The sequence below is a fragment of the Azospirillum sp. TSH58 genome (assembly GCF_003119115.1).
GTDB lineage: Bacteria > Pseudomonadota > Alphaproteobacteria > Azospirillales > Azospirillaceae > Azospirillum.
Genome location: NZ_CP022367.1, coordinates 1,105,001 through 1,561,264, shown reverse-complemented (window position 1 = coordinate 1,561,264; position 456,264 = coordinate 1,105,001). Strand labels below are relative to the sequence as shown.

At 69.8% G+C, this 456,264-nt stretch carries 396 protein-coding genes, 6 tRNA genes, 2 rRNA genes and 2 pseudogenes (2 of these 406 only partly in view); 219 read left to right on the top strand and 187 right to left on the bottom strand.

Translation table 11 applies throughout. The features are described 5' to 3' along the window. Positions 1-188 carry the start of a nucleoside-diphosphate kinase gene (ndk, locus tag TSH58p_RS28495; protein WP_014197473.1) on the bottom strand. The gene continues 235 nt to the left of window position 1, outside the view, so only the first 188 of its 423 coding nucleotides appear in the window; its start codon is at positions 186-188; the stop codon falls past the left edge of the window. Positions 189-402: 214 nt separating this feature from the next. Here ndk and TSH58p_RS28490 point away from each other — a divergent pair, with 214 nt between their 5' ends. The 3 genes from TSH58p_RS28490 to TSH58p_RS28480 all read left to right on the top strand — a co-directional run bounded on the left by TSH58p_RS28490 (position 403) and on the right by TSH58p_RS28480 (position 3,772). Further along, a complete protein-coding gene (locus tag TSH58p_RS28490; RefSeq protein ID WP_109072474.1) occupies positions 403-2,298 on the top strand; it encodes an ABC-F family ATP-binding cassette domain-containing protein in 1,896 nt (631 codons plus the stop codon). Next, the gene (locus TSH58p_RS28485) at positions 2,295-3,014 is read left to right on the top strand and encodes an exopolysaccharide biosynthesis protein (RefSeq protein ID WP_109072475.1); all 720 of its coding nucleotides are present in this window, start codon (positions 2,295-2,297) and stop codon (positions 3,012-3,014) included. Before TSH58p_RS28490 ends, TSH58p_RS28485 begins: the two co-directional genes overlap by 4 nt. Positions 3,015-3,259: 245 nt before the next feature. Further along, the gene (locus TSH58p_RS28480) at positions 3,260-3,772 is read left to right on the top strand and encodes a class I SAM-dependent methyltransferase (RefSeq protein ID WP_247874282.1); all 513 of its coding nucleotides are present in this window, start codon (positions 3,260-3,262) and stop codon (positions 3,770-3,772) included. Between the two features lie 10 nt (positions 3,773-3,782). Here the strand turns inward: TSH58p_RS28480 and TSH58p_RS28475 are convergent, their stop codons facing one another. Continuing rightward, positions 3,783-4,544, bottom strand: coding sequence for an SDR family oxidoreductase (locus TSH58p_RS28475; RefSeq protein WP_109072477.1), 762 nt, complete (start codon positions 4,542-4,544; stop codon positions 3,783-3,785). Between the two features lie 123 nt (positions 4,545-4,667). Between TSH58p_RS28475 and TSH58p_RS28470 the strand changes: the two genes are divergently transcribed. Together TSH58p_RS28470 and gmk are read left to right on the top strand one after the other, a co-directional pair. Continuing rightward, positions 4,668-5,534, top strand: coding sequence for a YicC/YloC family endoribonuclease (locus TSH58p_RS28470; RefSeq protein ID WP_109072478.1), 867 nt, complete (start codon positions 4,668-4,670; stop codon positions 5,532-5,534). An 11-nt stretch (positions 5,535-5,545) separates the two neighbouring features. Next, the gene (gene gmk, locus TSH58p_RS28465; RefSeq protein ID WP_109072497.1) at positions 5,546-6,181 is read left to right on the top strand and encodes a guanylate kinase; all 636 of its coding nucleotides are present in this window, start codon (positions 5,546-5,548) and stop codon (positions 6,179-6,181) included. Positions 6,182-6,308: 127 nt separating this feature from the next. Here the strand turns inward: gmk and rsmA are convergent, their stop codons facing one another. The 5 genes from rsmA to TSH58p_RS28440 all read right to left on the bottom strand — a co-directional run bounded on the left by rsmA (position 6,309) and on the right by TSH58p_RS28440 (position 10,233). Continuing rightward, a complete protein-coding gene (rsmA, locus tag TSH58p_RS28460) occupies positions 6,309-7,157 on the bottom strand; it encodes a 16S rRNA (adenine(1518)-N(6)/adenine(1519)-N(6))-dimethyltransferase RsmA (protein WP_162600101.1) in 849 nt (282 codons plus the stop codon). Positions 7,158-7,239: 82 nt separating this feature from the next. Further along, a complete protein-coding gene (locus tag TSH58p_RS28455) occupies positions 7,240-7,791 on the bottom strand; it encodes a hypothetical protein (RefSeq protein ID WP_109072480.1) in 552 nt (183 codons plus the stop codon). A gap of 118 nt (positions 7,792-7,909) precedes the next feature. Next, positions 7,910-8,761, bottom strand: coding sequence for an alpha/beta fold hydrolase (locus TSH58p_RS28450; protein ID WP_109072481.1), 852 nt, complete (start codon positions 8,759-8,761; stop codon positions 7,910-7,912). Positions 8,762-8,789: 28 nt separating this feature from the next. Then, a complete protein-coding gene (locus TSH58p_RS28445; RefSeq protein WP_109072482.1) occupies positions 8,790-9,599 on the bottom strand; it encodes a lytic transglycosylase domain-containing protein in 810 nt (269 codons plus the stop codon). A 76-nt stretch (positions 9,600-9,675) separates the two neighbouring features. Next, on the bottom strand, positions 9,676-10,233 hold the full coding sequence (locus tag TSH58p_RS28440; protein WP_109072483.1) for a hypothetical protein: 558 nt from the start codon (positions 10,231-10,233) through the stop codon (positions 9,676-9,678). Positions 10,234-10,389: 156 nt separating this feature from the next. On the opposite strand from TSH58p_RS28440, the gene TSH58p_RS28435 reads away from it, so the two are divergent. Both TSH58p_RS28435 and TSH58p_RS34505 read left to right on the top strand, forming a co-directional pair. Beyond that, a complete protein-coding gene (locus TSH58p_RS28435) occupies positions 10,390-12,696 on the top strand; it encodes an MHYT domain-containing protein (protein WP_247874283.1) in 2,307 nt (768 codons plus the stop codon). A gap of 165 nt (positions 12,697-12,861) precedes the next feature. Next, on the top strand, positions 12,862-12,984 hold the full coding sequence (locus TSH58p_RS34505) for a hypothetical protein (protein ID WP_256380075.1): 123 nt from the start codon (positions 12,862-12,864) through the stop codon (positions 12,982-12,984). A 3-nt stretch (positions 12,985-12,987) separates the two neighbouring features. Here TSH58p_RS34505 and pdxA read toward each other — a convergent pair whose 3' ends face one another. The 3 genes from pdxA to lptG all read right to left on the bottom strand — a co-directional run bounded on the left by pdxA (position 12,988) and on the right by lptG (position 16,704). Further along, on the bottom strand, positions 12,988-14,028 hold the full coding sequence (gene pdxA / locus TSH58p_RS28430) for a 4-hydroxythreonine-4-phosphate dehydrogenase PdxA (protein ID WP_109072484.1): 1,041 nt from the start codon (positions 14,026-14,028) through the stop codon (positions 12,988-12,990). Then, on the bottom strand, positions 14,028-15,470 hold the full coding sequence (locus TSH58p_RS28425) for a peptidylprolyl isomerase (protein ID WP_109072485.1): 1,443 nt from the start codon (positions 15,468-15,470) through the stop codon (positions 14,028-14,030). The genes pdxA and TSH58p_RS28425 overlap by 1 nt, the downstream gene beginning before the upstream one ends. 139 nt (positions 15,471-15,609) lie before the next feature. Beyond that, a complete protein-coding gene (gene lptG / locus TSH58p_RS28420) occupies positions 15,610-16,704 on the bottom strand; it encodes an LPS export ABC transporter permease LptG (protein WP_109072486.1) in 1,095 nt (364 codons plus the stop codon). A 225-nt stretch (positions 16,705-16,929) separates the two neighbouring features. Between lptG and TSH58p_RS28415 the strand changes: the two genes are divergently transcribed. The 3 genes from TSH58p_RS28415 (at position 16,930) to TSH58p_RS28405 (ending at position 20,480) form a co-directional block, all read left to right on the top strand. Continuing rightward, complete coding sequence (locus TSH58p_RS28415; protein ID WP_109072487.1) at positions 16,930-18,432, top strand: leucyl aminopeptidase; 1,503 nt, start codon at positions 16,930-16,932, stop codon at positions 18,430-18,432. 146 nt (positions 18,433-18,578) lie between these two features. After that, on the top strand, positions 18,579-19,028 hold the full coding sequence (locus tag TSH58p_RS28410) for a DNA polymerase III subunit chi (RefSeq protein ID WP_109072488.1): 450 nt from the start codon (positions 18,579-18,581) through the stop codon (positions 19,026-19,028). A gap of 204 nt (positions 19,029-19,232) precedes the next feature. Continuing rightward, complete coding sequence (locus tag TSH58p_RS28405) at positions 19,233-20,480, top strand: hybrid sensor histidine kinase/response regulator (RefSeq protein ID WP_109072489.1); 1,248 nt, start codon at positions 19,233-19,235, stop codon at positions 20,478-20,480. Between the two features lie 23 nt (positions 20,481-20,503). Here TSH58p_RS28405 and TSH58p_RS28400 read toward each other — a convergent pair whose 3' ends face one another. The 5 genes from TSH58p_RS28400 to TSH58p_RS28380 all read right to left on the bottom strand — a co-directional run bounded on the left by TSH58p_RS28400 (position 20,504) and on the right by TSH58p_RS28380 (position 26,883). Beyond that, complete coding sequence (locus tag TSH58p_RS28400) at positions 20,504-21,808, bottom strand: MFS transporter (protein WP_199230237.1); 1,305 nt, start codon at positions 21,806-21,808, stop codon at positions 20,504-20,506. A gap of 222 nt (positions 21,809-22,030) precedes the next feature. Beyond that, complete coding sequence (locus TSH58p_RS28395) at positions 22,031-23,143, bottom strand: DUF2336 domain-containing protein (protein WP_109072490.1); 1,113 nt, start codon at positions 23,141-23,143, stop codon at positions 22,031-22,033. 148 nt (positions 23,144-23,291) lie between these two features. Continuing rightward, positions 23,292-23,555 (bottom strand): neuropeptide-like protein 29, encoded by a 264-nt coding sequence (locus TSH58p_RS28390; protein ID WP_109072491.1) that lies wholly within the window; start codon positions 23,553-23,555, stop codon positions 23,292-23,294. 104 nt (positions 23,556-23,659) lie between these two features. After that, a complete protein-coding gene (gene uvrB / locus TSH58p_RS28385) occupies positions 23,660-25,798 on the bottom strand; it encodes an excinuclease ABC subunit UvrB (RefSeq protein WP_109072492.1) in 2,139 nt (712 codons plus the stop codon). Positions 25,799-26,010: 212 nt separating this feature from the next. Beyond that, a complete protein-coding gene (locus TSH58p_RS28380; RefSeq protein ID WP_109072493.1) occupies positions 26,011-26,883 on the bottom strand; it encodes a branched-chain amino acid aminotransferase in 873 nt (290 codons plus the stop codon). Positions 26,884-27,023: 140 nt separating this feature from the next. Between TSH58p_RS28380 and TSH58p_RS28375 the strand changes: the two genes are divergently transcribed. After that, positions 27,024-27,536 carry a MarR family winged helix-turn-helix transcriptional regulator gene (locus tag TSH58p_RS28375; RefSeq protein ID WP_035676767.1) on the top strand — a complete coding sequence of 171 codons (513 nt, stop codon included), beginning with the start codon at positions 27,024-27,026 and terminating at the stop codon, positions 27,534-27,536. 38 nt (positions 27,537-27,574) lie between these two features. Here TSH58p_RS28375 and TSH58p_RS33400 read toward each other — a convergent pair whose 3' ends face one another. Both TSH58p_RS33400 and TSH58p_RS28365 read right to left on the bottom strand, forming a co-directional pair. After that, on the bottom strand, positions 27,575-27,835 hold the full coding sequence (locus TSH58p_RS33400; protein WP_158282662.1) for a hypothetical protein: 261 nt from the start codon (positions 27,833-27,835) through the stop codon (positions 27,575-27,577). Between the two features lie 169 nt (positions 27,836-28,004). Next, on the bottom strand, positions 28,005-28,211 hold the full coding sequence (locus TSH58p_RS28365) for a cold-shock protein (RefSeq protein WP_014197503.1): 207 nt from the start codon (positions 28,209-28,211) through the stop codon (positions 28,005-28,007). Between the two features lie 323 nt (positions 28,212-28,534). On the opposite strand from TSH58p_RS28365, the gene TSH58p_RS28360 reads away from it, so the two are divergent. From TSH58p_RS28360 to TSH58p_RS28335, 7 genes are all read left to right on the top strand, one after another. Beyond that, complete coding sequence (locus TSH58p_RS28360) at positions 28,535-30,688, top strand: ATP-binding protein (RefSeq protein WP_109469597.1); 2,154 nt, start codon at positions 28,535-28,537, stop codon at positions 30,686-30,688. Positions 30,689-30,775: 87 nt separating this feature from the next. After that, positions 30,776-31,474, top strand: a complete 699-nt coding sequence (locus tag TSH58p_RS28355) for a response regulator (protein ID WP_109469624.1) — start codon at positions 30,776-30,778, stop codon at positions 31,472-31,474. A gap of 48 nt (positions 31,475-31,522) precedes the next feature. Then, the gene (locus tag TSH58p_RS28350; protein ID WP_109469596.1) at positions 31,523-32,884 is read left to right on the top strand and encodes an ATP-binding protein; all 1,362 of its coding nucleotides are present in this window, start codon (positions 31,523-31,525) and stop codon (positions 32,882-32,884) included. A 19-nt stretch (positions 32,885-32,903) separates the two neighbouring features. After that, positions 32,904-33,236 (top strand): HNH endonuclease, encoded by a 333-nt coding sequence (locus TSH58p_RS28345; protein ID WP_109469595.1) that lies wholly within the window; start codon positions 32,904-32,906, stop codon positions 33,234-33,236. Positions 33,237-33,353: 117 nt separating this feature from the next. Next, positions 33,354-34,532, top strand: coding sequence for an FAD-binding oxidoreductase (locus tag TSH58p_RS28340; protein WP_109469594.1), 1,179 nt, complete (start codon positions 33,354-33,356; stop codon positions 34,530-34,532). A 65-nt stretch (positions 34,533-34,597) separates the two neighbouring features. Next, positions 34,598-34,753: a hypothetical protein gene (locus TSH58p_RS33740; RefSeq protein WP_014197509.1), complete on the top strand. Its 156-nt coding sequence runs from the start codon at positions 34,598-34,600 to the stop codon at positions 34,751-34,753. A gap of 113 nt (positions 34,754-34,866) precedes the next feature. Beyond that, complete coding sequence (locus tag TSH58p_RS28335) at positions 34,867-35,118, top strand: hypothetical protein (RefSeq protein WP_109469593.1); 252 nt, start codon at positions 34,867-34,869, stop codon at positions 35,116-35,118. Between the two features lie 46 nt (positions 35,119-35,164). Here the strand turns inward: TSH58p_RS28335 and TSH58p_RS33735 are convergent, their stop codons facing one another. Further along, positions 35,165-35,305: a hypothetical protein gene (locus tag TSH58p_RS33735; RefSeq protein WP_199230275.1), complete on the bottom strand. Its 141-nt coding sequence runs from the start codon at positions 35,303-35,305 to the stop codon at positions 35,165-35,167. Between the two features lie 54 nt (positions 35,306-35,359). Then, complete coding sequence (locus tag TSH58p_RS28330; protein ID WP_109469592.1) at positions 35,360-35,794, bottom strand: DUF983 domain-containing protein; 435 nt, start codon at positions 35,792-35,794, stop codon at positions 35,360-35,362. A gap of 353 nt (positions 35,795-36,147) precedes the next feature. Between TSH58p_RS28330 and TSH58p_RS28325 the strand changes: the two genes are divergently transcribed. The 5 genes from TSH58p_RS28325 (at position 36,148) to TSH58p_RS33730 (ending at position 45,886) form a co-directional block, all read left to right on the top strand. Further along, complete coding sequence (locus TSH58p_RS28325) at positions 36,148-36,462, top strand: hypothetical protein (RefSeq protein WP_035677092.1); 315 nt, start codon at positions 36,148-36,150, stop codon at positions 36,460-36,462. 80 nt (positions 36,463-36,542) lie between these two features. Then, entirely contained in the window at positions 36,543-42,182 is a 5,640-nt protein-coding gene (gene treZ / locus TSH58p_RS28320; RefSeq protein ID WP_109068841.1) for a malto-oligosyltrehalose trehalohydrolase, read from the top strand. Between the two features lie 114 nt (positions 42,183-42,296). Then, positions 42,297-45,065 (top strand): malto-oligosyltrehalose synthase, encoded by a 2,769-nt coding sequence (gene treY / locus TSH58p_RS28315; protein ID WP_109068842.1) that lies wholly within the window; start codon positions 42,297-42,299, stop codon positions 45,063-45,065. A 5-nt stretch (positions 45,066-45,070) separates the two neighbouring features. Next, positions 45,071-45,550, top strand: a complete 480-nt coding sequence (locus TSH58p_RS28310; protein ID WP_247873894.1) for a cupin domain-containing protein — start codon at positions 45,071-45,073, stop codon at positions 45,548-45,550. A gap of 177 nt (positions 45,551-45,727) precedes the next feature. After that, a complete protein-coding gene (locus TSH58p_RS33730; protein ID WP_199230059.1) occupies positions 45,728-45,886 on the top strand; it encodes a hypothetical protein in 159 nt (52 codons plus the stop codon). A gap of 95 nt (positions 45,887-45,981) precedes the next feature. Here TSH58p_RS33730 and TSH58p_RS28305 read toward each other — a convergent pair whose 3' ends face one another. After that, a complete protein-coding gene (locus TSH58p_RS28305; protein WP_109068844.1) occupies positions 45,982-46,470 on the bottom strand; it encodes a response regulator in 489 nt (162 codons plus the stop codon). 213 nt (positions 46,471-46,683) lie between these two features. On the opposite strand from TSH58p_RS28305, the gene TSH58p_RS28300 reads away from it, so the two are divergent. Next, a complete protein-coding gene (locus TSH58p_RS28300) occupies positions 46,684-46,902 on the top strand; it encodes a hypothetical protein (RefSeq protein ID WP_109068845.1) in 219 nt (72 codons plus the stop codon). A 52-nt stretch (positions 46,903-46,954) separates the two neighbouring features. Here TSH58p_RS28300 and TSH58p_RS33725 read toward each other — a convergent pair whose 3' ends face one another. Next, complete coding sequence (locus tag TSH58p_RS33725; protein WP_199230060.1) at positions 46,955-47,131, bottom strand: hypothetical protein; 177 nt, start codon at positions 47,129-47,131, stop codon at positions 46,955-46,957. 167 nt (positions 47,132-47,298) lie between these two features. On the opposite strand from TSH58p_RS33725, the gene TSH58p_RS28295 reads away from it, so the two are divergent. Next, a complete protein-coding gene (locus TSH58p_RS28295; protein WP_109068846.1) occupies positions 47,299-48,000 on the top strand; it encodes a glutathione binding-like protein in 702 nt (233 codons plus the stop codon). Positions 48,001-48,130: 130 nt separating this feature from the next. Here TSH58p_RS28295 and TSH58p_RS28290 read toward each other — a convergent pair whose 3' ends face one another. From TSH58p_RS28290 to TSH58p_RS28280, 3 genes are all read right to left on the bottom strand, one after another. After that, complete coding sequence (locus tag TSH58p_RS28290) at positions 48,131-48,742, bottom strand: histidine phosphatase family protein (protein ID WP_109068847.1); 612 nt, start codon at positions 48,740-48,742, stop codon at positions 48,131-48,133. A 113-nt stretch (positions 48,743-48,855) separates the two neighbouring features. Further along, on the bottom strand, positions 48,856-50,640 hold the full coding sequence (locus TSH58p_RS28285; protein ID WP_109068848.1) for an ABC transporter ATP-binding protein/permease: 1,785 nt from the start codon (positions 50,638-50,640) through the stop codon (positions 48,856-48,858). A gap of 213 nt (positions 50,641-50,853) precedes the next feature. Then, positions 50,854-51,786, bottom strand: a complete 933-nt coding sequence (locus TSH58p_RS28280; RefSeq protein ID WP_109068849.1) for a DMT family transporter — start codon at positions 51,784-51,786, stop codon at positions 50,854-50,856. 135 nt (positions 51,787-51,921) lie between these two features. Here TSH58p_RS28280 and TSH58p_RS28275 point away from each other — a divergent pair, with 135 nt between their 5' ends. Continuing rightward, positions 51,922-52,770 (top strand): DMT family transporter, encoded by an 849-nt coding sequence (locus TSH58p_RS28275; RefSeq protein WP_109068850.1) that lies wholly within the window; start codon positions 51,922-51,924, stop codon positions 52,768-52,770. Positions 52,771-52,789: 19 nt separating this feature from the next. On the opposite strand, the gene TSH58p_RS28270 is transcribed toward TSH58p_RS28275, so the two are convergent. The 4 genes from TSH58p_RS28270 to TSH58p_RS28255 form a co-directional block, all read right to left on the bottom strand. Then, complete coding sequence (locus tag TSH58p_RS28270; RefSeq protein WP_109068851.1) at positions 52,790-53,605, bottom strand: FkbM family methyltransferase; 816 nt, start codon at positions 53,603-53,605, stop codon at positions 52,790-52,792. A gap of 60 nt (positions 53,606-53,665) precedes the next feature. Beyond that, on the bottom strand, positions 53,666-54,373 hold the full coding sequence (locus TSH58p_RS28265; RefSeq protein WP_247873895.1) for a hypothetical protein: 708 nt from the start codon (positions 54,371-54,373) through the stop codon (positions 53,666-53,668). 164 nt (positions 54,374-54,537) lie between these two features. After that, on the bottom strand, positions 54,538-56,247 hold the full coding sequence (ade, locus tag TSH58p_RS28260; RefSeq protein ID WP_109068853.1) for an adenine deaminase: 1,710 nt from the start codon (positions 56,245-56,247) through the stop codon (positions 54,538-54,540). A 94-nt stretch (positions 56,248-56,341) separates the two neighbouring features. After that, the gene (locus tag TSH58p_RS28255; protein WP_109068854.1) at positions 56,342-56,596 is read right to left on the bottom strand and encodes a hypothetical protein; all 255 of its coding nucleotides are present in this window, start codon (positions 56,594-56,596) and stop codon (positions 56,342-56,344) included. 236 nt (positions 56,597-56,832) lie between these two features. On the opposite strand from TSH58p_RS28255, the gene TSH58p_RS28250 reads away from it, so the two are divergent. From TSH58p_RS28250 to TSH58p_RS28225, 6 genes are all read left to right on the top strand, one after another. Continuing rightward, positions 56,833-58,524, top strand: a complete 1,692-nt coding sequence (locus TSH58p_RS28250) for a methyl-accepting chemotaxis protein (protein ID WP_109068855.1) — start codon at positions 56,833-56,835, stop codon at positions 58,522-58,524. Positions 58,525-58,845: 321 nt separating this feature from the next. Beyond that, the gene (locus TSH58p_RS28245) at positions 58,846-60,009 is read left to right on the top strand and encodes a hydrogenase small subunit (protein WP_199230061.1); all 1,164 of its coding nucleotides are present in this window, start codon (positions 58,846-58,848) and stop codon (positions 60,007-60,009) included. Positions 60,010-60,018: 9 nt separating this feature from the next. Further along, positions 60,019-61,098 carry a hydrogenase 2 operon protein HybA gene (gene hybA / locus TSH58p_RS28240; RefSeq protein ID WP_109068856.1) on the top strand — a complete coding sequence of 360 codons (1,080 nt, stop codon included), beginning with the start codon at positions 60,019-60,021 and terminating at the stop codon, positions 61,096-61,098. A gap of 12 nt (positions 61,099-61,110) precedes the next feature. After that, a complete protein-coding gene (gene hybB, locus TSH58p_RS28235; RefSeq protein ID WP_109068857.1) occupies positions 61,111-62,265 on the top strand; it encodes a Ni/Fe-hydrogenase cytochrome b subunit in 1,155 nt (384 codons plus the stop codon). A gap of 18 nt (positions 62,266-62,283) precedes the next feature. Next, positions 62,284-63,990: a nickel-dependent hydrogenase large subunit gene (locus TSH58p_RS28230; protein ID WP_109068858.1), complete on the top strand. Its 1,707-nt coding sequence runs from the start codon at positions 62,284-62,286 to the stop codon at positions 63,988-63,990. A gap of 152 nt (positions 63,991-64,142) precedes the next feature. Further along, positions 64,143-64,622 carry a HyaD/HybD family hydrogenase maturation endopeptidase gene (locus tag TSH58p_RS28225; RefSeq protein WP_109068939.1) on the top strand — a complete coding sequence of 160 codons (480 nt, stop codon included), beginning with the start codon at positions 64,143-64,145 and terminating at the stop codon, positions 64,620-64,622. A 64-nt stretch (positions 64,623-64,686) separates the two neighbouring features. On the opposite strand, the gene TSH58p_RS28220 is transcribed toward TSH58p_RS28225, so the two are convergent. The 3 genes from TSH58p_RS28220 to TSH58p_RS28210 form a co-directional block, all read right to left on the bottom strand. After that, positions 64,687-65,691: an MBL fold metallo-hydrolase gene (locus TSH58p_RS28220; RefSeq protein WP_109068859.1), complete on the bottom strand. Its 1,005-nt coding sequence runs from the start codon at positions 65,689-65,691 to the stop codon at positions 64,687-64,689. A 178-nt stretch (positions 65,692-65,869) separates the two neighbouring features. Then, a complete protein-coding gene (locus tag TSH58p_RS28215) occupies positions 65,870-66,871 on the bottom strand; it encodes an MBL fold metallo-hydrolase (RefSeq protein WP_109068860.1) in 1,002 nt (333 codons plus the stop codon). 195 nt (positions 66,872-67,066) lie between these two features. Further along, the gene (locus TSH58p_RS28210) at positions 67,067-67,669 is read right to left on the bottom strand and encodes a HupE/UreJ family protein (RefSeq protein WP_109068861.1); all 603 of its coding nucleotides are present in this window, start codon (positions 67,667-67,669) and stop codon (positions 67,067-67,069) included. Between the two features lie 236 nt (positions 67,670-67,905). Between TSH58p_RS28210 and TSH58p_RS28200 the strand changes: the two genes are divergently transcribed. The 10 genes from TSH58p_RS28200 to TSH58p_RS28155 all read left to right on the top strand — a co-directional run bounded on the left by TSH58p_RS28200 (position 67,906) and on the right by TSH58p_RS28155 (position 77,497). After that, the gene (locus tag TSH58p_RS28200) at positions 67,906-68,178 is read left to right on the top strand and encodes a HypC/HybG/HupF family hydrogenase formation chaperone (RefSeq protein WP_094304823.1); all 273 of its coding nucleotides are present in this window, start codon (positions 67,906-67,908) and stop codon (positions 68,176-68,178) included. Next, positions 68,175-68,879 (top strand): [NiFe]-hydrogenase assembly chaperone HybE, encoded by a 705-nt coding sequence (gene hybE / locus TSH58p_RS28195; RefSeq protein WP_109068862.1) that lies wholly within the window; start codon positions 68,175-68,177, stop codon positions 68,877-68,879. Before TSH58p_RS28200 ends, hybE begins: the two co-directional genes overlap by 4 nt. Continuing rightward, positions 68,876-70,045, top strand: a complete 1,170-nt coding sequence (locus TSH58p_RS28190) for a nickel-dependent hydrogenase large subunit (RefSeq protein WP_109068863.1) — start codon at positions 68,876-68,878, stop codon at positions 70,043-70,045. The genes hybE and TSH58p_RS28190 overlap by 4 nt, the downstream gene beginning before the upstream one ends. A gap of 3 nt (positions 70,046-70,048) precedes the next feature. Next, positions 70,049-70,390 (top strand): hydrogenase maturation nickel metallochaperone HypA, encoded by a 342-nt coding sequence (hypA, locus tag TSH58p_RS28185; RefSeq protein WP_109068864.1) that lies wholly within the window; start codon positions 70,049-70,051, stop codon positions 70,388-70,390. Further along, positions 70,390-71,304, top strand: a complete 915-nt coding sequence (gene hypB, locus TSH58p_RS28180; RefSeq protein WP_109068865.1) for a hydrogenase nickel incorporation protein HypB — start codon at positions 70,390-70,392, stop codon at positions 71,302-71,304. Before hypA ends, hypB begins: the two co-directional genes overlap by 1 nt. Continuing rightward, positions 71,301-73,568: a carbamoyltransferase HypF gene (hypF, locus tag TSH58p_RS28175; protein WP_109068866.1), complete on the top strand. Its 2,268-nt coding sequence runs from the start codon at positions 71,301-71,303 to the stop codon at positions 73,566-73,568. Before hypB ends, hypF begins: the two co-directional genes overlap by 4 nt. Then, the gene (locus tag TSH58p_RS28170; protein WP_109068867.1) at positions 73,541-73,771 is read left to right on the top strand and encodes a HypC/HybG/HupF family hydrogenase formation chaperone; all 231 of its coding nucleotides are present in this window, start codon (positions 73,541-73,543) and stop codon (positions 73,769-73,771) included. The genes hypF and TSH58p_RS28170 overlap by 28 nt, the downstream gene beginning before the upstream one ends. A 16-nt stretch (positions 73,772-73,787) precedes the next feature. Next, the gene (gene hypE, locus TSH58p_RS28165) at positions 73,788-74,834 is read left to right on the top strand and encodes a hydrogenase expression/formation protein HypE (RefSeq protein ID WP_109068941.1); all 1,047 of its coding nucleotides are present in this window, start codon (positions 73,788-73,790) and stop codon (positions 74,832-74,834) included. Positions 74,835-75,008: 174 nt separating this feature from the next. Beyond that, on the top strand, positions 75,009-75,731 hold the full coding sequence (locus tag TSH58p_RS28160; RefSeq protein ID WP_109068868.1) for a sugar transferase: 723 nt from the start codon (positions 75,009-75,011) through the stop codon (positions 75,729-75,731). 317 nt (positions 75,732-76,048) lie between these two features. Beyond that, entirely contained in the window at positions 76,049-77,497 is a 1,449-nt protein-coding gene (locus tag TSH58p_RS28155) for a S41 family peptidase (protein ID WP_109068869.1), read from the top strand. A 214-nt stretch (positions 77,498-77,711) separates the two neighbouring features. Here TSH58p_RS28155 and TSH58p_RS28150 read toward each other — a convergent pair whose 3' ends face one another. Both TSH58p_RS28150 and TSH58p_RS28145 read right to left on the bottom strand, forming a co-directional pair. Further along, on the bottom strand, positions 77,712-78,281 hold the full coding sequence (locus tag TSH58p_RS28150) for a cold-shock protein (RefSeq protein WP_109068870.1): 570 nt from the start codon (positions 78,279-78,281) through the stop codon (positions 77,712-77,714). 243 nt (positions 78,282-78,524) lie between these two features. Continuing rightward, a complete protein-coding gene (locus tag TSH58p_RS28145) occupies positions 78,525-79,022 on the bottom strand; it encodes a YchJ family protein (RefSeq protein ID WP_109068871.1) in 498 nt (165 codons plus the stop codon). Between the two features lie 177 nt (positions 79,023-79,199). On the opposite strand from TSH58p_RS28145, the gene TSH58p_RS28140 reads away from it, so the two are divergent. From TSH58p_RS28140 to TSH58p_RS28125, 4 genes are all read left to right on the top strand, one after another. Beyond that, the gene (locus TSH58p_RS28140; RefSeq protein WP_247873896.1) at positions 79,200-79,976 is read left to right on the top strand and encodes a cyclic nucleotide-binding domain-containing protein; all 777 of its coding nucleotides are present in this window, start codon (positions 79,200-79,202) and stop codon (positions 79,974-79,976) included. Beyond that, positions 79,973-80,647, top strand: coding sequence for a ribonuclease HII (locus tag TSH58p_RS28135; RefSeq protein WP_109068873.1), 675 nt, complete (start codon positions 79,973-79,975; stop codon positions 80,645-80,647). Before TSH58p_RS28140 ends, TSH58p_RS28135 begins: the two co-directional genes overlap by 4 nt. A gap of 90 nt (positions 80,648-80,737) precedes the next feature. Next, positions 80,738-81,823 carry a site-specific DNA-methyltransferase gene (locus TSH58p_RS28130; protein ID WP_109068874.1) on the top strand — a complete coding sequence of 362 codons (1,086 nt, stop codon included), beginning with the start codon at positions 80,738-80,740 and terminating at the stop codon, positions 81,821-81,823. Between the two features lie 133 nt (positions 81,824-81,956). After that, on the top strand, positions 81,957-82,340 hold the full coding sequence (locus TSH58p_RS28125) for a dihydroneopterin aldolase (protein WP_247873897.1): 384 nt from the start codon (positions 81,957-81,959) through the stop codon (positions 82,338-82,340). 4 nt (positions 82,341-82,344) lie between these two features. Here TSH58p_RS28125 and TSH58p_RS28120 read toward each other — a convergent pair whose 3' ends face one another. The 3 genes from TSH58p_RS28120 to mutY all read right to left on the bottom strand — a co-directional run bounded on the left by TSH58p_RS28120 (position 82,345) and on the right by mutY (position 86,917). Continuing rightward, positions 82,345-84,864, bottom strand: a complete 2,520-nt coding sequence (locus tag TSH58p_RS28120) for a sensor histidine kinase (RefSeq protein ID WP_109068876.1) — start codon at positions 84,862-84,864, stop codon at positions 82,345-82,347. 158 nt (positions 84,865-85,022) lie between these two features. After that, positions 85,023-85,784 carry a DUF1194 domain-containing protein gene (locus TSH58p_RS28115; protein WP_109068877.1) on the bottom strand — a complete coding sequence of 254 codons (762 nt, stop codon included), beginning with the start codon at positions 85,782-85,784 and terminating at the stop codon, positions 85,023-85,025. A gap of 38 nt (positions 85,785-85,822) precedes the next feature. Beyond that, positions 85,823-86,917, bottom strand: a complete 1,095-nt coding sequence (gene mutY, locus TSH58p_RS28110) for an A/G-specific adenine glycosylase (RefSeq protein WP_109068878.1) — start codon at positions 86,915-86,917, stop codon at positions 85,823-85,825. Between the two features lie 128 nt (positions 86,918-87,045). Between mutY and TSH58p_RS28105 the strand changes: the two genes are divergently transcribed. The 3 genes from TSH58p_RS28105 to TSH58p_RS28095 all read left to right on the top strand — a co-directional run bounded on the left by TSH58p_RS28105 (position 87,046) and on the right by TSH58p_RS28095 (position 91,806). Continuing rightward, positions 87,046-87,525 carry a DUF721 domain-containing protein gene (locus TSH58p_RS28105; protein ID WP_109068879.1) on the top strand — a complete coding sequence of 160 codons (480 nt, stop codon included), beginning with the start codon at positions 87,046-87,048 and terminating at the stop codon, positions 87,523-87,525. A gap of 110 nt (positions 87,526-87,635) precedes the next feature. Then, positions 87,636-88,319, top strand: a complete 684-nt coding sequence (locus TSH58p_RS28100; protein WP_247873898.1) for a DsbA family protein — start codon at positions 87,636-87,638, stop codon at positions 88,317-88,319. 25 nt (positions 88,320-88,344) lie between these two features. Further along, complete coding sequence (locus tag TSH58p_RS28095) at positions 88,345-91,806, top strand: chromosome segregation SMC family protein (protein WP_109068880.1); 3,462 nt, start codon at positions 88,345-88,347, stop codon at positions 91,804-91,806. Positions 91,807-91,819: 13 nt separating this feature from the next. Here the strand turns inward: TSH58p_RS28095 and TSH58p_RS33395 are convergent, their stop codons facing one another. Beyond that, complete coding sequence (locus TSH58p_RS33395) at positions 91,820-92,860, bottom strand: endonuclease/exonuclease/phosphatase family protein (RefSeq protein ID WP_146205836.1); 1,041 nt, start codon at positions 92,858-92,860, stop codon at positions 91,820-91,822. Positions 92,861-93,080: 220 nt separating this feature from the next. Between TSH58p_RS33395 and TSH58p_RS28090 the strand changes: the two genes are divergently transcribed. From TSH58p_RS28090 to TSH58p_RS28075, 4 genes are all read left to right on the top strand, one after another. Further along, on the top strand, positions 93,081-94,226 hold the full coding sequence (locus tag TSH58p_RS28090) for an FAD-binding oxidoreductase (protein WP_109068943.1): 1,146 nt from the start codon (positions 93,081-93,083) through the stop codon (positions 94,224-94,226). 14 nt (positions 94,227-94,240) lie between these two features. Beyond that, positions 94,241-94,729: a hypothetical protein gene (locus TSH58p_RS28085; protein WP_109068881.1), complete on the top strand. Its 489-nt coding sequence runs from the start codon at positions 94,241-94,243 to the stop codon at positions 94,727-94,729. A 160-nt stretch (positions 94,730-94,889) separates the two neighbouring features. Beyond that, positions 94,890-95,588: an OmpW family protein gene (locus TSH58p_RS28080; RefSeq protein WP_109068882.1), complete on the top strand. Its 699-nt coding sequence runs from the start codon at positions 94,890-94,892 to the stop codon at positions 95,586-95,588. 161 nt (positions 95,589-95,749) lie between these two features. Further along, a complete protein-coding gene (locus tag TSH58p_RS28075; protein WP_109068883.1) occupies positions 95,750-96,184 on the top strand; it encodes a CBS domain-containing protein in 435 nt (144 codons plus the stop codon). Between the two features lie 93 nt (positions 96,185-96,277). On the opposite strand, the gene TSH58p_RS28070 is transcribed toward TSH58p_RS28075, so the two are convergent. From TSH58p_RS28070 to TSH58p_RS28050, 5 genes are all read right to left on the bottom strand, one after another. After that, positions 96,278-96,922: a response regulator transcription factor gene (locus tag TSH58p_RS28070; RefSeq protein WP_014198344.1), complete on the bottom strand. Its 645-nt coding sequence runs from the start codon at positions 96,920-96,922 to the stop codon at positions 96,278-96,280. Between the two features lie 448 nt (positions 96,923-97,370). Then, positions 97,371-99,161, bottom strand: coding sequence for an acyl-CoA dehydrogenase C-terminal domain-containing protein (locus TSH58p_RS28065; protein ID WP_109068885.1), 1,791 nt, complete (start codon positions 99,159-99,161; stop codon positions 97,371-97,373). A gap of 17 nt (positions 99,162-99,178) precedes the next feature. After that, the gene (locus tag TSH58p_RS28060; protein ID WP_109068886.1) at positions 99,179-101,512 is read right to left on the bottom strand and encodes a 3-hydroxyacyl-CoA dehydrogenase/enoyl-CoA hydratase family protein; all 2,334 of its coding nucleotides are present in this window, start codon (positions 101,510-101,512) and stop codon (positions 99,179-99,181) included. A gap of 27 nt (positions 101,513-101,539) precedes the next feature. Continuing rightward, the gene (locus TSH58p_RS28055) at positions 101,540-102,703 is read right to left on the bottom strand and encodes a thiolase family protein (protein WP_109068887.1); all 1,164 of its coding nucleotides are present in this window, start codon (positions 102,701-102,703) and stop codon (positions 101,540-101,542) included. After that, positions 102,700-103,185 carry a MerR family DNA-binding transcriptional regulator gene (locus tag TSH58p_RS28050; protein WP_109068888.1) on the bottom strand — a complete coding sequence of 162 codons (486 nt, stop codon included), beginning with the start codon at positions 103,183-103,185 and terminating at the stop codon, positions 102,700-102,702. The genes TSH58p_RS28055 and TSH58p_RS28050 overlap by 4 nt, the downstream gene beginning before the upstream one ends. Before the next feature lie 302 nt (positions 103,186-103,487). Here TSH58p_RS28050 and TSH58p_RS28045 point away from each other — a divergent pair, with 302 nt between their 5' ends. Beyond that, on the top strand, positions 103,488-103,670 hold the full coding sequence (locus TSH58p_RS28045; RefSeq protein ID WP_109068889.1) for a hypothetical protein: 183 nt from the start codon (positions 103,488-103,490) through the stop codon (positions 103,668-103,670). 105 nt (positions 103,671-103,775) lie between these two features. On the opposite strand, the gene TSH58p_RS28040 is transcribed toward TSH58p_RS28045, so the two are convergent. From TSH58p_RS28040 to TSH58p_RS28020, 5 genes are all read right to left on the bottom strand, one after another. Further along, positions 103,776-108,641, bottom strand: coding sequence for an alpha-2-macroglobulin (locus TSH58p_RS28040; RefSeq protein ID WP_109068890.1), 4,866 nt, complete (start codon positions 108,639-108,641; stop codon positions 103,776-103,778). Between the two features lie 208 nt (positions 108,642-108,849). Then, positions 108,850-110,478, bottom strand: a complete 1,629-nt coding sequence (locus TSH58p_RS28035) for an ATP-binding protein (RefSeq protein WP_109068891.1) — start codon at positions 110,476-110,478, stop codon at positions 108,850-108,852. Positions 110,479-110,625: 147 nt separating this feature from the next. Continuing rightward, positions 110,626-111,789, bottom strand: a complete 1,164-nt coding sequence (locus TSH58p_RS28030; RefSeq protein WP_109068892.1) for an aminotransferase — start codon at positions 111,787-111,789, stop codon at positions 110,626-110,628. Between the two features lie 120 nt (positions 111,790-111,909). Next, on the bottom strand, positions 111,910-112,242 hold the full coding sequence (locus TSH58p_RS28025) for a hypothetical protein (RefSeq protein WP_109068893.1): 333 nt from the start codon (positions 112,240-112,242) through the stop codon (positions 111,910-111,912). A 106-nt stretch (positions 112,243-112,348) separates the two neighbouring features. Beyond that, positions 112,349-112,807, bottom strand: coding sequence for a hypothetical protein (locus TSH58p_RS28020; protein ID WP_109068894.1), 459 nt, complete (start codon positions 112,805-112,807; stop codon positions 112,349-112,351). Between the two features lie 156 nt (positions 112,808-112,963). On the opposite strand from TSH58p_RS28020, the gene TSH58p_RS28015 reads away from it, so the two are divergent. Both TSH58p_RS28015 and TSH58p_RS28010 read left to right on the top strand, forming a co-directional pair. Then, complete coding sequence (locus TSH58p_RS28015; RefSeq protein ID WP_109068895.1) at positions 112,964-113,815, top strand: fumarylacetoacetate hydrolase family protein; 852 nt, start codon at positions 112,964-112,966, stop codon at positions 113,813-113,815. Between the two features lie 32 nt (positions 113,816-113,847). Continuing rightward, positions 113,848-115,119: a hypothetical protein gene (locus tag TSH58p_RS28010; protein ID WP_109068896.1), complete on the top strand. Its 1,272-nt coding sequence runs from the start codon at positions 113,848-113,850 to the stop codon at positions 115,117-115,119. Between the two features lie 206 nt (positions 115,120-115,325). On the opposite strand, the gene TSH58p_RS28005 is transcribed toward TSH58p_RS28010, so the two are convergent. The 3 genes from TSH58p_RS28005 to TSH58p_RS27995 are packed head-to-tail and all read right to left on the bottom strand — an operon-like array spanning position 115,326 to position 118,224. Then, entirely contained in the window at positions 115,326-116,339 is a 1,014-nt protein-coding gene (locus TSH58p_RS28005; protein ID WP_109068897.1) for a TRAP transporter substrate-binding protein, read from the bottom strand. A 30-nt stretch (positions 116,340-116,369) separates the two neighbouring features. Continuing rightward, entirely contained in the window at positions 116,370-117,650 is a 1,281-nt protein-coding gene (locus TSH58p_RS28000; RefSeq protein ID WP_109068898.1) for a TRAP transporter large permease, read from the bottom strand. Positions 117,651-117,684: 34 nt separating this feature from the next. Continuing rightward, the gene (locus TSH58p_RS27995; RefSeq protein WP_109068899.1) at positions 117,685-118,224 is read right to left on the bottom strand and encodes a TRAP transporter small permease; all 540 of its coding nucleotides are present in this window, start codon (positions 118,222-118,224) and stop codon (positions 117,685-117,687) included. Positions 118,225-118,697: 473 nt separating this feature from the next. Here TSH58p_RS27995 and hexR point away from each other — a divergent pair, with 473 nt between their 5' ends. Beyond that, positions 118,698-119,582 carry a transcriptional regulator HexR gene (gene hexR, locus TSH58p_RS27990; RefSeq protein ID WP_109068900.1) on the top strand — a complete coding sequence of 295 codons (885 nt, stop codon included), beginning with the start codon at positions 118,698-118,700 and terminating at the stop codon, positions 119,580-119,582. A 51-nt stretch (positions 119,583-119,633) separates the two neighbouring features. On the opposite strand, the gene TSH58p_RS27985 is transcribed toward hexR, so the two are convergent. Beyond that, positions 119,634-120,860 (bottom strand): metallochaperone AztD, encoded by a 1,227-nt coding sequence (locus tag TSH58p_RS27985; RefSeq protein WP_109068901.1) that lies wholly within the window; start codon positions 120,858-120,860, stop codon positions 119,634-119,636. A gap of 229 nt (positions 120,861-121,089) precedes the next feature. Here TSH58p_RS27985 and dusA point away from each other — a divergent pair, with 229 nt between their 5' ends. Beyond that, positions 121,090-122,079, top strand: coding sequence for a tRNA dihydrouridine(20/20a) synthase DusA (gene dusA, locus TSH58p_RS27980; RefSeq protein ID WP_109068902.1), 990 nt, complete (start codon positions 121,090-121,092; stop codon positions 122,077-122,079). On the opposite strand, the gene TSH58p_RS27975 is transcribed toward dusA, so the two are convergent. Then, entirely contained in the window at positions 122,060-122,518 is a 459-nt protein-coding gene (locus TSH58p_RS27975) for a DUF3429 domain-containing protein (protein WP_109068903.1), read from the bottom strand. The two genes, dusA and TSH58p_RS27975, sit on opposite strands and share 20 nt — an antisense overlap. Positions 122,519-122,522: 4 nt before the next feature. Next, positions 122,523-123,149, bottom strand: a complete 627-nt coding sequence (locus TSH58p_RS27970; protein WP_109068904.1) for a glutathione peroxidase — start codon at positions 123,147-123,149, stop codon at positions 122,523-122,525. Positions 123,150-123,327: 178 nt separating this feature from the next. On the opposite strand from TSH58p_RS27970, the gene TSH58p_RS27965 reads away from it, so the two are divergent. Together TSH58p_RS27965 and TSH58p_RS27960 are read left to right on the top strand one after the other, a co-directional pair. Then, positions 123,328-124,479, top strand: a complete 1,152-nt coding sequence (locus tag TSH58p_RS27965) for an MFS transporter (protein WP_109068905.1) — start codon at positions 123,328-123,330, stop codon at positions 124,477-124,479. Between the two features lie 364 nt (positions 124,480-124,843). Then, the gene (locus TSH58p_RS27960) at positions 124,844-125,077 is read left to right on the top strand and encodes a hypothetical protein (RefSeq protein WP_109068906.1); all 234 of its coding nucleotides are present in this window, start codon (positions 124,844-124,846) and stop codon (positions 125,075-125,077) included. 31 nt (positions 125,078-125,108) lie between these two features. On the opposite strand, the gene TSH58p_RS27955 is transcribed toward TSH58p_RS27960, so the two are convergent. After that, complete coding sequence (locus TSH58p_RS27955) at positions 125,109-127,754, bottom strand: DUF3772 domain-containing protein (RefSeq protein WP_247873899.1); 2,646 nt, start codon at positions 127,752-127,754, stop codon at positions 125,109-125,111. 272 nt (positions 127,755-128,026) lie between these two features. On the opposite strand from TSH58p_RS27955, the gene TSH58p_RS27950 reads away from it, so the two are divergent. Continuing rightward, the gene (locus TSH58p_RS27950) at positions 128,027-128,209 is read left to right on the top strand and encodes a hypothetical protein (RefSeq protein WP_109068907.1); all 183 of its coding nucleotides are present in this window, start codon (positions 128,027-128,029) and stop codon (positions 128,207-128,209) included. A 457-nt stretch (positions 128,210-128,666) separates the two neighbouring features. On the opposite strand, the gene TSH58p_RS27945 is transcribed toward TSH58p_RS27950, so the two are convergent. Beyond that, positions 128,667-128,840 (bottom strand): hypothetical protein, encoded by a 174-nt coding sequence (locus TSH58p_RS27945; protein WP_247873900.1) that lies wholly within the window; start codon positions 128,838-128,840, stop codon positions 128,667-128,669. A gap of 213 nt (positions 128,841-129,053) precedes the next feature. Between TSH58p_RS27945 and TSH58p_RS27940 the strand changes: the two genes are divergently transcribed. From TSH58p_RS27940 to TSH58p_RS34310, 3 genes are all read left to right on the top strand, one after another. Beyond that, positions 129,054-129,260 carry a hypothetical protein gene (locus tag TSH58p_RS27940; protein WP_247873901.1) on the top strand — a complete coding sequence of 69 codons (207 nt, stop codon included), beginning with the start codon at positions 129,054-129,056 and terminating at the stop codon, positions 129,258-129,260. Continuing rightward, a complete protein-coding gene (locus TSH58p_RS27935) occupies positions 129,257-129,568 on the top strand; it encodes a hypothetical protein (protein WP_109068910.1) in 312 nt (103 codons plus the stop codon). The genes TSH58p_RS27940 and TSH58p_RS27935 overlap by 4 nt, the downstream gene beginning before the upstream one ends. Before the next feature lie 66 nt (positions 129,569-129,634). After that, entirely contained in the window at positions 129,635-131,833 is a 2,199-nt protein-coding gene (locus TSH58p_RS34310) for a hypothetical protein (protein WP_247873902.1), read from the top strand. A 104-nt stretch (positions 131,834-131,937) separates the two neighbouring features. Here the strand turns inward: TSH58p_RS34310 and TSH58p_RS27920 are convergent. Continuing rightward, positions 131,938-132,024: transfer RNA gene (locus TSH58p_RS27920), tRNA-Leu, on the bottom strand. Positions 132,025-132,503: 479 nt separating this feature from the next. Here TSH58p_RS27920 and TSH58p_RS27915 point away from each other — a divergent pair. The 7 genes from TSH58p_RS27915 (at position 132,504) to TSH58p_RS27885 (ending at position 140,329) form a co-directional block, all read left to right on the top strand. Then, entirely contained in the window at positions 132,504-133,196 is a 693-nt protein-coding gene (locus TSH58p_RS27915) for a FadR/GntR family transcriptional regulator (RefSeq protein ID WP_109068911.1), read from the top strand. A gap of 44 nt (positions 133,197-133,240) precedes the next feature. Then, positions 133,241-134,245 carry a zinc-binding alcohol dehydrogenase family protein gene (locus TSH58p_RS27910; protein ID WP_109068912.1) on the top strand — a complete coding sequence of 335 codons (1,005 nt, stop codon included), beginning with the start codon at positions 133,241-133,243 and terminating at the stop codon, positions 134,243-134,245. Between the two features lie 220 nt (positions 134,246-134,465). Continuing rightward, a complete protein-coding gene (locus TSH58p_RS27905) occupies positions 134,466-135,374 on the top strand; it encodes a C4-dicarboxylate TRAP transporter substrate-binding protein (protein WP_247895571.1) in 909 nt (302 codons plus the stop codon). A gap of 58 nt (positions 135,375-135,432) precedes the next feature. Continuing rightward, positions 135,433-135,903 carry a TRAP transporter small permease gene (locus tag TSH58p_RS27900; RefSeq protein ID WP_109068914.1) on the top strand — a complete coding sequence of 157 codons (471 nt, stop codon included), beginning with the start codon at positions 135,433-135,435 and terminating at the stop codon, positions 135,901-135,903. Then, a complete protein-coding gene (locus tag TSH58p_RS27895) occupies positions 135,900-137,174 on the top strand; it encodes a TRAP transporter large permease (RefSeq protein WP_109068915.1) in 1,275 nt (424 codons plus the stop codon). Before TSH58p_RS27900 ends, TSH58p_RS27895 begins: the two co-directional genes overlap by 4 nt. 163 nt (positions 137,175-137,337) lie before the next feature. Further along, a complete protein-coding gene (locus TSH58p_RS27890; protein WP_109068916.1) occupies positions 137,338-138,825 on the top strand; it encodes a UxaA family hydrolase in 1,488 nt (495 codons plus the stop codon). Between the two features lie 34 nt (positions 138,826-138,859). Beyond that, positions 138,860-140,329 carry a tagaturonate reductase gene (locus TSH58p_RS27885; protein ID WP_109068917.1) on the top strand — a complete coding sequence of 490 codons (1,470 nt, stop codon included), beginning with the start codon at positions 138,860-138,862 and terminating at the stop codon, positions 140,327-140,329. Positions 140,330-140,402: 73 nt separating this feature from the next. On the opposite strand, the gene TSH58p_RS27880 is transcribed toward TSH58p_RS27885, so the two are convergent. The 6 genes from TSH58p_RS27880 to TSH58p_RS27855 form a co-directional block, all read right to left on the bottom strand. After that, complete coding sequence (locus TSH58p_RS27880) at positions 140,403-140,831, bottom strand: NUDIX hydrolase (protein ID WP_246472577.1); 429 nt, start codon at positions 140,829-140,831, stop codon at positions 140,403-140,405. A gap of 126 nt (positions 140,832-140,957) precedes the next feature. Beyond that, the gene (dgcN, locus tag TSH58p_RS27875) at positions 140,958-141,971 is read right to left on the bottom strand and encodes an N-acetyltransferase DgcN (protein WP_109068918.1); all 1,014 of its coding nucleotides are present in this window, start codon (positions 141,969-141,971) and stop codon (positions 140,958-140,960) included. A gap of 34 nt (positions 141,972-142,005) precedes the next feature. Beyond that, positions 142,006-144,081, bottom strand: coding sequence for a TRAP transporter permease (locus TSH58p_RS27870; RefSeq protein ID WP_109068919.1), 2,076 nt, complete (start codon positions 144,079-144,081; stop codon positions 142,006-142,008). Positions 144,082-144,335: 254 nt separating this feature from the next. Beyond that, positions 144,336-145,322: a TAXI family TRAP transporter solute-binding subunit gene (locus tag TSH58p_RS27865; RefSeq protein WP_109068920.1), complete on the bottom strand. Its 987-nt coding sequence runs from the start codon at positions 145,320-145,322 to the stop codon at positions 144,336-144,338. 135 nt (positions 145,323-145,457) lie between these two features. Further along, complete coding sequence (fghA, locus tag TSH58p_RS27860; protein WP_109068921.1) at positions 145,458-146,309, bottom strand: S-formylglutathione hydrolase; 852 nt, start codon at positions 146,307-146,309, stop codon at positions 145,458-145,460. A 7-nt stretch (positions 146,310-146,316) separates the two neighbouring features. Next, positions 146,317-147,435: an S-(hydroxymethyl)glutathione dehydrogenase/class III alcohol dehydrogenase gene (locus TSH58p_RS27855; RefSeq protein WP_109068922.1), complete on the bottom strand. Its 1,119-nt coding sequence runs from the start codon at positions 147,433-147,435 to the stop codon at positions 146,317-146,319. Between the two features lie 131 nt (positions 147,436-147,566). On the opposite strand from TSH58p_RS27855, the gene TSH58p_RS27850 reads away from it, so the two are divergent. Both TSH58p_RS27850 and TSH58p_RS27845 read left to right on the top strand, forming a co-directional pair. After that, complete coding sequence (locus TSH58p_RS27850) at positions 147,567-148,469, top strand: LysR substrate-binding domain-containing protein (RefSeq protein ID WP_109068923.1); 903 nt, start codon at positions 147,567-147,569, stop codon at positions 148,467-148,469. Between the two features lie 219 nt (positions 148,470-148,688). After that, the gene (locus tag TSH58p_RS27845) at positions 148,689-150,314 is read left to right on the top strand and encodes a calcium-binding protein (RefSeq protein ID WP_158282572.1); all 1,626 of its coding nucleotides are present in this window, start codon (positions 148,689-148,691) and stop codon (positions 150,312-150,314) included. A gap of 69 nt (positions 150,315-150,383) precedes the next feature. Here TSH58p_RS27845 and TSH58p_RS27840 read toward each other — a convergent pair whose 3' ends face one another. From TSH58p_RS27840 to TSH58p_RS27830, 3 genes are all read right to left on the bottom strand, one after another. Beyond that, positions 150,384-151,619, bottom strand: coding sequence for a YeeE/YedE family protein (locus tag TSH58p_RS27840; RefSeq protein ID WP_109068925.1), 1,236 nt, complete (start codon positions 151,617-151,619; stop codon positions 150,384-150,386). A 130-nt stretch (positions 151,620-151,749) separates the two neighbouring features. Beyond that, positions 151,750-152,997 (bottom strand): sodium:proton antiporter, encoded by a 1,248-nt coding sequence (locus TSH58p_RS27835; RefSeq protein ID WP_109068926.1) that lies wholly within the window; start codon positions 152,995-152,997, stop codon positions 151,750-151,752. A 62-nt stretch (positions 152,998-153,059) separates the two neighbouring features. Beyond that, positions 153,060-154,154 (bottom strand): MBL fold metallo-hydrolase, encoded by a 1,095-nt coding sequence (locus TSH58p_RS27830; RefSeq protein WP_247873905.1) that lies wholly within the window; start codon positions 154,152-154,154, stop codon positions 153,060-153,062. A 95-nt stretch (positions 154,155-154,249) separates the two neighbouring features. Here TSH58p_RS27830 and TSH58p_RS27825 point away from each other — a divergent pair, with 95 nt between their 5' ends. Further along, positions 154,250-155,344 carry an ABC transporter ATP-binding protein gene (locus TSH58p_RS27825; protein ID WP_109068928.1) on the top strand — a complete coding sequence of 365 codons (1,095 nt, stop codon included), beginning with the start codon at positions 154,250-154,252 and terminating at the stop codon, positions 155,342-155,344. On the opposite strand, the gene TSH58p_RS27820 is transcribed toward TSH58p_RS27825, so the two are convergent. The 3 genes from TSH58p_RS27820 to TSH58p_RS27810 form a co-directional block, all read right to left on the bottom strand. Further along, a complete protein-coding gene (locus tag TSH58p_RS27820) occupies positions 155,345-157,072 on the bottom strand; it encodes an iron ABC transporter permease (RefSeq protein WP_109068929.1) in 1,728 nt (575 codons plus the stop codon). Positions 157,073-157,091: 19 nt separating this feature from the next. Beyond that, positions 157,092-158,132, bottom strand: coding sequence for an ABC transporter substrate-binding protein (locus tag TSH58p_RS27815; RefSeq protein WP_109068930.1), 1,041 nt, complete (start codon positions 158,130-158,132; stop codon positions 157,092-157,094). 137 nt (positions 158,133-158,269) lie between these two features. After that, entirely contained in the window at positions 158,270-158,716 is a 447-nt protein-coding gene (locus tag TSH58p_RS27810; protein WP_109068931.1) for a hypothetical protein, read from the bottom strand. A 190-nt stretch (positions 158,717-158,906) separates the two neighbouring features. Here TSH58p_RS27810 and TSH58p_RS27805 point away from each other — a divergent pair, with 190 nt between their 5' ends. Continuing rightward, positions 158,907-159,215: a SelT/SelW/SelH family protein gene (locus TSH58p_RS27805; protein WP_109068932.1), complete on the top strand. Its 309-nt coding sequence runs from the start codon at positions 158,907-158,909 to the stop codon at positions 159,213-159,215. A gap of 10 nt (positions 159,216-159,225) precedes the next feature. Here TSH58p_RS27805 and TSH58p_RS27800 read toward each other — a convergent pair whose 3' ends face one another. Then, on the bottom strand, positions 159,226-160,359 hold the full coding sequence (locus tag TSH58p_RS27800) for a D-alanyl-D-alanine carboxypeptidase family protein (RefSeq protein WP_109068933.1): 1,134 nt from the start codon (positions 160,357-160,359) through the stop codon (positions 159,226-159,228). 350 nt (positions 160,360-160,709) lie between these two features. Between TSH58p_RS27800 and TSH58p_RS27795 the strand changes: the two genes are divergently transcribed. After that, positions 160,710-162,311 (top strand): L,D-transpeptidase family protein, encoded by a 1,602-nt coding sequence (locus tag TSH58p_RS27795; protein ID WP_109068934.1) that lies wholly within the window; start codon positions 160,710-160,712, stop codon positions 162,309-162,311. Between the two features lie 120 nt (positions 162,312-162,431). Then, positions 162,432-162,800 (top strand): hypothetical protein, encoded by a 369-nt coding sequence (locus TSH58p_RS27790; protein WP_109068935.1) that lies wholly within the window; start codon positions 162,432-162,434, stop codon positions 162,798-162,800. A 329-nt stretch (positions 162,801-163,129) separates the two neighbouring features. On the opposite strand, the gene TSH58p_RS27785 is transcribed toward TSH58p_RS27790, so the two are convergent. Then, positions 163,130-163,612 carry a MarR family winged helix-turn-helix transcriptional regulator gene (locus tag TSH58p_RS27785; RefSeq protein WP_109068936.1) on the bottom strand — a complete coding sequence of 161 codons (483 nt, stop codon included), beginning with the start codon at positions 163,610-163,612 and terminating at the stop codon, positions 163,130-163,132. A gap of 117 nt (positions 163,613-163,729) precedes the next feature. Further along, positions 163,730-163,918 (bottom strand): hypothetical protein, encoded by a 189-nt coding sequence (locus tag TSH58p_RS27780; RefSeq protein WP_109068946.1) that lies wholly within the window; start codon positions 163,916-163,918, stop codon positions 163,730-163,732. Between the two features lie 475 nt (positions 163,919-164,393). Here TSH58p_RS27780 and TSH58p_RS27775 point away from each other — a divergent pair, with 475 nt between their 5' ends. From TSH58p_RS27775 to TSH58p_RS27765, 3 genes are all read left to right on the top strand, one after another. Continuing rightward, positions 164,394-167,300 (top strand): ATP-binding protein, encoded by a 2,907-nt coding sequence (locus tag TSH58p_RS27775; RefSeq protein ID WP_109068947.1) that lies wholly within the window; start codon positions 164,394-164,396, stop codon positions 167,298-167,300. A gap of 297 nt (positions 167,301-167,597) precedes the next feature. Further along, positions 167,598-167,684 (top strand) — tRNA-Leu (locus tag TSH58p_RS27770). A 29-nt stretch (positions 167,685-167,713) separates the two neighbouring features. Beyond that, positions 167,714-167,789: transfer RNA gene (locus TSH58p_RS27765), tRNA-Ala, on the top strand. A gap of 265 nt (positions 167,790-168,054) precedes the next feature. On the opposite strand, the gene TSH58p_RS27760 is transcribed toward TSH58p_RS27765, so the two are convergent. Next, the gene (locus TSH58p_RS27760; protein ID WP_109070276.1) at positions 168,055-168,579 is read right to left on the bottom strand and encodes a helix-turn-helix domain-containing protein; all 525 of its coding nucleotides are present in this window, start codon (positions 168,577-168,579) and stop codon (positions 168,055-168,057) included. Between the two features lie 539 nt (positions 168,580-169,118). Here TSH58p_RS27760 and fliF point away from each other — a divergent pair. The 11 genes from fliF (at position 169,119) to TSH58p_RS27705 (ending at position 182,619) form a co-directional block, all read left to right on the top strand. Then, on the top strand, positions 169,119-170,783 hold the full coding sequence (gene fliF, locus TSH58p_RS27755) for a flagellar basal-body MS-ring/collar protein FliF (RefSeq protein ID WP_109070277.1): 1,665 nt from the start codon (positions 169,119-169,121) through the stop codon (positions 170,781-170,783). A gap of 4 nt (positions 170,784-170,787) precedes the next feature. Beyond that, on the top strand, positions 170,788-171,561 hold the full coding sequence (locus TSH58p_RS27750) for a FliH/SctL family protein (RefSeq protein ID WP_109070278.1): 774 nt from the start codon (positions 170,788-170,790) through the stop codon (positions 171,559-171,561). 52 nt (positions 171,562-171,613) lie between these two features. Continuing rightward, positions 171,614-171,943: a flagellar motor switch protein FliN gene (fliN, locus tag TSH58p_RS27745; protein ID WP_014198330.1), complete on the top strand. Its 330-nt coding sequence runs from the start codon at positions 171,614-171,616 to the stop codon at positions 171,941-171,943. A gap of 71 nt (positions 171,944-172,014) precedes the next feature. After that, positions 172,015-172,806 carry a motility protein A gene (locus TSH58p_RS27740; protein ID WP_247874051.1) on the top strand — a complete coding sequence of 264 codons (792 nt, stop codon included), beginning with the start codon at positions 172,015-172,017 and terminating at the stop codon, positions 172,804-172,806. 1 nt (position 172,807) lies between these two features. Continuing rightward, the gene (locus TSH58p_RS27735) at positions 172,808-174,322 is read left to right on the top strand and encodes a sigma-54 dependent transcriptional regulator (RefSeq protein WP_109070280.1); all 1,515 of its coding nucleotides are present in this window, start codon (positions 172,808-172,810) and stop codon (positions 174,320-174,322) included. 35 nt (positions 174,323-174,357) lie between these two features. Next, entirely contained in the window at positions 174,358-176,520 is a 2,163-nt protein-coding gene (gene flhA / locus TSH58p_RS27730; protein ID WP_109070281.1) for a flagellar biosynthesis protein FlhA, read from the top strand. A gap of 43 nt (positions 176,521-176,563) precedes the next feature. Next, on the top strand, positions 176,564-177,625 hold the full coding sequence (locus TSH58p_RS27725; RefSeq protein ID WP_109070282.1) for a GTPase: 1,062 nt from the start codon (positions 176,564-176,566) through the stop codon (positions 177,623-177,625). Continuing rightward, complete coding sequence (locus tag TSH58p_RS27720; RefSeq protein ID WP_109070283.1) at positions 177,622-178,416, top strand: MinD/ParA family protein; 795 nt, start codon at positions 177,622-177,624, stop codon at positions 178,414-178,416. The genes TSH58p_RS27725 and TSH58p_RS27720 overlap by 4 nt, the downstream gene beginning before the upstream one ends. Positions 178,417-178,424: 8 nt before the next feature. Continuing rightward, a complete protein-coding gene (locus TSH58p_RS27715; protein ID WP_247874052.1) occupies positions 178,425-180,491 on the top strand; it encodes a hypothetical protein in 2,067 nt (688 codons plus the stop codon). A 14-nt stretch (positions 180,492-180,505) separates the two neighbouring features. Continuing rightward, on the top strand, positions 180,506-180,868 hold the full coding sequence (locus TSH58p_RS27710) for a hypothetical protein (RefSeq protein ID WP_109070284.1): 363 nt from the start codon (positions 180,506-180,508) through the stop codon (positions 180,866-180,868). A 224-nt stretch (positions 180,869-181,092) separates the two neighbouring features. After that, positions 181,093-182,619 (top strand): sensor domain-containing diguanylate cyclase, encoded by a 1,527-nt coding sequence (locus TSH58p_RS27705; protein WP_158282612.1) that lies wholly within the window; start codon positions 181,093-181,095, stop codon positions 182,617-182,619. Positions 182,620-182,641: 22 nt separating this feature from the next. On the opposite strand, the gene TSH58p_RS27700 is transcribed toward TSH58p_RS27705, so the two are convergent. Beyond that, positions 182,642-183,079 carry a flagellar FliJ family protein gene (locus TSH58p_RS27700; protein WP_109070286.1) on the bottom strand — a complete coding sequence of 146 codons (438 nt, stop codon included), beginning with the start codon at positions 183,077-183,079 and terminating at the stop codon, positions 182,642-182,644. Further along, positions 183,076-184,422 (bottom strand): flagellar protein export ATPase FliI, encoded by a 1,347-nt coding sequence (gene fliI, locus TSH58p_RS27695; protein ID WP_109070330.1) that lies wholly within the window; start codon positions 184,420-184,422, stop codon positions 183,076-183,078. The genes TSH58p_RS27700 and fliI overlap by 4 nt, the downstream gene beginning before the upstream one ends. Positions 184,423-184,699: 277 nt before the next feature. Between fliI and ctrA the strand changes: the two genes are divergently transcribed. Further along, positions 184,700-185,431: a response regulator transcription factor CtrA gene (gene ctrA, locus TSH58p_RS27690; protein WP_109070287.1), complete on the top strand. Its 732-nt coding sequence runs from the start codon at positions 184,700-184,702 to the stop codon at positions 185,429-185,431. Between the two features lie 166 nt (positions 185,432-185,597). Here the strand turns inward: ctrA and TSH58p_RS34305 are convergent, their stop codons facing one another. Beyond that, positions 185,598-185,837 carry a DUF1127 domain-containing protein gene (locus TSH58p_RS34305; RefSeq protein WP_247874053.1) on the bottom strand — a complete coding sequence of 80 codons (240 nt, stop codon included), beginning with the start codon at positions 185,835-185,837 and terminating at the stop codon, positions 185,598-185,600. 133 nt (positions 185,838-185,970) lie between these two features. Here TSH58p_RS34305 and TSH58p_RS27680 point away from each other — a divergent pair, with 133 nt between their 5' ends. Beyond that, positions 185,971-186,924: a transcriptional regulator GcvA gene (locus TSH58p_RS27680; protein ID WP_109070289.1), complete on the top strand. Its 954-nt coding sequence runs from the start codon at positions 185,971-185,973 to the stop codon at positions 186,922-186,924. Here TSH58p_RS27680 and TSH58p_RS27675 read toward each other — a convergent pair. The 6 genes from TSH58p_RS27675 to TSH58p_RS27650 form a co-directional block, all read right to left on the bottom strand. Continuing rightward, positions 186,908-187,753: a protein-glutamate O-methyltransferase CheR gene (locus TSH58p_RS27675; RefSeq protein WP_109070290.1), complete on the bottom strand. Its 846-nt coding sequence runs from the start codon at positions 187,751-187,753 to the stop codon at positions 186,908-186,910. The genes TSH58p_RS27680 and TSH58p_RS27675 overlap by 17 nt on opposite strands. Beyond that, positions 187,750-188,850, bottom strand: a complete 1,101-nt coding sequence (locus TSH58p_RS27670; RefSeq protein ID WP_162600099.1) for a chemotaxis response regulator protein-glutamate methylesterase — start codon at positions 188,848-188,850, stop codon at positions 187,750-187,752. Before TSH58p_RS27670 ends, TSH58p_RS27675 begins: the two co-directional genes overlap by 4 nt. Before the next feature lie 138 nt (positions 188,851-188,988). After that, positions 188,989-189,354: a PleD family two-component system response regulator gene (locus tag TSH58p_RS27665; RefSeq protein WP_109070292.1), complete on the bottom strand. Its 366-nt coding sequence runs from the start codon at positions 189,352-189,354 to the stop codon at positions 188,989-188,991. 48 nt (positions 189,355-189,402) lie between these two features. Next, positions 189,403-189,903, bottom strand: a complete 501-nt coding sequence (locus tag TSH58p_RS27660) for a chemotaxis protein CheW (protein ID WP_014198311.1) — start codon at positions 189,901-189,903, stop codon at positions 189,403-189,405. Further along, a complete protein-coding gene (locus TSH58p_RS27655; protein WP_109070293.1) occupies positions 189,900-192,662 on the bottom strand; it encodes a chemotaxis protein CheW in 2,763 nt (920 codons plus the stop codon). The genes TSH58p_RS27660 and TSH58p_RS27655 overlap by 4 nt, the downstream gene beginning before the upstream one ends. Positions 192,663-193,000: 338 nt before the next feature. Beyond that, positions 193,001-193,645 carry a histidine phosphotransferase family protein gene (locus tag TSH58p_RS27650; protein WP_109070294.1) on the bottom strand — a complete coding sequence of 215 codons (645 nt, stop codon included), beginning with the start codon at positions 193,643-193,645 and terminating at the stop codon, positions 193,001-193,003. A gap of 243 nt (positions 193,646-193,888) precedes the next feature. Here TSH58p_RS27650 and TSH58p_RS27645 point away from each other — a divergent pair, with 243 nt between their 5' ends. The 4 genes from TSH58p_RS27645 to TSH58p_RS27630 all read left to right on the top strand — a co-directional run bounded on the left by TSH58p_RS27645 (position 193,889) and on the right by TSH58p_RS27630 (position 198,234). Then, the gene (locus TSH58p_RS27645; protein ID WP_109070295.1) at positions 193,889-194,071 is read left to right on the top strand and encodes a DUF3553 domain-containing protein; all 183 of its coding nucleotides are present in this window, start codon (positions 193,889-193,891) and stop codon (positions 194,069-194,071) included. Beyond that, positions 194,068-194,454 carry a cytochrome c family protein gene (locus TSH58p_RS27640; RefSeq protein ID WP_109070296.1) on the top strand — a complete coding sequence of 129 codons (387 nt, stop codon included), beginning with the start codon at positions 194,068-194,070 and terminating at the stop codon, positions 194,452-194,454. The genes TSH58p_RS27645 and TSH58p_RS27640 overlap by 4 nt, the downstream gene beginning before the upstream one ends. 118 nt (positions 194,455-194,572) lie before the next feature. Continuing rightward, entirely contained in the window at positions 194,573-196,996 is a 2,424-nt protein-coding gene (locus TSH58p_RS27635) for a penicillin acylase family protein (RefSeq protein ID WP_109070297.1), read from the top strand. Further along, positions 196,993-198,234 (top strand): threonine ammonia-lyase, encoded by a 1,242-nt coding sequence (locus TSH58p_RS27630; RefSeq protein WP_109070298.1) that lies wholly within the window; start codon positions 196,993-196,995, stop codon positions 198,232-198,234. The genes TSH58p_RS27635 and TSH58p_RS27630 overlap by 4 nt, the downstream gene beginning before the upstream one ends. A 41-nt stretch (positions 198,235-198,275) precedes the next feature. On the opposite strand, the gene TSH58p_RS27625 is transcribed toward TSH58p_RS27630, so the two are convergent. Continuing rightward, positions 198,276-198,755, bottom strand: coding sequence for a flavin reductase family protein (locus TSH58p_RS27625; RefSeq protein ID WP_109070299.1), 480 nt, complete (start codon positions 198,753-198,755; stop codon positions 198,276-198,278). 227 nt (positions 198,756-198,982) lie between these two features. Between TSH58p_RS27625 and TSH58p_RS27620 the strand changes: the two genes are divergently transcribed. The 6 genes from TSH58p_RS27620 to TSH58p_RS27595 all read left to right on the top strand — a co-directional run bounded on the left by TSH58p_RS27620 (position 198,983) and on the right by TSH58p_RS27595 (position 205,846). Then, positions 198,983-200,044, top strand: coding sequence for a flagellar motor protein MotB (locus tag TSH58p_RS27620; RefSeq protein ID WP_109070300.1), 1,062 nt, complete (start codon positions 198,983-198,985; stop codon positions 200,042-200,044). A gap of 198 nt (positions 200,045-200,242) precedes the next feature. Then, positions 200,243-201,742 carry a circularly permuted type 2 ATP-grasp protein gene (locus tag TSH58p_RS27615; protein WP_199230135.1) on the top strand — a complete coding sequence of 500 codons (1,500 nt, stop codon included), beginning with the start codon at positions 200,243-200,245 and terminating at the stop codon, positions 201,740-201,742. Continuing rightward, the gene (locus tag TSH58p_RS27610; RefSeq protein WP_109070302.1) at positions 201,739-202,716 is read left to right on the top strand and encodes an alpha-E domain-containing protein; all 978 of its coding nucleotides are present in this window, start codon (positions 201,739-201,741) and stop codon (positions 202,714-202,716) included. Before TSH58p_RS27615 ends, TSH58p_RS27610 begins: the two co-directional genes overlap by 4 nt. A gap of 93 nt (positions 202,717-202,809) precedes the next feature. Continuing rightward, positions 202,810-203,550, top strand: a complete 741-nt coding sequence (locus TSH58p_RS27605; RefSeq protein WP_109070303.1) for an arginyltransferase — start codon at positions 202,810-202,812, stop codon at positions 203,548-203,550. A 224-nt stretch (positions 203,551-203,774) separates the two neighbouring features. Then, a complete protein-coding gene (locus TSH58p_RS27600; RefSeq protein WP_109070304.1) occupies positions 203,775-204,314 on the top strand; it encodes a TRAP transporter small permease subunit in 540 nt (179 codons plus the stop codon). A gap of 20 nt (positions 204,315-204,334) precedes the next feature. Next, positions 204,335-205,846 (top strand): TRAP transporter large permease subunit, encoded by a 1,512-nt coding sequence (locus TSH58p_RS27595; RefSeq protein WP_109070305.1) that lies wholly within the window; start codon positions 204,335-204,337, stop codon positions 205,844-205,846. Positions 205,847-205,961: 115 nt separating this feature from the next. Here the strand turns inward: TSH58p_RS27595 and TSH58p_RS27590 are convergent, their stop codons facing one another. The 3 genes from TSH58p_RS27590 to recO all read right to left on the bottom strand — a co-directional run bounded on the left by TSH58p_RS27590 (position 205,962) and on the right by recO (position 210,531). After that, positions 205,962-207,059, bottom strand: coding sequence for a TRAP transporter substrate-binding protein (locus TSH58p_RS27590; RefSeq protein ID WP_109070306.1), 1,098 nt, complete (start codon positions 207,057-207,059; stop codon positions 205,962-205,964). A gap of 460 nt (positions 207,060-207,519) precedes the next feature. Then, a complete protein-coding gene (gene parC, locus TSH58p_RS27585) occupies positions 207,520-209,790 on the bottom strand; it encodes a DNA topoisomerase IV subunit A (protein ID WP_109070307.1) in 2,271 nt (756 codons plus the stop codon). Between the two features lie 18 nt (positions 209,791-209,808). Then, positions 209,809-210,531 (bottom strand): DNA repair protein RecO, encoded by a 723-nt coding sequence (gene recO, locus TSH58p_RS27580; protein ID WP_109070308.1) that lies wholly within the window; start codon positions 210,529-210,531, stop codon positions 209,809-209,811. 204 nt (positions 210,532-210,735) lie between these two features. Here recO and TSH58p_RS27575 point away from each other — a divergent pair, with 204 nt between their 5' ends. Together TSH58p_RS27575 and TSH58p_RS27570 are read left to right on the top strand one after the other, a co-directional pair. After that, entirely contained in the window at positions 210,736-213,252 is a 2,517-nt protein-coding gene (locus TSH58p_RS27575) for a bifunctional diguanylate cyclase/phosphodiesterase (RefSeq protein WP_109070309.1), read from the top strand. 107 nt (positions 213,253-213,359) lie between these two features. After that, positions 213,360-213,743, top strand: a complete 384-nt coding sequence (locus tag TSH58p_RS27570) for a hypothetical protein (RefSeq protein WP_040135007.1) — start codon at positions 213,360-213,362, stop codon at positions 213,741-213,743. Between the two features lie 12 nt (positions 213,744-213,755). On the opposite strand, the gene TSH58p_RS27565 is transcribed toward TSH58p_RS27570, so the two are convergent. The 3 genes from TSH58p_RS27565 to TSH58p_RS27555 all read right to left on the bottom strand — a co-directional run bounded on the left by TSH58p_RS27565 (position 213,756) and on the right by TSH58p_RS27555 (position 217,228). After that, complete coding sequence (locus TSH58p_RS27565; protein WP_109070310.1) at positions 213,756-214,268, bottom strand: hypothetical protein; 513 nt, start codon at positions 214,266-214,268, stop codon at positions 213,756-213,758. 104 nt (positions 214,269-214,372) lie between these two features. Beyond that, on the bottom strand, positions 214,373-216,061 hold the full coding sequence (locus TSH58p_RS27560) for a DHA2 family efflux MFS transporter permease subunit (protein WP_109070311.1): 1,689 nt from the start codon (positions 216,059-216,061) through the stop codon (positions 214,373-214,375). Positions 216,062-216,121: 60 nt separating this feature from the next. Then, positions 216,122-217,228, bottom strand: a complete 1,107-nt coding sequence (locus TSH58p_RS27555) for an HlyD family secretion protein (RefSeq protein ID WP_109070312.1) — start codon at positions 217,226-217,228, stop codon at positions 216,122-216,124. Between the two features lie 306 nt (positions 217,229-217,534). Between TSH58p_RS27555 and TSH58p_RS27550 the strand changes: the two genes are divergently transcribed. Then, positions 217,535-218,155 carry a TetR/AcrR family transcriptional regulator gene (locus TSH58p_RS27550; RefSeq protein WP_014198285.1) on the top strand — a complete coding sequence of 207 codons (621 nt, stop codon included), beginning with the start codon at positions 217,535-217,537 and terminating at the stop codon, positions 218,153-218,155. Between the two features lie 11 nt (positions 218,156-218,166). On the opposite strand, the gene TSH58p_RS27545 is transcribed toward TSH58p_RS27550, so the two are convergent. Then, positions 218,167-218,781: a hypothetical protein gene (locus TSH58p_RS27545; protein WP_371732462.1), complete on the bottom strand. Its 615-nt coding sequence runs from the start codon at positions 218,779-218,781 to the stop codon at positions 218,167-218,169. An 18-nt stretch (positions 218,782-218,799) separates the two neighbouring features. Continuing rightward, positions 218,800-218,856 (bottom strand): annotated as a pseudogene (locus tag TSH58p_RS34750) (zinc-ribbon domain-containing protein); the annotation flags it as partial. 219 nt (positions 218,857-219,075) lie between these two features. Here TSH58p_RS34750 and ftsE point away from each other — a divergent pair. The 7 genes from ftsE to TSH58p_RS27510 all read left to right on the top strand — a co-directional run bounded on the left by ftsE (position 219,076) and on the right by TSH58p_RS27510 (position 226,253). Further along, positions 219,076-219,756 (top strand): cell division ATP-binding protein FtsE, encoded by a 681-nt coding sequence (gene ftsE / locus TSH58p_RS27540; RefSeq protein WP_109070314.1) that lies wholly within the window; start codon positions 219,076-219,078, stop codon positions 219,754-219,756. 22 nt (positions 219,757-219,778) lie between these two features. Further along, a complete protein-coding gene (locus TSH58p_RS27535; RefSeq protein WP_109070315.1) occupies positions 219,779-220,681 on the top strand; it encodes an ABC transporter permease in 903 nt (300 codons plus the stop codon). Positions 220,682-220,716: 35 nt separating this feature from the next. Beyond that, positions 220,717-221,355, top strand: a complete 639-nt coding sequence (locus tag TSH58p_RS27530; RefSeq protein WP_109070316.1) for a YdcF family protein — start codon at positions 220,717-220,719, stop codon at positions 221,353-221,355. Between the two features lie 13 nt (positions 221,356-221,368). Further along, positions 221,369-222,151: a 1-acyl-sn-glycerol-3-phosphate acyltransferase gene (locus tag TSH58p_RS27525; protein ID WP_109070317.1), complete on the top strand. Its 783-nt coding sequence runs from the start codon at positions 221,369-221,371 to the stop codon at positions 222,149-222,151. Next, positions 222,151-223,128, top strand: a complete 978-nt coding sequence (locus TSH58p_RS27520; RefSeq protein ID WP_109070318.1) for a S9 family peptidase — start codon at positions 222,151-222,153, stop codon at positions 223,126-223,128. The genes TSH58p_RS27525 and TSH58p_RS27520 overlap by 1 nt, the downstream gene beginning before the upstream one ends. Positions 223,129-223,273: 145 nt before the next feature. After that, positions 223,274-225,547, top strand: a complete 2,274-nt coding sequence (locus tag TSH58p_RS27515; RefSeq protein WP_109070319.1) for an adenosylcobalamin-dependent ribonucleoside-diphosphate reductase — start codon at positions 223,274-223,276, stop codon at positions 225,545-225,547. Positions 225,548-225,608: 61 nt separating this feature from the next. Then, positions 225,609-226,253, top strand: a complete 645-nt coding sequence (locus tag TSH58p_RS27510) for a DedA family protein (protein WP_247874054.1) — start codon at positions 225,609-225,611, stop codon at positions 226,251-226,253. A 25-nt stretch (positions 226,254-226,278) separates the two neighbouring features. Here the strand turns inward: TSH58p_RS27510 and TSH58p_RS27505 are convergent, their stop codons facing one another. Continuing rightward, a complete protein-coding gene (locus tag TSH58p_RS27505) occupies positions 226,279-227,229 on the bottom strand; it encodes a zinc-dependent alcohol dehydrogenase family protein (RefSeq protein WP_109070320.1) in 951 nt (316 codons plus the stop codon). Between the two features lie 86 nt (positions 227,230-227,315). Continuing rightward, positions 227,316-228,290 carry a LysR family transcriptional regulator gene (locus tag TSH58p_RS27500; protein WP_109070321.1) on the bottom strand — a complete coding sequence of 325 codons (975 nt, stop codon included), beginning with the start codon at positions 228,288-228,290 and terminating at the stop codon, positions 227,316-227,318. Positions 228,291-228,386: 96 nt separating this feature from the next. On the opposite strand from TSH58p_RS27500, the gene TSH58p_RS27495 reads away from it, so the two are divergent. Further along, complete coding sequence (locus tag TSH58p_RS27495) at positions 228,387-229,169, top strand: NAD(P)H-dependent oxidoreductase (RefSeq protein WP_109070322.1); 783 nt, start codon at positions 228,387-228,389, stop codon at positions 229,167-229,169. A 180-nt stretch (positions 229,170-229,349) separates the two neighbouring features. Here TSH58p_RS27495 and TSH58p_RS27490 read toward each other — a convergent pair whose 3' ends face one another. Further along, positions 229,350-229,802 (bottom strand): DMT family transporter, encoded by a 453-nt coding sequence (locus tag TSH58p_RS27490; protein WP_109070323.1) that lies wholly within the window; start codon positions 229,800-229,802, stop codon positions 229,350-229,352. A gap of 108 nt (positions 229,803-229,910) precedes the next feature. Continuing rightward, positions 229,911-230,615, bottom strand: coding sequence for an AraC family transcriptional regulator (locus tag TSH58p_RS27485; RefSeq protein WP_247874056.1), 705 nt, complete (start codon positions 230,613-230,615; stop codon positions 229,911-229,913). 140 nt (positions 230,616-230,755) lie between these two features. On the opposite strand from TSH58p_RS27485, the gene TSH58p_RS27480 reads away from it, so the two are divergent. Further along, positions 230,756-232,375, top strand: a complete 1,620-nt coding sequence (locus TSH58p_RS27480) for an ABC-F family ATP-binding cassette domain-containing protein (protein WP_109070325.1) — start codon at positions 230,756-230,758, stop codon at positions 232,373-232,375. 447 nt (positions 232,376-232,822) lie between these two features. Continuing rightward, a complete protein-coding gene (locus TSH58p_RS27475; protein WP_109070326.1) occupies positions 232,823-233,035 on the top strand; it encodes a hypothetical protein in 213 nt (70 codons plus the stop codon). Positions 233,036-233,092: 57 nt separating this feature from the next. On the opposite strand, the gene TSH58p_RS27470 is transcribed toward TSH58p_RS27475, so the two are convergent. From TSH58p_RS27470 to TSH58p_RS27450, 5 genes are all read right to left on the bottom strand, one after another. Then, complete coding sequence (locus TSH58p_RS27470; protein ID WP_109070327.1) at positions 233,093-234,181, bottom strand: TRAP transporter substrate-binding protein; 1,089 nt, start codon at positions 234,179-234,181, stop codon at positions 233,093-233,095. Positions 234,182-234,325: 144 nt separating this feature from the next. Further along, positions 234,326-235,465: a hydrogenase formation protein HypD gene (gene hypD / locus TSH58p_RS27465; RefSeq protein ID WP_109070328.1), complete on the bottom strand. Its 1,140-nt coding sequence runs from the start codon at positions 235,463-235,465 to the stop codon at positions 234,326-234,328. A 121-nt stretch (positions 235,466-235,586) separates the two neighbouring features. Continuing rightward, positions 235,587-236,228, bottom strand: a complete 642-nt coding sequence (locus tag TSH58p_RS27460) for an SH3 domain-containing protein (protein WP_109469591.1) — start codon at positions 236,226-236,228, stop codon at positions 235,587-235,589. Positions 236,229-236,325: 97 nt separating this feature from the next. Continuing rightward, the gene (locus TSH58p_RS27455; RefSeq protein WP_109469590.1) at positions 236,326-238,269 is read right to left on the bottom strand and encodes a M1 family metallopeptidase; all 1,944 of its coding nucleotides are present in this window, start codon (positions 238,267-238,269) and stop codon (positions 236,326-236,328) included. Between the two features lie 143 nt (positions 238,270-238,412). Next, the gene (locus TSH58p_RS27450; protein WP_109469589.1) at positions 238,413-239,051 is read right to left on the bottom strand and encodes a gamma-glutamylcyclotransferase; all 639 of its coding nucleotides are present in this window, start codon (positions 239,049-239,051) and stop codon (positions 238,413-238,415) included. Positions 239,052-239,159: 108 nt separating this feature from the next. On the opposite strand from TSH58p_RS27450, the gene TSH58p_RS27445 reads away from it, so the two are divergent. Then, entirely contained in the window at positions 239,160-240,173 is a 1,014-nt protein-coding gene (locus tag TSH58p_RS27445; RefSeq protein ID WP_109469588.1) for a DUF2125 domain-containing protein, read from the top strand. A gap of 141 nt (positions 240,174-240,314) precedes the next feature. On the opposite strand, the gene TSH58p_RS27440 is transcribed toward TSH58p_RS27445, so the two are convergent. The 5 genes from TSH58p_RS27440 to TSH58p_RS27425 all read right to left on the bottom strand — a co-directional run bounded on the left by TSH58p_RS27440 (position 240,315) and on the right by TSH58p_RS27425 (position 244,949). Further along, positions 240,315-241,574 carry a pitrilysin family protein gene (locus tag TSH58p_RS27440; RefSeq protein WP_109469587.1) on the bottom strand — a complete coding sequence of 420 codons (1,260 nt, stop codon included), beginning with the start codon at positions 241,572-241,574 and terminating at the stop codon, positions 240,315-240,317. Positions 241,575-241,686: 112 nt separating this feature from the next. Continuing rightward, on the bottom strand, positions 241,687-241,854 hold the full coding sequence (locus TSH58p_RS33715) for a hypothetical protein (RefSeq protein ID WP_175428751.1): 168 nt from the start codon (positions 241,852-241,854) through the stop codon (positions 241,687-241,689). A gap of 108 nt (positions 241,855-241,962) precedes the next feature. Then, positions 241,963-242,733: a hypothetical protein gene (locus TSH58p_RS27435; RefSeq protein WP_109469586.1), complete on the bottom strand. Its 771-nt coding sequence runs from the start codon at positions 242,731-242,733 to the stop codon at positions 241,963-241,965. A 32-nt stretch (positions 242,734-242,765) separates the two neighbouring features. Then, positions 242,766-243,191 carry a DUF350 domain-containing protein gene (locus TSH58p_RS27430; RefSeq protein WP_109469585.1) on the bottom strand — a complete coding sequence of 142 codons (426 nt, stop codon included), beginning with the start codon at positions 243,189-243,191 and terminating at the stop codon, positions 242,766-242,768. 51 nt (positions 243,192-243,242) lie between these two features. Beyond that, complete coding sequence (locus TSH58p_RS27425) at positions 243,243-244,949, bottom strand: DUF2491 family protein (RefSeq protein ID WP_247874328.1); 1,707 nt, start codon at positions 244,947-244,949, stop codon at positions 243,243-243,245. 472 nt (positions 244,950-245,421) lie between these two features. Here TSH58p_RS27425 and acnB point away from each other — a divergent pair, with 472 nt between their 5' ends. Continuing rightward, entirely contained in the window at positions 245,422-248,007 is a 2,586-nt protein-coding gene (gene acnB, locus TSH58p_RS27420; RefSeq protein ID WP_109469584.1) for a bifunctional aconitate hydratase 2/2-methylisocitrate dehydratase, read from the top strand. A gap of 161 nt (positions 248,008-248,168) precedes the next feature. Here acnB and TSH58p_RS27415 read toward each other — a convergent pair whose 3' ends face one another. Further along, positions 248,169-248,969, bottom strand: coding sequence for a helix-turn-helix domain-containing protein (locus TSH58p_RS27415; RefSeq protein WP_109469583.1), 801 nt, complete (start codon positions 248,967-248,969; stop codon positions 248,169-248,171). A 140-nt stretch (positions 248,970-249,109) separates the two neighbouring features. Here TSH58p_RS27415 and TSH58p_RS27410 point away from each other — a divergent pair, with 140 nt between their 5' ends. From TSH58p_RS27410 to TSH58p_RS27395, 4 genes are all read left to right on the top strand, one after another. Next, positions 249,110-250,315 carry an MFS transporter gene (locus TSH58p_RS27410; RefSeq protein ID WP_109469582.1) on the top strand — a complete coding sequence of 402 codons (1,206 nt, stop codon included), beginning with the start codon at positions 249,110-249,112 and terminating at the stop codon, positions 250,313-250,315. A 183-nt stretch (positions 250,316-250,498) separates the two neighbouring features. After that, on the top strand, positions 250,499-250,981 hold the full coding sequence (gene fldA / locus TSH58p_RS27405; protein ID WP_109469581.1) for a flavodoxin FldA: 483 nt from the start codon (positions 250,499-250,501) through the stop codon (positions 250,979-250,981). Further along, positions 250,960-251,361, top strand: a complete 402-nt coding sequence (locus TSH58p_RS27400; RefSeq protein WP_247874329.1) for a DUF2023 family protein — start codon at positions 250,960-250,962, stop codon at positions 251,359-251,361. Before fldA ends, TSH58p_RS27400 begins: the two co-directional genes overlap by 22 nt. Positions 251,362-251,482: 121 nt before the next feature. Next, positions 251,483-251,773: a hypothetical protein gene (locus TSH58p_RS27395; RefSeq protein WP_109469580.1), complete on the top strand. Its 291-nt coding sequence runs from the start codon at positions 251,483-251,485 to the stop codon at positions 251,771-251,773. Positions 251,774-251,780: 7 nt separating this feature from the next. On the opposite strand, the gene TSH58p_RS27390 is transcribed toward TSH58p_RS27395, so the two are convergent. The 3 genes from TSH58p_RS27390 to TSH58p_RS27380 form a co-directional block, all read right to left on the bottom strand. Beyond that, on the bottom strand, positions 251,781-252,311 hold the full coding sequence (locus TSH58p_RS27390; protein WP_109469579.1) for an AAA family ATPase: 531 nt from the start codon (positions 252,309-252,311) through the stop codon (positions 251,781-251,783). A 71-nt stretch (positions 252,312-252,382) separates the two neighbouring features. Continuing rightward, positions 252,383-252,880, bottom strand: coding sequence for a ribonuclease E activity regulator RraA (rraA, locus tag TSH58p_RS27385; RefSeq protein ID WP_109469578.1), 498 nt, complete (start codon positions 252,878-252,880; stop codon positions 252,383-252,385). A gap of 72 nt (positions 252,881-252,952) precedes the next feature. Then, on the bottom strand, positions 252,953-254,017 hold the full coding sequence (locus TSH58p_RS27380; RefSeq protein ID WP_247895549.1) for a hypothetical protein: 1,065 nt from the start codon (positions 254,015-254,017) through the stop codon (positions 252,953-252,955). A 237-nt stretch (positions 254,018-254,254) separates the two neighbouring features. Between TSH58p_RS27380 and TSH58p_RS27375 the strand changes: the two genes are divergently transcribed. Both TSH58p_RS27375 and TSH58p_RS27370 read left to right on the top strand, forming a co-directional pair. Continuing rightward, positions 254,255-254,908: a DUF47 domain-containing protein gene (locus TSH58p_RS27375; protein WP_109469577.1), complete on the top strand. Its 654-nt coding sequence runs from the start codon at positions 254,255-254,257 to the stop codon at positions 254,906-254,908. Positions 254,909-254,912: 4 nt separating this feature from the next. Further along, positions 254,913-255,920: an inorganic phosphate transporter gene (locus TSH58p_RS27370; protein WP_109469576.1), complete on the top strand. Its 1,008-nt coding sequence runs from the start codon at positions 254,913-254,915 to the stop codon at positions 255,918-255,920. 131 nt (positions 255,921-256,051) lie between these two features. Here the strand turns inward: TSH58p_RS27370 and TSH58p_RS27365 are convergent. Next, positions 256,052-256,126, bottom strand: a tRNA-Gly gene (locus tag TSH58p_RS27365). Between the two features lie 351 nt (positions 256,127-256,477). Here TSH58p_RS27365 and TSH58p_RS27360 point away from each other — a divergent pair. Then, entirely contained in the window at positions 256,478-259,561 is a 3,084-nt protein-coding gene (locus TSH58p_RS27360; RefSeq protein WP_158282674.1) for an adenylate/guanylate cyclase domain-containing protein, read from the top strand. Between the two features lie 24 nt (positions 259,562-259,585). Here TSH58p_RS27360 and TSH58p_RS27355 read toward each other — a convergent pair whose 3' ends face one another. After that, positions 259,586-259,894: a ribbon-helix-helix domain-containing protein gene (locus TSH58p_RS27355; RefSeq protein WP_109469574.1), complete on the bottom strand. Its 309-nt coding sequence runs from the start codon at positions 259,892-259,894 to the stop codon at positions 259,586-259,588. Positions 259,895-260,125: 231 nt separating this feature from the next. Here TSH58p_RS27355 and TSH58p_RS27350 point away from each other — a divergent pair, with 231 nt between their 5' ends. From TSH58p_RS27350 to TSH58p_RS27315, 8 genes are all read left to right on the top strand, one after another. Next, positions 260,126-260,320 (top strand): hypothetical protein, encoded by a 195-nt coding sequence (locus tag TSH58p_RS27350; RefSeq protein ID WP_109469573.1) that lies wholly within the window; start codon positions 260,126-260,128, stop codon positions 260,318-260,320. A gap of 179 nt (positions 260,321-260,499) precedes the next feature. Further along, positions 260,500-261,762: a YcaO-like family protein gene (locus tag TSH58p_RS27345; protein WP_109070376.1), complete on the top strand. Its 1,263-nt coding sequence runs from the start codon at positions 260,500-260,502 to the stop codon at positions 261,760-261,762. A 40-nt stretch (positions 261,763-261,802) separates the two neighbouring features. Next, positions 261,803-262,570, top strand: a complete 768-nt coding sequence (locus tag TSH58p_RS27340; RefSeq protein ID WP_109070377.1) for a TfuA-like protein — start codon at positions 261,803-261,805, stop codon at positions 262,568-262,570. Positions 262,571-262,626: 56 nt separating this feature from the next. Next, on the top strand, positions 262,627-263,337 hold the full coding sequence (locus TSH58p_RS27335; protein ID WP_109070378.1) for a Crp/Fnr family transcriptional regulator: 711 nt from the start codon (positions 262,627-262,629) through the stop codon (positions 263,335-263,337). A gap of 105 nt (positions 263,338-263,442) precedes the next feature. Then, positions 263,443-263,829, top strand: coding sequence for a ribbon-helix-helix domain-containing protein (locus TSH58p_RS27330; protein WP_109070379.1), 387 nt, complete (start codon positions 263,443-263,445; stop codon positions 263,827-263,829). A gap of 217 nt (positions 263,830-264,046) precedes the next feature. Beyond that, entirely contained in the window at positions 264,047-266,089 is a 2,043-nt protein-coding gene (locus TSH58p_RS27325; protein WP_109070380.1) for an MASE3 domain-containing protein, read from the top strand. Further along, on the top strand, positions 266,067-266,462 hold the full coding sequence (locus TSH58p_RS27320) for a response regulator (protein ID WP_247874065.1): 396 nt from the start codon (positions 266,067-266,069) through the stop codon (positions 266,460-266,462). The genes TSH58p_RS27325 and TSH58p_RS27320 overlap by 23 nt, the downstream gene beginning before the upstream one ends. A gap of 353 nt (positions 266,463-266,815) precedes the next feature. Next, entirely contained in the window at positions 266,816-267,748 is a 933-nt protein-coding gene (locus tag TSH58p_RS27315) for an NAD-dependent epimerase/dehydratase family protein (RefSeq protein ID WP_109070382.1), read from the top strand. Between the two features lie 18 nt (positions 267,749-267,766). Here TSH58p_RS27315 and TSH58p_RS27310 read toward each other — a convergent pair whose 3' ends face one another. Together TSH58p_RS27310 and TSH58p_RS27305 are read right to left on the bottom strand one after the other, a co-directional pair. Continuing rightward, complete coding sequence (locus TSH58p_RS27310; RefSeq protein ID WP_247874066.1) at positions 267,767-269,407, bottom strand: Na/Pi cotransporter family protein; 1,641 nt, start codon at positions 269,405-269,407, stop codon at positions 267,767-267,769. A 197-nt stretch (positions 269,408-269,604) separates the two neighbouring features. Beyond that, the gene (locus tag TSH58p_RS27305) at positions 269,605-270,504 is read right to left on the bottom strand and encodes a DMT family transporter (protein WP_109070384.1); all 900 of its coding nucleotides are present in this window, start codon (positions 270,502-270,504) and stop codon (positions 269,605-269,607) included. A gap of 116 nt (positions 270,505-270,620) precedes the next feature. On the opposite strand from TSH58p_RS27305, the gene TSH58p_RS27300 reads away from it, so the two are divergent. Together TSH58p_RS27300 and TSH58p_RS27295 are read left to right on the top strand one after the other, a co-directional pair. Continuing rightward, entirely contained in the window at positions 270,621-271,484 is an 864-nt protein-coding gene (locus tag TSH58p_RS27300; RefSeq protein ID WP_247874067.1) for a LysR substrate-binding domain-containing protein, read from the top strand. A 136-nt stretch (positions 271,485-271,620) separates the two neighbouring features. Continuing rightward, positions 271,621-272,193, top strand: a complete 573-nt coding sequence (locus TSH58p_RS27295) for a glycine zipper 2TM domain-containing protein (protein ID WP_109070386.1) — start codon at positions 271,621-271,623, stop codon at positions 272,191-272,193. Positions 272,194-272,221: 28 nt separating this feature from the next. Here TSH58p_RS27295 and TSH58p_RS27290 read toward each other — a convergent pair whose 3' ends face one another. Continuing rightward, positions 272,222-273,238, bottom strand: coding sequence for a 4-(cytidine 5'-diphospho)-2-C-methyl-D-erythritol kinase (locus TSH58p_RS27290; RefSeq protein ID WP_109070387.1), 1,017 nt, complete (start codon positions 273,236-273,238; stop codon positions 272,222-272,224). Positions 273,239-273,573: 335 nt separating this feature from the next. Between TSH58p_RS27290 and tyrS the strand changes: the two genes are divergently transcribed. Then, the gene (gene tyrS, locus TSH58p_RS27285) at positions 273,574-274,848 is read left to right on the top strand and encodes a tyrosine--tRNA ligase (RefSeq protein ID WP_109070388.1); all 1,275 of its coding nucleotides are present in this window, start codon (positions 273,574-273,576) and stop codon (positions 274,846-274,848) included. 26 nt (positions 274,849-274,874) lie between these two features. Here tyrS and TSH58p_RS27280 read toward each other — a convergent pair whose 3' ends face one another. The 4 genes from TSH58p_RS27280 to TSH58p_RS27270 all read right to left on the bottom strand — a co-directional run bounded on the left by TSH58p_RS27280 (position 274,875) and on the right by TSH58p_RS27270 (position 280,391). Next, entirely contained in the window at positions 274,875-277,808 is a 2,934-nt protein-coding gene (locus TSH58p_RS27280) for a PAS domain S-box protein (protein ID WP_158282615.1), read from the bottom strand. Between the two features lie 251 nt (positions 277,809-278,059). Beyond that, positions 278,060-278,656 carry a carbonic anhydrase gene (locus tag TSH58p_RS27275; protein WP_109070390.1) on the bottom strand — a complete coding sequence of 199 codons (597 nt, stop codon included), beginning with the start codon at positions 278,654-278,656 and terminating at the stop codon, positions 278,060-278,062. Positions 278,657-278,910: 254 nt separating this feature from the next. Next, on the bottom strand, positions 278,911-279,084 hold the full coding sequence (locus TSH58p_RS33390; RefSeq protein ID WP_155903579.1) for a hypothetical protein: 174 nt from the start codon (positions 279,082-279,084) through the stop codon (positions 278,911-278,913). Between the two features lie 134 nt (positions 279,085-279,218). Further along, positions 279,219-280,391 (bottom strand): mandelate racemase/muconate lactonizing enzyme family protein, encoded by a 1,173-nt coding sequence (locus TSH58p_RS27270; RefSeq protein ID WP_109070391.1) that lies wholly within the window; start codon positions 280,389-280,391, stop codon positions 279,219-279,221. Positions 280,392-280,533: 142 nt separating this feature from the next. Here TSH58p_RS27270 and TSH58p_RS27265 point away from each other — a divergent pair, with 142 nt between their 5' ends. Then, positions 280,534-281,469, top strand: coding sequence for a LysR family transcriptional regulator (locus TSH58p_RS27265; protein WP_109070392.1), 936 nt, complete (start codon positions 280,534-280,536; stop codon positions 281,467-281,469). Continuing rightward, on the top strand, positions 281,466-282,107 hold the full coding sequence (locus TSH58p_RS27260) for a glutathione S-transferase family protein (protein WP_109070393.1): 642 nt from the start codon (positions 281,466-281,468) through the stop codon (positions 282,105-282,107). Before TSH58p_RS27265 ends, TSH58p_RS27260 begins: the two co-directional genes overlap by 4 nt. Positions 282,108-282,196: 89 nt before the next feature. Here TSH58p_RS27260 and TSH58p_RS33710 read toward each other — a convergent pair whose 3' ends face one another. Beyond that, entirely contained in the window at positions 282,197-282,334 is a 138-nt protein-coding gene (locus TSH58p_RS33710; protein WP_199230139.1) for a hypothetical protein, read from the bottom strand. A 246-nt stretch (positions 282,335-282,580) separates the two neighbouring features. Between TSH58p_RS33710 and TSH58p_RS27255 the strand changes: the two genes are divergently transcribed. Both TSH58p_RS27255 and TSH58p_RS27250 read left to right on the top strand, forming a co-directional pair. Next, entirely contained in the window at positions 282,581-283,579 is a 999-nt protein-coding gene (locus tag TSH58p_RS27255; RefSeq protein WP_109070394.1) for an MBL fold metallo-hydrolase, read from the top strand. 114 nt (positions 283,580-283,693) lie between these two features. Next, the gene (locus TSH58p_RS27250; protein WP_109070395.1) at positions 283,694-283,900 is read left to right on the top strand and encodes a hypothetical protein; all 207 of its coding nucleotides are present in this window, start codon (positions 283,694-283,696) and stop codon (positions 283,898-283,900) included. A gap of 34 nt (positions 283,901-283,934) precedes the next feature. On the opposite strand, the gene TSH58p_RS27245 is transcribed toward TSH58p_RS27250, so the two are convergent. Beyond that, complete coding sequence (locus TSH58p_RS27245; protein WP_109070396.1) at positions 283,935-284,513, bottom strand: hypothetical protein; 579 nt, start codon at positions 284,511-284,513, stop codon at positions 283,935-283,937. Positions 284,514-284,726: 213 nt separating this feature from the next. Between TSH58p_RS27245 and TSH58p_RS27240 the strand changes: the two genes are divergently transcribed. After that, positions 284,727-284,802, top strand: a tRNA-Asn gene (locus TSH58p_RS27240). A 4-nt stretch (positions 284,803-284,806) separates the two neighbouring features. Beyond that, positions 284,807-284,883, top strand: a tRNA-Asp gene (locus TSH58p_RS27235). A 32-nt stretch (positions 284,884-284,915) separates the two neighbouring features. Here TSH58p_RS27235 and TSH58p_RS27230 read toward each other — a convergent pair. The 8 genes from TSH58p_RS27230 to TSH58p_RS27195 all read right to left on the bottom strand — a co-directional run bounded on the left by TSH58p_RS27230 (position 284,916) and on the right by TSH58p_RS27195 (position 292,785). Beyond that, complete coding sequence (locus TSH58p_RS27230; RefSeq protein WP_109071087.1) at positions 284,916-285,521, bottom strand: hypothetical protein; 606 nt, start codon at positions 285,519-285,521, stop codon at positions 284,916-284,918. A 161-nt stretch (positions 285,522-285,682) separates the two neighbouring features. Further along, positions 285,683-286,018 (bottom strand): hypothetical protein, encoded by a 336-nt coding sequence (locus TSH58p_RS27225; RefSeq protein WP_158282633.1) that lies wholly within the window; start codon positions 286,016-286,018, stop codon positions 285,683-285,685. A 177-nt stretch (positions 286,019-286,195) separates the two neighbouring features. After that, positions 286,196-287,599: an alginate export family protein gene (locus tag TSH58p_RS27220; protein WP_109071085.1), complete on the bottom strand. Its 1,404-nt coding sequence runs from the start codon at positions 287,597-287,599 to the stop codon at positions 286,196-286,198. Beyond that, the gene (locus TSH58p_RS27215) at positions 287,596-289,248 is read right to left on the bottom strand and encodes an MFS transporter (protein ID WP_109071084.1); all 1,653 of its coding nucleotides are present in this window, start codon (positions 289,246-289,248) and stop codon (positions 287,596-287,598) included. Before TSH58p_RS27215 ends, TSH58p_RS27220 begins: the two co-directional genes overlap by 4 nt. Then, positions 289,245-289,706: a DoxX family protein gene (locus TSH58p_RS27210; protein ID WP_199230168.1), complete on the bottom strand. Its 462-nt coding sequence runs from the start codon at positions 289,704-289,706 to the stop codon at positions 289,245-289,247. The genes TSH58p_RS27215 and TSH58p_RS27210 overlap by 4 nt, the downstream gene beginning before the upstream one ends. Before the next feature lie 14 nt (positions 289,707-289,720). Next, the gene (locus TSH58p_RS27205; RefSeq protein ID WP_371732458.1) at positions 289,721-291,574 is read right to left on the bottom strand and encodes an amidohydrolase; all 1,854 of its coding nucleotides are present in this window, start codon (positions 291,572-291,574) and stop codon (positions 289,721-289,723) included. Positions 291,575-291,687: 113 nt separating this feature from the next. Continuing rightward, a complete protein-coding gene (locus TSH58p_RS27200) occupies positions 291,688-291,987 on the bottom strand; it encodes a XapX domain-containing protein (protein ID WP_109071082.1) in 300 nt (99 codons plus the stop codon). A gap of 126 nt (positions 291,988-292,113) precedes the next feature. Further along, positions 292,114-292,785, bottom strand: a complete 672-nt coding sequence (locus TSH58p_RS27195) for a hydrolase (RefSeq protein WP_109071081.1) — start codon at positions 292,783-292,785, stop codon at positions 292,114-292,116. 270 nt (positions 292,786-293,055) lie between these two features. On the opposite strand from TSH58p_RS27195, the gene TSH58p_RS27190 reads away from it, so the two are divergent. Next, on the top strand, positions 293,056-294,684 hold the full coding sequence (locus TSH58p_RS27190; RefSeq protein WP_109071080.1) for an MASE4 domain-containing protein: 1,629 nt from the start codon (positions 293,056-293,058) through the stop codon (positions 294,682-294,684). Then, the gene (locus tag TSH58p_RS27185; RefSeq protein ID WP_109071079.1) at positions 294,681-295,337 is read left to right on the top strand and encodes a response regulator transcription factor; all 657 of its coding nucleotides are present in this window, start codon (positions 294,681-294,683) and stop codon (positions 295,335-295,337) included. Before TSH58p_RS27190 ends, TSH58p_RS27185 begins: the two co-directional genes overlap by 4 nt. An 11-nt stretch (positions 295,338-295,348) precedes the next feature. On the opposite strand, the gene TSH58p_RS27180 is transcribed toward TSH58p_RS27185, so the two are convergent. The 3 genes from TSH58p_RS27180 to TSH58p_RS27170 all read right to left on the bottom strand — a co-directional run bounded on the left by TSH58p_RS27180 (position 295,349) and on the right by TSH58p_RS27170 (position 299,154). Next, positions 295,349-296,173 (bottom strand): alpha/beta fold hydrolase, encoded by an 825-nt coding sequence (locus tag TSH58p_RS27180; protein ID WP_109071078.1) that lies wholly within the window; start codon positions 296,171-296,173, stop codon positions 295,349-295,351. A 177-nt stretch (positions 296,174-296,350) separates the two neighbouring features. Next, the gene (locus TSH58p_RS27175) at positions 296,351-297,577 is read right to left on the bottom strand and encodes a glycosyltransferase (protein ID WP_109071077.1); all 1,227 of its coding nucleotides are present in this window, start codon (positions 297,575-297,577) and stop codon (positions 296,351-296,353) included. Between the two features lie 8 nt (positions 297,578-297,585). After that, positions 297,586-299,154, bottom strand: a complete 1,569-nt coding sequence (locus tag TSH58p_RS27170) for a glycosyltransferase (protein ID WP_109071076.1) — start codon at positions 299,152-299,154, stop codon at positions 297,586-297,588. 443 nt (positions 299,155-299,597) lie between these two features. Between TSH58p_RS27170 and TSH58p_RS27165 the strand changes: the two genes are divergently transcribed. After that, positions 299,598-301,109 carry a GGDEF domain-containing protein gene (locus tag TSH58p_RS27165; RefSeq protein WP_247874131.1) on the top strand — a complete coding sequence of 504 codons (1,512 nt, stop codon included), beginning with the start codon at positions 299,598-299,600 and terminating at the stop codon, positions 301,107-301,109. A gap of 10 nt (positions 301,110-301,119) precedes the next feature. Here the strand turns inward: TSH58p_RS27165 and TSH58p_RS27160 are convergent, their stop codons facing one another. From TSH58p_RS27160 to TSH58p_RS27145, 4 genes are all read right to left on the bottom strand, one after another. After that, positions 301,120-301,302, bottom strand: a complete 183-nt coding sequence (locus TSH58p_RS27160) for a hypothetical protein (RefSeq protein WP_109071074.1) — start codon at positions 301,300-301,302, stop codon at positions 301,120-301,122. A gap of 20 nt (positions 301,303-301,322) precedes the next feature. Continuing rightward, a complete protein-coding gene (locus tag TSH58p_RS27155; RefSeq protein ID WP_109071073.1) occupies positions 301,323-303,224 on the bottom strand; it encodes a ferrous iron transporter B in 1,902 nt (633 codons plus the stop codon). A 67-nt stretch (positions 303,225-303,291) separates the two neighbouring features. Continuing rightward, complete coding sequence (locus TSH58p_RS27150; protein ID WP_109071072.1) at positions 303,292-303,591, bottom strand: FeoA family protein; 300 nt, start codon at positions 303,589-303,591, stop codon at positions 303,292-303,294. A gap of 146 nt (positions 303,592-303,737) precedes the next feature. After that, the gene (locus tag TSH58p_RS27145; RefSeq protein WP_247874130.1) at positions 303,738-304,568 is read right to left on the bottom strand and encodes a tetratricopeptide repeat protein; all 831 of its coding nucleotides are present in this window, start codon (positions 304,566-304,568) and stop codon (positions 303,738-303,740) included. A gap of 52 nt (positions 304,569-304,620) precedes the next feature. Between TSH58p_RS27145 and TSH58p_RS27140 the strand changes: the two genes are divergently transcribed. The 7 genes from TSH58p_RS27140 (at position 304,621) to TSH58p_RS27110 (ending at position 313,122) form a co-directional block, all read left to right on the top strand. Beyond that, entirely contained in the window at positions 304,621-305,514 is an 894-nt protein-coding gene (locus TSH58p_RS27140; protein ID WP_109071070.1) for an SDR family oxidoreductase, read from the top strand. Positions 305,515-305,788: 274 nt separating this feature from the next. After that, positions 305,789-306,919 carry a DNA polymerase III subunit beta gene (dnaN, locus tag TSH58p_RS27135; RefSeq protein ID WP_109071069.1) on the top strand — a complete coding sequence of 377 codons (1,131 nt, stop codon included), beginning with the start codon at positions 305,789-305,791 and terminating at the stop codon, positions 306,917-306,919. A gap of 140 nt (positions 306,920-307,059) precedes the next feature. Next, positions 307,060-308,238, top strand: coding sequence for a DNA replication/repair protein RecF (gene recF / locus TSH58p_RS27130; protein ID WP_109071068.1), 1,179 nt, complete (start codon positions 307,060-307,062; stop codon positions 308,236-308,238). Positions 308,239-308,355: 117 nt separating this feature from the next. After that, a complete protein-coding gene (gyrB, locus tag TSH58p_RS27125; protein WP_109071067.1) occupies positions 308,356-310,839 on the top strand; it encodes a DNA topoisomerase (ATP-hydrolyzing) subunit B in 2,484 nt (827 codons plus the stop codon). Between the two features lie 113 nt (positions 310,840-310,952). Then, positions 310,953-311,465 carry a GNAT family N-acetyltransferase gene (locus TSH58p_RS27120; RefSeq protein ID WP_109071066.1) on the top strand — a complete coding sequence of 171 codons (513 nt, stop codon included), beginning with the start codon at positions 310,953-310,955 and terminating at the stop codon, positions 311,463-311,465. A gap of 170 nt (positions 311,466-311,635) precedes the next feature. Then, positions 311,636-311,857, top strand: coding sequence for a hypothetical protein (locus TSH58p_RS27115; protein WP_109071065.1), 222 nt, complete (start codon positions 311,636-311,638; stop codon positions 311,855-311,857). Positions 311,858-312,027: 170 nt separating this feature from the next. Then, positions 312,028-313,122, top strand: a complete 1,095-nt coding sequence (locus TSH58p_RS27110) for a TRAP transporter substrate-binding protein (protein WP_109071064.1) — start codon at positions 312,028-312,030, stop codon at positions 313,120-313,122. A gap of 106 nt (positions 313,123-313,228) precedes the next feature. On the opposite strand, the gene TSH58p_RS27105 is transcribed toward TSH58p_RS27110, so the two are convergent. The 6 genes from TSH58p_RS27105 to TSH58p_RS34745 form a co-directional block, all read right to left on the bottom strand. Further along, positions 313,229-314,899, bottom strand: coding sequence for a cation acetate symporter (locus TSH58p_RS27105; protein WP_109071063.1), 1,671 nt, complete (start codon positions 314,897-314,899; stop codon positions 313,229-313,231). After that, positions 314,896-315,207: a DUF485 domain-containing protein gene (locus tag TSH58p_RS27100; RefSeq protein WP_109071062.1), complete on the bottom strand. Its 312-nt coding sequence runs from the start codon at positions 315,205-315,207 to the stop codon at positions 314,896-314,898. Before TSH58p_RS27100 ends, TSH58p_RS27105 begins: the two co-directional genes overlap by 4 nt. A gap of 232 nt (positions 315,208-315,439) precedes the next feature. Next, positions 315,440-316,222, bottom strand: coding sequence for a phytochelatin synthase family protein (locus TSH58p_RS27095; RefSeq protein ID WP_109071061.1), 783 nt, complete (start codon positions 316,220-316,222; stop codon positions 315,440-315,442). A gap of 47 nt (positions 316,223-316,269) precedes the next feature. After that, entirely contained in the window at positions 316,270-316,782 is a 513-nt protein-coding gene (locus TSH58p_RS27090; protein ID WP_109071060.1) for a hypothetical protein, read from the bottom strand. A gap of 89 nt (positions 316,783-316,871) precedes the next feature. After that, positions 316,872-320,018 carry a carbohydrate-binding domain-containing protein gene (locus TSH58p_RS27085; RefSeq protein WP_109071059.1) on the bottom strand — a complete coding sequence of 1,049 codons (3,147 nt, stop codon included), beginning with the start codon at positions 320,016-320,018 and terminating at the stop codon, positions 316,872-316,874. 694 nt (positions 320,019-320,712) lie between these two features. After that, positions 320,713-321,567, bottom strand: a complete 855-nt coding sequence (locus TSH58p_RS34745) for a ferritin-like domain-containing protein (RefSeq protein ID WP_348981736.1) — start codon at positions 321,565-321,567, stop codon at positions 320,713-320,715. Between TSH58p_RS34745 and TSH58p_RS27070 the strand changes: the two genes are divergently transcribed. After that, complete coding sequence (locus TSH58p_RS27070) at positions 321,457-322,290, top strand: oxaloacetate decarboxylase (RefSeq protein ID WP_109071057.1); 834 nt, start codon at positions 321,457-321,459, stop codon at positions 322,288-322,290. The two genes, TSH58p_RS34745 and TSH58p_RS27070, sit on opposite strands and share 111 nt — an antisense overlap. Before the next feature lie 54 nt (positions 322,291-322,344). On the opposite strand, the gene TSH58p_RS27065 is transcribed toward TSH58p_RS27070, so the two are convergent. Continuing rightward, entirely contained in the window at positions 322,345-323,076 is a 732-nt protein-coding gene (locus TSH58p_RS27065; protein ID WP_109071056.1) for an SDR family NAD(P)-dependent oxidoreductase, read from the bottom strand. A gap of 304 nt (positions 323,077-323,380) precedes the next feature. On the opposite strand from TSH58p_RS27065, the gene TSH58p_RS27060 reads away from it, so the two are divergent. The 6 genes from TSH58p_RS27060 to TSH58p_RS27035 all read left to right on the top strand — a co-directional run bounded on the left by TSH58p_RS27060 (position 323,381) and on the right by TSH58p_RS27035 (position 330,945). Continuing rightward, the gene (locus TSH58p_RS27060) at positions 323,381-324,808 is read left to right on the top strand and encodes an FAD-binding oxidoreductase (RefSeq protein ID WP_199230167.1); all 1,428 of its coding nucleotides are present in this window, start codon (positions 323,381-323,383) and stop codon (positions 324,806-324,808) included. Between the two features lie 59 nt (positions 324,809-324,867). Beyond that, the gene (locus TSH58p_RS27055) at positions 324,868-325,950 is read left to right on the top strand and encodes an ABC transporter substrate-binding protein (protein ID WP_109071054.1); all 1,083 of its coding nucleotides are present in this window, start codon (positions 324,868-324,870) and stop codon (positions 325,948-325,950) included. 137 nt (positions 325,951-326,087) lie between these two features. Continuing rightward, a complete protein-coding gene (locus TSH58p_RS27050) occupies positions 326,088-327,218 on the top strand; it encodes an ABC transporter ATP-binding protein (protein WP_109071053.1) in 1,131 nt (376 codons plus the stop codon). A gap of 1 nt (position 327,219) precedes the next feature. Beyond that, a complete protein-coding gene (locus TSH58p_RS27045; RefSeq protein ID WP_109071052.1) occupies positions 327,220-329,004 on the top strand; it encodes an ABC transporter permease subunit in 1,785 nt (594 codons plus the stop codon). Positions 329,005-329,054: 50 nt separating this feature from the next. Beyond that, positions 329,055-329,975, top strand: coding sequence for a dihydrodipicolinate synthase family protein (locus TSH58p_RS27040; RefSeq protein ID WP_109071051.1), 921 nt, complete (start codon positions 329,055-329,057; stop codon positions 329,973-329,975). A gap of 85 nt (positions 329,976-330,060) precedes the next feature. Further along, positions 330,061-330,945, top strand: coding sequence for an IclR family transcriptional regulator (locus tag TSH58p_RS27035; protein WP_162600090.1), 885 nt, complete (start codon positions 330,061-330,063; stop codon positions 330,943-330,945). 55 nt (positions 330,946-331,000) lie between these two features. Here TSH58p_RS27035 and TSH58p_RS34740 read toward each other — a convergent pair whose 3' ends face one another. From TSH58p_RS34740 to TSH58p_RS27015, 5 genes and pseudogenes are all read right to left on the bottom strand, one after another. Further along, a complete protein-coding gene (locus TSH58p_RS34740) occupies positions 331,001-331,069 on the bottom strand; it encodes a hypothetical protein (protein ID WP_371732457.1) in 69 nt (22 codons plus the stop codon). Then, a pseudogene (locus tag TSH58p_RS34295) lies at positions 331,070-333,538 on the bottom strand (dipeptide ABC transporter ATP-binding protein); the annotation flags it as partial. A 29-nt stretch (positions 333,539-333,567) separates the two neighbouring features. Continuing rightward, entirely contained in the window at positions 333,568-334,515 is a 948-nt protein-coding gene (locus tag TSH58p_RS27025; protein ID WP_109071050.1) for an ABC transporter permease, read from the bottom strand. 10 nt (positions 334,516-334,525) lie between these two features. Beyond that, complete coding sequence (locus TSH58p_RS27020) at positions 334,526-336,097, bottom strand: ABC transporter substrate-binding protein (protein WP_109071049.1); 1,572 nt, start codon at positions 336,095-336,097, stop codon at positions 334,526-334,528. Positions 336,098-336,190: 93 nt separating this feature from the next. After that, a complete protein-coding gene (locus TSH58p_RS27015; protein ID WP_109071090.1) occupies positions 336,191-337,099 on the bottom strand; it encodes a LysR family transcriptional regulator in 909 nt (302 codons plus the stop codon). 111 nt (positions 337,100-337,210) lie between these two features. On the opposite strand from TSH58p_RS27015, the gene TSH58p_RS27010 reads away from it, so the two are divergent. After that, positions 337,211-338,629: an MFS transporter gene (locus TSH58p_RS27010; RefSeq protein WP_109071048.1), complete on the top strand. Its 1,419-nt coding sequence runs from the start codon at positions 337,211-337,213 to the stop codon at positions 338,627-338,629. A gap of 21 nt (positions 338,630-338,650) precedes the next feature. Here TSH58p_RS27010 and TSH58p_RS27005 read toward each other — a convergent pair whose 3' ends face one another. Beyond that, positions 338,651-339,130, bottom strand: a complete 480-nt coding sequence (locus TSH58p_RS27005; RefSeq protein ID WP_109071047.1) for a VOC family protein — start codon at positions 339,128-339,130, stop codon at positions 338,651-338,653. Positions 339,131-339,229: 99 nt separating this feature from the next. On the opposite strand from TSH58p_RS27005, the gene TSH58p_RS27000 reads away from it, so the two are divergent. After that, complete coding sequence (locus TSH58p_RS27000; RefSeq protein ID WP_109071046.1) at positions 339,230-339,418, top strand: hypothetical protein; 189 nt, start codon at positions 339,230-339,232, stop codon at positions 339,416-339,418. 20 nt (positions 339,419-339,438) lie between these two features. Here the strand turns inward: TSH58p_RS27000 and TSH58p_RS34605 are convergent, their stop codons facing one another. Continuing rightward, positions 339,439-340,113 (bottom strand): GntR family transcriptional regulator, encoded by a 675-nt coding sequence (locus TSH58p_RS34605; RefSeq protein WP_282183623.1) that lies wholly within the window; start codon positions 340,111-340,113, stop codon positions 339,439-339,441. 157 nt (positions 340,114-340,270) lie between these two features. Here TSH58p_RS34605 and TSH58p_RS26990 point away from each other — a divergent pair, with 157 nt between their 5' ends. From TSH58p_RS26990 to TSH58p_RS26960, 7 genes are all read left to right on the top strand, one after another. Further along, a complete protein-coding gene (locus tag TSH58p_RS26990) occupies positions 340,271-341,092 on the top strand; it encodes an ABC transporter permease (protein ID WP_109071045.1) in 822 nt (273 codons plus the stop codon). A gap of 64 nt (positions 341,093-341,156) precedes the next feature. Next, positions 341,157-342,161, top strand: coding sequence for an ABC transporter substrate-binding protein (locus TSH58p_RS26985; protein ID WP_109071044.1), 1,005 nt, complete (start codon positions 341,157-341,159; stop codon positions 342,159-342,161). Positions 342,162-342,495: 334 nt separating this feature from the next. After that, positions 342,496-343,266 carry an ABC transporter ATP-binding protein gene (locus TSH58p_RS26980; protein WP_109071043.1) on the top strand — a complete coding sequence of 257 codons (771 nt, stop codon included), beginning with the start codon at positions 342,496-342,498 and terminating at the stop codon, positions 343,264-343,266. A 35-nt stretch (positions 343,267-343,301) separates the two neighbouring features. After that, a complete protein-coding gene (locus TSH58p_RS26975; RefSeq protein WP_109071042.1) occupies positions 343,302-344,150 on the top strand; it encodes an alpha/beta hydrolase in 849 nt (282 codons plus the stop codon). Beyond that, complete coding sequence (locus TSH58p_RS26970; RefSeq protein WP_109071041.1) at positions 344,147-345,133, top strand: ornithine cyclodeaminase family protein; 987 nt, start codon at positions 344,147-344,149, stop codon at positions 345,131-345,133. Before TSH58p_RS26975 ends, TSH58p_RS26970 begins: the two co-directional genes overlap by 4 nt. Positions 345,134-345,161: 28 nt before the next feature. Next, positions 345,162-346,856 carry a methyl-accepting chemotaxis protein gene (locus TSH58p_RS26965; protein ID WP_109071040.1) on the top strand — a complete coding sequence of 565 codons (1,695 nt, stop codon included), beginning with the start codon at positions 345,162-345,164 and terminating at the stop codon, positions 346,854-346,856. A gap of 190 nt (positions 346,857-347,046) precedes the next feature. Next, positions 347,047-349,107, top strand: coding sequence for an NAD(+) synthase (locus tag TSH58p_RS26960; protein ID WP_109071039.1), 2,061 nt, complete (start codon positions 347,047-347,049; stop codon positions 349,105-349,107). 5 nt (positions 349,108-349,112) lie between these two features. Here the strand turns inward: TSH58p_RS26960 and TSH58p_RS26955 are convergent, their stop codons facing one another. From TSH58p_RS26955 to TSH58p_RS26945, 3 genes are all read right to left on the bottom strand, one after another. Beyond that, on the bottom strand, positions 349,113-349,646 hold the full coding sequence (locus TSH58p_RS26955) for a hypothetical protein (RefSeq protein ID WP_109071038.1): 534 nt from the start codon (positions 349,644-349,646) through the stop codon (positions 349,113-349,115). Further along, positions 349,643-351,136, bottom strand: a complete 1,494-nt coding sequence (locus TSH58p_RS26950; RefSeq protein WP_109071037.1) for a hypothetical protein — start codon at positions 351,134-351,136, stop codon at positions 349,643-349,645. Before TSH58p_RS26950 ends, TSH58p_RS26955 begins: the two co-directional genes overlap by 4 nt. A 174-nt stretch (positions 351,137-351,310) precedes the next feature. After that, the gene (locus TSH58p_RS26945; protein ID WP_109071036.1) at positions 351,311-352,525 is read right to left on the bottom strand and encodes an OpgC family protein; all 1,215 of its coding nucleotides are present in this window, start codon (positions 352,523-352,525) and stop codon (positions 351,311-351,313) included. A gap of 179 nt (positions 352,526-352,704) precedes the next feature. Here TSH58p_RS26945 and TSH58p_RS26940 point away from each other — a divergent pair, with 179 nt between their 5' ends. Continuing rightward, complete coding sequence (locus TSH58p_RS26940) at positions 352,705-353,460, top strand: GDSL-type esterase/lipase family protein (protein WP_109071035.1); 756 nt, start codon at positions 352,705-352,707, stop codon at positions 353,458-353,460. Between the two features lie 62 nt (positions 353,461-353,522). Here the strand turns inward: TSH58p_RS26940 and TSH58p_RS26935 are convergent, their stop codons facing one another. The 5 genes from TSH58p_RS26935 to TSH58p_RS26915 form a co-directional block, all read right to left on the bottom strand. Next, positions 353,523-354,257, bottom strand: coding sequence for an amino acid ABC transporter ATP-binding protein (locus TSH58p_RS26935; protein ID WP_109071034.1), 735 nt, complete (start codon positions 354,255-354,257; stop codon positions 353,523-353,525). Continuing rightward, positions 354,235-354,894, bottom strand: coding sequence for an amino acid ABC transporter permease (locus TSH58p_RS26930; RefSeq protein ID WP_109071033.1), 660 nt, complete (start codon positions 354,892-354,894; stop codon positions 354,235-354,237). The genes TSH58p_RS26935 and TSH58p_RS26930 overlap by 23 nt, the downstream gene beginning before the upstream one ends. Then, positions 354,891-355,562: an amino acid ABC transporter permease gene (locus TSH58p_RS26925; RefSeq protein ID WP_109071032.1), complete on the bottom strand. Its 672-nt coding sequence runs from the start codon at positions 355,560-355,562 to the stop codon at positions 354,891-354,893. Before TSH58p_RS26925 ends, TSH58p_RS26930 begins: the two co-directional genes overlap by 4 nt. 94 nt (positions 355,563-355,656) lie before the next feature. After that, positions 355,657-356,448 (bottom strand): transporter substrate-binding domain-containing protein, encoded by a 792-nt coding sequence (locus TSH58p_RS26920; RefSeq protein WP_109071031.1) that lies wholly within the window; start codon positions 356,446-356,448, stop codon positions 355,657-355,659. A 48-nt stretch (positions 356,449-356,496) separates the two neighbouring features. Continuing rightward, entirely contained in the window at positions 356,497-357,174 is a 678-nt protein-coding gene (locus TSH58p_RS26915) for a GntR family transcriptional regulator (RefSeq protein ID WP_109071030.1), read from the bottom strand. 267 nt (positions 357,175-357,441) lie between these two features. Here TSH58p_RS26915 and TSH58p_RS26905 point away from each other — a divergent pair, with 267 nt between their 5' ends. From TSH58p_RS26905 to TSH58p_RS26895, 3 genes are read left to right on the top strand one after another with little or no spacing between them, the layout of a single operon-like run. Next, complete coding sequence (locus tag TSH58p_RS26905; RefSeq protein ID WP_109071029.1) at positions 357,442-358,233, top strand: SDR family oxidoreductase; 792 nt, start codon at positions 357,442-357,444, stop codon at positions 358,231-358,233. Between the two features lie 51 nt (positions 358,234-358,284). Continuing rightward, positions 358,285-359,457: a zinc-dependent alcohol dehydrogenase gene (locus TSH58p_RS26900; RefSeq protein ID WP_109071028.1), complete on the top strand. Its 1,173-nt coding sequence runs from the start codon at positions 358,285-358,287 to the stop codon at positions 359,455-359,457. A 14-nt stretch (positions 359,458-359,471) separates the two neighbouring features. After that, positions 359,472-359,999 carry a cyclase dehydrase gene (locus tag TSH58p_RS26895; protein ID WP_109071027.1) on the top strand — a complete coding sequence of 176 codons (528 nt, stop codon included), beginning with the start codon at positions 359,472-359,474 and terminating at the stop codon, positions 359,997-359,999. A gap of 140 nt (positions 360,000-360,139) precedes the next feature. Here the strand turns inward: TSH58p_RS26895 and TSH58p_RS26890 are convergent, their stop codons facing one another. From TSH58p_RS26890 to TSH58p_RS26855, 8 genes are all read right to left on the bottom strand, one after another. Continuing rightward, complete coding sequence (locus TSH58p_RS26890; protein WP_014197888.1) at positions 360,140-360,343, bottom strand: YbdD/YjiX family protein; 204 nt, start codon at positions 360,341-360,343, stop codon at positions 360,140-360,142. 79 nt (positions 360,344-360,422) lie between these two features. Continuing rightward, entirely contained in the window at positions 360,423-362,489 is a 2,067-nt protein-coding gene (locus TSH58p_RS26885; RefSeq protein ID WP_109071026.1) for a carbon starvation CstA family protein, read from the bottom strand. 144 nt (positions 362,490-362,633) lie between these two features. Next, positions 362,634-362,921 carry a DUF3325 domain-containing protein gene (locus tag TSH58p_RS26880; RefSeq protein WP_109071025.1) on the bottom strand — a complete coding sequence of 96 codons (288 nt, stop codon included), beginning with the start codon at positions 362,919-362,921 and terminating at the stop codon, positions 362,634-362,636. A 2-nt stretch (positions 362,922-362,923) separates the two neighbouring features. Further along, complete coding sequence (locus TSH58p_RS26875; RefSeq protein WP_109071024.1) at positions 362,924-364,507, bottom strand: PepSY domain-containing protein; 1,584 nt, start codon at positions 364,505-364,507, stop codon at positions 362,924-362,926. Positions 364,508-364,571: 64 nt separating this feature from the next. Continuing rightward, a complete protein-coding gene (locus TSH58p_RS26870) occupies positions 364,572-364,868 on the bottom strand; it encodes a DUF3649 domain-containing protein (RefSeq protein WP_109071023.1) in 297 nt (98 codons plus the stop codon). Further along, positions 364,865-365,605, bottom strand: a complete 741-nt coding sequence (locus TSH58p_RS26865) for a cobalt ABC transporter substrate-binding protein (protein WP_109071022.1) — start codon at positions 365,603-365,605, stop codon at positions 364,865-364,867. Before TSH58p_RS26865 ends, TSH58p_RS26870 begins: the two co-directional genes overlap by 4 nt. A gap of 29 nt (positions 365,606-365,634) precedes the next feature. Next, entirely contained in the window at positions 365,635-368,118 is a 2,484-nt protein-coding gene (locus TSH58p_RS26860; RefSeq protein ID WP_247874129.1) for a TonB-dependent receptor, read from the bottom strand. A gap of 272 nt (positions 368,119-368,390) precedes the next feature. Beyond that, entirely contained in the window at positions 368,391-369,452 is a 1,062-nt protein-coding gene (locus tag TSH58p_RS26855) for a LacI family DNA-binding transcriptional regulator (protein WP_109071021.1), read from the bottom strand. A gap of 331 nt (positions 369,453-369,783) precedes the next feature. Between TSH58p_RS26855 and TSH58p_RS26850 the strand changes: the two genes are divergently transcribed. The 30 genes from TSH58p_RS26850 to TSH58p_RS26710 all read left to right on the top strand — a co-directional run bounded on the left by TSH58p_RS26850 (position 369,784) and on the right by TSH58p_RS26710 (position 413,184). Continuing rightward, on the top strand, positions 369,784-370,548 hold the full coding sequence (locus tag TSH58p_RS26850) for an SDR family oxidoreductase (protein WP_109071020.1): 765 nt from the start codon (positions 369,784-369,786) through the stop codon (positions 370,546-370,548). Positions 370,549-370,617: 69 nt separating this feature from the next. Continuing rightward, positions 370,618-371,865, top strand: coding sequence for a CaiB/BaiF CoA-transferase family protein (locus TSH58p_RS26845; protein WP_109071019.1), 1,248 nt, complete (start codon positions 370,618-370,620; stop codon positions 371,863-371,865). After that, a complete protein-coding gene (locus TSH58p_RS26840) occupies positions 371,847-373,010 on the top strand; it encodes an ABC transporter substrate-binding protein (protein ID WP_109071018.1) in 1,164 nt (387 codons plus the stop codon). Before TSH58p_RS26845 ends, TSH58p_RS26840 begins: the two co-directional genes overlap by 19 nt. Before the next feature lie 10 nt (positions 373,011-373,020). Further along, on the top strand, positions 373,021-373,818 hold the full coding sequence (locus tag TSH58p_RS26835) for an enoyl-CoA hydratase/isomerase family protein (protein WP_094304964.1): 798 nt from the start codon (positions 373,021-373,023) through the stop codon (positions 373,816-373,818). A gap of 31 nt (positions 373,819-373,849) precedes the next feature. After that, positions 373,850-375,034: a fumarylacetoacetate hydrolase family protein gene (locus TSH58p_RS26830; RefSeq protein WP_109071017.1), complete on the top strand. Its 1,185-nt coding sequence runs from the start codon at positions 373,850-373,852 to the stop codon at positions 375,032-375,034. A 76-nt stretch (positions 375,035-375,110) separates the two neighbouring features. Next, the gene (locus tag TSH58p_RS26825) at positions 375,111-376,691 is read left to right on the top strand and encodes an aldehyde dehydrogenase (NADP(+)) (RefSeq protein WP_109071016.1); all 1,581 of its coding nucleotides are present in this window, start codon (positions 375,111-375,113) and stop codon (positions 376,689-376,691) included. 100 nt (positions 376,692-376,791) lie between these two features. After that, entirely contained in the window at positions 376,792-378,057 is a 1,266-nt protein-coding gene (locus TSH58p_RS26820; protein WP_109071015.1) for an extracellular solute-binding protein, read from the top strand. 263 nt (positions 378,058-378,320) lie between these two features. Beyond that, positions 378,321-379,259 (top strand): carbohydrate ABC transporter permease, encoded by a 939-nt coding sequence (locus tag TSH58p_RS26815; protein ID WP_109469572.1) that lies wholly within the window; start codon positions 378,321-378,323, stop codon positions 379,257-379,259. A 4-nt stretch (positions 379,260-379,263) separates the two neighbouring features. Next, a complete protein-coding gene (locus TSH58p_RS26810) occupies positions 379,264-380,085 on the top strand; it encodes a carbohydrate ABC transporter permease (RefSeq protein ID WP_109469571.1) in 822 nt (273 codons plus the stop codon). 60 nt (positions 380,086-380,145) lie between these two features. Then, positions 380,146-381,366, top strand: coding sequence for an ABC transporter ATP-binding protein (locus TSH58p_RS26805; protein WP_109469570.1), 1,221 nt, complete (start codon positions 380,146-380,148; stop codon positions 381,364-381,366). Between the two features lie 334 nt (positions 381,367-381,700). After that, positions 381,701-389,482 carry a hypothetical protein gene (locus TSH58p_RS26800; protein WP_109469569.1) on the top strand — a complete coding sequence of 2,594 codons (7,782 nt, stop codon included), beginning with the start codon at positions 381,701-381,703 and terminating at the stop codon, positions 389,480-389,482. A 198-nt stretch (positions 389,483-389,680) separates the two neighbouring features. Beyond that, a complete protein-coding gene (locus TSH58p_RS26795; RefSeq protein ID WP_247874107.1) occupies positions 389,681-391,015 on the top strand; it encodes a TolC family protein in 1,335 nt (444 codons plus the stop codon). After that, positions 391,012-392,694: an ATP-binding cassette domain-containing protein gene (locus tag TSH58p_RS26790; protein WP_109070826.1), complete on the top strand. Its 1,683-nt coding sequence runs from the start codon at positions 391,012-391,014 to the stop codon at positions 392,692-392,694. The genes TSH58p_RS26795 and TSH58p_RS26790 overlap by 4 nt, the downstream gene beginning before the upstream one ends. Then, positions 392,691-394,079, top strand: coding sequence for an HlyD family type I secretion periplasmic adaptor subunit (locus TSH58p_RS26785; protein ID WP_109070825.1), 1,389 nt, complete (start codon positions 392,691-392,693; stop codon positions 394,077-394,079). The genes TSH58p_RS26790 and TSH58p_RS26785 overlap by 4 nt, the downstream gene beginning before the upstream one ends. Before the next feature lie 181 nt (positions 394,080-394,260). After that, entirely contained in the window at positions 394,261-397,344 is a 3,084-nt protein-coding gene (locus TSH58p_RS26780; protein ID WP_109070824.1) for an ABC transporter substrate-binding protein, read from the top strand. Positions 397,345-397,358: 14 nt separating this feature from the next. Then, positions 397,359-397,736, top strand: a complete 378-nt coding sequence (locus TSH58p_RS26775) for a hypothetical protein (RefSeq protein ID WP_109070823.1) — start codon at positions 397,359-397,361, stop codon at positions 397,734-397,736. 1 nt (position 397,737) lies between these two features. Next, positions 397,738-398,211 carry a hypothetical protein gene (locus TSH58p_RS26770; RefSeq protein WP_109070822.1) on the top strand — a complete coding sequence of 158 codons (474 nt, stop codon included), beginning with the start codon at positions 397,738-397,740 and terminating at the stop codon, positions 398,209-398,211. Further along, positions 398,208-398,936 (top strand): hypothetical protein, encoded by a 729-nt coding sequence (locus tag TSH58p_RS26765; protein WP_109070821.1) that lies wholly within the window; start codon positions 398,208-398,210, stop codon positions 398,934-398,936. The genes TSH58p_RS26770 and TSH58p_RS26765 overlap by 4 nt, the downstream gene beginning before the upstream one ends. Continuing rightward, positions 398,924-402,241, top strand: coding sequence for a type VI secretion system protein (locus TSH58p_RS26760; RefSeq protein ID WP_282183620.1), 3,318 nt, complete (start codon positions 398,924-398,926; stop codon positions 402,239-402,241). Before TSH58p_RS26765 ends, TSH58p_RS26760 begins: the two co-directional genes overlap by 13 nt. 381 nt (positions 402,242-402,622) lie before the next feature. After that, the gene (locus TSH58p_RS26755) at positions 402,623-403,138 is read left to right on the top strand and encodes a YcjF family protein (RefSeq protein ID WP_109070820.1); all 516 of its coding nucleotides are present in this window, start codon (positions 402,623-402,625) and stop codon (positions 403,136-403,138) included. A 42-nt stretch (positions 403,139-403,180) separates the two neighbouring features. Beyond that, positions 403,181-403,351, top strand: a complete 171-nt coding sequence (locus TSH58p_RS33385) for a hypothetical protein (protein WP_014197919.1) — start codon at positions 403,181-403,183, stop codon at positions 403,349-403,351. After that, positions 403,348-404,121 carry an ABC transporter substrate-binding protein gene (locus TSH58p_RS26750; protein ID WP_109070819.1) on the top strand — a complete coding sequence of 258 codons (774 nt, stop codon included), beginning with the start codon at positions 403,348-403,350 and terminating at the stop codon, positions 404,119-404,121. Before TSH58p_RS33385 ends, TSH58p_RS26750 begins: the two co-directional genes overlap by 4 nt. Before the next feature lie 7 nt (positions 404,122-404,128). Continuing rightward, on the top strand, positions 404,129-405,862 hold the full coding sequence (locus tag TSH58p_RS26745) for an ATP-binding cassette domain-containing protein (protein WP_109070818.1): 1,734 nt from the start codon (positions 404,129-404,131) through the stop codon (positions 405,860-405,862). A 1-nt stretch (position 405,863) separates the two neighbouring features. Next, entirely contained in the window at positions 405,864-407,183 is a 1,320-nt protein-coding gene (locus TSH58p_RS26740) for a prohibitin family protein (RefSeq protein WP_109070817.1), read from the top strand. A gap of 7 nt (positions 407,184-407,190) precedes the next feature. Then, positions 407,191-408,855: an ATP-binding cassette domain-containing protein gene (locus tag TSH58p_RS26735; protein WP_109070816.1), complete on the top strand. Its 1,665-nt coding sequence runs from the start codon at positions 407,191-407,193 to the stop codon at positions 408,853-408,855. An 82-nt stretch (positions 408,856-408,937) separates the two neighbouring features. After that, a complete protein-coding gene (locus tag TSH58p_RS26730; protein WP_109070815.1) occupies positions 408,938-410,104 on the top strand; it encodes an SDR family oxidoreductase in 1,167 nt (388 codons plus the stop codon). 24 nt (positions 410,105-410,128) lie between these two features. Continuing rightward, positions 410,129-410,542 carry an SET domain-containing protein gene (locus TSH58p_RS26725; protein ID WP_109070814.1) on the top strand — a complete coding sequence of 138 codons (414 nt, stop codon included), beginning with the start codon at positions 410,129-410,131 and terminating at the stop codon, positions 410,540-410,542. Further along, positions 410,539-411,369, top strand: coding sequence for a hypothetical protein (locus tag TSH58p_RS26720; protein ID WP_109070813.1), 831 nt, complete (start codon positions 410,539-410,541; stop codon positions 411,367-411,369). Before TSH58p_RS26725 ends, TSH58p_RS26720 begins: the two co-directional genes overlap by 4 nt. Positions 411,370-411,431: 62 nt before the next feature. Next, positions 411,432-412,616, top strand: a complete 1,185-nt coding sequence (locus TSH58p_RS26715; RefSeq protein WP_247874106.1) for a porin — start codon at positions 411,432-411,434, stop codon at positions 412,614-412,616. Between the two features lie 145 nt (positions 412,617-412,761). Beyond that, on the top strand, positions 412,762-413,184 hold the full coding sequence (locus tag TSH58p_RS26710; RefSeq protein WP_035677703.1) for a VOC family protein: 423 nt from the start codon (positions 412,762-412,764) through the stop codon (positions 413,182-413,184). 16 nt (positions 413,185-413,200) lie between these two features. On the opposite strand, the gene mnhG is transcribed toward TSH58p_RS26710, so the two are convergent. The 9 genes from mnhG to TSH58p_RS26665 form a co-directional block, all read right to left on the bottom strand. Next, a complete protein-coding gene (mnhG, locus tag TSH58p_RS26705; protein WP_109070812.1) occupies positions 413,201-413,608 on the bottom strand; it encodes a monovalent cation/H(+) antiporter subunit G in 408 nt (135 codons plus the stop codon). Then, positions 413,605-413,886 carry a K+/H+ antiporter subunit F gene (locus tag TSH58p_RS26700; RefSeq protein ID WP_109070811.1) on the bottom strand — a complete coding sequence of 94 codons (282 nt, stop codon included), beginning with the start codon at positions 413,884-413,886 and terminating at the stop codon, positions 413,605-413,607. The genes mnhG and TSH58p_RS26700 overlap by 4 nt, the downstream gene beginning before the upstream one ends. Beyond that, positions 413,883-414,371 (bottom strand): Na+/H+ antiporter subunit E, encoded by a 489-nt coding sequence (locus TSH58p_RS26695; RefSeq protein WP_109070810.1) that lies wholly within the window; start codon positions 414,369-414,371, stop codon positions 413,883-413,885. Before TSH58p_RS26695 ends, TSH58p_RS26700 begins: the two co-directional genes overlap by 4 nt. Next, positions 414,368-415,987 (bottom strand): monovalent cation/H+ antiporter subunit D, encoded by a 1,620-nt coding sequence (locus TSH58p_RS26690; RefSeq protein WP_109070809.1) that lies wholly within the window; start codon positions 415,985-415,987, stop codon positions 414,368-414,370. The genes TSH58p_RS26695 and TSH58p_RS26690 overlap by 4 nt, the downstream gene beginning before the upstream one ends. Positions 415,988-416,010: 23 nt before the next feature. Beyond that, positions 416,011-416,355: a Na+/H+ antiporter subunit C gene (locus TSH58p_RS26685; RefSeq protein WP_014197933.1), complete on the bottom strand. Its 345-nt coding sequence runs from the start codon at positions 416,353-416,355 to the stop codon at positions 416,011-416,013. Beyond that, the gene (locus TSH58p_RS26680; protein ID WP_109070808.1) at positions 416,355-419,360 is read right to left on the bottom strand and encodes a monovalent cation/H+ antiporter subunit A; all 3,006 of its coding nucleotides are present in this window, start codon (positions 419,358-419,360) and stop codon (positions 416,355-416,357) included. Before TSH58p_RS26680 ends, TSH58p_RS26685 begins: the two co-directional genes overlap by 1 nt. 115 nt (positions 419,361-419,475) lie before the next feature. Then, the gene (locus TSH58p_RS26675; RefSeq protein ID WP_109070807.1) at positions 419,476-419,964 is read right to left on the bottom strand and encodes a PTS sugar transporter subunit IIA; all 489 of its coding nucleotides are present in this window, start codon (positions 419,962-419,964) and stop codon (positions 419,476-419,478) included. A gap of 506 nt (positions 419,965-420,470) precedes the next feature. Then, positions 420,471-421,415, bottom strand: a complete 945-nt coding sequence (locus tag TSH58p_RS26670; protein ID WP_109070806.1) for a D-2-hydroxyacid dehydrogenase family protein — start codon at positions 421,413-421,415, stop codon at positions 420,471-420,473. Then, a complete protein-coding gene (locus TSH58p_RS26665; protein WP_109070805.1) occupies positions 421,415-422,398 on the bottom strand; it encodes a phosphoribosylaminoimidazolesuccinocarboxamide synthase in 984 nt (327 codons plus the stop codon). The genes TSH58p_RS26670 and TSH58p_RS26665 overlap by 1 nt, the downstream gene beginning before the upstream one ends. A 96-nt stretch (positions 422,399-422,494) precedes the next feature. Between TSH58p_RS26665 and TSH58p_RS26660 the strand changes: the two genes are divergently transcribed. Next, complete coding sequence (locus tag TSH58p_RS26660) at positions 422,495-423,220, top strand: 4'-phosphopantetheinyl transferase superfamily protein (protein ID WP_109070804.1); 726 nt, start codon at positions 422,495-422,497, stop codon at positions 423,218-423,220. On the opposite strand, the gene TSH58p_RS26655 is transcribed toward TSH58p_RS26660, so the two are convergent. Further along, positions 423,210-424,931, bottom strand: a complete 1,722-nt coding sequence (locus tag TSH58p_RS26655; protein WP_247874105.1) for an FHA domain-containing protein — start codon at positions 424,929-424,931, stop codon at positions 423,210-423,212. The genes TSH58p_RS26660 and TSH58p_RS26655 overlap by 11 nt on opposite strands. Positions 424,932-425,253: 322 nt before the next feature. On the opposite strand from TSH58p_RS26655, the gene TSH58p_RS26650 reads away from it, so the two are divergent. The 4 genes from TSH58p_RS26650 to TSH58p_RS26635 all read left to right on the top strand — a co-directional run bounded on the left by TSH58p_RS26650 (position 425,254) and on the right by TSH58p_RS26635 (position 429,304). Continuing rightward, entirely contained in the window at positions 425,254-426,720 is a 1,467-nt protein-coding gene (locus TSH58p_RS26650; protein ID WP_109070802.1) for a D-alanyl-D-alanine carboxypeptidase/D-alanyl-D-alanine-endopeptidase, read from the top strand. A gap of 93 nt (positions 426,721-426,813) precedes the next feature. Beyond that, positions 426,814-427,446: a chemotaxis protein gene (locus TSH58p_RS26645; protein ID WP_094305045.1), complete on the top strand. Its 633-nt coding sequence runs from the start codon at positions 426,814-426,816 to the stop codon at positions 427,444-427,446. A gap of 5 nt (positions 427,447-427,451) precedes the next feature. Then, positions 427,452-428,273 carry a class I SAM-dependent methyltransferase gene (locus tag TSH58p_RS26640; RefSeq protein WP_109070801.1) on the top strand — a complete coding sequence of 274 codons (822 nt, stop codon included), beginning with the start codon at positions 427,452-427,454 and terminating at the stop codon, positions 428,271-428,273. Next, positions 428,270-429,304, top strand: a complete 1,035-nt coding sequence (locus TSH58p_RS26635) for an endonuclease/exonuclease/phosphatase family protein (RefSeq protein WP_109070800.1) — start codon at positions 428,270-428,272, stop codon at positions 429,302-429,304. The genes TSH58p_RS26640 and TSH58p_RS26635 overlap by 4 nt, the downstream gene beginning before the upstream one ends. Here the strand turns inward: TSH58p_RS26635 and TSH58p_RS26630 are convergent. The 3 genes from TSH58p_RS26630 to panD form a co-directional block, all read right to left on the bottom strand. Next, entirely contained in the window at positions 429,259-429,852 is a 594-nt protein-coding gene (locus tag TSH58p_RS26630) for a hypothetical protein (RefSeq protein ID WP_158282623.1), read from the bottom strand. The genes TSH58p_RS26635 and TSH58p_RS26630 overlap by 46 nt on opposite strands. Before the next feature lie 70 nt (positions 429,853-429,922). Then, positions 429,923-430,165, bottom strand: a complete 243-nt coding sequence (locus tag TSH58p_RS33380; RefSeq protein ID WP_158282622.1) for a hypothetical protein — start codon at positions 430,163-430,165, stop codon at positions 429,923-429,925. A gap of 181 nt (positions 430,166-430,346) precedes the next feature. Beyond that, a complete protein-coding gene (gene panD, locus TSH58p_RS26620; RefSeq protein ID WP_014197945.1) occupies positions 430,347-430,781 on the bottom strand; it encodes an aspartate 1-decarboxylase in 435 nt (144 codons plus the stop codon). Positions 430,782-431,164: 383 nt separating this feature from the next. Between panD and TSH58p_RS26615 the strand changes: the two genes are divergently transcribed. From TSH58p_RS26615 to TSH58p_RS26580, 8 genes are all read left to right on the top strand, one after another. Beyond that, complete coding sequence (locus TSH58p_RS26615; protein ID WP_247874104.1) at positions 431,165-431,653, top strand: chemotaxis protein CheW; 489 nt, start codon at positions 431,165-431,167, stop codon at positions 431,651-431,653. Next, positions 431,650-433,104, top strand: coding sequence for a protein-glutamate O-methyltransferase CheR (locus TSH58p_RS26610; protein WP_109070796.1), 1,455 nt, complete (start codon positions 431,650-431,652; stop codon positions 433,102-433,104). Before TSH58p_RS26615 ends, TSH58p_RS26610 begins: the two co-directional genes overlap by 4 nt. Next, positions 433,104-433,742 (top strand): chemotaxis protein CheW, encoded by a 639-nt coding sequence (locus TSH58p_RS26605; protein WP_109070795.1) that lies wholly within the window; start codon positions 433,104-433,106, stop codon positions 433,740-433,742. Before TSH58p_RS26610 ends, TSH58p_RS26605 begins: the two co-directional genes overlap by 1 nt. Beyond that, positions 433,739-435,415 (top strand): methyl-accepting chemotaxis protein, encoded by a 1,677-nt coding sequence (locus TSH58p_RS26600; RefSeq protein WP_109070794.1) that lies wholly within the window; start codon positions 433,739-433,741, stop codon positions 435,413-435,415. Before TSH58p_RS26605 ends, TSH58p_RS26600 begins: the two co-directional genes overlap by 4 nt. Before the next feature lie 67 nt (positions 435,416-435,482). After that, a complete protein-coding gene (locus TSH58p_RS26595) occupies positions 435,483-437,729 on the top strand; it encodes a response regulator (protein WP_109070793.1) in 2,247 nt (748 codons plus the stop codon). After that, a complete protein-coding gene (locus TSH58p_RS26590; protein WP_109070792.1) occupies positions 437,726-438,826 on the top strand; it encodes a chemotaxis protein CheB in 1,101 nt (366 codons plus the stop codon). Before TSH58p_RS26595 ends, TSH58p_RS26590 begins: the two co-directional genes overlap by 4 nt. Further along, positions 438,823-439,623, top strand: coding sequence for a response regulator (locus tag TSH58p_RS26585; protein WP_109070791.1), 801 nt, complete (start codon positions 438,823-438,825; stop codon positions 439,621-439,623). Before TSH58p_RS26590 ends, TSH58p_RS26585 begins: the two co-directional genes overlap by 4 nt. Before the next feature lie 90 nt (positions 439,624-439,713). After that, complete coding sequence (locus tag TSH58p_RS26580) at positions 439,714-441,285, top strand: hybrid sensor histidine kinase/response regulator (protein ID WP_109070790.1); 1,572 nt, start codon at positions 439,714-439,716, stop codon at positions 441,283-441,285. Positions 441,286-441,320: 35 nt separating this feature from the next. Here TSH58p_RS26580 and TSH58p_RS26575 read toward each other — a convergent pair whose 3' ends face one another. The 5 genes from TSH58p_RS26575 to fdnG all read right to left on the bottom strand — a co-directional run bounded on the left by TSH58p_RS26575 (position 441,321) and on the right by fdnG (position 447,935). Further along, on the bottom strand, positions 441,321-442,160 hold the full coding sequence (locus TSH58p_RS26575; protein WP_146205897.1) for a hypothetical protein: 840 nt from the start codon (positions 442,158-442,160) through the stop codon (positions 441,321-441,323). 75 nt (positions 442,161-442,235) lie between these two features. After that, complete coding sequence (fdhD, locus tag TSH58p_RS26570) at positions 442,236-443,054, bottom strand: formate dehydrogenase accessory sulfurtransferase FdhD (protein ID WP_109070788.1); 819 nt, start codon at positions 443,052-443,054, stop codon at positions 442,236-442,238. Between the two features lie 235 nt (positions 443,055-443,289). Beyond that, on the bottom strand, positions 443,290-443,922 hold the full coding sequence (locus tag TSH58p_RS26565) for a formate dehydrogenase subunit gamma (RefSeq protein ID WP_109070952.1): 633 nt from the start codon (positions 443,920-443,922) through the stop codon (positions 443,290-443,292). Beyond that, positions 443,919-444,866, bottom strand: coding sequence for a formate dehydrogenase subunit beta (gene fdxH / locus TSH58p_RS26560; RefSeq protein ID WP_109070953.1), 948 nt, complete (start codon positions 444,864-444,866; stop codon positions 443,919-443,921). The genes TSH58p_RS26565 and fdxH overlap by 4 nt, the downstream gene beginning before the upstream one ends. A gap of 3 nt (positions 444,867-444,869) precedes the next feature. After that, positions 444,870-447,935, bottom strand: a complete 3,066-nt coding sequence (gene fdnG, locus TSH58p_RS26555) for a formate dehydrogenase-N subunit alpha (protein WP_109070954.1) — start codon at positions 447,933-447,935, stop codon at positions 444,870-444,872. Positions 447,936-448,461: 526 nt separating this feature from the next. Between fdnG and fdhE the strand changes: the two genes are divergently transcribed. After that, positions 448,462-449,361 carry a formate dehydrogenase accessory protein FdhE gene (gene fdhE / locus TSH58p_RS26550; RefSeq protein ID WP_109070955.1) on the top strand — a complete coding sequence of 300 codons (900 nt, stop codon included), beginning with the start codon at positions 448,462-448,464 and terminating at the stop codon, positions 449,359-449,361. Between the two features lie 27 nt (positions 449,362-449,388). Here fdhE and TSH58p_RS26545 read toward each other — a convergent pair whose 3' ends face one another. Both TSH58p_RS26545 and TSH58p_RS26540 read right to left on the bottom strand, forming a co-directional pair. Further along, the gene (locus tag TSH58p_RS26545) at positions 449,389-451,512 is read right to left on the bottom strand and encodes a cache domain-containing protein (protein ID WP_109070956.1); all 2,124 of its coding nucleotides are present in this window, start codon (positions 451,510-451,512) and stop codon (positions 449,389-449,391) included. Between the two features lie 44 nt (positions 451,513-451,556). Then, positions 451,557-453,047, bottom strand: a complete 1,491-nt coding sequence (locus TSH58p_RS26540; RefSeq protein ID WP_109070957.1) for a sigma-54 dependent transcriptional regulator — start codon at positions 453,045-453,047, stop codon at positions 451,557-451,559. Positions 453,048-453,263: 216 nt separating this feature from the next. On the opposite strand from TSH58p_RS26540, the gene TSH58p_RS26535 reads away from it, so the two are divergent. Both TSH58p_RS26535 and TSH58p_RS26530 read left to right on the top strand, forming a co-directional pair. After that, the gene (locus TSH58p_RS26535) at positions 453,264-454,022 is read left to right on the top strand and encodes a class II aldolase/adducin family protein (RefSeq protein WP_371732456.1); all 759 of its coding nucleotides are present in this window, start codon (positions 453,264-453,266) and stop codon (positions 454,020-454,022) included. Between the two features lie 42 nt (positions 454,023-454,064). After that, positions 454,065-454,253 carry a 4-oxalocrotonate tautomerase gene (locus TSH58p_RS26530; protein WP_109070958.1) on the top strand — a complete coding sequence of 63 codons (189 nt, stop codon included), beginning with the start codon at positions 454,065-454,067 and terminating at the stop codon, positions 454,251-454,253. A gap of 87 nt (positions 454,254-454,340) precedes the next feature. Here the strand turns inward: TSH58p_RS26530 and TSH58p_RS26525 are convergent, their stop codons facing one another. Continuing rightward, positions 454,341-454,643 carry a hypothetical protein gene (locus tag TSH58p_RS26525; RefSeq protein ID WP_109070959.1) on the bottom strand — a complete coding sequence of 101 codons (303 nt, stop codon included), beginning with the start codon at positions 454,641-454,643 and terminating at the stop codon, positions 454,341-454,343. A 147-nt stretch (positions 454,644-454,790) separates the two neighbouring features. Here TSH58p_RS26525 and TSH58p_RS26520 point away from each other — a divergent pair, with 147 nt between their 5' ends. Beyond that, positions 454,791-455,027 carry a hypothetical protein gene (locus TSH58p_RS26520; RefSeq protein ID WP_109070960.1) on the top strand — a complete coding sequence of 79 codons (237 nt, stop codon included), beginning with the start codon at positions 454,791-454,793 and terminating at the stop codon, positions 455,025-455,027. A gap of 152 nt (positions 455,028-455,179) precedes the next feature. Here the strand turns inward: TSH58p_RS26520 and rrf are convergent. Then, positions 455,180-455,295, bottom strand: a 5S ribosomal RNA gene (gene rrf / locus TSH58p_RS26515). A gap of 130 nt (positions 455,296-455,425) precedes the next feature. Further along, a 23S ribosomal RNA gene (locus TSH58p_RS26510) occupies positions 455,426-456,264 on the bottom strand; it runs 1,921 nt beyond the window's last position.

The following is a 456,264-nucleotide window of genomic DNA, read 5'->3' as shown; positions in this document are numbered from 1 at the left end:
AGGTCGTTGAAGAACGGACGCTCGCGATGCACGCCGTAGAACTGCTCGGCCTGGGCTTTGGACAGCTGGACGCGCTTCTGCGCGACGATGCGCAGGCCGCCGTCCTCGAACTTGGCGTTGATCTTGCCGGTCAGGTTGCGGCGGGTGGCATCGGGCTTGATGATCGAGAGGGTGCGTTCGACGGCCATGGCGGTGGGCTCCTGCTGGAAATGCGTTATGGGCGCCGCTGGTTTGGCCGGGGCGCCGATTGCGCGGGGTTATATAGCCGCTTTTCGGCGACGGCAACCGCTTCGTGAGGCCGCTTCGCGAGCCGCGCCGCGCGCCGCCGCGCGGCTGCCATGAAGGGTTGCCCCGCGGGTCCCGCTTCAAATCGTGGTTTCCCCGTGGTAAACCGGCGCCGATATGCTGCACATCAACGACCTGACGTTCCGCTACGGCGGACGTGTGCTGTTCGACCGCGCCACCGCGGTCGTGTCGAAGGGCCACCGCGTGGCGCTGGTCGGCCGCAACGGCACCGGGAAATCCACGCTCCTCAAGCTCATCGCCGGCCAGCTCCAGACGGACGCCGGAGCCATCGGCGTGCCGACCGGCACCAAGATCGGCATGGTCGCGCAGGAGGCGCCGAGCGGCGCCACCACGCTGATCGACGCCGTCCTGGCCGCCGACACGGAGCGCACCGCCCTGCTGGCCGAGGCCGAGACGGCCACCGATCCCATGCGCATCGGCGAGATCCACGCCCGGCTGGCCGACATCGAGGCCCATTCGGCGCCGTCGCGCGCCGCCCAGGTCCTCTCCGGCCTGGGCTTCGACGCCGACGCGCAGGCCCGCCCCTGCTCCGACTTCTCGGGCGGCTGGCGGATGCGCGTGGCGCTGGCCGGCGTGCTGTTCGCCCGGCCCGACCTGCTGCTGCTCGACGAGCCGACCAACCACCTCGATCTGGAGGCGACCATCTGGCTTGAGGGGTACCTCAAGAACTACCCCCACACGATCCTGCTGGTCAGCCACGACCGCGACCTCTTGAACTCGGTCCCCACGACGACCATCCATGTGGACCAGGGCAAGCTGGTGACCTACGCCGGCAACTACGACCAGTTCCTCAAGCAGCGCCGCGCCAACATGGAGCGGCTGCAGGCCATGGCGACCAAGCAGGAGGCCAAGCGCAAGCACATGATGGCCTTCGTCGAACGCTTCCGCTACAAGGCGACCAAGGCCCGGCAGGCGCAGAGCCGCCTGAAGGCGCTGGAGAAGCTGGAGACCATCACGCTGATGGAGGACGACGCCGAGGTCGTCTTCAACTTCCCCCAGCCGGACGAGATGGCCCCGCCGCTGATCGCGCTGGACGGTGTGACCATCGGCTACGGCGACCGCGCCATCCTGCGCCGCGTCAACCTGCGCATCGACATGGACGACCGCATCGCCCTGCTCGGCGCCAACGGCAACGGCAAATCCACGCTGGTCAAGCTGCTGGCCGGTCGGCTGGAGGCCATGGCCGGCGAGGTGAAGCGCCCGACCAAGCTGCGCGTCGGCTATTTCGCCCAGCACCAGCAGGACGAGCTGGACCTGTCGCTGACCCCGATCCAGCAGACCCAGCGCATCATGCCGCTGGCGCCGGAGGAGAAGGTCCGCGCCCATCTCGGCCGCTTCGGCTTCCAGCAGAGCAAGGCGGAAACCCGCATCTCCGACCTGTCCGGCGGCGAGAAGGCCCGGCTTCTGCTGGCGCTGATGAGCCGCGAGACGCCGCACATCCTGATGCTGGACGAACCGACCAACCATCTCGACGTGGACAGCCGCGAGGCGCTGATCGAGGCGATCAACGGGTTCGAGGGCGCCGTCATCCTCATCAGCCACGACCCGCACCTGATCGAGCTGACCGCCGACCGGCTGCTGCTGGTGGCCGACGGCACGGTGCAGCCCTACGACGGCGACCTCGACGACTACCGCCGCTTCCTGCTCGACCGCGCGCGGGCCGAGCGCGCCGCCGCCAAGGGCGGCGAGCCGGCGGACGCCGGGGCCAGCCGCAAGGACCAGCGCCGCGCCGCGGCGGAGGCCCGCGCCGCGCTCGCCCCGCTGAAGAAGAAGGCCACCGACGCGGAATCGCAGGTCAACAAGCTGACCGAGGAGAAGCGCAAGATCGAGGCGAAGCTGGCCGATCCCACGCTCTACAGCGGTCCCAGCGACAAGCTGCGGAAGCTCCAGATCGACCTCGGCGTGGTGGACAAGAAGCTGTCCGCCGCCGAGGAGGCGTGGCTGGAGCATCTCGAAGCCTATGAATCGGCGGCGGCGGAGGCCGGCGTATGAGCGTGCCGCGCAACGTGGCCTTCACCGGAGCGGCCCCGCTCCCCGCGACCGTCGCCCGCCGCGGGCGGCAGGACCATGGGGAGGAGCGGACCTCCGACGTCCTGGCGGCCTTCCGCGCCAACCTGCCGGACGGGCGGGTGTCGCTGGGCGACCTGATCCAGGCGCTGGGCGACCGCTCGCTGGGCACCATCCTGCTGGCTTTGTCGCTGCCCACCATCGCGCCGGTGCCGCTGGGCGTGTCCTGCCTGTTCGACCTGCCGATCCTGCTCTTCTCCGCCCAGATGGCCTTCGGCAAGCGCGGCGCCGCCCTGCCCGGCTGGATTCTGCGCCGCTCGGTCAGCCGGTCGCTCGCCGCCCGGATGATCGACAAGGCGATGCCGCGGCTGACCGCCATCGAGAAGATGCTGAAGCCGCGCCACAGCCGCTTCGCCAGCATCGACGGGGAGCGCTGGTTCGGCGTGCTGGTGCTGCTGCTGTCGCTGACCTGCGTGGTGCCGCTGCCGCTGACCGGCTGGCTGCCCGGATTCGCCCTGGTCCTGCTGTCCCTGGGCCTGATCGAGCGCGACGGGGCCGCCGTCGCGGTCAGCCTCGCCCTCACCGTGGCCGCCCTGGTCTTCTTCGCCCTGGTCGCCAGCAGCCTGTCCTACGCAGGACAGACCCTGCTGGCCCTCACGCCCCCCCATCTCGCATCGTCATATCCCGCGTTTATGGCATAGCTCCCGCCGCTGCGGCCGGTTGCGGGGGAACCCGGGATGCGACATAAGTGCGCTCTGGGATTGTTAGGTTCGGGACCCCCTGAGGCTCCAGCTTGTTTAGCCCCGGGGTAAAACGCTCAACAGCCAACGGCGAAAGGCCGATCATGACACCAACGGAAATCACCGTCGCGGAGAAGCAGAAAAGCGGCAAGACGCCGCCGGCCGCGTGGCTTTTCTTCCAGCGTTGGTTGGCAAATCCCCTTTCCATGGGTTCCGTTACACCGTCCTCGGGCGCGCTTTGCCGGCTGATCGGGGAGCAGGTGATTTGTGGGCCGGATCAGGTCGTCGTGGAGTTCGGCGGCGGCACCGGCGCGATCACCAAGGCCCTTCTCCAGCGCGGCATTCCGGGCAACCGCATCTTCACCTTCGAGATCGACGACCATCTGTCGCGCTTCCTGCGCGGCCATTACCCGGACGTCAACGTCGTCCATGACGACTGCCGCAAGGCCGCCGACATCCTCGGCCCGGAGCTGGTCGGCAAGGTCGGCACGGTGGTGATCGGCATCCCCATGCTGAACCTGCCGATGCGCGCCCAGAAGGAGGTCGTCGAGGCCTGCTTCCGCATCCTGCCCGAAGGCGGGCGTTTCGTTCTCTACACCTACGGCCTCGTGTCGCCGCTGAACCAGCGCGCGCTGGGCGTCAAGGGCAAGCGGCTGGGCTTCACCCCGCTGAACGTCCCGCCGGCCTCCGTCTGGGGCTACTGGAAAGCCAAGCCCTAAATCCTCCACATCATTCCTTGCGCGGCGCCTGCCGCAGCAGGACATCCGTCAGACCCACCGGCAGAGCCGCCAGCAGCCACACGGCGGCGGCCATCGGCCAGGGGAAGGCGATGCGCGCCTTGTCGCGGGCCAGCCCGCCCTTGATGACCCGGGCGGCGCGGTCCGTCTCCATCAGGAAGGGCATGGGGAAGCGGTTCACCGCGGTCATCCGGCTTTTCACGAAGCCCGGACAGATCACCGTCACGCCGATCCCCTCCCCCGCCAGATCGCCGCGCAGCGACTCGCCGTAGACCCGCACCGCCGCCTTGCTGGCGCAATAGGCGGGCGCGCCGGGCATGCCGCGGAATCCGGCCAGCGAGGCCATCAGGGCGATCTGCCCGCGCCGCCGCGCCCGCATGCCGGGCAGCAGCGGGTGGACGCTGTTCAGCACGCCGTCGACATTCACCTGGAAGATGCGCCGCGCCTGCTCCGCGCTCTCCACGCCGCCCCCGGTTCCGGCGGAGATTCCGGCGTTGGCGATGACCAGATCGACCGGCGCGCGGGCGTCCAGCGCGGTCAGCCACGCCGTCATGGCCTCGCGGTCCGCCGCATCGACGAGCGCGGTTTCCACCGACGCCCCGGCGGCGCGGCAGCGCTCCGCCACCGCCTCCAGCCGCGCGGAGTCGCGCCCGCTCAGGGCCAGCGTGACGCCGGGAACCGCGTAGGCATAGGCCAGTTCCTTCCCGATGCCGCTGGACGCCCCGGTGATGACGATCGAGCGCGGATCGCGCATGCCCTTTTCCCCCTGTCCCTGACGCTTGTTGCCGTCGCTGCCCGACGCTATAACTTGAGCCCCGCGATCCCACAAATAGTAGTCGAGGCCGCTTTGCCCGCCCAACGCTCCGCTGTTTCCAGCATGACCGGTTTCGCACGCGTGGACGGGCACGCCGACGGCTACAGCTGGACCTTCGAGGTGAAGAGCGTCAACGGGCGCAACCTCGACATCCGCTGCCGCCAGCCCGCCGGGTTCGACACGCTGGAGGCCGCCGCCCGAGCCGAGATCCCCAAGCGGCTGGCCCGCGGCAGCGTCAACCTGAACCTGACCGTCACCCGCAGCCAGTCGGTGTCCCAGCTCCGCATCAACCGCGAGCTTCTCGCCCAGGTGCTGGAGCTGGCGCGCGAGATCGAGGGCGCCGGGGCCGCCCCGCCGCGGCTCGACTCGCTGCTCTCCGTCCGCGGCATCATCGAGCCGGTGGAGGAGGACGAGGGCGACGCGCGGGACCGGGTGGAGGCCGCGCTGAAGGCCGACCTCGGCCGGCTGATCGGCGCGCTGGTGACCGCCCGCCTGTCGGAAGGGGCGCGGCTGGTCACGGTGCTGAACGGCCATCTCGACGAGATCGAGCGGCTGATCACCGCCGCCGCCGCCTGCGCCAGCACCCAGCCCGAGGCCCTGCGCGAACGGCTGCGCAGTCAGGTCGCCGCCCTGCTCGACGCCGCCCCGGCCCTGCCGGAGGAGCGGCTCGCCCAGGAGGCGGCCATCCTGATCGCCAAGGCCGACGTGCGCGAGGAGATGGACCGCCTGCGCGCCCACATCCAGGCCGCCCGCGACATGCTGGCGGAGGGGGGCGCCATCGGCCGCCGCTTCGACTTCCTGTGCCAGGAATTCAACCGCGAAGCCAACACCCTGTGCTCCAAGTCCGCGGACGTGGAGCTGACCCGCATCGGCCTGTCGCTGAAAGCCTCCATCGAGCAGCTTCGCGAGCAGGTCCAGAACATCGAGTGACGCTGAAGACCATGAACGCGAAAATCTCCCGGCGCGGCCTGATGCTCGTGCTGTCCTCCCCCTCCGGGGCGGGCAAGACCACCATTTCGCGCCGCCTGCTGGACCGCGACCCCGGCATCACCCTGTCGGTGTCCGTCACCACCCGCCCGATGCGCCCCGGCGAGCAGCCGGGCGTCCATTACTATTTCGTCGACATGCCGGAGTTCGACCGCATGGCCGGGCAGGGCGAGCTGCTGGAGCACGCCCGCGTGTTCGGCAACTGCTACGGCACGCCGCGTCACGCGGTGGAGACGGCGCTGAGCGCCGGGCGCGACGTGCTGTTCGACATCGACTGGCAGGGCATGCAGCAATTGGCGGCCAACGCCCGCGCCGATCTGGTCAGCATCTTCGTCCTGCCGCCCTCGGGCACCGAGCTGGAGCGCCGCCTGCACACCCGCGGCCAGGACTCGGCGGAGGTGATCGCCCAGCGCATGGCCAAGGCATCGGACGAGATCAGCCACTGGGGCGAGTATGATTACGTGATCGTCAACAACGACGTGGACGAGAGCGTCACCGCGGTCCAGGCCATCCTGCGCGCCGAGCGGCTGCGCCGGACGCGGCAGGTCGGGCTGCCGGCCTTCGTGCAGAGCGTGCAGGCGGCGCTGTAAGGCGACCTACGGCCCCCACCCTTCCCACGGCTCCGCCGCGGGCCTCTTCCCTCCCCCGCTTCGCAAGGGAGGCAGATTTGTCCCTTCCCCTGCGATAGCGGGGGAGGGTCAGGGTGGGGGCGAGACCTCACCCCTTGCGAAACGCCCGCGCCAGCGCCGCGAACCCCGCGACATCCACCTCCTCCGCCCGCGCGGTCGGCTCGATGCCGGCGGCGGCCAACAGCGCCTCCGCGTTCCCCAAGCTCTTCAGGCTCTGGCGCAGCATCTTGCGGCGCTGGCCGAAGGCGGCGGCGGTCACCTGCTCCAGCGCCTTCCACTCCGCCGGCTCCGGGTTGGCGCGCGGGGTCAGGTGGACGATGGTGGACTCCACCTTGGGCGGCGGGGTGAAGGCCTTGGCCGGCAGGTTGAACAGCACCCGCGCATCCGACCGCCATTGCGTGATGACCGACAAGCGGCCATAGGCCTTGCTGCCCGGCTTGGCGACCAGACGGTCCGCGACCTCCTTCTGGAACATCAGCGTCAGGCTGACGAACTCCTCGATCCGCCCCAGCCAGCCGATCAGCAGCGGCGTCGCCACGTTGTAGGGCAGGTTCGCCACGATGGCCCGCGGGGCCGGCGCGATCGCGATGGGATCGACCTCCAGCGCGTCGCCCTCGACGATGGACAGCCGCCAGTCCGCCGCCTGGATCACGTCCTGCAACGCCTCGATGAAGCGGTGGTCGCGCTCGATGGCGATGACCTGCTTCGCCTTGGTCGCCAGAAGGGCGCGGGTCAGCCCGCCAGGACCGGGGCCGATCTCCACGACCGTCACGCCGGTCATGTCGCCCGCCGAGCGCGCGATGCGCCCCGTCAGGTTGAGGTCGAGCAGGAAGTTCTGCCCCAGCGCCTTGCGGGCATCCAGCCCGAAACGGGCGATCACCTCGCGCAGCGGCGGCAGGGCCTGCGGATCGAAAGCAGCGGACATGGGGGCGGACATGGGGGCGGAATCGGGCGTGGCGTCGGTCATGGCCGCACTTATAGGACGGTGCGGGCCCGCCGTCATCAGCCGCGCGTCGCCGTCACCCTTCGCTTTTGAGCGCGATGTTCTCCGGCGTGGCGTCGAGACGGCCCGTGCAGGTGATGCGCCGCCCGTCGTCGAAGGCCTGGGACGGCTTCGGCCCGATGGTCACCTGCAGGATCACCTTGTCGGCCAGCTGGTCGCCGAGGTCCTGGGGCCGGTCGCCGCCCTGCGAATCGTGGCTGAACACGCTTTCCAGATACCAGGCCGCCCCGCCCGCCCCCTGCGGGCCGCCGCGGACCAGCGCGCCGGCCAGCCGGGTGTAGACGTCCTTGCACACCTCCTCGGTCCGGTTGCGCGGCAGATCGACGAAGTTGGCGTAGGCGACGATCCGCCGGTCCTGGAAGCGGTAGAAGACGCCGCTGCGCGACACCTCCGTCCGCAGATCGCGGGACAGCCCGTCCACCGTGTCGTGCAGGTCGCCGCGCAGCCGGGTCATGCCCCAGTCGAGCAGGGTCACCGGCTCCCGCGCCAGCCAGTCCAGCGCGTCGCGGGCCTGGACCGGTCCCGAGACGAACGACAGCAACAGGACGAGCGCGGCGAAACCCCTCATGGCGTCGGGCCTCCGGACCATCGTTGCGGCGCAACCGTAGCCCCGATGCTAAGCCAGGAGCGCGGCCATAGCCAGCCGGATTCCGGGCCGCATGCCGCGCTTCCGCCGGAGTACCCCGTCAGTCCTCCAGCAGGAAATCGCGCACCGCGGCGATCTGATCCCCGGTCATCAGCGCCGGGGCGTGGCCGGTGTGGGCGAACTCCACCAGACGGGCCTTGGGGCCGCGGCGCGTCATCTCCTCCGCCGTCTCCGCCGGAAGGATGTCCGAGGTGACGCCGCGCAGCACCAGAACCGGGCAGCGGATGCGGTCCCAGACGGCCCACAGGTCCACGTCCTCCATCGGCTGCGCCTTGAAGGCCTCGGCGATGGCCGGGTCGTAGGCGAGGCCGTAGCAGCCGTCCGGGCGCAGCCGTGCGCTGTGCTCCGCCATGTGGCGCCACGCCTCGTCGGGCAGCCGCCCGAAGCCCATCAGGGTGAAGCGCAGGTAGGATTCGACCGCCGCCAGATCCTCGAACACCGGGTCCTTGCCGACGTAATCGGCGATGCGCTGCAAGCCCGCCTTGGGGATGAAGGGGCCGACGTCGTTGACGACCAGACGGCGGATCGGGCTGTCCGGCTGGGCGGCCAGCAGCATGCCGATCAGCCCACCCATCGACGTGCCGACCCAATCCACCGACTCCACCCCCAGCCGGGCGATCAGCGCCGCCATGTCGGCGCAATATTGCGGGTAGCCGTAAAGCGTCGGGTTGGTCAGCCGGCCGCTCTTGCCGCGCCCCACCACATCGGGGCAGGCGACGCGGCAGCGGTCGGCCAGATCGAGCGCCAGCGCGTCGAAATCGCGGCCGTTGCGGGTCAGGCCATGGACGCAGACCACGGTGCGGGCGGCGTCCTCGCGCCCCCACTGGGTGTAGGCGACGCGGTGGAACCCCGCCGCGCTGAGGCCGAGAAAGCTGCGTTCGGACATCGGCACGGGTGGCCCCTCCCCTGTTGGTTCGTTCTCAGCCCTTGCCGGGCCTTGCCAGTTCCGCCGCCTGCCGGACGACCATGGGCGACGGTTCCGCCACCGCGGCGTCGAAGGGATGGCGCGGCGCATCGTACAGCCGGCGGATGGCGCGCACGTAGTTCCGCGTCTCCTCGTAGGGCGGAACGCCCCGGTAGCGGTCCACCGCCCGCTCCCCCGCGTTGTAGCCGGCCAGGGCCAGCGTAACGTCCCCCTGGAAATAGGCCAAGAGCCAGCGCAGGTAGCGCACGCCACCGCGGATGTTCTGGGCGGGGTCGAAGACGTCGGACACGCCGAACCGCTCCGCCGTGTCGGGGATGAGCTGCATCAGCCCCGCCGCCTCCTTCGGCGACACCGCGTCGGAGCGGAAGGCGCTCTCCACCCGGATCACCGCCATGACCAGCGCCGGGTCCAGCCCGTACTGGGGCGCGGTCTTGTGGACCAGCGCGACGATCTCCGGCGGCGGGGGCAGCGCCTCGCGCAGCGGAGCGGCGCCGGGGCGGCACCAGGGGCGGACGTGGCCCATGCGGCCCGGCACATAGGCGACCAGCCGCCGCGCCTCCTTGTGACCGCGCGACGCCGCGGCGCGCAGCCACGCCGTGCCGACCCGCTGGTCGCGCTTCACCCCGACGCCGAACAGGAAGCGCCGCGCCATGCGGTAGGATGCCTCCGGATCGCCCTTCTCCGCCGCCTCGCAGTCGGCCATGCGCGCCTCGCGCGAGGAGACGGAGCCGGACTTGCCCGCGGCGAGGGCGGCGGGGGCCGCCAAAGCGACGAAAACGGCGAACATCAGGGAGAAGAAACGCACGGGTGGGCCTTGGAGCGGTCTGCAAAACCGCTTTGATATGAGGCTGTCCGTAAGACGCGGCAAGCGCAGGACAGGGTTACCCCTTTTTCAACACGGCGCGAAGGTGGCTCCGCAGCGACCGCGCCCAGCCGCGGACCACCGCCAGCGCCGGGCGAATCGCCGCGCGCACCCGCCCGATTACCCGCTTGGCGGCCTGCCAGGGCGGCAGGGCGGCCAGCCAGGCCAGCCAGCGCACCACCCGGACATAGCACCAGGCGAAGGCCGGGATGGTCAGCAGCTTGTCCTTGCCGATGTGGAACAGTCGCTCCACCAGGGTGACCTTGACCAGCTCCACGCCCCCCAGCAGCAGCGCGCCCTGGACCGCATGGCCGGTCCCCATCAGATACAGGGCGATGGGCTTCAGCGGTTCCAGCACCACCAGCGGGATCACGAACAGAGCCAGCGTCGGATAGGGGCCGAGCCGGCGGATGCGCGCGGCCAGCCGTTCGGCGAAGCGCTGGCGCCCGATCCAGGCAGCCAGCGGGCGCAACGCCTCCAGCGCCACCGCGTCGATCAGGAAATAGACCAGCGCCGCCACGGTCAGCAGGGGCCGCAGCACGACGCGGCGCAGCAGCGCCCCCAGCCTCCGACTCACGCTCCGGTCCAAAGTCCGAGAGGAGGAATCACCGTTCGAGGTAGCCATTAGGTCTTTCGTCAGGCGTACAGGGGCGTTTCGCCGGCTTGGGTTCGCCGCGGATTTCCACTATCTAACATTTCTGCCATTGCGCGTCTTTCCCCTCGGCTATTCCCGGTGCGTCCCATCGTGCTCGGCCATTACGATCCGTACCTCGTCGCGTTATCCGTCGTCGTCGCCTCTTTCGGCGGCTATGTGGCGCTGGACCTCGCCTCCCACGCACGGGACGCCGGGCGGGGACGGAACGGCTGGCTGGGCGCCGCGGCCCTCGCCCTGGGGGCGGGGATCTGGTCGATGCACTTCATCGGCATGATGGCGATGCGCATGCCGGTGCCGGTGTCCTACGACATCCTGCTGACCGCCTTATCCTTCCTCCTGGCGGTCGGCGTGTCCGGGACCGGGCTGTTCGCCGTCGCTCACGGCGGGGGCCGCTGGACGACCCTGGCGGCGGCGGGGCTGCTGACCGGTTTCGGAATCGTCGCCATGCATTACGTCGGCATGGCCGGGATGCGGCTGCCGGTTCCGCTGATCTACGACACGCTTCTGGTCGTCGCGTCGATCATCATCGCCGTCGCCGCCTCCACCGCCGCGCTCTGGCTCGCCTTCCGCACGGCCAGCCCCATGCAGCGCCTGTCCGGCGCGCTGGTGCTCGGCGCCGCGGTGGTCAGCATGCATTACGTCGGCATGGCCGCCGCCAGCGCCGCGGAGAACGCCGTTGGGCACGCCGCCGGTCCGAACGCCGTCCCGGCCGGCGACGACCTCGGCTTCGTGCTGTCCACCCCGTCCCTGGCGGTGGGGACCGGGATCGGGACGCTGCTGATCCTTTCGCTGGGGCTGCTCTCCGTCCTGCTCGACCGGCGCCGCTCGGCCGAACGCGCGGCGGGGCAGGAGGCGCGCTACCGCTCCGTCGTCGACACCGCCGTGGACCCCATCGTGGTGATCGACGAGACCGGCACCATCCAGTCCTTCAACCGGGCGGCCGAGACGACCTTCGGATACGGCGCGGAAGAGGCCATCGGGGCCAACGTCCGCATCCTGATGGCGGAGCCGCACCGCTCCGCCCATGACGGCTACATGGCCCATTTCCGCAAGACGGGCGAGCGGCGGATCATCGGCATCGGGCGCGAGGTCGAGGGCCGGCGCAAGGACGGCTCCCTCTTCCCGCTGGAGCTGTCGGTGGCCGAATGGCACGACGGGCGGCAGCGCCTGTTCACCGGCATCATGCGCGACATCACCGCCCGCAAGGCGGCGGAGGACGCCCTGCGCCGCGCCAAGGCGGAGGCGGAGCGCGCCCGCGAGGAAGCCCTGGCCGCCCGCGACAACGCCGAACGGGCGGACATGGCGAAGACCAAGTTCCTCGCCGCGGCCAGCCACGACCTGCGCCAGCCCGTGCAGTCGCTGTTCTTCTTCGCCCACGCCCTGTCCGACCGGCTGAACGGCCATCCCGCCTCGCCCCTGCTGGCGAGCATGAGCGAGTCGCTGAACGGCCTGCGCACCCTGCTGGACAGCCTTCTGGACGTGTCGCGGCTGGACGCCGGCGTGGTCACACCCGCGGTGACCGAGTTCGCGCTGGGCCCGCTGCTCCAGCGCCTGGCCGACGAATACCGGGGCCGCGCGGAGGAAGTGGGGATCGCGTTGCGCCTCGTCCCCACCGACGCCTGGACGCGCAGCGACCCGGCGCTGGTCGAGCGCATCCTGCGCAATCTCGTGGAGAACGCCATCCGCTACACGGAGAGCGGACGGATTCTGATCGGCTGCCGCCGCACCGGCAACGGTCTGCGGATCGAGGTTCTCGACACCGGCATCGGCATCCCCGAGGACAAGCGCGACGAGGTGTTCGTGGAATTCGCCCAGCTTGCCAACCCCGAGCGCGACCGGCGCAAGGGGCTGGGGCTGGGGCTCGCCATCGTGCGGCGGCTGGCCGGTCTGCTCGGCCACGAGGTGACCCTGCGCTCCCGGCCGGGACGGGGCAGCGCCTTCGGCCTGACCGTGCCGTCGGTCGCGCCGCGCCAGGTGATGAAGACCTGCCGCCCCGCCGCCCTTCCCGCCGCCAACGGCGGGAAGGGGCTGGTCGTGGTGGTGGAGGACGACGCCATCATCCTGCTCTCCATGCGGACCATGCTGGAGGAATGGGGGTACGAGGTGGTGGCCGCCCTGTCGGCCGACGAGGCGGTGGGCACCCTGATCAGCCTCGGCCAGCGCCCCGACATGATCGTCGCCGATTACCGCCTGCGCGAAGGGCGGACCGGGCTTCAGGCCATCCGCGACATCTACGGGGTGTGCGGGGTGCGGGTGCCCGCGCTGGTGCTGACCGGCGACACCGACCCCGCCCGCATCGCCGAGGTCCAGCAGAGCGGCCACCGCCTCCTGCACAAGCCGGTGGCGCCCGAGGTGCTGCGCAACGCGCTGACCTCCGCGGCTTAAGGCGCGCCTTCGCCCACGCCGTTCCCGGCCGAGTCCCGAGTGTGGTTGAAAGCGCGCTCCGCCCCGCTTATGGTCTTGGAAAAAGGCGCGTTTGCGCCGAAACCACAACCGGCCCCCAAACCACGGCCGGTCCCCAAGAAGACTCAGGTTCCAGGAGCGCCCCCCATGAAAGCCATGCTGCTCGGCTTCGCCGCCGCCATCGTCATCGCCGTCGGCGCGTCGGTCGCGCTGACCTCCATCGACCACAGCTCGGCCAGCCGCTTCTCCAGCAGCGCGGTCCGCCTCTGACGCTTACGCGCGGCGGCGGGCCGCCATGGCCTCCGCTGTCGTCAGGGCGGCGATCAGGCTCGACGCGCCGGCCTTGCCCGTGCCGGCGATGTCCAGCGCCGTCCCGTGGTCCGGCGAGGTGCGGACGAAGGGCAGCCCCAGCGTGATGTTGACCCCCGTGTCGAAGTCGATGGTCTTCAGCGGGATCAGCGCCTGATCGTGGTACATGCACAGCGCCGCGTCGTAGCCGCGGCGCGCCGCCGCGTGGAACAGCGTGTCGGCGGGCTTCGGCCCAACCGCGTCGATGCCCTCCGCCCGCAGGTCGGCGACCGCCGGGGCGATGATGTCGATCTCCTCCCGCCCCATGGCGCCGCCCTCCCCCGCATGGGGATTCAGCGCGGCGACGGCCAGCCGGGGCCGGGCGATGCCGAAGTCGCGGGCCAGCGCCGCCGCGGTGACGCGCCCGGCGTGCAGGATCGCCTCCCGCGTCACCAGCGGCACGGCGTCGCGGATGGAGACATGGATGGTCACCGGCACGACGCGCAGATCCTGGGCGGCCAGCATCATCACCGGTTCTTCGGTCAGACCGGCCAGATGGGCCAGATACTCGGTGTGTCCGGGATGGCGGAAGCCGGCGGCGTAGAGCGCCGATTTCTGGATCGGGTTGGTAACGACCGCCGACGCCTCGCCGCGGCGGACCAGTTCGACCGCCCGGTCGATGCTGGCGATCACCGCCGCCCCGTTGGCCGGGTCGGGCCGGCCCGGCGTCACCGGCACCGCCAGCGGCTGGGGCAGCACCGGCAGCGCCACGCCGAACAGCGCAGCACCCTCGGCCATGCTGCCGACCGCCTTGACCGGCACCGGCAGGCCGAGCCGGGCGGCGAGCGCCTCCAGGCGGGCGGGATCGTCCAGAAGGACGAAGGGCGGCACCGCGCCGTCCGCGCGGGCCGCCCCCCCAGTCTTCGCCCAGGCCATCGACCAAGCCTTCAGAGCGATCTCCCCGCCGATCCCCGCCGGCTCGCCCATGGTCAGGGCGAGCGGCGGCCGGACGCCGGACGCGGTCATCAGTTGCGGATCTCCACGAAGGCGGTGCGGCGAAGGTCGCGCAGGTAGCGGCGGGCCAGCAGATCGGCGCGCTCGTTGATCAGGTCGCGCTCGATCTCCTCGCGCGGCGGCATCTTGATGTCCTTGGGATCGATCGGCGGCGGGGCCGGAGCGGCCACCGGCTGCGGCTCGGCTTCCGGCGGCGGCTCGATCATCGGCACGTCGCGCTTGCAGACGATCAGGATGACGGCGCCGCCCGGGCTCATCAGCACCGGGCTGGGCTGGCCGAGCGGGATGCCGACGGCGAGCTGCTGGAGGCCCGGCGCGAGGTCCTTGACCCGCAGCGTGCCCATGTCGCCCGACTCCGGAATGCCCATGGCGCGGGCCTTCTCGTCGAAGTCGGTGCAGCTCTTGATCGACTTGCGCAGCTTCTCCGCCTGGGCCTGGACCGCCTTCAGCTCCTCCTTCGAGGGGGCCGGGATGACGATCTGCTTCATGTTGACCTTGGCCTTGGCCAGATCGGGCTTCGGCTGGGGCCGCGGGCGCGGCGGCGGGGCCGGCGGCGGAGCGGTCGAGGCGTTGCTGCCGAAGGGCCGCTGGTCGCGCACCAGCAGGACGTGATAGCCGGTCGCCGTGCGGACCGGCGAGGAGAGCTGGCCGGCGCGCATGGTGGACAGGGTCTTGTCCAGCTCCGCGTTCAGCTCGCCCGTGCGGACCCAGCCCATGTCGCCGCCCGAGGCGGCGCCGGCCGACTGGGAGAACTGGCGGGCCAAGGCGGCGAAGTTGCCGCCGCGGCGCACCTCCTCGACCAGCCGTTCGGCGTTGCGCCGCACCTCCTCGTCCTGGTCGGGGCTGTCGACGGCCAGGAAGATCTCGGCCACCAGATACTCCGGCTTGCCGATGTTGGCCTTGATGCGCTGCATCACGGCGTCGATCTCCTCGTCGCCGATCACCACCTCCTGCCGGATGCGGCGCTGCATCACCCGCTGCCAGGACAGCAGCGCCCGCACCTGCTCGCGCAGGGTGGAAAGCGGGACGTTCTGGGCCTTGAGCATCGCTTCGAGCTGCGGGCGGCCCATCCGGTTCTGTTCGGCGATGCGCCCGATGGCCTCGTCGATCTCCTTCGACGGGACCGAGACGCCGAGACGCTTGGCCTCCTGGAGCTGGAGCCGCTCATCGACCAGCTGACGGAGCACCTGCGGGGTCAGGCGCTGGCGCGTCTCCGCGCTGTCCTGGGCACCGGCGTTCAGCAGAGCGAGGCGGATGCGCGCGTGCACGTCGGACAGCGAGATGACCTCGTCGTTCACGACGGCGGCGATGCGTTCCGCAGGACCTTGCGTTCCCGCCGGGCTGTTCGGAGCGTTGGGAGCCCGCGTCTGGGCCGCGGCGGGCGCTCCGGCGGCAAGAAGGGCGCAGGCGGTCGCCACGGCGAAGGCAGACCGGACGGCTCGCAAACTCTGCATGGTGCTCCAGACTCCAGAGGTGGTTGCCGTTTAATACGGCCCCCCCGGGCGCGTGTAAACGGAATCGTGGACGGCATCCTGGAACGGAATTGTGTCCAAAGACCGGGCGGCCTGAGTCGGACCCGCTCCAGACCCGGCGTCAACCGTCCTCAAGATGCAGCAGCGCCGCGGTGCCCAGCAGCACGCTGACGCAGGCCGGACTCCAGGCCGCCATGGCCAGCGGGATGGTTTCGGAGATGCCGAAGGTGCGGATCACGTCGGTCATCACGAACAGCACGAAGCCGGTCAGGACGCCGCCGGACACCATCGTCATGGTGCCGCCGCGCCGCGGCAGCCGCAGCGAGAAGGCCGCGGCGAACAGCACCATCGCCACATAAAGCAGGGGCTGCGACAGCAGCGACTGGTAGTGCAGCCGGTGCCGGACCGCCGGGAAGCCGGTGGCCTCCAGCGTGCGGATGAACTGCGGCAGGTCCCAGAAGGAGATCGTCTCCGGCGCGGCGAAGCTCTCCTCGATGGTGGTCCGGTTCAGTTCCGTCGGAATGACGTAGGTCGGGACCGTCTCCGATTCCTTCTTGCCGAGGTTGATCGTCGCGTCCTGCAACTCCCACTTCCGGTCGCGCAGCACGGCCCGCGGCGCGTCCACCCGGCCGATGTAGGTCATGTTGGTGTCGAAGCGCAGGACGATCACCTGCGACATCTCGAAGGACAGCGGGTTCACCCCGTCGGCGTGGATGAAATACTGCTCCCCCGCCTCCTGCTGGCGCAGCCAGAGGCCGCTGCGCGAGACGTCGAAGCTGCTCGACTTCAGCTTCAGGTAACGGTCCTGGAGCTGGTTGTACTTGGCGATGAAGACGGCGCCGACCGGGTTGATCATCGTCACCTTCACGGCGCCGATCATCAGCGCGGCGATCAGCACCGGGGTCAGGAACTGCCACGCCGAGACGCCGACCGCACGGGCCACCACCAGCTCCGCGCTGCGCGTCAGCCGCCAGAAGGTGAACATGCCGCTGAACAGGATCACGAAGGGGAATATCTGCTGGCCGATCTCCGGAAGCTTCAGCAGGGCCATGCGCAGGACCAGCCAGAAGGTGATGTCCGGCTTGGTTCCGGCGCGGCGCAGCAGCTCCACGACGTCGAGCAGCAGGATGATCGACAGCAGGATGCCGAGCAGCAGCAGAAACCAGGTGACGAACTGGCGCCCGATGTAGCGCGACAGCGTGGCGGATGAATACATGGGCTCCGGCCTCCCCGGCCGATCGACGGGCGGTACGCGGCGCGCCGGGGGCTTCCGCCACGGCGTGCCGGGGCTATGTACTGCGGACGGGCGCGGGAAACAACCGGTCCGCGCCTTGACAGGGCGCACGGGAAGGTCTTTATCCCAGGGGGGTTGCGGATCGATCCCCCCGCCCCGGCGCCTGCGCGCCCGCCTTCCCAGCCGAGAGGAGCCCGAGAGGAGCCGATGAAGTTCGCCTTTGCGAAGCCCGCGCTGCCCAAGTCCGGCACCGTCGCCGTCACCGTCGCCACCGATCGCGCGCTCGGCGCCGCGGGGCGGGATCTCGACCAGAAGACGGGCGGCACGCTGTCCCGCGCCATGAAGGCCAGCCGCTTCACCGGCAAGAAGGAGGAGACGCTGGCCATCCTCGCCCCCGCCGGGGTCGAGTTCGACCGCGTCCTCCTGGTCGGCATCGGCAAGGGGGAGGAGCTGTCGGAGGCCACCCTCCAGGCCGTCGGCGGCGCCATCGTGGCGGCCCTGGACAAGTCGGGGGAGACGGAGGTGTCCGTCCTGCTCGACCTGCCGGACGGCGGCACCGTGGCGCCCGACGACGCCGCGGCGGAACTGGCCTTCGGCGCGCAGCTCCGCTCCTACCGCTTCGACAAGTACCGGACGACCGAGAAGAAGGAGGCCAAGCCCTCCCTCAAGAAGATCATCGTCCTGACCGCGGAGCCGGACACCGCCAAGCGCGCCTACGGCCGCCTGGAGCCGCTGGCCGAGTCCGTCGCCTACACCCGCGATCTGGTGTCGGAGCCGGCCAACGTCCTGAACCCGGAAAGCCTCGCCGACCGCTGCAAGGACCTGACCGACGTCGGCCTGCAGGTCGAGGTGCTGGACCTCAAGAAGCTGAAGAAGCTCGGCATGGGCGCGCTGATCGGCGTCGCCCAGGGCAGCGCCTTCGAGCCGCGCGTCGTCGTGATGCGCTGGGACGGCGCCCCCGACGCCGAGGACCGCCGGCCGCTCGCCTTCATCGGCAAGGGCGTGACCTTCGACACCGGCGGCATCTCCATCAAGCCCGCCGCCGGGATGGAGGACATGAAGTGGGACATGGGCGGCGCCGCGGTGGTCATCGGCACCATGCGCGCGCTCGCCGCCCGCAAGGCGAAGGTCAACGCCGTCGGCATCGTCGGTCTCGTGGAGAACATGCCGTCCGGCACCGCGCAGCGCCCCGGCGACGTGGTGACCTCGCTGTCCGGCCAGACCATCGAGGTGATCAACACCGACGCGGAAGGCCGCCTCGTCCTGGCCGACTGCCTGACCTACGCGCAGGAGACCTTCAAGCCGCGCCTGCTGGTCGACCTCGCCACCCTGACCGGTGCGGTCATCATCGCGCTGGGCCATGAGCACGCCGGCCTGTTCGCCAACGACGACTGGCTGGCCGAGAACCTGCTGGCCGCCGGCAAGTCGGTGGGCGAGCCGCTGTGGCGGCTGCCGATGGGCGACGCCTACGACAAGGACATCAACTCCGACATCGCCGACATGAAGAACGTCGGGTCGGGCCGCGGGGCCGGCAGCATCGTCGGCGCGCAGTTCCTCAAGCGCTTCGTCGAGGACCTGCCCTGGGCGCACATCGACATCGCCGGCGTCGCTTGGTCGAAGAAGGACACGGCCACCGTCCCGAAGGGCGGCACCGCCTTCGGCGTCCGCCTGCTCGACCGCTTCGTGGCGAGCTACCACGAGGGCAAGTAAGCTCTCACCCTCTCTCCTCCGGAGAGAGGGTGCCCCGCGAAGCGGGCGGGTGAGGGGGGTGCGCTTCTGCCGAACGCACCGACACGCACATCCCCCTCACCCTGACCCTCGCCCCAGAGGGGGGAGGGAAATTTCCATGAGGGGCCATGACCGAGGTCCGTTTCTATCACCTCCAGCGGCGCACGCTCGAACAGGCGTTGCCGAAGATCCTGGAAAAGGTCCTGGAGCGCGGCTGGCGCGCCGTCGTCCTGGCCGGCTCGCCGGAGCGGGTGGACGCGCTCAATCAGCATTTGTGGACCTACGACCCCTCCTCCTTCCTGCCGCATGGCGCCGCGCGCGACGGCTTCGCCGCCGACCAGCCGGTCTGGCTGACCGCGGACGAGGAGAACCCCAACGGGGCCACCGTGCTGATCCTGGTGGACGGGGTGACCAGCGCCGCGATGGGTTCCTTCGACCTCGTCTGCGACCTGTTCGACGGCAATGACGGCGATGCCGTGCTGGCGGCGCGTGAGCGCTGGAAGATCTGCAAGGCCGCCGGACACGCCCTCACCTACTGGCAGCAAAACGACCGCGGCGGTTGGGAAAAGCGCGCCTGAAACCAACTACTGTCGTAGGATTTAAAGAATTCTTCGTTTGATACCGCTAACGCAGCGCAATATTGCATTCATTTGTCACCGCCGGCCTTGACGGGTCTCCTGTGCGCAAGGTTAATCTAAAACCCGTAAAATCCCGCGGGGTGGCGGCGCACAGGTGGAGGGCAGCATGCAAAGGTGCGTCGGACGGGCAGCGGCGGCACCGCCATGACCCGCAGCGCTCTCGACCCGACGCTCGCGCGGGACGTCAAGGATGCCGCCATCCTGATCGTCGACGATAACGCATCGAACGTCGAACTGGTGCGCGACATCCTGTCCCACGAGGGCTACACCGCCGTGCGGGGCGAAACCGACCCCCGCCGGGTTCCCGCCCTGTGCGAGGCGCAGCGCTTCGACCTTCTGCTGATCGACATCCGGATGCCGCACATGAGCGGATTCGATCTGATGGAGCGCGTCAACGCCCTGTACGGCGACGATCTCGTGCCCATCCTGGTGCTGACGGCCCACACCGACCAGGAGACACGGCGGCGCTCGCTGGAACTGGGGGCCAACGACTTCCTCACCAAGCCCTTCATCGCCTGGGAACTGCTGCACCGCGTGCGCAGCGTGCTGGAGATCCGCAAGCTCTACCAGCGCGCGGCCGAGCAGAACCGCGGGCTGGAGCGCCGCGTGTCGGAACGCACGGCCGAACTCAGCGCCGCCCTGGAGGCGGCGCGGCAGGCCGACCGGGCCAAGCTCGACTTCCTCTCGGTGACCAGCCACGAGCTGCGGACCCCACTCAACGCCATCATCGGCTTCGCCGAGGTTCTCTCCAGCGAGGCGCACGGGCCGCTCGGCCACGACGACTACATGGACTACGTCCGGCTGATCGAGGAGAGCGGCAAGGCGCTGCTCGGCATGGTCAACAACATCCTGGACTTCACCCGCGGCTCCGGCGGCATCGACCTCGCCGAGTCGACCATCGACCTGCCTGGCCTGCTGATCCACTGCATCGAACTGCTCGGCGCCAAGGCGCGGGCCAAGTCCCAGACCATCACGCTTCAGCCCGGACCGCCGGTCACCTTGCGCGCCGACCATCGCCGCCTGGGGGAGATGATCGTCCATTTGCTGGACAACGCGGTGAAGTTCGGCCATCGGGGCGGGCGGGTCACGGTGCGGATCGCCCTCCAGGGCGGGATGGTCGCCATCACCGTCGATGACGACGGCCCCGGCATCCCGCTGGAGATCGCCGATCAGGTCTTTCGCCCATTCATCCAGGGCGAGCGCTCCCTGGTGCGCCAGCATGAGGGGATCGGGCTGGGCCTGCCCATCGTCCGCCGCTTCGCCGAACTGCACGGCGGCAGCGTGGAGTTGGACAGCGCGCCGGGACGCGGCACCACCGTGACCATCCTCCTGCCCGCCGCGCGCCTGACCGCCCCGCCCATCGCCGGCCTCAGGGAATCCCGGGCCTTCTGAAAGCGTCCCCGTTCACGGACGGGTCATTCGGCAAGGCTGGGCTCCTCCAACGCTCCCGCCTCGGATTCGGCGGGGCCGCCCGGCGCGGTCTCCGGCAGGCCCAGGAACAGAGCGGCCAGCGCGATCAGGGCCATCGCCCCGGCGGTGAGGAAGGCGGCGGAATAGCCGAAACGGTCGACGATCACGCCGGTGACGAAGCCGCTGGTCGAGGCCCCCACCCCCTGCATCGTGGCGACCGCCCCGAAGGCGAGGTTGTAGCGTCCGGTGCCGCGCATCAGGTCGGCGATCACCAGCGGCGTCAGGGCGGTGAAGATGCCGGCGCCGACTCCGTCGAGAAGCTGGACGCCGATCAGCCAGGCGCTGTCGTCCGACAGGGTGTAGAGGACGGCCCGCAGGGGCAGGATGGCGAAGCCGATCAGCAGGATCGGCTTGCGGCCCAGACGGTCCGCCGTCCGCCCGACCAGGATGGCGATGGGCAGCATGACGAGCTGGGCGGCGATGATGCAGGACGACATCATGACCGTCGCCCACTCCGGGTGCGCCGCGGCCAGCTTCTGCCCGACCAGCGGCAGCAGGGGCGCGTTGGCGAAATGGAACAGCAAGGCGCAACTGCCGAAGATCAGCAGCGGCCGGCAACGGACCAGGATGCCCATGCCGGACACCTTTTCCCCGTCGCCCGGCCCTTCACCCGCCGAAGCCTCCACCCCGCGCGCCCGGCGCTGGTCGATGGCGGAGGCCGGAATCGACAGGACGGCGAGCGACGACAGGACCGCGAACACCGGCACCAGCAGAAAGACGGCCTGCTGGGAGAACAGCCAGCCGACCAGCCCGGCGAGCGCCGCCACGGCGACGTTGCCCGCGTGGTCGAAGGCGGCGTTGCGCCCCATCCGGCGGGCGAGCAGGCGCTGCGGGACGAGGCCGAGGGTCAGGGCCGCCACCGCCGGCCCGAACACGTCCCCGACCACCGCGATCAGCGTGTTCGCGATCAGGACCGGCCAGAATTGCGGGAACGCGTAGATGCACAGCGCCCCCGCGCCCAGCACGACCAGCGCCAGGACGATGGCCTCGCGCTTGCGGTGGGTGGCGTCGATGGCCGCCCCGATCGGCGTCTGCACGGCAAGCCCGAGCCAGCCGGCGAGGCTGGTCACCAGTCCGACCTCCGACTGGCTCCAATGCTGCTGGGTCACCAGGAAGACATTGAGATAAGGGCCGAGCGCCCCCCGCACGTCCGCCAACAGGAAATTCACGGCGTCCAGCGACGCCGGCCGGAAGCCGCGACCGGATCCATCCGGAACCGCCGCCTCCCGTTCCTTGCTCTCTTCAGGCAACCGCGTCTCCCTTCCAAGATTCTGGCGAAGCAATCCGCGGCCAGAAGCAAAGGTTAGGAACAGCGGGCACCGAAAAACGGCACCGTTGAACCGGCCACCCAAGGTGACCGAAGCCGGACGATCAGATCAACTCAAAGCCACGACAAATGAAGGGTTGCCAGGGCCACCCGAGACAACAACCGAAAACTGCAAGGCGAGCAATTTTCGAAGCCGCCGGCGTTATTACGTTTCCACACGCATGAGGTCGCCCAGCTTGTCGAGCAGATAGTCCAGATCCTCCGCCGCCAGATCCTCGTACTGGGTGAGGATGCGCTCGATCACCCGGCGGCGGTGGCGTTCGATGTCGTGCGCCTCGCCGTCGTAGGGGGTTTCCTTCAGCACGTCCAAGGCGATCCGGCAGGCCGGCAGCAAGGCCGGCGGCTGCTTCGCCTTGTCGTAGATGGACTTCAGGCCCAGCCGCCCGGCGTCGTGGATCAGCAGACGGGCGTTGGTGAGCGGCACGTTGGCCAGATAGGACAGGGCCGTCTCGAAGAAGGCGGCGTCGCCCATGCACAGCGCCCGCACCAGCAGCGACGGGGTCAGGCGACCGCTGCGCGACAGCTGCGCGACCAGCCGTTCCAGCGCGCCCTCGTCGCTTTCCCCGGAGAAGAGGGCGACGGTGGCGCGTTCGCGGCTCTGCAGGATCAGGTCGGCGGCGACCTTGGCCGGAAGGTCGTGGTTGGTCACCAGATGCTGCTGGAGCTTTTCCGAGACCACGGCGACCAGCCGTTCGGCGATGGTGATCGGCAGGCGGGCGCGCTGGACCAGCGGCTCCTGCACGGTTTCGCTGTCGGCGAAGCGCTCGATGACCCGGCCTAGCGTGCGCTCGCCGAGATCCGCGCTCTCGTTGGCGACCAGGACGGCCACCGCCCCTTCCGACGCCGTGTCGATCAGCGCGTCGGCGACGCTGGCCGACAGGTCCGGGCGCTGCGCGATGGCGGTGTGCTTGGCGTCCGTGCCGGTCCGCACCAGTTCGACGAGGTCGGCGTCGGTCAGCACCGTGGAGACGCTGAGCACCGGGATCGCCACGGCCTCCACGTCGCGCGCCAGCATCAGCGCGACGTCGCGCGGCAGGGCCGGGTTGGCCTTCAGGTTCTCGGCCAGCGACTGGCGCACGCGCACCACGGCGTCGCGCGCCATGAAGCGGATGATGTCCTCGGCGAGCCGGCGCTCGCTGTCCGACAAGGCGGTTGCGGAGAATTGCTTGGCGATCTTGACCGCCAGTTCGGAACGGCTGTTCGGCGACGGGTCCGACAGCAGTCTGGACACGTCGTCCTTGGTGAGTTGATCGCTCATGGGTCCCCGACCCTTTCCTGCCCTGCTTCGCTCCCGTGCCTCGGATTCGTGCATCAGCGGGAGCGAATGTATTCAGGTCATGATCGGACCAAAGCATTGAGCCTTTGTTAACGACGATTGCCGGCGACGGGCCGGTTCCGGCCGCTCCTCACCAGCCTCCGTGGCGGTGATGGTGACGGGGGCCGCCATGATGGCCGCCGCGATACCCACCATAATAGCCGCCGTAGTGGGGGCGGCCATACACGACGGGCGGCGGCCCGTAATGGCGGTACTGCGGGCGCTCATAATAGCCGTAGCCATAGGACCGGTGTCCGTAGCCATAGACGGGACCGGGAGCCCCGGCGGCAACGTAGCAGCCGGACAGCAGAAGGGCGGCGAAGGTCAGAAGGGACAGCGAGCGGAGCGTCGTCATTGGCGTTCCTGTGCCAGGGATCGCGGCCCGGCGGACGGACCGTACTGGCAGGATGAACGCTTGGGACGGGGACATTATTCCCGACGTGGCTCCGCCCCTCCCGGTCAGCGCCGTCCCCGGCGGCCCTGCTTCTTCGGAGCGCCTTCGGGAATGCCGCGGCCCTGGCGGGCGGAGCTGATGCCGATGCTGCCCGGTTGCTCCAGCCCGAGGTCCATCGCCTCCAGCCGGCGGAGTTCGTCGCGCAGGCGGGCGGCCTCCTCGAACTCCAGGTCGGCGGCGGCGGCCTTCATGCGCTTCTCGATGTCGGCCATGACCGACTTCAGGTTGTGGCCGACCAGCTCCGTCGCGTTCAGGCCGGTCTTGACGGTGACGTGGTCGCCGCGCTCGTACACGCTCTCCAGGATGTCGCCGATGGCCTTCTTCACGGATTCCGGCGTGATGCCGTGCTCCAGATTGTAGGCCCGCTGCTTCTCGCGGCGGCGCGCCGTCTCGTCGATGGCGTACTGCATGGAGGCGGTGATCTTGTCGGCGTAGAGGATCGCCCGCCCCTCAATGTTGCGCGCGGCGCGGCCGATGGTCTGGATCAGCGAGGTCTTGGAGCGCAGATAGCCCTCCTTGTCGGCGTCCAGGATGGCGACCAGCGAGCATTCGGGGATGTCCAGCCCCTCGCGCAGCAGGTTGATGCCGACCAGCACGTCGTAGGCGCCGAGCCGCAGGTCGCGGATGATCTCGATGCGCTCCAGCGTCTCCACGTCGGAGTGGATGTAGCGCACGCGCAGACCCGCCTCGTGCATGTATTCGGTCAGCGCCTCGGCCATCTTCTTGGTCAGCGTGGTGACCAGCACGCGGTTGCCCTTCGCCACCACCTCCTTGCACTCGTGGATCAGGTCGTCCACCTGCGTCTCGGTGGGACGGATGATCACCTCCGGGTCGATCAGGCCGGTCGGGCGAACCACCTGCTCGGCGAAGACGCCGCCGGTGCGCTCCATCTCCCACGGTCCGGGGGTGGCCGAGACGAACACCGTCTGCGGGCGCATGCCCTCCCACTCCTCGAACTTCAGCGGGCGGTTGTCCATGGCGCTGGGCAGGCGGAAGCCGTATTCGGACAGCGTCTCCTTGCGCATCCGGTCGCCGCGGTACATGCCGCCGATCTGCGGCACCATGACGTGGCTCTCGTCGACGATCAGCAGCGCGTCGCCCGGCAGATACTCGAACAGCGTCGGCGGCGGCTCGCCCGCCGCGCGGCCGGTCAGGTAGCGGGAATAGTTCTCGATGCCGGCGCAGGCGCCGGTGGCCGCCATCATCTCGATGTCGAAGGTCGTGCGCTGCTCCAGCCGCTGCGCCTCCAGCAGCTTTCCCTGGGCGTTGAACTCCTCCAGCCGCAGCTTCAGCTCGCGCTTGATCTGCTCGATGGCTTGGTTGAGCGTCGGCTTGGGCGTCACATAGTGGCTGTTGGGATAGATGCGCACGGCTTCCAGCGAGGCGATCTTCTCGCCGGTCAGCGGGTCGATCTCATGGATGCCCTCGATCTCGTCGCCGAACAGCGAGATGCGCCACGCGCGGTCCTCCATATGGGCGGGGAACAGTTCCACCGTGTCGCCGCGCACCCGGAACAGGCCGCGCCCGAAGGCCGCGTCGTTGCGCTTGTACTGAAGCTCGGTCAGCTTGCGCAGCAGGTCGGGCTGGGCGACCATCTGGCCCTTGCGCAGATCGACGGTCATCTCCGAATAGGTCTCGACCGATCCGATGCCGTAGATGCAGGAGACCGACGCCACGATGATGACGTCGTCCCGCTCCAGCAGCGCCCGCGTCGCCGAGTGGCGCATCCGGTCGATCTGCTCGTTGATCGAGGATTCCTTCTCGATGAAGGTATCGGTGCGCGGGACGTAGGCTTCCGGCTGGTAGTAGTCGTAGTAGGAGACGAAGTATTCCACCGCGTTGTTCGGGAAGAAGGACTTCATCTCGCCATAGAGCTGCGCCGCCAGCGTCTTGTTCGGAGCAAGCACCAGGGTGGGACGCTGGACGTGCTGGATGACGTGCGCCATGGTGAAGGTCTTGCCCGACCCCGTGACGCCGAGCAGCACCTGATCCTTCTCACCCGCGCGCAGCCCCTCGGTCAGCTCCCCGATGGCGCGCGGCTGGTCGCCGGAGGGTTTGAACTCCGACACCAGTTCGAACTTCTTGCCGGCCTCCAGCTTGGGCAGGGACTTCTGCGGGAGGGCGGTCAGGACGGGATGGGACATGCGGGGACGCTCGCGCCAGGGGTACGGAACGGGAACCGAGTATATGGCCCACCCCACCCCCGCTGTCGAGCGTGGGCTTGTCCGGAGGCTGCTCGCGCTTGCCCCTCCCTGGCCCTCCCCCGCTCTCAGCGGACCGATGGTCCGCCTGCCGCGTCAGCGCAAACCTCTGGTTTGCGCGAGAACTACGCAGGGGAGGGAAAAGAGGGAGCTCCTTACCCGCGCACCAGCGTGTCGTAGTCCTTCACCAGCGTCTCGCAGACGCGGCCCGGCGTGAAGCGGTGGTCGCCGATCTGGCCGACCGGGGTCACCTCCGCGGCGGTACCGGTCAGGAAGACCTCCTGGGTGTTCGCCAGTTCGTCGGGCTGGATGTGACGCTCGATCACCTCGATGCCGCGGGCCTTGGCGAGGTCGATCACCGTGCGGCGGGTGATGCCGTCCAGGAAGCAGTCGGGCTTCGGCGTGTGGATCTTGCCGTCCATCACCAGGAACAGGTTCGCCCCGGTCGCTTCGGCCAGATAGCCGCGGTAGTCGAGCATCAGCGCGTCCTGATAGCCCTCGGCCTCGGCCGCGTGCTTGGAGAGCGTGCAGATCATGTAGAGACCCGCCGCCTTCGACGCGGTCGGGGCGGTGTCCGGGGCCGGGCGGCGCCACGGCGCCCAGGTCAGCTTGATGCCGGCCATCTTCGCCTCGGGGCTGAAGTAGCTCGGCCACTGCCAGACGGCGATGGCGACGTGGATGCGGCTGGCCTGCGCCGCCACGCCCATCATCTCGCTGCCGCGCCACGCCACCGGGCGGACATAGGCGTCGGTGAAGCCCATCGCCTTCACCGTCTCGTTCGTCGCGGCGTCGATCTCCGCCACCGAATAGGGAAGCTCGAAGCCCAGGATGCGGGCCGAGGCGGCCAGACGCTCGCTGTGCTCGGTCAGCTTGAACACCGTGCCGTTGTAGACGCGCTCGCCTTCGAACACGCAGCTCGCATAGTGCAGGCCGTGCGACAGGACGTGCAGGTTCGCGTCGCGCCACGGCACCAGCGCGCCGTCGTACCAGATCACGCCGTCGCGGTCGTCGAAGGGAAGGATGGACATGGCGGCTCCCACCTTGGTCTTTGGCCCGTTGCTCGGGACTTGGAATGGAATTGTCGAAAGCCGCGCTTGTCTCGCGGCCTTTGTTCGTTTATGTCTGGCTTATTGACCCATTTGTAACGAATCGCACCGATCACGTCAACATGGCTGACATAAAAGCGGGCGTGAACCAGCTTTTCCTGCGCGAGGAGGAACTTCGCACGGGCATGGAGCTGCTGTTCTACGCCTATCGGGAATTCACCGCGGAGCCGGACGAGATCCTGGCGCAGATCGGCTTCGGCCGGGCGCACCACCGCGTCATCTATTTCGTCGGGCGTTACCCGAAGATCACCGTGTCGGAGCTTCTGGCGATCCTGAAGATCACCAAGCAGAGCCTGTCGCGCGTGCTGGGGGAACTGGTCCGGCAGGAATTCATCCAGCAGCAGACGGGCGTGCGGGACCGGCGGCAGCGTCTGCTGGAACTGACGGAAAAGGGCGTGGAGCTGGAGCGCCAGCTGTCCGAAACGCAGCGGCAGCGGATCGCCCGCGCCTACCGCATGGCCGGGGCTGAGGCCGTCGAAGGCTTCCGCAAGGTGATGCTGGGCATGATGGACGAGGAGGACCGGGTGAAGTTCGCGCCCCCGGTGCCGGCCCGGCTCGCCGCCGTGAAGCGGTAGGAACCGGGCCGGAAACCGGTCGTCACCCCCCGGTCAACTCACTCCTTGGCCGGGGTCGGGGCCGGCTCGGCGGCGGCGGCGGCGGGAGCCGCATCCGCCGGCGGGGTGCCGGCGGCGCCCTCCGCCCCGTCCTTGGCCGCGGCGTTCGCGGCGCCGCGGCGGCGGAAGGACGTGCGCTTGTACACCACGCTGTCCGAGGACCCCGGCGGGCACTGAACGATTTTACCCCCCTTCGCAAGAAACTCGCGGGTCATGGAGTCGAGATCATTCCGATCCGCGCTGCGGTTATCGGATGCCATGCATGCCTCCTGTGATCGTCATCGTGCCCCATGGCACCATCCGGGCGGTCCCGGCGGTCCGTGGAGCATGCGTTTCTTTTGTGAAGCGGCTGTTACAGGATTGGGGGCAACCGGCCTTTGAACGGGCGGCCCCTGAACGGGCGGCCCCGGCAAAAACCGGGGCTGAAAATCACGCCTCCTTCAGGTTGGCCGCGGCGCTCTTGCCCTTCTTGGGGTCGCGCTGGAGTTCGTAGGACAGCTTCTGGCCTTCATGAATGTTGATGCCCGACCGCTCAACGGCGGAGATGTGGACGAACACGTCGGCCGTCCCGTCATCCGGCTGGATGAAGCCGTAGCCCTTGGTGGTGTTGAACCATTTCACGGTTCCAGTAGCCATCTGGTAGTTCCTTGAACGAGGTTTCCCATGGCGCTCGTGCCACGGGTTCACATCAAATCACCGAGGGGAAGGACCAGACGCAGCGATCTGCAAGCGGACCGTAGACCCAAAGAAATTCGACTCTTTTCATGTGGGGATCGAAAGGCCGGGATGCAACCCGAGCCCTTCGGACAAAGCCCCGCGAACTTGTTTCGACTCACGACTCTTGCCTCGTTCGTCGGAGTCGGCCCTGCCCTTCGGCAGAGTTGTCCGCGGCTTGTTGCTTAGCCCATAGTTTTGGCAACCCGATTCTTTTGTCTTAGCTTTCGTGAAGGAGCGGCGGCATGCAGCGTGCCCATCTCGTGGCCGCTTTCCTGACCTTTGCCGCCTTGTGCGTCGGCGTGTCCGCCCTGTCGGTGTCGCGCGACCGCCACGCCACGCTGGAGCAGGCCCGCCGCGAATTCGCCGCGACCGCCCACCTTCTCGACGAGCACGCCAGCCGCGCCATTGAAGCGGGGGACGCCCAACTGCGCATGCTGCTGGACACGCTGGAGCGGTGGGACCGCGGCGACCCCGCCGAAGGGCGGCGCATCCAGGCGGCGATGCGCGCCCGCACCGAACGCCTGCCGCAGATCGCCGGCGTCTGGGCGCTCGACGCGCAGGGCCGGCTGCTTCTGGACAGCGCGGAACACCCGCCGCCGCCCCGCGACCTGTCGGAGCGGGACTATGCCCGTGTCCATATGGACGCCACGCAGGGACCGCCGCCGGATATCCATGTCGGCTCTCCCCTGTCCGGCCCCGGCATCAGCCAGGGGCGCTTCACCATCAGCCGCGCCCTGCGCGACGAGGAGGGCGCCCTGCGGGCGATCGCGGTGGCGGGCATCCGGAACACCTATTTCTCGCAGATGTACGGGGAGGCCGGCTGGGGCGAAGGCGCGCGTCTGGCCCTGTTCACCAGCGGCAAGGAAAAGCTGGCGGAATGGCCGCCGGACAGCGCCGTCGAGCCTCCCGGCACCGCCTGGCCCCAGCCCTGGGACCCGCCGGACGGCCCGGCGATCGTCGAAGGCTCGCAGATCACCGCCGCGCGGATGCTGACCGGCTTCCCGATCGTGGTGGTGGCGAGCCGCCCCCTGGCCGAGGTGCTGGCCCCCTGGCGGGAACGCGCCCTGTGGACCGCGGCAATCAGCGGCGGCATCCTGACCGGGGCGTTGGTGCTGTTCGTCTTCGCCCTTGCCGGCACCCGGCGGGAGGATGCGGTCCGGGCGGAGCTTCTGCGCGCCAACCAGAGCCTGGACGAGCGCGTCCGCCAGCGCACGGCCGACCTGGAGAAGGCCCTGCGCAGCGCGGAGATGGCCAGCCTCGCCAAGATGAAGGTGCTGGCGACCGTCAGCCACGACCTGCGCCAACCCCTGCAGGGTCTGGCCGCCTTCCACGAGCTGCTGCTGAAGGAGGCGCCGAACCCGACGCTCCAGCAGCTCGGCGCCATGGCCTCCGCGTCGCTCCAGGCCGGGCAGCGGCTGCTCGACGACCTGCTGACCCTGTCGCGGCTGGAGGCCGGCGTGGTGCCGGTGGAGGTCGGCGCCTTTCCGCTCGCCCCGCTGCTGGACCAGCTCGCCGCCGAACTGCGGGCGGAGGCCGAGGGCAAGGGCCTGCGGCTGACCGTGATGCCCACCAGGGCCTGGGTGCGCAGCGATCCCGCGCGGCTCCAGCCGATCCTGCGCAACCTGCTGTCCAACGCCGTCAAATACACGGCGCACGGCGGCGTGGTCGTCGGCGTGCGGCCCCGCGGCGACGGTCTGCGGGTGGAGATCTGGGACAGCGGCCAGGGCATCGCCAAGGCGGAGCTGGGCACGATCTGGGAGGAGTTCTACCAGATCGGCAACCCCGCCCGCGACGGGTCGCGCGGCGCCGGCCTCGGCCTGTCCATCGCGGAGCGCACCGCCCGCCTGCTCGGCCATCCGCTGGAGGTCCGGTCGCGGGTCGGCCGCGGCTCCGTCTTCGCGGTCACCCTGCCCCGCGCTCCCACCCCCGCCGGCCCGCCTCCGATGGCGGCTTCCTCATCGACGGACCCCGCCCCGCCGGCCCGCCCCGCCGAGGCCTCCGGGCGCCTGTCGGGACGGCGGGTCCTGGTGGTCGAGGACGATCCGCTGCAGCGCAGCTCCCTGACCCTGCTGCTGGAGCAGGCCGGAGCCGGGGTGATGGCGGCGGACAGCTTCGATTCCGCCCTCGCCGCCGCCCAGGCGACCCTCCAGGCCCCCTCGGCCATCCTCAGCGACTACCGGCTGCCCGGCGGCACCGACGGGTTGAGCGGCATCCAGACCCTTCGCGGGGTGTTGGGACGGGACATCCCGGCCATCCTGCTGACCGGGGAACTGTCCGCCGAGCTGGTGCGCGCCGCCAAGGAGGCGGGCTGCCTCGTGCTGACCAAACCCGCCGCGCCCAACCGCATCCTGTCCACCCTGGCGGAGCTGACCGCGGGCGCCGATGCCGCAGCGTGAGGCGGGGCCTGACGTGCGGCCCGATGCCCCGGCCGGCCGGCGCCGCTTCCCTTGGTGCGCGGCGCCCGGTTGCGCTACAGTCCCGCCATGACCGAAGAAGACCAGCCCCACATCCTGGTCGTCGATGACGACACCCGTCTGCGCGAACTGCTGCGCAAGTATCTCGCCGGCAACGGCTTCCTGGTCGCCACCGCGAAGGACGCCGCGGAGGCGCGGGCCAAGCTGGCCGGGCTCGCCTTCGACCTGCTGGTCCTCGACATCATGATGCCCGGCGAGAGCGGGCTGGAGCTGACCGAATCGCTGCGGCGGGAGCGCGACCTGCCGATCCTGCTGCTGACCGCGCGGGGCGAGCCGGACGACCGCATCGCCGGGCTGGAGGCCGGGGCCGACGACTACCTCGCCAAGCCCTTCAACCCGCGCGAACTGCTGCTGCGCATCAATTCGATCCTGCGCCGCCAGGCCAGCCGCCCGGCGGACCCGGCGCCGCCGCAGCCGGTGAAGCTCGGCCCGATGATCTACCTGCCCGACCGCGACGAGCTGCGGGCGGGCGAGGAGGTGGTCCGCCTGACCACGGCGGAGGCCGGGCTGCTGCGCGTGCTCGCCGCCTCCCCCGGCACCATCTTCTCGCGCGAGGAGCTGACGGAGCGCAGCAAGGTCGCCGGCAACGCCCGCACCATCGACGTGCAGGTGACCCGCCTGCGCCGCAAGATCGAACCCGACCCGCGGGAGCCGCGTTACCTCCACACGGTGCGCGGCGAGGGCTATGTGTTGAGGCCGGACCCGTAACGGGGCCGCCGGAGCACCCAGAGCACCAAGAGCACCAGGACCAGGACCATGACCACCGACACCGCCGCCGGACCGATGCCGATGCCGCGCCGCGAGCAGACGGGGCTGCTGAAGCGGTTCCTGCCCCGGACGCTGTTCGGCCGCTCGCTGCTGATCATCGTGACGCCGGTCATCCTGGCCCAGGCGGTGGCGACCTGGATCTTCTACGACCGGCATTGGGACACCATGACGAACCGGCTGGCCTTCGCGGTGGCCGGCGACATCGCCATGGTCATCGGCATGCTGGAGCACGACCCGACCCCGGAGGGGCGCAACTGGACGCTGGCCGCCACCGCGCGCAGCACCGACCTGATCGTGACGCTGGAGCCCGGCAGCACCCTGCCCGACCACCCGCCGAAGCTGCGCGGCATGCTGGAGAACACGCTCAGCAAGGCGCTGCACGAGCGGGTGCGGCGGCCCTTCGCCATCAACACCCGGATCACCCGCGAATGGTACGAGATCCGCGTGCAGATGCCGGACGGCGTGCTGTCGGTGATGTCGCCGGAACGCCGCCTGTTCAGCCCGACCAGCTACATCTTCATCCTGTGGATGGTCGGTTCGGCCCTGGTGCTGTTCACCGTCGCCATCATCTTCATGCGCAACCAGATCCGCCCCATCAAGCGGCTGGCCGCCGCGGCGGACGCGCTGGGCAAGGGGCGCGACGTGCGCAACTTCAAGCCGGAGGGGGCGACCGAGGTGCGGCAGGCCGCCGTCGCCTTCCTGCGCATGCGCGAGCGCATCCACCGCCAGATCACCCAGCGGACGGAGATGCTGGCCGGCGTCAGCCACGACCTGCGCACGCCGCTGACCCGCATGAAGCTGGCGTTGGACATGATCGGCGACGGCCCGGAGGTCGAAGAGCTTCTGACCGACGTCACCGAGATGGAGACGATGATCGAGGGCTATCTGGCCTTCGCCCGCGGCGAGGGGACGGAGGCCGTCCAGCCGACCGACCTGACCCGCATCCTGAACGAGGTGGTCTCGGGCGTCCGCCGCGAGGGGGCGGAGGTCGCCCTGGTCGCGCCGGACGGGCTGACCCTGCCGCTGCGCCCCAACGCGACGCGGCGCTGCCTCGCCAACCTGCTGTCCAACGCGCGGCGCCACGGCGACCGCATCTGGGTGCGGGCGGAGCGCGAGGACGGCTTCATCGACATCCTGGTCGACGACGACGGGCCGGGCATCCCCCAGGTCTCCCGCGACGACGTGTTCAAACCCTTCTTCCGTCTGGACAGCTCCCGCAACCAGGCGACCGGCGGCGCCGGGCTGGGGCTGACCATCGCCCGCGACGTCGCCCGCAGCCACGGCGGCGACATCACGCTCAGCGACAGCCCCTACGGCGGCCTGCGCGTGCTGATCCGCCTGCCGGTGTGAACCTCCTGGAGTCCCCGCCATGCCCGTCAGCCCCGACGAGTACCGCCTCATGGACGTGCTGCAGGGTGGGCGCTGCTTCCATTGCGGGGAGCCGGTGGGGGCCAAGGCGACCTTCGACCATCTGATTCCGCTGGCCTATGGTGGACTCGACGCCGCGCCGAACGTCGTTCTGGCGCACCGCCGCTGCAACCAGCGCAAGGCCGACCGCCTGCCGACGGCGGAGGAGATCGACCGCTTCGTCACCCAGCGCCGGCGCAGCCAATTGGGAGTCTGGCCGCCGTTGCTGGCCCTGCGCGACGCCGAGCCGGGCGACGAATGGATGACCGTCGCCCGCGCCATCGCCGGGCTGTGAGCGTCAGGCTGTGAGCGTCCGGCTGTGAGCGCCGGGCCTCCCGAGCCCTCTTGACGGCGGCCCCGCCTTCTGGCCCGATCACGGGAACGATAAACAAGGTTAATTCGGGAGCGTTCGATGGCGGATCGGTACGACGTCGTGATCGTCGGCGGTGGTGTGATGGGCTGCGCGGTCGCCTATTTCCTGGCGAGCGACCCCGGCTTCGGCGGCAGCGTCGCGGTGGTGGAGCGGGACCCGACCTACCAGCGCGCCTCCTCCGCCCTGTCGGCCAGTTCGATCCGCCAGCAGTTCTCGACACCGGCGAACATCGCCCTGTCGCAGTTCGGCCTGTCCTTCATCCGCAACGCGACGGACCATTTGTCGGTGGACGGCGATCCGGTGGACCTGGGCCTGCGCGAGCCGGGCTATCTCTATCTGGCGACCGGGGCGGGGGCGGACATCCTGCGCCGGAACAACGCCATCCAGCTTTCCTGCGGCGCCGACGTCGCCCTGCTGTCGCCGGAGGAACTGGCCGCCCGCTTCCCCTGGCTGTCGGTGGAGGGGATCGCGCTGGGCTCGCTCGGCCTGTCCGGGGAGGGCTGGTTCGACGGCTACAGCCTGATGCAGGCCTTCCGCCGCAAGGCCAAGGCGCTGGGCGTCGCCATGGTCGCGGGAGAGGTCGCGGGGGTCGACACCGCCGACGGCAAGGTCACCGCGGTGCGTCTGGCCGACGGGCAGCGGCTGTCCTGCGGGGTGGCGGTCAACGCCGCCGGGCCGCAGGCCCGCCGCGTCGCCACCATGGCCGGGGTCGACCTGCCGGTGTCGGCGCGCAAGCGCTGCGTCTTCGTGTTCGACTGCCGCGACGAGCTGCCCGGCTGCCCGCTGGTCATCGACCCCTCCGGCGTGTGGTTCCGGCCGGAGGGCAACCAGTTCATCTGCGGCGCCCCGCCGCCCGCCGACCGCGACCCGGACACCGACGACCTGACGGTGGAGCACGACCTGTTCGATGAGATGATGTGGCCGGCGCTGGCCGAGCGCGTTCCCGCCTTCGAGGCGATCAAGGTCACCAACGCCTGGGCCGGCTTCTACGAATACAACGAGATCGACCAGAACGCCGTCATCGGGCCGCATCCGGAGCTTCGCAACTTCCTGTTCTGCAACGGCTTCAGCGGCCATGGCCTGCAACAGGCGCCGGGCGCCGGGCGCGGGCTGGCGGAGCTGATCGCGACCGGCGCCTACCGCAGCCTGAACCTGTCGGCCTTCGCCTACGACCGTCTGGTGGAGAACCGTCCCCTGTTGGAGACGAATGTGATCTGATGGAACGGGCGCGAGCCCGGCCGGTTGATGGGGTGACCTTTCCGAACGGAGCAAGAGGCCCCGCCATGAAGCAGCCCCACACCGAAGAGACCGTCAAGCACACCGACGACCAGCAGAACACCGGCAACCACAAGAAGCCGGACGCCCCCGACGCCAAGGGCGCCGACCGCTTCGGCGGCACCCGCAAGGGCGCCGAGAATGTGGAGCCGACCAAGGACTGACGCTGGCGACTGACGCTGGGGACTGACGCCGGCCCGAAGGGCTTGCACCGGCGGGGGTGGACGTGCCAAACCCCCTGGCGCGTCCATCCCCACCCAGGCCGGGAGCCCATCCCATGGCTCACGCCATGTTCAAACGCTACAAGGTCCTGTTCACCCGCCCTCTGCCCGGCCTGCGTCCGGGCCGGTCCGAGCGCGACGCCATGGTGGAGCGTCTCAAGCGCTTCGCCAGCCAGAACGGCATGGCCGGCGACCTTCACGCGATCGCGCCCAACGCCGGCTTCGGCATCCTGGAAATCCAGTGCACGGACAAGCTGGCCCGCCGCCTGAGCGACCTGTCCGAGGTCGAATCCATCCTGGAGGCGTAGTCCCTGTCCGATGCCTGCGATGGCGGCCGCTGTGTTCGGCGGGCGCTTACGGCGCGCTGGTGTCGTTGGCCTTCTTCGCCTTTTCCTGCTTGGCCTTGTCGTGATGCCACTTGATGGCGAAGAACATTCCCGTTCCCAAAACGATGATCTTGAATGGGAAGAAGACCAGAGGGAACCAGTCGTACATCTTGAACATCTCCAGGCTATGACACCGTCTATCGTCAAGGAAACCTGACGACAGTCAGGTCGAGCGCGAGATTTTGTCTGCGGGCGGGGCCGCAGACGGGTGGGTGGGCGGGGCGGCAACGAAACGGGCTTCCTCGGCCTTGTAGACGTACTGGCTGGCCACCAGCCAACCCTTCAACGGCCGCAAGGGCGGCACACAGGTCAGCAACAGGAACGGCAGGGTCGTGACGAGGTGCACCCAGTAAGGGGCCTCGAACCTTACCTCGATCCAGAGCGCCAGGATGACCGTGGGAATGGAGGCGAAGCAGATGACGAAGAAGGCGGGGCCGTCGGCCGGATCGGCGTAGGAGTGGTCCAGACCACAGACCTCGCAGTGGGAGCGCAGCGCCAGGAAGCCGTTGAACAGATGCCCCCGGCCGCAGCGTGGGCAGCGACCACGCACGCCGGTGCTGAACGGGGGAAGAGGCGGCCACTCCTGTTCGGATGACATCGCGTGTTCCTTCGAGGGCAATGGCAAGCAATGCCTGCATGCAATGCGTGATCGTATGCACCATCAAGGCTGACAATGTCAATTTGAATGCATCCAATACGCCGCCGGAATTCATACAAAATGGGAGATGCGGCCGGGGACACGGCCAACAGCTGTGCGCCGGTGCAGGCCTGCCCGCGCCTTCCCAGCCGTCAGACAGGATTCGGAGTCCCTTTCCCCTCCGGGAGGGGGGATTTGGGAAGCGCAAAGCGCCTCTACCTCCCGTTCAGTTGACGGGGCATCGGCTTGCGGCGGCGGCACAACGGGCCATGTTTTGTGTTTCAAAGCACAGATGCCGTCAGGAGCGTGCCTTCATGAATCCCCGGTTGCTGGCCGAGGTGCTGGAACCCGTGCTGAACGCCGCGGAGAAGGACGACGCGGCGATGCTCGACGCCGTGAACCTGTCGGCGGAGGCGCTGGCCGCGCTCGGCGCGGTCATCCTCGACCGCGACGGGCGCCCGGCCGATGGCGTGTCCGACGAACGCGCGGTGGTCGCCGCGCTCAACACCCACGCCCACACGCTGATGCAGTGCGGGCGGCTCGACGACGTGGTCGAAGCGTTGCAACTGGCCGAACGGATCGGTCGGCTGGGCCGCCTGCCCCACCATCCGCGCATGTCCGACGGCTAGCCACCTACGGTTAGGCGGGAGGAACACCGAACCGCCCCGGTTGTTGTGCGAGCCGTGCCGCCCAACAGGGGAGACGTGTCTTGCCGACAGCGCCCAAATCGAACGCTTTTTCCGGCCCCATCGAGGGCGAGGCCCTGTCCCTGCTTCAGGACAAACTGCTTCCCGGCTTCCTGACCGGACGGCGCTGGTACGCCGCCAAGGACGCCGGCACGCCCACCGTGCGCATCGTCGATGCGCTGCCGCTTCCGCTGGCCTCCGGCTCCGCCCAGCTCTGCCTGTTGCGGGTGGAGGCGCCGGGGCGCGAGCCTCAGCTCTACCAGCTTCCCCTGGTGCTCAACCGCGACGGCAAGGCCGACACCGCCGATCCCTTCTCCATCGCCGGCGCCGAGGCGCTTCCCTGGCCGGGCAGCCTGCGCGACGGCTACGGCGACGAGGAGGTGGTGCGCGCCCTCCTCGACGGCATCCGCAAGGGCGGGGAGACCGGCGGCCTGCGTTTCGGGCAGAGCCGCGCACTCGACACCGTGAAGGGCGCGCTGGGCGGCGGCGCCCCGCTGCGCTGGACGGGGGTGGAGCAGTCCAACACCTCCATCCGCGTCGGCGACGCGGCGATCCTGAAGGGGCTGCGCAAGCTGGAATCCGGCACCCATCCGGAGTTGGAGGTCGGGCGTTTCCTGACCGAGGTCGCCAACTTCCGCAACACCCCCGCCCTGCTCGGCTGGGTGGAGCGCACGGGCGACGGCGAGGCCGCCACCCTGTGCATCCTGCAGGAGCTGGTCCCCGACGCCCGCGACGCCTGGAGCCACGTCACCGCCGCCCTGGCGGAGCGCGTCGAACGCTTCGACGACGAGACGGCGGACGACGTCGCCCTGATGACCTTCATGCGCCGGCTGGGGCGCCGCACGGCGGAAATGCACCGGGCGCTCGCCACCCCCGGCGGCGGCGACGCCTTCACGCCGGAGCCGGTGACTCCCGCCATGCTGACGGGCTGGGCGGACGGGGTGCGCACCCTCGCCCGCCGCGTCCTGGGCCAGCTGCGCGAGGCCGCCCCGCGGCTGAACGCCGACGTCGCCCCCTACGCCGCCTCCCTGGCCGACAGCGAGGCCACGGTGATGCGCCAGATCGAGACGCTGACGCCGCCGCGCGGCGACTTCCACGCCATGCGGCTGCACGGCGACTATCACCTGGGGCAGGTTCTGGCCGGCAAGGACGACCTGTTCATCGTCGATTTCGAGGGCGAGCCGATGCGCCCGCTGGCCGAACGGCGGGCCAAGCACTGCATCCTGCGCGACGTGGCGGGGATGCTGCGCTCCATCACCTACGCCGCCGCCGGGGCGCGGGCCGCCCTGCCGGACGAGTTGGACGAGACGGCGCGCGGCGCCCGCACCGCCTGGCTGAACTGGTGGGAGGGCGAGGCGGCCGCCGCCTTCGTCGCCGGCTACCGCGAGGCCATCGGCGATTGCCCGGGCTGGCCCGCCGACGCGGCCACCGCCACGCAGCTTTTGAAACTCTTCCTGCTGGAAAAGGCCCTCTACGAGATCGGCTACGAGCTGGCGAACCGGCCCGACTGGCTGGCCATCCCGCTGGCCGGGGCCATCGGCATCCTCGGCGCCGACGCCGGGCCGGAGGTGGCCGACCGCGCGTCCGGCCCGGTCGGACTGGCCGCTCCCGGCGCCACCCGCTTCGGCGAGGCGCGCGCCCACGCCATGCCCTTCGGCGCGCAGGTGCAGCCCGACGGCTCCGTCCGCTTCAGCCTGTGGGCGCCGGGCACGGAGCAGGTGTCGCTGTGGCTGGAGGACACCCACGCCCTGCTGCCCATGGTCCGGCGGCCCGACGGCTGGTTCGAATGGACCACCGCCCAGGCCCAGGCGGGCAGCCGCTACCAGTTCGAGCTTCCCGACGGTCTGCGCGTGCCCGACCCGGCCTCCCGCCACCAGCCGGAGGACGTGCACGGGCCGAGCGAGGTGATCGACCCCACCGTCTTCCGCTGGACCGACGCCGCCTGGACCGGGCGCCCCTGGCACGAGACGGTGCTGTACGAGCTGCATGTCGGCACCTTCACCGGGGAAGGCACCTTCCGCGCCGCCATCGCCAAGCTCGACCATCTCGTGGAATTGGGCGTCACCGCCATCGAGCTGCTGCCGGTGGCCGATTTCCCCGGTGCCCGCAACTGGGGCTATGACGGGGTGCTGCCCTACGCCCCGGACGCCGCCTACGGCCGCCCGGAGGATCTGAAGGCGCTGGTGGACGCCGCCCACGCCAAGGGGCTGATGGTCTTCCTCGACGTCGTCTACAACCATTTCGGGCCGGACGGGAACTACCTCCACGCCTACGCCAAGGCCTTCTTCACCGACCGGCACAAGACGCCCTGGGGCGACGCGATCAATGTGGACGGGCCGCGCAACGCCACCGTGCGCGACTATTTCATCCACAACGCGCTCTATTGGATCGAGGAGTTCCACATGGACGGGCTGCGCTTCGACGCGGTCCACGCCATCCTCGACGACAGCGACAAGCTGTTCCTGCAGGAGTTGGCGGAGCGCGTTCAGGACGCCGTGCGCTGCCGCCGCCATGTCCATCTCGTTCTGGAGAACGACGAGAACGAAGCCCATCTGCTGGAGCGCCACCCGGAGGGCGACCCGCGCTGGCACACCGCGCAGTGGAACGACGACCTGCACCATTGCCTGCATGTCTGGGCGTCCGGCGAGGACGGCGGCTATTACGCCGACTACGCCGGCGACGCGGTGAAGCTGGCCCGCGCCATGGCCGAGGGCTTCGCCTTCCAGGGGCACGCCTCCACCTACCGCGGCGGCGAGGCGCGCGGCGAGCCGTCGGCGCATCTGCCGCCCACCGCCTTCGTCACCTTCATCCAGAACCACGACCAGATCGGCAACCGCGCCTTCGGGGAGCGGATCACCCGCTTCTCGCGGCCCGAGGCGGTGCGGGCGGCGACCGCGCTCTATCTGCTGGGGCCGGGCATCCCGATGCTGTTCATGGGCGAGGAATGGGCCTCCGACCGCCCCTTCCCCTTCTTCTGCGACTTCGCCGACGAACTGGCCGAGGCGGTCCGCAACGGCCGGCGGGAGGAGTTCGCCAAGTTCCCCGAATTCCAGGACCCGGCGGTGCGCGACCGCATTCCCGACCCGACCGCGCCCGAGACCTTCCAGTCGGCCAAGCTCGATTGGGACGACCGCGACACGGGCGAGCATGGGGAATGGCTGGACTGGTACCGCCGCATCCTGGCGGTGCGCCACAAGGAGATCGCGCCGCGGCTGGAGAACGCGCCCGGCGGAGCGTCCAGCCACGAGGTGATCGACGGGCGGGGCATCCGCGTCTCCTGGCGGCTGGGCGACGGCAGCCGCCTGCACCTGCTCGCCAACCTGTCCGACGCGCCGGTGACGGGCATGGGCGAGGCCGTGGGCCGCGTGCTGTGGACCGAAGGTGACGGCCTTGATGCTGGGACCATGGCGCCGCTGTCCGTCCTGTGGACCATCGAGGAGACGACGGCGCTCGACCGGCTCGGCGAGCGGATGGGGATCGAGACGCACTACACCGGCGCGTCGGGCGAGACCATCCAGGCGTCGGAGGACACCATCCGCGCCCTGCTGTCCGCCATGGAGGTGGACGCCGACGACCCGGAACAGGCGCTTGAGGCCTTGGACCGGCGCGAGCTGGCCCGCCCCCTGCCCCCGGTGGCGGTGCTGCGCATCGACCGCCCGCCCTTCTCCGTCACCGTCACCCTGCCGGAGGGCAGCGGCGCGCTGCGCTGGACCCTGGCGCTGGAGGAGGGGGGCGACCGGAGCGGCGAGGCCGATTGCGGCGATCTGCCGCTGGTCCGCAAGGCGGGCCTGGGTGAGCAGCGCTTCGAGGTGCGGCGCCTCGACCTCGGCGCGGCCCCCGCGCCCGGCTATCACCGGCTGCGGCTCGACGTCGAGGGTCTGCGGGCGGAGCATCCCGGCCTGGAGACGACGGTCATCGCCGCTCCCGCCACCTGCCACCTGCCGGCCCCGCTCCAGATGGGCGAGCGGATCTGGGGCCTGTCGGTGCAGCTCTACGCCCTGCGCTGCGCCGGCGATTGGGGGATCGGCGATTTCGGCGACCTCGTCAACGTCGCGGAGATGGCGGCGGCCCGCGGGGCGGGCATCGTCGGGCTGAACCCGCTGCACGCCCTGTTCCTCGACCAGCCGGACCAGGCCAGCCCCTATTCCCCGGCCAGCCGCCTGTTCCTCAACCCGCTCTACATCGACGTGCTGGCGGTCCCCGAACTGATGGGCTGCGCCGAGACCCGCGACCGGATCGCGGATGAGGGCTTCCTCAGCGCGGTGCGGGCGGCGGAGGCCGCACCGCTGGTCGATTACGCCGCCGTGGCGGCGCTGAAGCTGCCGATCCTGGAACGTCTGTTCGCCCATTTCCAGGCGGAGGGCAGCAAGGAGCGGCGTCGGGCGCTCGCCGCCTTCCGGGACGAGCTGGGCGAGGGGCTGGAGCGCTTCTGCACCTTCCAGGCGCTGCGCGAGCGTTTCGCCAGGGACGGCGCGCCCGACTGGCGCCGCTGGCCGGAGGAGTATCGGGACGCCGCCTCCCCCGCCGTCCGCCGCTTCGCCGAGGAGCGGCGGGAGCGCATCGACTTCTTCGTCTGGCTGCAATGGCTGGCCGACAGCCAGTTGCAGGCGGCGGCGGAGCGGGCGCGGGAGCGCGGCATGGCCGTCGGTTTCTTCCGCGACCTCGCCGTCGGGGCGGACAGCGGCGGGGCGGAGACCTGGGCCGACCCGCATGTGGTGGTGGCCAAGGCCCATGTCGGCGCCCCGCCCGACCTGTTCAACCCGGCGGGGCAGGACTGGGGCCTGCCACCCTTCCACCCCCACGCGCTGCGCGAGGGCGGCTACGCCCGCTTCATCGAGCTTCTGCGCGCCAACATGCGCCACGCCGGGGCGCTGCGCATCGATCACGCCATGGCGCTCCAGCATGTCTACTGGATACCGGAGGGGCACCCGCCCTCCGAAGGGGCCTATGTCGCCTACCCGATGGACGACCTCCTCGGAATCCTGGCCCTGGAGAGCCAGCGCAACCGTTGCCTCGTCGTCGGCGAGGACCTGGGCACGGTGCCCGAGGGGTTCCGGGAGCGCATGGCGGAGGCGGGTGTCCTGAGTTACCGGGTGATGTTCTTCGAATGGACCGAGGACGGCGGCTTCCGCGGCCCCGACGACTACCCCTACGCGGCGCTCGCCACGGTGGGCAGCCACGACCTCGCCACCCTGCGCGGCTGGTGGGAGGGGCACGACATCACGCTGAAGGAGGAGCGCGGCCTCTACCCGGCGGAGGGCGAGGCGGAGCGCCAGCGCGACCGCCGCATGGCCGAACGCGCCCGCCTGCTGGAAGCCCTGGCCGACGCCTTCCTGCCGCTGCCCGCCAGCTTCGGCCCCGACAGCCCCTACGGCGAGGCGCTGGGCCACGCGGTGCACGCCTTCCTGGCCCGCACCGGCTCGGCCATCGCCATGGTCCAGATGGACGACCTGACCGCCGAGCTGGAGCAGGTGAACCTGCCCGGCACGGTGGACCAGTACCCCAACTGGCGCCGCAAGCTGCGCCTCGCGCTGGAGGACATGGCCGACTGCCCGCAGGCCGGCGCCATCGCCGCCATCATGGCCGCCGCCCGCCCGGCCGCGGTGGCCGATGGAAGAAAGCCTGAAAGCCCCCTCTCCCCTCCGGGGAGGGGGTTGGGGTGAGGGGGTCCCGCAACTCCCGAACGTCCGGCACACACTCACCCCCCTCACCCTCCCCTCTCCCCGGAGGGGAGAGGGAACGCCCTTCATAGGGACCACCCTTCAGGAGACCAACCCATGGCGGCGGACGCCGAAAAGCCGATCCCCCTGGCCACCTACCGCGTGCAGCTGCGCGCCGAGTTCGGCTTCGACCGCACCGCCGGCATCGCCGACTATCTGGCGCGGCTGGGCGTCAGCCACCTCTACGCCTCGCCCTACATGAAGGCGCGGCCGGGCAGCACCCACGGCTACGACATCGTCGACCACAACGCCCTGAACCCGGAGCTGGGAAGCGAGGAGTCCTTCCACGCCATGGTGGAGGCGCTGAAGCGCAACGGGCTGGGCCAGATCCTCGACTTCGTGCCGAACCACATGGGCGTCGGCGGGTCGGACAACGGCTGGTGGCTGGACGTGCTGGAATGGGGTCCGGACAGCCCCTTCGCCGGCTATTTCGACATCGAGTGGGAGCCCGACCGCCGCTACCTCCACGGCAAGGTGCTGGTGCCGCTGCTCGGCGACCAGTTCGGCGCCGTTCTGGAATCCGGCGGGCTGGAACTGCGCTTCGACAAGGAGACGGGCGGCTTCGCCGTCTGGGCCTACGACACCCACAAGCTGCCCATCCGGCCCGCCGACTACGGCACGATCCTGGGCGACGACCAGCCGGACCTGGAGCGCATCGGCGACGCCTTCCGCCATCTCGATCAGGTGCGCCCGCACCAGATCCGCCGCGCCAACGCCCTCAAGGCCGAACTGGCCGCTCTGGTTTCCGAGAAGGCGGACGTGGCCGAGGCCGTGGAGCGCCGGCTGAAGCGCTTCCGCGGCGAGGAGGGCGAGCCGGAGAGCTGGCGGCGCCTGACCGACCTGATCGCCGCCCAGAACTGGCGCGCCGCCTATTTCAAGGTCGCGGCGGACGACATCAACTACCGCCGTTTCTTCAACATCAACGAACTCGCCGGCCTGCGCATGGAGGAGCGGGAGCTGTTCGACGTCGCCCACCGGCTGGCTTTCAAGCTGGTCGACGACGGCACGCTGGACGGGCTGCGCATCGACCACATCGACGGCCTCTACGACCCCAAGGGCTATTGCGAGCGGCTGGCCGAGGCGACGGAGCGGCCCTTCTATCTGGTGGTCGAGAAGATCCTGGCCCGCCACGAGCGGCTGCGCGAGGACTGGCCAATCGACGGCACCACCGGCTACGAGTTCGCCAACCTGATGGGCGGGCTGTTCGTGGACCCGCGGGCGGAGGAGGCGTTCACCCGCCTCTACGCCGACTTCACCGGGCGGCGCGAGAGCTTCGACGAGGTGGTGCGGACGAGCAAGATCCGCATCATGGACAGCGAGATGTCCAGCGAGTTGCATGTCCTGGCCCGGCAGGCGTCGCGCATCGCCCGCGCCAACCCGCGCACCGCCGACTTCACCGCCAACATCCTGCATCAGGCGCTGAAGGAGACCATCGCCCGCTTCCCCGTCTACCGCACCTATGTGGACTGGCGCGGCGTGAACGAGTTGGACCAGCGCAGCATCGACTGGGCGATCAACCAGGCGCGCAAGGCCGACCAGACCACGGACGGCTCCGCCTACGACTTCCTGCAAAGGCTGCTGACCACCGATCTGGTGGCCCGTCCGCGCAGCGGCTACAGCCGCCAGCAGGTGCTGCGCTTCGCCATGCGCTTCCAGCAGTACAGCGGCCCGGTGATGGCCAAGGGGCTGGAGGATACCGCCTTCTACCGCTACAACCGGCTGGCCGCGCTGAACGAGGTGGGCGGGCATCCCGAGCATTTCGGGGTCAGCACCGCCAACTTCCACCACGCCAACGCGGAGCGCGCCGCCCGCTGGCCGAACGCCATGCTGGGCAGCACCACCCACGACACCAAGCGCGGCGAGGACACCCGCGCCCGCCTCTACGCCCTGTCGGAAATGCCGGAGGAATGGGAGCGGCAGATCCAGACCTGGAGCCGGCTGCTGCGCGCCCGCCGCGGCGACGTGGAGGGCACCGCCCCGCCCGACCGCAACGACGAGTATCTGTTCTACCAGCTCCTCGTCGGCGCCTGGCCGGCAGAGCTGACCGGCGCGGACCCCGCCGGCCTCGACCCGCAGGCGATGACGGAGTTCGCGGAGCGCCTCGCCGGCGCCATGACCAAGTCGATGCGCGAGGCCAAGGTGCACACCACCTGGGCGTCGCCCAACGAGGCCTACGAAAGCGCCATGACCAGCTTCGTCCACGACGCGCTGGACGTGACGCGCAGCACCGCCTTCTTCGACGCCTTCCTGCCCTTCCAGGCGCGGCTCGCCCGCCTCGGCATGGTCAACGGCCTCAGCCAGACCCTGCTGAAGCTGACCAGCCCCGGCGTGCCGGACATCTACCAGGGCTGCGAGCTGTGGAACTTCAGCCTCGTCGATCCCGACAACCGGCGCCCGGTGGACTACGACGCCCGCCGCCGCCTGCTCGACGAGGTCGAGGGAGCGGCGATCGGCAGCCTGCTGGGCCGCTGGCAGGACGGCGCGGTGAAGCTCTCCCTGACCCGGCGCGCCCTGGCCCTGCGGACAGCCATGCCCGGCCTGTTCGCCAAGGGCGAGTATCTCCCGCTGGAGGCGACGGGCGAGCGGGCGGAGCATGTGGTGGCCTTCGCCCGGCGTCTCGGCGACGACACCGTCGTGGTCGCCGCCCCGCGGCTGGTGGGGGCCCTGGGCGAAAGCCCGGACTGGGACGACACCTCCATCCCGCTGCCGCGCGGGCAGCGCTGGCGCAACGCGCTGACCGACGGGACGCTGGAGGCCGCGGACGCGGTGACCGCCGCCGATCTCTTCCGGGACTTCCCCGTCGCCCTCCTGGTGCGGGAGGGGTGAGTTCCATGGACCGCAACCCGCCGCCGCGCCGCGCGCTCGTGCCCATCGACCAGCGGCTGATCGCGGGCGATCCCGGCAAGCCCGCCGTCTTCGGGACCGTGCTGTCCGGCGCCCCTCGGGAGAGCTTCCTGAACCTCTACGACGGCGGCGGGGGGCGGTTCGCCTGCGGGGTCTGGCAATGCACGCCGGGCACCATCGCCATGGCCGACTGGCCCTATGAGGAGTTCTGCGTCCTGCTGGCCGGGCGGGTGGTCATCACCCCCCGGGACGGCGCGCCGCAGGAGCATGGGGAGGGCGACGCCTTCGTCATTCCCAGGGGCTTCACGGGCGTCTGGGAGGTGCGGGAGACGATCCGCAAATACTACGCGATCGAGAAGCCGCTCGGTCCCCGCGCCGCTGTGGGGCGGATGCTGCGCGCTCCGCTGTCGCTGGCCCGGCGGCTGTTGCGGCGGGGCGAGCCGGCCCTGGCGCGGGGAGGCTTCTGAAGGAGGGTATCGAAGGGGCCGCCTCACAAAATACCCGATTTCTTCGGTCGGGATTGATCGAATCCCTCCGCCACGCGTTATTCCGATGGACAGGTGCCCGAACCGAGCAATGAGAGGCGCCTCATCGGATCATTCCTGCACCACGGGACGCGACCACCAACGGACGGGAGACAAAGCATGAGCGACCATCGCCAGTGGGTCGAGTTGGACCCCAGCAACGGCTCCGAGAACACCAAGCCGCAGGACGGTCCGTCCGCCGCGGCCCCCGCGCAGAATTCCGCCCAGCCGGCGGAAGCTCCCGCACCGGGCGGCCCGGACGAGTCTCCGGACCGCTGACCAACAGACCGCCAATCAACAGACCGCCGACCAACGGTCATTGTCCAAAGGTACTTTTTAAAGCATCGGAAAACGGCAGGGCGGGGCCTCAGGCTTCAGCCCTGCCGCCGCATGGGCTGTTGTGCGGGTTGCGGCGCCGATTGGGGCGCCGGCTGCGGCGCGGCGGCGGACACGCGCTCGGGCCGCCCGAACAATTCCAGCGCCGGGGGGATGGAGGACGGGCGCAGGCCCGCCAGGATTTCCCCGACCGCTCCGACCGCATCGACCAGCGCGTCGGGCATCACCGGCTTGCGCAGCAGGCCGACCGCGAAATCGCGCGCCTCCTCGCCGCGGTGGTCGAAACCGGTGATCAGCAGGGAGGGGATGTTGTGCTCCTCCCACAGCTTGCGGGCCAGCGTCAGCCCGTTCTCACCTCCGGCCAGATAGACGTCCACCAGGGCAAGATCCGGCTGTTCCCGGACCCCCAGCCGCGTCGCCTTGGCGGCGTCGCGCAGGGGGCCGACGACCGTGTATCCGGCATTCTCCATCACAGCCTTGATGGCGGGCCCGATCAACGGGTCGTCTTCGACGACGAGCAACTTCACGGCATCTGTTCCTTGTTGGCGGACGGCGCGGACCGACGTGGTCCGCAGCGCCCATGTTTGTCGATGCGGCGCATCAATCAAGGGGCTGATTGCGCGCAATGAGCGAACCGGCGCGGAACCGAACGGGCAGTGCCATAGGGAGAAGCGAACCCGCCGCCCACTTTGCGTGTTTGAGACAGTCCAAGCGTGATGCAACCTCCGTGGGAGTCCTGCATGAAGTTCATCGAATTCACCGACCACGCCGGGGCGCCGGTCCTGATCAACGCCGCGGGCGTTCTGTACCTGCGCGGCACCGAACGGGAGCGGACCGAGATCACCTTCGCCGGACGCTCCGAACCGCTGGTGGTCGCCGCCCCGCTGGACGAGGTGGCCCGGACGCTGGAAGACGCCATGCCGCAACCACCCGACCCCACCCTGGCGCTCGTCTCGTGACGGGCCGGTCGTGACGGGCCGGACGTGACGGGCCGGCCGTGACGGACCAGCCTCACACGTCGTAGATCGGGCCCGGCGTGGTCTTGTTGGCGCCGCCGCGCTTGCGCTCCTCCTTCTCGGTCAGTTCGGCCTCGCCGCCCTGGTCGGGCTTGACGGTGCCCTCCTGGGCCTCGTCGATCCGGTTGTCCTTGTGCGGGGACTGGGTGGCGGGAGTCCGGTCGTCGCTCATGGCGGTCCTCATTCCGGTTGTCGGTTCACCGTCCTAAACATTCCGCGGGCCGCGACGTTGCGTCCCGCGCCTGCCCCTTCCGGAGGGCTGATGCGCGCGCGGCGCGGGTTGCCTGAAACCGCTCGCTCCATCACTTTTCGGGGCGCAGACAAACCGGAAGGACCGCCATGATCGACCTTCATTATTGGCCGACCCCCAACGGGCACAAGATCACCCTGTTCCTGGAGGAAGCCGGGCTGGACTACACCATCCATCCCGTGGACATCTCGGCCGGGGACCAGTTCAAGCCGGACTTCCTGGCGATGTCCCCGAACAACCGCATGCCGGCCATCGTGGACCGCGCTCCGGCCGACGGCGGGGAACCGGTGTCCGTCTTCGAATCGGGCGCGATCCTGACCTATCTGGCCGAGAAGACCGGCAAGTTCCTGCCCGCCGACGTGCGGGGCCGCAAGACGGTCCTGGAGTGGCTGTTCTGGCAGGTGGGGGGCCTCGGCCCGATGGCCGGGCAGAACCACCATTTCGTGCAGTACGCGCCCGAACAGATCCCCTACGCCATCGACCGCTATGTGAAGGAGACCAACCGCCTCTACGGCGTCCTGAACAAGCGCCTGACGGGCCGCGCCTTCATCGCGGGGGACGAGCTGACCATCGCCGACATGGCCTGCTACCCGTGGATCGTCCCGCACGAGCGGCAGCGCCAGAACCTCGCCGACTTCCCCGAGCTGAAGCGCTGGTTCGAAGCGATCCAGGCCCGCCCGGCGACGGTCCGCGCCTACGAGAAGGGGGCGGAACTGGCCAAGCGCCCGTCGGTCACCGACGCCGGCAAGAAGATCCTGTTCGGCCAGACCGCCGCCAACGTGCCGAAGTAGTTTCCGGTCGGCACGGATTGCTTCCGTCATTCCCGTGACGATGGGAAGGGCGGAAGCAACGGTCCGGTCGCCCCCACGAACCGGACCGCGATGATTCCGGGAGCCTCCACCGCCGAAGCGGTCCCGCGCCCTACCTGGAGCCTTCTACCCTGATGCGCCCCTCGATGGCCGGCGCGCCGGTTCCGTTGGCCCGCAGGAGCACCGCCTCGCCCGACGCCGGAAAGACGCCGGTCAAGGCGGTCACGACCACCTGGTGGGTGACCAGCACGACCGGCGCGCCGTCGGCCGGCAGCCCGGCCAGGAAGCGGCGCAGCGATGCGATCTGCGCCTCCTGCTCCTCCCGCCGCTCGAAGAAGGAGTTGAGCACCGGAAGCTCCCGCACCGGTCCGGCCTCCAGAAGCCGGGCGGTCTCCAGGCAGCGGCACCATTGGCTCGAATGGACGGCGGCCGGCCGGATGGCGAGACGTTGCAGCAGATCGCCGATCCGCCGGGCCTGTTCGCGGCCGTTTGCGTCCAGATTGCGCTGGGTCGCGCAGTCGCGGAGCTGGAAATTCGGCGGATCGCCGACTCCGGGCGCCTCCGCGTGCCTCATGAGGAGGATCAACCCCTTGGGATCAACCGTCTCCGGAGTCGCCGCCCAACCCGGCGACGCGGAGCGGGCGATCCCGATGGCGACTACGATGGCGGCCAGAACGGCGGTTAGAATGGCGGCCAGCGACCTGCGGCGGACAACCCTCGGCATCGGATCACGGCGGTTGGTGACGGGACGACAGCGATATTGACCGCGCGGGCCGAAGGCCAAGCCCGCCCTGCGCGGCGCCTCCGGCCCCGGCGCCTCGCCACGGGGCGCGGGCCTCAGCAGCCGGCCAATTGTCCGACCCCGTCACCATCCACGCCCACCGCGACCGTCCGGTCGTGATGCGCCGACAAGCTCGCGCGGTGGCCGACGCTGACCACGGTCGTGCCCGGCAGGCGGTCGGCCAGCAGGCCGTAGAGCCGCGCCTCGGTCGCCGGATCGCAGGCGGACGTCGCCTCGTCCAGGAACAGCCAGCCGGGCCGGTGCAGCAGGGCGCGGGCGAAGGCGACGCGCTGCTGCTCGCCGCCGGACAGGCGCTGCGCCCAATGGTCCTCCTCGTCCAGCCGCTCGGCGAAGGCGCTCATCCCCACGGCGTCCAGGGCGGCGCGCACCGCTTCGGCCTCGAACGCCTCCGGCGGCGAGGGGTAGGCGACGGCGGCGCGCAGGCTGCCGATGGGCATGTAGGGCTTCTGCGGCAGATGCATGGCGTCCGCCCCGGCGGGCAGGCCGATGCGGCCGCGCCCGAACGGCCAGACGCCGGCCAGCGCGCGCAGCAGCGTGCTCTTGCCCGAACCGGACGGTCCGGTGACCAGCACCCGTTCCCCCGGCCGAACCGTCAGGTCGGCGCGCAGCAGCGGCGTCCCGCCCTTCGGCAGAGCCAGTTCCACCCCCTCCACCCGCAGCGCGCCGTCCGGCCCGGTTGCGCGGTCGATGCGCGGGGCGGTGCGCGCCGCCGTCCGGACCTCCTCCACCGCCTGGCGGAAGCCGATCAGACGGCTGGTCGTGGCGTGCCAGTCGGTCAGGCTCACATAGGCGTCGATGAACCAGGACAGGGCGCCCTGCACCTGCCCGAAGGCCTGCGCGGTCTGCATCAGCGCGCCCAGCGGAAGCGCCCCCGAGAAATAGCGCGGCGCGGCGACCAGCAGAGGAAAGATGATTGCCACCTGCTCGTAGGCGGAGGTGAACCACACCAGCCGCTTCTGCGTGCGCATGATGGCCCACCAGTTGTCCACCACGCGAGCGAAGCGCCGGGCGAAACCACGCTGCTCCTGCACGTCGCCGCCTTGCAGGGCGATGCTCTCGGCGTTCTCGCGCAGGCGGACGAGCGCGAAGCGGAAGTCGGCCTCGTATTTCTGCTGGTCGAAGCTCAGCCGGGCGAGCGGGCGCCCGATCCGGTGGGTCAGCCACGTCCCCACCACCGCGTAGGCCAGCGCCACCCACACCATGTAGCCGGGGATCGCCAGCTCCACCCCGAACAGCGGCACGCTCAACGTCCCCGACAGGCTCCACAGCATCGCCAGGAAGGACACCAGCGTGACGAGGTTCGTCAGGAAGCCCAGCGACAGGCTCAGCGTCAGCTGGACGAAGCCGCGCAGATCCTCGGCGATGCGCTGGTCCGGGTTGTCGGCCGGAGTGCCGGCGAGTTGGAGGCGGTAATAGGTCTGCCCCTCCATCCAGTCGCCCAGGCAGCGATCGGTCAGCCAGCGCCGCCAGCGGATCTGAAGCATCTGGTTCAGGTAGAGCCGGTACACGGCGACCGCGATGTAGACCAGCGCCAGCCCGCCGAACAGCAGGAGCTGATCGACGAAGGCGCCCTGGTCCTTCTCCTGAAGCGCGTTGAAGATGGCGCCGTTGACCTCGGTCAGCTCGACCGTGATGAAGACCACGGCCAGATTCAGCACGACGATGGCGGCCAGCAATCCCCGCGCCGCCCAGCGCTCCTCCGACGCCCAATAGGGACGGGTCAGCGTCCAGACGTCTCGCAGGAAGCGGGACAGTGTCCGGACGTCCGGCGTCCTGCGGGACGGCGCGGCGGCGCGATTCGGATGGGCCTCGGTCGGCATGGCGGGGTGGTCCGGCAAGGAGGGAACCGTTCCTGCCGAATAGCACCGCGCCGCATGAAAAGCCTATGAATTCGCTGTCACCGGCGGGCCGGGGACCACCCTAAAGCGAATTTTCATTCGCTTTAGAATCATATGGCCTTACTCGCCGGCCGGGCTTCGTCCGCGCTTGCGGCCGGGACCGCAGTCGCGGTCCAAAGCGGATTGAAATCCGCTTTAACGGTCGCCGCGCAGGACATCGCGGCTGGCCAGCACGGCGCCGCCCATGATCAGGGCGCAGGCCGCCCAGACGGTCCAGCCCCCCACCGCCTGCCCGAACAGGATCAGCAGCAGCGTGGAGGTCAGCGGCGTGGCGTAGGACAGCACGCCCAGCGCCCGGATGTCGCCGCGCTTCACCCCGTGATCCCACACGAAGAAGGCCGCGCCGACCGGCCCGATCCCCATGGCGAGCACCGCCAGCCACTCGCCGCCGGACGGCGCCACCGTCGTCTCGAACAGCAGGTGCGACAGCCCGGCCAGCACCGCCGTGGCAAGGCAGAAGCCGCCGACCGCCTCGGTCGGGACGTCGCCGAAGCGGCGCGACAGCACCGAATAGGACGCCCAGAGCACCGCCGCGGCCATGGCCGACAGGTAGCCCGGCGTGTCCCCGGCGTCGAGCGACAGGCCGCGCGCGCCGCCGGTCACGATCAGCACCGTCCCGGCCAGCCCGCACAGCGCGCCCAGCACATGGCCGCGCTTCAGCCGCTCCCCCGGCAGCAGGGCGGAGAACAGGACGATCAGCAGCGGCCAGAGATAGTTCAGCAGATTGACCTCGACCGCAGCACCGGGGGCGAGGCGGAAGGCCAGGAAATAGAAGAAGTGGTAGCCGAACAGCCCGGCGACGCCGAGCAGCCAGACCCGCCAGGGCTGGCGCAGCACGCCGATCACGTCCTTGCCCCGCGCGGCCCCCGCCGCCGTCCCGACGATGAAGGCGACGCCGAAGGACATCGCCACGAGCTGGAACGGCGGAATGGTCCCCGACAGCGCCGTCAGCAGCGCCAGCGTGGACCACATCAGGATGGCCAGCCCACCGATGGCGGTGGCGCGACGGACGGCGGCCGGTGCGGACGCCGCAGCGGTCGTGAGGTTCGGGAGGCTTTCGGTCGACATGGCGAACGCTTAGCGCAAAGAAGGCCCTCGGGCAATCCGACTGTCCGACAGCGGACCTGTCCGTGTATCCTGCCGTCCGGCGGGCCGCATGCGTCCCTCCTCCCGCATCGTCCATCCCTCCGAACGGTTCCCGCCTTGCCCACCGAAGCCCTTCTCGCCGTCCTGGCCGGCGCCCTTCTCCATGCCGGTTGGAACACCGCGCTGAAGGCCGGCGGCGGCAGCCATTCCGACGCGGTGCTCGTGGTCGCCGGGTCCGCCTTCATCGCCCTGCTGTTGCTTCCCGTCCTTCCGGCGCCGTCGCTCGCCAGCGCGCCCTACCTCGGCGTGACAGCGGTGCTGCACGTCGCCTATTTCCGTCTCCTCGCCGCCGCCTATCGCGAGGGGGCGATGAGCCACGCCTATCCCCTGATGCGCGGCACGCCGCCGCTGCTCGTGGCGCTGTGCAGCGGCGTGCTGCTGGGCGAAGGTCTGTCCGCCGGCGCCTGGGCGGGGACGGTGCTGGTCTGCGGCGGCATCCTCGGGCTGACCCTGTTGGGGCGGGGATCGGGCTCGTCGGGATCGTGGCGGGGAACCGCCTGCGCGCTCGCCAACGCCCTGGTGATCGCCGCCTACACGGTGGTGGACGGCATCGGTGTGCGGCTGTCCGGCGCGCCGGCCGGCTACACGCTGTGGTGCTTCCTGCTGTTGAGCGTGCCCATGGTCGGGGGTGCGCTGCTGCGCGACGCCAAGGGCTTTCTGAGCCATGCCCGCCGGCGCTGGATGGTGGCTCTGTGCGGCGGGGCGGCCAGCATCGTCTCGTACGGGCTCGCCCTCTGGGCGATGACCATCGCGCCGGTCGCCGTGGTGGCGGCGCTGCGCGAAACCTCGATCCTGTTCGCCATGGCGTTGGCCGCCCTGGTGCTCAAGGAGCGGGTCAGTCCGGTGCGTCTGGCCTCCGGCGCGGTCATCGTGCTGGGTGCCGCGTCGCTGCGCCTCGCGGCCTGAGGCCCGGCGGCCCGATGCCCTACTGGCGGATGGCCAGGAAATTCTGGTACGCGAAGATTTCGTCGAACTCGGAATAGGCGGACAGCCGGTACAGCCCGTCCTTGACGATCTTGCAGACGGCGAAGCCGTCCAGCCGGCTCCAGAAGTCGCGCAGGAAGGTCCGGGAATCGAGGTTGCAGCCGCCGAACTCGAACTGGATGAAGTCAACGGCGCGCCGCTCCAGAAGGCCGCGCGCCCCGTCCAGGACGGCGATCTCGTGGCCCTCCACATCGATCTTGAGGAAATGGACGCGGTCGATGCCGGCCTCCGCGCAGAACCCATCCAGAGTCGCCAGACGAACGGTCTCCCCGCTCCCGCCCTCTTGAAATTCCCGGATCGCGCGATCGTGGAGGGAGGCCAGGGTCGAACCGGGCCGGTCGCTGTGCAGAGTGGCTGCGCCGGCCCGGTCGGACAGGCCGAGGTTGACGGGGCGGCAACGGCCGGGATAACGCGCGGCCGTCTCCTGCAGCGCGCGGAACGCCGTCGGCGACGGTTCGAAGGACCAGACGGTTGCGGCGGGAAAGCGTTCGAGCGCCGCCGCCGTGTAAACCCCGACGTTGGCGCCGACGTCGAAAATCACAGCTTCGGCGTCGGCGACGCCGCGCCGCTTCAGTTCGCCCTGGATGTAGCGGAGGACGCCGGCCTCGCCCGAGGTCTGGATGTCGGCGTCGTTGACCAGACCCATCCCCTTCAGGGCCTGCCGGTGGATCGCGCGGAAGAAATCCTGCTGGCCGGCCTTTCCCTGATGCTCCGCGACGTAGTCGGCGAGGGCGCGGAACAGCTCTTCAGGGGTCATGGCGGCGTGGTCTCCGGCAGCGGCGGACCGGCAGTGTAGCCGCCGCCGCCCCGCCGCGCCTCAGAAAAGCCCGTTCAGCAGAGACCCGCGCCCGCTGTAGCCGCTGCTTCCCCCGGTGAGGATGCCCAGCGCCCCGGAACTGGTCGTCGTGCCACCGGTCAGCAGGGAGGTCAGGCGCTGAAGCTGCGGCGTCTGCTGGAGCGGGTTGTCGCCCTTGGCCGGCTGCTTGGCGATGGTGTCGTAGTCCTTGCTGTAGTCGCCCATGCGCAGTTGGAGGCCGTAGTTCTTCTCCTCCTTGGCCTCCACGCCCTTGTCGCGGGAGACACGCAGCGTGTAGTCGCCGCGGTCGAGCGACAGGGTGCCCGCCTCGAACTTCTTGTAAGTGTCATAGGTGGCGCCGGCCTCGCTGTTGCTGTCGGCGATGATCTTGCCCTGCTTGTCCATCAGCTGGACGCGCACGCCGGTGTCGCCGACGCGGCCGAGGGCGACCTCGCCGGGCGTCGCCAAATTGAATTTGTAGAAATCCGCCGGGTCGTTGGCGGCCAGCGTGCTGAGCACGTTGAGGCGGCTGGTGTCCTTCACCAGCGTGCCGACGTTGGTGGCGAAGGGCGCGGCGTTCAGGGCAGACTTGCGGACGGTCTGCTCATACTCCTGGATGTTGCCGCTGGGCTTGGCGTCGGTCGCCTGCTTGGCCTGCTCCTGGACGCGCTTCATCGCCGCGTCGATGGACGTCTGAAGGCTCTGCGCCAAGCTGCTGATATCGCTCATTCCAACCATGGCACGCCCCTCCGACCGGCATTCTTCGCGTTTGTCGGACAGCCCCTTGCAGGCGGCGGGCCAAAAGGCTTTCCATGATTTTCAAAGGGTTGAGCCGGGGCTCCCACCGAAGGGGCCGGCAAGATCCGCACCCCGTCCGGCAGGAATTGCCGGGGTCACGCTTCCACCAGTGCGAATGTGTCGACATCCACCAGCCCGCGGTCGGTGATCTTCAGGTGGGGAATCACCGGCAGCGGCAGGAAGGCCAGTTGCAGGAAGGGCTCGGCCAGCGGGCAGCCCATCTCCTTCACCGACGCGCGCAGGCTGCGCAGATGACGCTCCACCGTCTCGAAGGGCTCCAGGCTCATCAACCCGGCCAGCGGCAGGGCCAGTTCACCGACCACCTTGCCATTGCGAACCGCGACGAAGCCGCCCTGCAACTCGATCAAGCGGTTGACGGCGATGGCCATGTCCTCGTCCGACGCGCCGACCACGCAGATGTTGTGGCTGTCGTGCCCGACCGAGGAAGCCAGCGCGCCCTCGCGGATGTGGAAGCCGCTGGCGAAGCCGCGCCCGACATTCTGGTTGGTGCCGTGGCGGGCGAAGACGCAGATCTTCAGGATGTCGCGGTCGGGATCCGCCACCAGCCTGCCGTTCCTGGCCGGCACCTCCAGCCGCAGATGGGCGGTGATGATCTTGCCGGGCAGAACCCCGATCACCGACTGGACGGAGCCGCGGGCGGGCACCGCGAAATCCTCCGCCGTCACCGGCTGCAACTTGACGGAGCGCAGGCCCACCGGGCTGACCGCCGGTCGCCCGGCGAAGGTCTCCGGCGTCACCACGCGCCCGTTGCGGATGACCCGGTTGACCGCGCAGTCCTCCAGATCGTCCAGCAGGACGAGGTCGGCGCGCTGCCCCGGGGCGATCAGCCCGCGGTCGAACAGGCCGAAGCCGCGCGCCGCCGACCATGTGGCCGCGCGGTAGACATGGGCCAGCGGGGCGCCGAGCCGGATCGCGCTGCGGATCAGATGGTCCATGTGCCCCTCCTCGGCGATGTCGAGGGGGTTGCGGTCGTCGGTGCAGAAGCCCAGGAAGGGCGAGGTTTCCGGCTGGATCACCGGGGCGAGCGCGTGCACGTCCTTCGACACCGACCCGTCGCGGATCAGCACCTGCATGCCCTTGCGCAGCTTCTCCATCGCCTCCGGGGCGCTGGTCGTCTCGTGGCAGTTGCGGATGCCGCAGGACAGATAGGCGTTCAGCTCCCGCCCGCTGAGCAGCGGGGCGTGGCCGTCGATGTGGCGCCCGTCGAAGGCGGCCAGCTTGTCGAGAACCCCGTCCACCTTGTGGAAGACGCCGGGGAAGTTCATGAATTCCGCCAGCCCCAGCACCTTCGGGTGGTCCTTGTGGCGCAGCAGGTCCGCCGCCTCCAGCCGCGCGCCGGAGGTCTCCAGTTCCGTCGCCGGAACGCAGGAGGAGAGCTGCACCCGCAGGTCCAGCGCCGTCCCCTCGGCGCAGTCGAGGAAGTAGCGGAGCCCCTTCTCGCCCAGCACGTTGCAGATCTCGTGCGGGTCGCAGATGGCCGTGGTGGTGCCGCGCGGCAGGACGCAGCGGTCGAACTCCAACGGCGTGACGCAGGTGGATTCGCAATGGACGTGGGTGTCGATGAAGCCCGGCACGACGGTCAGCCCGCGCCCGTCGATCTCCTCCACCCCGTCGTAGGACTCGTAGGTGCCAACGATCCGGTCGCCGCACAGGGCGATGTCGCCCGCGGCGGTCTCACCGGTGACGACGTTGAGGAAACGGGTGTTCTTGATGACCAGATCGGCCCTCGTCTCGCCCAGGGCCTGGCCGATGCGCGTCTTCAGATCGTCCCGGGTGACCGCCATCGCTCCGCCTCGTCCTGACCATTCCAATTCTTCTTTAGGTAAATGGCCGGACGGGACCCTTCAATCGGATTTTCCGTAACATCAGGTTGCGCGGTCAGTCACTCGGGCGACTCGCCAGTTCGATCATCGGTCCGCTGCCGCGGTAGTCCGGGTAGTTCCAGTAGGTGCGCGGCTCCAGCCGGTAGGCCGGAAGACCGCCCAGCGTGTAGACCGGCCCGCTTCCGCCATAGCCGACCACATAATCGCTGCCTTGGGGCGAGCCGCCCTCCCCGCAAGCCGTCAGAGTCAGAAGAAGTGCGGCAACGAAGAATTGAGCGCTCTTTCCGATGATGGCTGCGATGGGTTTCATGATCCACCTGCCCGGTCCGACGCGTTGCGCCCCTATGAAGATGAACACGCTGGAATTTTCAGTATTCCCGAAAAAAATAGTTCGTTGGAAAAACAATATGCGTTTCGTCTGGCTCAGACCAAAAGGTGGCGTGGCAACGTGTCATAGAACGATTTAACGCTTCGGAAACCAATGGGTACCTCATTATCGTCGGTCGCAGAGGTGGCACAAGACCGCCGCAATGGGGACGTCCAAGCATGTTGAAAGCGCTTAGGAATCTAAGGATCGGGCCGAAGGTCTATCTTCTCGTGGGTCTGCAGGCGGCGGTGGCCGCGGTGACCGGCCTGATGGGGCTGGCCGCCATGCAGGATCTGGCCGGCAAGTCGGAGGCCATCGAACGCGCGTCGGACCGGCAGGTGCTCGGCGAGCAGCTCAACGGCCTCGTCCTGGCCGTCGTCATGGATTCGCGCGGCGTCTACATGGCCCGCGACCGGGCCGAGGTGGACAAGTTCGGCAAGCCCCTGCTGGACAGCCTGAGCACCCTCGGCGAGCGGCTCGGCACCCTGAAGCGCCTCACCCCGGCGGAGGGGCAGGCCGCGCTGGCCCCGGTGGCGGCGAAGGCCGAGGAGTTCATCCGCTTCCGCACGGAGCTGGTGCGCCTCGCCCGCGAGAAGGGTTCGGCGGAAGCCCGGACCTACGGCGACAACGACGCCAACCGCAGCAACCGCCAGGCGCTCAACGGCGCGATCCAGACGCTCAGCGCCGACCAGGACGGCATGATCGACCGTCTGCACAACGAGCTGGAGTCGGCACGCCAGCATTGGACCACCATGATGCTCGCCTTCGGCATCGGAGGCGTGCTCTTCGGCGTTCTGCTGGCCGTTCTGGTCGCCCGCGACATGATCGCGCGCCCCATCGCCCGCATGACCGCGGCGATGAAGACCATCGCCGCCGGCAACACCGGAGCCGAGGTGCCCGGCACCGGCCAGGGCGACGAGGTCGGCGACATGGCGGAAGCCGTTCTGATCTTCCGCGACGGGCTGCGCCGCGCCAACGATCTGGCCGAGCAGGAGCGCCGCGAGATCGACGTGCGCCGCCAGCGCCAGGAACGGCTGGAGTCCCTGACCCACGGCTTCACCCAGAAGATCGAGGGTCTGTGCCGCACCCTGAACGGGGAGGCCGACAACATCCGCAGCAGCGCCGAATCGCTCACCCACTCCGCCGCCGACGCCTCGCGCCGCAGCTCGACCGTCGCCGCGGCGGCGGAACAGGCCACCGGCAACGTCCAGACCGTGGCGGCGGCGACCGAGGAACTGTCGGCCTCCATCGGCTCGATCAGCCAGCGCCTCGGCGAGGCCGCCCGCATCGCCAGCGAGGCGGAGCGGGAGGCCCAGCGCACCAACAGCACCATCCAGGGCCTCGCCCAGGCGGCGGAGAAGATCGGCGCGGTGGTCAACCTGATCACCGAGATCGCCAGCCAGACCAACCTGCTGGCGCTGAACGCGACCATCGAGGCGGCCCGCGCCGGCGAGGCGGGCAAGGGCTTCGCGGTGGTGGCCCAGGAGGTGAAGAGCCTCGCCAACCAGACCGCCCGCGCCACCGAGGAGATCTCCGCCCAGATCGTCGCGATCCAGAGCGAGACCCAGCAGGCGGTCGGCGCGATCAGCGGCATCGTCGGCACCATCGAGCGGATCAGCGACATCAGCACCAACGTCGCCGCCGCGGTGGAGCAGCAGGGCTCCGCCACCCAGGAAATCGCCCGCAACGTGCAGGAGGCCGCCATCGGCACGCAGGAGGTCTCCTCCACCATCTCCGGCGTGTCGCAGTCCGCCGACCACACCGGGGAGGCCGCCGGCGGCCTGCTGAGCGCCGCCAAGGGCCTGTCGGTCCACGCGCGCACCCTGCAATCCGACGTGGACGATTTCACCCGCCAGATGAAGGCGGTCTGACGCCCTCCCTCCTCCTCTCCGGCTTTCGTGCCGGAGAGGAGGCATTTCCCGACGCATCCTTTCCACTGATGCGCCCCCGGCGTTCGAAGCTTACCCGCCTCATACCCCATTTGATGTAGATCAATGCCGCGCCCGCATCGAAACTGGTGCAATGCCGGCGAGCGTTTCGCGCCCAAATACCCCTACAATCGATAGGGATTACGCCGCACCATGGGTTTCCCGCCTCGGGTTCCCCAGGACGCGCCGTGGCGTGCTGCGCATCCGGCGTCCGGCAACCGGGCGGCCAGCGGATCAATGCAAAAGGGTCTTTGGGGGAAAGTCATGCCCGACGGACATGTGGATCTCGACGCCGAGCACATCGGCGATCTCGACGAGTATGAGGGTGCGCTGGCCGGCCTGTCCCGCCGGGAATTCCTGACCTACTGCACGGGCGTGGCCGCCACGCTGGGCCTGTCCCCCGCCTTCGGCGTGAAGATCGCCAACGCCGCCGTGGCCGCGCCGCGCCCGACGGTGATCTGGCTGTCGGGCCAGGCCTGCACCGGCTGCACCGAATCGCTGCTGCGCACCCACCACCCGTCGCTGGAGACGCTGATCCTCGACACCATCTCGCTCGACTACAACGAGACGCTGATGACCGGCTCCGGCCACCAGGCCGAGAACTGGAAGCAGCAGGCGATGAAGGACAATTGGGGCAAGTACCTGATGGTCACCGACGGCTCCATCCCGACGAAGGACGGGGGCGTCTACTGCAAGGTCGCCGGCAAGACCTACAAGGACGCCGTGCTGGAGTGCGCCAAGGGCGCCGCCGCGGTCATCTCCATGGGCTCCTGCTCCTCCTGGGGCGGCTGGCCGTCGACCGGCGTCAACCCGACGGGCGCCGTCGGCCTGAACGAGATCATCAAGGACAAGCCGGTCGTCTCCGTCCCCGGCTGCCCGCCGAATCCCTACAATTTCCTGTCGCTGGTCCTGCACTTCGTCGCCTTCGGCAAGCTGCCGGAGCTGGACGACAAGATGCGCCCGAAGTTCGCCTTCGGCCGGCTGATCCACGAGAACTGCGAGCGCCGCCCGCATTTCGACGCCGGGCGCTTCGCCATGGAGTTCGGCGATTACGGCCACCGCCAAGGCTACTGCCTCTACAAGCTCGGCTGCAAGGGTCCGGAGACCTACGCCAACTGTCCGTCCATCGGCTTCAACGACGTCGGCCAGGGTACCTGGCCGGTGGGCACCGGCCATCCCTGCTTCGGCTGCACCGAGAAGGGCGTCGGCTTCACCAAGGGCATCCATGAGCTGGCCTCGCTGAAGTCGGTGGCCCCGCCGAACACCTACCCGGCGGTCGCCGTCGAGAAGGGCGAGGGCATGTCCGCCGGAGCCGCGGCGGTGGTCGCCGGCATCGCCGGCGCGGCGGTCGGCGCCGGCGCCGTCATCTCCAGCCGGCTCGGCAAGCAGGACGCGAAGACCGAATCCTCCTCCACCGCCGCCGAGTGAGGTGACGCCATGTCGAAAAACATGATGTCGAAGAACAAGACATCGGGGGCATCGGTCTCGCGGCGCGGCTTCCTGCGGAACGCGGTCAAGGGCAGCGCGGCCGCCGCGGCCGCGGCCTGCACCACCGTGGTCGCCGCCCCGCCGGAGGCCAACGCGCTGCAGCGCCCGCCCAAGCCGCTGCCGCCCGACGCGGTCGGCCTGCTCTACGACAGCACGCTGTGCATCGGCTGCAAGGCCTGCGTGACCGCCTGCAAGGAGGTCAACCACATGCCGCCCGACGTCGGCGCGGCCCAGCAGGGCTGGAACGCCGGGGGCGGCGACAAGCCGATCTACGACAGCCCGGTGGAGCTGTCGGCGAAGACGCTGAACGTCATCAAGGCCTACAGCCACGGCACCGGCGCCACCAAGGACGCGGCGGAGAACGGCTTCGCCTTCATCAAGCGGCAGTGCCTGCACTGCGCCGATCCGTCCTGCGTGTCGGTCTGCCCGGTGTCGGCGATGACCAAGGACGCCAAGACCGGCATCGTCAACCACGACCCGAGCGCCTGCATCGGCTGCCGCTACTGCGTGCTGTCCTGCCCGTTCGGCGTGCCGAAGTACGACTACAACGACGCCTTCGGCGAGATCAAAAAGTGCCAGCTCTGCAAGCAGCAGCTCGCCAAGAACGAGCTTCCGGGCTGCGCCGACGTCTGCCCCACCGGGGCGACGCTGTTCGGCCGCACGGAGGATCTCAAGGCGGAGGCCAAGCGCCGCACCGCGCTGAAGGTGGGCGAATACACCCACTACCCGCGCGGCGACATCGCCGGCAAGGTCGGCGGGCCGCGGTCCGGCCATGAGAAGCTGGTGGAGGCGGCCTACCAGACGCACATCTACGGCGAGAAGGAGCTGGGCGGCACGCAGTGCCTCGCGGTGTCCGCCGTGCCGTTCGACAAGCTGAATCTGCCCACCAACGTGCCGGAGAACGGCTATCCGACCCTGTCGGAAGGCATCCAGCACACGCTCTACGCGGGCATGATCGCCCCCGCCACGGTGTTCGCCGGTCTCGCCTATCTGGCGCACCGCAACACCAAGAACCACACCGACGAGTGAGGGGGCCACGCCATGTCTTCGCAAGCTCATGAGCATCAGCCGCTCGGCGGCCGGGTCCTCACCCTTCCCTTCCTGATCTGCGCCGCGCTGGTCGCCGTCGCCGGCGTCATCCTGTTCCAGCGCTACACGCAGGGGCTGGCCGCCGCGTCGAACCTGAACGACGGCTATCCCTGGGGCATCTGGGTCGCCATCGACGTGGTGATCGGCTCGGCCTTCGGCTGCGCCGGCTACGTCATCGCGCTGCTCTGCTACATCCTGAACCGCGGCGAATACCACCCGCTGGTCCGTCCGGCGGTGCTGGCCAGCCTGTTCGGCTACGGCCTCGCCGGTCTGGCGGTGCTGGTCGATCTCGGCCGCTACTGGAACTTCTACCACATGATGCTGCCGTGGTACGCGCAGCCGAACTCCGTGATGCTGGAGGTCGGCCTGTGCGTGGCGACCTACACGCTGGTGCTGGTGGTGGAGTTCGCCCCGGCCTTCCTGGAACGCTTCGGCATCGAAGGGCTGCGCGCCAAGCTGAACCGGGTGCTGTGGGTCTTCATCGCGCTCGGCGTCCTGCTGCCGACGATGCACCAGTCGTCGCTCGGCACCATGATGGTCATCGTGGGGCACAAGCTGTCGCCGCTGTGGCAGTCGCAGATGCTGCCGGTCTTCTTCCTGCTGACCGCCATCCTGATGGGCTTCGCCATCGTGGTGTGGGAATCGGTGATGGCCTCGCTGAACTTCCGCCGCCCGATGGAGACGCCGGTGCTGTCGAAGCTGGCGGGGCTGATGCTGGTCGTCGCCTCGCTGTTCGTCGTCCTGCGCTTCGTCGACCTGATCGTGCGCGGCCAGATCGGCCAGATCTTCGGCGGCCCGCAGTCCGGCTGGTTCGTGGCGGAGATGGTCCTGATGATCTCCGGCCTCGCGCTGCTGATCCCCAAGGCCAACCGCAACCGGTCGCGGGCGCTGTTCCTGTCGGCCTCGCTCCTGCTGGCGGCGGGCATCCTCTACCGCCTGAACGTCTATCTCATCGGCTTCACGCCGGCGGTCGGTCCTTGGCACTACTTCCCCTCGGTCAAGGAAATCATGGTCACCGTCGGCGTCTTCGCGCTGGAGATCGCGCTGTATCTCCTCTTCGTGAAGAAGCTGCCCGTCATGCACGCCGTCCATCCCGAGCACGGCTGAGTTTAGGAGACTGTCGTTATGGCTCAGCGAGTTGTTGTTGATCCGGTCACCCGCATCGAGGGTCACCTGCGGGTCGATTGCGAAGTGGACGGCGGCAAGGTCACCAAGGCCTGGGCGTCGGGCCAGATGTGGCGCGGCATCGAACTGATCCTTCAGGGCAAGGACCCGCGCGACGCCTGGGTCTTCGCCCAGCGCATCTGCGGCGTCTGCACCACCGTGCACGCCATCACCTCCGTCCGCGCGGTGGAGAACGCGCTGAAGCTGGAGATTCCGCTCAACGCCCAGTACATCCGCAACATGATCCAGGGCGCCCACAACGTCCACGATCACATCGTCCATTTCTATCACCTGTCGGCGCTCGACTTCGTGGACATCGTGTCGGCGCTGAAGGCCGACCCGGCGGCGACCGCGAAGCTGGCCCAGTCGATCTCCGGCTGGCCGCGCAACAGCACCCAGGAATTCGCCACCGCCCAGAAGAAGCTGCAGGCCTTCATCAACTCCGGCCAGCTCGGCATCTTCGGCTCGGGCTACTGGGGCCACCCGGCGATGAAGCTGACGCCGGAAGCCAACCTGATGGCGGCGGCGCACTATCTCCAGGCGCTCGACTACCAGCGGCGCATGAACAAGGTGGTGGCCATCCTCGGCTCGAAGACCCCGCACATCCAGAACATGGCGGTGGGCGGCGTCACCAACCCGATCAACATGGACAGCCAGTCCACCCTGACGCTCGAAAAGCTGATGTACATCAAGCAGCTGATCGACGAGGTGGGCGACTTCATCACCCAGGCCTACATCCCCGACGTGGCGGCCATCGGCGCCTTCTACGCCGACTGGACGCAGTATGGCCGCGGCGTGGTGAACTACCTGTCCATCCCGGACATGCCACTGGACACCAAGGGCACCGTCTTCGCCCTGCCCGCCGGCTACATCGACAACGGCGACCTCGCCAACGGCTTCACCCCGATCAAGGACTTCCACGACCCCTACTTCGAGAAGGGCGTGAAGGAGAGCGTGAAGCATTCCTGGTACCAGGGCGGCAAGGGCCCTCTGCACCCCTACGACGGCGAGACGATCCCGAACTTCACCGACTGGCAGGACGACGGCAAGTACAGCTGGATCAAGTCGCCGACCTTCTACGACAAGCGCGCCCAGGTCGGCCCGCTGGCCAACGTGCTGGGCATGTACGCGTCGGGCCACCAGCGCACGCAGTTCTGGGTCAACGCGGTGCTGGACGCCGTGTCGGGCCATCTCGGCAGCAAGGTCGGCGTCGACGCGCTGCACTCCACCATCGGCCGCCACGCCGCCCGCGCGGTGCGCTGCGTGGTCCTGCACGAGGAGTTGCAGAACCAGTGGAAGCTGCTGATGGAGAACATCGCGAAGGGCGACACCAAGACCTTCAACAAGCCGGTGTTCCCGAAGGGCGAGATCCGCGGCTTCGGCTTCCACGAGGCGCCGCGCGGCATGCTCTCGCACTGGGTCGTGATCGAGAACGCCAAGATCAAGAATTATCAGGCGGTCGTGCCGACCACCTGGAACGCCGGCCCGCGCGACGAGGACGGGAACATCTCGGCCTACGAGGCGGCTCTGCTCGACAACCCGGTGGCGGTCGCCGACCAGCCGCTGGAGATCATCCGCACCCTGCACAGCTTCGACCCGTGCCTGGCCTGCGCCGTGCACCTGACCGACACGGAAACGAAGTCGCACTATCAGGTGAAGGTCGTCTGACCTCCGCCGCCTGACCGGCCGAAAGCCCCTCTTCCCCGCGGAGGAGGGGCTTTTCGCGTCACCACGCCGGCCGATTGATCCAGTTCACGGCGGGCCGCGCCGCTCCCGCTTCATCCTTCTGTTTCAAAACCTTCGAACGGAGTCTCCGCGCCATGTCCATCCTCGTCCTCGGCCTCGGCAACATCCTCCTGATGGACGAAGGGGTGGGCGTGCGCGCCATGGAGGCCTTCGATGCCGCCTGGAGCGTGCCCGATCACGTCAGCGTGGTGGACGGCGGCACCTGCGGCATGGACATGCTGGACCTGATCGCCAGCCACAAGCACCTGATCGCCGTGGACGCGGTGAAGACCGGCGCCCCGCCGGCCACCCTGACCGTGCTGCGCGGCGACGAAGTTCCGGCCTACTTCAAGGGCAAGCTGTCGCCCCACCAGCTCGGCCTCTGCGACCTGCTGGCCTCGCTGCGCCTGCAGGACGAAGCGCCGGACAGCGTGACGGTGGTCGGCTGCGTGCCGATGGCGCTCGGCACCGGCCTGATGATGTCGCCGGAGATCGAGGCGGTGATCCCGCGGATGGTGACGATGATCGTCGAGGAGTTGGCCCGCCTCGGCGTGACCGCCACGCCCCGGACCTGAGCGTGGCGGCGCCGTTCACAGCAAGAATTGACCGTCAGCGGTCGGCCCATCAGCGGTCGGCCCATCAGCGGTCGGCACGGATCGGCCCGAACTCCACCGGCACCCAGGCGTACCCCTTGCCTTCGGTGCGGACATGGCCGATGCCGGGGAAGGGCAGATGGGCGCCGGCCACCCACAGCTTCTGCGCCGCGGCGTCGGCGAAGAGCTTCTTGCGGGAAGCGATGGCCTGATCCTTGTCGGCGTCGAACTCGATGACGACCTCCGGACGGGCGAACTGCACGGAGTGGCTGTGCACCACGTCGCCCCACATCAGGATGCTGCGCTCCCCCGACGTGAACAGATAGCCGCTGTGGCCGGGCGTGTGGCCGTAGGCCGCCACCGATTCCACGCCGGGAACCAGGCTGTCGCCGGGCTGATAGGGCTTCAGCTTGCCCGCCGCCGCGTAGGGCGCCACCGCCGCGCGGGCCATGGCGAAGAAGGGCTGGCTGTCCGCCGGGGCCTTGGCCGCCACCTCCTCGCTCAGCCAGAAATCGGCGTCGGCCTTGGCGACATGGACCGTGGCGTTGGGGAACAGCATGGCGCCGTCCGGACGCAGCAGGCCGTTGGCGTGGTCCGGGTGCAGGTGGGTCAGCAGCACCGTGTCGACCTGCTCCGGGCTGTAGCCGGCGGCGCGGATGTTGTCGGCGATGAAGCCCAGCGCCGGACCGAAGGCCTTGGCCGTCCCGGTGTCCACCAGGACGAGATTCGCGCCGGTGTGCACCAGGAAGGCGTTCACCGCCGTCTGGACGCCCGGCGTGTCGGCCAGGAACATCCGGGCGAGCAGGCTCTGGATGTCGTCGGCGCTGGCGCCGCTGAGGATCTTGCGGTCGAGGTCGATGAAGCCGTCATACAGCGCGGTGACCTCGAAGTCGCCGATGGCCATGCGGTAGAAGCCCGGCGCCTGGGTCCGCTGCTGGCCGGGCACCTCCGCCAGGGCCGGCGCCGCCGGAACCAGGGTGGCGCCGACGGGAAGGGCGACGGCCAGGGCGAGCAGGGCGTTGCGCAGAGAGGCGAAGATTGGCGGTGTCATCGGCGTGGTTCCCCTTCAGGACGGTCGGCGCCCAGCATGGCGGTCCCCGACGCGCCGGGGAAGCGTCCCGGGGCCGCCGCATCAAAGATTTGAATTCATTGCTGAAATTCGTGACCGACAAGGACTCGGGATCGGCTTGGCGGAAGAGCCGCCAAGCCGGGACACCGAATCGGGCCGCTCAGCGGTCGTTGCGGATCGGGCCGAACTCCACGGGAACCCAGGCGTAGCCATCCCCTTCGGTCCGGACATGGCCGATGCCCGGAAACGGCAGATGCGCGCCGCCGACCCACAGCTTCTGCGCCGCCGCCTCGGCCAGCAGCCTCTTGCGCGAGGCGATGGTCTGATCCTTGTCCACGTCGAACTCGATGACGACCTCCGGACGGGCGAACTGGAGGGCGTGGCTGTGCACCACGTCGCCCCACAGCAGGATGCTCTGCTCCTTCGAGCGGAACAGGTAACCGCTGTGACCCGGCGTGTGGCCGTAGGCCGCCACCGGCTCCACGCCCGGCACGATGCTGTCGCCGGGCTGGTAGGGCTTCAGCTTGCCCGCCGCCGCGTAGGGGGCCACCGCGGCGCGGGCCATGGCGAAGAAGGGCTTGAGCGGCGCCGGCGCCTTCGCCTCGGCCTCCCCGCCCAGCCAGAAATCGGATTCGGCCTTGGCGACCCGGACCTCGGCGTTGGGGAACAGGATGGCGCCGTCCGGGCGCAGCAGGCCGCTGGCGTGGTCCGGGTGCAGATGGGTCATCAGCACGGTGTCGACCTGTTCCGGGCTGTAGCCGGCGGCGCGGATGTTGTCGGCGATGAAGCCGAGCGTCGGCCCCAACGCCTTGGCCGCCCCAGCGTCCACCAGGACCAGATTCGTGCCGGTGTGCACCAGATAGGCGTTCACCGCCGTCTGGATTTCCGGCCGCTCCGCCTGGAACATGCGGTCGAGCAGGCCGATGATGTCGTCGGCCTTGGCGCCGACGAAATACTTGCGGTCGCGGTCGATGAAGCCGTCGAACAGCGCCGTCACCTCGAGATCGCCGATGGCCATGCGGTAGAAGCCCGGCGCCTGGGTCCGCTGCTGGCCCGGCAGCTCCGCCAGCGCCGGCACCGCGGGGGCCAGGACGGCACCGGCCGGAAGGGCAACGGCCAGGGTGAGCAGGGCTTTGCGCAGGGTGGGGAAGGTTGGCGTCATCGGCAGAACACGACTCTTGATTGGGATTCGGTCAGGGATAGCAACCAAATATAGGAACATGCGAAGGGTGCCCACTGGAAAGGAAGGGCGTCCTCGTAAAGTTTTCGGGACAATGAAAAGGCCCGGCGAATCGCTTCGCCGGGCCTTCCTTCCTGCCGGGCTTCTTGCCGCCCGTCCCTATCGCGCTTCCGGCGATCAGCCCAGCGCGAGCAGCGCCACGCCGGCCAGACCGACCACGGCGCCCGTGCCGCGCAGCGCCAGGGCGCCCTTGCGGCCTTCCACCAGACGGCGCAGCGACAGGGCGGCGCCGATGCCGGCACCGTGCAGCAGCGCGGTCGACAGGGCGAAGCCCAGGCCGTAGAGCAGCGGCTCCGCCGCCTCCGGCATCTCGGCACCGTGGGCGTGGCCGTGGAACACGGCGAACAGGGCGACCACGCCGGCGGAAGCCAGCAGCGGCAGGCGGGACTGCAGGGCGATCAGGGCGCCCAGGGCGACCACGGACAGGACGATGCCAAGCTCGACCTGCGGCAGGTCGATGCCGGCCAGACCCAGCAGGCCGCCGCCGATCATCGCGCCGACAAAGGCCACCGGCAGCGCCCACAGGGCCTTGCCGCCGCGCTGCGCGGCCCACAGGCCGACGGCGACCATGGCCAGCAGGTGATCCCAGCCGCCGACCGGGTGCAGGAAGCCATGGACGAGCCCGGCGTCGTGGGCGCCGAAGGTGTGGGCGAGCGCCGCGTTGGGCAGCGCGGCCAGGGCCGCCGCCGCGGTGGCCGACGCGAGAGCGAAACGTTTCATCCGTGAAAACCCCTGCTGTATCGTTGAACGGCGCACGACCGACCCCTACCCCATCGCGCGCGAAGCGGTCGCCACTTTAGCAGAACCGTTCCGATTGGAAATGGCGGAGCGCCATGAAATTACGTCGGACCGCATGTTTGACGCACATCAATGTGCGGATTCAACCCCCGGTCAAGATGCCGCAGTTGAACGGACAGCAATCCGATGAGTTGGCTTCCCCGCGTGAGGGCGCGCGCATGTGTCTCGGCATTCCGATGCAGGTCCTGGAGACCGACGGCTTCACCGCGCGCTGCGCCGGCCGCGGCGAGGAGCGGCGCGTCAACGTCATGCTGATCGAGGAGGTCCCGGAAGGCGGCTGGGTGCTGGTCCATCTCGACCGCGCCGTCCGCCCGCTGGAGGTGGATGAGGTGGAGCCGCTGAACCGCGCGCTCGACGCCATCCTGCTGGCCGCGCAGGGGGAGAACGTGGACCACCTGTTCGCCGACCTCATGGGAAAGGTGGACGCGTGATCCCCGGCGCCCCCGAGGCGGGTTTCGCTGCCGACGCGCGCCCGTCCTGCGGGGCTTGCGGCGCGGTCTACGACCCCGCGGCGGGCGATCCGGGACGGGAGGTGCCGCCGGGAACGCCCTTCGGCGGCCTGCCGGACTATTGGCGCTGTCCGGGTTGCGGCGGCCCGCAGCATGGCTTCACCGTCGTCGCACCGCCGGACGGCGATCCCATGGACGCGCGCGTCGCCGCCCTGACCGCCAGCTACCGCCTGATCGCGGAGCGCGACATGGCCGGCGTTCCCATCTGCAACGCCGCCCTGGCGGTGGAGGCGCTGGGGTTCCGCCCCCACGGGCCGGGCTGGATCGGCTGCGTCATCGCCCCCTGGTTCCTGAACGCCGTGCTGATCCCGCGCGATCCCGCCTCGTGGGCGGACCGGCGCGACGGCGACAAGGTGGACATCGCCCTGCCCTCCGGCGCCTACCGCTTCACCGCGGCGCGGGTGGGCGTTCTGGGGACCTTGGCGGTGATCCCGCTCGCCTCGGCGATGAACGTGTTCACCGATCAGCCGGACGCCCGCGCCGCCGCCGCGCTGGCGCTCGACCATCTGATGCGGGAACCGCAGCAACCGGCGCCACTGACCGAACCGTCGCCGGCAAGCGATGCGGAGGCGGCGAAGCCCGCCCTGTCCCGCCGCTCCCTGTTCGGAAGAGCGCGCCGATGAGCGGGACGGGCGCCGGGCTGGAAGGCAGCGTGGCGGTGCGGCTGGAAACCGCTGCCGGGCGGTTGCGCGCCGTGTCGGTGCAGGTCCGCCGCCCCTCCGCCGCCCGCGCCCTGTGCGGACGCACGCCCGACGAGGCGATGCGCCTCGTGCCGCTGCTGTTCAGCCTGTGCGGCACCGCCCAGTCGCTGGCTGCGGCGGAGGCTTTGGAGGGAGCGCTCGGCCTCGACGCCCGGCCTCACGCTGCCGCCCGCGCCCTGCTGGCCGACGCGGAAGCCGCGACGAACCACGCCTGGCAGGTTCTGATCGACTGGCCGGCGCGGCTGGGCGAGGCGCCGCAGCCCAGGGAACTGGCCGGTCTGCGCGCCGCGGCGGCGGCGATCCGTCCCGCGCTTTACCCGGCCCGCGACGGGCTGCGTCCCGGCGGCGGCGCCCTGCGGCCCGACCGCGCCGCCCTGACCACCGCCATCGCGGCCCTGCGCGACGGGCTGGAACGCGCCGTCTTCGCCGCCCCTCCCCCCGCCGGCATGGCGGAGCTTGAGCGCTGGGCCGGTGCGGGCGGGACGTCCGCGGCGCGGCTGATGCGCCGCATCCTGGCGCCGGACATGGCGGGCTTCGGTGCCTGCGGCGTGGCGGCACTGGAACCGCATCCGGCAGGATGGTTCGGCGTGCGGCTGTCCGCCGACGTGGCGTTTTCCGAGAGCCCCCGGCAGGACGGCGCCCCGGCCCACACCGGACCGCTGGCCCGCCAGAGCGCGCATCCGCTGGTCGCCGCGTTGCTGGCCCGGCACGGCTCCGGCCTCGCCGCCCACGCCGCCGCCCGGCTTGTCGAATTGGCCGGACTGGCGGAGCGTCTGACAGAGTGGTCGAACCGCCTGGAGGATGCCGAACCGGCTCCGGACAATGGCACCGCCCGGCACGGCGCGGGGAGCGGCGCCGTCGAAACGGCCCGCGGTCGCCTCGCCCACTGGCTGCGTCTGGAGGATGGCCGCATCACCGATTGCCGCATCGTGGCGCCGACCGAATGGAACTTCGCCGTGGACGGGCCGCTGGCCCAGGGCTTGGCCGGCGCTGCAGCCGATGACGCTCTGGCCGAGCGCGCGGGTCTCCTGGTGGCGGCGCTCGACCCCTGCGTGGCCTCCACCATCACGATTCAGGACGAGGACTGACCCATGCACGAGCTGGCGCTCAGCCAGGGCATCATCGACGTGATCCGCGATCAGGCCGCGGCCCAGGGATTCACGAGGGTGAAAATGGTGCGGCTGGTCATCGGCACCCTGTCCCACGTCGAACCGCAGGCCATCGCCTTCGGCTTCGACGCGGTCAGCCGCGGCACCATCGCGGAGGGCGCCGTTCTGGACATCGAACGCCCGCCGGGTCAGGCCTTCTGCCTGTCCTGCGAGAAGCCGGTCCCGCTCCCCGAGCGGTCGGACCCCTGCCCGGAATGCGGCGGCCACCAGCTCGTGGTGACCGGTGGCGAGGAAATGCGCGTCAAGGAACTGGAGGTGGAGTGATGTGCACGGTCTGCGGCTGCGCCGAAGGCGAAACGAAAATCGAAGCCGGCCACGCGCACGGCCATCATCACCAGCATGGTCATGACCATCACCACCATGATCATGAACACCACAGCCACGAGCATGTCGGCCCGGACGGCAAGGTCTACCGGCACACGCACGGCGACGACCACGATCATGGCCACGACCACGGCACCATCGACCTCGGCCGCGGCCCGGCGGGGACCGAGGTGCCGGGCCTGTCGCAGACCCGACTGGTCGCCATCGAACAGGACATCCTCGCCAAGAACGACAGCTTCGCCGCGGTGAACCGCCAGCTGTTCGCGGCCAAGGGCGTGTTCGTGCTGAACCTGATGTCCAGCCCCGGTTCGGGCAAGACGACCCTGCTGACCCGCACGCTGACCGACCTGAAGGGCCGCTTCCCGATGGCGGTGATCGAGGGCGACCAGCAGACCTCCTTCGACGCCGACCGCATCCGCGCCACCGGCACGCCGGCCATCCAGGTCAACACCGGCAAGGGTTGCCATCTCGACGCCCAGATGGTCACCCAGGCGGTGGGACGCCTGCCGGTGGAGACGGGCAGCGTCCTGTTCATCGAGAATGTCGGCAACCTCGTCTGCCCGGCCGGCTTCGACCTCGGCGAGGCGCACAAGGTCGTCGTGCTCTCGGTGACGGAAGGGGAGGACAAGCCGCTGAAATACCCGGCGATGTTCGCCGGCGCCGACCTGCTTCTGGTCAACAAGGTCGATCTTCTGCCGCACCTGACCTTCGACGTGGCGCGCATGATCGCCTACGCCCGCCAGTTGAAGCCCGACCTCCGCGTGATCGAGGTCTCCGCCACCGGCGGCCAGGGGCTGGAGGACTGGTACGGCTGGATCGAAGAGGGGCTTGCAAAGGCGGTCGCCGCGCGGTGAAGCGACGGCGCATCCGGGTCCGTGGGCAGGTGCAGGGGGTCGGCTTCCGGCCCTTCCTGCATGGGCTGGCGCACCGCTTCGCCCTGACCGGCTGGGTGCTAAACGACGGGGACGGCGTGCTGGCGGAAATTCAAGGCGACGCCGCGGAACGCCTTCTGGCCGCGCTGACGGAAGAAGCCCCGCCGTTGGCGCGGATCGACGCGATTGAGACGGTCGAGATTCCCGTCCAGTCCGGCGAGATGGGCTTCGCCATCCGTGCCTCGCGGCGCGGCGCGGTCAGCACCGGGATTGCTCCCGACGCCGCCGTCTGCCCGGCCTGTCTGGCCGAACTGTTCGACCCGACGGACCGGCGCTACCGCTATCCGTTCCTCAACTGCACCCATTGCGGGCCGCGCTTCACCATCACGCGCGGCCTGCCCTACGACCGGCCGCAGACCGCCATGGCGGGCTTCCCCCTCTGCCCGGACTGCGCCGCCGAATACGCCGACCCCGCCGACCGCCGCTTCCACGCCCAGCCGACCGCCTGCCCGGCCTGCGGCCCGCGCCTGTCCCATTCCATCGACGAGGTGCTGGCCGCGCTGCGCGGCGGACGGATCGTCGCGATCAAGGGGCTGGGCGGCTTCCATCTCGCCTGCGACGCGTTCGACGCGGCGGCGGTGGAGCGGCTGCGCGCGCGCAAGCAACGCAACGGCAAGCCCTTCGCCCTGATGGTCGCCAACATTGCCTCCACGGAACGGTTCGTGGAGGTCGGAGCGGCGGAACGGGCATTGTTGGAAGGGGTGGCGCGGCCGGTGGTGCTGTTGCGGCGGCGGGACGGCGCCACGACGCTTCCCGATTCCATCGCCCCCGGCCTCGCCTGGCTGGGGATCATGCTGCCCTACACGCCGATCCATCATCTGCTGTTCCACGAGGCGGCCGGACGGCCCGACGGCACGGCGTGGCTGGAGCGGCCGCAGGACCTCGCCCTGGTCATGACCTCCGCCAACCCCGGCGGCGAACCGCTCGCCATCGGCAACGCCGAGGCCCGGCGACGGCTGGCGGGCATCGCCGACCTGATCGTCGACCATGACCGCGACATCCTGATCCGCGCCGACGACAGCGTGATGCGGGTGGTGGCGGGCGCGCCGGCTGTCCTGCGGCGGGGGCGCGGCCATGTTCCGGCCCCCATCCGCCTGCCGCGCCCCGGACCGTCGGTGCTGGCGGTCGGCGGGCATCTGAAGGCCACCGTCTGCCTGACCCGCGGCAATGAAGCCTTCCTCAGCCAGCACATCGGCGACCTCGACAACGCGGCGACCCTGGATTTCCTGGAGGAGAGCGTCGCCCATCTGCGCGGCATCCTGGCGGTGGAGCCGGTGGCCGTCGCCCACGACCTCCACCCCGACTTCCAGAGCACCCGCTTCGCCGAATCGCTCGGCCTGCCGACGCTGCCGGTGCAGCATCACCACGCCCACATCGCCGCGGTGCTGGCCGAGCATGGCGTGGACGGTCCGGCTCTTGGATTGGCGCTGGACGGCTTCGGGCTGGGGGCGGACGGCGGGTCCTGGGGCGGGGAGATGCTGTTGGTGGAGTGCGCCCGCTTCACCCGCCTCGGCCATCTGGCGCCGCTGGCCCAGCCGGGCGGCGACGTGGCGGCGCGCCAGCCCTGGCGCATGGCGGCGGCGGCGCTGGCCCGCATGGGGCGCGGCGCGGAGATCGCCGGGCGCTTCGCCGCCTGCGGCCCGGCCGACGGCGTGCGGCGGATGATCGAGGCGGGCATCAACGCGCCGCCCACCAGCTCCTGCGGACGCTGGTTCGACGCCGCCTGCGGCCTGCTGGGAATTCGTGCCGTCGCCGGCTTCGAAGGCGAGGCGCCGATGGCCCTGGAATCGCTGGTCCGCCGCCCCACGGTGCTGGAGGGCGGCTGGCGGATCGACGGCGGCGTGCTGGACCTCACCCCTCTGCTGGAAAGTTTGTTGCAGATCAATGCGCAGGAGGGGGCGGACCGGTTCCATGGCACCCTGGTCGCGGCGCTGGTCGCTTGGGCCATGCCGGAGCTGGCGGCGCGCGGCCTCGACCGCATCGCCCTGTCCGGCGGCTGCCTGATGAACGCCGTTCTGGCGGAGGGGCTGACCACCGGCTTTGCGGCGCGCGGCGTCACCGCGCTGCTGCCGCGCCAAGCGCCGGCCAACGACGGCGGGCTCGGCCTGGGACAGGCCTGGGTCGCCATGCAGAGTTTGCTTCAGGAAGGACCGCCCCCATGTGCCTCGCCGTCCCCGCCCGCGTGATCGAGCTTCTGGAGGACGACCGCGCCACGGTCAGCCTGGGCGGGGTGAAGGTCGCCTGCTCCCTGGCGCTGGTCGAGGGGGTGGCGGTGGACGACTATGTGATCGTCCATGTCGGCTACGCCCTGTCCAAGCTCGATCCGGAGGAGGCGGAGCGAACACTCGCCCTGCTCGCCGAGACCGGCACCGTGCCGACCGCCGCCTGATTTTATGGACCCCGCCATGACCGACCGCCGCCTCTTCACCCGTAAGCTCGACCTCGCCCGCGGCACCGTGGACATGAGCCATGGATCGGGCGGCAAGGCCATGGCCCAGCTCGTGCGGGAGCTGTTCGCCGCTGCCTTCGCCAACCCGCTGCTCGACCAGGGCAACGATCAGGCGGCCTTCGACCCGCCCGCCGGGCGCATGGTGGTGACGACCGACGGCTTCGTCGTCTCCCCGCTGTTCTTTCCCGGCGGCGACATCGGGTCGCTGGCCGTGCATGGCACGGTGAACGACGTCGCCATGGCCGGGGCGGTGCCGCTCTACCTGACCGCCGGCTTCATCCTTGAGGAAGGCTTCCCGCTGGCCGACCTGAAGCGGCTGGTCGACAGCATGGCCGAAGCGGCGCGGGAGGCCGGGGTGTCCATCGTCACCGGCGACACCAAGGTGGTGGAGCGCGGCAAGGGCGACGGCGTCTTCATCACCACCACCGGCATCGGCGTGGTGCCCCCCGGCGTCGCCCCGTCCGGCGAGCGGGCGCGGCCCGGCGACGCGATCCTGGTCAGCGGCACCCTGGGCGACCATGGCGTCGCCATCATGTCCACCCGCGAGAATCTGAGCTTCGAGACGGACATCCGGTCGGACAGCGCGGCGCTGCACGGGCTGGTCGCCGGCATGGTCGCGGCGGTGCCGGACGTGCATGTGCTGCGCGACCCGACCCGCGGCGGTCTGGCGACGACGCTGAACGAGATCGCCCACCAGTCGGGAGTCGGCATGCTGCTGCGCGAGGCCGACATCCCGCTGAAGGCGGAGGTCGCGGCAGCCTGCGAACTCCTGGGGCTCGACCCGCTTTATGTCGCCAACGAGGGCAAGCTGATCGCCATCTGCGCGGCGGAGGACACGGAGCGCCTGCTGGCGGCCATGCGCGCCCATCCGTTGGGAAGCGAGGCCGCGGTCATCGGCACGGTGGTCGAGGACTCCCATCGCTTCGTGCAGATGGAAACGCGCTTCGGCGGCAAGCGCATCGTCGATTGGCTGTCCGGCGAGCAGCTTCCCCGCATCTGCTGAGCCTCCGCTTTTGTCGAAAGAGGCACCCCGTCGGCTCCAGCGCCGCCGTTCGGCGTACCGCGATGGAACTGCGGCGGATCATCCCGGCCGGGGGACCCCGGACGCGCCTCACGCGTTGCCTCCCCCGGAAGGCGGTCGTGTTTCCGCCAGCCGAATTGTGAGTACGGGGGATCGATGGGTATTCCGCAGTCCATCCAGTTGGGTGCTGCACCGCTGGAGCCGGCGACGCTTGCCGGCACGGCGTCCGCCGCGGACCTGGTCGCGCGCTTGCCGGCCATGGAACCGCTGCACCGCAACCGGGTGAAACGGGCCTTCGACCTCGTGGGTGCGGTCGGGCTGATCCTGTTCTTCGGACCGCTGATGCTGATCGTCGGGCTGCTCATCACGCTGGACGGTGGCCCGGCGGTGTTCGGTCACCGGCGCATCGGGACCGAGGGACGCGACTTCACCTGCTGGAAATTCCGCTCCATGGTGGTCAACGCGCCGGAGGTCTTCGAGAAGCTGATCGAATCCGACCCGGAGGCCCGTGCGGAGTGGGAGGCCACGCGCAAGCTGCGCAACGATCCCCGCATCACCTGGATCGGCCGCTTCCTGCGCCGCACCAGCCTGGACGAGCTGCCGCAGCTCTTCAACGTCCTGACGGGCGACATGAGCCTGGTCGGCCCGCGCCCCATCGTGCAGGAGGAGGTCGCGCGCTATCACGTCTGCTTCCCCTTCTACACGCGCTGCCGCCCCGGACTGACCGGGCTGTGGCAGGTCAGCGGACGCAACGACGTGGATTATGGCCAGCGCGTCCAGCTCGACACCGCCTATCTGCTGGGCTGGAGCCTGTGGGGCGACATCCGCATCCTGCTGCGCACGGTCGGCGTGATGCTCAGCGGAAAAGGTGCCTATTAAGGCGTAGAATCCCCGCGCCGCCGCCCTCCCCCGCCCGGAGAGTGGCGGCGCGGCGGGTGGAGACATATATCCTATCCTGCGCGAGGCGACGGGCCCCGCGGCACCAGGGGGCAGGATTTGAGATTGCCCGGTCAACGTGCTAGGTTGCGGATGGACGACCGGCGGGTCCGGCCGGATGGCCGTGTTCCGCCGTACGAACGCACATATGGACCGGCCTTCGACGTCCGGCAGGCGAAACCCCTGGTACAATAAGGCTTGCAGTCGCGTTGATGGCTTTGATTCCGCCGGCCGGGCCGGCCTGTCAAGAGGGGCGCAGGATGGCGAAACTGCTGGCGGCGCTGTTGCTGCTGATGGTGGCGATGGGACCCGCCTGCGCGGTGGTGCCCGCATCCCGCGCGGACACCAGCATCGCGCTGGACCATTACCGGCAGGAATTCGCGAAGGCCAAGGGCACCTCCTCCCTCCCCTCCCCGGCGGACCGCAACTATCTCCTCTTTTCCGACGTCCTGCGCCGCGTGCTGGCCGAACATGTGAAGCCGGGCACCCCGCAGGCCCTGGTCGAAAAGGCCGTCGCCGGCCTCCAGAAGAAGAAGAAGGAGGAGCCGGGGGCCACCGACCGGGTGCTGACCGAGGCGGCCCTGGACGCCATGCTCACCTCCCTCGACCCTTATTCGGCCTTCCTCGACTCCGAGCATTTCCGCTACATGCGGGAGCAGACCCAGGGCGAGTTCGGCGGGCTGGGCATCGAGGTGACGATGGACGAGGACAGCGGCCTGATCCGCGTCGTGTCGCCCATCGACGGCTCGCCCGCCGCCCGCGCCGGCCTGCGCACCGGCGACCTGATCGCCCGCATCGACGAGGCTCAGGTCAAGGGCATGAACCTGCGCGACGCGGTGGCGCGCATGCGCGGCCCGGTCGGCACCTCCGTCGCCCTGACCATGCGCCGCAACGGCGGGACCAGCGGCAACGGCGGCCCCGACGCGCCGTTCCGCGTGTCGCTGACCCGCGCGATCGTGAAGATCCAGCCCGTCCGCTACCGGCTGGAGGGTGACGTCGCCTACATCCGCATCGCCGCCTTCAACCAGCAGACCTCGCACGCGCTGGACGACGCGGTGGAGGACATGCGTCGGCAGGCCCACGGGCGTCTCGCCGGTGCGGTGCTCGACCTGCGCAACAACCCCGGCGGCCTGCTCGATCAGGCGGTGAACGTCGCCGACCGCTTCCTGGAGGCGGTGGACATCGTGTCGGTGCGCGGCCGCGATCCCGACGAGAACCGCCGCTACACCGGCACGCCGGGCGATCTGCTGGCCGGCCTGCCCATCGTCCTGCTGATCAACAGCGGGTCAGCCTCAGCGTCGGAGATCGTGGCGGGCGCCCTGCAGGACCACAGCCGGGCGCTGCTGTTCGGCACGCGCAGCTACGGCAAGGGGTCGGTGCAGACCATCTCGTCGCTGTCCGGCGACATCGGCATCCGTCTGACCACGGCGCGCTACTTCCGCCCGTCCGGCGGGCTGGTCGACTGCTTCGGCGTGTCGCCGAACCTGGAGATCAAGCCGGCCAACGACAACAGCGAGGAAACCCACCCCGACCCGGCGACCTGCGACCCGCACGCCACCCCGCCGCCGCCGCCGCGCGCCTGGCGGATCGAGGATCTGTGCCCGGACGTGGCCGCCGCCCCGTCGAAGCCGGACGCCGACCGTCCGCTGGACTGCGCCGTCGCCGCCATCCGCACCCGCCTGATGGGCACGCTGATCGGGCGGCCGTAAAAGCCGCCCCCCCCCACGAGATCAAAGACGGGATCGAAGACGGGATCAAAACAAAAAAAGCCCGCCGCTCCACTGGAACGGCGGGCTTTTTCTTTGTGCCCCGCGCACCGTCGCGCACCTTATGGGCGGATCACGACGGTGATGGGAATGGTGCTGCTTCCGCGACCGGACGTGCGGGGATGGGTCCGCCCCGCCCCCACCCGGCTGTTCGACGTCAGACCACTTCGACGCGCTGCGCTTCCGGACCCTTGACGCCCTGGCGGACGGTCACCCGCACCTGCTCGCCGTCGGCGAGCACGTCCAGGCCCGAACGCTCCAGAGCGCGGATGTGGACGAAGATGTCCTTGCCGCCGGTGGACGGGGCGATGAAGCCGAAGCCCTTGGACACGTTGAACCACTTCACGGTGCCGTCGACCGTCTCCTCGGCGCCGCCGCCGTAGCTGCTGCCACCGCCGTAGCCGCCGCCGTAGCTGTCGCTGCGCGGAGCGCGCGCCGCCGGGCGCGGGGACTCGCTGGCGGTCGAGGTGTCGACGTCGTGGATGGTGGCGACCTGCGGGCCCTTCGGGCCGCGGGACAGGTCACAGGTGATGGTGGCACCCTCGGGCAGGCTGTCGTGTCCGCAGAACTGCAGAACCGTGGAATGCAGGAAGGCATCCGGCGAACCGTCTTCGGGCGTGACGAAGCCGAAGCCCTTGGTCGCGTTGAACCACTTGACGGTGGCGCGGATGTTGCGCTGGGTGATCTCGGGAGCGCGGAAGCTGTTGCGCTGCGGACGGTCGAACATACGTGGTCTCATCTGTCGTGATAGGCCATGCCCCAACCGGCGGAACATGGCCCCCCGAAGATGATCCGTTCCGCAGCGCTTTTCAATTGAGATCGCGCGCGCCGGAAAGAAAGATTCGGCCAAAACACGGCCGAAGGCCGCCCGGGGGTCACCGGGCGACCAAAAATATCGCAATTGCTGCGAGAATCGGCGGATTGCCGGTCAAGAGCGGCCCCTCAGGACTGTTCCCTCAAGCCTGCGCCGTCAGGCCGCCCCGCAGCACTTCTTGTACTTCTTGCCGCTGCCGCAGGGGCAGGGATCGTTCCGCCCGACCTTGGGACCGCTGCGCGGACGGGCGCCCAGCGTGCCGTCCACATAGTACCAGCGGCCGTCCCGCCGGGTGAAGCGGCTGGTCTCGTGATGCTTCTGCGGCTTGCCGTTCATGGTGAAGTGGGCGACGAACTCGACCACGCCATCCTCGTCCTGCGCCCCGCCGGCCTCGGTGCTGCGGACCTCGAGTCCGGTCCACTGGCTGTTGGCGGCCCAGGTCTCGATCTCCTTGCGGTCGAAGTCCTCGCGGGTCTCCGGCAGCAGGGTCTCCTGCAGGTAATCGATCCTCCCGCAGGCAAAGGCCGAATAGCGCGACCGCATCAGCGCTTCGGCGGTCGGCGCCGGCGCGCTGCCGTCCAGGTAGGGGCCGCAGCAGGCGTCCAGGGGCTTGCCGGAACGGCAGGGGCATTCGGTGGTGGCGGTGGTGGTCATGACTTCCGGCCTCTCGATTTGAGGGCGCCATGCATAGCGCAGCCGGCGGCCTCCGCCAAGCGTCACGGCCGCCACACACCACCCACGGCAAATTCGCCTGAAGCGGATCGGCATTCGCGCTAAACTCCATGGAACGCGGGCTGGCGGCCCGGAGCGCCCGGAGCTATGGAACCGGTGATGACGAGACGCGGACCCGACCTTCCCACGCGGCGCATCGCCGCGGACACCGTGCTGATCCGCCAGGGCGAGGCCGGGGACTGCGCGTGGCTGATCCAGTCGGGCGAGCTGGAGGTCCTGCTGGACGGCCCGGACGGCCCGCGCCGCCTGGGCAGCGTCGGCGCCAACGCCATCGTCGGGGAGATGGCCCTGCTGGACGACGGGCTGCGCAGCGCCACGGTGCGCGCCCTGACCAGCGTCGAGGCGGTGGAACTGTCGCGCGAGACCTTCCGCGCGCTGCGCGGCCGCTGCCCGCCGCTGGCCTCCTACCTGCTGGAAAGCCTCGTCGCCGCGATCCGCCGCAGCTACGGCCTGTCCCAGCCCGAGCGGCAGGAGGGCGGCGCCGCGATCCGCGCCTCCGATTCCTTCGCCACGGTGGCGGACCGGCGCATGTTCCGCAGCGGCCACAGCTTCTTCCGCCAGGGGGACGAGGGAACGGCGGCCTACCTGATCCAGTCCGGCTCGGTCGGCGTTCGGCGCGACGGGGCCGACCTCGGCGTTCTGGGGCCGGGGCGCATCTTCGGGGAGTTGGCCCTCCTCGCCAACCGGCCGCGCGCCGCCACCGTCGTTGCGCTGGAGGCCACGGTCTGCGAAATCATCCGCAAGGACCAGTTCGCCAAAGCCATCGAGACGATGCCGCCCATCCTGCGCTCGCTGACGCGCATCTACATCGAGCAACTGTCCGGCGGACGGTTCCTGCCCCACCACGCCGAACCCGCAAGAACCGACTCTCCATGACATCCAAGACCACCACCAAAGCCGTCCGCGTCAAGGTCCCCCGCCCGCAGCCCGACCTGTCCTTCGAAACCGCGCTGGGCCAGGGGCGGCTGGTCTGCGGCATCGACGAGGTGGGGCGCGGCCCGCTCGCCGGCCCGGTGGTCACCGCCGCCGTGGTGCTGCCGGCGGGCGGCCTGCCCGACGCCCTGGCCCGCGCCATCAACGACAGCAAGGCGCTGAGCCTGCGCGCCCGCGAGGCGCTGGAGCCGGAGATCCGCGCCCACGCCCTGGCCGTCGCCCTGGCCGAGGCGTCCGCCGCCGAGATCGACGCCCTCAACATCCACAAGGCCACGCTGCTGGCCATGAAGCGCGCCTACGAGGCGCTGCCCGGCGAGCCGCCCGCCGTCGCGCTGATCGACGGGAAGTTCAAGCCGGACCTGTCCTGCCTGATGGAGGCCATCGTCAAGGGCGACGGGCGCAGCCAGTCGATCGCCGCGGCCTCCATCGTCGCCAAGGTGGCGCGCGACCGCGAGATGATGCGGCTGGCGGAGCTTCACCCGGAATACGGCTGGGACCGCAACGCCGGCTACCCGACGCCGGAGCATCTGGAGGCGCTGCGCCGCCACGGCGTGACGCCCCACCACCGAGTCACTTTTGCACCAGTCCGCGCCCAAATCGAACGGGCCGGCTGACCGCCGCGATTCCGGCACAAGAAATCAGTTGACGGCGACTCGGCGGCGAATCATTGTCCCAACGACTGATTCGCTGTTTTGGTTTCGTCAATGCTCCCCCTGAACAAAATTCTCGTGGGCGATTGCATCGCCCTCATGAATGAAATGCCGGCTGAATCGGTAGACCTTGTCTTTGCCGATCCGCCTTATAACCTCCAGCTGGGGGGCGAACTCTTGCGTCCGAACCACTCCCGTGTTGACGGAGTGGAAGAGGACTGGGACAAGTTCGAGGATTTCGAGACCTACGACCGCTTCACGCGGGACTGGCTCGCCGCGGCCCGCCGCATCCTGAAGCCCGAGGGATCGTTGTGGGTGATCGGCAGCTACCACAACATCTTCCGTGTCGGCGCCACGCTGCAGAATCTGGGCTTCTGGATTCTGAACGACATCGTGTGGCGCAAGACCAACCCGATGCCGAACTTCCGCGGCACGCGCTTCGCCAACGCGCATGAGACCATGATCTGGGCCTCGCGCGAGAAGGATGCCCGCTACCGCTTCAACTACGACGCCATGAAGGCGCTGAACGACGACCTGCAGATGCGCAGCGACTGGCTGCTGCCGATCTGCAACGGCGCGGAGCGCCTGCGCGACGAGGACGGCCGCAAGGCCCACCCGACGCAGAAGCCGGAATCGCTTCTCTACCGCGTCATCCTGTCCTCCTCCCGCCCCGGCGACACGGTGCTGGACCCCTTCTTCGGCACCGGCACCACCGGTGCCGTGGCGAAGCGGCTGGGCCGCAACTGGATCGGGCTGGAACGCGACCCGACCTACGCCAAGGCCGCCACCGCCCGCATCGAGGCGGTGGAGGAGGCGCCCGACGCCGCCGTCCTGGACACGCCGCCGAAGCGGTCGGCCCCGCGCATTCCCTTCGGCTGGGTGGTGGAGCGCGGTCTGCTCCGTCCGGGCACCACGCTGTTCGACCATCGCCGCCGCGTGGCCGCCCGCGTGCGCGCCGACGGCACGCTGATCGGGTCCGGCCCGCGCGGCGACCATCGCGGGTCCATCCATCAGGTGGGGGCCGCGATGGCCGGCCTGCCGGCCTGCAACGGCTGGACCTTCTGGCACTACGAGGATGGCGGCGATCTGCGTCCCATCGACGTGCTGCGCGAGCGCATCCGCTCCGAAGCCTCCGCCTGATTTTCGGCACCGAACGTGAACCGGGGCGGCCGTTGACGCCGCTCCGTTCCCGCAAGTTCGGCATCGGAGCCCTTCACCGATCGCCGCCCGCATGCCTTGGCAGGACGGGGACGGCGTGATAGGCGTGTGCGCCATGAACAAGCTCTTCGCCACCGTCACCGCTCCGGCGCCCCGTTCGGCCCCGGCGGCGCTTTCCACCCGTTGCTTCGTGCGCGATCTGGTCATGGATGCGCTGATCGGCGTCTATGCCCACGAGCGGATCAAGCCGCAGCGCATCCGCCTGAGCCTCGACCTGGAGATCGCCGCCCCCGGCGTCACCGGCGAGGACATGGCGGCGGTGGTGAAGGGGCTGGTCAGCCAGGGCCACGTCACCCTGATCGAAACGCTGGCCGAACGGATCGCCGAGCGCTGCCTGTCCGACGAGCGGATCGCCAGCGTCAAGGTGCGGGTGGAGAAGCTGGACGTGTTCCCGGACGCCGCCAGCGTCGGCGTCGAGATCGAGCGCGCCCGGGCCTGACCCGTCAGGCGGGTTCCGTCTCCTCCGCCGCGACGCGGCCGGCCGTGACGGCGGCAGATGGAATGGTGGCCGGCGCGCCGGATGACGCGGCCAATGGCAGATGGATGGTGAATCGGCAGCCGGCCCCCGGCTGAGACGCCACGGCGATGCGCCCGCCCAGAGTCCCCGTGACGATGTCGTAGACGATGTGCAGGCCGAGCCCGCTGCCGCCCTCGGCGCGGCGCGTGGTGAAGAAGGGCTCGAAGATGCGCTCGATCTGGTCCGGCGGAATGCCGCGGCCATCGTCGGCGACGTCCAGCACGACGCTCGTCGCGCCGGCGTGAGGCGGACCGCCGGTGCGCACGGTGATGGCGACGGTGCCGGGCGCATCGGGCCGGAAGGCGTGCAGCAGCGCGTTGATGACCAGATTCGACACGACCTGCGACAGGGCGCCGGGATAGCTGTCCATGACCAGCCCGTCCGGACAGTCCAGCGTCACCCGATGCCCGGTGCCCTTCAGTTGCGGGGCCAAGCTGCCGAGCACGCCGTCGAGATAGCCGCGCAGCTCGAACGGACGCCGCGCCTCCGACGCCCGGTCCACGGCCACCTGCTTGACGCTCTCCACCAGGGTGCAGGCGCGCTCCAGGTTGGTCAGGATGATGGAGGCCCCCTCCTCGACCCGGTCCACGAACTCCTCCAGATCGCGGCGGCGCAGTTGCCCATCGGTCATGCCGGTCTTGAACTGCCGTGCCTGCTCGGCAAGATGGCTGGTGGCGGTCACGCCAAGTCCGACGGGCGTGCTGATCTCATGCGCCGCCCCAGCCACCAGGGCCCCCAGCGACGCCAGCTTCTCCGCCTGGATCAGGCTCCTTTGCGTCCGGTGGAGATCGTGCAGCGCGCGTTCCGCCTCCTCCTTCGCGGCGAACAAAGTCTTTTCGGCGTATTTGCGCGCGGAGATGTCGCGAAGCGCCACGAACAGCGAGTCCACGCCGTCGTGATCCATCGCCATCGCCGACAGCGCGCCCCAGAAGGGACGTCCCTCGGCGGTTATCACCCGCGTTTCGATGTCGGGTAGCCGCCCGCGTCGGCGCACAGCGTCGGCGATCCCCTCCCAGTCTCCCGGCGCCTCCAGGAAACCCGGCATCGCCCGGTCCAGCAGGGCGGAGCCGGTGGTCTCCAGAAGGTCCGCGCTGGGCGCGTTGGCGAACAGGATGCGCCCGTCGGTGCGCCGCGCGATGACGATGGGAAAGGGCGAGGACTGGAGAATGGCGCTCAGCCGCCCCTCGTTCGCCCGCGACGCCGCGGCTTGGCGCCGCAACGCGCCGAACGCCCCGGCCAAACGCTCGACCGCCGCCCCGATGCGCCCGAACTCCTCCAGCGAGGCGGGCGGTGGCGCCACGGTTTCCGGTGTTTCCCGCAAGGCGTCCAGCGTGTCGCCGAGGCGCAGGAGCGGAGCCGCCACATGGCGCAGCAGCAGCGCCGTCACGCCACCCAGCAGCAGGATGACCGCCGCTCCCCCCACCAACCCGACCCACCATCCGCGCCCGCCATCGGTGGCAATGTGGTCCATCATGCCGAGCGCGGTGATGGCCGCGTCGCTCGGCAGGCTGGCGGCCAGCACTTCCAACGGTCGACGGGCAAGATCGCCGTCCGCCCGGACCTGGGCCAGCACGGACAGGCGGCCGCGCTGCAGGCCGGTCACCGCGCGCGCCGACGCGAAGCGGTCCAGGACGATGGCGAGGCGGTTGGGCTGCGCCGCCGGCCCCGTCCTCATGCTGGAGAGGCTGTCCAGGAGGCTTTGCTGGTTGCGCAGCCGCTCAAGGACCTCGACGTCCAGCAGCGCGAGCTGGTCCGCCGTTTCGCCGGCCGCCGCCAGCCCGTAGAGCCGGCGCAGGTGGTACAGGTTGCTGAGAAAGGCGTAGTCCTGGACCGCCTTGTCCGGCTCCGCCAGCAGTGCCGTGGCCTCGGCCAGCGCGTCGTCCACCCCGGCCAGCTGCTCGCCGATGCTGGCGGACAGCGCGTCGAGCAGGTCGGCACGAAGGTTGCCGCGCCGCAAGGCGTTCATCGTCTGGTCGAGCTTGTCGAGCGCGCCGGCGTCCAGCACCCGGGCGAACCGGCCGGCCAACGCCTCCGCCTCGTCCAGGGCGGCGGCGCGGCGGGTTCGGTCGCGGCTGTTGAGGATCACCTCGGCCAGCCGGCCCAGGTCCGCAACGGCCAAGGCGTCGCGGTGCTGGGCGCCGGCGCGCGGCATGATGGCGGTGCGCGCCTCCTCCGCGATGCCGACGATGCCGAGGAAGGTCGATCCGACCACCGCCGTCAGCGCCCCCAAAGACAGCACGGCGATGGCGGCCAGGGTCATCGCCACGCCCCGCAGACGGGGTTTGCGCCCACGGCGGCCGGCCGCAGCTACCGCCGCCGCCGATGGATAGTCGGGAGGGCAGTCCGCACCACAGGCGACGGCTCGTCCGGCGACCGCCGCACCGGCCGCCGCCACGATGTCCGCGACCGCGAAGTCACCCGGCTCCACCGGCTTCCGATTGCCCATCCCACCGTCCCCGAGCACCATGAAGGACGCCGCGCGCTTGAAGGAACACCCCAGACGAAGCGATCCCAATGCGTTTTGCACGCTGCGGTAAGGTAGCCCGATCCGGCTTCATTCCTCCAGACGATTTTCCAAAATTCGGAGCCGTCGAGCCCTGGCGCTTATAAATTATCCGCAAGGATAACCGAGTGCGGCGCCGGAAGAGCGGCAATCTCCTGGATGAGTTTCTGCCGGAGGGCCTCGACAAAACTGCCGCGGTCCATCGCCGTCTTCACGAATGCATTCATGCCGCCGACGACGTTTTCCTGGTAGTACTCTTCCAGCCAGGGGAACTCGTCGAGAATGGCCAGGGCGTTGATGGTGATCCCCTGCCGCTCGACCCGGTCGCGGACGCCCGCGGGGTCCGGGCCGCTGTTGGAAAAGCCGTTCGACACGATGTCGATGACCTTGCGCGCGGCGTCGAAGCCGTTGCCGGCGAACAGCTTCGCCGACTCCTCGATGGCGTTGCCCAGCGCCGTGGAGTCCCCCTGGAAACCGCGCGGCGCCTTGTCGATCCGGGTCGCGAAGGCGCCCACCTCCTCAGCGCTGGTCAGGGGAGTCCAGGGCACCAGGACGCGCAGGCTGTGCGGGCCGGAGAAGACCACCAGGGTCGCCGCCACGCCGCCCGCGGTCACCGCGTCGCGGACGTCCGGATCGCGGAAGGCCGCGGCGTGGCCCTGCAACTGGAATTCCAGATCCCCGTCGGTGATGGAGGCCGACCCGTCCACGGCCAGAACCAGTTCCAGGGCGACGCGGCGTCCGGCGGGGGTCGGAACCGTCTTCGCCTTGGGCTCCGCCTTTAAGGAGGGCTCCGCCCGCAGGGGCCCGGCAAGCCATGTCCCGGCCAGGAAGGCCGGCAGGGCCAGGATCGTCCGCCGCCTCATATCGCTCCTTCCACCTTCCGTTCATGCGTGCGCCCCGTTCATGCGTGAGCCAGGGCGTGGCGCACCACCTTCATCATGACGGAGGGAAGGGCCTGACCGCCCAGCCGGTCCACCGGAACCCACAGCCCCTCGGCCATCCGCCAGTTGTCGCCGGCCTTGGCCGCGACGACCTCAAGGTCGAGGTGAAAATGGCTGAAAGTATGGCGGACCACGCCCGGCAGCCGGCGCCAGGACAAATCCAGCGGCGCCGCCGCGGCGATGTCCGCCTCGGTCGGCGCGTGGCCGGCCCAGGGGGTGGAGGGCACCTCGGTCATGCCGCCCAGCAGCCCCTCCTCCGCCCGGCGGCGCAGCAGAACGGCGCCCTCCGGGTTCAGCAGCCAGAAGGCGACGCCGCGCCGGGTCGGCTTGTCCGCCTTGGCGGCCTTGCGGGGAAGCTGCTCCTGGATGCCGGCGGCGCGGGCGGCGCACCAGTCCGACCAGGGGCAGAGCATGCATTTCGGCTTGCGCGGCGTGCAGACCGTGGCGCCGAGATCCATCATCGCCTGGGCGTAGTCGCCGGGCCGTTCGTCCGGCGTCAGGAGGGCGGCCAGCGCCCGCAGCTTGGGCTTCACGCCGGGAAGCGGCTCCTCGACGGCGAACACGCGGGAGACCACCCGCTCGACGTTGCCGTCCACCACCGTCGCCTTGTGGCCGAAGGCGATGGCGGTGATCGCCGCCGCGGTGTAGGCGCCGACGCCCGGAAGTTCCAGCAGGGCCACCTCCTTGTCGGGGAAGCGCCCTGCCCGCTCCGTCGCCACCACCTGCGCGCATTTGTGCAGGTTGCGCGCCCGCGCGTAGTAGCCGAGCCCGGCCCAGGCCACCAGCACGTCGTCCAGCGGCGCCGCCGCGAGATCGCGCACCGTCGGCCAGCGTTCGGTGAAGGCGCGGAAATAGGGTGCGGCGGCGGGCACCGTGGTCTGCTGCAGCATGATCTCCGACAGCCAGACCCGGTAGGGATCGGCGACCTCCCCCGGCTTGGCGCGCCAGGGCAGGTCGCGGCGGTTGTGATCGTACCAGGAGAGCAGCCGGGAGGCGGCGTCCCTGGGGGCGTCCCGAGGGGAGTCCTTGGAGGCGGTGTGGGGAGGCGTCGTCATGGCGGCAAGACATAGGGCGAACCCGGACGCTGATAAAGGGCTGCCGATGAAGGGGCACCCGCGGGGGCGCTGGCGAAGTCCCGCCCGCTTGCGCTAGGGTGCGCGGACCATCACCAGGAAGCCCTGACATGAACGGACCGCGGCGAATCGGCCAGACCGTCCCCGAGGTGGCCGGCAAGGCGCTGGGCAAGCGCGGGCTGGCCTTCGGCTCGCTCATCAACGACTGGCCGTCCATCGTCGGCCACCAGCTGAGCCTGCGCACCGCCCCCGACAAGCTGAGCTTCCCCCGCGGCAAGCGGGAGGACGCCGTCCTGCACATCCGCGCCATGGGCGCCATCGCGCTGGAGCTTCAGCATCTGGAACCGCAGATCGTGGAGCGGATCAACAGCTTCTTCGGCTACCGCGCGGTGGCGAAGATCAAGCTGATCCACGCCGCCCCTGTGACCATACAGAAGCCGGTGGCGCGCCCGCGCGACCTGACCATGGACGAGGAGCTGTCGGTGATGACCACCGCCGCGACGGTGGAGGACGAGGAGTTGCGGGCCACGCTGGAACGTTTCGGGCGGTCGCTGCTGGCCCGCCCGCGTCCGGCGCCGCGCCGCCGCTGACCATTGCGCGATACCCCCTGGGGCGGGAGCCGGCTCGGGCTGGGCCATACTCTTGCCGCAAAAGGGGAGTTTCGATTATACCATCAACATCTGGTAGGGATGAGGCCAAAGTGAACCGCAACCTTTTGGGCATCGTTGCTCTGATCGCGGTCGGCATGACGCTGATCATCGGGCTCGCCGTCGCCGGCTCCCGGCCGTCGAACGGGCAGACCCTGCCCGTGCAGACGGCACCGGTGCAGACGGCGCAGGCTCCCGCCCCCTCGACCGCCGATCTTCTGGCGGACCGGGTGCTCGGCAACCCCAACGCGCCGGTGACGATCCTCGACTATTCGTCGATGACCTGCCCGCATTGCGCCGCCTTCCACACCGAGACGCTGCCGAAGATCAAGGAAGCCTACATCGACACCGGCAAGGCCAAGCTGATCTTCCGCGACTTCCCCTTCGACCAGGCGGCGCTGCGCGCCTCCATGCTGGCCCGCTGCGCCCCGGCGGAGCGCTACTACCCGCTGCTCGACGTGCTGTTCAAGAGCCAGGGCCAGTGGAGCCGCGCCGCCGACCCGGTCAAGGCGCTGGCGCAGTACGGCAAGCTCGCCGGCATGAGCGAGCAGGTCATCAACGCCTGTCTGGCCAACCAGGCGCTGGCCGACGGGATCCTGCAGAGCCGTCTGGTCGGCCAGGACAAGTACAAGGTGGAGGCCACCCCGACCTTCGTCCTCAACGAGGGCGCGGCCACCATCAGCGGCGCGCAGTCCTTCGAGACCTTCGCCGCCGCCATCGACAAGCTGGTGAAGTAAGGACCGGGCAGAAGGCTTCGATCCCGTGCACTTCACGCGCCTCCGCCTGTCCGGCTTCAAGTCGTTCGTCGACGCCACCGATCTGGTGATCGAGCCGGGCATGACCGGCATCGTCGGCCCCAACGGCTGCGGCAAGTCGAATCTGGTGGAGGCGCTGCGCTGGGTGATGGGGGAAACCTCCGCCAAGCGCATGCGCGGCGACGACATGGACGACGTCATCTTCGGCGGCACGGCCAATCGTCCAGCGCGCAATCTGGGCGAGGTCGCCCTTCTCATCGACAACCGCACGCGCACCGCCCCCGCCGGCTTCAACGAGCACGACGAGCTGGAGGTGACGCGGCGGATCGAGCGCGGCAACGGCTCCGACTACCGCATCAACGGCAAGCTGGTGCGCGCCCGCGACGTCCAGCTCCTCTTCGCCGACAACGCCTCGGGCGCCGCCTCCCCGGCGCTGGTCAGCCAGGGCAAGGTCGGCCAGATCATCAACGCCAAGCCGCAGGACCGCCGCATGCTGCTGGAGGAGGCGGCGGGCATCACCGGCCTGCACTCCCGCCGGCACGAGGCGGAGCTGCGGCTGAAGGCGGCCGAAAGCAACCTCATGCGCCTCGACGACGTGATCGGGGCCATGGACACCCAGCTTCAGAGCCTGAAGAAGCAGGCCCGGCAGGCCGGCCGCTACCGCAACCTATCGGAACAGATCCGCAAGGCGGAAGCCGTGCTCTGGCACCTGCGCTGGATCGTCCACGAGGGCGAACTGGCCCGCGCCCGCAGCGCCTTCGCCAAGGCCGAGGGCGCGGTGCGGGAGCTGATGCTGGCGGTGACCCAGCTGACCACCCGCCGCACCGACGACGCCGCCGGCCTGCCGGAGAAGCGTCAGGCCGAAGCGGCCGCCGCCGCCGCCCTGCAACGGCTGGTCATCGCCAAGGAGCAGCTCGACGCCGAGGAGAAGCGGGTCGCCGAACAACAGCGCGCCCTGCTCTCCCGCCTGCAGCAGATCGCCGGCGACCTCGGCCGCGAGGAGGCTCTGGCCGCCGACGCCGGGGACGCCCTGGCCCGGCTGGAGGCCGAACGCGACCGCCTGCTGGAAGCCCAGGCCGACGAGGAGATGCTGGAGGAGGCCGCGCGCGAAGCGCTGGCCGACGCGCGGGAGGCTGTGGAGACGCTCGACCGCGAGCTGACCCGCCTGACCGAGCAGACCGCCGCCGACGAGGCCCGCCGCGCCGCCACCCAGCGGCAGGTCGCTGATTTTGAAACGCGGGCTTCCGGTCTCGCCAGACGTCTCGCCGAGCAGCAGGCGCAGCGCGACACGCTGGAACGCGAGATCGTCGCCCACGCCGATGTCGCCGAATCCGAATTGGCCGTCGAGCTGGCCGAACAGCGGCTGGAGGACGCCCGCGAGACCGCCGAACGGGCCGAGCGCGCCAAGACCGACGCCGAACCCGCCCAGGCCCGCGCCCGCGAGTCCCTGCAGGCCGCCGAATCCGCCCGCGCCAAGCTGAAGGCGGAGGAGAAGGCGCTGGCCGAGTTGCTCTCCGCCGGGGCCGGCGACCTGTTCCCGCCGCTGGTCGACGCGGTGACCGTCGCCCCCGGCTATGAAGGCGCCCTGGCCGCGGCGCTGGGCGACGCCCTGACCGCTCCGCTCGACGAGGCCGCCCCGATCCACTGGCGTCCTCTGCCGCCCTATCCCACCGCCGCTCCCCTGCCCGCCGGGGCCGAGCCGCTGGCCGACCGCGTCCAGGGACCGAAGGCCGCCGCCCGCGCCCTGTCGCACATCGGCGTGGTGGCCGACGACGCGGCGGGCGCCGCCCTGGCCGCCGGTCTCGCACCCGGCCAGACCCTGGTCAGCCGCGACGGCGGGGCGTGGCGCTGGGATGGGCTGACCGTCCAGGCCGGCGCGCCGACCGCCGCCGCCGTCCGCCTGAAGCAGCGCAACCGCCTGAACGAGCTGCGCGGCGAGCTGGACCTCGCCGACGAGCGGCTGGAGGTCGCCCGCGACGCCCTGGACGAGGCCAAGCGCGCCGTCGAGGAGGCCGCCCAGGCCGACCGCCGCGCCCGCGACGCGGTGCGCGAGGCCTTCGCCGGGGTGACCGCCGCCCGCGACCGCCACGCCAAGCTGGCCCGCGAGGCCGACGCCGCCGCGTCGAAGCTGGCGGCGCTGGTGGAGGGCATCGCGCGGCTGGAGACCGATCGGCAGGAGGCCGAGGCCGCCCTGGAGGCGGCGCGGGAGCTGCTGGACGCCCTGCCCGACCCGCGCGAGGGCCGCGACGCCGTCAACGACCGCCGCGCCACCCTGGCCGAGCACCGCGCCGTCCTCGCCGAAAAGCAGAACGCGCTGGACCGCCTGACCCGCGAGGCGCAGTCCCGCCGCCAGCGTCTGGCCACCATCCAGCAGGACGTCGCCTCCTGGGGCACCCGCTCCGCCGGGGCGGGCGGGCGGGTGGCCGAGTTGAGGGAGCGCGCCGCCGCCGCCGAAACCGACCTCGCCCAGCTGCAAAGCCGCCCTGCGGCGATCGAGGCCGACCGGCAGGCCCTGCTCGGCCGGATCAGCGAGGCCGAGCGCGCCCGCAAGCGCGCCGCCGACGCCCTGGCCGAAGCCGAGAACCGGCTGGCGGAGACCGAAAAGCAGCTGAAGCAGGCCGAATCCGGGCTTGCCGACGCCCGCGAGGCCCGCGCCCACGCCGAGGCGGCCGTGTCCGCGGCGCTGCAGAACGGCCAGACCCTGACGGAGCGCATCGCCGAGCGGCTGAACTGCCGCCCCGAGCAGACCCGTGCCGCCGCCGATCTCCCCCCCGACGAGGCGATGCCCGACGTGGCGGTCGTGGAATCGCGCCTCGACAAGCTGACCCGCGAGCGGGAGAACATGGGGCCGGTGAACCTGCGCGCCGAGATCGAGGCGGCGGAGCTGGAGACGCAGATCGGCACGCTGCAGACCGAGCGCGAGGATCTGGTCAGCGCCATCGCCCGCCTGCGCCAGGGCATCGCCAGCCTGAACCGCGAGGCGCGGGAGCGTCTGGTCGCCTCCTTCGACACCGTGAACCGCAATTTCCAGGAGCTGTTCATCCGCCTGTTCGGTGGCGGCAAGGCGCATCTGGAGCTGGTCAACGCCGAGGACCCGCTGCAGGCCGGGCTGGAGATCTACGCCAGCCCGCCGGGCAAGAAGCTGCAGGTGCTGTCGCTGCTGTCCGGCGGCGAGCAGGCCCTGACCGCGCTGTCGCTGCTGTTCGCCGTCTTCCGCTCCAACCCCGCGCCGATCTGCGTGCTGGACGAGGTCGACGCCCCGCTGGACGAGGCCAACGTCGGGCGCTTCTGCGATCTGGTCGAGGACATCGCGCGGGAAGGCAACACCCGCTTCCTCATCATCACCCACCACCGCCTGACCATGGCCCGCGTGGACCGGCTGTTCGGCGTGACCATGGTCGAACGCGGCGTCTCGCAGCTGGTCAGCGTGGACCTGCAGAAGGCCGAGGAGCTGCGCGGGGCGGCCTGATCACCCGCTCCGGTTATGGTGCGAACCCAACTTCGTAAAGAACCGGCCGATGATCCGACTTGATTGATGGCAAAACTTTGATTATTTTGCAACTGACGTCGCTGCCATGAATGGCATAGTCAAGTGTTCCTCCACTGTTTTGGGTTGGTTTATTCGGCGAGCATATCTTCGTATATTCTTCTAGAGATCGCCCATTTTCCAGATTTTCCTTTAAAATATCACTAGATAATGATGGTTCGTAATTGAAATCACCAACCGCTATCCATTTTTTATCGTGCATCTCGATCATGCTTTTTATTAAATTTTTAATGTATTTCGCCTTCTTTGTATCTTTATTTGATGCTGGCGCATGAACTGAATAAACTGGCAGACCGTAGTAAGTCAAACCAAGAACTGGTCTGTGGTAAATACTTTCTGTTATGTGTATATTCCTATCATCTCCATACACCTTATCCTTGTCTTTGCACATTATTCCAATAGAGCATCTGGAGTTTTCCCTCAAATCAACCACTCCATTCCACGATTCCAGCAGATCATCATAACTACTTTTTTCCCACTTCTTCATTTGATGCTCAACATAATCCTTCTTTTCTTTATCCTGATAAACAGAGCTTTGATCGTACACCGTCTCTATAAATAATTTTATTCTCTTAAGGTATTTTTTTGCGTCTCTACGCCGCCAATCACAATGGAACCTTTTATAGGATTCCAAGAATGTTGTTTCATGAAGGCCCCCAGCCTCCTGAACGCAGAAAATATCAATTAGATTTTTTACATATTCAATAACTTTATCGTCATAATATTTCTCGTAGACATTATAATTTTTGTTTAAATTTTCAAATATACTATAGAATAATTCTGACACCTTATCCCTATCCCATCCAAATGTATTATATCCACAAACCACCATTTTTCTAAGTTCAGCAGAATTCTCTATCTCGATCTTGGTTCCGCTATCATACTTATTGTTCAGTGCAACGGATTCGCTCCTGTTTCTTGAGCCAGATACACCGGCAGCAAAAACTTTATCCATTCCAACAACTCCCATGTCCATCTAGCATTGATGAGAGTCTTTATGCTATGACCAAGCCGTGGCATTGATGAACGTTTATTTTTATTATTTTTCTTCACACGATTTTTTGGAAAATCAAACAATACGCACGTTGAAAGGGCCGACGGCGAGAAGGCGATTGCGTTCGGCAGCCGCCCGGTTAGTTTGTCCAGGAGATCGCGCTTCTTCCGAGCGAAAAACGGAAAAAACGGGCTGGAGTATGATGGAACGGGTGGATTTCCTGATCGTCGGCGGCGGCATGGCCGGGGCCTCGGCGGCCTATGAGCTGGCGGCGCACGGCAGCGTCATCGTGCTGGAGCGCGAGAGCCAGCCCGGCTACCACTCCACCGGCCGCTCGGCGGCGCTCTACACCCAGACCTACGGGCATCCGGTGGTCCGCGCGCTGACGGTGGCGAGCTGGGATTTCTACACCAACCCGCCGGAAGGCTTTTCGGAGCATCCGCTTCTCACGCCGCGCGGCGTCCTGCTGATCGGGCGGGGCGACCAGACCGCGGCGCTCGACCGCGACTTTGCCGAAGGGCGCCGTCTGACCCCGACCGTCGAGCGCCTCGGCCGCGCCGAGACGCTGGCCCGCGCGCCCTTCCTGAACCCGGATTACGTGGACGGCGCGGTGTGGGAGCCGGAGGCCATGGACATGGACGTCCACGCCATCCACGGCGGCTACCTGCGCGGGCTGAAGGCGCGCGGCGGCCGGCTGGTCACCGACGCCGGGGTGACCGCTCTGGAGCGGCGCGACGGACTGTGGATCGCCGCCACCCCGGCGGGCGCCTTCGCCGCCCCGGTGCTGGTCAACGCGGCGGGCGCCTGGGCCGATGGTCTGGCGGGCATGGCCGGGGTGCGCCCCGTCGGGCTGGTGCCGAAGCGGCGCACCGCCCTCACCTTTGATCCGGTGTTCGCCGACCCGGCGGACGCGGCGGGACTCGCCGGCTGGCCGATGACCATCGATGTGGACGAACAGTTCTACATGAAGCCGGAATCGGGCCGGCTGCTGCTCTCCCCCGCCGACGAGACGCCGGTGGAGCCCTGCGACGTGCAACCGGAGGAGTTGGACATCGCCGTCGCCATCGACCGCATGGAACAGGCGGTCCGCTTCTCCGTTCGACGGATCACGCACAAATGGGCGGGCCTGCGCAGCTTCGTCGCCGACAAGGTGATGGTGGTGGGCTACGACGAGTCCGCGGACGGCTTCTTCTGGCTGGCCGGCCAGGGCGGCTACGGCATCCAGACGGCGCCGGCCATGGGCCGCACCGCCGCGGCGCTGGCGACCGGATGCGGCCTGCCGCCGGAGGTCGCGGCGCTCGGTGTGCGTGTGGAGGATCTGGCGTCGGCCCGGCTGCGGCGCCCCTGACGGGAGACACGGCGATGCGCGGGACGATGACGGAAAGCGGTTTCGGTGCGGTTCTTCTGGCCGGCGGTCTTCTGGTTGGCGGCCTTCTGGGCGGCTGCGCCAACCCGGCCGCCGATCAGGCGATGGTCGCGCAGAACGCGCTGATCGGCATGCCGAAGCAGACGCTGCTGTCCTGCGCCGGGGTTCCGGAACGGCAGGCCGCCGCCGGGGACCGGGAATTCTTCACCTACCGCAGCAACCGCCTGATTTCCTACCCGTCCTGGGGCGGCTACGGCGGCTACTGGGGCTACCCCTACGGCGGCTGGGGCGGCTACGGCTCCGACGTGACCAGCGTCGACTGCGAGGCGACCTTCACCCTGCACAATGGCGTGGTGGAACGCATTGTCTATGGCGGGTCGTCCAGCGGCGGCAGCCGACTCGGCCAATGCTACGCGATCGTACAAAACTGCCTGGCGCAAGTCCCTTCACAGTCACCACAACCCGCCATGGCCCCAGCGCGTTAAGAGTTCCAGTCCATGCGACAACTCGTCGCTGTTGCAAAGCCGCCTCACTATGACGTTTTGGTTGAGGCGGCATAGCAACCCCACAAAAACTCTGGTAATACATCTCCAGGCATCAAGCCAAAAAAACGACATCAGCTAATTCTGCCCTGGAGCGAATCCCATGACTTTCCTGAAGCGCGCCGCCGCCGCCCTGCTGGCGACCACGGCTCTTGCCGCCGTTTCCTCCCCGTCGCTGGCCCAGGATTTCAAGGGCAAGTCCGCCGGTGACATCCTGGTGCGCGCGCGCGCCCTGGCCGTGATCCCGCAGGAGTCGGGCGACCTGATCCACCAGGGCGCCACCAACATCGGCGAGCCGCGGATCAACAACGACTACATCCCGGAACTCGACTTCTCCTACTTCGTCACGGACAACATCGCTCTCGAGCTGATCGCCGGCACCAGCCGCCACACCGTCAAGGGCTCGATCCTGCCGGGTCTGGGCGGCTCCGTGGATGTGGGCAAGGTTTCGCTGCTGCCGCCGACCCTGACCGCGCAGTACCACTTCTTCCCGAAGGAGCGCGTCAGCCCGTATGTCGGCGCCGGCGTCAACTACACCCTGTTCTACCGCGAGGACGCCGCCAACAAGGCGAACGGCATCGGCCTGCGCATCGTTGACACCGACTACGAGAACCGCTTCGGCTGGGCTCTGCAGGCCGGTGTGGACGTCGCCCTGACCGGCAACTGGTCGCTGAACCTCGACGTGAAGAAGATCTTCCTGAAGACCGACGTCACGGCGCAGACCAACCTGGGCACCACCGTCCGTTCGGACGTCAAGATCGACCCGTGGCTGGTCGGCCTGGGCATCGGCTACCGCTTCTAATCGGCAACTCCGGGGCCTCCTACGGGAAGCCCTGCGAAAGCTGAGTTTCAGGCCGGCTACTCCGAAAGGAGTATCCGGCCTGTTCCTTTTTGCGACTTCCTAGAGAGGCGACAGTGGGTGAGCATTCCCTTTCGTGAATCCGCGCGGGAGGAAGCACAACCATGCACATTGCCGCCGTCTTGAAAAGGAAGGGCACGGAGATCATCACCGCCAGTCCGGACGACCGGATCGACGCGGTCGCCCGCAAGCTCGCCCATCACAAAATCGGTGCCGTCCTGGTGATGAAGGACGACGGCCGGCCCGCCGGAATCCTGTCGGAACGCGACATTGTCCGCGCCGTGGCCGCGGATGGAGCCGCCGCCCTGGAGCGGCCCGTCGGCGACCTGATGACCCGCGACCTCGTCACCGGAAGCCCGTCCGACACGGTGTCCCAGATCATGGGCGTCATGACCCAGCGCCGCATCCGTCATCTGCCGATCCTGGAGGACGGCGAACTCGTCGGGCTGGTCAGCATCGGCGACATCGTGAAGGCACGGCTGGACGACGCGGAACTGGAGGTCGAGTCCCTGCGCGGCTACGTCGCCGGGATGGGCTGAGCCCCACCCCACCGCCCTGCAAACGAAAACGCCCGCGGACGATTCCGCGGGCGTTTTCAATGATGGGACGGTCGGGCGGTGAGGCCCGTTTGATCAGGCCGAGTGCGACTGCGGGAAGGCCATGGCGGCCTGGGTGCGGTTGCGCACACCCAGCGACTTGAAGATCGCCGTCATGTGGATCTTCACCGTGCCTTCGGACAGGCCCAGTTCGTGAGCGATCTGCTTGTTGGACTTGCCTTCGCGCAGGCGGTCCAGAACCTCGCGCTGACGCTGGGTCAGCAGATGGTCGAGCTGCGGGTCGCTGGGCGGGATGGCGCCGACGCGCACCTCGGCCTCCCCGGATTCGCGCAGCACGGTCGGCGGCACGTAGACGCCGCCGGAGAAGATGAGATCCAGCGCGCTGAGCATGATCTTCACGCTGGAGGATTTCGGGATGTAGCCTGCGGCGCCATGCTCCAGCGCGTCGCGGACGTCGTGATGCGCTTCGGACGCCGACACGACCACGACCTTGGAGTCGGGCTGCTTTCCCCGCAGGTCTTGGATGCCGGAGAAGCCGGGCCAACCGGGCATGCGCAGATCGGTCAGGACGAGGTCGTAAGTCTCGCCCTTGCCAGCCTTTTCCAGAAGCTCATCAAAATTGCTGGCTTCCTCAAAGCTGGCACCCTCCTTCAGCTGCTCCAGCAGCCTGCGCAATCCCTCCCGGAAAAGCACATGGTCGTCTCCGATCAGGATTTTCATCTGGTGGTGCCCCCGTACTCAGTGCTTTCAATGGTCCGAACGTACAGCCCTGACACAAGGCCAGTGTTCCGACCTTCAGTTTCGGAAAAAATGCAGGTCATTTTCAAGCATCATATGACCCAATTCCAAAAGGTATAGAAAGTCCTTATGCAGGGTAATGTCACATCAGACGTACCACGATTCGGTGGGGTTGGACAACCCGAATTTAACTTTTGTCCCATTGAAGGCTCCGAGCAATGGCATTGCTGCGCTACAGCAATATCCATTTCGCGCATCGTTCACACATGACGAAAGTGAGCACGAATGTATCAAGCCATAGGCTTGCTCATCAGAAAGAACCGTCGTTTTCGTACTTTCTATCTTTCGCATCTCTCGAAACGAAAAGGCCGGAACCGGTGAAGGATACACCGATCCCGGCCCAAAGGCATAGACTCCGTAAGGCTGATCCTCAGAAGGCGGCCTCGTCCATCTCCATCAGGGGCTTGGACCCGGCCATGATGGTGATGAACAGCGCGTTGGTCTGCGGCAACAGCTTCGCCGTGTAGAATCGGGCCGTCCTGATCTTGGCCTCAAGGAAGGCCGCGTTGCCCTCCCCCGCCGCCAATTTGGCCTGGGCGGCCTTGACCATCCTCAGCCACATCCAGCCGAGCGCCACCAGACCGAACAGCCGCAGATAGTCGGTGGCGGCGGCCCCCGCCTCCTCCGGGTCCTTCATCCCCTTCTGAGCGACGATGGCGGTCGCCTGCTGGAGCTTGGCGAAGGCCTTGGCCAGCGGCAGAACGAATTCGGCCAGTTCCTCCGTCTCCATGTCGGCCTCGATCTCGGCGCCGACGGGGTGGAAGAAGCGGCGCAGCAGCCGGCCCATGTCCTGCGGCAGCTTGCGCCCCACGAGGTCCAGCGCCTGGATGCCGTTGGTGCCTTCGTAGATCTGGCAGATGCGGGCGTCGCGGACATACTGCTCGACGCCGGTTTCCCAGATGAAGCCGTGCCCACCATGCACCTGAACCGCGATGTTGGCCGACTCGAATCCGATGTCGGTGAACAGCGCCTTGACGATCGGCGTCATCAGCTGGACGAACTCGTCCGCCTCCTTGCGCGTCTTCTCGTCCGCGTGCTTTTCCGCCACGTCCAGCTTGTAGCCGACCAGGGCGCCCAGAGCGCGCGCGCCCTCGGTGTAGGCGCGGGCGGTCAGCAGGTTCCGCCGCACGTCGGGATGCACGATGATCGGGTCGGCGGGCTTGTCCGGGTGCGCCGTGCCCTTCAGCGAACGGCCCTGGAGCCGCTCCTTCGCGTAGGCCACCGCGTTCTGGTAGCTGACCTCGGCCACCCCCAGCCCCTGGATGCCCACCGCGAGGCGCGCCGCGTTCATCATCACGAACATCGCCCGCATGCCCTTGTGCGGCTCGCCGACCAGCCAGCCGGTGGCGTCCTCGAAGTTCATGACGCAGGTCGCCGACGCCTTGATGCCCATCTTGTGCTCGATGGAGCCGCAGGCGACGCCATTGCGCGGACCGACGCCGCCGTCCTCGTTGGGCAGGAACTTCGGCACCAGGAACAGGCTGATGCCGCGCGTCCCGGCCGGCGCGTCGGGCAGGCGCGCCAGCACGAGGTGCAGGATGTTCTCGGTCAGGTCATGCTCGCCGGCGGAGATGAAGATCTTCGTGCCGGTGATCCTGTGGCTGCCGTCCTCCTGGGGGACGGCCTTGGTGCGGATCAGCCCCAGGTCGGTGCCGCAATGCGGCTCGGTCAGGCACATGGTGCCCGCCCAGGTGCCGTCCACCAGCCGCCCGAGGAAACGCTGCTTCAGTGGGTCCGAGCCATAGGTGGAGAGCGCGTTGTAGGCGCCCAGCGACAGGCCGGGATACATGCCGAAGCTGAGGTTGGCGGAGCAGATGAACTCCTCCAGCATGGTGTTGACCAGCTTGGGCAGCCCCTGCCCGCCATAGGCCGGGTCGCAGGACAGGCCCTGCCAGCCCGCCTCGATGTAGGTGGCGTAGGCCTCCTTGAAGCCCTTCGGCGTGCGAACCACGCCGTTCTCGAAGCTGCATCCCTCACCGTCGCCGGACTGGTTCAGCGGGAACAGCACCTCCTCGCACAGCTTGGCGCCCTCCTCCAGGACCTGGGCGATCAGGTCGGGGGTGGCGTCCTCGTAACCCGGCAGTTCGGCCAGCTTGCCCGCCCCGACGATCTCGTCGAGGACGAAGCGGACATCCTCCAGCGGAGCCTTGTAGATCGGCATTGCTCAGTCCTCCCCCATCAGTTCCGCAGCGGCTTGCCGGTGGTCAGCATGTGCTCCACCCGGTCGATGGTGCCTTCGGTCCGCACCAGCTCCATGAAGGCCCGGCGCTCCAGCGCCAGCATCTGATCCTCGGTCACCGGCTGGGTGACGTCGGCCTTCGGCCCGCCGGTCAGGATTCCGGCCAGCTTGCCGCAGACGACCATGTCGTGCGGCGTCGCCTTGCCCTGAAGCGCGAAGCCTTCCAGGAACAGCTCCAGCGCGGCCCGTCCGTTGGGGCCGGGAAGCGTGTAGGTGACCTTCTCCGGCGGGGTGTAGTCCGCGGCCAGTTCCAGCGCCTTGGCCTTGGCGTCGGCGAGCAGGCGGTCGCGGTTCATGGTGATGCCGTCGCCGGGACGCAGGTACAGCAGATCCTTGGCCTCCGCCGCCGACTTGGCGACCTTGGCGAGGCTGATCGTCTCGAAGGCCCCGGCGATCGGCGGCATCGGCCCTTTGGGCGTGCGGGGGTTGGCCGCGTGGCGGGCCAGCATCTCGGTGCAGCCGCCCCAGCCGGGGATCAGCCCGACGCCGACCTCGACCAGCCCCATGTAGGTTTCGGCGTGGGCCTGCACATGGTCGGAGTGCAGCAGGATTTCGCAGCCGCCGCCGAGCGCCATGCCGCTGGGCGCCGACACCACCGGGAAGGGGGCGTATTTCAGGGCGCGGTAGGCGCGCTGCCCACCCTCCACCAGCTCCTCGATCTGCGGCCACAGCCCGACGTTCAGGGCGAACAGGGCGAGACCCAGATTGGCGCCGACCGAGAAGTTGTCGGACTCGTTGTGGATGACCAGCGCCTTCCAATCGCCCTTTCCATCGCCGATCAGCTTCATCGCCTTGCCGTAGGCGGCCATGATGTCGCCGTCCAGCGCGTTCATCTTGCTGGTGAACTCGACGCACAGCACGCCGTCGCCGATGTCCCACAGGCTGGCCGAGCCGTTCTTCCACACCGGCTTCGACGCCCGCTTGATGTCGGACAGCAGCAGCACGCCGTCGGGCCGCACCACCGTGTCGTAGAGGCCGGCGGTGGTCAGGTGCTGGAGTTTGCCGTCCTCCACCCGGTAGAAGGGACGCCCGGCGGCCTGTTCAACCAGCGGCGGGACGGGGATGCCCTCGCTGCGGCAGAGGTCGGCGAACCAGGCGGTGCCCAGCCGGTCGATCAGCTCGAAGGGACCCTGCTTCCAGTTGTAGCCGAGCCGCATCCCCTCATCGACCGCGACGATGCTGTCGGCGATCTCCGGCACCAGCGACGCGGCGTAGGACAGCGTGTGGGCCAACACCCGGCGGGCGTACTGCCCGGTCTTGTCGGGGAACTCGGCCAGCGCCCGCAGGTCGCGCCCGGCGGCGGACACGCTCTCCAGCCGCGGCTTGTCGGAACGGCGGTAGGCGCCGGTGGACAGGTCGATGGCCTCCTTGATCTTGGCGCCGCCGTCCCGGTTCAGGCGGTAGAAGCCGCCCTTGCCCTTGCGGCCGGTGTAGCCCTCCGCGATCATCCTGGTGATGACGGGATGCTCGCGGAAGGCGGCGCGGTAGGGGTCGTTCTCCGGCAGGGTCGCCAGCAGGCTCTTGGCGATGTGCGGCATCAGGTCGAGTCCGACGAGATCGACCAGACCGAACACGCCGGTCTTCGGGATGCCCATCGGCCGTCCGGCGATGGCGTCGGCTTCCTCCACGGTCAGGCCGAGATCGACGGCGGCGTTGATCGCCGTCTGGATCCAGTAGACGCCGATGCGGTTGGCGATGAAGCCCGGCGTGTCCTTGCAGCGCACCACGCCCTTGCCCAGCGCGCGGTCGCAGACGTCGGCGACGGCGGCCAGCGCGTCGGGCCGGGTGGCCTCGCCGCCGACGATCTCCAGAAGCCGCATGTAGCGCGGCGGGTTGAAGAAGTGGGTGATCAGGAAGTCGCGCTTGAAGGCGTCCGACTGCCCCTCCACCAGCACGCCGAGCGGGATGGTCGAGGTGTTGGACGACACCACGGAGCCGTCCTTGCGCACCGGGTCGATGCGGCGGTAGAGGTCGGCCTTGACCGCCGGGTTCTCGACGATCGCCTCGACGATCCAGTCGACGTCGGCCAGCAGGTTGAGGTCGTCCTCCAGATTGCCGGGTGTCACCAGCCGGGCGTTCTTCGGGTGCATGAAGGGCGCGGGGTCGGTCTTCAGAAGCCTCTGGATGGCCCCCTTGGCGATGGCGCTGCGGTCGTCACCCTCCTTGGCGGGGATGTCGAGCAGGACGACGGGGATGCCGGCGTTCGCGAAATGGGCGGCGATGCCGCTGCCCATCACGCCGGAGCCGATCACGGCGGCGCGTTTGATCTGCATGGTTGGTGCCTCCCTGTGCCGCCGCCGTCAGACCGCTTCCAGCACGGTGGCGATGCCCTGGCCGCCGCCGATGCACTGGGTGGCGAGGGCGAACTGCTTGCCCTCGCGCTTCAGCAGGGCCGCGGCCTTGCCGGTGATGCGGGCGCCGGTGGCGCCGAGCGGGTGGCCGAGCGCGATGGCGCCGCCGTCCAGGTTCACCTTGGCCGGGTCGATGTCGAGGTCGCGCATGCAGGCGATGGCCTGGGCGGCGAAGGCCTCGTTCAGCTCGATCACGTCGATGTCCCGGATGGACAGGCCGGCGCGCGCCAGCGCCTTCTGCGCCGCCGGAACCGGGCCGAGCCCCATCACCTCCGGCGCGCAGCCGGCCACCGCGACCGAGCGGATGCGGGCGAGGATCGGCAGGCCGTTGGCCTTGGCGTAGGCCTCCGTCGTCACCAGCACCGCCGAGGCGCCGTCCGTCAGGGGGGAGGATGTGCCGGCGGTGACCGAGCCGTCGGCCAGGAAGGCGGGCTTCAGGCCGCTCAGCGTCTCGCTGCTGGTGCCGGGGCGGATGCAGCCGTCGCGCTCCACGAGGCCTGCGGCGGTCTGGATGGCGACGATCTCCTCGGCGAGGCGCCCGGCCTGCTGCGCCGCGGCGGCCTTGGCGTGGGACTCGGCGGCCATCGCCTCCTGGTCGGCGCGGGAGATCCCGTAGCGGCGGGCGACATTCTCCGCCGTGACGCCCATCGAGCAGTAGGCTTCCGGATAATGGTCCTTCAGGCCCGGATGGGGCAGCGGGTTGTAGCCCATCATCGGAACGCGGCTCATCGACTCGATGCCGCCGCACAGGAAGACCTCGCCCGCCCCCATCTGGATGGCGCCGGCCGCCTGATGGATCGCCTGCATGGAGGAGCCGCAATAGCGGTTGATCGTGGTGGCCCCGGCGGTCAGCGGCAGCTTCGCCAGGAAGGACACGGTGCGGGCGATGTTCATGCCCTGCTCGCCCTCGGGGAAGGCGCAGCCGACGACGACGTCCTCGATGTCCTGCGGGTTGACGCCCGTGCGCTCGACCAGCGCCGCGGCGACATGGGCCAGCAGGTCGTCGGGGCGGACCTTCGCCAGCTCGCCCTTGTTGGCGAAGGCGAAGGGGGAGCGGGCGTAGCCGGCGATGACGACCGGATTGGAGGGCGTGGTCAAAGGCGCCGAGGTCATGGTTGCGTATCCTCCGTGGTCTGCGTCTCCGTGATTCCGTTCTTGCGGAAATGGTCGGAGATCTGGGTGTCGATGATGCGCAGCTCGCCTAGCGTCTGCTGGACGTCCTGAAGCTGCCGTTCCAGGTCGGCGATGCGGCGGCGGGCGATGCGCTGCATGAAGCGCATCTGCTCCTTCTGGATCTCGTCCGCGTCGTAGAGGGTGAGGAATTCCTTGATCTCGGCGAGGCTGAAGCCCAGCCGCTTGCCCCGGCAGATCAGCGCGAGGCGCGCGCGGTCGCGGTGGCCGTAGACGCGGGCGGTGCCGTCGCGCTCCGGCGCCAGCAGCCCTTCGTCCTCGTAATGGCGGATGGTGCGGTGGGTCAGTCCGAACTCGTCGGCCAGCTCACCAATGGCGAAGGAGCGCCCGGCACCGTCCGCGCCGGGGTCCAGCCCGGCGTCGCCGCGCGTGCCCAGCCCCATCAACCGCGCCGGTTGCGACATCCTTCCCCCTTCCCTTGATCGTCATTGCCCTTGATTGTCACGGGTTGACGTTTACGTAAAGGTAAGGCGCCTGCCATTTGCTGTCAAGCGGGCAGCCCACTCCCGTCCCGATGCCGATCCGGGGTGCGGCGCGGGCGCGCTGTGACAGGATGCCACGGGCGGGAAGCCTCCCCAGCTATGGCAGGCTCCGGTCATTCAACAAAAAAAGCCGCCGGATAAACCGGGCCAGGAATGGCCGGGTGCAATGGCCGGTCACAGGGCAGGACAAACCGGAGTTACGACAAGCAGGGTTGGGACAGCCGATGTCGTCGCGCGCCATCGTATCGCTGGGCGTCTGGATCCTCGCCATGGTGCTGATCGGCACCATGACGGTCGGGGTCGCGTTGTTGTTCTATGTGGCGCTGACCGCCTTCTTCGCGGTCGTGGTGGCCATCCTGATGCTCGTCACCCGCCAGCGCGACGACGACCACAAGAAGATCGTCTGACACCGGCGACGGCCGAAAAAGCCAGCCCGAACCAGCCGGCCCGGAAAAGGCAAAAGCCCCATCGCCCGCGCGCGGCGGACGATGGGGCTTTTTCCGTTCGGCCGCCTACTCCGGCAGGACGCGCAGGCGCGACGCGGCGGTGCGGGCCGACTGGTGCGGGCGGTAGAGATCCTCCACGACGGCGCCGGGCTGGGCGTAGTCGCCGGGGGTCACCGCGCGCACCAGATAGACGAGCCGGAAACGCGGCGCCTGCTTGGTCATGTCGAGCGCGGCGACGAACCGGTCGTCGCGGTAATCGACGGCGCGCGGCGCGGTCAGCTCGCCCAGCCAGGACAGATCGCCCAGCGGCGCCCCGCCCCCGGCGAAGCGGGCGGCCTCGATCTCGAAGCCGGCGGGCAGCGGATCGGACACCAGAACCTGCCGGTCCACCGGATCGGAGGCGCTGCCCTCCAGGATCACCACCAGCCGGTCGTTCGGACGCACGGCGCCCGGATCGGCCGGGCGGCCAGTCATGTCGAACAGGCTGCGGGTGACGGTCATGCCCTGCTCCTCCGCCCCCGGCGCCGCATCGGCGATGCCGGACACCGACAGGATCTGGCGCAGCGGCTCGCCCCCGGCGTTGCGGATGGCCGGCGGAGCCGCCGGGTCGATCCGCTGGAACAGCGGCTTGACGCCCTCGGCGACCTGATCGGCCCCCTGCTGGTCCTTCTGGGCGATCTTCATCGGCGGCGCCCGGTCGATCAGCGCCCTGGCCGCCTGGAGAAGCCACGCCTGTTCCTGCACACCGGTCGTGCGGACGGCGGCGTAGGTCTTGGACAGGCGCTCGGTCGCCTGGGTCAGACGCTCCCGCTCGACCACGCCGCTTTCGGCCATCAGCGCCACCACGCCGGCCTCGTCGCGCAGGGACGAGCCGTAATCGCGCAGGCTGGCCGACACGACGCGGGCGCCGGACAGCCGCCCGAAGGCCTCGGCCGCGCGGTCCTTGTCGCCCAGCGCGGCGATGGCCGTGGCGACCTGGGCGCGGGCGAAGTCGGTCTGCAGCTTGTCCCAGAAGGTCTCCTGGAAATAGCGGACCGCACCGGCGTCGATCATCTTGGCGCGGGCCAGCACATAGAGCGCGTAGGCGCGGGCCGGCTGCTCGTCGGCCTCGACCCAGGCGTTGTCGAGCGCGCCGCGCAGCCCGTCCAGCCCCTTGCGGTAGGGGCCCTCCGGCACGCGGTAGCCGGCGGCCTTGGCGCGGCCCAGGAAATCCAGGGCGTAGGCGGTCAGCCAGGAATCGGCCTCCCCCTTCGGCGACCAGGCGGCGAAGGCGCCGTCCATCCGCTGGAAGGTCAGCGCGCGGTCCACCGACCGCTGCACCCGCGCCTTCACCCGCTCGTCCGAAGCGACGCCCAGCGCGACCGCCACGTCGCCCAGCGACAGCAGGGGCAGCGCGCGGCTGGCCGTCATCTCCAGCCCGCCGGGGCCGCCGCGCTCCAGCGCGGTCAGCAGGCCGGGCACGTCGAGGTCCGGCAGGTTGCCGAGCGACAGGGCCGCCGTCGCGGTCTCCGGACGCAGGCCGTTCAGCAGGTCGGCGGGCAGCTCGACGCTGCGCTCCGGCGCCAGCATGGAGGCGGTGCGGCGGGTGACCAGCGGCGAGGCCGGGCGCACCGGGATTTCCCACTGGCGCGTGATGCGCAGGCCATCCGGCCCGGTCACGTCCAGCGCGATGTGGCCCGTGCCGACGCCGTTGGCGGTGAGGACCCGCCCGGCGGTGGCCCGCTTGCCCTTGCCCAGCTCGGGCACGGCGATGGTCCCTTCGCTCAGCGACACGGCGCCGCTGGCGATCAGGGAAATATTGTAGGCGCCCGCCGGTCCGGCGACGTTGTCGAGGGTCACGGGAATCACCGCCCGGTCCCCCGGTGCCAGGAAGCGCGGCAGGCCCAGGTCGGCCAGCACCGGGTCGGCGACCAGCATGGAGGATTCGGAACGGCCCAGCTTGTCCCCGCTCCAGGCCACGGCCATCAGGCGCAGCCGGCCCTGGAAATCGGGGACGTCCAGCGGGACCGCCACCTTGCCCTCCGGACCCACGGTCAGCACGCCGGAGAACAGGGCGACGACGCGCTCCGACTTCTGCGGGACGGTGACGCCGACCTGACGCAGCCGCGGGGCGGCGCCGGGGCGCGTGCGGGTGGCGTCCAGAACCGCCGGATCGATCAGCCGCCCGAAGGAATCGCGCAGTTCCACGCCCAGGCGGCGCTTGCCCAGGTAATGGTCGATGGGGTTCGGCGAATGCTGGTCGGTGAGCTGGAGCACGGCGTCATCCACCGCGGCGACCGTCACATAGGCCGGCTGGCCCTCCGGTGCGCCCTCCACCACCACCTCGGCGGTGACGGAGCGGCGGGGCTCGGTCTGCGCCGGGGCGGCGACGCGCACGTCCAGCGCCCGCTCGTCCCCGTCCACCGCCAGCCAGGACAGACCGACGGCGCGGCGCGCCACGCCCTTCGACGGGCCGCCCGCGGCGTCCGGCGCGCCGAAGGCGGTCGCCAGCACATAGACGCCGCCGGTCCAGGTCGGATCGACGGGGATTTCCAGGAAGGCGCCCTCCGGCCCGATGCGGCGGGTGGAAGCCTGACGGATCTTGCGGTCGGCGACGGCGATCAGCACCTCGCTGTCGTAGGGCGGCTTGACATAGACCCACGCCGTCTCGCCGCCCTTGTAGGCGGGCAGCATGACGGTCACGTCCACCTGATCGGGGCGCTCGCCGGCGGTCGGGGTCATCCACCAGCCGGCGGCGAAGCGCAGGCTGCTCGCCACGCCGGTCTTGGGGTCGAACACCTCCAGCCGGTAGCGGCCGGCGGTCACCGGGGCCTCCACCGAACCCGGCTTGGCCGCCTGGGCGGCGAGCGTGCCGCCGGTCACCCGCTGGTCGCGCACCGTGACCTTGTAGTCCCAGCGCCCGTTCGCCTCGAACCAGGCGTAGTCGTACTCCTCCTCGAACAGCTCGTAGGAGAGGTCCTCCTTGTCCATCGGCTGGCCGTCCGGCCCGACCGCCACAACGTCGAATCCGGCGGTGGCACCCTCCGGCACCCCGTCGCCCTCGAAGCGCGGGCGGATGCCGACGGCGTAGGGCTGGTGGCGCACCGGCAGGACCAGATCGCGGCTGACCGAGCGGCCTCCGATGTCGAGCAGGGTGGCGCGGACCACCGCCTCCAGCGGCTTGGTGCTCTCCGGCGCCTTGGGCAGCGCGAGGTCGGCCTTGGCCTGCCCGTTGCGGTTGGTGGTGAAGCCCGGCAGGTCGGTGCGCAGCGGCTTCACCTCCTCCTGGGCGAGGCCGAAGCGGTAGCCGGGCAGGTTCGGGTAGGGATTCGCCGCGGCGCGCAGCGTCACCGCCAGCTCGCCCGGCAGGCCCGCCGCCGGGGCGCCATAGAGGAAATGCCCATCGACGGTCAGGGTCGTCTTGCCGTCCGCCGGAAGCTCCGCCGCCTCGGCGGCGAGGGCGACCTCGAGGCGCGGCGGCACGAAGTCCTCGACCAGGAATTCGGCGCGGCCCAGAACCGGCCCCATGGCGTTCGGCTGGCTCCCCGCCTCCGGCTCGCCGTGGACGGTGACGGCCCAGGTGCCGGTCATGGCGTTGGCCGGAATCTCGACGCGGGCGGCGAAGCTTCCGCCGCCGGATTCGGACAGCGGGCGGCGGTCCACCTCGAAGCCGTCCGGGCGCTGGATCTTCAGCGTGACGGGGCGGCCGGTGACCGGCTTGGCGTCGGCGTCGCGCAGCAGCGCCGCCAGATGCACCGTTTCGCCGGGGCGGTAGATGCCGCGCTCGGTGTAGAGGAAGGCGTCGGGCTGGCCGGGGACCGGGCGCGCCGGGACCACCGCCGCGACACCGCCCGGCGCCGCGTTCGGCGCCCCGGCCGGCGGCGGCGCGTTGGCCAGCGTCGGCGTCACGAGGTCGAGGAAGCCGAAGTCCCCCGCCCCGCGGTAGGCGAACAGCGCCTGCACCGGCTCCCGCCCGGCGGCGCGCAGGGCGGCGAGGTCGAATCGCGCCAGACCGTCCGCGCCGGTCAGCGCCTTGCCCAGCTCCTCGTTGTTGCGGGCGAGCAGGCGCAGCTCCACGCCGGCCTCCGGCGTCGCGCCCTTGACGGAGCGGGCGAAGACGACCAGCGCGTCCTCCCCGGTGATGGCGTTCAGGCCGAGGTCGGAGACGACGAACCACTGGGTCGCCTTGTGGTCCCAGCCGCCGGGCTTGATGTCCTCGGTGCTGGCCACGGCGATGTAGACGCCGGGCTCCAGCCGGCCCAGCACGGCGTCGATCGGAAAGGGCGTCACCACCGCCTGGTTGCGGCTGTTGCTGATCGCCATTTCCCCGCGCCACACCTCCTGGCCGGAGCGGTCGAGGATCTCCCCGACCTCGTGGTCGGACATCTGCTGGCCGATGCGGCCGAAATAGATCTTCTCCACCAGACTGCGGTCGTTGATCCGCAGCACCTGGAGCTTCGCCCGGTCGAGGTTGATGGAGCGCAGCGGCAGACCGTCCGCGCCGATGCGCGGCAGGATGTAGCCCGCCCCGCGGAAGGCGAGCGCCGGCTTGCGGTTCGGCACCTCGATGTCGCGGGCGTCGGGATTCGGCAGGCGCTTGCCGTCGCTGCCCGGCAGGCCGTCGCGCAGGGTGATGCGGTAGCTCTGCCCGTGCTTCAGCCCCTCGACGCAGAGCGTGCGGTCGCGGGCGACGGCGGTCCCGTCGAAGGGGGCGCCACCACCGGCCGCCCCACCGCCGGCGGGCGTCACCTCCACATAGTCGCGGTAGTTCACCGCGCGCGACTTCTCCAGCCGGTCGGTGAAGGTGAAGCAAGCCTGCGGCACGTCGCGCTCCGCCACCACCTCGGCGGAGGAGACGCCGAAGGGCACCGGCTCGGGCGGCGCGTCGGCGGCGATGACGGGGGTTGAGGACGCGACGAGGACGGCACAGACACGCGCCACTGCACGCAACATTCGATCTTCCCTGGACCAGCCGCCCGGCGCGGCGCGCGCGGGCCTATGCGAAAACTCCGGGCCTGCGAAAACACCGTTTTCGGCAAACCGGCGCGGAGTATGCCGAAGCGCCCATGGTTTCGCCACGGCTTTGCGGCTCCGTCCGGAAAATCCCGCAAGGTGGACGGGGAGCGGATCGGGCGCCGATCAGCCGCGGATCAGCCGCGGATCAAGCGACGAATTCCAGCGTGAACTGGCTGCCCTCACCGGGCCGGCTGTCGATGCTCAGGCGCCCGCCATGGGCCTCCATCAGCGACTTGACGATGGACAGCCCCAGACCGCTGCCCTGTCCCGGAAGCGCCACATGCACCCCGGTCTGCCCGAAGGGCTCCGCGGCCTGATGGAGCTGTTCCGGCGTCATGCCGATTCCGTTGTCCGTCACCCGGACGCGGCACCCGCCGTCCGCCCCGCCCCCGACCGTCACGAGGATGCGCCCGCCGTCCGGCGTGAAGGTGACGGCGTTGGCCAGCAGGTTCAGGAGCATCTGCTTCAGGGCGCGCTCGTCGGCCGAAACGCTGTGGTGGCCGGGCTCGACGTTCATGTCCAGCCGGATGCCCTTGGCGTCGGCCTGCGGCGCGACCACACGGAACACCCATTCCACGACCGGGGCGACATCCATATCCTCCGGACGCAGGGGCAGCGCTCCCGCCTGGAGCCGCGACAGGTCCATGATGTCGTTGATCAGCCCCAGCAGGTGCCGCCCCGATTCGTGGATGTCGCGGGCGTAGTCGGCGTAGCGTCCGCCGGCCTGCGGCCCCAGCATCTGGTCGCGGATGACCTCCGAGAAGCCGAGAATGGCGTTCAGCGGGGTGCGCAGCTCGTGGCTGACGCGGGCCAGGAAGTTGCGGTTCAGGGCCAGCGCGGCGCGCAGCCGCTCCGCCGTGCGGTGCTGCACCAGAAGGAACAGCGTCACCAGCAGGATGGACGCGGTCAGGATCGCCGCCAGCAGGAACAGCGTGTTGCGCAGGTCGGCCACCGCCGCCTCGATGTCCGTCCGTGCGACGCCGACCGTCGCGACCAGCGGATAGTTCTCCACCAGACGGTAGGCGAAGGCGCGCAGAACGCCGTCGGTCTGCGACTCCTGCCAATAGACGCCGGCGAGCGACCGGCCCAGTTCCTCCCACAGGCGGGACTGGGGGATGGCAAGGCCGACCGCCTCGACGCCCCGCGACGCCCCGCGGGCGCGGATCACCTTGTCCATCCCGATCAGGGTCACCGCCCCCTGCGGCCCCAGATTGGCCTGCTGGTAGAACTCCCCCAGAATGTCGGGGTCGATGTTGGCGATCACGAGCCCCGCGAAGCCGCCGTCCCCATCGGTCAGCCGCCGGCTGAGGCGCAGAAGCGGCCCGCCGCCGGTCGTCCCGGGAAAGGGCGCGCCGATGTGCATCAGGTCGCGGCCGGTGCCCTGGTGGAAGGCGAAGGCGGTCTCGTCCCGCTCGTTCGTCCTCCCGCCCGGCCCTTCGCTGCGCAACAGCACGGTCCCGTCGGCGTCGAGCACCGTGAAGTGATGGATCAGCGTCGGATCGTAGAGCGTCTGGTCGAGGAAGCTGCGGATGCCGGGCAGGCCGTTCTCCCCGAACTCCAGCGCCAGGGAGCGCAGCGTGATGTCCACCTCATGCACCGCGCGGTGGGTGCTCTTGGCGAAGGCCCGGACCATGATCTCGGCCTTCGCCACCGCTTCCCGCGTCTGGGCGTCCAGCAATTCGCGCACCACCTGCGCGTGGGCTCCCCAGACCACCGTGATCGCAACGGCGGCGATGGCGAACACGCACCAGCGGAACGAGATCGGCAGGCGCATCCCGGGCTTTCCACAGGCGGTCCACCGGGGCGGGAGCGGACAATGATCCGTTCCGGCCCGGTATCGACCCTACAGCACAAGGGGTATCACGCCATCGAAGGTCCCGGCAAGCCTCTCCATCCCGCGTTGACGGCCAGGCCCCTCACATCATTTCCGCGAGAAATAGGTCCTCAGCCGTTCAACCGCTCCATCGAGGATCTCGTCCCTTTTGGAGAAGCAGAAGCGGATGAAGCTGCGCGGCGCGTCCTGGACAAAAAAGGCCCCCACGGGAATGGCCGTCACCCCGGCCTCGGCGGTCAGGTGGCGGCAGAAATCCTCGTCGTTGCCGTCGAAGCCGAAGGGCGACACGTCGGCGACCACGAAGTAGGTGCCGGCGGACGGCAGCACCTCGAACCCCACGGCGCGCAGCCCGGCGGCCAGCCGGTCGCGCTTGGCCTGGAGACCGCCGGCCAGCCCGGCGAAATACGCGTCGTCCTTGCCCAGGCCATAGGCGACCGCCGCCTGGAGGTTGGGCGGCGTGGTGAAGGTGATGTACTGGTGCGCCTTGACGACGGGCTGGAGCAGGTGCGGCGCGCCGGTGACGTAGCCGACCTTCCAGCCGGTCAGCGAGAAGGTCTTGCCGGCGGAGCCGATCTTCAGGCAGCGGTCGCGCATCCCCGGCAGGGTCATCAGCGGAATGTGCTCAAGCCCGTCGAACACGATGTGCTCGTACACCTCGTCGCAGACGGCGAAGGCGTCGAAGCGCTGGACGAACTCCGCCAGCAGCTCCAGCTCCGCGCGGGCGAAGACCTTGGCGGCGGGGTTCAGCGGGTCGTTGATGAGGACGAGCTTGGTCTTGGACGAGAAGACCGCCTCCAGGTCGGCCCGCGTGAAGCTCCAGTCCGGGGCCTTCAGGCTGACGAAGCGCGGCACGCCGCCGGCCAGCCGGATGATCGGCAGGTAGCTGTCGTACATGGGCTGGAACAGCACCACCTCGTCGCCCGGGTTGATGAGGCCGAGCAGGCTGGCGGTCAGCGCCTCGGTGGCGCCGGAGGTGACCATCACCTCGGTCTTCCAGTCGATGTCCAGCCCGTAGAAGCGCTTGCCGTGCGCGGCCACCGCCTGCCGCAGCTCCGGCGTGCCCATCATCGGCGGGTACTGGTTCCAACCCTCCAGGATGGCCTTGGCCGCCACGTCCAGAACGTCGGCGGGGCCCCGCTCGTCGGGAAAGCCCTGGCCGAGGTTGATCGCCTTGTGCTCGTCCGACAGGCGGGACATCACCTCGAAGATCGTCGTGCCGTAGCTCGACAGGATTGCGTTGCCGGACTTCACCTTTGAGCCTCCTGACCACCGAAGCGGACAGGAATGCCGCAGCCGGGCAGCGCTGTCCAGCGCCCCGTCCGCAGAGCGGCCCGGCGGTGGCGGCAGGCGCTGAGGGTCGGACGCCGAGGGTCAGGCGGAGGCGGCGGCCTTGGCCCTGGCGGCGTTGCGGCGGTGGCGCAGCTTGACGCGGATGCGCTCGACCGGGCTGAGCAGCCGGGGGTGGCGGCGCTTCAGCCGCACGAACAGGCGGCGGGCGTCCGCCGAGTTGCGCAACAGGATCACACCGCCGGCAAGGGCCACCGGAAAGCCGAACGGCCCCGGCAACGGCGACATCAGGGCGCCCAGGCCGATCAGGCTCCACCCCGTGCCGATCAGAGCGAGCTGCCGGACGCGGGCGAGCGTGGGGCTCGAAAAAGCAGGCCGGGCGAGCAGCGAGCGGCGGATGGTGGCGCGGCGATGCATCGGGGCTCCTCCTCCTGTGCTGGAAGCCATATGGGGGCATACGGGCACAGGGGAAGAGGCTGGGGGATGTGACTTTTCGGGGGAGCGGATGGGGAAAAGGGGGGCGTCAATGCAACGCGGCGCCGCCGCCGGGCGGTCCCAGGACGAACAGCGCGGCGGTGACCTCCGCCGGGGCCGGGGCCCATTCGAAGTCGCGCATCAGCTCGCTGCGGGCGGCGTCGGCGCGCGCCGCCAGGGCCTTGCCGTCGCCACCGCCGGGCCGCCGGGCCGGCTTGCGGCCGCGCCGGTCGGCGCAGCTTTCCAGCATCAGGCGGATCATCCGCTCCCGCTTGGCGGCGTCCACGTATCCCGACTGGTCGAAATACAGCTTGGTGAAGGCGACCTCGGTCACCGTGGGCGTGGCGCCCTGCTTGCCGACCAGCACCGCCGACACCAGTTCAACGCAGCGACCGGCGTAGTCGGGGATCGGCGCCGTGCCGTCGTCGGCGCGGTCGTACTGGCGGCTCGGCAGCTCGACCAGCCGCCCGGTCGGTTCCTTCACGAGGTAACGGCGCCACACCGGCATATCCGCCTCCCGTCTGGTTTCCCCATGGGCTGAAAAAAGGGTACACCAGACCGGACCGCGACGGAACAGCCCCTTTCCGGCTTCGGCCGGAACCGGACAGCACTCACCGGAGGAGAGGCGCGGCTCAACCTTCGGGAACGGGAAGGGTTTAGCCTGATGAAACTTCTGCGATTCGGCCCGCCGGGCCATGAGCGTCCGGGCCTTCTGGACCGCAACGGCGTGATCCGCGACCTGTCGGGCGTGGTGTCGGACATCGGCCCGGCCACCCTGACCGAGGACGGTCTGGCCCATCTGCGCGCGCTCGACACCGACCGGCTGGCCCAGGTGCCGGACGGGACCCGGCTTGGCCCCTGCGTCGCGGGCGTGTCCAAGGTGGTCTGCGTCGGGCTGAACTACCGCGCCCACGCCGCCGAATCCGGCCTGCCCGAACCGGCGGAGCCGGTGCTGTTCATGAAGGCGACCACCGCCATCTGCGGCCCCAACGACCCGGTCCAGATGCCGCGCGGCGCCACCAAGCTCGACTGGGAGGTCGAACTCGGCATCGTCATCGGGCGCACCGCCCGCTACGTCGACCAGGCCGACGCCTTCGACCACATCGCCGGCTATTGCGTCCTCAACGACGTGTCGGAGCGCGCCTTCCAGACCGAGAGCACCGGCCAGTGGGTGAAGGGCAAGAGCGCCGACAGCTTCTGCCCGATCGGCCCCTGGATGGTCACCCGCGACGAGGTGCCCGACCCCCAGGCATTGCGCCTGTGGCTGGAGGTGGACGGCCAGCCCATGCAGGACAGCACGACCGCCGACATGATCTTCGGCGTCGCCGAGATCGTGTCCTACATCAGCCGCTTCATGACCCTTCTGCCGGGCGACGTCATCGCCACCGGCACGCCGCAGGGCGTGGCCCTGGGCCGCGGCCCGAACCATCCCTGGCTGCAGCCCGGCCAGACCATGCGCCTGGGCGTCGAAGGGCTGGGCGAGCAGCGCCAGTCCGTCCGCGCCTTCGAAGGTTGAGCGGCGCCGGGACCGGAATGGGAGTGTCTTCGATGAAGCGAACAAGCCGTCTGGCCGCGTGGCTGCTCGCCGCCGGTGTCGGCACCCTGGCGGTGTCCGGGGTCGCGTCCACCGCCGCCCGGGCCGACGACGGCGCGGCGGCGCTGGCCGGGAAGACCTGCGGCACGCTGGAATCGCGTGTGGCGGAGATTCCCGGCTCCGGCCCGGTGTTCCTGCGCAGCTACGACAGCAGCTTCGGCGTCGGCCAGACGTCGGAGCTGCCGCTGCGCGAGGCCGCCTTCACCTACGACAACGCGCTGGCCGTCATCGCCCTGGTCGCCTGCGGCAAGACGGAGCCGGCGCTGCGCATCGGCGAGTCGCTGCTTTCCGCCGCCACGCTGGACCGCGCGCGGCGCCAGGGGCGGCTGCGCAACACCTACCGCGCCGGCACCCAGACGCAGAAGCCGATCCCGCCCAACGGCTGGTGGGACGTCACCGCGAACCGCTGGTTCGAGGACGCCTATCAGGTCGGCTCCGCCACCGGCAACGTCGCCTGGGCGGGGCTGGCCCTGATGACCCTGGGCGAGGCGACCGGCGAGGAGCGCTTCCGCAGCGGCGCCGCGGAGCTGGCCCGCTGGGTGGTGGCGAACGCCGCCGACCCGCGCGGGCCGGGCGGCTTCAACGGCGGCGTCCAGGGCTTCGACGACAAGCCGCAGGCCCTGACCTGGAAGGCGACGGAGCACAACACCGACCTCGTCGCCCTGTTCGGCTGGCTGGCCCGCAGCGGCACGGCGGGCGAGTGGGCCGGCCCGGAGAAGGCGGCGCGCGGCTTCCTCGACCGCATGTGGGCGGACGGCGGCGGGCATTTCCCCACCGGCACGGCGCCGGACGGGGTGACGGTCAACCGGGCCACGTCGGGGCTGGACGCCCAGCTCTGGCCGCTGCTGCTGCGCGGCGCGCCGGAGGACTGGCGGGCGGCGCTGGACTATGCGGAGAAGGCCCACGGGGTCGACGGCGGTTTCGACTTCAACGACGACCGCGACGGGATGTGGGTGGAGGGCACGGCCCAGGCCGCGCTGGTCTACCGCCTCCTGGGGCGGTCCGACGACGCGCAGCGGCTTCTGGCCGAGGTCGGCAAGGAGGTCAGCCGCGGCGGCCATGTCTGGGCGACGCGCGAGGACAGCATCACCACCGGCCTCGCCATCGGGCCGGACAGCACCACGGATGATTTCCGCTACTACCGCCGCCCCCATCTGGCGGCGACGGCCTGGACGGTCCTGGCCGCGGTGGGCTGGAACCCGTTCACGGGTGAACGGGTGAAGTGAAAACCCCCTTCTCCCCACTGGGGAGAAGGTTGGGATGAGGGGGCGCCCGCAGGACGGATACGCACTGCAATGAGGCTGCGTTCCCGGCCTACGGCCGCCCCCTCACCCTGCCCCTCTCCCCACTTTCGGCGGACCGCAGGTCCGCCTGTCGCGTCAGCGCAAACTTCGTTTGCGCGTGAGCGGTGGGGAGAGGGAAAATTCGAGGCTTACTTGCGGACCTTGTTGATCTCGCCCTGCAGCTCGTTCAGCAGGTCGGCGCCGCCGTCGGCGGCGAACTTGTCCATGGCCGGCTTGACCATCTCACGCATGCGGCCCAGCTCGGCGTCGCTCAGCTCGTTGATCTGCATGCCCTTGTCCTTCAGGTAGGCGATGCTCTGCTTCGACGCCTCGCGGCTGTCCTTGCGCTCGAAGTCGCGAGACGCGGCGGCGGCCTCGTTGATGATCTTGCGCTCGTCGGCGGACAGGCCGTCGTACCAGCGCTTGGAGGCCAGCACGATCCACGGGCTGTAGACGTGCTTGGAAATGGTCAGGTACTTCTGGACCTCGTAGAACTTCGAGGACTGGATGGTGGTGACCGGGTTCTCCTGGCCGTCCACGGTGCCCGTCTCCATGGCGGTGAACAGCTCGGAGAAGGACAGCGGCACGGCGTTGGCGCCGAAGCCGTTGAACATGTCGATGTAGACCGGGTTCTGCATGACGCGCAGCTTGATGCCCTTCAGGTCCTCGACCTTCTCGACCGGGCGCTTGCTGTTGGTCAGGTTGCGGAAGCCGTTCTCCCAGTAGACGAGGCCGACGAGGCCCTTGTCGTTCAGCTTGGCCGCCAGCTTCTGGCCGAACGGGCCGTCGAACACGGCGTCGGCCTCCTGCTCGTTGTTGAACAGGAAGGGCAGGTCGAAGACCGCGAAGTCCTTGACGATGCCGACCAGCGTGGCGGTCGAGCCGACCATCATCTCCTGCGCGCCGCCGATCAGGGCGTTCTGCATCTGGATGTCGCTGCCCAGGCTGGCGTCGGCGAAGCCCTTGACCTTCAGCTTGCCGCCGGAGCGCTTGGACATCTCCTCGACGAAGAACTTCACGGCGCGGCCCTGGTTGCTGCTCTCCGACAGGCCGTAGCCGAAGCGGATCAGCCGCGGCTTGATGTCCTGGGCGGAGGCGGCGACGGGGGCGAGGATGGCGGCGGCGAGGCCGGTCGCCAGAAGGACGGAACGGAGCAGCTTCATGGGTCGGTTCTTCCCTGTAGCGTGTTGTGATTAATGGCGGAAAAAGGTCAGCGGGGCCGTGACGATCTCCGGAACGGCGATCAGCAGGCTCAGCAGAAGCAGGTAGGTCAGCAGGAAGGGCCAGATGCCGCGCGTGGCGCTTTCCAGCGAGATGCGGGCGACGCCGCACACCACGTTCAGCACCGTGCAGACCGGCGGATGGATCAGGCCCAGAGTGCCGGTCAGCACGAACATCACGCCGAAATAGGTCGGATCGATGCCCGCCGCCGCGGCCAGCGGGGTCAGCACGGGGCCGAGCACCAGGATCGTCGGCGTCAGGTCCATCACCGTGCCGACGGCCAGCAGCAGCAGCGTGATGGCGACCATCAGCAGCTTCGGCTCGTGCAGCAGCGGGGCCAGCATCTCGTTCATCTGCTGCGGCAGGTCGGCCAGCGTCACCATGTAGGACGACACCAGCGCCGCCGCGCACAGGAACATCACCGTGCTGGTGGTGCGCGCGGCCTGGACCAGAAGCGGCACCAGATCCTTCAGCGTCACCTGCCGGTAGACGAACAGCGCCACGACCAGCGAATAGACGGCGGCGACCACCGCGGCCTCGGTCGGCGTGAAGATGCCGCCGCGCAGGCCGCCGATGATGATGACCGGGAGGGCCAGCGCCCAGACACCCTCGATCAGGGCGGTGCGGCGCTCGCCCCAACTCGCCTTGGGCTGGAGCTTCACGGTCATGCCGCGCACGACGAACATCCAGGTGATGACCAGACCGGCGCCCATCAGCAGGCCGGGCACGATGCCGGCCATGAACAGGCCGCTGATCGAGGTGTTGGTGGTCACGCCGAAGATGATGAAGGGCATGCTGGGCGGGATGATCGGGGCGATGATGCCGCCCGACGCGATCAGGCCGGCGGAGCGCGGCACCGGATAGCCGTTGTCGCGCATCATCGGGATCAGCAGCGTGGCGAGCGCCGCCGTGTCGGCGATGGCCGAACCGGACAGGCTGGCCAGCATCACCGACGCGCCGATGGTCACGTAGCCCAGGCCGCCGCGGATGTGCCCGACGAGGCTGACCGCGAGGTTGATGATGCGCTGCGAGATGCCGCCGGCGTTCATCAGCTCGCCGGCCAGGATGAAGAAGGGCACCGCCATCAGCGGGTAGTTGTCGGCGCCGCTCAGCATGTTCTGGGCGACGAGCTGGGCGTCGAAGAAGTCGAGATGCACCATCAGCGCCACGCCCGTCAGCATCAGGGCGAAGGCGATGGGCATGCCGAGCAGCATCAGGCCGAACAGCGAGGAGAGGAAGACCGCAAGGGCCATGGAACGGGCTCCGCTTTCAGAAGGCCGGACGGAATCAATGCTCGGCGATGGCGCCGCCCTGCGGGGCGGTGACGCCGTGGGGGTCGCCATTGCCGGGGATGTGCGCCGTCGCGTCGCCCGACAGGATTTTCCAGAGGTTGGCGATGATGGTCAGCGCCATGGCGATCGCCGGGAAGAAGCCCGCGGCGGCGTAGAAGGCCATGGGGAAGCTGAGCACCGTGGAGCGCGTCTCCATCCCGATCAGAAGCTGGAACCAGCTCCCCTCGATGAACAGCCACAGCGCGTAGATCATCAGCAGATGGCTGATCACGGCGCAGGCCCGGCGGACGCGGGCCGGCAGGCGGGACTGGACGATGTCCAACCCCAGATGCTGGTGGCGGCGCAGCGCCAGCGTGGCGCCCAGGAAGACCAGCCAGACGAACATCAGGCGGGCCAGCTCCTCGGCGGCGACGATGCCGCTGTTGAAACCGTACCGCAGAACCACGTTGCCGAAGACCAGCGCCACCATCACGGCGAGCATCAGCGCCATGATCCATTCGGTGACCATCTCCAGCGCTTCCACCATGCGCTTCATGCACACTCCTCGGCCCGCCTCGCGGCGGGGCTCACCCAAGCGGAAAGGGCGGCGGCAGGGGACGGCGCGGAAAGGAGACGGCACGGAAAGGCACGGGCGGCGCGACGCACCGGCAGCGGGGCCGGGCGGCGGGTCGGGGTTCCTCCCACTTGGTCTCTTGCCGGGGTCTCTTGCCGGGACCTTGAATTTTCTGTGGCGGAAAATAGAGGAGTCCCGCAACCGAGTGAAGAAGATTTTCTTCATAACGACGCTGAAACCGCCAAACTATGGGCATAGCGACGAAAATTATCTTCACAAGCCGCCCTGCCCCGCATAGCTTGTGGGCCCGGAAAAGCGGCGCGACGAACGCCGCCGAGAGGCCAGGGCGCGCTATGCCGTTCGCATCGGCGATGGTACGGTCCGCCGCCCAGGAACGCCCCAGGACCAAGAACGCCTGGGACCGAAAACGCTTTAGGGATGGACGGTCCGTTTCGATGCTCCAGCCGGTGAACATCCTCGATCACATCCGCGGCCGCCTGCCGGAGCTGAAGCGTTCCGAAGCCCAGGTCGCCGACATGGTGCTGGCCGAGCCGCAGAAGGTCCTGGGGCAGAGCATCACCGTGCTGGCCCAGGCCGCCGGGGTCAGCGAGGCGACCGTCGTCCGCTTCTGCCGCAGCATCGGCTGCGCCGGCTTCCCGGACTTCAAGCTGCGGCTGGCCGAGGGGCAGGCCCGCGGCACCCCCTTCGTCAGCCAGGACGTGGCGCCGGACGACGAGACTCCGACCGTCGCGCGAAAAATCTTTTCATCCGCCGCCGCCGCCCTGAACGACGCGGCGGGCGCGCTGGACATGGCGGCCGTCTCCCGCGCCGTGGAGCTGCTGGCCGACGCCTCCAGCATCCTGTGCATCGGCACCGGCGCCTCGGCGGTGGTGGCGGAGGACGCGGCGCACAAGTTCATGCGCTTCGGCATGGCGGCGCAGGCCAGCGCCGACCCGATGATGGTCCGCATGCTGGCCGTCAATCTGGGGGCGCGCGGGGTGCTGCTGGCGATCTCCAACACCGGGCGCACGATCATGGTGACGGAACTGGCGCAGATGGCCCGCGATCTGGGGATCCCGGTCATCGCGATCACCGCGCCGGGCTCGCCGCTGGCCGCGGTGTCGTCGGTCGCCATCGGCCACACGCCGGTCGAGGACGCGGAGATCTACACGCCGATGGCCTCGCGCCTCGTCCATCTGGCGATCATCGACGTGCTGTCCACCGGCGTGGCGCTGAAGCTCGGCGCCGAGGCGCGGCACCATCTGGCCAAGGTGAAGGCCGTGCTGTCCGGCACCCGTTCCTCCCACGGCAAGCCCACCAGGACCCGCCATCGGGCCTGATCGTCGGGCCGGGCGGCCTGGACCTTCGGCAGGCCGCCCGCCGGACCGCCGTCAGTGCCGCGCCCCGGACCCGCCGACGGCCACGATGGTGTAGGGCGTGCCGGCCACCGCGATCGTGCGCTCCTCCCGCAACGTCTCGGTGGAAACCACGCGCAACAGCCCCTTGAGCGGATCGGTCACCACCACGTGGTCGCCGGCCACCGCCAGCCGCGGCCGCGGGTTGCGCCAGTGGCCGTCCATCGAATAGGGGGCGGTCAGCTGGACGCTCGCCTCGATCGCGCCGGACACGACGTCGAGCCGATGCAGCCGGCCGTCCTCGGTCAGAATGTAGGCCTGGTTGGCCTTGGCGTCGTCCAACGCGAAGTCCACGCGGCGCGTCGGCAGGTCGATCTTGCGGACGCTCGGTTCGTCGCCCGGCTCGATGATGACGACGGCGCGCGGCCCGTAATTGCCGAGGAAGAACTGCATCGCCGTTCCGCCCTTGAGCGTCGAGACGTTGCCGTCCCCAAGCGCGGCGGTGGACACATGGCGCAGCGTCGGCGGCTTCGAGCCGCCGGCCGGGTGAGCGAAGACGAGTCCGTCCTTGCAGCCGAAGGCGAACACGCCCGCCGACTGGGCCTGCCCGTGAACCGCCGGGCAATGCACCACGCCACCGACCGGCTTGCCCTCCGCGTCGATGATCTTGAGGCCGACGCGCGGCTTTTCGGGATCGTCGTGCGGGACCGAAACGACCAGGAACTCGCCCATCGGGGCGGCAAGGCCATGATGAGCGGCGCCCGGCTTCAGGGTGCGGGCCTTGACCGCCCCTTCCAACAGGTCGCTTTCCCGGTACAGAGCGACACCGCCCGTGCCGTCGTCGAACAGCGCGATGGTGCCGGAGCCGTCCACGACGTGGGCCGGCTTGGTCCCCGCGATCACGGTGGGCAGGAGCTTGGCGTCTTCGATCGCGATGTCCGCGTGGTCCCCATGGTCCTCGAACGAAAACCCGGTGCCGATGACCGCGACCTTTCCGGCATCGCCTTGAACGGCGAAGACGGTGCGGCCGCTGGCGCTGCGTGCGAGGGCCGGCGACTGGTCGAGCCTGAAGACTCCCGCGCTCGCTCCGTCCTCAAGATCGACGGCATGGACGACCCCGTCGGCGTGATCGCCGATGAACAGGCGGTGGTGCGTCGCGCTCGCGGCGTGCCTGTGGTCGTCGGCCAGCGCCGCACCGGCGGCGAGACCTCCGGCCGTGGCGCCGATCCACAGCAGCGTCGAGAGAATGGGCAGGCGGTTCATGTGCAACCTCGTTGTCAGACCTTGCGGTGCGGCTTAGGGGATGCGGCTCACCCGCCCGCCGCGCCGGGGACGTGGCGGTTGGCTCCCTCAAAAGCGTACGTAACGTTATAACGTTACATTTCGACAGCGCAACCGCCCTTCCGTCATCACGCGGGTCTGCCCTTGCCATTCCCGCCGGCTTCGTCCAATTGATGCGCCGCCGTTCCCGATTCACAGACAGTTCTCGCCCATGCCCGCCATAGCCCTCAGCGTCGCGCCGATGATGGACTGGACGGACCGCCATTGCCGGACCTTCCACCGCCTGCTGTCGAAGAACACGCTGCTCTACACCGAGATGGTGACCACCGGCGCCATTCTGCACGGCGACCGCGAGCGGCTGCTCGGCTACGACGCGGTGGAGCATCCGGTGGCGCTCCAGCTCGGCGGGTCGGACCCGGCGGAACTGGCCGCCTGCGCCCGCATCGCCGAGGAGTGGGGCTATGACGAGGTCAACCTGAACGTCGGCTGCCCGAGCGACCGCGTGCAGTCGGGCCGCTTCGGCGCCTGCCTGATGGCCGAGCCCGATCTGGTCGCCCGGCTGGTCGGCGCCATGCGCGAGGCGGTGTCGATTCCCGTCACCGTGAAGTCGCGGATCGCCATCGACGAGATGGAGGAATGGCCGACGCTGGACCATTTCGTGCGAACGGTGTCCGCCGCCGGCTGCACCCACTTCATCGTGCACGCCCGCAAGGCATGGCTGAAGGGCCTCAGCCCCAAGGAGAACCGGGACATCCCGCCGCTGCGCTACGACCTCGTGCACCGGCTGAAGCAGGAGAACCCGCAGCTCACCATCGCCATCAACGGCGGCATCCGGACCCTGGACGAGGCGGAGGAGCATCTCGCCACGCTGGACAGCGTGATGATCGGGCGCGCCGCCTACGAGACGCCCTACATCCTGGCCGACGCCGACCGCCGCCTGTTCGGCGGGGAGCCCGGCCCCGACCGCTACGCGGTGGTCGAGGCCATGGCGGCCTACGCCGAGGAGCGGATGCGCCAGGGGGCGCCGCTGTCGGCGATCACCCGGCACATGCTGGGTCTGTTCCAGGGCCTGCCCGGCGCCCGCGCCTGGCGCCGCCACATCAGCGAGAACGCCCACCTTCCTGGCGCCGGGCCGGAGGTGCTGCTGAAGGCTGCGGCGCTGGTGCCGCACCGCCAAGCGGTCACGCAGCCAGCGGGATGAGCGCCGCGAGCGTCAGGCAGACGACGATGGTCAGCCGCGTCCGCAGCGTGCCGAACCAGCGGGGATAGCGCCCGTCCGCCGCCGCGCTGCGGTCCACCGCCCAGGCGAGGAGGAAGGACAGGATCAGCGCCGGCACCGTCAGGCCGGACGGCAGCAGGGTGGCACCCCACCCCAGAAGCGACGGCGCCACTCCCCAGGCCAGCCACGCCGGCCCGCTCGTCTCGCCGTCCCGCCCAGAAAGGATGCGGCCCCAATGGATGGCGCCGATGAAGGACAGGATCGACACCGCGTAGACGACCACTGCCCGCACCACCGCGGCCTGCCCGTCGCCCTCCGCCATCCAGGCCAGCGCGGTGCCGCCGACGAAGGGGACCAACCCGCCGTAGGACAGCAGCCGGACGACCGAGGCCCGGCGGTCCTCGAAGGACAGCGCGTCCATGCGCTTACGGCTTCGCAGAGGGCTGGGCCAGCGCCTTGTCCAGGGCCGCCGTCAGGGTGGCGGACTCCGGCGTGACCGAGCTGCCGAACCATTCCAGCAGGCGTCCGTCGCGGCCGATCAGGATTTTGTGGAAGTTCCAGCGCGGCACGCCCTGCGGCCCGGTGACCGCCGCCGCCCAGCGGAAGAGCGGATGGGCCTGCGGTCCGGTGACGGACTGCTTCTCCATCAGGGGAAAGTCGACGCCGTAGTTGAGTTCGCAGAAGGACGCGACCTGGGCGTTGCTGCCGGGCTCCTGCCCGCCGAAATCGTTGCTCGGCACGCCCAGAACGACCAGCCCGCGGTCCCGCCGCCCGGCCCAGAGCTTCTGCAGCCCCTCGTACTGGCCGGTGTAGCCGCATTGCGACGCCGTGTTGACCAGCAGCACCGCCTTGCCCCGGAAGGCATCGGGCGCGAGCGTGCCGCCGTCGATGGCCGGCAGGGGCAGCGAAGCCCAGTCGAGCGCGTCGGCCGCCACCGCCGAGCCGGGTGCCGACAGCATCAGGCCGGCGGACAAAATCCCGGCGGCAAATCGGGCGGCAAATCGGGCGGCGGATTGGGTGGCACGTTGGGCGGCATGGCGGATCGTTGGCATGACGGTCTCCCGGTCGGCGGCGCTGGTCTCTGCGGCCTTCCTCTATACGGCGGTCGAGGCGCGTCGGATCATGCACGCGCATGGGTGCCATGGCCATCTTGCCGTGCGACGGACGGCCGCACCTGCTTTAGGGTTGTCCCCCCGCCCGCCCCAGACCATAGACCGGCCGACGCCTCCCATGCGCCTTCTCATCCTGATGCTCGGCCTCGCCGGTTTCGCGAGCGCCTTTTCGCTGCGCACCACCGACCCGATGCTGACCGTCATCGCGTCGGATCTCGGCATCGGCGTGGCCGAGGCGGCCCTGCTCTCCTCCGCCTACACGCTGCCCTACGCGGCGATGCAGCTCATCCTCGGGCCGGTCGGCGACGCCATCGGCAAGACGCGGCTGATCCGGCTGTCGCTGGTCGTCCTGACCATCGGGGTGGCGCTGTCGGCGGTGGCGCCCGGCTATTACACCGTTCTGGGCTCGCGGATGCTGGCCGGCGCCTTCGCCGGCGGGATCATCCCGGCCTCCATGGCGCTGATCGGCGACCGGGTGGTCTACACGGAGCGGCAGTTCGCCATCAGCCGCTTCCTGCTGGCGGTCATCCTCGGCCAGATGTCCGGTTCCGCCGTGGCCGGCGCCCTGTCGGAGGTGGCGGGCTGGCGCACCGTCTTCGCCCTGGCGGCGGTGGTGACCGGCCTGATCGCGCTGACCGCCGCCCTGTTCCTGAAGGGCGAGCGGGAGGAGCGGCTTCCCCTGTCCATGGCCGACGCGCGGGCGCGCTACGCCTCCGTCCTGGCGAATCCGGTGTCGGTCTGGGTCTTCGCGACGGTGGCGGCGGAAGGGCTGCTGATCTTCGGCGTCTTCCCCTTCGTCGCCCCCATGCTGGCCCGCCACGGGGCGGAGGGCGCCTTCGAGGCCGGGGTGACGCTCGCCGCCTTCGCCGTGGGCGGTGTCGTCTACAGCTTCGTGGTGCGGCGCCTGCTCGGCACGCTCGGCCAATGGGGGATGATGGGGGCCGGCGGCCTCGTGGCCGGAGGGTCCTATCTGGCGATGCTCGCCCCGGTGCCCTGGCCGGTGGTGTCGCTGCTGTTCCTGGTCGCCGGATTCGGCTTCTACATGCTGCACAACACCATGCAGACCCAGGCGACGGAACTGTCGGCGACGGCGCGCGGGTCGGCGCTCGCCCTCTTCGCCTCCTCCTTCTTCCTGGGGCAGGGGATCGGGCCGGTGGTCTATGGGGCGGTCGCCCATCAGGTCGGTCTGCCCGCCCTGTTCCTGTTCGGTGGCGCGCTGACCATGCTGCTGGGCGTCGGGGCGGTGCGGCTCATCCGTCGCCCCATCTGATGGTTGGGGCCTGATGGTTGGGGCCTGACTGATATTTCAATATTTCGGATATCCCCAGATTCTGTGGATAACTCTGTTGGCGAATCGAGGGGTAACCGAAGGGACAGGCGGCCCCTCAAGGGGTCCGGCAGAAATGCCTGATTTTTGGGCACATTAGAAAACGGCGTCAATCAAGGGATTTTCGCGCCCGGCCCGCCGTTCCGGCCCTGGAACGGGGGCTGCCCCGCCCCGCGACGGGAGTCAAGCGAAGGATGTGGCCGCCTGTGAACAACTTTCCTTGACAGCGCATCGGGGCCACGGCAAAGGGCTGCTGCCGGCGCCGAGACGACTTGCGCGCCACCGGTCCGCGGAGCACTCTGGCGCCATGTTCACCGTCAGCGAAAGCGAAGCCGAAACGATCCGCCGCGCCTTCCACGACCGTGGGGAATGGTCCGCCGTGGTGGAGCTGCGCCGGCTGTTTCCGGTCTTCGCCAACAACCCGGAGGCCCTGCGCTGCGTGCGCGCCATCGCCGGCTGGCAGCCCCTGCCCGACCCCGCCGCGGCCCCGCCCAAGGTGACTCCCCTGCGACGCCGCAAGCCGGTGGAGCCGCTCCCCTGAGACTGTGGTTTTAAGACCGCAGCCCTGAGACTCACGTGGCGGTGCGCGGTCCGCGATCGTTGAGCGGGTCGGCCAGCGGCACGACCTTGCCGCCGTCGGCCACCACCTGAAGCTCCGGCACGCCGGACTGGGCGCGGCGCTCGGCCAGAAGCACCTCCAGCATCGCCTCGACCTTCGGCATGTGGACGGTCTGCTGGTCGAAGGGCATCTGGATGCCCTGCTCGCGGAACTGCTCCAGGATGCGCAGGCGCAGCTCGTTGCGCACCGGGATGATGTGCTCGGTGTTGGCGACGAAGCAGCGCAGCTCGAACTCCGGCCCGCTCGGCCCGAAGTCGCGGAACATCACCACCGGCTCCGGGTTGCGCAGCACCTGGGCGTGGCCGTAGCCGATCCTCAGCAGCAGCGCGTAGACCTGCCGGGCGTCGGTGTCGTAGGTGATGCGGACCTTGATCTCGATGCGGGTGGTCTTGTCCTTCAGCGTCCAGTTGACCACCGACTTGGAGATGAACTCCGAGTTCGGGATGATGACCGAGGCGCGCTGGAAGGTCTGGATTTCCGTCGCCCGGACGCTGATGCGGCGCACGGTGCCCTCCAGCCCGTTCACGACGACCCAGTCGCCCACCTTCACCGGCCGCTCCACCAGCATGATCAGGCCGGAGATGAAGTTGCTGACGACGTTCTGCAGGCCGAAACCGATACCGACCGACAGGGCCGAGGCGATCATGGCGAGGCTGGACAGGTCGAGCCCCAGCGTGCCGACCGACATCAGCACCGCCATGGTGGTGCCGAGATAGCCCACCCCCATGCGGATGGAGTTGCGCACGCCGTCGTCCATGTTGACGCGGCCGAGGATGCGCTCGTCGAGCTGGCGCTGGATGAAGCGGGTCACCGCGACGACGACGCCCAGCACCATCAGCGCCGACATGATGTCGCCCGGCGCGATGCGCACGCCGCCCACCGTGACGCCGCTGAGGAAGCCGTCGGCCAGCCCCTTCATCTCCGACAGCGTCATGCCGGTCAGCGGCAGCAGGAAGAAGGCGGCCACGGTCAGCAGCAGCCCGTCGATCACCGTCCGCCCGGCCTGCCCCAGCATCCGCCGTCCGCGGTCGGTGGCGATCACGATGTCGCGCACCTCGGCCACCTGCCCGCTGCCGCGCTCCAGCAGGACGCAGAGCAGCTCGCGCAGGACGCCGCGCGCCACCAGCAGGACGCCGCCGATGATGAGCGTCGTCAGCATCAGCTTCGAGGCGTAGATCGCGCCGACCAGATAGCCGGCGCCCGAGGCGACCAGCGAGGCGAGCGCCACCGCGCCGATCAGCAGGCGCAGGCGCAGCCCGACGACCCGCGGGCGGGCGGGCGGCGCGTCTTCGGCCGCCGCCTCGGTGGGCGCGGACGCCGGAGGCGGCAGGGTGACGTCCAATCCGGCGGCGGGCGTCGGCTCCGGGCATCCGCAGTCGTCGGTCGCCTCGGCCTCCGGCGGCGGGGCGGCGAGCCAGAGATGGTCGGGGTAGAGGAACAGCAGCGACACGGCGATCAGCGCCATGGTGCCGAAACCGGTGATCGAGCGCAGCTCCGGCGGGGTGAACATGCCCTCCGACAGGGCGATGCCGGTGCCCGCCAGGGCCAGCCCGATCATGACGAGCGGGACGCGGCGGACCAGACGGCGCGCGCTGTCCGGGTCGAGGTTGGCAAGCTGCCAGGACGGATGGTCGGGCGCCAGGGTGGCGCGGGCGACGCCGGTGACCAGGAAATAGGCGGTCAGGCCGCCCGACACCCCGACCACCAGAGCGGTCAGCGGCCCGGCGTCGGCGGCGTCGCGCAGCAGCCCCACCAGCGCGCCGCTCAGCACCAGCGTCGGCACCAGCGGCACCAGGCAGCGGGCCAGCGCCTCCACCGCCATCGCCACCACGCGCTGGCGGTAGCTCGGCCGCTCCTCCAGATCGCGGTGGCCGTAGCGGCGCAGCAGCACCCGGCGCACCGGCCAGGCGACCAGGAACAGGATGGCGGCGAGCGCGCCCAGACCGTACAGGCGGCCGCGCCATTCGTCGTCGCCCATCACGATGCCGAAGGCCCGTCCGATGCGCTCCTGCACATAGGCCGTCTGCTCGGGCAGGGCGGCCCAGGTGGCGGGCAGCAGCGGCACCGGGCCGCGCCGGACGATCTGCTCGGTGAGCTGGGTCATGCGCTGGTCGGCGGCGGTGCGCAGCAGGATGTCGGCGCGGGTGACGATCAGCTCGGTCTGCTTGGACCGCCCCTCCGCTTCGCCGATGGTCTGGGTCAGGCGCTTGCGCTCCGCGGCGATCCCCGCCTCCTCCGGCGGAGCGCCCTGGGCCGGCGCGGGCCCCAGCGCGTCGAGCATCCGCTGGGCGGTGTCGCGGGCGGCCGACGCGGCGGCCCCGGCCTCGCGCACCTCGTGCTGGATCTTCGCCAGATCGGCGCGCAGCGTCTCGTATTCGGTGTTCGCCAGATCGCCCCCGGCGATGCGGTTGGCCGCCCTCTCCAAGGCGTTCTGCCATTGCGGCAGCCTGGTCTTGAAATCCGCCGTCGCTTCCGCCGCCGGAGCGGCCGACTGGGCCATGGCCGACGGGACGACGGCACCCGCGGCAAGCGCGCCACACAGGGCCAGGGCTGCCAGGAGCCGGCCGACCCGGCGGCGGAAAGCGGAGGAAATCTGCATCACCGTTCGAAATCTCGTGTTGGCGAATGACTGCGGCCCCGGCGAACCGGGAAAAGGGACACCTATACTCTTCGGCGTCGCGGCAAAAGTATGGCACGCCGTGTCACCAGGATGTGACAGAGAGCGTCGGGCGCGCGGATCCGCGCGCACGGACCGGCGCCGCCCGTCCGCTTTCCACCGTTTCGTGCGCCTGCCTTCCGATTGGGCATGGCGTGGTTGCGCGTCTTGATGATAGAGGTTGCGTATCGTCGCTTCACACGCACGTCATCATCATGGCCGGCTTGACCGACATCGACCGCACCCTCCTCCGCACCGCGCTGAAGGCCGCCAAGCGCAACGACGTCCCATCCGTCGGAATGCCGACCGAGACGCTGGAACGGCTTCTGGAGTATCTGGCGGTTCTGGAAGGCGCGCAGACCGGCGCGCGGACCGAGGGCAACCCAGGGGCGAGCTGACTCGCCGCAACCATTGCCTGACCCGCGATGGCGGGACATCCGAATCCCACGCTACATACTATCGTATGCCAGCCGCACGACGCCATGCCGACGGCCCCGGTGAACGGCACGTTGTGACATTGAATTCGAGTCGCAACCGAAGCTCGACGCTCTCGGTCAAAAGAGGTAATACTTTGGGACCCAATCTTTTTGGCGGACCATCGTCTTGTGCCAGTTTGCCACACCGGAATGCGGTCATGCCTGTCGCGCGATCAGGCTCGTCCGCGAACACAGCCGCGGCCCCGTGGGGTTGGACGCGCGCGCCTATCTGATCCGGGTCGAACGCCGGCTGATGCAGTTCCATTGCGGCGCCCCGCTGGGCATTCCAATGGAGGCGCCGCCGCCCCGCGAGGCCGCCGAGTAGCCGTCCGATCAAACCCCGGCCAGCAATTCAAGGGCCATCACGGCCTCAGGGCCATCAATCCCGCCCGCTGGGGGCTTCCGGTCGCCCGCGGTCCGGTTCACGGCCACGGTCCCCATCCGATGCCTCGTCGCGCTCCCGCTGGCGCTGCCATTGATCGAACTTCTCGGGATCGGTCACCAGATCGATGACGGACGGCTTCCGGCCGCCTTTGTCCTGCTGTGCGGGCATGAACACCTCCATCGTTGCACCACACCTGTCCTTTTGCATCATCAACAGCGCAAAGGGCCCGGCGCACCAAGCCCCGCAAGGGGAGAACCCCGCAAGCACAGCCCTTCTCCTTTGGCGTCCGGTTTTTGACACAGCACACCCCCGGCCGAATCCTTAGCCTGCGACGACGATCAAGACACAGTCGGGGGCGGGATGCTGAGGTTGGGAACACGGGTGAGGTTTGCGGGCCAGGAAGCCCTCGTCGTCGCACGAACCCTTGCCGGTGAGCCGACCTACGACATCCGTCTGGCCGACGGCCGTCTCATCAAATACGCCGCCGAAAGCGACCTGGAACCGATCGAGGGGGACGGGTCCGAACCGCCGCCCGCCTCGGCGCGGCCATCCGGTTCCGGCGGCTCCAATCCGGGGGGCATGCAGTGACCCGCGACGACTTCCCCTATTCGCTCCAGCCCTACGCGATGCCGGACGACGGCGGTGACGGGACGCAGGACAGCGACGCCTGGACGCTGGTGCTGTTCCGCGCCGCCGACGAGGCCGAGCGGCTGTGGTTCCGCGACCACGGCTTCGCCATGGAGGGCCGCCGCTGGGTCCGCCACGCGCCGGCTCCGGACGTCCTCGCGGCGACGCCGACCTCCGGCGACGCGTCCGAGGACGAGGACTTCGGAGACCGTGAGTCCGACGACCGGGCGCCGACCGGCGGCGGCCCCACGCCGGACGTCGCCGCCTGATCTTCCGTTCCGGCGTCCGCGGCCTATTCCTGTGCCGGCGCCCCTGTTCGCGGACACGCACGCCCCATGCCCGACAGCCTCGACTTCGACCGGAACGAGCTTGGTCCATTCCACATGGGCCCCGCTGACAGGCCCCCGGGCGATCCGTCCCATGGCGATCCGTCCCATGGCGATCCGCCTGCGGACGATCGTCCCCGGCCCGCCCCCTCCCCCGCCCCCACAGTGCCGCAGACCGCCCTGATCCGGCGGCTGCGCCGGGCGGCGTCGGGCAACGTCCCGGCGCCGGAAGGGGTGACGCTTCGCCAGGCCCAGCAGCGCGAGGTGATGGTCGGCGCCCATCTGACCCTGAGCATCGACTGGGCGACCGAGGTGGAGGTCCGGCTGGGCGCGGAGATGGTGCGCTTCGCCATCTACTGCCGCAATGCCGCCGAGCTGAATGCGACTCTGGCCCGCGACCTGGACGCCGAGGCCGCCTCGCTGGAGACGGCCCACCGCTTCGCCACGCTGCTCGGCCCGCTGGACGAGCGGGTCGAGGCGATGGCCGCGGCCGAGGAGCCGCTGCCGCCCCTGCCCTCGCTGCGCGGCCCCTATTACCTGCACGAGGTCTGCACCGGCTGCAACGGCGGCGGGGTGCGGGCCTGCGGCGGCGACGGCTGCCGCGGCGGCAAGATCCGCTGCACCCACAGCGCGACGGCCGAGGCGCCGGACTGCCCGGAGTGCGGCGGGCGCGGCCAGCACCGTTGCCCGGTCTGCGCCGGCGACGGGGTGGTCGCCTGCGAGTCCTGCGGCGGGGTCGGGCAGTTCACCCACATTCATCACCCCCGCCTGACCGCCCACCCCTCCTACAGCCTCACCGCCCCGCCGGACGCCCCGGCGGCGGTGCGGATGGCCCTGGAGCAGGCCGGCTTCGCCGGTTTCGCCGCGCTCGCCAACCCCGCGCCGGCCACGGTGCGCCATTCCGGCACGCAGCTTCTCTACCAGCGCAGCGGCACGCTGACGGTGGTCGCCTTGTCCTGGGACTGCGACGGCGTCCCGTTCGAGGTGGAAACCGTTGGGCCGGACGGCGACTCCGCCCCCCTTCCGCCCTTCCTGGACACCGTGCTGGCCCCGGTGCTGGCGCGCATCGCGGCGCTGCCGCCCGCCGACGCCTTCGCCCTGGCCGGCGCCTACCGCCTGACCCGCTCCGTCGCCGAAGCGGTGCTGGACGGCCGGGAACCGGACGCCGCGGCGATCGTGGCCGACCATGAGGGCTGCGTCAGCCCCGCCTTCGTGAAGGAAGCCGCTGCGGTGCTGGCGGAGCGCTTCGCCGAGACCAGCCGCACCGCCGTGGCACGGAGCTGGATCGCCGCGGCGGGGCTGCTCGCCCTGGTCCTGCTGCTGGTGGCGGGGGTGGACGCTCCGGCCCTGCTGACCGGCGCGACGCCCGAGCAGCCCGCCCCGGCGGCGCTGCGGCTGGGCTGGGACATCGGGCTTCCGATCGTTGCCGGGCTGGGCCTGTGGATGCTGGTGCGCGGGGTGGTGCGCGGGGCCCTGGGCGCGGCCTTCGGCGGGCCGGTCCGCGCCCCGGACCAGGGGTCCTGGCCGCTCGTCCTGCTGTCCGCCGCGGCGGCGCTCCATCTCGGCCTGCTGACCTGGTGGAACGGCGGGCCGGGCTTCAGCCGGCTGAACCACCGGCTCGACGTGGAAGCGATCACCGAGGGCCGCGCGCCGATGCCCGCCCCGCGCGTCCTGACGCCGGAGGAGCGGATCATGGCCGCGCAACGGGCGCTGGCCCGGCTGGGGCGCTACGACGGGGCCATCGACGGCAAGATGGGCGAAGGCACGAGGACCGGGCTCGCCAGCCTGACCGGGCTGGTCGATACGGCGCCGGGCGTGGCGCCCGAAGACCCGCTGGAGCTGGCCGTCGACATCGCCGCCGACCGGGTGGCCGTCAATGTGCGGACGCCAGAGCTGCTGGTCGGACCGGGCTGGAGCAACGCGACCCGCCTGCGCATGAACCGCGACGACCAGCCGCTGGTCGCGGGGGCGTTCCTGGGCGCGCTGGCGGCGTCGGGCACGGAACGGGCGGCGGCGGGTCAGGACTGGATGTCGGGGGACGGTCTGCGATCCGGGCGGATCACCGTGACGGGCCGAATCGCCGACCCGAAGGACCGCGGGCGGCTGTGCTTCGGGTTGACCCACGTCGTCACCACACCGGCCGGACGGGACGCCGGAACGCCGCTGCGCACCTGCCGCACCGCCGGAAACTGGACCCTCGAGGAATGAAGGGGACGGACGGACCGGCAAGGCCCGCGCCATGCGGGCATGAAAAAGGGGCCTGAAAAGGCCCCGATTTTCATTTTCGTCCGGCGATGCGCCGACGATAAGGATGGTGCGGTCGAGAAGACTCGAACTTCCACAGCATTTCTGCCACAGCGACCTCAACGCTGCGCGTCTACCAATTCCGCCACGACCGCGACTTCATCGTTCGAATGGACCGGGCCCATCAGCCCAACCCATTGAATTAACTTGCTTTCCTACGCGGGACGTTACGCGGCGCCGCTTCGGATTGCAACAACTTTCTGATGGTGCGGACACGCCGCCGACCGGCCTCGTGAGGCCCGCCCGCGCCCCCATCCGTGGACGCCGCGCCCTGTTATCGCATTCCCGGAGGATAAGCAAGCGGCATGCGCTGCCCGTCCACGGCGCGGAAACGGACCGTCGCACCATCCGCACCTTTTGATTGATGATTTCCTCCAAGATCTTCTGAAAAGAGGAGAGTTTTCCGGAAATGCATCGGACCGCACGATGATGCGGTGCAAAAATTTGGCTTCATGCGTTAACAGCGCTGTTTTTGACACTTTGTGACTCCTTTTGCCGTTTTCCGCTCTGCCTCGCGGTGCTATCGTTCGCCATCAGTTGTCCAATTGTTGGACCAAACTCAGGCGGCGCGATCATGAACGGCGTCTCAACCGTCAAGGCCATCTTCGAAGAGCTTCGCAAGGAGATCCCCGAGCGCTACCAGCCCGGCGATCTTCTTCCGAATGAACGGCTGCTGGCGGAACGGTTCGGCGTCAGCCGCAACACCATCCGCGAAGTCATCATCTTCCTCGAAGCCTACGGCTTGGTCGAGAAGACGCAGCGCGGCCCGCGCGCGAGCAAGCCCGACATCGAGGCGATGTTCCGCATTCTCGATCAATGCTTCGATCGCAGCGTCAAGACCTGCCGGGAAGTCTTGCAGTTCCGTCGGATCATCGAGATCGGGGTGCTGCCCGAAGTGGTGCGGCACATCACCGACGCGGAGATCGACGGGCTCGACCGTCTCGCCGAAGACATGGAGCACCAGTTGACGGTGCGCGAAGCGGCGGAGGTGGATTTCCGCTTCCATGCCGCCATCGTCGCGGCGTCCCGCAACTCCATGTTGCAGAAGATGTATCAGGCGATGTCGCAGCCGATGATCTATTACATGGAGATCGGCAAGAGCAACGCGGTGATCGGACCGACCACGGTCAATTATCATCGCCAGATCATCGCAGCGCTGCGTGAGCGCTCCATCGAGAAGGCCGTCGAGGCCAGCAACGCACACTTCCATTTCAGCGAGAGCGTGTTCAACCAGGAGGCGCAGCCCTCGGCTACGCCCACGGCCTGAACACGTCCGCTTTCCAAAAAAGGACATCACCTGTGAAAGCACTGATGATCGAAGGCGTGGACGTCTGCGCGATCCACGAGGTGGCGGAGCCGACTCCCGGCCCCGGCGAGGTGCTCCTGGCCATCCGCCACGTCGCCCTGTGCGGCAGCGATCTCAGCACCTTCAAGGGGCTGAACCCGCTGGTTTCCCTGCCGCGCATCCCCGGTCACGAGATCGGCGGCGAGATCGCCGCGGTGGGTGAGGGCGTTCCGGCCGAGTACGCCGTGGGCCGGCGCGCCATCGTCATTCCCTACACCGCCTGCGGCACCTGCCCGTCCTGCCGCAAGGGCCGGGTCAACGCCTGCCGCAGCAACCGCACGCTCGGCGTGCAGCAGAACGGCGGCCTGGCCGAACGCATCGTCCTGCCCTACGGCAAGCTGATCCTGAACGACACGCTGGCGCCGCGCCATCTGGCGCTGGTCGAGCCGCTGTCCGTCGGCTTCCACGCCGCGGCGCGCGGCCGCGTCGAGGCGTCCGACACCGTGCTGGTGCTGGGCTGCGGCATGATCGGGATGGGCGCCATCGCCGGCTCCGTCCATCGCGGCGCCACGGTGATCGCCGTGGACATCGGCGAGGCGAAGACCGGTCTGGCCCGCCGCTACGGTGCCGCCCACACCATCGACGCCGCCAAGGAGGACGTGGCCGCCCGCGTCCTGGAGCTGACCAACGGCGACGGCGCCGACGTGGTGATCGAGGCGGTCGGCCTGCCCGCCACCTTCACCCAGGCCATCGACCTCGTGTCCTTCGCCGGCCGCGTCGTCTACATCGGCTACGCCAAGGAGCCGGTGTCCTACAAGACGCAGTTCTTCAACCTGAAGGAACTGGACATCATGGGGTCGCGCAACGCGACCTCCGAGGATTTCCAGGCCGTCATCCGCTACCTCGAAACGCTCGATCACGCCCCCGACGACCTGATCTCCAAGGTCTTCCCCTTCGAGGAGGCCGACAAGGCCCTGCCCTATTGGGCCAAGGAGCGCGACACCACGGTCAAGGTGATGATCGAGCGCTGACCCTTCCGGCGGCGCCCGCCGGGCGCTGTCACCATCGGAACTGCTGCGGCGGGGCGTGCCGGCCCCGCCGCCGGGCCCCGCCCCGTCGGCTGGTCCCGTCCATGAGCCACGTCCACAGACGGGCTCCCCGGCATCCACTATGGAGGAAATAACAATGAAGCGCTTTCTGGCGTCTGCCCTTGCCGCGTGCGTGCTGTCCATCGGTGCCGCGTCCGGCGCCATGGCCAAGACCGAGATCATGGTCGCCTATGAGAACAACCCGGGCGAGCCGCTCGACCGGGTGATGCATCACTGGGCCGACCTTCTGAAGGAGAAGAGCAAGGGCGAGGTCACCCTGAAGCTGTTCCCCAGCTCGCAGCTGGGCGCCAAGAAGGACGTGATGGAACAGGCGATGATGGGCATGAACGTCATCACCCTGTCCGACGTCGGCTTCCTGCAGGACTACGATCCGGACCTCGGCGTTCTGTTCGGCCCGTACCTGACCGACGACCCCCAGAAGCTCTTCAAGATCTACGAGAGCGACTGGTTCAAGAAGAAGGACGAGGCGCTGCGCAAGAAGGGCGTGCACATCGTCATGTCCAACTACCTGTACGGCGTGCGCCACATCCTCGCCAAGAAGCCGATCAACACGCCCGCCGACCTCAAGGGCATGAAGATCCGCGTCCCGAACAACGTGATGCAGATCAAGACGATCGAGGCGATGGGCGCCACCGCGACGCCGATGCCGCTGGGCGAGGTCTACCCGGCCCTGACCACCGGCCTGATCGACGGCGTGGAGAACCCGATCTCCGTGCTGTACGGCGCCAAGCTGCATGAGCAGGCCAAGTATCTCAGCCTCGTCGGCTACCTGACCAACACGTCGGTGTGGGTCGGCGGCGAAGCCTTCTTCAGCAAGCTGCCGGCGGACGTCGTGAAGATGGTCCACGAGACCGGCTACGAGGCCGGCCTCTTCAGCCAGAAGCTGGCCGCCGAGCAGGACGCCGAGTTCATCGAGAAGATGAAGGCGACCGGCGTCACCGTGATCCAGCCGGACCCGGCGCCGTTCCGCGAGGCCACCAAGGTCGTCTACACCCAGTTCCCCAAGTGGTCGGCCGGCCTGTACGAACAGATCCAGAAGGATCTCAAGTAAGAAATAAGTAAATCCGGGCGGAGCCTCGTTCCGCCCGGATCGTCTGGAGGATTATGCCATGGAGTTGATCCGGCGTCTGCCATCGGTCGTCGCGGGAGCCGCGCTGGCCGGTCTGGTGGTGATGACCATCGCGGCGGTGTTCGCCCGCTACATCTTCGACGCTCCGCTGCATTGGGGCGAGGAGATGTCCGGGCTTCTGATGATCTGGATCATCATGATCGGCGCCATCGTCGCCGAGCGTGACGGCCAGCATCTCGACATCCCGCTGTTCGTGGACCTGCTGCCCACCCGCATCCGGGCGGCGGTCGATCTGGCCGTCTCGGCCCTGTCGATCGTGATTCTCGGCTATGCCGGCTGGCTCGGCTACCTGCTGGCCCAGAGCGCCCAGTACAAGCTGACGGAAATTCTGCAGATCTCCTGGTTCTGGATCGATCTGGCCGTTCCGGTCGGCGCGGCCGGCATCATCATTTATCTTCTGCGCCGCTGCTTTATCGACATCATGGTGATTGCGAAGGGGAACGCGCCATGAGCTGGCCCGTCATCATTCTTATTATGCTTTGCCTGTTCGCCTTGAACATGCGGCTTTACATTGCAATTTTTGCATCGGTTCTTGTCTATTTCGTGTTTTTCAGCCCGGTCCCGGACCAGATCGCGGTGCAGCGGCTGATCGGCGCCTCGCAGAACCTGTCGCTTCTGGCGATTCCCTTCTTCATCCTGCTCGGCACGCTGATGGACCACACCGGCGTGGCCAAGCGCCTGCTGCGCGTGGCCGACCTGCTGGTCGGCAAGTTCACCGGCGGCATGGCGCTGACCAACATCATGCTGAGCACGCTGCTGGGCGGCGTCAGCGCCTCCAACCTCGCCGACAGCGCCATGCTGACCCGCATGCTGGTGCCGGAGATGGAGCGCAAGGGCTACAACCGCGCCTTCGCCGCCGCCGTCACCGCGTCGGGCGCGCTGGTGACGCCGATCATCCCGCCGGGCATCGCGCTGATCATCTACGGCCTCGTCGCCGACGTCTCCATCGGCGCCATGTTCATGGCCGGCATCCTGCCCGGCATCGTCATGGCCCTCATGCTGATGGTCGCCGCCTACATCGTGTCCAAGCGCAACGGCTATCCGCCGTCCCGCGACAGCTGGCCGACCACGTCGGAAACCACCAGCGCGCTGGTCGGCGCCTGGCCGGTTCTGGTCCTGCTGGTCGCCATCATCGGCGGCATCCGCGCCAACATCTTCACCCCGACCGAAGCCGGCGCGGTGGCGGTGCTGATCGTCCTGGTGATCGGCTTCGTGATCTACCGCGAGATGCGCGTCGCCCATGTGGTGGACGCCCTGGTCGGCACCTTCAAGGCGACCTCGTCGGTGATGCTGGTCATCATGGCCTGCTCGGCCCTGGCCTGGGTGCTGTCGCTGGAGCAGGCGGCGCAGCAGCTGGCGACCTACATCACGGCGCTGACCGACAACAAGTACGTCTTCCTGCTCATCCTCAACCTGCTTCTGCTGTTCCTGGGCATGCTGATCGAGGGCAACGCGATCCTCATCGTCATGGTCCCGCTGCTGATGCCGACGGTGCACCAGCTCGGCATCGACCCGATCCATTTCGGCATCGTGGTGATCGTGAACCTCGCGGTCGGCTGTCTGACGCCGCCGGTGGGCACGGTGATGCTGCTGGTCTGCAACCTCGCCAAGGTGAAGATCTCGGACTTCATGAAGCAGTCCACCCTGCTGTTCGTGGCGCTGTTCGTGGCGCTGATGCTGGTCACCTTCGTGCCGGAACTCTCGCTGCTCCTGGCCCGCTAAAGCGAACTTACGTTCGCTTTAGACTCATATCGCCTCATTCGCCGGCGGGCTCCGGTCGCATGTGCGACCGGGACCGCCGTCGCGGTCCAAAGCGGATCGCGATCCGCTTTGATCCCTCCCGCCGCCCTCCCGCTTCCCTCGCTTCTCCCCCAAGGGGCCCGACATGCCGAAGTACCTGAAGATCCATTCCAGCGACACCGTCGCCGTCGCCCTGGAGCCGCTGGCCCAGGGCACCGCGATCGACGGTCTGGGCGTCGTCCTGCTCGACGAGGTGCCGCAGGGCCACAAGTTTGCCGTGACCCCGCACCAGCCCGGCGACCGGGTCATCAAGTACGGCAGCGTAATCGGCCTCGCCAAGGAGGCGATCCCGGTGGGGCGGCACATCCACACCCACAACATCGGAACGGCGCTGGGCGGCCTGCAGGACTACGCCTACGCCGGGCCGGCGAACGATGCCGCGCCGGCCAAGCGGGAGGCGCCGACCATCCAGGCCTTCGTCCGCGCCAACGGCGAGATCGGCGTGCGCAACGACCTGTGGATCATCCCGCTGGTCGGCTGCGTCAACGGCCTCGCCAAGAACGCGGCCAAGCGCTTCGAGAAGATGGGCCTGCTGCCCGAGGGCTCCCGCGTCATGGTGCTGGAGCATCCCTACGGCTGTTCGCAGCTCGGCGGGGACCTGGACAACACCCGCAACATCCTGCGCGACTTCGCCATCCACCCCAACGCCGGCGGCGTGCTGGTCATGGGGCTGGGCTGCGAGAACAACACCCGCGCCCTGTTCACCCAGGGCTTCGAGCATCCCGACCCGCGCCGCCTGCGCTATCTGACCACCCAGGAGGTGTCGGACGAGCTTGAGGCGTCGCTGGAGGCGATGACCGAGCTGGCCGCGGTGATGCGTGAGGACAAGCGCGAGCCGGTCGGCGCCGACCGCCTGCGCATCGGCCTGAAGTGCGGCGGCTCGGACGGTTTCTCCGGCATCACCGCCAACCCGCTGCTGGGCGCCCTCTCCGACTGGCTGTGCGGGATCGGCGGCGCCACCGTGCTGACCGAGGTGCCGGAGATGTTCGGCGCCGAGCATCTGCTGATGGAGCGCGCGGAAAGCCGCGAGGTGTTCGAGGGCGTCGTCACCCTGATCAACGACTTCAAGCAGTACTTCATCGACCACAACCAGCCGATCTACGAGAACCCGTCGCCCGGCAACAAGGCGGGCGGCATCAGCACGCTGGAGGAGAAGTCGCTGGGCTGCACCCAGAAGGCCGGCCTGTCCCCGGTGCGCGACGTCATCCGCTACGCCGAGCGCATCCGCAAGCCGGGCCTGACCCTGCTGGAGGCGCCGGGCAACGACGGCGTGGCGGTCACCGCCCTGGCCGCCGCCGGCTGCCACATCGTGCTGTTCACCACCGGCCGCGGCACGCCGCTGGGCGGCGTCGTGCCGACCATGAAGATCGCCACCAACACCGCGATGGCCGAGAAGAAGCGGCACTGGATCGACTTCAACGCCGGCCCCATCGCCGAGGCCACCGCCACGGTGGACAGCCTGCTGCCGTCCTTCATCGACAGCATCCTCGCCGTCGCCAACGGCAAAGAGGCGCGCAACGAGGAGAACGACGTCCACGACCTCGTGATCTTCAAGTCCGGCGTCACGCTCTGACCCGTCACCCACCCATCAGACAAGGACGCCGACCATGGAGCGCCTGAACGCATCCTTTCTCAACGGCCGGCCGCGCCCGACGACGACGCGGATCGTGCAATTCGGCGAAGGCAATTTCCTGCGCGCCTTCTTCGACTGGAAGGTCGACCGCCTGAACGAGGCGACCGGCGGCGACTGGGGCGTGACCGTCGTCCGCCCGATCGCCGGCGGCTTTCCGCAGACGCTGAACGAGCAGGAGGGCGCCTACACCGTCCTGTCGCGCGGCGTCGACGAGTCCGGCGCGAAGGTCTCGCAGGCCCGGCTGATCGGCTGCGTGCGCAACGAGATCGCCGCGCATGGCGATTGGGCGTCGGTGCTGGAGCTGGCGCGCGACCCGAACGTCGCGGTCGTCGTCTCCAACACCACCGACGCCGGCATCGCCTATGTCCCGTCGGTGGCCTACGCCGACGAGCCGCCGGTCTCCTTCCCCGGCAAGATGACCCGCTTCCTGCACGAGCGCTGGAAGGCCTTCGACGGCGCGCCGGAGGCCGGCCTGCAAATGCTGGCCTGCGAGCTGATCGACCACAACGGCGAGGAGCTGAAGCGCATCGTCCTGCTGCACGCCCGCGACTGGGCGCTGGAGCCGGCCTTCATCGACTGGATCGAGACGGCGAACGCCTTCTACAACACGCTGGTCGACCGCATCGTCCCCGGCTTCCCGCGCGCCGAGGCCGACGAGCTGCGCCGCGAGCTGGGCTACGACGACAGCTTCATGGCGGCGGCGGAGCTGTTCCACCTGTTCGTGATCGAGCGCAAGGAGGGGATGCCCGCGCTGCGCCTGCCGCTGGGCGAGCATGACGAGGGCACCGTCGTCACCGCCGACGTCACCCCCTACAAGGCCCGCAAGGTCGCCATCCTCAACGGCGCCCACACCGGCCTGTGCGCGCTGGCCCTGCTGGCGGGCGTGGAGACGGTGGGCGAGGCGGTGAGCGATCCCGCCGGGGCGCGCTTCCTCGACCGGCTGCTCAACGAGGAGGTGATCCCCTTCCTCACCCTGCCGAAGCCGGAGCTGGAGGACTTCGCGGCCGCCGTGCTGCGCCGCTTCCGCAACCCCTACATCCGGCACCTGTGGTACGACATCAGCCTGAACGGCCTCGTCAAGTACCAGACCCGCAACCTCGACCGGCTGCTCGCCTACCGGGAGCGGTTCGGCGCGCCGGCGCCGCTGATGAGCCTGTCGCTGGCCGCTTGGCTGGCCTTCTATCTCGGCCGCTTCCCCGGCGCGGACAAGCTGCCGCCGCGCGACTCCGCCGAGATCATCGAGCGCGTCCGCGCGATCGGCGCCCTGGACGACGGCACCCCGGCGGGGCTGGAGGCGATGGGCGCCGCCTATCTGGGCGAGACGGCCTTCTGGGGCCGCAGCATCGACGAGCGCTCGCTGCGCGCCCAGGTGATCGAGGACATCCGCTTCCTGACGGATGAGCCCTTCACCTTTGCCCGCCTCGCCGCAAGGCTGGAGGGCTGACACCAAAAAGGCCCCTTCCGCCGATGCGGAAGGGGCCTTTTTTCTTTGCCAAGAGCTTGGTCCCGGTCCGGCTTCAATCCGGCGGGATGCCCAGCCGCAGCAGCATCTCCACGAGGCCGCTTTCCCCCACGGCCAGAGCGGCCTGGGATGGGGTCAGCCAGCGGCGCTCGCGCTGGCCCTTCTCGGGCCACTCGTCCAGCACCTCGTCGACTTCCAGCAGGAAGACGGTCACCGCGCACAGGACCGACTTGTTGACGCTGAGCCGCTTCATGTAGCGGAAATTGCCGAAGGGCCGGTGATCGACGGTGCCCCGCACCCCGGCTTCCTCATAGGCCTCCCGCGCCGCCATGGCGCAGGGTTTGACCCCTTCCTCCGCCCACCCCTTGGGGATGATCCACCGCTTGGTTTCCCGCGACGTGACCAGCAGGATTTCCGGCCGGCCGTTGCGCAGGCGGAAAGGAAGGGCGGCGTATTGGGTGGCGGGAGTGCGGCTGCTCATCATGTCCAAGTGGGAAGGCCGGACCCGCGATCCAACTCGGCTGAACGGGATGGCGGGCGATCATTCATAGGACGATGGGCGGTACTGCTCCGTGCCGCCCACCGGCACCATGATCATCCCCTATTAACGTTACTCAGTGGCAAATTCTTCCGTCAGACGGTCAACAATTTCGCCTACGCCAAACCGGATAGGATCACTGGCCGGAAGACCATGGGCCTTGGCCGCCGCCTCCAGGCAGGCGCGCGCCTCGTCCTCGCCGTAGGCCTTGGTGTTGATGGCGATTCCGACCGGACGGATGGCCGGGTTGGTCAGCCGTCCGCAACGGATCGTCAGGTCGATGACCTCCTGGATCGACGGCAGCGGGTGCTGCACGCCGCGCATGGTGCTGCGGGTCGGCTCGTGGCAGACGACGAAGGCGTCTGGCTGGGCGCCGTGCAGCAGCCCCAGCGACACGCCCGCGAAGGACGGGTGGTAGAGCGAGCCCTGCCCCTCGATCAGGTCCCAGTGGGCGGGATCGGCCGCCGGGGCGATCCACTCCACCGCGCCGGAGATGAAGTCCGCCACCACCGCGTCGATGGCGACCCCGCGTCCGGAGATGAAGACTCCGGTCTGGCCGGTGGCGCGGAAATCCGCGTCCAGGCCGCGGGCGCGCATCTCCTTCTCCAGCGCCAGCGCCGTGTACTTCTTGCCGACGGAGCAGTCGGTACCGACGGTCAGCAGCCGCCGGCCCGGTCGCCTGGTGCCCTTGCCGGTCGCGAAGCGCTGGTCGGAATGGCGCACGTTGAAGAGCTGGCGGCCGTGACGCGCCGCCGCCTCGGCGATGGCCGGGATGCTCTCCAGCCGGGTGTGCAGGCCGCTCGCCACGTCCATGCCGGCCTCGATGGCCTGGACGATGACGCTCGTCCAGTGCTCCGGCAGGACGCCGCCGGCGTTGACCACGCCGACCACCAGCGTGCGGGCGCCCTGCCCCGCCGCCTCGGCGATGGTCATGTCGGGGATGCCGAGGTCGGCTTGGCAGCCCTCCAGCCGGATCTGGCCGAGGCACCAGTCGCGCCGCCAGTCCACGATGCCCTGCGCCGTCTTGGCGCCGAGCTGGTCCTGCACGTCGCCGAGGAACATCAGGTAGGGATGGGGAATGTTCATGGTCGGGTCCTCTCGAAGAGACCGGTTGTTCTTGTCAGGCGGCTTCGGGCGTCAGGCGGCGGGCGGACATCTGTCGGAGCAGGACGGGCACGATCAGCGCCAGACCCAGCAGCGACGAGTACAGCTCCGGCGTCACCAGCAGGATGGCGGCGATGCCGAGCATCACCCGCTCCCACCCCCGCATGGTGGTCAGCAGCCAGCCGGTCAGGGTGGCGCCCAGGCAGACGATGCCGACGATGCAGCCGAGGAAGGCGATGAAGAAGTCCGGCCAGTTGAAGCCCGGCGCCACCAGCAGCAGCGACGGCGAGAAGACGAAGACGAAGGGCACCAGCGCCTTCGCCAGCCCCAGCCGGAAGGCGGTGTTGCCGGTCTTGAAGGGGTCGGCCCCCGCCATGCCCGCCGCGGCGTAGGCAGCCAGCGCCACCGGCGGCGTGATGTCGGCCAGCACGCCGTAATAGAAGACGAAGAAGTGCGCCACGATCGGCGCCACGCCCAGCAGACCCAGCGCCGGGGCGGCGATGGTCGCCATGATGATGTAGTTGGCCGTCGTCGGGATGCCGCAGCCCATCAGGATGCAGACGATGCCGGTCATGATCAGGGTGAACAGCAGCGTCAGCCCCTTGGCGTCGGCCAGCCAGCCCGGCAGGAAGGCCCCCGCCCAGGCCGCCATGTCACCGGCGGTCGAGGTGACGATGTAGGAGATCTTGAAGCCCACGCCGGTCAGCGTGACCACGCCGACGATGATGCCCACCGTGGCGGCGGCGGCGCCGACCGCCAGCGCGTATTTGGCGCCGTCGCGCAGGCCGTCGAGCACCTCCCAGATGGTCATGCGCTTGCGCGGGTTCAGCAGGCCGACCGCGATGCACAGGGTGATGCCCCAGAAGGCCGCCATGTAGGGCGTGTAGCCGGCGATCAGGATGCCGATCAGCACCACCAGCGGGATGACCGTCGGCCAGTCGCGGCGGAAGGCCTCCTTCAGATCCGGCATCTCGTCCGGGCGCAGGCCGCGCAGGCCGTTGCGCTTGGCCTCGAAATGCACCTGCACCAGAACGCCGAAGAAATGCATGAAGGCCGGGACGATGGCCGCCATGATGATGGTCGTGTAGGGCAGTCCCAGGAACTCGATCATCAGGAAGGCGGCGGCACCCATGATCGGCGGGGTGATCTGCCCGCCGGTCGAGGCCGTCGATTCCACGGCGGCGGCGAAATGCGGCTTGTAGCCCAGCCGCTTCATCGCCGGGATGGTCAGCGAGCCCACCGTCACCGTGTTGGCGACCGAGGAGCCGGAGATCATGCCGAACAGCGCCGACCCGAAGATGGCGACCTTGGCGGGACCGCCCGCGTAGCGCCCGGCCACCCAGGCGGCGCAGTCGAGGAAGAGCTGCCCCAGACCGATGCGCGTGGCGAAGACGCCGAACAGCACGAAATGGAAGACGTAGGTCGCCACCACGCCGAGCGCGATGCCGTAGACGCCCTGCGTCGTCAGGTACAGATGGTCGACGAGCTGGGAGATCGTGGCGCCGGGATGCTTCAGCAGCCCCGGCATCTGCGGCCCCCAGATCGCGTAGCTCATGAAGATCAGCGAAATGATCGGCAGCGGCCAGCCGACCGACCGGCGGGTCGCCTCCAGCAGCACGATGATCAGGATGGAGCCGAGGATCACGTCGGTGGTGGTCGGGTTGCCGACGCGGAAGGCCAGATCGTCGAGCGGGATCAGCGGGACGTGCATCACCGCGACCACCGCGCCGATGGCCAGCGCCCAGTCCTGGAGGCCGATGCCCAGCGGGCGCAGCAGCGTGCCCATCATCGGCTCGCCGTAGCCGCGCTTGGTGAAGGGGAAGACCAGGAAGACGAGGCCCAGCACGAAGGACAGATGGATGCCGCGATGCTCCATCTCCGGCAGCAGGCCGAAACCGGCGGTGTAATAGTGGAACAGCGACAGAATGATCAGCAGGCCGCCGACCAGCTTTCCCGCCAGCGGCGACAGCGGCCGGAAGCGGATCTCGGAGTCGAACTTCTCCTCCAACTCCCGCGCCTTGGCCTCGTCGAGTTCCATGGACGCGGAATCCAGCCGGATGTTGGATGGCGGATCGCGATGGGTATCGGTCATGGATGCTCCAGAATATGTCGGGCGGGGCTGGCGCATGGTCAAAATCCCCTCGCCCCTCTGGGGAGAGGGTTAGGGTGAGGGGGTTGCGCGTGTCGGAAAGTTCAGCAAAAGCGCATCCCCCTCGCCGGCTCTCAGCGGATGCCGTAAACATCCGCTGAGAGCCGTCGGCGCTGGCCTTCGGCCAGCGCGAAAGGCCCTTCGGGGCGCCCTCTCCCCTGAAAGAAGAGGGCTTAAGACAGTAGTATCGACGCGCCTTACTTCAGGACGCCCTGTTCCTTGTAGAACTTCTCCGCACCCGGATGCAGCGGGATGCCCAGGCCGTTGGTCGCCGTCTGCAACGTCACGAGCTTGCCCTTGGCATGGCCGGCCTCGAGCGCGGCGCGGCTCTTCTCGTTGTAGAGCGTCTTGACGATGTTGTAGACGAGGTCGTCCGGCTGCTTGGCGCTGGTCAGCCACTGGGCGTTGACGGAGATGGTCGGCGTCTCCGGAACGTCCTTGTAGGTGTTGGCCGGAACCGTGTCCTTGGCGAAGAACTGGTACTCGGCCAGCATCTTGTCGATCTCCGGACCGGTGATCGGAACCAGCGAGATGCCCGAGGAGGTCGCCAGTTCGGAGATGGCGCCGGTCGGGTACCCGCCGACGAAGAAGTAGGCGTCCAGCGCGCCGTCGCGCAGGCGGTCGCCCGCCGGACCCGGCTTCAGATACTCCGCCTTCACGTCCTTCTCGGTCAGGCCGAAGGCGCCCAGCACGATGCGCGAGTCGACCAGCGTGCCGGAACCCGGCTCGTCCAGCGACACCCGCTTGCCCTTCAGGTCGGCGACCGACTTGATGTTGGCGTCCTTGCGGGCGACCAGATGGATGGTCTCCGGGTAGAGCGTGGCGATGACGCGCAGGTCCTCCACCTTGCCCTTGCCCTCGAACAGGCCGGTGCCGGTGTGGGCCCAATAGGCGACATCCGACTGCGAGAAGCCCGACTCGGACGAACCACCCTTGATGGCGTTGATGTTGGCGACGGAACCGTTGGAGGCCACGGCGGTCGCCACCAGAGCGGGCACGCCGCCGTTGGCGCCGGAGATGACGTTGGCGATCAGACCGCCCACCGGATAGTAGGTGCCGGCGGTGCCGCCCGTGCCGATGCGGAAGAAGGCCTGGGTCTGCGCCACGGCGACGGTGGCGCCGATGGCGACCGCGCCCGCCACGGCGGCGAAGGCCAGACGGCGGGTCTTGGACATGAACTTCACGACAACCTCCCAATTATTTCGCGTCGTAACGAAATGATGCCTTTGGGTAGGAGGCTTGTCGATACGAATGGGTGTCCCGTCCGAACATACGGCCCATTCCGGAAGCGGGCGGGCCGTATGTTCGGACGAAACGGGTCAGTCTTCCAGCAGCGCCGCCGCGTGGTGGCGCAGATGGTCGTCGATGAAGCTGGCGATGAAGAAATAGCTGTGGTCGTAGCCCGGCTGCATCCGCAGGGTCAGCGGGTGGCCAGCCGCCTCCGCCGCCCGTTGCAGGTTCTCCGGCTTCAGCTGCTTCTCCAGGAAGCTGTCGGCGTCGCCCTGGTCCACCAGGATCGGCAGCTTCTCGGTGGCGCGGCCCAGCAGGGCGCAGCTGTCCCAGTCCAGCCACGCCGCGTAGTCGGTGCCGAAGAAGCGCTCGAACGCCTTCTCGCCCCAGGGCACGCTGGCCGGGTTCCCGATCGGCGCGAAGGCCGACACGGCGCGGTAGCGGCCCGGATTGCGCAGCGCGCAGACCAGCGCGCCGTGCCCGCCCATGGAGTGGCCGGAGATGGAGCGCCGGTCGGTCACCGGCAATTCCGCCTCGACCAGCTCCGGCAGTTCCCGCACCACATAGTCGTGCATGCGGTAGTGCTTCGCCCACGGCTCCCGCGTCGCGTTGACGTAGAAGCCGGCGCCCAGCCCGAAGTCCCAGGCGCCGTCCGGGTCACCGGGCACGTCGGGGCCGCGCGGGCTGGTGTCCGGCGCGACGATGGCGATGCCGAGTTCCGCCGCCATCCGCATGGCGCCGGCCTTCTGCATGAAGTTCTCGTCCGTGCAGGTCAGGCCGGACAGCCAGTAGAACACCGGCACCCTACCCGCCTCGGCCTGCGGCGGCAGATAGACGGCGAAGACCATGTCGCAGTCCAGCACCGCGGAGCGGTGCCGGAAGCGCTTGTGCCAGCCGCCGAAGCAGCGGTTCGCCGCGATCTGGGTCAGTTGCGAATCCATCCGGTCCTCACGGGTTGTAGAGGATGACGGAGCGGATGCTCTTGCCCTCGTGCATCAGGTCGAAGGCCTTGTTGATGTCCTCCAACCCCATGGTGTGGGTGATGAAGGTGTCCAGCTCGAACTCGCCCTTCAGGTAGCGCTCCACGTAATCCGGCAGCTCCGACCGGCCGCGGACGCCGCCGAAGGCGGAGCCGCGCCAGACGCGCCCGGTGACGAGCTGGAACGGGCGGGTGCTGATCTCCTCCCCCGCCCCGGCGACGCCGATGATGACCGACTCGCCCCAGCCCTTGTGGCAGCATTCCAGAGCGGCGCGCATCACCTTCACGTTGCCGATGCACTCGAAGCTGTAATCGACGCCGCCGTCGGTCATCTCGACCAGCACCTCCTGAATGGGGCGGTCGTAGTCCTGCGGGTTCACCACGTCGGTGGCGCCGAGCTGCTTGGCGATCTCGAACTTGTCGGGGTTGATGTCGATGCCGATGATGCGCGACGCCTTGGCCATGACCGCGCCGATGATCGCCGACAGGCCGATGCCGCCCAGGCCGAAGATGGCGACCGTCGAGCCCGGCTCGACCTTCGCGGTGTTGCGCACAGCACCCATGCCGGTGGTCACGCCGCAGCCGAGCAGGCAGACCTTCTCCAGCGGGGCCGCCTTGTTGATCTTGGCGACGGCGATCTCCGGCAGCACCGTGTATTCGGAGAAGGTGGAGGTGCCCATGTAGTGGAACACCGGCTGGCCCTTCGCCGTGAAGCGGGTGGTGCCGTCCGGCATCAGCCCCTTGCCCTGGGTGGCGCGGATCGCCTGGCAGAGGTTGGTCTTGCCGGACAGGCAGAATTTGCACTTGCCGCATTCCGGCGTGTAGAGCGGGATCACATGGTCGCCGACCTGGACGGAGGTGACGCCCGGCCCGACCTCCTCGACGATGCCGGCGCCCTCATGGCCCAGGATCGCCGGAAACACGCCTTCCGAATCCATGCCGGACAGGGTGTAGGCGTCGGTGTGGCAGACGCCGGTGGCGACGATGCGCACCAGAACCTCGCCCTGCTTGGGCGCCGCGACCTCGACCTCTTCGATCTCCAGGGGGCGCTTCGCTTCCCAGGCCACCGCCGCGCGTGACTTCACCATCCCACCGTCTCCATGCGTTCGCGTTTCTTTGATGATCGACGTTAGCATTCCGCGCGCGTTGACAACGCTGCAATGTTGGAGAGGATTGTTGCCGTATGGGGATAATCGGCGTGGAATTGGGAGTTTGACGGGTGAGCCGCTGGGATGGCATCGACGAATTCGTGGCGGTGGCCGAGTGCGGCGGCTTCTCCCGCGCGGCGGAGCGGCTGCGCATCTCCTCCTCGCAGGTCAGCCGGCAGGTGGCGCGGCTGGAGGACCGGCTGCAGGCCCGCCTGTTCTACCGCACCACCCGCAGCGTGACGCTGACCGAGGCGGGCCGCTCCCTGCTCGCCCACTGCCGCCGCCTGATCGAGGAGCGGGACGAGGCGCTGCTCGCCGTCAGCGACCTCCAGGCGGAACCGAAGGGCCTGCTGCGGCTGACCTGCGCGGTGGCCTACGGCGAGCGGTTCGTGGTTCCGCTGGTCAACGATTTCCTGGAGCGCCACCCCCAGCTCCGCGTCGAGATCGAGCTGACGAACCGCCGGCTGGATCTGGTGCACGAGGGGGTGGATCTGGCGGTGCGGCTGGGGCGGCTGATGGATTCCAGCCTCGTCGCCACGCGGATCGCGCCGCGGGTCATGCATCTGTGCGCCGCCCCGTCCTATCTGGAGCGGCGAGGGACGCCGCGCCGGCTGGCCGACCTTGCCGAGCACGATTGCCTGACCGGCACCGCGGACGGCTGGACCTTCGACGCGGGATCGCTGGAGGATGGAGGCCCGGAGTGGCTGTTCCGGCCGCAGGGGCGCTGGCGCTGCAACAGCGGCACGGCGGTGCTGGACGCGGCGCTGCGCGGCTTCGGGCTGTGCCAGTTGCCCGACTACTATGTGGTGGAGCACCTGACGGCGGGCCGGCTGGTTTCTCTTCTGGAAGCCCACCGCCCGCCCAACACCGCCGTCTGGGCCGTCTACCCGCCGCAGCGCCACCTGTCGCCCAAGGTGCGGCTGCTGATCCAGCATCTGAAGGAAGGGCTGGCCCGGAGGCCAGAGTACCGCTGAGGTTTGGCGCCACCTGCCCCGCCCGCGCTCCGACGAAGGACGAACCGCATCTTTTTAGAGAGTTTTCATCGTTTTTTATCCTGATGCGGCAAGCTGCCACATCAAATGCAACGTGGAGAAGTGATCACCGTCACAGGCTTCCGCCTTTCGTTGTTGCTAATTTTTATGTTGCGGCCGCAAGACGCGAAAACACAGCGGCACTCAATCGGGAGTCAGAAAATGGCGATCATTTCAGGAACATTGGAAGCCGATTATTTGGAGGGAACACTGGACAATGATTTGATCAGCGGAGAAGAAGGCGGCGACGTGCTGATCGGAGGTGATGGTGAGGACGGAATCTATGGTGGCGAAGGGAGCGACACACTAACCGGTGACAATGGTGCCGACTTTCTCAGAGGCGACCAAGGGAACGACGTTCTGAATGGGGGAAGTGGCGACGACACCCTGTTTGGCGGAGAAGGCAATGACATTCTGGACGGGGGCGATGGCGATGACAATCTGATTGGTGAAGAAGGTAACGATACGCTTTTCGGCGGCGCCGGCGCGGATTTTATACATGGCGGGGAAGGAGACGACACACTCTACGTTGATAGCTTTGATTATTTCTTTGACGGAGGCGACGGGCACGACACCGTGATCGTATTGGGAAATGAAGGGATTACACTCAACCTTCACCTCGCGAATTTCGAAGTCGCCTATGGCAGCGGCGGCAATGACTCGATCAACGCCGACTATGGATCGGAAAATGTCGTCATTAACGGAGGGGGCGGCAACGACACGATTTGCGGCGGCTCTGCAAACGACACCTTGTCCGGCGACGACGGAGACGATCACCTGCAGGGCGGCTCCGGCGACGACTCGCTTTCCGGTGGAGCTGGAAACGACACGTTGCAGGCCGACGCGGGCGACGACTGGCTTGCTGGTGGAGAGGGGGACGATCTCCTGGAAGGTGGCATGGGCAACGACACCCTGATCGGTGGGGAGGGGGCCGACACGCTCTTGGGTGAAATGGGCGATGACTGTTTCTACATCAGCGGAAACGCGGCTGTCGTCATCGGCGGATCGGGGTTCGACACCGTCGTTATTCAACAAGACGACCCACGATACATCGACCTCGGCGCGTGGCAGGTTGAGCGCGTCTATGGCGGTGGTGGCGACGACGTGCTCGATGCCCACAATGTCTATAGCGCGACCGAAATCAACGGCGGCGCCGGGAATGACACGTTCGTGGGCGGGTTTGGAAGCGATGCGCTTGATGGTGGGGCCGGCATCGACACTGTGAGTTACAGCAGCAATCCGATGTGGTCGGGAGTGACCGTGAACCTTGCCACCGGAACCGGAAGCGGAGGTTATGCCGATGGCGATACATTCAACGATATTGAGAACGTCATCGGAAGTAATCAAAGTGACACTCTGATTGGCAACGCCGCAGCGAACCGACTGAGCGGTGGGGACGAGACCGACTTTCTGTATGGTGGAGATGGTGACGACACTCTCATCGGGGGGCTGAACCCCGATCGGCTGAATGGCGGCGCTGGCGCCGACGCTTTCCGCCTGAGCATCGACCCCTGGTCAGGCGACACCATCGAGGATTTCCAGAGTGGAGAGGATCGCATCGAACTGGAAGCATCGACCTTTGGTCTTCCGGTTGGCACGCTGGATGCGAACATGTTCGCGCTGGACATGCCGGCCGATGCCGACGACCGCCTCATTTTCGATACGATGTTCCGTACCCTGTATTACGACGCTGACGGCATCGGCTCGGGCGCAGCGATCCAGATCGCCCGGTTCTATATGGATACGCTGTCAGCCTCGGACATCGTAATCGTACCCTACGGCTCATAGCGTTTCCGGCCTGTGAAACCGATGAGCCGCCCCTTCGGTGGCTCACCGGCTTCTTTATTCACACTCCGCTCAGCAGGCGGTCGGACGTGGCGTGCGCTCGACCTCCAGGCCGAAGAACGGGCGCAGGGCGGTGCCCAGGTAATTGCCGGCCAGCGCCGCCACGATCCACACCCAGCCGTGCAGGCTGCCCGACGCGATCCCGCTGAAATAGGCACCGATGTTGCAGCCGTAGGCGAGGCGCGAGCCGTAGCCGAGCAGAAGCCCGCCGACCACCGCCGCCACCAGCGACCGCAGCGGCAGCTTCCACACCGGGGCGAACTTGCCGGCCAGCCCGGCGGCGAGCAGCGCGCCCAGGATGATGCCGAAATCCATCACCGAGGTGACGTCGGCCAGCACGTTGTCCTGCAACGCCCTGGCTTGGGCCGGGGCTTGCCAGAAGGGCCAGGAGGCGACGTCCACGCCCAGCGCGGCCAGCCCCTTGCTGCCCCACAGCGCGAAGGCCGAGGTGATGCCCCACGGGCGCCCGGCCAGCGCCAGCGTCGCGAAGTTCAGCACCGCCAGCGCCACCGCGCCCCAGACCAGCGGCCAGGGTCCGCGCAGGAAGCGCCGCAGCCCCTCCGTCTTCGCCGGGGCGCCCTCGATCAGGCGGCCGTGGCGCCGCTTCTCCAGCGCGAGGGTGCCGGCATAGACGGCGGCGAAAATGGCGAGGTTGACCGCCAGCGCCACCGGCCAGCCCCAGGCTGCGACCACCGACACCGGAGCGGCCGTCCATTGCCCCTGCCACCAGGGCAGGTGATAGGCGCCCAGCACCGAGCCGACGATGAAGAAGGCCAGCGTCACGACCATCCGCGTGTTGCCGCCGCCCACCGTGAACAGCGTGCCCGAGGCGCAGCCGCCGCCCAGCTGCATGCCGATGCCGAACAGGAAGGCGCCGGCCACCACCGACAGGCCGACCGGCGACACCAGCCCCTTCACCGGCGTGCCGAACAGCGTCCCCGCCGCCAGAACCGGGAAGAACAGCGCGCAGGCCACGGCGAGCATGATCATCTGCGCCCGCAGCCCCGCCCCGCGCCGGTCCGCGATGAAGACGCGGAAGGCGGAGGTGAAGCCGAACAGCGCGTGGTACAGCACGAGGCCCATGGCGCCGCCCACCAGATAGAGAGCCGCCTGCCGCCCCGACACGGCGTCGCCGATCCACAGGCCGCCGCCCACCAGGGCGAGCAGCGCCACGGTGACCACCCGCCAATCGATGCCCGGCAGAAGCGTGGCCGAACCCGCCGCCCGGCCCAGAGTCGTGTCCGTCATCCCGACACTCCAAAACAACAAAAATGAAACGTTGATAAAGGCGATTGCCTGATTGGTTTCAGTAGATAATGGGAGGCTTTCCACAGGAAAGTCCGTTCTGCGCATCCCTGGCCTGCGCGGAGTTGATCCGTCAGCCATCAGGAAACAGGCGCCGCGCCAGCCGGCCGAGCGTCAGGCTCTGCACGATGATGGTGAAGGCGACGACGGCGTAGCAGGCGACCAGCAACAGGTCGCGGTGCGGGTTGTCGGGGAGCGACAGGACCAGCGCCACGGCGATGCCGCCGCGCACCCCGCCCCAGGTCAGCACGGCGGTCGCCGCCGCCTTGCGCTGGCTGCGCAGATGGACGGCGACCACGGGCAGGATGCTGGCCAGCCGGGCCACCAGCGCCAGCAGAGGCGCCATGACCGCCGCGGCCATCACCGGCGCCTGCCAGGACAGCACCACCGCCGCCTCCAGTCCGACCAGCATGAACAGCACGGCGTTCAGGATCGCGTCCACCATCGACCAGAAGGCCTTCAGGATGAAGCCCGACCGCTCCGACGAGACATGGTGCTTCGCCGTGTTGCCGATCAGCAGCCCCGCCATCACCACCGCGATGGGTCCGGACAGGCCGAGCCGCTGGGCGAGGCTGTAGGTCGCCGCCGCCAGGGCGAGGGAGATGGCCAGCTCCACCGCCGGATCGTCCGCCCGGCTTTTCGCCCAGAAGGCCAGGGAGCCGGTCGCCAGCCCGAGCAGGCCGCCGCCGCCCGCCTCCCTTACGATGTCCCAGGCGACGCCCAGAACCGTCACATCGGTGTCGGTCCCGGTGGCCAGCCCGAGCAGAAGGACGAACAGCACCACCCCCATGCCGTCGTTGAACAGGCTCTCCCCGGCGATGGCGGTGCGCAGCCCTTCCGGCAGCGGCGCCTTGCGCAGCACGGCCAGCACCGCCACCGGGTCGGTCGGCGCCAGCGCCGCCCCCAGCACCAGACACCACAGCAGCGGCACCGGCTGGCCCATGGCGTCGAAGACCATCCACATGCCGGTGCCCATGACGGCGGTCGAGATCACGACACCGAGCGTCGCCAGCAGCGCCACCGCCCAGCGGCGCCGCCACAGCGTGCCGCTGTCCTGCTCCACCGCCCCGGCGAACAGCAGGAAGGCCAGGACACCCTCCAGCAGCGCTTCGGGCAGGTGGGTGCTGGTCACCAGACGGTCCTCCCAGACGCGGATGTCGATGGCCGGGACCAGGGTCCCGACCACCGCGGTCGCGAAGGCGAAGCCGAAGGCCAGAAGGAACACCCCCGCCGTCGCCGGCAGGCCGAGCAGGCCGCGGCTGGCGAAGCTGAACAGCGCCGCCAGCGTCAGCAGGATGGACAGCAGCTCGAACGTGCCCATGAACCTCCGTCGGCAAGGGGACAAGCCATGCCAACAGGGCGTCCGCCGCGATCCTCTCGCGCTCAGTCCTCCGGAGCGTCCAGACCTTCCAGGATTGCCGGGGCGAAGGCGGCCCGCCAGTCCTCCCGGTATCGGATGTCGCCGAAGGCGGGCAGCACCAGCTCCGCCCCCGTCGCGGCCACCAGCGCCGTCAACTGGCGCAGCGTGGGGTGGACGTTCCAGCGCAGGTATCGCGCGCGCCCCGCATCGACCAGGGTGCGCGACGGCGTGCCCGCGGCAAGGTAGCCGGTGAAGACGATGTCCGGCCCATCCACGCCCGCCCAGCGCTCCACCAGTTCGGCGGCGGTGCCGCTGGTGGCGTTGGGACCGGCGGCGAAGGTCGCGTCGCGCGGGTCGCCCGGCGCCTTGGCGCGGTCGAGCAGCCGGCGCAAACGCTCCTCCGCGCCGGGACGCAGGGCGGTGTCGGCCTCGGCCAGCAGATGGGCGATGGCGGCGCGGTGGGCGTCGTCGATGGCCGGGACGACGCCATGGTCCATCGCCCACAGGGCCATTTCCGGCCCGCGCCCGTCCGCCGCCACCGGGAACAGCGCGCCGCCCGCGTGCAGGAAGGGCTCCAGCGCGGCCAGCCGCTCCGCCTGCGGGGTGTCGTCCAGCCCGTAGGAGGCGTCGAGGATCACCCGCCGCGCCGGCGGCGGCGGGTCGAAGGGGAACAGGGCCGATTCGTCGGAATGGTCGCCCATGTAGAGCAGCCCGCCGTCCTGCGTGCCCAGGTGGATCCACACCCCGCCCGGCGCGTGGCCGGACCGCCCGGTGGTCACCGGCACGCCCTGGATCTCCACCGTCCCGCGGACCGGCAAGGGATGCGCCGCGACGGTGGGCGGCAGGAATCGGGCGGCGAGCGGCGTGGCGTAGACCGGCGGGCTGCCGACCCGGTGGCGCAGGCCGAGGGCGCCGGCATGGTCGCCGTGGGTGTGGGTGATCAGGATGGCGTCCACCCGCCCCGCCCCGCTCAACGGCGGCAGGCGCCCGGCGTCAGGCCCCTCGCCGAGGTCGAGCAGCAGCCGCGCCCCACCGACCATCGCCAGGAAGCAGGCCGGTCCCTTGTTGCCCAGACCCGACAGGGCGCGCAGCCGGACCTTGACCCCGCGCCCCGTCATCGCCCCCGTCATAGCAGCGTCACTTGACATCACGCCCCCGTTCCGCACTGTGCCTATCCCTCGCTGCCTTCCTGAATAGCGCGACTTCCGGTGCCATGACCATCCAGACTCCCGCACTTCTGCCCGCATTGTTGATAGACGACGCCTCCCGCCACTATGCCGGGACGCCCGCCCCCGCGGTGGACGGCGTGACCATCGACGTGGCGGCGGGGGAGTTCCTCGCCCTGCTCGGCCCGTCGGGTTGCGGGAAAAGCACGCTGCTGCGCATGGTCGCCGGGTTCGAGCGGCTGGACGGCGGGCGCATCACGGTCGGCGGGCGCACCCTGTCCGGCCCCGGCGCCCATGTCCCGCCGGAGGAGCGGCGGATCGGCCTCGTCTTCCAGTCCTACGCGCTGTGGCCGCACATGACGGTGGCCGGCAACGTCGCCTACCCGCTAAAGACCGCCCGCGTTCCCCGCGCGGAGCGGGAGCAGCGGGTGCGCGCCGCCTTGGATACCGTAGGCCTGTCAGGCTTCGACGCGCGCCACCCCGCCGAGCTGTCGGGCGGCCAGCGCCAGCGCGTGGCTCTGGCCCGCTGCCTCGTGATGAGCCCGGAGCTGGTGCTGCTGGACGAGCCGCTCGCCAACCTCGACGTGCATCTGCGCGCGGCGATGGAGGAGGAGTTCGCCGACTTCCACGCCAAGACCGGCGCCACCATGGTCTACGTCACCCACGATCAGGCCGAGGCGATGGCGCTCGCGACGCGCATCGCCGTGCTCGACCGCGGGCGGCTGGCCCAGGTGGCGGCGCCCCGCACGCTCTACCGGGAACCGGCGACGCGCATGGTCGCCGGCTTCGTCGGCCAGGGCGCGGTGGTGGACGGCGTGGTGACGGGTCCGGTCGCGGACGGCCGCGCGCGGGTGCGCCTGTTCGGGGCGGAGGCGCTGGTCCGCTGCCGCCCCGGCCAGCCGGAGGGGCCGGCGCTGGTCTGCCTGCGGCCCGAGGATCTGGAGCCGGCGGCGGACGGCCCCATCGCCGCGACGGTGGTGCGCGCCGCCTACAAGGGCGGCTTCGTGCTGGTCGAGGCCGAACCGCAGGCCGCGCCGGGTGTCCGCCTGCTGCTGCGGGTGTCCGGCGACGCCCAGGTGGCGCCGGGCGAGGCGGTTCCCCTCGCGGTCCGCGACGGGTGGGTGGTGCCGGAAGGGGTGTGATCACCCCCGCCAGGGAATGATCCCCGCCGGCAACCGCCGCCCCAGCCAGCCGACCGCCAGCAGCACCGCCACCACCACCGCGATGGTCACCACGCTCAGCGCGGCGGCGAGCGTCGGGCTGCCGCCCTCCTCCAGCGCGTAGACGACGACGCCCAGGGTCTCCCGTCCCTGCGACCACAGCAGGATCGACACGGTCAGCTCGTTGAAGGCCGTCAGGAACACCAGCACCCCGCCCGCCGCCGCCGCGGGCGCCACCAGCGGGGCGACGATGGTGCGCAGGCGGCGCAGCGGCCCGGCGCCGCAGGCGCGCGCCGCCTCCTCCATCGCCGGGTCCAGCGCGGCGCAGGCGGCCTGGGCCGGGCGCAGGGCCAGCGACAGGAAGCGCGCCAGATAGGCCGCCAGGATGATCCCCAGCGTGCCGTAGAGGCCGACGCCCAGCAGCGGCAGCGGCTTCAGGAAGACCAGGATGCAGCCGATGGCCAGCACCACGCCGGGTACCGCGTGCGGCAACTCGATCAGCACGCCGACGGCGCGGACCAGCCGCCCGCCCTTGCCCGGACCGGCCATGGCGTGGGCCAGCGGGATCGCCAGCAGGGTCAGCAGCAGCGCCGCCATCCCCGACAGGCCGAAGGAGTTGGTGAAGGCCCGCCCCACCTGATCCAGCCCCAGCACCGTCGCGTAATGCGCCAGCGTCGCCGTCTCCGGCCCCAGCGGCAGGCCGTAGACGCGGATCAGGCTGGTCGAGGCCAGCGCCGCCAGAGGCGCCGCCAGGATCAGCGCCACAACGGTCCAGCACAGGATTTCAAGCGGACGCCGCGCACGGCCCAGCCGCAGCACCGCCGCGGGCGCCGAACCGCCGATCACCCGCGCGTCCACCCGCGCCTGGAGCGCCATCTGCGCGGCGATGCCGACGCAGGCGATGGCGCCGATCAGCACGGCCAGAACCGCCACCTCCGGCAGGACCGACGGGCCGAAGCCGGCCAGCCGCCGGTAGATCAGCGTCGGCAGCACCGGAATCCCCGCCGGGATGCCGAGCAGCGCCGGAACCCCGAAATTGCCCAGCGCCGCGACGAAGGACAGGGCCAGCCCGGCGGCCAGCCCCGGCAGGCTGAGCGGCAGGACGATGGTGCGCAGCACCCGCCCGCGCCGGGCGCCCGCCGCCTGCGCCGCCTCGACCAGATCGCGCGGCACGGCGCGCAGGGCGGCGCGCAGCGCCAGGAAGACCAGCGGCGCGTGCTCGATCCCCATCACCAGGATCATCCCGGCGGAGGAATAGACGGGGTTCGGCGTGCCCGGCGCCGGGGCGAGGCCCAACGGCTTCAGCAGCGGGCTGCCCGACCCGGCGAGGTGAATCCACGACAGGGCCACGATCTGGGCCGGGATCATCAAAGGCAGGATCAGGCAGAAGGCCAGCGCCGTCTTGCCCCTGAGGTCGGTCATGCCGCAGAGCAGAGCGAAGGGCACGCCGAGCGCCGCCGCCACGACCGTGGCCCCCGCCGCGATGGCGACGCTGTTGCCGGTGGCGCGCCACGTCATCTTGGACGTCAGCACGCGGGTCATCGCCGTCAGGTCGCCCGACGCCATCGGCCCGGCCACCTCCCACACCAGCCGCAGGATCGGCAGCAGGACGATCAGTCCGGCCAGCGCGAACAGCAGCGGCGCCCCGGAAACGGAAAAACCACCGGCGGCCCGATAAGGCCGCCGGTCGTTGAGGGTGGCAAGACTCATTTTTATCCGCCGGATGGGCTCAGCCGCCGAACAGGTCGGCGAAGTCCTTCTTGTTGGCCTCGTCGTCCTTCAGCGCCTTGGCCGGGTCATAGGGCATCAGCGAGATGAAGGAGGTGTCCGGGAACCCCGCCGGCGGCGCCACCCCCGGCAGCGCCGGCAGGAAGCCCTGGCGGGAGGCCAGCTCCTGCCCCTCCTTGCTCAGCAGGAAGGCGATGAAGGCCTTGGCGGCGTCGGGATTCTTGCTGGTGTTCAGGATGGCGACCGGCTCGGTCACCGCGCTGACGCCCTCCTTGGGGAAGACGAAGGCGACGGGGGCGCCCTTGGCCTGCTCGCGGATCGGCAGGTAATCGACGATGACGCCGTACAGCTTCTCGCCGCTGGCCACCGACTTCAGGATGCCGCCGTTGCCCTTGGCGGCCGTGGTGCCGTTGGCCTGGAGCTTCTCGTAGAAGGCCATGCCGAGGTCCGGCTGCTCCTTCACGGCGGCCATGTGGATGGCGGCGGCGCCGGAATAGAGGGGGCTGGGCATCACGGTGGTGCCCTTGGCCTCCGGCTTCAGCAGGTCGAGCCAGGAGGAGGGCTTCATCGGCGCCGCTGTGTTGTAGGCGATGCCGGTGGTGATCAGCTTGGTGGCGAACCACGTGCCGTCCGGATCGTGGGTGCCGGGGCGGTAGCCCTGGACCGGCGCGTCCTTGTAGGCCAGCAGGCGCTTCTCCGCCTTCAGCGACTCCATGGTCACGGCGTCGGCGATCAGCAGCAGGTCGGCCTGCGGGCTGCCCGCGGCGATCTCGGCGCGCAGCTTGTTCATCAGCTCGGTCGTGCCGCTGCGGACCCATTCGACCTCGACGCCGGGGTTCTTGGCCTTGAAGGCGTCCACCGTCTGCTTGGCGTCGGCTTCGAGCTGCGAGGTGTAGAGCACCAGCTTGCCGGCGGGCTTGCCGATGGTGGTCTGGGCGGCGGCCTGGGCGGGCAAGGCCAGCAGAAGCGCGCTCGCGGCGGCGGCGATTGTCGTTCCGATGGCGGCGAACGCCGCGGCGAGGTGTGTGCGCTTGGCCTTCATGTCTCCCGTTTCCCTCTCTGGTCGTCTCCGCCGGTCCGGAGCCCCATTGGAGTGCCCCGGTATGCGAACGAAGGCCCTTGTTTACGCCAGAACCATGACAGCCACGTGACGGCGACCGTTCCGGACGGTTCTCAGCGTCATACCCGATTGAGGCGGCTCAGGGAAAGGGGACGCCCCGCGGGGGAAGGATCGGCGGACGCGGTTTCCTCCCTGCGGAGGCCCAGCGCGGTGCGCGTGGCCTCCAGCCGGTCGGTGGAGCGCGCCACCGCGGTGGCGCTGGTGCGCAGGCGGTACAGGCTGCGCACCATGCTGTCCACCGCAGCGCCGCGGAGCTGGGCGGCGCGGGCGGCGGGCGCATCCTTGTCGTCGGGCACGGCGCGCAGGGGCGCCGGCTTGGTCACCAGCAGGGTGGAGACTTCCAGCCGCATGGCGTTGTCGCGGACCGCGTGCACGCGGTGGACCAGCTCGGCCAGCGAGATGTCGCGGCACAGGCCACGGCACCACAGGGCGCCGGTTTCCGACCGCATGCAGAATCCGCAGCCCGTCTCCTGGCGCCACAAGCGCTTCGCGGTGTGTACCGGCATGCTCCACCTCGTTGCTCCGGCTTCAGGAAAGCGCCGGAGGGGCCCGCGAGGCAAAGCGTCTTTGGCGATACCGCTCTGTGGGGAGGCGGCGACGCCCCTTCTTCGAACGGAACCGCGCGAAGGGCTTGGAAGACAAGCCGTTCGGCAGCACCCTATACGGGCGACAGCCCAAGCGACAGGAGCAAGGACCGTGACCAGCGACGCCACCGACCGGCCCATCCTTCAGATCGAGTATTGCCGCCAGTGCCGCTGGATGCTGCGCGCCGCCTGGATGGCGCAGGAGCTTCTGACCACCTTCGAGGACGAGCTGGGCGGTGTCACCCTGATGCCCGGCACCGGGGGCGTGTTCGCGGTGCGGCACGGCGCGGCGGTGATCTGGTCGCGCAAGGAGGAGGGCCGCTTCCCCGACATCACCGAGCTGAAGCAGCGGGTGCGCGACCACATCGCTCCGGACAAGCCCCTGGGCCACGCCGACCGCAAGCGGCCGGCGGAGCCATGAGGACAAACGCTTAGCGGACGGCCTTCACGTCGGTGACGGCCACCGTCTGCTTGGGCGGCGCGGAACCGAAGCCCTGCTCCAGCAGTTCGGCGACCTCGCGGTCGCGGGAGGCGGCGGTGGTGCCGCCCAGGACGACGGCGACCAGCCGCTGGCCGTTGCGGCTGGCGCTGCCGGCGAGGTTGAAGCCGCTGAGGTTGATGAAGCCCGTCTTGATGCCGTCGTACCCTTCCACCCGGCCGAGCAGCCGGTTGTGGCCGGGCACCACCGTGCCGTTCCAGTCGAAGCGCGTGCGCGAGAAGTAGGCGTATTCCCGCGCCGGGCGGGACACGATGGCGCGCGACAGGCGGGCCATGTCGCGGGCGGTGGTGCGCTGCTCCTTGTGCGGCAGGCCCGAGGCGTTGCGGAAGGTGGTGCTGGTCATGCCCAGCGCCTGCGCCTTGGCCGTCATCATCTCGGCGAACTGCTCCTCGCTGCCGCCCAGCGCTTCGGCGAGCACGACGGCGACGTCGTTGGCCGACTTCACCGTCAGGGCGAGGATCGCGTCCTCCACCCGGATGGTCGAGCCGACGGCGAGGTTCAGGCGCGACGGCTTCTGGTTGGTGGCGTGGCGCGAGACCGGCAGTTCCTGGTCCAGCCGCAGCGTGCCCCGCTCCAGCGCCTCGAAGGTCAGGAGCAGGGTCATCATCTTGGTCAGCGACGCCGGGTAGGTCAGCGTGTCGGCGTTCTCCGAATCGAGGACCCGGCCCGACTGCGCGTCCATCAGCACATAGGCATGGACCGGGCGGAAGACGGCGGCGCCCGCCACGGTGCCGGCGGCGGCCCCGGCGGCGACGCGTCCCGCACGGCGCGCCTTGCCGGTGCGGTGGACGGCGGCCTTGCGGACGGCCGCCTTCTGGGTGGCCGATTTGTGGACGGCGGCCTTGTGCACGGTCCGGACGGCGGCGGGCTTCGCCGCCGTCTTGGACGCCGCGGCCTTCTGAGGCGCCGTCTTGGCGACCGTCTTGGCGGCGGGCTTGGGCGCTTGCTTGCGCACCGTCTCCTGGGCCGCCTTGGCGAGGGCGTCCGCAGGGTTGAAGGCGACGGGCGTGGCAACGGCCAGGGACAGAAGCAGCGGCAGGACGAAACCGTACGGCGAACGCGGCATGATGGCGACCGGATGGAGAGATGGTCGCCTCCTGTACCCTGAAAGCGGTTAACAAAAAATGTGTCGAATCTCTGGCGCCTTGTGTGATTTTGCGGTTTCCGGAGCCCTGCGGCCATTTACCAATCGATCGGGCACCCTCCACCGTTGCCTGTGTCGCAGCGGCAACTCTGCTGTGCACATTGTGGCACAGAAGCATCATCCGGCGCGATGTCACTTGTGCCTTGCCGCCGCGGGCGTCAGATGTCTTATGCCGAAAGGGCGCTGGTTCCCGCGTGTCGTCCGTGCGACCTCACGTATGGACAGGGCCTTTCGTTAGCCGTCTGTTCATCGCCGCGTGGGATGCTTCGATTATGCTGACGACCATTCGCACCTGCGCCCGGCCCGCCCTCGGATCGAGGGTGGCCGCGTGCCTCCTCGCCGGGCTGCTCGCCCTGCCCGCGCAGGCCGCGCCGTCCACCGCTTCGGGCACCTCCACGGGCCGGGATGTCGTGGGAACCTGGATCGCGCGGATCGACCAGCGCGCCGCCGAACTGGAGGCCATGCCCCGCGTGCAGCAGACGCGCGTGGGTTATGGCTCCGTCCTGAAGAAGGGCGACGGCGGCATGGTCGACGTGGTCGCACCCGGACCCGTGCGCCCGTCCGACGTGCCGGAGGGCACGCCCCCCGCCGCCGGAGCGGTTCCGACGGTCGTCGTGACGCCGCCCGCCGAACCGGTCCCGCAGGCCGATCCGTCGGCGACGCCGGGCAACGCGCTCAGCGGGACGGCGACGCCCGGCACGGTGGTGGAGGTGCTGCCCCCGCCCCCGGCCCTGACCATCCAGGTGCGGGCACGCGCCGCCGACCGCGTCGGCCGCCTGTCCACCCGGCTGATCGAACTGGGCTTCCTGAACCAGGAGCAGTGGACGGAGACCTTCGACGACAACCTCGAGACCGCCGTCCGCGCCTTCCAGCTCTCCGAAGGGCTGATGCAGGACGGCAAGGTCGGCGAGGTCACGCGCCAGGCGCTCGACCGCACGCCCAAGGAGGCCGCCAAGCTGATGCGCGGCGCCACCGCGTCGATGCGCGCCTTCCAGGCGTCGGTTCCGGACACGGTGATCCTGGTCAACCTGCCCAGCCAGACCGTGACCTACATCGAGCGCGGCAAGCTGAACTTCACCATGCGCGCCGTGGTCGGCCGCCCGTCGCGCCAGACCCCGCTGCTCCAGGACCGCGTCACCAGCGTGACGATCAACCCGACCTGGACCGTGCCGCCGACCGTGCTGGTCGAGGACAAGCTGCCGGTGCTGCGCAAGAAGGGCAACACCGGCATCAAGGACGCCGTCGTCTATCTGGACGGGGTCGAGGTGGTGCCGGAAAGCATCAACTGGTGGCAGGTGACGCCGGAGCGCATCCGCATCGTCCAGAAGCCCGGCGACGACAACGCCCTCGGCCGCTTCCGCTTCAACCTGACCAACGGCGACGGCATCTTCCTGCACGGCACCAACGACCCGCGGCTGTTCGAGCGCGACCTGCGCGCCGCCAGCTCCGGCTGCGTGCGGCTGGCCGACGCCCGGATGGTGGCGGAGACGCTGCTGCGCCCCGCCAAGCTCGACTCCGCGGCGATCGAACGTCAGTTGGACAGCGGCAAGACCAAGACGGTCTCCTTGCCCAACGCCGTGCCGGTCCGCTTCGTCTACTGGACCTCCACGGTGGAGACGGACGGCACCGTGCGGGTGCATCCGGGCATCTACGACGATGTGCCGACCAGTTCGTCCGCTCCGTCGGCCACCCAGGCTCCCGCCGCCGTGGGGACCGTCTCGGCCCCGCGCCGGGTGGAGCCGAAGCCGGCCCGCCCGACTCCGGCCGCCGCTCCGCAGCCGGCCCCGGCGCCCGCCCAGTCCTCCTCCACGACCACCCCGGCCCGCGCCGCCGACACGCGCAACGGGGCCGAGGCCGTCCGCACGGCGATGTGACGCCGCCGCGCAGGAGCACGCTTTGCGGAACGTGGAAAAGGCGCCGTCTCGACGGCGCCTTTTTTCGTACCCATCTATCTTTTGGCGGCGCCCCGTCCCGCGCCGCGGCGGAGGTGCGTCATGATCCCCTTCCCGGCTTCGGCGCGGTTGTGCGCCCTGCTCCTGCCCGCCCTTCTGATGGCTCCGGCTCCCGTGTTCGCCGGTGGCTGGCATGGAGGGAATTTCTTCGGCTTCAGCATCTCGCTGCCGCTGGCCTTCGGTTTTCCGCCGCCCCTCTATGTTCCGCCGCCACCGCCCGTGGTCTATGTGCCGGTCCCCCAGCCGGTTCCGGCGGCGCCATTGGCCACCCGGACCTCCCCCACCTATCTCGGCCCCGGCGGGCGCTCCTGCCGCGATTTCCAGATGCCCGGCGTGGTCGGCGGACGCCCCGCGACTCTGGTCGGAACCGCCTGCCTGGATCCGGATGGCCAGTGGCGGGTGATCGGTTGAAGCGGGGGCCGAGGACGGGCAACTCTATCCGCAATATCGGGATATCCCCAGAAGCTGTGGGTAACTCTGTGAGCGAATCCGGGAGCAACCTGTGAGCATGGCCGTGAATCCGCGGCCCCGACCAAATTGCCTAAATTTCAGGCACGCCTGAGAGCGTGGAATTGCCCGGCTTTTGTGGGTTTCCACGGTTCCAAACGAGTCTGGAAAAACAAAAAAGCAACATTCGCAGAGTCAAGGACGCCGTTCAGCTGAATGTGCATAACTCGGGCTAACCCGGACCATTGGCCTGCCCCACCGTTTCGACCGGAGCGCCGGGGACGCTCCAAGCCTCACACGCACAGGCGGGCCAGCAGATCGGCCAGCCGGCTCCGTTCGTCCGCGGACAGGCGCCCGGTCAGCTCGGCCTCCGCCCGCGCGATGGCGGGCCCCGCCGTCTCGACCACCCGGCGCCCGCTGTCGGCCAAGCTGACGAGGTTGCGGCGGCGGTCCAGGCTGTCGGGGCTGCGCAGGAGATAGCCGCGGTCGATCAGCCGCACCACCACCCCCTGCATGGTGGCGGGGTCCATCGCGATGCTGCGGCCCAGGTCGATCTGCGACATCGGCCCATGCTGGTGAAGCGCCGCCAGCGCCGCCCATTGCGGCGCCGTCAGGTTGAAGTTGGTCAACGCATCGCTCAGCATGGCCGTGGCGCGCTGGTGAACGCGCCGGATGCGGCTGTGAATGGATTCGGCGGGCACGGTGCAAAGGGCGACGTCGCAACCCTCCTTACCGTCGGCGGAGCCGTTGCCGGCCATTTCGGTCCGGAGAGCCATGAACGCGGCGGCCTCGTGTCAATGAAAGACACTTTGGCCTTTAACACCGATCTGTGTCGGTTGTATTTCAGGAGCGGCTTACGACGTTACCGTTCTGAAATATGACGAATGTCGAGGTCACTCGGCCGCTTGACGGAGCGATGACGCGGTCCCGTCGCGGGCTTCCCGCCGCTCCAGATCGATGAGTTCGACCATCCGGCGCTCCACGGCGACCAGATACTCGCGCGTTTCGAGCCCGCGGCACTCCCGGCTGTGCCGGCGCAGCAGGATGATGGCTCGGTAGGAGGGACTGTGGTTCCACGGCATGGTCGGCTCGCGCGGAAAGACGGTGGTGGGGGCCCCCATTACAATCGAGAAATATTACGGGAATGCGAGCGGCGCCATGAAAATGATTCGTTGTGACCGGGACCCTGGATTGCTCGGATCGGTTACGTTCGCCGCCGTCGCGACGCATGGCGCGCACCCTGGCCAGCCGGCGCGGATGGCTTTGGGAGAAGCGGCGCCGGCGGTCACGACCGGCGCGTCGATGGTTGTGGCCGCCCTCTCCCAGCCGGCGGTGGCGCGCTGTGATCGGACGGCCGGTGAGGGACGCGCCGGCGCCGAAGCAAAATGGAGTTATCCGGCCCGTTAATCATTGCATCTGCGCCCCCATGTGGCATGAACGCCCCGTGGAGTTTGAAGAACATCCACCGCCGACGGCCCGGTTCCGGCTGCCACCCACGACGATTCGGCCCGTTCGGACGCCAGGGTGGCCGTCCTCCTTCATCAGATCTCCTTGGCGATGCCTCATTATCTGCGTCTGTTTCTTTTGATCGTGGCCGCCGTGGTGCCGCTCGCGGCGCTCCAGTTCATGACGCAGCACAGCCTGCGGCAGGATCGGGAGAACGAGATGCGCAACGATACCCTGCGCCTCCTCGACCTGCTGGACGCCGAGCAGCAGCGCATCGCCGCGGAGGCGCGGCAGGTGCTGGCCACGATCGTCGAATCGGGCGTGCCGCAGGCGGGACCGCCATCCTGTCAGGAGACCATGGACCGGCTGCGCGCCCGCTACCCCGCCTATCTCTCGGTGGAGGTGGCCGACCGGCAGGGCCGCGTGTGGTGCGCGACCGACCTGGTCTCGCTGGGCGTCGACCTCGGCGGCATCCGCACCTTCCAGAGCGCGCTGGCCACCGGCGCCCTGACGACGGGCGAGTACGGGCTGCGCTATCCCAACCAGCGCCCCATCCTGCCCTTCCGGCTGGCCTACCCGGCGCCGGACGGCACGCCGGACGCCCCTCCGGGCGGCGTGGTCACGGTGCTTCTCGACGCCCGCTGGCTGGAGGAGAATCTGGGCCATCGCCCCCTGCCGCCGGGCATGGAGATGGTGATCGCCGACCGCCAGGGCCATGTGGTGGCGCGCCTGCCGGAAGCGCCCGACGCCATCGGGCAGCCCCTGCCCACCGCCATGCTCCAGGCCATGCACGCGGCGCGGGGGACACGGTCGGTGGCCGTCTTCGACTCCGGTGGAGCGGAGCGGATGGTGGTCTCCGCCCCCCTGGACACCGGCACACGTGAATCGACGATCGCCATCGGGATCGACCGTGACGCGGCCCTGCGCCCGGTCCGCGACGCCATGGTCTTCTCGCTGGCGCTGTTCGGCGGGGTGCTCCTCCTCACCTGCCTGGGCGCCGCCTGGGGCATGCGGAAATTCCTGCGCGTGCGTGACCGCATGCTGGAGACGGTGGTCGAAAAGGCCTCGGTCCTGGAGAGCACGACGGACGCCGTGGCCGAACTCGACCGGTCCTGGCGGGTGGTCTTCGTCAACGAACGGGCGCGGGCCCTGCTGCCCGATTCCGGAAGCGTCGTGGGCCGGAACGGACGTCAGGCCTTCGCGGAACTGATGGCCGGCGAGTCCGGGCGCACCCTTCAACAAGCCATGGAACACCGCGAAGCGGTGGAGTTCGAGACGCAGGGGCCGCGCAGCGGCGTCTGGTTCGCCGTCCGCGCCTTTCCCTCGCGCAAGGGGCTGGCCCTCTATTTCCGGGACGCGACGGAGCGCCGGCGTCTGGAGGACGAGCGCACGCTGCTGACCCGGCAGCTGGAGGCGGAGCGCAGCCTGCTGACGGCCATCCTGGATCATCTGCCCTCGGGGCTGCTGGTGGCCGAGGCGCCGTCCGGCCGGATCGTCAAGGTCAACGACACGGCGCTCCGCCTGCTCGGCGGCCCGCCGCCGCCCGCCGCCGGCTGCGGCTGCGACGGCACGCGGGCCTGCAGCGGCGGCGCCTGCTTCGGCGATGGACGCTGCCCGCTGTCCCGCGCCCTGCTAAAGGGCGAGGCGGTGGAGCAGGAGGACCTGCCCTACACCCGCCCCGACGGCACCGCCATGACCCTGTCGGTCAGCGCCACCCCGGTCCACGACGCCGATGGCCGGGTGACCCTGGCGATCTGTACCTTGCGCGACGTCGGGGAGCGCAAGGCGATGGAACGCGCGCTCCAGCGCGCCAAGGAGGAGGCCGACGAGGCCAACCGGGCGAAATCGAAGTTCCTCGCGGCGGCCAGCCACGACCTGCGCCAGCCGATGCAGTCGATGTTCCTGTTCACCGGCATCCTGCACCGCTTCATCAGCGACGAGCAGGGGCAGCGCAGCCTGGAGATGCTGGAGCGAGGCCTGGACACGCTGAAAGGGCTGCTGGACAGCCTGCTGGACGTGTCGCGGCTGGACGCCGGAGCGGTCGATCCGCGCGTCGAGCCCTTCGCCCTGAACAGCCTGCTCGACGAGATCGCCGCCTCCTACGCGCCGATCCTCGAGAGCAAGAATCTGGCCTTCCGCATCGTGCTGGACCAGGCGGCGACGGTGCTCAGCGACCGCGTCCTGCTGGGCCGCATGGTGCGCAACCTTCTGGAGAACGCCGTCAAGTACACGGAGCGCGGGGCGGTGCAGATCGCCGTCCGCCCGCAGGACGGCAGGACGCCGGGAGGCGGAACGTCACCCCCCCGGGTGCGGATCGAGGTCAGCGACACCGGGATCGGCATCCCGCCCGACCAGTTGACCCGGATCTTCACGGAGTTCCACCAGATCAACAACCCGGAGCGGGACCGGGCGCGCGGTCTCGGCCTCGGCCTCGCCATCGTGCAGCGGCTGTCGGCGATCCTCGACCATCCCGTGGAGGTGAAATCCCAGCCGGGCCGCGGGTCCGTCTTCGCCATCACCGTTCCGCTGGCCGCGGTGGAGGCGGCGCCGGTCCCGCCGCCGATGACCGCCTCCGCCTTCACCGGCGGGAGCGAGGCGCCGCGCGCCCTGCTGGTGGATGACGACGCCATCGTGCTGTTGGGGCTGCGCGACATGTTCCGCGAATGGGGCTACGAGGTGCGGATCGCCGGCTCCACCGACGAGGCGGTGGCGAAGATCCAGGCGGACGGGCGGATGCCCGACGTGATGCTGGTCGATTACCGCCTGCGCGAGGGGCGTGTCGGGACGGAGGCGGTGGTGCGCGTCCGCGCCATGGCCGGATGGGACGTGCCGGCCATGATCCTGACCGGGGAAGCCGGCCCGGAATGCGAGACGGACGCCGCCGCGCACGGGCTGGAGGTGGTCCGCAAGCCGGTGACGCCGCGCCAACTCCGGCGCGTTCTGGAGCGCGCCATGGCGAAGCAAGCGAAGACCGCGGACGCCATGACCGGCGCGGAGGGCGAGCCTTTCCCACTGTAGGAGGTTTCGCGGCCCCCGGATCAGAAAGCGGCCCGCCGTCCTGACGAACGGCGGGCTCTTGAGGTGCAAAACAGGGAGGCACACGCCCTTGGGGCAAGATGAAGATAGCAACCGCGCCCTCCCCGCGCGAAAGGGTGAAAGTCGTAGCGTCCGGCGTGTCCGGAGTGCGCCGAAGGGGTGAAGGCCCTCCCCGAAAAAATGGCGGCTTCGAAAGATTCCGCTTGAGCGCCGGCGGCGGCGCGGCTATATCAGCGCTCCCGCGTCGCCCCAAGGGACGCGGGACAAAGAGCAGACGATGCGCTTGTGGCGGAATTGGTAGACGCGCTAGGTTCAGGTCCTAGTGGCTGAAAGGCCGTGGGGGTTCGAGTCCCTCCAAGCGCACCAACACTTCTTGTGTTGGTCTGATCATAAGTGGGGCCATAGCTCAGCTGGGAGAGCGCTACAATGGCATTGTAGAGGTCAGGAGTTCGATCCTCCTTGGCTCCACCATCATGAAGCCGGCAACCTCGACGGGTTGCCGGCTTTTCCTTTTGGCCAAGGCGCCATGGCCGATCACGACGCGACGGCCCGCGCGTCCGGCCGCCTCACAGGGGGCTTGAGGCGGAACGGCTGCACGGTCCGCGCATGGACCCGCCATCGTCGGCGGGGCCGGTCATTTCCCAGGAAACGGGCGGGTCCCGGAAATCGGGCGGCCCTGGGAATCGGGCGGGCGGAGCCGCGTCGGGACAAACCCTGGGCCACCCCCGCCCCTGCCTCACGCCTGCCCGACGCTGTGGCCGGCACCACGCCCGCGGCGGCCGCGCACGGCGGACGGCTCGACCACCCCGACGTCCGCGCCAAGGGCCGGGTCGCCGGCGCCGTCGGTCTGGTCGGCGCAGCGTTCGGCCAGCTCCCGGATCGCCCCGCGGATCTCGGGATCGCGGATGTTCTGGAAGTAGCGGGCGAGCATCAGCGCCTCGCGGGAGCGCAGCGTGCCCTCCGACTCCTCCGCCTGCGGGCTGGCGATACCGGCCTCCTGGGCGGCGTGACGCTCCTCCAGCCCCTCGAAGAAGACGGAGACCGGGACCCGGAAGAACTGAGCCAGCTTGAACAGCCGGCTGGCCGAAACCCGGTTGAAACCGCGCTCGTACTTCTGAAGCTGCTGGAAGGTCAGCCCCAGTGCCGACGCGACATCGCTCTGACTCAGACCGGCGAGCATGCGCAGTTCGCGCAGGCGCTGGCCAACGAACACATCGACCTCGTTGAGGCCTTCCTTCTTCTCACGTCCACGTCTTTTCACGGCATTCCCCCATCGACAACGGTGGCAAAGCCCTATGTCGCGCGAAGCAACATTCGGTTCTGCGTTGGAAAGATTCCGACGTGCTTGTGCCACGATCTTTTTGGTATCGGACAAGCGACCATTGCAACTCAGCTATGTCGTCGGCGACGCAAAGTCAACCACCGCTGCGATATTTACTACCTACGTCCAAACAAACCCTAGAAAGAGAATGGGTATATGCACGCACATCATTCTTTCTTTCGAGGTAATTTTTAATTGCTTGCCTCGGAAACGATCGAATCGTCGCGCTTTTACGGAGAGCCGCTCGTCCGCTTCTCGCTCACTGGTCGGCAAAGGAGCGTTGCAGGCGCGCACCGGTAGGCACATTTTGCCGAGCACTGGGCAATTTCTGCCCACGAATTAACGCTCTCTTCATCAAGACAGCCCAGCATGCGCGCTTAAAGCAAGGACCGGCGCGGTTTTTGCAAATTCCTTTTTTGCGTCTGCGAAATCAAGAACTTCCCGGAGATCCACCGGGGCATCCGATCGGGGACTAGCGCGTGAACAACCTTCTGCAGACCTTGCGCAACCTGGGTCCCGCGCGCCTGGCCGCCATCGGCGGCGTCGGCCTGCTCCTGATCGGATTCTTCGTCTATCTGATGACGCGCCTCTCCACCCCGGAGATGGAGCTTCTCTACGCCGAACTCCAGCCCACCGAAGCCGCGGCCATCGCCAAGAAGCTGGAGGAGGCGAAGGTCCCCTTCACGGTCGACAAGACCGGCACGAAGATCATGGTTGCCGCCGAGCAGGTGGGGCCGACCCGCATGCGGATGGCGGCCGCAGGCCTGCCGTCGGGCGGCTCGATCGGCTACGAGCTGTTCGACAAGGGCGAAGGCTTCGGCGCCACCAGCTTCATGCAGAACATCAACCATCTGCGCGCCCTGGAGGGCGAGATGGCGCGCACGGTGCAGACGCTGAACGGGGTGCAGAGCGCCCGCGTCCATCTGGTGCTGCCCAAGCGCGAGCTGTTCGCCCGCCAGCAGAACCCGGCGACGGCCAGCATCTTCCTGAAGCTGCGCCCCGGCGCCCAGCTGTCGCGCGAGAACATCCAGGCGATCCAGCACCTGATCGCCGCCTCCGTGCCGAACCTCGACCCCAGCCGCATCTCCATCGTCGACGACAAGGGCACCCTGCTCGCCCGCGGCACCGGCAACGACAGCGCGGACGCCATGCTGGCCTCGGCGGAGGAGAAGAAGGTCGCCTACGAGAGCCGCGTCGCCCGCATCATCGAGGATCTGCTGGGCCGCACCGTGGGCTACGGCAAGGTGCGGGCGGAGGTCTCGGCCGATCTCGACTTCGACCGCATCACCACGCAATCCGAAATCTTCGATCCGGAAAGCCAGGTCGTCCGCTCCACCCAGACGGTGACGGAGGCGAACGAGAGCCACGACCGCGACCCGCTGTCTCCGGTCACGGTGGACCAGAACCTGCCGACCGCGCAGTCGGGCAACAACGCCGGGCCGATCTCGCAGAACAAGCAGAACCGCAGCGAAGAGACCATCAACTACGAGATCAGCCGGACCACCAAGAACCACGTCCGCGAGTCCGGTCAGGTCCGCCGCCTGTCGGTCGCGGTGCTGGTCGACGGCACCTACAGCCTGCCCAGGGACGGCAACCCGGCGGCCTACCAGCCGCGGCCGGAGCAGGAGCTGGAGAGCATCAAGGCGCTCGTCCGCTCCGCCGTCGGCCTCGACGCCGTGCGCGGCGACACGCTGGAAGTCATCAACATGCGCTTCTGGTCGCCGGAGGACGACGTCCAGAAGCCGGAGGAGCTGTTCCTCGGCATGACCAAGGACGACCTGTTCCGCATCGCGGAGATGGTCGTGCTGGGCATCGTCGCGGTCCTCATCATCCTGCTGGTCATCCGCCCGCTGATCACCCGCGCCTTCGAGAAGGCCGACCAGCAGGAGGAGGACGACATGGACCGCCTGCTGGCCGACCAGAGCGGCATGCCCGCCGCGCTGGCCGCGCCGACCGGCGCGCTGGCCCAGGATCTCGCCCTCGAAGCCGCCCAGGCCGACGAGGAGCTGGAGCAGATGATCGACATCAACCGCGTCGAAGGCCGCGTCCGCGCCTCCTCGCTGCGCAAGGTGGGCGAGATCGTGGAGAAGCATCCGGAGGAAGCGGTGTCGATCCTGCGCAACTGGCTGTATCAGGAGAGCTGACGCGATGAGTTCGGTCCGCAAATTCCTGTTCGACGAGTCCTTCGACGTGGATGCGCCGCCGCGCCGGCAGCTTCAGGCGGACGACGACTATTTCGACAACATCCCCCTGCCGGAACCGGAGCCCGAACCGGAGCCGGAACTGCCGCCCGAGCCGCCGCCCCCGGTGTTCGGCGAGGCCGATCTGGCCGCCGCCCGCGCCGCCGGCTTCGCGGAGGGCGAGACCGCCGGCAAGTCGGCGGGCTACGGCAAGGGCTTCGTCGACGGCAACAACGCCGGCCGCAAGGACGGCTACGAGAACGCCCGCGTCGAGATCGAGGCGACGGTGCAGGCGCGGATCGCCAACGCGCTGGAAACCGTCGGCAACGGCGTGCAGCATCTGCTGAACGAGCATTACGCCACCAGCGCCCAGCGGGCCGACCAGCCCGTGCACATCGCGCTGGCCATCGTCCGCAAGCTGATGCCCGAGCTGGCGCGGCGCGGCGGGCTGCTGGAGGTGGAAGGGCTGGTGCGCGCCTGCCTGACCGACCTGATCGACGAGCCGCGCCTGGTGGTGCGCGTCGCCGACGACATGGTGGACGCGGTGCGCGAGCATCTGGATCAGGTGATCGCGGCCCGCGGCTTCGGCGCGAAGCTGATGGTGGTGGGCGATTCCGGCCTCGCGCCGGGAAGCTGCCGGATCGAATGGGCCGAAGGCGGGGTGGAGCGCGACACCGCCGGCCTGCTCGCCCAGATCGAACGGCGGATGGCCGGGCTGCTGGAGGCGCCGCCGCCAGGGTAAAACGGCTGCGGTGTGGATTCTTATCAGGTTCTAAGGGCTTCTGGAGACTTCGATGGCCAAGGACAGCTTCTCCCTCGACGAGTTGGACGGCGGTGGCCGCAGCGACATTGCGGAGTATGAGACCGGCCTGGGTCCAGCCAAGGATCTGGAAGCGGTCTACGACATCCCCGTCCAGATCTCCGCCGTGCTCGGCAAATCGACCATGCAGGTCAGCCAGCTGCTCAAGCTCGGGCGCGGCGCGGTGGTGGAGCTGGACCGCAAGGTCGGCGAGGCCATCGACATCTACGTGAACAACCGTCTGGTCGCCCGCGGCGAGGTCGTGGTCGTGGAAGACCGGCTGGGCATCACCATGACCGAAATCATCAAGTCGGACCGCGGATGAGCCTCACACGAGACAGCGCTGAATCGTCCCGCCGGGGTGGGCGCTCCGCCCGGCCGCGCGGCGGGGTGGACATGGCTACGCTGGTCGGCCTGGCCGCCGCCGCCGTGGTCATCTTCGTCGCCATGGCGTCGGGCGGGTCTTTGCGCGCCTTCGTCGATCCGCCGTCGCTCATCATCGTGCTGGGCGGCACGCTGGCGGTCACCACCGCCTCCTTCTCGCTGTCCGACGTGGCCATCGCGTGGCGCGACGCCGGGGCGGTGCTGATCCACCGGACCAGCGACCCGCGCGGCGTGGCCCGGCAGGTCCTCCTGCTGGCCGAGGCGGCGCGCCGCGCGCCGGAAACGCTGCGCAACGTCCTGCCGGAGCTGAAGCACGAGTCCTTCCTGCACCGCTCGGTCACGCTGGTGGCCGAGGGGCTGCCGCCCGACGACATCGAGCGGATGCTGATCGGCGAGGTCGAGGCGTCGGGCGCCTGCAAGGTCAAGAGCGCCGGCGTCCTGCGCCGCGCGTCGGAGGTGGCGCCGGCCATGGGGCTGATCGGCACGCTGGTCGGCCTCGTCCAGATGCTGGGCAGCCTGAACGACCCGTCGAGCATCGGCCCGGCCATGGCGCTGGCCCTGCTGACGACCTTCTACGGGGCGGTGCTGGGCAACGTCGCCCTCGCCCCGCTGGCCGCAAAGGTTGAGCGGACGGCGGAGGAGGACGCGCTCGTCAAGACTCTCTACACCATCGGCGCGGTATCCATCGCGCGCCAGGAAAATCCGCGGCGTCTGGAGATGCTCCTGAACGCCGTTCTTCCGCCTGCAAAGCGGATTCAGTACTTCGACCGGGACTCCGACCGGGGTTCTCCGAGGGGAGCGTAAGATGCGTCTGCTGATCGTTGGAACGTTGGAAGGGTACATCACCGCCGCTGGCAAGATCGCCATGCAGCGCGGGGCGAAGGTGTCCCACACCGACAGCATCGAGGGCGCCCTGAACGCCCTGCGCGCGGCGGCGGGGGCGGACCTCGTGATGATCGACGTCAAACTCGACATCGCAACCTTCATCGAAAGCCTTAAGGCGGAACGGATCACCATTCCCGTGGTGGCCTGCGGCATCGGCACCGACGCCGCGGCGGCGGTGAAGGCGATCCGCGCCGGCGCCAAGGAATACATCCCCCTGCCCCCCGACGCGGAGCTGATCGCCGCCGTGCTGGAGGCGGTGGCGGAGGAAAGCCACGCCATCGTCTGCCAGGACCCGGCCATGCTGGCGACCCTGCGGCTGGCGGATCAGGTGGCGCCCAGCGACGCCTCGGTCCTGATCACCGGCGAGAGCGGCACCGGCAAGGAGCTGATGGCCCGCTACATCCACCGCAAGAGCCGGCGCTCCGACGCGCCCTTCGTCGCGGTGAACTGCGCGGCCATCCCGGAGAACCTCCTGGAATCGGAGCTGTTCGGCCATGAGAAGGGCGCCTTCACCGGCGCCGTCGCCCGCCGGCTGGGCCGCTTCGAGGAGGCCAACGGCGGCACCCTTCTGCTCGACGAGCTGTCGGAGATGCACCCGCGGCTCCAGGCCAAGCTGCTGCGCGCCATCCAGGAGAAGGAGATCGACCGCATCGGCTCGTCCCAGCCGGTGAAGGTCAACGTCCGCCTGATCGCCACCTCCAACCGCAACCTGGAGAACGAGGTCCGCGCCGGCAACTTCCGCGAAGACCTCTATTTCCGGCTGAACGTCTTCAGCGTCGCCATCCCGTCCCTGCGCGAACGGCCGGCCGACATCCCGATGATCGCCGACCATTTCCTGAAGAAATACGCGCAGGCCAACGGGCTGGGCGAGAAGCGGCTGTCGGACGACGCGCTGCTGATGCTGCGCGCCCACCACTGGCGCGGCAACGTGCGCGAGCTGGAAAACACCATGCACCGCGCCGTGCTGCTCTCCAAGTCGGAGACGGTCGGGCCGGACGCGATCATGCTGACCAGCCAGCTGCTCGCCCCGGAAGGTTCGGCGCAGGCGTCGATCCCGACCAACTCGCCGGTCGCCAACCCCTTCGCCGGGCCGGGCGGCACCGTCCCGCAGGCGCCGCGCGGCTATGGGCAGCCGGCGCCCGGCTATCCGACCTCCTACGCGCCGCCTCAGGGCCACGCCGCGGGGGCCGCGGCCTACGGCAACGCGGGAGCGGCGTCCGGCGCCCCGGCCGTCCAGGGACTCGTCGGGCGCACGGTGGCCGAGGTCGAGCGCGACCTGATCATCGGCACGCTGTCGCACTGCCTGGGCAACCGCACCCACGCGGCGAACATCCTGGGCATCTCGATCCGCACGCTGCGCAACAAGCTGAAGCAGTACAGCGAGGAGGGGGTGCCGGTGCCGCCGCCGGGCACCGAGGAACGGGCGGCCTACTGATCCGCTGATCGGACGAAGGGCGGAGGAGCGGCGGCATGGCACTGACCGAACACAATCCGGGGGCGCGCGCGGGCGGCGGCAACATGTCCGCGCTGACCGACATGGTGGCCGTCGCCAAGGGCGCGCTGAAGCGCGGCGACATCGTGATGGCGGCCGGCATCATGCTGATCGTCGTCGGGCTGATCCTGCCGCTGCCCCCGATGCTGCTCGACATGATGCTCGGGCTGAACGTCACCATCTCGGTCCTGATCCTGATGGTGGTGCTGTTCATCGAGAAGCCGCTGGAGCTGTCGGCCTACCCGACGATCCTGCTGATCACCACGCTGCTGCGCCTGTCGCTGAACATGGCGTCCACCCGCCTGATCCTGACGCAGGGCCATGAAGGCACGTCGGCGGCGGGCCATGTGATCGAGGCCTTCGCCGGCTTCGTCATGGGCGGCGACTTCATCATCGGCGTGATCGTCTACGCGATCCTGACGATCGTGAACTTCAAGGTGATCACCGCCGGTTCGGGCCGCATCGCCGAAGTGGCGGCGCGCTTCACCCTGGACGCCATGCCCGGCAAGCAGATGGCCATCGACGCCGACCTGTCCGCCGGCATGATCGACGAGACCACCGCCCGCGCCAAGCGCAAGGAGCTGGAGGACGAAAGCGCCTTCTTCGGCTCCATGGACGGTGCGTCGAAGTTCGTGAAGGGCGACGCCGTCGCCGGCCTGATGATCATGTTCATCAACATCATCGGCGGCGTGTCGCTGGCGGTCCTGCGCTACGACATGCCGATCCTGCAGGCGCTGGACACCTTCACCAAGCTGACCATCGGCGACGGCCTCGTCTCGCAGATCCCGGCGCTGGTCATCTCCATCTCCGCCGGCTTCCTGGTGTCGAAGGCCGGCACCGGCGGCTCCACCGACAAGGCGGTGGTCGGGCAGCTCACCAACCATGTCAGCGCGCTCGGCCTGTCGGCGGGGGCCATGACCCTGCTGGCCCTGATGCCGGGCATGCCGATGCTGCCCTTCCTGCCGGTGATCGCCGTCGTCGGGGCCGCCGCCTACTATCTGCCGAAGATGCGCGCCAAAAAGGAGGCGGAGGAGGCGGAGGCCGCCGCCGCCGAGGCCGCGGGCATGGGCGGGCCGGGCGGCGGTGCCGCCCCGGTGGCCGACGAGCCGATCGCCACGGCGCTGGCCATCGACCTGATCCGGCTGGAGCTGGGCTACGGCCTGCTGTCGCTGATCAACCAGCCGCAGGCGGGCAGCCACCGGCTGACCGACCAGATCAAGGGCCTGCGCCGCCAGATCGCCGGCGAGGTCGGATTCGTCATGCCCGCCGTGCGCATCCAGGACAACCTCCAGCTTCCGCCCAACTCCTACATCATCCGCGTCAAGGAGATCGAGGCGGGGCGCGGCGACATCCGCCCGAACATGCTGCTGGTCATGGACCCGCGCGGCGAGGCGATGAGCCTGCCCGGCGAGCAGACGGTGGAGCCGACCTTCGGCCTGCCGGCCATCTGGATCGAGCCGGGCTACCGCGAGGAGGCGCTGTTCAAGGGCTACACGGTGGTCGATCCGTCCACGGTCATCACCACGCACCTGACCGAGCTGATCAAGGACAACATGCCCGAGCTGCTGTCCTTCACCGAGACCCAGAAGCTGCTGGACGAGCTGGACAAGGAGCACCAGAAACTGATCGCCGACGTGGTGCCGGCGCAGATCACTGTGGGCGGATTGCAACGGGTGTTGCAGAACCTGCTTGCAGAACGGGTGTCGGTACGCGATCTTGCGACCATTCTGGAAGGCGTGTCCGAGGCGGCAAGCCAAACCCGCAGCATCACGCAGATCACCGAACATGTGCGCACGCGCCTGGCGCGGCAGATCTGCGACGCGAACATCAACGAGATGGGAGTCATCCCGCTCGTCACCCTGTCTCCCGAATGGGAGCAGGCGTTCGCGGAATCGCTGGTGGGCGATGGCGACGACCGGCAACTGACGATGGCGCCAAGCCGGCTTCAGCAATTCATCACTTCGGTCCGCCAAACCTTCGAGCGACACGCCATGATGGGCGAGACCCCCGTCCTGTTGACCAGCCCCCTGATCCGTCCCTTCGTCCGCTCGATCGTCGAGCGGTTCCGGCCGGCCACCGTGGTGATGTCGCAGAACGAGATCCACCCCAAGGCGCGGATCAAGACCCTGGGGCAGATCTGATGCAGGCCATGACGAACCAGTGTGACGGGCGGGGAGCGGGCCGATGCGGCTGAAGTCGTTCCACGCCAAGTCCATGTCCGAAGCCATGCGCATGGTCCGCCAGACGCTGGGCGACGATGCCATCATCGTCGCCACGCGCGAGGAGGACGGCGGCGGCGTTCGCGTGACCGCGGCGGTGGAGGACGACGATCTGCTGATGGCCCAGGCGCGCACGGCCCAGCCGACCCGGACCGCCCGCCCCGTGGTGGTGGTCGAGGAGGAGCCGGAGATCGACGTGGGCGAGGTGGTGGCCGACGTGCTGCACCGCCACGGCGTGCCCGCAGCGCTGGCCGAGCAGCTGATCGACGCCGCCGCCGGGCTGGACACCGACGACCCCGCGCTGGCGCTGGGCGCAGCGCTCGACTCCATGTTCACCTTCAGCCCGCTGCAGGACCGGCGCGGCGGCAACAAGCCGCTGATCCTGGTCGGCCCGCCGGGCAGCGGCAAGACGCTGATCGTCGCCAAGCTGGCCGCCCAGGCGGTGTTCCGCAAACGCTCGGTCGGCGTGATCACCACCGACACGGTTCGCGCCGGCGGCATGGAACAGTTGGCCGCCTTCACGCGTCTGATGAAAATCAAACTGGCGACGGTGGAAGACCCCGACGCGCTCGCGGGCGCGTTCGAGGTCAGCCGCGGCGCCGACGTCGTCCTGGTGGATACCGCCGGGCGCAACCCCTACAACCGGGAAGACATGGCCGACCTCAAGGCCCTGCTGTCCGCCGGGGTGGCCGAGCCGATCCTCGTGCTCCCCGCCGGGCTGGACGCCATGGAAGCCGCCGACATCGCCCAATCCTTCAAGGCGCTGGGCGTGCGGCGGATGCTGATCACCCGGCTCGACATGGCGCGTCGGCTGGGCAGTCTCCTGGGCACCGCGCACCGCGCGCGGATGGCCTTCTGCAACGCCAGCGTTTCCTCCAAGGTGGCCGAGGGGCTGACACCGCTGAACCCGGTGGCCTTCGCCCGCCTGATGATGCCCGCCGAGGACAAGGCGGCGCGCAACCGGCCCAAGCCGGTGGCTCCTGCCAAGACCAAAGCCGTTCGTTCTTCGTCGAGGACCATCCCATGACCGATCCGGTGTTTCCGGCCGCCCTCAAGAACGTTCACCCGCTGCGCGGTGCCAACGTCATCGCCGTGGCCAGTGGAAAGGGCGGCGTCGGCAAGACGTGGTTCTCGATCACGCTCGCCCACGCGCTGACCAAGATGGGCAAGAACTCGCTGCTGTTCGACGGCGACCTCGGCCTCGCCAACGTCGACATCCAGCTCGGCTTCCAGCCCAAGAACGATCTGGGCGCGGTGATCAACGGCGACGTGACGCTGGGCCGCGCGGCCCAGCGCTACACCGAGGGCGGCTTCGACATCATCGCCGGCCGCTCCGGCTCCGGGACGCTCGCCCAGCTGCCGAGCCAGCGCCTGTCCGGCCTGCGCAACGACCTGATGGAGCTGGCCCGGCGCTACGACTGCGTCATCATGGACATGGGCGCCGGCGTCGACCGCACGGTGCGCACCCTGTCCGGCCCGGCCGGGACGACGCTGGTGGTGACGACGGACGAGCCGACCTCGCTGACCGACGCCTACGCCTTCATCAAGCTGACCCACGCCACCAACCCCACCGCCGACCTGCGCGTCGTGGTGAACATGGCGCAGAGCGTGAAGGACGGCGAGCGCACCTACGGCACCATCCTGAAGGCCTGCCAGAACTTCCTGAAGTACAAGCCCGCCCTGGCCGGCATCATCCGCCGCGACCTGAAGGTGCGCGACGCCATCCGCAACCAGTCGCCGCTGCTGACCCGCTCCCCCGCCTCCGACGCCGCGCGGGACGTGCTGGCCATCGCCCAGCGGCTTCTCGCCGGCCAGTAAGTCCGGGGATGGGGGGCGCCCTTCCACCCCCGGTCGCCGCCGCGCCCGCCGCGCCGGCGGCGGCCACCCCCGCGCCCGCCCCGGTGGCGGTCGCCGAGGGCACGGTCAAGGCCCTGCCGGAGCGGTTGCAGGACATCGCCCGCCCGGTGGTGCTGACCGGCACCGTCGTCGGCACCACGCCGGACGGGCTGGCCCGCGTGCGCACCCAGGCCGGCGAGCTGCTTGTGCAGACCCCGACGCCGCTGCCGGCCGACAGGCCGGTGACGCTCCAGATCACCCCGGCGCAGGTCCTGCTGGAGCAGGCGCAGGCGGCATCGACCGACCCCGCCGCGGCCTCCCCCACCCAGAGCCTCGCGGCGAAGGTGCTGGTGCTGACCCAGGGCACCCAGGGAACCAACCCGGTCACCACGCCGGGCGTCCCGACCGCGCCGACGGTGGGCGGACCGCCGAAGACCGTCCCCGGCCAGACCGGCGCGACGCCGCCCCAGGGCTCGGCGACGCCGGTGGTGATCCTGCCCAGCCCGGCGTCCGCCACGCCGACAACGGGACCGGCGGGCCAGCCGCTTCCCCTGCTGCTGCCCGGCACCATCGTTCCGGCGCTGGTCATCGCCGCGGCGCCCAAGCCTCCGGCCCCACCCGGTGCGGCCCCGGCCCTGCCCGGCCAGCCCACCGCCACACCGGCGGCGCCGTCCCCCTCTCCCGCGATGGACGGCGCCGCCAGCCCGGCACCGGCACCGGCGCCAGCCGGCCAGCCCAGCGCCGCGCCCGCTCCTCCGCAGGCGCCGCCCACACCGTCGGGCGCGACGCCGCTTCCCGGCAAGCCGATGCTCGACGCAACGGTGGACCTCGGCGGCGACGCGGCGCATCCCGGCGGGGACATCCCGGAGCCCGCCTCCCCCGCGAAGCCTGCCCCCGCGAAACCGGCCGGAGAACCGGTGCTGACCCAGGGCGGCACCGTCGCACTCAAAATCCTGACCGTCACCCCGCCGCCGGACCAGCCGCAGGCCGCCGCACCACCGGACGACGGCTCTCTCCCGCCGGACGGGCAGAGCCCCGGCAACCCGCCCCGCAAGGACGGCACGCCGGCCCAACCCGCTTCCGCCCCTCCGGCGCCGCCGCAATCGGCCCCCGGCTCGCCCCGCATCGCCACGGCCCCGACCGCGACGCCCAGCGCGGACCCCGGCACCGCCCCGGTACCCCCGGAGGCCCCCGACGCGCCGGTGCTGAAGGGCACGGTGGCCGGCAGCACGCCGCAGGGCCAGCCGATCCTCGCCACGCCGCAGGGCATGCTGGCGCTGAATGTCCAGGCGAGCCTGCCGCAGGGCACCGCCGTCACCGCCGCCTTGACCGACCCGGCCAGGGCGCTCCAGACCGCGCCGCCCCCGCTCACCGCCGAGCCGGGGCCGCTGAGCGAACGCGACTGGCCCGCGATGCGCCAGCTCCTGACCTCCCTGGCCGGGGTGGACCGCTCCGCGGCGCAGGCGCTGATCGGCACGGTCATGCCGCAGCCGAACCGCAAGCTCGGCGCGGCGATGAGCTTCTTCCTGTCGGCGATCCGCGGCGGCGACGCCCGCGGCTGGCTGGGGGAGGACGCCGCCTCCGCCCTGGAGAAATCCGGCCAGGGAAGCCTGCTGTCCCAGCTGGAGCGCGAATTCCGCAGTCTCCAGCAACAGGCGGGCGATCCGCTGCCCGGCGACTGGCGCCCCTACACCCTGCCGATGATGGATGCCAACGGCCTGCTGCCGATCAAGCTGCACATCCACCCCATAAATTCGGAAGAAGACGGCAAGACGGGCCGCAAGGCCGGCGACAAGGGCAGCCGCTTCCTGCTCGACCTGGATCTCAGCCGCCTCGGCCCCATGCAGCTCGACGGGCTGGTGCAGCCCAACCGGTTCGACCTGATCCTGCGCAGCCACACCCCGCTGACGCCGGAAATCCGCCTGGACCTGATCCAGATCTTCGCGGACAGCATCCGCGCCGTCGGCTACATCGGCGGCCTGTCCTTCCAGTCCGGTGCCAAATGCTGGGTCAAGCTGACCCGAACCGGCGCCGGCGGAAGCAGCTACACCGCCTGACGAGCCACGACGCCATGCACCGCCGCGAGTTTCTGAGCACCGCCGCCAACCCGGACGCCCGCCATGACTATCTGGTGGAGCTGCACGGGGAACCGGCCCCCGGCACCCGACTGACCCTGCGCTACGTGCCCGACCGCGCGGTCGCCACGCCGGACGGCGTCGCCGCCTATCTCGGCGCCCTGTCCGGGACCGCGGGAAACAGCGGTCCGGAAGCGCTGGCTCTGGCCGTGCTCGACGACCTGAACAACGAGCTGATCCCGCGCTGGGTGGAGGTGACGGTGGAACGGACCCTGCCCGTCCCCCAGCGCGTGGTCGTCGAGGACCGCCAGCCGAGCTGGGACAATCCTCATCTTTTCATCCGGTTGCGGCGCATCTGATCGATCGGGTCCCGCCTCGCCGCCCGTACAGCATGGCAGCACCGCGCCAAGTCACAGCGTTCATCGCTTGATTTCCTCAACCCGCATGAGAATAAAGCGGGTCGGCCGGTGCGTGGATGAGTCCGTTGAGACGTACACGAATATTGAGGCGCGTCCAAAGCCTTTGGGCACGCGTTGGGCTTCGCGCGCGCCTCGAAGCCTTCATCCTGCTCGCCCTTCTTCCGATGGTGGGTCTGGTCGTCGTCCTTCTGCTTCAGGAGCGCAGCCAGGACATCGAGCGGGCGCGCGAGGCCACCCGCCTGCTGGCCGACCGCGGGGCGCAGCAACAGGCGCAGATCGTGCAGCAGGCCCGCGGCGTCCTCCAGCTTCTCACCCTCGTTCCCGACATCCGGGAGGCGAGCCCCGAACGTTGCGCGACCTTGTTGAAGCAGGCGACCGACCTCTATCCCTGGGCGTCCGGGTTCGGAGTGTTCAATCCCGATGGGAGACTGCTGTGCAGCAGCAACGGCAACCGTCCGGCGAATCTCGCCGGGCGTGACTATTTCCAGGAGGCTCTGGCGACGCGCGACTTCACGGTCAGCAACTTCCTGATCGGCCAGAACAGCAAGCAGCCCCGCGTGGTCGCCGCCCTGCCGATTCTCGGCGATGACGGGTCGGTCATCCGCGTGCTGGTGGGCGGGGTGGATCTGAGCTGGCTTGCGGAACTGTCCGCCGAGATCGCCCGCGAGTCCGGCGGGATCGTCTCGCTGTTCGATTCCCAGGGGACGACCCTCGCGCGCGTGCCGGACCCGCAGGGACTTGTCGGGCGATCGATGGCCGATCATCCGATGATCGGCAGGATCCTGCGGGAAGAGGCGGGAATCATCGAAGACGACGGGCTGGACGGCGTTCCCCGGATCAGCGGTTTCTCGACCCTGGAGGAAACCGGCGCCAAGATCGTCGTCGCCGTCGCGCGCGACGACATCCTGGCGGCGGCCGACCGGAACCTGCTGCTGGGAACCGGCGTCATGGCCGGTGTGGTGCTTCTCATCGTCGGAGGGGTCTGGGTGCTGATGGAGGTGATGGTCCTGCGCGGCCTGCGGGACCTCAAGGCGTCGGCGGCGTTCCTGTCGTCGGACCTCTTCGATCCCCACGCCCCCTGCATGCCCGCGCCGGTCCACCCGTCCGAATTCAGCCAGGTCGCGCTGGCGATGCGGACGATGGGACGGACGCTGAGCGCCATCGCCTTCGAGGATCGCCTGACCGGGCTCGCCAACCGGCGCTTCTTCGAGGCCCATGTGGAGCGCCTTCAAGAGCAGCCGGCGTCGGATCGCAACGCCGTGGCGATCCTCTACATCGATCTCGACGGCTTCAAGCCGATCAACGACCAGCATGGACACCACAGCGGAGACATGGTGTTGAAGGAGATCGGCGGCCGGCTGGCGCGTTGCGTGCGCCATGGCGATTTCGCCGCACGCCTCGGCGGGGACGAGTTCGTCGTGCTGCTCTCCCTGCCGGACGGCCATCAGAGGCATTATGCTCTGGACGTGGCCAGACGGATCATCGACAGCGTCTCCGCTCCGATCACGGCCGACGGGTTCGACATCCAGATCGGGTGCAGCGTCGGCATCGCGCTTTGGCCGACGGACGCGGCGGACCTGACCCTGGCGCTTCAGAACGCCGATCAGGCGCTGTACGCCGCCAAACGCGCCGGCCGTGCGCGCGTGGTGTCCTATTCGGATCTTTCCACCGGCACCGTGTTGGCAACCTGAGCGGGCCGGTCGGAGCGGACCGTCAGGATTCGACGCTGCTCTCCTCCTGCTGGCGACGGCGGAAACCGACCAGCGCGGTTTCGTCCAGCATGGTGGCCTCCTTGCGCTTCAGCTTTTCCTTCTCGCGCTTCAGCCGCTCCTCCTCGGCCAGTTCGTAGCGTTTCAGCTCCTGGAAGGCTTCGGCCATCTCGTCGGTGGCGACGGCGATCTGCGCCTCCACCTGCCCCATCGACTGGGTCAGCCGCTTGCCGCGCTCCATCGCCGCCTGGATGTAGTTGCTGTAGGTGAAGGCGTATTCGACGTTGCCGCGGGCGGTGTCGCGCTCCGCCGCGATCTCCTCCTTCAGCCGCTCGATCTCGGCCTGGAGCCGGTCGGCGAGATTCTGCAATTCCGCCAGTGCCCGGCGCTTCTCGTCGAGCTTCCATTTCTGGAGGCGGATGATGGTCTTCAGACTGCTCATTCTTGCGGCGGCCACTGTTCAATGCCGAAGATGGCGGCAAGCTGGGCGTAGCTGTTGTCGAGGTCGGTCGCCTCGCGCTTGCCCTGCTTCAGGAACGCCTCCAAGGCCGGCTGGAAATGGATGGCCTGGTCCACCTGCGGGTCGGTGCCCTTGCGGTAGGCGCCGAGGCGGATCATCTCCGCCATGTTGTCGTAGGACGACATCAGCCGCCGCGCGTGGTTCACCAGCTCGTTCTCCATGGGGGAGTTGCAGCCGGGCATGGTGCGCGACACGCTGCGCAGGATGTTGATGGCCGGGTAGCGCCCGCGCTCGCCGATCTGGCGCTCCAGGACGATGTGGCCGTCCAGGATGCCGCGCACGGCGTCGGCGATGGGTTCGTTGTGATCGTCGCCTTCCACCAGCACGGTGAACAGGCCGGTGATGGAACCCGAGCCGCTCAAGCCCGGCCCGGCGCGTTCCAGCAGGCGCGGCAGCTCGGCGAAGACGGTGGGAGGATAGCCCTTGGTCGTCGGCGGCTCGCCCGCCGACAGGCCGATCTCGCGCTGGGCCATGGCAAAGCGGGTCACGCTGTCCATCATGCACAGCACGTTGCAGCCGGCGTCGCGGAAGGCCTCCGCCACGGCCAGCGTCATGTAGGCGGCCTGGCGGCGCATCAGCGGCGCCTCGTCGGAGGTGGCGCAGACCACGACGCTGCGCGACAGCCCCTCCTCCCCCAGATCCTCGGTGATGAACTCCTGAAGCTCGCGCCCGCGTTCGCCGATCAGCCCGATCACCGCGACCTCCGCGCCGGAGAAGCGGGCGAGCATCGACATCACCGACGACTTGCCGACGCCGGAGCCGGCGAAGATGCCCATGCGCTGGCCGCGGCAGCAGGTGAGGAAGGCGTTGATGGCGCGGATGCCCAGGTCCAGCTTCTCGCCCACGCGGGCGCGGGAATGGGCGGGGGGCGGGTTGTTGCGGATGGGAACGCCGTGCGTTCCCTTGGGCAGCGGCCCCTTGCCGTCCACCGGCTCGCCCAGCGCGTTGATGACGCGGCCGAGCCATCCCTCCGTCGGGAAGACCATGGGCTGGCTGTCGGAGACCAGCGCGCGGCAGCCCAGCCCGACCCCGTCGATGGAGCCGAAGGGCATCAGCAGCGCGCGGCCCTGGCGGAAGCCGACCACCTCGCAGGGGACCTGCCGGCCGTCGCGGGATTCGACGATGCAGCGGCCGCCCACCGACAGCTCCTTCTCGATCCCCCCGACCTCGACCAGCAGGCCGAGCACGGCGGTGACCCGCCCGAACCGGCTGCAGCCGGAGACGGACTCGATTTCCTGAAGGATGCGGGCGACGTCGGCGGGCACGGTCTTGCGGATCAGCGGACGGAATTGGGACGGGTGAGCCGGGCGCGGACGGCGCAATTTGCGGTGGGCCGAAAGTCCGCCGCCATGCCGCCCGCGTCATGCTCGTCCAAAAACATTAACGTTAAATGAAGTGCTATGCCTCTGGCGTTAAGCTGAATCGTCTGTTAACCTGTGTAAACGGACGTGCGGATCTGTTAAGGGAATTGGTTAAGGAACTGCGGGAAAGCAACGCCGCATCGGAAGCCAGAAACGCGCCATCTAACATCGGGATATCGCCATGAGGGTTCTGCTGGTCGAAGACGACTCCTCCACGGCCAAAAGCATCGAACTGATGCTCCAGTCGGAAGGCTACATCGTCGACTCTACCGACCTCGGTGAGGATGGACTCGAAATCGGCAAACTGTACGATTACGACATCATCATCCTCGATCTGATGCTGCCGGACATCGATGGCTACGAGGTGCTGCGCCGCCTGCGCGCCGCCCGTGTGACCACGCCGATCCTCATTCTTTCCGGCCTGTCGGAGCTGGACCACAAGATCAAGGGTCTGGGCTTCGGCGCCGACGACTATCTGACCAAGCCCTTCGACAAGCGCGAGCTGATCGCCCGCATCCAGGCCATCGTCCGCCGCTCCAAGGGCCATTCGGACAGCATCATCCGCACCGGCCGCCTGACCGTGAACCTGGACACCCGCACGGTGGAGGTGGACAACCAGCCGCTCCACCTGACCGGCAAGGAATACGGCATCCTGGAGCTGCTGTCGCTGCGCAAGGGCACGACCCTGACCAAGGAGATGTTCCTGAATCATCTCTACGGCGGCATGGACGAGCCGGAGCTGAAGATCATCGACGTCTTCGTCTGCAAGCTGCGCAAGAAGCTGGCCGCGGCGACCCAGGGCGACAACTACATCGAGACGGTGTGGGGCCGCGGCTACGTGCTGCGTGACCCGCACGAGGACGCGTCGCCGATCCCCCGCGTCCCGCACCCGCAGGCACAAGCGGCCGGCTGATAACCCTCTCCCCTCTGGGGAGAGATTGGCCCAGAGGGCCAGTGAGGGGGTTTCGTCCGGCCCGAAAGTCCGGCAGAAGGGCATCCCCTTCACCCTAACCCTCTCCCCAGAGGGGAGAGGGAACGTCACATACAAGCGGCGGATTCAGGCCCGCCGCGCTCCACGGTCATTCCTGCCAGAAGGCCTTGTCGGCTTCGCGGCGGGCGTCCGTACGGCTCAACCCGACATCGCGCAGCAGATGGTCGTCCAGCGCCGCCAGGGAGCGGCGCTGCCGGTGGCGCTCGATCATGCCCAGCACCTCCCCGAACACCCGCTTCGCAAACCGCCGCGCGCCGCCGTCACCAGCCTGTCCGGGAGACACCATGCCCCGGTCTGCGGAAACGACGCCCAGCGCTCTCCTGCTCATGATCCGACACTCCCTTGATGAATTCCGTCCCCTAGAAATGCACCCGGAAGCGGCTTGTCCGCAAAGGATGCTTTCTCTAACCTGCATGAGAGAATTTCATGCGGCCGGGCAACAATCCGGCGGATGCGGACCCATGCAGATCCCTCCCCTCAACGGCCTGCGCGCTTTCGAAGCGGCGGCGCGCCATCTCAGCTTCACCCGGGCGGCGGAGGAGCTGAACGTCACCCAGAGCGCGATCAGCCACCAGATCCGCACGCTGGAGGACCGGCTGGGCATCCGTCTGTTCCGCCGGCTGAATCACGCGCTGGTTCTGACCGACGCCGGCCAGCTCCTGCTGCCCAGTGTGCGCGACGCCTTCGCGCGGCTGGCCACCGGCCTGGAGCGGGTGATGGAGCATGAACGCTCCGGCGTGCTGACGATGAGCGTCTCGCCCTCCTTCGCCAGCCGCTGGCTGATGAGCCGCATCGGCCGCTTCCGCGCCCGCCACCCGGAAATCCATCTGCGCATCAGCGTCAGCCAGCACGAGATCGATTTCGAGCGCGAAGCCGACATCGACATCGGGCTTCGCCATGGCCTCGGGGTGTGGGAAGGGTTGCGGGCCGACCGCTTCCTCGACGACGCGGTGTTTCCCGTGTGCAGCCCGGCCCTGCTGCAGGGACCGACGCCGCTGCGGCAGCCGGCCGACCTGCGCCATCATGTGCTGGTCGAGGAGACCGGCCACAGCTACTGGGCGACGTGGCTGGCCATGGCCGGGCTCGGCGACCTGAAGCCGAGTTCCGAGATGGTCTTCGACGAGATCGGCATTGCCATCGAGGCCGCGGAAAACGGCCAGGGCATCGCGATGGCGCGCGGCACCCTGGTGCTGGAGGAGCTGGCGAGCGGGCGGCTGACCCGGCTGTTCGACCTCGCCCTGCCGGGCGACTTCGGTTACTACCTCGTCTGCCCGGAGGTGACCGCCGACCGGCCCAAGATCGCCGCCTTCCGCCGCTGGATCATGGAGGAAGGCGCCGCCGACCGCCTCGCCGTCACGCCCCCTTCGATCACGCCCGCTTCAATCACGCCCGCTTCAATCACACGGCCGCTCTGAGCCCGCTCGGAACCTGGAAACCACCCAGGCTGTAGAGGCCGCGCTGGCCTTCCACCGGCTTGAAGCGGTCGGTGATGCCCAGAACGGTTTCCGCGCCGCCCAGATAGAGCACGCCGTCCTGCGGCATCTGGCGGGCGATCGCCTCCAGCACCTTGGTCTTGGTCGGCTGGTCGAAGTAGATCAGCACGTTGCGGCAGAACACGATGTCGAACTGCCCCAGCACGGACAGGTCGCCCAGCAGGTTGAATTCACGGAAGGAAGCCATCTGGCGGAGCTGCTGGCTGATCTGCCACTTGTCGCCCTGCTGCTTGAAATGCTTCACCAGCATCTGAATCGGCAGGCCGCGCTGCACCTCGAACTGGGTGTAGATGCCCGACTTGGAGCGCTCCACCATTTCCGCCGAGATGTCGGTGCCGACGATCTCGATCCGCCAGCCGGCCAGCTTCGCCGCGTCATCGTTCAGCAGCATGGCCAGCGAATAGGCCTCCTGCCCGGACGAGCAGGCCGCCGACCAGATGCGGATCGAGCGCTTGGCGGCCCGCGCCTCCAGCAGCTTCGGCAGGACGATCTGCTTGAACTGGTCGAAGGGCTTCTGATCGCGGAAGAAGGACGACTCGTTGGTCGTCATCGCCTCCGTGATGTCGCGCAGCAGCGCCTCGTCCTTGCGCGTCCGCACGGTGGAGGCCAGCTCCTCCAGCCCCTTCATGTTCCACTTGCGCGCCACCGGCATCAGCCGGGATTCGAGCAGGTAGGCCTTGTCACGGGTCAGGACGAGACCGGAACGCTGCTTGAGCAGCGTGGAGAACATGTCGAAATCTTCGACTCTCATGCTGCCCTCGATGCGAACTTGCGGATGTAGGGACCGATTTCCTTGAGCGGCAACACCGCCGAGCAGATGCCCGCCTGGGCAACGGCCCCCGGCATGCCCCACACGACGCTGGACGCCTCGTCCTGCGCGATCAGGGTGCCGCCGGCGTTCACCACCTCGGTGCAGCCCTTCAGCCCGTCCTGCCCCATGCCGGTCAGGATGCAGGCCAGAACCTTGCGGCCGCCGAAGGCGCGGAGGATGGACCGCATCATCGGGTCCACCGCCGGGCGGCAGAAATTCTCCGGAGGATCCTTGGTCAGCGAGATCACGTTGGCGCCGCCACGCTGGGTCACCAGCATGTGGAAGTCGCCCGGCGCGATGTAGCAGCGCCCCGACACGATCGGCTCGCCGTCCTTCGCCTCCTGGGCGTTCAGCCCGCACTGGCGGGTGATGTGCTCGGCCAGGATGGTGGTGAAGGTCGCCGGCATGTGCTGGGTGATCAGGATCGGCTGGGTCACGCCGGCCTTCAGATGGGCGAGCACCTCGAACAGCGCCTGCGGGCCGCCCGTGGAGCTGCCGATGGCGATCACGTCCGGCTTGATCTGGCCGGCGGAGCCGACGGCGGGGGCCGGACGGAGCGTGACGGGCGGCGGCTCGCGCTTCAGGAAGGCGGCGGGCACCGGGTTCAGCGGGCGCAGCTCGCCGCGGGTGCGGGACCCGGCGCGGCGCGCGGCGGCGCCCAGCGCCTTGACCTTGGAGACCAGCTCGCGCTTGAAGGCGTCCGCCCCGCCGATCTCGCGGGTGGAGGTCGGCTTGGGGATGTAGTCGGCCGCCCCCGCCGACAGGCAGCGCATGGAGATGTCGGCCCCGCGCAGCGTCAGCGTGGAGGCCATGATGATCTTCACCTGCGGCGCCACCGCCAGCAGCTTCGGGATGGCGGTCAGCCCGTCCATCACCGGCATCTCGATGTCGAGGACGATGACGTCGAGCGAATTGCGCTGCAGGGCGTTGACCGCCATCTGGCCGTCGCCGACCGACGCGACCACGCGGATTTCGGTGTCGCCTTCCAGCGCGCGGGTCAGAAGGCCACGGATCACGGCGGAATCGTCGACCACCATCACCCGGACGGGATCGCCGCCGGCCGCGCCGGTCGGATGCCCCGCCGGCGCGGGGGGAGGAGGTCTGCCGAAACGATCGGACATAACGCAATCAGCCTTTCAGGGTCGGAGCGGTGCGCGGCGCGGTGATCCCGCCCGTCACAGCAGCCCGACCTGCTGGAACTTGGTCTGGATGATGTCGCTGTCGAACGGCTTCATGATGTACTCGTTCGCCCCGGCGGACAGCGCCTCCTGGATGTGGGCGAGGTCGTTTTCCGTGGTGCAGAAGACGACCTTGGGAAAATCCCCGCCGCTCATCTTGCGCAGACGGCGCAGGAACTCGATGCCGGTCATCACCGGCATGTTCCAATCGAGCAGGATGGCGTCCGGCATCTTCTGCGCGCAGGCCTCCATGGCCTGCTTGCCGTCCTCCGCCTCGGTGCAGGCGAAGTGCAGCTCTTCCAGAATCTTCCGCGCGACCTTGCGGACCACGCGGCTGTCATCGACGACCAGGCAAACTTTCATGGTGAACAGGCCTCAGGCTTCGCTTTGCACACCGACCGGGGGTTCGCCTCAGGCCGCTTCCATCGTGGTGAAGTTCAGCAGACGCGGCACATCCAGGACCACCATGAGCTGACCGTTCAGGCGATAGATGCCCGTGGACACCTCGCGCCAGCGCGGGTCGAGGGTGGCCGGGTTGCGCTCGAAGTCATCGTTGGAGAGGCTCAGCACCTCCCCCACCGAATCGACCATCAGGCTGTAGAGTTCGCCGCGCAGGTCCACCACGATGGACATGCCCGGCTTGTCCTTCGGGCGCGACGTCAGGCCGAGCCGCAGGCGCACGTCGATGGCGGTGACGATGCGCCCGCGCAGGTTCAGCGAACCGGCGACCTCGGGCGGGGCCAGCGGGATGCGGGTGATCCGCTGGTGCCCCAGCACGTCCTGGACCTGCAGGACCGGGATGCCGAACAGCTGGTCGGCGATCGTCATGGTCACATAGTCCTGGCTGCCACCGGAGGTGATCTCGTCGCCCTTGGACTTCTTGGTGGTGGCGGGCAGCTTGGCGTTGCTCATGCGGCACCTTTCTGCTCGGACAGGGTCTGCTGCAGCGCGTACAGCAGCGCGTCACGGTCGAACTTGGCGACATAGTCGGTGAACCCGGCCTGACGGCCGCGGTCGAGGTCGCGCGGGGAGGCGTGGCTGGACAGGGCGACCATCGGCGTGCCGCTCCAGCGGGTGCCGCCCTGGCGGACCGCCTCGGCGAAGTCGAAGCCGCTCATGCCCGGCATCTCGATGTCGGAGACGATGACGTCGAAGTCCTCGCCCGCCTCGCAGAGCGCCAGCGCCTCGTTGGCGTTCTCCACGGCGGTGACGTCGTAGCCGGCGACCGACAGCAGCGGGGTCAGCAGGTTGCGGAAGAAGGGGCTGTCGTCGACCAGCAGCACGCGCTGGAGAGTCCTCTCCTCCTCGTACCCGTCGGTCGAGGACGAGCCGAACCAATCCTTATAGGCCTGGGTCAGGAAGAAGCCCGCGTCGAGCACGTCCGTCGCCTTGCCGGCGATGATCGCCGAGCCCATCAGGCCCGGACGGTCGGCGGTGAGCTGCACCACCAGCCGCTCCTCCACGATGTCGACGATCTCGTCGACGATCAGGCCCATCGACCGGTCGCCGTCGGCGAAGACCAGAACCGGCTGGCGGCCTTCCTGGCCGATCATGAAGCCCGGATCGATCGGCACCAGCGGCATCAGCTTGCCGCGGTACTGGACCACCGGCATGCCGTTGGACGATTCGACGCTGGCGAGGTCGACATCCTCCAGGCGGGCGACCAGCGACAGCGGCACCGCCTTCGGCGCGCCGGCCCCGGCGCGGAACAGCAGGAGGGCCATCTTGTCCTCCTGGCGGGTCGCCTGGACCGAGGTGGCCTCCTTCGACATGGTCTCGCCCATGGCCATCTCGCCGGTCGCCGACGCGATGCCGTTCGGGTCGAGGATCATGATGACCGAGCCGTCGCCGAGGATGGTGTTGCCCGAGAACATCTCGATGTGGCGCAGGATCGGCGCCACCGGCTTCACCACGATTTCCTCGGTGTCGAACACGCGGTCGACCATGATGCCGAAGGTGTAGGTGCCGACCTGCGTGACCACGATGAAGGTCTCGTCGGTCTTCTTCTCGCCGCCCTCCTGGTCGTCCAGCCGCAGCAGCTCCTGCAGCGAGACCAGCGGCAGCAGGCGGTTGCGCAGGCGCAGGACCGGCGTGCCCTTCAGCCGCTCGATGGTGTGCTCGCTGTCGGCGGCGGCGCGCACCAGCTCGACCACGCTGATCTGCGGGATGGCGAAGCGCTCGCCGGCGCATTCCACGATCAGGGCCGAGACGATGGCCAGCGTCAGCGGGATCTTGATGACGAAGGTCGAGCCCTTGCCCTGCTGGGACTTGATCTCGATCGTGCCGCCGATCTTCTCGATGTTGGTCTTCACCACGTCCATGCCGACGCCGCGGCCCGACACGTTGGTGACCTTCGCCGCGGTCGAGAAGCCGGGCTTCATGATGAACTGGATGATCTGCTGGTCGGACATCGCCGCCAGCTCGCCTTCCGAGGCCATCCCGTTCTGAATGGCCTTCTGCTTGATCTTGTCGATCGCCAGGCCCTTACCGTCGTCCTGGATCTCGATGATGATGTGACCGCCCTCGTGATAGGCGTTCAGCGTGATGCGGCCGGTCTCCGACTTGCCCGTGCGCAGACGGTCGGCGGGTACCTCCAGGCCGTGGTCGGCGGAGTTGCGCACCATGTGCGTCAGCGGGTCCTTGATCAGCTCCAGCACCTGGCGGTCCAGCTCGGTGTCGGCGCCGAGCATCTGGAGGTCGATCTTCTTGCCCAGTTCGTGCGACAGGTCGCGCACCAGACGCGGCAGCTTGGCCCAGGCGTTGCCGATGGGCTGCATGCGCGTCTTCATGACGCCTTCCTGCAGCTCCGACGTCACATGGTTCAGGCGCTGCAGCGGGGCGGCGAACTCGCTCTCCTTCTGCGACCGCAGGATCTGGAGGAGCTGGTTGCGGGTCAGCACCAGCTCCGACACCATGGTCATCAGGTTTTCGAGCAGGTCCACGTTGACGCGGATGGTCTGCGCGGCGACCGCCGATTCCTTGGTCGCGGCCTCGCCGCCGGCACCGGCGCCGGACGCGGCGTCCGCGGCGGGAGCGGGCATCTTAGCGGCGGCGGGGACCGGATCGGGGTCCGGCACGACCAGATCGTGCGACGGGACGGGATCTTCCGCCGGCTCCGGAGCGACCGGGGCCAGCGCGGTGCTGGTCGGGCCGGGGGTGGAATTCCAGATCGCCTCAAGCTCGTCGAGCGTGACGTTGCCGGAGGACACCGGCGCCTCTTCCGCCGCCGCGACCGCGGGGGCCGGCGGGGGCTCCGGGGCCGGGGCGGGCTTGGCCGGAGCGGCGGCGCCCAGCTTGCCTTCGGCGCACAGGTTCAGTCGCTCGATCAGCGGCAGGTCGTCGCCCGGCGGCTCCGCCTCCGTCGCCTCCAGCACCGCCAGCAGGCTCTTGATGGTGTCCAACGCCTGAAGGATGAGCGAGACCGCTTCGGGGTTGATGGTCAGTTCCCCGTCGCGGAACTTGCCCAGCACGTTTTCCGAGGCGTGCGCGACCTTTTCCAGGCGCGGCAGGCCGAGGAAGCCGCAGGTGCCCTTGATGGTGTGCACCAGACGGAAGATGTTCGACAGAAGTTCCGGATTGTTGGGATTCTGCTCCAGACGGACCAGTTCCACGTCGAGAACCGACAGGTTCTCGTTGGTTTCCGTCAGGAATTCGGAGAGCAGATCATCCATGTCGCGATCCCCACGCCCGCAATTGTATCCGTTTCCGGCCGGCCGTCCGGAGGGCGGCGTGCGCGACGCCGCCGGTACGGGCCTTTCCAGCTACGGTGGGAGCCTGTCAAACACTGATTAAGAGAACCTTACCTCCTTCGATACCACTCTTGGGCTCCGCCGTCATGCCGAGCCACGCGGCCCAAGGTCACAGCCCGCAAGGCCGATGCCGCCGCAGCAGCCTATGACCGTCGCGCGCCCCGCACGCGGCCATGGCGAAGCGCCGCGCACCGGACCGGCGGCGGTTTTGAGGAGGTCATCGTCGACGCGGGAGTTCGCCCCCCGGCGAAGGGATCCCGTCACCACTCCACGGTGAAGACCAGCCGGTCCGGCCCGGCCGGGGTGGCGGCGACGCGATAGCCGTCGTCCTCCGCGAAGCGCCCGGTCATGTAGGCGTGGATGCTGCGCGGGGTCAGGTCGGCGGCGGCCACCGTCCCCGCCAGCGCCGCGGCGGACTCGTCCTTCAGGGCGCCGGGGCGCCCGGCGGCGGTGATGGTGAAACGCCCCGCCTGCTCGTCCCCCTCCGCCGCGACGGTGATGGTGCCGCCGTGGGTCAGCGCCTCGTCGGCCAGGATGATGACGTTGAGCAGCACCTTCGCCGCCCCGCGCTTGAAGGCGAGCTGGTCGTTCGGCACCCCCGCCGGCCAGTCCAGCGTGGTGCGCCCGCCCTCCAGAAGCCCCTGCGCGGAGGAGCGGGTGTCGCCGAAGCCCTTCTGCTCCCGCCCGGCGAGGCCGTAGGCCAGCCGGAAGACGCGCAGCCGCCGGTCGGCCTGACCGGAGGAATGCTCGATCAGCTTCACCGCCTCGCCGAGGAAGCCCCCGGCGGGCTCGTCCTCCATCTCCTCGATCAGCTCCAGCCCGTTGCGGATCGCTCCCACCGGGCTCACGAGATCGTGGCAGATGCGGGAAGCGACAAGCTCGATCACGCGGATGTCCAGCGGCACGGGTGGTCTCCAGATCGTTGATGGCCGACCGTCGGCGAAACGGCTGCCGGCCAAAGCGCGGCCCGGGGAACGTCGTCCAGGAACTTCCCCCGGCCGGGCGGCATTCTGTAGCATGCCGGTGCCCCATGGGGATGGCCGGCGGCGACGTCTGTTTGTATCATTCCAGGGGCGCGGATGCCGCCGCTTTTCCGCGGTCATCCCGCGAAAGCGATAACCAATTCCAGCGGATGCAGGAGGCGCGGCATGGACGATTCACTGGTTCCCGGCGCCTGGGTGCGCCACCCCGCCCGCCCCGACTGGGGTCTGGGTCAGGTGCAGTCGGCCGTCGGCGACCGCGTCACCGTGAATTTCGAGAATGCCGGGAAGCTGCTCATCAACACGTCGGTGGTCTCGCTGACCGTCACCGATCCGGACGACATGCCGTGACTGGGAGGGTGCCGCTGGCGGTCCTCCTCCTGCTGGCCGCCGGCAGCCCCGCGCTGGGCGACGACGCGCCCGACCCGGAGCGCGGCAGGACGCTGTTCCGCGCCTGCGCCTTCTGCCACACGCTGACTCCGGACGGCGGCAACCGCGCCGGCCCGACGCTGTGGGGCCTGTTCGGGCGCCCCGCCGGGGCGGTGGAGGGCTACCACTACTCCCCGGCGCTGAAGGGCAGCGGCATCGTCTGGGACGAGGCGGCGGTGGCCCGGCTGTTCGAGATCGGCCCCGACGTGATGACCCCCGGCAGCAAGATGCCGATGCAGACCATCGCCAGCGCGGCCGACCGCCGGGATCTGGTCGCCTACCTGAAGGGCGCCACGGCGCGCTGAGCCCAAGCTTGCGGCCGTCGCTTGCGGGCCGCCGCGATCGAGTTCGGCGAGCATGGCCGCGGGCGGCCCCCATCCCCATCTCTGTCTGTCGTGCCCCCTTTCCGAGTTCTGGCCTCCGATGATTCCCCGCGCCGTCCGCAAGCCCCTGGCCTTCCTGGTCGCCGTTCTCGCCCTGGTGGTGGCCGTGGTGCCGGTGCTGGGGGCGGGCGGGTTCCTGCTGTGGCTTCGCCAGCAGACGCCGGCTTACGAGGGCGCGGCCACCGTTCCGGGACTCGAAGGCCCGGTGGAGATCCTGCGCGACCGCAACGCCATCCCGCACATCTTCGCCGCCACCGAGCGGGACGCCTATTTCGCGCTCGGCTACGTCCACGCCCAGGACCGGCTGTGGCAGATGGAGACGATGCGGCGCAGCGGCGCCGGGCGGCTGGCCGAGCTGGTCGGCACGCGCTTCGGCGACTGGGCGCTGCGGCTCGACCGCTCCATGCGCACGCTGGGCGTCTACCGTCGGGCCGAGGAAGCCTATGAGGAGCTGTCGCCGGAGGCCCGCACGGCCTTCGACGCCTATGCCGCCGGGGTCAACGCCTGGATTGAGACGCGCCGCGAGGCGCTGCCCATCGAGTTCCAGCTCCTGCGCCACACGCCGGAGCCCTGGCGGCCCGCCGACAGCCTCGTCTGGGGCAAGCTGATGGGACTCCAGCTCTCCGGCGATTCGCGGGACGAGCTGTTCCGGGCCAGCGCCCTGAAAAGCCTGACGCCGGAGCAGATGCGCGACCTGTTCCCGGAGTCGGACCCCACCGCCCCGGTGACCCTGGCGGCGGCGCTCGACGGCATGGACCTGCAGGGTGCGCTGGCCGCCCTGCCCGACCTCGGCTTCGACACCGCGTCCAACGAATGGGCGCTGACCGGGGCGCGCAGCGCGACCGGCAAGCCGATCATCGCCAACGACCCCCATCTCGGACTGGAGGCGCCGATCCTCTGGTATCTGGCGCGCATCGTGACGCCGGAACACCGCATCGCCGGGGCGACCATCCCTGGCGTGCCGCTTCACATCCTGGGGCACAACGGGCGCGTCGCCTGGGGCTTCACCACCACCCACAGCGACACCCAGGACCTGTTCATCGAGAAGCTCGACCCGCAGGACCCCGGCCGCTACCTGACGCCGGACGGCAGCGCGGCCTTCGAGACGCGCCGGGAGACGATCCGCATCGCCGGCCAGCCGGACGAGACGCTGACGGTGCGCGAGACGCGGCACGGCCCGGTGCTGGCCACGCCGGACGCCGCCGAAGCGGCGCCGGAGGGCCATGTGCTGGCGCTGGCCTTCCCCGGCCTGACCGCCGCCGACACCACGGCGGAGGCTCTGTACCGCCTCAACCACGCCGCCGACGCCGCGGCGGTGCGCGAGGCGCTGTTCCTCCATGTGGCGCCGCAGCAGAACGTCCTGTACGCCGACACGGCGGGGACGCTGGGCTTCCTGTCGCCGGCGCTGGTTCCGGTGCGGCGCGGCGGCGACGGGCGCGTTCCGGTGCCGGGCTGGACCGGCGAGTACGACTGGATCGGCTACATCCCCTTCGACGCGCTGCCCCAGGCCGTCGATCCGCCGTCGGGCCAGTTCGTCAACGCCAACAACGCGGTGGTCGGCCCCGGCTACCCCTACGCCCTGGCGACGGAATGGCCGGACCCCGCCCGCGCCGAGCGCATCGTCCAGATGCTGGGCGACGGCCCGCACACGGTGGAGGAGGTCGCCGCCCAGCAGATGGACGAGCTGTCGCTGCCGGCGCGCGACCTGCTGCCCCTGATGCTGGAGCCGCTGCGCACCGTCCCCGACCTCGACGGGCGGGCCCGCGCCGCGCTGGACCGTCTGGCCGGCTGGGACGGGCGGATGGACCGCGACCGGGCGGAGCCGCTGATCTTCTCCTGGTGGGAACGGGAGCTGGTGCGCCGCGTCTTCGCCGACGAGTTGGGGCCGCTGTTCCAGAGCTACTGGGACCTGCGCCCGCGCGCCCTGCACCGCGTGCTGACCCAGGCCCCGCAGTGGTGCGACGACCGGACGACGCCGGCCCGCGAGGACTGCGCCGCCATGCTGGCCGACTCCCTGAAAACGGCGCTGGCCGAGATCGAGCGGCGCCACGGAACGGACATGGACGGCTGGCGCTGGGGGGCGGAGCACAAGGCCGCCCTGAACCACCGGCTGCTCGGCCGGGTGCCGCTGCTCGGCCAACTGTTCGACCTGTCGATCCCGACCGGCGGCGGCGCCTTCACCGTCAACCGCGGCACCACCCGCGTGCGCGACCCGCAGGACCCCTTCTCCCACGTCCACGGTCCGGGGCTGCGCGCGGTCTACGATCTGGCGGACCTCGGCAACTCCCGCTTCTCCATCGCCACCGGCCAGTCGGGCAACCCGCTGTCGCCCCATTGGGGGGATCTGGTGCAGGGCTGGCGCGACGGGATGGGCCTGCGACTGGCCGGCGACCGCGGCACGCTGGCCCGCGACGGGTCCACGCTGCTGACGCTTTCCCCCACCCGCCCAGGGAGTTCGCCATGACCGAGCCGACACCGACCTTGGCCCCGCTTCTGACCCTGGACGACGTCCGCGCCGCCGCCGCGCGGATCGGCGACCGCCTGCCCGTCACCCCCACCGAAGCCTCCCCCCGCCTGTCGGAGATCACCGGCTGCTCGGTGGTGCTGAAGCTGGAGAACCAGCACCTCACCGGCTCCTTCAAGGAGCGCGGGGCGCTCAACAAGCTGCTGTCGCTGGGCGAGGCGGAACGGCGGGCCGGGGTGATCGCCATGTCGGCGGGCAACCACGCCCAGGCGGTGGCCTGCCACGCGACGCGGCTGGGCATCCGCTCGGTCATCGTGATGCCGTCCTTCACCCCCTTCACCAAGGTGGAGCGCACGGAAAGCCTCGGCGCGCGGGTGGAGCTGCACGGCGAGACGCTGAGCGACGCCGCGGCCTACGCGCAGGAGCTGGCGGCGCGCGAGGGGCTGGTCTTCGTGCACCCCTACGACGACCCGCTGATCGCCGCCGGCCAGGGCACGGCCGCCCTGGAGCTGCTCGCCGCCGCGCCGGACCTGGAGGTGCTGGTGGTACCGGTGGGCGGCGGCGGGCTGATCGGCGGCATGGCGGTGGCGGCCAAGGCGCTGAAGCCGGACATCGCGGTGGTCGGGGTGGAGTGCGCCATGTTCCCGTCGATGCGCCAGGCGCTGGCCGGGCAGCCCATCACCTGCGGCGGCGCCACCATCGCCGACGGCATCGCGGTCAAGGCCCCCGGCGCCGTCACCCTGCCGCTCGTCCGCCGGCATGTGGACGCGGTGGTCGAGGTCGGCGAGCCGCGGCTGGAGGAGGCCGTCTACCGTCTCGCCACCGTGCAGAAGCTGGTCGCCGAGGGGGCCGGGGCGGCGGGTCTGGCCGCCGTTCTGGACGATCCGGAGCGGTTCCGCGGCAAGCGGGTGGGCATCGTCGTGTCCGGCGGCAACATCGACGCGCGCATCCTGGCGCAGGTGCTGACGCGCGGGCTGGTCTACGAGGGGCGGATGGTGCGGCTGCGCATCGGCATCACCGACGCCCCCGGCGCGCTCGCCAAGGTCGCCCGCCTGCTCGGCGAGGCCGGAGCCAACATCGTGGAGGTGCACCACCAGCGCCTGTTCCACGACGTGCCGGTGCGCATGGCCGAGATCGACGTGGTGCTGGAAACCCGCGGGCGCAGCCACGTCCAGCGCCTCGTCGCCCACATGGAGGAGGCGGGCTTCCCGACGGAGCTGATGACGGATATCTCCTGAGCCGTATCGCCCGACCCGTATCGCCCAACCCGGGGCCCGGTTCAGTGAAGCTGCGCGTAGCCGCCGCGGAAGTAGAGCAGCGGCTTCCCGTCCTCGCTGCCCGACAGGCGGCGGACGCGCCCGACGATGATGACGTGGTCGCCACCGTCATAGACATGCTCGCGGTCGCATTCCAGGCTGGCGAGGCAGCCGGTAAGGATCGGCACGCCGCTGTCCCAGCGCTCGACCCCCACGCCGTCCCAGCGCTCCTGAAGGTCGCGGCGCGAGAAGCGGTTGGACAGATCCGCCTGCCCTTCGGCCAGGATGTTCACCGCGAAGGACGGCGCGGCGGTGAAGGCCTCGAACGACATGGCCGCCCGGCCCAGGCAGAACTGCACCAGCGGCGGGTCGAGCGACACCGACGAGAAGGAGTTGACGGTCACGCCGATCGGCTCGCCGTCCGGGGCGACGGTGGTGACCACGGCGATGCCGGTGGCGAAGCATCCGAGGGCGTTGCGGAAAGCCCGAGAGTCGAAGGTCATGGCGGCCTGTGTGGGCTCGTCGGTTATTGGGGCGAGGGTGCGGCGGCGAAACAGCGGGATTAACCCAGCCGGACCCTCGGTGCAAGCCGCATCTGCCGCGACCCGCCCGGAAGCGGCCGGAAGCCGCCCTCCGCCGCATTAAATGGATCTTAAGGATAACGCTCCACCCTTCGGGTGTCCGCACGGACCGCGAATTCCCGACCACAAGGCCCATTCAGCAAGGCTTCATGTCAGCGAACCCGTCCGGCGGCGAACAGCCGATCATCATCAAGAAGAAGAAGGGTGGCCATGGCGGCCACCATGGCGGCGCCTGGAAAGTCGCCTACGCCGACTTCGTGACGGCGATGATGGCCTTCTTCCTGCTGCTGTGGCTGCTCAACGTCACCACGTCGGACCAGCGCAAGGGCATCGCGGACTATTTCTCGCCCAGCTCGGTCAGCCGTGAAAGCTCCGGATCAGGCGGCATGCTGGGCGGGCGCACCATCACCGCGCCGGGCGCCCAGATCTCCCCCTCCTCCCCGATGTCCGCCGACGTTCCGGTCTCCGGACCGCCCGGCCATTCGACCCAGGAGGACGACGAGGCGAACGACCCGACCGACGCCGCCCCGCCGCCGCCCGCCTCCACCGCCGAGCAGAAGTCCAACGAGTCGCGGCTCGACTACCAGAAGCGGCTGGAGGAACAGGCCAAGCAGCTCGGCATTCCCGGCCAGAAGCCGGGGGAACGGCTGTCCGACTTCGCGGAGCGGGTGAAGGAGGGCGGCGAGAAGCTGCAGGACGCCCAGAAGGAGGCCCGCCAGTTCCAGCAGGCCGCCACCGAGATCCGTCAGGCCATCCAGTCCGTGCCGGAGCTGGAGCCGCTGGCCCAGAACCTGATGATCGACCAGACGCCCGAGGGCCTGCGAATCCAGATCGTCGACCAGGACCGCGTCTCGATGTTCCCCGGCGGGTCGGGCCAGATGTACCCGCAGACCCGCCAGCTCGTCATGCAGGTGGCCAAGGCGCTGGCCAAGCTGCCCAACAAGCTGTCGATCAGCGGCCACACCGACGGCATCCCCTTCACCTCCGGGGCCGGGCGCGACAACTGGGACCTCTCCACCGAACGCGCCAACGCCACCCGCCGCGCCCTGATCGCCGGCGGCATCCCGGAGGAGCGCGTCCAGGACGTGATCGGCCGCGCCGACCGCGACCTGCTGGTTCCCGACCAGCCGGGCAGCCCGCGCAACCGCCGCATCAGCATGGTGCTGCTGCGCGAAAGCAAGACCGCAACCGCGCCCGCCGCCACGAATTGATACCAAAGCCGATGCGGCACCGGTACCAAGGCGTTAGTTCCTTGCCTTTGAACGTACCCCTTCTTGTTTTGTCGATGCGCCGCACAACGCGGGGAATGTTTGCCCTGTTCAAAAGGCGAAGCGATGGTTCATACTTCGCGGCAGACACCATTGCCACACGGCATCGGTCAATCAAGGGCGTTAGCTGCGGGGGAGTCTGTGAGCGTACCCGAAGGCAAGGCGACTGACCTTTTGACGAACTACGATCCCGGCCTTTACTACGACGAATTGTTCGGAGGCCGTGATTATCCAGCCGAGCACTCGGCGCTGATCCGGCAGAGACTGGCCGGTCTGAACTTCGGGGATCTGTTGCGGCGGTCGCAGGACGCCGAACGTGAACTGTACAATCTGGGCATCACCTTCCTCGTTTACTCGAACAAGGACGCGGTGGACCGGATCCTTCCCTTCGACATCATTCCCCGGGTCATCTCGGCCAAGGAATGGGCGCATCTGGAGGCGGGAATCACCCAGCGCGTCACGGCGCTGAACCTCTTCCTCCACGACATCTACCACGACCAGAAGATCCTGAAGGACGGGGTGATCCCCGCCGACCTCGTGCTGGGCAACAGCTGCTTCCGGCCGCAGATGGTCGGGCTGGACGTGCCGTTCGACACCTACATCCACATCATGGGCACGGATCTGGTCCGCGACCGCGAGGGGACCTTCCGCGTGCTGGAGGACAACGGGCGCGTGCCGTCCGGCGTGTCCTACGTGGTCGAGAACCGCCACATGATGCAGCGCGTGTTCCCGGACCTGATGCAGGACATCGGCATCCGACCGGTGGACAATTACGGGCACAAGCTGCTCGACGCGATGATGGAGATCGCGCCGCAGGACGTGGCCGACCCGCAGGTCGTGCTGCTGTCGCCCGGCTCCTACAACTCCGCCTATTTCGAGCACATCTTCCTGGCGCGCGAGATGGGCGTGCCGCTGGTCGAGGGCCGCGATCTGGTGGTGGAGAACGACCGCGTCTACATGAAGACCACCAACGGTCTGGCGCGCGTCGATTCGATCTACCGCCGCATCGACGACGCCTTCATCGACCCCAAGGCCTTCAACCCGGACAGCATGCTGGGCGTGCCGGGCCTGCTGGAGGCCTACCGCAAGGGCAACGTGGCGCTGGCCAACGCCATCGGCACCGGCGTGGCGGACGACAAGGCGATCTACTGCTACGTCCCGCGGATGATCAAATACTACCTGGACCAGGAGGCGATCATCCCCAACGTGGACACGCGCATCTGCCGCGAGGCCGACGCGCTGCGCTACACGCTGGACAACCTGGACAAGCTGGTGGTGAAGCCGGTCGGCGAGGCCGGCGGTTACGGCATCACCATCGGCCCGCGCGCCAGCAAGGAGGAGCTGGCGGAGTGCCGGGCCAAGCTGCTGGCCGATCCGTCCAACTACATCAGCCAGCCGGTGGTCGACCTGTCGGTCTGCCCCACCGTGACCGACGACGGCATCGATCCCCGCCACGTCGATCTGCGCCCCTTCGCCATCACGGGCAAGAACACCTGGGTCCTGCCCGGCGGCCTGACCCGCGTGGCGCTGAAGAAGGGCACGCTGATCGTCAACTCGTCGCAGGGCGGCGGGTCCAAGGACACCTGGGTTCTCCAGGACGGGGTGCTCCAGGATGGGGCACAGGAAGGGAGCGCGTCGTGAATCTGCTGGCCCGTTACGCCGAATGCATTTTCTGGATGGCGCGCTACATGGAGCGCGCCGAGAATCTCGCCCGGATCCTGGACGTGCATGAGACCTTCGCGCGCGACACGCGGGGGATGACCAACTGGTTCTCCATCGTCCAGCTCAACGCCGACGAGAAGGACTTCTTCAGCCGCCACGACCGCCCCACGGCGGAGGCGGTGGTCCACTACTACATGTTCGACACCCAGCACACGAACTCGCTGGTGTCCATGCTGCGCATGGCGCGGGAGAACGCCCGCGTCCTGCGCCCGTGGATCTCCACCGAGATGTGGACGCAGATCAACGTGTTCCACAACAAGCTGGTGGAGATGAACGGCAAGGGCGTGGCGCTGCCCAACCTGTCCAAGGTCTGCACCTGGATCAAGGAGGAGTGCCAGACCCACACCGGCATCACCGAGGGCACCTTCTACCGCGACCAGGGCTGGTACTTCTATCAGCTCGGCAAGTACATCGAGCGGGCGGACCAGACCACCCGCCTGCTCGACATCAAGTACCACACGCTGCTGCCCTCCCCCGTGGTGGTCGGCTCCACGCTGGACATGAGCCAGTGGACGACGGTGCTGCGCTCCGCCGCCGGGTACCACGCCTTCCGGCGCGTCTACCCGCGCGGCATGTCGCCGACCACGGTCGCCGGCTTCATGATGTTCAACGAGGGGTTCCCGCGGTCCGTTGTGATGTGTGTGCGACAGATCGACGGCCTCTTGACCCGCCTGAAGTCCCGTTACACCCTGCGCAACGGCAGTGAGGCGATGGAGAAGGTGGACGAGCTGCTCGGCGCGCTTCTGGCCCGCCCGATCGAGGACGTGATCCAGCTCGGCCTGCACGAGTATCTCGACGGCGTGCAGGCCCAGCTCTGTGGAATCACCAACGAGATCGGACGCGCCTTCTTCGGCCAGGACACCGTCCCCATGACCCAGAGCCAGTCCCAATAGCCTCCGTTGAAGCAAGTTCCGTCAGCATCCTCTCCAGCCGCCAAACCCCAACAGCCGACCTTCGGGCCGGTGATTCAGAAGTCAGCCAGCCCGATGTCGGTCATCCAGCCGCAACTCCGCCCGCTCCAGCAGTTCTTCCGGTCCGGGCCGATGCCCTGCCCCTATCTGCCGGGACGGGTGGAGCGCAAGCTGTTCACCCGGCTGTTGGGACCCTATTCGGCGGAGGTCAATTCCACCCTGTCGCGCGCCGGCTTCCGGCGCAGCCACGACATCGTCTACCGGCCGGTCTGCCCGAACTGCCAGGCCTGCGTCCCCGTCCGCATTCCGGTGGGGTCCTTCGTCCCCACCCGGTCGCAGAAGCGCGTCCGCCGGGCCAACGGCGACCTGACCCTGGCGGAGGCGCCCGCCGCCGCCACGACCGAGCAGTACCGGCTGTTCTCGCTCTACCAGAATTCCCGCCACGGCGAATCCGACATGGCGCGCATGGCGATGGCCGATTTCGCCGCCATGATCGACGAGGGGCGGGCCGACACCAGCCTGTTCGAGGCCCGCGACGCCGAGGGACGGCTGGTCGGCTGCATGCTGACCGACCGGCTGACCGACGGCTATTCCGCGGTCTACAGCTTCTACGACCCGCGCCAGGACCGCCGCAGCCTGGGCAGCTTCATGATCCTCAGCCTGCTGGAGCGCGCCCAGGCGGACGGGTTGCCCTACGTCTATCTCGGCTATTGGATCGCCCAGAGCCGCAAGATGGCCTACAAGGCCAAGTTCCGCCCCCTGGAGGCGCTGGGCCGCGACGGCTGGTTCCGCCTGCCGAACGATCCGGAAGACTGACGGGCCGCTGGCCGGATTGCCCATGATCGGAGACTATTGGGGCAATCACGTATAAAGGCTTTCAAGCTCTTGCGCTGCCGGGGCCTCCTGCGGAATATTGCCGCAGCAAACACCCCATGGTGTTACCATAAAAGATTGAACAGGCGCCCAGCGCCACCGTTCACAGGGCAACAAAAGGAACGGACGGGGATACACCCGTTCCAAACCAACAGGGAGGCTCTCCGTTGAGGTTCCTGCTCCGAATCAGCGGGCTGATCGATGCTGTCAACGACGGCGTCGGCAAACTCGTTTATTGGCTGGTGCTGGTCGCCGTGATTGTCAGCGCCGGCAACGCGACCATCCGCTACAGCCTCCATTACAGCTCCAACGCCTGGCTTGAGCTGCAATGGTACCTGTTCTCCGCGATTTTCCTGTTGTGCTCGGGCTACACGTTCCTGCGCAACGAACACATCCGCATCGACATCGTGCTCGGCCGCTTTTCAAGGCGCGTCCAATGCATGGTGGACATCTTCGGGATCCTCTTCTTCCTGTTCCCGATGGCCATCCTGATCATGTGGCTCTCCTGGCCGATGTTCTGGGACAGCTTCATCACCAAGGAAATGTCGAGCGACGCCGGTGGCCTGATCCGCTGGCCGGCCAAGATCCTGGTTCCCGCCGGTTTCTTCCTGCTGACCATGCAGGCGGTGTCCGAGCTGATCAAACGCATCGCCTTCCTGGCCGGTCTCACTGACCAGCCCGGCGAGAAGATGCACAGCCACTCCTAAGAGACCGGGAACCACACACGATGGCCGCCTTCCTCATTGAGAACATGGCGCCGCTGATGTTCGCGGCGCTTGTTCTTTTCCTCTTGATGGGTTTCCCGGTCGCCTTCGCGCTCGCCGCGAACGGCCTCCTCTTCGGTCTGATCGGCATCGAGCTGGGTCTGCTGACCCCGGCGCTGTTCCAGGCGCTGCCGGAGCGCGTCTTCGGCATCATGCGCAACGACACGCTGCTGGCCATTCCCTTCTTCACCTTCATGGGCCTGATCCTCGAACGATCCGGCATGGCCGAGGATCTGCTCGACACGGTCGGGCAGCTCTTCGGTCCGCTGCGCGGCGGCTTGGCCTACGCGGTGATCTTCGTCGGCGCGCTGCTCGCCGCCACGACCGGCGTGGTCGCGGCGTCGGTCATCTCGATGGGCCTGATCTCGCTGCCGATCATGCTGCGCTACGGCTATGACCGGCGGCTGGCGTCGGGCGTCATCGCGGCGTCGGGCACGCTGGCCCAGATCATCCCGCCGTCCCTGGTGCTGATCATCCTGGCCGACCAGCTCGGCCGCTCGGTCGGCGACATGTACGCCGGCGCCCTGGTCCCCGGCCTGGTGCTGACCGGCCTCTACGCCGGCTACATCCTGGTCGTCAGCATCGTCCGCCCCGAGTTCGCTCCGGCCCTGCCGCCGGAGGCCCGCTCCCTGCGCGGCTTCCAGCTCCTGTTCCGGGTGCTGACCTCGCTGGTGCCGCCGCTGGTCCTGATCTTCTTGGTGCTGGGCACCATCTTCCTCGGCATCGCGACGCCGACGGAAGGCGGCGCCATGGGGGCCATGGGCGCCATGATCCTGGCGCTCATCAAGCGGCAGCTGAGCTGGTCGCTGATGCGTCAGGCGATGGACACGACGGCGAAGCTGTCCTCCTTCGTCATCTTCATCCTGATCGGCTCGACGGTCTTCGGTCTGGTGTTCCGCGCCGTGAACGGCGACCTGTGGGTGGAGCATCTGCTGACCGGCCTGCCGGGCGGCGAACTGGGCTTCCTGATCGTCGTCAACATCATGGTCTTCCTGCTCGCCTTCTTCCTCGACTTCTTCGAGCTGGCCTTCATCATCGTGCCGCTGCTCGCCCCGGTCGCGGAGAAGCTGGGCATCGACCTGATCTGGTTCGGCGTCCTGCTGGGCGTCAACATGCAGACCTCCTTCATGCATCCGCCCTTCGGCTTCGCCCTGTTCTTCCTGCGCAGCGTCGCTCCACGGGAAGATTACAAGGACAAGATCACCGGGAAGATCATCAAGAAGATCACCACCGGCCAGATCTACTGGGGCGCCGTGCCGTTCGTCTGCATCCAGCTGATCATGGTGGCGCTGGTCATCATGTTCCCGGAGATGGTCTTCTCCGGCCTGGACCGCGGCGAGCCGATCGATCTGGACAATGTGAAGATCGAGATCCCGGCCTTCGACTCGGGCGAACCGCCGCCGCCGTTCGGCGCGCCGGAACAGCCCGCCGAGGACCCCAACGCCGACCTCATGAAGCAGTTGCAGGGCAAGTGACCGGTCCTTCCCTCCTCCCCCGCCCGGCGGGGGAGGAGCCTGGATCGGACAACAGCCGGATCATCGGCAACAAAAAAAGCCCCGCTTCCGCGGGGCTTTTTCGTGTCCGGCTTTGTCAGGACTTCTTTTTCGGCGTCGGCGCCGAATAGACGAAATTGTCGAAGGTGTTCTCGGCGACGCGGAACCACAGGTATTCCTCGTCGCGGAACTTGCGCCACTGCTCGTAGACCTTGCGGAACTTCTCGTTCTTCGCGGCCTCCTCCTCGTAGACGTCGAAGGTCGCCTGATAGCAGGCCTGCAGGATGTCGCGCGGATAGGGCTTCAACACCGTGCCGGCGCCGACCAGACGCTTCAGCGCGTGCATGTTCACCACGTCGTACTTGCCGACCATGTCGGCGGTCGCGTCGGCGCAGGCCGCCTCCAGAATTGCCTGATAATGCTTGGGAAGCTGCTCCCACTGCGGCAGGCTGACGAGGAAGGACACCTGCGGGCCGCCTTCCCACCAGCCGGGGTAGTAGTAGTACTTGGCGACCTTGTTGAAGCCGAGCTTCTCGTCGTCGTAGGGACCGACCCACTCCGCCGCGTCGATGGTGCCCTTCTCCAGCGCCGGATAGATGTCGCCGCCGGCGATCTGCTGCGGCACGACGCCCAGGCGCTGCAGGATGGTGCCGGCGTAGCCGCCGATGCGGAACTTCAGGCCCTTCAGGTCATCGACGGTCTTCAGCTCGTTGCGGAACCAGCCGCCCATCTGGGTGCCGGTGTTGCCCGCCGCGAACTGGACGATGTTGTAGCCCTTGAAGAACTCGCGCATCAGCTCCATGCCGCCGCCGTGGGTCATCCAGGCGTTCTGCTGGCGCGCGTTCAGGCCGAAGGGCATCGCCGCGTCGAAGGCGAAGGTCGGGTCCTTGCCCACGTAATAGTAGGAGACGGTGTGGCCGCACTCCACGGTGCCGTCCTTCACGGCGTCCAGCACCTGCAGGCCGGGAACGATCTCGCCGCTGGCGAAGGTGCGGATCTGGAACTTGCCCTCGGTCATCTCGGCGACGCGCTTGGCCACCCGCTCGGCCCCGCCGTAGATGGTGTCAAGGCTCTTGGGAAAGCTCGACGCGCAGCGCCACTTGATCTCGGGGTTGCTCTGCGCGATGGCGGGCGCGGCCAGCGTGCTGGCGGCGACACCGACACCGGCGCTGGTGATGAAGGTACGGCGTTTCATGGCGGTCTCCTTGGGTCCTCTCGTCCCGGCGCGGGTGCACACCGCCGTTCCGGCCCCCGGACAGGGGGCGCGGCGTGCGAACCGAAAGGCTGTTGTTTTGTGGAAGTTGTCTGGCAACGCCGGATCGACGTCACCGTGCGGGTCACGGACCGGGACTGCCGGAGCCGATGGGCCCCCGTGCCGCCGCTGTGCCTTCACACGGATCTGTGGTGACCATGCGCGTGCCTCCCCTATCGCCCGGTGTTCCTCCGGCCCTGATGCCCCCGTTCGGGGCACCGCTTCGGCCGACGGTACCGAGTTCGTTTTGATAGGATGACTATGCCGGAATCGCGGGGCAGACTTCAAGTCCGAGCATGGCTCGGCCCTACCAATTCGGGAATTTTCCGTCGGAAATTCCGCCAAAAGTGAAACGGGGGGGCCGAAAGCCCCCCGTTTGCGTGCAACGTTAGGTAATGGCGGCTCAGGTGAACCGGTTGACCTTGGGGAACCCGTTGGGCGGCATCTTGCCCACGCCGGCGCGGTTGCCCAGCCAGCCGGTCAGGTTGGTGACGTTGAACTGCCGCTCGCCGTGCTTCCAGCTCAGCCCCTCGGCGATGGTGAAGACTTTGAGGTCGGACAGGCTGCCGTCCTTGTACTTCTGAAGCTGCACGCCCTTGCCGCGGGCCATCACCGGCACCTGTTCCAGCGGGAAGACCAGCAGCAGGCGGTTGTTGCCGATGACGGCGACATGGTCGCCCTCCGCCGGGATGCAGACCTTGGCGTCCTTGTTGTCGTCGGGGTTGAGGATCTGCTTGCCGGAGCGGGTCTGGGCGACGACCTCGTTCTCCTCGACCTGGAAGCCGCGCCCGTCCTCCGACGCGACCAGCAGGCGGCGGTCGGGCTGGTGCTTGAACAGGGTGATGATGTCCGCCTCGTTGCCGAGGTCGATCATCAGCCGCACCGGCTCCCCGAAGCCGCGCCCGCGCGGCAGCTTGTCGGCGGACAAGGTGTAGAACTTCCCGTTCGTGCCGAAGACGAGGAGCTTGTCGGTGGTCTCGCAATGGACCCAGAAGCCTTCCTTGTCGCCTTCCTTGTATTTGACGTCGAGGCGCTCGGCGTCGGTCAGATGGCCGCGCACCGCGCGAATCCAGCCCTTCTGCGAGCACAGCACGGTCAGCGGCTCACGCTCCACCATGGCGTCGACGGGGATGTCGATGACGGCGGTGGCCTCGGCGACCAGGGTCCGGCGGTCCTCGCCGAAGCGCTTGCGCGTCTCCTCCGTCTCCTTGCCGATGGTCTTCCAGCGCAGGCTCTCGTCCGACAGCAGCTCGGTCAGGCCGGCCTTCTCGGCGGTCAGCGCGTCGTTCTCGCGCTGGATCTCCATCTCCTCCAGCTTGCGCAGGTTGCGCAGCCGCATGTTGAGGATGGCCTCGGCCTGCACCTCGGTCAGGGAGAAGGCGCGCATCAGCTCCTGCTTGGGCTCGTCCTCCTCGCGGATGATGCGGATCACCTCGTCCAGGTTCAGATAGGCGATCAGGTAGCCGCCCAGGACCTCCAGCCGGTGGTCGATCTTGGCCAGCCGGTGGCGGGACCGCCGCTCCAGAACCTCCATCCGGTGGTCGAGGAAGGCGTCCAGCACCTCGAACAGGTTCATGACGCGCGGGACGTTGTCCTTGTCCAGCACGTTCATGTTCATGGCGAAGCGGATTTCCAGATCGGTCGTCTGGAACAGCGAGGCCATCAGGACTTCGGGGTCGACGTTGCGGCTCTTCGGCACCAGGACGAGGCGCACGTCCTCCGCCGACTCGTCGCGCACATCCTCCAGAAGCAGCAGCTTGCGGTTGGTCAGAAGCTCCGCGATCTTCTCGACCAGCCGGGCCTTCTGCACCTGGTAGGGCATTTCGGTGACGACGACCTGCCAGGTGCCCTGCCCCAGCTTCTCCACCTCCCACCTGGCGCGCAGGCGGAAGGAGCCGCGGCCGGTGCGGTAGGCCTCGACGACGTTGGCGCGCGGCTCGACCAGCACGCCGCCGGTCGGGAAGTCCGGGCCGGAGATCAGGGTGACCAGATCCTCGATCCTCGTCGGGGCCGGCTTCTCCTTGCCGGCCAGCGCCGCCTTGACGCAGTCCAGCTTGTGCTTCAGCACCAGCCTGAGGGCGGAGCAGAGCTGGGCGGCGTTGTGCGGTGGGATGTTGGTCGCCATGCCGACGGCGATGCCGCTGGAGCCGTTGGCCAGCAGGTTGGGGAAGTTGGCCGGCAGGACCGCCGGCTCCTCCCCGTCGCCGTCGTAGGTCGGGCGGAAATCGACCGCGTCCTCGTCGATGCCTTCCAGCAGGGCCTTGGCGACGTCGGTCAGGCGCGCTTCGGTGTAACGCATGGCCGCGGCGTTGTCGCCGTCGATGTTGCCGAAGTTCCCCTGCCCGTCCACCAGCCGGTAGCGCACCGCGAAGTCCTGCGCCAGACGGACCAGCGCGTCGTAGACGGAGGTGTCGCCGTGCGGGTGGAACTTGCCGATCACGTCGCCGACCACGCGGGCCGACTTCTTGGGCGGCGTCGAGGGATCGAGCCGCAGCTGGCTCATGGCGTAAAGCAGCCGCCGGTGCACCGGCTTCAGCCCATCGCGCACGTCGGGCAGCGACCGCGCCATGATGGTGGACAGCGCGTAGCTCAGATACCGCTCGCTCAGCGCGTCGCGGAGCGGCTTCTCCTGGATGTCAAGGACGGGGTCTTGGGCGGGATCTCGGGACGTCATGGCGTGTGGATACCAAATCTAGCGGCCACGCGCCACAGTGTTCTCGTAACGTTCTCTTAATCGCAGTCTTGCGGGCGGCAGCGGGCCGTTGAGCAGATGGCGCTCCAGGAAATGGCCGGTCAGGCGCAGCCCCTCCGCCACCGCCTGCGGCCCGCCGCCGCCCAGACCGATGAGGAATCCGGGCAGCGGCAGGAGCCGGTCGCGGTAGGGTTCCCCGGCCGACGCCGACACCGCGCGCCCGGTGCGCGGGCTGACATAGGCGAGGTAGTCGTTCGCCCCGGTGACCGCGCAACGGTCGAGATCCAGCCCGAATCCGAGTTCGGCGAGCAGCCCGACCTCCCACCGCACGTAGGACTCGGCCCAGGCGTCGCCGCCCAGCAGGCCGAACAGCGCCAGGAGACCGTCGAACAGCGCCGGGTGCGGCTGATGCTCCGGCAGGGCCGCCTCGGCCAGCGCGCAGGCGGCGGTCAAGGCCGCGAGTCGCGGCGGATCATCGAGAAAGGCGGCGGAATAGCCCTGCACCACCTCCAGCGTCAGATTGCCGAGATGCTCGGGCAGGCGCCCGCGCCAGCGCGCCGACACCAGCGTGCCCGGCTCCAGCGCCGCCCGCGTCCGGCTGGACCGCCCGCCCATCACCATTCCGGCGTGCCGCCCATGGTCCCGCGTCAGCAGGGTGACGACCGCCGAGGTCTCGCCATGCGGCCGCGCCGACAGCACGACGCCCTGATCGGACCACTCCATGCTTCCGCTTCCTCACATTGACGGCCTGGATCCGACTCGCCGATGGCGCCCGACGGCGCCTCCCGGCGCCCGCAATGCGGGTTTTATCGTCCTTACCACCAGCATGGCGCAAATCCTTCGCAACGGGGCTTCATTTCTCATTCACCATTCGGGCACTATGTTGCGAGTCACAGGATGCGGGCGCGCCGCGGCGGTGAGGGGGCTTTGAGCAGCACGATCGAGCGATATCTGCTGGCCGAGAAAGCCGGCTCCGAAGGCGTCTGGGACTGGGACCTTCGCAACGATACGATGTTCCTGTCTCCCCGCTTCAAGGAGTTTCTCGACCTGCCGCCGGGCGACGTCAATCGCCCGGAAGATTGGCTCGACCGCGTCCACCCCGACGACATCGACTGGCTTTACGCGTCCTTCGAAGGCCAGATGGTCGGCGTCTCGCTGCCTTTCCAGATCGAACACCGCGTCCGCCGCGCCGGGGCCGGCTTATCGCCGGACGATGGCGAGTCCGGCTGGCGCTGGCTGGTTTGCCGCGGCATGGCGGTGCCCGACGAATCGGGCGATCCGGTCCGCCTCGTCGGGTCGGTCGCCGACATCACCGACCGCAAGCACGCCGAACGCCAGTTGCGCAAGAGCGAGGAGCGCTACGCGCTGGCCGCCGCGGCCAGCAACGACGGGCTGTGGGACTGGGATCTCGAAGCCGCAACCGTCTATTACTCGCCGCGCTGGCTGTCGCTTCTCGGACTGGAGGAAGGCAGCGTCGGCAGCAGCCCCGACGAATGGATGGAGCGCGTCCATCCGGACGACCGCCGCTCGTTGCGCGAGGCGCTGGGCGCCCTGGGCGGCGACGACACCGTGTTCCAGATCGAATACCGCGTGCGCCACGCCGATGGCGGCACCCGCTGGATGGCCTGCCGCGGCATCGCCGTGCTGGACGCGCAGGGCCGCCCGGTGCGGCTGGTCGGCAGCCAGGCCGACGTCACCGACCGCAAGACCGCCGAGCAACGCCTGTTGCAGAGCGAGGAGCGCTACGCGCTGGCCGCCGCCGGCGCCAACGACGGGCTGTGGGACTGGCGGCTGGACACGGACGAGGTCTACTACTCGCCGCGCTGGGCGGCCATGCTCGGCTTCGCCGGGGACAGCCTGTCCAACCGCATCGGCGAGTGGTTCGAGCGCGTGCATCCCGACGATCTGGCCGGGCTGCGCACCGCCATCGACCTGCATCTGACCGGTGAGCGGGAGCATCTCCAGCACGTCTTCCGCATCCGTGCCGCCGACGGGGACGAGCTGTGGATGCTGGTCCGCGGCCTCGCCGTTCGCGACGGGTCGGGCCGGTCGGTGCGAATCGCCGGCTCGATGACCGACATCACCGCCCAGAAGCGGGCGGAGCAGCAGCTTCTGTTCGACGCCTTCCACGACGGCATGACCGGGCTGCCCAACCGCACCCTGCTGCTGGACCGCATCGGCCAGGCGCTGGACCGCAACCGGCGGGCCGGCGGCAAGGCCTTCGCCGTCATCTTCATCGACCTGGACCGCTTCAAGTCGATCAACGACGCGCTGGGGTCCAGCGTCGGCGACCGGCTGCTGAAGACCATCGCGGAGCGGCTGGACGAGACCCGACGCATGGGCGACACGCTGGCCCGCCTGTCGGCCGACGAGTTCGCCGTGCTGCTCGACAACATCGACGACGTGGGCGACGCCCTGTCCGCGGCGGAGCGCATGGGCGAGGCCGTCGCCAAGCCGCTGGCGCTGGACGGGCACGAGTTCGTCCTCTCGGCCTCCATCGGCATCGCCCTCAGCGTCTCCGGCTACGACCGGGCGGAGGAGATGCTGCGCGACGCCAGCCTCGCCATGTACCGGGCCAAGTCGGGCGGGCGGGCGCGCATCGACGTGTTCGACAGCAATTTGCGCCGTCAGGCGATGGCCCAGATGCGCACGGAAACCGACCTGCGCACGGCGCTGGAGCAGAACCAGCTCGTCCTCTACTACCAGCCGATCGTCGCCCTGTCCTCGGGCCAGATCGCCGGGTTCGAGGCGCTGATGCGCTGGAAACATCCCGAGCGCGGGCTGGTCCCGCCGGGCGAGTTCATTCCGCTGGCCGAGGAATCGGGGCTGATCGTCCCGATGGGCCGCTGGGCGCTGCGCGAGGCGGCGCGCCAGCTCGGCCAGTGGCAGACCCGCTTCCCCCGCCCCGCCCCGCTGTTCATGAGCGTGAACGTCTCCTCCCGCCAGTTCAGCGACGACGACCTGATCGGGCTGGTCAGCGAGGTTCTTCAGGAAAGCCGGGTCCCGCCCTCCAGCCTGAAGCTGGAGATCACGGAAAGCCTGCTGATGAAGGACCCCGCCAAGTGCCGGGTGCTGATGCAGGGCATCCGCGACATGGACGTCCGCCTGTCCATCGACGATTTCGGCACCGGCTATTCGTCGCTGTCCTACCTGCACAAGTTCCCGGCGGACACGCTGAAGATCGACCGCAGCTTCGTGCAGGCCATCTCGTCGGGCGAGGGCAACGCCGCCATCGTGCAGGTGATCGCGACGCTGGCCGCCATCCTGGGCATGGAGGCGGTCGCCGAAGGCGTGGAGACCGAGATGGAGTCGGAGTTCCTGCGCGACATCATGTGCAAGTACGCGCAGGGCTACCTCTACGCCCGCCCGGCCCCTGCCGACGCCATCGAGGCGCTGCTGCTCCGCGAGGCGGAGGAGCCGCTGGTCCTTCCCAGCCTCGCGTAGGGCGCCTCTTCTCCCGATCCGGCCCCATCCAACGGACACTTTCCCCGGTACCGCCCTTTGTGCGAGTGTCCGCGCTCTTTCACCGGGACAGATCAGGATTTCGCGTTATGGCCGACCGCAACTGCGGAGAATGCACGCTGTGCTGCAAGCTGATGGGCGTGCCCGAACTCAAGAAGCCGTCGGCCAAATGGTGCGTGTCCTGCGACCAGGGCAAGGGCTGCACCGTCTATGAGGAGCGTCCGCAGTCCTGCCGGAACTTCCAGTGCTTCTGGCTGATGGACGAGAATTTCCCCGACGAGTTCCGGCCCGACCGCATCAACGCCCTGGCCGCCTTCAACGATGTGAAGGACAGCTGCGTCCTCCACGTCGATCCGGCCAAGCCGCGCGCCATGTCCAGCCCGAAGGTCAACGCCCTGATCGACGCGCTTCTCAAGAGCTACGCCAAGGTGTTCGTGCTGTCCGGCAAGGAAAGCGCGCTGATCCAGCGCTGACCGCTTGCGCGGTCATCCCCCGCGGAAGTTGAGCAGGCTGGGCGCCTTGTCGATGATCTCCTCCAGGATCAGGGAGGCGGTCTCCAGATCGCGCTCCAGGTCCGCGCCGAGCTTGCCGGCGTAGTTGGGGCGCTTCAGCTTCTCGTGGGCGTCGTGCAGGCTGCGCAGCTCCGCCACGAAGATCTCGCGGGCGCCCATCGGCAGGATCGGGTTGGCCGACAGCACGAAGAAGAAGCGCATGCTGGCCCGCACCAGAAGGGCCAGCATCACCGTGTCCAGCCGCTCGAACTGGTCGCGCAGGTCGTCGGAGCGGGTGTCCACGAGGTTGCGCAGCCGCTGCTCGATCAGGATCACGAGAGCCTGGAACTCCCCCACCTTGTCGCGGAATTCGCGGTAGGCACCGAAGCTGTGCTTGCTCGCCTCATGCTCGGCCAGCTGGGCGAGCTTCGACGCCTCCCGGCACTGGCGCTCCAGCGCGGACAGCAGTTCCTTGACCTCGGCGCGGGTGTATTGGCGCTTGCTCATGACGGCGGATAAGACCCTTCGACGCGACGGCCTGCCCTATAGCACGAAGAGGGGCTCCGGGTCACCGGGACGCTTCATCGGCGCAACAGGACGGCGCGCCGCGATCAGTGATCCGCCGCCGCCGGCTTGCCGCCCGGACGCCGCACCAGCGGCATCAGCAGAAGCCCGGCGAAGAACACGCCGGCCATCAGCAGCAGGCAGTCGTTGAAGGTCAGCACCATGGCCTCGCGCTCGACCATGCGGGCCAGCGTCTTCATGGCGGCGGCCTGCGGGTCGGCGACCAGCCCGTCGAACTTGGTCGCCAGCCCGTCCAGCGTTTCCTGCACCAGCGGGCGGGCGAGGTTCAGGTTGTCGCCCAGCCGGTTCATGTGCAGGGAGGCCCGCTCCAGCAGCACGGTGTTGATCGCCGCCAGACCGATGGCGCCACCCAGGTTGCGCATCAGGTTGTAGAGGCCCGACGCGTTCTTGAGCTGCTCCGGCGGCAGGGTGCCGAGCGCGATGGTGTTCACCGGGATGAAGCACAGCATCAGCGACAGGCCGCGCACCGCCTGCGGCAGGAACAGCTCCCAGAAGCCGGACTGGTTGGTCAGATGGGCGTTCAGCCAGACGCCGGTGCCGAACAGGCACAGCCCCAGCGCCAGCATTACCCGCAGATCCATCTTCTTGGACAGCACGCCGGCGATGGGGGCCGACAGAAACTGGAAGGCGCCGGTCACGAACATGATCGTGCCGATCTGCAAACTGTTCAGCCCGCGCACCCGCGCCAGGAACAGCGGCTGCAGGTAGACCGCCCCATAGAGCCCGATGCCGATGATGAAGCTGTAGAGCGAGCCGATGGCGAAGTTGCGGTCCAGAAAGGCGCGCAGCTCGACGATCGGATTGCCGTAGGTCAGGACCCGCCAGAAGAAGCCGACGGCGGACACTGCGGCGACCACCGCGAAGATCGCCACATACTCGTCCTGGAACCAGTCCTGGCGCGGGCCTTCCTCGACCACGAACTCCAGGCTGCCGAGGAAGGCGGCCATCAGCCCCAGACCGATGAAGTCGAAGCCCTTGCGCAGCGCCGGGTTGGGCTTGTCCACGTCGACCAGCGTCCAGACCAGCGAGGTCACGGCGATGCCCGGCAGCACGTTGGCCAGGAACAGCCAGTGCCAGGAGAAGCTCTGGGTCAGCCAGCCGCCCAGCGTCGGCCCGAGCGTCGGCGCCATGGTGGCGACCAGACCGATCATCACCGACACGCCGGCCCGCTTTTCCGGCGGGAACAGGGAGAAGCTGGTGGCGAAGACAGTCGGGATCATTGCGCCGCCGATGAAGCCCTGCAACGCCCGCCACACGATCATCGATTCGATGCTGGAGGTGAAGGCGCAGGCGACGCTGGTCAGGGTGAAGCCGGCGGCGGCGATGGTGAACAGCACGCGGGTGGAGAGAATCCGCGCCAGCATGCCGGACAGCGGGATCATCACCACCTCGGCGATGAGGTAGGAGGTCTGCACCCACGAGATCTCGTCGGCGCTGGCCGCGAGGCCCGCCTGGATCTCCGACAGGGAGCTGGAGACGATCTGGATGTCCAGGATCGCCATGAACATGCCGACGACCATGGACAGGAAGCCCAGCCAGTCGCGCGTGGTCACCGGGCGCGGTCCCGCCGCCGGCGGGGAAGAAGGAGCCGCCGCGCCCCGGCCCGCGGGGGGCGGGGGAGTTTGGAGCCGGGACGCGGCGGTCTCGCCGCCCGCGTCCGCCGGGGGAGTGGCGTCGCGGGCGGTGGGGGTGTCGTCGTTGGTGATGGCGGTCATGGTCGCCCTCTCCAGGACGAAAACGGTTGGAACGAAAACGGTTTCCGGTGATCGGTGCGGTTACTTCGACGCAACCGTGCGGCCGGGGACCAGAGCGCCCATGACGGTGCCCGCGTCATGCGGCTGGTCTTCGGCGCCGCGGGTGTCCACCTCGGCGACCACCGACAGGCCGGGGCGCAGCAGGCCGGACAGCGCGCTGTCGCGCGGCAGGGCGATGCGCACGGGCACGCGCTGGACGATCTTGGTGAAGTTGCCGGTCGCGTTCTCCGGCGGCAGCAGGCTGAACTGCGAGCCCGACGCCGGGGCGAAGCTCTCCACCCGGCCCAACAGGTGCTTGTCCGGATAGGCGTCCACCTCCACCGTCACCGGCTGGCCGGGACGCATGCGGGCGAGCTGCGTCTCCTTGAAGTTGGCGACCACATAGACGTCGGGCAGCGGCACCAGCGAGAGAAGCTGCACGCCCGGACGCGCGTACTGGCCGACCTGGACGCCGCGGTTGCCGACCACCCCGTCCACCGGGGCGCGGATGACCGTGTTGTTCAGGTCGTTGCGCGCGGTCTGCAGGGCGGCCTCCACCTGGCGCAGGCGGGCGTCGGTCTCGCTGCGGCTGGCGTTCAGCACGCCGACCTGATCCTGTTCCGCCACCAGCGCGGCGCGGGCGCGGGCGGTCTCCGCCGTCGCCTTGCGCAGGTCGGCGTCGGCCGTCTCGAACTTCTGGCGGCTGGCCCAGCTGTCGCTGGCGAGCGCGCGGGTGCGGTCGAAATCCTGCTGGGCGCGGCGCTGCTCGGCCTCGGCGCTGGCGACCGTGGCGGCCGCCTGATCGATGATCGCCTTCTGGAGCTGCAGCTTGCTGTCGATGGTGCCGAGCGCCGCCTTCTGCGCGGCGACGTTGGCCTCCGCCTCCGCGACCTTGGCGCGGAAGTCCTGGTCGTCCAGCACCGCCAGGACGTCGCCCGCGGCCACCTGCTGGTTCTCCGCCACCCGGACGTCCCGCACGTAAGCGGAGACCTTGGGGCTCACCACCGTGATGTCGCTGTGGACATAGGCGTTGTCGGTCGACTCGAAGAAGCGACCCTCGGTCCACCAGTCCCAGCCGGCGTAGCCGCCACCGGCCAGCGCCGCCACCGCCACACCCGACAGAACGATCTTCCGCACGGCCTTGACCATCGTCTTCCAACCCACCCGTTTCGGTTCTTTCCTGCCCTGGGCCGGCTTTCCCGCCGCCTCACCGGAACTGAACCGTTCAGTTTAGTCTTGCGGAAAAATGATCGCGGGCCTACCTGTTGTCAAGAGTGAACTGAACGGTCTAGTTTTAACGTTTGGGATTGTGGTTGAATGCGGAACGCGCTACGGCAGCGGGGACTCGGCGCACGAAGCCCCGCAAGCACCGCCGGCACCGTGGTACAACAGGACGCAGGGTCGGTTGCAGGACGCCCGGTTTCAGGACATCCGGTTTTAGGACACGAGGAACGCATGAGCACGCTGGTCGCCCCCACCCCGGAGGCAGGATCGAAGCCCGCGCAGATCCTGGAGGCCGCCGGAAAGCTGTTCCTGGACCATGGCTACGGCGCCGTCAGCATGGACGCCATCGCCAAGACGGCCAACGTGTCCAAGGCGACCCTCTACGCCCATTTCGGCAGCAAGGACGAGCTGTTCCGCGTCATGGTCGCCCGCGAGTGCAAGGGGCAGGCGATGGCCGCCGTCTGCGAAGAGGCGCGCGCGCTCGACATGGCCGACGGGCTGCGCCTGATCGCCCGCCATTTCGTCACGCTGATCCTGTCGCCGCAGGCGCTGGCCGGCTACCGCGTGGTGGTCGGCGAGGCGCACCGCTTCCCCGAGCTGGCGAGCGCCTTCTACGAGGCCGGCCCGGCCCGCACCATGGAGCACATCAGCGCCTTCATGACGGACCTCGACCGCCGCGGCCTGCTGCGCATCCCCGACCCGCAGCTCGCGGCGGAGCAGTTCGTCGGCCTCGTCAAGTCGCACACGCATCTGCGCTTCATGCTCTGCCTGTCCGAACGCCCGACGGAGGAGCAGCTGACGCGGATCGTCGACGGCGCCGTCTCCCTGATCATCCGGGGCTACGCGCCATAACGGGCCGGCGGTCAGCGGCGGCCGTCGAAGGTGATCATGACCTCCAGCACCCCGGCGGCGTCCGGCTGGACATCGCGGAAGGTGGCGATCTCGCCGGGAAGGATCTGCGTCGGCACCGGTTCCACGGTCCAGTTCCGCAGCGGCTGGCGGTCGGCGCCCAGCGCGGTGACCCGCAGCGCCGGCACCGTGCGCGCCGTCTCGGAGACGTTGAGAATCTGCCCTTCCACCAGCAGAGCGCTCTTGCCCTCCTCGGTCTTCTGTTCCGAGCGGACGTTCTGAAGCTGGAGGCCGCTGCCCGGCGGCTCCACCGGCAGGCCGACCGTCTCGTAGAACAGGGCGGCCGGAGGCCACAGCCGCACCACGGTCGCACGGCCGACGTAGCCGGCGGCGATGATGGCCGCCAGCACCGCCAGGAAGGCCCCCCAGCCGACCAGCGCCCGGCGCCGCGCGCCGGGGTCCGCCGCGGACGTCGCGGGCGCCGTCTTCCTGGAGGATGGCGTCTTGGAGGATGGCGTCTTGGAGGATGGCGGCGGGACCGGGTGGAATTCGGTCACCTCGTCGGGATGGAGGACGGGGTCGTCCTCCGGCGCCTGCCACCACATGTGGCCGCATTGGGCGCAACGCACCTTCCGGCCCTGCGGACCGACCGCCGAATCGGCAAGAGTGTACCGTGTGGCGCAGGCCGGGCAGGTGATGATCATAGATGCCGATCGTGGTCACCGAAATTGCAGACTGTCCTTATAGGTAGTCATGAGGTGTGAAGCAAGGAACGCACGGGCGCGGCGCGCGGCCGCCCCGTTCAAGCCAATGGGTACGATGAGGCGGACAGCGGTGGACGCGCCCGCCCCTGCCGGTGCATTGTCCATCCGCGCACCCGGCGGGCCGCCGCCGGGGCCTTCCGTTGCGCCTTTGGTGGGACCGTGATCCGTTTCGAGAATGTGGGACTGCGCTATGGCACCGGACCGGAGGTGCTGCGCGACATCAGCTTCACCCTGCCGCCCGGCTCGTTCCACTTCATGACGGGGGCGAGCGGGGCCGGCAAGTCGTCGCTGCTCAAGCTGATGTATCTGGCGCTCCGCCCGTCGCGCGGGCTGGTCACCCTGTTCGGCAAGGACATGGCGCGGGTCAAGCGCGCCGACCTGCCGGCGCTGCGCCGCCAGATCGGCGTGGTGTTCCAGGACTTCGCCCTGCTCGACCATCTCTCGGCGCTCGACAACGTGGCCCTGCCGCTGCGCATGGGCGGCGCCCGCGAATCGGACGTGGTGGAGCACTGCACGGAGATCCTGCGCTGGGTGGGGCTGGGCAACCATCTGAACTCCCTGCCCTCCACCCTGTCGGGCGGGCAGCAGCAGCGCGTCGCCATCGCCCGCGCGGTCATCAACCGCCCGCGCCTTCTGCTGGCGGACGAGCCGACCGGCAACGTGGACGACGGCATCGGCATGCGCCTTCTCTACCTGTTCGAGGAGCTTCACAAGCTGGGCACCACCGTGGTCATCGCCTCCCACAACGAGGCGCTGATCCGCCGCTTCGAGCATCCGCGCCTGATGCTGGAGAACGGGCGCCTGCACGTCCTGCCGGCGCACGCCTCGCGCTGGGCGTGATGCGGAGGGAAGGAGACACGCCATGGCCCTGCCGCCGCTGACCCGCCGAAACTCCGACCTGCCGCTGGCCAAGGACCCGACCTCGCGGTTCCTCATGTGGCTCACCGCGCTGATGGTCTATCTGGCGGCGCTGGCGCTGGCCGGGGCCCTGCTCGTCTCCGACATGACCCGGCGCTGGGACAGCGGTCTGGCCGGTGGGCTGACGGTGCAGATCATGCCCTTGCCCGACAGCGCCCACGCCGCCCCGCTGGAGGAGCGGACGGAGGCCGCGCTGACTGTCCTGCGCGCCACCCCCGGCATCGCGACCGCCAGCGTCCTGTCCAGCGGCGACGTCGGCCGGCTTCTGGAGCCCTGGCTGGGCAAGGAGGCCGCCGATCCGCTGCTGCCGATGCCGCGGCTGATCGACGTGATGACCAACGGGCCGGTGGACACGGCGGCGCTGTCCTCGCGCCTGACCTCCGCCGCCCCCGGCGCCACGCTGGACGACCACGCGGTGTGGCTGGCCGACCTGCGCCGCTTCGCCGGGGCGATGCATCTGGCGGCGCTGGGCATCGTGGCGCTGATCGGCGGGGCGGGCGTGATGGCGGTGATCTTCGCCGTGCGCTCCGGCCTCGCCATCCACCGCCATGTGGTGGAGTTGCTGCACCTGATGGGAGCCACCGACCGCTATGTGGCGCGGCAGTTCGAATCGCACGTCATCGGCCTGACCCTGCGCGGCGGGATGACCGGGCTGCTGCTGGCCGCCGGCACGCTGGCCGGCATCGGCCACGCCGCCGCCGGGCTCCACGCCAGCCTGCTGCCGGACCTCGCCACCTCGCCCTGGTGGGCCGTCGCCGCGCTGGCCGCCGTTCCGCTGGCCGCCTGCCTGCTGGCCGCGCTGACCGCGCGCTGGACGGTGCTGCGCACGCTGGAGTCGATGCCGTGACCGCCCGCCCGACCCGTCCGTCCGGAGGCTGAGGGATGGCGGTCCACTCGCGGCGCGCCCGTCTCCTGCGGGCCTTCCGACGGCTGCTGCTGCTGGCGATGCTGGGCGGGCTGGCGTGGCTCGGCGGGCTGTTCTGGTTCGCCGCCTCGATCCCCCGCACCCCGCCGCCGCCGGGCAGCGCCGAGGCCACCCGCAACACCGACGCCATCGTCGTGCTGACCGGCGGCAGCGGCCGGTTGAGCACCGGCCTGGAACTGCTGGCCGACGGGCGGGCGCACCGGCTGTTCGTCTCCGGCGTCTACGAGGGGCTGGAGGTGCAGGAGCTTCTGAAGCGCTCCCGCCAGTTCCCCGGCGAGATGGAATGCTGCATCACGCTTGGCTATTCGGCGGACAGCACGGTCGGCAACGCCTACGAGACGGCGGACTGGCTGCGCGCTCAGGGCTATAGCTCGATGCGGCTGGTCACCGCCAATTACCACATGATGCGCAGCCTCCTGGAGTTCCGCATGGTGATCCCGGAGGTCGAGGTGGTGCCCCACCCCGTCGCCTCTCCCAATGTGCATCTCATCGACTGGTGGATGTGGCCGGGCACCGCTAATCTGCTGATGACCGAGTACAACAAATACCTTGTGACCCGGCTTCGCTACACGCTTGAGAAGCTGATCGAATCCTGACAAGTTCCCGGCCATGATCTTCCTGCGCTCCCTCGCCTTCAACGTCGCCTTCTACGTGTGGACGGCGGTCATCTGCGTCGGCATCCTGTGGTCGCTGCTGCTGCCGCGACGCAGCATGATCCGCGTGATCACGTGGTATTTCGGTACCGTCTCGTGGCTGGAGCGCACGCTCGCCGGCATCCGATACGAGGTGCGCGGGCGCGAGCACGTCCCCAAAAGCGGGTCCTTCCTCCTGGCCGCCAAGCACCAGTCGGCCTGGGAGACGATGAAGCTGCACTTCCTCGTCAACGACCCGGCGATCATCCTGAAGCGCGAGCTTCTGTGGATTCCCATCTGGGGCTGGTACGCCGCCAGATCCCGGATGATCGCCGTCGACCGCGGCGCCAAGGGCCGCGCCGTCGCCTCGATGGTCCGGAACGCCCGCCCGGTGCGGGACGAGGGACGTCCCATCGTGATCTTCCCGCAGGGCACGCGGGTCGCGGTCGGCGCCTACCGCCCCTACCGGATCGGCGTCGGCGTGCTCTACGACCATCTCGACATCCCCATCGTGCCGATGGCGCTGAACGCCGGCCTCTACTGGGCGCGCAACAGCTTCATCAAGCGGCCGGGCACCATCATCGTGGAATTCCTGCCCCCCATCCCGCCGGGCCTGGGCCGCGCCAAGGCCATGCAGGAGCTGGAGGAGCGGCTGGAGGCCGCCACCGACCGGCTGGTCGTCGCCGCGGGCGGCCCGGCGACCGTGCGGCCGAAGGCGGCGGAACCGGCCACCGCCGCGGTGAGCGAAACCGCGTCCTGATGCGCCGCGGCGCGGCCTTCGCCATCCTCGCCGGGCTCGCCCTGGCGATTTCGATGGCGACGGGCGCGCGAGCCCAGTCACAGCCGAGCGGGGAGCATTTTTCCAACGCCGCGGTGACCGGGGGCGTCACCATCACCCGCAAGGCCTGCGCCGCGCTGGAGGCCCAGCACACCGCCGCCTGGGTCGAGGTGGACGGGCGCGGGGAGTGCCTGCGCTACTACGCGGCGGGCCTGCACCCCGGCCCCAACCCCATCGCCGCGGCCTGGATGCACGGCGACATCATGGGAACCAAGCCGACCTCCGTCGGCCACCAGGAGGGGCTGGGCGTCGCCGCCATGATCGACCAGGAACGCGCCCTGGCGGAGCGGTTCGGCATCCCTTTCCTGTTCCTGGCCCGGCCGGGCGCCTATGGCAGTTCCGGCCGCTTCTGGACGACGCGCCACACGCCGCGCGAGGCGGCCCTGATGAACGCCCTGCTCGACGTCCTGAAGGCCCGCTACGGCGTGGCGGCATGGGCGCTGGGCGGGCACAGCGCCGGCGGCACGCTGACCGCGGAGTTCCTCGCCCGCCGCAACGACCTGCGTTGCGCGGTCATCTCCTCCGGCGCGCCGGCCTACAGGGCCTATCTGGAGGCGCGCGGCCTCCAAACGGTGCTGGCCCGCCCGCAGGGCTGGTTTGACCCCGCCGGCTCGCTGGACCGCATCCCGCGCGATCCCAAGCGCCGCGTTTTCGTCATCGGCGACCCGCGCGAGACCAACATCCCGTTCCACACCCAGCGCGGCTATTTCGACGCCTTGACGTTGCTCGGGCACGCGGCGTGGCTGGTGCCGCTGGAGCGGGCGCCCGCCCCGCGCCACCACAATCTGGTGGACTTCGGCGAAACCGCGCTCGGCCTGTGCGGCTCCGGCGCCGACACCGGCCGGATCCTGGCGACGCTCAAGGCCATGCCGGATCAGCGGGACCGCATCAGCAACTGACCGGTGGAACGCAAGAGGCCGGAACGCAAGAAGAACGGCTGGACCGCCCCCACGGTTGACCCCCGGACGGACGGCCCCTACTCTTCGGACGCTGTTGTCGGCGGACCGGCGTCGTGAATCGGCCGCCCGCGAAAGGGGAGGACGCATGACGGGGATCGCCGCCATATCCCAGCGGATCTGGGACATGAAGTACCGCTTCAAGTCCGCCGCGGGCGACCCCATCGACCAGACCGTCGCCGACACCTGGCGCCGCGTCGCCACGGCGCTCGCCGCGCCCGAGGCCGACCCGCAGGTCTGGGCGCCGCGCTTCGAACGGGCGCTGTCCCGCTTCGAGTTCCTGCCCGCCGGGCGCATCCTGGCCGGGGCCGGCACCGGACGGACGGTGACGCTGTTCAACTGCTTCGTCATGGGGCGGATCGAGGACGATCTCGGCGCCATCTTCGCCCACCTGCGCGAAGCGGCGCTGACCATGCAGCAGGGCGGCGGCATCGGCTACGACTTCTCCACCCTGCGGCCCAAGGGCGCGCTTGTGAAGGGTGTGGGCGCCGACGCCTCCGGCCCGCTGTCCTTCATGGACGTGTGGGACAGCATGTGCCGCACCATCATGTCGGCGGGCGCCCGGCGCGGCGCGATGATGGCGACCCTGCGCTGCGACCATCCTGACATCGAGGATTTCATCGACGCCAAGCGCGAGCCCGGCCGGCTGCGCATGTTCAACCTGTCGGTCCTGGTCACCGACGCCTTCATGAACGCCGTGCGGGAGGACCGGCCCTGGCCGCTGGTCTTCGACGGTCAGGTCCATCGCGAGGTGCGGGCCCGCGGCCTGTGGGACCGCATCATGCAGGCCACCTACGCCTATGCGGAGCCGGGCGTCATCTTCATCGACCGGGTGAACGGTCAGAACAACCTGAGCTATTGCGAATCCATCTCCGCCACCAACCCCTGCGGCGAGCAGCCGCTGCCCCCCTACGGCGCCTGCCTGCTCGGCTCGATCAACCTCGCGGCCCTGGTGATCGACCCGTTCGAGGAATCCGCCCGGCTCGACACCGGCCGGCTGAAGGAGCTGACGGCGCTCGCCGTGCGGATGATGGACAATGTGGTGGACGCCTCGCGCTTCCCGCTGGAGCCGCAGGCGCGGGAGGCCCACGCCAAGCGCCGCATCGGGCTGGGCGTCACCGGGCTGGCCGACGCGCTGATCCTCTGCCGCGCCCGTTATGGCGGCGAAGCGGCGGTGGCCCTGACCGAATCCTGGCTGGGAACGATCCGCAACGAGGCGTACCGCGCCTCCGCCCGGCTGGCCGCGGAGAAGGGCCCCTTCCCGCTCTTCGACCGCGACGCCTACCTGAACGCCCCGATGGTGCGCGGGCTGGACGAGGACGTGCGCGCCCTGATCGCGGAGCATGGCATCCGGAACGCCCTTCTGACCTCCATCGCACCGACCGGCACGATCTCGCTGTTCGCCGACAACGTGTCGTCGGGGATCGAGCCGGTCTTCTCCTACAGCTACGAGCGCACCGTCCTGATGCCCGACGGCACCCGCCGGACGGAGGAGGTCAGCGACCACGCCCACCGCCTGTTCCGCGCGCGCTTCGGGACCGAACAGCCTCTGCCCGATTACTTCGTGGACGCGCAGTCCCTGACCCCGGCGGAGCATGTGGTGATGCAGGCGGCCGCCCAGCGCCATGTGGACAGCTCCATCTCCAAGACCATCAACTGTCCGGAGGACCTGCCCTTCGACGCCTTCAAGGACGTCTATTGGCAGGCCTACGAGCTGGGCTGCAAGGGCTGCACCACCTACCGCCCGAACGCGGTCACCGGCTCCGTCCTGACGGTGAAGAAGGAGGGCGCGGTCCCGGCTCCAGTCCAGGCTCCGGCTCCCCTTCCCGCCACGTCCCCGGCGGCCATGGCGTCCTCCAGGCCACCGGACCGTCCGGAGACCTTGCCGGGCGAGACCTACAAGGTGCGCTGGCCGGACAGCGACCACGCCATGTACATCACCATCAACGACATCGTGGAGAACGGGCGGCGCCGGCCCTTCGAGGTCTTCATCAACTCCAAGAACATGGAGCATTACGCCTGGACGGTGGCGCTGACGCGGATGATCTCCGCGGTGTTCCGCCGCGGCGGCGAGGTCGGCTTCGTGGTGGAGGAGTTGAAGGCGGTCTTCGACCCGCGCGGCGGCGCCTGGATGCAGGGCCGCTACGTGCCGTCCCTGCTGGCCGCCATCGGCGACGTGATCGAACGGCACCTGAAAGCCATCGACATGCTGCCGGACAGCGGGACGCTCACCGCACCCCCACCCGCCGCGACGGAAGCGACCAGCCTCCAGCAATGCCCGAAATGCGGCCAGCCCGGCCTGATCCGGCAGGAAGGCTGCGACAGCTGCCTGAACTGCGGCTATTCCAAATGCGGCCCCTGAAGGCTGACCGGCGACGCCACGGCCGGTCCACGCATGACCCAGGATTTCGAAAGGAGCTTCCATGAACGACGCGACACGGACCATGCTGAGCGACAGCGTGGCGCGTTGGGGCGCCTTCATCGAGGCGAACGCGTCCTGGGCGGAGGCGATCCTGTTCCTGTGCGCCTTCGCGGAGTCGCTGGCCTTCGTCGGGCTGGTCGTGCCAGGCGTCGTGCTGCTCACCGCGGGAGGCGCGCTGGTCGCCTCCGGCGTCCTCGGCTTCTGGCAGGTCTACGCGGCCATCGCGCTGGGCGCCGTGCTGGGGGACGCCGTGTCCTATTGGCTCGGCCGGCTGTTCGGCCATCATGTGCCGCATGTCTGGCCGTTCCGTCGGCGGCCGGAGTTCCTGGAACGGAGCAGCCGCTTCTTCCTCCGCCATGGCGGCAAGAGCGTCTTCTTCGCGCGCTTCCTGGGGCCGCTGCGTCCGGTCGTTCCGCTCACCGCCGGGATGATGGCGATGCCCCATCACCGCTTCCAGGTCGCCAACCTGACGTCCGCGGTCATCTGGGCGCCGCTGATGATGGCGCCCGGCATCGCCATGGCCAAGGGGGTCGGCCTCGACGAGCTGCTGACCGGGGCCATGGCGAAGCCGGCGGTGTCCCGGACCGTGGAGGACGGCCCTTGCCTGCCGGCGCCGCCGATAGCCGGCGAACCGTCGCGCTGCTGACGGGCGCCCCGAGGTCGAGGCCGGATCAATCCCCGACGCGGAGGATCACCTTGCCCCGGCCGTGGCCCGAATCGAGCCGCTCATGGGCCTTGGCGACCTCTTCGAGCGGAAGGACGGAATCCACGACGACCTTGGCCTGACCGCGCTCGAACAGCGGCGCCATCTCGCGCAGCCGCGCGCCTTCGCGCGTCAGGAAGGTGCCGAACAGCGTCTGGTTCTTGGTGTAGAGGGCGCTCAGGTCGCCGGTCGGGTCGAGAATCGTGGCGATCCGGCCGAAGGGCCGGGTGACCTGGGTGCTCAGGGGCACGTTGCCGCCCGCCGTGTCGAAGGCGGCGTCGACCCCGCGCCCGGCGGTCTCGCCGATGATCCGCTCCGCCGCGGCGGTGTCGCGGTAGTCGACCGCCACGTCCGCGCCGAGGTCCCGCAAGGCCGCGTGGTTCGCCGTGCTGGCGGTCGCGATCACCCGGGCGCCCGCCGCCTTGGCGAACTGGATGGCGAAGGAGCCGACGCCGCCGGCGCCGCCATGGATCAGCACCGTTTCGCCCGGCCGGACCGCCAGACGTCGCACGATCGCCTCCCAGGCCGTGCCGCCCGCCAGCGGGATGCCGGCTGCCTCGATGTGGCTGAGATTGGCCGGCTTGTGCGCGACGATGGCGGCGGAGGCGACGGTGTATTCGGCGTAGCTGCCGTTGGGATTGCCGAAGATCTCCGGCGTGTAGAACACCGCGTCGCCGACCGCGAAGCCGGTGACGCCGGGTCCCAGCACCTCGATGATGCCGGAGACGTCATAGCCCAGCACGGCCGGAAACGGGATGTTCGCCCAGGCGCCGGCCTGCCGGATCTTGGCGTCGACCGGGTTGGTCCCGGAAGCGACGACCCGCACCAGAACCTCGCCGGGGCCGGCCTCCGGACGCTCGGTGTCCCGGCGCTCGAACACATCCGGGCCGCCGAACCGTGTGATGACCATCGCGCGCATGGGGTCCTCCTTCGTTTCGCGATGAGCCATGTGGATCGCGGCCGACCGGCATCAAGTGGACGCCCGGCCGTGCCGCCGCGCGCCGGTCAGCCCCCGGGCGACCGTTCGATGCCCGGAACGCCCAGGATGGCCTCGGCCAGGAATTCCACCAGCAGCCTGACCCGGGCGATGCCCGCCCGCTCCGGCACGATCAGCATGTTGAGCGGCACCGAGGGCGGGGCGTGGTCCGGCAGGAGAACCTCCAGGCGGCCGTCGGCGAGCAGATCGTCCACCAGCCAGACATGGGTCGGCCCGATGCCACGGCCGGCGAGATAGGCTTCGCGGGCGGCGAGCCCGTGATCGACCCGCAGGCGTCCCCCCAGGGAAACGGTGTGGAGGGCGCCGTCCGGCCCCTCGAGCGTCAGCCGGTCGCTTCCGGCCACGTTCGACATGCGGACGCTCTCGATCCCCGCGAGGTCGCCCGGAGTCGCCGGCCGGCCGTGCCGCGCCAGACAGGCCGGCGAACCGACCAGCACGCGCCGGCTCAGCCCGAGCGCCCGCCGCTTCAGCGTGCTGTCGGCGAGCGGACCGAGGCGGATGGCGAGGTCCACGCCGTCGCGCACGAGGTCGATGCGCTCGTCGGTCAGGCCGAGATCGACGGCGATGTGCGGATGGCGGTCCTGGAAGGCGAAGATCAGCCGGCTGATGTGCCGGACGCCGAGCGCCGCCGTGCAGGACACGCGCACCCGTCCGGCCGAGGCGCGGCCGGTGTCGCGCGCCTCGTCGCCCGCCTGCTCGACGAGGCGCAGGATCTGCACGGCGTTGGCGTAGTAGCGCTCGCCCTCCGCGGTCAGCGCGACGCGCCGCGTGGTGCGGCTGAACAGCGCGACGCCGAGCGCCTCCTCCAGCTCGCGGACGTGCCGGGTGACGCTGGATTGCCCGATGGCCATCTCGCGCGCCACCGCCGAGAGGCTTCCCCGCTCGGCGACGCGGACGAAGGTCCGCATGCGGTCCAATGTGACGTTGGCGAGGGTGAGGTTGGCAGGCGCAACGTTGGCGGCTGAGGCGCTCGATTGATCCATTTTACGGCAGAGTTCTATCCATTCATCCTGTCTACCGGATCAATCTCCACCCGCTTAGCTTGAGGCGCAAGCGTTTCAAGCGAACAGGTGCCTGTGATGAACGTGCTGATCGTCTTCGCCCATCCCGATCCCCGCTCCCTCAACGCCGCCCTGCGCGATGCCGCCGTCGCGGAACTGGAGGCGCAGGGGCACAGGGTTCGGGTCTCCGACCTCTACGCCATGAACTGGAAGGCGGCGGTGGACCGCGCCGACTTCCCCACCCTCGGCGAGGACGAGCGCCTGAAGGTGGCCGCCGCCTCCGGCGCCGCCTTCGCCGCCGACGCGCTGACCGACGACGTGAAGGCCGAACAGGAAAAGCTGCTGTGGGCCGACGCCTTGATCCTGCAATTCCCGCTCTGGTGGTTCACCATGCCGGCGATCCTCAAGGGCTGGGTCGACCGCGTCTACGCCTACGGCCTCGCCTACGGCGTCGGCGAGCACAGCGACCGCCGCTGGGGCGACCGCTACGGCGAGGGCCGCTTCGCCGGCAAGCGCGCCATGCTGGTGGTGACGACGGGCGGCTGGGCCGAGCATTACGCGCCGCGCGGCATCAACGGCCCGATCGACGACCTGCTGTTCCCGATCAACCACGGCATCCTGCATTATCCCGGCTACGACGTGCTGCCGCCCTTCGTCGCCTACCGGGTGGACCGCTTCGACGAGGCCGGCTTCGCGCGGGCGGCGGAGCAACTGCGGGAGCGGATGCGGACGCTGGAGACGACGACGCCGATCCCCTTCCGCCGGCAGAACGGCGGCGACTATGCGATCCCCAGCCTCGAACTCCGCCCGGAGCTGGAAGCCCCCGGCGCGTCCGGCTTCGCCCTGCACCGGAGTCCTTGAGCGCTTGGAGCCGCTTGGAAACGCCTCCATTCCGTGACCATCCCCAGTTTCGTCATTCCCGCGAAAGCGGGAATCCAGGGCTCATCAGCCATTTTCGGTGAAGTCCGCTGGATCCCCGCCTTCGCGGGGATGACGGCCGAATGGGGGCGAGCTGGGACATGAGCGTTTCAAAACGGCCGCTTACAGCCGGATCAGGACGACGCCGAGGATCAGGGAGGCGGCGCCGGCCAGCCGGGTCGGGCTCACCGGCTGCTGCGGCAAGCCGAGCAGACCGACATGGTCGAAGGCGAGCGAGCCGAGCATCTGGCCGACCACGATCAGCGCGAGCACGGTCGCCGCCCCCAGGCGGGGCACCATCAGGATGGCGGTCCCGATGAACAGGGCGCCGAACAGCCCGCCGGTCCAGGTGACCCACGATCCGGCCCCGCTCACCGCTTCGGCAAGGCGGGGTCCCGGCGCGACGAGCGCGACCGCCAGCATCGCCAGCATCCCGACGACGTAGCTGACGAAGCCCGCCCACCAGGGAGAGCCGAGGTCGGCCCGCAGGTTGGCGTTGAGGACCTGTTGCAACGCGACGCTGACCCCGGCACCGATCACCAGGAGGTACGAAACGACGGACATTGTGGCGGACATGCCATGCTCCCAAGACTGCCAGTGGACGTGCCGCCGGACCCTGTCCGCGCGGCGCTCTCTGGCGGATGGGTAGCAGGCGGAGCGGCGGCGGTCTGGTACGGATGTGACCTACCCGGCCCGGTAGCGGCCCGGAGTCACGCCGAAGGCGCGGCGGAAGCAGCGGCCGAGATGGCTCTGGTCGGTGAAGCCGGTGTCCGCCGCGACCGCCGCGATCGGCTCGCCCGCGCGGAGCAGGAGCCGCGCGTCGTTCAGCCGCTCCTGTAGCCGGAAGGCGTGCGGTGGAACGCCGTGCTCCTTGCGGAAGCGGCGGGAGAAGCCCTCGCGGCTCATCCCGGCGCGGCGGGCCGCCTCGCCGACGCTGTCCCACGGCTCGCCACCCGTCGGCTCCGCCACGGGAGCCGCCCCGGTCATATTGGAAAGGCGATGGTCCTCGGCGATCCGCGTCAGGTCGGCCCAGCCCAGCCCGCCCGTCCGCCGCCAGTGCCGGGCCAGCCCGGCGATCACCTCCGGCGCGGCGTACAATCCCGGCGGCGTGTAGAGGTTGACGCAGACGACCTCGTCCGGCCCGCGCAGGGAACGGTGGGGCGTTCCCGCGGGGATGCGCATCCCCTCGCCGGGACCGGCCTCGCACAGCTCGCCCTCGACGACGAAGCGCCGCCGCCCCGCGAGGACGAAGGTCACCTGATCCTCGCGATGGAAATGCACCGGCAAGGCCACCTCAAGGCCGCGCACCGTCCCCAGTTCGACGATGCCGCTTTCGTTGGGGCGCCAGTAGTCCCAGATCGGCCTCGCCGGAGAGGGCGGCGGCGTCATGACGGCGGTCCTTCCCATCGGACGGGTTCCGAAATGCGATTTTTGCACGGCACCGATCAGGACTCCATCGCGGCGCGCATCCTGTGGCATAAGAGCCCCCGCCACGCCATGGGAACAACGCCGCAGGAACGCAGCCGCACATGATCCGCTTCGACAACATCAGCAAGCAGAATGGTCACCGAATCCTCTTCCTCGAAGCATCGGCGGCGTTGAACCGGGGCGAAAAGATCGGGCTGGTCGGCCCCAACGGGGCTGGCAAGACGACGCTGTTCCGCATGATCACCGGCGAGGATTTGCCGGACACCGGTCAGGTGGCGATCGAGAAGCAGGCGACCATCGGCTACTTCAACCAGGATGTCGGCGAGATGTCCGGCCGCTCCGCCGTCGCCGAGGTGATGGACGGCGCCGGCCCGGTCAGCACCGTCGCCGCGGAGCTGGCCGAGCTGGAAGCCGCCATGGCCGACCCCGACCGCGCCGACGAGATGGACGCCATCATCGAGCGCTACGGCGAGGTCCAGGCCCGCTTCGACGAGCTGGGCGGCTACGAGCTGGAGGGCAAGGCGCGCGAGGTGCTCGCCGGCCTCAGCTTCAGCCAGGAGATGATGGACATGGACGTCGGCATGCTGTCCGGCGGCTGGAAGATGCGCGTGGCGCTGGCCCGCATCCTGCTGATGCGGCCCGAGGTCATGCTGCTCGACGAACCGAGCAACCATCTGGACATCGAAAGCCTGATCTGGCTGGAGGGCTTCCTGAAGGGCTTCGAGGGCGCCCTGCTGATGACCTCGCACGACCGCGAGTTCATGAACCGCATCGTCAACAAGATCATCGAGATCGACAGCGGGTCGCTGACCAGCTACTCCGGCGACTACGGCTTCTACGAGCGCCAGCGGGCGCTGCGCGAGAAGCAGCAGGAGGCGCAGTTCGAACGGCAGCAGGCCATGCTGGCCAAGGAGTTGAAGTTCATCGAGCGCTTCAAGGCCCGCGCCTCGCACGCCAGCCAGGTCCAGAGCCGGGTGAAGAAGCTCGACAAGATCGAGCGGTTCGAGCCGCCCAAGCGCCGCCAGATCGTCACCTTCGACTTCCCGCCGGCCCCGCGCTCGGGCGACGACGTCGCGGTGCTGAAGAACGTGCACAAGGGCTACGGCAGCCGGACCATCTACGAGGGGCTGGACCTGACGATCCGCCGCAAGGAGCGCTGGTGCGTCATGGGCGTCAACGGCGCCGGCAAGTCGACGCTGCTGAAGCTGGTGGCGGGCGCCACCGAACCGGACAGCGGGACCGTCTCGGTCGGCGGCAGCGTGCGGATGGGCTATTTCTCGCAGCACGCCATGGACCTGCTCGACGGCGACAAGACCATCTTCGAATCGCTGGAAGCCTCCTTCCCGCAGGCGAGCCAGGGGTCGCTACGCGCTCTGGCCGGCTGCTTCGGCTTCTCCGGCGACGATGTGGAGAAGAAGTGCCGCGTCCTGTCCGGCGGCGAGAAGGCGCGGATGGTCATGGCGACCATGCTGTTCAACCCGCCCAACTTCCTGGTGCTGGACGAGCCGACCAACCACCTCGACCTCGACACCAAGCAGATGCTGATCTCGGCGCTGGGCGCCTATGAGGGCACCATGCTGTTCGTCTCGCACGACCGCCATTTCCTGGCCGCCCTGTCGAACCGGGTGCTGGAGCTGACTCCGGAAGGCATCCACCAGTATGGCGGCGGCTACACCGAGTATGTGGCGAGCACCGGGCAGGAAGCGCCGGGCATCCACTGATAATGGCCCTCTCCCCCCTGGGGCTACGGCATTCATACATCTTTGGCTTAGGCAACTCTTTGGAAGAAAAAAAAGTTCCTCCGTCATTCCCGCGAAGGCGGGAATCCAGACTTATCCATAGGGTTCGTCTGGCAAACTCTGGATCCCCGCCTTCGCGGGGATGACGGAAAAACCATATTTTCAATTGGTTGCGGAAGGAAGAAAATGTGTGAACGCTGTAGCCCCTGGGGAGAGGGGTGGGTGAAGGGGGTTTTCATGCCCGAGAGGGCGGAGAAAAGCTCTTGAGATGATTACCCGGCGCGCCTTCGGCGCCCCCTCATCCTGACCTTCTCCCCAGGGGGGAGAAGGGAACCCGATGGCAACAAGCGGCTTGCGTGGCCCTCCCCCTCCATGGAAACTCGTGCCCGTGTCGTTCGGGCTGGGTTGCGCAACCATGGAGATTTTGGAATGGCTGGGTACGACAACGCCGACGGCCCCGCGGGGCTGGTCATCCGCCTGATCGACAGCGCGGTGAAGGCCCTCGACGAGATGTCCGACGCCGCGGGCGAGATCGCGCCGGACGTTGGCAACCTGACGGACACGCTGGTCGCCGCCCAGCGCATCGCCGACCGCGCGTCGCAGGACCTGCGTCGCCTGTCGCAGAAGGTGGCCGCCCAGTAGCGGCCCCAGTAGCGGCCGAAACGGTGCGGCGCCGCGACGCGCCGCACCGCGCCTTCATCAACGGCGCTGGCCGGCGGTGAAGGTGAAGTTGTCGAAGCTGTTCTCGGCGACGCGGAACCAGAGGAATTCCTCGTCGCGGAACTTCTTCCACGGCTCGTAGATCTTGGCGAACTTCGGGTTGTTCTTCGCCGTCTCGTCGTACAGCTCATAGGCCGCCTTGTAGCAGGCCTCCATCACCTCGCGCGGGAAGGGACGGAGCTGGGCGCCGCCGGCCACCAGACGCTTCAAGGCGGCGGGGTTGTCGGAGTCGTACTTGGCGTTCATGATCGCCAGCGCCTCGAAGCAGGCCGCCTCCAGAGCCGCCTGATAGGGCTTCGGCAGCTCCTCCCACTTCTGCTGGTTGACCAGAAGCGACACGTTCAGGCCGCCTTCCCACCAGCCGGGGTAATAGTAGTACTTGGCGACCTTGTTGAAGCCCAGCTTCTCGTCATCGTAGGGGCCGATCCACTCGGCGGCGTCGATGGTGCCCTTCTCCAGCGACGGGTAGATGTCGCCGCCGGCGATCTGCTGCGGCACGACGCCCAGCTTGGTCAGCACCTGGCCGGCGAAGCCGCCGATGCGGAACTTCAGGCCGCGCAGGTCCTCGACCGTCTTGATCTCCTTGCGGAACCAGCCGCCCATCTGGGTGCCGGTGTTGCCCGCCGGGAAGTTGACGACGTTGTAGCCCTTGAAGAACTCGCGCAGCAGTTCCATGCCGCCGCCCTGGAGAATCCAGGCGTTCTGTTGGCGGGCGTTCAGGCCGAACGGCACCGTCGCGTCGAAGGTGAAGGTCGGGTCCTTGCCGACATAGTAATAGCTGGCGGTGTGGCCGCACTCGACGGTGCCGTTCTGCACGGCGTCGAGCACCTGGAGGCCCGGCACGATCTCACCGGAGGCGAAGGGGCGGATGGTGAACTTGTTGTCGGTGATGGCGGCGACGCGGTGCGCGATCACGTCGGCGGCGCCGTAGATGGTGTCCAGGCTCTTCGGGAAGCTGGAGGCGAGGCGCCAATGCACCTCCGGCGTGCTCTGGGCGATGGCCGGAGCCGCCAGGGTGCTGGCCGCGACGCCGACACCGGCGCTGGCAAGGAACGAACGGCGTTTCATACGGGAAGTCCCCTCCTGTTCTTTTGTTCAGGAACGAACCTATCAGCGTCCTCCGAACCCCCGCAAAAGGTTAGCCGTGCAAGGGGCGAATAGCTTCCCCGCCGAAATATTTCGTGACAAACGGTTTGTGGTTGAAACCAAGGGTTACGACACCGCCAATCGGTGGTCGCGGAACCGCCCGTAGGTGTAATGGGCGGCACAGCCCCCCTCCGCCGACACCATGCAGGAGCCCATCGGATTCTCCGGTGTGCAGACGGTGCCGAACAGCTTGCAATCGCTGGGCTTCTTCACGCCGCGCAGGATGTCGCCGCATTCACAGCCCTTGTGGTCGGGCACCGCGCGCCCCGGCACCGCGAAGCGCCGCTCCGCGTCGAAGGCGGCAAAGCGCTCCTTGAGACGCAAGCCGCTGTCGGGGAGGGAGCCGAGACCCCGCCATTCGAAGCTGGGGCGCACGTCGAAGGTGTCGGCGACGAGCCGCTGGGCCTTTTGGTTGCCGTCCGGGGTCACCGCGCGGGTGAACTGGTTCTCCACCACCGCCCGCCCCTCGTTCGCCTGACGGACCAGCATCAGGATGGCCTGGAGCACGTCCAGCGGCTCGAACCCGGCGATCACCACCGGCTTGCCGTAGGTTCCGGCCACGAAGTCGTAGGGGCGGCTGCCGATGACCACGGAGACGTGCGCCGGCCCGACGATGCCGTCGAGCGGCAGCGTGCCCATGCTCCGCACCTCCGGGCTGTCCATGATGCCCCGGATGGCTGCCGGGGTCAGGACATGGTTGCAGAAGACGCTGAAATTCCGGAGGCCCTTGGCCTGGGCCGCGTGGACCGCCACCGCGGTCGGCGGCGTGGTCGTCTCGAAGCCGATGGCCAGGAAGACGACCTCGCGGTTCGGGTTTTCCTCCGCGATGCGCAGGGCGTCCATGGTGGACAGCACCATCCGCACGTCCGCCCCCTCGGCCTTCGCCTTCAGCAGGCTGACCCGGCCCGAGCCGGGCACGCGCAGCACATCGCCGTAGGTGCACAGGATCACGCCGGGCTGGCGGGCGATGGCGATGGCGTCGTCGATCCGCCCCACCGGCAGCACGCAGACCGGGCAGCCCGGCCCGTGGATCATCCGCACGGTGTCCGGCAGCAGGTCGGGGATGCCGTAGCGCGACACCGCGTGGGTGTGGCCGCCGCAGAATTCCATCAGGTGGTAGGTCCGCCCGGTCGCTGCCTCCCGCGCGATGGCGGCGGCGATGCCGCGGGCCAGTTCCGCGTCCCGGAATTCATCGACGTACTTCATCGCCCCCACCCCATCCGCCTGCCGTAGCGGCATTTGGACGGCGGCGGGGAGCGCTGGCGTTGATGCGGATCAAGAATGGGGCGCGGCGGGGCGGCGTCACGCCTTCCCGCCGCAAAGAGCCTTACTTCGAGGCGCCCATCACGGGCAGCGACAGCTCCGGCCCACGCCCCGAATCCTCGATGGCGATGGCCGACGAGCCGGGGGAGCCCAGCGCCACGCTGACCGGACGCCCGTTGTTGTGGTTCTTCCACATCTCGTAAAGCGCCAGCGCCGCGTAGATCTTGGCCTCGCGGCTGGTGTTGTAGAGCCATTCCTGGGTCGGGATGACGCGCAGCGCGCCGTTGCCCGACTGCTCCACCCGCTCGGCGAAGCGGTAGCCGAGCTGGTTGTTGATGCCGGCCAGCAGCCCGTCGAAGCCCGAGGAGATGCGCCCGAACCCGGCGTCCGACGCCGCGGACGACGCGCCGCCGAGCGTGCTGGGCGTCTGCCGCTTCACGAGGTCGCCGAAGACCCAGCCCTCCTCGCCGGTGCGCATCGAGCGCACGCCGATCCAGTTGCCCTCCTGCTTCAGCTCGATCACCTCGTCGCCGCGGGCGACGGTGGAGCGGACCGAGGCGTTGTCGGACGGGGCCGCGCGCAGGTTGACCTTCTCGCCGGTCACCGTGTGGATGTCGCCGGGGGCCGCCGCCGCAGGCAGGGCCAGCGCCGCCGCCACGCCGAGGCCGGCCAGGGTTCCAAGCAAACTCGTCGTCATCCGAGACATGTGCATTCTCCCGCAGAACGCGCGCGTCGCGCGCCGTTTCCCCCTACAACAGGCAAAGGCGGGGTATGCTCCATGGACAGAGGACGGGCGGGCGGAGCTACTCGAAAGACACACGCAGCGGGCTGTCGCCGGCGGGCCAGACGCCGCGGTCCACGGCGCGAGCGCCCTCGAAGACCAGCCAGCTCTGCCGCCCGTAATGGGGCAGCGGGCGCAGCAGCGCCTGGAGCGCCGCCGCGTCGTCCGCCGCCACCGCCACAACCGGGCGGCCCTGCGGGGTTCGCGCGGCCCACACCCGCGCGGTGCCGCGCCCCTTGAGGCTGTCCGGCAGCGGCGGCAGGCCGAGCCGAGCCAGCAGCCGGTCCACCTCCCCCGCCGTCCCGATCACGGCGAGCGGGGCGGCGGGATCGGCGCGCTCCGCGGCGGCGATGCGCGGTGTGCCGTCCGCCAGCCGCTCGGCCAGCGCGCGGGCGGCCGCCGCGGCGGGACCGTCGGCGGCGATCACCGTGGTGGCCGCGTGGTCCAGAGTCACGTCGCGCAGGATCGGCGGCGCCTCCCCCGGCGCCAGACGGCGGAACAGGGCGAAGCCGGGATCGACCGCGAGCGCCCGCGGCGCGGCGGCGGTCCGGATCGTCGCCGTCGTTTCGCGCCCGTCGAGCCGGATGGTGTGGCGTTCCACCCCGGCCGCGGTCTTCACCTCCATCGGCACGGTCAGGCCATAGACCGGCCCGCCCTGGCGTAGGGTCAGCGCCACCCCGTCACCGTTGGCGCTCGCTCCCGCCAGTTCCAGCGTCGGCGCCCCCACGCGGGTCAGCCATTGTTCGAAGAAGGGGCCAAGGTCCCGCCCCGACGCCGCCGCGAAGGCGCGGCGCAAATCGTCCCACCCCGCGTCCTGAAGGCGTTTCTCCTTCCAGAAGCGGCGAATTCCCGCGTCGAAGGCGTCCGCCCCGATCTCGGCGCGCAGCATGTGGAACAGCATCGCCGCCTTGCCGTAGCCGACGATCTGGGCGGCGTCGTGGACCTTGGCCCGGAAGTCGGTCAGGACGGAGTCGCGCTCCGCCGGCAGGGCGGCGTAGTCGCGCAGCCAGTCCAGCCGCATGGCCCGCGCCGCGTCCTCGCCGCGCGCCTCCGCCGCCGCATAGTCGGCCATGAAGGTGGTCAGCCCTTCCGACCAGTTGCCGGGCCATGCGCCGCCTTCGCCCACCCGCGCCCCGTTGCCCCACCAGTTGTGCAGGATCTCGTGGGGCAGCGACTGGGCGCGGATGAAGGGCAGCGGCATCACTTGACGCCCGATGTAGGTCAGCCCCGGAAAGCCCAGCCCGACCGGCAGCGGCGCCGACAGGATGGCGAATCCGGCGAAGGGATAGGCGCCGATCCGCGCCGCCTGCGCGTCGATGGTTCGGGCGCTGAGGTCCAGATACTCCTCGGCCAGCGGAGCCTGTTCCGGATGGAAGTAGGTGCGCAGGCGCATTCCATTGTGCATCCGTTCCGTCACCTGCCACGCCCCGGCGAACAGCGACGGTTCCTCGACGCTGCGGTCCTCGGCGAAGGTCGCGGCGTAGCCCGCCCCGTCGCGTGCCTCCTCCACCAGACGGCCCGTCGCCACCGCGACGAAGGGCGCCGGCACGCGGACGGACAGGCGCCAGGACGGCGGAGACTCCGCGTTCTCGGAGGTCGGAATCCAGCCGGTGCCGGCGGGCAGATAGGCGCCCTCCGCCCCGCCACCTCCGCCGCGCGAGTCCGGCGTCAGGGGCGGCAGGGTCCCGGCGTAGCGCAGGCGCAGTTCGCCGCCGCCTTCCGGAACGGTCACCGGCAGGGTGTTGCCGCGCACCGCGACCGGCTTGCCGTCGAGCCGGGCCTCACCGACCGCCAGCCCCGGCGCCAGCAACAGCCGGTGCGTCCCGGCGGGCAGGCGCAGCCGGTCCTCCACCTCCAAACGCCGCGCGGCGGGGTCCAGCGTGACGGTCAGGTCATGATGCAGGCCGGCGGCCCAGCCGGGCGCGGCGGCGAGGATGCCGCAGAGGGCGAGGAGGAGGGTGCGCATGGCTCAGCACTATAAGGCTTGGGCCGCGCCGCGCCAGCGTTTGCCCCCACCCCGGCCCTCCCCCGCTATCGCAGGGGAGGGAGAATCACGTCCCCTCCCCCGCGATAGCGGGGGAGGGTTAGGGAGGGGGCATCAGGAGTTCGTCACCCGATCCGCGTACGCACCGCGGTCAGCAGGCTGCACAGCCCGCGGTCGTGGATGCCGATGGCCTCCAGATGGGCGACCGTGTTGGCGAGATAGTCCAGGTTCGGGCCGCGCTCGCCCCGGCAGCAGGCGATGCGCTCGGCCATGGTGGTCTCGTCCATGCAGCCGCAATATTGCCGGTGGCGGCGGTCCACCACGAAGGTGCAGGCGGTGACCGGCGCCCCGCCGTCGCGCGGGCGCACCGGCAGCAGCTTCGGCCGGTAGACGCGGTTCAGCATCTCCCGGTCCCACAGGTAATCGAGGGTCTCCGGCACGCGCTCCGCCGCCACGCGGAAGACGATGCCCCGGCAGGAGCCGCCGCGGTCCAGCCCCAGCACCAGACCGGGCCGCTCCGGCGTGCCGCGGTAGCGGTGGGAGGACACGCAAAAGCGGCGGTGATAGCCGCCCAGCACCGCCGGATGGCGCTCCAGGAAGGGGAACTCCGGGTTCCACATCAGCGAACCGTAGGCGAAGACCCAGAGGTCGGCGCCGGGCGTCACGGCGATGTCGGTGGACCAGGAAGAGGCGGACGATGCCGTGCGCTGCGTCGGTGCGGTGACCGGAAGCTCGGCAACAGGCGATTGCGTATCGAGCAGCATGACCCTTAAGTAATGCAGCGTGCGCCGACTGGTGGCGACACGGTGAATGCTAGCACGGCCCCAGGCCGCCCGCTATAAGGTGGGTGCCACAAAACGGAAATGCCACAGATGCGCGTTCGGAAGATCTTGGGCTTCGCCGTTCTTGCCCTCGCCCTGCTGGCCGGCGCCTATTCGGTCTGGTGGTGGCAGGCCGCCTCGGCGGTGGAGCGCGGCGTGCTCGCCTGGATGGACGAGCAGCGGGCCGCCGGCGCCGTCGTGGCCCATGGCGGGTTGAGCGTCGGCGGCTATCCCTTCACCATCCGCGCCACGTTGGAGGCGCCGCACCTCGCCACCCGCGACGTGGAATGGCGGGGCGCCCGGCTGGTGGCGGAGGCGCCGCCCTGGAACCACACCCGCATCGCCCTTTCCCTGCCCGGTGAACAGCGGGTGACCGTGGTGCAGGCGAACCAGCCGCCCTTCACGCTGGTCGCCCGCGACGGCGGCCGGGGCCATGTCGGCCTCACCCTGACCGGCCAGCCGGTGGAGGCGCGGCTGGCCTTCGCCAACCTCGTGGCGCAGCCCGACGCCCTGCCCATTCCCATCGCCGCCCTGGATGTGACCGCCACCCAACCGGCCGAGCCGCCGGCCAGCCACACCGACACCGGCCTGTCCGTCATGCTGGAGGCGCGTGGCGCCACCCTGCCCGACGGCGCCCCGGACGCGCTGGGCCGCGAGGTGCAGCGGCTCCTGCTGACCGCGCGCATCCTCGGCCATCCGCCGAAGCCGGAGCCGGTCAGCCTGTCGGCCTGGAGCCGCGACGGCGGCACGCTGCAGCTCGACGGGCTGAATCTGGATTGGGGACCGCTGAAGCTGGCGATGAACGGCACGCTGGCGCTCGACGCCGCCCTGCAGCCGCAGGCCGCGCTGACGGCGGAGGTGCGCGGGTACCAGGCGGTGCTGGACGCGCTCCAGGGGATGTTCCGGCCCAAGGAGCTGGCGATGGCCCGCACCATGCTGGGCCTGCTGGCCCGCCCCACCGGACCGGGCGGCGAGCCGGTGCTGACCGCCCCGGTCACCGTGCAGAACCGCGGGCTGTTCCTCGGGCCGCTGAAGGTCGCGGCGCTGCCGGCGGTGGTCTGGTAGGGCGACGCGTTGCCGCCACCCTTCCCACGCTGCGCGTGGGCCCCTTCCCTCCCCCGCTTCGCAGGAGAGGGACTTAATCCCCTCCCCTGCGTCAGCGGGGGAGGGTCAGGGAGGGGGGCAACACGTCGCAACACGACAGCCTCACGCCGCCTTCAGCATCCCCTGCATGTCCTCGTAGGACGGCAGATGGTCCAGCTTGCCGACCGCGGACACCGCCATCGGGCCGGCGAAGACGCGGTTGGCCGCCGCCGCCACATCCTCCGGCGTCACGGCGTCGATGCGCTCGAAGATCTGCTCGATGGTCCGCACCTCGCCGGTGCGCAGCAGGGTGCGGGCGAAGCGGTCGGCGCGGCGCATCGTCGATTCCAGCGACTTGCCGACCGAGAAGCGCATCTGCTCCTTCGACCGCTCCAGCTCCACCGCGGTCACGCCGTCGCGGGCCTTGCGCAATTCCTCGAAGAAGACCGGCACCAGCTCCGCCACCTCCTCCGGCCCGGTGCCGGCGTAGAAGCTGAGGGCGCCGCCGTCCGCATACTGGATGGGTGCCGCGTAGACCGAATAGACCAGCCCGCGCTTCTCCCGGATCTCCTGGAACAGGCGCGAGGTCATGCCGCCGCCCAGGATGTTGGCGAGATGGCGCAGCGCGTAGCTCGCCGAATCCTCGGTGCCGACGCCGGGGAAGGCCGCCATGAAATGCACCTGCTCCGCCTCGCGCTTCAGCAGCGCCGCCCCGCCCTTGTTCACGACCGTCTCGTGGAACGGATCGTCCTTGGCGGTCAGATGGCCGAACAGCGCCTCCGCCCGGCGCACCACGGTGCCGTGATCGACGTTGCCGGACACCACATAGACCATGCGGCGCGGGTCGTAATGGGACACATAGTCGAACAGATGCTCCCGCCCGAAGCCCGCGACATTCTCCTTCGGGCCGAGGATCGGGCGGCCCAGCGCCTGCCCGTCGAAGGCGGTGCGGCGCAGCGCCTCGTAGACCACGTCCTCCGGCTCGTCGGCGTAGCGGCCGATCTCCTGGATGACCACGCCGCGCTCCTTCTCCACCTCCTCTTCCGGGAAGACGGAGTTCAGCACGATGTCGCCGATGATCTCGCAGGACACCTCGACGTGCTTGGCGGCCATCTGCGTGTAATAGGCGGTGACGTCATAGTCGGTGTAGGCGTTGAACTCGCCGCCACGGTTCTCGATCTCCAGCGCGATGCCCAGCGCGTCGCGGGTTTCCGTTCCCTTGAAGATCATATGCTCCAGGAAATGGGCGATGCCGTTCACCGCCGGCCGTTCGTTGCGTGCCCCGACGCCGACCCAGACGCCGCTGGTCACCGTGCCGAGATGCGGCAGGTGGTCCGTCAGCACGCGGAATCCGTTGGCGAGGGTGGTCAGTTGGATCGTCACACAGGGTCTCCTGGTTGGGCACGGGATCGCCCGGAACATCGGGGGCGTTGCATTGACGTGGGGCGCCGTCCGCGCAGGAACAACGCCTCGCGGGCTGGGGTCAAGCGTGCCGTCAACCGCGCGGCGGCGCGAGGGCGGCGCTGAGGGCGCGGCGGTTGCGATGGGCGCGCATCAGCAGCGGCGCCGGAACGTCGCCCGGCACCAGCAGGCGCCCGCCCGGCAGCAGCCGCACGCCGTGCCGTTCCAGTTCGCTCAACAGCTCCGCCATTGATCGGCGCATGGTTGTCCTCCACCGAACAGACTTTCACTGCTCGCATCATGGCGGAGAACTTCGATAGGATCGATAAGGATCATCCTATTTTATCGATAGGATGATCCTGTTCATCCCTCAATGCCGGCTTTTCAGGGAGGCCAGACGGTCGGACAGGGTGCTGGGCGCCGGCTTCGCTCCTGTGGCGGCGTCGAGCGCCGCCTTGATGTTGGGATCGTCCTCTTCCGGCTTGGACGGCTTCAGCAGACGGGCCTTGGCGCTGGACGCCTCCGCCTGGGCAAGATCGCGGGCCGCCGCGTCCTGCATCGCCTTCAGCGCCGTGCCGAGGCTGGAAGTGGCGCCGCTCAGCCCCGCCGCCTGCCGGGCCGCCTCCGCCCGCTGCTCGGCCATGTCACGCTGCTGGGCGGCGCGGCCCATGTCCCGTTCGGCCCGCTGCAACGCGCTGCGGGCGGCCTTCAGCTTGCCGCCGGCTTCGGCGTAGGTCGTTTCGAGCATGGTCAGGAAATCGCGCGCGTCGTGGGCGTCCTGCTCCTCCCGATCGATGTCCGGAGCCATCTGCTCCAGCATCCCCACCAGCGTTTCCAGGCTCTTTTCGAGCTGGGCCTTGCGACCGGCGTCGGCTTCCGCCTCCAACTGGCGTTGCAGATGCTCGGCGGCGGCCATGCGCTGGCGGGAGAGTTGCAGGATGGCCTCGGCTTCCTTCTGCTCCTTCTCATAGGCGGCGCGCGCTTGCGCGACCTGGAGGCCGAGGCTGTCCAGATGCTCTTCCATCGTGCGCAGTTCGGCCTCCGTCGCGGCCTTGGGGTCCCAGCGCACCAGGGCTTCCAGCGCCGACTGGACGGCCTGATCGGTCTTCACCCCGACGAGGTTGCGGATGAACGAGATCATGGTTGCGGTTCCTCTCTGTTTCGGCGGGGACTTCAGCCCGCCATGGCTCCGGCGTTCAGCAGCGCGATGGCGACCTGGAGCCCGGCCAGCGCCGTGCCCGCCGCGACGTTGCCGGATTCGATCATGGCGCGCAGGTCGCGGAACAGCCAAATGGCGATCAGGAAGGTAATCAACTGCAGCACCAGCGCAACCGATCCCCAGATCAGGATGTCCACCAGGACATGGCTGGTCGCCAGCGTCGCCGCCAGCGGGATCGCCAGCGCCACCATCGTGCCGCCCAGCACCACGCCGGCCGCTTGGTTGCCGCTCGCCAGCAACTCGCGCTCGTGCAGCGGCGTGACCGCCACGTAGACGGCCACCCCGATCACGAACAGAGCCAGGGTCGCTCCGAAATGCAGAAGCAGCAGCGGCAGGCCGGATTCGAGGCCCTGCAGGATTTGCGCGACGCTGGTGTCCATGGTGTCTTCCATACGGGCTGGCGGGATCAGGCAGGAAACTTGAGTGGGGCCTCAGGCGAGGGAGAGCGAGGCGGGGTTGACGTCGATGCCGGCGCGGACCTCCACCCACGCCTCGCCGCCGTCCTCCACCGCCGTGACCAGCACATACTCGGTCCGCGGTGCCGGGTCGGCGGCGCCGGTGGGAGCCGCGTAGAGCATGGCGGTCAGGCGGCGGGTGCGGCTGCCGCGGTGGTCGGTCAGCGTCTCGTCGAAGGTTATGGGGGCGATACGCGACGCGCCGGGCGACCACAGCCGCCCGTACAGCTTGCCGTCCTTGGTCTGGAACTGCGGATAGCCGATCATCCCGTCGCCGGGGTCCAGCCAGAAGCCCCATTCGTCGTTGTCGGTGGGGTGCACCTCGTCCAGAACGCTGAACCAGCGGCATTCGTCCGGCGCTCCCCCCGCTCCCAGATGAAGCTGGTAAAAGCCGCTCCCGCCCGGAAGATAGAGCCGGTGCAGAGTCACGCCGCCGCCCGTCAGCGTGCCGACGGCCGCCACGCTGACCATCGAGCCGGCGCCCTCCGGCGCCGTGGCCTTGATCGCGCCGCCGCCCAGCAGGAAGGGCGTGGGATCGGGCGTCAGCGTCATGCCCACACGGAACAGCGACGGTTCGTAGGACGCGCCGGAGGCCTTGGCCTTGACGATGCCGGCGGCGGTGCTGGCGGCGGCGCCCCAGGGCGAACGGGTCATGGCGGAACCTCCGGAGCGGGAGCCCGACGAGCGGCGGCGCAGGGCGGTCACGGCCACCACCATCCCCCCGACGAGCACAATCAGAAGAAGCAGGGTGCCCCAGCCCCCTCCGGAGCCTCCATCGGACTCCCCTGGGGAAGGCGGCGTCTGCGGCTCGGCCTGCGCGACGTCGCGCGGGACGTCCGGCGGCAGGTAGCTGGGATCGCGCGGCCGGTCCTCCTGCGCGCGCAGGCGGGTGTCGAGATCGTCCAGGCGGCGGCGCAGGTCGGGATCGTCCTGCGCGCGCCGCTCCGCCTCCGTGCGCCATTCCGCGTAGCCGGGGTCGCCCTGGTGGTTGTGGAACCAGTCGGCGTAGCCTGGGCGTGACAGATTATCGAGCAGGAACCACAGGAACAGCCCATCCCACAGGCCGAAGCTGGGACGGCTGCCATAGGCCCAGCCCGGCGGGCGCCAGCCGCCGTACCAGCCCCCCGGCCCATAGCCGCCGGTGCGCCGCTGCCCCCAGCCCGAGCCGGAGCCACCGCCGCCCTGCCATCCCCCTCCGCTCCAGCCGGATCCGGAAGCGGACCCGGACCCCGAACGGGGCGGCGGCGCGGTGACCGGCGGGGTGCGTTCCCGCTGCGGCTGTTGCTGCTGTTGCTGCTGCGTCCGGTAGCGGTCCAGCGCCTCGCCGCTCGACCGCCGCGACACGCCCAGATCGCCACCGCCGGACGGCGCCCCGCCGGGAAAGCCGAGGGACGGTCCGCCTTGGGGACGGCTGTAGCCGCCGCTGCCGGTGGACGGCGCGCGCGACGGAGCGGGGCGGGTGGAGAAGGACGGGGTGCGCACGGCCGGGCGGCTGTATCCCCCGCTGGAGCTTCGGCCTCCGCCGGCCCGCGCCTCGACCTCCTGCGGCCAGAGCAGCGCGGCGGAGGCCACGGCCAGCCCGGCGGGCACCGCCGCGGGGGCGGCGGCGGGCAGCGGCTGGAGCGGCGCCAGCGCCAGAAGAACGCTCAGGAACCGGACGGCGATCCGGTTCCGAAGGGGCATGGAGCCAGGGGGCATGGAACCGGAGGGCGGGGAACCGGAGGGCATGGGGCCTGCGCGCTGCCATGGATGCACAGCCGGAACACCCTACATGCCCAATTGTTCGCCATCAACCTCTTCGCCGGCGGGTTAGCCATGGTGATGCGGCAGCCCGCGCAGAAACCCCACCGGGGCGTTCATTGCAAAAACCATGAGGAATTCAGGAAATCGCCGCCCCTCCACAGGGCCGGCGGGAGCAAGTTGTAATACCACTTCTATGGCCGGCGCCTGAAAACGTGTCGCAGGCGGAGCGTTGACTTGACGACTCCCAAGGCGGCGACGTAAGACATCTCCGTTCCGCGGAAGTTCCTTCCGGAATGGAAGGACCGGCGGCGTGGGAAGACGCCGCAAGGGCAAAAAAGCCGGGTCCGCGAGCGCGCCCCCGGGTCGGGGAATCGGACGACTGTTGAGCAACCTTGGATGAGAGGACCGCACCGTGCTTGAAGCTTACCGCCAGCATGTCGCTGAGCGTGCCGCGCTCGGAATTCCCCCGCTGCCGCTTTCGGCCAAGCAGACCGAGGAGCTGGTCGACCTTCTCCTGAACCCGCCGCAGGGCGAGGAAGCCGTCCTGGTCGATCTCATCACGCACCGCGTCCCGGCGGGCGTCGACGACGCCGCCAAGGTCAAGGCCGCCTTCCTGGCCTCGCTCGCCAAGGGCAACGAAACCTCGCCGCTGATCTCCAAGGTCAAGGCGACGGAGCTGCTGGGCACCATGCTCGGCGGCTTCAACATCAAGCCGCTGATCGACCTGCTGGGCGACGCCGAGTGCGGCGAGGCCGCCGCGGCCGGCCTGAAGACCACGCTGCTGATGTTCGACTACTTCCACGACGTCAAGGAACTGGCCGACAAGGGCAACGCCAACGCCAAGGCGGTGATCCAATCCTGGGCCGACGCCGAGTGGTTCACCTCGCGCCCCGAGGTCCCGGCCAGCCTGACGCTGACCATCTTCAAGGTGTCGGGCGAGACCAACACCGACGACCTGTCCCCGGCCCCGGACGCCTGGTCGCGCCCGGACATCCCGCTGCACGCCCTGGCCATGCTGAAGAACCCGCGCCCCGGCATCGTGCCGGAGGAAGCCGGCGTCCGCGGCCCGATCAAGCAGCTTGAGGATCTGAAGGCCAAGGGCAACCTCGTCGCCTATGTCGGCGACGTGGTCGGCACCGGCTCCTCGCGCAAGTCGGCCACCAACTCCGTGCTGTGGTGGACGGGCGAGGACATCCCCTACGTCCCGAACAAGCGCTTCGGCGGCGTCTGCCTGGGCTCCAAGATCGCCCCGATCTTCTACAACACGATGGAAGACGCCGGCGCCCTGCCGATCGAACTCGACGTCTCGCAGATGGAGACGGGCGACACGGTCGAGCTGCGCCCGTATGAAGGCAAGGCGCTGAAGAACGGCGCGGTGATCGCCGAGTTCACCGTCAAGTCCGACGTGATCTTCGACGAGGTGCGCGCCGGCGGCCGCATCCCGCTGATCATCGGCCGCGGCCTGACCGCCCGTGCGCGTGAGGCGCTGGGCCTCGCCCCGTCGACCCTGTTCCGCCTGCCGTCCTCCCCGGTGGACAGCGGCAAGGGCTTCACGCTCGCCCAGAAGATGGTCGGCCGCGCGGTCGGCCTGCCGGAAGGCCAGGGCGTGCGTCCGGGCACCTATTGCGAGCCGAAGATGACCACGGTCGGCTCGCAGGACACCACCGGCCCGATGACCCGCGACGAGCTGAAGGATCTGGCCTGCCTCGGCTTCTCCGCCGATCTGGTCATGCAGTCCTTCTGCCACACCGCGGCCTATCCGAAGCTGGTGGACGTCAAGACCCACCGCGAGCTGCCGACCTTCATCTCGACCCGCGGCGGCGTCGCCCTGCGTCCGGGCGACGGCGTGATCCACTCCTGGCTGAACCGCCTGCTGATGCCCGACACCGTCGGCACCGGCGGCGACAGCCACACCCGCTTCCCCATCGGCATCAGCTTCCCCGCCGGCTCGGGCCTCGTCGCCTTCGCCGCGGCCACCGGCGTCATGCCGCTGGACATGCCGGAATCGGTGCTGGTCCGCTTCAAGGGCTCGCTGCAGCCGGGCGTCACGCTGCGTGACCTCGTCAACGCGATCCCGCTCTACGCCATCCGCCAGGGCCTGCTGACGGTGGAGAAGAAGGGCAAGAAGAACATCTTCTCCGGCCGCATCCTGGAGATCGAGGGTCTGCCCGAGCTGAAGGTGGAGCAGGCGTTCGAGCTGTCCGACGCCTCGGCCGAGCGGTCCGCCGCCGCCTGCACCGTCCGGCTCAACAAGGAGCCGATCATCGAGTACATGCGCTCCAACATCACCCTGATGAAGTGGATGATCGCCAACGGGTACGAGGACGCCCGGACGCTCGGCCGCCGCATCAAGGCGATGGAGGACTGGATCGCCAACCCGAGCCTGCTGGAGCCGGACGCCGACGCCGAGTACGCCGCGGTGATCGAGATCGATCTGGCCGACATCAAGGAGCCGATCGTCGCCTGCCCGAACGATCCGGACGACGTGAAGCTGCTGTCGGAGGTTGCCGGCGACAAGATCGACGAGGTCTTCATCGGCTCCTGCATGACCAACATCGGCCACTTCCGCGCCGCCGGCAAGATCCTGGACGGGAAGACCGACATCCCGACCCGCCTGTGGATCGCCCCGCCGACCAAGATGGACGCCCAGATCCTGACCGAGGAAGGCTATTACGGCGTTCTCGGCAAGTCGGGTGCCCGCATGGAGATGCCCGGCTGTTCGCTCTGCATGGGCAACCAGGCGCAGATCCGCAAGGGCTCGACGGCCATCTCGACCTCCACCCGCAACTTCCCGAACCGCCTGGGCATCGACACCCGCGTCTATCTCGGCTCCGCCGAGCTGTCGGCCGTGGCCGCCCTGCTGGGCAAGCTGCCGACCCCGGCCGAGTATCTGGAGCAGGTGAGCGTCATCAACCAGAAGGCCGGCGACATCTACCGCTACATGAACTTCGACCAGATCAAGGAGTTCCAGGACGTGGCCGACACGGTCGCCGCCTGATCGCCCGCACCTCTTCCCCTTCCCCCCGCACAAGCGGGGGGAGGCCGGGAGGGGGGCCGGGTGCGAGGACTTCCGCGTTGATGAAAAGCCCCGCCGGAATCGCTCCGGCGGGGCTTTTCATCTTCGGCCTCGGGATCTGAACCACAGAGACACAGAGAGCCTCAGTCCGAACGCTCCGGACCATGAGTTCCAGCCTTCGCCAGATAAGCGCGCGGCGAAGCCCCCAGCGTCCGTTTGAACATCGTCGTGAAGGCCGCCGGGTTGTCGTAGCCGAGGTCCAGCGCGACCGTCGTCACCGGAACCCCGGCGACCAGCCGCGGCAGGGCGGAGACCAGACAGGCCTGCTGGCGCCATTCCACGAAGCTCAGCCCCGTCTCGCGCCGGAACAGCCGGGTGAAGTTGCGGCGGCTCATGCCCAGACCGTCGCTCCACGCCTCGATCGTCGCCTGGATCGTCGGCTCCTGGAGGAACCGCCGGCAGCGCTCCGCCAGGGCGGCGTGGGCGGGAAAGGGCAGCGACAGCGGCTCCACCGGCAGACGCCGCATCTCGTGCAGAAGCAGGGCCATCACCGCGCCGTCGTGGCTCTGCGGGTCGTAGTCCACCGGCACGTCGAGCGCCCGCCCGATCAGGCTGCGGAAGAAGGGCGACAGCGCCACCACCTCGCAACGGCCCGGCATGGTGTCGGCCAGCGCGGGGGCGAGATAGAGGCTCCGCGTCATGACCATCCCGATCATGCGGACCTCGTGCGGGACGCCCGGCGGAATCCACAGCCCGCAATGGGGCGGCATCACCCAGCGCCCCTGGGCGGTGGACAGCACCAGCGTCCCCGTCGCCCCGGACAGCAACTGCCCGCGCCGGTGCGTGTGGGCGGCCAGCCGGGTGCCATCCGCATGGTCCTGCCCCAGGGCGATGAGCGGGCTGGGCGACTCCTCGACCGTGTCGATGCGCAGGTTCCGGACCATGGCCCAGTCTCGTAAGAAATCGGCCTGACCGCGGTGGCAGGCCGCCGCCGCCCACCATAGGCTGTTGCTCCACACCAAGCAACGCGCCGCCCGCCAGCCAAGCGCCAAACCCGGCCAAGCGCCAGAAAAGGCTTCCTTTCGTGACCGACACCACCCTGTCCCGGCCCAAGGCCGGGGGGACGGCCCTGCCCGTCCTGGGGACGATCAGCGTCTGCCATCTGCTGAACGACCTGATCCAGTCCCTGCTGCCAGCGATCTATCCGATCCTGAAGGGCGGATTCGACCTCAGCTTCGCGCAGATCGGCCTGCTCACCCTGATCTACCAGATCACCGCCTCGCTGCTTCAGCCGATCATCGGGCTCGCCACCGACCGGCGGCCGGCGCCCTACTCCCTGACCATCGGCATGGGGGCGTCGCTGGTCGGGCTGGTCACGCTGGCCTTCGCGCCGAACTACGCGGCGCTGCTGATCGGGGCGACCCTGCTGGGCCTCGGCTCCTCGGTCTTCCATCCGGAGGCGTCGCGGATCGCCCGTCTGGCCTCCGGCGGCGCGCACGGGCTGGCGCAGTCGCTGTTCCAGGTGGGCGGCAACGCCGGGTCGGCGCTGGGGCCGCTGCTGGCCGCCTACATCATCCTGCCGCGCGGGCAGGAAAGCCTGTCCTGGTTCGCGCTGGCCGCCCTGGGCGGCATGGCCCTGCTGACCGGCATCGGGCGCTGGTACGCCCGCAGCGACCACGCCCGCCCGGTCCGCCGCGGCGCCGCGGTCCGTCACCCCGGCCTGACCAGCGGGCAGGTGAACCGGGCGCTGGCCGTGCTGATGGTGCTGATCCTGTCCAAATACGTCTATCTGGCCAGCCTCACCAGCTACTACACCTTCTTCCTGATGGAGCGCTTCGCCCTGGCGCCGGATTCGGCGCAGCTCTGCCTGTTCGTCTTCCTGGCGGCGGTCGCGACGGGCACGATCATCGGCGGGCCGGTCGGCGACCGGATCGGGCGCAAGACAGTCATCTGGGTGTCCATCCTTGGCATCCTGCCCTTCACGCTGCTGCTGCCCCATGTCGGGCTGACGGCGACGATCGTGCTCAGCGCGGTGATCGGGCTGGCGCTGGCCTCGGCCTTCCCCGCCATCATCGTCTACGCGCAGGAGCTGATGCCCGGCCGCGTCGGCATGGTGTCCGGCCTGTTCTTCGGTCTGGCCTTCGGGATCGGCGGCGTGGCCGCCGCCGGCCTCGGCGTCCTGGCCGACTGGCAGGGCATCGGCTTCGTCTTCCAGGCCTGCTCGGTCGTGCCCCTGCTCGGCCTGTTCGCCGCGCTTCTGCCCAATGTCTCCCCGCACAAGGCGCCCTGACCCTCCGGCACGCCGCGCCGTCCCCGACGGCGCGGCTCTCCCTTCGCAGAATTCCCACAAACGCTTCATGGTCATATTGCAAATGCGAATCATTCTTATTATCATTCGATGCAGGCCGGACGTTCCCGCCTTTGGTTGCCGGCCCTGATCCGATTGGCCCACAGGATTGCCCAGAGAGAGACCATGAACGTCACGATCATCTACGGCTCCGACGGCGGCGCGACCAAGGCGGTCGCCTCGCGCATCGCGAAGAAGATTCAGGGAAAGACCGTCGATATCGCGCGCGCCTCCGCCGCGGATTTCGAGAATTGCGACCTGCTGATCCTCGGAGCGCCGACCTATGGGGTGGGCGACCTGCAATGCGACTGGGAGGCCAATTTCGGCACGCTGAAGGCGGCCAACCTGAACGGCAAGAAGGTCGCCCTGTTCGGCACCGGCGATCAGGTGACCTATCCGGAGTCCTTCGTGGACGCCATGGGCACGCTCTACGATCAGGTGGTGGCGCAGGGCGGGGTCGTCGTCGGCTTCACCGACACCGCCGGCTACGAGCATTCGGGCTCCACCGCCGAGCGTGACGGGCGGTTCGTCGGGCTGGCGCTCGACCAGGACAACCAGTCCTCCCAAACCGACAAACGGATCACCGCATGGATCAGCCAGCTGGCGTGATGCCCGATGATGGGCTGGCCCAAAACGGGTTGGCCATGCCCGTCCACCTGCTCGGCCACCATCTGTACGAGTACAGCAAGGGCGTCCGGCCCATGGTCATGATGACGCTCAGCACGCGGGACGCCGACGCGGTGACCCGCAAGCTGGCCGAACGCTTCGTCGACTACCACGTCCAGACGGTGACCGAAGCCAAGGTCAACGTCTTCTTCGGCAACCCGGCCTGCGTCGCGATGGTGCGCAGCGTGGTGCGCAAGCCCTTGAACCAGCTGACGCCGGAGGAGGATTTCATCCTCGGCACGCTGCTCGGCTACGACCGCGAACAGCAGTGCCGGCGCTTCCTGGCCATGGCGCAGGCCGGGCGGAGCGGAGCGGCGACCTGATCCATCCGTCAGGGCGCCGTCTCCACCATCCGGAAAAAGGCCGTTTCGACCTCGACAGGCCGGGCCGCCGTCGTCCAGACTGCCTCCCCAAATAGAATCAAACAACCAAAGGGAGGCAGGGATGGCGGCGGCTCCGTCCGGGATGGTGTTCGAGAATCCCACGAACGGCCAGCGGGAGGCGGTGACCAACCGCGAGATCCTCTGGGCCTTTCTGCTCGGTCCCGTCTATTTCGCGAAAAAGGCCGAGTGGCTGCACGCCGCGATCCACGCGGCGCTCATCCTCATCTCCATCCCGCTGTGGCCGGTCGGTGCCCTGATGACGCTGGGCGTCTGGGTCGGCTACGCCTGCGCGGCGCCAACGATCCTGGAATACCGGTACCAGAAGATGGGCTGGGAGAAGGTGGCGGGCTGATCCCACCTCACGGCCGGCGCCCGCTCCCATGGAGCGGACGGGTCGGCAAAACCGCCAGTATCGCCGCGACGCAGGCGTCGACGTCGCGGCCCGCCGTATCGACGACGGCGTCCGCCTCGTCCCAAGGCTCGTAGGTCCGGCCCACCACCGCCGCCCAGGAGGGCGGACGGTGCCCGGCGATGTCGCTGTGACGGGTTTCGACCCGGTGCCGGTGCTCGGCCGGGTCCGAGCACACGATCTCCACCTCGACCAACGGCACGCCGGCCCGAAGCGCCGTGGCGCGCCATGCCTCGCGCGTGACCCGGATAGGATTGACCGAATCCGCGACGACGGTGGCGCCAAGCCCGAGATTGTCGCCGGCCAGGGCGTAGGCGACCAGATAGCCTTGTGGGCCGACCGGGTCGTCGGCGCCGCCGGCTGCGCGAATCGCCTGTTCGATCGTGTCGATCCGCAGATGAAACGCGCCAAGCCGTCGCGCCAACGCACGGCCAATCGTCGTCTTGCCGGTTCCAGGTAGCCCGCCGAAGACGATCAGCATGCGCCACACTCCTCATGGCTGGGCCTCACGGCCGGTCTCCATGGCCGAGGTTGCGTCCCGTTCAACGCCCGTCACGCGGTCGCGCCGAACTCCTCGGGAGTCAGCACCAGCACCCCGTCCTCGTCGGCGAAGACCAGATCGCCGGGATTGATCCGGATGCCGGCCAGCGTCACCGGCAGGTCCCTCTGCCCCTCGCCGTTGCGGACGGTCTTGCGCGGGATCGCCGCCAGCGCCTTGATGCCCAGGTCCAGCGTGGCGAGCACCGCGGCGTCGCGGACGCAGCCGTGGATGACCACGCCCTCCCAGCCGTTCTTCACCGCGTCCTTGGCGATCAGGTCGCCCATCAGGGCCGCGCGCACGCCGCCGCCGCCGTCGACCACCAGCACCTTGCCTTGCCCCGGCGTGCCCAGCGTCTCCTTGACGCGGGAATTGTCCTCGAAGCACTTCACGGTCACCGCGGCGCCGCTGAATTTGCGACGTTGGCCGAAATCGTGGAAGACGGGGTCGGCGACGCGGGCAGTCTTCTCGAACCGGTCGTAGAGGTCGCAGGTGCTGTCGAAGTCGGTCATGCGCTTTCGCTCCCCTTCTTTGGCTTTGGTGGCCTTGGCTTTGGTGGCAGGATACCCCCAATTCAGGGATGGTCAATCCTCCGGGGCGGCGATGGCCCCCGTGCTGGTGCGCTCAAGGATGGCGCTGCGGCGGAAGCGGTACAGTTCGGCGGGGCGCCCGCCGGTCTGGCTCTCATACTGGCCGGTCGGCTCCACCAGTCCGCCGGAGATCATCAGGCGCCGGAAATTCTGCTTGTGCAGCCGCTCGCCGGACAGCGCCTCAACCACCTGCTGAAGCTGGTGCAGGGTGAAGGTCGGGGGCAGCAGCTCGAACACGATGGGGCGGTATTTCAGCTTGCCGCGCAGCCGCTCCAGCGCCGTCGCCAGGACGCGGCGGCCGTCGCGCGCCATCGGGCGGCCCAGCGCGCGGGGCATCTCCAGCCGCACCGTCCGCTCCTCCACCCCCGCGCGGCGGGCCAGATCGTGGTCGCGGAACGCCTCCACGACCAGCCCGGCCTCGTAGAGCAACTCGTAGCGCTCCAGCACCCGTTCGGAATCCCACTCCCCGCCGTCCAGGGCGAAGGCCATGCGGGCGCGCTCGCCGCGGCGGGCGCGGGCGGGGTCGTCCGGCGCCGCGGCGATCCAGCGGGCCAGCGCCGGGCGGATCACCGAATCGAGCAGCGCCGGCGGCGATTCGCGCCAGTCCTCCCAGGGAAAGAACTCGTACAGGCCGCGCCACTCCGCCCCGTCGATGCGCAGCGGCGCCTCGCGCAGCAGCGCCAGATAGCCGACCACCAGGGAGCGCGGGCCGCCGAACAGCTCGTGCGGGTCGCGGTAGCGGTCGCCGAAGCTGTAGAGCTGCTCCACATAACGCAGGGTCAGCCCGGCCGCGTCCTCCGCCACCGCCCGCAGGCCGTCCTGAAGGGTGCGGAAGCGTTCGGGATCGAAGGGCGCGCCCGGCAGGGCGTCGCGGTGGGGCGGCGGCTCGTCGCCGCGGCGGTGCGATTCGGGGATCTCGAAACCGCTGCGCACGGTCACCACGCGCGGCTCGGCGCCGTTCGCCGAGGAAACCCTCACCGAAACGATGGCCGCCGTTAACCCGATCTGTGTTTCCAGGCCGATCCGTGTTTCCAGGCCGATCTGTCTTTCCCCTGCCACGCGCCACCCGCCTCCCCCTGCCGATCCGTGGGCGGCAGGATAAGCGGCCCGCCGCGCCAAATCACCGGTCTTTCCGCCGGGCACCCCCGTGAAATCTCGCCGCAAGCCGGCCCGGCATGACACTTTTGTGACTCCCCACGGGCGCCGGGGATGTTACACCAGCCGCGACGCTGAGGCTCGCGCGCGTCCGTGCGGGGTCCCCAGCACTGCAGGCCGGCGTAAGTTGGAGAACCACGCATGCTGAATTTGTTCCGGGCCCTGATGCCGCGCGAAGAACGGTTTTTCGACCTGTTCGCCGACCACGCCCGGACCGTCGCAACGGGCGCCGAGGCGCTGCGGGCGATGATGGCCAGCGGCCAGGACCTGGAGGAGCGGTTCCAAACCATCCGCCGGGTCGAGAGCGAGGCCGACGCCATCGAGAAGGACATCCAACTCGCCGTCCACCGCACCTTCATCGTGCCCTTCGACCGTTCGGACATCCAGGAACTCGGCAAGCGGATGGACGACGTGCTCAACCTCATCGAGGAGACCGCGCGTCACCTCGTGGAGGCGGGCTTCAACGACTACACGCCGGAAATGCACGCCCAGGCCGACGCCATCGTGCGCTGCACCGCCCGGCTGAGCGCGGGCATCCCCCTGCTCCGCGACATCCCCAAACACGTCGAGCAACTCCACGCGATGACCGCCGAGGTGTCGCGGATCGAGAGCGAAGGCGACCGGCTCCTGCGCGAGGCCAATCACCGGCTGCGCGACGAGAGCGGCGGGCTCGACGCCCCCATCACCCATCGCCACGCCCTTCAACGCGAGATCATCGAGCTGCTGGAACGCGTGCTCGATGCCTGCGAGGACGTGGCCGACACCATCGACGGCATCATCGTCGAACAGGTCTGATCCCATGGAAGCCGCTACCCTCGCCCTGCCCATCCTCATCGGGCTGATCGGCGTCGCCCTCCTCTTCGATTTCCTCAACGGGCTGCACGACGCGGCCAACTCCATCGCGACGGTCGTCTCCACCCGCGTGCTGTCGCCGCGGACCGCCGTCGCGATGGCCGCCTTCTTCAACTTCATCGCCTTCCTGTTCTTCGGGCTGCATGTGGCGACCACCATCGGCACCGGCATCGTCGGGGCGGGGGTGGTGGACCCGCACGTCATCTTCGGCGCGCTGATGGGCGCCATCGTCTGGAACGTCTTCACCTGGTGGCTGGGCATTCCCTCCAGCTCCTCCCACGCGCTGATCGGCGGCCTCGTCGGGGCCGGCGTGGCGAAGGCCGGGCTGGACGCCGTGGTGGTGTCCGGCCTGGCGAAGACCGCCGCGGCCATCGTCGTCTCGCCGGTGGTCGGCTTCCTGCTGGCCAGCGTGATGATCGTGGCGGTGTCCTGGTTGTTCCGGCGCTCCACGCCCTTCGCGGTCGACCGGCTGTTCCGCCACATCCAGATCGGCTCCGCCGCGCTCTACAGCCTGGGCCACGGCGGCAACGACGCGCAGAAGACCATGGGCATCATCGCCGTCCTGCTCTATTCCCAGGGCCTGTTGGGGGAAACCTTCCACGTGCCCTTCTGGGTGGTGATCACCTGTCAGGCCGCGATGGGGCTGGGCACGCTGTTCGGCGGCTGGCGCATCGTCAAGACCATGGGGTCGAAGCTGACCGACCTGAAGCCGGTCCAGGGCTCCTGCGCGGAGACGGGCGGCGCCATCACGCTGTTCGTCGCGACGTGGCTCGGCGTGCCGGTCAGCACAACCCACACCATCACCGGGGCGATCATCGGCGTCGGCGCCGCCCGCCGCACCAGCGCGGTGCGCTGGGGTCTGGCGCAGGGCATCGTCATGGCCTGGGTCATCACCCTGCCGGCGACCGCCATCGTCGGCGCGCTCTTCTACGAGCTGTCGCTGGCGCTGTGGTGACAGCGGCGGCGGCGGAGCGCGGCACGGCGGGCCGGAAAGGCCCGCCGCCGGGTTCCGGCCCGGCGACAGAACGCTGAACGCGAAAAGGGCGGCCCGAGGCCGCCCTTTTTCGTACCATCCGCACTGTATGTTGGAGCGGGCGAAGGGATTCGAACCCTCGACCCCAACCTTGGCAAGGTTGTGCTCTACCCCTGAGCTACGCCCGCGCCGCTCCAGCGGAGGAGCGCCCGTATACGCCCCGGCGACGGCCAAGGCAAGCCCATTTTTTCACGCGACACCAATCCGTGCGCCGCGGGCGCCCCGGCACGGCGTGAATGCAGGGCGGGACGGGCCGCCGCTTGCGGATTGCATGAGAAAGCATACCAACATATGTTAGGCTGCCTCGTTCAGAACAAAATTGCCAATCCGTTGTTTTGAATGTCTGCGCATTTGCACGTGTTTCCTCTAACATGCCGATGACGCTCCGCAGGGGGGCTTCGATGGCCGGAACGGACATGGATTTGGGCGGACCGCGACCGATGCCCATGGCGGCGCCTCGGGAGGTGTCAGGCCGGCCCATGCCGGTGCCCGACTCCGCGCCCGACTCCGCGCGCAACGCCGAATCGCAGGATGGCGCCGCCGCCCGGCGCAACGGCGCGGAACGCAAGGTCGTCACCGTCCTGTTCGCCGACATCGTCGAATCCTCCAGCATGGTGTCGGGCCGCGACCCGGAGGAGGCCGACCAGACCCTCCTCACCATCCTCCAGGTCCTGACCGACGCGGTGGAACGCTACGGCGGCACGGTGGCCCAGGTGCTGGGCGACGGCATCATGGCGGTGTTCGGCGCCCCCTCCGCGCTGGAGGACCACGCGTTGCGCGCCTGTCTCGCCGCGCAGGACATCGCCCGCTCGGCCATCGATTCCGACGAGTTCAAGATGCGGATCGGCATCAGCTCCGGCGAGGTGGTGGCCCAGATCATCGAGACGGGCGTCTGGACCGACTACCGCACGGTGGGCGAGACCGTGCATGTCGCCGCCAAGCTGCAGCAGCGGGCGCAGCCCAACAGCGTTCTGCTGAGCCGCGAGACGCTGGACCTCGTGCCCAAGGGCCTGACCGTCCGCCCGGCGGGGACGCTGCGCCTGTCCGCCACCGCGGAACCGGTGACCGCCTTCGCCCTGGAGGCGGCGCGGGCGATGCGGCGCACGGCGATGGACCTGCTGTCCGCCGAAGGCACTCTGTTCGTCGGGCGCAAACCGGAATTGGCGATGCTGACCGGCGCGCTGCGGCAGGCCGAGCGGGGCCGCGGCGTCTGCGCCGTCCTGATCGGCGAGGCCGGCATCGGCAAGTCCCGGCTGACCGGAGAGCTGATGCGCAGCCCGGAGGCCGCGGCCTTCACAACCACCATCTGGCCGCAGTTCCCGATCCGCCGCCTGGGCGACCCCGACGACCTGGAGGCGGCGGCCCGTTGCCTCGCCTTATCAGTGTGCGGAACGGCGGATGGCCCGGCATCGGATGGTCGGGCATCGGATGGCTTGGCGGTCGCGCGCCTGACCGCCGCCGCGGCGCGCAACGGCGGCGAGCTGGCCGGCGAGGCGATGCGGGAGCTGCTCGGCCAACCCTCCGTCCACCCGCTGTGGCAGGGCCTCGACCCGGCGCAGAAGGCCGACTTCAGCGTCGAAGGGCTGGTCGCGGCGATCCGCGAGCTGTCCGTGGAGCGCCCGCTGCTGATCCTCGTCGAGGACGCGCACTGGACGCGCGGATTGACCAACCGGCTGCTGGACGCCCTGGCCGAAGGGGTGGAGGACGCCCGCGTCTTCGTTCTGGTCACCTCGCGGCCGGACACGCCGGGCGGCTGGACCGTGCCGGACGCCGCCCACGCCATCGCGCTCGAACCGCTGGAGCCGCTGCAGGCCGACGAGTTCCTGGACCATTGGCTGGGTCACAGCCCGTCGCTGGCCGACCTGAAGGCGCGCGTCGCGACGCAAAGCCAGGGCGTGCCGCTCTATCTGGAGGAATCGCTGCGCACCCTGGAGACCACCGGGGTCATCGTCGGCAGTCCGGGCCGCTACAGCCTGGGCAAGACCGACGCCCGGATGGCCCTTCCGGCCACGGTGCACGGCCTGCTCGCCTCGCGGATCGACGCGCTGGAGCCCGGACCGCGGCGGGTGCTGATGCACGCGGCGGTGATCGGCACCTCGGTCGATCTCGGCCTGCTGCGCGCGGTGTCGCCGATCCCCGCCGCCGACCTGCCGGCCGCCCTGGCCCGGCTGGAGCAGAGCGGCTTCTTCGCGCGCTCCCGCCTGCTGCCGAACCTGGAGCTGACCTTCCGCCACGCGCTGGTCCAGGAGGTCGCCTACGCCACCCTGACCAAGCGGGAGCGCCAGCCGCTGCACGGGCGGGTCCTGCACGCCCTGCGGCGGCGGTCCGACCGCAACCTGCCCAACCGGGCGGAGCTGATCGCCCATCACGCCTTCTACGCCGAGGATTGGCCGCTCGCCTGCGCCTACGGCCGCCGGGCCGGGCGGCGGGCGGAGATGCGCTGCAAGCATTTCGACGCCGGGCGCTTCTATGAGCAGGCGCTGAAGGCGCTGGACCATCTGCCGGACACCCGCCGCAACACCCAGCGGCGGATCGACCTGTGGATCGGCATTCCCCTCGTCCTGCTGCCGCAGGGGCGCCAGCTGGCCGGCGACCCGCTGGAAGAGGCGCGGGACATGGCGCTGGGCATCGACGACCGCATCCGCTACGCCCGCGCGACCTCGCTCAAGGCGTCCTTCCAGTGGGTCTATGGCGTGCTCGACGGGGCGATCGCGCTCAGCCGCAGCGCGCTCGACCATCTGGGCAACCAGGGGACGATGGAGCTGCGCATCCAGGGGCTGATGCGGCTGGGCGGCATGCTCGTGGACAAGGGCCATTTCCCGGAAGCCCAGGAGAAGCTGGAGCAGGCGCGCAGCCTGGCGCTGGCCCACGCCCCGCGCGCGCGCTTCGGCCTGACCGCGGTGGCGGTCGCCATCACCGCCGCCTACCAGGGCCGCTGCCTCGCCGAGCTGGGGCGCGACGACGAGGCCGTCCGGGTGATGCTCCACGCGCTCGACATCGCGGAAGAGGTCGGGCACGCCTTCTCCGTGTCGTCGGTGAAGGTCCATCTGGCGCTGGTCCACATCATCGGCGAGCGCTTCACCGAGGCGCTGCCCCTGCTGAAGGACGCCGTGACGATCACCGAGGCGACGCGCCTGCACATCTTCCAGCCGATCACGCTGGGCGCGCTGGGCTACGCCATCGCCCGCACCGGCGGTGCGACGGAGGGCGCGCGCCTGCTCAACGCCAGCCTGGAACAGGCGCACATCCTGAACCACTCGCTGCCCAGGCCGCGCATTCTGAACTGGATGTCCGACCTGGCCCTGGAGACGGCCCAGCACGACACCGCGATCGGCTGCGCCGCCAAGGCGCTGGGCATCGCGACGGACGCCGGCCAGCTGTCCGAGCAGGGCTGGTCGCACTTCGCCCTGGCCCAGGCCTTCACCGCCATCGGCCAGCATCGCGAGGCCATGGAGCATCTGGCGGCTGCCGAGACGATGAGCCGCCAGCTGTCCATGATGCCGCTCGCCGACCGCTGCCGGACCTTCCGCCGCTGCCTCGCCGCGTCAGGCCCGGTGATCTGATCCGGCAAGCGCCCCCGCGGAGCCTCAGGCCACCAGCGTGGTGGCGCCCGCGGCGGTGCGGCGGAAATGGTTCAGCACATAGACCCGGACGCTGGTGGCGAAGGGAATGCCCTCCGTCCGGCTGTCGTGGATGTCGGCGCACAGCGCCTCCAGCGACTTGCCCTGGGACTTGGCGATGTCCTTCAGCCCGTCCCAGATCGTCGCCTCCAGCCGCAGGCTGGCGCGGCGCCCCCCGATCGTCAGCGAGCGCGTCACCACGGCGGGCGGAGCCGCGAGCGAGCTGAGGTCGGCCATCTCGTCGAGGCTGCGGGGAATGCGGCGGTCCAATTTCATCGGTACGCTCCTGTCTCGGCTGGCCGGTTCTCGGCTTGGCGAATTTTTCCCGGGTCACCGGAGTTTTTCCGGGACTAAACATGCGTGTGTGCGCGTGTAGGCGATTTTTACCCGGCGCCGGGGCGTCCGGCATGTGAAGTTCTTCACAGTCCGGACGGGTCAGAGCGGCCAAGGTTTCGACATACCGCAGTATTCGCGGTTCCTCGAAACCCACGCCCAGGAGCTGTTCCCATGACCGCCATCATCGACCAGTCCGCCCTCATCCGTGGTGCCGACGGCCGTCTCTTCGCCGTGACCGCCCAGGGTGTGACCGAGGTTGCCGAGCAGGCCGCCACGCTGACCGCCGCCGCCCGCATCGGCGACCGCCGTTCCTTCAGCAGCGACGACCACGAGGCCGCCCGCCACGCGATCACCCCGGGCCTCTGACCGGCGGGGCGCACCCGCCGAGGCCCGCCATCCGGGCCTGTTCTCCTCGGGCCGTGGCGGCCGGCGTTTTCCTGGCCGGCCTGCCACGGTCCCCGCCCGCTCCCCCGTCCTTCACCGGCGTCCTTCGCCGACATCCAATCCGGCTCACCACGGGCGTTCCACGGCGGAGGTCTTCCCCCATGCCCCTCGATTTCGTCCGCGGCCTCGCCCGGGATCCGGCCATGTCCGACCAGCCGCTGAAGGTCCACACCACCGGAACCCACCGGATCGCCACGCCGGACCAGACGCTGGCGCGCGTCGCCCCCTTCCTTCCCGTCATGGGCATCACGCGGGTGGCGAACGTCACGGGGCTGGACAGCGTCGGCATCCCGGTCGTGATGGTGACCCGGCCGAATTCCCGCTCCATCTCCGTCGCCCAGGGCAAGGGCGTGACGCTGGCCGCCGCCAAGGCGTCGGGCGTCATGGAATCGATCGAGAGCTACCACGCCGAACGCATCACCCTGCCCCTGAAATACGCCAGCTACGACGAGCTGCGCTGGACCCACCGGGTGGTGGACGTGACCCGCCTGCCGCGGCTGTCGACCAGCGCCTTCACCCCCCACACCCCGATGCTGTGGATCGAGGGCGACGACCTGCTGGGCGGCGGGCGGAAATGGGTGCCCTTCGAGACGGTGCATCTGAACTTCACGCTGCCGATGCCGCCGGGGTCCGGCTGCTTCCTCGCCGGATCGAACGGGCTGGCCTCGGGCAACAGCCGCGCCGAGGCGACCGCGCACGCCATGACCGAACTGGTCGAGCGCGACGCCGCCACCCTGTGGCGCCTCGCCTCCCCGGACGCCCAGGCCGCCACCCGCATCGATCCGGCCAGCGTCGCCGATCCGGTGTGCCGCTCGCTGCTCGACCGGTTCGACGACGCGGGCGTCGCGGTCGGTCTGTGGGACATCACCAGCGACATCGGCCTGCCGGCCATCCTCTGCCGCATCGTGACGCGGGACGACGCCCCCCAGCACAGCATCCGCCCGGCCATGGGCATGGGCTGCCACGCCGCGCCCGAGGTCGCGCTGTCCCGCGCCCTGACCGAGGCGGCGCAGAGCCGGCTGACCTTCATCGCCGGGGCGCGCGACGACATGCCCCGCTCCGAATACGAACGCCACCTCGACCCGGCGCAGCACGCGCGCTGGAAGGCGCTGATCACCGGAGGCACCGGGCGCCGCGACGCCGCCGCCATCCCCAGCCTCGCCGGGCGCACCATCGAAGAGGACGTGGCCGGCCAACTCGACCGGCTGCGCGCCGCCGGCATCGAGGAGGCCGTGGCGGTGGACCTGACCAAGCCGGAGTTCGGCATCGCCGTGGTCCGTCTGGTCATTCCCGGCCTGGAGGGGCTCGACTCCTCCCCGGACTATCTGATGGGCGCGCGGGCGCGCGCCGTCGCCGGCCTCTGAGACCGGACACTGTATAATGAGAGCGCAGGCGGAGACTCCCATGCAGACGCCGGACGGCCTTTACGTCTTTCTCGGCCCCACCCTGCCCCGCGGCGAAGCGGCCCGGCGTCTCGACGCCACCTATCTGCCGCCGGTCGCCCAGGGCGACATCATCCGGCTGTGCGCGCGCAAGCCGCGGGCGATCGGCATCGTGGACGGCTACTTCGAGAACATCCCGTCCGTCTGGCACAAGGAGATCCTGCACGCCATCCACCAGGGTGTGGCGGTGTTCGGGGCGTCCAGCATGGGCGCCCTGCGCGCCGCGGAACTGCATCCCTTCGGCATGATCGGTGTCGGCGCCGTCTTCGAGGCCTTCCGCGACGGGCGGCTGGAGGATGACGACGAGGTGGCGGTGATCCACGGCCCGGCCGAGCTTGGCTATCCCAGCCTGTCCGAGGCCATGGTGAACATCCGCCGCACGCTGGCCGACGCCGCGCAGGAGGGCGTCGTCCCCGCCGCCACGGCGCGGCGGCTGGAGGCCATCGCCAAGGCCCTGCCCTACCGCGAGCGCGGCTATGGCCGGCTGCTCCGCCTCGCCGCCGCCGAGGGGCTGCCGGACGAGGAACTCGCCGATTTCCGCCACTGGCTGCCCAACGGACGGTGCGACCAGAAGCGGGAGGACGCGCTGGACCTGCTCCGGACCATGCGCCGCTGGGCGGTCGACGGCGCCCCCGCGCCCGAGGCGCGCTTCCATTTCGAGCACACCGCCCTGTGGGACCGCGCCCTGCGCGACGGGGCGCATCGCCAGACGGGGAATCCGCTGGACTGATCGTCCGCCGGGTGCCATCAACGGTCCGACGGAACTCAACCGGGACCGCGAGCGCCATGGCCTTACTGAAGGACGTCGCCGGCATCCTGCGGCGCAACCGAATGTTGGGCGTTCTCGACGACGCCCGGATGCAGGAGCTGGTGGCGCTGGGCCGGGTGTCGCGGTTCCACGAGAACCAGACCGTCTTCAGCAAGGGCGATCCCGGCGATTGCCTGTACGCCATCATGAAGGGGCAGATCGCCGTTTCGACCTCGTCGGAGGACGGCAAGACGATGCTGCTCAACATCCTGAACCCCGGCGACGTGCTGGGGGAAATCGCGCTGATCGACGGCAAGGACCGCACCGCCGGAGCCACCGCGCTGCGCCCGGCGGAGCTGTTCCGCATCGACCGTCCGGAGTTCATCTCCTTCCTGGAGCGGCACCCCTCGCTGTGCATCCGCATGATGGGCGTGCTGTGCGAGCGGCTGCGCTGGGTGTCGGAAAACATCGAGGATGCGGTTTTCCACGACGTGCCGCGCCGGCTGGCCCGGCGTATCCTGCTCCTGGCGGACACCTACGGGCAGAAGACGCCCGCCGGGCTGCGCATCAACCAGCCGGTATCCCAGGAGGCGCTGGCATCCATGCTGGGTGTCACGCGCGAGATGGTGAACAAAAGCCTGCGTGCATTGCGCAATGCCGGTGCGATTACCTATAACAAAGGTTTTATCGTCATCACCAATCTATACATGCTTAAGGACATGGCGGGAGAGTCGGGTGACGTGCCATAAGGCCATCCAGCACCTCCGCCGAGTTTTATCGTCGCAAATTTTTTCAATCACGCTATATTGGCTGCACGACAGGAAACACGGCTGACAGTCAAGGAATACAGGGCTATGTCGGGTCAGGATTCACAGGCGTCCAACACGCCATCGCCGCTGAACGCCATCCCGCTGGTGGCACGCACCGTCAAGCTGTTCGGAAACCCGACGCAACTCCGGTTGGAGCCGTCCTACTGGGAAGCGCTGGACGACATCTGCCACCGGGAAGACCTGACCGTGGACGAGTTGTGCAGCGACCTGAAGGACCGCCTCGACTCGCAATCCCGCCGGTCGCGCGGCAACGCCGTGTCGCTGGCCAACGCCGTCCGCGTGTTCATCGTCGGCTATTACCGCAAGGCGGCGACCGAGAAAGGTCACGACCGCGCCGGCCATGGCCGCGGCGACCCCTTCGTCAGCACGCCCTTCGACCTCCCTCCGGCCCAGCCCGCCAAGGAAGGCTGATTTCCTGGCGGTGTTCCCGCTGAACCGCGCCTGTCCCGAAGACAGGGCGGTGGCCGTCGTTCTCCTGTGAGGAATTGCCGCGTCCGCTGAAGAGGCGCAACGTCCGGCTTGCACCCCGACGGGATTTGGTGTGTTGATCGGTCCAGCGGCATCGCACGGTCGATTGACCGGGCCGTCCGTGGGCCGCTTCCCCCGTCCACCGCGGAGCCGACCGTTCATGAGCGGGACCCAGCCGTCCGCCATCAGACCGACCATTACCCGCTGGCTCCGGGACCGCAGCTTCCTGTCCGGCCTTGCCGCCCTGCTGACCCTCATGGCGACACTGGCCATGCTGGCTCATCACAACTATTTGCTGTTCCATCTCTGCGTGGAGATGTTCGCCGTCGCCATCTCCATGACGATCTTCACGATCGCCTGGAACACGCGCGACACGAACCAGTCGCCCTTCCTCGCCTTCGTCGGCCTGTCCATGCCGGGCATCGCGCTGCTCGACCTGCTGCACGCCATCACCTTCCCCGGCATGAACGTCATCGGCGAGGCCGGCGCCAACCAATCCACCCAGCTCTGGATCGCCGCGCGCGGCCTTCAGGCCGCGGTCTTCCTGGCCGCCCCGCTGCTCACCGAGACACGGCTGCGCACCGGCGACGTGCTGCTGATCCAGGCCGCCGCCGTCGCCTGCGCCCTGCTGTCGATCTTCACCTTCGGCATCATGCCGGACAGCTTCGTTCCGGACGTCGGGCTGACGCCCTTCAAGATCGGGGCCGAATACACCTTCAGCGCCGCGGCGGTCGTCGCCTGCCTGCTGCTGTGCCTCAGGCGCCGGCAGTTCGAGCCGAGGGTGTTCGGCCTGACCTTCGGCGGCATCGCCCTGCTGGCCCCGCAGGAGTTGATCTTCACGCTTTACGACCAGCCCCATGGGGCGGTCAACGCGCTGGGGCATTTCATCAAGATCCTGTCCTTCTACCTGCTCTACCGGGCGATCATCGTCACCGCCCTGCGAAACCCCTACGACCTCGCCTTCTACCGGATGCGCCGCAGCGAGGAGGCCCTGCGCGACCATCTGAGCGGGCTGGAGTCGCTGATCGCCACCCGCACCGCCGAGTTGCGCGAGAGCGAGGCGCGGTGGCGGGCGCTTCTGGAATGCTCCAACGACTGGTTCTGGGAAACCGACGAGCGCGGGCGCTTCACCGCCCTGTCGCCGCGGGCCCAGGAATCCACCGGGCGCGGCGGGACGGAGCTTTTGGGATTCACCCACGCCGACCTCCTGGACCGCAACCGTCCCGAGGAGGATTTCCCCGCCCTGATCGAGGCCCTGCACCGCCGGGAGCCCTTCCGCCGCCTCTCCTTCCCTCTGGCCGCGCCGGGAGGGTCCGCGCGCTGGGTGATGGTCAGCGGCACGCCGCGCTATGACGGCGACGGCACCTTCCTCGGCTACCGCGGCACGACCAGCGACATCAGCGCGCGGCGCCAGTCGGCGGAGGCGGCGCGGCAGAAGCAGACCATGGCGGCGCTCGGCAGCCTCGTCGGCGGCCTTGCCCACGAGATCAACAACCTGCTGCAACCGGTCATCAGCCTGTCCGATCTGGCGCGCGGCCGCGCCGGGGAGGACCGCAAGCTCCAGACCTACCTGAACGCCATCCACGACAGCGGGGTGAAGGCCCGCACGATCATGCGCGACGTCCTCCAGTTCGCCCGCGTCGAGGTGGCCGAGTCGCCGCCGGGCAACCTGGAGGAGGCCGTGCATTCGGCCCTGGAACTCGCCGCCGCCTCGATGCCGGTGTCCATCGGGACGCGGACGCAGCTGGAATCCGGGCTGAACGCGGTGACGATCACCGCGACCGAACTGACCCAGGTCCTCCTGAACCTGATCCAGAACGCCCGCGATGCCATGCCGCAGGGCGGAACCCTGACCATCGGCGCCCGTTCCCTGAGCCTGAAGGAGCGGGACGCGTCCCGCCGCCAGCTCGGCGAAGGCGACTATGTACGGCTGACCGTGACCGACACCGGCACCGGAATGGACGAGGCGACCCGCCAGCGCGTGTTCGATCCCTTCTTCACCACCAAGCCGGTGGGCAAGGGGACGGGGCTTGGGCTTTCGGTCGTGTATGGTATCGTAAGGAACGGGGGTGGCGACATTCTGGTCGAAAGCGCCCCCGGACGAGGGACGTCCTTCATCATCGACCTGCCCACCGCCCCGCCCGGCGGTCCGGGCCAAACGACACATGGGATGCTGGTTCATGGCGAAGGTGCTGGTCGTTGAGGATTCGGCCGCCGTGCGGCTGGCGGTCACCGAAGTGATCGAGCAGGCGGGCCACGAGGTCGTGGAGGCGGAAAACGGCCGCGTCGCCATCACCCTGCTGGACAGCGGCGCGGTCTTCGACCTGATCGTCACCGACGTGCTGATGCCCGAGGCCGACGGGGTGGAGGTCATCAAGGCCGCGCGCACCCGCAACCCCGGCGCGCAGGTGCTCGCCATGTCGGGCGGAGCGCCGAATCTTCCCGCGGGCTACGCCTTGAAGATGGCCGAGATGTTCGCGGCGGACGCCGTGCTCTACAAGCCCTTCCTGAACGAGGAGCTGCGCAAGGCCGTGGCCCGCCTGCTGTCCGCGGCGGATGACTCCGCGGCCGGCTGAGAGCGGGACCGGCTGAGAGCGGGACCGGGTCTTCCCGCTGTTGCTCCAAACACACGACCGCACCCTGACGGCACCTCGGGGGCGCCCCGGCGGCCATCGGTCCCCTTGACCGAAGTTATCCACAAAATGGTGCATAAGATGGTGGATAAGGCTGTTGAACCCTCGGTCCCGCCTGCTTGCCGCGGGGGTGCCGGGAAAGGCCCCTGAAACGCCGCCGATTCGGGATGCGCCACCCCGAACGGCCAGGATCGGCGCGCCCCTTGCGCCCTTCGCTACCCCTAAGATGGTCTGGTCCGCTCCGCCCCCCCTCGCCACTATGGAACCATGCATGGCGATGGTGGAAAGGACGGCGCATGGCCCATTATCTCGTGACCGGCGGCTGCGGATTCATCGGATCGCATCTGGCCGACCGGCTGATCGGCGACGGGCACCGGGTCACCATCCTGGACGACATGAGCACCGGCCGGCTGGAGAACAAACCGCTGCTGGCGAAGCTGGTGGTCGGCGACGTCGCCGACCCGGACGCGGTCCATCAGGCGATGCAGGGGGTGGACGGCGTGTTCCATCTGGCCGCCGTCGCCTCCGTCCAGCGCTCGCGCGAATTGTGGGCCGAAACCCACCGCACCAACCTGTCGGGGACCGTGACCGTCTTCGAGGCGGCCCGCAGCGCCCGCAACGGCAACCCGGTGCCGGTGGTCTACGCCTCCTCCGCCGCGGTCTATGGCGACAACACGGCCACCCCGCTGCGCGAGGACGCCGCGACGCGCCCGCTCTCCGCCTACGGCGTGGACAAGCTGGGCTGCGAGCTGCACGCCAACGTCGCCTGGGCCATCCACGGGGTGCCGACGACGGGCTTCCGCTTCTTCAACGTCTACGGGCCGCGGCAGGACCCGTCCTCCCCCTATTCCGGGGTGATCTCGATCTTCGCCCGCCGGGTGGCGCAGGGCGAGGACGTGACGATCTTCGGCGACGGCGAGCAGGTCCGGGATTTCGTGTTCGTCGGCGACGTCGTGCGCTTCCTCGTGAAGGCGATGGAGCGCCAGTCCCGGGGGGCGGAGGTCTTCAACCTGTGCACCGGCCGCCCGACCTCGCTTCTGATGCTGCTGGAGGTGTTGCAGGAGCTGTGCGCCAGCCGGGTGCGCCGCTTGCACCAGCCGGCGCGGGCGGGCGACATCCGGGTGTCCATCGGCGACCCGGCGCGGCTGCGCGCCACCTTCGGCGAGGGCTGCCGGTTCGGCCTGCTGCAGGGGCTGAGCGCCACCCTGACCGGGGAGATGCCGCGGTAACGCCGCTCTCCCCCTCCCCTAGACGTCCCGGCTCTCCAGACGGGGCAGTCCGACCACCTTCAGGCGGCTTTCGCTGAGTTCCCCCACCTGATCGAGGATCGGCAGGGCGACCGCGGCGACATGGGCGTTGATGCGCTTCAGGTCGCGCAGGATGTCCAGCACCAGGGCGCTGGTCTCGATGCTGGCGGCGTCGCCGCGGCGGACGCGGTCGAGATGGCGGGCGGTGGCGGTGCGCTCCAGCGCCCGCACCGCGTCCTTGCCGGCGATGAGCTGCCGGGCCAGCCGCCGGTCCTCCCCGATCAGGATGCCGAGCGCCGTGCGCAGGTTCTCCACCGTGCGGCGGTGCAGCTCCTCCACCTCCCGGAAATCCTCCGGGGCGAAGTGCAGATGGTGGCGGATGCGCTTGGCGGCGAGTTCCATCAGGCTCTTGTCGATGATGTCGCCGATGTGCTCCAGGTTGATGGCGAAGGCCATCAGGTCGTCGACCCGCCGGGTCTTCTCGGCGTCGAGATGACGGCGCCCGAGCTTGGCGAGATAGAGCTTGAGGGCGGTGTGCAGCCGGTCCACCCGGTCGTCGGCGCGGCTGACCTCGGCGATGGGGCGCTCGTCGTTCTGGCGCAGGGCGGTCAGGCTGCGGCACAGCATGTCCTCCACCAGATCGCCCAGCCGCAAGGTCTCGCGCACCGCGCCCGCGATGGCGACGGAGGGGGTCTCCAGCGCCGACTCGTCGAGATGCCGCGGCGTCGCCGCGTCCTCGCCCGCGTCCTCCGGCTGGGGCAGCAGCCCTTCGGTCAGCCGGGCGAGCGGCGTCACCAGCGGCAGGAAGAGCAGGGCCAGCGCCGCGTTGAAGGCGACATGCGCGCTGACCACCGCCGTCAGCGGGGCCATCCCGGCCAGGAACGACGCCGCCATCGGCACCAGCGGCAGGGCGAGAAGCGACCCGGTCACCCGGACCAGCAGGTTGCCCAGCGGCACCCGCCGCGCCGCCGCCCCGTCCGCCGATGTGGCCAGCACCGCCGGGATGGCGCCGCCGAGATTGGCGCCCAGGACCAGCGCCACCGCCGTCTCGGTCCCGATCACCCCGGCACCGGCCAGGGATCCCGCCAGCATCACCGTGGCGAGGCTGGAATGCACCGCCGCGGTCAGCGCCGCCGCGACGATCAGGGCGAACAGCGGCTCGCCGCCCAGCGCCTCCAGCATCGCCTGGACCAGCGCCGATTCCCGGACCGGCAGGGTGGCCGCGCCGAGCAGCTTCAGGGCCAACAGCATCAGCCCGATGCCGACCAGGATGCGGGCCAGCGCCCGCCGCCCGCGATGCTCGCCGCCCAGCGCGTGCAGCGCCCCGCCGAGCAGCAGCAGGCTGGGCGACAGCCAGTGCAGATCGATGGCGAGCAGCCGGGCGACGAGGCTGGTCCCGACGTCGGCGCCCAGCATCACCGCCAGTGCCATGGACGTCGTCATGAAACCCTGCCCGGCCATCGAGGCGGTCATCAGCGCGGTCGCCGTGCTGCTCTGCACCGCGATGGTGGCGGCGACGCCGGCCAGGAAGGCGGCCAGCCGGTTGCGCGTGCCGTAGCCGACCCAGCGGCGGACCGCCGCCCCGCCCCACCGGAAGACGCCCGTCCGCACCAGCCGCAGCGCCCACAGCAGCAGCGCCACGGCGCCGAGGATGTCGATCAGGACCAGGGTGGGCGAGACGGCGATGGTCGAGATGGTGGGCCTCCCGGCGTGTGGGCCTCAACAACAGGACGATGGAGCGGGGCGAGTCATGAAAACGTAACAATCGCAGGGCGCAACCTGATCCCCCGCGAAAGGCGTATCCCTTTTTGCCAGCGCACCGCCTCCGCACGCCCGGCTCACCCCCGCGTCACCAGCCAAATGCCCAGCGCCACCGGCAGGATGCCCAGCAGGTCCCAGGGCTGCACCGTTTCGCCCAGCAGCGCCCAGCCGAACAGCATGCCCAAGGGCGGCATCAGGAAGTGATAGGCGCTGGCCTCCGTGGCGCTCGTCCGCTGCAGCAGGCGGAACCACAGCAGGTAGCCGCCGATCGACACCACCAGCGCCTGATAGACCAGCGACCCGGCGAGGCTGGCGGTCAGCCGGATCGACCCGGCGTCCTCCAGCAGCAGCCCGAGGGGCAGCAGCGCCAGCCCCGCCGCCAGCACCTGCACCCCGGTGCCGGCGAGCAGCCCCGTCCGCGGCGCCAGCCGCTTGAACAGCAGCGTCCCCGCCGACAGCGCCACCAGCGCGCCGACCGCCAGCGCGATGCCCAGCGGCGCGTCCGCCCCGCTGCCCAGCCGCCCGCGCACCACCAGCGCCACCCCGGCCACGCCCAGCGCCAGCCCCACCGCCTTGCGCCGGGTCATCGCCTCGCCCAGCAGCAGGGCGGCCAGCGCCGCGGTCAGCACCGGGTTGGCGCTGACGATCAGCGCCGTCAGGCCGGAGGACACGTGGGTCATGCCGCTGTAGCTCAGCCCCAGATAGAGCGCGTGGTTGAGCAGGCCGAGCAGAGCCAGCAGGCCGAGCGTCCGCCCGGCCATTCCCCGGTACTCGCCCCGCCACGCCGCGACGGCGGCCAGCAGCGCCCCGGCGATCAGGAAGCGGAAGGCCAGCAGCAGCAGCGGCGGGCAGTCGGCCAGCCCGATCTTCCCAGCGGCGAAGGCCGAACTCCAGGCCAGGCAGAAGGGCACGACCAGGGCGAGCGGCGCCGCCCGCGGGGCGGTCAGGGCTAAGGGGTGTGTGGCGGCGTGAGTCATGGCCGGTCCTCTCCCATGCGGAAGGATGCACGTTGGAGAGAGGATGGCGCGGACCCTTTTCATTTGGAAATTGGATGATATCATCCATTGCATTCGAAATCTGAATGGTCGGTCCAATGCGCGAGATGGATCTGGGCCTGCTGCGCACCTTCGTGTCGGTGGTGGACGCCGGCGGCTTCACGCGGGCCGGGGAGCGGGTGCACAAGACGCAATCGACGGTCAGCCAGCAGATCCGCCGGCTGGAGGAGCAGGTCGGCCTGCCGCTCCTCGACCGCAACAGCCGCGCCGTCGCGCTGACCGACGATGGGGAGCGGCTGCTCGGCTACGCCCGCCGGCTGCTGGCGCTGAACGACGAGGCGAACGCCGTGCTGTCCGGACGACCGGCGGCGGAGGTGGTGCGGCTGGGCGTTCCGGAGGATTACGCGGTGGAGCGGCTCCCCCGCCTGCTCGCCGACTTCGCGCGGGCGAACCGGCGGCTGCGGCTGGACGTGCGCTGCGACCTGTCGGTGCGGCTGCGCGCCGACGTGGAGTGCGGCGACCTCGACATCGCCCTGGTCAAGCAGGAGCCCGGCCGCCCCGGCGCGCTGCGCGCATGGCGGGAGCCGCTCTGCTGGGTCGGTCCGGCGGCGGAGGACCTGCACCGCGAGGACCCGCTGCCGCTGGTGCTGTTCCCGCAGGGCTGCGTCTACCGCAACCGCGCGGTGCACGAGTTGGAGCGCGCGGGGCGGCGCTGGCGGGTGGCCTATTCCAGCCCCAACCACGCCGGGGTGCGGGCCGCGGTGTCCGGCGGGCTGGGCGTCAGCGTGCTCCCCCACAGCGCCCTGCCGACGGGCGCCCGCTTCCTGGGCGTGGCCGACGGCCTGCCGGCGCTGCCCGAGACGGAACTGGCGCTGCTGACCGGAGGCGCGGCGCGCGGCGCGGGGGTGGAGATGGTCACCGCGCTGCTGACGGAGAGCCTTCCCGAGCCGGTGTGGGCGTGAGGGGCCGGTGCGGCGGGGCGACGGGCGGGCTACCCCTTTCGCGCACCCCAAAAAGGTCACGCGCCCCGCGCTTGCCGGATGGATGAAGACTCCGACCCCGGATGTTCATTCGGGTGAGACGCATCCTGGAGCCATCATGACGCACATCCGCTTCGCCCCCAAATCCCTCGCCATCGCGCTGCTGGCCGGTGTGGCGGCCTTGGGCGCGGGGATGTCCCCGGCCCTCGCCGATCCGCCCGATTGGGCGCCGGCCCATGGCTGGCGCGCCAAGCAGGAACGCCATCATGAGCGCGAGCGCCATCACCGTGAGCACCACGAACGCGACCGTCACGAGCGGGCCCGCTATTACGATCACGGCTACATCGACGGCGGCTATGGCGACGGGCGCGTGGTGATCGTCCGCCGGCCCCCGCCGGTGGTGGTCTATGAGGAGCCGCCGGTCGTGCATTACGCCCCGGCCCCCGTCTACATCGAGGAGCCGCCGCCGGTGATCGTCCAGCAGCGCCCGCGCGTGGTCCGCGCGGCGCCGCAGGTGGTGGAATGCGGGCCGCTCGACGGCGACCTGATCGGCGTGCTGGGCGGGGCTGCCGTCGGCGGGCTGGTCGGTTCGCAGTTCGGGCGTGGCGACGGCAAGCTGGCGGCCACCGCCGCCGGCACGCTGGGCGGCGCCATGCTGGGCGGCGCGATGACGCGCGGCGGCGGCTGCTAAGCCCCTAGATGCCAAACCTCGAAAGAGGTCAGCCGACGCCCCAGCCGCCAGTGTCCGGGAAGGGGATCGGCGGGGGCGGGGCCGGGACGACCGTGGCAGGCGCCGTCAATCCCGTGGGCAGCGGCGGCGCACCCGCCGGGGTCGGCAGCAGCCGGGCGGCCTTCGCCCACCAGCGCGGCTGCGCCGCCTGGATCGAGCGGGCGGCGGCGGCGGCGCGCTCCGCATCGGCGTAGAGGCCGAAGCAGGTCGCCCCGCTGCCCGACAGGCGGGCCAGCAGGCAGCCGTCCGTGCCCTCCAGCGCCGCCAGAACGTCGGCGATCACCGGAGCGACGGTCAGCGCCGGTTCGGTCAGGTCGTTGCGCCGCTCCCGCAGCAGCGCGGCCAGCGCCGCGGCGTCGGCGGGCGCCCCGGTGAAGCGGGCCGGGGCGGAGAAGGCGCCCCGGCGCGCCTTGAACACGGCGGGGGTCGGCACCGGCACGCCGGGATTGACCAGCACCGCGAAAGTCTCCGGCAAGGCCGGCGCCTCCTCCAGCACCTCCCCCACGCCGCCGAAATAGCAGCTCCGCCCGACGACGCAGACCGGCACGTCGGCGCCCAGCGACGCCGCGACCTCGTAGAGGCGCTGGTCGGCCGCCGGGACGCCCCACAGCCGGGCCAGGGCGCGCAGCGTCGCGGCCGCATCCGCCGAGCCGCCGCCGATTCCGGACGCGACGGGCAGCGCCTTCTCCAGCGCGATCAACGCGTCGGCCTCGCGCCCCAGCCGGGCGGCCAGCGCGTAAGCGGCGCGGATGACGAGGTTCTGCGACGGGTTTTCGCCCATCAGCGCCGGGCCGAAGGGACCGGAGATGGCCAGCCTCGGCCCGACCGGCGGCAGGTCCGCTCCGCGCAGCGCGATCCGCGCCACGCCCGGCTGCACCGTCACCCGGTCCGCCACGTCGGCGAAGGCGATGAGGCTGTCCAACTCGTGAAAGCCGTCGTCCCGGCGGCCCACCACATGCAGATAGAGGTTCAGCTTGGCCGGCGCGGCCTCGGCGATGGCGCTCATGGTCGGGTCCCCGGAAGCGATAAAGCCCTTCCTCCCGAAAGGGGGAAGACGGGCTTTATGCTGTATGGGTGCAATAAGCGCCAGACCTCAAGTGCCCGGTTGCCGGACAAATGGGATGCGCCGGCCCTGTCATCCGCCCTTGACGCCTCGCCCCCGCGCGCCTAGCTTTCCGGCCATGACGACGCGCACGCACCACTCCAGCCGCTATTATCCGCTGCTCCCATAGGGCGGCGCGTTCAGTCTTGACCACATGAACCATGCCGCCGCGGACCGGCGGCATGTGCTTCGACAGATGATCTCCGGGACGCGGCCCTTCCCTTCCGGAGATCAGCATCATGGCGACCCCCGCCGCTTCCAGCCCCTTCCAGTCCGACTTCCTGCGCGTGCTCGACGAGCGCGGATTCCTGCACCAGGGCAGCGACCTGTCGGGCCTCGACGCCCTGCTGCGCCAGGGGCCGGTCGGCGCCTACATCGGCTTCGACGCCACGGCGGACAGCCTGCATGTCGGGCATCTGGTCTCGATCATGGTGCTGCGCTGGTTCCAGAAGACCGGCAACCGCCCCGTCGTGCTGATCGGCGGCGGCACCACGCGCATCGGCGACCCAAGCTTTCGCGACACCAGCCGCCCCATGCTGGACGACGCGCAGATCGCCGCCAACATGGCCGGCATCGGCCGGGCCTTCACGCAGTACCTGTCCTTCGGCGACGAAGAGCCAAACGGCGCGGTGATGGTCGACAACGCCGACTGGCTCGACGAGCTGCGCTACATCCCGATGCTGCGCGACATCGGGCGCCATTTCACCGTCAACCGGATGCTCAGCTTCGACTCCGTGAAGCTGCGGCTCGACCGCGAGCAGCCGCTGACCTTCCTGGAGTTCAACTACATGATCCTCCAGGCCTTCGACTTCCTGGAGCTGTCGCGCCGCCACGGCTGCCGGCTGCAGATGGGCGGATCGGACCAGTGGGGCAACATCGTCAACGGGATCGAGTTGGCCCGCCGCGTCGACGGGACGGAGCTGTTCGGCCTGACCACGCCGCTGCTGACCACCGCGTCGGGCGCCAAGATGGGCAAGACGGCGGCGGGGGCGGTGTGGCTGAACGCCGACCGGCGCAGCCCGCACGATTTCTGGCAGTTCTGGCGCAACACGGAGGACGCGGACGTCGGCCGCTTCCTGCGCCTGTTCACCGAGCTGCCGCTGGACGAGATCGCCCGGCTGGAGGCGCTCCGGGGATCGGAGATCAACGAGGCCAAGAAGATCCTCGCCCATGAGGCGACATCCCTCTGCCACGGGGTGGCCGCCGCGGCCGAGGCCGGGGAGACCGCCCGCCGGGTCTTCGAGGAAGCCGGGTCCGGCGGCGGCCTGCCGATGGTGGAGGCCGCCCGCGCCGACCTCGCCGCCGGCGTCCGTCTGGCCGACCTGCTGGCCGCCGCCGGGCTCGCCGAGTCCAAGGGGGCGGCGCGGCGGCTGATCCGCGACGGCGGGGCGCGGGTGAACGGCACCCTCGTGACCGACGAGGCGGCGCTGCTGACCCTGGGGGACCTCGACGGCGAGGGGCTGATCCGCCTGTCCGCCGGGCGCAAGCGCCACGCGCTGGTCCAGGCGCGCTGAAGGCGGGCCGAAGACGCCGGGCGCCCTCAGCGGGCCCCGGCTTCGGCCACCACCTGCTTCAGGTGATGGGACGACACCGGCTTGTGCAGGATGGCGAAGCCGCTGCGCTGGGCCTCGACGATGCGTTCGGGGGCGGTGTCGCCGGTCAGGATGATGCTGGGAATCGGGGACCGGCAATGGGCGTGGATGGCGCGCAGGGCTTCCGGACCGGTCTTTCCGTTGCGCAGCCGGTAGTCGGCCAGGATGACGTCCGGCCGCCGCCCGGCCTCGTCGAGCAGGCGGATCGCCTCGTCCCCGGCGGTGGCGGCGATGACCTCGTAGCCCCAGCCCTCCAGCATGGCGCGCAGCCCCATCAGGATGATCACCTCGTCGTCGATGATCAGGACGAGCCGGCACCCGCCGCCCTCCGTCCGGCCGACCGCGGGAACCGTCGTCACAGCGGGCCGCGGCGGTTCGGCGGCGGGCACGGTGACCAGGAAGGTCGATCCGCTCCCCGGCCGCGACCGCAGGGCGACGGAATGGCCGAGCAGGGCGCACAGCCGCCGCACGATGGCGAGGCCGAGCCCCAGCCCCTTCTCGCGGTCGCGCTCCGGATTGCCGAGCTGGGTGAATTCCTCAAAGATGTCCTCCTGGCGGTCCGGCGGGATGCCGGCGCCGCTGTCGCACACGGCGATGTGGAAACGGCGGCGCGACCGCCGCACGCCCAGCACCACCCCGCCCCGCCCGGTGTAGCGCAGCGCGTTGTCCAGCAGGTTGCGGACGACCCGCTCCAGCAGCATGGGGTCGCTGCGCGCGTGGAGCGTGGTCGGGACGACGCGCAGGGTCAGGCCGCGCCGCGCCGCCTCCGGCGCGTATTCGGCGGCGAGGCGTTCGAAAAGCGGCTGGATCGCCACGGTGGTGGTCACCGGCTCGACCACCCCGGCGTCGAGCTTGGAGATGTCCAGCAACCCGTCGAGCAGGCGCTTCAGCGCCTCCAGCGCCTGCTGCATGGTCTTCAGCGTGCCGTGGCCCGGCGTGCCCTGCGTCTGCTCGCCCAGCGCGGAGGTGAGGAAGAACAGCGACTGCACCGGCTGGCGCAGATCGTGGCTGGCCGCGGCGAGGAAGCGCGACTTCGCCCGGTTGGCCCGCTCCGCCTGGTCCTTGGCGCGGCGCAGCGCCGATTCGGTGCGCTTGCGCTCGGTGATGTCGCGCAGGATGGCGGTGAAGAAGCGGTCGCCGCCGTCGCTCCAGGCCGACAGCGACAGCTCCAGCGGCACCGCCAGCCCATCGCGCCGCCGCCCCTCCACCTCGCGGGCGACACCGTCGGCCAGCCGGTCCGGGCTGAGAGGCTCCGAAATCAGGCCGCCCGGGATGAGCCGGCGCACGTCCGTCCCGACCGCGTCGGCCGGGCGATGGCCGAAGATGCGCTCCGCCCCGCGATTGAAGGTGTGCACCGTGCCCTTGGCGTCCACCAGAAGGATCGCGTCGGCGGCGGTCTCCAGCAGGGAGCGGTGGCGCTCCACGGCCCGCCGGATGGCCCGTTCGTCCTCCTTGCGGCGCGTCACGTCCTGGGCATAGAGGGCCAGCCTGTCGCCGGTGGCGAACAGGCGCAGGGCGTACCAGTCGCCGCCGCTCCGATCCTCGCCGCCGTGCTCCTCGCCGCCGCCCAGCCGGATCTCGAATTCCTCCGGCTCCCGCCGGGCCAGCGCGTCGCGCAGGCGCGCGGCGAAAGGTTCGGCCACGCCGGGCGGCAGCAGGGCCACGAAGACGTGCCCCACGAGGTCCCCGCCGTCGCCGAACAGGCGCGCCGCCTTCTCGTTGGCGAAGGTCACGCGGCCCTCATGGTCCAGTTCCACCACCGCGTCGGTCGAGGCGGCGAGGATCGCCGCCATGCGGTGCTCGGCGGCGTGGGCGGCGTCGCGGGCCTGCTCCCGCGCTTGAAGCTCCTGAGCCATGGAGTCGAAGGCGCGGCCGAGCGCGCCGATTTCCGAGCGGTCGCCCGGCCGGCCGATCCGCGCGTCCCGCTCCCCGGCGCTCCAGCGCTCCACCACCCGCTTCAGCCGGGCCACCGGGCGCAGCACGAACAGCCGCGCGCCGATCCAGGCCGCGGCCAGGGAGAGCGCCGCCGCCAGCGCCAGCAGGAACGCGCTCCGCTCGGCCGCGGCGGTGACGGGGCGCAGCGCCTCCGACCGGTCCAGCCCGACCGCCAGGAACAGCTCGCGGACCTTCTGGTCCACCGGGGCGTAGGCCAGGATCCGCGGCTCGCCATCCAGCCCGGCAACCTCCGCCACGCCGTCGGACGGCGCGCGCAGCAGGGCCATCAGCGGCTCGGGCAGCGGCTTGCCCACCCGCTGGTCGTCGCTGCCGGGGAAGCGGCCCAGCAAGGTGCCGTTGCGGTCGGCCAGCACCAGCATGGCGTTCGGCGGCAGCGGCTTCTCCGCCAGATACTCGCGCAGCCATCCGGCGTCGAGCGCGATGGACACCACCCCCGCCATGCGGCCCGTCCCGTCGGTGTAGGGCGCCGCGAAGGGCAGCACGGGCCGCCCGTCCAGCCGCCGCACCGCGTAGTCGCCGACGACGAAGCCCTGCCCGTAGAGCGCCATGCGGATGTGCGGCAGGGCCGCCACCATCAGGCCGTTCAATTTCGAATCGCTGGCGCAGCGGACCGCGCCGTCGAGATCGGTCAGGGCGATGCCCTTCACCCGCGGCAGCCGGCCGCGCAGGCGGTTCAGGGTGGAGGAGCATTGCTGGGGGTCGATGGCGAGCCGCGGCGCCATCTCGGCCACCGTCACCAGCACGCCGCGCATGCCCTCCACGACCCGCTGCTGCTCGTCCTGGATCAGGGTCAGCAGGCGGCGGGCCTCGGCCTCGGCCTGTCGCTCCCCCGCCTCGATGGCGGCCAGGCTGTTGTGGGCCAGGATGCCGATGGCCGGCAGGCTGGCGAGGAGAACAAGCAGGACGAGGCGTGTGAGAATGCTCATCGGTGGCCCGGGAACAGCACGGAAGGGAACGGCACGACCCAGCACTTCCCAAGGGACGCATGGCACCCCGGGTCCGATGCACGCCGTCATATCCGCGGCAGCGGTGCCCCGCTACCCCGCCGGCCACATCCTTACCTTGCGTTTACCAAAAGGAGGGACCGCGCTCAACCGACTATTTCGCATACGAATTATAAAGGCGCCGGAGGAACGGGTGCCCGGTGCCCCGGCGCCATGGGATTGTCCGCCCGTCCTCAGGCGGATTCGGCGATGGGCTCGACGCTGCCGTCCAGCGCCATCAGCAGCAGTTCCACGCCCAGATCGGGGTGCCGTTCCTTGATCGCGGCGCCCAGCGCGCGGAGCTGTTCGGCGTGCACGGCGGTCTCCCTCTCCGGGTCCGCCGCCAAGTCCCCCGTCTGATCCGTCCCCAGGAAGACGCGGTAGGCGCCGCAGTCGCGGTGGTCCATGACCATCACGCGCTTGATCCCGTGCAGTTGCTTGGCGACCGCCACATGGTCCCAGAACGCCTCGCCCCACGCCTTCTTCCGCTCGGTCAGGGCGCCCAGCGACGCGCCGGCCAGGATCACATGGTCGTAGCGGTTGGTCAGCCCGCGCCCGTCCATGTAGCGGCCGATGTCGTCGATCAGCCGGTAATCCATGCAGGAGAGCAGCAGCGCCTCCACCTCCCCGCCGGGCTGCGCGGCGCGCGCGGCGCCGACGGCCAGGGGCGCCATCAGCGCGGCACCGGCGCCCAGCGTGGCGATCTTCAGAAAGGTCCGGCGGGAGTCGTGACGGAGGCTGCCGCAGCAGGTCGGGCCGAAGTCGATTCCAGTGTTTTGTCGGTACTGCATGAGGTCTCCACGTCGTTGAGGCTTCGTGGGGCCGAGCGCCCATGGAGACCGCAGTACATCACCGTTTCCGGCACAGCATTATTCGTGAACAAATCTTTCACGGAACAGAAAGGCACAGCATGATGACAGGAATATCCGGACAAACCGGAACGAGAACCTTCGGCTTGTCCTCGGACGCCAAAAGGAAACGGGCCGCCTCCCAGATGGGAAGCGGCCCGTTCAGCATGGTGCTTGCCAGTGTTTCGTTGCTGATATCAGCCGCGGGTGCTGCCCGAAGCCCGGTCGCCGGTGGCGACCGTATCGCTGGCCGGCTTCTGCGTGCCGGCGCTGGCGCTGTGGCTGGAGGAGCAGTCCGCGCTGGCGACCCCCGCCGTCAGGAGGGCGGCGAGACCGAACAGAACGGCTACCGGCTTGGCTCCATGAGACATTGGATCACCTCCTTTCAAAACTGTTGAACACCGCAACAGCATGTGAGGACGATCCGACGCTAGTCAACGCCTTATACCGCCCGTACAGGGTGCGAGACCCTCTCCCGGGGCGGGAGAGGGCGTGGCGAGTCCGATCACGCCGTCTCCAGCGCCTCCCGCATGGTGCGGAACAGCTCCGCCTTGTCCTCGAAACCGATGCCCGGCAGTTCCGGCAGGCGGACGCGCCCGTCCTCGACCGCGATGCTGTCGGCGAAGCCGCAGAAGGGCTTGAACACGTCCGGGTAGGACTCGTTGCCGCCCAGATGCAGGCCGGCGGCGATGTTCAGCGACATCTGGTGGCCGCCGTGCGGCACGACGCGGCGGCTCGACCAGCCGTTCTCCGCCAGCATGTCCAGGGTGCGCATGTACTCGACGAGGCCATAGCTGAGCGCGCAGTCGAACTGCAGCCAGTCGCGGTCCGGGCGCATGCCGCCGTGGCGGATCAGGTTGCGGGCGTCCTGGTGGCTGAACAGGTTCTCGCCGGTCGCCATCGCGCCGTCATAGTGGTTCGCCAGCTCGGCCTGGAGCGCGTAGTCGAGCGGGTCACCGGCCTCCTCGTACCAGAAGAGATTGTAGGGCTTCAGCGCCTCGGCGTAGGCGATGGCGGTCTTCAGGTCGAAGCGGCCGTTGGCGTCGACGCAGAGGTTCTGCCCATCGCCGACCACCTCCAGCACCGCCTCGATGCGGCGCAGGTCGTCCTCCAGCGAGGTGGCGCCGATCTTCATCTTCACGACCTTGTAGCCGCGGTCGCGGTAGCTGCGCATCTCGTCCTGGAGCGCCTCCACCCCCTTGCCGGGGTAGTAGTAGCCGCCCGCGGCGTAGACCCAGACCGACTCGTCGGCCACGCCGCCGCGGTAGCGGTCCGCGAGCAGGCGGTAGAGCGGCTTGCCGGCGATCTTCGCCACGGCGTCCCACACCGCCATGTCGATGGTGCCCACCGCGACCGAGCGCTCGCCATGGCCGCCCGGCTTCTCGTTGGTCATCAGCCGCGCCCAGATCTTGTACGGGTCCAGATTGCCGTTCGCCTCGTCGATCAGGCTGTCGGGAGCGGCGGAGGTCAGGCGGGGGATGAAGCGCTCCCGCATCAGGCCGCCGGCGCCGTAGCGCCCGTTGGAATTGAAGCCGTAGCCGATCACCGGCTTGCCGTCGCGCACCACGTCGGTGATGACCGCCACGGTGGAGCAGGTCATCTGGCTGAAGTCGATGTAGGCGTTGGCGATGTCGGACTTGATGCCGACGGTCTTTTCCCGGATTTCCACGATGCGCATGGCGCTGCTTCCCTTTGGCTTGTTCCTCTGCCCTGGGCCGCAGGATAGGGATGGACGGGACCGCCGGGCCAATGCCAGTTTCAAATCGCGTGATGCGCGTCCGGCATGATGGGCCGACGGAACATGGGCTGGCGGTGCGGCGATGGAACTGAACTGGCTCGAGGACTTCCTCGCCCTGGCGGAGTGCGGCAACTTCTCCCGCGCGGCGCAGCGGCGCAACCTGACCCAGCCGGCCTTCAGCCGCCGCATCCGCGCTCTGGAGGACTGGACCGGCACGCCGCTGTTCGACCGCAGCACCCAGCCGGTCGGGCTGACCGAGGCCGGGCGCCGCTTCCGCCCCTTCGCCGACGAGACGGTGCGCCGCCTCCTGCAAGGGCGGGAGGAGGCGCGGCTGGCCGGCGGAGCGGCGGCCACGGCGCTGCGCTTCGCGGCGACCCACGCGCTGTCGCTGACCTTCTTTCCGACTTGGCTGAGTCGGCTGGAGGGGCAGGCGCGGCTGGGCGCCATCCATCTGCTGTCCGACAGCATGCAGGCCTGCGAGCAGGTGATGATGCAGGGGCAGGCGCAGTTCCTGCTGTGCCACGCCCATGCGGCGGCCCCCTCCCGGCTGGAGGCCGGGGCCTTCCGCTCGGCCGCGGTGGGGAGCGACCGTCTGGTGCCGGTCTGCGCGCCGGACGAGGCGGGCGCGCCGCGGCATTCCTTGTCCAGCGGCGGGGCCGCCCTGCCCCATCTCGCCTACAGCCCGGAATCCGGCATGGGGCGCATCGTCACCGCGGCGCGCGGCGGCTTTCCAACGCCTCTGGCGCTCGACACCGTCTTCACCTCGCACCTCGCCGCGGTGCTGCGCACGCTGGCCCGCGACGGGCGCGGCGTGGCGTGGCTGCCGGACAGCCTGATCGCCGATGACTTGGCGCAGGGCCGGCTGGTGCGGGCCGGCGGAGCGGGCTGGGAAATCCCGGTGGAGGTCCGCCTCTTCCGCCCGCGCGCCCGCCAGAGCCCGGCGGCGGAGGCCTTCTGGACGCTGGCGGCGTCGCAGGTTTCGGAACAGGCAATCCGGGACGGGAGGGAACGGGAATGAGCGGACCGGACTACAGGCTTTACGGGGCGCCCGGCTGGGGGTCCGTCCTGACGGAGGCGATGCTGGTCCAGTGCGGCGCGCCCTTCGTCTTCGAGAACGTCGAGGGCTTCGACGCGCCGGGCGAGGCGCGGCGGAGGCTGCTGGCGCTGAACCCGCTGGGGCAGATCCCGACCCTGGTCCTGCCGGACGGGACGGTGATGACGGAAAGCGCGGCCATCGCGCTGCTGCTGGCCGAACGGCACCCGGACGCCGGGTTGGCGCCGCCGCCCGACGCGCCGGAGCGTGCGACTTTCCTGCGGCTGCTGGTCTGGCTGGTGGCGAACGTCTACCCGACCTTCACCTACGGCGATTATCCGGAGCGCTGGGTGACGGAGGCTCCGGAGACACTCGGCGCGACGATGGTGGAGCACCGCAAGACGCTGTGGCTCTGGCTGGAGTCGCAGATCGGCGATGGCCCGTGGGTGCTGGGGGAGCGCTTCAGCGCGCTCGACATCTACATCGGGGCGATGGTGCATTGGCGGCCCCGCCGCGACTGGTTCGCGGACCACGCTCCGAAGCTCTCGGGCGTGGCGGAGCGGGTGCTGGCCCTGCCGAACCTGGCGCCGGTCTGGCGCCGGAACTTCACGCCGGCGTCCTGAACCAGGAAGCAACGCGTTGATGCAGCACGGGGGCGACCGCTGGGCCGCCCCCGTTCGACAATCGACGCTCGGAAATCAACCCTTATAGATCAACGCTCGTTCAGGGCCCGGTAGACGATGTAGGCCGGGGTCGCGCGCAGCCAGGCGGCGAGGAACTCGCGGACGGCCTGGAGGGCGGAGGACGGGGCGCGGTCGTTGCCGATGTGGGTGTAGGTCGAGCTGTTCATGATGGTCTCCAATCGTTGGGAGGCGTTATCGGGGGCGTTGTTCGTTGAGACCAATATGCTCTGGTATACCTAATACCACACGCGCGCTTATTGCAGAGCAGACCCCAAAAAACGCAACGCTTTCAATGCTTTAGTTTCCTGATATTCCGTCTTGTGAACTGTTCTGGTTGCTGACATCAAATTCTTGCCGCATCGCGGAAGACGGCGGTCTAGCCAAAGCCGCCGCACCACCCCACTTCTCGTGTCATGCCGCGCGACGACAGCCAGCCCCGCTTTCCCGCCGTCCCATCCGACCACTGGGACGGGCGCCGTTTCTTCAACCCGCACGCCGACACGGACAAGAGCCCGCGCGAGTTGTGGCGGCTCTACAAGGCGCGCGGCCCGCGCTGGACTCCGCCGGACCCGGAACCGCCCCGCCCTTTCCGCGCCATCACCCCCGCGCGGGGCGAGGTCGCGGTGACCTTCATCGGGCAGGCGACCTTCCTGATCCAGATCGGCGGCGCCGCCTTCCTGACCGACCCCGTCTATTCCGACCGCGCCGGACCCTTCGGGCGGCTGGGGCCGCGGCGGGTGCGCCCGCCCGCGGTGCGGATGGAGGATCTGCCGGCCATCGACGCGGTTCTGCTCAGCCACAACCACTACGACCATCTCGACGCCCCGACGCTCCGCCAACTGGCGCGGCGGCGCGGCGTGCCGCAGGTGATGACGGGGCTGGGCAACGGCCCGATGATGCGCCGCGCGGGCTTCGACGCGGTGCATGAGCTGGATTGGTGGGACAGCCTGCCCGGCCCGCACGGCACCCGGATCACCTTCGTCCCGGCGCAGCACTGGTCCGCCCGCACCCCCTTCGACCGGCGCCGGACGCTGTGGGGCGGCTTCGTGGTCGAGACGCCGGAGGCCGCCATCTATTTCGCGGGCGACAGCGGCTATTGCCCGCATTTCCGGGAGATCGGGCGGCGGTTCGGCGCCATCGACGTGGCCCTGCTGCCGATCGGCGCCTACGAGCCGCGCTGGTTCATGGCCGCCCAGCACATGAATCCGGCGGATGCCGTGCGGGCGCACCGCGACCTGGGGGCGCGACACAGCGTCGCCATGCATTTCGGGACCTTCCAGCTGACCGCCGAGGGCATCGACGCCCCCATCCGCGCGCTGCACCACGCCTTGGCCGAACAGGCGGTCGATCCCGGTCGTTTCGCCGTTCCCGGCTTCGGCGAACCCCTGCGCTTCCGCCGTCCCTCGGCCTAGTGGACAGGGGGATTCGCCCACCGGCCTATGGCGCAAGCGCGATGGACGCGAGCGCGCGGATCGGGGTAACGCCTTGAGGAACAGTACCCATCACACAGGCGGAGCCGGGCGTAAATGCAGTTGGAAATCAGTGCCTTCGTCAGTTCCCTCGGCAGCGAATCGGACCATGGCCCCGACGCGCTGGAGCGGGTGCGGGACAGCATGCGGTCCCTGGCCGACACGCTCGCCGCGCTGAACCTGGGCATCGTTCTGGAAGTGCGCGACGTGCAGCGTCTGCAGACCGTCGCCCGCATCGTCCAGGCCAACGCGCCGAACCGGTAAGCGCCCCCCCGGTTCTTGCCCGGTCACCGCCCGGTCATCGCCGCAGCGGGCAGGCCCGGCGGGCCAGCCGGGCGTTCAGGTCGCCGGTCTCCACCACCGGCTCGCCCTGGCTGCGCATCACGAAGCCGAAGGTGTCCATCACGCGGTCCAGGACGATCTCCTGGTCGTCCGGGCGGCGGCTGACCATCACCACGGCGTAGCCGGCGGAGCGGGCCACCGCCGGCTCCCCGCGCAGGCCGCGCACGCCCCAGCCGGCCAGCGCGGTCTTGCAGCGGAACAGCTCCACCGACAGGCCCGCGCCCCCGGTCGCCCCGGCCACCACATAGCCGGCGGCCACCGCCAGCGGGGCCAGCAGCCCGTCCCAGTCCAGGCAATCCTCCCGCGACACCCACATGCCGCCGACCGAGCAGGGAGCGGCGCCGATGGCCTCGCCCAGCCCGGCGCGGAAGGCGCGCAGCACCTCGACGGCGTTCGCCGCGGGCATCGGCTCCACCCGGTTGCCGTCCGGCATCAGCATCAGACGCCCCGCCCATTCGGTGGAAGGAGGAAGCTGCTCGGTGAGGCGGGCGAGAAGGGCTTCGCGCGCCTGGGCGAAGGGAACGACCTTGGACATCGGGAATGGGGACCAGCGGCAGATGACGGGAACCGGGGCCGGAAGGAAGCGAAAGCCGCGCCCGCTGTCAACCGATGCGCGAGGCCTTCGCCACATTTCCGCCCCATTGTCACGGCCCTGCATCGCCGCCGCGGGCTTGGCGCAAAAAATCCCGCCGACTGTTCGATTCCCCCTTGCCAGCCCCCGGAAAGGGGCTTATAAGCCGGCCTCCGTTCCGGATTAGCTCAGTCGGTAGAGCAGCGGACTGTTAATCCGCGTGTCGCTGGTTCGAGTCCAGCATCCGGAGCCATATTGCGGGTGTAGCTCAGTTGGTTAGAGCGCCGGCCTGTCACGCCGGAGGCCGCGGGTTCAAGTCCCGTCACTCGCGCCACCTTCCCTCATCGGTGGCCTTCTTCCCCCTCCTCATCGCATCACGGTGACCGTGGCAGCCTCCGTCCGGCTGATCACCACCTCGTCGCCGGGCTTCACCGTCTCCAGCCCCTGCACGTCCGGCGGGACCGGAACCGTGCGCGTGCGTCCCTGCGGCCCGCGCAGGGTGACCATCCGCCGGCCGAGGTCGATGGCCTCGACGACCTCGGTCACCTGGGTGGTTGTGATCGCCGACGCGCGCGGCATCTCGCCGACCGCGGCGCGGTCCGTGCTGCTTCGTTGAACGGCGCCCGGCCCGCCGCCGGGCGGCTGAGTGACGATGTTGGTCAGGCGGGCATATTCGATCTGCACGGTGTCGCCCACCTTGATGCGGTCGAAGTTGCGCACCCCGCTTCCGGCGGTCACCGCCTCCTCCCGCCCGTCCTGGAATTGCAGGATCACCGTCCGTGCCGCCTTGTCGACGCCGCGGACCTTGGCGGTGGAGCGGACGTTCTCGACCATGGACAGCCGCGGCGTGGGCTCCATGCTCGCCGGGGCCATGGCGGTGGACGGCGGCGCGGTTTCGGACGCCGGCGCGCAGCCGGCCAGGGCCGTGCCGGTCAGAAACACCGCAAGGATGGCACGGACTCGGCGCTTCATGGATCGTCTCCGCCTGTGTTTGAATCGCTTGGACGCAACGTTACACGGGTGCCCGGCGTTCCCAACACGGCAGAGGGCCCGACACGACAGCGGGCGTAAGTTACCGTATCCCACCGCAACCGTCGCCGCGGACGGCGAAGCCCTGCTGACCGCCGCATGTTTTAGGGGCGGATGCGCTGCCGGAAGGCAAAGAACTCCTGCCGGTCGAGCGTGGAATCGCGGTTGGTGTCGGCGATGAGGAACGCCTCGTCGATGACCGTGATGAATTCCAGGCTGTCGATCCGCCCGTCCGGCCCGGCGGCGCGGGCGAAGACCTCGGGCCGCAGCGGCGTTTCGTCCGGTGTCAGGACGAGGTCCCGGTTGCGGTCCCAGACGTAGAAGACCAGGATCTTGTTGTTCTGAAACTCCGCGTTCGAAATCCGCCCGTCGTGGTTCTCGTCGAACAGGTCGAACACGTCGGCCCCCTGCGCCGTCCGATCCGGCATCTCGGCGGCCATGGCCGGCGCCCGCAATCCAACCGGCCCAACCGGCGAGGCAAGGGTTGCGAGGAGGAAAAAGACCGGACCGGTGCTGCGGACCATGCTGCGGCGCCCCCATGCATCACGACGTTCGCAACCATGCCGTCAAAGGAGGGTGCCGACGCAGGTACCGTACCGAAACATACCGATGGCCCATCAGAACTTGAACACCGCCTCCATCCCGACGAAGTGGATCGTCTTCGCGGGACCGGTGTCCTGGAGGAAGGAGCCGGGCCGGAACAGCGAGTAGGACAGTAGCCCCTCGACCGTGCGTCCCGCGGCGTAGGACAGCACAAGCTCCCCCTGCGTGCCGATGTGGCGCGACCGCGATCCGGCGCCGGAGCGGAGCAGGTTCCCGGACAGGTCGTAGACGCCGTCCTCCAGGCTCATCCGCCAATAGGCGATGGCCGAGGCGGACAGGCTGACGTCGTCCGACAGCGCCAGATCCACGGACGGATGCAGGTTCATCAGGTTCAGCGGCCCGACCGGGGTCAGCTCCCCGAAATACTTCGCGCGGGGAAAGAGGGGGTTGAAGGTGCCCAAGCGCCCGTCGCCGGGGTCGCGATCGCCGCTGGCGATGTTGGCCTTCAGCCCGAGCCGCGGGCGCAGCGGCAGATCCTCCCAGCGGTGGCCGGTGTCGCTGGCGACCGACCATGCGGCGATGGTGTCGCCATCAATGCGCCCAGCCTGGAGCATCGCCTCCCAGTTCCAGTCCCAGCCGCCGGTCTTGCCGAACAGGCGGGTGCCCAGCGTGTGCCGCTCCTCCCGCCCCTGCCCGCCCTCAAAGGACGCCGCCCGGTTGCCGTAGCCAATGTAGTAGGCGTCCAGGCCGGTGCCCCAGCCCGCCGCCGCGCCGCGCGTGGCGTACAGCCCCCAGGCGGAGCGCCCGCCGTCGCGCCGGTCATCGAACAGGTCCGGCGCCGCGCGGACCGGGCGGCCGAGGAAGCCGTCCACCCGCCAGGGGCCGGATTGCACGATGCCCGTCACCGCGTCGAAGGCTCGGGGGACGTTGGCGCCGTAGCGCAGGCTGATCAGCCGTTCCGACCCGTAGGCGAGCATCTGGCGCCCCGCCCGCAGCGTTCCCTGCGCGCTGCCCAACGGGACGGACAGGTCGGCGAAGCCCTGCAGCAGGTCGGCGCGGTCGACGTCCGGCGCCCCCTCCGGCCCAAGCTTGCCCGCCGAGCCGGCCATGACGAGCTGGCCGAAGACGCGCAGGGCCGGGCCGGCGCGCAGGTCGGCGTAGGGCAGCAGCCGCCACAGGCCGTAGGCGTCGTTCCTGGGCTCGTCCTGCCCCCAGCCGCTGTTGCGCACCGCCTCGCCGCGCAGCCGCGCCTCCAGCCCGGTGGACAGCGAGACAGCGCCGCCGGGGGTAAGCGGGATCGCCTTGAAGCGCTCCCAGAAGGCGCCGCTCCCCGCCGCGGGGTCGAGGAGATAGCGGTAATCCTCGTCGTAACGGCTGTTGGTCAGGGGCGGGGGCGGCGCCTCCGCAGGTGTCTCCGCAGGGGCCGGGGCGGACTGGAGCAGCAGAACCGCAGCCAGCGCCCCGCGCCACCGCTTCACGACGCCTTTCCCGCGCCGTGCTCCAGCGCCAGGAAATGCGACACCCGCGGCGGCCCGTCGCCGCGGTGGAAGGCCAGCGCCTCCTTCTGCACGTCCGCGTCGGCGTTGGACACCCGGCGGTGCTGGCGCTGGTGCTCCGCCCAGGATTCCACGAAGAACCACTCCAGCACCCGTTCCGGATCGCCGGAGTCCTGGCTGACGCCCCAGGCGTAGGCGCCGTCCCGCCGCCGCGCCTCCGACAGACGGCGCAGCGCGGCATGGAAGGCGTGCTGGTCGGCGGCGGCCACCCGGTACTCGATGGTGATGAGGACCGGGCCGCGGTCGTTGCGCACCGGTTCCGCGGTCAGCGGCTCCGGCCAGTGGTTGGAGGGGGTGAGATCGGCCTCGCCCTCCGGCAGCGGCACCGCGCGGGAGAGCACCGCCACGGCGAGCAGCCCGGCGGCGCTGACCCACAGGGTGGCCGGCACGCCGATGCCATCGGCCAGCGCCCCCCAGCCGAGGCTGCCCGCCGTCAGGGCGCCGTTGAACACGGTCAGGTAGAGCGCCAGACCGCGACCGCGCACCCAATTGGGCAGGATGGCCTGGGTGGTGGCGCTCAGCGTCGTCAGCACGGCGATCCAGGCCGCACCGGCGCCCAGCAGGACCGGCAGCGCCAGCCAGCGCGGCGGGGCCAGGGCCAGGATGCCCATGACGACGGCGGTGACCAGCGCCGCCGCCAGCATCAGGCCGTCCGCGCCCAGACGCTCGCGGACGCGCGGCAGGACGGTCGCCCCGCCGATGGCCCCCGCCCCCACGGCGCCGAGCAGCAGGCCGTAGAAGCCCGGCCCGCCGCCCAGCATCGGCCCGGCGACGATGGGCAGCAGGGCCCACAGGGCGCTGGCGCAGGCGAAGAACAGGCCGGCGCGCAGGAAGACGCGGTGCAGCTCCTTGCTGGCGCGGGCGTAGCGCAGCCCGGCGCGCAGCGCGCCGCCGAAGTGCTCCGACAGCTCGTCGCGGGTGTCGGGGGTGCGCCGCCACCACAGCAGGGCGGCGATCACGATGATGTAGGAACTCACATCCACCGCGTAGGTGGCGGCGGCCCCGGCGGCGGCCAGGATCGCGCCGCCCGCCGCCGGGCCGATGGCGCGGGCGATGTTGATGCCCAGGCTGTTCAGCGCGACGGCACCCTTCAGCTCGCCGCGCGGCACCAGTTCCGGCACGATGGACTGCCAGACCGGGGCCATCAGCGCCGCGCCGACGCCGCCGAGGAAGGTCAGCCCGGCGATGGAGGCCACGCTGGCGACGCCCAGCGCCGCCTGGATCATCAGCGCGGCGCTGACGCAGGCGAGCAGGCACTGGATGACGATCAGCATCCGCCGCCGGTCCATGATGTCCGACAGCACACCCGCCGGGATCGCCAGCAGGAAGATGGGCAGCGAGCCCGCCGCCTGGATCAGCGCGACGGTGGAGGGCGATCCCGACAGGTCGAGCACCAGCCACGCGCTCGCCACGTCGCGCATGAAGGTGCCGACGTTGCCCAGCACCGCCGCCACCCACAGCACGGCGAACAGCCGGTTGCTCAGCGGCGCGAAGGCGCCAGCCGGCTTGGGGGTGGCCGGCTTGTGTCCGGGCAGCGTGGTTCCGGGGGTTGGGACGGTCTCGGCGGTCATGCGCGCCCTCCCCTGCGGTGGGTCAGCACCGCCGCCGCCGCGAAGCCGCCGACGATCGCCAGATGCTCCAGGAAGGTCGCGGTCTGGCGGGCGCGGTCCGGCCCGTCATAGGTCCAGAAGGCGTGGGCGAGCAGCGTGGCGACCACCGTGAAGCCGGCGAGCAGCCCGGCGCCGAGCCAGCACCAGCGCCGTGTCAAAAACAGCGCCGACCCGCCGAGCTGGGTGACGATGACCGCCACCGCGACGAGGACCGGCAGGCCGAGCCCCAGCCCCGCCGCCTCCGCCACGGCGCCGTTGAAGTCCGTCAGCTTGACCAGCCCGCTGACCGCGAAGGGCGCCGCCAGCGCGAGCCGGGCGAGCCAAGCGGTGCCCGGCCAGTCGAGCAGGGCGGCGATCGGCGCGGGGGCGGGCGCCACCGCGTCGGCGGCGTCCTTGCGCGTGCAAAGGGTGTCGGCCATCGTTCCGCTCCCCCTCACACCGCCCAGCAGCCGCAGCCGAACACGCCCCAGAAGCTGCGCGCGTCGGACGAGGGCACATCGGCGCCCAGCGCCGCCGCGTGGTCGTGGCCGTGCACGGCGCAGCCGGAATGGCAGCCGCACTCCGCCGCCTGCCGCTGCACCGTCTTGGGGTCGCGGTAATAGCCGCCGACCGTGGCGACCGGCGACCAGTCGGGCATCGGCTTGGGCAATGGCGGGGCGAGCCTGTCGTAGTCGCCCTCGCCATGCACCACGGCGCCGCCCAGCAGGGTCAGGACGGAGCGGATGTGGGGGATGCGGTCCTCCGGCACCGCCATGTAGTCGTCGCTGAGCAGCGCCGCGTCGGCGAGCTGCCCGGCCTCGATCCGGCCCTTCTTGCCCTGCTCGTTGGAGAACCAGGTGTTGGCCTCCGTCCACAAGCGCAGCGCCGTCTCGCGGTCCAGACGGTTCGCCATCGGGTAGAGCGACAGCCCGCCCACCGTCTTGCCGGTCACCAGCCAGGACAGCGAGACCCAGGGGTTGTAGCTGGCCACGCGGGTGGCGTCCGTCCCGGCGCCCACCGGCACCCCGGCGGCCATCATCTTCGCGATGGGCGGCGTGGCCTCCGCCGCCTTGGCGCCGTAGCGCTCCACGAAATACTCACCCTGATAGGCCATGCGGTGCTGCACGGCGATGCCGCCGCCGAGCGCCGCGATGCGGTCGATGTTGCGCTCGCTGATCGTCTCGGCGTGGTCGAAGAACCAGTTCAGCCCCTGGAGCGGGATGTCCCGGTTGACCTTCTCGAAGACGTCGAGCGCCCGGCCGATGGTCTCGTCGTAGGTGGCGTGCAGCCGCCACGGCCAGCGCCGCTCGGCGAGCAGGCGGACCACCGGCTCCAGGTCCGTCTCCATGTTGGGCGGCATCTCGGGCCGGGCGACCCGGAAGTCCTCGAAGTCGGCGGCGGAATAGACCAGCATCTCCCCCGCCCCGTTCAGGCGGTAGCGGTCGTCGCCGTCGCCCGGCTTGACCTTGTCCGACCAGGTGGCGAAGTCCTGCAACTCCTCCTTCGGCTTCTGGGTGAACAGGTTGTAGGCGATGCGCAGCGTCATCTCGCCGTCGGCGTGCAGCTTCTCGATGATCGCGTAGTCGTCGGGATAGTTCTGGAAGCCGCCGCCGGCGTCGATCACGCTGGTCACGCCCAGCCCGTTCAGCTCGCGCATGAAGTGGCGGGTGGAGTTGACCTGATACTCCTCCGGCAGCTTCGGCCCCTTGGCGAGGGTGGAATAGAGGATCATCGCGTTGGGCAGGGCCAGCAGCAGACCGGTCGGGTTGCCCGCTGCGTCGCGCTGGATCTCGCCGCCCGGCGGGTTGGGCGTGTCCTTGCCGTAGCCCACCGCCCGCAGCGCCGCACCGTTCAGCAGCGCGCGGTCGTAGAGGTGCAGGATGAAGACCGGCGTGTCGGGGGCGGCGGCGTTCAGTTCCTCCAGCGTCGGCAGGCGCTTCTCGGCGAACTGGTGCTCGGTGAAGCCGCCGACGACGCGCACCCATTGCGGGGCCGGCGTGCGGGCCACCTGGGCGCGCAGCATCGCCATGGCGTCGGCCAGCGTCGGCACGCCGTCCCAGCGCAGCTCCATGTTGTAGTTCAGGCCGCCGCGGATGACGTGGATATGGCTGTCGATCAGGCCGGGGATCAGGCGGCGCCCCTTGGCGTCGATCACCGCGGCGTCGGGAGATGCTGCGGCGCGCACCTCGGCCTCCCGTCCCACGGCGAGGAAGCGCCCGTCGCGGATCGCCACGGCGTCGGCCTGCGGGTTGGCGCGGTCGAGCGTCGTGATCCGGGCGTTGACGATCAGAAGGTCGGAAGACGGCATGGCGGCATTCCCAAGGCGGGTGAACAGGGGCGAGGCGAGCAGGGTGGCGGCGGCGCTTCCGGCGATGGCACCCCGGCGGCCGATACCGGTGCGGCCGATCCCGGTGCGGCCGGTCATGCCCGGCCCCGCGGGGGGGCGTCCGCGGCGGGTGCCGGCGGGGTTGCGGCATCGGGCGCGGCGGTGCTGCCGGCCTGCGGCCCCAGGATGTGGCGGGCGCAGTCGTTCTGGATGAAGGCGAGGACCGGCTGACCGGCGATCAGCCGCTTGACCACCGGCACCGCCTGCTCGCCGACCAGCATGCCGAGCAGGCCGATCAAGGCGATGGTGGGCGGTGCCGGGGAGCGGACGCCGAGCAGCGCGTAGAGGACGCCGACCAGGATGCCGGCGCCGAGGGAAAGCATGTAGGGCATCATGGCGTGCCTGTGCTTCGTCCGGATGGGCGGAAAGGGGTGGACCGGCCCCGGGAAGGGTCGGGACCGGTCCGCCGCGGCGCCGGGCATCAGGCGCCGCAAACCGAGCGCCGGGGCTCGGCGCCGCGATCAGGCGGCGGCGCTGTGGCCGCCTTCCGACGCGCCGAACATCGTCTTGGCGTAGATGATGCCCAGGCCGTAGGCGCCGCCGTACTTCTTGGCGATGCCGGTGGTCATCTCGTAGGTCTCGGTGCGCGCCCAGTCGCGCTGCAGTTCCAGCATGTACTGGAGCGAGGTCATCGGGCGCACGCCGGCCTGGATCATGCGGTCCATGGCGCGCTGGTGCGCCTCGACCGAGACGTCGCCGCAGGCGTCGGCGATGACGTAGACCTCGAAGCCCTGGTCGAGGGCCGACAGGGTCGGGCCGACGATGCAGACCGAGGTCCACAGGCCGCAGAAGACCAGCCGGGTCTTGCCCAGGCCGTTCACCCGCTTGATGACGTTGGCGTCCTCCCAGGTGTTCATGGAGGTGCGATCGGTGACCTCCGCCCCCGGGAAGGCCTCGGTGATCTCGGAGAAGATCGGGCCGGAGAAGCTCTTCTCCGCGACCGTGGTCAGGATCGTCGCGACGCCGAAGCCGGCGGCGGCGTGGGCGACCAGCGCGGTGTTGGTGCGCAGCGTCGTGGCGTCGATCGAATGGGTCGCGAAGGCCATCTGCGACTGATGATCGATCATGATCAGCGCGTGGTCCTTCGGCGAGACGAGCAGTTTGCCAGGAGTCGCGGTGGCGGTGATGGTCATGTCTCTATCCCCGTTGTTTTTGACGCCGGTGCCGCAGGCGAGTCCTGTGGCGATGCGGGCGGCCCGGCGGTGCGTCGAAGCATCGGCCAGGGACGGAGGACGGCGACATTGAACTTGCGTTTGCGGGCCCTATACCTTGGTATATCAGGCCAAGGCGCCGCTCGCCGCCGGTGACGGACGGGGTAAAGGACTGGGTTTGAGGGCGGGGTTTGAGGGCAGAGTTTGAGGGTTGAAGGCGGACGTGACCCGACGGGCGGGCGAGCGACGGTGATGCGCACGAGCGATGACCCCGGAAACCAGCGGTTTCTTCTGGCGACCCTCCCCCCGCGGGCGGGGCAGACGCGGCTGGCCATCGGCACGGTGGCCGGGCTTCTGGTCGCCCTGGCGGTGGCCGCCCCCTTCGCCCGCCTGACGTTGGACGGGACGGCGGTCCTGCTTCCCGCCTACGCCACCGCGGTGCTGCTGACCGAGCTGATGACCGCCGTGCTGCTCTTCGCGCTCTACGCCACGCAGCGCACGCCGGCGCTGCTGGCGCTGGCCGCGGGCTACCTGACGACGGCGCTGCTGATCGTTCCCTGGGCGCTGACCTTCCCCGGTGTCTTCGCCCCGACCGGGCTGCTCGGCGCCGGGTTGCAGAGCACGGCCATCGTCGCCGCCGGGCGCCGCCTCGGTCTGCCGCTGTTCATCATCGCCTACGCGCTGCTCAAGGCCGCGGAGGCCGGCCCGCGCGACGCGCACCGCCCGGCCCTGCCCGCCATCGCCGGCGGCATGGCGCTGGCGGCGGCCCTGGCCGGGGGCCTCACCGCCTTCTCGCTGGCCGACGACGCCCTTCTGCCGCGGCTGATGGTCGACACCATGCGGGAAACGCCGCTGTGGCGGGTCGTGCCGGTGACGGCGCTGGCGCTCTGCGCCGCGGCCGTGGCGATGCTGCTGCGGCGGCGGCTCTCGGTCCTCGACCTCTGGCTGATGGTCGTGCTGGCCGCCTGGGCCATCGAGACCTGCCTGCTGAGCTTCATCAGCGGCGGGCGCTTCAGCGCCGGCTGGTGGTCGGGGCGGGTGTTCGGCCTCGCCGCCTCCAGCATCGTCCTCCTGGTCCTGCTGGCCGAGATCACGACGCTCTACGGGCGGCTGGTCCGCTCGGTGGCGGCGGAGCGGCGGGTGCGCGACGCGCGTCTGGCCAGCCTGGAGGCGCTCTCCGCCTCCATCGCGCACGAGGTCAACCAGCCGCTGGCGAGCATGGTCACCAACGCGGGCGCCGGGCTGCGCTGGCTGGACCGGCCGTCGCCCAATCTGGTGGAGGTGCGGGCGGCGCTGAAGCGGATCTCCGACGACGGGCACCGCGCCGCGCGGGTGATCGCCTGCATCCGCGATTCCTTCCGCAAGGCGCCGCCCCAGCGCAGCCGGCTGGACATCAACGACGTGATCCGGAGCGCGCTCGACCGCACGGAGGGGGAGCGCCGCCTGAACCGCATCGCCGTGCGCACCGACCTTCAGCAGCGCCTGCCGCCGGTCAACGGCAGCGCCGTGCAGCTCGAGCAGGTGCTGTTGAACCTGATCGCCAACGCCGACGACGCGATGGCCGCGGTCACCGACCGCCCGCGCGTGCTGAGCATCCGCTCGCGCCGACGCGGGCTTGCGGACGTCATCGTGTCGGTGGAGGACACCGGCACCGGCCTGCAGGCGTCCCAGGAGGAGCGGCTGTTCGAACCTTTCTTCACCACCAAGGAGCATGGGATCGGCATGGGGCTGACCATTTGCCAGTCGATCGTGGAGGCCCATGGCGGCCGGCTGTGGGTGGCCGCCAACCAGCCCCACGGCGCCGTCTTCCGCTTCACCCTGCCCACCGACGACGAGCCGGAGCGGTCAAAGGCCGGGGCGGTGCTGGAGCGGACACGATGAGCGACCGGCCCGCCTCCGACCGCTCCGCCATGGCCGTGGAAGCGCCCTTCGTCGCCATCATCGACGACGATCCGTCGATCCGGGACTCGCTGGTCAGCCTGCTGCGCTCCGTCGGGTTGACCGCCCTGCCCTTCGCCTCGGCGCAGGAGTTCCTGCAGCAGCGCCTGCCCGACGCGCCGGGCTGCCTCGTGCTGGACGTCCGGCTGCCCGGCCAGAGCGGCCTGGAGTTCCAGCGCGAGCTGAACGGGACGGACATCCACCTGCCGGTCGTCTTCATCACCGGTCACGGCGACATTCCCATGTCGGTGACGGCGATGAAGGCCGGCGCCGTCGAGTTCCTGGCCAAACCCTTCCGCGACCAGGACCTGATCGACGCCGTCCACACCGGGATCGAGCGCGACCGCGACCGCCGCCGCGCCCTGGACGCGCTGTGCGACCTGCGCGAGCGGTTCCGCAGCCTGACCCCGCGCGAGCGGGAGGTGATGCGGCTCGTCGCCGCCGGGCAGCTCAACAAGCAGATCGCCGCCGAGCTGCAGCTCAGCGAGATCACCGTGAAGGTCCACCGCGCCAACGTGATGCGCAAGATGCAGGCGCGGTCCCTGCCCGATCTGGTGCGCATCGCCGACAAGGTGACCCTTGCCGGCGATGCCTGACCGGCCTCCGCTCACGCCCCCTTGATGAAGGCCAGCACGTCGGCGTTGAAGCGGTCCTGGTGGGTGGCCGTCAGGCCGTGCGGCGCCCCCTCATAGACCGTCAGCGTCGCCTGCGGCGCGATCTCCACGGCGCGGCGGGCCGCCGCGTCGATGGGCACGATCTGGTCGTCGTCGCCGTGGATGAGCAGCGTCGGGACGGCCATCTTCTTCAGATCCTCGGTGAAGTCGGATTCCGAGAACTGCTGGATGCAGTCGTAGGCGCCCTTGATCCCAGCCATCATGCCCTGCAGCCAGAAGGACTGCCGAAGCCCCTCCGACACCTTGGCCCCGTCGCGGTTGAAGCCGTAGAAGGGCATGGTCAGGTCCAGGAAGAACTGCGACCGGTCGTCGTAGGTGCCCTTGCGGATGCCGTCGAAGACCTCCATCGGCAGGCCGCCGGGGTTGGCCGCCGTCTTCAGTATGATCGGCGGCACCGCCCCGACCAGCACGGCCTTGGCGACGCGCGCGGTGCCGTGGCGCCCGATGTAGCGGGCGACCTCGCCGCCGCCGGTGGAATGGCCGATCATCACCGCGTCGCGCACGTCCAGCGCGTCGAGCAGTTCGGCCAGATCGTCGGCGTACTGGTCCATGTGGTTGCCGGACCAGGTCTGGTCGGACCGGCCATGGCTGCGCCGGTCGTGCGCGATGACCCGGTAGCCCTGCTGGCCGAAGAACAGCATCTGCCCGTCCCACGCGTCGGCGCTGAGCGGCCATCCGTGCGAGAAAACCACCGGCTGTCCGCTGCCCCAGTCCTTGTAGAAGATGCGGGTGCCGTCCTTGGTCGAGATCGTGCTCAAAACCCCCTCCATTTTTGGACGCGCGAAAGAACCGCGGCGCGAGGGGAAGGCCGGCACCGGCCTTTCCATGGGCTACGCGGAACCTCGTCTTCGCCACAACAGTGCCGGAGGCGGGCCGGCCTGAACACTATACGGAGGTATCGGTGACCGGAGGAGGGTATGGGAGGAGGACGGGCATCATCCGGCCAGAACGCCGGCCAGAACGCCGGCCAGAACACCGGGAAGGATTCCTTCCAGCGACAGCCGGTCGAACACCCAATCCCGATGGGCGGTCCGCAGCCGCGCCCAAAGATCCGGATCGTCCCGCAGCGCCGCCAGCCTGTGCACGGCCTCCTCCGCGTCGCCGAAGGTCAGATCGGCCTCGACGGGGCCGAACAGCGGGCCGCTGCCGACGTGCCGCCAGCTCACCAGCAGGCCGTCGCGCTTCAGGATCTCCAGGGTGCGCGGGAAGATGGCCGTGTCGTAGGCGAGGCTTCCGAAATCCAGGCAGGCCGCGGCCTCGTGATAGAGGGCGCGCGGCTGCGGGGAGACCGGGTGCGCCGCGATGCCGTGCCGGTCCCAGCCGTCCCCCCACAGGGCGAAGGACGCCCCGAAGGCGCCGCGCAGGGCGGTGGCGAAGCGCCGGCGGTTCTCCACCGCGAAGACCGCGGCGAAGGCCCGGTTGAACGCCAGCGTCCAGGCGGGATCGGCGGACGGCCCGGCCAGCCCGCACAGGTCCATGGCCGCCGTCCGGTGCAACGCCGGCTGGGCGCGCATCGCCTCGGCGACGGATTCGGCGGCGTGCCGGACGGCGGGACCGGCGGGCTCCACCGGCGGGCAGCCCTGCCCGAGATAGACGAAGCGCCCGGCGACCCGCGGCCGCTCGTCCCCCTCCCCGGCCTCCCCCGTCATGGCGCGGTAGGGGTAGCGGACCAGTCCGGGCTCGGCCTGCGACATCCAGCGCTTGTAGAGATGCGGCGTGCCGTCGCCGTCCCGCAGGGCGCAGATCCAGGGATGCACCCCCAGCGGGGCGTGGAACACCCGCGTCAGGCCCAGCCGCCCGCACTGCTCCGCCACGCTGGGGCACATGCACCACATCCGGACGTTCCAGCGTTCCATCCAGCGGTCCGCCTCCGCCACCGCGGCGGGGGTGGCGGCGCCGATCTCCTCCAGCGGGTGCTTCAGGCAGATGTGGACCAGCGCCGGGCGCGTGCCGAAGGACGCCACATAGGTGGTCAGCATCTCCACCGTGTCGCGCGGGATCTCGAACAGGTTCAGCGCGAGGATGGCGTCGATGGGCCGGTCGATCACTTCCCGCGAGATGTCGGGAAGCGCCAGCACCGATTCGTGCCCCAGCGCGATCAGGGCGGCGTGGATGGACCAGAGGATTTCCGAGGTTCCCTGCCCGCAGAGAAGCACGCGCATTGCCGTCCTCACGCCCTCTGCCGGTGCAGGGCGACCGCCTCGTCCAGCAGCGCGGCGAGACGGGCGGCGTCCCCGCCCTCCCCCTGGATCGCCGCGAAGCGGGCGCGGGCGGCGGCGCGGGCCTGCTCCAGCCGCTCCGGAGAGTCCGCCAGCGCCGCGGCCCGCGCGATGAAGGCGTCCTCGTCCGTCACCAGGAAATCCGGCCCGGCGACGCTCGCCACGTCACCGCCGGGAAAGGACAGGATCGGCACGCCCGCGGCCAGCGCCTGCGCCGCGCTCGCCCCGCCGCCGGTGCGGCGCGGGTTGAGGCAGAGGCCGCACAGCCCCAGCAACCCATCCATCCGCTCCACCCAGCCCAGGCTGCGCAGGCGCCCGGCGTGGCGGGAGGCGGCGAGCCTTGCGGGCAGTGTCCCGGCGTCCCCGGCGAACAGCACGACGGCGCGCGGGATCGCGTCGAGAAGCCGTTCCAGAAGGGTGAGGAATTCCGCCCCCACCTCGGCGTCCAGGCGGTTGCCGATCACCACGCAGGGGAAGGCGTCCTCGGGAAGCCCGAACTCCGCCGGGGCCGCGGCTGGCGCATCCCCGTCGCGACGGAGCGACAGGCCCAGGCGGAAGGGCCGCCAGGCGCGGGCGAAGCGCCCCCCTTCCGGCGGCGGGGTGGTGCCGCCGAAGTCCAGCGCGATGTCCGCCAGGGTGACGGGCGTGCCGGTGGTCGTCGGGATGCACAGCAGCGGGCGCACCGCCCCCAGCAGGTCGGCCAGCAGCACCGAACCGCCGAAGCCGATCACCACATCCGGGTCGAACGCCTCGACCGCCGCCAGGAAGCCCTTGAGCTTGCCCGTCGTCAGGCCCGGCTCGACCGAGGAGACGAGGCGGAAGCGCTGCTCCTCGAAGGCGATGAGCTGCTCGCCGTTCAACTGCGCCTCGATGGCCGCCGCGAAGGGCGGCACGAAGGGGCTGTGGTAGCGGTCCGGCATCATGTTGGTGTTGAGGATCAGAACCTCCCGCCCGGCGCCCCCCTGCAGAAGGGCCGCCTGCCGCAGCAGGTCGCGGGAGGGTTGGTGATAGGCCGACAGGAGCTGGTTGGTGACCATCACCACCCGCCCGGTGGCCGGCGCCCCGGCGGGCCGCGCAGCCGGGCGCAGATCCAGGCGCCGCGCCACCTCGCCCAGGAAGCGTTCGTAGAAGGGAAAGAGGCGGGCCGTGAAGAAGTCGGGCATGGTCGCCGCGTCCATGCGCGTCAGGAAAAGCTGGCGCTGCATGGACCAGTAGATCTGGTTGACGCCCTCCAGCGGCGCCAGGTCCAGCACATTCTCGACCATGTCCAGGATGCGGGCGAAGCGCCGCAGGTCGCCGGAGATGTGGGCCAGCGCGGATTCCCGAAGGATCGGGTCGGCGCCCCCAACGGCGGCTTCCAGCGCGGCCATCAGCGCCGGATCGGCGCCCAGCCCCGCGGCCCGCGCCTCCTCGCAGACGTCGGCGATGGCCTTCAGGTCCTCCCCCGTTCCAGCGGGTCCGCACAGTCGCGCCGCAACCGAAAGAAGGAGATCGGAGGCTTGGCTGGAGTCGTTCGGCATGTCGGCGCTCCGGATCGGACAGGGACCATGAAGGGCGGAATGGCGGGAGGCCGGACACCGGCACGGCGCAATGCGTCGCCCGGCTGTCCGCTTTGTTATCACCAACGCGGAGCAGACGCGAGCCGGCACGGGAACTTTTCGCCCGACGGTGGAAATATTTCGTTTTTTCAATCAGTTCCGGCGCATTTGATGAGGATTCGAGCCCCTTTCCGTCTTCCGGACGGGCGTGGCTTCGTTTATCTTCGGCGAGCGGTGGCCACAAAGCCTAGCCATCTGGGAAATAAGAAGACGGTTTCTTGGAGGAGTAGAGCTTGCGGATGCTCATCGCCGCGACCAATGGACTGCGCCGGCAATGCCGCAGCGTCATCATTCGTCTTATGCTGTTTGGACTAGCTTTGGTCTTTGTCGGCGCCTGCGCGCGCATCTGGGTCCTGTCTTCCTTCTTGGAGGACAAGATCAACAACCTGACCTCGTCGCAGCAGCAGTCGGCCGCGTCCTACGTCGCCCACGACATCGACGAGAAGATCAGGGCGCGGCTCGACTTCCTGCGCCGCGCCGCCGGAAGCCTGCCCGCGGCGACGCTCGACGATCCCGCGGCCCTGCACGATCGGCTGAAGACGCATCAGGAGATCGCGCCCCTGTTCTCGCGCGGGCTGATGGTGGTGCGCCTGGACGGCCACGGAGTCTTTGCCGATTATCCGGAACGGCACCGCCCGCCGGATTTCGACGTTTCGGACCGCGACTGGTTCCGGGCGGCGCTGGCATCCCGCGAGCCGGTGATCGGGCGGCCCGCCCGCTCCTCCATCGACGGGGAGCCGATGGTCGTCATGGCGATGGCGGTCACCGACGCCGCCGGGAGCCCTGTCGCGGTCCTGGCCGGCGCCACCGCCCTGTCGTCGCCCGGCTTCCTCAATCTGGTCCAGGGAAACCGCATCGGGCGCAGCGGCGGTTTCCTGCTGGTCTCCCCGCGCGACAAGCTGTTCGTATCGGCCAGCGATCACGGCATGATCCTGACCGCCACCCCGCCGGAGGGGGTGAATCCGCTGCACGACCGGGCCGTGGCCGGTTACCGCGGCACCGGCATCACCGTCAACGCGGCGGGTGTGGAGGAGTTGTCCGCCATCGCGTCCGTCCCGGCGGCGGGCTGGTTCCTGGTCGCCCGGCTGCCGACGGCGGAGGCGTTCGAGGGGGTGCGGGACCTGCAGACCTTCATCGCCACCAACAGCCTGATGATCGCCGCCTTCGCCGTGACCGTGCTGTTCATCGGCATGCGCCGCTTCTTCCGCCCGCTGACCGAGGCGGCGCGGCGGATGCATCAGATGGCCGACGGGCACGTCGAGCTGGCGCCCCTGCCGGTCCACCGCATGGACGAGGTCGGGGAACTGGCGCAGGGCTTCAACTATCTGCTGGGCAAGCTGCGGGAGCAGGAGGCGGCCCTGCGGGCGAGCGAGGCGCGCATGGCCCATATGGCCCATCACGACGCTCTGACCGGCCTGCCCAACCGCACCATGTTCCACGAGCGGCTGCAGCAGGCCATCGACCGGGCGGAGCGCGGCGGCACCCCGTTCGCCCTGCTCTACATCGACCTCGACGGCTTCAAGCCGATCAACGACAGCCACGGCCACAGCCGGGGCGACGAGGTCCTGCGTGAGGTGGCGCTGCGCCTGTCCGGCCTGCTGCGCAAATCCGACCTGATCGCCCGCATCGGCGGCGACGAGTTCGCCGTCATCCTGGAGGTGGAGGTGACCCGCGCCGGGGCGGAAACGGTGGCCGACAAGTGCCGGGCGGCGCTGGAGGAGCCCATCCTCGTCGACGGTCTGCGGCTGCCGCTCGCCCTGTCGATCGGCGTCGCGGTCTACCCGCAGGACGGGCGCGATTCCCAGCAGCTCATCGCCCACGCCGATCAGGCCATGTACGCGGTCAAGAGGGGCGCCGCCCAGGTCCCCGCCCTGTAGGCACGCCCGCTCAGTGGCAGCTTGAACCGCCGCCGGCCGGGCCGCAGCCCTTGCAGCCCCCGCCGCAGCCGGGCCCCTTCGGCGCCGCCCCGCCCAGCAGGCGGGCGCGCAGCCCGGCCGGCAGGATCACCCGCCACACCGTCCACGCCGCGGCCAGCGCCACCACCACCGCGACCAGCAGATCCTGCCACATGGCCGTGCCCTCCCCTTTCCTCACAGCAGCGCGGACGCGACGCGGTAGGTGACGAAGCTCGCCCCGTAGGCCAGCGTGATCATGTAGGCGAACATCACCGCCGGCCAGAACCAGCCGTTGGTCTCCCGCTTCACCACCGACAGGGTGGCGACGCATTGCGGGGCGAAGACGTACCAGGCGAGCAGCGACAGGGCGGTCGGCAGGCTCCAGGAGGCCGCCAGCGCCCCGGCCAGCGAGGATTGCAGCGCGTCGCCGCTCTCGCTCAGCGCGTAGATGGTGCCCAGCACGCCGACCGCCACCTCGCGCGCCGCGATGCCCGGCACCAGCGCCACGGCGATCTGCCAGGTGAAGCCGATGGGCGCCAGCAGCGGTTCCAGCGCGTGGCCGATCATGCCGGCGATGGAGTACTGGATGGCCGGCTCGGTCGCCCTCTCCGGCGCGCCGGGGAAGCTCGCCAGGAACCACATGACGATCATCAGCGCGAAGATCGTCGTGCCGGCCCGCGCCAGGAAGACCTTGGCCCGCTCGAACAGGCCCAGCGCGATGTCGCGCGGGTTGGGCAGGCGGTAGGCCGGAAGCTCCATCAGCAGCGGCTCGCGCGCGCCCTTGAACACCGTGCCCTTCAGCACGAAGGCGACGGCCAGCGCCGACAGGATGCCGGCGGCGTAGAGCGCGAACATCACCAGCCCCGGCAGACCGACCAGACCGCCCAGCAGCGGACGGTCCGGCACGAAGGCCGCGATCAGCAGCGTGTAGACCGGCAGCCGGGCGGAGCAGGTCATCAGCGGAGCGATCATGATGGTGGCCAGCCGGTCGGCCCGGTTCTCGATGGTGCGCGCCGCCATGACGCCGGGCACCGCGCAGGCGAAGCTGGACAGCAGCGGGATGAAGGCCCGCCCGTGCAGCCCCACCCCGCCCATCAGCCGGTCCAGCAGGAAGGCGGCGCGGGCGAGATAGCCGGTCGCCTCCAGCACCAGGATGAAGAAGAACAGCACCAGGATCTGCGGCAGGAAGATGACCACGCTGCCCACCCCGGCGATGATCCCGTCGGTCAGCAGGCTGCGCAACGCGCCGTCCGGCAGGGTGGCGGCCACCCAGTCCTTCAGCCCGCTGACCGCGCCGTCGATCAGGTTCATCGGCGCCTCGGCCCAGGCGAACACCGCCTGGAACATCAGGAACAGCACGAGGAACAGGAAGGCCAGCCCGAACACCGGGTGCAGCAGCACGGCGTCCACCCGCCGGGTCGCCAGCGGCGGCAGGCCGGCGTCGGTCACGCAGCCGGCCAGCAGCCCTTCGACCTCCTGGTGGTAGGCCCGCAGGTCGCGCGAGGAGGGTTCGCTCCAGCCGCAGGAGGCCGGGGTTTCGGCAGCGTCCGCCGCCGCATCGGCCGCCATCGCCATGGCCCCGTCGATCTGCTCCAGCAGCGGCTGGACGCCGCCGCGGCGGATGGCGACGGTCGGCACCACCGGCACGCCGAGCGCGGCCGACAGGGCCGCCGCGTCGATGCGGCACCCCCGCTTCTCCGCCGCGTCCATCATGTTCAGCGCCAGGATGATCGGGCGGCCCAGCCGCTTCAGCTCGATCACCAGCCGCAGGTTCAGGCGCAGGTTGGTGGCGTCGGCGACGCAGACCAGCAGGTCGGGGCTGTCCTCGTGCGAGAAGCGGCCCAGCACGACGTCGCGGGTCACCTCCTCGTCGGGGGAGCGGGCGCGCAGGCTGTAGGTGCCCGGCAGGTCGATCACCTGCACGCGGCGGCCGAGCGGGCTGACGAAATGCCCGATCTTCCGTTCCACGGTGACGCCGGGGTAGTTCGCCACCTTCTGGCGGGACCCGGTGAGCGCGTTGAACAGGGCGGTCTTGCCGCAGTTCGGGTTGCCGACCAGCGCGATGCGCGGCGGCAGGGCGGAGTCCAGGACCGACATGGCCGGATGTCCTTGCAGGAGGTCGCTTTGACGGAGGGTGGCGGCGGCGCGCGTCGGGCGGCGGGCGTCAGGTGGCCGGCGCCACCAGCACGGCGCGCGCCTCGGCGCGGCGGAGCGCCAGCGTGTGCTCGTTCACGCGGATGGCGATGGGGTCGCGGCCCGGAAAGGCTTCGTGCAGGACCTCGACGTGGGAGCCCTCGACCAGCCCCATCTCGATCATGCGCCGCTCCAGCTCCCCTTCGGGAAGGGTGGTGACGCCCCCCCGCTCATCGACGCCGGTCACGCGGGCGCGCTCGCCCTTCTTCAACTCGCCCAAATGCCGTCCACCGGGGGACTGGCCCGTTTCGGGGGTGGGATGACCGCTCATGGCTGCACCTGATCGCACCGGGAGGTGGGGGGCGCGTCCGTGTCCGCCCCTCTTCGCCGCGGATGATCCTGCGAAGCGTTCGCATTCGTCCAGCCGGCCAAATGTCGCAGGAGCCTTGTGAAATTAGCGTAACGACCCCATGGCGACTAGGGCTTTGCGGGAGCGGGAGCGCCCTTCGCGTCGCCTTTCGCAACCGGTGCGGGAGCCGGCGCCCTGGCGGAGCGGTCGAGGTTGGCCTGCGCGGTCTTCGCCGCCGCGCTGTTCGGCGCGTTGCGGACGATCTGGCTCCAATCCTCCCGCGCGCCCGGCAGATTGCCGGCCTGCGCCTTGATGTTGGCGCGCAGCAGCAGGGCGTCGGGGTCGCCGGGGCGCAGCTCCAGCGCACGGTCGATGTCGGCGACGGCCTGCCGGTCGTTGGCCAGCGCCTTGTGCGCGGCGGCGCGGTAGAGATAGGCCTCGGGCCGCCGCGGGTCCCTCTTCAGCGCCGCGTCCAGGTCGGCCACGGCGTCCCAGAAGCGCTCCGTCTCGGCCCGCGCGATGGCGCGGTCGATCAACAGGTCCACATCGTCCGGCTGGAGCGCCAGGGCGCGGCTGTAGGCCCGCTCCGCCCGCACATTGTCACCGGCGCGCAGCCACGCCCAGCCGGCCCGCCCGAGGATCGAGGCCCCGGCCTTCGGGTCGTCCTTGCCCAGCACCGGGGCCAGCTCCTCCAGCCGCGCCCCGGCGGTGGTGAAGTCGCCCTTGTGGAACAGCGCCAGCGCCTGGCACAGCCGGGCATGGTCGCCGCCGCCGCGGTTCAGCCAGGTCTGCGCGCTCTCCAGCGCCTCGGCCGGGCGCTTCTCGGCCAGGGTCAGGCAGGCCTGGAACTCCCGGTTGTGATCGACGGCGGGAGCGGCCAAGGCCGGAACGGAGACGGCCGGGCCGGCGGAGAGAAGCGCCAGCGCGGCCGTGATGAGGTAAGCGTTGCGTCGGTTCATGGCGGCCTTACACTCCGTCATTGCCGCTTCCGACGCAAGGACCCCGCAAGACATGGCTTCACCCCGTCTGTTCGTCTTCGGCCTGGGCTTCACCGCCCGCGTGTTCGCCGACCGGCTGAAGGCCGAGGGCTGGCGGATCGCCGCCACCTGCCGCGGCGAGGACAAGCGCGCCGCCCTGGAGGCGCAGGGCATCGAGGCGTTCCTGTTCGACCGGGGTCGCCCGCTGGAGGACGCCCGCGCCGCGCTGGCCGGCACCACCCATCTGCTGGTCAGCGTCCCGCCCGACGAGCGGGGCGACCCGGTGCTGGACCAGCACGCCATGGATCTGGCGGACCTGCGGACGCTCGACTGGGCCGGCTACCTCTCCACCACCGGGGTCTACGGCGACACCAAGGGCGAATGGGTGGGCGAGGCGGCGTGGCTGCGCCCCACCGGCGAGCGGCAGAAGCGCCGCGTCGAGGCGGAGCGCGGCTGGCTGAACCTCTACCGGCAGTACGGCGTGCCGCTGCACGTCTTCCGGCTGGCCGGCATCTACGGGCCGGGGCGCAGCGCGCTGGACAACGTGCGCGACGGCACCGCCCGGCGGGTGGACAAGCCCGGGCAGGTGTTCAGCCGCATCCATGTGGAGGACATCGCGGCGACGCTGCGCGCCTCGATGGACAAGCCGACGCTGGGCGCGGTCTACAACGTCGCCGACGACCTGCCCTCCCCCTCCCACGAGGTGGTGAGCTACGCCTGCGGCCTGCTGGGGGTGGAACCGCCGCCCCTGCTGCCCTTCGCGGAGGCCGGCCTGTCGCCGATGGCCGCCAGCTTCTACGCCGACTGCCGCCGGGTGAAGAACGACCGGATCAAGCGCCAGCTCGGCGTGGAGCTGGCCTACCCGGACTACCGCGCCGGCCTGGACGCCCAGTTCGCGGCGGAATCCGCGGCGGGGAACGGGCGGTAGAGTCGCTGCGGCGCGAATCGCGCGCCCTCCCGCCCCGGCCGCAATCCCCCGCAATATCCCCCTACGGCGGCACCCCGCGGGGGCGTCACGGGCCTCCGGAAGGGCTGGAATCGTCCTTTCCGGCGACCGCCCTGCCCTGCCGAACGAATTTGGTTCGGCAAAACCGACGTTGTGGTATCATGCGCCCCCGTTCCGGCCCGCTGGACTGTGGCCGGACCGGCATGGGTACACCTGCGAATCGCAAAAAACACGACCTGCCGAGACGACGACCAGCATGAACATCATCATCGAACGCGCCGCCCTTCTCCGGTCCCTTGGTCATGTGCAGAGCGTGGTGGAGCGCAGGAACACCATCCCCATCCTGTCCAACGTGCTGCTGCGGGCGAGCGACGGCGAGCTGTCGCTGGCCGCCACCGACATGGACCTGGAGATCGTCGAGACGGTCCCGGCCACGGTGACCCGCGCCGGCGGCACCACCGCCCCGGCCCACACGCTGTACGACATCGTGCGCAAGCTGCCCGACGGCAGCCAGGTGGAGCTGGACATCGGCGGCGACGGCACGATCCTGACGCTGCGCGCCGGCCGGTCGCAGTTCAAGCTGTCCTGCCTGCCGATCGACGATTTCCCGCAGCTCTCCGGCGGCGACCTGCCGCACCGCTTCGACCTGACGGCGGGCGATCTGCGGGCGCTGGTCGACCGCACCCGCTTCGCCATCTCGACCGAAGAGACGCGCTACTACCTCAACGGCATCTACCTGCACGCCGCCAAGGCCAAGGCCGGCGGGGCCGAGCTGCCGGTGCTGCGCGCCGTGGCGACGGACGGCCACCGTCTGGCGCGGGTCGAGATGCCGCTGCCGGAGGGAGCCGCCGGCATCCCCGGCGTCATCGTTCCGCGCAAGACCGTGAACGAGATCCGCAAGCTGATCGACGAGGCCGCCGACCGCATCGAGCTGTCGCTGTCGGACAACAAGATCCGCTTCGCCTTCGATTCGGTGGTCGTCACCTCCAAGCTGATCGACGGCACCTTCCCGGACTACGAGCGGGTCATCCCGGTCGGCAACGACAAGACGATGGAGGTGGACGCCAAGCTGTTCGCCGCCGCCGTGGACCGCGTCGCCACCATCTCCACCGAGAAGAGCCGGGCGGTGAAGCTGTCGCTGACCCGCGGCACGCTGACCCTCTCCGCCACCAGCCCCGAGGCCGGCAGCGCCACCGAGGAGCTGGAGGTCGGCTACGACGAGGGCCCCCTGGAAATCGGCTTCAACTCTCGCTATCTGCTCGACATCACGCAGCAGATCGAGGGCGAGGGCGCGCGCTTCTCGCTGGCCGATGCCGCCTCGCCGACCATCGTGCGCGACGTCGCCGACTCCACGGCCCTTTACGTGTTGATGCCGATGCGTGTGTGACCGGTCCGGACGGATCGGCGCTTTTCGGGCCGGTGCGCTCTGGACCCCGTGTTTCGTGGGGTGCGGCGATCCGGCCCCCGCATCCCGGATCGGACGCTTTGCTCGACGCCAGACAGACTTCGCCCCATCCCATCCCCGTGATGGACACTCCGGCCGCTTTGGCGGTGACGCGCCTGACCCTGACCCGCTTCCGCGGCTATGACAGCGCGCGCCTGGAGCCCGACCACCGCCCGGTGGTGCTGACCGGGCCGAACGGCGCCGGCAAGACCAACCTGCTGGAGGCCGTCAGCTTCCTCGCCCCCGGACGCGGGCTGCGCGGCGCCAAGCTGTCGGAGGTCGAGCGGATCGGCAGCAGCGCTGGCAATGGCGCGGGCGCCGGCTGGGCGGTCGCCGCCGTTCTGGACACCCCCACCGGCCCCGTGGAGATCGGCACCGGCCGCGAGATCGGCCCCCAGGCGGCCTCGGGCGCCGAGCGCGACCGCCGCGTCGTCCGGGTGGACGGCCACCCCGCCAAGGGCCAGACCGTGCTGGCCGAGCATGTCGCCGTCGTCTGGCTGACCCCCCAGATGGACCGTCTGTTCCTGGAAGGCTCCAGCGGGCGCCGCCGCTTCCTTGATCGCCTCGTCTTCGGATTCGACCCCGCCCACGCCGGGCGGCTCAGCCGCTACGAGCACGCCCTGCGCGAGCGCGCCCGCCTGCTGCGCGAGGGCCATCGCGGCTGGAACGGCGACGAGGGCTGGCTGAGCGGGCTGGAGGATCAGATGGCGACCACCGGAGTCGCCGTGGCCGCGGCCCGCCGCGACGTGGTGCAACGGCTGCGCGCCGCCTGCGGACGGGCCGTCGGCCCCTTCCCCGGCGCCGAACTGACGGTCCAGGGCTCGGTGGAACGCTGGCTCGACGACGGCCCGGCGCTGGCCGCCGAGGACGCGCTGCGCCGCTCGCTGCGCGACAGCCGGCGGGCCGATTCGGACAGCGGCGGCGCCACGCTGGGGCCGCACAAGAGCGACCTCGCGGTGCGCCACGCCCAGAAGGACATGCCGGCGGCGCTCTGCTCCACCGGGGAGCAGAAGGCGCTGCTGATCGCCATCATGCTGGCCAACGCCCGGCTTCTCGCGGCGGAGCGCGGGGCCGCCCCGCTGCTGCTGCTGGACGAGGTGGCCGCCCATCTGGACCCGCAGCGGCGCGAGGCGCTGTTCGACGAGATCCTGGCGCTGGGCGCCCAGGCCTGGATGACCGGCACCGACGATTCGGTCTTCGGGCCGCTGGGCGGTGCGGCCAAACGCTTCCACATCGAGGATGCGACCGTGACCCCGGCCTAGCGCTCGAAAAAGGGCGCTCGAAAACGGCCCCCTAAAAAAGGGCTGAAATGCCCAGAAAATCGCATACCGAAGAACGGTATTCCGCCGAAACGCAACGCAGTCTGCTATAATCGCACCATGGCACAGGAAGCACTGAAGAACGACCTCCCGCAGCAGGATTACGGCGCGGAATCGATCACCGTCTTGCGCGGGCTGGACGCCGTGCGCAAGCGTCCGGGCATGTACATCGGCGACACCGATGACGGCTCCGGACTGCACCACATGGTCTACGAGGTCGTGGACAACGCGATCGACGAGGCGCTGGCCGGCTACTGCGACGCGGTCGTGGTGCAGCTCAACGCCGACGGGTCGGTCACGGTGCGCGACAACGGCCGCGGCATCCCCACCGACATCCACTCCGAAGAGGGCGTGTCGGCGGCGGAGGTCGTGATGACCCAGCTCCACGCCGGCGGCAAGTTCAACCAGAACTCCTACAAGGTGTCGGGTGGTCTGCACGGCGTGGGCGTCTCGGTGGTGAACGCCCTGTCGGAGACGCTGGAGCTGCGCATCTGGCGCAACGGCCGCGAATGGTTCATGCGCTTCCGCCACGGCGTCGCCGACGAGCGGCTGGCCGACATCGGCGCGGCTCCGATGGTGGACGACGGCAAGGGCGGGCAGAAGCCGCTCTCCGGGACCGAGGTCACCTTCCTGCCGTCCAAGGACACCTTCACCAACACCGAATTCGACTTCGCCACGCTGGAACACCGGCTGCGCGAGCTGGCCTTCCTGAACTCCGGCGTGCGGCTGGTGCTGACCGACGCCCGCGGCGTGGAGCCGCGGGTTCAGGACCTCCATTATGAAGGCGGCCTGGAAGCCTTCGTGAACTGGCTCGACCGCTCGAAGGTGCCGCTGCACAAGCCGGCCATCTCCATCAAGGCGGAACGCCCGACCGAGCATGGCGGGTTGGTCAGCGTGGAATGCTCGCTCCAGTGGAACGACAGCTACCACGAGACGACCCTCTGCTTCACCAACAACATCCCGCAGAAGGACGGCGGCACCCACCTCGCCGGCTTCCGCGCGGCGCTGACGCGGGCGATCAACAACTACGCCAACGAGTCGGGCATCGCGAAGAAGGAGAAGGTCAACCTCTCCGGCGACGACGCGCGCGAGGGGTTGACCTGCGTGCTCTCGGTGAAGGTGCCCGACCCGAAATTCTCCAGCCAGACCAAGGACAAGCTGGTCTCCTCCGAAGTCCGCCCGGTGGTCGAGGCGGTGGTGGGCGAATGCCTCGCCCAGTATTTCGAGGAGCATCCGGCGGACGCCAAGCGCGTCGTCCAGAAGGTGGTCGAGGCCGCCGCCGCCCGTGAGGCCGCCCGCAAGGCGCGCGAGCTGACCCGGCGCAAGGGGGCGCTCGACATCGCCTCCCTGCCCGGCAAGCTGGCCGACTGCCAGGAGCGCGACCCGGCGCTGTCCGAACTCTTCATCGTGGAGGGCGATTCGGCGGGCGGCTCGGCCAAGCAGGGCCGGTCGCGCCAGTTCCAGGCCATCCTGCCGCTGCGCGGCAAGATCCTGAACGTCGAGCGGGCGCGCTTCGACAAGATGCTGTCCTCGGCGGAGATCGGCACGCTGATCGCGGCGCTGGGCACCGGCATCGGGCGCGACGAGTTCAACCCGGACAAGACGCGCTACCACAAGATCATCATCATGACCGACGCGGACGTGGACGGCAGCCACATCCGCACGCTCCTGCTGACCTTCTTCTTCCGGCAGATGCCGGAACTGATCGAGCGCGGCTATCTCTACATCGCCCAGCCGCCGCTCTACCGCATCAAGCGCGGCAACGCGAAGGAACGGTACCTGAAGGACGACCGGGCGCTGGAGGAGTATCTGATCGAGGCGGCGCTGGGCGACCTGTCCGTGCGCCCCGCCGACGGCTCCCTGCTGACCGGCGAGCCGCTGCGCGAGATGGTCGAACAGGCGCGCGGCGCCCGCCTCCACATCGAGACGCTGGCCCGCAAGGCCGGCAACCTGTCGGTGGTGGAATCGGCGGCGGTGAGCGGCGCCCTGTCGGTCGCCCTGTCGCAGGACACCGCCCAGGCGCAGCAGGCGGCCGAGACGGTGGCCGCCCGGCTGAACGCGCTGGACGCGGAGGGCGGCTGGCGCGGCGAGAGCCTGCTCCAGGGTGGCTACGCGCTGGTGCGGACGCGCCGCGGCGTGACCCACCGCCACCATCTGGACGCCGATCTGCTGAAGAGCGCCGAGGCCCGCAAGCTGGACGCCATCGCGGCGGACCTGAAGCGCGTCTACGCCGAGCCGGGCCGCGCCTTCGAGAAGCAGAAGGAGAGCCGCAGCCTGACCGGCCCCGTCGCCCTGTTCGACACGGTGATGGAGCTGGGCCGCCGCGGCGTGACGATCCAGCGCTACAAGGGCCTGGGCGAGATGAACCCCGACCAGCTCTGGGAAACCACGCTGGACCCGACCAAGCGCTCGCTGCTGCAGGTGAAGGTCAACCACGCCGATCAGGCGGAAGAGGTCTTCTCCACCCTGATGGGTGACATCGTCGAGCCGCGCCGCGAGTTCATCCAGGAGAACGCCCTGAAGGTCGCCAACCTCGACGTTTAAACGGTTCTCGCGGGGTTCCCCGGACAATCGGCGCGAAACGTGAAACGGGCGGAACCGAAAGGCTCCGCCCGTTTCCTATCCTGGCCTCCCCATGTCTTGGGGGTGGGGCATCAATGATCCGCATCAGACCCACAAGCCCGTGCGATGCCCCCGCTCTGCCAGGGATCGAGCGCAGTTCCGGCGAGATCTTTCGGCAATGGGCGGGGCTGGAGTGGATCGCCGATGACGACGTCCAGTCCGAGGAACGGCATCGCGCCCTGATCGCCGATGGCGTCGCCTACGTCGCCGCGTTGGAAGGGCATGAAATCGTCGCCTTCCTGAACGGGACGGTGACACCCGATGCCCTTCACATCTGGCAGGTGGCCGTCCGCCAGGATCAGCAGGGGCAGGGCATCGGACGGCAGCTGATCGAAGCGGCTCAGCGCCATGCCGTCGAGCATGGCGCTCCCTCCCTGACTTTGACCACCTTCAGGGACGTGCCCTGGAACGAACCCTATTATCGAAGACTTGGCTTCATCACGCTGGATGGCGGACAGCTCGGCCCCCGGCTGAGTGCCGTTCTGGACGCGGAGAAACAGGCTGGTCTCCCCATCGCACGGCGTTGCGCCATGAGGAAAACCCGCTGACGGCAACCCGCCGCGCACCAAGTCGGGGAGCAACCGGTTGCGGTGTGAACAATTCGTCAGTCGAATGCTTGGCTGTAATTTTCTTGCCTTGCTGCGTTGCATACTCAGCGTATCTGGTATTTGGTATGCCAGTGTATCGTCATCTCCATCAGCGACGAAGGAGATGCACCATGGCTTACACCACCGCTTCGCACACCGATCATGACGGCGCTCTGTCGGGGATCGTCAAGGGCGTCCGCGAGTTCGTGAGCGCCTGGTTCGAAGCATCCGCCGCCTACACCGTCTATCGTGAGCTGTCGGCCTTGAGCAGGGCGGAACTGGCCTCCCGCGGCCTGCGCCGCGAGGACATCGGCCGTGTCGCCATGGACCTGCCGACGCTGATGCGCGAGTGACCCGCGCACGATCACGCTCCCGCGCGGTTCGCTCCGCGCGGTGACGCCCAGGACATGGAAAACGGAAGCGGGCGGGGCTGCGAGGCTCCGCCTTTTTCTTGTTGCCTGCGCCCCGGCGATGCAGAATCCCTCTCATAATTGAAAAGAATGGGAAGGGAGACTCCCCCGCCATGAAACGTCGTTCCTTTTTGACCAGCGCCGGCGTCGGTCTGGCCGCCAGCACCGTCGTCGCCGCGCCGGCGATCGCGCAGAGTCAGCCCGAAATCAAGTGGCGCATGGCGTCGAGCTACCCCAAGAGCCTCGACACCATCTTCGGCGGGGCGGAGCTGGTCGCCCGCCGGGTCGCCGCCGCCACCGACAACAAGTTCCAGATCCGCACCTTCGCGGCGGGCGAGATCGTGCCGGCGCTCCAGGTGCTGGACGCGGTGCAGAACGGCACGATCGAGTGCGGCCAGTCCGCCGCCTATTTCTACATCGGCAAGGACCCGACCTTCTGCTTCGACACGGCCATGCCCTTCGGCCTGAACACGCGCCAGCACATCGCCTGGATGATGCACGGCGGCGGGCTGGAGCTGATGCGGGAGCTGTTCCGGGAGCACAACATCTACAACATCCCCGCCGGCAACACGACGGCCCAGATGGGCGGCTGGTTCCGCAAGGAAATCAAGACGGTGGAGGACCTGAGCGGCCTCAAGATGCGGGTCGGCGGGCTGGCCGGGCAGATCATGGGCAAGCTGGGCCTCGTCCCGCAGCAGATCGGCGGCGGCGACATCTACCCGGCGCTGGAGCGCGGCACCATCGACGCGGCGGAGTTCGTCGGCCCCTACGACGACGAAAAGCTGGGCTTCCACAAGGTTGCCAAATACTACTACTCGCCGGGCTGGTGGGAAGGCTCCGCCCAGATCCCGCTGATGATCAACATCACCGCGTGGGAGCAGCTTCCGGAGTCCTACAAGACGATCCTGGAGCAGGCCTGCTGGGAGGCCAACACCTGGATGATCGCCAAGTACGACGCCGTCAACGCCGCGGCGCTGAAGCGTCTGGTGGCCGGCGGCGCCCAGCTCCGCGCCTTCCCGCGCGAGGTCATGATGGCCTGCGAGAAGATCGCCAACGAGCTGTATGACGAGCTGTCGGCCAAGAACCCGCGCTTCAAGAAGGTCTACGAGGCGTGGAAGCCCTTCCGCGACGAGGAGCGGCTGTGGTTCCGCGTCGCCGAGAACAGCTTCGACTCCTACGTCTATTCCCAGTCGGCGCAACGCCGCTGAGAAGGCGCCGCGGAGAAAGCACCGCTGAGAAAGCACCGCTGAGAAAGCGCGGCCCCTCCCCTTCCCGGTAAGCCGGTAAAGGAGAGGGGCCGCACCCTTCACGCGGTCAGTGCGAGACCGCGCCGGCCGCCCCCAGGCCGGTTTCCGAGCGGATGTACTGGTACTCGTAGGCCTTCGCCTCCGCCGCCGCCCGCGCGCTGCGGTCGGTGACCGAGAAGATCCAGGTCGTCGCGAAGGCGATGACCATCGAGAACAGCGCCGGATGCTCGTAGGGGAAGATCGGCGCCGGGAACTTGAAGACGCTGACCCACACGGTCGGGCCCAGCACCACGAAGGCGACGCAGCTCACCAGACCGACGAAGCCGCCGATGAAGGCGCCGCGCGTGGTCAGCCCCTTCCAGAAGATCGACAGGATCAGCACCGGGAAGTTGACCGAGGCCGCCAGACCGAAGGCCAGACCGACCATGAAGGCGATGTTCTGGTTCTCGAACAGCAGGCCCAGCGTGATGGCGATGACGCCGAGCGCCAGCGTGGCGAGGCGCGACACGCGCATCTCCGACGCCTCGGTGGCGTTGCCCTTCTTGATGACGCGGGCGTAGAGGTCGTGGCTGACCGCCGACGCGCCGGCCAGCGTCAGGCCCGCGACCACCGCCAGGATGGTGGCGAAAGCCACCGCCGAGATGAAGCCGAGGAAGATGTTGCCGCCGATGGCCTTGGACAGGTGGATGGCCGCCATGTTGCCGCCGCCCAGGATCTTGCCCGCCGCGTCCAGATAGACCGGGTTGGTGCCGACGATGACGATGGCGAGGAAGCCGATGGTCACCGTCAGGATGAAGAAATAGCCGATGAAGCCGGTGGCGTAGACGACCGACTTGCGCGCCTCCTTGGCGTCGGGGACGGTGAAGAAGCGCATCAGGATGTGCGGCAAGCCCGCCGGTCCGCACATCAGCGCGAGGCTGAGCGACACCGCGGCGATGGGGTCGGCCATGGCGGCGCTGGGGCGCAGGATGGCGGCGTTCGCGGCGTGGGCGGCGACGGCCTGCTGGAGCAGCCGCTCCGGGTTGAAGCCGAACTGCGCCAGCGCCAGCCCGACCAGCACGGTGCAGCCGCCGAGCAGCATCACCGCCTTGATGATCTGCACCCAGGTCGTGGCGAGCATGCCGCCGAAGGTGACGTAGAGGATCATCAGCACGCCGACCATCACGACGGCGTAGGTGTAGTCCAGCCCGAACAGCAGCTGGATCAGCTTGCCCGCCCCGACCATCTGCGCGATCAGGTAGAAGCAGACCACCGTCAGCGACCCGACCGCCGCCAGCGAGCGGATCGGCGTCTGGCCCAGCCGGTAGGAGGCCACGTCGGCGAAGGTGAAGCGGCCCAGGTTGCGCAGCCGCTCGGCGATCAGGAACAGCATCAGCGGCCAGCCGACCAGGAAGCCGATGGTGTAGATCACCCCGTCGAACCCCTTGGCGAAGACCATGCCCGACAGGCCGAGGAAGGCCGCCGCCGACATGTAGTCGCCCGCGATGGCCAAGCCGTTCTGGAAGCCGCTGATCCCGCCGCCCGCGGTGTAGAAGTCCGACGCGGAGCGGGTGCGCTTCGACGCCCAGTAGGTGATGCCCAGCGTGCCCGCGACGAACAGCAGGAACATGGCGATGGCCGTCACGTTGACCGGCTGGCGCTCCACCGCGCCGTCGATGGCGGCGGCGAAGGCGGAACCGGCGGCCAGCGCCGGCAGCAGCGCGGCGGAGGCGGAAGCCAGAAGACGCGCGGCGCTCATCGGCCCACCTCGTTCAGCAGGTCGCGGTTCATCGCGTCGTAGCGGCTGTTGGCGCGCAGCACGTAGACGCCGGTCATCAGCGAGCAGAAGACGGTGATGACGATGCCGGCGGCCAGACCGACCGGGAAGGTCATGCCCTCGGCCAGCGGGCGCGCCATCAGCTCGGGCGCCAGCGCCGAGGCGAACACGAAGGCGTAGTAGACCGCCAGGACGATCAGCGCCAGCCGCCAGCTGAAGCGCGCTCGGCTCGCCGTCATCGCGGCGAACTTCGGGTTGGACAGCACCCGCTCGTAAATCTCGTCGGACATGGTTCTTATCGCTTTTTTCTTGGAACCCGGGCATTGCGCATCGCAGCAATACCCTGGCTGCATGGCAGCAAAAAGCGAAATTAAATTTCTTGAACAGCGAACAAGCGAAAGATTCGCTCAAAAATCGTCAAAATTAACCGCACGACGGTTGATCATTAGCCAGAAGACGGTTGATCCACAGGCGCGGAATGCGACAACCGGTCGCGCTGCGTCGCAACATGAGGCAACGCTGTTATCCCGCCGTCCGCCCCTTCTGCCGGACATCCTTGAGCCGGACATGGATCAGGCCGCTGCCGGTGGGGTCGGAGCGGTCGGGCTTCACCATCGCCTCCAGCAGCTTCTCGTCGCTCGACCAGTAGGGCACGTACCACAGCCGGTCCACGTCCATGACCAGCACCCGGTGGGTTTCGGCGTCGTAGGCGCCGAGCGGTGCGATGTGGCCCACCGTGGCGTCGCCGGTCAGCGTGCCCTGGTCGTAGGCCAGCAGGATGATGTCGCTGTCGTCGCGCTCGTTCTCATCGAGGATGCGCCGCAATTCGCCCAGCGTTTCCGGCGACGTGTCCTTGGGGCGGAAGACCTCCACCGTGGCGTCCAGACCAAAGGCGTCCACCGACTTCCGGACCAGCCCGGCGAAGTCGGCGAAGGACACGCCGTCCCCGTTCTCCGCGGTGGCCGCCTTCCAGCCATCGTCATCCACCTCGTTGAGCACCCGCGTCTGGGTGACCAGCCGGTTGGACGAGAGCGGCGGCAGGCCGCGCAGCGCGTTGATCATCATCGCCACGCTGGCGACCGAACAGGCGCTGCCCGTCTGCTGGGCCGTGTAGTAAGGCATCATCGCCCAGAAGTCCGGCGCCCCGGCCTTGCGCAGATAGTCGCGGTCCTGGGTCATCGGCACGGCGTCCGGCCCGAACTTCGGCTTCGTCTCGCTCTGCGCGTCCTGCGCCGCGGCGGGCGGACCCGCCAGGAGAGCGAACGCACACAGGGCCAGCAGGGCCGAGCGGAACGGTGCCTTCATCACCGGCGTTTTCCTCGATGGTGTCACGGTGGATGCCTCTGCCGGTTCTAGCCGGACGGGGTGGGCCTTGGCGGAAGGCTCTGCGGCACGAGCGCCATGCAGTTCTGCACGACCGCGGCGCAGGCGCCCAGCGACGACGCCCGGTAGACCAGCTGCTCGACGGCCCCGTTCCTCAAGGTGAAGGTCGCTTCGCACCGGTTGTCCACCACGTCGCCGGCCCGCGGAGGATAGTAGTCCCACGGGTCGTAGTCGAGCCCGCGATGACGCCAGCCGGGATAGCCCCACGGATAGCCCCATCCGTAGCCCACCGGCGGCGGCGGTGGGGCGTAGTAATCGATGGAGCCCGCGCGGTAGGTGAAGAACTCCAGGGCGCCGCTGGCCGCCTGCCGGTGCGGCACCCCGGCGCAGGACAGCAGCGTTCCCTTGGGCATGCCGACCAGCGCGCTCTGCGCGGCCAGCGCGACGTCGGCCCGGGGATCGGCGCAGCCCGCCAAGCCCCCGGCCGCGGCGAGCAGAAGGACGACGGCGGACCGCCGTAAGGCGTGTGGATGCGGGAGCACGGGCGGAGCCTCCTTCCCCGGGGACCTGTCCCGGAAGAACAAGCCTCCGCCCGCTTTTGATCCCGCTTAGCCCCCGTCCGGGCCGGGGATCAGGCGTCCCAGAAATGCGGCATGCCGTCCGACGCCGTGTAGCCGCTCTGGCCGATCATCGCCCAGTCCAGGTCATGGATGCCCATGGCCAGCGCCGGGGAGTTCGGTTGCAGCGAGTAGTCGCCCCAATAGGGGTTGTTGAACAGCGGCTTGCCCGTCACGTCGTTGTCGCCGTAGCGCGGCACGTTGTAGACGAGGTTGCGGTCGATCAGCGGGTTTCCGGCGGTCAGCAGCTCCATGTAGTCGTCCAGCGGCAGGGTCCCGCTGATGAGGTTGCCGGTGATGGTGTTGTTGCGCGGCAGGCCGGGGTCGCCGTGCTTGGGCGCCCAGCCGACGCGGATGAACTCCTCGGCGTTGCTGGCGATGATCGAGAAGTTGTTGGTGACGAGGTTGTTGTCGCCGCCGTGGATGTGCACCCCGGCCAGCCCGGTGTCCTTCAGGAAGTTGCCGGTCACCGTGACGCCGCCGGCCATGTCGTCCAGATAGATGCCGAAGCCCTTGTGGTTGGTCAGCCACTGGTCGGTGTTGCTGGTCGCCAACCCGCCGACATGCTCCACCCAGTTGCCGCGGATGATCGTGCCGGTGTCGACGCTGGACCGGCCCAGCACCTCGATGCCGCCGCCGTCCGCCGTCTCCAGGTTGGTGTTGGTGACGCGGTTGTACTCGATGACGTTGTTGCGGTTGATGTTGCTGGAGTCCCAGTTCTTCAGCGAGATGCCGTAGCGGGCGCTGGAGTCCACGTCGTTGTGGGCGATCAGGTTGTTGTCCACCCCGGTGCCGATGATCCCGGCGACGCCCTTGCGCACCTCGCCGACGTGGGAGATGTCGTTGGCGTAGATGGTGTTGCCGTTGCTGCGCCCGTCCAGCTCGATCCCGTTGACCGCCAGATGGTCCAGCGTGTTGCCGCCCACCAGGTTGTTGGAGGAGGCCGCGGTCAGCTTGATCGCCGTGCCGACGTTGAGGAAGCTGTTGTTGCCGATGCTGTTGCCCGACGCCCCCTTCAGCTCCACCGCGTAGCCCCAGGTGGTGGTGTTGGCGAAGCCCAGACCCTCGATGGTCACGTCGCTGCTGCCGGTCAGGCGGATCAGCGTGCCCAGCCGCGCCACCTCGACGCCGTCCTGCGCCAGGGTGGCCGGGTTTTCCGGCTTGAACACCAGCGACTTGTCCGACGCGCGCCACGCGAACTCGCCCGCCTGGTCGACGAAGGACGGGTTGTTCAGCAGCTTGTAGGTCGTTCCCTCGGCGAAGGGCAGCGAGGTGCCGTTCTTCAGCGTGATGGTGCGGGTGGCGTCGTTGACGCCGGCGATCTCGGTCAGCGTGTCGGACAGCCGCTCGGCGTCCATCAGCTGGATCTTCATGCCGGGGATGATGTCGCCCGACGACATGTCGCCCGTGTGGTAGCGCACCGACCAGCCGCTGGGGCCGCCGTTGGCCGCGTCGGCGAAGTACCAGCCGGTGGTGGTGGGGTTGTCGGCGTCGACGATGCCCTTGCTGGCCAGCGTCTGGCGAACGCCGCCGATGGTCAGGTCGAGGTCGGTGGCCTGCGACAGCTTCGCGGAGTAGATCCCCTTGCCCTCGCTGACGAAGTTCGTGACCTTCTCCGCCCCGTTCAGCACCGGCGTCTCGCCGGGATAGTTGCGGAAGCTGTGGCCGTTGTCGGCGCCGGTCAGTTCCAGCGTCTTGGTCAGGCGGTAGGTGCCTTCGCGCACATAGGTCGTGTCGACGTCGCTGTCGCGCATGGCGTCGCGGGCGCGCTCCAGCGAGGCGAAGGGACCGTCGGTGCCGTCGGCGTTCGGCGCGGACAGCTTGCCCGACCAGCTGTCCTTGCCGTTGGCCGCGACGTAGAAGGCCGGGCCGGACGGCGGCGGCGGAGGCGGCTCGGCCGGGGGCTGGAACAGCGACGCCGGAGCGTCCACGTTCAAGGCGCCGCCCCAGAAAAGACCCTCCTGGCCCTTCACCACGTCCTTTCCGTCCACCGCTCCCTTGTCATAGGTGACGATGGGGTCGGTCGCCGCGACGGTGTGGCCGTTGATCGACACCGACTTGACGAACAGGTTGCGGTCCTGCCCGTTCACCACGGAATCATTGTCGTAGTGGATCTGGATCTTGTGGGCTTCCTTGGCGTCCAGATCGACCGTGAAGCTGAAGGGCTGCGGGTCGCTGGAGGTGGCGCGGCCCTCGCCGACCACCTTGCCGTCCACCAGCAGCTTGAAGTGCGGCGCCACTCCGCCGGCCGACTGGCCCCAGGCGGTGACGACGATGTCCGTCGGCGTCAGCTTGGTCGGCGGCGGCGGGGGCGGCGGCGGGACGTAGGGGCCGTCGAAATACTCCTCCGGCACACCGAAGGTGAGCGCACCGCCCCAGAACAGCCCCTCCTGCCCGGCGACCACGAACTTTCCGTCCACCGGCCCCTTGTCGTAGGAGGCCAGCGGGGAGGTCGACTTGATCTCCTGCCCGTCGATGGTGATGCCCTGGACGAACAGGTTGCGGTCCTGGCCGTTGACGGTGGCGTCGTTGTCGTAGTGGATCTGGATCTTGTGGGCCTCGTTGGGGTCCACATCGACCTTGAAGGTGTAGCCGGTCGCGCTGGTCGCGCTGACCCAGGCGTCGCCGACCACCTTGTCGTCCACCAGCAGCTTGAAATGCGGCGGCGTGCCGTTGGCGGCGGCGCCCCAGGCCTTCACGACGATCTCGGTCGTCATGGTGGCCGGCGCCTCGGGCTCCGGCTCCTGCGCGCTGGCGAACATGGTCTTGGGCAGATCGACGTTCAGCGCGCCGCGCCAGTACATCTCGGTCTGCCCGGCAATGACGTTCTTGCCGTCGATGTCGCCGGTGTCGTAGGTCACCAGCGGGTCGATGCTGAGGATCGGTTTCCCGTTCACCTCGAACGACTTGACGAAGAGGTTGCGGTCCTCCCCGTTCACGGAGCCGTCGTTGTCGTACTGAAGCTGAAGCTTGTGGGCCTTGTCGGCCGGAACGCGGGCGTTGAAGGTGTAGCGGCCCAGCGACGCCGACGCGACGGTCGCCTGCCCGATCTCAACCCCATCAAGCCGCAGCACGAAATGCGGCCACTTTCCGCCTGCGGGAGCGCCCCAGGCGTTCACCGTGAAGGTGACGTCCATCAGTTCGGTAGTTTCGGCAGCCATCTCGGACCTCATAGAACTCTAGACCAACGTCTTAGCCCAGAGGTTGAGGTGCCCCGCTTAACGGAAAAATAAGAATCTTGGTAAAGATTTTACTAACAACGCTGATTCCTGTGACATAAACAGGCATCATGCAGTCGGGCAAAAATGCTTGATCATTAAAAAGAAAGTCTTCGCATCGACAGAAATGCTTTCCTTTGGCTCAGCTTGAGCTTGGGCTCAGCCATTCGGTGCCTATTCCTTCGTTTTCTGCTTCTCCGCGCCATCGGCGAGGGCACAGGACCTCCCCCGGAATTGACGCGGACCGGTCGATTGACCGCAATGGCGCAACAATCGTGGCTGATGGTTCACCAGGGCAGCCATTGGCCGCCCCATGCGAACAACCCGCCGCTGCCCATTGGCTGCCCATTGGCTTCGGCGCACCAAGGATGTGGGGAGGTGTGCGGCGGCGTGACGGGGCCGACACCTCCGTCACCCCAGGGGTGGCGGGCATCCGGTGCGTCACGGCGGCAACCCTGCCGCCGCTCGCCCCGATCGCAACCGCCCGGCTCGAACCGGCGCCGCCGGCCATACCGCCCAACCCCCACCCCTCCGGCGGAGAGTGACAATGGACCGGTGGGTGGATGGTCCATCCGTCACGGGCCCGTGTCGCCCTCCGAGTGTACCCACGTTTCACAGCGGGAACGGCGACGGCGTCCTACGCCGCCCGGAAGGCACGCATGTTGATGTCGCCCTCGGCGAGCTGGTTGAGTTTCTGATCGGTCGCCTTTTCCTCTTCGAGGGTCTGTTCGAGCAGACGGGCGATATCGGTCATCCCACAGGTCTCGGCCAATGTCCTCAGCGAACCGTAGCTGGCGATCTCGTAATGCTCGACCTTTTGCGCGGCCATGATGAGCGCGACATCGAGCACTTCCGCCGGAAGGCCCTCGTCGATGATTTCCTCGGCTTCCTCAATCAGCCCCTGGGTCGCCTCGCAGGTGTTCCCGCCCGGTTCGGCCTGGAGTATCTGGAAGATCTGCTCCAGGCGTTTGACCTGACCGTCGGTCTCGCGCAGATGGTTTTCAAAAGCCTGCTTGAGCTGAGGCGACGAAGCGGCCTCGACCATGGCCGGCAGCGCCTCGACGATCTGCGTTTCCGAACTGTAGGTGTCCTGCAACTCCTTGATAAGAAGTTCCTTGAGTGCTTGTTCCGACATGAATGCCTTCCCCGTGGGATGCTGATGCGACCGATGGCTGGAATAGCTCGGCCATTTCCCTTCAACAGGAGCCGGGGACGGTTCTCGCGACGCAATGTTCAATCCATCCGGAATTCTTTTGCCGATGGCGCCGAAGGCAAGCAAGGCGACGCCGCCCTTCGGCGGTTGGACGACACGGGAATGAAAGCGTACCCTGCCCGCGTCAGCCTGCAGAGGTTGATCCGCCGCCCTGGAAGGACCCCCGTGATGGCCGATCCTCGCCAACAAGCCCGTGCCGCGTTCGCCGACCTTCACCGGACCGGCTGCTTCGTCATCCCCAATCCGTGGGACGTCGGAAGCGCCATGATGCTGAAGCATCTCGGGTTCCGCGCCTTGGCCACCACCTCGGCGGGATTCGCCTTCGCGCGTGGGCTTCCCGACGCCGACTGGGCCGTGCCCTGCGGCGACATGCTGGCCCACATCGCCGACATGGTCGCGGCAACCGACCTGCCGGTGAACGCCGATTTCGAGTCCGGCTATGCCCATGACTGCGAGGGGCTGGCACGCAACGTGCGCCTGTGCGCCGACACCGGCGTGGCGGGCCTGTCCATCGAGGACGCCACCGGCGACCCGGCGAAGCCGCTGTACGATCTCAATCACGCCGTCGAGCGCGTGGCCGCGGCGGCGGAGGCGCTGCGGGGAACCGGCGTCCTCCTGACCGCCCGCTGCGAGGCCCTGCTGGTGAACCATCCGGCGGCCGTCGAAGAGGCGCTGCGCCGCCTGCCGGCCTACGCCGCGGCGGGAGCGGATGTGCTCTATGCGCCGGGCTTGCTGACCCCGGACGTCATCAAGGCGGCGGTCGATGCCGTCCGCCCGAAACCACTCAACCTGCTGGTCTCCTCACCGATCGGCCTGTCGGTGGAGCAGATCGCCGCCCTGGGCGTGCGGCGCATCAGCCTGGGCAGCGGGCTCAACCGCGCCGCCTGGGGCGGCTTCCTGCGGGCGGCCCGGATGCTGGCCGACCACGGACGCTTCGACGCCCTCGGCGAAGCCGAACCATTCGACGCGCTCAACGGGTTTTTCCGGACACACGGCCGGTGAACACCCGGAAGGACGGGGCGCGGGTGATGGGTTGGCCATAGCGGGTCGCCCGGTTCAATAGGGCAACCGCTGGCCGTCCCAGGCGAACAGCCCGCCGCTGTCCATTGGCGTCAGCTCTCCAAGGACATGGAGGAGATGCCCGGCGGCGACCGCGGGGCTGAACAGCCGGCCCTGGGCCACCCCGGCCTGGAACGGTTGCGACAGGGGGGTGTCGACGGTGCCAGGATGCAGCGCGACGCAAACGGCGTCCGGTCGCGAGCGCGCCAGTTCGATGGCCGTGGTGCGGACGATCTGGTTGAGCGCCGCCTTGGACGCGCGGTAGCCGTACCAGCCGCCGAGCCGGTTGTCGGCGATGCTGCCGACCTTGGCGGAGAGGACCGCGAAGACCGCCCGCCCCTGCCGCGGCATCCGCGGCAGGAAGTGCTTGGCAACCAGCGCCGGGCCGATGGCGTTGACCTGGAACAGCCGCGCCATGGCGGCCGGGTCCAACGCCCGCCAACTCTTCTCCGGTCGCACCGCATCCTGGTGCAGCAGGCCGCTGGCGATGAAAACCAGATCGACCGCCCCCGCCAGCGCCGCCGCATCGGCGATGGACGGCTCGTCGGCAAGGTCGAGGAAACCGGTGCGCAGTTTCTCCGCCGGTGCGATCGGGCGGCGCGACAGGGCCACGACCTCCGTCACCCCGGAATCCGCCAGCAGTTGGTGCGTCACGGCGGCGCCGATGCCGCCGCTCGCCCCGATCACGACCGCCCGGATCGAACCGGTGAAACCCGCGATGCCGTTCATGAGCCCCCCATCCCACGCAGGGTGATGGTAGAGCGGGCCGCCGATGGTTCAACCGCGCCGGACCCGTGTGGCTTGAGCCACGCCGCCGTGGCGACGTCCTGGCTTTGAACATGGTGGCGCCTCGGCCTTGGCGAAAGGAAAGCCGCCGATGGGTTCGACCAGCGCCGGTGCCGACCCTTCCGCACACCGAAAATTCGCCCTCTCTGCAAAAAGAGGTTTGTTGGAGTACAAATCTCAAGTTATCATATTCCAGTTGATGCAATCGCATTGCGATTGAATAATGGATAGATCAAGGAGATCGCGCGTGGACGTGATCGCTGAACTGACGAGCCTGATCGGCGCCGACGCCGTCCTGACCGACCCCGCCGATCTGGACGCCGTGACCGAGGACTGGCGCGGGCGTTACCGCGGCCCGGCGCTCTGCCTCGCGCGCCCCGCCAACGCCGGGCAGGTGGCCGACGTGGTGCGCTGCTGCGCCAGGCACGGCGTGCCGGTCCTGCCGCAGGGCGGCAACACCAGCCTGTGCGGCGGCGCCGTTCCGTCGGAATCCGGCCCCGCCCCGGTCATTCTCAGCCTGACCCGCATGCGCGCGGTCCGCGCCATCGACCCGGTGAACAACACGATGGAGGTCGAGGCCGGCTGCGTCCTCGCCACCGTCCAGGAGGCCGCCGCCGCCGCCGGGCGGCTCTATCCGGTCAGCCTGGGCGCCGAGGGCTCCTGCCAGATCGGCGGCACCATCGCCACCAACGCCGGCGGCACCTCGGTCCTGCGCTACGGCAACACCCGCGAGAACGTGCTGGGGCTGGAGGTCGTGCTGGCCGACGGCACCGTCTGGTCGGGTCTGTACGGCCTGCGCAAGAACAACACCGGCTACGACCTGAAGCATCTGTTCATCGGCTCGGAAGGCACGCTCGGCGTCATCACCGCGGCGACGCTGAAGCTGCACCCGCTGCCGACGCGCCACGCCGTGGCCTGGGTCGGGATGGCGTCGCCGGAGGACGCGCTGACCCTGCTGACCCGCGTGCAGGAGCGCAGCGCGGCCCGGCTGTCCGCCTTCGAGATGATCAACCGCCTGCAGCTCGATCTGGTGGTCGGCCATGTCCCCGGCCGCCGCAGCCCGATCGAGAGCGAGGCCGACTGGCATGTGCTGATCGAGCTGTCGGACAGCGGGTCCGGCGAGGCGCTCGACGCCGAGCTTCAGGCGATCCTGGAGGACGCCTTCGCCGACGGCCTGCTGAGCGACGCGGCCCTGGCGGCCAGCGAGGCGCAGCGCCACGCCATGTGGGAGGTCCGCCACAGCGTGTCGGAGGCCAACAAGAAGGCCGGCGTCGGCCTGACCACCGACTGCGCGGTGCCGCTGTCGGCGGTGCCGGCCTTCATCGCGGCGGCGACCGCGGCGGTGCGCGCCCTGGTGCCGGACCTGCCGGTGATCGTCGTCGCCCATCTCGGCGACGGCAACGTCCACTTCATCCCCTTCTTCGGCTTCGACGCCTGGGAAGCCGCCGCATCGGGCGACCGCGACGCGCTCGCCGCCGCGCTGCGCCACGCCGTCAACGACGAGGCCGCCCGGCTGAAGGGCACCTTCAGCGCCGAACACGGGGTCGGCCGGGTCCAGCTCGCCGAGATGGCCCGCTACAAGCCGCCGGCGGAGCTGGCGCTGATGCGCGCCGTCAAGCAGGCGCTCGACCCGCAGAACATCCTCAATCCCGGACGGCTCCTGCCGCCCGGCTGATCCTCTCCGCTCTTTTCCCCGCCCATCCGCCGTCCCGGCCCATCCTGAGGAGTTCCGACATGAGCACACGCCAATCCGGCTGGTCCCGCCGCACCCTGCTGAAAGCCGGCGCCGCCGGCACCGCGGCGCTCGCCATGCCGGCGATCTGGAGCCCGGCCCGCGCGCAGAACAAGCGCATCGTCGTGCGCGACGACGGCGGCATCTACACCAAGGCCTATGGCGAGGTCTTCTACAAGCCCTTCACCGCGGCCACCGGCATCGAGGTCGTCGGCGTCCAGGCCAACGCCGAGCCGACCGCGCAGATCCGCTCGATGGTCGAGGCGAAGTCCTACACCTGGGACATGGCCAAGATCAGCGAGCCGGCCATCCTGATGCTGACCAGCGGCGACAAGCCGATGCTGGAGAAGCACGGGCTGGAGAACGATCCGGCGGTCGCCGAGATTCCCAAGCAGTACATGTCGGCCTACGGCGTCGGCACCAACGTCTACACCACCGTCCTGGCCTACCGCACCGACGCCTTCAAGGGCCGCAAGGCGCCGGCCTCCTGGAAGGACTTCTACGACGTCGCGGGCGTCCCCGGCCGCCGCGCCCTGCGCAAGCACCCCTTCGACACCATCGAGCAGGCGCTGATGGCCGACGGCGTGCCCACCGGCGAGGTCTATCCCTGCGACTTCGACCGCGCCTTCAAGGCGCTGGACCGCATCAAGAAGGACATCCCGATCTTCTGGACCAGCGGCGCGCAGGTCGAGCAGATGCTGATCTCCGGCGAGGTCGATCTCGTCCCGACCTGGGTGTCCCGCCCGCAGGCGGCCATCGCCGCCGGCGCTCCGGTCGGCATCGTCTGGGACCAGAACATCTGGGGCCTCGACAGCTGGGCCATCCTGGCCGGCACGCCGAACGCCGACGCCTGCCGCCAGTTCATCAAGTTCACCTGCGATGCCAAGCGGCAGGCGGAGCTGGTGAAGTACTTCCCGGCCGGCGTCACCCTGCCGGACGCCTTCAAGCACATCGACGCGGCGATCGCCCCCAACTGCCCGACCTTCCCGGAGAACATCGAGAAGGGCGTCAAGATCAACGCGCAGTACTGGCTGGACAACCAGCAGAAGGCGCTCGAGCGCTACAACGCCTGGCTGCTGAGCTGAGGCGCCGGGACGCTCCGTCCCGACCGAGGATCCGTCCCTGAGAGGACCCGCGACCGGCCTCCCCTGCCCCCATGGCGGGGCCGGCCGCGGGGCTCCCGCATTTTTTCCACTCCCCTTTCGACGCGAGGAGACCTGCCATGTCGTCGTCCAGCCTAACCGTCCAGGGCCTCGCCAAGCGCTACGGCGATTTCGTGGCGCTCGCCCCCACGGATCTCGTGGTCGCCGACGGTGAATTCCTGACCCTGCTCGGCCCGTCGGGCTCGGGCAAGACGACGTTGCTCAGTCTGCTCGCCGGGCTGGTTCCGCCCGACGAAGGAATCGTGCGCATCGGCGCGCAGGACGTGACCTACGCCCCGCCCTACGAGCGCGACATCGGCGTGGTGTTCCAGAACTACGCCCTGTTCCCGCACATGACCATCGTCGAGAACATCGCCTTCCCGCTGAAGATGCGGAAGATTCCGGAGGCCGAGGCGAAGAAGCGGGCGCGCGAGGCGCTGGAGATGGTCCACCTGCCGCACATCGCCGGGCGCTACCCGCGCGAGCTGTCGGGCGGCCAGCAGCAGCGCGTCGCGCTCGCCCGCTGCATGGTCTACAAGCCGTCGATCATCCTGATGGACGAGCCGCTGGGCGCGCTGGACAAGAAGCTGCGCGAACACATGCAGCTCGAGATCAAGCACCTGCACCGCGAGCTGGGCACCACGGTCGTCTACGTCACCCACGACCAGGAAGAGGCGATGACAATGTCCGATCGCATCTGCCTGATGAACGCCGGCCGCATCGAGCAGCTGGGCACGCCGGCCGACCTCTATTTCCGTCCGCGCACGCTGTTCGTCGCCGACTTCCTCGGCGAGTCCAACCTGCTGCCGGCCTCGCTGGGGCCGCGTATGGGCGACGAGGCGGAGGTCCGGCTGGGCAGCACCGGCCTTCCGGGCCGCGCGCTGGCCAATGGCCAGGAGCTGCCGCCGGGCACCCCGGTGCGGGTGATGGTGCGCCCGCAGAACCTGACCATCGCCCGTCCTTCCGGCGACGAACCGGCCGTGATGGGCCGGGTGTCCGACGTGATGGTCACCGGCAGCCTGACCAAGGTCTACATGCAGCCGCTCGACGACGCCCTGCCGCCGCTGGTCGCCGCCTTCGCCACCCGCAACGAGGCCGAGGCGATCCGCATCGACGACGTGCTGGCGCTGTCCTGGGACAGCCGCGACGCCGTGGTGATCGCGGACCGCGGCCCGGCGGCCATGCCCGCAACCACGGCCAAGGCGGCCTGACATGAGCGACCAGATCATGAGCATGCCCCACGCCGCCCCACGGCGCGGCGCCCCGCCGGCCTGGCGCAAGCCGGTGCTGATGGGCGCCCCCATCGTCCTGCTCCTCACCGTCTTCCTGGTCTTCCCGGTCGGGCAGCTGCTGGCGCTCAGCGTCTACAACGGCCAGGGCTTTACGCTGGCGCCCTACCAGCAGCTCTTCTCGTCCAGCCTCTACGTCACCGTGCTGTGGATCACGCTGAAGATCTCGCTGGCGACGACGCTGGTCTCGGTGGCCGGGGCCTACCCCATCGCCTACCTGATCTCCGTCGCCAAGGGGCCGGCCAAGAGCCGCCTGATCTTCTGGGTGCTGCTGGCCTTCTGGACCAGCTTCCTGGTGCGCGCCTTCGCCTGGGTGATCATCCTCGGCCGCAACGGCGTGATCAACGGCACGCTGATGTCGCTGGGGATCATCGACCGGCCCATCGACCTGCTCTACGGCTTCGGCTCGGTGCTGGTCGGCATGGTGCACGCCATGCTGCCGCTGGCGGTGATGACCATGCTGGCGGTGATGGAGAACATCGACCGCACCCTGCCCCGCGCCGCCAGCACGCTCGGCGCGCGCCCCGGCACCGCCTTCTGGACCGTCTATTTCCCGCTGTCGCTTCCCGGCGTCGCCGCCGCGGCGATCATGGTCTTCGTGTCGGCCATCGGCTTCTTCATCGTGCCGGCCCTGCTCGGCGGGCGGCGCGAGACGATGATCACCCAGCTCATCATCGACCAGATCCAGCAGACGCTGAACTGGGGTCTGGCGGGCGCCATCTCGGTGCTGCTGCTGACGGTGGTGCTGGCGGTCTTCGTCCTCTACGACCGCGTCTTCGGCTTCGCCACGCTGACCGGCGAGACCGCGGGGGCCGCGCACAACCGCGACACCGCCATGCGGCGGCTGGGCGGCCGGGTGCTCGGGCTTCTGGGTGCCGCGAGCGACGCCCTGCTCGGCCTGTTCCCGCGCCGCCGCCCGCGCGGCACCGGCGAGACGCCGTCGACCGCCCTGCGGATGGTGGTGTGGACGATGCTGGTGCTGATCAGCCTGCCGGCCTTCCTGATGATCCCGCTGTCCTTCGGCAAGGCCGGGCTGGCCTGGCCGCCCACCGGCTTCTCGCTGCAATGGTACGAGCAGCTCTTCCAGTCGCCGCTGTGGATGCAGGCGCTGACCCGCTCGCTGGTGGTGGCCTTCGGCACCGGCCTGCTGTCGATGGCGATCGGCGTGCCGGCGGCCTTCCTGATGGTGCGCAGCCGCATGCGGGGCAAGGGCGCCATGCTGGCCTTCATCCTGTCGCCGGTGATCGTGCCGCGCATGATCATCGCCGTCGGCATGTTCTACCTGTTCGCCCAGATGGGGCTGGTCGGCACCATCCTGGGTCTGGTGATCGGCCACACGGTCGTCGCCGTCCCCTATGTGGTGATGACGATGACGGCGGTGCTGCGCAACTACGACACCCGACTCGACCTCGCGGCGCAGAGCCTGGGCGCCCGTCCGCTGGCCGCGCTGCGCCACGTCACCTTCCCGATCCTGGGCGCCGGCATGCTGTCGTCCTTCCTGTTCGCCTTCGCCACCTCCTTCGACGAGCTGACCATCTCTCTGTTCTCGTCGGGCGGGCTCAGCGCCACCCTGCCCAAGCAGTTCTGGGACGAGGTGACGCTGCAGGTCTCCCCCGTCATCGCGGCGGTGTCGACCGGTCTCCTCGTCTTCGTCGCGGTGCTGATCTACGCCGCGGACCGGCTGCGCCGGCGCAGCCTGGCCTCCTGACCATCGCCAGCGCCGACGCATCCACCTCTTCGCACTTCCAAGGATACATCATGCTCGATGCCACCAAACTCCGCGGCATTCTGCCCGCCACCCCGACGCCGGTGACCGCCGACGGCACCATCGACGTCGCGGCGTCGAAGGCGCTGTTCTCCTGGCTGAACCGCCAGGGGATCGACGGGGTGGTTCCGCTGGGCGGCACCGGCGAGTACGGCGCGCTGGCGCGGGCCGAGCGCAACCGCTTCGCCGCGCTGACGGTCGAGGCGATGGCGGGCAAGAAGCCGGTCATCGCCGGCGTCCTCGACACCGGCTATCACGACGCCCTGGCCGCGGGCCGCGACTTCGCGGCGGCCGGCGTGGACGGCCTGCTGGTCCTGACGCCCTACTACACCAACCCGACCCAGGCCGGCATCCGCGACTACTTCCTGCGCTACGCCGACGAGTCGCCGGTTCCGATCCTGATCTACGAGATCCCCTACCGCACCCGCATCGCCGTCGATCCGGAGGTCCTGCACGAGCTGTCGCGCCACGAGCGGATCGTCGGCATGAAGGCCTGCAACACCGACATGTACCACTTCCTGCGCACCATGGCCGGGCTGGACCCGTCCTTCGCCATGCTGAGCGGCGAGGACACGCTGTTCCCGCTGCATGTGGCCGCCGGGGCCAAGGGCGGCATCGTGGTCACCGCCAACCTCCTGCCGCGTGCCTGGCGCCTGGTCTTCGACCTCGCCTCGTCCGGCAGGACCGCCGAGGCGCTGGAGGTCCACCGCACCCTCATCCCGATGATGAACCTCGCCTTCGCCGAGACCAACCCCGGCCCGATGAAGTCGGTGATGGGGCTGATCGGCGTGAACGCCCCGGCGATGCTGCCGCCGCTGCGCGAGCCGCGGCCGGAGCTGCGCGAAGCGCTGAAAAGCGAACTGGCGCGCCTTCTGACCACCTATGAAGGGCTGCCGGCGGCCGCGGTGGCCTGACCGGTGGCAACGCTTGCGCGTGGCATCCGGTGCGCCGGATGCTATGCGTAGGCGAACCATGCCGACGACGCGAGGACGAGCACCCATGAAGGCCGGAAAGACCACCAGGACGGGCGGCATGGCGGACGGCATGGCGGACGGCGACGGCCAACAGGCCGACACGGCGCCGGCCGTCAAGCCGAAGGCCGACCCGCGCGAGTCGTCGCTGTTCGTCGGCTCGACCGAGAAGACCTTCCAGATCCTGCACGCCTTCGACGGCCCGCACCGGCAGATGCCGCTGTCCGAGATCGCCAAGGCGGCTGGGCTGGACCGCAGCGCCGCCCAGCGGCTGGTCTACACGCTGGAGACGCTGGGCTATCTGCGGCGCGTCCGCGGCACGCGCAACTACGCGCTCAGCCCGAAGCTGCTGCAATTCTCCTACAATTACCTGCGGGCGAACGAACTGATCGAGAAGGCGTCGCCCTACCTGCTGGAGATCAGCCGGAGCGTCGGCGAAACCGCCAATCTGCAGGAGCTGGACGGTCACGAGATCGTCTTCGTCGCCCGCTTCCCCGGCCGGCATCTGGTGAACATCGACATCATGGTCGGCAGCCGGCTGCCCGCCTACTTCACCGCCTCGGGCACCGCCATCCTGTCGCGCCTGTCGGAGGAGGAGCGGGAGGAGATCCTGGCCCGCACCGACCTCCGCCCGCTCACCCCCTTCACCGTGAACGACCCCGGCCGGCTGCGCGCCCGCGTTCAGGAGGCGGCGGAAAAAGGCTACGCCGTGGTGACCAACGAGACGGTGATGGGCGACATCTCGGTCGCCGCCGCCATCACCGACGAGCATGGGCACGCGGTCGCCGGCCTGAACATCTCCGTCCCCACCACCCGCTGGACGCCGGAGACGGCCGAGCAGGAACTCGCCCAGCATGTCCAGGTGGCGGCGACCTCGATCTCCGTCAACAAGTTCGCCGGCTACCCGCGGTAGCGGCATCCGGCCGGTTCTTCGGCGGAACGCGGAGCCTGGCCACGGTCGGCCCCCGTCACGACGGAAGCGACGGCACCGCGGCGATCAGCCGGCGCGTGTAGGAATGCTCCGGAGCGGCGAACAGACGGTCGCTCGGCCCCTCCTCGACGATCGCGCCGGCGGCCATCACCACGACCCGGTCGGCGACGGCTTCGACCACGGCGAGGTCGTGGCTGATGAACAGATAGGTCAGCCCGTGCCGCTCCTTCAGCGCCGCCAGGAGGCGCAGCACCTGGGCCTGCACCGACACGTCCAGGGCGGAGACCGCCTCGTCGAGAACGATGATCCCGGCCCCGGCGGCGAGCGCCCGCGCGATGGCGACGCGCTGCGCCTGCCCGCCCGACAGCTCGTGCGGGTAGCGGTCCAGGATGGCGGGATCGAGATCGACCGACCGCATCAGTTCGGCCAGCCGCGTCTCCCGCTCCCCGGACGGCACGCCGGCCAGGAAGCGCAGCGGTGCCGTCAGGGTGCGCCGGATCGTCTTGCGCGGGTTGAGCGAGGACAGCGGGTCCTGGAAGACATACTGCACGGTCCGGCCCAGCGCACGCGGTCCTCCGGCCGTCAACTCGGCGAGGGGCCGCCCGTCGAGCAGGACGGTCCCGCCGGTCGGCCGGCTCAGCCCGACGAGGCTGCGGGCGAGCGTTGACTTGCCGCTGCCGGACTCCCCGACGATTCCCAGCGTCTCCCCGGAGGCGACCCGCAGCGACACGGCCTTCAAGGCGGCGATCGCCGGGCGCGACCGCCCGAACAAGGACCGGCGCGCGGCGTAGGTCTTGACCAGATCGCGGACCTCGATCGCCCACCCCGCCCCGGACGAGGCCCGCGGCGGCCCCCCCTCCGGACGCCGCGACCGTCCGAGAACCGGCACGGCGGCGAGCAGGCGCCGGGTGTAGTCGTGCCGCGGGCGGGTGAGGACGCTGCGGGTGTCGCCCTCCTCGACGATCGCGCCCTGGAACATCACGGCCACCCGGTCGCAGAGGCGGGCGATGACGCCGAAATCGTGGCTGATGAAGATGACGGCGAGGCCGCGGCGTCGGCGCAGTTCGTCCAGCAGGTCCAGGATCTCGGCCTGGACGGTCACGTCGAGCGCGGTGGTCGGCTCGTCGGCGATGATCAGCTCCGGGTCGTTGGCCAGAGCCATGGCGATGCCGACCCGCTGGCGCTGCCCGCCCGACAGCTCGTGCGGGTAGGCGTGGACGAGGGTGGCCGGGTCCGGCAGCTTCACCGCGGCGAACAGTTCCACCACCCGCCGCCCGGCCTCGGCCCGCGTCACCGGGCGATGCGCGCGCAGCGCCTCGGCCACCTGCGCGCCGACCGGCATCAGCGGATGGAGCGTCGTCAGCGGGTCCTGGAAGACGTAGGCGATCCGCCCGCCGCGCAGCCGTTGCAACGCCCCGACCGGCATCGCCAGCAGATCGTTCCCGCCGAACCGCACGTCGCCGCCGCGCACCACGCCCGGCGGCGAGGCGACGAGCCGCGCGATGGACAGCGCCGTGACCGACTTGCCCGACCCGGACTCGCCGATGATGCCCAGACATTCGCCGGGGGCGACGCGCAGGTCGACGCCCTTCACCGTGTCCACCGGCCCGTTCGCCCCATTGCCCGCCCGATTGCCCGCCGTGTCGAAGGCCGTGCGCAGGCCGGTCACCTGCAACAGCGCGCCGGGGTCCGCCGCCGCGTCCCCCACCACCTCGCTCCCGGCGCTCCGCGCCACCCGCGTGGCGGCGCCCGGCGCGCCGGGGATGCCGGAGCGCAGGCGCGGGTCGAGCGCATCGCGCAGCCCGTCGCCGATCAGGTTCATGCTCATCACGATCAGGAAGACGACCAGCCCGGGCACCGCCGCGACGTGCGGTGCTGTGATCAGCGCCTTGCGCCCCTCGCTCAGCATCGAGCCGAGATCGGCCTGCGGCGGCTGCGACCCCAGCCCCAGGAAGGACAGGCCGGCGGTTTCCAGGATCATCCAGCCCACGGTGGTCGAGGCGGTGATGATGATCACCGGCAGCACGTTGGGCAGCACCTCGCCCAGCAGGATGCGTGCCTCGCCCATGCCCGACAGGCGCGCCGCGTCCACGAACTCGCGGCGGCGCAGGCCCGCGGTGGCGCCGCGGACGTTGCGGGCGAAGAAGGGAATGTTGGCGACCACCACGGCGTACAGCGCGTTGAGCAGCCCCGGCCCCAGCGCCGCCACGACGGCGAGCGCCAGCAGCAGATAGGGAAAGGCCATCAGCACGTCGATCCCGCGCATCAGGACGCCGTCCGTGCGCCCGCCCGCGTAGCCGGCGACGAGGCCGATGGCCGACCCGACCAGCGCGGCGAGAAGGGAGGCCGCGACGCCGACCCCCAGGCTCAGCCGCGTCCCCCAGACCAGCCGGGCCAGCACGTCCCGCCCCAGCGTGTCGGTGCCGAGCCACGCCCCGGCGCTGAAGGGCGGCAGCAGGCGCCGGGCGGGATCGATGGCGTCCGGGTCGGCCAGCGGCAGGATGGGCGCGGCGAGCGCGGCCAGGACGATCAGCGTCAGCAGCACGAGGCCCAGCGCCGCCAGCCGGTTGCGCATCACGCGGCGCAAGAGAGCCAAGCCGCCTTTCACGGCGCGATCCTCGGGTCGAGCAGGCGTTGCAGGATGTCGGCCAGCAGGTTGAACAGCACGTAGCTGGCCGCGACCACCAGCACGCCGCCCTGGACCAGCAGCACGTCGCGCGTCGCGATGGCGTCGACCAGCATGCGGCCGATGCCCGGCCACTGAAACACCGTCTCGATGTAGACCGCCCCGCCCAGGACGAAGCCGGCCTGGATGCCGATCACCGGGATCACCGTCACCAGGGCCGCCCGCAACGCGTGCCCGAACACCACGCGGCGCTCCGTCAGCCCCTTGGCGCGGGCGGTGCGGACGAAGTCCTGGCGCAGCACCTCCAGCATGGCCGACCGCGTCAGCCGGGCGATCACCCCGGCGGCCACGATGGCGAGCGTCGCGGCGGGCAGCGCCAGATGCCACAGCAGGTCCGGCAGGTCCCCGCCGCCGTAGATGGAGACCATGCCGCTCACCGGCAGCAGACGCCAGCGGACGGCGAAGACCAGGATCAGCAGCAGGCCGAGCCAGAAGCTCGGCATGGAGATCCCCACCAGCACGGCCAGGGTCACCAGCTTGTCGGCGAGGCCGAACTGCCGCACCGCGGACAGGATGCCGGCCAGCAACCCCAGCACCGACGCCAGCACCAGCGCCGCACCGGCCAGCACCAGCGTGGCGGCGAAGCGCTCCGCCACCTCGTCGAGGACCGGCCGGTTGAGGCTGGAGGAGCGCCCGAGATCGCCCGTCACCACGTTGCCCAGCCACGTCGCGTAGCGCACCGGCAGGCTGTGGTCGAGGCCGAGGTCCTGGCGGAGCCGCGCCACGTTCTCCGGCGTCGCGTAGGGGCCGAGGATCGCGGTCGCCGGGTCGCCGGGGATCAGGGCCATGATCAGGAAGACGATCACGCTGAGCCCGAACAGCACGGGGACGAGCGCCGCGAGGCGGCCGAGGATGTAGGACCCCACGGGCGCCCCCTCAGTCCTTCGACACGCGGTCGAGCCGCAGGAAGAAGGACGGCTCCAGGGCGAAGCCGCGCACCGCCGCCGTGGTGATGGCGTTCTGCTTCCAGTGCGCGACGAAGGCCCAGGGCGCGTCCTCCACGATGATCCGCTCGGCCTCCCGGTAGAGCGCCCCCCGCTCGGCCCGGTCGCCGCTGCGCCGCGCCCGTTCGAGAAGGCGGTCGAGGTCCGGATTCGCGTAGTAGCCGGAGTTGAACCCGCCCGCCTCCGGCAGGGCGCCGGAGCGCAGGGTCAGGTACGGCAGGGTGTCGGGATCGTTGGTCATCCAGGCCATCTCGGCCATGTCCGCCGCCTCGCCCAGCCCGCCGTTCACCCGCGCCAGGAAACTGTTCCACTCGTAGGTTTCGATGGTGACGGCCAGCCCCACGGCGGCGAGGTTCGCCTGGATCGCCGTCCCCATGGCGACGGGGTCGAGCATGCCGGACCCGCCCTCCGCGACGTAGAAGGTGAGCCTTGCCCCCTCCGCCCCGGCCTCCCTCAGCAGGGCCCGCGCCTTGGCCGGGTCATAGGGGTAGCCCGCGACCGCGGGGTTCGTGGCCCAGTCGAAGGCGGGCGCGGTGGGTCCGCGGGCCGGGATCGCCGTGCCCTGCAGGATGCTGTCGGCGATGGCCCGCTTGTCGATGGCGTAATTCACCGCCTGCCGGACCCGCCGGTCCTGCAGCGGCCCGTGCCGGGTGTTCAGGATCAGGAACCAGAGATGCGGCCCGGCCTGCTCGTGCACCCGGAAGCCGTCGCCGTCGCGGAACTGGGACAGCGCGTCCGCCGGCACCTCCACCATCACGTCCAGGCCGCCGGCCAGCATCTCCATCGCGCGGGTGTTCGGATCGCCGACCGGGCGGAAGATCACCGCGCGCAGCTTGGCGGGCGTGCCCCAATAGTCCGGGTTGCGCTCGATGGTCAGGCGCCGGCTGCCCTGCCACTCGACGAAGCGGAAAGGGCCGGTGCCGACCGGCCGCCGGCCGAACCCCCGGCCCTCCTTCATCACGGCGGCGGGCGAGACGATCAGTCCCGTCGGGTAGGCGAGGTTGGAGAGAAAGGGCGCGAAGGGTTCCTTCAGCGTGATGAGGACGGTGAGCGGGTCCGGCGCCTCGACCCGGTCGATGGCCGCGAAGAAGAAGGCCAGCGGGAAGGGGCCGGTGTCGGCGGCGGGGTGCGTCCTGTCGAGCATGCGGTCGAAGTTGAACTTCACCGCCTGCGCGTCGCAGGGCGTGCCGTCGTGGAAGGTGATGCCCGGCCGCAGCGTGAACCGGTAGGTCAGGCCGTCGTCGGAGACGGTCCATTGCTCGGCCAGCGCGGGCTCGACGTCCAGGGTCCCCGGCCGGTAGCGGACCAGCCCCTCATAGAGGTTGACCAGGATGCGGAAATCGTTGGTGGCGGTGCTGACCGCCGGGTCCAGCGACGCCGGTTCGGCGATCTGGCCGACGACCAGAACGTCCTTCGGCACCGGCGCCGCCCGGAGAGGCGCGCCCGGCAGGGCGAGAAGGGCGCCGAGGAGCAAGCCCGCGAGCGCGCGTCGGAATCCGGTCATTGCGTCCCAGCCGTCGAAGTCGATCCGACCTTATCAATGCCGGGAGGGGGAGGTTGTTGCGCCGCTTCCGCTCCGCCGAGGGTGCGTCGCGGGTCAGTCCGCCTCGCGGCAGGCCGCGAGAATCCGCCCGCGCAGCCAGCGATGGGCCGGGTCGGCGTCCTGCCGGGGGTGCCACATCTGCGTCACCACGACCTCGTCCAGGGCGATGGCCAGTTTGGCGGGAAGCGGCAGGATGCGGACCCCGGCCACCCCGGCGGCGAGCTGGCGTTCGGAGACCAGCGCGGTGAGATCGGAGGCGCGGACGATCGCCAGGGCCGCCGGGAAGCTCGGCACCACGGCCACCACCTTGCGGGCGAGGCCGAGCGCGGCCAGCGCCTCGTCCACCCGGTCCCGCACCAGCCCGCGCCGCGAGGTCAGCACATGGCCGCAGGCGGCGTACTGTTCCGGCGTCACCGTCGCCCGCCGGGTCAGCGGATGGCCTTCCCGCACGGCGGCGACCAGCCGGTCGCGGAGCAGGCTCTGCACCTTCAGCTCCGGCGTGGTTTCCGAATGCACCCCGATGTCGAGGTCGATCAGCCCGTCGCGCAACGCCTGCGCGTCGCGGTTCCCCCGCGGCGCGAAGCGCAGCAGGACGCCGGGGGCCTCGGCGGCGACGCGGCCGACCAGCCGGGCGGCGTAGACCTCGATGAAGCTCTCGCTGGCGCGCAGGGTGAAACTGCGCTCCAGCCGGGCGATGTCGACGGCCTCCGCCGGACGCAGCACCGCGCGGACCTCCTCGGCGAGGCCGGGCACCCGCTCCCGCAGCTGGACGGCCCGCGGCGTCGGGACGAGGCCGCGCCCGGCCCGGACGAGCAGCGGGTCCCCGGTGACCGCGCGCAGCCGCGCCAGGGTGCGGCTCATCGCGGACTCGCTGAGGCCGAGCCGCCGCGCCGCCTTGACGACGCTGCCCTCCGCCAGCAGCGCGTCGAGTGCGATGAGAAGGTTGAGATCGGGATCGGCCATGAAGCCCGAGGCTAACACATGGCGTTCCATGCAGGAATAACCTGCACAGGCGGCGTCTTCCGCCATGTGCGGCGGCGGGCATAGTTGATCCAACCCGTGTTGGAGACGCCGATGCCCCGTTCCACGATTGCCCGAACACCCGATACCCCGCATCCCGACGGGCTGCCCATGCCCGGCCGCGCCGTGGCCGCCGCGTCCGTCATCGCCGCGATCGTGCTCGTCGTGCTCGACGGGGCCATCGCCAACATCGCCCTGCCGACCGTCGCCGCCACCCTCGGGGTTCCGCCCGCCGACACCGTCTGGATCATCACCGCCTACCAGCTGGCGCTGGTGATCGCGCTCCTGCCCGTCGGCGCCCTTGGCGAGAGCGTCGGGCATCGAAAGGTGTTCACCGGCGGGGTGCTGCTGTTCACCGCCGCCTCCGCCGGCTGCGCCCTGGCGCCGACGCTGCCCTGGCTGATCGCCGCGCGTTTCGTGCAGGGGCTGGGCGGCGCGGCGGTGATGGCGCTGGGCGTCGCGCTGCTGCGCTTCGTCTATCCGCAGCGGCTGCTCGGCGCCGCCATCGGCTGGAACGCCCTGGCCATCGCGCTCGCCTCGGCGGCGGGGCCGACGATCGGGGCGGGCATCCTCGCCGTCGCTCCCTGGCCCGTCCTGTTCGCGGTCAACATCCCGGTCGGCCTCGTCGTGCTGGCAACCGCCCGCGCGCTGCCCGCCGTCGCGGGGTCCAAGCGCCGCCTCGACCCCGTCAGTGTCGCCCTCAACGCCGGATTCTTCGCCGCCCTGGTGATGGGGGCCGAGACCGTCGCGGCGCAGCCCGTGCGCGGCGGCGCGCTGCTGCTGGCCGCGGCGCTCGGCCTCGCCGGCCTCGTCCGGCGGGAGAGCGGGCGGGAGGCGCCGCTGGTGCCGCTCGACCTGCTGCGGGTGCGCTCCTTCCGCCTGTCGGTCGTCGCCTCCGTTCTCTGCTTCACCGGCCAGATGGCCGCCGCCGTGGCCCTTCCCTTCCATCTGCAGCACGGGCTTGGGCAGGATATCGTGACGGCGGGGCTGTTCCTGGTGCCGTGGCCGCTGGCGACCGCCGTCGCCGCACCCATCGCGGGCCGGCTGTCCGACCGCGTGGGGACGGGCTGGCTGTGCGCCCTGGGCGGTCTGCTCCTCGCCGCCGGTCTCGCCCTGGCGGCGGTCTGGCCGCTCGCACAGGACCCGCGGCCGCTGCTGGCCTTCATGGTGATGTGCGGTTTCGGCTTCGGGCTGTTCCAGACGCCCAACAACCGCAACATGCTGCTGACCGTGCCCAAGGCGCGCAGCGGGGCCGCCGGCGGGATGCAGGGCACCGCGCGTCTGGTCGGGCAGACCGCCGGGGCGGTGCTGATGACGCTGCTGTTCTCGCTGCTGTCCGGCCCGGAGGCGGCGCCGCGCCTCGGCCTCGCCGTGGCCGCCGCCCTCGCCCTGGCGGGTGGTTTGGTCAGCCTGCTGCGCGTTCCCGCAAGCGGCGCGGCGGAGGCCGTGGAGGCGCCGGCCCATGGCCGGTGAGCCCTGCCCCCCCGGGGATCGTCAGCCGCGCCGCGCGGCCTCGATCGCGGCGACGTCGATCTTCGTCATGCCCATCATCGCCGCGAAGGCGCGTCCGGCTTCCTCGCCGCCGGCCGCCAAGGCCTCGGTCAGAACGCGCGGGGTGATCTGCCAGGAGACGCCCCAGCGGTCCTTGCACCAGCCGCAGGCGCTCTCCTGGCCGCCGTTGCCGACGATGGCGTTCCAGTAGCGGTCGGTCTCCTCCTGGTCGTCGGTGGCGATCTGGAACGAGAAGGCTTCGGTGTGTTTGAAGGTCGGCCCGCCGTTGAGGCCGAGGCAGGAAACGCCGGCGACCGTGAACTGAACCGTCAGCACGTCGCCCGCCTTGCCGGACGGGTAGTCGCCGGGAGCGCGGTGAACGGCGCCCACCGCGCTGTCGGGAAAGACCGTGGCGTAGAAGCGGGCCGCGGCCTCCGCGTCCTTGTCGTACCACAGGCAGATCGTGTTCTTGGCGGTCGTCATGGTTCGTCCCCTCCCTGTCGGTGCGTTGCCGATGCGCGTGAGGATACGCCCTCTCCCTTGTTGACGGGAAGGTTGCAATCCCTTTCGCAGAGGTGGCGCATGAGCGACCCGAAGAAGCCGGACGACACCGGCATCCATCCCCCGCGCAGCTACGACCCGAACAGCCAGAAGCCGGCGAGCGACCGCCCCAGTGATCGGGACGAGGCCGCGCCCGGCACGCCGGGAACCGGCGAGGACATCGACCCCAGGACCGGCGAGACCTTCACCGAGGGCATCGGCGGCGCCTGATCACCCTTGTCGTTCGTCCCTCATCGTCCGGCGGTTAAAGCCTGCATGGTCACGCGGGCGGCGCTGGCGATGTGCTCGTCGTAGAGCTGGCGCGTGCGGACGGTGTCGCGGGCGGTCATCGCCTCGTAGATCTCGCGGATTTCGCGGATCGTGTTGGGCAGCCGCCCCGGCTCGGCCAGCGACACCCCGCGCAGCAGCTGAATGCGGTTGTGCAGCGCCTTGAGGATCTGCGCCATCGTCGGGTTGCCGCAGCCGGCGATCAGCGTGTCGTAGACCATGGTCTTCGCCGTGCGGATGCGCGACGGCACGCCTTCCACCGCCGCCGCCTCGAAGGCCGCCATGGCGTCGGCGAGGATCGCCCACTGCTCCGGGCTGGCCTGGGCGATGAACTCCGCAGCCGCGAGGCTCTCCAGCGCGCCGCGCACCTGATAGATCTGCCGGACATCCTCCGCCGTCAGGGTCACCACCTCCAGCCCGCGCTGGGGCACGTTGTGGACCAGCCCCTCTGCCTCCAGCTGGCGCAGGGCCTCCCGCAGGATCGGGCGGCTGACCTGCAGCGTCTCGCACAGCTCGCGCTCGACCAGCCGGTCGCCGGGGGAATAGCGCCCATCGGCGATGGCCGCGCGCAACAGGTCGATCACCTGCTGGCGCAGGGGAGCGGCGACGCGGACGATATTTATCGGCAAATTTGACATAAAATTTCTCTTCTTGTCAGACAGTATGACGATCTGCTTGCGCCACACTACCACCTTCGATTAGCATACGTATCAACGGTGGCCCAGAGCGGCGGCCCATGGCGGCAAACGCCACACCCACCACACCATACCATCACCTCGCACACAGGAGGCAGGCGTGCAGCGGAGTGCACAAGCGGGCGCCGTTTCGAAGAGCGCCGACGAGCCTGCGGCGGCGTCCGACCCCAACCGGCAGAGGCGCCGCGAACGGCTGCTGCAACTGGGCACGCTGGTCCTTCTGCTCGCCGTCTGGGAATTCGCGGCGCGCGACGCGAACAAGCTGCTGGTCGCGGTGCCCAGCGACATCGCCGTGGCGACCTGGGACCTGCTGCTGAACGGCGAGCTGTTCTGGGCGACGCTGGACAGCATGTCGACCTTCGTCCTGGGCTTCGTCATCGCCTCGGTCATCGGCATCGTGATCGGCTTCGCGATGGGAACGAACCGCACGGTGGAGGTGATCCTCGATCCCTACATCAACGCGCTCTACGCAATGCCGCTGGTGGCGCTGATCCCGATCCTGATGCTGTGGGTGGGCATCGGCTTCCTCGCCAAGATCACGATCATCATCCTGTTCGCGGTCTTCCCGGTGATCATCAACACGGTCACCGGTGTGAAGAACGTCGACCGGCACTATCTGGACATCGGCAAGGCCTTCATGGCCTCGCGGCTCATGGTCTACCGCAAGATCATCGCGCCCTACGCCCTGCCCTACGTGGCGAGCGGGCTGCGCATCGCGCTCGGCCGCGGCATCATCGCGATGATCGTGGCGGAGTTCCTGACCTCCATCTCCGGCCTCGGCGGCCTGATCATCAACTACACCAACGCGTTCGAGACGGCCAAGGCCTTCGCCCCGGTCCTGGTGGTGGCCCTGCTCGCCAACGCGCTCACCATCCTGGTTCAGAAGGTCGAAGAGCGTTTCGGCCGCTGGCGCCGCCGCTGAGCGGCCCGCCCCCCAACACCACACGTGCCCCACACCACACCGGATTGAGGAAGGAAGAGGGATCATGAGCATGATGTCCCGTTCGCTGAAGGCCGCCCTGCTGGCGGGTGCCTTCTCCGTGGCGATGAGCACCGCCGCGCTCGCCGCCGACGCGATCAAGATCGGCATGCCGGCCAAGATGTTCCTGAACCTCGTCGAGTTCGTCGCGCAGGACCAGGGCTTCTACGAGAAGAACGGCCTGACGGTGGAGCTGGTGCACATCGCCGACAGCTCCATCCCCGTGCGCTCGCTGATCGCCGGGGAGCTGGACGTCAGCCAGGCCGGCATGTCGGAGACGCTGGCGGCGACGGACAAGGGCGGCACGCTGAAGACCATCGGCGGCGTCCACACCGGGCTGCATTACGCCTTCTACGCCAACGCCGCGTCGGGCGTGAAGGACGTCACCGACCTGCCGGGCAAGAAGGTCGGCATCTCCTCCCCCGGCTCGCTGCCGCACGTCGTCATCACCGCCCTGATGCGCCAGGCCGGCATGAGCGAGGAGCAGATCAAGTCGGTCCAGTGGGTCTCGCTGAAGGGCTCCTCGGCGCGCATCAACGGCATCCTGACCGGCACCATCGACGCGACCGTCTCCAACTACGACCCGAAGGCCGCGCACGACAAGAACGCCAAGGTGCTGTTCGTCGTCTCCAAGAAGCTGCCCGACTATGTGATGACCCCCTGGGACGTGCGCGAGGAGACCATCACCAAGAAGCGCGACGTGCTGAAGCGCTTCGTCAAGGCGGAGCTGGAGGCGACCCGCTGGATCTTCGACAACGAGAAGGGCGCGCTGGACGTCGCGAAGAAGCACTTCGACTACAACGACGAGCAGCTCGCCGAGTTCTACGAGTTCTACAAGATCGGCGGCATCTGGAACCCGAACGGCACCGTCACCGCCGAACAGGCCAAGTACATGCAGGAGCTGAACGTCGAAGGCGGCCTGCAGAAGGCCGTCCACCCGGCCGAGAAGGTGCTGGACACCAGCATCGTCCAGGAAGTGCTGGCGGAGATCGGCACCTACAAGCAGCCGTAATCCTGTTAAGGCCATCGCCTGCGGTATCCCCTCTCCCCTCCGCTCACGCGCAAACGACGTTTGCGCTGACGCGACAGGCGGACCTTTGGTCCGCCGAAAGCGGGGAGAGGGGTAGGGTGAGGGGTTGCGCGTGTGCCGGACGTACCGCCACGCACATCCCCCTCACCGGCTCTCAGCGGATGCCATGGGCATCCGCCTGCCGCCGTCAGCCCTGGCCTTTAGCCAGCGCGAAAGGCCCTCCGGGCCACCCTCTCCCCGGAGGGGAGAGGGCTATGAAGGCCGAATGCGATAGCCACGACCGCCATTTTCCCGCTTCAAGACCCGGTGCCGTCCCATGCCCAAGCTGTCCGTCCGCAACCTGACCAAGCGTTTCCCGGTGTCCGGGGGGCCGTCGATGACGGCGCTCGACGGCGTCGACCTGGACGTGGAGGAGGGCGAGTTCGTCGCCTTCGTCGGGCCCAGCGGCTGCGGCAAGACCACGCTGCTGCGCATCATCCAGGGGCTGGAGACGGCCACCAGCGGCGAGATCCTCATCGACGGCAAGCCGGTCACCGGCCCCGGCCACGACCGCGGCTTCGTCTTCCAGCAGTACGGCCTGCTGCCCTGGCTGACCGCCGCCCAGAACATCGGCTTCGCGCTGGAGGCCAAGGGCATCCCGCCGAACCGCCAGGGCGAGACGACGGAGCGCGTGCTTGCCACCGTCGGGCTGAAGGGCTTCGGCGACCGCTTCCCGCACCAGCTCTCCGGCGGCATGCAGCAGCGCGTCGGCATCGCCCGCGCCCTGGCGATCGAGCCGGAGATCATGCTGCTGGACGAGCCCTTCGGCGCGCTCGACGCGCTGACCCGCGAGATTTTGCAGAACGAGATGCTCGGCCTGACCGAGCGCATGGGCAAGACGATCCTCTTCGTCACCCACAGCGTGGACGAGGCCGTCTGCCTCGCCGACCGGGTGGTGGTCATGTCGCCCCGCCCCGGCCGCATCCGCGAGATCGTGCCCATCGACATCCCGCGCCCGCGCGCCAGCCTGGGCGAGGCGCTGCGCGACACGCCGGAATACGTCGCCAAGCGGCACCGGCTGTGGAACCAGCTGATGGACCTGGTCTGAGCGCCCCCCTTCTCCGGAACCCAGGAGGTCCCATCGTGTCAGTCACCCCCGACGATCACGAGTGGCAGTACAACCCCCGCCATTCCGTTCCCGACTTCGCGCGCCACGCCGAGCGCGCCGCGGAGCTGAGCCGGGGCGTCCGCGACCGCCGCGCCGCGCGCTGCGACATCGCCTACGGCGACAGCCCGCTGTCCACGCTCGACGTGTTTCCGGCGGCCGCACCCGGCGCCCCGCTGCACGTCTTCCTGCACGGCGGCTACTGGCGCGGGCGGGACAAGGCCGACTACAGCTACGTCGCCGACGCGCTGGTGCCGCGCGGCGTCACCACCGTGGTCATGAACTACGACCTGTGCCCGGCGGCGACCCTGCCGGAGATCGCGCAGCGCACCCGCGAGGGGCTGCGCTGGATTCACCGCAACGCGGCCTTGCTGGGCGGCGATCCCGACCGCCTCACCGTGTCGGGCCATTCCGCCGGGGCGCATCTGATCGCCATGGCGCTGGCCGACGACGCCGGGGCGAACCGGCTGGAGGACGGCGCCATCAAGGCCGCCGTCCTGATCAGCGGCATCTACGAGCTGGCGCCGGTGCTGGGTATCACCGTCAACGAGACCATCGGGCTGCGCCCGGAGATGGTCGACGAGGTCAGCCCGATGCGCCACCCGCCCCTCACCGCCACGGCCCTGACGGTCGTCGTCGGTTCGGTGGAGACGCCCGCCTGGATCGCCCAGTCGCGCGACTTCGCCACGCTGTGCCGGAGCCGCGGTTCGCGCTGCTCCTACCACACGCTGGCCGGGGAGGATCACTTCTCGATCATGGCACGGATGGAAAAGCCGGAGGACGCGCTGTCGCGGCTGGTGCTCGACGCCGCGGGAGTACAAGAATGATCGTCATCGATGAAACCGCCGCCCGCCGTCTGGTCTCCCCCGCCGACGCCATCGACGCCATCGACATGGCCTTCCGCGAGGTCTCCCGCGGGCAGGCGCGCAACTTCCCGGTGGTGCGCGAGCGGCTGCTGCCGGGGCCGGACGTCTACGGCATCAAGGCCGGCGGCGACCTCGCCATCGGGCTGCTCGGGCTGAAGATCGGCGGCTACTGGACGGGCAACCGCGCGCGGGGCCTGACCAACCACCAGTCGACCACCGTCCTGACCGACCCGGAGACCGGCTGCCCGACGGCGCTGGTCAGCTCCAACCACCTGACCGGGCTGCGCACCGCCGCCGCCTGCGCCATCGGCATCCGCGAGCTGGCCCGGCCCGACGCGCGGGTGCTCGCCCTGATCGGCACCGGCGGGCAGGCGGCGCACCATCTGGAGGCGGCGCTGCTGGTGCGCGGCTTCGACCGCATCCTGGTGGCCAACCGCGACCGCGCGCGGGCCGAGGAGCTGGCGGCCTCCTTCGGCGGGCCGCTGCCCGTCGAGGTCGTGGACGCCGAGACCGCGGCGCGCGGCGCCGACGTGCTCATCACCCTGACCACGGCGCGGGAGCCGGTGGTCCAGGCCGGCTGGGTCCGCCCCGGCACGCACATCTGCGCCATGGGCGCCGACACCGCCGGCAAGCAGGAGCTGGACCCGGCGATCCTGCTCAACGCCGCCGTGTGGGTGGACGACTGGGCGCAGGCCTCGGCGCTCGGCGAATGCCAGCACGCGCTGGCGCACGGCCTGACCCGCGAGGCCATCCGCGGCACGCTGTGCGACGTGCTGGAGGGCAAGGCGCCCCGCCGCGCCCACGCGGACGAGATCACCGTCTTCGATTCCACCGGCATGGGGATCCAGGATCTGGCGATCGCCGCCTGGGCCGTCCGCGCCGCAAACACCGACGCCGGAACCGACGCCGGCTTACCCATCCACCGCATCGATTTAGCGCGCTGACCCGCAAGAGGGCGCGACCGAGGCCGACATGCAGTTGAAAAATGTGCGCATCGCCGGGAAGATTCTCGGCATCGTCGTGGTGCTGGGCACCGTTTCGGTGTCCACCGCCCTGGTCAGCGGCTACGGCCTCGCCACGCTCGGCGGGGAGCTGAACCGGGTCGAGGAGGCGGGCCGCGAGGCGACTCAGGGCGCCCGGCTGAACCGCTATCTGGTCGAGCTGAGCCGCGCCGAGTACCAGATGGGCGCCAACCCGGCCAGCGTCGCCACCATCGAGGCCGTCGTCGCCGACCGCAAGGCCGAGGTCCGCGCCCACCTGGACCACGCCCGCACCGCCGCCGACGCGCAGCAGCGGCCGCTGCTGGACGGCATCGAGACGCAATACGCCGCCTATGTCAGCAGCCTGGACGCCACGGTGGCGGCGGCGAAGAAGCACGCCGACATGGGCATCACCTACGCCCGGCGCGAGGTGCTGAACAACGTCTCCGGCAGCCAGGAGCAGGTGGAGGCGCTGATCCGCGCCGTCCAGGACTACAACGGCCTCACCGTCGCCAAGACGGCGCGGATCTCCGAGGAGGCGGAAGCGCTGTCCAACCGGACCACGTGGCTGATCGCCGCGGTCGCCCTGCTCGGCATCCTCGCCAGCGGGCTGATCGGGCGCTGGCTGTCGGCGCGCGGCATCGTCGCCCCCATCGTGGAGGCGGTGTCCTGCCTGCGCCGCCTGTCCGGCGGCGACCTGACCGTGGTCATCAGCGGCGCCGACCGCCGCGACGAGGTGGGCGACATCGCGCGGGCGCTCGCCGTCTTCAAGGACAACGCGCTCGACCGCCAGCGCATCCAGGCGGAGCAGGAGGCCGAGGCCCGGCACAAGCTCGACCGCGCCGAGGCGGTCGGCGCGACGATCCTGCGCTTCGACCGCGAGGTCGGCGAGGCCCTGCACGTCATGAAGGACGCCGCCGCCGCGCTGGAGGCCACCGCCAACTCCCTGTCCGCCGGGGCGGAGCAGGCGTCGGAACGGATGACCGTCGTCGGTGCGGCCGCCGAGCAGACCGCCGCCAACGTCCAGACGGTCGCCGCCGCGACGGAGGAGATGACCTCCACCGTGCAGGAGGTGTCGCGCCAGATGAACGAGGCGCGCGGCTTCGCCGACGAGGCGACGCGGCAGGCCCAGCAGGCCCAGGAACGGGTCGGCGCCCTGACCGAGTCCGGCCAGCGCATCAACGAGGTGATCGACCTCATCCAGGGCATCGCCAGCCAGACCAACCTGCTGGCGCTGAACGCGACCATCGAGGCCGCCCGCGCCGGCGAGGCCGGCAAGGGCTTCGCGGTGGTGGCGAGCGAGGTGAAGCAGCTCGCCAACCAGACGGCGCAGGCGACCGACGAGATCCGCGGTCAGGTCGGGGCGATGCAGGAGACCATCGGCGGCGCGGTGTCGGCCATCCAGACGATCGCCACGGTCATCTACCGCCTGAACGAGATGGCGACCGCCGTCGCCGCCGCGGTCGAGCAGCAGGGTGCCGCCACCGCCGAGATCGGGCGCAACGCCGTCCAGGCGGCGCAGGGCACGGCGGAGGTGACCGGGACCATCGGCACGCTGCGCGTCGCCTCCGAATCGACCGCCGCCGGTTCGGTGCAGGTCCTGCAATCCGCCCGCGAGGTGGCCGGCCGCGCCGTGGCCCTCAAGAGCAGCGTCGACGCCTTCATCGCCGAGGTGAAGACGGCCTGATCCCTCCCGACCGGCCGCCCCCAATCGGTCGGATCGCGATCAATCGGTTGAGCGCCGCGCCGTCAGCGGCCAGAATGCGGCGGTGCGGCGCGAGACGGCCGGCGGCCTCCGCCGGTTTCCCTCTCGTGTGCTTTACCGCAGGACCGGTTGGGAGAGGATCACGATGACGGTTGACGGTACGGCTCGGACCATGAGCTTTGGATCACTCTATCGCCATGGAATGGCCCGGGTCGCCGCCTGCACGACGCCCTGCACGATCGCCGACCCCATGGCGAACGCCGCGGCGGTTCTGGACAGCGTGCGGGAGTGCGACGAACAGGCCGTCGCCGTCGCTCTGTTCCCCGAGCTGGCCCTGTCCGGCTACGCCATCGACGACCTGTTCCTTCAGGACTGCCTGCTCGACGCGGTGGAGAACGCCGTCGTCCACCTCGTGGAGCGGTCGCGCGACCTGATGCCGCTGATCCTCGTCGGCGCGCCGCTGCGCCACGCCGGCCGCGTCTACAACACCGCGGTCGCCGTGCATCGCGGCCGGCTGCTCGGGGTGGTGCCGAAGGTCCATCTCCCCAATTACCGGGAATTCTACGAGCGCCGCCATTTCGCGTCGGGCGCCGGCACCGAGGGCGGTACGATCCGCATCGGCGCCCAAGACGGCGCCCAAGACGGCGCCCTCGACGCCCCCTTCGGCCCCGACCTGCTGTTCGCGGCGGAGGATCTGGACGGGCTGGTGGTCCATGCCGAGATCTGCGAGGACCTCTGGGTCGCCGTCCCGCCCAGCTCCGAGGCGGCGCTGGCCGGGGCGACGGTGCTGGCGAACCTGTCGGCCAGCAACATCACCATCGGCAAGGCGGAGACTCGCCGCCTGCTCTGCAAGTCGCAGTCGGCGCGCTGCATCGCCGCCTATCTCTACTCCTCCGCCGGGGCCGGGGAATCGACCACCGATCTGGCCTGGGACGGCCAGGCGTCGATCTTCGAGAACGGCGAGACGCTGGTCGAGACCGAGCGCTTCCCCAAGGGCGCCCAGATGGCCGTCGCCGATGTCGACCTCGACGTGCTGCGCCAGGAACGGCTGCGCATGGGCACCTTCGACGACAACCGCCGCCTGCACGGCACGGCTTTCCGGCGGATCGCCTTCCGCGTCGATCCGCCCGGCGGGGACCTGGGGCTGCGCCGCAACGTACCCCGCTTCCCCTTCGTTCCGGCGGCCCGGGAGCGGCTGGAACTCGACTGCTACGAGGCCTACAACATCCAGGTCGCCGGGCTGGTCCAGCGGCTGCGGGCGACCGGCATGCCGCGCATCGTGATCGGCGTGTCGGGCGGGCTGGATTCCACCCACGCCCTGATCGTCGCCGCCCGCGCCATGGACCTGCTCGACCGGCCGCGCACCGACATCCTCGCCTTCACGATGCCGGGCTTCGGCACCAGCGACAAGACCAAGGGCAACGCGCTCCGCCTGATGAGCGCGCTCGGCGTGTCGCACCATGAACTCGACATCCGCCCCGCCGCCAACCAGATGCTCAAGGACATGGACCACCCCTACGCCCGCGGCGAGGCGGTGTACGACGTGACCTTCGAGAACGTCCAGGCGGGGCTGCGCACCGACTATCTGTTCCGCCTCGCCAACCAGCGGGGCGGCATCGTGCTGGGGACCGGGGACCTGTCGGAGCTGGCGCTGGGCTGGTGCACCTACGGCGTCGGCGACCAGATGGCCCATTACAACGTCAATTCGGGCGTCCCGAAGTCGCTGATCCAGCATCTGATCCGCTGGGTCATCGGCTCCCGCCAGTTTCCGGACGAGGTGCTGGACACGCTGGGCGACATCCTGTCCACCGAGATTTCGCCCGAACTGGTCCCCGCCGGCAGCGACCGCGCCCTGCAGAGTTCGGAAGCCGTCGTCGGCCCCTACGAGCTTCAGGACTTCCACCTGTTCCACACGCTGCGCTACGGGCTGCGCCCGTCGAAGATCGCCTTCCTCGCCCTGCACGCCTGGTCCGATCCGGCGCGCGGCGACTGGCCGGCGGGCTATCCGGTCGAGAAGCGCAGCGCCTACACGCTGGCCGAAATCCATTCCTGGCTGCGCGTCTTCATCCAACGCTTCTTCGGCTTCAGCCAGTTCAAGCGCTCGGCCATGCCCAACGGGCCGAAGGTGACGGCGGGCGGCTCCCTGTCGCCGCGCGGCGACTGGCGCGCGCCGTCCGACGGCAACGCCCGCATCTGGCTGGAGGAGCTGGAGCGCGAGGTCCCGAAGGAGTAACCGCCCTACCCCGCGACCCCCTGCCCCGCGGCCCCATACCCCGCGGCGGTGGTCCGTTCGTTCATCACCAGCCGCCCGGACGGCCAGGAGCGGACGAGCCCGGCGGCGCGCAGTTCCGGCAGGGCGCGGGCCACCGCGTCGTGCGACAGGCCCGTCGCCTCGACCAGCGCCGGCCCCGATTTCGCTCCGCCCTCCAGGGCATGCAGCACCACCGCGGTCGGCGTTCCGGGCTGGGCGAGCGCCGCCTCGCTGCGGGCGGGCCGGCTCGCCCGGCCGGCGGCGACCATCGCGGCGATGGCGCGAAGCTGCCCCAGCCGGTGCATCGCGTCGGGGCTGCCGTCCCCGCGCAGCGCCAGCGCCGTGTGGCAACGGGCGACCTCCCGGGCCAGGGCGGCGAGATCGGCGGCGCGGTCCTGCACGAGGCACAGCGCCGCCTCCTCGGCGAGGGTGTCGAGGTCCGCGTCGGCCTCGTCCCAGCGTCCGGCCGCGACGGCGTCCCGGATGTCGTCGGCCAAAGCCCGATACGCCTCCCCGCTCATGGACCGCTCTCCGTCTTCAGTTCCGGCCAGCGTTGCGGTTCCCAACGCGCCGCGACACAACCGGGCTCCGGCGCGTCGATGGGGAGCGACAGACGGCGGATGCGCGAATTCTGCGCCGGGTCGGCGCGCGGCTGGAAGAACAGCGCCACCCCGCAGTCGGTGATGCGCTTGTCCTCCTGCCCATCGGCGTCGCAGACGCGGTTGAAGCGGTGCGAGAAGGCCATGCTGTTGGCCACCACCACCCGGCAGGACCCGGCGCGGGAGGACTCGTCGCCGGCCTGGGCCTGCCACCGGTCCTCCGTCAGCCCGGCGTCCATCACCGGGGTGACGATCCAGTCCAGCAGCTTGGCCCGGCACAGCCACGCCGCCGGCTGTTCGCGCCCGAGATCCTCGCAGATCATCACCGCCAGCCGGCCCATGTTGGGCAGCTCGACGATGGTGACGCCGTCCCCCGGCGCGATGAACTCCTTCGCCGCGCCGGGCAACCGCCCGTCCGGGCCGCGCACGTCGTAGGAGCGGCACTGGTCGGCGTCGAGGTCCCAGCAGTGCAGCTTGGTCTGGCGGAAAATCTCCGCCCCCGTCCGGTCGAGCAGGACCGCCATGCTGCGCGGCTTGCCTCCTCCCTCCCCGTCCTGCCGGACGCCGACGAGGACGTAGCGGATCGGGCCGTCCACCGCGTGACGCCGCACCGCCGCCTTGATGGCGTCGAGCGTCGCGGCATTGGCGGTCACCTCGGGAAAGACGACGATGGTCGCGCCTTTGGCGGCCAAGGCGTCGATGGCCGACGTGGCGCGGGCGCCGAGGTCGCCGGGAACGGCGGCGTACCAGTCGGCGCCGTCCTTGGCAAAGGTCCGGATGGCGAGGTCGTCCTCGGCCAGAGCGAGCGGGACGACGCCGACGACCGGCGCCCAGTCGGGATCGCTGGGGCACTGGTCGGCGACCTCGGCGATGCGGTGGAAGGCCAGTGAGACGGGCCGCTCACCCTCCTCGCCGTGGGGGCACTCCGCCGCAAGGGTCGGCGGCAGCAGAAGCAGGGAGTGGAAGAGGTCGGCCACGTCGAAGGACTCGCGCAGGGGCGTGACCTCCCGGATGTTCACCGACCGGTCGAACAGGCCGGGCCGCAGGATGAGCTGGCCGTCGGCGGGGTCGCTGTTGAAGCGCGCGTGCCGCTTGAACCATTGCCGCGCCCGCAGATGACCACCGGACAGCGCGCTTCGCGAAAGGAAGCGCGAGGCCAGCGGCGCGAACCACTGGTCGATGGCCTGGGCCGCCAGCACCCGCCGTTCCGCCGGCGTCCGCTCGTCGGACGAGTCCAGCCAAGCCTTGAGCGCCTCGGCGCCGTCGTCAGCCTCCAACAACACCATCAGCCGGCGCAGCACATCACCCGCATCGTCCGGCGCGAATTCCAAGCGCCGTGCGGCGCGTTCGGTCTCTTGCGGGTGTCGATCCAGTTGGTGCCGCAGCGCAACGAACAGATCAGCCAGATGCATGCCTTCAACCACGCGAAGCGACGGGATGGACGAGCGGGCGCTATCAGCATTTCCCTCCCCCCGGAGGGGAGAGGGCTAAGTCACCTCAAGCACCCACGCCCATCCTGTTGAACAGCACGGCAGCGGCTTGGTTTCGCGGTTACGTTGTCAGGCGATGGCGCGCCGCCCGTCGCCTCAGGTCGTCGCCCGCCGGTCCGCGGCGGTCGCGGGGCGCCGGACCTCCGCGCGCCGCGGTGCCGGCACGGCGAAGCGCCCGTGCAGCCACGCCGGAAGCGCCAGACTGGCGACCGCCAGGACCGTGATGCCCGTCTTGCCCAGGACACCCACCGGCCGGACCGCCTCGTCGATCAGCACGATCCCGTAGGCGAGCACGACGTGGTAGGCATAGACCTGCAGCGAATGGCCGCCGAGGTAGCGCAGGAAGCGCAACAGGAAGAGCCGTTGCAGGGCCTGGCCCGCCCAGCGCGCGGCGGGGGACGCGGCCTCGACGCCGGCGGACAGCAGCCACGTCACCAGGAAGGCCAGCGCCGCGAAATTCACCAGGAAGATCAGGCTGAACTCGGTGCGGTCGTGCAGGCTCCAGAAGCGCGCCGCCATGTCCTCCGGCACGAGGTCGAAGGTGAAGGCCAGCCGCCACGCCATGAAGGCGAGCACCACATACAGCGCGATCCGGGCGAGCAGCGTGCGGTCCCGGGACAGCCAGGGGCGCAGGTCGATCCGCTCCGCCGCCATCAGCGTCCCGATCACCAGCCCGGTGACGAACACGATCTGCCACGCCAGCGGGTTGAAGTGCCCGCGCAGGGCGAAATCCGGAATGACCGAGCCGGCCAATGCCTCCAGCGAGGCGGCCAGCGGCAGATGCAGGCCGAACTGCACCGCCGCCCACAGGGCGAAGCTCCCCGCGATGACCTCGCCGCCCTTGCCCGCGAGCGTCAGGCGGATCAGCAGGGGCGAGGCCGCGAGGTACAGCATGTATTGCGGCAGGATGTCCATCAGCGCCGGCTGGTGCAGCAGGAGCAGGACCGCCGGCAGGGCCGGGCCGAGCGCGCTGCCCAGTTGCGACTCCCAGCCGCTGCGCGCGCCGGGGATCAGCAGCGCCATCGCGACGACGGCGGCGAAGACCGCCAGCGAGTAGAGGTAGAGCTGCCAGACGCGGGCGCGCAGCCGCTTCCCGGCCTCCTCGTCCCGCCCGGCGGCGTAGAGCCGGCCGTAATACAGCCCGACGATCAGTCCGGAGATGAGGATGAAGCCCTGCGCATCCTCGACGAAGGCGAGTTGGTTGTGATTGACCAGGGCAACCGGATTTCCCCCGTCGAACCAGATGTGGTTCACCAGCATGAACACGAGGAAATAGCCGCGCAGGCCATCCAGAAGATGGTGCCTGGTCATAACGCGCCCCCACCTATTTGTCCGTATTCCGAATACAGACGAACCCGGCAAAGCATCCCTTTTGATGAGGAACGAAAAGGGGTTAGCGGCTCCTCCGCTTAGCGATGCGTTAACCATGATCACCGGACCATGCCCTCAGACAGCGTGCCTCGACGAGGCGAACCAGGGGAGCGTGGCTCATGACGGGACGGGTGCTTGGCGGAGTGTTGGCCGCTTGGGTTTTGTGGAGCGGTGCCGCCGCCGCGTCGGCGCTTTGCCCGGTCCCCCCCGGCGCGGATTCAGCCGCCGCCGGACTGGCGCACAGCCGGGCTGCCCTGGCCGCCGGGCAGCCGCTGACGGTCGTCGCGATGGGGTCGTCCAGCACGGAAGGCGTCGGGGCCACCAGCGTCACCGCCACCTACCCCGCCCAGCTCGACGCCATTCTTGAGCAGCGTCACGCCACCTCGGCCATTCAGGTCCTGAACAAGGGCATCGGCGGCGAGACGGCGGGGGCCAACCTCGTCCGCTTCGACAAGGACGTGCTGGACGCCAAGCCGGACCTCGTGGTCTGGCAGGTCGGGACCAACGACAGCTTCCAGAAGGTGCCGCTCGACGCCTTCGCCGCCACCGTTCGCGACGGCATCGCCCGGATCCGCAAGACCGGCGCCGACGTCATCCTGATGAACCCGCAGTCCTTCCCCGGCGAAGCCAAGGTCGACTCCTACGCCGCCTACGCGTCCACCGTGGTGGCGCTGGGCCGGGAACTCGACGTGCCGGTGCTCGACCGCTACCGCATCATGGCGTGGTGGCTGGAAAGCCGGCACTTCGCCGCCGATCAGGTGCTGAGCAACGACGGCCTCCACCTGAAGGACCTCAGCTACCGCTGTCTGGCGGAGTTCGTCGCCGACATGATCGACACCCCGCGGGTGATGAGCGAGAAGACCGCGGCGCGCTGAGTTCGCATCATCCGTTCTTGGGAAAGGGCGCCGGCGGTCATGCCACCGGCGCCCTTTTGCTGTCAGACGACCAGTTGCGCACCGAGGAACTGTCGGAGTTCCGGGGTGCGGGGGTTGCCGAAGACCTCCTCGGACGGGCCGATCTCGTGGACGCGGCCCTGGTGCATGAAGACGACCCGGTCGCAGACCTCGCGGGCGAAGCGCATCTCGTGGGTCACCATCATCAGCGTCATGCCGTCGGCGGCCAGTTCCTTCACCACCGCCAGCACCTCGTTCACCAGCTCCGGATCGAGGGCGGAGGTGATCTCGTCGCACAGCAGGGCCATCGGCTGCATGGACAGCGCCCGCGCGATGGCGACGCGCTGCTGCTGCCCGCCGGAAAGCTGGTCGGGGTAGGCGTCGAACTTGTGGCCCAGGCCCACCCGCTCCAGCATGCGGCGGGCCATCGCCTCCGCCTCGCGCGCCGGCGTCTTCTTGACGACCATCTGCGAGAGCATGACGTTGCGCCCCGCCGACAGGTGCGGGAACAGGTTGAACTGCTGGAAGATCATGCCGACCTTCAGCCGCAGCGCCTTCAGGTGGAGGTCGTCGTTGATGAGCTGGGCGCCGGCCACCATGATCGAGCCGTCGTCGATCATCTCCAGCCCGTTGACGCAGCGCAGAAGCGTGCTCTTTCCCGAACCGCTCTTGCCGATGATGGCGACGACCTCGCCGCGCTCGACGTCCAGGTTGATCCCCTTCAGGACTTCGACGTCGCCGAAGCGCTTCTTCACCTCAGTGATTGCGATGAGCGACATTGAGCTTCCTTTCCAGAATCTGGCTGCTCTTGGACAGGGGCCAGCACAGCGCGAAGTAGATCAGGGCGACCAGCCCGTAGACGGTGAAGGGTTCGAAGGTCGCGTTGGTGACGACCGTGCCGGCCTTGGACAGCTCGACGAAGCCGATGATCGAGGTCAGCGCCGTGCCCTTCACCACCTGCACGGAGAAGCCGACGGTGGGCGGGACGGCGACGCGCACCGCCTGGGGCAGGATCACGTAGCGCATCTGCTGGACGTAGCCCATGCCGAGGCTGGCCGACGCCTCCCACTGGCCGCGGGCGACCGATTCCACGCAGCCGCGCCAGATCTCCACCAGGAAGGCCGCCGTCCACAGGATCAGCGCCAGCCCGGCGGCCAGCCAGGCCGGGACGTCGATGCCGAACAGGCCGAGCCCGAAGAAGGCGAGGAAGAGCTGCATCAGCAGCGGCGTGCCCTGGAACAGCTCGACATAGCCCTGGACGACCATCTGTCCGGCCCGCGCCTTGCCGATCCGCAGGTAGAGCAGCGCCATCCCCAAAAGCCCGCCGCCGATGAAGGAGACGAGCGAGAGGACCACCGTCCAGCGCGCCGCCAACAGCAGGTTGCGCAGGATGTCCCACAGGGTGAAGCTCATCATCGCGCGGCCCTCCGCGGGAACAGCATCCGCCCGACGCCGCGCAGCGCCTGCCGCAGCGCCAGCGCCAGCAGCAGATAGAGGCCGGTGGTCAGGAAGTAGCTCTCGAAGGCGCGGAAGGTCCGCGACTGGATGAAGTTGGCGGCGAAGGTGATGTCCTCCGCCGCGATCTGCGACACCACCGCCGAGCCGAGCATGACGATGACGATCTGCGACGACAGCGCCGGCCAGATCCGTTGCAGCGCCGGGATCAGGACGACGTGGCGGAAGGTTTCGAACCGCGTCATGGCGAGGCTGGCCCCGGCCTCGAACTGGCCGCGCGGGGTGGCCTCGATGCCGGCGCGGATGATCTCGCCGCTGTAGGCGCCGAGGTTGATGACCATCGCCAGCACCGCCGCCTGGAACTCGGTCATCTGCACACCGAGCGACGGCAGGCCGAAGAAGATGAAGAAGAGCTGGATCAGGAAGGGCGTGTTGCGGATCAGCTCGACATAGGCGACGACCGGCGGGCGCATCCAGCGCGGCCCGAGCGACCGCGTCCAGGCGCAGGCGATGCCCAGCGCCACCCCGAACAGCGTGCCGATCAGGGTCAGTTCGACCGTCGTCAGCAGGCCCTTCAGGATGACGGGCCAGTATTCGGCGATCCACGAATAATCGAAGCGGTAGGTCATGCGGCCCTCCGGTCAACCCTCCACACGCCGGGCCGCCGGGGCGGCCGAAGCCACCCGCGGCGTCCCGGCCCGGTCATCGTCAGAGGTCCCTGGGTCAGAGGTCCTTCGGCAGGTCGGCGGACAGCCACTTCTGCGCGATGGCGTTCAGCGAGCCGTCGGCCTTGGCCGCCGCCAGGATGCCGTTCAGCTTCTCCAGCAGGGCCGGCTGCTCCTTGCTCAGGCCGATGAAGCAGGGGGAGTTCTTGATGAGGAACTTCAGCTCCGGCCGCTTCGGCGGGTTGCGGGCGAGGATCGCCGCCGCCACGACGTTGCCGGTCGCCACCACCTCGACCTGACCGGACAGGAAGGCGGAGATGGTGCCGTTGTTGTCCTCGTAGCGCTTGATGACCGCGTCGGCCGGGGCGATCTTGGTCAGTTCCAGATCCTCGATGGCGCCGCGGGTCACGCCGATGGTCTTGCCGGCCAGTTCCTCCGGCTTCGAGGCGGTCACGCCGGCCGGGGCGAAGACGCCGTTGAAGAAGGGAGCGTAGGCGTCGGTGAAGTCGATGACCTTCTCGCGCTCCGCGTTCTTGCCGAGGCTGGAGATCACCAGATCGACCTTGTTGGTCTGCAGGAAGGGGATGCGGTTGGCGCTGGTCACCGGCACCAGCTCCACCTTCACGCCCATCTTGGCGCCGATCAGCTTCGCCACGTCGATGTCGTAGCCGAGCGGGGTCATGTCCGGGCCGACCGAGCCGAAGGGCGGGAAGTCCTGCGGGACGGCGACGCGCAGCGTGCCGCGCTTGGTGATGTCCTGAAGGGCGTCGGCCCGCGCGGCGGGGGCCTGGGCGATGGACAGACCGGCGACGGCGGCGACGGCCAGGGCGAGCAGGGTCCTGCGCTTCATGTCTCTAACTCCTCCGGTTTTGCTGGATGGAATGGTTGTTTGAAAGGGTCAGGCGGGGGCGCCGGGCGAGAGGATCTCGCGCAGGCCGGCCAGGGGATCGGGGGCGGCGGCGAGGTCGAGGCCGTCCTCGACGCGCCGGATGTGTTCGTCCATCAGCCGCGCCGCGCCGGCGTAGTCGCCGTCGGCCAGCAGCGTCACGATGCCGGCGTGGTCGTCGCTGGACGCCGCGGCGTCCTGGTCGGACTGGTAGAGCATCGAGACCAGCGTCGTGCGCGCGGTCAGGTCGCGCAGGATGTCGGTCAGGAAGGCGTTGCCGAAGGCGTGGGCGAGGTGGATGTGGAAGTCGCCGAGCAGGCAGGTGCGCGACCCGACATGGCCGGTCTGCAGCGCCTCCCGCTCCTCCTCGACATGGGCGCGCAGGTGGGCGACGGCGTCGCCGGGCAGCGTGTGCAGGTCGCGCAGCATCCCGGTCTCGATCACCCGCCGCGCCTGGAAGGCGGCCCGCGCCTCCGTCGCCGAAGGCTCGACGACGAACCAGCCGCGCCGGGCGCTGACATGCACGATGCCGCGCGTCTCCAGCCGCATCATCGCTTCGCGCACGCGGGTGCGGGACACGCCGTAGACCTCGGCCAGCTTCGCCTCGCCCAGCCGGGTGCCGGGCCGCAGCCGGCCGCCCAGGATGGCGGAGATCACGCTGTCTTCGATGCTGTCGGGAAGCTGGGTCATCAGGCTGCCGCACCAATCTTGTATACAAGACTGTTGAGCAAGAGGCGTGCCAGCCGGAACGGCGCGGAATCGCTGGGGATCGGCGCCGCGCATGATCAAGATTCGGGCAGAGACCCGACCTGATTAAGCCTTATGCATTTTTTTGCGGCACCGTCTCGTTGCGCTTGCCCCCCATGGCGAGGGACGGCGGCGAAGATGGCGGAACCAACGGCTGCCGGCTCCAGTTGGGTTGAGGGATTCTCCCGATTCGCAAAGAGGACCGCTCCCATGGCTCGTGCAGCCACCCGCTCCCTTGCCGTCGTCACCGGGGCGTCCACCGGCATCGGCCTCGAACTCGCCAAGCAATGCGCCCGGAATGGCTTCGACCTCCTGATCGCCGCCGACGACCCGGCGATCGAGGAGGCCGCCAAGGAACTCCGCTCCCTCGGGGCGCTGGTCGAAACGGTGCAGGCGGACCTCGCCACCCTCGACGGGGTCGACGCACTCTTCGCGGCGGTGAAGGGCCGTCCGGTCGACGCCCTGCTCGCCAACGCCGGCCACGGGCTGGGCCACGGCTTCCTCGATCAGGATTTCCAGGAGGCCCGGCACGTCATCGACACCAACATCACCGGCACGCTCTACCTGATCCAGACGATCGGGCGGGGCATGCGCGACCGCAAGCAGGGCCGCATCCTCATCACCGGCTCGATCGCCGGCTTCATGCCCGGCACCTATCAGGCGGTCTACAACGGCACGAAGGCCTTCATCGATTCCTTCTCCTTCGCTCTGCGCCACGAGATCAAGGACTCCGGGGTGACGGTCACCTGCCTGATGCCCGGCGCCACCGACACCGCGTTCTTCGAGCGCGCCGGCATGGAGGACACCAAGATCGGCCAGGGCAAGAAGGACGACCCGGCGATGGTCGCCAAGGTCGGCTTCGACGCGATGATGCGCGGCGACGGCGACGTGGTGGCCGGCTGGAAGAACAAGCTGCAGACCGCCGTGGCCGCCGTGACTCCCTCCGGCGTGCTGGCCGAGCAGCACCGCAAGCAGGCCGAGCCCGGTTCGGGCCACCACTGATCGCAGGTTTCCCGCCCACCTTCCCCACCACCCGTTACGGAGGAGCCCCGCATGAAAGCCCTGGTCTGGCACGGCACCGCTGACGTCCGTTACGACACCGTCCCCGACCCGGAGATCGAGCAGCCCCGCGACGCCATCGTCAAGGTCACGTCCTGCGCCATCTGCGGTTCGGATCTGCATCTCTACGACCATTTCATGCCCGGCATGGAGAAGGGCGACATCCTGGGTCACGAGTTCATGGGCGAGGTCGTCGATGTCGGGGCCGAGGCCAAGAGCGCCCTGAAGGTCGGCGACCGCGTCGTCGTGCCCTTCACCATCTGGTGCGGCGAGTGCGACCAATGCCGCCGCGGCAACTATTCGGTCTGTGAGCGCTCCAACCGCAACAAGGCGATGGCCGACAAGCTGTTCGGCCACACCACCGCCGGGCTGTTCGGCTACACCCACCTGACCGGCGGCTACGCGGGCGGTCAGGCGGAGTACGTGCGCGTCCCCTTCGCAGACCGCACCCATGTGAAGATCCCGGACGGGCTGAGCGACGAGCAGGTGCTGTTCCTCGGCGACATCTTCCCCACCGGCTGGCAGGCCGCGGCCCAGTGCGACATCCAGCCGACCGACACCGTGGCGATCTGGGGCTGCGGCCCGGTCGGGCAGATGACGATCCGCAGCGCCGTCCTGCTGGGCGCCAAGCAGGTCATCGCCATCGACCGCGTGCCCGAGCGCCTGTCCATGGCCAAGGCCGGCGGCGCCATCACCATCAATTTCGAAGAGGAAAGCGTCGTCGAGCGGCTGAACGAGCTGACCGGCGGCAAGGGTCCGGAGAAGTGCATCGACGCCGTCGGCATGGAGGCGCACGCCACCGCCACGCTCGATTCCATCTACGACCGCGCCAAGCAGGCGCTGATGCTGGAATCCGACCGCGCGCATGTGCTGCGCGAGATGATGTATGTCTGCCGCCCGGCGGGCACGCTGTCGATCCCCGGCGTCTATGGCGGGCTGATCGACAAGGTCCCCTTCGGCATGTCGATGAACAAGGGCCTGACCTGGCGCATGGGCCAGACCCACGTCAACCGCTGGACCGACGACCTGCTGCGCCGCATCCAGGAGGGCCAGATCGACCCGTCCTTCGTCATCACCCACACCGTGGGTCTGGCCGAGGGGCCGGGCATGTACGAGACCTTCCGCGACAAGCGGGACGGCTGCATCAAGGTCGTGCTCAAGCCGTAACAGGGAGGCGCACCATGGCGTATTACCGCAGGAATTCGTCCGCGGACCGGATGGCCCGCGGCCTGGGCTGGTTCAGCATCGGGCTGGGCGTCGCCGAACTGGTGGCCGCCCGCCGCCTCGCCCGCTGGATGGGGATGGAGGAGCAGGCCGGCCTGATCCGGACCTACGGCGCGCGCGAGGTGGCGACCGGAGTCGGCCTGCTGGCGATGGGCGACGCCCGCCCCTGGATGTGGGGGCGGATCGCCGGGGACGCGCTGGACATCGCCACGCTGGCGACGGCGCATCACGACGGCAACCCGCGCCGGGAGAACGTCGCCACGGCGCTGGGCACGGTCGCCGCGGTGACGGCGCTCGACGTGCTGTGCACGGCGATGCTGCACCGGGAGGAAGCGGCGGCCTGGACTCCGCCACCCGACTACAGCGACCGCAGCGGCCTGCCGCGTCCGCCCACCGCCATGCGCGGCGCCGCCAAGGACGCCCCGATCCCCGCCGACATGCGGACCCCGGACATCCTGCGCTTCGAACCCGTGGGGGCGAATTAGCGCTTATAACCCTCTCCCCTCCGGGGAGAGGGTGGCCCGGAGGGCCGGTGAGGGGGTTGCGCTTTTGCCGGACGTACCGCCACGCGCACCCCCCTCACCCTAACCCTCTCCCCGGAGGGGAGAGGGGACAACGCCCCCTATCAGCAACAGCCGGCCTTGCCGGCCCCGTAACGGGCCTGCAGACGGTTGTCGAGGAACTCGGTGTAGGTCATCGCGGGCTGGTCGGGATGCCGGGTCCGCATATGCTCCAGATAGGTGTCGTAATCCGGCACCCCGATCATGAGCTTGGCCGTCTGCTCGAAGTAACCGCGGAACCGGCTGAGGTTGCTTTTCAAGCCGCTCATCCGTCGTCCTTTTCCAATAGGCCGCTCCCTCACCCCTGCCGGGATGAGGGAGCGGTGTGCGGCAATCACTTTCCGGCGATCAATCCCCGGCGCGGGCGGTGGCGCCGCCGGTCGGGATTTCCCGCGTGGTCGGGCGGTCGCTGCGCAGCGCCTTCAGGCAGGACAGGATGCCGAAGACCAGCACCGCCAGCACCACCAGGACGAACAGCGACGCCAGCGCCGCGTCCAGGTAATCGTTGAAGATCACCTGCCGCATCTGCTCCATCGAGGTCGCCGGGGCGAGCAGCCGGCCCTCGTTGGCGGCGGTGCTGAAGCGCTCCGCGTGGGCGAGGAAGCCGATCGCCGGGTTGCTGTGGAAGACCTTCTGCACGCCCGCGGTCAGGGTGCAGATCAGCAGCCACGCCGCCGGCACCATGGTCACCCAGGCGTAGCGTTCGCGCTTCATCCGGAACAGCACCACCGTCGCCAGGATCAGCGCGATCCCCGCCAGCATCTGGTTGGAGATGCCGAACAGCGGCCAGAAGGTGTTGATGCCGCCCAGCGGATCGATCACGCCCTGGTAGAGGATGTAGCCCCAGGCGGCGACGCACAGGCCGGTGGCGATCAGGTTGCCGGCCCAGGACGCCGTGCGCTGCAGCGGCTTGAAGAAGACGCCCAGCAGGTCCTGGAGCATGAACCGCCCGGCGCGGGTGCCGGCGTCGACGGCGGTCAGGATGAACAGGGCTTCGAACAGGATGGCGAAATGGTACCAGAAGGCCATCATGCCCTTGCCGCCGAACAGCTCGGAGAAGATCTGCGCCATGCCGACCGCCAGCGTCGGCGCGCCGCCGGCCCGCGACAGGATGCTCACCTCGCCGACGTCCTGAGCCGTCTGGGTGATCATCTCCGGCGTGATGACGAAGCCCCAGTTGTTGATGACCTGGGCCGCGGACTCCGCCGTGGTGCCGAGCAGCGCGGGCGGGCTGTTCATGGCGAAGTAGATGCCCGGCTCGATGCAGGAGGCGGCGACCAGCGCCATGATGGCGACGAAGGACTCGGTCAGCATGCCGCCGTAGCCGATGAAGCGGGTGTGGACCTCGTTCTCCACCATCTTCGGCGTGGTGCCCGACGAGATCAGGGCGTGGAAGCCCGACACCGCGCCGCAGGCGATGGTGATGAACAGGAACGGGAACAGGCTGCCCGACCACACCGGGCCGGTGCCGTCGATGAAGCGGGTGACGCTCGGCATCTTCATCGGCGGCGCGACGAGCAGGATGCACAGAGCCAGCAGCACGATGGTGCCGACCTTGAGGAAGGTCGACAGATAGTCGCGCGGCGCCAGCAGCAGCCACACCGGCAGCACCGACGCCACGAAGCCGTAGCCGATCAGGATCCAGGTGATCTGCACGCCGGTCAGCGTGAAGACCGGCGCCCAGGTCTCGCTCTGCGCGACCTGCCCGCCGAGCAGGATGGCGGCGATCAGCAGGAAGAAGCCGATCACCGAGATCTCGCCGATCCGGCCGGGACGCAGGAAGCGCATGTAGACGCCCATGAACAGGGCGATCGGCACGGTCGCGGCGACCGTGAAGAAGCCCCATGGGCTGTTGGTCAGCGCCTTGACCACGACCAGGGCCAGCACCGCCAGGATGATGACCATGATCATGAAGGTGCCGAACAGCGCGATGACACCGGGGATGTCCCCCAGCTCGGCCTTGATCAGCTCACCGAGCGACCGTCCGTCGCGGCGCATCGAGACGAACAGGATCATGAAGTCCTGGACCGCCCCGGCGACCACCACGCCGGCGAGAATCCACAGCATGCCCGGCAGATAGCCCATCTGGGCCGCCAGCACCGGGCCGACCAGCGGGCCGGCGCCGGCGATGGCCGCGAAATGATGGCCGAACAGGACGTACTGGTTGGTCGGAACGTAGTCCAACCCGTCGTTGTGGCGCATCGCCGGCGTCGGGCGCGCCGGGTCCAGCCGCATGACGCGGGTGGCGATGAACAGGCTGTAGTAGCGGTAGGACACCAGATAAGTACAGACGGCGGCCACCACCAGCCAGAGGGCGTTGATGGTCTCGCCGCGCGCCAGCGCGACGGTGCCGAGCGCGAAGGCTCCCAGCACGGCGAGAACCAGCCACGGCGCGTGATTGAGGATGCGGGGCATGCGTACTCCTCCCAAACGATTCGCAATCGTCGAAAAGCACGATGAACCTGATGAATACGATGGAGAATCATCCTCCCATCACGCCCGAACGGAAAGAGCAAACTGTCCGGTCGCGACAAAATGGGTCAAAAATAAGGCGTACCCTCAATTTGGGCGGGCGGCCCGGCGTTGCCGAACGATGAGCGCGCCATGGACGAGACCGGCGCCCAGGCTGGTGTGGCCGCTGAACATGACGAGGCCGAGTCCCCAGCCCTGCCACGCCACGAGCAGGCCCAGCGCGCCCAGCAGGGAGGCCGCCCCGCCGACGCGCAGGGCGACCGTGGCGAGCGCCGGCAGGGGGCGGCCGAACAGGTCGTGCTGCGGGCGGTCCATCGCGAGGGCCAGCGCGGCGAAGCCCGTCAGGCACAGGATGAAAGACGACAGGTGGGTCATGATCATCCCTCGCGCAGGACGGCGCCGCCGGCGGGTTCGTTGACGGTTTTGGGGGCCGGCTTGCGGGCGGGCCGCAGCTTGGGCCGGTGCCGGAGCGCGCGGACCGCCAGGACGGCGTGAAGCGCCGCCAGCGCCCAGCACATCAGGTCCATGCCGATGAACACCCAGTCCCCGTCGGCCAAGCTGCGCCAGAGCGGCCGGTGCGTGGTGACGGCGTTGAGCACCGGCAGCAGCGCCAGCAGCGCCGCGGCCAGCCACAACTGCTCGACCCAGGCTTTCTTGGCCGGACGCAGCACGCCGTGCAGCAGCGTCAGCGCCCAGACGATGAAGAAGCTGTGGATCTCCCAGTTGGCGCGGTCCGCCAGGGTCTCCGGCAGCAGACGGTTGGCCCACAGGAAGGCCGCCATGGCGACCGACAGGCCGGCGATGCTGGCGATGTTCAGCCGCTCCACGACGTGGAAGCCGATGTGGGGCCGGGCCGGATCGGGCAGCTTCTGCCGGCGCTTCACCGTCCACATCACCAGACCGGTGCCCACCATGGCGGTGCCGGCGAGGCTGACGAGGAAGTAGAGCCAACGCGTCACCGAGTCGCTGAAACGCCCCAGATGCAGGGCGTAGAGCACGCCGCGCGTCTCCGCCGCCGCCCCCACCCCTTCATGGACGGCCAGCAGCTTGCCGGTGGTGCCTTCGAATTCCAGATACTGCGGGCTCATGGAGACGCGCCCGCCGTCACCGCGCGCCACCGCCACCCGCGCCGCCGCGTCGCCCGGATGGGTGGCGGTGACCCGGCCGACGCCGTCGCGGCCCCAGCGCTCCTGGGCGTGGCGCACCATGTCCTCGATCGAGGCGAGCGGCGCCGCCTCGCCGCTGGGCTTGCCCGGCTGGATGAAGGCGCTGAGTTCGGCGTTGAGCTGCTGGCGCTCCGCCGCGGTCTTGATCCCCGCCTGCTGCCCCCAGGGCATGTAGAGCGCCATCAGGGTCACCAGCCCGGTGTAGGTGATCATGGCGTGGAAGGGCAGCCCGAACACCGACAGCGCGTTGTGCGCGTCGAGCCAGGAGCGCTGCCCCTTGCCCCAGCGGAAGGTGAAGAAATCGGTGAAGATCTTCTTGTGGGTGATGACCCCGCTGACGATGGCCACCAGCATGAACATGGCCGCGATTCCGGCGATCCAGCGCCCCCACACCACCGGCATGTAATGGAACTGGAAATGGAAGCGGTAGAAGAAGTCGCCGCCCAGCGTCTCGCGCGACGACACCTTCCGGCCCGTCGCCGGGTCGAAGTTGCCCTCGCCGAAGGCGCGCTGCCCCGGAGCGGCTCCGGCGGTGCGCCAGAAGGCGTAGACGCTGTTGTTGCGGGCGTCCGTCACGCGCAGGCTCCATTGCGGGCTGCCCGGCACCAGGGCGACGAGTTCGTCGGCCACCCGCTGGGCCACCACCGCCTGATCCGGCACCCCGCTCTGCGCCGGCAGTTCGGGACGCATCCATTGCGACAGCTCGTCCTTGAAGTAGGACACCGTCCCGGTGAGGAACATCGCGTAGAGCACCCAGCCGAGAAGCAGCCCGACCCAGGTGTGCAGATCGGACATGCTCTGGCGGAGTCCACGGCCGTCGGGGCGCGCTTGCTGATCCGTCTTCACGCTCGGCTCCCCATCACCAGACCGACCACGCCGCCAGCAACAGCGGCGCGGCCACGACAAGCAGGCCCGCCCAGGCGCGCAGGGCGCTGCGGACTGCGAAGACCCAGATCACGGCGGCGGCGTAGATGATGAAACTCGCCAACTGGCCGGTGAGCACCGCCTGCGGCTTGCTCATGGGAAGCGCCAGCACCGCCACGCTGGCGAGTGCGGCCAGCGCATAGCCGCCGAACAGGGCGGCGGCTATGCGCGAGACGAGCGGGCCGCCCCAAGCATCAAAGGCTGCACGGACCCGTCCGGCCACGGAGGTCATTTGTTGGGCGTCGCCGCCGGGCCGGCGGGGACCGGCGCCAGGCCGTCGGGGTGGACGTAGGTCACCGTGGTGACGTAGCTGACGCCGTCATACTTCTCGGCCCCGTTGGCGCCCTGGCGCTCGCCGGGCGTGCGCTCGTTCAGGCTGACCTCGGCCACGTAGGTGCCCTTCCACGGCAGGTCGAAGGTCACCAGACCCTGCTCGTCGGTGTGCTCCTCCTTGGCCCAGCCGGACTGGGTGACCAGCGCCACCTTGGTCTTGGCCTTGGGCTGGCCCTGGAAGACCAGCTTGAACTGGCCGGGCTTTCCGGTGGGCACCAGATCCAGCGTCAGCTTCGGCGCCTGCTCGGCGAAGCCGGTGATCAGGCGCGCGGCGGGGTGGAACCAGTTGGTGGTCTCCTTGTCGCCCTGCTTCCAGGTGTAGAGCGGGTAGAGCGTGTCCTCGGCGACGATGCTCTCACCGGCCGCAGCCTTGAAGGGCAGCGCGAAGCCGTCCGCGGTCTTGGCGGCTTCGGCCTTCTGCTCCCCCTTGGCGGAGAGGAGGGCGCCGGCCGGCTTGCCGAACTTGTCGAGCAGGCCGGGCGAGACCTCGCGCAGGTTCTCGCCGAACTCCCCGAAGCGGATCGTGGCGTTGCCCTGCTCGGGCTGCTCGATCCAGATCTGGTGGGCTTGGGCGGGCATGGCGGCGGGCATGGCGACGCCCAGCGCGGCGATGAGAGCGAGCGACAGTTTGTTCATGACGAATTCCGGAAGAATGGCCTGAGGGATCAGAAGTCGACGGTGGCGGACAGCAGCACGGTCCGCGGCGAACCGACGGTCACGTAGGTGCCGGTGGTCAGCCAGTACTCCTTGTCGAAGAGGTTCTCGACGCTGGCGCGCAGCACGACGGGCTTGCCCGACACGTCGGTGGTGTAGCGGGCGCCGATGTCGAAGCGGGTCCAGCCGTCGAAACGCAGCGTGTTGGCGTTGGTCAGGTAGGAACCGGACGTGTGGATCACGCGCCCGTTGAGGGCGAGGCCCTCGACCCACGGGGTGTCCCAATCCAGGCTGGCGGAGAAGCTCTTGTCCGGCACGCCGGCGGCGTCGTTGCCCTCTTCCGAGGCGACGGCGGTCTTCGTCAGCTCCGGCTTCAGGAAGGTCGCGCTGGCCATGGCGCGCAAGCCGGGCAGGATCTCGCCGTAGGCGGACAGCTCCAGGCCACGGTTGCGCTGCTCGCCGTCATAGGCCAGCTCGTTGGACGCGGTGCGGATCGAGCTGGGGCGGGTGATCTGGAAGACCGCGGCGGTCGTGGTGATGGTGCCCCAATCGACCTTGACGCCGCCTTCGAGCTGCTTCGACTTGTAGGGTTCGAGCACCGCGCCGGTGTTGGCGTAGCCGGCGCCGACGATGGTGCCGCGCGACAGGCCCTCGGCGTAGTTGCCGTAGACCGCGACGTTCTCCAGCGGCTTGACGACCAGACCGGCGAGCGGCGTCGTGGCGCTGGCGTCGTAGTTGCTGGTCTGCGCGCCGGTCGTCGTGCTGTAGCCCTTCACCTTCACCGTCTGGTCGCGCACGCCGAGCGTCAGCAGGACACGGTCGTTGACGAAGGACAGCGTGTCGGCGATGGCGATGCTGCTGAGCGTCGTCTCGGCCGACTTGCGCGGGTCGGTGCGCGGCGCGGTGATGACCGGCAGCGGCGCCGGGTTGTAGATGCTCGACGGGGCCGAGCCGGCGGCCTGGATGTAGGCGTTGCCCTCCTCCCGCTGGAACCCGGTGTAGCCGATGTTGACCTGATGGCGGACGGGACCCGTCTCGAAGCGCAGGCGCGCGCCGGCCGTGCCGCTGACCGTCTCGCTGTAGGAGTCGTAGTAGGAGTTGCGGACCGTGAAGTTGCCGAGCGCGTTCACGGCGGGGTTGGACTGCGGGAACACCTGATCGTTCGTGCCGTCGCGGTAGCCGATGCCGGCGTAGGCGGTCAGCCAGTCCGTCACGTCGAACTCGATGTTCGAGGCGATGGTCTTGTCCTTCTGGACCAGCTTGGTGTTCGGGTACCAGTTGCTCCGCGCGTCGGGCGGCGACGGGATCGCCGTCGTCGTGGGAAGGATGCTGATCTGCGGGCGGAAATTGTCGGTGTCGTCGCGCTGGATGATGCCATCGAGCGACCAGCGCAGCCGCTCGCCCCGGTAATCCACCGCCAGCGAGCCGAGGCCGGTCTTGACGTCGCCATCCTCGATCGAGGCTTCGCCGCCGCGCAGCAGGCCGTTGAAGCGCACGCCCCAGGCGTTGTTCTCGCCGAAGCGGCGCCCGGTGTCGACATGGACGCCGAAATTGGCCTCGCTCTGGTAGAGCCCGGTCACGCGGGTCAGCGGCTGGTCGCCGGCGCGCTTGCTGAGGATGTTGATGCCGCCGCCGATGCTGCCGTTGGGGGCGATGCCGTTGATCAGCGCGCCCGGCCCCTTCAGCAGCTCGATCCGCTCGATGATCTGCGACGGCACGCGGTTGGAGGACACCAGCCCGTACATGCCGTTGAAGCCGACGTCACCGGACGGAACGGCGAAGCCGCGGATCTGGAAGGTGTCGTCGAAGCCGTTGCCGCCGGTGGTCGTGCGCACCGACGAATCGTTGATCAGCGTGTCCGCCGCCGTGCGCGCCTGCTGGTTCTCGATCAGTTCAGAGGTGTAGTTGGTCGTGCTGAAGGGCGTGTCCAGCGTGTTCTTCGTGCCCAGCAGGCCCAGCGTGCCGCCGCGCGCCACCTGACCGCCGGCGTAGGGCGGCGGCGGTTCGCCCGGCAGCGCGCCGGCGTTGGCCGAAACCTGGACGGTGGGCAGCACCGTCGCCCCGGCCGGCGCGTCCACGGCCGCCGCGGCGGCCTGCGCGACGAGGCCGTAACCCGACGGCGTGCGCGCGATCTGGTAGCCGCTGCCGTCCAGCAGGCGGCGGAAGCCGTCCTCGACCGTCGTCGTTCCTCGCAGCCCCTGGGAGGTCTTGCCCCGGACCTGCGCCGGGTCCACGGCGACGCTCACCCCGGCCTGGGCGGCGAAGCTGCGCAGCGCGGCGTCCAGCGGACCCGGCGGCACGTTGGCGTCGATCGTGCGCGCCGCCGCCGTCTGGGCCTGCGCGGCTGGGGCGAAGGGAAGGCCGCCCGCAAGAACGGCGCTGGCAAAACAAACGGCCATGGCGACCGGGCGCAGACCCGGTGCGAAGACGTCATGCGCGGCACCGCGGCGGCGGGCGGTCAGGCGCAGGGCGTCCTTGCCGCAAGATTGAGACATTATGCCAGTTCCTCTACCAAAAGGTGTATATGTGGCGCAGCGTTAGCGACCGGCACCCTGTCCGTTTCAAAAACGTCGAACATCTGCGCTGATCGGCTGAATGCGAATGATTTTCATTCTAAGCATCAGGCCGCGGATCGCGCAAGGGGGCAACGTCACCGTTCCGGTGACCCCGCGCGTCTTTATATCCCTGATATCGTTACGGGAATTTCGGGCGCCTCAAAGGTCCCTCTCCCCAGGGGAGAGAGGGTTATGAGGCGCGCCGGGCTAAATCAGGCGCTGCCCCGCACCAGCAATTCGAACCCCACATCCTGGGTGCGGTTCTCCACCTCGCCGCCCTGCATCCGCCGCAGCAGGAGGTTGGCGGATTCCGTGCCGATCCTGCGGCTGGCGATGGCGATGGTGGTCAGGCCCGGCGTCAATTGCCCGGCGATGTCGTAGTTGCCGAACCCGGTGATGGCCAGATCCTTCGGCACCGAGATCCCCATGCCGGCGCAGGCCAGCAGGGCCCCGGAGGCGAGCACGTCGCTGACGAACACCACCGCGTCGGTGTCGGGATGCTGCTCCCGCACCAGCTTCAGCAGTTCCACGCCGGTCGCCATCACCATCGGTCCGCTGGTAACGGTGACGACGCGTGGCGTCACGCCCGGGAAATGACGCTCGTGGGCGTCCTGGAAACCCTTCAGACGCTCCTTGGCGCGGTGGTCGCCCGGCTTCATGACGCCCGTGAAGGCCAGCCGGCGGTAACCGCGCCCCACAAGATGATCGACCACGCTCATCAGGGCGGCGTGGTTGGAGAAGCCGACCAGCATGTCGACGGGGCGGTTCGTCCAGCTCCAGCTTTCGACCACCGGCACCCCGGTGCGCTTGAGGAGGGCCGTGGTTTCCTGGGTGTGGCGGGTGCCGATGATGAAGAAGCCGTCGGGGCGCCGCCCGCTGAAGCTGCGGACCAGCGACTCCTCGCGCCCCGCCATGTAGTCGGTGTGGCCGAGGAAGACCTGATAGCCCTCCGGCAGCAGGACGTCGGTCAGGCCCTGGATGGTTTCCGCGAAGATCGAGGCGGAAATGGTCGGAATGATCGCCGCCACCGTCATGCTGCGGTTGGAGGCGAGGTGGCTCGCCGCGAAATTCTGCACGTAGCGGGTCTCGCGCACCGCCTCCTCGATGCGGGCGAGCGTGTCGGGGCCGACGCTGCGGGGATCGCGGAGCGCGCGCGACACCGTCTGCGTCGAGACCCCGGCGGCCTGCGCCACATCGGCCATCGTCACCGCGCGGGTCGCGGAGCGCCGCCGTGACTCCGCCTTCCTGAGCGAAAGCTGTCCTTCGTCCGACACCTGGGATGACCTCTTTCCTGCCTTCGCCGGCCCGCCTTCGGGCACCGACCGGCCGCCTTCTTGTGCATGGCCGCGCCCGCCGTTGCAAGCCGGGTGCGGCACCGTTTCCACAATCCATACCGCATTTCATGTTAGCGGTCACGTGAGCGATAACGCCAACGCTCATCAAAGATGCTTGATTGCCCCAACCAATCATGTTACCGGTCACGTTAGCGGTCACTCGGAACGGACGCGAAGGCGGACGATCCGGGGGCCGCGGGGAGGACCACCGCGGCGGCCCGACGGCCGCCGGCGGGCAAGCAACAAAGACAAGCAACGAAGCGGGCAAGACATGAACGTTCTTGCGGACAGCGTCGCCTGGATCACCGGCGGCGGCAGCGGAATCGGGGAAGCCGGCGCGCGGGCGCTGGCCCAGGGCGGCGCCACCGTCGTCCTGTCCGGACGGCGCGAGGACGCGCTCCACCGCGTGGCGGAGTCCATCCGCGGCGCCGGCGGCAAGGCCGAGACCGCGGTCCTCGACGTGGCCGACGAAGCGGCGGTGCGGCGCGTGGCGGCGGCGATCCTCGACCGCCACGGGCGAATCGACACGCTGGTCGCCAGCGCCGGGATGAACCTGCCCAACCGCAGTTTCAGCACGGTCGGGGCGGAGGGCTGGCGGCGGCTGGTCGACGTCAACCTCAACGGCACCATGCACGCCATCCAGGCGGTGCTGCCCGCCATGCGGGAGCGCCGGTCCGGCACCGTCATCATCGTGTCCTCCTGGGTCGGGCGGCACGCGCTCGTCCTCGGCGGCCCCGGCTACAACGCGACCAAGCAGGCGCTGGTGACGCTGAGCCACAGCCTGAACATGGAGGAATGGCGCAACGGCCTGCGCTCCTGCGTGGTCATGCCGGGCGAGGTGGCGACCGACCTGCTGGGCCAGCGCCCCTCCCCGCCCCCGGCGGAGGAGATGGAGCGCCTGCTCCAGCCCGAAGACCTGGGCCGCACCATCCGCTTCGTGGCCGAGATGCCGCCCCACGTCTGCGTCAACGAAATCCTCATCAGCCCCGTCTGGAACCGCGCCTTCTTCACCGAAGCTCCGGCGACCAACGGCTGACCGAATCCATCCCTACGCCCCATCCTTCCGCCATGGCCGGCGGACCCACGGCAACAAGATCCGGACATCATGGACAAGAAACGCAACATCCTCAGCGGTTACCGTGTGCTCGACTGCTCCATCGCCATGGCCGGCCCGCTGGCGGCGCAGCGCCTGGGCGACCTCGGCGCCGACGTGGTGAAGGTGGAGCCGGTGACCGGGGAGTGGCAGCGCCACACCGCGGCGGGCGGCATCACCGGCAACAAGGTGAACGTCTCCTTCCTGTCGCTGAACCGGAACAAGCGCTCGCTCGCCGTCGACCTGAAGAACGCCGAGGGCAAGGCCCTGCTCATGGAGCTGGTCAAGACCGCCGACGTGTTCCTCCAGAACTACCGGCCCGGCGTCGCCAAGCGGCTGGGCGTGGACTATGAATCGCTCTCCGCGATCAACCCGCGCCTGATCTACCTGTCGATCTCCGGCTACGGCGAGACCGGCCCCTACGTCCAGCGTCCGGGCCAGGACCTGCTGTTGCAGGGCATGTCCGGCGCCATGCTGTCGGCGGGCCGCGAGGGCGAGGCCCCGACCCCCGCCGGCCAGTATCTGGTGGACGCGATCACCGGCTACACCGCCTTCGAGGGCGTGCTGGCCGCCCTGCTCCACCGCGAGCGCACCGGCGAGGGCCAGCTCGTCCAGGTCAACATGCTGGACGCCATCACGACGATCCAGATGCAGGAGCTGTCGGTCTTCACGGTCGGCGGCAAGCCGCAGACCCGCTCCGCCGAGCCGCACGCCCACGTCTACATCCGCGCCCCCTACGGCGCCTTCGCCACCAGCGACGGCTTCATCATCGTGGCCTTCCCGCCGCTGAAGCTGCTGGGCGAGCTGATCGGCGAGCCGTCCTTCCTCGACATGGAGGACGAGACCGACAGCTGGAGCCGCCGCGACGAGATCTTCGCCAAGACCCGCGACCGGCTGACCGCCAGGACCTCCGCGGAGTGGCTGGAGCTGTTCAACGCCGCCGGGGTCTGGGCCGGGCCGGTCTACGGCTACGCCGACCTCGTGAACGACCCGCAGATCAAGCACAACGGCACATTCGTCGAGTACGACCACCCGACCGAGGGCCGCGTCAAGACGCCGGGCTTCCCGATCAGGTTCTCCAAGACCCCGTCCGAGGTCGAGCGCGGCGCCCCGCTGACCGGCGAGCACACCCGCGAGGTGCTGGAGGCCGCCGGCTTCACCGCCGAGGCCATCGATCGCCTGCTGGCGGCGGGCGTCGTCGCCGCCACCGAGCCGGAGGCGGAGGAAGAGGAGGTTCGGGCATGCGCTACCGCGCGCTGACCTGGGACCACCCGCGCGGCTACAACGCCTTGGCCGCCGCGGCGGCCGGGCTGGACCAGGCGCGCGACGGGCTTGCCCCCGATCTTGCCATCGAGTGGGACAAGCAGCCGCTCGAAGGCTTCGAGGCCCACCCGATCGGCGACCTCTGCGCCCGCTACGACCTGATCGTGCTGGACCATCCCCATGTCGGTGAAGCCGTCGCGGAACGCGGCCTGATCCCGCTGGAGGACCTGTTCACCGCCGAGGACCTCGCCGGCTGGCAGCGCGACAGCATCGGGCCGAGCCTCGCCAGCTACCGCTTCGCGGACCGGCACTGGGCGCTGCCGCTCGACGCGGCGACCCAGGTCACGGCCTGCCGCGCCGACTTGCTGGACGGGCCGGTCCCCGTCACCTGGGCGGAGGTCGTGGCCCTGTCCGAACGGGCTCCGGTCACCCTGTCGCTGGCAGGACCCCACGCCTGCCTGACCTTCCTGTCCATGGCCGCGGCCTTCGGCGACCCGCCCGCCGTGGCCGATCCCGACCGGCTGGTCTCGGCGGAGGTCGGGGAGCGGGTGCTCGACCTCATGGCGACGCTGGCCGGGCGGATGCCGGCGGCGGTGCGCGGGCTGAACCCCATCGGGCTGCTCGGCCACATGGCCCGCACCGACGACGTGGCGCTCTGCCCGCTGGTCTACGGCTACGTCAACTACGCGGCGCCGACCGCGGCAGGAGACAAGCCCGTTACCTTCGCCGACGCGCCGCGCGCCACGGCGGACGGGCGTCCCGGCTCGACGCTGGGCGGCACCGGCGTCGGCGTCTCCGTGCGCTGCGAGGTGACGCCCGCCCTGCTCGACCATCTGCGCTGGCTGCTCGGCGCCGAGGCGCAGCGGAGCTTCATCCCGGCCCACGACGGCCAGCCGAGCCGCCGCGACGCCTGGGCGGACGAGGCGGTGAACGCCCGCTGGGGCAACTTCTACCGCAACACCGCCGCGACGCTGGAGGCCGCCTATGTCCGTCCGCGCCACGCCGGCTACATCGCCTTCCAGGCCGAAGCCGCCGCGATGATCCGCGACGCACTGGCCGAGGGCACGCCGCACGCCGCCTTGCTCGACCGTCTGCAACACCGCTACGCCGCCAGCCGCCCGGTTGCCGGCGCCGAACGATAAGGCCCATCCCATGGACTCGCTCAACACCCCCGATCCGGCGCTTGGCAAGGTCACCGTCACGGTGGACGGCTTCGTCGCCACCATCACGCTCGACCGCCCGCAGAAGCTGAACGCGGTGACCCCGGAGATGGCCGCGGAGCTGGTCGCCGCCGTCGCCCGCTGCAACGCCGACGACGACATCCGCTGCGTCGTGCTGACCGGTGCGGGACCGCGCGCCTTCTGCTGCGGCTCCGACATCCGCGAGCTGGACCGCTACGACACCGCCTGGAACTTCCGCAACCGCGAGGACTATTGCGACGCCATCCGGTCCTTGCGCAAGCCCAGCATCGCCGCGGTCAACGGCTACGCCTTCGGCGGCGGGCTGGAGACGGCGATGAGCTGCGACATCCGCATCGCGTCGGAGAACGCCCAGTTCGGCGCGCCGGAGATCAAGCTCGGCTGGATCGGCGGTGGCGGCGTCGCGGCCTTCCTGTCGCACTCCATCGGCACCTCCAACGCCGCGATGATGATCCTGACCGGCGACCCGATCCCGGCGGACAAGGCGCTGGCCTGGGGGCTCGTCAGCGAGGTGGTGCCCGCCGACCGGCTGCTCGCCCGCGCGCAGGAGATCGCCGCCATCGTCGCCAGCCGCGCCCCCATCGCGGCGGAGACGGCGAAGCTGAACCTGAAGGCCGCCCACACCATGCCGGTGGAGAAGGCCATCGAGTACGAGCGGGACCTGCAGACCATCTGCTTCGCCACGGCGGACGCCGCCGAGGGGCGTGCCGCCTTCAAGGAAAAGCGCAGCCCGGTCTTCCGGCGCAAGTAACGACCCGGCGCAAGCAAGAGGAGCGGAAACCATGAGCAAGCGACCCCTTCCCCTCGACCCCGCCGCCGCCCTGCCGGCGGACGAGGGCGCGCTTCTGGTCGGGCGCGCCTGGCGCCCCGGCGTCGGCCCCTCGGTCATCGCCGTGCGCGGCCGGGACGTGTTCGACATCACCAGCCGCGACGCGCCCACCGTGCGCGATCTGGTGGAGACCGGCGCCGCCGCGGCCATCGCCCGCGACGTGCCCGGCGAGTGGATCGGCACCGCCGCCGCCCTCCTCGCCAACTCCGACGAGGACCGGCGCGACCCGGAGCGGCCCTGGCTGCTGGCCCCCATCGACCTCCAGGCGGTGAAGGCGTCCGGCGTGACCTTCGTGGTCAGCCTGCTGGAGCGCGTCATCGAGGAGCAGGCGCGCGGCGCCCCGGACAAGGCGCTGGCCATCCGCGCCGACATCGACTCGCTGATCGGGCGCGACCTGTCCAGCCTGAAGCCCGGCTCGCCGGAGGCCATGGAGGTCAAGAAGGCGCTGATCGCCCGCGGGGTGTGGTCGCAGTACCTTGAGGTCGGCATCGGCCCCGACGCCGAGATCTTCACCAAGGGCCAGCCGATGTCGGCGGTCGGCACCGGCGCCCATGTCGGCATCCCGCCCACGTCGGTGTGGAACAACCCGGAGCCGGAAATCGCCGTCCTGGCCTCCAGCCGCGGGGACATCGTCGGCGCCACGCTCGGCAACGACATGAACCTGCGCGACGTCGAAGGGCGCTCCGCCCTGCTGCTCGGCAAGGCCAAGGACAACAACGCCAGCGGCTCCATCGGCCCCTTCATCCGCCTGTTCGACGACCGCTTCACGCTGGACGGCGTGCGCAGCGCCGAGCTTGGGCTGGTGGTCGAGGGCAGCGACGGCTTCCGGCTGGAGGGCTCCAGCTCCATGTCGCAGATCAGCCGCGACCCGGTGGAGCTGGTGGAGGCCACCATCGGCGAGAACCACCAGTATCCGGACGGCTTCGTGCTGCTGCTCGGCACCATGTTCGCGCCGGTCGAGGACCGCGACCGTCCGGGCGAGGGCTTCACCCACAAGCTGGACGACGTGGTGACCATCACCGCCCCGGCGCTGGGCAGCCTGACCAACCGGGTCCGCCATTGCGCCGACTGCGCGCCCTGGGACTTCGGCGCCGCCGCGCTGATGCGGAACCTCGCGGGCCGCGGCCTGCTCGGCTGATGCCGCCCCCAGACCGAGAGCACCAAGCCCGAGAGCACCGAGACCAAGAGCACCGAGACCAGGAAAGGACCCGCCCGTGACCCTCACCGGCATGATGCTGATCGGCGCCGAGAGCCACCGCGGCCGCAACGGCGAGATCCACGCCATCGACCCGTCCACCGGGGCGAAGCTGGAGCCCGCCTTCGGCGGCGGCGGGGCGGCGGAGGTGGACCGCGCCTGCCAGCTCGCCTGGGACGCCTTCGACCGCTTCCGCGAGACCGCGCCGGAGGACCGCGCCGTCTTCCTGGAGGCGGTCGCCCGCAACATCCTTGACCTCGGCGACGCGCTGATCGTCCGCGCCATGGCCGAAAGCGGCCTGCCGCGCGCCCGGCTGGAGGGGGAACGGGGCCGCACCGTCGGCCAGCTCCGCCTCTTCGCCGCGGTGGTGCGGGAGGGAAGCTGGATCGGCGCCCGCATCGACCCGGCCCTGCCGGAACGCGCGCCCCTGCCCCGCCCCGACCTGCGCCAGCGCCGCATCCCGCTCGGCCCCGTCGCGGTGTTCGGCGCCAGCAACTTCCCGCTGGCCTTCTCGGTGGCCGGGGGCGACACCGCGTCGGCCTTCGCCGCCGGCTGCCCGGTGGTGGTCAAGGCCCACTCCGCCCATCCCGGCACGTCGGAGCTGGTCGGCCGCGCCGTCCAGGCCGCCGTCGCGGAATGCGGCTTGCCGGAGGGCGTCTTCTCGCTGATCTTCGGCGCCGGTTCGTCGGTGGGCACGGCGCTGGTCGCCGACCCGCGCATCAAGGCGGTCGGCTTCACCGGCTCGCGCCGCGGCGGCGTGGCGCTGATGGAGGTGGCGGCCAAGCGCCCGGAACCGATCCCCGTCTACGCGGAGATGAGCAGCATCAACCCGGTCTTCCTGCTGCCGGCGGCGTTGGCCGCGCGGGCGGAGGCGCTGGGCAAGAGCTTCGTCGCCTCGCTGACCATGGGCGCCGGGCAGTTCTGCACCAACCCCGGCATTCTGCTGGCGGTGGACGGGCCGGACCTCGACCGCTTCGTGGCGTCCGCCGTGGACGCGCTGGGCGGCAGCGCGGCGCCGACCATGCTGACGCCGGGCATCCACGCCGCCTTCGACGCCGGGGTGGCGGCGCTGGCCGACAACGCCCTCGTGGCGACGCTGGCCCGCGGGCTGGACGGCGACGGCCCCAACCAATGCCGGGCGGCCCTGTTCGCCACGACCGCCGAAGCCTTCCTCGACGACCCGTCCCTGCGGGAGGAGGTGTTCGGCTCCGCCTCGCTGCTCATCCGCTGCCCGGATCTGGAATCCTTGCGCGCCGTGGCGGAGCGGCTGGACGGCCAGCTCACCGCGACCGTGCAGATGGACGCGGCGGACGGCGACGCCGTGGCCGCGTTGCTGCCGACGCTGGAGCGCAAGGCCGGCCGCATCCTGGCGAACGGCTGGCCGACCGGCGTCGAGGTCTGCCACGCCATGGTGCATGGCGGCCCCTTCCCGGCCACGTCGGACAGCCGCACGACCTCGGTCGGGACGGCGGCCATCGAACGGTTCCTGCGGCCCGTCTGCTACCAGGACATCCCGGCCGACCTGCTGCCGGCCGCCCTGCGCGACGGCAACCCGCTGGGGCTGTGGCGCCGGATCGACGGAGCGTTGGGCCGGCACTGAACCCCGACCACCGGCCCGCATACTCTGGTATGGTTCCGGGATTGCGGGCCAAACCAACCAAAAAAGACAGTAAACGAACAAATTCAGAGGAGGACGCAGCATGAAGCCGTTTCTGAGCGCAATCACGGGCATCACCCCCATCCTGGCCGGCGGGCTGGCCGCCGCCCTGGCGCTGGGCACCGCGTCGGTCGCCCTGGCCCAGTCATCCGGAAAGACGGTGGTGACCTTCGCTGCGTCCCACTTCGCCGAGGTCGGCCGCGGCGACCGGCTGAAGGCCTGGGTGGAGACGTTCAACCAGTCCCAAGCGGACATCGAGGTGAAGCCGGTCACCATCCCCTTCTCCTCCTTCGCCACCACCATCTTCACGCAGATGGGCGGCAACGGCGGCCCCGACGTCATCCGCTTCGACCTGCCGGAGTTCTACGCGGCGGTGGCCGCCAAGTCGGTCCTGCCGATCGACGACATCGTGAAGGACGGCGCCCACAACTTCACCGCCGCCGACCAGTACATGAAGGTCGAGGGCAAGCGCTACGGCTTCGCCTTCGACACCGCCAACTACGCGATGGTCTACAACGCCGCGCTGCTGCCCAACGGCACGCCGCCCAAGACCTTCGAGGAGTTCGTGAAGCTCGGCAAGGAGGCGACGAAGGACGGCAACTACGGCTTCGCCTTCCGCGCCACGATGGCCGAGCGCGGCGGCGTCTGGTACGACCTGACCAACTTCGTCTACGGCTTCGGCGGGCGCTGGTCCAAGCCGGACGGCACGCCGACCTTCAACAGCCCGGAGGTCGTGGCGGGTGTCGCCGCCTACAAGACCGTCTACGACGCCGGCATGATCCCCAAGGGCACCGACGCCGCCACCTACCGGCGGATGTTCTGGGAAGGCAAGGTCGCCATGGAGATCGACAACGGCGGCGTCGCCACCATCCTGACCTCGCAGGGCAAGGCGCACCCCATCGCCGCCGCCCCGTCGCCCTTCCCGCACAAGGAGCAGGGCATGATCCTGGCTCCGGTGACCATCAACGCCAACACCAAGGTGAAGGACGCCGCCGGCAAGTTCCTGCAATGGGCGCTCCAGCCCCAGCAGCAGCAGGAACTCCAGACCCTGCTGGGTGCCGCCAACGTCGCGACGACGGTGGAGCGCACGCCGGAGGAGCTTCAGGCCATGCCCTGGCTGAAGGTCTACGACGCGCAGACCCCGAACAGCGTCCCCGCCCTGCCGCAGGGGCTTGAGACCAAGGCGCCGGAGATCCAGCAGATCGTCGTCCAGCAGCTCCTCAAGGTGCTCCAGGGCGGCGTCGCCCCGCAGACCGCCATGGACGAGGCGCAGCGCCTGATCACCGCCCGCGTCCTCGCCCAGAAGTAACGCCCGCACAATTCCAGGGCGATTGCATCCGGCATTCTTAACCCTCTCCCCCCTGGGGAGAGGGTGGCCCGAAGGGCCGGTGAGGGGGTTGCGCTTTTGTCGAGCCTACCGACACGCGCAACCCCCTCACCCTAACCCTCTCCCCGCTTTCGGCGGACCGAAGGTCCGCCTGTCGCGTCAGCGCAAACGAAGTTTGCGCGTGAGCGGAGGGGAGAGGGGATGTCGGAAGCGATCGCCTTGGTCCCAACTCCGGATACCGCATCATGATGAGCAGGACCGTGAGCCAGCCCAGGGCCGCCGCGCGGCGCGCGCCGATCGACCATGGCCGCTGGGTCCCCGCACTTTTTGTCGCCCCGGTGGCGCTCTATCTCCTGGTCTTCCAGGGCTACCCGCTGGTGCAGGAATTCCTGCTCAGCGTCACCTCCACCTCGCTGCTCTCGCCCGGCCAGCAGACCTATGTCGGGCTGGACAATTACCGCGAGCTCGTCTTCGACCCGGAGTTCCATCAGGTCCTGCGCGTCACCGCGGTCTACACGCTGGTCTGCGTGGTCGCCTCCATCGGGCTCGGCCTGCTGGCGGCGCTGCTGCTCGACGGCACCTTCCGGGGGCGCGGCATCGCCCGCGCGCTGGTCACCATTCCGTGGGCCGCCCCGCCGGTCGCCGCGGCGCTGATCTTCGTGTGGATGTTCAACGCGCAGTACGGGCTGTTCAGTCACCTCGCCCAGTTCCTGGGCTTCGCCGAGGGCGGGGTGAACTGGCTGGACGAGCCGTCCTTCGCCCTGCCGGCCATCCTCATCACCACGATCTGGCAGATCTTCCCCTTCTCCTCCGTGGTCATCCTGGCCGCCCTCCAGGGCGTGCCGTCGGAGCTGCGCGAGGCGGCGGTGATCGACGGGGCCGACCGGCTGAGCATCTTCCGCGCCGTCACCTGGCCGACCATCCGCCCGTCGGTGGCCCTGCTGACCCTGCTCATCACGGTGTGGTCGCTGCGCCGCTTCGACGTGATCTGGCTGATGACCCAGGGCGGCCCGCTGGGCGAGACCAACACGCTGGTCATCGACCTCTACCGCCGCGCCTTCGTCTATCTCGACCTCGGCCGGGCGGCGGCGGTCGGCATCATCGGGCTGGTCGTCGCGATCCTGGTGACGCTGGTCTATTTCTGGCTGACGACGCGGGCGGAAAAGGCCGCCGGAAAGCGGTGATCCCATGAAACACAATTCCACGGCCCGCTCGCTCGCCGTCCTGGTCCTCCTCGGAGTGGCGGCCTTCCCGCTCTACTGGATGCTGGTGACCTCGCTCACCCCGTCGGAGCGGCTGTTCGACGCCACGCCGAACCTGCTGCCGACGCTGTCGCAGATCGGCACCTACGCCAACGCCTTCACCGAGACCTCGCTGCGCCAATGGCTGGTCAACAGCCTGATCGTCGCGGTCGGCACGACGGTGCTGAGCATCCTGCTGTCGGTGCTGCCGGCTTACGCGCTGTCGCGGCTGACCTTCAACGGCAAGCTGCTGCTCGGCTTCGCGCTGTTCATGACGCAGATGCTGCCGGAAGCGATGCTGGTGGTGCCGCTCTACGACATCTTCACCAAGCTGTCGCTGCTCAACACGCTGCTCGGCCTGATCCTCGCCAACACGGCCTTCACGGTGCCGGTGGTGACCTGGATCCTGAAGGGCGCCATCGATGGCGTGCCGTCGGAGATCGAGGAGGCCGCAAGGGTGGACGGCTGCTCCCGCCTGGGCATCGTGCTGGCGGTGGTGGTTCCGCTGATCGCGCCGACGCTTGCGGCGGCGGCGGTGATCGCCTTCTTCCACGGCTGGAACGAGTATGTCTTCGCCCAGACCTTCATCAGCGACGACGCCCTGCGCACCGCCTCGGTCGGCCTCGCCAGCTTCGTGGGCGAGCTGAGCACGCCGGTGCACACGGTCATGGCGGTCGGCTTCATCTACACGCTGCCGGCGGTCGTCTTCTACCTGTTCGTCCAACGCTACGTGGTCGCCGGCATGACGACCGGCGGCGTCAAGGGCTGACCGTGGGCCGATCCCGCCCCCCTTGCAACGACACGCCCGAGAGATAAAAGGGAAAAGCCCATGGCTATCAAACTGCAGAACGTCACGAAGTCCTTCGGTCAGCTGACCGTGATCGACAACGTGAGCCTGGAGGCCGGCGACGACGAGTTCCTGGTGCTGCTCGGCCCGTCGGGCTGCGGCAAGTCCACCATCCTGCGCATGATCGCGGGGCTTGAGACGGTGACCAGCGGCGAGATCCATCTCGGCGGCAAGCGGGTGGACCAGCTGCCGCCCAGCGACCGCGACATGGCCTTCGTGTTCCAGTCCTACGCGCTCTACCCGCACATGACGGTGCGCCGGAACATCGCCTTCCCGCTGATCATGCGGCAGTTCCGCTGGTGGTTCCACGTCCCCTTCATCGGCGACTACTTCAAGCGCCGCATCGAGAATTCGCCGGAGGTCCGCGGTCTGGTGGAGCGCACCGCCGACACGCTGGCCCTGACCAAGGTGCTGGACCGCCACCCGCGCACCCTGTCGGGCGGCCAGCGCCAGCGCGTGGCGCTCGGCCGCGCCATGGTGCGCGAGCCGTCGGCCTTCCTGATGGACGAGCCGCTGTCGAACCTCGACGCCAAGCTGCGCACCGCCATGCGGGCGGAGATCACCCAGCTCCACCAGCGGGTCGGCGGCAACTTCGTCTACGTCACCCACGACCAGATCGAGGCGATGACCATGGGCACCCGCATCGCGCTGATGCGCGACGGGCACCTCCAGCAATACGGCACCCCGCGCGAGATCTACGAGAAGCCGGCCAACACCTACGTCGCCCGCTTCATCGGCACGCCGCCGATGAACCTGATCGACGCCGAGGTCGAGGGCATGACCGTTCGCATCGGCTCCAGCGTCCTGCCGCTGCCCGACAAGGCCGAGAGGCCGGGCGGCACCAGCCGCATGAAGGTGTGGCTCGGCCTGCGCCCCGGCGCGCTCGCCATCGTGCCGCCGGGCCAGGGCAAGAGCCTGCCGGGCACCGTCACCCTGGTCGAGCATGTGGGGGCGGAATCGCTGATCTCCGTCAAGCTGTCCGGCGTCCACACCGCCCATGACGACGACGGCGGCCTGACCGACGAGGTGATGGTGTCCGTCCCCGGCTACAGCGAGCTGCGCGTCGGCGAGGCGGTCGGGATCGACTGCCTGCTGAAGGATTTCTCGCTGTTCGAGAAGGACAGCGGCGTCCGCGTCGGCGGGCGGGCCGCGGAGGACTTCCTGGCCGGCGGACGCGTCGGCACCATCCGCACGGCGTCCTGACGCCACCAAAACCGACGGCGCCGCGCCTCCATTCCAGATTGGGTGGGCAGGTGCGGCGCCGTTCCCGAACACTACTTTTCAGAAAGCCAAGCCCGCCTCTTTCACAACCGAAGTCTCAAATGTGTCAATAATCGACAATTTGCTACCGCATGAGCCAAAATTCATGCAGTAACCATCCCCATTCTGCGGGGATTTTGTTGTTGCATGACCGCCGATCCCAGCGGAATTAAATGCCGTTCAGCCAAAAGATCGGCAGCGTTCAGAATTTCTTTAATAAATCCCTTTGTTATTGGCCTTCCCGATACGCGACCGCCGCGATGGCGAGAGGGCCAACATGCCGGACACCCTGGACGCCAGCGCTCCGCTTCTGACCATCCCCGATGCCCTGGCCTCCGAAGCGGCGGCGGTGCTGCTGGGCGGCGATGCCGGCGCGCTGAAGGCCGTTCAGGAGAAGCTGGCGGCGGCGCTGACCGGACAGGGCTTGCCGGAAGGCGCCGCGGGCAGCGTGGCGGACGGCTGGATGCGCGACGTCGCCGCGGGGGTCGGCGCCAGCGCCACGCCCGACGACGCCATCGCGCAGGCGAGCCGGATCGCCGCCGGCACCGCGGCGCGCATGGCCCAGGCCGCCCAGGAAACCGCAGCCCTGACCGGGGAGCAGCGTTTGGCCGTCGCCCTGGCCCAGGGGCAGGGAATCGGGCAAGGGTTGGGGTCCGGCGGTGCCGGCGATCCCAAGGCGGCCGCCGACCTGTCGGCGGCGCTGTTCAGCGGTGTGATGGACCCGGCGGCCCGCCCCGCGGGCGCCGCCGACCCCATCGCCGCCCTGTCGCAGGCCTTGGCCGCTCCCCCAACCGCCCCCGCGGCGGCGGACGCCGTTCCCGTCTCGCCGTCCGACAAGCTCGCCGCGGCGCTCGCCTCGGGCGTCGGGGTGCAGGACACGGTGAAGGCGCTCGGCCCCGGTCCGGGCGGTCATTTCGCCGAAGCGCTGGAGCACGCCCTGTCCAGCGGCGCCGACGCCGCCGGCGCCATCGCCGCGGCGCAGGCGCTGAGCGCCACCAGCGAGGTTCAAACCAAATCCGTCGCGGTCGAACAGACCGACGGCGCGCGCCTGCTCGGCGCCCTCGCCGCCGGAAAGACGGACGGGACGGGCGGCGCGCTGGCCGGCACCCCCGCCTTCACCAGTGTCCTGAACGACGCGTTGGCGCAGGGTGCCCAGCCCGACGCGGCGCTCGGCGCCTCGGCCAGGGCGCAGACGGACATGGCGGCCCGGCAGGAGGCCGCCGCCGTTCCCGCGAAGCCGGCGGACGCCCTGGTGGCCTCGCTGTCGTCCGGCCAGAATGTGGCGGCCACGGTCAAGACCTTCGCCGCCGCCGCCGGGCTCGACGGCGCGGCGTCCGGCGGCTTCGGCGAGGCGCTGGGACGGGCCTTGTCCACCGGACAGGAGATGTCCGGCGCCCTGGGGTCGGCCCAGCAGACCGTGTCCACGGCGATGGCCCTGTCGGCGGAAACGGCGAAGGGCGTGAAGAGCGACGGCCTGATCGCCGCGCTCGCCAGCGGGCAGAACGTGCAGCAGGCGGTCCAGGCGCTGGGTGGGTCCGGCGCCGCCTTCAACGCCGCCCTGGGTCAGGCGCTGGCGGACGGGCGGGCGCCCGGACAGGCCCTCGCCACGGCCCGCCAGACGGCGGAGACGGTGCAACAGAACGCCCAGGGCAGCGAGGTTCCGGTTTCCGCCGAGAACAAGGCATTGGCCGATCTCGCCAACCCGCCGCCCGCGGGGGAGCCGGCCAAGGAGGGCGGCGACAAGAACGCCGACAAGGGCAGTGCCGAGGGCAAGCCCGCCGAGCAGGTCGCCGAAGCCCCGGCCGAGGGCAAGGGGGACGGCAAGGAGGAGGGCGGCGAGAAGGGCGGCGGCGAGAAGGACGGCGCCAAGGAAGACGGCGCCAAGGAGGAGGCAAAAGGCGACGCCGGCGAGAAGGCCGCCGCCGACGCCTCCCCCGACACGGCGCCCACGAAGGGCGAGGCGCCCACCGCGCCGGCCAAGTCCAGCATGGGAAGCGAACCCGCGCTCAAAGCGATCAGCTTCGACGCGGCCGGAACCGCCAAGAGCGCCGACGCCGCAGCACCCAGCGCCACGGCTCCGGCGCCATCCACCAGCGCCACGCCCGCCGCCGCCCCGCCGGTCACCAAGGCGCTGACCAGCGACCCCTTCGCCGTCGCCGCGCAGATCCAGCAGCAGGTGGCTCGTGCCATCGAAAGCGCGGCCAACGCGCTGCCCACGACCGTGGCGCCGCCGGCCATCCCCACGGTGCCGCCGGTCGCGGCGCCCACCCTCGCGGCCAGCTTCGACGCGGCGGCCTTCGCGAAGACCCTGGCGATCGCCGAGGGCACCGCGGCCCCGGCCGGTTTCGCCGTCTTCCATCTGATCGAGGCGATGTTTTGGCCCGGCGAGGCCGGCAGCCATGTGATCGGCGTTGCCGTGGTGGCGAACCCGGACTCCCCGTTCGGCGTCTGGCAGTACAGCGTGGATGGCGGCGCGTGGCTGGCGGTGGGCGCGGTCGGCGACGAAGCGGCCCTCGTCCTTCCGGACAGCGCCCTGCTGCGCTTCGTACCGGCCGCCAACTGGAACGGCACCGCCCCGTCGCTCGGTCTGCGGGCGGTGAACAGCGAATGGGCCGACGGGTTCAGCGGCGCCGAGCACCGGCTGTTCACGCTGACCGGCGTCGGCGGAACCACCCCGCTGTCGGCGGACGTCGCCCCGCTGGCGCTGGAGGTGACAGCGGTGAACGGCGCCCCGGTGGCGACCGGCCCTCAGGCGCTGCTGGCCGCCATCGCGGAGGACAGCGCCGATCCGGCGGGCGCCAGCGTGGCGTCGCTGTTCGGCGGGCTGTTCTCCGACCCCACCGACGCGGTGTTCGGCTCCGCCGGCAACGGCTTCGCCGGCGTGGCGGTGGTTGCCAACCCGGCCGACGCCGCCCAGGGGCAATGGCAGTATTGGACCGGCACCGCCTGGATTGCCGTTGGGTCGGTGTCGGACGGCAACGCCCTGCTGCTGTCCGCCGACGCCAAGCTGCGCTTCCTGCCCGCCGCCGACTGGAACGGCGTGCCGCCGAGCCTGACGGTGCGGTTGATCGACGACTCGCAAGGGCTGGTCACCAGCGGAGAGCGGGCGGACGCGACCGTTGCGGGCGGCGACAGCCGCTACAGCCTCGGCACCATCGCCCTGACCACCGCGGTCAGCGCGGTCAACGACGCGCCCGTCGCCACCGGCACGACGGCCACCCTGCCGACCATCGCGGAGGACACCGCCAACCCGGCGGGCACCACCGTCACCACACTCTTCGGCCATCTGTTCTCCGACGCCGCCGACGCGGTGGGCGGCGGGGCGGCGGCCAACGGCTTCGCCGGCGTGGTGGTGGTCGGCAACGCCGCCACCGCGGCGCAAGGAACGTGGCAGTACTGGACCGGCACGGCCTGGGCCAATGTCGGCGCGGCGAGCGACGCCAACGGGCTGCTGCTGGCCGCGAACACGGCGCTGCGCTTCGTTCCCGCCGCCAACTGGAACGGCACCACGCCCGCCCTGACCGTCCGGCTGGTCGAGGACGGTGGCGCGCCGCTGGTCACCGGCGGGCGGGTGGACCTGACCGGCGGCGTCGGCGGCAGCACCGTCTACAGCGCCGGCACCATCGCCCTGACCGGCACCGTCACCCCGGTCAACGACGCGCCGGTCGCCACCGGAACGACCGCTCTCCTGCCGTCCATCGCGGAGGACGCCACCAACCCGGCGGGCGCTACGGTCACCAGCCTGTTCGCCCACCTGTTCTCCGACCCGGCGGACGTGGTGAGCGGCGGGTCCGCCGCCAACACCTTCGCCGGCATCGCCATCGTCGGCAACGCGGCGACGTCGCAAGGCGTCTGGCAATATTGGACGGGCACGGGCTGGACCGCCGTGGGCGCGGTGTCGGACGGCAACGCCCTGCTGCTGGCCGCCGACGCCAAGCTGCGCTTCCTGCCCGCCGCAAACTGGAACGGCACGACGCCGGCTCTGACCGTCCGGCTGATCGACGATTCGCAAGGACCGGTCATCAGCGGCGAACGGGCGGACGCGACCGGTGCTGGTGGCGACAGCCGCTACAGCCTGGGCACCATCGCCCTGACCACGACGGTCGGCGCGGTCAACGACGCCCCCGTGGCGACGGGCGACACGGCCACTCTGCCGACCATCGCAGAGGACACCGCCAACCCCACGGGCACCACCGTCACCGCCCTCTTCGGCCATCTGTTCTCCGACGCCGCCGACGCGGTGAGCGGCGGGTCGGCGGCCAACGGCTTCGCCGGCGTGGTGGTGGTCGGCAACGCCGCCACCGCGGCGCAAGGAACGTGGCAGTACTGGACCGGCACGGCCTGGGCCAATGTCGGCGCGGCGAGCGACGCCAACGGGCTACTGCTGGCCGCGAACACGGCGCTGCGCTTCGTTCCCGCCGCCAACTGGAACGGCACCACCCCGGCCCTGATCGTCCGGCTGGTCGAGGATGGCGGTGCGCCACTGGTCACCGGCGGGCGGGTGGACCTGACCAGTGGCGTCGGGGGCAGCACCGTCTACAGCGCCGGCACCATCGCCCTGACCGGCACCGTCACGCCAGTCAACGACGCGCCGGTCGTCACCGGAACGACTGCCACCCTGCCGACGATCGCGGAAGACACCGCCAACCCGGCGGGCGCCACGGTCACCAGCCTGTTCGCCCACCTGTTCTCCGACCCGGCGGACGCCGTGGCTGGCGGTTCCGCCGCCAACAGTTTCGCCGGCATCGCCATCGTCGGCAACGCCGTGACCGCGCAAGGCGTCTGGCAATACTGGACCGGCACGGGCTGGGCCGCCGTGGGGGCGGCTTCGGACGGCAACGCCCTGCTGCTGTCCGCCAACACGGCGTTGCGCTTCGTTCCCGCCGCCAACTGGAACGGCACGACGCCGGCCCTGACCGTCCGGCTGGTCGACGATTCCCAAGGGGCCGTGACCAGCGGCGGGCGGGTCGTCCTGGCGAGCGTGGGCGGCGACAGCCGCTACAGCGCCGGCACCGTCGCCCTGACCACCTCGGTCACCCCCGTCAACGACGCTCCCGTCGCCACCGGCACGGCGGCCACCCTGCCGACCGTCGCCGAGGACACCGCCAACCCGGCGGGCGCCAGCGTCTCCAGCCTGTTCGGTCACCTGTTCTCCGACGCCGCCGACGCGGTGAGCGGCGGGTCGGCGGCCGACACGCTGGCCGGCGTGGTGGTGATCGGCAATGCCGCCACCGCGGCGCAAGGGGCGTGGCAGTACTGGACCGGCGGCGGCTGGGCCGACATCGGCGCGGTCGGCGGCGGCAACGGCCTGCTGCTGGCGGCGAACACGGCGCTGCGCTTCGTTCCCGCCGCCAACTGGAACGGCACCACCCCGGCCCTGACCGTCCGGCTGGTCGACACGTCGCAGGGTCCGGTCGCCAGCGGCGAACGGATCGACGCGACGAGCGTCGGCGGGGACACCCGCTTCAGCGCCGGGACCATCGCCCTGACCGGCACCGTCGCTCCCGTCAACGACGCCCCGGTGGCGACGGGCACGACGGCGACCCTGCCGACCATCGCCGAGGACACCGTCAACCCGACGGGCACCAGCGTCACCGCCCTGTTTGGCCATTTGTTCTCCGATCCCGCGGACGCCGTTGCGGGCGGCTCCGCCGCCAACGGCTTCGCCGGTGTCGCCATCGTCGGCAACGCGGCGACCGCCGGGCAGGGCGTCTGGCAATACTGGTCCGGCTCCGCCTGGATCACCATGGGCGCGGTGGCGGAGGGGGCGGCACTGGTCGTCGCCGCCAGCGCGATACTGCGCTTCGTTCCCGCCGCCGACTGGAACGGCACCACCCCGGCCCTGACCGTCCGCCTGATCGAGGACGGCGGCGCGCCCGTCGTCACCGGCGGCCGCGTGGACCTGACGGCCGGCGTCGGCGGCAGCACCGTCTACAGCGCCGACACCATCGCCCTCACCGGAACCGTCACCCCCGTCAACGACGCGCCGCAGATCACCGCCGGCACGACGGCGCTGGCGACGGTGAAGGGCGTGGCGGTGGCGGTCACCGGCCTGTCGGTGTCCGACGTCGACGCCGGCGCGCTGCCGATGCTGGTCACGCTGACCGCCGGCCACGGCACGCTGACCCTGGCCAGTGCCGGGTGGGACGCCGTCGTCACCGGCAACGGAACGGACAGCGTCACCATCCGCGCGACGCTCGCCACCATCAACGGGCTGCTCGGCGCCGCCAACGGGCTCCTCTACACGGCCAGTTCCTACACCGGCGCCGACGCCATCCGGATCGTCGTGAACGATCTCGGCAACGGCGGGGCCGGCGGGCCGCTGACCGCGACCGCCACCATCGGCGTCACCGTGGCGCCGCCGAACGCCTCCCCCGTCCTGATCGACACCAACCTCGACGTCACCGTGGCGGCGGAGGCCCTGGCCGCCCCGACCGCCGGCGCGGTGGGCTTCGCGGTGTCCAAGCTGGTCGGGCTGAACGGCAGCGGCCCGGCGAACGTCACCGACGCCGACGCGGGCGCCGTCACCGGCATCGCCCTGACCGGCGCCAACGAGAGCTATGGCCGCTGGTGGTTCTCCACCGACAACGGCGCCACCTGGAGCCTCGTCGGCGCGGTCAACGACAGCGATTCCGCCCTCCTGCTGCGCACCACCGACCGGCTCTACTTCCAGCCCAACGCCGCGGTGCCGGCCACCGTCAACGGCGCCCTGACCATCCGCGCCTGGGACCAGACGACGGGCAGCGCCGGCTCCAAGGTCGCCGTCACCCTCGGCGCCGGCAGCGCCTTCTCCGCCGCGACGGACACCGTCACCCTGCATCCCGGCGTGCTGATTCCCAACGGCTCCTTCGACAAGGGGCTGACCGGCTGGAACTACACCGGCGGCGCCACCGTGGGTGCCACCGGCGACGGGCATGAGGGCACCCTGACCTCCGCGGGCGGGCGGACGCCGACGCAGCTCGAGGACTTCCTCGGCATCGCCCACGGCTCCATCGCCGCGGCGACGGGGACCGTCCCGTCCTTCGGCCACGCGATGAAGCTGGCCAGCACCGTCACGGTGACGAAGGACACGACGCTGACCTTCGACTGGACCTTCATCTTCTCCGACCCCGGCTATCACGACTTCGCCTTCGTCAGCGTCAACGGCGTGGTCACGCTGCTCGCCAAGGAGGCGAGCGCCAGCGGCACATTCAGCGTGGTGATCCCCGCCAACACCACCCTGTCGCTGGGCTTCGGCACTTCCGACACCAGCGACAACAGCGTCAACCCGGTCCTGCGCGTCGACAACGTCAAGCTGACCACCGTCGCCAGCGACCCCATCGTCCTGGACATGGCCGGCGACGGGCTGGCCCTGCGGGCGCTGACCGACGGCGTCCTGTTCGACGTCAGCGGCGACGGCGTGGCCGACCGGACCGGCTGGGTCGGCAAGGGCAACGCCCTGCTGGTCCGCGACGACAACCAAAACGGGCAAATCGACGACGGGCGCGAGCTGGTGTCGGAGCATTTCGGAAAAGGCTTCAACAGCAGCCTGGAGGCGCTCGCCTCGCTCGACACCAACCATGACGGGCGCATCGACGCCGCGGACGAGAGCTTCGCCACGCTCCAGGTCTGGCAGGACGCCGACGGCGACGGGGTGAGCCAGCCGGGCGAACTGCGCACGCTGGCCGAGGCCGGAATCCTCTCCATCGCCACCTCGGCGACCCCGACCGACACGACGCTGGCCGGCAACCAGATCCTCGGCACCACCAGCATGACCATGGCCGATGGCGGCAGCCGTCTGGTGGCCGGCGTCGCCTTCGAGGCGCAGGCCACCGCCGCGGCGCAACTGCACAGCCAGCCGCTGGCCGCGTCGCCGTCGCCGTCGCCGCAGGCCGATCACGGAGGCTTCGACTACACGGCGCTTCTCTCCTCCGGCCTGGGCCTGCCGGATAACGTTCCGGTTGTGCAGAACGGCCTGGATGCGCACACCGGAGACTGGGCGATGGCGCTTCACACCGCGGACACACACCACGTCACAACCCATGCATCGACGATTGTGCCGGTCGCAGAAAATTCATGAGCGACTGACAGAATTCGTCGCATTTTTAGGTATTTGGATACTGTTTTGTCCTAAATGAGTATGAGAGTTCTCGACTAAGATCATCATCGCCGTAAGCCGAACGGCTTAAGACATGCGGCGATCTCCAGGACCCTCATGCACAAGTTTTGTCTTATCGCCACGGTTGCGCTTCCGCTCCTGACCGGAGCGCCACAACCCTTGATTGCATCTCCGCGCGACGAGGTGGTGGCGCTGATCGGCAAGGCGACGGAGACCCACGACCGCCTGCGCGGGGCGGAGGCCGCCGCCGACGGGGCGCGCAACGCCCTGCGGGTCAGCCACGGCGGCTGGTTCCCGACGCTGAGCCTGTCGGCCAACGGCGGACGCGAAAGCACGACCAAGCCCGCCGGCCTGCCCAACACGGACATGAACGCCTCGCAGTTTTCGGCGCGGGCGACGCAGCTGATCTGGGACTTCGACGCGACCAACGCCGATATCCGGCGCGCCCAGGTGACGCTGGTCCGCGCCGACATCGCGGTGGAACGCACCCGGCAGGAGTTGCTGGTGGAGGGCCTCACCGCCTACGCCGGCCTCGTCCGCGCCCACCAGCTGCTCGCCTTCGCGCGCCAGTCCGAGGACAACATCCGCCGCCAGACCGGGCTGGAGGAGGTGCGGCTTCAGGAGGGCTTCGGCTTCTCCACCGATGTTCTCCAGGCCAAGAGCCAGCTCGCCGGCGCCCAGGCGCGCCGCGTCGCGGCGGAGGAGGCGACGCAGAACGCGCAGAGCCGCTTCCAGGCCTTCTTCGGCCATGTCCCCTTCCAGGTCAGCAACGCCCAGGTCCTGGCGATGACGCGCGCCGGCCTGCCCGTCTCGATGGACGCGGCGGTGGAGGAGGCGCGCCGCCACAACCCGCGCCTCCAGGAATTGGCCCTGACCACCGCGGCGGCGCAGGAGGCGGTGACCTCGGTGCGCGGCCGCACCCTCTACCCGCGGATCGACGGCTTCGTGGAACACAACATCAAGCGCGACGTCGCCGGCCAGTCCGGGCGGCAGAACGAGCTGCTGTTCAAGCTCCAGGTCACCTTCTCGCTGAACACCGGCCTGACCGCGCTCAACAGCATCCGGCTGGCCGAGGCCGACCTGCGGGCTGCCGACGCCACCTGGGCCGACCAGGAGCGCACGGTGCTGGAGACCGTCCGCAACAGCTGGAACCGCCTGGAAAGCGCCCGCGCCCAGGTGCAGCTCCTCAACGATCAGGCGAGCCTCGCCGCCGGCTTCCTCGACGTGGCGCGGTCGGAGCGCGAGCTGGGCACGCGGTCGCTGATCGACATCCTGTCGGGCGAGACGACGCTGATCAACGCGCGCAGCGACGCCGCGGCGGCGGAGACGGAGCTGGTGCTGGCCGGCTACCGCCTGCTCGCCGCCATGGGCCGGCTGAACGCCACCGACATCCAGACCAAGCCGATGCCGAAGCTGGCCCCCATGGGCCGCGGCGCTTTCCGCGACCAAGGCGGGCGCGATCCAGGCCGGCGCGGTACGGGAGACCAGCGATGAGCGGCGGCGCCATCGGTCTGCTGGTGCTGCGGCTGCGCGCCAACCTGCGGCTGACCGCCCGCGTCTTCGCGGCGTCGCTGGCGGCGAACCTGCTCGGGCTGGCCTCGTCCTTCTACACGATGCTGGTGCTGAACCGGTACGTGACGCACGGCGTCGACTCCACGCTGGCGGCGCTGACCGTCGGCGTCGTCCTGTCCATCGCCTTCGAGCATCTGTTCCGCCACGTCCGGCTGGGCATCGCCGGGCGCATCGGGCGCGCCGAGCACGAGCGCCTGACCACCGGGGCCTTCGGCATCCTGATGACCGCGCGCAGCGGCGCCGGATCGGCGGAGGGCGACGCGACGCGGCGGGAGGCGCTGCGGGCGCCGGAGCAGATCGATTCCGCGCTCGGCTCCGCCAATCTGGCGACGCTGTTCGACCTGCCCTTCGCGCTCGGCTTCATCCTCGTGGTGGCGCTGATCTCCTGGCCGCTGGCGGCGATCTGCCTCGTCTTCACGCTGCTGGCCATCGCCGCCGGGCTGCTGGCCCAGGCGGACATGCGGGCGGTCGGGCGCGACCTCGCCCAGGCCGGCGCCGACGCCCAGGGGCTGGTCACCACCGCCATCGTCGGGCGCGACGCGGTCGCCCTGTTCGGCGGCGCCAAGCCGCTCCTCGGCGACTGGCAGCGCGCGGCCAAAGCCCTGCGCCTGTTCCGCGAGCGCATGTCGATGCGCCAGGGCCGCGCCCAGTCGGCGGCGCAGAGCCTCCAGGCGCTCCAGGGTGTGGCGGTCATCGCCACCGGCGCCGTTCTGGTGGTGCGGGGCGAGCTGGATGTCGGGTCGCTGATCGGCATCAACCTGCTGGTCGGCCGCGCGCTGGCCCCCTTCACCCGGCTGGCCCAGATCGGCGAGTCCCTGGCGATGGCCCGGCAGGCGCAGGCCCGGCTGGAGCAGTTCGCCCGCACCGCGGTCGAGCCGACCGGCGGCACCAGCCTGCCCCGCTACGCCGGCACGCTGGAGCTGCGCGACCTTACCTTCACCCCGCCGGGCGGCGTCACGCCGCTGCTGCGCCGCCTCAGCCTGTCGGTGCCCGCCGGCAACATCCTGGTGCTGAAGGGCCGCAACGGCTCCGGCAAATCGACGCTGATCCGCCTGATCGCCGGTCTGGCCGACCCGCAGGAAGGCGCCGTGCTGGCCGACGGGGTGGACATCCGCAAGTTCGCCCCCTCCTGGTGGCGCCAGCAGATCGGGCTGCTGCCGCAGGAGCCGGTGTTCCTCAACCGCACGATCCGCGAGAACCTGCTGCTCGCCAACCCGCGCCTGTCGGAGACGGAGCTTCACGCCGTCCTGCACCGCGCCGGGGCCGACCGCACGGTGGCCGACTGCGCCCAGGGCCTCGACACGCCGCTGCGCAACTTCGGCCACGAGCTGCCGACCGGCCATCGCCGCCGGCTGGCGCTGGCCCGCGCCCTGGCGGTCGGCGGGCGGCTGATCCTGCTCGACGAGCCGACCGACGGGCTGGACTCCGAGGGCACCGCCACCGTCTACCGCACGCTGATCGAGCTGGCGCGCAGCGGCCACACGGTGATCATCGCCTCCCACGACCCGCGCATCCTCCAGGGCGCCTCCCTGGTGCTCGACCTCGATCAACCGAACAGCACCGTGGCCGCCCGCGAAGCGGCGGGGCTGGTGACGCCATGAAGCCGCTACCCCTGCTGACCCGCAAGCCCGCCGCCGGCCCGGCCCCGTCCGCGACGCCTCCCATCCCGACGGGCATCCCGGCCGCCCTCCCGGCCGCCCTGATCGGAACGCAGCCCACGGACACCGAAAGCCGCTTCGGCGACGGCCTGTTCGCGGTCGGCATCGCCGCCTTCCTCGCCGCACTCGGCTGGGCGGCCATCGCCGAGCTGAACGTCTCCAGCAGCGCGCCCGGCGACGTGGTGCCGCTGTCCTACAACCAGTCGGTCCAGCATTTCGAGGGCGGCATCGTCCGCGACATCCTGGTGCAGGAAGGCGATTCGGTCACCGCGGGGCAGGTGTTGGTCGAGCTGGACCAGACCAAAATCCGCGCCGACCTGGAGGAGTTGAAGCTCCGTCTCGGCTCGCTGTCCGCCGACACCGCGCGGCTGGAGGCGGAGGTCGGGCGCCGCGAGGCCATCGTCTTCCCCGAGCGGCTGCTGCGCGAGCGGCCCGATCTGGTGGCGCAGACCCGCGACCTGTTCCGCGCCCGCCGCGACCGGCTGGCCTCCGACCTCGACATCCAGCGCCAGGACATCGCCCAGCGCGAGCAGCAGGTGGCCGCCGTGCGGGCGCGCATCGGCGGCTCCCAAGTGGCGCAGGGCCTGATCCGCGAGCAGCTCTCCATCAGCGAGACCCTGCTGAAGCGCGAGATCACCAACCGCATGAAGCATCTGGAGCTGCTGCGCGACGACGCCCGCGTCAGCAGCGCCATCGCCGAGGACCGCGCCACCCTCGCCCAGGCCGAGGCGGCGCTGGCCGAGGCGCGCAGCAAGCTGGTGTGGATCGGCCGCAAATACGAGGAGGAGAGTCGCAACGCCCTCGACGAGGCCCGCCGCAACCACGACGAGCTGTCGCAGCGGCTGACCCGCTACCAGGACAGCCTGGACCGCAGCAGCCTGCGGGCGCCGATGGACGGCATCGTCAAGACGCTGGCCGTCTCCACCAAGGGCGCCGTGGTCAAGGCCGGCGAGACGGTGGTGGAGCTGGTGCCGCGCGACGGCAAGCTGGTGGTGGACGCCCGCCTGCCGGTGCAGGACATCGGCTATGTCCGCCCCGACCAGCCGGTGGTGGTGACTCTGGCCGGCGGCGACGCCTCCCGCTTCGGCCACATCGAGGGGCGGGTGCGGACGATCAGCCCCGACACGCTGCTCGATGCCAACAAGCAGTCCTACTACAAGGTCCGCGTCGAGCTGCCGGTGACCCGCTTCGACTACGGCGGCAAGACCTACGAGCTGTTCCCCGGCGTGCGCGTGACCTGCAGCATCCTGACCGGGCGGCGCACGATCCTCGACTATGTGTTCTCGCCGGTCCTCAACGGCCTCCAGCACGCGATGCAGGAGCAATGAGGATGCGCGCGCCGATCGCTGTTTCCCCTCTCCCCCCTGGGGAGAGGGTCAGGGTGAGGGGGTTGCGCGTGTGCCGGATGCACCGCCACGCGCAACCCCCTCACCGGCCCTCCGGGCCACCCTCTCCCCAGGGGGGAGAGGGTTATTTCCACCCCGACACGGACCGCCCGAGGCCCACCCCATGCTGAGCTCGCTCCAGCCCCGCTCCCCGCCGCCGCTGCGCTGGTCGCACCTGACCAAGAAGGCGCGCTTCGCGCTGATCCTGGCGGCGGCGATGCTCGTCACCGTGCTGGTCTCCCTGGTCGTCCGCGCCGGCTTCCTCGGCGACAGCGCGCGCGAGCCGCTGACCGTCGCCGTCGTCGGGCCGCTCAGCGGGCCGGACGCAGCGCTCGGGCTGGCGCTGCGCAAGGGGGCGGCGCTGCGCGCCGACACGATCAACGCGGCGGGCGGCATCGCCGGCCGTCCCGTGGTGGTCAGGCCCTTCGACGACGAGGGCGACAAGGGCAAGTCGCTGGAGATCGCCCGGCGCGTCTCCAACGATCCCTCCGTCCTCGCGGTGATCGGCCACACGCCGGACGCCACCGACAGCGCGACGGCGATCTACGCCCAGCGCCAGATCCCGCTGATCGCCCCGCGCCCGCTGGTCCGCCCGGCGGACGCCGCGCCCAGCCCCTGGCTGTTCAGCATCACGCTGGACCGCACGCACGAGACGCGCTTCCTCGCCAACTACGTGCGCAACGTGGTGGGCGAGCCGACCGTCGCCATCGTCCGCGAGGACAGCGAGCAGGCGGCGGCCCAGGCCGGGCAGTTCGACGCGATCCTCCAGCGCTTCGGGACCCGGCTGGTCGGCCAGTGGACCTTCGCGCCGGGACGTGGCGGTGCGTCCGCCCTGCCGGCGCTGGCCCAGGCGGTGAAGGAGAAGATGCCGACGGGCGCCGTCGTCGTCATCGGGTCGGCGGTGGATAGCGCGCGGGCGGTGGTGGCGCTGCGCGACGCCGGGGTGCGCAACCTGATCGCCGGCAGCTCGGAGATGGCCACCTCGGCCTTCCGCACCGAGATCGTCGCCCAGGCGCAGGCCAACCCCAAGGCGCTGACTCCGGAGGCCTACGGCCACGGCCTGCTGGTGTCCTCGCCCGTTCTGTTCGACACGGCCAACGAGCGGGCGCAGCGCTTCTACGGCCAGTATGTGAAGCGCTTCAACGCGGTGCCCGACTGGGCGGCGGCGCTGGGCGCCGACGGCGTGGACCTGATCGCCGGCGCGATCGCCAGAACGAATGTCACCACCGGCAAGCCGGACGGCGAGGCGCTGCGCCGCGCCATCGCCGACCACGACCGGGCCGAGACCGCCTTCCAGGGCACGGTCGGCACCTGGACCTTCGACAATCGCGGACAGGCGACCCTGCCGGTGATGATGGCCTCCTACAACGGCCTGAACCCGGTGGCGGCGCTGACCCAGCTCCAGCCGATCCGCGAGGCCGGAGTCTCCAACTTCCTGGAGGAGGTCACCAGGGGCCGCGCGCTCTATGTCAACGACCGCTTCATGTACAAGACGGACGTCATCTACACCGGCGTCCAGCTCCATGAGATCCGCGACCTCAATCCGGACGCCAACGAGGCGACGCTGAACCTGACGATCTGGTTCCGCTACCGCGGCGCCTTCAACCCGGCGGACGTCGTCTTCACCAACGCGGTCAAGCCGGTCGAGCTGGGCAAGCCCTACCGCGAGGAGCGCGGCGAGGTCACCACCTACGTCGCCTACCGGATCGAGGGGCGCTTCGCGCTGAACGTCTTCGACCAGCGCCCGCCCTACGGCAGCCAGACGGTCGGCGTCAGCTTCCGCCACCGGACGCAGAACCGCAACACGGTGATGTTCGTCACCGACGTGCTCGGCATGTCGCTGGTCGACACCAATGACTTCGTGGAGAAGCTGAAGGCGATGGCCGCGGCGGAGACCGCGTCCGCCGCCGATCCCGGCCTCGCCGACCGCTTCCGCCGCGCGCTGGAGGGCGAGAGCGAAAGCTCCACCCTGCTCGACCAGCTCCGCGCCAAGCGGGTGCTGGCGCCGTCGCCCGGCTGGCGCCTGTCGCGCGCCTGGATCTCGCAGGACGTCGCCTCGGTCGGCAGCGAGGGCGATCCCAACTATGTCGGCTTCGGGCGCCCGCAGCCGGACTTCTCGCGCGTCGATTTCGGCGTGGTCGCCACCCCGGACTCCCCGGCGGCGCGCGACTTCATCCACCGCGACTTCTTCGTCTACATCGCCATCTTCAGCGCCGTGCTGGCGGTCTTCGCCGCCTTCATGGACCGCCGCGACCGCGGCCAGTTCTGGAAGATCCAGACGCTGTTCATGCGCATCCTGTCCTGGCCGCTGCTGCTGATGTCCGTCGGCAACATCGTGCTGGACCAGGCGGTGGCGACGCTGCCGCCGAGCGGGATCGCCATGGTGGTGAACGGCGTCAACGTGCTGTGGTGGATCGTGCCGGCCATCCTGGTCGACCGCACGCTGGAGCGCTTCGTCTGGACCCCGCTGGAGATCCGCACCCAGCGCAAGATCCCCGGCATCGTCCGCCGCTTCTCCACCCTGATCGTCTTCGGCTTCGCCGGCTGCGGCATCATCGCCTTCGTGCTGAAGCAGCCGATCACCAGCCTGCTCGCCGCCTCCGGCCTCGTCGGCATGGTCATCGGCCTCGCCATCCAGGCCAACATCGCCAACGTCTTCTCCGGCATCGTCCTGAACATCGAGCGTCCGTTCCAGATCGGCGACAGCATCCAGATCACCGATCTGGTGCGCGGCGTCGTGGTGGACATGACGTGGCGCACGGTGCGGATCCGCAACGTCGCCGGCTTCATCGTCGCCATGCCCAACGCCAAGGTGTCGGAGGCGACCGTCATCAATTTCAGCGCGGTCGACCGGGTGTCGATGAAGCTGGAATACTACGCCGACGCCCGTCACGACCCCGGCCGGATGGGCGGCCTGCTGACCACCGCCCTGCAGAACGCCGACAAGGTGATGCCCAGCGCCACCGGCGGCCCGCCCTTCGTCCGCTACGACGGCATTCGCGGCGTCAACGGCCAGTGGCTGTGCAAGTACAACCTGTTCTTCTGGGTCGAGGACTACGACGCCAGCTTCGTCGTGCCGGAGCTGGTCTGGCGGTCCGTCTACCGGACGCTGGCCGAGGCCGGCATCGAGCCGACCCCGCCCGACCTGATGGAGGCCGCCGGCCCCGCCGCCGCGGTCAACGCCCAGCGCAAGGCGATCCCGGCATGAGCAGGAACATTCCGATGATGCGAACCCTGATCGCCGCGGCGGCGCTGCTGCCGGTCCTGCTCGCCGGAACGGGCTGCGCGCCGCTCGGCAGCGACCGCCCCGGTGCGATCCTGGAGAAGGTGGCCGACGGCGACTACGACGTCGGCATCCGCTACCCCGCCAAGCGCGCCCGCTACGTGATGATCGTCGAGGAGGACGAGGACGGCTTCGTCGTGACCAACCGTCCCGCCGGTGCCCGCGAGGTGGACACCGCCCCGGCACCGGTGGCGGCGCAGCCGCAGCGCAACGACCGCGTGCTCGCCCCCTGCGCCGAGGCGACCGGCAACTGGTACCGCCACACCCCGGCGGGCTACGTCTGCGTCGGCCAGTCGGCGTCCGGCACGGGTGGCTGAGATGAAGCGCTTGGCCATGCTCCTCGCCCTGACGCTCGCCGGCTGCGCCGCGGGCACGCCCGCCCCCGGCACGGGACGCGCCGACGCGCCGGTGCTCCGCATCGTTGCCGAGCCCGACGCCAACGGCCGCCGCCCGGTCGCCGTCGACGTGGTGCGGGTGGCCGACCCGGCGCTGGCCGGACGTCTCGCCGGGCTCGACGCCGCGGGCTGGTTCCGCGACCGCGAGGCGTTGAGCGCCGAGGCCGGAAGCCGGATCGCCATCGCCTCGTGGGAGATGGTGCCGGGCCAGAGCGTGCTCCTGCACAGCCTGCCGCCCTTCGCCCCATCCGCCGCCACCCCGCCCCGAACCCTCGTCTACGCGCTGTACGGCGCGCCCGGCGCCCACCGGCAGACGCTGGACGGCGCCGGCGCCCTGGACGTGCGGCTGGGACGGGAAAGCTTCACCGTGGCTCCGTTGACGGAGGGAACGCCGTGACCGCCCAACTCGCCCAGGCCCACTCCGCCCCGGCACCGAAGACGGCGTCTTCGGGAGCCAAGCCCGCCGGCATCCTGGCCCTGTTCCGCGCCTTCCAGGAGGATCTGCTCGCCGGCTGCGCCGACGCGCAGGCCCCGGCGGGGACGGTGGCCGACCGGCTGACCGCCACGCTCCATGGGATGAGCGGCGCCGCCGTCTCCCAAGGGCCGGGCGCGCACGGCACGGTGGTCAAGGCGGTCTTCGCCATGGCCATGCTGGCCGACCGCGCGCTGGCCCAGACGCGGCCCGCCGACGCCGTGGTCTCCAGCCGCCTGTTCGGCGCGAACGCCACGCTGCAGACCCTGTTCGTGCAGGCCGACGATCTGATCCGCCAGGGCGCCAAGGCCGACCGCGGGCTGGCCGCCGTCTATCTCGCGGCGCTGGCGCTGGGCTTTCCCGACGACGCCCAGGCGACCGCCCGCCGCCCCGCCCTGCACCGCATCGTCGTCGGCGAGCGCGCCGCGGCCAGCCATCCCAGCCCGCGCGCCTGCGAACCGACGGACGGCGCCGTGCCCGGCTACCTCGCGCCGTCCGCCCGGCGCTGGTGGTGGGCGGTCGGCGGGACCGCCGTGCTGTTCCTCGTGGTTTCGCACCTGCTGTGGGCCGGCGCCGTCGGCGGCATCCAACGCGATCTGAGCGGCGCCCGCGCCGCGGTCGAGGACATGGGGCTGTCATGGTCCTACTGATGCTCACGCTGGAGCTGGTGCTTTCCACCATCGGCTCCGCCATCGTCTATCTGCTGTCCTTCGCCGTCACGCTGGCGCCCTACGCGCTGCTGGCGCTGCCGCTCTACATCTTCTACCGCCTCGGCCGGATGGTCTGGCCGACGCTGCGCGGCTGGCGGCGCAAGCCCGCCGTGAAGGCCGCCGCCGGAAGGAAGGCGCCCCCGCGCCGGGCCGCCCCGCCGGCACCGCTGCGCGTCCGCGCCGAGGCGCCTCCCCCCACGAAGGCCGCCGCCAACGCGCCGCCCAACGCCCGCATCTATGGCGAGGGGATGGACATCCTGACGCGGCAGATGCGCGGCCCCCTGCGCCGTGGCGACATTCCCTGGTTCCTGGCCTTCGGCGTCGGCGGCCCGGCCCTGCTCGCCACCGACCCGACCCATGTCCGCTGGCCCGAGGACGGCAACGGCGAGAACGGCTGCTGGTGGTTCTGCGAAGGTGCCGCGATCCTGCACGCGGGCGCCGACTCCGCCGACGGCTCCCGGCTGGGCGCGTCCTGGCCGGCGCTGGTCGCGGCGATGCGCAAGCGGCCGATGCGCCGCCCGCTGGACGGCGTCCTGCTGATGGTCGGCGCCGACGAGCTGCGCGCCGCCGCCGAACGGCCCGGACCCCGCGACGCGCTGGCCAAGCGGGGCGCCGCCCTGCGGGAACGTCTGCGGACGCTGCGCGACGACGTCGGCGTGGTCGGCCCGGTGCATGTGGTCGTGGTCCGCGCCGAGGCCCTGGACGGATTCACCGACCTCTGCGCCGCCGTGCCCTCCGCCCTGCTGGACGGCGTGCTGGGATGGACCAACCCGCAGGACTGGGCCAAGCCCTTCGAGCCGCGCCGCATCGACGAGGCGTTCGAGGCCATCGCCGCCGACATCGCCGTGCTGGAGGCTGACGCCTTCGCCGCCGGCACCGCCGGGGTGCGGCTGCCGCTGCTGCCGGCATCCCTGGACACGCTGCGCCATCCGCTGGCGCTGTTCCTCGACGGCGCCCTGGGAGGAGACGACCAGAGTGAGCCCTTCCCGCTGCGCGGAATAGCCCTGACCGGCGCTTACGCCCCGGCCACCGGCGGGCGCCGCCCGGTCTTCGCGCGCGACCTGCTGCCGGGCCGGGCCTTCGCCGAGGCCGGCTACGGGCGGCCGTCCGACGCCGCCTACCAGCAGGCCCACAAGCGCCGCCGGATGGCCCAGGCCGCGCTCGCCGCCTCGGTCGCCGGCCTGTCGGTCGCCGCGTGGCAGGGGGTGTCCGGCGTGGCCGCCGGCAGCCCGCCGGTCGCCGCCGCCACCGCCGACCTGCGCCGGGCGCTGCTGGCGCGCGACGCCGTCACCGACGGGGCTCTGGCCGGTCGGGTGATCGCCGCCACGGCGGTGATGGAGCGCAGTCCTCTCGCCACGCCGCTGCTGCCGACCTCGCTGTTCAGCGGCTTCGACGAGGACAAGAAGCGGCTCGCCTCCGTCACGCTGCGCCGCTCGGTGCTGCGGCCGATCCGCGACGCCCTGCTGCCCAGCGCCACCATGGCCGAGCTGCCGCCGGTCGCCAACCCGCAGCGCGTGGAGGACCTTCCGGCCTTCCGCCGGCTCGCCGAGCAGCTCGACCGCATCGGCGGGCGGCGCGACGCGCTGGAACGCTACGACCGCTTCCGCCGCAACAGCGGCTTCGACGAGCTGAACGCGCTGGCCGAGAGCGTCTACGGCGCCGTTCCCCGGTCGCCGATGACGGCGACGGACGGCTACATCACGCGCATCGCCGCCGGCGCCGACCTGCCCAACCTGGACGCCCGGACCATCGCCGCGGCGGTGCGCGCGGAGTCGGTGCAGCTCGCCGCCCCGCTGGCCGAGGAGCTGTACGGCCGCAACCCGCTCCGCCAGCGCGCCGAGGCCCTGGCCGAACGGCTGCGCGGCCTGCCGGAGACACCCACCGCCGAGGATGTGGATGCCGTCCGCCGCCTGACCGGTGCCGTCGCCGAGAGCGTCGCCTGGCCCATCGCCGGCGCCTTGCAGGAGCCCGCCCGCGGCTTGCCCGACGCGATCCGCGTGATGCTCCAGAAGGCGGCCATCGCCGATCTGCCGGGGCGCGACACCACCGACCGCATCACCGAGGCCCTGTCCACCGCCGCGACCGGTGCCCGCGCCGCCGTCCTGGCTCTGGACGCGCCGCAGACCGGCGCCCTGTTCGCGGTGGGCGATGGCGGCGCCCTGGTCCTGAACCCGGCGGTGACCGCGCTGCCGGACGCCCTGGCCGCGGCCCTGCCCGCGACGGTTCCCGATGCTCCGCCAGCGGAGGCGGCCAAGCCGGCGGAACCGAAGCCGGAGCAGACCAAGACAGAGCAGGCCAAGACAGAGCAGGCCAAGACAGAGCAGGCCAAGCCGGCCGAAGCCAAGCCTGCCGAAGCCAAATCCGTCATGCCCGAAGCGGAGCCGGCCAAGCCGGTCGCGGCGGCACCCCCGCCTCCCCCGCGCCCGGCGCCGGAACCCGCGGCCCTGCCGCCCGCCGTCGTGGAGCTGCCGGCCGTCGTCGCGCATCTGCCGATCCCGCCCCGAATGCCGGCGGAGGCCCCGGTTCCGGACGGCGACCTCGCCCTGTCGAAGCTGTCCACCGCCTTCGCGCAGACCCTCGCCGGGCGCTTCCCCTTCGTCGGCACGGATCAATCCCGCGGCGCGCCCGACGCCGACCCGCAGGACGTCCGCCGCTTCTTCCGACAGCTCGACGAGCACCGGGCCGCGGTGATGCGGACCGCGACCCCCGAGGTCGCCGCCTTCATGGAGCGGATGGAGGCCGCCCGCCCCCTGCTGGAGGCCATCGCGCGCCCGTCGCCGGTCAGCGTCCGCCTCACCTACGGCGCCAACCGCGCGCAGGAGGTCGGGGCGGAGCACATCATCGACTGGTCGGTGCGTTCCGGCGCCAGCGCGGTGGGCGCCTCGGCCAACGGCGGAACGCTCGCCTGGACGCCGGGCCAGCCCGTCCTGCTGAGCGCCCGCTGGGCCGCCGGGTCGCCCTTCCGTCCGAAGGGTGCGCCGGCGGGAGGAACCGCCGCGGCGACCGGCGACACCACCACCCTGGCGGAGCGCGGGCCATGGGCGCTGCTGCGCCTTCTGAAAGGCCACGCTCCGTCGTCGTCGCGGGATGGCCTGCTGCTGCGCGTGGCCCTGCCCACGCAGACCATCGACGGCGAGCCGGTGCGCGACACCGTCCTGGTGCTGGGTGCGGCGGTCAGCGCCGGCGCGCGCAGCGAGCTTCCGGCGCGCGCCCTCGACCTGCCGGTCCGCTTCCCGCAAAGGTAGCGGACCTTAATACACAAAGAAAAGCTCATGATGAACTTTGTTACAATTCGTAGAAAGATGACGCACCTTCCGACAAAAACACCGACGGTGATCATAGGCATTTAATGCGTTGTTAAGTACTGAAAATGTATCAAGTCGTTGGGACGTATTGGATCGTTGGGTAGTCATTCTCTGCTCGACGACAGTCCCGAAGGACTTCGTCTAATTTACCAGCGGCAATAGGGGCATTCTTTTACCAATCGCTAAAACGGCGGTTGATTGGCGATGCTTTGTTTCTTTCGGAATGCCGAACTTGCGACGCATAACGTCCTAAGAAGCGTGTTTCAAACCACTGTTTCCACCTCAGATCAACCTCACCTGACCCTCGAAAGGCTTCGGATCATGGTAGACCGTAAGAAGCGCGCCCAGGAACTGATCAAGTATCACAGCTACGCCTCGGGTGCCTTCGGACTCATCCCCGTTCCCGGCGCGGACGTCGCCGCGGTCAGCGTGGCCCAGCTCAACCTGATCCATAAGCTCGCCAAGCTCTATGAGATCGAGTTCGCGCAGGAACGCACCCGCGCCATCATCGGCGCGCTGATGGGCGGCGTCATGCCCGGCGCCCTCAGCTCCAGCGTGCTCGGCTCCGCCGTGAAGGCCGTTCCGTTCATCGGCACGGCGCTGGGCGTCGCCGTCATGCCGGCCCTGTCGCTGGCCGCCACCCAGGCGCTCGGCCGCGTGTTCGCGCAGCATTTCGAGACCGGCGGCACGCTGCTGGACTTCGACGTCGAGACGATGCGCGAGCATTTCCGCAAGGAGTTCGAGGCCGCCCGCAACGACGCCGCCAAGGATGAGGCCGGCGAGGCCCCCGCCGCCGCGCCGCAGATGGAAGAGCAGCCGACCCAGAAGGCCGGCTAAGGGCACGACGCCGGGGCGCCGGGCATAGAAGGAAGCATCGCCGTGTTCGAGCTGATCTACATCGGTCTCTGCCTGCTGGTCGGGTTTCTGGGGATCGGCCGCCGCGGCGGCTTCCTGCTCTACGCCTTCCTGGCGGTGGTTCTGACGCCGCCCGGCGCCCTTCTCGTGATGATCCTGCTGACCACCCGCGGCAAGAAGCGGGCGAAGGCATGACGGCGGCGACGGCGTCCATCCTGTGCCCGGCCCTGCGCCCGGCCCTGCGGCTCCTGCTGCCGGTCCTGCTGGCGCTGTTCGCCGCGATCCTTCCGGCGCGCGCCGAATACTGGACCATCGCGTCGGAAGACCATTTCCCGCCCTACAACTACTCCTTCAACGGCACCCGCACGGGGATCGACACCGAGATCGTCGTCGCCCTGCTGAAGGAGCTGAACATCACACCGGTCCACCGGCCCTTGTCCTGGACCGAGGTCGTCCGGTCGATGGACGAGAACACCGCCGACGTCGGGTTCCAGTTCATCGCCTCCCCCGCCCGTTTCGCGCAGTACAACATGATCGGCCCGTTCCGCACCGGCACGACCGTCTTCATGGTGCGCAAGGACTCCCCCATCGCCTTCGAGCGGCTGGAGGACCTGACCCCCTACCGCATCGGCGTGGTCGACGGCTTCGCCTACGCCCCGGACTTCGACGCCGCGACCTATCTGGAAAAGGTCCCGTCGAGCAGCAACGTGGTCAATTTCCGCCGCCTGATCCTGGGCCGGGTGGACGTGATCGTCGGCGACCTGCATGTGCTGAACCACATGGCCAAGCAGGACGGGCGGCTGAAGGACGTGCGCGTCCTGCCCAAGCCGCTGGGCCTGATCCCCCGCTACATCGCCATGCCCAAGGCGCGCAAGGAGAAGGCGGAGCGGCTGCAGGCCGCCTTCGTCAAGCTGCGCGACAACGGCACGATCACCCGCATCCTCGACTCCTGGCTGGCGGAGTGAGGCGGGCATGAGCGCACGTCCGAAGGCCGAGCCCAAAGCCAAACGGCCCGCCCCCAGCCGCCCTCTGTCGGCGCTGCTGCCCCTGATCGGGCTGGCCGACCGCGAGATCCTGACCCGGCTGGTGATCACCGGCTGCGTCGCCGCCACCGCCAACCTCATCAGCCTGATGAGCCTCAGCGCGGAGCTGAACGGCTGGATGCGCGGCGAGGTGCTGGACACGCCCTTCCTGATCTTCTGCCTGTCGCTGCTGGTCTCCTACGCCTTCAGCAAGCGCTTCGTCGGGCTGGTGCTGACCACCGCCTTCAGCGCGCTGGCCGGGGTGCGGCGGCGCTTCCTGCAGACCGTCACGCTGGGCAACCACGCCGACATCCTCGACATGCAGGCCCGGCGCTCCTTCGATCTGGGCAACCACCATCTGGAGCGCATCGCGGCGCTGCTGCCCAACCTGTCGATCGCCGCCAACATGATGCTGGTGGCGGTCGTGGCCTACCTCTACCTGTGGACGCTGTCCACGGTGGGCGCCACGCTGCTTCTGGTGGCCGGCGCGATGATCGGCGGCTGGTACGTGCGCGAGGCGCAGCGGACCCGCGCCCTTCTGGGGCAGGCCAAGGAGTCCGAGGTGCGAATGCTCCAGGGCTTCTCCGAGATCGTCGGCGGCAACGCCGAGATCAAGCTGGGCAAGGCGCGGCGCGACGAGCTGGCCCAGGCGGTCGAGGCCGACGTCGCCCGCTGGGAGGATCTGAAGCGGCGCCACGGGCGCAACCTGGGCGAACTGTTCTCCTGGATCGCCACCATCGTCATCGGCTTCTCCGCGGTCTTCGTCTTCATCTTCCCGCGCATGGGCGCGCTGTCGGCGGCGGAGCTTCCGCTGGTGACCTCGGTCATCCTGTTCCTCGCCCGGCCCCTGTCGAAGTTCCTCAACGCCGTGCCCGACTACATCGCGGCGGAGGATGCGGCGAACCAGCTCACCACCCTCCTCGCCGCCATGCCGGCGGCGGAGTACGCGCCGTCGAAGCTGGCCCGCGCACCGCGCCGCTTCGCCAGCATCGAGCTCCGCAACGTGCGCTTCGCCTACCGCGCCGGGATGCGGCCCGAGCCCTTCGTGATCGGCCCCATCGACATGACCATCCCGGCGGGCGGCGTCGTCGGCATCGTCGGCGCCAACGGGTCGGGCAAATCCACCCTGCTGCGCGTCATCCCGCTGCTGTTCCGCCCGGACGAAGGGCAGGTGCTGCTCGACGGGCAGGCGGTGGAGGCCGACCGGCTGGAATCCTACCGCGACCTGTTCTGCGCGGTGTTCCAGGACCACCACCTGTTCACCCGTCTGCCGCAGGGGCCGACCTTCGACGCGGAGCTGTTCCGCGAGATGCTGGCCTATCTGAAGATCGACCATCTGGTTCCGGAGACCGGCGACGGCCTGCTGAACCGCGACCTGTCCAAGGGCCAGCGCCGCCGCGTCGCCCTGGCCGTCGCGGTCGCGGAGGGGCGTCCGATCATCATCCTCGACGAATGGACGTCCGACCAGGACGCCGAGTTCCGCACCCGCTTCACCAACGAGATCATCGGCAAGCTGCGGTCGCTCGGCCGCACGGTGATCTTCGTGTCGCACGACGGCAACGCCTCGTCGGTCTGCGACGTGACCATCCACATGACCAACGGCCAGATGACCAACAGCCAAATGACCGATGAGCGGACCGGCGCGACGCGCCCCGCCACAGCTTTGCTCCAGGAGACCGCGTGACATGGCTGACCAGGCCTTCACCTACGACGACGCCGACGCGACGCCGCAGCCGAAGTCGCGCCTGCGCGCGCTGCTTGGCCACTGGTACGAGGAGCACCGCCGGTCGCTGCTGTGCACGCTGCTGGTCGGCATCCTGATCTTCCTCTACTTCGCCCCGTCGATCGTCGTCTTCATCCCCGCCGGCCATGGCGGCGTGCTGTGGAAGCGCTTCCACCAGGGCACCCAGATGGGTCCGGCCCTGGCCGAGGGCGTGCACGTCATCTTCCCCTGGGACAAGATCGAGGTCTACGACCTGCGCCTGCAGGAGGACACCCGCTCCTACTCCGCCATCGCCAACGACGGTCTGAACGTCAGCATCGAGATCACGGTGCGCTACCGCCCCTACGCGGAGATGCTGGCCGCCCTGCACAAGAACGTCGGGCCGAACTACCTGGAAGTGCTGCTGGTGCCGGAGGTCGGGTCGGTCTCGCGCGAGATCGTGTCGCGCTTCAAGGCCGACGAACTCTACGCCCACCGCCGCCTGCGCGTTCAGACCGAGACCTTCGAGCAGGTCGCCGACCGCGTGATGTACGCCCAGATCATCGGGGCCGAGGACACGCCGAAGCCCGACGGGCGGACCAAGACCGGCTACCTGCTGATCCAGGACATCCTGATCCGCAACGTCTCGCTGCCCGAGGCGATCATGGTGTCGATCGAGCGCAAGATCCAGCAGGACCAGGCCGCCCAGGAATACCAGTTCCGCCTGCAGCGCGAGCTGTTCGAGAGCCAGCGCAAGCAGCTCGAAGGCCAGGGCATCCGCGCCTTCCAGGAGACCGTGCAGGCCAACCTGACCGAGAACTACCTGCGCTGGCGCGGCATCGAGGCGACGCTGGAGCTGGCCCATTCGCCCAACGCCAAGATCGTCGTCATCGGCAACGCCGCCAGCGGCGGGCTGCCGCTGATCCTCGATGCCGCCTCGGGCCAGGGCGCCACCCTCCCGATGCCGGGCGCCCCCGCCCCCGGCGCGCCGCACGCGGGTGCCGCGACGGTCACGATACCGAGCGGCCTGCCGGTGCCGCCCGCCGCGCAGCTTCCCTCGCTGAGCGGCGACGGCACGCCCGGACAGGTGCCGGTCGCCCAGATGCCCAGCCTGAACCACGCGGGCGCCGAACCCGCGCCGGGCCACGCTCCGGCGGCACCGGTCCCCGGCGTCAAGCCCCAGCCGGCGGGCGCCCCCGCCGGGGCCGCCGCAGGGGCCGCAAAGGACGGGAAGGCCGCTTCGGCCCCCATCCTGTCGAACATGTCGCCGTCCCGCCTGCTCGACCTCATCCAGTCCAAGTGAGCCGGCGATGGATCTCTGGCGCATCCTGAGACGCGACGCCCTGCGCAACATGCAGCCGCTGATGCTGCTGGCGGTGCTGGCGGCGGCCCTCAACCTCGCCCTGCTGACCTCGCTGAACAGCGCGCTGGTCATCATGGACGATCCGGAGGGGTTGCAGCGTCTGCTGTTCATCTTCCTGCTGTCCGCCTTCTCCTGGCGGTTCGCCCAGGGCTGGATGATGAGCGCGGCGTCCAAGCGGATGCAGGCGGCGCTGGCGATCCTGCGCGTCGACCTGCTGCGCCGCGCGGTGGCCGCCGACCTGCCGGACGCCATGGCGGTCGGCTCCACCCGCCTCGCCCAGGTCGCCGGGCCGGAGCTTCAGCTTCTGGCCCAGGCGGTGCCGACGCTGGTCATCAGCTTCCAGTCGGTCGCGGCGATCATCCTCTGCCTGCTCTACCTCGCCACCCTGTCGAACGCCGCGGTGCTGATCGTGCTGGGCTTCCTGACGGTCGGCGGCGTCCTGATCACCCGCTCCGTCCTGCGGCTGGAGCGGCTGTCGGAGACGATCCACGAGGCCGAGGGCGCGCTGTCGGAGCGGTCGGACCACATCCTGCAGACCCTGCGCGAGTGCAAGCTGAACCGCCGCCGCGCCGCCAACGCGCTGTCCGACGCCACCGCCTGCGCCGAGGCGCTGCGGACGGAGCGCCACCGCTTCGGCGCCGAATACAGCCACTATTTCACGCTGAGCGAGCTGACCTACTACGCGGCGCTGGCCGGGATCATCTTCCTGCTGCCGGCGGTGACGAGCACCGACATCGCGACCGTCGTGCTGGCCGGCCACGCCGCCGCCTTCATCGCCTACCCGGTCATCACCATCGTCGCCTCCTACCCGTCCTACATCAGCGCCGAGACCGCCGCCCGCTCCTATCTGGCGGTCGAGGCGGAGCTGAAGGCGCCGCCGCGTCCCGCGCAGCGGCGGGCCAAGGACGCGCCGCCGACCGGCTTCGCCGACTTCTCCGTCCTCGCGCTCGACGGAGCGTCGTACCGCCACCCCGGGCGAGACGGCACCGGCTCCTTCACCGTCGGCCCGATCGACCTGACGGTGGAGCGCGGCGCCGTCGTCTTCGTCACCGGCCACAACGGCGCCGGCAAGAGCACGCTGGTCCATATGCTGCTCGGCCTCTACCCGGCGCAGCGCGGCAGCCTGACGGTGGACGGCGCGGTGGTGACGGCGGACACGCTGGCGTCCTACCGCGACCTGTTCTCCGTCGTCTTCTCCGACAACCACGTCACCCGCCAGCTCTACGGCGCGGTGTCGCTGGAGGACGGCTTCGCCGACGAGTTGCTCGACCTGCTGGAGATGTCGGACAAGGTGGCGGTCGAGGACCGCGCCTTCACGACGGTGGACCTGTCGCAGGGGCAGAAGAAGCGCCTCGCGCTGGCCGCCGCCCTGCTGGAGCGCAAGCCCGTGCTGGTGCTCGACGAATGGGCGGCCGACCAGTCCCCCTATTTCCGGCGGAAATTCTACCGCGAGATCATTCCCTGGATGAAGGCGCGCGGCATCACCGTGATCGCCGTGACCCACGACGACGCGTACTTCGACGCCGCCGACATGCAGATCCAGGTCGAGCAGGGCGGTATCCGCCGGCTCGACACCCCCGCCCTTCCGGCCCCCGACCTGCTGCCCGCCTGATCCAGACCAGCGGATCGGGGCCAGCGGATCGGAGCCACCAACCGAACCCTCCCCTCCCCCAGACGCGAGACCGAGGCACACCATGATCCTTCTCACCGGCGGCACCGGCTTTCTCGGTGGTTCCTTCTACCTCGACGCCGTCAAGAACGGGACCGCGGCGGACTGCCTGCTGCTGATCCGCGGCGCCGACGAGGCCGCCTGCCGCGCCCGTCTCGCCACCAACCTCATGCGTTGCGTCGACCGCGCCACGGCCCAGGCCTACGCCGATCTCTGCCAGATCATTCCGGGCGACCTGCAGTCGTTGGCGACCAGCGCCGACCCGCGGCTGGACGCGGTGACCCACATCGTCCACGTCGCCGCCGACACCTCCTTCGACAGCCGCCATTCGGTCTGGCAGATCAATGTCGACGGCACGCTGGCGCTGGCCGCCCGCGCCCGCCGCATGAAGCATCTCCAGCGCTTCCTGCACATCGGCACCGCCTTCTGCTGCGGCGAGACGCCGTGGCTGGAGATGGTCGCGGAGGCCCCGGCCCCCGGCCACGACACGCCGCACATCGTCGAATACACCCGCAGCAAGGCCGCGGCGGAGCGCGCCCTGGCCGCCGGCTTCCCCGACCTGCCGATCGTCGTCTGCCGCCCGTCCATCGTCGTCGGCCACACCGCGATGGGCGTTCGCCCGAGCGCCAGCATCTTCTGGTTCTTCCGGCTGGTCGACCGCACCGGCGTCCTGCCCTGCTCGCCGGACGGCTTCATCGACATCGTTCCGGTGGATTGGGCCTCGGCCCGGCTGCACGACCTGCTGCGCAAGCCCGACCTGAAGCACACCCTCTACCACATCTCCGCCGGCCTCGGCAGCCGGACGATGTGGAGCGACTTCCAGGCCGCCTTCGCCGCGCACGGCCATGAGGGCACCCGCCCCTACAGCTTCTTCGACCCGAAGGGGCCGGAAGGCTGGAAGCCCTTCGACCGCGCCTTCCGGCTGGCCTTCCCGCAGCGCGACATCCTGCACCGCACGATGATGGCCGGCGGGCGCAAGTACCACCGCTTCACCGCGCAGGACATCGCCTTCGACAACAGCCGCCTGCTGGCCGAGGGCTTCACCCCGCCGCCGCGCTTCGCCGACTACATCGGCGTCTGCCTGACGAACCCCGGCACAACCATCGCCGAGCAGTTCGTCGACGACGCCGCCAGCTTCGAGTTCGACGAGTCGCTGGCCCCGGCCGGGTCGCCGGCCACCGCCGCCGCTTAAGCTCCATCGCCGGAGAAGGACGCCATGCCGCTCCTCATCGCCACCCGCCTCGCCTCCAGCCCGATCCACGGGCTGGGCCTCTTCGCCGAGGAGGCGGTCGCCGCCGGCACGCCGGTGTGGGCGTTCGACACCCGCATCGACCGCCTGCTGGAACCCGACGACGCCGTGCTGACCGACTTTCCGCAGGTCGCCCGGCTGATCGACTTCCACGGCTGCGTGATCGAGGGGGTCGGCGTCCTTCTGCCGGGGGACGATGCCCGGTTCCTCAACCACGCCGACGGTCCGTCCATCGGGCGGGCCGACCCCGGCGACTGGCGGCGCTTCGTCGCCCGCCGCGACATCGCCGCCGGGGAGGAGATCACCTGCAATTATGAGGACATCTGCGCCGACGTCCGCGAGGCCGGGGCGGCGCTCTACCTGACCGGAAAAGCCGGATGACCACGCCCGCGGCGCGCCCTCCCCTGCGGACCAGCTTCGTCGAGCCGGCGGCCCTGACGCCGGAACGGCGGGCGGCGATGTTCGCCCTGCTCAGCGTCTGGTTCGAAGGCTACGGCGAGGATTATTTCAACGAGGAGCTGGAAGACCTCGACCACTGCGTCGTGCAGGAGGACGCCGGGACCGGGGAGCTGGTCGGCTTCGCCACCGTCTACCGGCAGGCGACGGAGATCGGCGGCACCGCCGTCGGCGCCTTCCACACCGCCCACTGCATCCTGGAGCGCCGCTTCTGGGGGTCGAACGAACTGGTGCGCTCGATGGTCGCCGAAATGGTCGCCCGCGCCCGCGCCGACCGCTCGGGACGGCTGTGGTACTGGAGCTACAGCGCGGTCGGCTACCGCTCCTACCGCTACATGCCGATGCTGTTCGTCCGCCACACGCCGCAGTTGGACACGGCCCCTGACGCCCTCGACCGGGCGTTCCGCGACCACATCGGGCGGGAGTGCTTCGCCCAGTACTACGACGCCGACACCGGCACCGTGGACTGGCAGTGGCAGGGCTACGGCCTGACCGAGGAGGCCCGTGCCATCAGCGAGGCCAAGCTGGACAGCCCGGCGGTCGCCCAGTTCCGCCGCATCAACCCGCGCTGGGCCGACAGCGTGGAGATCCTCTGCCTCGCCCGGCTGCAGGACGACAACCTCACCGCCTTCGGCCGCCGCTGGTTTCCCGTTTCCCCTCGCCCCCCTGGGGAGAGGGTGGCGCCGAAGGCGCCGGGTGAGGGGGCTGTGCGTGGCGGCATGTCCGGCACAAGCGCAACCCCCTCACCCTAAACCCTCTCCCCGGAGGGGAGAGGGGATACCAAAACATCGCCCCCGCAAGCCTCGACCCTGGAATGACCACGCCCATGAACGCCTTCTCCCTTCGCGCCGCCGCCCTCGCCGGCACCGCCTTCGCCGCCCTGACCTCGGCCCCGGCCCTGGCCGAGCCGAGCTTCGACCTGATCCTCGGCGGCGACGCCTATTTCCAGGGCGCCTACATCCGCCAGCAGCAGGACGACGGCCTGCGCTCGCGCGAGTTCGCCAACCGCTACCGTCTGGTCGTCACCCCGACGGCCACCGCGGACAACGGCCTGACCTACGGCGCGCGGCTGCGCATCGTGGCGGGCAACGGCGATCCGACCGTCTCGACCCGCAACATCGAGAACGACCGCGCCTTCCTCTTCGCCAACGGCGCCTTCGGCACGATCCAGGCCGGCGTCATCAACGGCCTGTCGGACGAGTACGGGATGATCGGCCCGAACGTCGAGGGCGTGGCCGGCAGCCCGGACAGCAACGGCATCCTGTTCCTCAACGGCTCCTCGACCTTCGGCGCCCTGCCGCTGGCCGCCACCAGCCTGCGCACGCTGATCGCCTACGACACCGGGACCAAGTTCGTCTACATCACGCCGAACGTCGGCGGCCTGTCGGCGGCGGTGTCCTACATGCCGCGCAGCGGCGACTCCAACACGTCGGTCAACCGCCGCACGACCGACGCGCTGGGCGACCTGCTGTCCTTCCGCGACGTGGTCGAGGCCGGAGCGGCCTTCCAGACGGCGGTCGGCGACTTCAGCATCGAGGGCAGCGCCTTCTACGCGACCGGCAAGGCGGTGCGCCAGTCCGACGGCGTCGTCAGCCAGTCCTTCGAGGACCTGAACTCCGTCCATGTCGGGGCCAACGTCGGCTACGGCCCGGTGAAGGTCGGCGCCAGCTACGCCTACAGCGGCGACAGCGGCTACGCCGAGGGCCTCGCCCAGACGCGGGCGCAGCAGAACTGGATCTTCGGCGCGCAGTACACCGCCGGGCCGCTGCTGTTCGCCGCCAACTACCTGCGGGCTCTGGGCAACGACAGCGCGACCATGTCCACGCCGAGCAAGGCGGACATCTGGCAGGGCGGCGTCACCTGGACCGTCGCCCCCGGCTTCACCACCGGGCTGGAGTACGATTACGTGCAGTCCACCCTGCAGGCGGGCCGTCCCGACGGCGGCGACCTGAAGGACCGCGCGCACATCCTGATGCTCGACACCCGTCTGGCCTTCTGACCACGCTGATCACTGCGGCCCCGGTTCGCGTTCCGGACCGGGGCCGCAGCGTTTTTGCGCGCGTGGCCCACGCTTAAATCGTTTGTTGGCGCCGCGGATCGCGGTCTACCCTGGCCGCCCGAACCAACGTCAGAAGGGTGCGCCGGTGTTCGCGTTTCATCTCGCCTTTCCCATCCGGGACATCGAGGAAACCCGCCGTTTCTACGTCGATGTCCTGGGCTGCCGCGAAGGGCGCTCCACCGAGCGGTGGATCGATTTCGACTTCTTCGGCAACCAGATTTCCGCCCACCGCTCGTCCGAGCCGCGCTCGACCGAGACCAGCATGGTCGACGGCAAGGCCGTGCCGCTGCACCATTTCGGGGCGGTGCTGCCGCGCCCGGTCTGGGACGCGCTGCGGGAACGGCTGGAGGCGGCCGGCGCGACCTTCCTCCTGGAGCCGCAGATCCGCTACCCCGGCAAGCCGTCGGAGCAGGGCACCTTCTTCATCCTCGACCCCTCGGGCAACGGGCTGGAGTTCAAGAGCTTCACCGACGAATCCGGCATGTTCGCCCAGGTCGAGGCGACCTGACGCGCCGAGGGGAGGTCTACACCGGCGGGGCGGGCTCCTGGGCCGGCGGCGCGGTGGCCGGCGGTGCGGCGGCCTGGACCGGCGCCGCCGCCGGCACGTCGTCGCTGCCCTCGCTGCGGTCGCGGTAGAGGGCGGCGCGGGCGAGCAGCATCAGCGTGATCGGCGTGGTCACGACCATGAAGATCGCGATCAGGATCTCGTGCAGCGCCGGCCGCGATTGCAGCACGGTGAAGCACAGCATCGAGGCCAGAAGCACGAAGCCGATGCCCATGCTGGTGCCCAGCGTCGGGGCGTGGACGCGCTCGTAGAAGCTGCGCAGCCGCACGAACCCGATGGACCCGATCAGCGCCAGCGAGGCGCCGAGCAGCAGGAACAGCGCCACCGGGATCGCCGCCCAGACCGGCAGGTCGGCCAGATGCGTCATTCGATCACCTCTCCGCGCATGAGGAACTTCGCCAGCGCCGCCGTCGCGACGAAGCCGAGCAGCGCGATGATCAGCGCGGCTTCGAAATAGAGCGTGCTGCCGGTGCGGATGCCGAAGGTCAGCAGCAGCATCGTGGCGTTGACGTACAGCGTGTCGAGCCCGAGCACCCGGTCCTGCGCCCGCGGCCCGCGCAGCACGCGATAGGTCGCGCAGGCCATCGCGGCGACCAGCATGATCTGCGCCAGGAAGATCGACCAGAGCAGCAGCGTGGCGGTCATTCGAAGATCTCCATCAGGCGCTTCTCGTACCGTCCCTTGATGGTGTCGATCCAGGTGCTCTCATCGACCAGATCGAGGATGTGGAGAAGGATGCTGTTGTTCGCGGAATTGTACTCCACCCAGATCGTCCCCGGCGTCCCCGTGATGATGCAGGCCAGCGTCGCCAGACCGTAGGGCGCCCGCATGTCGAGGGGGATGCGCAGGAAGCCGGAGACCCGCTCCGTCTTGCGCGGGTTGAGGATGATCTTGGCGACCGCGACGTTGGAACGCGCGACGTCGGCGATCACCAGCGCGGCGAGCGCGCAGGCGGCGCGCGGCCGCTTCAGCCGGCCGCCCGGCGGGTCGAGCGCCGCGAAGCCCCAGACCGCGACGGTCGCCAGGATGGCGCCCATCAGGATGGAGCCGAGCGCCACGCTCTCGGTCAGCAGCAGCCACATCGCCACCAGCGCGGCGGTCAGCAGCGGATAGGGCAACCAGCGCTTCATGGCGCGACCCCCTTGCCGGTCCCCGGCGCCGCGGTTGTCATCACCCCCTGGACGTAGCGTTCCGGCCCGTGAAGCGATCGGGCGGTGTCCTCCATGTAGCGCATCACCGGCCCGGCCTGGACGGTCAGCGCCACGCAGAGCGCCAGGAGCATCATGACCGGCCCGAGTTCGACAAGGCGCACGCGCGGCAGTTCGCCCGCGGGCGACGCCCAGAAGACGTCGATGCCGGTGCGGCTCATCGCGACGACCGTCGCCAGCCCGGACAGGATCAGCGCCGCCATCAGCGCCCAGGTGGTGAAGGGAAGCCCGTCCGCCCCCTGCGCGAGCATCGGCGCCAGGATGGCGAACTTGGCGAGGAAGCCCGACAGCGGCGGCAGGCCGGCGAGCAGCAGCGCGCAGGCCATGAAGGCGATGCCGAGGATCGCCATGATCGCCGGGATCGACACGCCGATGGCGTCGTCGTCGTCCGACTCCTCGTCCTCGCCCTCGCCGAAGGCCTCGCGCGTCACCGCCAGCACGTCGGCGCCGACCATGCGCCCGCGCTCGACCAGCTCGATCAGCAGGAACAGCCCGGCGATCGCCAGGACGGAGCTGGTCATGTAGAACAGCGCGCCGCCGGTCACCGCCGCCTGCCCGGCGCCGACGGCGGCCAGCAGCGTGCCGGAGGACACCAGCACGCTGGCCCCGGCCAGCCGCGCCAGATTCTGCGTCGCCAGCACCGCGATGGAGCCGAAGGCGATGGTCAGCACCCCGCCGATCAGCAGCCAATGCCCGCCGAACCCCGCCGAGGTCCCGGCGCTGTCGCCGAAGACCAGCAGCCAGATCCGGATGATGGCGTAGATGCCGACCTTGCTGAGGATCGAGATGATCGCGGCGGAGGGCGCCCCGACCGTGGTGTAGGTGTTCGGCAGCCAGAAGCCCAGCGGCCACATGCCCGCCTTGATGAGGAAGGCGACGCCGAGGATCGCCGCCCCGGCCTCCAGCAGCCCGCGGTCCTCCGGCGCCACCGCGGCGATGCGCACGGCCAGCTCGGCCATGTTCAGCGTGCCCGACACGCCGTAGATCATGCTCACCCCGATCAGGAAGAGCAGGGAGGCCGCCAGATTGATGGCGATGTAGTGCAGCCCGGCGCGGACGCGGGCGAGGCCGGAGCCGTGCAGGGCCAGCCCGTAGGAGGCGGCCAGCATGATCTCGAAGAAGACGAACAGGTTGAACAGGTCGCCGGTCAGGAAGGCGCCGTTCAGCCCCATCAGCTGGAACTGGAACAGCGAATGGAAATGCGCCCCCGCCTTCTGCCAGCGCGCCAGCGCGAAGACCAGGGCGGACAGCCCCAGGATGCCGGTCAGCACCAGCATCATCGCCGACAGCCGGTCGAGCACCAGGACGATGCCGAACAGCGACGGCCAGTCGCCCAGCCGGTAGACGCGCACGGTGGCGTCCGCCCCCGTGGCGGTGTGGTCCGTCAGATAGAGCAGCAGCACCGCCAGCGCCAGCAGCACCGACGCCGACGCCACCCCGAGCGTGGCCTTCAGCGCCCGCCGCCGCTCGTCGATCAGCATCAGCAGCGCGCCGACCAGCAGCGGGATGATGATCGGCGCGATCACCAGATGATTCATCCAAGCGCTCATTGGCCACCCGTTCACCGGGACTTCTCCTTACCGTCCACATGGTCGGTTCCCGTCAGGCCCCGCGCGGCGAGGAGCAGGACGAGGAACAGCGCCGTCGTCGCGAAGCTGATGACGATGGCCGTGAGGACCAGGGCCTGCGGCACCGGGTCGGCGTGGGTGGCGAGGCTGCCGGCCATGCCGCGCTCCAGCACCGGGGCCGCCCCCGTGCGCAGGCCGCCGGTCGAGAAAATGAAGAGGTTGACGGCGTAGGAGAGCAGCGACAGGCCGATGATGACCTGGAAGGTGCGGGGTCGCAGCAGCAGCCAGACGCCGGAGCCCGTCAGCACCCCGATCCCGAGGGCGAGGATAAGTTCCATCAATCGTCTCCGGTTGCGGCGGTCGGGGCAGTGGTCGGGGTGGCGCCGGTCGGAGCAGCGGCGGAGGCGCCGCTCAGGGTCGGGCCGGGCACCGCGGGGGCGCTCGCCGCCGTGGTGCGCGGCGCCGCGGCGCGGTGGCCGCGGACCGACTGGCGGGCCAGCGCGATCAGGGTCAGCATGGTGGCGCCGATGACCAGCGCGAACACGCCGATGTCGAACAGCAGCGCGCTCGCCGTCGGAATCTTCCCAATGAGCGGCAGGTCCGCGTAGGCGAAATAGGTGGTCAGGAAGGGCCGGCCGAACAGCAGGGCGCCCAGGCCCGTGCCGGCGGCCAGCAGGAGCCCGAGGCCCATCCAGCGCAACGGCAGCACGCGCAGCCGCGCCTCGATCCACTGCGTCCCGCCCAGCATGTATTGCAGGATCATCGCGATCGACCCCATCAGCCCTGCGGCGAAGCCGCCGCCGGGCAGGTCGTGGCCGCGCAGCAGCAGGAACAGCGCAACCATGCCGACCACCGGGAACAGCAGGCGCGCGATCACCGAGGGGATCAGCAGCCAGTCGGCCACCGTGTCGCCCTCCCGCCGCTCCGGCCGGGCGATGTCGTAGGCGCTCTGGTCGCGCTGCTGCTCCGGCACGTCCACGCTGTCGGGAGCCGGGCGGAAGCGGCGCAGCAGCGCGTAGGCGGTCAGCGCCACCACGCCCAGAACGGCGATCTCGCCCAGCGTGTCGAAGCCGCGGAAGTCGACCAGGATCACGTTGACGACGTTGGTGCCGCCGCCCTCGGTGTAGGCGCGCTCCAGGAAATGCTGCGCCAGGATTTCCGGCGGGAAGCGGGTCATCACGCCGAAGGCCAGCCCGGCCATGCCGAGTCCGGCGGTGATGGCGATGGCAAGGTCGCGCAGGCGGCGGCCCGTCCGCATCACCTCGGACGTGCCGGTGCCGGGAAGCCGCTTGGGCAGCCAGCGCAGGCCGAGCAGCAGCAGGATGGTGGTGACGATCTCGACCAGCAGCTGGGTCAGCGCGAGGTCGGGGGCGGAGAACCAGACGAAGGTGACGCAGGTGACCAGACCGGTGCCGCCGAGCAGGATCAGCGCGGCGAGACGGTGGAACTTGGCCTGCCACGCCGCACCCAGGGCGCAGGCCGCGCCGATCGCCCAGATCAGGGCGAGCACGGGGTCGATGCCCTGCGGCACCAGATTGCCGGGGCCGAGCCCGCGGCGGTAGACCGCCCAGCCCGCGGCCAGGATGGCGACGCAGACGACCAGACGGAGCTGGGGCTGCAGGCGGCGGGTGCCCAGCAGGCCTTCCAGCGTCCGGGCGAGCCGCCAGGACAGGAAGACCATGCTGCGCTCGAACATGCGGCGGCCTTCCAGCCGGCTGATGAAGGGCGGGCCTTCGATGTTCCGGCGGAACAGCGGCTGCAGCAGGAAGTAGAGCGTCACGCCGGCCGCCAGGGCGAGCAGGCTCATCACCAGCGGCGTGTTGAAGCCGTGCCAGACCGCCAGGCTGTATTCGGGGGTCGCGGCGCCGAGCGCGGCGTGGGCCGCCATGTTCAGGTACGGCCCCACGGTGGCCGCGGGCAGCAGGCCGATGATGATGCAGGCCAGCGCCAGGATCTCGACCGGGAGCCGCATCCAGGCCGGCGGCTCGTGCGGCAGGTGCGGCAGGTCGACCGGGTCGGGGCCGAAGAAGGCGCCGTGGATGAAGCGCAGCGAATAGGCCACGGCGAAGGCGCTCGCCACCATCGCGGCGAAGGGCAGGATGTGGAGCAGCAGCGGCAGCGACGCCTGGGCCGTCAGCGTCTCGGCGAAGAACATCTCCTTCGAGATGAAGCCGTTCATCAGCGGCACGCCCGCCATGGCGGCGGCCGCCACCATCGCCAGCCGCGTCGTGAAGGGCATGAAGCGGTTCAGGCCGGACAGGCGCCGGAGGTCGCGCGTTCCCGTCTCATGGTCGATGATGCCGGCGGCCATGAACAGCGACGCCTTGAAGGCGGCGTGGTTGAGGATGTGGAAGATCGCCGCGACCATGGCGAGTTCGCTGTTGAGCCCGAGCAGCAGCGTGATCAGCCCGAGATGGCTGATGGTCGAATAGGCCAGAAGTCCTTTCAGGTCGTTCTGGAAGATCGCCACATAGGCGCCGACCAGCAGGGTGGCCAGACCGGCGCTGCCGACGATCCAGAACCACGCCTCCGTCCCCGCCAGCACCGGCCACAGGCGGGCCATCAGGAAGACGCCGGCCTTCACCAGGGTCGCCGAATGCAGATAGGCCGAGACGGGGGTGGGCGCCGCCATGGCGTGCGGCAGCCAGAAATGGAACGGGAACTGCGCGCTCTTGGTCAGGGCGCCCATCAGGATCAGGACCAGCGCCGGCAGGTAGAGCGCGTGCTCGCGGATCTTGTCGCCCGAGGCCAGCACGACGTCGAGGTTGTAGCTGCCGACGATGTGGCCGAGCAGCAGCACGCCGGCGAACAGGCACAGCCCGCCCGTCGCGGTGATGGTCAGCGCCATGCGCGCGCCGTCGCGCGCCGCCGCCGTGTGGTGCCAATAGCCGATCAGCAGGAAGGAGAAGAGGCTGGTCAGCTCCCAGAAGAAGGCGAGCTGGATCAGGTTGCCGGAGAGGACCACCCCCGTCATCGACCCCATGAAGGCCAGCAAAAACGCGAAGAAGCGTGGGACCGGATCGTCCGCCGACATGTAATAGCGCGCGTACAGCACGACGAGCGCGCCGACCCCGAACACCAGCCCGGCGAACAGCCACGCGAAGCCGTCCATCCGCAGCGTGAGATCGAGGCCGAGCGACGGCATCCAGGCCATCGAATGGCGGATCACCCCGCCCGCCGCCACCGTCGGATAGGCGGCCCACACCAGACCCAGCCCGATGGTCGCGATCGCGCCGGCCAGCCACGCCGCGGTGTTCCGCGCGTGCGTCGGCAGCATCCCGGCGACGATCGCGCCGGCGAACGGAAGGCCGGTGGCGGCCAGAAGCAACAGGGCGTCGGACATGGTCTGTGACAATGGGGTCTCGGGCAATCGGAGGGGCCAAAATGCTGAGAACTGTCGGCTTTACGAATATAGGAAGGATGGGGGTCCCTCGCCGCGCCGGCCAGAAATCGCTCGGTCAGAAATCGTCGTCGTCAAGCTCCCGTTCCGCGTTGGGGGGAAGCGACTGCCGGACGAGCTGCACCACCGTGTCGGGCGTCTCCGCCTGACGGAGCTTGCGCAGGGATTGCGGGTCGCGCAGGGCCTGGCAGATCTCGCCCATCACGGGCAGCAGGCCCTTGCGGGTCGCGGTCGGCCAGAGCACGAGGAAGAAGAGGTCGACCGGCTCGTCGTCGCGGGCCTCGAAATCGATGGGTTTGCGGAGCCGCGCGAACAGCACCAGCGGGCTTTCGGTCCCGCGCAGCTCGGTGTGGGGAAGCGCCACACCCTTGCCCAGCGCCGTGGAGCCGATGTGCTCCCGCGCCTGCAGGGCCTTGAGAATGTCCTCCTTGGGGGTCCCGATGCGGCTGGCCGCCTCGGTGGCGAGAAGGTCGAGCAGGGTTTCCTTGTTGGCCGGCCCGGCATCGAGAATGACGTTGTGTGCGGACAAGAGGTCCGAGATGTTCATTCCTGTCTCCATGGGTGGCAAACCTTCCGTCTCCTGTCCCGGCCGTCCGCGTTCCGTGCCGGGATGGCCGTGAAACAACAGACTTCCAATCAAATTCGGCCAATCAAATTTGGCACGTCTTGTCCACAGCGCCAATCGCCTCCCGGACCGGTGGCCGCCCCACCCCACGGACACGCAGCCCCGGCAGGGCCCGCGCCACGCAACGAAACTCGTTCATCTCCCGCCTTTGCCTCAGGCTTCACACCCATTTTGGGAATGGAATCGCGCCCCGCAAGTGGCGGGGTTGCCTTCCATCTACGTCTTGGCCGCGGCTGTAATCCCACGATCCGTGTTGCAGGGGCGAAAAACGGACGGGCGATGCGGGGTGAAACCAACCCGCCGCCGCACCGAAGGCCGATGCGGACAAGGCATGGAAGCCTGAAAATCTTCAGGGGTTTGATCCCGTTCGGGACCCCCCGCCCTCCCCCAATGCCATGGGGCGAGAGCGGGGCGGCTCCCTGCGGTTCCTAGGCGAGCATCCGCACCGGCTCGCCCGCGTGCCAGGCGAGGATGTCGTCCAGCGCGTCGCGGTAGAAGACCTCGTAGTTCTCGCGGGTGACATAGCCCAGATGCGGCGTCAGCACCGTGTTCGGCGCCTCCAGCCAGGGGCTGTCCACCGGCAGCGGCTCCACGGGGAAGACGTCCAGCCCGGCGCCCGCGATGCGGTGCTCGTGCAGCGCCGCCAGCAGCGCGTCCCCGTCGACCAGCCCGGCCCGCGAGGTGTTCACGAAGAAGGCGGAAGGCTTCATCGCGTCGATGTCGTCCGCCGCGACCACGCCGCGCGTCCGCTCGCCCAGCACCAGATGGACGCTGACGATGTCGGAGGTGGCGAACAGGTCGCGCTTGTCCAGCCGGACCACGCCGGCCGCCGCCGCCCGCTCGTCGGTCAGGTTGGGGCTCCAGGCCGCGACCTCCATCCCGAAGGCCTGACCGACCCGCGCCACCTGGGTGCCGAGCTTGCCCAGCCCGACGAGGCCGAGGCGCTTGCCGGCCAGCCCCTGCGTCAGGCCGGCCTGCCAGCGCCCGGCGCGCAGGCCGCGCTCCTCCTGCGGGATGCGCTTGACCAGCGCCAGGATCAGGCCCCAGGTCAGCTCCGCCGTCGGGGTGCCGACCATGCCGGTCCCGCAGACGGTGATGCCGCGGGCCTTGCAGGCCTCCAGGTCGATGGCGTTGTTGCGCCCCCCGGTGGTGACCAGAAGCCGCAGGTTCGGCAGCGCGTCGATCAGCGACGCGGGGAACGGCGTGCGTTCCCGCATGATCACCAGGACGCTGTAGGGGGCGAGCGTCCCCGCCACCTCCTCCGCCGGGATCGGCCGTTCGAAGACCGTCAGCGCGCTGCCGTTGGGCAGGCGATGCCATTCCGCCAGATCGCGCGCGACGTTCTGGTAATCGTCGAGGATGGCGATCTTCATCACGGCTTCGCGAAGTACGGCGCCAGGTTGGCCCGGATGCGCTCCACCGCCGGCGCGACGTCCGTCGGAACCTGGAAGGTCTGGCCGGTGATGGTCTCGAACGCCTCGATGTAGATGCGCGCGGCCTCGAGCACGACCTCCGCCGGGATCTCCGGGATGGCGTCCTTGTAGGGGTCGCAGCGCTGGGTCACCCAGCTGCGCACGAAGTCCTTGTCGAAGCTCTCCGGACGCTGCCCGGCCTCGTACCGCTCCGGATAGCTGGCGGCGAACCAGTAGCGGCTGCTGTCCGGCGTGTGGATCTCGTCGGCCAGGATGATGTTGCCGGCCTCGTCGAAGCCGAACTCGTACTTAGTGTCCACCAGGATCAGGCCGCGCGCCGCCGCGATCTCCCGACCGCGGGCGAACAGGGCCAGCGCCTTCGCCGTCACCTCGTCCCACTGGGCCTGGGTCAGCAGCCCGCGCTCCACGATCTGGGCGGCGGTCAGCTCCTCGTCATGGCCGGCGTCGAACGCCTTGGTCGTCGGGGTGATGATGGTGTCCGGCAGCTTCTGGTTCTCGCGCAGGCCGTCGGGGAAGACGTGGCCGTACATCTCGCGACGGCCCTTCTTGTACATCGTCCACAGCGAGGTGCCGGTGGTGCCCGCCAGATAATCGCGGACGACGATCTCCACCGGCATGATGGTCAGGCGCTTGGCGACCACCACGTTGGGGTCCGGGTATTCCAGGACGTGGTTCGGGCAGAGGTCCTTCGTCGCCTCGAACCAGTAGCGGGCGATCTGGGTCAGCACCTGCCCCTTGAAGGGGATGGCGGTCAGGATGATGTCGAAGGCCGACAGCCGGTCGGTGGCGATGATGACGCGCCGCCCGTCGGGAAGGTCGTAATTTTCGCGCACCTTGCCCCGGTAGTGGTTGGGCAGCTCGGGAATGGCGGCGTCCTTGACGACGTTGGACAGATGCGGAGCAAGCTGAGCGGTATCGACCATGGTTCCAGATCCGGCAAAAGGGAGGCGCATGATAGCGCAATCGCCGCGCGGGGCCAGCGCGGTTATAGTCCCGAATCCGGGGAATGGGGACATCCGATGCGGGAAACGGGAGAAATTCAACTCTGTTATGCCGACCTGCGCGGGCTGGCGCACCGGTTGGAGGCGTTCCGCGCCCTGCTCTCCCCCGACGAGGCGGCGCGGGCCGCCCGTTTCGCGACGGAGGAGCTGCGCGCCCGCTGCGCGCTGCGGCGCGGGCTGCTGCGCCATCTGCTCGGGCGCGTGCTGGGCCGCGACCCGGCGACCCTGGCCTTCGCCTACGGGCCGATGGGCAAGCCCTCCCTCCCCGGCGGCCCGGCCTTCAACCTCGCCGACTGCAAGGATCATGTGCTGATCGCCATCGCCCCCAGCGCGGCCCCCCATGAAACGGTGGAGCTGGGGGTGGACGTCGAACGGCTGCGGTCCGTGCCGGACGCCGCCGGAATCGCCGAGCGCTTCTTCGCGCCGGAGGAGCGCGCCGCCTTCGCCGCCCTGCCCGACGCGCTGCGGGACGAGGCGTTCCTGAACGGCTGGACCCGCAAGGAGGCCTTCATCAAGGCGACCGGCCAGGGGCTGTCGACGCCGCTCGACCGCTTCGCGGTGGAGCTGGTCCCGGGCCGCCCCGCCCGCCTGCTCGGCCTGGACGGCGCGCTGGCGGCCGGGACCGCAGCGGACTGGTCGCTGTTCGACCTGCGCCCGGCGCCGGGGCTGGTCGGCGCGCTGGCGGTGCGCGGCGACGGCTGGCGCCCCGTCTTCCACCCCCTGGATGAGGCCTTCAGCGCTTGACGATTTCCCAGGCGATGCGCGCCGGCTCCTCGCCCAGCTCCGTGGAGCCGATGACGATCTCGCCGCGCGGCGGCAGCGGCAGCGGTTCGCCGGCCTTCAGCCGCCGCGGCTCCGCCACTCCCGGCACGGCGATCTGAGTGCCGTTGCGGCTGAGATCCTCCACCACGAAGACGCCGTCCTGGCGCGACACCGCCGCGTGCCGGCGTGAGGCCGAGGCGATGTCCAGGACGAACTGGCATTGCGACGACCGCCCGATGACGATCTGGGTCCCGTCCTCCGGGATCGCCCGCGTCTGGCCGCGCCAGAACAGCACCAGCCGCTCCGCCGCCGCTTTCGACACGTCGATCAGAACGGTCTCCTCGGTCGCCCGCGTCACGACCTCCCCGACGGGAGCGGCCAGCAGAGGGATGCCGAGCGACCGTTCGGCATCGGGAATCGCGGCGATCTTGGCGATCAGCCCATCGGCCAGCGCGCGGGGAATGCCGGCGGCGCGCAGGCGGCGGCCCAGGCCGCCGCGCACGTCGTCCGTGCTGACGCCGGGTGCGACCAGCTCGCGGGCGGAGGTGATGCTCTCGAACTCGGTGGCGACCTGCCGGATCAGGACGCTGAGCTTGTTGCGCCCGAAGGGGCTGGTGGCGAGGTCCAGCAGATAGCCGATGCGCTGGGCCGGCGCCGGCAGACGGGTGGCCAGACGCTGCACCGCCGTGTCGAAGGACGCGTCCTGCCCGCCGTGACTCCACACCGTCTTGGCGCGCCGGGTCAGCGCCTCCGCCATGCCGGCGCCACCCAGGAAACCGTCGAAGTTGGTCAGCCGGTCGACGATGATGCCGAAGGCCTTGCCCTCCGCGGCGGAGCCCGTGCGGGTCAGCGGAGTCAGGCCGGCGAGTCCTCCCTGGATGCGGCGCAGCAGCGCCCGGCGCGTCTCGTCGAAGCCGCCGCCGCCCAGCGCGTTGGACAGGGCCAGCAGATCGTCGGTGTGGGGCAGCCGGTCGTCAAGGTCGCCGTGCACTGCCGCCACCAGGCTTTGCAGGGCCGCCCCCAGGTCGGGCGCGTAGCCGATCAGTGCGCGCACCGGCTCCCGCCCGTCCACCGTCTCCGCCAGCATCTGGTCGAGCAGGCGGCGGTTCGCCTCCTCCTCCCCGTCCTCGCGATGGAAGCGCAGCAGCGCCTTGACCTTGCCGGGCCAGTCGCGGCAGGGCTCCAGAACGGCGGCGAAGGCGTGGGTGACCAGCCGGTCGCGCTCCTCCGGCGGGCGCTCCGCCGTTGCGGCCAGCAGGCCGCCGACGCCGCCGCGGGCCAGCGCCGCGTCGAAGGGCGCCAGCGTGTCCGACGCCTGCGCCATCTCCTTCAGCCGGGTGAACATCCGCATGAGCTGGTCGTGGCGGTCGAACGGCTTCACGCCGAGCAACGGCGCCTGAAGCGTGGCGAGCCGGCTGACCGCCGGGTTGAACAGCAGCGCCTCCCGCTCGAAATAGCGCAGCGGGTAGTAACGGTGGAGCTGCTCGGCCGGGATCACCGCCTGATCGTCCCAATAGCCGCGCAGCAGGCGCAGCAGCAGCATCCGGCTCTCGTAGGAGAAGAGCTGGAGCGCGTCGGTGCAGAGGCTGGCGGGACCGACGTCGGTCTCGTCGATGGTGGAGATGGTGGTCGGCTTGCCGCCGCCGGAGCTGGACTTCTGGAAGATGACCTCTTCCTTGCCCGCCTGATTCACCTTCAAAATCCGGACAACCGGAAATTTTGCAAGACGAAGCAAATACGCCGCGCGCTCCCGGGCCGCGGCCTCGTCGGGAAAGACCCCGTCGATGTTGGGTTTTCCGCCCTGGTCGACGACCACTTCGAACGTGAGGCTGCGGCGCCGTGACATCATGGGCTTTTCAGCTCTTTCCCCACAGGCGTGGCGTCTTTTGAGGACTTCATCGTACGGTAAGCGGACTTTCCGCGCAGCAAGATTCCTGGCCCGCCCCCGTCCTGATCGGGGCCCGGCCAACGATTGACGCGGATGCGGGGCGGCGCGTTGCGCTAGACTGGCCGTCATGCGGATCCCGACCTTCTCCATCCTGCTCCTGCTGGCCTGCATCACCGCGGTGTCGGCCTGTGCGTCCCCCTATGGCGCCACCGGTCCGGACGACCGGGCGGCGATCGCCCGCAACGGCTTTTCCGCCGATGACGTCGGCTACGTGCTGTTCGATCCGGACAGCGGCGCCGTCCTGGCGGAGCGGCAGCCGGCCAAGCCCTTCGCCCCGGCCTCGGTCGCCAAGCTGCCCGCGATGGCCGCCGCCCTGGCGGTGCTGGGGCCGGACCACCGGTTCGAGACCACGCTGCACGTTTCTGGACGACTGGGGAACGGCGTTCTGGACGGCGACCTGATCCTGAAGGGCGGCGGCGACCCGTCGCTGTCCAGCGAAGGGCTGACGGAGCTGTTGCGCGACCTCGGCGCGCTGGGTGTGACGCGGGTGACCGGGCGCTTCCTCTACGACACCTCCTCCCTGCCCGAGATGCCGGAGATCGACGCCGGCCAGCCCTGGACCGCCGGCTACAACACCGGGGTCGGGGCGCTGTCGCTGAACTTCAACCGCTTCCGCTTCGACTGGGCGCGCCCCGCCGCCGCCGGCCAGCCGGTGCGGGTCAGCGCGTGGTCGGTGTCCGACGCGGGGCGCGTGCCGCTGGACAGCGTGACGGTGCAGTTGGGCGCCGGAGTGGGCGCCGCCTTCACCCCGCTCGCCGCCGCGGATGGGCAGCCGGCCAACGGAGAGCCGGTGGGCGAGCGCTGGCGCTTCGCCCCGCAGCCGGGCATGGCATCCAGCCTGTGGCTTCCGGTCACCCGCCCCGGTCTGGCGGCGGGGCACGTCTTCCGCCGGCTGGCCGCGGAGGCGGGGATCGTCCTGCCTGCCCCGGCCCCCGGCGCGGTGCCGCCGACCGCCACGCTCGCCGCCCTGCACCGCAGCGAGCCGCTGGAGGTGCTGGCCCGGCAGGTCCTGCGCTACTCCAACAACCTGTCGGCGGAGCTGATCGGTCTGGCCGCCGCCCGGCGGCTGGACCCGGCGGTGCAGACGCTGCCGCAGTCGGCGGCGGTGCTGACCGCGCCGGCCATGCTGGCGGCCCCGCGCACCGACTGGACGGGGCTGCGGCTGCTCAACCATTCCGGCCTCAGCGCCGCGTCGCGGATCACCCCGGCCCAGACCATGGCGCTGATCCGCGGCGCCGGCCCGGCGGTGCTGGCCCTTCTGCCCGGCGAGGACGAGGGCAAGGTCCTGCCCCCCGGCGTGCGCGCCAAATCGGGCACGCTGGCCTACGCCAAGGCGCTGGCCGGCACGCTGACCACGGCAAGCGGGCGCACGCTGGGCTTCGCCTTCTTCGTCACCGACGAGGAACGGCGCGCCGCCATGGACCGGACGATGGACCGCCGCATCGCCGAGATCCCGCCGGAGGCCCGCGCCTGGCTGGTCCGCGCCCGCAAGCTCCAGGCCGACCTGCTGGAGTTGTGGATCGCCGGCTTGTGATCGCCGTTGATTGCAGAAGTCCGTGAGCACGACGCTTGGCGAAGAGCGACGGTCGGTTGTACACTGCGACCGAATGTCCCACCGAGGTTCTGGATGCCGATCAGCCCGCGCGCCCGCCGACACCAGCAGGGTTCCGACACGCCGGACATCGCGGCCAACCGCTACCACGACCGGCAGTTGGGCGCGGAGGTGGTCAACATCGTGGTCGGCGGCTGCGTGGTCAGCGACGACCCGAACGTCGTCATCACCACCACGCTGGGCTCCTGCATCGCCGCCTGCCTGTTCGACCCCGTCGCGGCGATCGGTGGGATGAACCATTTCCTGCTGCCCGACCACAACGGCGACCGGCTGTCCATCTCCTCCCGCTACGGCAGCGCGGCCATGGAGCAACTCATCAACCGGCTGCTGGCGGCGACGGGGCGGCGCGACCGGCTGCGCGCCAAGATCTTCGGCGGGGCCAGCGTGAACGGCGCGCCGCGCAGCGCCGGCATTGGCCAGCGCAACGTCGAGTTCGTCATGGAGTATCTGGCGGCCGAAGGCATCCCGACGATGAGCTGGGACGTCGGCGGCACGACGGCCCGCGCGGTGCGCTTCTACCCGACCTCGGGCCGCACCCAGCGCCGCCTGATCGGGGAGGAGACGGTGCGGGACATCGCGCGGTCCGAGACCTCCTTCATGGACCGGCTGCGCAAGACCGGGATCGATGGCGACGTGGAACTGTTCTGATCCCCATGCTCCATGGATTGTCCCGCCTGCTGCCCGCCATCGCGGACCAGAATCTCGACGAGGCCGCCGTCTACCGGCGGGAGTCGCTGTACGAGCGCCCGCGCTACGAGGGGGCCCGCGGCCTGACGCCCGCCGCCGGTCCCCTGCTCTGCCCGCTCTGCGGGCGGGAGGCGGCGCGCTTCCTGCCCTTCGGGCTGGGCGGGCGGCGCAACGCCCGCTGCCCGGACTGCGGATCGCTGGAGCGCCATCGCTTCCTGTGGAGCTTCCTGGCGGAGCGGACGGACGTGCTGCGCCGGTCGCTGCGCATCCTGCACACCGCCCCCGAACCCTGCCTGGAGCCGCTGCTGCGGGCGCGGCACGGCCGGCGCTACGTCACGCTGGACCGCTTCAACCCGGCCGCCGACGTGCAGGGCGACCTGACCGACCTGCCCTTCCCGGACGGCCGTTTCGACCTCGTGCTGTCCAGCCACGTGCTGGAGCATGTCCCCGACGACCGCGCCGCGCTGCGCGAGATCGCCCGCGTGCTGAAGCCCTCGGGCCGCGCCGTCCTGCTGTTCCCCTACGACCCCAAGGGGCCGACGCGGGAGGACCCGGCGATGGACACCCCCGCCAAGCGGCTGGCCGCCTTCGGCCATCCCTATCACTACCGGATTTATGGTACGGATACCCCCCAGCGCATGGCCGAGGCCGGGCTGGACGCCACGCTCGTCGCCTCCACGGCGATGCTGAGCGCGCACCGGCGGCGGCGGCGGCGCATCAACCGCAACCACCTGTTCCTGGCGCGCCCGCGCGCCGCGGCGGGCCGGGCGTCCGGGGAGGGGTCATGAGCCGCAGCACCCGCAGCAGCATCCGCATCGCCACCTTCAACCTGGAAAGCCTGGACGACACCGGCGACCTGTCCTTCGAGGAGCGCGCCGCCGTGCTGCGCCCGCAGCTGGAGCGGCTGGACGCCGACATCCTGTGCCTTCAGGAGGTCAACGGCCAGCGCGACGCGAAGGGGGAGCCGCGGACCCTGCGCGCGCTGAACCGGCTGCTGGAGGGCGGCCCCTACGCCGCTTTCCACCGGACCTCCGGCGGCGAAGGGACGAAGCTGGCCGACCGTCACAACCTCGTGCTGGTGAGCCGCTGGCCGATCCTGGCGGCGCGGCAGTACCGGCATGATCTGGTGCCGTCCCCGCAGGTCCGCATGATCACCGCCGACCCGGCGCAGCCCGGCGGCGACGCCGTGACCTGGGACCGCCCGGTGCTGCATGGCGAGATCGAGCTTCCCGGCGGGCGGCGGCTGCACGTCTTCAACCTGCATCTGCGCGCGCCCATCGCCGCCCCCGTGCCGGGGCAGAAGAAGAACGCCTCCACCTGGAAAAGCGTCGGCGGCTGGGCGGAGGGCTTCTACCTCGCCTCGATCAAGCGGGCCGGGCAGGCGCTGGAGGCCCGGCTGGCGGTGGAGCGGGTGTTCGACGCCGACCCGCAGGCGCTGATCCTGGTGGCCGGCGACCTCAACGCCGAGATCGAGCAGACCCCCGTCCGCATCATCCGCGCCGACCTGGACGAGACCGGCAACGGCCATCTCGCCGGGCGGTCGCTGGTGCCGCTGGAGCGCTCCGTCCCCGAGGAGCGCCGCTTCACCGTGCTGCACGGCGGCGACGCGGTGATGCTGGACCATCTGCTGGTGTCGCGCGCCCTGCTGGGCTGGTTCCGCTCCGCCGAAATCCACAACGAGGCGCTGGGCGACGAGCTGGTCGCCCACGCCACGGTCAGCCATTCCCCGGAAAGCTACCACGCGCCGCTGGTCGCCCGCTTCGAACTGCCGGATCAGACGGTGACGGAAACGATGGCCCCCGGCGAACCCGCGCCGTAGGACCCCAGGGCAGGGGAAACGGCCGCGGGGGCGGTCCCCGCCGCCCCGGCGCCCGTCGCGGGCGGCGTTGCGGTGGCCGGGACGCCGCTCAACGCGGTGACGCGGGCTCCCGATCCGGCGCTCCGTTCGGCACCGCCCGGGGTGGCGTTTGCGCCGGATGCCGCGGCCTCTTTGCCCGTGCCGTCGCCCTCCGCCGCCGCGCCGGCCACGCCACCCAGACGGCTGGCGGTGCGGCGGTATTCCTCGACCACCTGTTGGGCCGGGATCTGGTTCTGGGTCTCGCCCGACGAGCGGTCACGGAAATAGATGACGGCGAGCCGGGCACCCTGGTCGTAGCGCAGGACCGGGCTGATGTAGCCGCCCGCCACCACAACCGGATCGGACGGGGCCGCCGCCGGGGCGGATTGGGCCGCATCCCCGGACGAAATCTGGGATGTCTGTAATTGGGATGTCTGTGCCGTGGCGTCGGCCACGGGCTGCGGCGTCGGAACCGCCGATGCCGGAGTCGGCCGGTTCGCCTGGATGCCGGAAACGCTTCGGATGTCCATGGCTGGCCGCCTTTCCCCTGCGGGCCCGGCCTCGGACCGGCCGGGCGGGCCCCGATTGGACGACGCGCGATCAGACCGTGATGTTGAGGTTCTGTCCGCGGGTCGGGGTGGTGTTGCCGCCCGACGACAGGGCCTGCTGGCTCTGCTGCGCCTGCTGATCCTGGGCCTGGATCTGCTGGCGGCGATCCTCTTCGGCCTTCTGGGCCTGCTGGTTCGCATCGGTTCCCCGTGTCTGCTGCAGGGCCGCCGGCCCGCTGCTTAACGGTGTCGTGAAGGGCTGCTGTTGATAGCCCCCTATGCCGCTGACGCCCATGACACGCACTCCTCGCTGTCCGCACTCCCACCCAAGTAGAGTAGGCAAAAATTGCCGCGCGTTCAAGTGGGACTCACGGCCTATCCCTCGCAAGACACGCGCAAGTCACCGAAGCGCTCGCTTTGCGCGTGGACTCGTCCGATGCCGCTTCTTTTATTTGTGGGGATTCGATGGCGCCGGGTCAGGCGGGCTCCGGTTCCAGGAAAGCCCCCTCGCGAATCGCGAAGTCGAACCGCCCGCCGTCCAGCGCCGTCACGTCGTAGGTCAGCGACCGGTCGATGCTGTTGTCCGCGTTGAAGGTCAGCACGCGCGGCCGCAGCGTCGCCAGCTCCGTCGGCTGGCAGTACCAGGAAGCGGCGATGATGACCTCGTCCCCCGGCTGGCAGCTCCGCGCCGCCGAGCCGTTCAGCACGCAGCAGCGCGAGCCGCGCTCGCCATAGATCACGTAGGTGCTGATCCGCGCGCCGGAGTTCTTGTTCCAGATCTCCACAAATTCCAGCGGGTAGATTCCGACCGCCTCGCAATGCTCCGGATCGAGCGTGATCGATCCCTGATAGTTCAGGTTGGCGTCGGTGACGCGCAGGCAGTGCAGTTTCGCTCGGACGACCTTGATCATGATCCCCTCTGATCGGTGGCGGCGGGGCCGGAGAGCGGCCGGGGATGGCCGCCGGGGGATGTTTGTAACCGCAATTGCGAAAACAGCAAGCTTTCCGGCGCCCGCGGTATGACCGGCGTCATACCGCCACCTTGGGCTGAGGCTTTTGCCTTTGGTGGTATTTCCATCCTGGATGCGATGCGGCATGTTCTGCGCCGGTTTCATGCCCCCCGGCGCCACCCAACAATAGGGTCCAGTTAATAGGGTCTAGGGTCCGGCTGCGCTTCTCGGACCCGGCAACTGACAGAGGAAGGTGTGCGCCCGCGATGGCTGCGACGGCATCCGCGACACGGTACGTGATCTTTTCCGTCTCCGGCAGGACCTTGGCCCTGCCGGCGGATTCCGTGCGCCGGTTCCTTCCGCTGCCCCAGCTCGACCGACCGCCCGCGGCACCCGCCGTGGTTGCCGGCCTGTTCCGCTACCAGGGGCGGGCCGTCCCGGTCCTGCGGCTCGATCTGCTGTTCGGCTTCGACGCCGCGACGCCGGAGCTGTACGCGCCGCTGTTCCTGACCGACTGGGACAACCGTCCGCTGGCCCTGCTGGCCGACCGGGTGTTCAACATCCTGCCCATCCCCGACGCGGAGCGGACGGCGGCCGACCCCGGCCTGACCTTCAACGGCTGCGCCGTGGCGACCATCCCCCACGGCGGCCCCCATGATGGCGGCACGGCCACGGTGATCGACCCGTCCCGCCTGCTGACCGAGGCCGAAGGCCGTCTGCTCGCCGCCTTCCAGGCGATGGCCGACGAGCGTCTGGCCCGGCTCGGCGCCCCCGAACCGGCCGGCGATCCGGCGGGCCATCCGGCCGAAGGCGCCGCAGAGGCGGCCCGATGAACCGCATCGACGCCATCCTGCGCGACCCGGTCTTTCCCCGGATCAAGGCCGCCGTCATCGGGGCGACCGGCCTCGCCTACTACGCCGACAAGGACGCCGCCCTGGCGGAGCGCATCAACCGCCGCCTGTCGGACAAGCCGACCCTCGGTTTGGCCGCCTATCTGGCGCAGCTCGCCGGGGAGGGACCGACCGGGCCGGAGTATCAGGCGCTCATCAACGAGCTGACGGTCGGCGAGACCTTCTTCTTCCGCTACGCCGAGCAGTTCGAGGCCCTGTGCGCCGTCGCCATCCCGGAATGCCTGCGCCGCAACCGGGAAAGCCGCCTGCTGCGCATCTGGAGCGCCGGCTGCTCGATCGGGCCGGAGGCCTACACGCTGGAAATCCTGCTGAAGCGGCATTTCGCCGACCAGCTCCGCGACTGGCAGGTCAGCATCGTCGGCACCGACCTGAACGCCAGCTTCATCGAGACGGCGCGGCGCGGCGTCTACGGCAACTGGGCGGTGCGCGGGCTCGACCCGGCGGTCCTGGCGGAATGCTTCGACCGGCAGGGCGACCTGTGGGCGGTGAAGCCGCGCTTCCGCGAATGGACGAGCTTCTCCGTCTTCAACCTCGTGGAAGGGCCGCTGCCCAACTACCCGCGGGGCCTGGGCGCGCTGGACGTCGTGCTGTGCCGCAACGTCATGATCTATTTCGACGAGCCGACGCGCACCCGCCTGCTGGAAAACCTCCACGAGGTGCTGGTGCCCAACGGCTGGCTGGTGGTCGGCCATGCCGAGACGGGGCAGCAGGTCAACAGCCTGTTCACCCCCGTGCCGGTGCCGGGCGCCACCATCTACCGCAAGCCGCGCCCCGGCTGCGCGCCCTCGGCGGCCCTGCCGGCGGCTCCGGCGGCACTCCCCGTCATTACGCCCCCCATTCCCGCCGAGCCGAAGCCGGCCGAGCCGAAACCCGCGGAGCCGAAACCCGCGAAGAAGCGCAGCGCGGCGACGACGCCCGCGGCGCGGCTGCGCGCCACCCCGGCCAAGCCTGCGCCCGCCCCCCTTCCCACCGCGCAGCCGACGGCGGCCTCCCCGGCCGGCGACCCCGCCGCGGTCGACGGCGACCGGGCGGCGGCGCTGGACGCCTGCATCGCCCTGGCCGAGCGCAACCGCCTCGACCCGGTGGTCCATTTCCGCTTGGGCCTGCTGGAGGAGGAACTGGGCGTCGGCGACCCGATCGCCGCCTTCAAGCGGGCGCTGTATCTGGATTCCGACTTCGCGCTGGCCGACTACCACCTGGCGCTGGCCTATTGGCGGCGCGGCAAGCTGGCCCCGGCGCAGCGCCATTTCCGCAACGCCCGCGCCACCGTCGCCGCCCACGACGCGACGGAGCTGGTGGCCGAGGGCGGCGGCCTGACCGTGGCCGAGCTGCGCAGCATGATCGACCTCTGGTTCTCGGGTGAGGAGCCGTGATGGACGACCGGACCGGAGCCGGAGAGGCGGCCAAGGTGACGACCCAGGAGGCAGGCGGCATCGACTGGGCCGCCGTCCGCGCGCGCCTGGCCCGCCAGAGCCGGGATATGGAGCAGGCCGCGGCGCCGGGCGGCGCCTGGGCCGACGCGCTGCTGCTGCGCCGCGCCGAGGATCTGGCGCGCGTCCCCTCCGCCGACGAGGCCGACGCCGCGGCGGAGGCCGAAGCTCCGGTCGCCCTGCTGGTCGGGCGCGGCGCGGACGGGGCCTATGGGCTGGACCTGCGCCACCTGTCCCGCATCGTTCCGCTGCCGCGGGTGGCGCGCGTGCCCCACGCACCGCCGGAGCTGCTGGGGCTGATCGCCATCGACGGGCGGGTGATGCGCCTGTTCGACGTGGACCGGCTGTGCGGGCGCAACGCCGTTCCCGCCGGCGGCGGCTTCGCCGTCGTGCTGCGCGGCGGGGAGCGGCCGGTGGCGCTGCGCCTGCGCACCGTGGACACGGTGACGGGGCTGGATGGAACCGTCGCGAAGGCCCCGCCGGAAGCCGGGTCCTTCGTCACCGCCATCACCCCGGGCCGCGTCGCCGTGCTGGACGTGCCGGCGATCCTGGAGACGCTGAGGAGCATGAAAGAAGAATGAAACTGAAGGTCAAGCACAAGCTGATGCTCAGCTTCGGGGTCGTCTGCCTGCTGACCGGGCTGCTGGCGGCGTTCCAGATGATGCGCTTCGCCGACGGCATGAAGGTCATGATGGGCATCGCCACCTACGACATCCAGGTGTCGGAGGCGGTGCGCGAGATCGAGGTGACCGAGAGCAACCTGCGCAGCCTCCGCGAGGCGGCGACCCACGCCGCGGCGCTGGCCCAGATCCAGGGCACGGTTCCCGACATCACGCAGCTGCGCCAGCGCTACCGCGACGGCTCGATGATCATGTTCGATCAGGTCGGCAAGCTGAAGCGGATCGCCGCCGAGCGGGCCGAGGAGGGCACCACCGAGGACCGCCGCCGCATCTGGGGCGAGCTGGTCGCCCAGATCAACAGCTTCGACCAGTATTCGCACCGCATGCTCGACGAGGCCAACGCGCTGATGGAGCGGGTGGCCGCCGGGGCCGAGCCGGAGGCGCTGACCCGGCTGACGCGGGTGGAGGAGATGCGGGTGGCCATGGCGGGCCAGCTGTCCGACCTGCACAGCGACATCAGCCGCCTGTCGGAGGCCGGGCGCCAGAACATCCGCAACCTCTACGACGACGCGGTGCGCTCCTCGATCCTGGCTCTGGTCATCGTGGTGGCCCTGGCCGTCGCCATCGCCATCCTGATCGGCAGCTCGGTCACCAAGCGGCTCGGCACCGCCATCGGCTTCGTCACCCAGGTGGGCAAGGGCGACCTGACCAAGACGGTGGTCGTTCCCGGCGACGACGAGTTGGCCGAACTGGGCACCCACCTGAACGAGATGACCGGCAACCTGCGCAGCATGGCCAAGACCACCCGCGCCACGGCCGAGAGCATGCACGCCGCGACCGCGCAGATCCGCGCCTCGACCCAGCAGCAGGCGGCCAGCGTCGCCCAGCAGCTCGCCGCCGTGGAGGAGACGACCGCGACGCTCAGCGAGATCACCGAGTCCGGCGCGCAGATCAACCGCCGCGCCCAGGACGTGGCCCAGAACGCCCAGGTCGCCGCCTCCAACTCCGAGACCGGCCTGAAGGCGGTGGAGGACACCAACCAGGCGATGGACGCCATCCGCGAGCAGGCGGAGGCGGTCGCCGAGAACATCGTCATCCTGTCGGAGCGCACCCAGGCGATCGGCGAGATCATCCTGACCGTCAACGACATCGCCGAGCGCTGCCATCTGCTGGCGCTCAACGCCGCCATCGAGGCCGCCGCCGCCGGAGAGCACGGCCGGACCTTCGCCGTGGTGGCGAGCGAGATCAAGAGCCTCGCCGACCAGTCGAAGGAGGCCACCGCCCAGGTCCGTTCCAACCTCAGCGAGATCCAGCACGGCATCAACGCCTCGGTCATGCTGACGGAGGAGGCGGTGAAGCGCGTCGGCGCCGGCAAGCGCCAGACCGACGCCACCCAGTCGACCATCCGCGACCTCGCCGAGAGCGTGCAGGAGAGCGTGCTCGCCTTCCAGCAGATCGTCGCCGGCACCAACCAGCAGCAGATCGGCCTGGAGCAGGTGATCCAGGCGCTCCAGAACATCCGCGAGGCGAGCAGCCAGACCGCCGCCGGCACCCGCCAGCTCGAAGGGGCCGCCACCAACCTCAACGATCTCGGCCAGGGTCTGGTCGAGGCCGTGCGGAACTACCGCGTGTGACCATGGCGACGGCACGCGGCGGCATGGGCAAAGACAAGGGCAAGGACGGACGGAAGGTGCGGGCGGCATGAACGACATCCGCACACGCCTGCTCGCCGCCTTCGACCTGGAGCACAAGGAGCATCTCGCGGCCATCCGCGAAGCCCTGCGCGCCGTGGAGAAGAACCCGGCGCACCACCCCGATCTGGTGGAGATCCACCGCCGCGCCCACAGCCTGAAGGGGGCCGCCCGCGCCGTGGACCTGCCGGAGGTCGAGCGGCTGTCCCACTGGCTGGAGGCCGCCTTCCTGGCCATCCAGCGCGGCACCGTGCCCTTCGACGCCACGGCCCGCGACGTGGTGCGCCGCGCGCTCGACGCCATCGAGGACGTGGTCGCCTGGGCGACCCGCGGCGGCGGCGAGGTGGACATCGCCGAGGTGCTGGCCGCGCTGACCCGCATGGGCGGCGAAGGCGGCGGGCCGGAGCCGGTCCAGCGCCGCCCGGACGCGGGAGCCACCCCCGCCACCCCTCCGTCCGCCGCGCCGCGCCCGGTGCACGCCGCCGGTTCCGCCGAAGGCGCGGCCCTGGTCCGCATCCGCAGCGCCGGGCTGGAGCGGCTGTTCACCGCCGCCGCCGGCCTCCTGCCGGAGATCGAGAACCAGTCCGCCCTGGTCGCCGAACTGCGGGAGCTGCGCGGCGAATGGCGCGCGCTGGAACGCAGCTGGCACGCCATGCGGCCCCGCCTGCTCCGCGGCCCCCACGACGTTTCGGGGTCCGGCGGCACCAGCTCCTTCGCGGGCGACGAGACGGCCCTGCGCCTGTCCTCCTTCGAGCGGCGGTTCCGCGCGCTCGGCGCCTCGCTGGACGCAGCGCACCGCGCCCATGACCGCCATCTCTGGTCGCTGCGCCGCTGGGGCAGCGGCTTCCAGGACGAGGTGCGGCAGCTCCGCATGCTGCCGGCGGAATCGCAGTTCAGCAACCTCGGCCGCATGATCCGCGACATCAGCCGCGCCCAGGGCAAGGAGGTCGAGGCGGACATCCGCGGGCTGGAGACCCAGGCCGACCGGGTGGTCCTGCAACGGCTGAAGGACCCGGTGCTGCACATCGCGCGCAACGCCGTCAGCCACGGCGTCGAAACCCCGCAGGAGCGGGTGGCCGCGGGCAAGCGCGCCGCCGCCACCGTCCGCTTCGAGGCCTCGGTGGTCGGACGCCGCCTCGTCCTGCGCGTTGAGGACGACGGGCGCGGCCCGAACCGCGAGGCCATCGCCCGCCACGCCGTCGAGCGCGGCCTGCTGGGCGCCGACGAGGCGGATTCGGCGCCGGAGGAACGGCTGCTCGACCTGATCTTCGAGCCGGGCTTCTCCACCGCCCCCACCGCGAACGAGTACGCCGGGCGCGGCATGGGCCTCGCCATCGTGCGGCGGGAGGTGACCCGGCTCCAGGGCTCGGTGACGCTGGCGGCGCGCGAGGGCGGCGGGACCGTCGTCACGGTGGAGGTGCCGCTCAGCCTGCTCAGCCAGCGGCTGGTCTTCGTGGCGGTCCAGGACGACATCCTGGCGATCCCCAGCAACGACGTGGCGCGCGTCCTGCGCGCCCCGGCGGACACGCTGTTCACCGACCTCGCCGCCCCGACCATCCGGCTGGAGGAGGAGGACGTCCCGGTGACGCCGCTGGCCGCCCTGCTCGGCTACGACGGCGCCATGCCGCAGGGCAACGGGGCGCCGCTGGCGCTGGTCATCCTGCGCGCCGCCGGGCGGCGGCTCGCGCTGGTCGTGGACGCGCTGATGGCCACCCGCGACTCCGTCGTCACCCCGGCGGAGGAGGTGGGAATCGACGCCGTCCGCTTCCTCGGCACCGTGCTGATGGACGACGGATCGCCGGCCCTGGTGCTGAACCCGGCGGCCCTGTCGCCGCGCCCCGGCATGGCCCTGCCGCCGCTGGTCCGCCCGGTGGACGAGTCGGCGCGGCGGCGCCCGCACATTCTGGTGGTGGACGATTCAATCACCACGCGAACCCTGGAAAAGAGCATCCTGGAGGCCCATGGTTACCGGGTCACGCTGTGCGTGGACGGGCGCGAGGCGGTCGAAACACTTGGCGAACTGGAGGATGTGGACCTGATCATCAGCGACGTGGAGATGCCGAGGATGGACGGGTTCGCCCTGCTCCAGGCCGTCAAGGGCAACCCCATGACCTCCGACCTGCCGGTGATCCTGGTCACCTCGCGCGCCAGCGACGAGGACCGCGAGCGCGGGCTGGACCTTGGCGCCGACGCCTACATCGTCAAGACCCGTTTCGACCAGAACGAGCTTCTGGCCGGCATCCGGCGGCTGCTGTGACCGGCGCCCGCAAGATCCGCGTGCTGGTGGTCGAGGACTCGCCGGTCGTCCAGCAGCTGCTCGCCCACGTCATCGGCGAGGACCCGCGCCTGGAACTGGCCGGCATCGCCGCGTCGGGCGAGCAGGCGCTGCGCATGGTCGACTCGCTGCGGCCGGACGTGGTGTCGCTGGACATCCGCCTGCCGGGGATCGACGGCTTCGCCGTGACCCAGCGGCTGATGCGCGACCACCCCGTGCCGATCGTCGTGGTCGCCTCCGACGTGCGCGACCTCGACATCCCGATGCGGGCGCTTCAGGCCGGGGCGCTGGCGGTGGTGGAGAAGCCGGGCAGCATGGCCCGCGCCGACTATCAGACCGTCGCCCGGCATCTCTGCACCCAGCTCACCATCATGAGCCAGGTGAAGGTGATCCGGCAGCGCGGTCGTCCGCGCAACGGCGACGAGGAGCCGGGCGGCACCGCCGGCCGCGGCAAGGGCGCCGCCGTTCCGAAGCCCCCGCCCCTGCCGCCGTCCGTGGCGAAGCGGCAGTTCCGCGCGCTGGGGATCACCGCCTCGACCGGCGGCCCGGCGGCGCTGGTCAAGCTGCTGCGCGGGCTGCCGGCCAACTTTCCCCTGCCCGTCTTCGTCGTGCAGCACATCGGCGCCCCCTTCGTGGCCGGCTTCGCCTCCTGGCTGGGGTCGGTCACGCCGCTGCCGGTGGCGCTGGCCTCCGACGCGCCGCACCGGCCCGGCCATGTCTATGTCGCCCCCGGCGAGCTTCATCTGACCGCCGAGCCCGGCGGGATGCGGCTGGTCCACGGCGATCCGGTCTGCGGCCAGAGGCCGTCCGGGGACGTGCTGTTCTCCTCCCTGGCCTCGGCCTTCGGCGCCGCCGCCATCGGCGTGCTGCTGACCGGCATGGGGGAGGACGGCGCGCGCGGCCTCGCCGACATGCACCGGGCGGGCGCCTACACCATCGCGGAGCATGCCTCCACCGCGGTCATCCACAGCATGCCGGGGACCGCGGTCCGGCTGGGAGGCGTTACCGAGGAGCTGCCCATCGACAAGGTGGCGGCCCGTTTGCTGGAACTGGTTTCGACGGGAGTAGAGCCCTCATGAGTGGACCCAGGGCGCTGATCGTCATCGCTTCGCAGACACAGGGGCTTCTCCTGAAGCTGATGCTGGAGGAGCAGGGCATCGAGGCGAGCTGCGTCGAAACGGTGGAGCCCGCGGTCGCGGAGCTGGCGCGCCGCCCCTTCGACCTGCTGATGGTGGAGGCCGACGGCGAGGCCGCCCGCACCCTGACGGAGCTGCGGCGGCGCTGCCCGGCCCCCGCCCTGCTGCTGGGGTCGGCGGAGCGGGCGGCGGAGTCCGGCGTTCCCGCCGACGTGCAGTGGGTGGATTCCGCCGATTCCCAGGGCGTGGTGCAGCAGGCCATGGCGCTGCTCGACCGGCGCAACGCGCCGCCGACCGTGTCCGACATCCTGCGGCGGGCGCGCATCCTGGTGGTGGACGACAGCGCGACCTACCGCGAGTTCCTGCGCGCCGAACTGGAGGAGGACGGCTGCCACGTCGTCGCCGCGCGCAACGCCGACGAGGCGGTGGCGGCGCTGGAGGACGGCGGGCTGGACTGCGTGATCCTCGACCTCGTGATGCCCGGCACCAGCGGCACCCAGCTCTGCGAGCGGTTCGACCGCTTCCGCCGCCGGCGCGGCCTGTTCTTCCAGATCGTCATCCTGACCAGCCAGGAGGGCGACGACCGGCTGACCGCCAGCCTGACCGCGGGCGCCGACGACTTCGTGGGCAAGTCGCAGCCGATGGACATCCTGAAGATCCGCCTGATGGCGCTGCTCCGCCGGAAATACATGGTGGAGGACCATCTCGCCCGCCTGTCCCCGCCAATGCCTTCCGCATAGAAGGCGTATAGGGCTTTCAGGCGCTTTCATCCCCAGTGCACCAAAGGTTAAGGTGCTTCACCTTCAGCTCCAGCGGTTAGTGAGACCGACGTGACGCTTCGGCACAGGAACACGACCAGCATCGACGCCGCGCCCGCGGAGACGGAGTGCGTGGAGAACGCGCTGCGCGTCTGCCACGCCGCCGCGCTGCCGGCCTTCGTGCTGACCGGGCCGCCGCACGCCGCCACGCTCTTCCCCAACGACGCGCTCTGCACCCTCCTCGGCAAGGAGCCCGCGGCGGGCGGGCAGCCGGCCCCGGCCTGGTTCGGGCCGGTCTGGCCGGCGGTGCTGGGCGCCGTCGATCCGCTGTTCTCCGGCGACACCGAGGAGCCGGTCGGCATCGAGCTTCTGCCCGTGGGCGACGCCGATCCCGCGGCGTTCCAGGGCGTGCCTCTGACCCAGGACGGGCGGACCGTCGCCATGCTGGCCCTGGCCGCCCAGGCGGCCCCCGACGACCGGGTCGTCGCCCGCATGGAGCGGGCGATGCGCGCGGAGATCGAACGGACCACCGCCGCGCGGTCGCGCTTCCTGGCCTCGGCCAGCCACGACCTGCGCCAGCCCTTCCAGGCGATGCGCCTGTTCCTCGACGCGCTGTGCAGCCAGATCAGCGACGAGAAGGCGCTGAGCACGGCCGAGATGCTGGGCAACGCCATGACGGCGGGCGAACGGCTGCTGAACGCGCTGCTCGACATCTCCACCCTGGACGCCGGCACGGTGACGGCGGACCCGCAGCCCGTCGCCCTGGACGAGCTTCTGAACCAGCTCGTCGAGGAGTTCCGTCCGCAGAGCGAGGAGAAGGGCCTGCGCCTGCGCGCCCGCCTGTGTCCCGGCACGGTGGAGACCGACCCGGTGCTGTTCGGTCGGGTGATGCGCAACCTGCTGACCAACGCCATCCGCTACACCCGGCACGGCGGCCTGCTGCTCGCCATGCGGCGGCGCGGCAACCGCTGGCGCGTCGATGTCTGGGACACCGGCTTCGGCATCCCCGAGGAGCAGCTGACCGCGATCTTCGACGAATTCCACCAGCTCCAGAATCCCAACCGCGACCCCAATCGCGGGCTGGGCCTGGGTCTCGCCATCGTGCGCCGGCTGGCCGAGCTGCTCGGTCTTCAGGTCGAGGTGCGGTCGCGCATCGGGCGCGGCACGGTCTTCTCCGTATCGCTGGAGGCGGCGAGCCCGCTGGCCGAACCGCCTTGCGGCTCCCCCGCCCCGCCGCCCTCCGCCGCGACGGCCCCGCTGCTGACCGGGATGACCGTGCTGGCCGTGGACGACGAGGCCATGGTGCTGACCGGCCTCCAGATGATCCTGGAAAGCTGGGGCTGCACCGTCGCCGCGGCGAGCGACATGCGGGAGGTCTTCGCGGTGCTGGACGGGTTGCCGGAGCCGCCGTCGGTGATCCTGACCGACCTGCGGCTGCCCGGAAAGGTGTCCGGCTTCGACGTGATCGACCGGGTGCGCCGCCTGTACGGGCAGGAGATTCCCGCCGTTGTGCTCAGCGGCGAGACGGCCCAGAGCGCCCTGCTGGAAGGCCAGCGCCGCGGCTGCTCCTTCCTGCACAAGCCCCTCCACCCCGGCGACCTGCGGCAGGTCCTCGAACGGCTGCGCGTCGGCGACCGGACTTAGCCGAAGGCCCAAGCCCCGGACGAGGAGGGGCGCCGTCAGGGCGCCTGGTGATGCTCCAGCCAACGGTCGCAGCATTTGTTCTGCCCGTTGAAGCAGGATTGGTTGATGTCATCGCGCATGGCCCGGTAGGCGATGCGCTGGTCCTCCCCGGTGCTGTTCGTCACCGTCGGCTCCCAGATGGCCAGCTTGTTTGCGATCAGGTTGAGGACCTCATGCCGGGGATGGACCCAGGCCCCGAAGCCGGGAAAGGAATCGAAGTTCCGGCGGCAGTCTTCCGTCTCCGCTTTCGACAGGCGGATGTAGATGCGGTAGACGGGATGGGTCGCCCAGGCGTCGGCCCATTTCAGGATCGATTTCCGGGCCTTGAGCATCGCCGGGCCTTGCGGGTTGACGTGGTTGGCAAGCTCCTGCCAGTTCACGTGCGACGGCGTCGTGGCGACCTGGACGAGCAGGTCCTTGAGCTGGTTGGCGTAGGCCAGCGCCTTGGGCAGCGCTCCCTCCGCCTCCCAGCCGCCGGTGTCCATGGGATCGTCCACCCGCATCACATTCTCCGCGCCGGGAAAGACGTTGCCGAAGGCCCAGAGGATCCGCTCCATCAGCGCTTCGATCCGGGCTTGCGGGTCCGGGGTCGGCGCGATCACGGCGTTGTTCACCGCGTAGGTGCCGACATTGATCAGGTAGCCGTCGCTGCTGGCGTCCACGGCCTTGTTGCGGAGATCGAGCAGGATGTTCTGCGGGCAGATGTGGTGATCGGTGACCACGCTGAGATTCGCAAGCCCGTTGAGCTGGGCGGCGTCCTGGACGCTGTCGCGCCACCCGGCGAAATCGAGTGGCTTGGATTTGGTGTTCTTGATCGCGGCCCTGTCGAGTGGCATCGGGGTCTCCGTCATCCGGCTGGTATTCCCCAGACGACGGAGCGGCGCCGGCCGTGACGCGTTCCGCGCAACCGCCTACGCCCAGCGGTCGCCGTGGCTGTAGACGACCAGCCGGTTGCCGCGGGCGAAGCCGGCCAGCGACACGCCGCAGCTCTCCGCCATGCGCACCGCCATGCCGGTGGGGGCGGAGATGGCGACCAGCCCGCTGATGCCAAGCCGGGCGGCCTTCTGCACCAGCTCGTAGCTGGCGCGGCTGGAGGTCAGGACGAAGCCGCCCCGCCGGTCCACGCCCGTGCGCACCAGCCAGCCGATCAGCTTGTCGAGCGCGTTGTGGCGGCCGACATCCTCGCGCACCGCCAGGATCTCCCCCGTCGCGTCCACCCAGGCGACGCCGTGGGCCGCTCCGGTGGCGCGGTGCAGGGTCTGCCGCTCGGCGAAACGGGCCAGCGCCCGCTCCACTGCGCCGACCGACAGCCGCCCGCCGGGCGCGACCGGGCGGCCGGACCGGGCGATGGCCTGGAGGCTTTCCACCCCGCAGACGCCGCAACCCGACCGCCCGGCGATGCTCCGCCGCTTGCCCTTCAACGCCATGAAGCGCTCCATCGGGATCTCCATGCGGACCTCGATCCCGTCGCAGCCCTCCACGACCCGCAGACTCTCCAGCTCCTCCGCGTCGGCGATGATCCCCTCCGTCAGGGAGAAGCCGAGGCCGAACTCCTCCAGGTCGTCTGGGGTCGCCAGCATCACCGCGTGGACGATGCCGTTGTAGGCGATGGCGACGGGCACCTCCTCCACCACCGCGTCGTCGCAGAGCTGGGCGTCACCGGGCCCCAGCCGCAGCACGGTCATGCGGTGGGTGGTGGAGGGCGCTGCGACGTCGATGGCGAGGCTCATGGCGGTGTCCTGCTCGGTGGAGGAGAGGCGGTGAACGGGACGAACGGCCCTCGCCCCCCCCCGGGGAGAGGGAGGGGACCCGCCGCATCAGCGGTGGGGAGGGTGAGGGGGCTGGTGCGCCCTTGGCGCACCGCCAAGGGGCATGCTGCCCCTTGGCAATCCCCTGGCATGGACGCACCGCCCATGCTGCCCCCTCACCCTAACCCTCTCCCCGGAGGGGAGAGGGAACTGCCGGTCACGAGTGCCCGGTTTCCTTGCCGGTCACCTGACGGAACCAGCGCGGATGGTGCTTGCGCGCCCAGGCATGGGTGACCACGCCCTCGACCATCGCGCGGATCGTGCCCTGCACCCACAGCGCGGCGTAGACATGGACGATGATGCTGGCGATCAGCACCAGCGCGCTGGCGGCGTGGACCAGAAGCGCCACCCGGATGACCGGGATCGGGAAATAGCCCGCGAAATAGGGCCGCCACGCGATCACGCCGGACACCAGCAGCAGGATCATGCACAGCACCATGACCCAGAACATGCCCTTCTGGCCGCCGTTGTAGCGGCCGATGTCGCCGACCTCGTTGCCCTTCATCACCTCCTTCACCGACATCATCCACGTCACATCCTCCTTGTTGATGAGGTTGTGGTGGGCGTAGCGGAAGAACTGGCGGGCGAAGGCCAGGACCATCACCACCCCGACGAAGGGATGGACGATGCGGGCGAGCTGCGGCGTCCCGAACACGCCGGTCAGCCAGAAGAAGGCCGGGTAGAAGAAGGCCAGCCCGGAGATGGCCAGCAGCACGAAGCAGACCGCCACGATCCAGTGGTTGATGCGCTCCGCGGCGCAGTAGCGTTGGATCAGTTTTTCCGTCTTCACAGCGCGTTCTCCCGTTCCTCGTTCTTGATCCCGTGGGCGTGCTTCGTTCCCTTGGCGGGCGGAAGCGGCGGCGTGCCGTGGTCCGCCTCCTCCTCGTCATCGGCGCGGTTCGGGCCGACCGTGATGTAATGGAAGAAGCCGAACAGGCCGGCGGCGGCGACGCCCAGGGTCGCCAGCGGCTTCAGCATGCCCTTCCACACCCCGACGACGGCGCTGATCGACGGGTTGTCCGGCAGGCCGGAGTAGAGCGTCGGCTTGTCGGCGTGGTGCAGCACATACATGACGTGGGTGCCGCCCACCCCGGCGGGGTCGTAGAGGCCCGCCTGGTCGTAGCCGCGCGACTGGAGGTCGGTGATGCGGGTCTGGGCGACCTCGATCATGTCCTCCTTGGAACCGAACTGGATGGCCCCGGTCGGGCAGGTCTTGACGCAGGCCGGCTCCTGCCCCACCGCCACGCGGTCGGAGCACAGGTTGCACTTGTAGGCCTTGCTGTCGGCCGGGCTGAGGCGCGGCACGTTGAACGGGCAGCCGGAGATGCAATAGCCGCAGCCGATGCAGTTCTCCTGGTGGAAGTCCACGATGCCGTTCTTGAACTGCACGATGGCGCCCGGCGACGGGCAGGCCTTCAGGCAGCCGGGGTCGGCGCAATGCATGCAGCCGTCCTTGCGGATCAGCCACTCCAGCTTGCCCTTCTCCTCCACCTCGTTGAAGCGCATGACCGTCCAGGCCTGCGAGGACAGGTCGGTCGGGTTGTCGTAGACGCCGACGCAGGTGCCGACCTCGGCGCGCAGCTCGTTCCATTCCGAGCAGGCGACCTGACAGGCCTTGCAGCCGATGCAGACCGTGGTGTCGATCAGCTTGGCCACTTCCTGCGGGTTGCGGGCCTGCGGGGTCGGCGTCGGGGTGGCGGACCGGCGCAGGATATCGAGGGATTGCAGTGCCATGACTTACGCCACTCCGATCTTCTCGACGTTCACGAGGAACGCCTTGTATTCCGGGGTCTGGGTGTTGCAGTCGCCGACCGCGGGCGGCAGCGTGTTGGACAGGAAGCCCTTCTTGGCCACCGTCTCCCAGCCCCAGTGCAGGGGGATGCCGATCTGGTGGATGGTGCGGCCCGCCACCTTCAGGGCCTTGATGCGCTTGGTCACCACCGCCTTGGCCTTGATGTGGCCGCGCTTGGAGGAGACCTGGACCCAGTCGCCGGCCTGGATGCCCTTCTCCGCCGCCAGCGTCTCGCCGATCTCCACGAACTGCTCCGGCTGGGCGATGGCGTTCAGCCGCACGCTCTTGGTCCAGAACTGGAAATGCTCGGTCAGGCGGTAGGTGGTGCCGACGTAGGGGAACTGGTCATGGGTGCCCAGCCGCTCGCGGTCGGCCTTGAAGATGCGGACCGCCGGGCTGCTGACCACCTTCGGGTGCAGCGGGTTGGTGCCGAGCGGGCTTTCCATCGGCTCGTAATGCTCGGGGAAGGGACCGTCCACCAGCTTGTCGGTGCAGAACAGCCGCCCGACGCCCTCCGGGTTCATGATGAAGGGGTTCATGCCGTCGGCCGGCGGCGAGTCCACCTTGAAGTCCGGCACGTCGGCGCCCGCCCAGGCGGTGCCGTTCCAGGAAATCAGGGTGCGCTTGGGGTCCCAGGGCTTGCCCGACGGGTCGCAGGAGGCGCGGTTGTAGATGATGCGGCGGTTGGCCGGCCACGCCCAGGCCCAGCCCGGCGTGTTGCCGAGGCCCGCGTCGGTGTTGTCGCGCCGGGCCATCTGGTTGCCCGCCTGCGTCCAGCAGCCGGCGAAGATCCAGCAGGCGCTCATCGTCGTGCCGTCGTCGCGCAGCAGGGCGAAGTTCGGGATCTGCTCGCCCTTGCGGGCCAGGAACTTCGTCGGGTCCTTGGGGTCGGGGATGTCGGCGAGCGCGCGGCCGTTCAGCTCCTTCGCCAGCTCCTCCGGCGTCGGCTCCAGCGGGTTCTTGTAGGGCCAGGAGAGGTTGAGGATCGGCTCCGGCGCGGTGCCGCCCTCCTTGGCGTAGAGGGTGCGGACGGCCATGAACAGCTCGGCCAGGATCTCCTGGTCGGTCTTCGCCTCGCCCGGCGGGTTGGCGCCCTTCCAGTGCCATTGCAGCCAGCGCGAGGAGTTGACGATGGCCCCGTCCTCCTCGGCGAAGCAGGTGGAGGGCAGGCGGAACACCTCGGTCTTGATCGACGCGGTGTCGACCTCGTTGACCTCGCCGTGGTTCTGCCAGAAGGAGGCGGTCTCCGTGGCGATCGGGTCGATCACCACCATGTATTTCAGCTTGGCGAAGTCCGCCGCCGTCTTGCGCGCGTCGGGGAAGGAGGTCAGCGGGTTGAAGCCCTGGACGATGAAGCCGTTGACCTTGCCGTTGTGCATCAGGTCCATGACCTGCAGCACGTCGTACATCTTGTCCCACTTGGGCAGCCAGTCGTAGCCCCAGTCGTTGTCCTTCGTCGCCTTGTCGCCCCAGAACCATTTCAGCAGGCTGACGAAGAATTTCGGCGTGTTGGCCCAGAAGTTGAGCTGGCCCGGCGCCTGCGCCTTCGGCGCGGTCTTGGCGATGTAGTCGGCGAAGGTCGGATGCGCCTTCTCCGACGGCAGGGTCAGGTAGCCCGGCAGGTTGGTGGACAGCAGGCCAAGGTCGGACAGGCCCTGGATGTTGGAGTGGCCGCGCAGCGCGTTGACGCCGCCGCCCGGCATGCCGATGTTGCCGAGCAGGAGCTGGATCATCGCCATGGTGCGGATGTTCTGGGCGCCGACCGTGTGCTGCGTCCAGCCCAGCGCGTAGAGGATCGTTCCGACCCGGTCGCGCACCGCCGTGGAGCCGAGATGCTGGCAGACCCGCAGGAAGCCGTCCTTCGGCGTGCCGGTCAGGTCCTCGACCACCTCGGGGGTGTAGCGCGCGTAGTGGGCCTTCATCAGGTTCCACACGCAGCGCGGATGCTGGAGCGTCGGGTCGGTCTTCGCCGTCGCGCCGTCCGCCTCGACCTCGTAGTTCCAGGACGTGCGGTCGTACTGGCCCTTGGCCGCGTCGTAGCCGCTGAACAGCCCGTCCTCGAACCCGTAGCCCTCCTTCACGATGTAGGCGGCGTTGGTGTAGGCGCGGACATAGTCCCACTGGATCTTGTCGTTGGCGACCAGCCAGTTGATGACTCCGCCCAGGAACACGATGTCGGACCCGGCGCGGATCGGCAGATACTCGTCGGCCACCGCGGCGGAGCGGTTGTAGCGCGGGTCGACGACGACGATGCGCGCGCCGCGCTTCTTCGCCTCGACCGCCCACTTGAAGCCGACCGGGTGCGCCTCCGCCGGGTTGCCGCCCATGATCAGGATGAAGTCGGCGTTGGAGATGTCCACCCAGGTGTTGGTCATCGCCCCGCGCCCGAAGGTCGAGGCCAGCGCCGACACCGTCGGGCCGTGGCAGACGCGGGCCTGCGCGTCGGTGCCGACGATGCCCAGCGAGCGCATGACCTTCTGCGTCAGGATGCCCGTCTCGTTGGAGGAGGCCGAGGCGGTCAGCATCGCCGTGGACAGCCAGCGGTTCACCGTCACGCCGTCGGCGGTCCTGGTGACGAAGTTGGCGTCGCGGTCGTCCTTGATGTGGCGGGCGATGCGCTCGATCGCCTCATGCCAGGAGATGCGCTTCCAGCTGTTGGACCCGGCCTCGCGCACTTCCGGGTATTTCAGGCGGTTCGGGCTGTGGATGAAGTCCAGCAGGCCGGCGCCCTTCGGGCAGAGCGAGCCGCGGCTGACGGGGTGGTCGGGGTCGCCCTCGATGTGGATGATCTCGGCCTTGGCGTTCTTGGCGCCGTCGCCCAGGCTGTACATCAGCAGGCCGCAGCCGACCGAGCAGTAGGGACAGGTGTTGCGGATCTCCTTGGCGCGGGCGAGGCGGAACTGGCGCACCTCGGCCAGCGCCTCGGACGGCAGGAAGCCCAGAACCCCCATGCTGGAGGCGGCGAGACCGCCCGCCGTGACCTTCAAGAACTGCCGCCGTGATACCTGCATGGGTGTGATGGGCATGAAACCTCCCTGATGTCAGATGTGCCGGCCCGGCGCCTGGGCGCCTGGAACCGGGGGCGCCGCACCGCCCGGGGTTGACCCGGCCGAAAGGGCGCATCCCCCAAAGGGCAGATTCCGTGCCAGCCGGGGCCATGGGCGGAATGCGGGGAATTTGCTGGGGCGGACGGACGGAACGGCCATGCCCGCACCAAGCCGAGGGACATTTTGTCCAGCCGGCGATGGACAAAATGTCCCTGACGTTTGTGTGGAGGACAATCTGTCGGGGATTCGCACGGCGCCTCAAATCCCTCGCCCCCCTGGGGACAGGGGTGGCGCCGAAGGCGCCGGGTGAGGGGGGCGGCCGCAGGCCGTAAGCGCTCCCACCATGCAGCGTGTCTCCGCCCTTGCGGGCGCCCCCTCATCCTGACCTTCTCCCCGGAGGGGAGAAGGGAGGTGAGTGCCGCCCCTGGCACCGTTCTTGCGCTGTGCTATCCCTTCTCACCCCTCGTGATCCGTGACCGGGAAAGCCACCATGACCGCCTCCTCCGCCGACGCCCCGATTTCCGAAGCGGCGATGTCCGAAGCGACCGCCGCAGCCATGGCCGCCGCCGGTCTGGTGCCGGGCCAGTCGCCGTCCCCGCTGCGCCTGCCCGACACGGCGCTGTTCGCCCGGCGGGCGGTACGCCTGCGCACGCTGGCGGAGGGGCACGCCATGGGCGACTGGCTGCGCTTCGTCGCCACGCTGGCCGACGCCCAGGCGGCGGTGGCCGCCACCCCCGCCGCCCTGCCGCCGGAGGAGCAATGGGCCGCCGACCTGCGCGCCCTGGCCGCCCGGCTGGACAGCCTGCCCGGCGGCGCGCGGGAGGTCCTGGCCGCCCTGGCCGCCACCGACCCGGACGCTCTGGAGGCGCTGGCCGGACGCTGGGCCGGCGACGCGCTGGAGGACGGCGACCTCGCCGCCGCGCCCTTCCTGGCCGCGGCCTTCCAGACCGCCTGGACCCGCCACGCCGCCACGCTCGACCCGGCGTCGGTCACCGCCCACGCCACCGCCGCCGCCTGCCCGGTCTGCGGCGGCGCGCCGGTCGCCGGCGTGCTGCAGGTCGGCATGGAGAGCGGCGGCCTGCGCTACCTCCATTGCGGGCTCTGCCACACCGCCTGGCATCATGTGCGCTCGTCCTGCGTGGCCTGCGGCGACGGCAAGGACGTCTCCCAGCGCTTCGTCGAAGGAGCGGACGGCAAGGAGCCCAACGGCGCGGTGCGGGCGGAGACCTGCGACGCCTGCCACAGCTATCTGAAGCTGCTGTTCCTGGAGAAGGCGCCGGACCTCGACCCGGTGGCCGACGACCTCGCCACCCTGGCGCTGGACCTGCTGCTGGGCGAGGAGGACTACCGGCGCATCGGCGTCAACCCGTTCCTGGCCGTCGCCGGGTAAAGAGGCGCCGGGTAAGAAGAGAGCGCGTCAACCCCCCGCGGTGATCCGCTGGGCGGCGAAGAAGGGCGCGGTCGGCTGGTCGGAATAGACGGCCTGCCGCCGCAGCCACAGGGTGAAGCGGGTGCCGCGCCCCGGATCGCTCTCCACCGTGATCCGCCCGCCGTAGCGCTGGACGATGGCGTAGCTGATCGACAGGCCGAGCCCTGTCCCGGTCTGCTTCTTGGTGGTGAAGAAGGGGTCGAAGATGCGGGCCAGATCGCCCGCCGCGATGCCGTGGCCGGTGTCCTCGACCCCGACCAGCACCCCTTCGAACGGCTCCGCCCCCGGCAGCCGGTCGTCCGGACCGATGTCCCGGCTGTCCAGCGTCAGGCTGCCGCCCTCCGGCATCGCCTGCATGGCGTTGACGATCAGGTTGATCAGCACCTGCTGAAGCTCGCCGCGGTTCATCTCCACCGGGCCGCCCGCCTGCGTCTTCAGCGCCACCGTAACCCGCGCCCGGTTCAGGTTGTGCCGGGTCAGCACCAGACAGTCGGACAGCACGCCGTTCACGTCCGTCGGCTCGGCGTAGCCCGCGAAGTCGCCGGGCCGGGCGAATTGCAGCAGCTTCGTCACGATGGCGTGGATGCGCCGGGTCTGCTCGTCGATCAGACGGACCTCCTGGCGCACCGGCTCGATCCCGTCGCCCAGCACCTCGCGCAGCAGGTCGAGGTTGCCCTGGATTACCGCGACCGGGTTGTTGATCTCGTGCGCCACCCCGGCGGTCAGCTCGCCGATGGCGGTCAGCTTCTCGTTCATCACCAGCTGCTGCTGGGCGCGGCGCAGGGTGGCGTTGGCCTCCTCCAGCGCGGCGGTGCGCAGCGCCACCTTGCGGTCCAGTTCCTCGGCGGAGCGCTGAAGCTCCCACCGCCGCGCCGCCACGGAATCCAGAAGATGGTCGAAGGCGCGGGCCAGCCGGCCCAGCTCGTCCCGGCTGGCGGTGGGGCCGATGCGGGCGGAATCCTCGCCCCTCTCGATGCGGACGATGACGCCGGCCATGCGCTCCAGCGGGCGGAAGATGGCCCGCGCGCCGCGCAGGCCCACCAGCGTCCCCAGCCCCGACACCAGCAGGAACAGCAGGAACAGCCCGGCCAACGCCTTGTAGAGCGTGTCGCGCAGCGGCGATTCCAGGAACCCGACATAGAGCATCCCGATCCGCCGCCCGGCGGTGTCGGCCAGCGGCTGGTAACCCGACACATAGGTGTCGTTGACCACGAAGGCCGAGCCCAGCCACGGCTCGCCGCGGCCCAGCACCTTGTCCGCCACCGCCTGCGACGCGCGGGTGCCCAGCGCCCGCTGGCCCTCGAACAGCCGCACGTTGGTGGCGATGCGGGTGTCGCCCAGGAACAGCGTGGCGGTGCCCTGGCTGCCCAGCGGCAGCGAGGCATCCTGATAGACGATGGTGTTCAGCCGGTCCACAATGCCCTGGTTGCCGTTCAGCAGCACCCCGCCTTCCAGCACCCCGAGCAGCCGCCCGTCCGGCCCGTCGAAGGGGATGGCGACCTGGATCACCAGCCCGCGATCCTCGGCCCCTTGATTTTCGACATTGCGCGGATCGGGCCGGGCGGCGCGGGTCGGCACCAGCGGCGTGTGGGCGGCCCGGCGCAGGGCCGGGTTCAGCGCCTCCAGCTCCGCCGGGGCGAAGACCTCCAGCCCATGCTGGGCATAGCCGTGCAGCGCCTCGCGCACCACCGACCAGCCGCTGCGGTCCGCCGGAACGGCGAAGGACCCGCCCGCCCGCACCATGCCCCCGGCGTCGAGCAGCAGCAGATAGTCCAGCCCGTGCTCCTCCGCCTCCTCGTCGAGCAGCCGGCGCAGGTCGGCGGGCGTCCCGCGCTCCAGAACCCCTCGCTCCAACAAAAGGGCCAGCCGGTGGGACGTCGCCACCCCTTCCAGCCCGTTGCGCAGCGACATCTGCACCCGGTCGAAGAACTGCCGGGCCGTTCCCAGGTCGGAGCTGACCTTGTTGACCAGAAGCTGGTCGTAGCCCTGCGTTCCCCAGGCCCAGACGATCATCAGCAGAACCGGCGCGCCGACCAGCAGCGGCGCCAGCACCAGCGCCAGCAGCTTCAGCCGGACCGACTCCGCGTAGGCCGCCGCCAGCCGCGTCAGCATATTGGGCCGGGGCGGATTGGAACGGGACGCATGGGATGGAGGCGTCACACCCCCCATTCCACGCATTTGCGGTCCAGCGTCTTGCGCGACACGCCCAGCAGGTCGGCGGCGCGCGTCTTGCTGCCGTCGCAGCGCGCCAGCACGGTCAGGATGTGGCGCTTCTCCACCTCGGCCAGCGGCAGCACCTCGCTGTCACCGTCCATGCGGACGTGGCGGACCGGACAGGGGGCGCAGGGCGGATTGCCGGCGACCGCGGCCGCGCACAGGCTGGGGTCCGCCGCCAGGCCGGCCTCCACCGCCGCGGCGTTGGCGGTGTCCAGATCGTCCAGCGGGAACTCGCCGAGCAGCAGCGACCGCTCCACGAAGTTGCGCAGCTCGCGCACGTTGCCGGGCCAGGAATGGCACATCAGCGCCTTTGTGACCTCCGGCGTCAGGGTCAGCGGCGGCACGGCCAGCCGCACCGGCAGGAAGCGCATGAACAGGGCCGCCAGCTCCGGCACGTCCACCGAGCGCTGGCGCAGCGGCGGGATGGTCAGAGTCATCACCTCCAGCCGGTAGAACAGGTCCGGGCGGAAGCGCCCCGCCGCGGCCTCGGCCTTCAGGTCGCGGTTGGTGGCGGTCACCACGCGGACATCGACCGGCACCTCCTGCTCGCTGCCCACCGGGCGGATTCGCCGCTCCTCCAGGACGCGCAGCAGCTTGGATTGCAGGGTCAGCGACAGCTCGCCGATCTCGTCCAGGAACAGCGTGCCGCCGTGGGCGTAGTAGAACAGCCCCTTGCGCGCCTCCTTGGCCCCGGTGAAGGCGCCGCGGGCGTGACCGAACAGCTCCGCCTCGATCAGGTCGGCGGAGATCGCCGCGCAGTTCACCGCCACGAAGGGCCGGTCGGCGCGCGGCGACAGGTCGTGCAGCGCGCGGGCGACCAGCTCCTTGCCGACGCCGGACTCGCCCTGGATCAGCACGGTGGACGGGGTCGGCGCCACCCGCTGCACCAGGGAGCGCAGCCGCATCATGGCGTCCGACCGCCCGACGATCTCGTCGCGCCCGCTGTCCTTCTTCGACAGCTGCCGGCGCAGCACGTAATTCTCGCGGGTCAGCCGGGTGCGCTCGACGCAGCGGTCGATGGAGTTGAGGATCTGCTCGACCCGGAAGGGCTTCAGCACGAAATCCGCTGCGCCGGAGCGCAGGGCGTCGATGGCCGTGTCCATGTCGGCGAAGGCCGTGACCAGGATCACCTCGCCTGCGTAGCCACCGGCCATCAGCTCCTTCAGCCAATCCAACCCCGATCGGCCCGGCAGGGCGACATCGAGGATGATCACCTCGGCGTGGATGCGCTCCAGCTTCAGCGCGCCCTCCTCGGCGCTGCCCGCCACCTCGACCCGCCAGCCGCGCCGCTCCAGCGCGCGGGACAGGAAGCTGCAGATGCCTTCCTCGTCATCCACCACGAGAATGGAAGGTTTGGAGCGATCCTCCGCCCGGCCATCCTCCGGCGCGCCGCGGTCGGACGGGGGAGAAATCGGAGCGGTCATGGTCATCGCTGGGCACTCGGCGGCGGAAAGCCCCGCATTCTAGGGGACCACAACCAGGGCGGGCCAGTGATTTCCGAAATCCGGAATAGTCCCAGCGTCCCGCTTGGACAACCGCGCCGCGCCGTGCGACGCTCTTCCGCTCATCGCAGAGACCGGGAGCCGACCGTGACGGACACCAGCGGATCATTCATCCATGCCGGACCGCGCCTCGCCGGCGCCGGCATCAGCGACGCCGGCATCGGTGAGGCCGGCATCGGTGAGGCCGAGTGGCGGGCCCGGGTCGATCTCGCCGCCGCCTACCGTCTGGTCGCCGAGCGCGGCTGGGACGACCTGATCTACACCCACATCTCGCTGGCCGTGCCGGGGGAGCCGGGGCGCTTCCTCATCAACCCCTTCGGCCTGACCTTCGACGAGGTGACCGCGTCCAACCTCGTGAAGATCGACATCCACGGCGCCATCATCGGCGACAGTCCTCACCCGGTGAACGCCACCGGCTTCGTCATCCATGGGGCGGTCCATGCGGCGCGCGAGGACGCCCGCTGCGTCATGCACCTCCACAACGAGGCGGCGGTGGCGGTGTCGATGCTGAAGGACGGCCTTTTGCCGCTGTCCCAGCACGCCCTGCGCTTCCACGGCGTCCTCGCCTACCACCGGTACGAAGGGCTGGCCCTGACGGAGAGCGAAAAGGTCCGCCTCGTCGCCAATCTCGGCACCCGGCGGGCGATGCTGCTCCACAACCACGGCAGTCTGGTGACCGGGCGCACGGTGGCGGAGGCCTTCTGCCTGATGGACATGCTGGACAAGGCGTGCCGGATGCAGCTCGCGGCGCAGGCGACCGGCGCGGAACTGGTGTCGCCGCCGCCGGAGCTGTGCGACAAGACCTACCGGCAGCTCACCGCCGATCCCGAGCCGGAAGGCGAACTGGAATGGCCGGCGCTGCTGCGACGCCTGGACCGGCGCTGCCCGGACTACAAGAGCTGAGTTTCCCGGACCGCGGTCCGCAACAGAGGGGATGGATAAACGATGCCGCTGATCAACGTTCAGCTTTTCGAAGGCCGCACGCCGGAGCAGAAGCGCGCCTACGCCAAGGCGCTCACCGACGCCTCGGTCGAGGTTCTCGGCTGCAGCCCGGAAGCGGTCGATGTCATCTTCCACGACGTGAAGAAGAGCGATTGGGCCAGCGGCGGCAAGCTGTGGTCCGATCCCGAGTAACGTCGGTTTCCCGGATGCCCATGGGAGGCACTGCTCACCCCATGGGCATCCGGACAAAAATCAGGCAATCCATCCCTTAGCCTGCGCTCAAACCGCGCCCACCGTCTTTCCCGTCAGGCGATAGACCGCGGTGGCGACCGCCCGATCCTCGCTGACACCGACCTCCAGGCGCCGGTCGATGTAATTGCCGAGAAACTCCACCAGCGCGTCGCGGGTGACCGACTGCACCCACTGCCCATAGCGGCCATAGGCTTGCAGCGTCCAGAATTCCGAGGCCATCAGCGCCGAGCGGACGGTCTTGGACGAGCCGTCCCAATGCGACCACATAAAATCGATGGCACTCTGAGCGACCGTAATCACCAAACCGGCATTGATTCCGCGTGACGCCATCGTAGTCTCCCTCTCAGCTTGCCGAGCGGACGCTCGTGAACGGAAATTTGTTCAGCAAAAGCAATGCCAGGGAGATTGGAGCAGGAAGCCGTACCTCGTTCGGATGCGATTCGCCGGAAATCCAGACCAGACACGGGAGGAGTGGCCATGAACACGCAGGAAGAGCAACGGGCGCGCGACGCGCTGAAATGCATCGACCGCGATCTCGACGCGCTCGACATCCAGATTGCCGCCTTGCAGGCGCGGCAGCGATCCGGAACCTCCCTCGACCAATACATCCGCGTCCGCGACGCCCTGCTGACTGAGGCCCAGACGATCCTGATCCAGCTCGACAACTCGTCAGGCCGTTTGTCCCCTCCCCCGCCGCAGGCGGGGGAGGGTTAGGGTGGGGGCCCGTGTCGACACCCCAAGCACAACGAAAAGCCGGCGCTTCCCACAAGGAAAAGCGCCGGCTTTGTCGTTCATGAAGCCGATTGTCAAGTGTGTGCGAAACCTGCTCCGTCCACGTCCTGGCTGGTTTGGCGTGTGCCGTGGTGACCTGGCGGCGACCTACTCTCCCACGTCTTAAGACGCAGTACCATCGGCGCTGAGGCGTTTCACGGCCGAGTTCGGAATGGGATCGGGTGTTGGGAGCCTCGCCATGACCACCAGGTCACCAAGGCACACGCGAACCATCCAGACAGGGACGGCAGAGGTGTCAATGATCGAGGACGTTCTTGCATTCTTGCGGTGTTGGCTCGTGCGCCCAGGGCTTGCCGCTGCGCGCGGGCCGCCTGCTGGGAAGGATCAAGCCGATCGAGCGATTAGTAAGGCTCAGCTTCAGGCGTTGCCGCCCGTCCACATGCCTCCTATCGACGTGATGGTCTGTCACGGCTCTCAAGGGAGTTCTGGTTTAGAGGTGGGTTTCCCGCTTAGATGCTTTCAGCGGTTATCCCGTCCATACTTAGCTACCCGGCCATGCCACTGGCGTGACAACCGGTGCACCAGAGGTATGTCCATCCCGGTCCTCTCGTACTAGGGACAGATCCTCGCAAAACTCCGACACCCACGGCAGATAGGGACCGAACTGTCTCACGACGTTCTAAACCCAGCTCACGTACCACTTTAATCGGCGAACAGCCGAACCCTTGGGACCTGCTCCAGCCCCAGGATGTGATGAGCCGACATCGAGGTGCCAAACGACTCCGTCGATATGGACTCTTGGGAGTCATCAGCCTGTTATCCCCGGCGTACCTTTTATCCGTTGAGCGATGGCCCGTCCACATGGAACCACCGGATCACTATGGCCGACTTTCGTCTCTGCTCGACTTGTCTGTCTTGCAGTCAGGCGGGCTTATGCCATTGCACTCGTCGAGCGATTTCCGACCGCTCTGAGCCCACCATCGCGCGCCTCCGTTACACTTTGGGAGGCGACCGCCCCAGTCAAACTACCCGCCATGCAGGGTCCCGGCTCCGGATCAACGGAGCGCGGTTAGATGCCAGAGACCTCAAGGGTGGTATTTCAAGGTTGGCTCCGCCCGAGCTGGCGCCCGGGTTTCCTAGCCTCCCACCTATCCTACACATGAGATCCCTAGCACCACTGCAAAGCTGTAGTAAAGGTGCACGGGGTCTTTCCGTCTGA

Coding starts and splice junctions, on each gene's coding strand:
- TSH58p_RS28490 (WP_109072474.1), top strand. CDS start 403: ATGCTGCACATCAACGACCTGACGTTCCGCTACGGCGGACGTGTGCTG.
- TSH58p_RS28485 (WP_109072475.1), top strand. CDS start 2,295: ATGAGCGTGCCGCGCAACGTGGCCTTCACCGGAGCGGCCCCGCTCCCC.
- TSH58p_RS28480 (WP_247874282.1), top strand. CDS start 3,260: ATGGGTTCCGTTACACCGTCCTCGGGCGCGCTTTGCCGGCTGATCGGG.
- TSH58p_RS28475 (WP_109072477.1), bottom strand. CDS start 4,544: ATGCGCGATCCGCGCTCGATCGTCATCACCGGGGCGTCCAGCGGCATC.
- TSH58p_RS28470 (WP_109072478.1), top strand. CDS start 4,668: ATGACCGGTTTCGCACGCGTGGACGGGCACGCCGACGGCTACAGCTGG.
- gmk (WP_109072497.1), top strand. CDS start 5,546: ATGAACGCGAAAATCTCCCGGCGCGGCCTGATGCTCGTGCTGTCCTCC.
- rsmA (WP_162600101.1), bottom strand. CDS start 7,157: ATGTCCGCCCCCATGTCCGCTGCTTTCGATCCGCAGGCCCTGCCGCCG.
- TSH58p_RS28455 (WP_109072480.1), bottom strand. CDS start 7,791: ATGAGGGGTTTCGCCGCGCTCGTCCTGTTGCTGTCGTTCGTCTCGGGA.
- TSH58p_RS34505 (WP_256380075.1), top strand. CDS start 12,862: ATGAAAGCCATGCTGCTCGGCTTCGCCGCCGCCATCGTCATCGCCGTC.
- pdxA (WP_109072484.1), bottom strand. CDS start 14,028: ATGACCGCGTCCGGCGTCCGGCCGCCGCTCGCCCTGACCATGGGCGAG.
- TSH58p_RS28425 (WP_109072485.1), bottom strand. CDS start 15,470: ATGCAGAGTTTGCGAGCCGTCCGGTCTGCCTTCGCCGTGGCGACCGCC.
- lptG (WP_109072486.1), bottom strand. CDS start 16,704: ATGTATTCATCCGCCACGCTGTCGCGCTACATCGGGCGCCAGTTCGTC.
- TSH58p_RS28415 (WP_109072487.1), top strand. CDS start 16,930: ATGAAGTTCGCCTTTGCGAAGCCCGCGCTGCCCAAGTCCGGCACCGTC.
- TSH58p_RS28410 (WP_109072488.1), top strand. CDS start 18,579: ATGACCGAGGTCCGTTTCTATCACCTCCAGCGGCGCACGCTCGAACAG.
- TSH58p_RS28405 (WP_109072489.1), top strand. CDS start 19,233: ATGACCCGCAGCGCTCTCGACCCGACGCTCGCGCGGGACGTCAAGGAT.
- TSH58p_RS28395 (WP_109072490.1), bottom strand. CDS start 23,143: ATGAGCGATCAACTCACCAAGGACGACGTGTCCAGACTGCTGTCGGAC.
- TSH58p_RS28390 (WP_109072491.1), bottom strand. CDS start 23,555: ATGACGACGCTCCGCTCGCTGTCCCTTCTGACCTTCGCCGCCCTTCTG.
- uvrB (WP_109072492.1), bottom strand. CDS start 25,798: ATGTCCCATCCCGTCCTGACCGCCCTCCCGCAGAAGTCCCTGCCCAAG.
- TSH58p_RS28380 (WP_109072493.1), bottom strand. CDS start 26,883: ATGTCCATCCTTCCCTTCGACGACCGCGACGGCGTGATCTGGTACGAC.
- TSH58p_RS28375 (WP_035676767.1), top strand. CDS start 27,024: ATGGCTGACATAAAAGCGGGCGTGAACCAGCTTTTCCTGCGCGAGGAG.
- TSH58p_RS33400 (WP_158282662.1), bottom strand. CDS start 27,835: ATGGCATCCGATAACCGCAGCGCGGATCGGAATGATCTCGACTCCATG.
- TSH58p_RS28365 (WP_014197503.1), bottom strand. CDS start 28,211: ATGGCTACTGGAACCGTGAAATGGTTCAACACCACCAAGGGCTACGGC.
- TSH58p_RS28360 (WP_109469597.1), top strand. CDS start 28,535: ATGCAGCGTGCCCATCTCGTGGCCGCTTTCCTGACCTTTGCCGCCTTG.
- TSH58p_RS28355 (WP_109469624.1), top strand. CDS start 30,776: ATGACCGAAGAAGACCAGCCCCACATCCTGGTCGTCGATGACGACACC.
- TSH58p_RS28350 (WP_109469596.1), top strand. CDS start 31,523: ATGACCACCGACACCGCCGCCGGACCGATGCCGATGCCGCGCCGCGAG.
- TSH58p_RS28345 (WP_109469595.1), top strand. CDS start 32,904: ATGCCCGTCAGCCCCGACGAGTACCGCCTCATGGACGTGCTGCAGGGT.
- TSH58p_RS28340 (WP_109469594.1), top strand. CDS start 33,354: ATGGCGGATCGGTACGACGTCGTGATCGTCGGCGGTGGTGTGATGGGC.
- TSH58p_RS33740 (WP_014197509.1), top strand. CDS start 34,598: ATGAAGCAGCCCCACACCGAAGAGACCGTCAAGCACACCGACGACCAG.
- TSH58p_RS28335 (WP_109469593.1), top strand. CDS start 34,867: ATGGCTCACGCCATGTTCAAACGCTACAAGGTCCTGTTCACCCGCCCT.
- TSH58p_RS33735 (WP_199230275.1), bottom strand. CDS start 35,305: ATGTACGACTGGTTCCCTCTGGTCTTCTTCCCATTCAAGATCATCGTT.
- TSH58p_RS28330 (WP_109469592.1), bottom strand. CDS start 35,794: ATGTCATCCGAACAGGAGTGGCCGCCTCTTCCCCCGTTCAGCACCGGC.
- TSH58p_RS28325 (WP_035677092.1), top strand. CDS start 36,148: ATGAATCCCCGGTTGCTGGCCGAGGTGCTGGAACCCGTGCTGAACGCC.
- treY (WP_109068842.1), top strand. CDS start 42,297: ATGGCGGCGGACGCCGAAAAGCCGATCCCCCTGGCCACCTACCGCGTG.
- TSH58p_RS28310 (WP_247873894.1), top strand. CDS start 45,071: ATGGACCGCAACCCGCCGCCGCGCCGCGCGCTCGTGCCCATCGACCAG.
- TSH58p_RS33730 (WP_199230059.1), top strand. CDS start 45,728: ATGAGCGACCATCGCCAGTGGGTCGAGTTGGACCCCAGCAACGGCTCC.
- TSH58p_RS28300 (WP_109068845.1), top strand. CDS start 46,684: ATGAAGTTCATCGAATTCACCGACCACGCCGGGGCGCCGGTCCTGATC.
- TSH58p_RS33725 (WP_199230060.1), bottom strand. CDS start 47,131: ATGAGCGACGACCGGACTCCCGCCACCCAGTCCCCGCACAAGGACAAC.
- TSH58p_RS28295 (WP_109068846.1), top strand. CDS start 47,299: ATGATCGACCTTCATTATTGGCCGACCCCCAACGGGCACAAGATCACC.
- TSH58p_RS28290 (WP_109068847.1), bottom strand. CDS start 48,742: ATGCCGAGGGTTGTCCGCCGCAGGTCGCTGGCCGCCATTCTAACCGCC.
- TSH58p_RS28285 (WP_109068848.1), bottom strand. CDS start 50,640: ATGCCGACCGAGGCCCATCCGAATCGCGCCGCCGCGCCGTCCCGCAGG.
- TSH58p_RS28280 (WP_109068849.1), bottom strand. CDS start 51,786: ATGTCGACCGAAAGCCTCCCGAACCTCACGACCGCTGCGGCGTCCGCA.
- TSH58p_RS28270 (WP_109068851.1), bottom strand. CDS start 53,605: ATGACCCCTGAAGAGCTGTTCCGCGCCCTCGCCGACTACGTCGCGGAG.
- TSH58p_RS28265 (WP_247873895.1), bottom strand. CDS start 54,373: ATGAGCGATATCAGCAGCTTGGCGCAGAGCCTTCAGACGTCCATCGAC.
- ade (WP_109068853.1), bottom strand. CDS start 56,247: ATGGCGGTCACCCGGGACGATCTGAAGACGCGCATCGGCCAGGCCCTG.
- TSH58p_RS28255 (WP_109068854.1), bottom strand. CDS start 56,596: ATGAAACCCATCGCAGCCATCATCGGAAAGAGCGCTCAATTCTTCGTT.
- TSH58p_RS28250 (WP_109068855.1), top strand. CDS start 56,833: ATGTTGAAAGCGCTTAGGAATCTAAGGATCGGGCCGAAGGTCTATCTT.
- TSH58p_RS28245 (WP_199230061.1), top strand. CDS start 58,846: ATGCCCGACGGACATGTGGATCTCGACGCCGAGCACATCGGCGATCTC.
- hybA (WP_109068856.1), top strand. CDS start 60,019: ATGTCGAAAAACATGATGTCGAAGAACAAGACATCGGGGGCATCGGTC.
- hybB (WP_109068857.1), top strand. CDS start 61,111: ATGTCTTCGCAAGCTCATGAGCATCAGCCGCTCGGCGGCCGGGTCCTC.
- TSH58p_RS28230 (WP_109068858.1), top strand. CDS start 62,284: ATGGCTCAGCGAGTTGTTGTTGATCCGGTCACCCGCATCGAGGGTCAC.
- TSH58p_RS28225 (WP_109068939.1), top strand. CDS start 64,143: ATGTCCATCCTCGTCCTCGGCCTCGGCAACATCCTCCTGATGGACGAA.
- TSH58p_RS28220 (WP_109068859.1), bottom strand. CDS start 65,691: ATGACACCGCCAATCTTCGCCTCTCTGCGCAACGCCCTGCTCGCCCTG.
- TSH58p_RS28215 (WP_109068860.1), bottom strand. CDS start 66,871: ATGACGCCAACCTTCCCCACCCTGCGCAAAGCCCTGCTCACCCTGGCC.
- TSH58p_RS28210 (WP_109068861.1), bottom strand. CDS start 67,669: ATGAAACGTTTCGCTCTCGCGTCGGCCACCGCGGCGGCGGCCCTGGCC.
- TSH58p_RS28200 (WP_094304823.1), top strand. CDS start 67,906: ATGTGTCTCGGCATTCCGATGCAGGTCCTGGAGACCGACGGCTTCACC.
- TSH58p_RS28190 (WP_109068863.1), top strand. CDS start 68,876: ATGAGCGGGACGGGCGCCGGGCTGGAAGGCAGCGTGGCGGTGCGGCTG.
- hypA (WP_109068864.1), top strand. CDS start 70,049: ATGCACGAGCTGGCGCTCAGCCAGGGCATCATCGACGTGATCCGCGAT.
- hypB (WP_109068865.1), top strand. CDS start 70,390: ATGTGCACGGTCTGCGGCTGCGCCGAAGGCGAAACGAAAATCGAAGCC.
- TSH58p_RS28170 (WP_109068867.1), top strand. CDS start 73,541: ATGTGCCTCGCCGTCCCCGCCCGCGTGATCGAGCTTCTGGAGGACGAC.
- hypE (WP_109068941.1), top strand. CDS start 73,788: ATGACCGACCGCCGCCTCTTCACCCGTAAGCTCGACCTCGCCCGCGGC.
- TSH58p_RS28160 (WP_109068868.1), top strand. CDS start 75,009: ATGGGTATTCCGCAGTCCATCCAGTTGGGTGCTGCACCGCTGGAGCCG.
- TSH58p_RS28155 (WP_109068869.1), top strand. CDS start 76,049: ATGGCGAAACTGCTGGCGGCGCTGTTGCTGCTGATGGTGGCGATGGGA.
- TSH58p_RS28150 (WP_109068870.1), bottom strand. CDS start 78,281: ATGTTCGACCGTCCGCAGCGCAACAGCTTCCGCGCTCCCGAGATCACC.
- TSH58p_RS28145 (WP_109068871.1), bottom strand. CDS start 79,022: ATGACCACCACCGCCACCACCGAATGCCCCTGCCGTTCCGGCAAGCCC.
- TSH58p_RS28140 (WP_247873896.1), top strand. CDS start 79,200: ATGACGAGACGCGGACCCGACCTTCCCACGCGGCGCATCGCCGCGGAC.
- TSH58p_RS28135 (WP_109068873.1), top strand. CDS start 79,973: ATGACATCCAAGACCACCACCAAAGCCGTCCGCGTCAAGGTCCCCCGC.
- TSH58p_RS28130 (WP_109068874.1), top strand. CDS start 80,738: ATGCTCCCCCTGAACAAAATTCTCGTGGGCGATTGCATCGCCCTCATG.
- TSH58p_RS28125 (WP_247873897.1), top strand. CDS start 81,957: ATGAACAAGCTCTTCGCCACCGTCACCGCTCCGGCGCCCCGTTCGGCC.
- TSH58p_RS28120 (WP_109068876.1), bottom strand. CDS start 84,864: ATGGGCAATCGGAAGCCGGTGGAGCCGGGTGACTTCGCGGTCGCGGAC.
- TSH58p_RS28115 (WP_109068877.1), bottom strand. CDS start 85,784: ATGAGGCGGCGGACGATCCTGGCCCTGCCGGCCTTCCTGGCCGGGACA.
- mutY (WP_109068878.1), bottom strand. CDS start 86,917: ATGACGACGCCTCCCCACACCGCCTCCAAGGACTCCCCTCGGGACGCC.
- TSH58p_RS28105 (WP_109068879.1), top strand. CDS start 87,046: ATGAACGGACCGCGGCGAATCGGCCAGACCGTCCCCGAGGTGGCCGGC.
- TSH58p_RS33395 (WP_146205836.1), bottom strand. CDS start 92,860: ATGGACATGGGAGTTGTTGGAATGGATAAAGTTTTTGCTGCCGGTGTA.
- TSH58p_RS28090 (WP_109068943.1), top strand. CDS start 93,081: ATGGAACGGGTGGATTTCCTGATCGTCGGCGGCGGCATGGCCGGGGCC.
- TSH58p_RS28085 (WP_109068881.1), top strand. CDS start 94,241: ATGCGCGGGACGATGACGGAAAGCGGTTTCGGTGCGGTTCTTCTGGCC.
- TSH58p_RS28080 (WP_109068882.1), top strand. CDS start 94,890: ATGACTTTCCTGAAGCGCGCCGCCGCCGCCCTGCTGGCGACCACGGCT.
- TSH58p_RS28075 (WP_109068883.1), top strand. CDS start 95,750: ATGCACATTGCCGCCGTCTTGAAAAGGAAGGGCACGGAGATCATCACC.
- TSH58p_RS28070 (WP_014198344.1), bottom strand. CDS start 96,922: ATGAAAATCCTGATCGGAGACGACCATGTGCTTTTCCGGGAGGGATTG.
- TSH58p_RS28065 (WP_109068885.1), bottom strand. CDS start 99,161: ATGCCGATCTACAAGGCTCCGCTGGAGGATGTCCGCTTCGTCCTCGAC.
- TSH58p_RS28060 (WP_109068886.1), bottom strand. CDS start 101,512: ATGCAGATCAAACGCGCCGCCGTGATCGGCTCCGGCGTGATGGGCAGC.
- TSH58p_RS28055 (WP_109068887.1), bottom strand. CDS start 102,703: ATGACCTCGGCGCCTTTGACCACGCCCTCCAATCCGGTCGTCATCGCC.
- TSH58p_RS28050 (WP_109068888.1), bottom strand. CDS start 103,185: ATGTCGCAACCGGCGCGGTTGATGGGGCTGGGCACGCGCGGCGACGCC.
- TSH58p_RS28045 (WP_109068889.1), top strand. CDS start 103,488: ATGTCGTCGCGCGCCATCGTATCGCTGGGCGTCTGGATCCTCGCCATG.
- TSH58p_RS28040 (WP_109068890.1), bottom strand. CDS start 108,641: ATGTTGCGTGCAGTGGCGCGTGTCTGTGCCGTCCTCGTCGCGTCCTCA.
- TSH58p_RS28035 (WP_109068891.1), bottom strand. CDS start 110,478: ATGCGCCTGCCGATCTCGTTCCGCTGGTGCGTGTTCGCCATCGCCGCC.
- TSH58p_RS28025 (WP_109068893.1), bottom strand. CDS start 112,242: ATGCATCGCCGCGCCACCATCCGCCGCTCGCTGCTCGCCCGGCCTGCT.
- TSH58p_RS28020 (WP_109068894.1), bottom strand. CDS start 112,807: ATGCCGGTGTGGCGCCGTTACCTCGTGAAGGAACCGACCGGGCGGCTG.
- TSH58p_RS28015 (WP_109068895.1), top strand. CDS start 112,964: ATGAAACTTCTGCGATTCGGCCCGCCGGGCCATGAGCGTCCGGGCCTT.
- TSH58p_RS28010 (WP_109068896.1), top strand. CDS start 113,848: ATGAAGCGAACAAGCCGTCTGGCCGCGTGGCTGCTCGCCGCCGGTGTC.
- TSH58p_RS28005 (WP_109068897.1), bottom strand. CDS start 116,339: ATGAAGCTGCTCCGTTCCGTCCTTCTGGCGACCGGCCTCGCCGCCGCC.
- TSH58p_RS28000 (WP_109068898.1), bottom strand. CDS start 117,650: ATGGCCCTTGCGGTCTTCCTCTCCTCGCTGTTCGGCCTGATGCTGCTC.
- TSH58p_RS27995 (WP_109068899.1), bottom strand. CDS start 118,224: ATGAAGCGCATGGTGGAAGCGCTGGAGATGGTCACCGAATGGATCATG.
- hexR (WP_109068900.1), top strand. CDS start 118,698: ATGCTCCAGCCGGTGAACATCCTCGATCACATCCGCGGCCGCCTGCCG.
- TSH58p_RS27985 (WP_109068901.1), bottom strand. CDS start 120,860: ATGAACCGCCTGCCCATTCTCTCGACGCTGCTGTGGATCGGCGCCACG.
- dusA (WP_109068902.1), top strand. CDS start 121,090: ATGCCCGCCATAGCCCTCAGCGTCGCGCCGATGATGGACTGGACGGAC.
- TSH58p_RS27975 (WP_109068903.1), bottom strand. CDS start 122,518: ATGGACGCGCTGTCCTTCGAGGACCGCCGGGCCTCGGTCGTCCGGCTG.
- TSH58p_RS27970 (WP_109068904.1), bottom strand. CDS start 123,149: ATGCCAACGATCCGCCATGCCGCCCAACGTGCCACCCAATCCGCCGCC.
- TSH58p_RS27965 (WP_109068905.1), top strand. CDS start 123,328: ATGCGCCTTCTCATCCTGATGCTCGGCCTCGCCGGTTTCGCGAGCGCC.
- TSH58p_RS27960 (WP_109068906.1), top strand. CDS start 124,844: ATGTTCACCGTCAGCGAAAGCGAAGCCGAAACGATCCGCCGCGCCTTC.
- TSH58p_RS27955 (WP_247873899.1), bottom strand. CDS start 127,754: ATGCAGATTTCCTCCGCTTTCCGCCGCCGGGTCGGCCGGCTCCTGGCA.
- TSH58p_RS27950 (WP_109068907.1), top strand. CDS start 128,027: ATGGCCGGCTTGACCGACATCGACCGCACCCTCCTCCGCACCGCGCTG.
- TSH58p_RS27945 (WP_247873900.1), bottom strand. CDS start 128,840: ATGCCCGCACAGCAGGACAAAGGCGGCCGGAAGCCGTCCGTCATCGAT.
- TSH58p_RS34310 (WP_247873902.1), top strand. CDS start 129,635: ATGCCCGACAGCCTCGACTTCGACCGGAACGAGCTTGGTCCATTCCAC.
- TSH58p_RS27915 (WP_109068911.1), top strand. CDS start 132,504: ATGAACGGCGTCTCAACCGTCAAGGCCATCTTCGAAGAGCTTCGCAAG.
- TSH58p_RS27910 (WP_109068912.1), top strand. CDS start 133,241: ATGATCGAAGGCGTGGACGTCTGCGCGATCCACGAGGTGGCGGAGCCG.
- TSH58p_RS27905 (WP_247895571.1), top strand. CDS start 134,466: ATGGCCAAGACCGAGATCATGGTCGCCTATGAGAACAACCCGGGCGAG.
- TSH58p_RS27900 (WP_109068914.1), top strand. CDS start 135,433: ATGGAGTTGATCCGGCGTCTGCCATCGGTCGTCGCGGGAGCCGCGCTG.
- TSH58p_RS27895 (WP_109068915.1), top strand. CDS start 135,900: ATGAGCTGGCCCGTCATCATTCTTATTATGCTTTGCCTGTTCGCCTTG.
- TSH58p_RS27890 (WP_109068916.1), top strand. CDS start 137,338: ATGCCGAAGTACCTGAAGATCCATTCCAGCGACACCGTCGCCGTCGCC.
- TSH58p_RS27885 (WP_109068917.1), top strand. CDS start 138,860: ATGGAGCGCCTGAACGCATCCTTTCTCAACGGCCGGCCGCGCCCGACG.
- TSH58p_RS27880 (WP_246472577.1), bottom strand. CDS start 140,831: ATGATGAGCAGCCGCACTCCCGCCACCCAATACGCCGCCCTTCCTTTC.
- dgcN (WP_109068918.1), bottom strand. CDS start 141,971: ATGAACATTCCCCATCCCTACCTGATGTTCCTCGGCGACGTGCAGGAC.
- TSH58p_RS27870 (WP_109068919.1), bottom strand. CDS start 144,081: ATGACCGATACCCATCGCGATCCGCCATCCAACATCCGGCTGGATTCC.
- fghA (WP_109068921.1), bottom strand. CDS start 146,309: ATGGATTCGCAACTGACCCAGATCGCGGCGAACCGCTGCTTCGGCGGC.
- TSH58p_RS27855 (WP_109068922.1), bottom strand. CDS start 147,435: ATGGTGAAGTCACGCGCGGCGGTGGCCTGGGAAGCGAAGCGCCCCCTG.
- TSH58p_RS27845 (WP_158282572.1), top strand. CDS start 148,689: ATGGCGATCATTTCAGGAACATTGGAAGCCGATTATTTGGAGGGAACA.
- TSH58p_RS27840 (WP_109068925.1), bottom strand. CDS start 151,619: ATGACGGACACGACTCTGGGCCGGGCGGCGGGTTCGGCCACGCTTCTG.
- TSH58p_RS27835 (WP_109068926.1), bottom strand. CDS start 152,997: ATGGGCACGTTCGAGCTGCTGTCCATCCTGCTGACGCTGGCGGCGCTG.
- TSH58p_RS27830 (WP_247873905.1), bottom strand. CDS start 154,154: ATGACGGGGCGCGGGGTCAAGGTCCGGCTGCGCGCCCTGTCGGGTCTG.
- TSH58p_RS27825 (WP_109068928.1), top strand. CDS start 154,250: ATGACCATCCAGACTCCCGCACTTCTGCCCGCATTGTTGATAGACGAC.
- TSH58p_RS27820 (WP_109068929.1), bottom strand. CDS start 157,072: ATGAGTCTTGCCACCCTCAACGACCGGCGGCCTTATCGGGCCGCCGGT.
- TSH58p_RS27815 (WP_109068930.1), bottom strand. CDS start 158,132: ATGAAGGCCAAGCGCACACACCTCGCCGCGGCGTTCGCCGCCATCGGA.
- TSH58p_RS27810 (WP_109068931.1), bottom strand. CDS start 158,716: ATGCCGGTACACACCGCGAAGCGCTTGTGGCGCCAGGAGACGGGCTGC.
- TSH58p_RS27800 (WP_109068933.1), bottom strand. CDS start 160,359: ATGCCGCGTTCGCCGTACGGTTTCGTCCTGCCGCTGCTTCTGTCCCTG.
- TSH58p_RS27795 (WP_109068934.1), top strand. CDS start 160,710: ATGCTGACGACCATTCGCACCTGCGCCCGGCCCGCCCTCGGATCGAGG.
- TSH58p_RS27790 (WP_109068935.1), top strand. CDS start 162,432: ATGATCCCCTTCCCGGCTTCGGCGCGGTTGTGCGCCCTGCTCCTGCCC.
- TSH58p_RS27785 (WP_109068936.1), bottom strand. CDS start 163,612: ATGGCTCTCCGGACCGAAATGGCCGGCAACGGCTCCGCCGACGGTAAG.
- TSH58p_RS27780 (WP_109068946.1), bottom strand. CDS start 163,918: ATGCCGTGGAACCACAGTCCCTCCTACCGAGCCATCATCCTGCTGCGC.
- TSH58p_RS27775 (WP_109068947.1), top strand. CDS start 164,394: ATGCCTCATTATCTGCGTCTGTTTCTTTTGATCGTGGCCGCCGTGGTG.
- TSH58p_RS27750 (WP_109070278.1), top strand. CDS start 170,788: ATGAGTTCGGTCCGCAAATTCCTGTTCGACGAGTCCTTCGACGTGGAT.
- fliN (WP_014198330.1), top strand. CDS start 171,614: ATGGCCAAGGACAGCTTCTCCCTCGACGAGTTGGACGGCGGTGGCCGC.
- TSH58p_RS27740 (WP_247874051.1), top strand. CDS start 172,015: ATGGCTACGCTGGTCGGCCTGGCCGCCGCCGCCGTGGTCATCTTCGTC.
- TSH58p_RS27735 (WP_109070280.1), top strand. CDS start 172,808: ATGCGTCTGCTGATCGTTGGAACGTTGGAAGGGTACATCACCGCCGCT.
- flhA (WP_109070281.1), top strand. CDS start 174,358: ATGGCACTGACCGAACACAATCCGGGGGCGCGCGCGGGCGGCGGCAAC.
- TSH58p_RS27725 (WP_109070282.1), top strand. CDS start 176,564: ATGCGGCTGAAGTCGTTCCACGCCAAGTCCATGTCCGAAGCCATGCGC.
- TSH58p_RS27720 (WP_109070283.1), top strand. CDS start 177,622: ATGACCGATCCGGTGTTTCCGGCCGCCCTCAAGAACGTTCACCCGCTG.
- TSH58p_RS27715 (WP_247874052.1), top strand. CDS start 178,425: ATGGGGGGCGCCCTTCCACCCCCGGTCGCCGCCGCGCCCGCCGCGCCG.
- TSH58p_RS27710 (WP_109070284.1), top strand. CDS start 180,506: ATGCACCGCCGCGAGTTTCTGAGCACCGCCGCCAACCCGGACGCCCGC.
- TSH58p_RS27705 (WP_158282612.1), top strand. CDS start 181,093: ATGGTGGGTCTGGTCGTCGTCCTTCTGCTTCAGGAGCGCAGCCAGGAC.
- TSH58p_RS27700 (WP_109070286.1), bottom strand. CDS start 183,079: ATGAGCAGTCTGAAGACCATCATCCGCCTCCAGAAATGGAAGCTCGAC.
- ctrA (WP_109070287.1), top strand. CDS start 184,700: ATGAGGGTTCTGCTGGTCGAAGACGACTCCTCCACGGCCAAAAGCATC.
- TSH58p_RS34305 (WP_247874053.1), bottom strand. CDS start 185,837: ATGAGCAGGAGAGCGCTGGGCGTCGTTTCCGCAGACCGGGGCATGGTG.
- TSH58p_RS27680 (WP_109070289.1), top strand. CDS start 185,971: ATGCAGATCCCTCCCCTCAACGGCCTGCGCGCTTTCGAAGCGGCGGCG.
- TSH58p_RS27675 (WP_109070290.1), bottom strand. CDS start 187,753: ATGAGAGTCGAAGATTTCGACATGTTCTCCACGCTGCTCAAGCAGCGT.
- TSH58p_RS27670 (WP_162600099.1), bottom strand. CDS start 188,850: ATGGTGGTCGACGATTCCGCCGTGATCCGTGGCCTTCTGACCCGCGCG.
- TSH58p_RS27665 (WP_109070292.1), bottom strand. CDS start 189,354: ATGAAAGTTTGCCTGGTCGTCGATGACAGCCGCGTGGTCCGCAAGGTC.
- TSH58p_RS27660 (WP_014198311.1), bottom strand. CDS start 189,903: ATGAGCAACGCCAAGCTGCCCGCCACCACCAAGAAGTCCAAGGGCGAC.
- TSH58p_RS27655 (WP_109070293.1), bottom strand. CDS start 192,662: ATGGATGATCTGCTCTCCGAATTCCTGACGGAAACCAACGAGAACCTG.
- TSH58p_RS27645 (WP_109070295.1), top strand. CDS start 193,889: ATGGACGATTCACTGGTTCCCGGCGCCTGGGTGCGCCACCCCGCCCGC.
- TSH58p_RS27635 (WP_109070297.1), top strand. CDS start 194,573: ATGATTCCCCGCGCCGTCCGCAAGCCCCTGGCCTTCCTGGTCGCCGTT.
- TSH58p_RS27630 (WP_109070298.1), top strand. CDS start 196,993: ATGACCGAGCCGACACCGACCTTGGCCCCGCTTCTGACCCTGGACGAC.
- TSH58p_RS27625 (WP_109070299.1), bottom strand. CDS start 198,755: ATGACCTTCGACTCTCGGGCTTTCCGCAACGCCCTCGGATGCTTCGCC.
- TSH58p_RS27620 (WP_109070300.1), top strand. CDS start 198,983: ATGTCAGCGAACCCGTCCGGCGGCGAACAGCCGATCATCATCAAGAAG.
- TSH58p_RS27605 (WP_109070303.1), top strand. CDS start 202,810: ATGTCGGTCATCCAGCCGCAACTCCGCCCGCTCCAGCAGTTCTTCCGG.
- TSH58p_RS27595 (WP_109070305.1), top strand. CDS start 204,335: ATGGCCGCCTTCCTCATTGAGAACATGGCGCCGCTGATGTTCGCGGCG.
- TSH58p_RS27590 (WP_109070306.1), bottom strand. CDS start 207,059: ATGAAACGCCGTACCTTCATCACCAGCGCCGGTGTCGGTGTCGCCGCC.
- parC (WP_109070307.1), bottom strand. CDS start 209,790: ATGACGTCCCGAGATCCCGCCCAAGACCCCGTCCTTGACATCCAGGAG.
- recO (WP_109070308.1), bottom strand. CDS start 210,531: ATGGAGTGGTCCGATCAGGGCGTCGTGCTGTCGGCGCGGCCGCATGGC.
- TSH58p_RS27570 (WP_040135007.1), top strand. CDS start 213,360: ATGGCCGACCGCAACTGCGGAGAATGCACGCTGTGCTGCAAGCTGATG.
- TSH58p_RS27565 (WP_109070310.1), bottom strand. CDS start 214,268: ATGAGCAAGCGCCAATACACCCGCGCCGAGGTCAAGGAACTGCTGTCC.
- TSH58p_RS27560 (WP_109070311.1), bottom strand. CDS start 216,061: ATGACCGCCATCACCAACGACGACACCCCCACCGCCCGCGACGCCACT.
- TSH58p_RS27555 (WP_109070312.1), bottom strand. CDS start 217,228: ATGGTCAAGGCCGTGCGGAAGATCGTTCTGTCGGGTGTGGCGGTGGCG.
- TSH58p_RS27550 (WP_014198285.1), top strand. CDS start 217,535: ATGAGCACGCTGGTCGCCCCCACCCCGGAGGCAGGATCGAAGCCCGCG.
- TSH58p_RS27535 (WP_109070315.1), top strand. CDS start 219,779: ATGGCCCTGCCGCCGCTGACCCGCCGAAACTCCGACCTGCCGCTGGCC.
- TSH58p_RS27530 (WP_109070316.1), top strand. CDS start 220,717: ATGGCGGTCCACTCGCGGCGCGCCCGTCTCCTGCGGGCCTTCCGACGG.
- TSH58p_RS27525 (WP_109070317.1), top strand. CDS start 221,369: ATGATCTTCCTGCGCTCCCTCGCCTTCAACGTCGCCTTCTACGTGTGG.
- TSH58p_RS27520 (WP_109070318.1), top strand. CDS start 222,151: ATGCGCCGCGGCGCGGCCTTCGCCATCCTCGCCGGGCTCGCCCTGGCG.
- TSH58p_RS27515 (WP_109070319.1), top strand. CDS start 223,274: ATGACGGGGATCGCCGCCATATCCCAGCGGATCTGGGACATGAAGTAC.
- TSH58p_RS27510 (WP_247874054.1), top strand. CDS start 225,609: ATGAACGACGCGACACGGACCATGCTGAGCGACAGCGTGGCGCGTTGG.
- TSH58p_RS27505 (WP_109070320.1), bottom strand. CDS start 227,229: ATGCGCGCGATGGTCATCACACGGTTCGGCGGCCCGGATGTGTTCGAG.
- TSH58p_RS27500 (WP_109070321.1), bottom strand. CDS start 228,290: ATGGATCAATCGAGCGCCTCAGCCGCCAACGTTGCGCCTGCCAACCTC.
- TSH58p_RS27495 (WP_109070322.1), top strand. CDS start 228,387: ATGAACGTGCTGATCGTCTTCGCCCATCCCGATCCCCGCTCCCTCAAC.
- TSH58p_RS27490 (WP_109070323.1), bottom strand. CDS start 229,802: ATGTCCGCCACAATGTCCGTCGTTTCGTACCTCCTGGTGATCGGTGCC.
- TSH58p_RS27485 (WP_247874056.1), bottom strand. CDS start 230,615: ATGACGCCGCCGCCCTCTCCGGCGAGGCCGATCTGGGACTACTGGCGC.
- TSH58p_RS27480 (WP_109070325.1), top strand. CDS start 230,756: ATGATCCGCTTCGACAACATCAGCAAGCAGAATGGTCACCGAATCCTC.
- TSH58p_RS27475 (WP_109070326.1), top strand. CDS start 232,823: ATGGCTGGGTACGACAACGCCGACGGCCCCGCGGGGCTGGTCATCCGC.
- TSH58p_RS27470 (WP_109070327.1), bottom strand. CDS start 234,181: ATGAAACGCCGTTCGTTCCTTGCCAGCGCCGGTGTCGGCGTCGCGGCC.
- hypD (WP_109070328.1), bottom strand. CDS start 235,465: ATGAAGTACGTCGATGAATTCCGGGACGCGGAACTGGCCCGCGGCATC.
- TSH58p_RS27460 (WP_109469591.1), bottom strand. CDS start 236,228: ATGTCTCGGATGACGACGAGTTTGCTTGGAACCCTGGCCGGCCTCGGC.
- TSH58p_RS27455 (WP_109469590.1), bottom strand. CDS start 238,269: ATGCGCACCCTCCTCCTCGCCCTCTGCGGCATCCTCGCCGCCGCGCCC.
- TSH58p_RS27450 (WP_109469589.1), bottom strand. CDS start 239,051: ATGCTGCTCGATACGCAATCGCCTGTTGCCGAGCTTCCGGTCACCGCA.
- TSH58p_RS27445 (WP_109469588.1), top strand. CDS start 239,160: ATGCGCGTTCGGAAGATCTTGGGCTTCGCCGTTCTTGCCCTCGCCCTG.
- TSH58p_RS33715 (WP_175428751.1), bottom strand. CDS start 241,854: ATGCGCCGATCAATGGCGGAGCTGTTGAGCGAACTGGAACGGCACGGC.
- TSH58p_RS27435 (WP_109469586.1), bottom strand. CDS start 242,733: ATGATCTCGTTCATCCGCAACCTCGTCGGGGTGAAGACCGATCAGGCC.
- TSH58p_RS27430 (WP_109469585.1), bottom strand. CDS start 243,191: ATGGACACCAGCGTCGCGCAAATCCTGCAGGGCCTCGAATCCGGCCTG.
- TSH58p_RS27425 (WP_247874328.1), bottom strand. CDS start 244,949: ATGCCCCTTCGGAACCGGATCGCCGTCCGGTTCCTGAGCGTTCTTCTG.
- TSH58p_RS27415 (WP_109469583.1), bottom strand. CDS start 248,969: ATGGTCCGGAACCTGCGCATCGACACGGTCGAGGAGTCGCCCAGCCCG.
- fldA (WP_109469581.1), top strand. CDS start 250,499: ATGAACGTCACGATCATCTACGGCTCCGACGGCGGCGCGACCAAGGCG.
- TSH58p_RS27400 (WP_247874329.1), top strand. CDS start 250,960: ATGGATCAGCCAGCTGGCGTGATGCCCGATGATGGGCTGGCCCAAAAC.
- TSH58p_RS27395 (WP_109469580.1), top strand. CDS start 251,483: ATGGCGGCGGCTCCGTCCGGGATGGTGTTCGAGAATCCCACGAACGGC.
- TSH58p_RS27390 (WP_109469579.1), bottom strand. CDS start 252,311: ATGCTGATCGTCTTCGGCGGGCTACCTGGAACCGGCAAGACGACGATT.
- rraA (WP_109469578.1), bottom strand. CDS start 252,880: ATGACCGACTTCGACAGCACCTGCGACCTCTACGACCGGTTCGAGAAG.
- TSH58p_RS27375 (WP_109469577.1), top strand. CDS start 254,255: ATGCTGAATTTGTTCCGGGCCCTGATGCCGCGCGAAGAACGGTTTTTC.
- TSH58p_RS27370 (WP_109469576.1), top strand. CDS start 254,913: ATGGAAGCCGCTACCCTCGCCCTGCCCATCCTCATCGGGCTGATCGGC.
- TSH58p_RS27360 (WP_158282674.1), top strand. CDS start 256,478: ATGCCGGTGCCCGACTCCGCGCCCGACTCCGCGCGCAACGCCGAATCG.
- TSH58p_RS27355 (WP_109469574.1), bottom strand. CDS start 259,894: ATGAAATTGGACCGCCGCATTCCCCGCAGCCTCGACGAGATGGCCGAC.
- TSH58p_RS27350 (WP_109469573.1), top strand. CDS start 260,126: ATGACCGCCATCATCGACCAGTCCGCCCTCATCCGTGGTGCCGACGGC.
- TSH58p_RS27345 (WP_109070376.1), top strand. CDS start 260,500: ATGCCCCTCGATTTCGTCCGCGGCCTCGCCCGGGATCCGGCCATGTCC.
- TSH58p_RS27340 (WP_109070377.1), top strand. CDS start 261,803: ATGCAGACGCCGGACGGCCTTTACGTCTTTCTCGGCCCCACCCTGCCC.
- TSH58p_RS27335 (WP_109070378.1), top strand. CDS start 262,627: ATGGCCTTACTGAAGGACGTCGCCGGCATCCTGCGGCGCAACCGAATG.
- TSH58p_RS27330 (WP_109070379.1), top strand. CDS start 263,443: ATGTCGGGTCAGGATTCACAGGCGTCCAACACGCCATCGCCGCTGAAC.
- TSH58p_RS27325 (WP_109070380.1), top strand. CDS start 264,047: ATGAGCGGGACCCAGCCGTCCGCCATCAGACCGACCATTACCCGCTGG.
- TSH58p_RS27320 (WP_247874065.1), top strand. CDS start 266,067: ATGGCGAAGGTGCTGGTCGTTGAGGATTCGGCCGCCGTGCGGCTGGCG.
- TSH58p_RS27315 (WP_109070382.1), top strand. CDS start 266,816: ATGGCCCATTATCTCGTGACCGGCGGCTGCGGATTCATCGGATCGCAT.
- TSH58p_RS27305 (WP_109070384.1), bottom strand. CDS start 270,504: ATGACTCACGCCGCCACACACCCCTTAGCCCTGACCGCCCCGCGGGCG.
- TSH58p_RS27300 (WP_247874067.1), top strand. CDS start 270,621: ATGCGCGAGATGGATCTGGGCCTGCTGCGCACCTTCGTGTCGGTGGTG.
- TSH58p_RS27295 (WP_109070386.1), top strand. CDS start 271,621: ATGACGCACATCCGCTTCGCCCCCAAATCCCTCGCCATCGCGCTGCTG.
- TSH58p_RS27290 (WP_109070387.1), bottom strand. CDS start 273,238: ATGAGCGCCATCGCCGAGGCCGCGCCGGCCAAGCTGAACCTCTATCTG.
- tyrS (WP_109070388.1), top strand. CDS start 273,574: ATGGCGACCCCCGCCGCTTCCAGCCCCTTCCAGTCCGACTTCCTGCGC.
- TSH58p_RS27280 (WP_158282615.1), bottom strand. CDS start 277,808: ATGAGCATTCTCACACGCCTCGTCCTGCTTGTTCTCCTCGCCAGCCTG.
- TSH58p_RS27275 (WP_109070390.1), bottom strand. CDS start 278,656: ATGCAGTACCGACAAAACACTGGAATCGACTTCGGCCCGACCTGCTGC.
- TSH58p_RS33390 (WP_155903579.1), bottom strand. CDS start 279,084: ATGTCTCATGGAGCCAAGCCGGTAGCCGTTCTGTTCGGTCTCGCCGCC.
- TSH58p_RS27270 (WP_109070391.1), bottom strand. CDS start 280,391: ATGCGCATCGTGGAAATCCGGGAAAAGACCGTCGGCATCAAGTCCGAC.
- TSH58p_RS27265 (WP_109070392.1), top strand. CDS start 280,534: ATGGAACTGAACTGGCTCGAGGACTTCCTCGCCCTGGCGGAGTGCGGC.
- TSH58p_RS27260 (WP_109070393.1), top strand. CDS start 281,466: ATGAGCGGACCGGACTACAGGCTTTACGGGGCGCCCGGCTGGGGGTCC.
- TSH58p_RS33710 (WP_199230139.1), bottom strand. CDS start 282,334: ATGAACAGCTCGACCTACACCCACATCGGCAACGACCGCGCCCCGTCC.
- TSH58p_RS27255 (WP_109070394.1), top strand. CDS start 282,581: ATGCCGCGCGACGACAGCCAGCCCCGCTTTCCCGCCGTCCCATCCGAC.
- TSH58p_RS27250 (WP_109070395.1), top strand. CDS start 283,694: ATGCAGTTGGAAATCAGTGCCTTCGTCAGTTCCCTCGGCAGCGAATCG.
- TSH58p_RS27245 (WP_109070396.1), bottom strand. CDS start 284,513: ATGTCCAAGGTCGTTCCCTTCGCCCAGGCGCGCGAAGCCCTTCTCGCC.
- TSH58p_RS27230 (WP_109071087.1), bottom strand. CDS start 285,521: ATGAAGCGCCGAGTCCGTGCCATCCTTGCGGTGTTTCTGACCGGCACG.
- TSH58p_RS27225 (WP_158282633.1), bottom strand. CDS start 286,018: ATGGCCGCCGAGATGCCGGATCGGACGGCGCAGGGGGCCGACGTGTTC.
- TSH58p_RS27215 (WP_109071084.1), bottom strand. CDS start 289,248: ATGACCGCCGAGACCGTCCCAACCCCCGGAACCACGCTGCCCGGACAC.
- TSH58p_RS27210 (WP_199230168.1), bottom strand. CDS start 289,706: ATGGCCGACACCCTTTGCACGCGCAAGGACGCCGCCGACGCGGTGGCG.
- TSH58p_RS27205 (WP_371732458.1), bottom strand. CDS start 291,574: ATGCCGTCTTCCGACCTTCTGATCGTCAACGCCCGGATCACGACGCTC.
- TSH58p_RS27200 (WP_109071082.1), bottom strand. CDS start 291,987: ATGATGCCCTACATGCTTTCCCTCGGCGCCGGCATCCTGGTCGGCGTC.
- TSH58p_RS27195 (WP_109071081.1), bottom strand. CDS start 292,785: ATGACCATCACCGCCACCGCGACTCCTGGCAAACTGCTCGTCTCGCCG.
- TSH58p_RS27190 (WP_109071080.1), top strand. CDS start 293,056: ATGCGCACGAGCGATGACCCCGGAAACCAGCGGTTTCTTCTGGCGACC.
- TSH58p_RS27185 (WP_109071079.1), top strand. CDS start 294,681: ATGAGCGACCGGCCCGCCTCCGACCGCTCCGCCATGGCCGTGGAAGCG.
- TSH58p_RS27175 (WP_109071077.1), bottom strand. CDS start 297,577: ATGCGCGTGCTTCTCTGCGGGCAGGGAACCTCGGAAATCCTCTGGTCC.
- TSH58p_RS27170 (WP_109071076.1), bottom strand. CDS start 299,154: ATGCCGAACGACTCCAGCCAAGCCTCCGATCTCCTTCTTTCGGTTGCG.
- TSH58p_RS27160 (WP_109071074.1), bottom strand. CDS start 301,302: ATGTGGCAGGATCTGCTGGTCGCGGTGGTGGTGGCGCTGGCCGCGGCG.
- TSH58p_RS27155 (WP_109071073.1), bottom strand. CDS start 303,224: ATGTCGGTCCTGGACTCCGCCCTGCCGCCGCGCATCGCGCTGGTCGGC.
- TSH58p_RS27150 (WP_109071072.1), bottom strand. CDS start 303,591: ATGAGCGGTCATCCCACCCCCGAAACGGGCCAGTCCCCCGGTGGACGG.
- TSH58p_RS27145 (WP_247874130.1), bottom strand. CDS start 304,568: ATGAACCGACGCAACGCTTACCTCATCACGGCCGCGCTGGCGCTTCTC.
- TSH58p_RS27140 (WP_109071070.1), top strand. CDS start 304,621: ATGGCTTCACCCCGTCTGTTCGTCTTCGGCCTGGGCTTCACCGCCCGC.
- dnaN (WP_109071069.1), top strand. CDS start 305,789: ATGAACATCATCATCGAACGCGCCGCCCTTCTCCGGTCCCTTGGTCAT.
- recF (WP_109071068.1), top strand. CDS start 307,060: ATGGACACTCCGGCCGCTTTGGCGGTGACGCGCCTGACCCTGACCCGC.
- gyrB (WP_109071067.1), top strand. CDS start 308,356: ATGGCACAGGAAGCACTGAAGAACGACCTCCCGCAGCAGGATTACGGC.
- TSH58p_RS27120 (WP_109071066.1), top strand. CDS start 310,953: ATGATCCGCATCAGACCCACAAGCCCGTGCGATGCCCCCGCTCTGCCA.
- TSH58p_RS27115 (WP_109071065.1), top strand. CDS start 311,636: ATGGCTTACACCACCGCTTCGCACACCGATCATGACGGCGCTCTGTCG.
- TSH58p_RS27110 (WP_109071064.1), top strand. CDS start 312,028: ATGAAACGTCGTTCCTTTTTGACCAGCGCCGGCGTCGGTCTGGCCGCC.
- TSH58p_RS27105 (WP_109071063.1), bottom strand. CDS start 314,899: ATGAGCGCCGCGCGTCTTCTGGCTTCCGCCTCCGCCGCGCTGCTGCCG.
- TSH58p_RS27100 (WP_109071062.1), bottom strand. CDS start 315,207: ATGTCCGACGAGATTTACGAGCGGGTGCTGTCCAACCCGAAGTTCGCC.
- TSH58p_RS27095 (WP_109071061.1), bottom strand. CDS start 316,222: ATGAAGGCACCGTTCCGCTCGGCCCTGCTGGCCCTGTGTGCGTTCGCT.
- TSH58p_RS27085 (WP_109071059.1), bottom strand. CDS start 320,018: ATGGCTGCCGAAACTACCGAACTGATGGACGTCACCTTCACGGTGAAC.
- TSH58p_RS27070 (WP_109071057.1), top strand. CDS start 321,457: ATGGCCGATCCTCGCCAACAAGCCCGTGCCGCGTTCGCCGACCTTCAC.
- TSH58p_RS34745 (WP_348981736.1), bottom strand. CDS start 321,567: ATGCTTCAGCATCATGGCGCTTCCGACGTCCCACGGATTGGGGATGAC.
- TSH58p_RS27065 (WP_109071056.1), bottom strand. CDS start 323,076: ATGAACGGCATCGCGGGTTTCACCGGTTCGATCCGGGCGGTCGTGATC.
- TSH58p_RS27055 (WP_109071054.1), top strand. CDS start 324,868: ATGAGCACACGCCAATCCGGCTGGTCCCGCCGCACCCTGCTGAAAGCC.
- TSH58p_RS27050 (WP_109071053.1), top strand. CDS start 326,088: ATGTCGTCGTCCAGCCTAACCGTCCAGGGCCTCGCCAAGCGCTACGGC.
- TSH58p_RS27045 (WP_109071052.1), top strand. CDS start 327,220: ATGAGCGACCAGATCATGAGCATGCCCCACGCCGCCCCACGGCGCGGC.
- TSH58p_RS27040 (WP_109071051.1), top strand. CDS start 329,055: ATGCTCGATGCCACCAAACTCCGCGGCATTCTGCCCGCCACCCCGACG.
- TSH58p_RS27035 (WP_162600090.1), top strand. CDS start 330,061: ATGAAGGCCGGAAAGACCACCAGGACGGGCGGCATGGCGGACGGCATG.
- TSH58p_RS27020 (WP_109071049.1), bottom strand. CDS start 336,097: ATGACCGGATTCCGACGCGCGCTCGCGGGCTTGCTCCTCGGCGCCCTT.
- TSH58p_RS27015 (WP_109071090.1), bottom strand. CDS start 337,099: ATGGCCGATCCCGATCTCAACCTTCTCATCGCACTCGACGCGCTGCTG.
- TSH58p_RS27010 (WP_109071048.1), top strand. CDS start 337,211: ATGCCCCGTTCCACGATTGCCCGAACACCCGATACCCCGCATCCCGAC.
- TSH58p_RS27005 (WP_109071047.1), bottom strand. CDS start 339,130: ATGACGACCGCCAAGAACACGATCTGCCTGTGGTACGACAAGGACGCG.
- TSH58p_RS27000 (WP_109071046.1), top strand. CDS start 339,230: ATGAGCGACCCGAAGAAGCCGGACGACACCGGCATCCATCCCCCGCGC.
- TSH58p_RS34605 (WP_282183623.1), bottom strand. CDS start 340,113: ATGTCAAATTTGCCGATAAATATCGTCCGCGTCGCCGCTCCCCTGCGC.
- TSH58p_RS26985 (WP_109071044.1), top strand. CDS start 341,157: ATGAGCATGATGTCCCGTTCGCTGAAGGCCGCCCTGCTGGCGGGTGCC.
- TSH58p_RS26980 (WP_109071043.1), top strand. CDS start 342,496: ATGCCCAAGCTGTCCGTCCGCAACCTGACCAAGCGTTTCCCGGTGTCC.
- TSH58p_RS26970 (WP_109071041.1), top strand. CDS start 344,147: ATGATCGTCATCGATGAAACCGCCGCCCGCCGTCTGGTCTCCCCCGCC.
- TSH58p_RS26965 (WP_109071040.1), top strand. CDS start 345,162: ATGCAGTTGAAAAATGTGCGCATCGCCGGGAAGATTCTCGGCATCGTC.
- TSH58p_RS26960 (WP_109071039.1), top strand. CDS start 347,047: ATGAGCTTTGGATCACTCTATCGCCATGGAATGGCCCGGGTCGCCGCC.
- TSH58p_RS26955 (WP_109071038.1), bottom strand. CDS start 349,646: ATGAGCGGGGAGGCGTATCGGGCTTTGGCCGACGACATCCGGGACGCC.
- TSH58p_RS26950 (WP_109071037.1), bottom strand. CDS start 351,136: ATGCATCTGGCTGATCTGTTCGTTGCGCTGCGGCACCAACTGGATCGA.
- TSH58p_RS26945 (WP_109071036.1), bottom strand. CDS start 352,525: ATGACCAGGCACCATCTTCTGGATGGCCTGCGCGGCTATTTCCTCGTG.
- TSH58p_RS26940 (WP_109071035.1), top strand. CDS start 352,705: ATGACGGGACGGGTGCTTGGCGGAGTGTTGGCCGCTTGGGTTTTGTGG.
- TSH58p_RS26935 (WP_109071034.1), bottom strand. CDS start 354,257: ATGTCGCTCATCGCAATCACTGAGGTGAAGAAGCGCTTCGGCGACGTC.
- TSH58p_RS26930 (WP_109071033.1), bottom strand. CDS start 354,894: ATGATGAGCTTCACCCTGTGGGACATCCTGCGCAACCTGCTGTTGGCG.
- TSH58p_RS26925 (WP_109071032.1), bottom strand. CDS start 355,562: ATGACCTACCGCTTCGATTATTCGTGGATCGCCGAATACTGGCCCGTC.
- TSH58p_RS26920 (WP_109071031.1), bottom strand. CDS start 356,448: ATGAAGCGCAGGACCCTGCTCGCCCTGGCCGTCGCCGCCGTCGCCGGT.
- TSH58p_RS26915 (WP_109071030.1), bottom strand. CDS start 357,174: ATGACCCAGCTTCCCGACAGCATCGAAGACAGCGTGATCTCCGCCATC.
- TSH58p_RS26905 (WP_109071029.1), top strand. CDS start 357,442: ATGGCTCGTGCAGCCACCCGCTCCCTTGCCGTCGTCACCGGGGCGTCC.
- TSH58p_RS26900 (WP_109071028.1), top strand. CDS start 358,285: ATGAAAGCCCTGGTCTGGCACGGCACCGCTGACGTCCGTTACGACACC.
- TSH58p_RS26895 (WP_109071027.1), top strand. CDS start 359,472: ATGGCGTATTACCGCAGGAATTCGTCCGCGGACCGGATGGCCCGCGGC.
- TSH58p_RS26890 (WP_014197888.1), bottom strand. CDS start 360,343: ATGAGCGGCTTGAAAAGCAACCTCAGCCGGTTCCGCGGTTACTTCGAG.
- TSH58p_RS26885 (WP_109071026.1), bottom strand. CDS start 362,489: ATGCCCCGCATCCTCAATCACGCGCCGTGGCTGGTTCTCGCCGTGCTG.
- TSH58p_RS26880 (WP_109071025.1), bottom strand. CDS start 362,921: ATGACCCACCTGTCGTCTTTCATCCTGTGCCTGACGGGCTTCGCCGCG.
- TSH58p_RS26875 (WP_109071024.1), bottom strand. CDS start 364,507: ATGTCCGATCTGCACACCTGGGTCGGGCTGCTTCTCGGCTGGGTGCTC.
- TSH58p_RS26870 (WP_109071023.1), bottom strand. CDS start 364,868: ATGACCTCCGTGGCCGGACGGGTCCGTGCAGCCTTTGATGCTTGGGGC.
- TSH58p_RS26865 (WP_109071022.1), bottom strand. CDS start 365,605: ATGAACAAACTGTCGCTCGCTCTCATCGCCGCGCTGGGCGTCGCCATG.
- TSH58p_RS26860 (WP_247874129.1), bottom strand. CDS start 368,118: ATGTCTCAATCTTGCGGCAAGGACGCCCTGCGCCTGACCGCCCGCCGC.
- TSH58p_RS26850 (WP_109071020.1), top strand. CDS start 369,784: ATGAACGTTCTTGCGGACAGCGTCGCCTGGATCACCGGCGGCGGCAGC.
- TSH58p_RS26845 (WP_109071019.1), top strand. CDS start 370,618: ATGGACAAGAAACGCAACATCCTCAGCGGTTACCGTGTGCTCGACTGC.
- TSH58p_RS26840 (WP_109071018.1), top strand. CDS start 371,847: ATGCGCTACCGCGCGCTGACCTGGGACCACCCGCGCGGCTACAACGCC.
- TSH58p_RS26835 (WP_094304964.1), top strand. CDS start 373,021: ATGGACTCGCTCAACACCCCCGATCCGGCGCTTGGCAAGGTCACCGTC.
- TSH58p_RS26830 (WP_109071017.1), top strand. CDS start 373,850: ATGAGCAAGCGACCCCTTCCCCTCGACCCCGCCGCCGCCCTGCCGGCG.
- TSH58p_RS26820 (WP_109071015.1), top strand. CDS start 376,792: ATGAAGCCGTTTCTGAGCGCAATCACGGGCATCACCCCCATCCTGGCC.
- TSH58p_RS26815 (WP_109469572.1), top strand. CDS start 378,321: ATGATGAGCAGGACCGTGAGCCAGCCCAGGGCCGCCGCGCGGCGCGCG.
- TSH58p_RS26810 (WP_109469571.1), top strand. CDS start 379,264: ATGAAACACAATTCCACGGCCCGCTCGCTCGCCGTCCTGGTCCTCCTC.
- TSH58p_RS26805 (WP_109469570.1), top strand. CDS start 380,146: ATGGCTATCAAACTGCAGAACGTCACGAAGTCCTTCGGTCAGCTGACC.
- TSH58p_RS26800 (WP_109469569.1), top strand. CDS start 381,701: ATGCCGGACACCCTGGACGCCAGCGCTCCGCTTCTGACCATCCCCGAT.
- TSH58p_RS26790 (WP_109070826.1), top strand. CDS start 391,012: ATGAGCGGCGGCGCCATCGGTCTGCTGGTGCTGCGGCTGCGCGCCAAC.
- TSH58p_RS26785 (WP_109070825.1), top strand. CDS start 392,691: ATGAAGCCGCTACCCCTGCTGACCCGCAAGCCCGCCGCCGGCCCGGCC.
- TSH58p_RS26780 (WP_109070824.1), top strand. CDS start 394,261: ATGCTGAGCTCGCTCCAGCCCCGCTCCCCGCCGCCGCTGCGCTGGTCG.
- TSH58p_RS26775 (WP_109070823.1), top strand. CDS start 397,359: ATGATGCGAACCCTGATCGCCGCGGCGGCGCTGCTGCCGGTCCTGCTC.
- TSH58p_RS26770 (WP_109070822.1), top strand. CDS start 397,738: ATGAAGCGCTTGGCCATGCTCCTCGCCCTGACGCTCGCCGGCTGCGCC.
- TSH58p_RS26760 (WP_282183620.1), top strand. CDS start 398,924: ATGGTCCTACTGATGCTCACGCTGGAGCTGGTGCTTTCCACCATCGGC.
- TSH58p_RS26755 (WP_109070820.1), top strand. CDS start 402,623: ATGGTAGACCGTAAGAAGCGCGCCCAGGAACTGATCAAGTATCACAGC.
- TSH58p_RS26750 (WP_109070819.1), top strand. CDS start 403,348: ATGACGGCGGCGACGGCGTCCATCCTGTGCCCGGCCCTGCGCCCGGCC.
- TSH58p_RS26745 (WP_109070818.1), top strand. CDS start 404,129: ATGAGCGCACGTCCGAAGGCCGAGCCCAAAGCCAAACGGCCCGCCCCC.
- TSH58p_RS26740 (WP_109070817.1), top strand. CDS start 405,864: ATGGCTGACCAGGCCTTCACCTACGACGACGCCGACGCGACGCCGCAG.
- TSH58p_RS26735 (WP_109070816.1), top strand. CDS start 407,191: ATGGATCTCTGGCGCATCCTGAGACGCGACGCCCTGCGCAACATGCAG.
- TSH58p_RS26730 (WP_109070815.1), top strand. CDS start 408,938: ATGATCCTTCTCACCGGCGGCACCGGCTTTCTCGGTGGTTCCTTCTAC.
- TSH58p_RS26725 (WP_109070814.1), top strand. CDS start 410,129: ATGCCGCTCCTCATCGCCACCCGCCTCGCCTCCAGCCCGATCCACGGG.
- TSH58p_RS26720 (WP_109070813.1), top strand. CDS start 410,539: ATGACCACGCCCGCGGCGCGCCCTCCCCTGCGGACCAGCTTCGTCGAG.
- TSH58p_RS26715 (WP_247874106.1), top strand. CDS start 411,432: ATGACCACGCCCATGAACGCCTTCTCCCTTCGCGCCGCCGCCCTCGCC.
- mnhG (WP_109070812.1), bottom strand. CDS start 413,608: ATGACGCATCTGGCCGACCTGCCGGTCTGGGCGGCGATCCCGGTGGCG.
- TSH58p_RS26700 (WP_109070811.1), bottom strand. CDS start 413,886: ATGACCGCCACGCTGCTGCTCTGGTCGATCTTCCTGGCGCAGATCATG.
- TSH58p_RS26695 (WP_109070810.1), bottom strand. CDS start 414,371: ATGAAGCGCTGGTTGCCCTATCCGCTGCTGACCGCCGCGCTGGTGGCG.
- TSH58p_RS26690 (WP_109070809.1), bottom strand. CDS start 415,987: ATGAATCATCTGGTGATCGCGCCGATCATCATCCCGCTGCTGGTCGGC.
- TSH58p_RS26685 (WP_014197933.1), bottom strand. CDS start 416,355: ATGGAACTTATCCTCGCCCTCGGGATCGGGGTGCTGACGGGCTCCGGC.
- TSH58p_RS26680 (WP_109070808.1), bottom strand. CDS start 419,360: ATGTCCGACGCCCTGTTGCTTCTGGCCGCCACCGGCCTTCCGTTCGCC.
- TSH58p_RS26675 (WP_109070807.1), bottom strand. CDS start 419,964: ATGAACATCTCGGACCTCTTGTCCGCACACAACGTCATTCTCGATGCC.
- TSH58p_RS26670 (WP_109070806.1), bottom strand. CDS start 421,415: ATGAAGATCGCCATCCTCGACGATTACCAGAACGTCGCGCGCGATCTG.
- TSH58p_RS26665 (WP_109070805.1), bottom strand. CDS start 422,398: ATGGTCGATACCGCTCAGCTTGCTCCGCATCTGTCCAACGTCGTCAAG.
- TSH58p_RS26660 (WP_109070804.1), top strand. CDS start 422,495: ATGCGGGAAACGGGAGAAATTCAACTCTGTTATGCCGACCTGCGCGGG.
- TSH58p_RS26650 (WP_109070802.1), top strand. CDS start 425,254: ATGCGGATCCCGACCTTCTCCATCCTGCTCCTGCTGGCCTGCATCACC.
- TSH58p_RS26645 (WP_094305045.1), top strand. CDS start 426,814: ATGCCGATCAGCCCGCGCGCCCGCCGACACCAGCAGGGTTCCGACACG.
- TSH58p_RS26640 (WP_109070801.1), top strand. CDS start 427,452: ATGCTCCATGGATTGTCCCGCCTGCTGCCCGCCATCGCGGACCAGAAT.
- TSH58p_RS26635 (WP_109070800.1), top strand. CDS start 428,270: ATGAGCCGCAGCACCCGCAGCAGCATCCGCATCGCCACCTTCAACCTG.
- TSH58p_RS26630 (WP_158282623.1), bottom strand. CDS start 429,852: ATGGACATCCGAAGCGTTTCCGGCATCCAGGCGAACCGGCCGACTCCG.
- TSH58p_RS33380 (WP_158282622.1), bottom strand. CDS start 430,165: ATGGGCGTCAGCGGCATAGGGGGCTATCAACAGCAGCCCTTCACGACA.
- panD (WP_014197945.1), bottom strand. CDS start 430,781: ATGATCAAGGTCGTCCGAGCGAAACTGCACTGCCTGCGCGTCACCGAC.
- TSH58p_RS26610 (WP_109070796.1), top strand. CDS start 431,650: ATGAACCGCATCGACGCCATCCTGCGCGACCCGGTCTTTCCCCGGATC.
- TSH58p_RS26605 (WP_109070795.1), top strand. CDS start 433,104: ATGGACGACCGGACCGGAGCCGGAGAGGCGGCCAAGGTGACGACCCAG.
- TSH58p_RS26600 (WP_109070794.1), top strand. CDS start 433,739: ATGAAACTGAAGGTCAAGCACAAGCTGATGCTCAGCTTCGGGGTCGTC.
- TSH58p_RS26595 (WP_109070793.1), top strand. CDS start 435,483: ATGAACGACATCCGCACACGCCTGCTCGCCGCCTTCGACCTGGAGCAC.
- TSH58p_RS26585 (WP_109070791.1), top strand. CDS start 438,823: ATGAGTGGACCCAGGGCGCTGATCGTCATCGCTTCGCAGACACAGGGG.
- TSH58p_RS26575 (WP_146205897.1), bottom strand. CDS start 442,160: ATGCCACTCGACAGGGCCGCGATCAAGAACACCAAATCCAAGCCACTC.
- fdhD (WP_109070788.1), bottom strand. CDS start 443,054: ATGAGCCTCGCCATCGACGTCGCAGCGCCCTCCACCACCCACCGCATG.
- fdxH (WP_109070953.1), bottom strand. CDS start 444,866: ATGGCACTGCAATCCCTCGATATCCTGCGCCGGTCCGCCACCCCGACG.
- fdnG (WP_109070954.1), bottom strand. CDS start 447,935: ATGCAGGTATCACGGCGGCAGTTCTTGAAGGTCACGGCGGGCGGTCTC.
- fdhE (WP_109070955.1), top strand. CDS start 448,462: ATGACCGCCTCCTCCGCCGACGCCCCGATTTCCGAAGCGGCGATGTCC.
- TSH58p_RS26545 (WP_109070956.1), bottom strand. CDS start 451,512: ATGCTGACGCGGCTGGCGGCGGCCTACGCGGAGTCGGTCCGGCTGAAG.
- TSH58p_RS26540 (WP_109070957.1), bottom strand. CDS start 453,047: ATGACCATGACCGCTCCGATTTCTCCCCCGTCCGACCGCGGCGCGCCG.
- TSH58p_RS26530 (WP_109070958.1), top strand. CDS start 454,065: ATGCCGCTGATCAACGTTCAGCTTTTCGAAGGCCGCACGCCGGAGCAG.
- TSH58p_RS26525 (WP_109070959.1), bottom strand. CDS start 454,643: ATGGCGTCACGCGGAATCAATGCCGGTTTGGTGATTACGGTCGCTCAG.
- TSH58p_RS26520 (WP_109070960.1), top strand. CDS start 454,791: ATGAACACGCAGGAAGAGCAACGGGCGCGCGACGCGCTGAAATGCATC.